The 461,373-nt window shown below is 59.9% G+C and carries 386 protein-coding genes, 7 tRNA genes, 3 rRNA genes and 6 pseudogenes (3 of these 402 running past the window's edge); 206 read left to right on the plus strand and 196 right to left on the minus strand.

Annotated features, from left to right (window positions below; genetic code table 11):
* Positions 1-35 carry the final stretch of an asparaginase gene (locus HKK55_RS12440; protein WP_237151345.1) on the plus strand. Its footprint begins 1,111 nt before the window's first position, so the window shows 35 of its 1,146 coding nt (coding positions 1,112-1,146); its start codon lies off the left edge, out of view; it ends in the stop codon at positions 33-35.
* Here the strand turns inward: HKK55_RS12440 and HKK55_RS29290 are convergent.
* Together HKK55_RS29290 and HKK55_RS12450 are read right to left on the minus strand one after the other, a co-directional pair.
* A pseudogene (locus HKK55_RS29290) lies at positions 1-239 on the minus strand (hypothetical protein) (its annotated part extends 6 nt beyond the left edge of the window); the annotation flags it as partial. The gene HKK55_RS12440 and the pseudogene HKK55_RS29290 sit on opposite strands and share 41 nt — an antisense overlap.
* A gap of 583 nt (positions 240-822) precedes the next feature.
* A complete protein-coding gene (locus HKK55_RS12450; protein ID WP_169354955.1) occupies positions 823-1,989 on the minus strand; it encodes an MFS transporter in 1,167 nt (388 codons plus the stop codon).
* A 94-nt stretch (positions 1,990-2,083) separates the two neighbouring features.
* On the opposite strand from HKK55_RS12450, the gene HKK55_RS12455 reads away from it, so the two are divergent.
* The 3 genes from HKK55_RS12455 to HKK55_RS12465 all read left to right on the plus strand — a co-directional run bounded on the left by HKK55_RS12455 (position 2,084) and on the right by HKK55_RS12465 (position 4,582).
* A complete protein-coding gene (locus HKK55_RS12455) occupies positions 2,084-3,013 on the plus strand; it encodes a LysR family transcriptional regulator (protein ID WP_169354956.1) in 930 nt (309 codons plus the stop codon).
* Positions 3,014-3,044: 31 nt separating this feature from the next.
* The gene (locus HKK55_RS12460; protein WP_169354957.1) at positions 3,045-3,434 is read left to right on the plus strand and encodes a GFA family protein; all 390 of its coding nucleotides are present in this window, start codon (positions 3,045-3,047) and stop codon (positions 3,432-3,434) included.
* Between the two features lie 107 nt (positions 3,435-3,541).
* Positions 3,542-4,582 (plus strand): alpha/beta fold hydrolase, encoded by a 1,041-nt coding sequence (locus HKK55_RS12465; RefSeq protein ID WP_169354958.1) that lies wholly within the window; start codon positions 3,542-3,544, stop codon positions 4,580-4,582.
* Positions 4,583-4,747: 165 nt separating this feature from the next.
* Here HKK55_RS12465 and gspF read toward each other — a convergent pair whose 3' ends face one another.
* The 7 genes from gspF to gspG are packed head-to-tail and all read right to left on the minus strand — an operon-like array spanning position 4,748 to position 12,863.
* Positions 4,748-5,959: a type II secretion system inner membrane protein GspF gene (gene gspF, locus HKK55_RS12470; RefSeq protein ID WP_169354959.1), complete on the minus strand. Its 1,212-nt coding sequence runs from the start codon at positions 5,957-5,959 to the stop codon at positions 4,748-4,750.
* Positions 5,959-7,377, minus strand: coding sequence for a type II secretion system ATPase GspE (gene gspE / locus HKK55_RS12475; RefSeq protein ID WP_169354960.1), 1,419 nt, complete (start codon positions 7,375-7,377; stop codon positions 5,959-5,961). Before gspE ends, gspF begins: the two co-directional genes overlap by 1 nt.
* A gap of 31 nt (positions 7,378-7,408) precedes the next feature.
* Positions 7,409-9,763, minus strand: a complete 2,355-nt coding sequence (gene gspD / locus HKK55_RS12480) for a type II secretion system secretin GspD (RefSeq protein ID WP_169354961.1) — start codon at positions 9,761-9,763, stop codon at positions 7,409-7,411.
* Complete coding sequence (gspM, locus tag HKK55_RS12485; RefSeq protein ID WP_169354962.1) at positions 9,760-10,326, minus strand: type II secretion system protein GspM; 567 nt, start codon at positions 10,324-10,326, stop codon at positions 9,760-9,762. Before gspM ends, gspD begins: the two co-directional genes overlap by 4 nt.
* Positions 10,310-11,458: a type II secretion system protein GspL gene (gene gspL / locus HKK55_RS12490; RefSeq protein ID WP_169354963.1), complete on the minus strand. Its 1,149-nt coding sequence runs from the start codon at positions 11,456-11,458 to the stop codon at positions 10,310-10,312. Before gspL ends, gspM begins: the two co-directional genes overlap by 17 nt.
* A complete protein-coding gene (gene gspK / locus HKK55_RS12495) occupies positions 11,455-12,414 on the minus strand; it encodes a type II secretion system minor pseudopilin GspK (protein WP_237151346.1) in 960 nt (319 codons plus the stop codon). The genes gspL and gspK overlap by 4 nt, the downstream gene beginning before the upstream one ends.
* Entirely contained in the window at positions 12,414-12,863 is a 450-nt protein-coding gene (gene gspG, locus HKK55_RS12500; RefSeq protein WP_169354964.1) for a type II secretion system major pseudopilin GspG, read from the minus strand. Before gspG ends, gspK begins: the two co-directional genes overlap by 1 nt.
* 148 nt (positions 12,864-13,011) lie before the next feature.
* On the opposite strand from gspG, the gene gspI reads away from it, so the two are divergent.
* Entirely contained in the window at positions 13,012-13,401 is a 390-nt protein-coding gene (gspI, locus tag HKK55_RS12505) for a type II secretion system minor pseudopilin GspI (RefSeq protein ID WP_169354965.1), read from the plus strand.
* A 6-nt stretch (positions 13,402-13,407) separates the two neighbouring features.
* Here the strand turns inward: gspI and HKK55_RS12510 are convergent, their stop codons facing one another.
* Positions 13,408-13,839 (minus strand): type II secretion system protein N, encoded by a 432-nt coding sequence (locus HKK55_RS12510; protein ID WP_169354966.1) that lies wholly within the window; start codon positions 13,837-13,839, stop codon positions 13,408-13,410.
* A 124-nt stretch (positions 13,840-13,963) separates the two neighbouring features.
* On the opposite strand from HKK55_RS12510, the gene gspH reads away from it, so the two are divergent.
* Positions 13,964-14,416, plus strand: a complete 453-nt coding sequence (gene gspH / locus HKK55_RS12515; protein WP_178128880.1) for a type II secretion system minor pseudopilin GspH — start codon at positions 13,964-13,966, stop codon at positions 14,414-14,416.
* Positions 14,413-15,024, plus strand: a complete 612-nt coding sequence (locus HKK55_RS12520; protein ID WP_169354968.1) for a type II secretion system protein GspJ — start codon at positions 14,413-14,415, stop codon at positions 15,022-15,024. The genes gspH and HKK55_RS12520 overlap by 4 nt, the downstream gene beginning before the upstream one ends.
* A gap of 25 nt (positions 15,025-15,049) precedes the next feature.
* On the opposite strand, the gene HKK55_RS12525 is transcribed toward HKK55_RS12520, so the two are convergent.
* Genes HKK55_RS12525 through HKK55_RS12535 form a run of 3 tightly spaced genes read right to left on the minus strand, consistent with a single transcriptional unit; the run spans position 15,050 to position 17,199 of the window.
* Entirely contained in the window at positions 15,050-15,973 is a 924-nt protein-coding gene (locus HKK55_RS12525) for a FecR domain-containing protein (RefSeq protein WP_169354969.1), read from the minus strand.
* Positions 15,974-16,012: 39 nt separating this feature from the next.
* Complete coding sequence (locus tag HKK55_RS12530; RefSeq protein ID WP_169354970.1) at positions 16,013-16,558, minus strand: RNA polymerase sigma factor; 546 nt, start codon at positions 16,556-16,558, stop codon at positions 16,013-16,015.
* Positions 16,555-17,199 carry an STN domain-containing protein gene (locus HKK55_RS12535; protein ID WP_237151368.1) on the minus strand — a complete coding sequence of 215 codons (645 nt, stop codon included), beginning with the start codon at positions 17,197-17,199 and terminating at the stop codon, positions 16,555-16,557. Before HKK55_RS12535 ends, HKK55_RS12530 begins: the two co-directional genes overlap by 4 nt.
* A 236-nt stretch (positions 17,200-17,435) precedes the next feature.
* Between HKK55_RS12535 and HKK55_RS12540 the strand changes: the two genes are divergently transcribed.
* The gene (locus tag HKK55_RS12540) at positions 17,436-17,747 is read left to right on the plus strand and encodes a hypothetical protein (RefSeq protein ID WP_169354971.1); all 312 of its coding nucleotides are present in this window, start codon (positions 17,436-17,438) and stop codon (positions 17,745-17,747) included.
* Here HKK55_RS12540 and HKK55_RS12545 read toward each other — a convergent pair whose 3' ends face one another.
* The 5 genes from HKK55_RS12545 to HKK55_RS12565 form a co-directional block, all read right to left on the minus strand.
* On the minus strand, positions 17,748-18,377 hold the full coding sequence (locus HKK55_RS12545; protein ID WP_169354972.1) for a LysE family translocator: 630 nt from the start codon (positions 18,375-18,377) through the stop codon (positions 17,748-17,750).
* Between the two features lie 75 nt (positions 18,378-18,452).
* Positions 18,453-19,289: a sugar phosphate isomerase/epimerase gene (locus HKK55_RS12550; protein ID WP_169354973.1), complete on the minus strand. Its 837-nt coding sequence runs from the start codon at positions 19,287-19,289 to the stop codon at positions 18,453-18,455.
* Between the two features lies 1 nt (position 19,290).
* Positions 19,291-20,532, minus strand: coding sequence for an NAD(P)/FAD-dependent oxidoreductase (locus HKK55_RS12555; protein ID WP_169354974.1), 1,242 nt, complete (start codon positions 20,530-20,532; stop codon positions 19,291-19,293).
* Positions 20,533-20,818: 286 nt separating this feature from the next.
* Positions 20,819-21,139: a MocE family 2Fe-2S type ferredoxin gene (locus HKK55_RS12560; protein WP_169354975.1), complete on the minus strand. Its 321-nt coding sequence runs from the start codon at positions 21,137-21,139 to the stop codon at positions 20,819-20,821.
* Between the two features lie 38 nt (positions 21,140-21,177).
* On the minus strand, positions 21,178-22,290 hold the full coding sequence (locus HKK55_RS12565; protein WP_169354976.1) for a fatty acid desaturase family protein: 1,113 nt from the start codon (positions 22,288-22,290) through the stop codon (positions 21,178-21,180).
* Positions 22,291-22,473: 183 nt separating this feature from the next.
* Here HKK55_RS12565 and HKK55_RS12570 point away from each other — a divergent pair, with 183 nt between their 5' ends.
* Positions 22,474-23,517 (plus strand): LacI family DNA-binding transcriptional regulator, encoded by a 1,044-nt coding sequence (locus tag HKK55_RS12570; protein WP_169354977.1) that lies wholly within the window; start codon positions 22,474-22,476, stop codon positions 23,515-23,517.
* On the opposite strand, the gene HKK55_RS12575 is transcribed toward HKK55_RS12570, so the two are convergent.
* A complete protein-coding gene (locus tag HKK55_RS12575; protein WP_169354978.1) occupies positions 23,464-25,518 on the minus strand; it encodes a sigma-54-dependent Fis family transcriptional regulator in 2,055 nt (684 codons plus the stop codon). The genes HKK55_RS12570 and HKK55_RS12575 overlap by 54 nt on opposite strands.
* A 196-nt stretch (positions 25,519-25,714) precedes the next feature.
* Here HKK55_RS12575 and HKK55_RS12580 point away from each other — a divergent pair, with 196 nt between their 5' ends.
* The 3 genes from HKK55_RS12580 to HKK55_RS12590 are packed head-to-tail and all read left to right on the plus strand — an operon-like array spanning position 25,715 to position 28,494.
* Positions 25,715-26,737 carry a Gfo/Idh/MocA family oxidoreductase gene (locus HKK55_RS12580; protein ID WP_169354979.1) on the plus strand — a complete coding sequence of 341 codons (1,023 nt, stop codon included), beginning with the start codon at positions 25,715-25,717 and terminating at the stop codon, positions 26,735-26,737.
* Complete coding sequence (locus tag HKK55_RS12585; protein ID WP_169354980.1) at positions 26,734-27,525, plus strand: TIM barrel protein; 792 nt, start codon at positions 26,734-26,736, stop codon at positions 27,523-27,525. Before HKK55_RS12580 ends, HKK55_RS12585 begins: the two co-directional genes overlap by 4 nt.
* A gap of 42 nt (positions 27,526-27,567) precedes the next feature.
* Positions 27,568-28,494, plus strand: coding sequence for a sugar ABC transporter substrate-binding protein (locus tag HKK55_RS12590; RefSeq protein WP_169354981.1), 927 nt, complete (start codon positions 27,568-27,570; stop codon positions 28,492-28,494).
* A 48-nt stretch (positions 28,495-28,542) separates the two neighbouring features.
* Here the strand turns inward: HKK55_RS12590 and HKK55_RS12595 are convergent, their stop codons facing one another.
* On the minus strand, positions 28,543-29,061 hold the full coding sequence (locus HKK55_RS12595) for a GNAT family N-acetyltransferase (protein WP_336604612.1): 519 nt from the start codon (positions 29,059-29,061) through the stop codon (positions 28,543-28,545).
* Between the two features lie 282 nt (positions 29,062-29,343).
* Here HKK55_RS12595 and HKK55_RS12600 point away from each other — a divergent pair, with 282 nt between their 5' ends.
* Positions 29,344-30,216: an undecaprenyl-diphosphate phosphatase gene (locus tag HKK55_RS12600; RefSeq protein ID WP_169354983.1), complete on the plus strand. Its 873-nt coding sequence runs from the start codon at positions 29,344-29,346 to the stop codon at positions 30,214-30,216.
* A gap of 67 nt (positions 30,217-30,283) precedes the next feature.
* Here HKK55_RS12600 and HKK55_RS12605 read toward each other — a convergent pair whose 3' ends face one another.
* Together HKK55_RS12605 and HKK55_RS12610 are read right to left on the minus strand one after the other, a co-directional pair.
* The gene (locus tag HKK55_RS12605; protein ID WP_169354984.1) at positions 30,284-30,520 is read right to left on the minus strand and encodes a hypothetical protein; all 237 of its coding nucleotides are present in this window, start codon (positions 30,518-30,520) and stop codon (positions 30,284-30,286) included.
* A 116-nt stretch (positions 30,521-30,636) separates the two neighbouring features.
* The gene (locus tag HKK55_RS12610) at positions 30,637-32,961 is read right to left on the minus strand and encodes an FdhF/YdeP family oxidoreductase (protein WP_169354985.1); all 2,325 of its coding nucleotides are present in this window, start codon (positions 32,959-32,961) and stop codon (positions 30,637-30,639) included.
* Between the two features lie 441 nt (positions 32,962-33,402).
* On the opposite strand from HKK55_RS12610, the gene moaA reads away from it, so the two are divergent.
* Positions 33,403-34,401, plus strand: a complete 999-nt coding sequence (gene moaA, locus HKK55_RS12615; protein WP_169354986.1) for a GTP 3',8-cyclase MoaA — start codon at positions 33,403-33,405, stop codon at positions 34,399-34,401.
* Positions 34,402-34,588: 187 nt separating this feature from the next.
* Here moaA and glp read toward each other — a convergent pair whose 3' ends face one another.
* Positions 34,589-35,794: a gephyrin-like molybdotransferase Glp gene (glp, locus tag HKK55_RS12620; protein ID WP_169354987.1), complete on the minus strand. Its 1,206-nt coding sequence runs from the start codon at positions 35,792-35,794 to the stop codon at positions 34,589-34,591.
* Positions 35,791-36,330 carry a molybdenum cofactor biosynthesis protein B gene (gene moaB / locus HKK55_RS12625; RefSeq protein ID WP_169354988.1) on the minus strand — a complete coding sequence of 180 codons (540 nt, stop codon included), beginning with the start codon at positions 36,328-36,330 and terminating at the stop codon, positions 35,791-35,793. The genes glp and moaB overlap by 4 nt, the downstream gene beginning before the upstream one ends.
* A 239-nt stretch (positions 36,331-36,569) precedes the next feature.
* Between moaB and HKK55_RS12630 the strand changes: the two genes are divergently transcribed.
* A complete protein-coding gene (locus HKK55_RS12630; RefSeq protein ID WP_169354989.1) occupies positions 36,570-37,469 on the plus strand; it encodes a LysR family transcriptional regulator in 900 nt (299 codons plus the stop codon).
* On the opposite strand, the gene HKK55_RS12635 is transcribed toward HKK55_RS12630, so the two are convergent.
* The 3 genes from HKK55_RS12635 to HKK55_RS12645 form a co-directional block, all read right to left on the minus strand.
* Positions 37,466-38,419: a Dyp-type peroxidase gene (locus tag HKK55_RS12635; RefSeq protein WP_169354990.1), complete on the minus strand. Its 954-nt coding sequence runs from the start codon at positions 38,417-38,419 to the stop codon at positions 37,466-37,468. The genes HKK55_RS12630 and HKK55_RS12635 overlap by 4 nt on opposite strands.
* 101 nt (positions 38,420-38,520) lie before the next feature.
* Positions 38,521-39,621 (minus strand): polyamine ABC transporter substrate-binding protein, encoded by a 1,101-nt coding sequence (locus tag HKK55_RS12640; RefSeq protein ID WP_169354991.1) that lies wholly within the window; start codon positions 39,619-39,621, stop codon positions 38,521-38,523.
* A gap of 60 nt (positions 39,622-39,681) precedes the next feature.
* Entirely contained in the window at positions 39,682-40,497 is an 816-nt protein-coding gene (locus HKK55_RS12645) for a carbon-nitrogen hydrolase family protein (protein WP_169354992.1), read from the minus strand.
* A gap of 113 nt (positions 40,498-40,610) precedes the next feature.
* Here HKK55_RS12645 and HKK55_RS12650 point away from each other — a divergent pair, with 113 nt between their 5' ends.
* A complete protein-coding gene (locus HKK55_RS12650; RefSeq protein ID WP_169354993.1) occupies positions 40,611-41,405 on the plus strand; it encodes a helix-turn-helix transcriptional regulator in 795 nt (264 codons plus the stop codon).
* A 200-nt stretch (positions 41,406-41,605) separates the two neighbouring features.
* Here HKK55_RS12650 and HKK55_RS12655 read toward each other — a convergent pair whose 3' ends face one another.
* A complete protein-coding gene (locus HKK55_RS12655; RefSeq protein ID WP_169354994.1) occupies positions 41,606-42,703 on the minus strand; it encodes a P1 family peptidase in 1,098 nt (365 codons plus the stop codon).
* Between the two features lie 319 nt (positions 42,704-43,022).
* Between HKK55_RS12655 and HKK55_RS12660 the strand changes: the two genes are divergently transcribed.
* The 7 genes from HKK55_RS12660 to HKK55_RS12690 all read left to right on the plus strand — a co-directional run bounded on the left by HKK55_RS12660 (position 43,023) and on the right by HKK55_RS12690 (position 50,098).
* Positions 43,023-44,039 (plus strand): iron ABC transporter substrate-binding protein, encoded by a 1,017-nt coding sequence (locus HKK55_RS12660; RefSeq protein ID WP_169354995.1) that lies wholly within the window; start codon positions 43,023-43,025, stop codon positions 44,037-44,039.
* A gap of 3 nt (positions 44,040-44,042) precedes the next feature.
* Positions 44,043-45,641 carry an iron ABC transporter permease gene (locus tag HKK55_RS12665; protein ID WP_169357846.1) on the plus strand — a complete coding sequence of 533 codons (1,599 nt, stop codon included), beginning with the start codon at positions 44,043-44,045 and terminating at the stop codon, positions 45,639-45,641.
* Positions 45,638-46,690 carry an ABC transporter ATP-binding protein gene (locus tag HKK55_RS12670; protein WP_169354996.1) on the plus strand — a complete coding sequence of 351 codons (1,053 nt, stop codon included), beginning with the start codon at positions 45,638-45,640 and terminating at the stop codon, positions 46,688-46,690. The genes HKK55_RS12665 and HKK55_RS12670 overlap by 4 nt, the downstream gene beginning before the upstream one ends.
* Before the next feature lie 94 nt (positions 46,691-46,784).
* Positions 46,785-47,549, plus strand: coding sequence for a hypothetical protein (locus HKK55_RS12675; protein ID WP_169354997.1), 765 nt, complete (start codon positions 46,785-46,787; stop codon positions 47,547-47,549).
* Positions 47,550-47,569: 20 nt separating this feature from the next.
* Positions 47,570-48,007: a hypothetical protein gene (locus tag HKK55_RS12680; protein WP_169354998.1), complete on the plus strand. Its 438-nt coding sequence runs from the start codon at positions 47,570-47,572 to the stop codon at positions 48,005-48,007.
* Between the two features lie 79 nt (positions 48,008-48,086).
* Entirely contained in the window at positions 48,087-48,752 is a 666-nt protein-coding gene (locus HKK55_RS12685; RefSeq protein WP_169354999.1) for a response regulator, read from the plus strand.
* A complete protein-coding gene (locus HKK55_RS12690; RefSeq protein ID WP_169355000.1) occupies positions 48,728-50,098 on the plus strand; it encodes an ATP-binding protein in 1,371 nt (456 codons plus the stop codon). The genes HKK55_RS12685 and HKK55_RS12690 overlap by 25 nt, the downstream gene beginning before the upstream one ends.
* Before the next feature lie 163 nt (positions 50,099-50,261).
* Here HKK55_RS12690 and HKK55_RS12695 read toward each other — a convergent pair whose 3' ends face one another.
* From HKK55_RS12695 to HKK55_RS12705, 3 genes are all read right to left on the minus strand, one after another.
* Positions 50,262-51,734, minus strand: coding sequence for an aldehyde dehydrogenase family protein (locus HKK55_RS12695; protein WP_169355001.1), 1,473 nt, complete (start codon positions 51,732-51,734; stop codon positions 50,262-50,264).
* A gap of 17 nt (positions 51,735-51,751) precedes the next feature.
* Positions 51,752-53,392, minus strand: a complete 1,641-nt coding sequence (locus HKK55_RS12700) for a GMC family oxidoreductase (protein ID WP_169355002.1) — start codon at positions 53,390-53,392, stop codon at positions 51,752-51,754.
* Between the two features lie 119 nt (positions 53,393-53,511).
* Positions 53,512-54,426 (minus strand): LysR family transcriptional regulator, encoded by a 915-nt coding sequence (locus HKK55_RS12705; RefSeq protein WP_169355003.1) that lies wholly within the window; start codon positions 54,424-54,426, stop codon positions 53,512-53,514.
* Positions 54,427-54,534: 108 nt separating this feature from the next.
* Between HKK55_RS12705 and HKK55_RS12710 the strand changes: the two are divergent.
* Positions 54,535-55,219, plus strand: a pseudogene (locus HKK55_RS12710) (autotransporter domain-containing protein); the annotation flags it as partial.
* Between the two features lie 358 nt (positions 55,220-55,577).
* On the opposite strand, the gene HKK55_RS12715 reads toward HKK55_RS12710, so the two are convergent.
* Complete coding sequence (locus tag HKK55_RS12715; RefSeq protein ID WP_169355004.1) at positions 55,578-56,075, minus strand: Lrp/AsnC family transcriptional regulator; 498 nt, start codon at positions 56,073-56,075, stop codon at positions 55,578-55,580.
* Between the two features lie 159 nt (positions 56,076-56,234).
* Between HKK55_RS12715 and HKK55_RS12720 the strand changes: the two genes are divergently transcribed.
* The 5 genes and pseudogenes from HKK55_RS12720 to ispG form a co-directional block, all read left to right on the plus strand.
* Positions 56,235-57,620: an amino acid permease gene (locus HKK55_RS12720; protein ID WP_169355005.1), complete on the plus strand. Its 1,386-nt coding sequence runs from the start codon at positions 56,235-56,237 to the stop codon at positions 57,618-57,620.
* Between the two features lie 57 nt (positions 57,621-57,677).
* Positions 57,678-58,883 carry an amino acid aminotransferase gene (locus HKK55_RS12725; protein ID WP_169355006.1) on the plus strand — a complete coding sequence of 402 codons (1,206 nt, stop codon included), beginning with the start codon at positions 57,678-57,680 and terminating at the stop codon, positions 58,881-58,883.
* Positions 58,884-58,931: 48 nt separating this feature from the next.
* Positions 58,932-59,687, plus strand: a complete 756-nt coding sequence (locus HKK55_RS12730) for an HpcH/HpaI aldolase/citrate lyase family protein (protein ID WP_169355007.1) — start codon at positions 58,932-58,934, stop codon at positions 59,685-59,687.
* 107 nt (positions 59,688-59,794) lie between these two features.
* Complete coding sequence (locus HKK55_RS12735) at positions 59,795-60,289, plus strand: Lrp/AsnC family transcriptional regulator (protein ID WP_336604617.1); 495 nt, start codon at positions 59,795-59,797, stop codon at positions 60,287-60,289.
* A 97-nt stretch (positions 60,290-60,386) separates the two neighbouring features.
* Positions 60,387-61,580, plus strand: a pseudogene (gene ispG / locus HKK55_RS12740) (flavodoxin-dependent (E)-4-hydroxy-3-methylbut-2-enyl-diphosphate synthase); the annotation flags it as partial.
* Here the strand turns inward: ispG and HKK55_RS12745 are convergent.
* From HKK55_RS12745 to HKK55_RS12770, 6 genes are all read right to left on the minus strand, one after another.
* Entirely contained in the window at positions 61,546-62,520 is a 975-nt protein-coding gene (locus tag HKK55_RS12745; RefSeq protein WP_169355009.1) for an AraC family transcriptional regulator, read from the minus strand. The pseudogene ispG and the gene HKK55_RS12745 overlap by 35 nt on opposite strands.
* 147 nt (positions 62,521-62,667) lie before the next feature.
* On the minus strand, positions 62,668-63,426 hold the full coding sequence (locus HKK55_RS12750) for a 1,6-dihydroxycyclohexa-2,4-diene-1-carboxylate dehydrogenase (RefSeq protein ID WP_169355010.1): 759 nt from the start codon (positions 63,424-63,426) through the stop codon (positions 62,668-62,670).
* Between the two features lie 26 nt (positions 63,427-63,452).
* On the minus strand, positions 63,453-64,466 hold the full coding sequence (gene benC / locus HKK55_RS12755; RefSeq protein WP_169355011.1) for a benzoate 1,2-dioxygenase electron transfer component BenC: 1,014 nt from the start codon (positions 64,464-64,466) through the stop codon (positions 63,453-63,455).
* A gap of 32 nt (positions 64,467-64,498) precedes the next feature.
* Positions 64,499-64,987, minus strand: coding sequence for a benzoate 1,2-dioxygenase small subunit (benB, locus tag HKK55_RS12760; protein WP_169355012.1), 489 nt, complete (start codon positions 64,985-64,987; stop codon positions 64,499-64,501).
* Positions 64,984-66,348: a benzoate 1,2-dioxygenase large subunit gene (gene benA / locus HKK55_RS12765; RefSeq protein WP_169355013.1), complete on the minus strand. Its 1,365-nt coding sequence runs from the start codon at positions 66,346-66,348 to the stop codon at positions 64,984-64,986. The genes benB and benA overlap by 4 nt, the downstream gene beginning before the upstream one ends.
* A gap of 418 nt (positions 66,349-66,766) precedes the next feature.
* A complete protein-coding gene (locus HKK55_RS12770; RefSeq protein WP_169355014.1) occupies positions 66,767-67,711 on the minus strand; it encodes an NADP-dependent oxidoreductase in 945 nt (314 codons plus the stop codon).
* Between the two features lie 110 nt (positions 67,712-67,821).
* Between HKK55_RS12770 and HKK55_RS12775 the strand changes: the two genes are divergently transcribed.
* On the plus strand, positions 67,822-68,754 hold the full coding sequence (locus tag HKK55_RS12775; protein WP_169355015.1) for a LysR family transcriptional regulator: 933 nt from the start codon (positions 67,822-67,824) through the stop codon (positions 68,752-68,754).
* 52 nt (positions 68,755-68,806) lie between these two features.
* Here HKK55_RS12775 and HKK55_RS12780 read toward each other — a convergent pair whose 3' ends face one another.
* The 3 genes from HKK55_RS12780 to HKK55_RS12790 are packed head-to-tail and all read right to left on the minus strand — an operon-like array spanning position 68,807 to position 70,617.
* Positions 68,807-69,916 carry a CaiB/BaiF CoA-transferase family protein gene (locus HKK55_RS12780; protein WP_169355016.1) on the minus strand — a complete coding sequence of 370 codons (1,110 nt, stop codon included), beginning with the start codon at positions 69,914-69,916 and terminating at the stop codon, positions 68,807-68,809.
* 9 nt (positions 69,917-69,925) lie between these two features.
* On the minus strand, positions 69,926-70,240 hold the full coding sequence (locus tag HKK55_RS12785; protein WP_237151348.1) for a DUF202 domain-containing protein: 315 nt from the start codon (positions 70,238-70,240) through the stop codon (positions 69,926-69,928).
* The gene (locus HKK55_RS12790) at positions 70,237-70,617 is read right to left on the minus strand and encodes a YidH family protein (protein WP_237151349.1); all 381 of its coding nucleotides are present in this window, start codon (positions 70,615-70,617) and stop codon (positions 70,237-70,239) included. Before HKK55_RS12790 ends, HKK55_RS12785 begins: the two co-directional genes overlap by 4 nt.
* Positions 70,618-70,865: 248 nt before the next feature.
* Here HKK55_RS12790 and HKK55_RS12795 point away from each other — a divergent pair, with 248 nt between their 5' ends.
* Positions 70,866-71,807: a LysR family transcriptional regulator gene (locus HKK55_RS12795; RefSeq protein WP_169355018.1), complete on the plus strand. Its 942-nt coding sequence runs from the start codon at positions 70,866-70,868 to the stop codon at positions 71,805-71,807.
* A 5-nt stretch (positions 71,808-71,812) separates the two neighbouring features.
* On the opposite strand, the gene HKK55_RS12800 is transcribed toward HKK55_RS12795, so the two are convergent.
* The 4 genes from HKK55_RS12800 to HKK55_RS12815 form a co-directional block, all read right to left on the minus strand.
* Entirely contained in the window at positions 71,813-73,108 is a 1,296-nt protein-coding gene (locus HKK55_RS12800; RefSeq protein ID WP_169355019.1) for an MFS transporter, read from the minus strand.
* A 66-nt stretch (positions 73,109-73,174) separates the two neighbouring features.
* Positions 73,175-74,338, minus strand: coding sequence for an acyl-CoA dehydrogenase family protein (locus HKK55_RS12805; RefSeq protein ID WP_169355020.1), 1,164 nt, complete (start codon positions 74,336-74,338; stop codon positions 73,175-73,177).
* A gap of 21 nt (positions 74,339-74,359) precedes the next feature.
* On the minus strand, positions 74,360-75,907 hold the full coding sequence (locus HKK55_RS12810; RefSeq protein WP_169355021.1) for an AMP-binding protein: 1,548 nt from the start codon (positions 75,905-75,907) through the stop codon (positions 74,360-74,362).
* Positions 75,908-76,039: 132 nt separating this feature from the next.
* Complete coding sequence (locus HKK55_RS12815; RefSeq protein ID WP_169355022.1) at positions 76,040-76,951, minus strand: LysR family transcriptional regulator; 912 nt, start codon at positions 76,949-76,951, stop codon at positions 76,040-76,042.
* 200 nt (positions 76,952-77,151) lie between these two features.
* Here HKK55_RS12815 and HKK55_RS12820 point away from each other — a divergent pair, with 200 nt between their 5' ends.
* The 5 genes from HKK55_RS12820 to HKK55_RS12840 all read left to right on the plus strand — a co-directional run bounded on the left by HKK55_RS12820 (position 77,152) and on the right by HKK55_RS12840 (position 85,375).
* Positions 77,152-78,447, plus strand: coding sequence for a serine hydrolase (locus HKK55_RS12820; RefSeq protein ID WP_169355023.1), 1,296 nt, complete (start codon positions 77,152-77,154; stop codon positions 78,445-78,447).
* 122 nt (positions 78,448-78,569) lie between these two features.
* Positions 78,570-80,438: a DUF1302 domain-containing protein gene (locus HKK55_RS12825; RefSeq protein ID WP_169355024.1), complete on the plus strand. Its 1,869-nt coding sequence runs from the start codon at positions 78,570-78,572 to the stop codon at positions 80,436-80,438.
* 15 nt (positions 80,439-80,453) lie between these two features.
* Positions 80,454-81,803 (plus strand): DUF1329 domain-containing protein, encoded by a 1,350-nt coding sequence (locus tag HKK55_RS12830; protein ID WP_169355025.1) that lies wholly within the window; start codon positions 80,454-80,456, stop codon positions 81,801-81,803.
* A 66-nt stretch (positions 81,804-81,869) separates the two neighbouring features.
* On the plus strand, positions 81,870-83,000 hold the full coding sequence (locus HKK55_RS12835) for a YCF48-related protein (RefSeq protein ID WP_169355026.1): 1,131 nt from the start codon (positions 81,870-81,872) through the stop codon (positions 82,998-83,000).
* Positions 83,000-85,375, plus strand: coding sequence for an RND family transporter (locus HKK55_RS12840; RefSeq protein WP_169355027.1), 2,376 nt, complete (start codon positions 83,000-83,002; stop codon positions 85,373-85,375). Before HKK55_RS12835 ends, HKK55_RS12840 begins: the two co-directional genes overlap by 1 nt.
* A 70-nt stretch (positions 85,376-85,445) precedes the next feature.
* Here HKK55_RS12840 and HKK55_RS12845 read toward each other — a convergent pair whose 3' ends face one another.
* The 5 genes from HKK55_RS12845 to HKK55_RS12865 form a co-directional block, all read right to left on the minus strand.
* Positions 85,446-86,213, minus strand: a complete 768-nt coding sequence (locus tag HKK55_RS12845; protein WP_169355028.1) for an ABC transporter ATP-binding protein — start codon at positions 86,211-86,213, stop codon at positions 85,446-85,448.
* Between the two features lie 19 nt (positions 86,214-86,232).
* Positions 86,233-86,946: an ABC transporter permease gene (locus tag HKK55_RS12850; protein ID WP_169355029.1), complete on the minus strand. Its 714-nt coding sequence runs from the start codon at positions 86,944-86,946 to the stop codon at positions 86,233-86,235.
* On the minus strand, positions 86,943-87,632 hold the full coding sequence (locus tag HKK55_RS12855; protein WP_169355030.1) for an ABC transporter permease: 690 nt from the start codon (positions 87,630-87,632) through the stop codon (positions 86,943-86,945). Before HKK55_RS12855 ends, HKK55_RS12850 begins: the two co-directional genes overlap by 4 nt.
* Before the next feature lie 92 nt (positions 87,633-87,724).
* Complete coding sequence (locus tag HKK55_RS12860; protein ID WP_169355031.1) at positions 87,725-88,513, minus strand: ABC transporter substrate-binding protein; 789 nt, start codon at positions 88,511-88,513, stop codon at positions 87,725-87,727.
* Between the two features lie 59 nt (positions 88,514-88,572).
* On the minus strand, positions 88,573-89,694 hold the full coding sequence (locus HKK55_RS12865; RefSeq protein WP_237151369.1) for a M20 aminoacylase family protein: 1,122 nt from the start codon (positions 89,692-89,694) through the stop codon (positions 88,573-88,575).
* Positions 89,695-89,892: 198 nt separating this feature from the next.
* Here HKK55_RS12865 and HKK55_RS12870 point away from each other — a divergent pair, with 198 nt between their 5' ends.
* Entirely contained in the window at positions 89,893-90,846 is a 954-nt protein-coding gene (locus HKK55_RS12870) for a LysR family transcriptional regulator (RefSeq protein ID WP_169355033.1), read from the plus strand.
* A gap of 30 nt (positions 90,847-90,876) precedes the next feature.
* Here HKK55_RS12870 and HKK55_RS12875 read toward each other — a convergent pair whose 3' ends face one another.
* Positions 90,877-91,848: a helix-turn-helix domain-containing protein gene (locus tag HKK55_RS12875; protein WP_169355034.1), complete on the minus strand. Its 972-nt coding sequence runs from the start codon at positions 91,846-91,848 to the stop codon at positions 90,877-90,879.
* 245 nt (positions 91,849-92,093) lie between these two features.
* On the opposite strand from HKK55_RS12875, the gene HKK55_RS12880 reads away from it, so the two are divergent.
* The 5 genes from HKK55_RS12880 to HKK55_RS12900 are packed head-to-tail and all read left to right on the plus strand — an operon-like array spanning position 92,094 to position 97,971.
* Positions 92,094-92,627: a 2,4'-dihydroxyacetophenone dioxygenase family protein gene (locus HKK55_RS12880; RefSeq protein ID WP_155582135.1), complete on the plus strand. Its 534-nt coding sequence runs from the start codon at positions 92,094-92,096 to the stop codon at positions 92,625-92,627.
* A 22-nt stretch (positions 92,628-92,649) separates the two neighbouring features.
* Positions 92,650-93,900 carry an MFS transporter gene (locus HKK55_RS12885; RefSeq protein WP_169355035.1) on the plus strand — a complete coding sequence of 417 codons (1,251 nt, stop codon included), beginning with the start codon at positions 92,650-92,652 and terminating at the stop codon, positions 93,898-93,900.
* Entirely contained in the window at positions 93,897-94,961 is a 1,065-nt protein-coding gene (locus tag HKK55_RS12890; protein ID WP_169355036.1) for a 2,3-butanediol dehydrogenase, read from the plus strand. Before HKK55_RS12885 ends, HKK55_RS12890 begins: the two co-directional genes overlap by 4 nt.
* Positions 94,962-95,015: 54 nt before the next feature.
* Positions 95,016-96,272: a carbohydrate porin gene (locus HKK55_RS12895; protein WP_237151370.1), complete on the plus strand. Its 1,257-nt coding sequence runs from the start codon at positions 95,016-95,018 to the stop codon at positions 96,270-96,272.
* Positions 96,273-96,306: 34 nt separating this feature from the next.
* A complete protein-coding gene (locus HKK55_RS12900; RefSeq protein WP_169355038.1) occupies positions 96,307-97,971 on the plus strand; it encodes a GMC family oxidoreductase in 1,665 nt (554 codons plus the stop codon).
* On the opposite strand, the gene HKK55_RS12905 is transcribed toward HKK55_RS12900, so the two are convergent.
* The 9 genes from HKK55_RS12905 to HKK55_RS12945 form a co-directional block, all read right to left on the minus strand.
* Positions 97,957-99,615: an FMN-binding glutamate synthase family protein gene (locus tag HKK55_RS12905; protein ID WP_169355039.1), complete on the minus strand. Its 1,659-nt coding sequence runs from the start codon at positions 99,613-99,615 to the stop codon at positions 97,957-97,959. The two genes, HKK55_RS12900 and HKK55_RS12905, sit on opposite strands and share 15 nt — an antisense overlap.
* A gap of 249 nt (positions 99,616-99,864) precedes the next feature.
* The gene (locus HKK55_RS12910) at positions 99,865-100,356 is read right to left on the minus strand and encodes an acyl-CoA thioesterase (protein ID WP_169355040.1); all 492 of its coding nucleotides are present in this window, start codon (positions 100,354-100,356) and stop codon (positions 99,865-99,867) included.
* A gap of 341 nt (positions 100,357-100,697) precedes the next feature.
* Positions 100,698-102,002: a cytochrome c gene (locus HKK55_RS12915; protein WP_169355041.1), complete on the minus strand. Its 1,305-nt coding sequence runs from the start codon at positions 102,000-102,002 to the stop codon at positions 100,698-100,700.
* Entirely contained in the window at positions 101,999-102,472 is a 474-nt protein-coding gene (locus HKK55_RS12920) for a (2Fe-2S)-binding protein (RefSeq protein WP_169355042.1), read from the minus strand. The genes HKK55_RS12915 and HKK55_RS12920 overlap by 4 nt, the downstream gene beginning before the upstream one ends.
* Positions 102,473-102,481: 9 nt before the next feature.
* The gene (locus HKK55_RS12925) at positions 102,482-104,668 is read right to left on the minus strand and encodes a xanthine dehydrogenase family protein molybdopterin-binding subunit (protein WP_169355043.1); all 2,187 of its coding nucleotides are present in this window, start codon (positions 104,666-104,668) and stop codon (positions 102,482-102,484) included.
* Between the two features lie 356 nt (positions 104,669-105,024).
* The gene (locus HKK55_RS12930) at positions 105,025-106,242 is read right to left on the minus strand and encodes a phosphopentomutase (protein ID WP_169355044.1); all 1,218 of its coding nucleotides are present in this window, start codon (positions 106,240-106,242) and stop codon (positions 105,025-105,027) included.
* Entirely contained in the window at positions 106,239-107,546 is a 1,308-nt protein-coding gene (gene deoA / locus HKK55_RS12935) for a thymidine phosphorylase (protein ID WP_169355045.1), read from the minus strand. The genes HKK55_RS12930 and deoA overlap by 4 nt, the downstream gene beginning before the upstream one ends.
* Before the next feature lie 11 nt (positions 107,547-107,557).
* Positions 107,558-108,823 (minus strand): NupC/NupG family nucleoside CNT transporter, encoded by a 1,266-nt coding sequence (locus HKK55_RS12940; RefSeq protein WP_169355046.1) that lies wholly within the window; start codon positions 108,821-108,823, stop codon positions 107,558-107,560.
* A gap of 54 nt (positions 108,824-108,877) precedes the next feature.
* Entirely contained in the window at positions 108,878-109,276 is a 399-nt protein-coding gene (locus HKK55_RS12945) for a cytidine deaminase (protein WP_169355047.1), read from the minus strand.
* A 462-nt stretch (positions 109,277-109,738) separates the two neighbouring features.
* Here HKK55_RS12945 and HKK55_RS12950 point away from each other — a divergent pair, with 462 nt between their 5' ends.
* The 19 genes from HKK55_RS12950 to HKK55_RS13040 all read left to right on the plus strand — a co-directional run bounded on the left by HKK55_RS12950 (position 109,739) and on the right by HKK55_RS13040 (position 127,062).
* Positions 109,739-110,575, plus strand: a complete 837-nt coding sequence (locus HKK55_RS12950; protein ID WP_237151371.1) for an ABC transporter ATP-binding protein — start codon at positions 109,739-109,741, stop codon at positions 110,573-110,575.
* Positions 110,576-110,614: 39 nt separating this feature from the next.
* Complete coding sequence (locus tag HKK55_RS12955; RefSeq protein ID WP_169355049.1) at positions 110,615-111,607, plus strand: ABC transporter substrate-binding protein; 993 nt, start codon at positions 110,615-110,617, stop codon at positions 111,605-111,607.
* 28 nt (positions 111,608-111,635) lie between these two features.
* Positions 111,636-112,412, plus strand: coding sequence for an ABC transporter permease (locus HKK55_RS12960; protein WP_169355050.1), 777 nt, complete (start codon positions 111,636-111,638; stop codon positions 112,410-112,412).
* Entirely contained in the window at positions 112,409-113,176 is a 768-nt protein-coding gene (locus tag HKK55_RS12965; protein WP_169355051.1) for an SDR family oxidoreductase, read from the plus strand. The genes HKK55_RS12960 and HKK55_RS12965 overlap by 4 nt, the downstream gene beginning before the upstream one ends.
* A gap of 13 nt (positions 113,177-113,189) precedes the next feature.
* Complete coding sequence (locus HKK55_RS12970) at positions 113,190-113,729, plus strand: cupin domain-containing protein (protein WP_169355052.1); 540 nt, start codon at positions 113,190-113,192, stop codon at positions 113,727-113,729.
* Positions 113,730-113,733: 4 nt separating this feature from the next.
* Positions 113,734-114,609, plus strand: a complete 876-nt coding sequence (locus HKK55_RS12975; RefSeq protein ID WP_169355053.1) for an alpha/beta fold hydrolase — start codon at positions 113,734-113,736, stop codon at positions 114,607-114,609.
* Positions 114,606-115,439 (plus strand): IclR family transcriptional regulator, encoded by an 834-nt coding sequence (locus HKK55_RS12980; protein WP_169355054.1) that lies wholly within the window; start codon positions 114,606-114,608, stop codon positions 115,437-115,439. Before HKK55_RS12975 ends, HKK55_RS12980 begins: the two co-directional genes overlap by 4 nt.
* Position 115,440: 1 nt before the next feature.
* Positions 115,441-116,238 (plus strand): SDR family oxidoreductase, encoded by a 798-nt coding sequence (locus HKK55_RS12985; RefSeq protein WP_169355055.1) that lies wholly within the window; start codon positions 115,441-115,443, stop codon positions 116,236-116,238.
* On the plus strand, positions 116,231-117,913 hold the full coding sequence (locus tag HKK55_RS12990; RefSeq protein ID WP_169355056.1) for a thiamine pyrophosphate-binding protein: 1,683 nt from the start codon (positions 116,231-116,233) through the stop codon (positions 117,911-117,913). Before HKK55_RS12985 ends, HKK55_RS12990 begins: the two co-directional genes overlap by 8 nt.
* A 10-nt stretch (positions 117,914-117,923) precedes the next feature.
* On the plus strand, positions 117,924-118,727 hold the full coding sequence (locus HKK55_RS12995; RefSeq protein ID WP_169355057.1) for an aspartate dehydrogenase: 804 nt from the start codon (positions 117,924-117,926) through the stop codon (positions 118,725-118,727).
* Positions 118,728-118,737: 10 nt separating this feature from the next.
* Positions 118,738-120,234, plus strand: a complete 1,497-nt coding sequence (locus HKK55_RS13000; protein WP_169355058.1) for an aldehyde dehydrogenase — start codon at positions 118,738-118,740, stop codon at positions 120,232-120,234.
* Entirely contained in the window at positions 120,231-121,196 is a 966-nt protein-coding gene (locus HKK55_RS13005; RefSeq protein ID WP_169355059.1) for a VOC family protein, read from the plus strand. Before HKK55_RS13000 ends, HKK55_RS13005 begins: the two co-directional genes overlap by 4 nt.
* A 13-nt stretch (positions 121,197-121,209) precedes the next feature.
* Positions 121,210-122,352 (plus strand): FAD-dependent monooxygenase, encoded by a 1,143-nt coding sequence (locus tag HKK55_RS13010; protein WP_169355060.1) that lies wholly within the window; start codon positions 121,210-121,212, stop codon positions 122,350-122,352.
* A 2-nt stretch (positions 122,353-122,354) separates the two neighbouring features.
* Positions 122,355-122,672, plus strand: coding sequence for a hypothetical protein (locus HKK55_RS13015; RefSeq protein ID WP_169355061.1), 318 nt, complete (start codon positions 122,355-122,357; stop codon positions 122,670-122,672).
* A gap of 1 nt (position 122,673) precedes the next feature.
* Positions 122,674-122,901 carry a recombinase-like helix-turn-helix domain-containing protein gene (locus HKK55_RS13020; RefSeq protein WP_169355062.1) on the plus strand — a complete coding sequence of 76 codons (228 nt, stop codon included), beginning with the start codon at positions 122,674-122,676 and terminating at the stop codon, positions 122,899-122,901.
* 22 nt (positions 122,902-122,923) lie between these two features.
* Entirely contained in the window at positions 122,924-123,958 is a 1,035-nt protein-coding gene (locus HKK55_RS13025; RefSeq protein WP_169355063.1) for an aromatic ring-hydroxylating dioxygenase subunit alpha, read from the plus strand.
* The gene (locus HKK55_RS13030) at positions 123,955-124,380 is read left to right on the plus strand and encodes a RidA family protein (RefSeq protein WP_169355064.1); all 426 of its coding nucleotides are present in this window, start codon (positions 123,955-123,957) and stop codon (positions 124,378-124,380) included. The genes HKK55_RS13025 and HKK55_RS13030 overlap by 4 nt, the downstream gene beginning before the upstream one ends.
* Before the next feature lie 3 nt (positions 124,381-124,383).
* Positions 124,384-125,343, plus strand: a complete 960-nt coding sequence (locus HKK55_RS13035) for a PDR/VanB family oxidoreductase (RefSeq protein ID WP_169355065.1) — start codon at positions 124,384-124,386, stop codon at positions 125,341-125,343.
* Between the two features lie 489 nt (positions 125,344-125,832).
* On the plus strand, positions 125,833-127,062 hold the full coding sequence (locus HKK55_RS13040) for a hypothetical protein (protein WP_169355066.1): 1,230 nt from the start codon (positions 125,833-125,835) through the stop codon (positions 127,060-127,062).
* A 165-nt stretch (positions 127,063-127,227) separates the two neighbouring features.
* Here the strand turns inward: HKK55_RS13040 and HKK55_RS13045 are convergent, their stop codons facing one another.
* Entirely contained in the window at positions 127,228-128,631 is a 1,404-nt protein-coding gene (locus HKK55_RS13045; protein WP_169355067.1) for an NAD(P)/FAD-dependent oxidoreductase, read from the minus strand.
* Positions 128,632-128,730: 99 nt separating this feature from the next.
* Here HKK55_RS13045 and HKK55_RS13050 point away from each other — a divergent pair, with 99 nt between their 5' ends.
* Positions 128,731-129,291: a TetR/AcrR family transcriptional regulator gene (locus tag HKK55_RS13050; protein WP_169355068.1), complete on the plus strand. Its 561-nt coding sequence runs from the start codon at positions 128,731-128,733 to the stop codon at positions 129,289-129,291.
* A 208-nt stretch (positions 129,292-129,499) separates the two neighbouring features.
* Here the strand turns inward: HKK55_RS13050 and HKK55_RS13055 are convergent, their stop codons facing one another.
* From HKK55_RS13055 to HKK55_RS13070, 4 genes are all read right to left on the minus strand, one after another.
* Positions 129,500-130,228: a TorF family putative porin gene (locus HKK55_RS13055; protein ID WP_169355069.1), complete on the minus strand. Its 729-nt coding sequence runs from the start codon at positions 130,226-130,228 to the stop codon at positions 129,500-129,502.
* 94 nt (positions 130,229-130,322) lie between these two features.
* On the minus strand, positions 130,323-132,065 hold the full coding sequence (locus tag HKK55_RS13060) for an amidohydrolase (RefSeq protein WP_169355070.1): 1,743 nt from the start codon (positions 132,063-132,065) through the stop codon (positions 130,323-130,325).
* Between the two features lie 126 nt (positions 132,066-132,191).
* Positions 132,192-133,196 carry a helix-turn-helix transcriptional regulator gene (locus tag HKK55_RS13065; RefSeq protein WP_169355071.1) on the minus strand — a complete coding sequence of 335 codons (1,005 nt, stop codon included), beginning with the start codon at positions 133,194-133,196 and terminating at the stop codon, positions 132,192-132,194.
* A gap of 167 nt (positions 133,197-133,363) precedes the next feature.
* Positions 133,364-134,779, minus strand: a complete 1,416-nt coding sequence (locus tag HKK55_RS13070) for a serralysin family metalloprotease (protein WP_169355072.1) — start codon at positions 134,777-134,779, stop codon at positions 133,364-133,366.
* Between the two features lie 652 nt (positions 134,780-135,431).
* Between HKK55_RS13070 and HKK55_RS13075 the strand changes: the two genes are divergently transcribed.
* Complete coding sequence (locus HKK55_RS13075; protein ID WP_169355073.1) at positions 135,432-135,863, plus strand: hypothetical protein; 432 nt, start codon at positions 135,432-135,434, stop codon at positions 135,861-135,863.
* A gap of 371 nt (positions 135,864-136,234) precedes the next feature.
* Positions 136,235-138,493, plus strand: a complete 2,259-nt coding sequence (locus HKK55_RS13080) for a TonB-dependent siderophore receptor (RefSeq protein ID WP_169355074.1) — start codon at positions 136,235-136,237, stop codon at positions 138,491-138,493.
* 236 nt (positions 138,494-138,729) lie between these two features.
* Here HKK55_RS13080 and HKK55_RS13085 read toward each other — a convergent pair whose 3' ends face one another.
* Complete coding sequence (locus HKK55_RS13085) at positions 138,730-139,626, minus strand: aminoglycoside phosphotransferase family protein (RefSeq protein WP_169355075.1); 897 nt, start codon at positions 139,624-139,626, stop codon at positions 138,730-138,732.
* A 112-nt stretch (positions 139,627-139,738) separates the two neighbouring features.
* Here HKK55_RS13085 and HKK55_RS13090 point away from each other — a divergent pair, with 112 nt between their 5' ends.
* From HKK55_RS13090 to HKK55_RS13100, 3 genes are all read left to right on the plus strand, one after another.
* Complete coding sequence (locus tag HKK55_RS13090) at positions 139,739-139,876, plus strand: hypothetical protein (RefSeq protein ID WP_169355076.1); 138 nt, start codon at positions 139,739-139,741, stop codon at positions 139,874-139,876.
* Positions 139,877-139,939: 63 nt separating this feature from the next.
* Positions 139,940-141,511: a sensor domain-containing diguanylate cyclase gene (locus HKK55_RS13095; protein WP_169355077.1), complete on the plus strand. Its 1,572-nt coding sequence runs from the start codon at positions 139,940-139,942 to the stop codon at positions 141,509-141,511.
* A 386-nt stretch (positions 141,512-141,897) separates the two neighbouring features.
* On the plus strand, positions 141,898-143,124 hold the full coding sequence (locus tag HKK55_RS13100) for an MFS transporter (RefSeq protein ID WP_169355078.1): 1,227 nt from the start codon (positions 141,898-141,900) through the stop codon (positions 143,122-143,124).
* Positions 143,125-143,225: 101 nt separating this feature from the next.
* Here HKK55_RS13100 and HKK55_RS13105 read toward each other — a convergent pair whose 3' ends face one another.
* Positions 143,226-145,640, minus strand: a complete 2,415-nt coding sequence (locus HKK55_RS13105; RefSeq protein WP_169355079.1) for a DUF3772 domain-containing protein — start codon at positions 145,638-145,640, stop codon at positions 143,226-143,228.
* A 97-nt stretch (positions 145,641-145,737) separates the two neighbouring features.
* Positions 145,738-145,917, minus strand: a pseudogene (locus tag HKK55_RS13110) (formyl transferase); the annotation flags it as partial.
* Between the two features lie 925 nt (positions 145,918-146,842).
* On the opposite strand from HKK55_RS13110, the gene HKK55_RS13115 reads away from it, so the two are divergent.
* From HKK55_RS13115 to HKK55_RS29465, 4 genes are all read left to right on the plus strand, one after another.
* Entirely contained in the window at positions 146,843-147,325 is a 483-nt protein-coding gene (locus HKK55_RS13115) for a hypothetical protein (RefSeq protein WP_169355080.1), read from the plus strand.
* Positions 147,326-147,343: 18 nt separating this feature from the next.
* Positions 147,344-148,462 carry a ThiF family adenylyltransferase gene (locus HKK55_RS13120; protein ID WP_169355081.1) on the plus strand — a complete coding sequence of 373 codons (1,119 nt, stop codon included), beginning with the start codon at positions 147,344-147,346 and terminating at the stop codon, positions 148,460-148,462.
* A 25-nt stretch (positions 148,463-148,487) separates the two neighbouring features.
* Positions 148,488-149,762: an MFS transporter gene (locus HKK55_RS13125; protein WP_169355082.1), complete on the plus strand. Its 1,275-nt coding sequence runs from the start codon at positions 148,488-148,490 to the stop codon at positions 149,760-149,762.
* A gap of 413 nt (positions 149,763-150,175) precedes the next feature.
* Positions 150,176-150,259, plus strand: a complete 84-nt coding sequence (locus HKK55_RS29465; RefSeq protein WP_336604618.1) for a hypothetical protein — start codon at positions 150,176-150,178, stop codon at positions 150,257-150,259.
* 32 nt (positions 150,260-150,291) lie between these two features.
* On the opposite strand, the gene HKK55_RS13130 is transcribed toward HKK55_RS29465, so the two are convergent.
* Positions 150,292-151,206: a LysR substrate-binding domain-containing protein gene (locus HKK55_RS13130; RefSeq protein ID WP_169355083.1), complete on the minus strand. Its 915-nt coding sequence runs from the start codon at positions 151,204-151,206 to the stop codon at positions 150,292-150,294.
* A 92-nt stretch (positions 151,207-151,298) separates the two neighbouring features.
* On the opposite strand from HKK55_RS13130, the gene HKK55_RS13135 reads away from it, so the two are divergent.
* The gene (locus HKK55_RS13135; protein WP_169355084.1) at positions 151,299-152,270 is read left to right on the plus strand and encodes a DMT family transporter; all 972 of its coding nucleotides are present in this window, start codon (positions 151,299-151,301) and stop codon (positions 152,268-152,270) included.
* 164 nt (positions 152,271-152,434) lie between these two features.
* Here the strand turns inward: HKK55_RS13135 and HKK55_RS13140 are convergent.
* The 7 genes from HKK55_RS13140 to HKK55_RS13170 form a co-directional block, all read right to left on the minus strand.
* A tRNA-Gly gene (locus HKK55_RS13140) sits at positions 152,435-152,510 on the minus strand.
* A gap of 63 nt (positions 152,511-152,573) precedes the next feature.
* The gene (pgsA, locus tag HKK55_RS13145) at positions 152,574-153,134 is read right to left on the minus strand and encodes a CDP-diacylglycerol--glycerol-3-phosphate 3-phosphatidyltransferase (RefSeq protein WP_169355085.1); all 561 of its coding nucleotides are present in this window, start codon (positions 153,132-153,134) and stop codon (positions 152,574-152,576) included.
* 32 nt (positions 153,135-153,166) lie between these two features.
* Positions 153,167-154,990 carry an excinuclease ABC subunit UvrC gene (uvrC, locus tag HKK55_RS13150; RefSeq protein WP_169357848.1) on the minus strand — a complete coding sequence of 608 codons (1,824 nt, stop codon included), beginning with the start codon at positions 154,988-154,990 and terminating at the stop codon, positions 153,167-153,169.
* A gap of 1 nt (position 154,991) precedes the next feature.
* Positions 154,992-155,633: a UvrY/SirA/GacA family response regulator transcription factor gene (gene uvrY / locus HKK55_RS13155; RefSeq protein ID WP_008436066.1), complete on the minus strand. Its 642-nt coding sequence runs from the start codon at positions 155,631-155,633 to the stop codon at positions 154,992-154,994.
* Positions 155,634-155,784: 151 nt separating this feature from the next.
* On the minus strand, positions 155,785-156,150 hold the full coding sequence (locus HKK55_RS13160; protein WP_169357849.1) for a helix-turn-helix domain-containing protein: 366 nt from the start codon (positions 156,148-156,150) through the stop codon (positions 155,785-155,787).
* Positions 156,151-156,226: 76 nt separating this feature from the next.
* Positions 156,227-156,676 (minus strand): GNAT family N-acetyltransferase, encoded by a 450-nt coding sequence (locus HKK55_RS13165; RefSeq protein ID WP_169355086.1) that lies wholly within the window; start codon positions 156,674-156,676, stop codon positions 156,227-156,229.
* A gap of 15 nt (positions 156,677-156,691) precedes the next feature.
* A complete protein-coding gene (locus HKK55_RS13170; protein WP_169355087.1) occupies positions 156,692-157,447 on the minus strand; it encodes a carbon-nitrogen hydrolase family protein in 756 nt (251 codons plus the stop codon).
* Between the two features lie 635 nt (positions 157,448-158,082).
* Between HKK55_RS13170 and HKK55_RS13175 the strand changes: the two genes are divergently transcribed.
* From HKK55_RS13175 to HKK55_RS13230, 12 genes are all read left to right on the plus strand, one after another.
* A complete protein-coding gene (locus tag HKK55_RS13175) occupies positions 158,083-159,165 on the plus strand; it encodes a 3-deoxy-7-phosphoheptulonate synthase (RefSeq protein ID WP_169355088.1) in 1,083 nt (360 codons plus the stop codon).
* 195 nt (positions 159,166-159,360) lie between these two features.
* On the plus strand, positions 159,361-159,642 hold the full coding sequence (locus HKK55_RS13180; RefSeq protein WP_044274278.1) for a peptidylprolyl isomerase: 282 nt from the start codon (positions 159,361-159,363) through the stop codon (positions 159,640-159,642).
* A 139-nt stretch (positions 159,643-159,781) separates the two neighbouring features.
* Positions 159,782-161,650: an extracellular solute-binding protein gene (locus tag HKK55_RS13185; protein ID WP_169355089.1), complete on the plus strand. Its 1,869-nt coding sequence runs from the start codon at positions 159,782-159,784 to the stop codon at positions 161,648-161,650.
* Entirely contained in the window at positions 161,650-162,711 is a 1,062-nt protein-coding gene (locus tag HKK55_RS13190) for a microcin C ABC transporter permease YejB (protein ID WP_169355090.1), read from the plus strand. The genes HKK55_RS13185 and HKK55_RS13190 overlap by 1 nt, the downstream gene beginning before the upstream one ends.
* Entirely contained in the window at positions 162,711-163,733 is a 1,023-nt protein-coding gene (locus tag HKK55_RS13195) for an ABC transporter permease (RefSeq protein ID WP_169355091.1), read from the plus strand. The genes HKK55_RS13190 and HKK55_RS13195 overlap by 1 nt, the downstream gene beginning before the upstream one ends.
* A 14-nt stretch (positions 163,734-163,747) precedes the next feature.
* The gene (locus HKK55_RS13200) at positions 163,748-165,325 is read left to right on the plus strand and encodes an ABC transporter ATP-binding protein (RefSeq protein WP_169355092.1); all 1,578 of its coding nucleotides are present in this window, start codon (positions 163,748-163,750) and stop codon (positions 165,323-165,325) included.
* A 70-nt stretch (positions 165,326-165,395) separates the two neighbouring features.
* Positions 165,396-166,796 carry a sigma-54-dependent Fis family transcriptional regulator gene (locus tag HKK55_RS13205; protein ID WP_169355093.1) on the plus strand — a complete coding sequence of 467 codons (1,401 nt, stop codon included), beginning with the start codon at positions 165,396-165,398 and terminating at the stop codon, positions 166,794-166,796.
* Between the two features lie 297 nt (positions 166,797-167,093).
* Positions 167,094-168,485: a GntP family permease gene (locus HKK55_RS13210; RefSeq protein ID WP_169355094.1), complete on the plus strand. Its 1,392-nt coding sequence runs from the start codon at positions 167,094-167,096 to the stop codon at positions 168,483-168,485.
* A 7-nt stretch (positions 168,486-168,492) separates the two neighbouring features.
* Positions 168,493-169,266 (plus strand): 3-hydroxybutyrate dehydrogenase, encoded by a 774-nt coding sequence (locus HKK55_RS13215; RefSeq protein ID WP_169355095.1) that lies wholly within the window; start codon positions 168,493-168,495, stop codon positions 169,264-169,266.
* Between the two features lie 200 nt (positions 169,267-169,466).
* Positions 169,467-171,425 (plus strand): acetoacetate--CoA ligase, encoded by a 1,959-nt coding sequence (locus HKK55_RS13220; RefSeq protein WP_169355096.1) that lies wholly within the window; start codon positions 169,467-169,469, stop codon positions 171,423-171,425.
* Positions 171,426-171,561: 136 nt separating this feature from the next.
* A complete protein-coding gene (locus HKK55_RS13225) occupies positions 171,562-174,099 on the plus strand; it encodes a PAS domain-containing sensor histidine kinase (RefSeq protein WP_169355097.1) in 2,538 nt (845 codons plus the stop codon).
* 53 nt (positions 174,100-174,152) lie between these two features.
* On the plus strand, positions 174,153-174,428 hold the full coding sequence (locus HKK55_RS13230) for a peptidylprolyl isomerase (protein ID WP_010564624.1): 276 nt from the start codon (positions 174,153-174,155) through the stop codon (positions 174,426-174,428).
* A 153-nt stretch (positions 174,429-174,581) separates the two neighbouring features.
* Here the strand turns inward: HKK55_RS13230 and HKK55_RS13235 are convergent, their stop codons facing one another.
* From HKK55_RS13235 to HKK55_RS13270, 8 genes are all read right to left on the minus strand, one after another.
* Positions 174,582-175,490, minus strand: coding sequence for a sugar kinase (locus tag HKK55_RS13235; RefSeq protein WP_169355098.1), 909 nt, complete (start codon positions 175,488-175,490; stop codon positions 174,582-174,584).
* Between the two features lie 111 nt (positions 175,491-175,601).
* Positions 175,602-176,810: an amino acid deaminase gene (locus tag HKK55_RS13240; protein ID WP_169355099.1), complete on the minus strand. Its 1,209-nt coding sequence runs from the start codon at positions 176,808-176,810 to the stop codon at positions 175,602-175,604.
* 17 nt (positions 176,811-176,827) lie between these two features.
* A complete protein-coding gene (locus HKK55_RS13245; protein ID WP_169355100.1) occupies positions 176,828-177,592 on the minus strand; it encodes an IclR family transcriptional regulator in 765 nt (254 codons plus the stop codon).
* A gap of 160 nt (positions 177,593-177,752) precedes the next feature.
* Positions 177,753-178,142, minus strand: coding sequence for a RidA family protein (locus HKK55_RS13250; RefSeq protein ID WP_155581995.1), 390 nt, complete (start codon positions 178,140-178,142; stop codon positions 177,753-177,755).
* A 15-nt stretch (positions 178,143-178,157) separates the two neighbouring features.
* Positions 178,158-178,943, minus strand: a complete 786-nt coding sequence (locus tag HKK55_RS13255; RefSeq protein ID WP_169355101.1) for an amino acid ABC transporter ATP-binding protein — start codon at positions 178,941-178,943, stop codon at positions 178,158-178,160.
* Entirely contained in the window at positions 178,940-179,602 is a 663-nt protein-coding gene (locus HKK55_RS13260; protein ID WP_169355102.1) for an amino acid ABC transporter permease, read from the minus strand. The genes HKK55_RS13255 and HKK55_RS13260 overlap by 4 nt, the downstream gene beginning before the upstream one ends.
* A 9-nt stretch (positions 179,603-179,611) precedes the next feature.
* Complete coding sequence (locus tag HKK55_RS13265) at positions 179,612-180,274, minus strand: amino acid ABC transporter permease (RefSeq protein ID WP_169355103.1); 663 nt, start codon at positions 180,272-180,274, stop codon at positions 179,612-179,614.
* 52 nt (positions 180,275-180,326) lie between these two features.
* On the minus strand, positions 180,327-181,175 hold the full coding sequence (locus tag HKK55_RS13270) for a transporter substrate-binding domain-containing protein (protein ID WP_169355104.1): 849 nt from the start codon (positions 181,173-181,175) through the stop codon (positions 180,327-180,329).
* Between the two features lie 344 nt (positions 181,176-181,519).
* On the opposite strand from HKK55_RS13270, the gene HKK55_RS13275 reads away from it, so the two are divergent.
* On the plus strand, positions 181,520-181,879 hold the full coding sequence (locus HKK55_RS13275) for a co-chaperone YbbN (RefSeq protein ID WP_169355105.1): 360 nt from the start codon (positions 181,520-181,522) through the stop codon (positions 181,877-181,879).
* A gap of 8 nt (positions 181,880-181,887) precedes the next feature.
* Here HKK55_RS13275 and HKK55_RS13280 read toward each other — a convergent pair whose 3' ends face one another.
* The 4 genes from HKK55_RS13280 to rpiB all read right to left on the minus strand — a co-directional run bounded on the left by HKK55_RS13280 (position 181,888) and on the right by rpiB (position 186,248).
* Positions 181,888-182,730: a PhzF family phenazine biosynthesis protein gene (locus HKK55_RS13280; RefSeq protein WP_178128846.1), complete on the minus strand. Its 843-nt coding sequence runs from the start codon at positions 182,728-182,730 to the stop codon at positions 181,888-181,890.
* Positions 182,731-182,769: 39 nt separating this feature from the next.
* Positions 182,770-184,338, minus strand: a complete 1,569-nt coding sequence (locus HKK55_RS13285; RefSeq protein WP_169355106.1) for a TerC family protein — start codon at positions 184,336-184,338, stop codon at positions 182,770-182,772.
* 404 nt (positions 184,339-184,742) lie between these two features.
* Positions 184,743-185,723 (minus strand): sugar-binding transcriptional regulator, encoded by a 981-nt coding sequence (locus tag HKK55_RS13290; RefSeq protein WP_169355107.1) that lies wholly within the window; start codon positions 185,721-185,723, stop codon positions 184,743-184,745.
* Positions 185,724-185,786: 63 nt separating this feature from the next.
* Positions 185,787-186,248, minus strand: a complete 462-nt coding sequence (gene rpiB, locus HKK55_RS13295) for a ribose 5-phosphate isomerase B (protein WP_155581986.1) — start codon at positions 186,246-186,248, stop codon at positions 185,787-185,789.
* A 283-nt stretch (positions 186,249-186,531) separates the two neighbouring features.
* Here rpiB and HKK55_RS13300 point away from each other — a divergent pair, with 283 nt between their 5' ends.
* The 7 genes from HKK55_RS13300 to dhaL all read left to right on the plus strand — a co-directional run bounded on the left by HKK55_RS13300 (position 186,532) and on the right by dhaL (position 193,942).
* On the plus strand, positions 186,532-188,019 hold the full coding sequence (locus tag HKK55_RS13300; protein ID WP_169355108.1) for a sugar ABC transporter ATP-binding protein: 1,488 nt from the start codon (positions 186,532-186,534) through the stop codon (positions 188,017-188,019).
* A complete protein-coding gene (locus HKK55_RS13305) occupies positions 188,016-189,008 on the plus strand; it encodes an ABC transporter permease (RefSeq protein WP_169355109.1) in 993 nt (330 codons plus the stop codon). The genes HKK55_RS13300 and HKK55_RS13305 overlap by 4 nt, the downstream gene beginning before the upstream one ends.
* A gap of 54 nt (positions 189,009-189,062) precedes the next feature.
* Complete coding sequence (locus tag HKK55_RS13310; RefSeq protein WP_169355110.1) at positions 189,063-190,070, plus strand: substrate-binding domain-containing protein; 1,008 nt, start codon at positions 189,063-189,065, stop codon at positions 190,068-190,070.
* Positions 190,071-190,223: 153 nt separating this feature from the next.
* Complete coding sequence (locus HKK55_RS13315) at positions 190,224-190,979, plus strand: SDR family oxidoreductase (RefSeq protein WP_169355111.1); 756 nt, start codon at positions 190,224-190,226, stop codon at positions 190,977-190,979.
* A 28-nt stretch (positions 190,980-191,007) separates the two neighbouring features.
* Positions 191,008-192,117: an alcohol dehydrogenase catalytic domain-containing protein gene (locus HKK55_RS13320; protein ID WP_169355112.1), complete on the plus strand. Its 1,110-nt coding sequence runs from the start codon at positions 191,008-191,010 to the stop codon at positions 192,115-192,117.
* Between the two features lie 172 nt (positions 192,118-192,289).
* Positions 192,290-193,291, plus strand: a complete 1,002-nt coding sequence (locus HKK55_RS13325; protein ID WP_169355113.1) for a dihydroxyacetone kinase subunit DhaK — start codon at positions 192,290-192,292, stop codon at positions 193,289-193,291.
* Between the two features lie 3 nt (positions 193,292-193,294).
* The gene (gene dhaL / locus HKK55_RS13330) at positions 193,295-193,942 is read left to right on the plus strand and encodes a dihydroxyacetone kinase subunit DhaL (RefSeq protein WP_169355114.1); all 648 of its coding nucleotides are present in this window, start codon (positions 193,295-193,297) and stop codon (positions 193,940-193,942) included.
* 83 nt (positions 193,943-194,025) lie between these two features.
* On the opposite strand, the gene HKK55_RS13335 is transcribed toward dhaL, so the two are convergent.
* The gene (locus HKK55_RS13335; protein ID WP_169355115.1) at positions 194,026-194,898 is read right to left on the minus strand and encodes a LysR family transcriptional regulator; all 873 of its coding nucleotides are present in this window, start codon (positions 194,896-194,898) and stop codon (positions 194,026-194,028) included.
* 150 nt (positions 194,899-195,048) lie between these two features.
* Between HKK55_RS13335 and HKK55_RS13340 the strand changes: the two genes are divergently transcribed.
* A complete protein-coding gene (locus tag HKK55_RS13340) occupies positions 195,049-196,578 on the plus strand; it encodes an MFS transporter (RefSeq protein WP_169355116.1) in 1,530 nt (509 codons plus the stop codon).
* Between the two features lie 43 nt (positions 196,579-196,621).
* Here the strand turns inward: HKK55_RS13340 and sohB are convergent, their stop codons facing one another.
* Positions 196,622-197,644: a protease SohB gene (gene sohB / locus HKK55_RS13345; RefSeq protein ID WP_169355117.1), complete on the minus strand. Its 1,023-nt coding sequence runs from the start codon at positions 197,642-197,644 to the stop codon at positions 196,622-196,624.
* 192 nt (positions 197,645-197,836) lie between these two features.
* Here sohB and HKK55_RS13350 point away from each other — a divergent pair, with 192 nt between their 5' ends.
* Together HKK55_RS13350 and HKK55_RS13355 are read left to right on the plus strand one after the other, a co-directional pair.
* Positions 197,837-198,547, plus strand: a complete 711-nt coding sequence (locus HKK55_RS13350; RefSeq protein WP_169355118.1) for a histidine phosphatase family protein — start codon at positions 197,837-197,839, stop codon at positions 198,545-198,547.
* A gap of 57 nt (positions 198,548-198,604) precedes the next feature.
* A complete protein-coding gene (locus tag HKK55_RS13355) occupies positions 198,605-198,919 on the plus strand; it encodes an SCP2 sterol-binding domain-containing protein (RefSeq protein ID WP_169355119.1) in 315 nt (104 codons plus the stop codon).
* A gap of 155 nt (positions 198,920-199,074) precedes the next feature.
* Here HKK55_RS13355 and HKK55_RS13360 read toward each other — a convergent pair whose 3' ends face one another.
* Positions 199,075-201,720 carry a glucosidase gene (locus tag HKK55_RS13360; protein ID WP_169355120.1) on the minus strand — a complete coding sequence of 882 codons (2,646 nt, stop codon included), beginning with the start codon at positions 201,718-201,720 and terminating at the stop codon, positions 199,075-199,077.
* 196 nt (positions 201,721-201,916) lie between these two features.
* Here HKK55_RS13360 and HKK55_RS13365 point away from each other — a divergent pair, with 196 nt between their 5' ends.
* Positions 201,917-203,305: a VOC family protein gene (locus HKK55_RS13365; protein ID WP_169355121.1), complete on the plus strand. Its 1,389-nt coding sequence runs from the start codon at positions 201,917-201,919 to the stop codon at positions 203,303-203,305.
* 167 nt (positions 203,306-203,472) lie between these two features.
* On the opposite strand, the gene HKK55_RS13370 is transcribed toward HKK55_RS13365, so the two are convergent.
* Entirely contained in the window at positions 203,473-203,694 is a 222-nt protein-coding gene (locus HKK55_RS13370; protein ID WP_155581973.1) for a DUF465 domain-containing protein, read from the minus strand.
* Positions 203,695-203,882: 188 nt separating this feature from the next.
* On the opposite strand from HKK55_RS13370, the gene tkt reads away from it, so the two are divergent.
* Positions 203,883-205,940, plus strand: coding sequence for a transketolase (tkt, locus tag HKK55_RS13375; protein WP_169355122.1), 2,058 nt, complete (start codon positions 203,883-203,885; stop codon positions 205,938-205,940).
* A gap of 99 nt (positions 205,941-206,039) precedes the next feature.
* Here tkt and HKK55_RS13380 read toward each other — a convergent pair whose 3' ends face one another.
* From HKK55_RS13380 to HKK55_RS13440, 13 genes and pseudogenes are all read right to left on the minus strand, one after another.
* Entirely contained in the window at positions 206,040-207,476 is a 1,437-nt protein-coding gene (locus HKK55_RS13380; RefSeq protein ID WP_169355123.1) for an FAD/NAD(P)-binding protein, read from the minus strand.
* Between the two features lie 12 nt (positions 207,477-207,488).
* A complete protein-coding gene (locus HKK55_RS13385; RefSeq protein ID WP_169355124.1) occupies positions 207,489-208,256 on the minus strand; it encodes an ABC transporter ATP-binding protein in 768 nt (255 codons plus the stop codon).
* Between the two features lie 3 nt (positions 208,257-208,259).
* Entirely contained in the window at positions 208,260-209,600 is a 1,341-nt protein-coding gene (locus HKK55_RS13390) for an ABC transporter substrate-binding protein (protein WP_169355125.1), read from the minus strand.
* Positions 209,601-209,623: 23 nt separating this feature from the next.
* On the minus strand, positions 209,624-210,673 hold the full coding sequence (locus tag HKK55_RS13395; protein ID WP_169355126.1) for a branched-chain amino acid ABC transporter permease: 1,050 nt from the start codon (positions 210,671-210,673) through the stop codon (positions 209,624-209,626).
* Between the two features lie 4 nt (positions 210,674-210,677).
* A complete protein-coding gene (locus tag HKK55_RS13400; protein WP_169355127.1) occupies positions 210,678-211,559 on the minus strand; it encodes a branched-chain amino acid ABC transporter permease in 882 nt (293 codons plus the stop codon).
* The gene (locus HKK55_RS13405) at positions 211,556-212,329 is read right to left on the minus strand and encodes an ABC transporter ATP-binding protein (RefSeq protein WP_169355128.1); all 774 of its coding nucleotides are present in this window, start codon (positions 212,327-212,329) and stop codon (positions 211,556-211,558) included. The genes HKK55_RS13400 and HKK55_RS13405 overlap by 4 nt, the downstream gene beginning before the upstream one ends.
* Complete coding sequence (locus HKK55_RS13410) at positions 212,326-213,294, minus strand: acyl-CoA synthetase (RefSeq protein ID WP_169355129.1); 969 nt, start codon at positions 213,292-213,294, stop codon at positions 212,326-212,328. The genes HKK55_RS13405 and HKK55_RS13410 overlap by 4 nt, the downstream gene beginning before the upstream one ends.
* 117 nt (positions 213,295-213,411) lie before the next feature.
* Complete coding sequence (locus HKK55_RS13415) at positions 213,412-214,842, minus strand: LLM class flavin-dependent oxidoreductase (RefSeq protein WP_169355130.1); 1,431 nt, start codon at positions 214,840-214,842, stop codon at positions 213,412-213,414.
* Positions 214,842-215,219 carry an acyl-CoA dehydrogenase gene (locus HKK55_RS13420; RefSeq protein ID WP_169355131.1) on the minus strand — a complete coding sequence of 126 codons (378 nt, stop codon included), beginning with the start codon at positions 215,217-215,219 and terminating at the stop codon, positions 214,842-214,844. The genes HKK55_RS13415 and HKK55_RS13420 overlap by 1 nt, the downstream gene beginning before the upstream one ends.
* A 9-nt stretch (positions 215,220-215,228) precedes the next feature.
* Complete coding sequence (locus HKK55_RS13425) at positions 215,229-216,425, minus strand: SfnB family sulfur acquisition oxidoreductase (RefSeq protein ID WP_169355132.1); 1,197 nt, start codon at positions 216,423-216,425, stop codon at positions 215,229-215,231.
* Between the two features lie 155 nt (positions 216,426-216,580).
* A pseudogene (locus HKK55_RS13430) lies at positions 216,581-216,664 on the minus strand (Cro/Cl family transcriptional regulator); the annotation flags it as partial.
* 73 nt (positions 216,665-216,737) lie between these two features.
* Positions 216,738-217,091: a hypothetical protein gene (locus HKK55_RS13435; RefSeq protein ID WP_169355133.1), complete on the minus strand. Its 354-nt coding sequence runs from the start codon at positions 217,089-217,091 to the stop codon at positions 216,738-216,740.
* A 206-nt stretch (positions 217,092-217,297) separates the two neighbouring features.
* Complete coding sequence (locus HKK55_RS13440; RefSeq protein WP_169355134.1) at positions 217,298-217,861, minus strand: helix-turn-helix domain-containing protein; 564 nt, start codon at positions 217,859-217,861, stop codon at positions 217,298-217,300.
* 92 nt (positions 217,862-217,953) lie between these two features.
* On the opposite strand from HKK55_RS13440, the gene HKK55_RS13445 reads away from it, so the two are divergent.
* The 7 genes from HKK55_RS13445 to HKK55_RS13475 all read left to right on the plus strand — a co-directional run bounded on the left by HKK55_RS13445 (position 217,954) and on the right by HKK55_RS13475 (position 225,054).
* Positions 217,954-218,883 (plus strand): DMT family transporter, encoded by a 930-nt coding sequence (locus HKK55_RS13445; RefSeq protein ID WP_169355135.1) that lies wholly within the window; start codon positions 217,954-217,956, stop codon positions 218,881-218,883.
* A gap of 113 nt (positions 218,884-218,996) precedes the next feature.
* Positions 218,997-221,921, plus strand: a complete 2,925-nt coding sequence (locus tag HKK55_RS13450; protein WP_169355136.1) for a monovalent cation/H+ antiporter subunit A — start codon at positions 218,997-218,999, stop codon at positions 221,919-221,921.
* Positions 221,921-222,265, plus strand: coding sequence for a Na+/H+ antiporter subunit C (locus tag HKK55_RS13455; RefSeq protein ID WP_003192163.1), 345 nt, complete (start codon positions 221,921-221,923; stop codon positions 222,263-222,265). The genes HKK55_RS13450 and HKK55_RS13455 overlap by 1 nt, the downstream gene beginning before the upstream one ends.
* The gene (locus HKK55_RS13460; RefSeq protein ID WP_169355137.1) at positions 222,262-223,944 is read left to right on the plus strand and encodes a monovalent cation/H+ antiporter subunit D; all 1,683 of its coding nucleotides are present in this window, start codon (positions 222,262-222,264) and stop codon (positions 223,942-223,944) included. Before HKK55_RS13455 ends, HKK55_RS13460 begins: the two co-directional genes overlap by 4 nt.
* Positions 223,941-224,429, plus strand: coding sequence for a Na+/H+ antiporter subunit E (locus HKK55_RS13465; RefSeq protein WP_169355138.1), 489 nt, complete (start codon positions 223,941-223,943; stop codon positions 224,427-224,429). The genes HKK55_RS13460 and HKK55_RS13465 overlap by 4 nt, the downstream gene beginning before the upstream one ends.
* Complete coding sequence (locus HKK55_RS13470) at positions 224,426-224,704, plus strand: K+/H+ antiporter subunit F (protein WP_169355139.1); 279 nt, start codon at positions 224,426-224,428, stop codon at positions 224,702-224,704. Before HKK55_RS13465 ends, HKK55_RS13470 begins: the two co-directional genes overlap by 4 nt.
* Positions 224,701-225,054 carry a Na+/H+ antiporter subunit G gene (locus HKK55_RS13475; RefSeq protein ID WP_169355140.1) on the plus strand — a complete coding sequence of 118 codons (354 nt, stop codon included), beginning with the start codon at positions 224,701-224,703 and terminating at the stop codon, positions 225,052-225,054. Before HKK55_RS13470 ends, HKK55_RS13475 begins: the two co-directional genes overlap by 4 nt.
* A gap of 383 nt (positions 225,055-225,437) precedes the next feature.
* Here HKK55_RS13475 and cysS read toward each other — a convergent pair whose 3' ends face one another.
* Together cysS and HKK55_RS13485 are read right to left on the minus strand one after the other, a co-directional pair.
* Complete coding sequence (gene cysS / locus HKK55_RS13480; protein ID WP_169355141.1) at positions 225,438-226,826, minus strand: cysteine--tRNA ligase; 1,389 nt, start codon at positions 226,824-226,826, stop codon at positions 225,438-225,440.
* Between the two features lie 21 nt (positions 226,827-226,847).
* A complete protein-coding gene (locus tag HKK55_RS13485; RefSeq protein WP_169355142.1) occupies positions 226,848-228,548 on the minus strand; it encodes a glutamine--tRNA ligase/YqeY domain fusion protein in 1,701 nt (566 codons plus the stop codon).
* Between the two features lie 247 nt (positions 228,549-228,795).
* Between HKK55_RS13485 and HKK55_RS13490 the strand changes: the two genes are divergently transcribed.
* Positions 228,796-229,299 carry a peptidylprolyl isomerase gene (locus tag HKK55_RS13490; protein WP_169355143.1) on the plus strand — a complete coding sequence of 168 codons (504 nt, stop codon included), beginning with the start codon at positions 228,796-228,798 and terminating at the stop codon, positions 229,297-229,299.
* Entirely contained in the window at positions 229,296-230,045 is a 750-nt protein-coding gene (lpxH, locus tag HKK55_RS13495; protein ID WP_169355144.1) for a UDP-2,3-diacylglucosamine diphosphatase, read from the plus strand. Before HKK55_RS13490 ends, lpxH begins: the two co-directional genes overlap by 4 nt.
* A gap of 157 nt (positions 230,046-230,202) precedes the next feature.
* Here lpxH and HKK55_RS13500 read toward each other — a convergent pair whose 3' ends face one another.
* The 7 genes from HKK55_RS13500 to HKK55_RS13530 form a co-directional block, all read right to left on the minus strand.
* Positions 230,203-231,732, minus strand: a complete 1,530-nt coding sequence (locus tag HKK55_RS13500) for a DHA2 family efflux MFS transporter permease subunit (protein WP_169355145.1) — start codon at positions 231,730-231,732, stop codon at positions 230,203-230,205.
* Positions 231,733-231,797: 65 nt separating this feature from the next.
* Complete coding sequence (locus tag HKK55_RS13505; protein WP_169355146.1) at positions 231,798-233,000, minus strand: efflux RND transporter periplasmic adaptor subunit; 1,203 nt, start codon at positions 232,998-233,000, stop codon at positions 231,798-231,800.
* A 15-nt stretch (positions 233,001-233,015) separates the two neighbouring features.
* Complete coding sequence (locus HKK55_RS13510) at positions 233,016-234,479, minus strand: efflux transporter outer membrane subunit (protein ID WP_169355147.1); 1,464 nt, start codon at positions 234,477-234,479, stop codon at positions 233,016-233,018.
* The gene (locus HKK55_RS13515) at positions 234,476-234,949 is read right to left on the minus strand and encodes a MarR family winged helix-turn-helix transcriptional regulator (protein WP_169355148.1); all 474 of its coding nucleotides are present in this window, start codon (positions 234,947-234,949) and stop codon (positions 234,476-234,478) included. Before HKK55_RS13515 ends, HKK55_RS13510 begins: the two co-directional genes overlap by 4 nt.
* A 677-nt stretch (positions 234,950-235,626) precedes the next feature.
* Complete coding sequence (locus tag HKK55_RS13520) at positions 235,627-239,301, minus strand: translocation/assembly module TamB domain-containing protein (protein WP_169355149.1); 3,675 nt, start codon at positions 239,299-239,301, stop codon at positions 235,627-235,629.
* On the minus strand, positions 239,298-241,025 hold the full coding sequence (locus tag HKK55_RS13525) for an autotransporter assembly complex family protein (RefSeq protein ID WP_169355150.1): 1,728 nt from the start codon (positions 241,023-241,025) through the stop codon (positions 239,298-239,300). The genes HKK55_RS13520 and HKK55_RS13525 overlap by 4 nt, the downstream gene beginning before the upstream one ends.
* A 64-nt stretch (positions 241,026-241,089) precedes the next feature.
* Complete coding sequence (locus tag HKK55_RS13530; protein WP_169355151.1) at positions 241,090-241,740, minus strand: N-acetyltransferase; 651 nt, start codon at positions 241,738-241,740, stop codon at positions 241,090-241,092.
* A 171-nt stretch (positions 241,741-241,911) separates the two neighbouring features.
* Here HKK55_RS13530 and xthA point away from each other — a divergent pair, with 171 nt between their 5' ends.
* Positions 241,912-242,724: an exodeoxyribonuclease III gene (gene xthA / locus HKK55_RS13535; RefSeq protein WP_169355152.1), complete on the plus strand. Its 813-nt coding sequence runs from the start codon at positions 241,912-241,914 to the stop codon at positions 242,722-242,724.
* 77 nt (positions 242,725-242,801) lie between these two features.
* The gene (locus HKK55_RS13540; protein ID WP_169355153.1) at positions 242,802-244,142 is read left to right on the plus strand and encodes a substrate-binding domain-containing protein; all 1,341 of its coding nucleotides are present in this window, start codon (positions 242,802-242,804) and stop codon (positions 244,140-244,142) included.
* A 159-nt stretch (positions 244,143-244,301) separates the two neighbouring features.
* On the opposite strand, the gene HKK55_RS13545 is transcribed toward HKK55_RS13540, so the two are convergent.
* Positions 244,302-245,531 (minus strand): acyl-CoA dehydrogenase, encoded by a 1,230-nt coding sequence (locus tag HKK55_RS13545; protein WP_169355154.1) that lies wholly within the window; start codon positions 245,529-245,531, stop codon positions 244,302-244,304.
* A gap of 150 nt (positions 245,532-245,681) precedes the next feature.
* Here HKK55_RS13545 and HKK55_RS13550 point away from each other — a divergent pair, with 150 nt between their 5' ends.
* From HKK55_RS13550 to HKK55_RS13560, 3 genes are all read left to right on the plus strand, one after another.
* Positions 245,682-246,617 (plus strand): LysR family transcriptional regulator, encoded by a 936-nt coding sequence (locus tag HKK55_RS13550; RefSeq protein WP_169355155.1) that lies wholly within the window; start codon positions 245,682-245,684, stop codon positions 246,615-246,617.
* Between the two features lie 125 nt (positions 246,618-246,742).
* Entirely contained in the window at positions 246,743-247,141 is a 399-nt protein-coding gene (locus HKK55_RS13555; RefSeq protein ID WP_169355156.1) for a MerR family DNA-binding transcriptional regulator, read from the plus strand.
* Positions 247,142-247,153: 12 nt separating this feature from the next.
* The gene (locus HKK55_RS13560; RefSeq protein ID WP_169355157.1) at positions 247,154-248,053 is read left to right on the plus strand and encodes a hydroxymethylglutaryl-CoA lyase; all 900 of its coding nucleotides are present in this window, start codon (positions 247,154-247,156) and stop codon (positions 248,051-248,053) included.
* A 548-nt stretch (positions 248,054-248,601) separates the two neighbouring features.
* On the opposite strand, the gene HKK55_RS13565 is transcribed toward HKK55_RS13560, so the two are convergent.
* Positions 248,602-250,284 carry an AMP-binding protein gene (locus HKK55_RS13565; protein WP_169355158.1) on the minus strand — a complete coding sequence of 561 codons (1,683 nt, stop codon included), beginning with the start codon at positions 250,282-250,284 and terminating at the stop codon, positions 248,602-248,604.
* 173 nt (positions 250,285-250,457) lie between these two features.
* Between HKK55_RS13565 and HKK55_RS13570 the strand changes: the two genes are divergently transcribed.
* The 4 genes from HKK55_RS13570 to HKK55_RS13585 are packed head-to-tail and all read left to right on the plus strand — an operon-like array spanning position 250,458 to position 256,003.
* Positions 250,458-251,621 carry an isovaleryl-CoA dehydrogenase gene (locus tag HKK55_RS13570; RefSeq protein WP_169355159.1) on the plus strand — a complete coding sequence of 388 codons (1,164 nt, stop codon included), beginning with the start codon at positions 250,458-250,460 and terminating at the stop codon, positions 251,619-251,621.
* A 13-nt stretch (positions 251,622-251,634) separates the two neighbouring features.
* Complete coding sequence (locus tag HKK55_RS13575) at positions 251,635-253,242, plus strand: carboxyl transferase domain-containing protein (protein ID WP_169355160.1); 1,608 nt, start codon at positions 251,635-251,637, stop codon at positions 253,240-253,242.
* A gap of 14 nt (positions 253,243-253,256) precedes the next feature.
* On the plus strand, positions 253,257-254,063 hold the full coding sequence (locus HKK55_RS13580) for a gamma-carboxygeranoyl-CoA hydratase (protein ID WP_169355161.1): 807 nt from the start codon (positions 253,257-253,259) through the stop codon (positions 254,061-254,063).
* Positions 254,060-256,003 (plus strand): acetyl/propionyl/methylcrotonyl-CoA carboxylase subunit alpha, encoded by a 1,944-nt coding sequence (locus HKK55_RS13585; RefSeq protein ID WP_169355162.1) that lies wholly within the window; start codon positions 254,060-254,062, stop codon positions 256,001-256,003. The genes HKK55_RS13580 and HKK55_RS13585 overlap by 4 nt, the downstream gene beginning before the upstream one ends.
* On the opposite strand, the gene HKK55_RS13590 is transcribed toward HKK55_RS13585, so the two are convergent.
* A complete protein-coding gene (locus tag HKK55_RS13590) occupies positions 256,000-256,647 on the minus strand; it encodes a LexA family transcriptional regulator (RefSeq protein WP_169355163.1) in 648 nt (215 codons plus the stop codon). The genes HKK55_RS13585 and HKK55_RS13590 overlap by 4 nt on opposite strands.
* 129 nt (positions 256,648-256,776) lie before the next feature.
* Between HKK55_RS13590 and HKK55_RS13595 the strand changes: the two genes are divergently transcribed.
* Both HKK55_RS13595 and HKK55_RS13600 read left to right on the plus strand, forming a co-directional pair.
* A complete protein-coding gene (locus HKK55_RS13595) occupies positions 256,777-257,124 on the plus strand; it encodes a DUF3077 domain-containing protein (protein WP_169355164.1) in 348 nt (115 codons plus the stop codon).
* Positions 257,125-257,604: 480 nt separating this feature from the next.
* Positions 257,605-258,756, plus strand: coding sequence for a carboxypeptidase family protein (locus HKK55_RS13600; RefSeq protein ID WP_169355165.1), 1,152 nt, complete (start codon positions 257,605-257,607; stop codon positions 258,754-258,756).
* Positions 258,757-258,778: 22 nt separating this feature from the next.
* Here HKK55_RS13600 and HKK55_RS13605 read toward each other — a convergent pair whose 3' ends face one another.
* Together HKK55_RS13605 and HKK55_RS13610 are read right to left on the minus strand one after the other, a co-directional pair.
* Positions 258,779-260,239, minus strand: coding sequence for a hypothetical protein (locus tag HKK55_RS13605; RefSeq protein ID WP_169355166.1), 1,461 nt, complete (start codon positions 260,237-260,239; stop codon positions 258,779-258,781).
* A gap of 72 nt (positions 260,240-260,311) precedes the next feature.
* A complete protein-coding gene (locus tag HKK55_RS13610) occupies positions 260,312-260,779 on the minus strand; it encodes a helix-turn-helix domain-containing protein (RefSeq protein ID WP_169355167.1) in 468 nt (155 codons plus the stop codon).
* A 97-nt stretch (positions 260,780-260,876) separates the two neighbouring features.
* On the opposite strand from HKK55_RS13610, the gene HKK55_RS13615 reads away from it, so the two are divergent.
* On the plus strand, positions 260,877-262,076 hold the full coding sequence (locus HKK55_RS13615) for an MFS transporter (protein WP_169355168.1): 1,200 nt from the start codon (positions 260,877-260,879) through the stop codon (positions 262,074-262,076).
* Positions 262,077-262,079: 3 nt separating this feature from the next.
* Here the strand turns inward: HKK55_RS13615 and HKK55_RS13620 are convergent, their stop codons facing one another.
* Together HKK55_RS13620 and HKK55_RS13625 are read right to left on the minus strand one after the other, a co-directional pair.
* Complete coding sequence (locus tag HKK55_RS13620; RefSeq protein WP_169355169.1) at positions 262,080-262,619, minus strand: cytochrome b; 540 nt, start codon at positions 262,617-262,619, stop codon at positions 262,080-262,082.
* Positions 262,616-263,698, minus strand: coding sequence for a catalase family peroxidase (locus tag HKK55_RS13625; RefSeq protein ID WP_169355170.1), 1,083 nt, complete (start codon positions 263,696-263,698; stop codon positions 262,616-262,618). The genes HKK55_RS13620 and HKK55_RS13625 overlap by 4 nt, the downstream gene beginning before the upstream one ends.
* Positions 263,699-263,866: 168 nt before the next feature.
* On the opposite strand from HKK55_RS13625, the gene HKK55_RS13630 reads away from it, so the two are divergent.
* Positions 263,867-264,373 (plus strand): sigma-70 family RNA polymerase sigma factor, encoded by a 507-nt coding sequence (locus tag HKK55_RS13630; protein WP_169355171.1) that lies wholly within the window; start codon positions 263,867-263,869, stop codon positions 264,371-264,373.
* Complete coding sequence (locus tag HKK55_RS13635; protein ID WP_169355172.1) at positions 264,370-265,119, plus strand: anti-sigma factor; 750 nt, start codon at positions 264,370-264,372, stop codon at positions 265,117-265,119. The genes HKK55_RS13630 and HKK55_RS13635 overlap by 4 nt, the downstream gene beginning before the upstream one ends.
* On the opposite strand, the gene HKK55_RS13640 is transcribed toward HKK55_RS13635, so the two are convergent.
* From HKK55_RS13640 to HKK55_RS13670, 7 genes are read right to left on the minus strand one after another with little or no spacing between them, the layout of a single operon-like run.
* Positions 265,116-266,072, minus strand: coding sequence for a spore coat U domain-containing protein (locus HKK55_RS13640; RefSeq protein ID WP_178128882.1), 957 nt, complete (start codon positions 266,070-266,072; stop codon positions 265,116-265,118). The two genes, HKK55_RS13635 and HKK55_RS13640, sit on opposite strands and share 4 nt — an antisense overlap.
* Positions 266,073-266,116: 44 nt before the next feature.
* Positions 266,117-268,510, minus strand: a complete 2,394-nt coding sequence (locus HKK55_RS13645) for a fimbria/pilus outer membrane usher protein (protein ID WP_169355174.1) — start codon at positions 268,508-268,510, stop codon at positions 266,117-266,119.
* A 48-nt stretch (positions 268,511-268,558) separates the two neighbouring features.
* A complete protein-coding gene (locus tag HKK55_RS13650; RefSeq protein WP_169355175.1) occupies positions 268,559-269,344 on the minus strand; it encodes a molecular chaperone in 786 nt (261 codons plus the stop codon).
* Between the two features lie 26 nt (positions 269,345-269,370).
* The gene (locus HKK55_RS13655; protein ID WP_169355176.1) at positions 269,371-269,871 is read right to left on the minus strand and encodes a spore coat U domain-containing protein; all 501 of its coding nucleotides are present in this window, start codon (positions 269,869-269,871) and stop codon (positions 269,371-269,373) included.
* A gap of 4 nt (positions 269,872-269,875) precedes the next feature.
* Positions 269,876-270,412, minus strand: a complete 537-nt coding sequence (locus HKK55_RS13660) for a spore coat protein U domain-containing protein (protein WP_169355177.1) — start codon at positions 270,410-270,412, stop codon at positions 269,876-269,878.
* 17 nt (positions 270,413-270,429) lie between these two features.
* Positions 270,430-270,969 (minus strand): spore coat protein U domain-containing protein, encoded by a 540-nt coding sequence (locus HKK55_RS13665; protein WP_169355178.1) that lies wholly within the window; start codon positions 270,967-270,969, stop codon positions 270,430-270,432.
* Complete coding sequence (locus HKK55_RS13670; protein ID WP_169357851.1) at positions 270,963-271,457, minus strand: spore coat U domain-containing protein; 495 nt, start codon at positions 271,455-271,457, stop codon at positions 270,963-270,965. The genes HKK55_RS13665 and HKK55_RS13670 overlap by 7 nt, the downstream gene beginning before the upstream one ends.
* A gap of 300 nt (positions 271,458-271,757) precedes the next feature.
* Here HKK55_RS13670 and zapE point away from each other — a divergent pair, with 300 nt between their 5' ends.
* Entirely contained in the window at positions 271,758-272,861 is a 1,104-nt protein-coding gene (gene zapE / locus HKK55_RS13675; RefSeq protein ID WP_169357852.1) for a cell division protein ZapE, read from the plus strand.
* Positions 272,862-272,901: 40 nt separating this feature from the next.
* Positions 272,902-274,218 carry a leucine-rich repeat-containing protein kinase family protein gene (locus HKK55_RS13680; RefSeq protein WP_169355179.1) on the plus strand — a complete coding sequence of 439 codons (1,317 nt, stop codon included), beginning with the start codon at positions 272,902-272,904 and terminating at the stop codon, positions 274,216-274,218.
* 125 nt (positions 274,219-274,343) lie between these two features.
* Here the strand turns inward: HKK55_RS13680 and HKK55_RS13685 are convergent, their stop codons facing one another.
* Together HKK55_RS13685 and HKK55_RS13690 are read right to left on the minus strand one after the other, a co-directional pair.
* Entirely contained in the window at positions 274,344-275,051 is a 708-nt protein-coding gene (locus tag HKK55_RS13685; RefSeq protein ID WP_169355180.1) for a YebC/PmpR family DNA-binding transcriptional regulator, read from the minus strand.
* Positions 275,052-275,167: 116 nt separating this feature from the next.
* Entirely contained in the window at positions 275,168-276,493 is a 1,326-nt protein-coding gene (locus HKK55_RS13690; protein ID WP_169355181.1) for an MFS transporter, read from the minus strand.
* A 267-nt stretch (positions 276,494-276,760) separates the two neighbouring features.
* Between HKK55_RS13690 and HKK55_RS13695 the strand changes: the two genes are divergently transcribed.
* Positions 276,761-277,633, plus strand: coding sequence for a LysR substrate-binding domain-containing protein (locus tag HKK55_RS13695; protein WP_169355182.1), 873 nt, complete (start codon positions 276,761-276,763; stop codon positions 277,631-277,633).
* A gap of 112 nt (positions 277,634-277,745) precedes the next feature.
* Here HKK55_RS13695 and HKK55_RS13700 read toward each other — a convergent pair whose 3' ends face one another.
* Positions 277,746-278,618: a LysR substrate-binding domain-containing protein gene (locus tag HKK55_RS13700; RefSeq protein ID WP_169355183.1), complete on the minus strand. Its 873-nt coding sequence runs from the start codon at positions 278,616-278,618 to the stop codon at positions 277,746-277,748.
* 127 nt (positions 278,619-278,745) lie between these two features.
* Between HKK55_RS13700 and HKK55_RS13705 the strand changes: the two genes are divergently transcribed.
* From HKK55_RS13705 to HKK55_RS13715, 3 genes are all read left to right on the plus strand, one after another.
* Positions 278,746-279,855 carry a 2-aminoethylphosphonate--pyruvate transaminase gene (locus tag HKK55_RS13705; RefSeq protein ID WP_169355184.1) on the plus strand — a complete coding sequence of 370 codons (1,110 nt, stop codon included), beginning with the start codon at positions 278,746-278,748 and terminating at the stop codon, positions 279,853-279,855.
* 252 nt (positions 279,856-280,107) lie between these two features.
* Positions 280,108-280,935 carry a phosphonoacetaldehyde hydrolase gene (phnX, locus tag HKK55_RS13710; protein WP_169355185.1) on the plus strand — a complete coding sequence of 276 codons (828 nt, stop codon included), beginning with the start codon at positions 280,108-280,110 and terminating at the stop codon, positions 280,933-280,935.
* 123 nt (positions 280,936-281,058) lie between these two features.
* Positions 281,059-281,604 carry a cytochrome b gene (locus HKK55_RS13715; protein ID WP_169355186.1) on the plus strand — a complete coding sequence of 182 codons (546 nt, stop codon included), beginning with the start codon at positions 281,059-281,061 and terminating at the stop codon, positions 281,602-281,604.
* Here HKK55_RS13715 and HKK55_RS13720 read toward each other — a convergent pair.
* Both HKK55_RS13720 and HKK55_RS13725 read right to left on the minus strand, forming a co-directional pair.
* On the minus strand, positions 281,601-282,500 hold the full coding sequence (locus HKK55_RS13720) for a 1-aminocyclopropane-1-carboxylate deaminase/D-cysteine desulfhydrase (RefSeq protein ID WP_169355187.1): 900 nt from the start codon (positions 282,498-282,500) through the stop codon (positions 281,601-281,603). The genes HKK55_RS13715 and HKK55_RS13720 overlap by 4 nt on opposite strands.
* Before the next feature lie 57 nt (positions 282,501-282,557).
* The gene (locus HKK55_RS13725; RefSeq protein WP_169355188.1) at positions 282,558-284,597 is read right to left on the minus strand and encodes an NADPH-dependent 2,4-dienoyl-CoA reductase; all 2,040 of its coding nucleotides are present in this window, start codon (positions 284,595-284,597) and stop codon (positions 282,558-282,560) included.
* Positions 284,598-284,807: 210 nt separating this feature from the next.
* On the opposite strand from HKK55_RS13725, the gene HKK55_RS13730 reads away from it, so the two are divergent.
* Positions 284,808-285,938: a carbon-nitrogen hydrolase family protein gene (locus HKK55_RS13730; RefSeq protein ID WP_169355189.1), complete on the plus strand. Its 1,131-nt coding sequence runs from the start codon at positions 284,808-284,810 to the stop codon at positions 285,936-285,938.
* A gap of 3 nt (positions 285,939-285,941) precedes the next feature.
* Positions 285,942-286,982 (plus strand): AraC family transcriptional regulator, encoded by a 1,041-nt coding sequence (locus tag HKK55_RS13735; protein ID WP_169355190.1) that lies wholly within the window; start codon positions 285,942-285,944, stop codon positions 286,980-286,982.
* Positions 286,983-287,232: 250 nt separating this feature from the next.
* Here the strand turns inward: HKK55_RS13735 and HKK55_RS13740 are convergent, their stop codons facing one another.
* Both HKK55_RS13740 and HKK55_RS13745 read right to left on the minus strand, forming a co-directional pair.
* The gene (locus HKK55_RS13740) at positions 287,233-288,042 is read right to left on the minus strand and encodes a DUF2242 domain-containing protein (RefSeq protein WP_169355191.1); all 810 of its coding nucleotides are present in this window, start codon (positions 288,040-288,042) and stop codon (positions 287,233-287,235) included.
* Positions 288,043-288,131: 89 nt separating this feature from the next.
* Entirely contained in the window at positions 288,132-289,031 is a 900-nt protein-coding gene (locus HKK55_RS13745; protein ID WP_169357853.1) for a LysR substrate-binding domain-containing protein, read from the minus strand.
* Between the two features lie 127 nt (positions 289,032-289,158).
* Between HKK55_RS13745 and HKK55_RS13750 the strand changes: the two genes are divergently transcribed.
* Positions 289,159-290,349: an MFS transporter gene (locus HKK55_RS13750; protein ID WP_169355192.1), complete on the plus strand. Its 1,191-nt coding sequence runs from the start codon at positions 289,159-289,161 to the stop codon at positions 290,347-290,349.
* A gap of 68 nt (positions 290,350-290,417) precedes the next feature.
* On the opposite strand, the gene HKK55_RS13755 is transcribed toward HKK55_RS13750, so the two are convergent.
* The 10 genes from HKK55_RS13755 to HKK55_RS13800 form a co-directional block, all read right to left on the minus strand.
* Positions 290,418-292,292, minus strand: coding sequence for a SurA N-terminal domain-containing protein (locus tag HKK55_RS13755; RefSeq protein ID WP_169355193.1), 1,875 nt, complete (start codon positions 292,290-292,292; stop codon positions 290,418-290,420).
* Positions 292,293-292,523: 231 nt separating this feature from the next.
* Entirely contained in the window at positions 292,524-292,796 is a 273-nt protein-coding gene (locus tag HKK55_RS13760) for an HU family DNA-binding protein (protein ID WP_003174819.1), read from the minus strand.
* Positions 292,797-292,942: 146 nt separating this feature from the next.
* The gene (gene lon, locus HKK55_RS13765; RefSeq protein WP_155585588.1) at positions 292,943-295,339 is read right to left on the minus strand and encodes an endopeptidase La; all 2,397 of its coding nucleotides are present in this window, start codon (positions 295,337-295,339) and stop codon (positions 292,943-292,945) included.
* Between the two features lie 144 nt (positions 295,340-295,483).
* Positions 295,484-296,767, minus strand: coding sequence for an ATP-dependent Clp protease ATP-binding subunit ClpX (gene clpX, locus HKK55_RS13770; protein ID WP_155585587.1), 1,284 nt, complete (start codon positions 296,765-296,767; stop codon positions 295,484-295,486).
* A gap of 112 nt (positions 296,768-296,879) precedes the next feature.
* Positions 296,880-297,515 (minus strand): ATP-dependent Clp endopeptidase proteolytic subunit ClpP, encoded by a 636-nt coding sequence (gene clpP / locus HKK55_RS13775; protein ID WP_003174822.1) that lies wholly within the window; start codon positions 297,513-297,515, stop codon positions 296,880-296,882.
* 92 nt (positions 297,516-297,607) lie between these two features.
* A complete protein-coding gene (tig, locus tag HKK55_RS13780; protein ID WP_169355194.1) occupies positions 297,608-298,918 on the minus strand; it encodes a trigger factor in 1,311 nt (436 codons plus the stop codon).
* A 589-nt stretch (positions 298,919-299,507) separates the two neighbouring features.
* A tRNA-His gene (locus tag HKK55_RS13785) sits at positions 299,508-299,583 on the minus strand.
* 131 nt (positions 299,584-299,714) lie between these two features.
* Positions 299,715-299,799 (minus strand) — tRNA-Leu (locus HKK55_RS13790).
* 56 nt (positions 299,800-299,855) lie between these two features.
* A tRNA-His gene (locus tag HKK55_RS13795) sits at positions 299,856-299,931 on the minus strand.
* A 32-nt stretch (positions 299,932-299,963) separates the two neighbouring features.
* Positions 299,964-300,040, minus strand: a tRNA-Arg gene (locus HKK55_RS13800).
* A 280-nt stretch (positions 300,041-300,320) separates the two neighbouring features.
* Here HKK55_RS13800 and folD point away from each other — a divergent pair.
* Positions 300,321-301,175 carry a bifunctional methylenetetrahydrofolate dehydrogenase/methenyltetrahydrofolate cyclohydrolase FolD gene (gene folD, locus HKK55_RS13805; protein ID WP_169355195.1) on the plus strand — a complete coding sequence of 285 codons (855 nt, stop codon included), beginning with the start codon at positions 300,321-300,323 and terminating at the stop codon, positions 301,173-301,175.
* A gap of 209 nt (positions 301,176-301,384) precedes the next feature.
* Positions 301,385-302,323 carry a D-alanyl-D-alanine endopeptidase gene (pbpG, locus tag HKK55_RS13810; RefSeq protein ID WP_169355196.1) on the plus strand — a complete coding sequence of 313 codons (939 nt, stop codon included), beginning with the start codon at positions 301,385-301,387 and terminating at the stop codon, positions 302,321-302,323.
* Between the two features lie 46 nt (positions 302,324-302,369).
* Here the strand turns inward: pbpG and HKK55_RS13815 are convergent, their stop codons facing one another.
* Complete coding sequence (locus tag HKK55_RS13815; protein WP_169357854.1) at positions 302,370-303,041, minus strand: peptidase C39 family protein; 672 nt, start codon at positions 303,039-303,041, stop codon at positions 302,370-302,372.
* 210 nt (positions 303,042-303,251) lie between these two features.
* On the opposite strand from HKK55_RS13815, the gene HKK55_RS13820 reads away from it, so the two are divergent.
* The gene (locus HKK55_RS13820) at positions 303,252-303,413 is read left to right on the plus strand and encodes a hypothetical protein (RefSeq protein WP_169355197.1); all 162 of its coding nucleotides are present in this window, start codon (positions 303,252-303,254) and stop codon (positions 303,411-303,413) included.
* A gap of 7 nt (positions 303,414-303,420) precedes the next feature.
* Here the strand turns inward: HKK55_RS13820 and HKK55_RS13825 are convergent, their stop codons facing one another.
* Positions 303,421-303,831, minus strand: coding sequence for a hypothetical protein (locus HKK55_RS13825; RefSeq protein ID WP_169355198.1), 411 nt, complete (start codon positions 303,829-303,831; stop codon positions 303,421-303,423).
* Between the two features lie 215 nt (positions 303,832-304,046).
* Here HKK55_RS13825 and HKK55_RS13830 point away from each other — a divergent pair, with 215 nt between their 5' ends.
* Genes HKK55_RS13830 through HKK55_RS13840 form a run of 3 tightly spaced genes read left to right on the plus strand, consistent with a single transcriptional unit; the run spans position 304,047 to position 309,826 of the window.
* On the plus strand, positions 304,047-307,268 hold the full coding sequence (locus HKK55_RS13830) for an efflux RND transporter permease subunit (protein WP_169355199.1): 3,222 nt from the start codon (positions 304,047-304,049) through the stop codon (positions 307,266-307,268).
* Complete coding sequence (locus tag HKK55_RS13835) at positions 307,258-308,424, plus strand: efflux RND transporter periplasmic adaptor subunit (RefSeq protein WP_169355200.1); 1,167 nt, start codon at positions 307,258-307,260, stop codon at positions 308,422-308,424. Before HKK55_RS13830 ends, HKK55_RS13835 begins: the two co-directional genes overlap by 11 nt.
* Complete coding sequence (locus tag HKK55_RS13840) at positions 308,408-309,826, plus strand: efflux transporter outer membrane subunit (protein WP_169355201.1); 1,419 nt, start codon at positions 308,408-308,410, stop codon at positions 309,824-309,826. Before HKK55_RS13835 ends, HKK55_RS13840 begins: the two co-directional genes overlap by 17 nt.
* A 175-nt stretch (positions 309,827-310,001) precedes the next feature.
* Here HKK55_RS13840 and HKK55_RS13845 read toward each other — a convergent pair whose 3' ends face one another.
* Positions 310,002-311,285, minus strand: a complete 1,284-nt coding sequence (locus HKK55_RS13845) for a Zn-dependent hydrolase (protein WP_169355202.1) — start codon at positions 311,283-311,285, stop codon at positions 310,002-310,004.
* Positions 311,286-311,447: 162 nt separating this feature from the next.
* A complete protein-coding gene (locus HKK55_RS13850; protein ID WP_169355203.1) occupies positions 311,448-312,935 on the minus strand; it encodes an NCS1 family nucleobase:cation symporter-1 in 1,488 nt (495 codons plus the stop codon).
* Between the two features lie 601 nt (positions 312,936-313,536).
* On the opposite strand from HKK55_RS13850, the gene hydA reads away from it, so the two are divergent.
* The 3 genes from hydA (at position 313,537) to preA (ending at position 317,774) form a co-directional block, all read left to right on the plus strand.
* Positions 313,537-314,976, plus strand: a complete 1,440-nt coding sequence (gene hydA / locus HKK55_RS13855; protein ID WP_169355204.1) for a dihydropyrimidinase — start codon at positions 313,537-313,539, stop codon at positions 314,974-314,976.
* A 156-nt stretch (positions 314,977-315,132) separates the two neighbouring features.
* Positions 315,133-316,500: an NAD(P)-dependent oxidoreductase gene (locus HKK55_RS13860; protein ID WP_169357855.1), complete on the plus strand. Its 1,368-nt coding sequence runs from the start codon at positions 315,133-315,135 to the stop codon at positions 316,498-316,500.
* The gene (gene preA / locus HKK55_RS13865) at positions 316,500-317,774 is read left to right on the plus strand and encodes an NAD-dependent dihydropyrimidine dehydrogenase subunit PreA (RefSeq protein WP_169355205.1); all 1,275 of its coding nucleotides are present in this window, start codon (positions 316,500-316,502) and stop codon (positions 317,772-317,774) included. The genes HKK55_RS13860 and preA overlap by 1 nt, the downstream gene beginning before the upstream one ends.
* 125 nt (positions 317,775-317,899) lie before the next feature.
* Here the strand turns inward: preA and HKK55_RS13870 are convergent, their stop codons facing one another.
* Positions 317,900-318,520 (minus strand): TetR/AcrR family transcriptional regulator, encoded by a 621-nt coding sequence (locus HKK55_RS13870; protein WP_154744911.1) that lies wholly within the window; start codon positions 318,518-318,520, stop codon positions 317,900-317,902.
* Between the two features lie 206 nt (positions 318,521-318,726).
* Between HKK55_RS13870 and copC the strand changes: the two genes are divergently transcribed.
* The 8 genes from copC to HKK55_RS13910 all read left to right on the plus strand — a co-directional run bounded on the left by copC (position 318,727) and on the right by HKK55_RS13910 (position 325,607).
* Positions 318,727-319,092: a copper homeostasis periplasmic binding protein CopC gene (copC, locus tag HKK55_RS13875; RefSeq protein WP_169355206.1), complete on the plus strand. Its 366-nt coding sequence runs from the start codon at positions 318,727-318,729 to the stop codon at positions 319,090-319,092.
* A 3-nt stretch (positions 319,093-319,095) separates the two neighbouring features.
* Entirely contained in the window at positions 319,096-319,953 is an 858-nt protein-coding gene (gene copD / locus HKK55_RS13880) for a copper homeostasis membrane protein CopD (protein WP_169355207.1), read from the plus strand.
* Positions 319,954-320,101: 148 nt separating this feature from the next.
* Entirely contained in the window at positions 320,102-320,926 is an 825-nt protein-coding gene (locus HKK55_RS13885; RefSeq protein WP_169355208.1) for an NAD(P)-dependent oxidoreductase, read from the plus strand.
* Between the two features lie 30 nt (positions 320,927-320,956).
* The gene (locus HKK55_RS13890) at positions 320,957-321,832 is read left to right on the plus strand and encodes an SMP-30/gluconolactonase/LRE family protein (RefSeq protein ID WP_169355209.1); all 876 of its coding nucleotides are present in this window, start codon (positions 320,957-320,959) and stop codon (positions 321,830-321,832) included.
* A 51-nt stretch (positions 321,833-321,883) separates the two neighbouring features.
* Entirely contained in the window at positions 321,884-322,855 is a 972-nt protein-coding gene (locus HKK55_RS13895) for a TRAP transporter substrate-binding protein (RefSeq protein ID WP_169355210.1), read from the plus strand.
* A 67-nt stretch (positions 322,856-322,922) separates the two neighbouring features.
* Complete coding sequence (locus tag HKK55_RS13900; RefSeq protein ID WP_169355211.1) at positions 322,923-323,450, plus strand: TRAP transporter small permease; 528 nt, start codon at positions 322,923-322,925, stop codon at positions 323,448-323,450.
* Positions 323,451-324,731, plus strand: coding sequence for a TRAP transporter large permease (locus tag HKK55_RS13905; protein WP_169355212.1), 1,281 nt, complete (start codon positions 323,451-323,453; stop codon positions 324,729-324,731).
* A 6-nt stretch (positions 324,732-324,737) separates the two neighbouring features.
* Positions 324,738-325,607, plus strand: coding sequence for an aldose 1-epimerase (locus HKK55_RS13910; protein WP_169355213.1), 870 nt, complete (start codon positions 324,738-324,740; stop codon positions 325,605-325,607).
* A gap of 118 nt (positions 325,608-325,725) precedes the next feature.
* Here HKK55_RS13910 and HKK55_RS13915 read toward each other — a convergent pair whose 3' ends face one another.
* Both HKK55_RS13915 and HKK55_RS13920 read right to left on the minus strand, forming a co-directional pair.
* Positions 325,726-326,871, minus strand: a complete 1,146-nt coding sequence (locus HKK55_RS13915; RefSeq protein WP_169355214.1) for an HlyD family secretion protein — start codon at positions 326,869-326,871, stop codon at positions 325,726-325,728.
* Complete coding sequence (locus HKK55_RS13920) at positions 326,868-328,529, minus strand: MFS transporter (RefSeq protein ID WP_169355215.1); 1,662 nt, start codon at positions 328,527-328,529, stop codon at positions 326,868-326,870. Before HKK55_RS13920 ends, HKK55_RS13915 begins: the two co-directional genes overlap by 4 nt.
* 288 nt (positions 328,530-328,817) lie before the next feature.
* Between HKK55_RS13920 and HKK55_RS13925 the strand changes: the two genes are divergently transcribed.
* Complete coding sequence (locus HKK55_RS13925; RefSeq protein ID WP_169355216.1) at positions 328,818-330,467, plus strand: cyclic peptide export ABC transporter; 1,650 nt, start codon at positions 328,818-328,820, stop codon at positions 330,465-330,467.
* A gap of 118 nt (positions 330,468-330,585) precedes the next feature.
* Positions 330,586-333,057 carry a TonB-dependent siderophore receptor gene (locus tag HKK55_RS13930; protein WP_237151350.1) on the plus strand — a complete coding sequence of 824 codons (2,472 nt, stop codon included), beginning with the start codon at positions 330,586-330,588 and terminating at the stop codon, positions 333,055-333,057.
* Positions 333,058-333,133: 76 nt separating this feature from the next.
* On the opposite strand, the gene HKK55_RS13935 is transcribed toward HKK55_RS13930, so the two are convergent.
* The 7 genes and pseudogenes from HKK55_RS13935 to HKK55_RS13965 all read right to left on the minus strand — a co-directional run bounded on the left by HKK55_RS13935 (position 333,134) and on the right by HKK55_RS13965 (position 359,785).
* The gene (locus HKK55_RS13935) at positions 333,134-333,556 is read right to left on the minus strand and encodes a hypothetical protein (RefSeq protein ID WP_336604613.1); all 423 of its coding nucleotides are present in this window, start codon (positions 333,554-333,556) and stop codon (positions 333,134-333,136) included.
* Positions 333,553-333,828, minus strand: a complete 276-nt coding sequence (locus HKK55_RS13940) for a hypothetical protein (RefSeq protein WP_169355217.1) — start codon at positions 333,826-333,828, stop codon at positions 333,553-333,555. Before HKK55_RS13940 ends, HKK55_RS13935 begins: the two co-directional genes overlap by 4 nt.
* Positions 333,829-333,878: 50 nt before the next feature.
* On the minus strand, positions 333,879-334,247 hold the full coding sequence (locus HKK55_RS13945; protein WP_169355218.1) for a hypothetical protein: 369 nt from the start codon (positions 334,245-334,247) through the stop codon (positions 333,879-333,881).
* A pseudogene (locus HKK55_RS13950) lies at positions 334,248-339,024 on the minus strand (DUF6531 domain-containing protein). It lies immediately after the preceding gene.
* A gap of 179 nt (positions 339,025-339,203) precedes the next feature.
* Entirely contained in the window at positions 339,204-340,169 is a 966-nt protein-coding gene (locus HKK55_RS13955; protein ID WP_169355219.1) for an alpha/beta hydrolase, read from the minus strand.
* A 58-nt stretch (positions 340,170-340,227) separates the two neighbouring features.
* Positions 340,228-348,771, minus strand: coding sequence for a non-ribosomal peptide synthetase (locus tag HKK55_RS13960; protein WP_237151351.1), 8,544 nt, complete (start codon positions 348,769-348,771; stop codon positions 340,228-340,230).
* A gap of 13 nt (positions 348,772-348,784) precedes the next feature.
* Positions 348,785-359,785, minus strand: coding sequence for a non-ribosomal peptide synthetase (locus HKK55_RS13965; protein ID WP_169355220.1), 11,001 nt, complete (start codon positions 359,783-359,785; stop codon positions 348,785-348,787).
* A 229-nt stretch (positions 359,786-360,014) separates the two neighbouring features.
* Here HKK55_RS13965 and HKK55_RS13970 point away from each other — a divergent pair, with 229 nt between their 5' ends.
* On the plus strand, positions 360,015-360,266 hold the full coding sequence (locus tag HKK55_RS13970; protein ID WP_169355221.1) for a type II toxin-antitoxin system HicA family toxin: 252 nt from the start codon (positions 360,015-360,017) through the stop codon (positions 360,264-360,266).
* A complete protein-coding gene (locus tag HKK55_RS13975; RefSeq protein WP_169355222.1) occupies positions 360,263-360,619 on the plus strand; it encodes a type II toxin-antitoxin system HicB family antitoxin in 357 nt (118 codons plus the stop codon). The genes HKK55_RS13970 and HKK55_RS13975 overlap by 4 nt, the downstream gene beginning before the upstream one ends.
* Here HKK55_RS13975 and HKK55_RS13980 read toward each other — a convergent pair whose 3' ends face one another.
* The 5 genes from HKK55_RS13980 to HKK55_RS14000 form a co-directional block, all read right to left on the minus strand.
* Positions 360,620-361,792: an MFS transporter gene (locus HKK55_RS13980; RefSeq protein ID WP_169355223.1), complete on the minus strand. Its 1,173-nt coding sequence runs from the start codon at positions 361,790-361,792 to the stop codon at positions 360,620-360,622. It abuts the gene before it with no gap.
* 113 nt (positions 361,793-361,905) lie between these two features.
* Entirely contained in the window at positions 361,906-363,426 is a 1,521-nt protein-coding gene (locus tag HKK55_RS13985) for an MDR family MFS transporter (RefSeq protein WP_169355224.1), read from the minus strand.
* Positions 363,416-364,573 (minus strand): HlyD family secretion protein, encoded by a 1,158-nt coding sequence (locus HKK55_RS13990; RefSeq protein WP_169355225.1) that lies wholly within the window; start codon positions 364,571-364,573, stop codon positions 363,416-363,418. Before HKK55_RS13990 ends, HKK55_RS13985 begins: the two co-directional genes overlap by 11 nt.
* Positions 364,570-366,009 (minus strand): efflux transporter outer membrane subunit, encoded by a 1,440-nt coding sequence (locus HKK55_RS13995; protein WP_169355226.1) that lies wholly within the window; start codon positions 366,007-366,009, stop codon positions 364,570-364,572. Before HKK55_RS13995 ends, HKK55_RS13990 begins: the two co-directional genes overlap by 4 nt.
* 103 nt (positions 366,010-366,112) lie before the next feature.
* Entirely contained in the window at positions 366,113-366,886 is a 774-nt protein-coding gene (locus HKK55_RS14000) for a helix-turn-helix domain-containing protein (RefSeq protein WP_202020925.1), read from the minus strand.
* Between the two features lie 159 nt (positions 366,887-367,045).
* On the opposite strand from HKK55_RS14000, the gene HKK55_RS14005 reads away from it, so the two are divergent.
* The 3 genes from HKK55_RS14005 to HKK55_RS14015 all read left to right on the plus strand — a co-directional run bounded on the left by HKK55_RS14005 (position 367,046) and on the right by HKK55_RS14015 (position 370,672).
* Positions 367,046-367,846, plus strand: a complete 801-nt coding sequence (locus HKK55_RS14005; protein WP_169355227.1) for an SDR family oxidoreductase — start codon at positions 367,046-367,048, stop codon at positions 367,844-367,846.
* On the plus strand, positions 367,839-369,665 hold the full coding sequence (locus HKK55_RS14010; RefSeq protein ID WP_169355228.1) for a glycoside hydrolase family 15 protein: 1,827 nt from the start codon (positions 367,839-367,841) through the stop codon (positions 369,663-369,665). The genes HKK55_RS14005 and HKK55_RS14010 overlap by 8 nt, the downstream gene beginning before the upstream one ends.
* A 101-nt stretch (positions 369,666-369,766) precedes the next feature.
* Complete coding sequence (locus HKK55_RS14015; RefSeq protein ID WP_169355229.1) at positions 369,767-370,672, plus strand: alpha/beta fold hydrolase; 906 nt, start codon at positions 369,767-369,769, stop codon at positions 370,670-370,672.
* Here HKK55_RS14015 and HKK55_RS14020 read toward each other — a convergent pair.
* Positions 370,655-371,626: a GlxA family transcriptional regulator gene (locus HKK55_RS14020; protein ID WP_169355230.1), complete on the minus strand. Its 972-nt coding sequence runs from the start codon at positions 371,624-371,626 to the stop codon at positions 370,655-370,657. The two genes, HKK55_RS14015 and HKK55_RS14020, sit on opposite strands and share 18 nt — an antisense overlap.
* A gap of 89 nt (positions 371,627-371,715) precedes the next feature.
* Between HKK55_RS14020 and inhA the strand changes: the two genes are divergently transcribed.
* Positions 371,716-372,396 carry an isonitrile hydratase gene (gene inhA, locus HKK55_RS14025; protein ID WP_169355231.1) on the plus strand — a complete coding sequence of 227 codons (681 nt, stop codon included), beginning with the start codon at positions 371,716-371,718 and terminating at the stop codon, positions 372,394-372,396.
* 34 nt (positions 372,397-372,430) lie between these two features.
* Here the strand turns inward: inhA and HKK55_RS14030 are convergent, their stop codons facing one another.
* Entirely contained in the window at positions 372,431-373,060 is a 630-nt protein-coding gene (locus tag HKK55_RS14030; protein ID WP_169355232.1) for a LysE family translocator, read from the minus strand.
* A gap of 496 nt (positions 373,061-373,556) precedes the next feature.
* On the opposite strand from HKK55_RS14030, the gene HKK55_RS14035 reads away from it, so the two are divergent.
* The 12 genes from HKK55_RS14035 to HKK55_RS14090 all read left to right on the plus strand — a co-directional run bounded on the left by HKK55_RS14035 (position 373,557) and on the right by HKK55_RS14090 (position 388,697).
* On the plus strand, positions 373,557-374,996 hold the full coding sequence (locus HKK55_RS14035; protein ID WP_169355233.1) for an undecaprenyl-phosphate glucose phosphotransferase: 1,440 nt from the start codon (positions 373,557-373,559) through the stop codon (positions 374,994-374,996).
* The gene (locus HKK55_RS14040) at positions 374,996-376,456 is read left to right on the plus strand and encodes a mannose-1-phosphate guanylyltransferase/mannose-6-phosphate isomerase (RefSeq protein WP_169355234.1); all 1,461 of its coding nucleotides are present in this window, start codon (positions 374,996-374,998) and stop codon (positions 376,454-376,456) included. Before HKK55_RS14035 ends, HKK55_RS14040 begins: the two co-directional genes overlap by 1 nt.
* Positions 376,456-377,367: a glycosyltransferase family 2 protein gene (locus tag HKK55_RS14045; protein ID WP_169355235.1), complete on the plus strand. Its 912-nt coding sequence runs from the start codon at positions 376,456-376,458 to the stop codon at positions 377,365-377,367. Before HKK55_RS14040 ends, HKK55_RS14045 begins: the two co-directional genes overlap by 1 nt.
* 6 nt (positions 377,368-377,373) lie before the next feature.
* Positions 377,374-378,168, plus strand: a complete 795-nt coding sequence (locus HKK55_RS14050) for a polysaccharide biosynthesis/export family protein (protein ID WP_169355236.1) — start codon at positions 377,374-377,376, stop codon at positions 378,166-378,168.
* A gap of 76 nt (positions 378,169-378,244) precedes the next feature.
* Positions 378,245-380,224 (plus strand): exopolysaccharide transport family protein, encoded by a 1,980-nt coding sequence (locus HKK55_RS14055; RefSeq protein WP_169355237.1) that lies wholly within the window; start codon positions 378,245-378,247, stop codon positions 380,222-380,224.
* Entirely contained in the window at positions 380,224-381,405 is a 1,182-nt protein-coding gene (locus HKK55_RS14060; RefSeq protein WP_169355238.1) for a glycosyltransferase, read from the plus strand. The genes HKK55_RS14055 and HKK55_RS14060 overlap by 1 nt, the downstream gene beginning before the upstream one ends.
* Positions 381,402-382,742, plus strand: a complete 1,341-nt coding sequence (locus HKK55_RS14065; RefSeq protein WP_169355239.1) for a beta-galactosidase — start codon at positions 381,402-381,404, stop codon at positions 382,740-382,742. The genes HKK55_RS14060 and HKK55_RS14065 overlap by 4 nt, the downstream gene beginning before the upstream one ends.
* Before the next feature lie 25 nt (positions 382,743-382,767).
* Positions 382,768-383,982, plus strand: a complete 1,215-nt coding sequence (locus HKK55_RS14070) for a glycosyltransferase family 4 protein (protein WP_169355240.1) — start codon at positions 382,768-382,770, stop codon at positions 383,980-383,982.
* The gene (locus HKK55_RS14075; RefSeq protein ID WP_169355241.1) at positions 383,973-385,076 is read left to right on the plus strand and encodes a glycosyltransferase family 1 protein; all 1,104 of its coding nucleotides are present in this window, start codon (positions 383,973-383,975) and stop codon (positions 385,074-385,076) included. Before HKK55_RS14070 ends, HKK55_RS14075 begins: the two co-directional genes overlap by 10 nt.
* Entirely contained in the window at positions 385,076-386,473 is a 1,398-nt protein-coding gene (locus HKK55_RS14080; RefSeq protein WP_169355242.1) for an O-antigen ligase, read from the plus strand. Before HKK55_RS14075 ends, HKK55_RS14080 begins: the two co-directional genes overlap by 1 nt.
* Positions 386,470-387,291, plus strand: coding sequence for a DapH/DapD/GlmU-related protein (locus HKK55_RS14085; protein WP_169355243.1), 822 nt, complete (start codon positions 386,470-386,472; stop codon positions 387,289-387,291). Before HKK55_RS14080 ends, HKK55_RS14085 begins: the two co-directional genes overlap by 4 nt.
* Entirely contained in the window at positions 387,291-388,697 is a 1,407-nt protein-coding gene (locus tag HKK55_RS14090; protein ID WP_169355244.1) for a lipid II flippase MurJ, read from the plus strand. Before HKK55_RS14085 ends, HKK55_RS14090 begins: the two co-directional genes overlap by 1 nt.
* 81 nt (positions 388,698-388,778) lie before the next feature.
* On the opposite strand, the gene HKK55_RS14095 is transcribed toward HKK55_RS14090, so the two are convergent.
* From HKK55_RS14095 to HKK55_RS14105, 3 genes are all read right to left on the minus strand, one after another.
* Positions 388,779-389,357 (minus strand): DUF4174 domain-containing protein, encoded by a 579-nt coding sequence (locus HKK55_RS14095; protein ID WP_169357860.1) that lies wholly within the window; start codon positions 389,355-389,357, stop codon positions 388,779-388,781.
* Between the two features lie 131 nt (positions 389,358-389,488).
* Positions 389,489-390,730 (minus strand): NAD(P)/FAD-dependent oxidoreductase, encoded by a 1,242-nt coding sequence (locus HKK55_RS14100; RefSeq protein WP_169355245.1) that lies wholly within the window; start codon positions 390,728-390,730, stop codon positions 389,489-389,491.
* The gene (locus HKK55_RS14105; protein WP_169355246.1) at positions 390,727-391,359 is read right to left on the minus strand and encodes a glutathione S-transferase family protein; all 633 of its coding nucleotides are present in this window, start codon (positions 391,357-391,359) and stop codon (positions 390,727-390,729) included. Before HKK55_RS14105 ends, HKK55_RS14100 begins: the two co-directional genes overlap by 4 nt.
* A 70-nt stretch (positions 391,360-391,429) precedes the next feature.
* Here HKK55_RS14105 and HKK55_RS14110 point away from each other — a divergent pair, with 70 nt between their 5' ends.
* Positions 391,430-391,681: an AbrB/MazE/SpoVT family DNA-binding domain-containing protein gene (locus tag HKK55_RS14110; protein WP_169355247.1), complete on the plus strand. Its 252-nt coding sequence runs from the start codon at positions 391,430-391,432 to the stop codon at positions 391,679-391,681.
* A gap of 32 nt (positions 391,682-391,713) precedes the next feature.
* Here the strand turns inward: HKK55_RS14110 and HKK55_RS14115 are convergent, their stop codons facing one another.
* Together HKK55_RS14115 and HKK55_RS14120 are read right to left on the minus strand one after the other, a co-directional pair.
* Positions 391,714-392,334 (minus strand): GNAT family N-acetyltransferase, encoded by a 621-nt coding sequence (locus HKK55_RS14115; protein ID WP_169355248.1) that lies wholly within the window; start codon positions 392,332-392,334, stop codon positions 391,714-391,716.
* Positions 392,335-392,405: 71 nt separating this feature from the next.
* Complete coding sequence (locus HKK55_RS14120; RefSeq protein WP_169355249.1) at positions 392,406-394,763, minus strand: DNA polymerase II; 2,358 nt, start codon at positions 394,761-394,763, stop codon at positions 392,406-392,408.
* A gap of 231 nt (positions 394,764-394,994) precedes the next feature.
* Here HKK55_RS14120 and HKK55_RS14125 point away from each other — a divergent pair, with 231 nt between their 5' ends.
* Positions 394,995-397,226 carry a TonB-dependent siderophore receptor gene (locus HKK55_RS14125; protein ID WP_169355250.1) on the plus strand — a complete coding sequence of 744 codons (2,232 nt, stop codon included), beginning with the start codon at positions 394,995-394,997 and terminating at the stop codon, positions 397,224-397,226.
* A 100-nt stretch (positions 397,227-397,326) separates the two neighbouring features.
* Positions 397,327-400,419 carry an autotransporter outer membrane beta-barrel domain-containing protein gene (locus HKK55_RS14130; RefSeq protein WP_169355251.1) on the plus strand — a complete coding sequence of 1,031 codons (3,093 nt, stop codon included), beginning with the start codon at positions 397,327-397,329 and terminating at the stop codon, positions 400,417-400,419.
* A gap of 13 nt (positions 400,420-400,432) precedes the next feature.
* Here HKK55_RS14130 and HKK55_RS14135 read toward each other — a convergent pair whose 3' ends face one another.
* Positions 400,433-400,750, minus strand: a complete 318-nt coding sequence (locus tag HKK55_RS14135; RefSeq protein ID WP_169355252.1) for a protealysin inhibitor emfourin — start codon at positions 400,748-400,750, stop codon at positions 400,433-400,435.
* Positions 400,751-400,760: 10 nt separating this feature from the next.
* A complete protein-coding gene (locus HKK55_RS14140) occupies positions 400,761-401,804 on the minus strand; it encodes a M4 family metallopeptidase (RefSeq protein ID WP_169355253.1) in 1,044 nt (347 codons plus the stop codon).
* 142 nt (positions 401,805-401,946) lie between these two features.
* On the opposite strand from HKK55_RS14140, the gene HKK55_RS14145 reads away from it, so the two are divergent.
* Complete coding sequence (locus HKK55_RS14145; protein WP_169355254.1) at positions 401,947-402,531, plus strand: hypothetical protein; 585 nt, start codon at positions 401,947-401,949, stop codon at positions 402,529-402,531.
* Here HKK55_RS14145 and HKK55_RS14150 read toward each other — a convergent pair.
* Positions 402,528-402,989 (minus strand): SRPBCC family protein, encoded by a 462-nt coding sequence (locus HKK55_RS14150; protein ID WP_169355255.1) that lies wholly within the window; start codon positions 402,987-402,989, stop codon positions 402,528-402,530. The genes HKK55_RS14145 and HKK55_RS14150 overlap by 4 nt on opposite strands.
* 130 nt (positions 402,990-403,119) lie before the next feature.
* Here HKK55_RS14150 and HKK55_RS14155 point away from each other — a divergent pair, with 130 nt between their 5' ends.
* On the plus strand, positions 403,120-403,530 hold the full coding sequence (locus HKK55_RS14155; protein ID WP_169355256.1) for a GFA family protein: 411 nt from the start codon (positions 403,120-403,122) through the stop codon (positions 403,528-403,530).
* Positions 403,531-403,551: 21 nt separating this feature from the next.
* Here HKK55_RS14155 and mrdA read toward each other — a convergent pair whose 3' ends face one another.
* On the minus strand, positions 403,552-405,444 hold the full coding sequence (gene mrdA / locus HKK55_RS14160; RefSeq protein ID WP_169355257.1) for a penicillin-binding protein 2: 1,893 nt from the start codon (positions 405,442-405,444) through the stop codon (positions 403,552-403,554).
* Between the two features lie 263 nt (positions 405,445-405,707).
* Between mrdA and HKK55_RS14165 the strand changes: the two genes are divergently transcribed.
* Complete coding sequence (locus tag HKK55_RS14165; RefSeq protein WP_169355258.1) at positions 405,708-406,640, plus strand: TIGR03571 family LLM class oxidoreductase; 933 nt, start codon at positions 405,708-405,710, stop codon at positions 406,638-406,640.
* Between the two features lie 11 nt (positions 406,641-406,651).
* Here the strand turns inward: HKK55_RS14165 and HKK55_RS14170 are convergent, their stop codons facing one another.
* Entirely contained in the window at positions 406,652-408,067 is a 1,416-nt protein-coding gene (locus HKK55_RS14170; RefSeq protein WP_169355259.1) for an aldehyde dehydrogenase family protein, read from the minus strand.
* 102 nt (positions 408,068-408,169) lie between these two features.
* On the opposite strand from HKK55_RS14170, the gene HKK55_RS14175 reads away from it, so the two are divergent.
* A complete protein-coding gene (locus HKK55_RS14175; protein WP_169355260.1) occupies positions 408,170-409,048 on the plus strand; it encodes a LysR family transcriptional regulator in 879 nt (292 codons plus the stop codon).
* An 81-nt stretch (positions 409,049-409,129) separates the two neighbouring features.
* On the opposite strand, the gene rrf is transcribed toward HKK55_RS14175, so the two are convergent.
* The 5 genes from rrf to HKK55_RS14200 form a co-directional block, all read right to left on the minus strand.
* Positions 409,130-409,245, minus strand: a 5S ribosomal RNA gene (rrf, locus tag HKK55_RS14180).
* A gap of 144 nt (positions 409,246-409,389) precedes the next feature.
* Positions 409,390-412,280 (minus strand): 23S ribosomal RNA (locus tag HKK55_RS14185).
* A 236-nt stretch (positions 412,281-412,516) separates the two neighbouring features.
* Positions 412,517-412,592: transfer RNA gene (locus tag HKK55_RS14190), tRNA-Ala, on the minus strand.
* A 30-nt stretch (positions 412,593-412,622) separates the two neighbouring features.
* Positions 412,623-412,699: transfer RNA gene (locus HKK55_RS14195), tRNA-Ile, on the minus strand.
* 83 nt (positions 412,700-412,782) lie between these two features.
* Positions 412,783-414,319: ribosomal RNA gene (locus HKK55_RS14200) — 16S ribosomal RNA — on the minus strand.
* Together the 16S, 23S and 5S rRNA genes with 2 tRNA genes alongside form the textbook arrangement of a ribosomal RNA operon.
* Positions 414,320-415,017: 698 nt before the next feature.
* On the opposite strand from HKK55_RS14200, the gene rhtA reads away from it, so the two are divergent.
* Together rhtA and HKK55_RS14210 are read left to right on the plus strand one after the other, a co-directional pair.
* Complete coding sequence (gene rhtA, locus HKK55_RS14205) at positions 415,018-415,905, plus strand: threonine/homoserine exporter RhtA (protein WP_169355261.1); 888 nt, start codon at positions 415,018-415,020, stop codon at positions 415,903-415,905.
* 167 nt (positions 415,906-416,072) lie between these two features.
* Positions 416,073-416,354, plus strand: coding sequence for a hypothetical protein (locus tag HKK55_RS14210; protein ID WP_169355262.1), 282 nt, complete (start codon positions 416,073-416,075; stop codon positions 416,352-416,354).
* Between the two features lies 1 nt (position 416,355).
* Here the strand turns inward: HKK55_RS14210 and HKK55_RS14215 are convergent, their stop codons facing one another.
* On the minus strand, positions 416,356-416,916 hold the full coding sequence (locus HKK55_RS14215; protein ID WP_169355263.1) for a TetR/AcrR family transcriptional regulator: 561 nt from the start codon (positions 416,914-416,916) through the stop codon (positions 416,356-416,358).
* Between the two features lie 91 nt (positions 416,917-417,007).
* On the opposite strand from HKK55_RS14215, the gene HKK55_RS14220 reads away from it, so the two are divergent.
* Together HKK55_RS14220 and HKK55_RS14225 are read left to right on the plus strand one after the other, a co-directional pair.
* Positions 417,008-417,739 (plus strand): SDR family oxidoreductase, encoded by a 732-nt coding sequence (locus tag HKK55_RS14220; protein ID WP_169355264.1) that lies wholly within the window; start codon positions 417,008-417,010, stop codon positions 417,737-417,739.
* Between the two features lie 36 nt (positions 417,740-417,775).
* Positions 417,776-418,366 (plus strand): 2-hydroxychromene-2-carboxylate isomerase, encoded by a 591-nt coding sequence (locus HKK55_RS14225; RefSeq protein ID WP_169355265.1) that lies wholly within the window; start codon positions 417,776-417,778, stop codon positions 418,364-418,366.
* Between the two features lie 48 nt (positions 418,367-418,414).
* On the opposite strand, the gene HKK55_RS14230 is transcribed toward HKK55_RS14225, so the two are convergent.
* The 5 genes from HKK55_RS14230 to HKK55_RS14250 all read right to left on the minus strand — a co-directional run bounded on the left by HKK55_RS14230 (position 418,415) and on the right by HKK55_RS14250 (position 427,747).
* Positions 418,415-420,223 (minus strand): aminopeptidase P family protein, encoded by a 1,809-nt coding sequence (locus tag HKK55_RS14230; protein ID WP_169355266.1) that lies wholly within the window; start codon positions 420,221-420,223, stop codon positions 418,415-418,417.
* A 48-nt stretch (positions 420,224-420,271) separates the two neighbouring features.
* Positions 420,272-421,432 (minus strand): cysteine desulfurase family protein, encoded by a 1,161-nt coding sequence (locus tag HKK55_RS14235; RefSeq protein ID WP_169355267.1) that lies wholly within the window; start codon positions 421,430-421,432, stop codon positions 420,272-420,274.
* A gap of 251 nt (positions 421,433-421,683) precedes the next feature.
* Positions 421,684-423,042 carry a DUF1552 domain-containing protein gene (locus HKK55_RS14240; RefSeq protein WP_169355268.1) on the minus strand — a complete coding sequence of 453 codons (1,359 nt, stop codon included), beginning with the start codon at positions 423,040-423,042 and terminating at the stop codon, positions 421,684-421,686.
* A gap of 2 nt (positions 423,043-423,044) precedes the next feature.
* A complete protein-coding gene (locus HKK55_RS14245; protein ID WP_169355269.1) occupies positions 423,045-427,172 on the minus strand; it encodes a DUF1592 domain-containing protein in 4,128 nt (1,375 codons plus the stop codon).
* A 305-nt stretch (positions 427,173-427,477) separates the two neighbouring features.
* The gene (locus HKK55_RS14250; RefSeq protein ID WP_169355270.1) at positions 427,478-427,747 is read right to left on the minus strand and encodes a hypothetical protein; all 270 of its coding nucleotides are present in this window, start codon (positions 427,745-427,747) and stop codon (positions 427,478-427,480) included.
* A gap of 397 nt (positions 427,748-428,144) precedes the next feature.
* Here HKK55_RS14250 and msuE point away from each other — a divergent pair, with 397 nt between their 5' ends.
* The 4 genes from msuE to HKK55_RS14270 all read left to right on the plus strand — a co-directional run bounded on the left by msuE (position 428,145) and on the right by HKK55_RS14270 (position 432,322).
* Complete coding sequence (msuE, locus tag HKK55_RS14255) at positions 428,145-428,708, plus strand: FMN reductase (protein ID WP_169355271.1); 564 nt, start codon at positions 428,145-428,147, stop codon at positions 428,706-428,708.
* A 9-nt stretch (positions 428,709-428,717) separates the two neighbouring features.
* Positions 428,718-429,866 (plus strand): FMNH2-dependent alkanesulfonate monooxygenase, encoded by a 1,149-nt coding sequence (ssuD, locus tag HKK55_RS14260; protein ID WP_169355272.1) that lies wholly within the window; start codon positions 428,718-428,720, stop codon positions 429,864-429,866.
* 140 nt (positions 429,867-430,006) lie between these two features.
* Positions 430,007-431,194, plus strand: a complete 1,188-nt coding sequence (locus HKK55_RS14265) for an acyl-CoA dehydrogenase family protein (protein ID WP_169355273.1) — start codon at positions 430,007-430,009, stop codon at positions 431,192-431,194.
* 24 nt (positions 431,195-431,218) lie between these two features.
* A complete protein-coding gene (locus tag HKK55_RS14270) occupies positions 431,219-432,322 on the plus strand; it encodes a sigma-54-dependent Fis family transcriptional regulator (protein WP_169355274.1) in 1,104 nt (367 codons plus the stop codon).
* Here the strand turns inward: HKK55_RS14270 and HKK55_RS14275 are convergent.
* The gene (locus HKK55_RS14275; RefSeq protein ID WP_155586101.1) at positions 432,311-432,676 is read right to left on the minus strand and encodes an antibiotic biosynthesis monooxygenase; all 366 of its coding nucleotides are present in this window, start codon (positions 432,674-432,676) and stop codon (positions 432,311-432,313) included. The genes HKK55_RS14270 and HKK55_RS14275 overlap by 12 nt on opposite strands.
* Positions 432,677-432,777: 101 nt before the next feature.
* On the opposite strand from HKK55_RS14275, the gene soxR reads away from it, so the two are divergent.
* Complete coding sequence (gene soxR / locus HKK55_RS14280) at positions 432,778-433,227, plus strand: redox-sensitive transcriptional activator SoxR (protein ID WP_169355275.1); 450 nt, start codon at positions 432,778-432,780, stop codon at positions 433,225-433,227.
* Positions 433,228-433,349: 122 nt separating this feature from the next.
* Here soxR and HKK55_RS14285 read toward each other — a convergent pair whose 3' ends face one another.
* Genes HKK55_RS14285 through HKK55_RS14295 form a run of 3 tightly spaced genes read right to left on the minus strand, consistent with a single transcriptional unit; the run spans position 433,350 to position 436,044 of the window.
* Entirely contained in the window at positions 433,350-434,120 is a 771-nt protein-coding gene (locus HKK55_RS14285) for a MetQ/NlpA family ABC transporter substrate-binding protein (protein WP_169355276.1), read from the minus strand.
* Between the two features lie 31 nt (positions 434,121-434,151).
* Positions 434,152-434,817 carry a methionine ABC transporter permease gene (locus HKK55_RS14290; protein WP_169355277.1) on the minus strand — a complete coding sequence of 222 codons (666 nt, stop codon included), beginning with the start codon at positions 434,815-434,817 and terminating at the stop codon, positions 434,152-434,154.
* 3 nt (positions 434,818-434,820) lie between these two features.
* Entirely contained in the window at positions 434,821-436,044 is a 1,224-nt protein-coding gene (locus HKK55_RS14295) for an SfnB family sulfur acquisition oxidoreductase (protein ID WP_169355278.1), read from the minus strand.
* 249 nt (positions 436,045-436,293) lie between these two features.
* Between HKK55_RS14295 and HKK55_RS14300 the strand changes: the two genes are divergently transcribed.
* The 4 genes from HKK55_RS14300 (at position 436,294) to HKK55_RS14315 (ending at position 439,509) form a co-directional block, all read left to right on the plus strand.
* Entirely contained in the window at positions 436,294-436,755 is a 462-nt protein-coding gene (locus HKK55_RS14300) for a VOC family protein (RefSeq protein WP_169355279.1), read from the plus strand.
* Between the two features lie 124 nt (positions 436,756-436,879).
* A complete protein-coding gene (locus HKK55_RS14305) occupies positions 436,880-437,755 on the plus strand; it encodes an alpha/beta fold hydrolase (RefSeq protein ID WP_169355280.1) in 876 nt (291 codons plus the stop codon).
* Between the two features lie 182 nt (positions 437,756-437,937).
* Positions 437,938-438,540, plus strand: coding sequence for an ATP-dependent Clp protease proteolytic subunit (locus HKK55_RS14310; protein ID WP_169357861.1), 603 nt, complete (start codon positions 437,938-437,940; stop codon positions 438,538-438,540).
* A 54-nt stretch (positions 438,541-438,594) separates the two neighbouring features.
* A complete protein-coding gene (locus HKK55_RS14315) occupies positions 438,595-439,509 on the plus strand; it encodes a LysR substrate-binding domain-containing protein (protein ID WP_202020926.1) in 915 nt (304 codons plus the stop codon).
* A gap of 38 nt (positions 439,510-439,547) precedes the next feature.
* Here the strand turns inward: HKK55_RS14315 and HKK55_RS14320 are convergent, their stop codons facing one another.
* The 3 genes from HKK55_RS14320 to leuC all read right to left on the minus strand — a co-directional run bounded on the left by HKK55_RS14320 (position 439,548) and on the right by leuC (position 442,933).
* Positions 439,548-440,771: an MFS transporter gene (locus HKK55_RS14320; protein WP_202020930.1), complete on the minus strand. Its 1,224-nt coding sequence runs from the start codon at positions 440,769-440,771 to the stop codon at positions 439,548-439,550.
* A gap of 129 nt (positions 440,772-440,900) precedes the next feature.
* On the minus strand, positions 440,901-441,515 hold the full coding sequence (leuD, locus tag HKK55_RS14325; protein ID WP_169355282.1) for a 3-isopropylmalate dehydratase small subunit: 615 nt from the start codon (positions 441,513-441,515) through the stop codon (positions 440,901-440,903).
* Entirely contained in the window at positions 441,512-442,933 is a 1,422-nt protein-coding gene (gene leuC / locus HKK55_RS14330) for a 3-isopropylmalate dehydratase large subunit (RefSeq protein WP_169355283.1), read from the minus strand. Before leuC ends, leuD begins: the two co-directional genes overlap by 4 nt.
* A gap of 250 nt (positions 442,934-443,183) precedes the next feature.
* On the opposite strand from leuC, the gene HKK55_RS14335 reads away from it, so the two are divergent.
* The 8 genes from HKK55_RS14335 to HKK55_RS14370 are packed head-to-tail and all read left to right on the plus strand — an operon-like array spanning position 443,184 to position 449,311.
* Entirely contained in the window at positions 443,184-444,380 is a 1,197-nt protein-coding gene (locus HKK55_RS14335; RefSeq protein WP_169355284.1) for a PepSY domain-containing protein, read from the plus strand.
* Positions 444,377-444,916: a thiamine pyrophosphate-binding protein gene (locus tag HKK55_RS14340; RefSeq protein ID WP_169355285.1), complete on the plus strand. Its 540-nt coding sequence runs from the start codon at positions 444,377-444,379 to the stop codon at positions 444,914-444,916. Before HKK55_RS14335 ends, HKK55_RS14340 begins: the two co-directional genes overlap by 4 nt.
* On the plus strand, positions 444,913-445,242 hold the full coding sequence (locus tag HKK55_RS14345) for a hypothetical protein (RefSeq protein ID WP_169355286.1): 330 nt from the start codon (positions 444,913-444,915) through the stop codon (positions 445,240-445,242). The genes HKK55_RS14340 and HKK55_RS14345 overlap by 4 nt, the downstream gene beginning before the upstream one ends.
* On the plus strand, positions 445,239-445,802 hold the full coding sequence (locus HKK55_RS14350; RefSeq protein WP_169355287.1) for a DUF6162 family protein: 564 nt from the start codon (positions 445,239-445,241) through the stop codon (positions 445,800-445,802). Before HKK55_RS14345 ends, HKK55_RS14350 begins: the two co-directional genes overlap by 4 nt.
* Positions 445,803-445,828: 26 nt before the next feature.
* Positions 445,829-446,749, plus strand: coding sequence for a metal ABC transporter substrate-binding protein (locus HKK55_RS14355; protein WP_169355288.1), 921 nt, complete (start codon positions 445,829-445,831; stop codon positions 446,747-446,749).
* Complete coding sequence (locus tag HKK55_RS14360) at positions 446,746-447,492, plus strand: metal ABC transporter ATP-binding protein (RefSeq protein WP_169355289.1); 747 nt, start codon at positions 446,746-446,748, stop codon at positions 447,490-447,492. Before HKK55_RS14355 ends, HKK55_RS14360 begins: the two co-directional genes overlap by 4 nt.
* Positions 447,489-448,388, plus strand: coding sequence for a metal ABC transporter permease (locus tag HKK55_RS14365; protein WP_169355290.1), 900 nt, complete (start codon positions 447,489-447,491; stop codon positions 448,386-448,388). Before HKK55_RS14360 ends, HKK55_RS14365 begins: the two co-directional genes overlap by 4 nt.
* On the plus strand, positions 448,388-449,311 hold the full coding sequence (locus tag HKK55_RS14370) for a metal ABC transporter solute-binding protein, Zn/Mn family (RefSeq protein ID WP_169355291.1): 924 nt from the start codon (positions 448,388-448,390) through the stop codon (positions 449,309-449,311). The genes HKK55_RS14365 and HKK55_RS14370 overlap by 1 nt, the downstream gene beginning before the upstream one ends.
* 20 nt (positions 449,312-449,331) lie before the next feature.
* Here the strand turns inward: HKK55_RS14370 and hpaA are convergent, their stop codons facing one another.
* Positions 449,332-450,216, minus strand: a complete 885-nt coding sequence (hpaA, locus tag HKK55_RS14375) for a 4-hydroxyphenylacetate catabolism regulatory protein HpaA (protein WP_169355292.1) — start codon at positions 450,214-450,216, stop codon at positions 449,332-449,334.
* Between the two features lie 127 nt (positions 450,217-450,343).
* Here hpaA and HKK55_RS14380 point away from each other — a divergent pair, with 127 nt between their 5' ends.
* The 8 genes from HKK55_RS14380 (at position 450,344) to hpaI (ending at position 457,653) form a co-directional block, all read left to right on the plus strand.
* A complete protein-coding gene (locus HKK55_RS14380; protein ID WP_169355293.1) occupies positions 450,344-451,009 on the plus strand; it encodes a fumarylacetoacetate hydrolase family protein in 666 nt (221 codons plus the stop codon).
* A complete protein-coding gene (locus HKK55_RS14385) occupies positions 451,006-451,776 on the plus strand; it encodes a fumarylacetoacetate hydrolase family protein (RefSeq protein WP_169355294.1) in 771 nt (256 codons plus the stop codon). Before HKK55_RS14380 ends, HKK55_RS14385 begins: the two co-directional genes overlap by 4 nt.
* 5 nt (positions 451,777-451,781) lie before the next feature.
* Positions 451,782-453,242: a 5-carboxymethyl-2-hydroxymuconate semialdehyde dehydrogenase gene (hpaE, locus tag HKK55_RS14390; RefSeq protein WP_169355295.1), complete on the plus strand. Its 1,461-nt coding sequence runs from the start codon at positions 451,782-451,784 to the stop codon at positions 453,240-453,242.
* A 48-nt stretch (positions 453,243-453,290) separates the two neighbouring features.
* Positions 453,291-454,148, plus strand: coding sequence for a 3,4-dihydroxyphenylacetate 2,3-dioxygenase (gene hpaD, locus HKK55_RS14395; RefSeq protein ID WP_169355296.1), 858 nt, complete (start codon positions 453,291-453,293; stop codon positions 454,146-454,148).
* A 125-nt stretch (positions 454,149-454,273) separates the two neighbouring features.
* A complete protein-coding gene (locus HKK55_RS14400) occupies positions 454,274-454,666 on the plus strand; it encodes a 5-carboxymethyl-2-hydroxymuconate Delta-isomerase (RefSeq protein WP_169355297.1) in 393 nt (130 codons plus the stop codon).
* A gap of 48 nt (positions 454,667-454,714) precedes the next feature.
* Positions 454,715-456,019, plus strand: a complete 1,305-nt coding sequence (locus HKK55_RS14405) for an MFS transporter (RefSeq protein WP_169355298.1) — start codon at positions 454,715-454,717, stop codon at positions 456,017-456,019.
* Between the two features lie 11 nt (positions 456,020-456,030).
* Entirely contained in the window at positions 456,031-456,834 is an 804-nt protein-coding gene (gene hpaH, locus HKK55_RS14410) for a 2-oxo-hept-4-ene-1,7-dioate hydratase (protein ID WP_169355299.1), read from the plus strand.
* Between the two features lie 18 nt (positions 456,835-456,852).
* Positions 456,853-457,653, plus strand: coding sequence for a 4-hydroxy-2-oxoheptanedioate aldolase (hpaI, locus tag HKK55_RS14415; RefSeq protein ID WP_169355300.1), 801 nt, complete (start codon positions 456,853-456,855; stop codon positions 457,651-457,653).
* Positions 457,654-457,824: 171 nt separating this feature from the next.
* Here the strand turns inward: hpaI and hpaR are convergent, their stop codons facing one another.
* Positions 457,825-458,247, minus strand: coding sequence for a homoprotocatechuate degradation operon regulator HpaR (gene hpaR, locus HKK55_RS14420; RefSeq protein ID WP_169357863.1), 423 nt, complete (start codon positions 458,245-458,247; stop codon positions 457,825-457,827).
* Between the two features lie 210 nt (positions 458,248-458,457).
* Here hpaR and HKK55_RS14425 point away from each other — a divergent pair, with 210 nt between their 5' ends.
* The 4 genes in view from HKK55_RS14425 to HKK55_RS14440 are tightly spaced (at most 25 nt apart) and all read left to right on the plus strand, a layout consistent with a single transcriptional unit that may run on beyond the window.
* Positions 458,458-459,756 (plus strand): FAD-binding oxidoreductase, encoded by a 1,299-nt coding sequence (locus tag HKK55_RS14425; protein ID WP_169355301.1) that lies wholly within the window; start codon positions 458,458-458,460, stop codon positions 459,754-459,756.
* 25 nt (positions 459,757-459,781) lie between these two features.
* Positions 459,782-460,147 carry a cupin domain-containing protein gene (locus HKK55_RS14430; RefSeq protein WP_169355302.1) on the plus strand — a complete coding sequence of 122 codons (366 nt, stop codon included), beginning with the start codon at positions 459,782-459,784 and terminating at the stop codon, positions 460,145-460,147.
* Between the two features lie 13 nt (positions 460,148-460,160).
* Entirely contained in the window at positions 460,161-460,982 is an 822-nt protein-coding gene (locus HKK55_RS14435) for a molybdenum cofactor biosynthesis F family protein (RefSeq protein ID WP_169355303.1), read from the plus strand.
* Positions 460,975-461,373: the beginning of an SDR family NAD(P)-dependent oxidoreductase gene (locus HKK55_RS14440; protein WP_169355304.1), read on the plus strand. 405 nt of this gene lie beyond the right edge of the window; 399 of the gene's 804 nt are visible here — the first part of the coding sequence; it begins with the start codon at positions 460,975-460,977; the stop codon falls past the right edge of the window. Before HKK55_RS14435 ends, HKK55_RS14440 begins: the two co-directional genes overlap by 8 nt.

Raw genomic sequence — 461,373 nt, forward strand, 5'->3', positions numbered from 1 at the left:
GTCAGGCAGAACTTCAAGCCGCATTTGATCACTAGTACTAGTGCGTAGATTCGAGGGTGCCGTCGAAGCTTCTCCGTGGGCCGCAACGGGAGCTATCCTGAGTTGCAGGCTGGTTTCTACGAGAGGCGGCGGTGCAGTAGCGGGGAGTCGGGCGAGAACATTTAAGATGTGATCGGCGTTCAGACTTCCCGACTCAAGCCCCCGTTTACCGCTACCAGCACCGGGTCGAAACCGGCAATACGACTATGCGGGAAGGGAGTTACTCAGTAGTTCCGCACATAAAAAGACAAAAAAAGTTAAATTAGGTAAGTATCTAATTTATAGACGATAAAACACATGTAACGGTTAGTAAGGCTCCGAAATCAATGAGCGCTTTCCGATGCAGCCCCGTAGGGCTGTTCGGCATTTCCGTTATGGATGGAGATCGCTGATGTGCATGCAGCTCACTCAGAGTTTCGCTCCAGCCGATTATAAAGGTCAGTGAGTCGACAGAAGCCCTCCGGGTTTGCGTCTTCCCAAATATGCACCTCAGTGATCATGTCGAGGCTAACATCTCCAGGAAAATCTACCTCTATATGGGGTACCACTCGCTGTGACCAAAGTTGCTCGACTTTCCATCCCGACCAAGAAATAAGATTGGGATAGTGCTCAGTAGAGAGGAACATCACTACCGCTGGGTCATGCGGTGAATGGCTAGAGTTGGCATGCATCTGCTGCTTTTGAGCATTCTCTATCGGGCGAAACCAGAACCGCGCTGACCGTCTGCTTTTGGCCGTTAGCCCTCACTCATAAATAGCGACTAACAACCTCCTCACATCAAAATCACACCAGCGCAGCTGCAATCGTTCTGGAACGCCAGGCAAAAGCCAACACCATCAGCAGCCCCAGACCCGCCATTGCCGCTCCGGCCAGGGAGATCGCCGGATAACCCAGCCCGGCATTGATCACCGCTCCGCCCAACGCCGCACCAATCGCGTTGCCGAAGTTGAAGGCACCGATGTTCATCGCCGAGGCCAGATTGGGTGCGTCCTTGGCGGCTTCCATGACGCGCATCTGTAGCGGCGGCACCAGGGCGAAGCTGGCGATACCCCATATCAGGATGGCAACGGCGGCCGGCAGCGGCCAACGCATCAGTGCGGTGAACGCCAGCAAGACGAGAATCAACACGCTCAGCGAGACGATCAGAGTGCGATCAATCGATCGGTCGGCGGCCTTGCCGCCCCACATGTTGCCCAGCGTCAACCCCACACCGAACAGCACCAGCATGGCGGTGATGTAGGCGGTGGACGCGTGGGTCTCGTTGCCGAGGATCGGCGCGATGTAGGTGAAGACGGTAAACATTGCACTCGAGCCAACTACGGTCAGGGCTAACGCCCCCAGCACCGGACCACGACCCAGTACCCGAATTTCGGCCAGTACACCGACGCTTTGCGGCGCCTTCAGGTTAGGCAGGGCGAACCATAACGCGACCATGGTCACCACGCCGAGGCCGGTAATACCCCAGAATGCGGTGCGCCAGCCGAACAGTTCGCCAAACCAGGCGGCCAGCGGCACACCTCCGATGGTCGCCAGGGTCAGGCCCATGAACATTGCCGCAACCGCCCCAGCACGTTTCTGCGGGGCGACCACGCTGGCGGCGACGATGGAGCCAACGCCAAAGAACGCACCGTGGTTCAGTGAGGTCACCACCCTGGCGACCATGAGGCTGTAGTAATCGGTAGCCAGTGCTGACATCAGATTACCCAAGGTGAAAATCGCCATGAGTCCGATCAGCAGATAGCGCCGGGGAATCCTACCGGTGGTCAGGGTCATCAGTGGCGCGCCGAGCAGTACGCCCAGGGCGTAAGCACTGACCAACAGACCTGCGGCTGGAATGGAAACGCCGAGATCCGCAGCGATGCTCGGCAACATGCCCATGGGAGCGAACTCGGTAACGCCGATGCCAAAGGCACCAATGGCGAGTGCGACAAGTGGTGGGTTGATACGCATGGAAGGCTCCTTATCTATGCCGCTAATGCTACGATCCAACCTTTTCAAGCGGTAGGTAGCATTTCTGGCAATCACCTTTGCGTAAGGGGCACAGATGGATTTCAGCGGAAGGTCAGGTGAAATGGGCGTGTTCGCCACCGTGGCGCAGGAAGGAAGCCTTTCGGCCGCCGCGCGTGCACTGGGGCTGACACCCTCGGCGGTCAGTCGGATCATCGCGCGCACCGAACAACGTCTTGGCACCCGACTGCTGTTGCGTACCACCCGAGCGATTACCTTCACCGCCGAGGGCGAGGCTTTCCTGCGCGGCGCCCGGCGTATCCTGGCTGACATGGCCGAGGTCGAAGAGGCCATTGCCGACCAGGGCGTACCAAGGGGGCGACTGCGGATCAGCGCCGCCCTTGGCCACGGCCGGCTGGCCATCGTTCCCTTGGTGGCAGCATTCAGCGCCCGCTACCCGAACATCGTCGTCGACCTCACGCTCGGCGACGAAGTGGTCGACATTCTCGGCGGCCAGGCCGACGTGGCGGTACGCTTTGGTCATCTGCCTGACAGCCCGCTGACCGCGCGCAGGATCGGCGACACCGGCCAGGTAGTGGTGGCATCGCCCGAGTATCTACAGCTCCACGGCATCCCCCAGGAACCGGAAGACTTGCTACGGCACAACTGCCTACGCTTCAACTTCCGGCGTGCCGAACCCAACTGGCCGTTCATCCGCGGCGCAAGAGAGTTTTCCCTGAAGGTCAGTGGCAACATCGAATGCAGCAGTGGTGAAGCACTGGCCCAACTCGCGCGAGTAGGTGCCGGCATTGCGCGTATCGGCGAATTCAGCGTGAGCGAGGACCTGCGGCGCGGCGACCTGATACCGCTGCTGGAAGCCTGGAACCCCGGTGACCAGGAACCCATTCATGCGGTGTTCGTAGGTGGCTCGGCAATGCCGGCGCGGGTGCGGTTATTCGTGGACTTCTTGATGGAACATCACCGGATGCAAGCGGTGGCGTCACCTGATCCTTCCGGGGGCGCGTGATGCTGTTCGCATTAATCAAACGGCGTCCGCTATGACCGACATCTTTCAGGGCAGTTGCCTTTGCGGCGCCGTCAAATACGAAATCCAGTCACGACCCAAAGCCCTCACTCACTGCCATTGCAATCAATGCCGCAAAAGCCATGGCGCCGCGTTTGCCAGCTATGGCAGTGTATTGCGTAGCGATCTGCATCTTGTCCAAGGTGCCGAGAGCATCAAGTCGTACCAGTCCTCTGAATCCGTACTTCGCCAGTTCTGCGCCGAATGCGGCTCATCGTTGTTCTGGTCAAGAAGCCAAGGGGAATTCGCCGAGTGGATCTCGATAGCGATGGGCACTCTGGACTCCACGTTCACTGCCGACAAGCAGAAGCACATAGAGGTGGAATCCAAGGCAACATGGTATGAATGGCCACCGTCCCAGTGACCGCTTTAGAGCGACCCCGTGACAGGCCCCTTTCGGCCTGATGGAAACGCGCCCTACAGCGGATTTCAGATTCTGATGAATTGATCTAATCAAGGAAGATAAAGACATTGAAAACAGCTCTCGCCGCCCTGCTTCTGATCTGCCTGACCACCCACGCATTCGCCGACGATAGCCCTATCGGGTTCCAGGCCTCGACACTGCCTGACGCGCACAATGAGCGCCCGCTGGAGATGGTCGTCTGGTACCCCAGTACAACCGCCGCCGCGCCACAGTTGATCGCCGACAATCCAGTGTTTGTCGGAGTCCTTGCCGTCCAAAACGCGCCAGCGGCTGCCGGTGAACATCCGTTGATCGTGCTCTCCCACGGTTTCCAAGGTAATTGGGGCAAACAGGCGTGGCTGGCCAGTGCGCTGGCTCATCAGGGTTACATCGTGGCGGCGGTCAACCACCCCGGCACCACCAGCCAGGACCGCAGCCCTCAAGCCGCGGCACAGTTATGGCTGCGACCTGCCGACATCAGCAGGGCCATCGATGCAGTCATGGCCCAACCGGAACAATTTGGCAAGATCGCGAAGCGTCGAATTGCGGTAGTGGGCCACTCACTCGGCGGCTGGACCGCCCTGGAAATCGCCGGCGCACGTTTCGACCCCGAGCGTTTTGCCGAGGACTGCAAGGTCCACCCAGAGTTGGCCAGTTGCACCGTTTACCAACAGATGAACCCCGCCAGCACCCCGGCATCGAAGGCCCGGTTGGCCGCCGACTTGAGCGATAAACGCGTGACCGCCATTGTTTCATTGGACCTGGGCCTATCACGCGGGCTGACCGATGAAAGCCTTGCAGTGCTGCCGGTGCCGGCGCTGGTGATCGCGGCGGGAATGCCGTCTAAAGAGCTTCCCGCTCAGTTGGAATCCGCTGATTTGGCCAAACGGCTGCCCCACGCTTCAACGCGTTATGTCGAGATCAACGACGCCAGCCACTTCAGCTTTATGTCGGTGTGCAAGCCCGGCGCGATGGCGATGCTCGAAGAAGAGGTGCCAGGCGATGGCATCATCTGCACAGATGGCGACGGCGCTCGGCCACGCGAGGTGATCCAGCAACAGATTACAGCGCTGATCACCGAGTTTCTGGCGCAATCACTGCCCAACTAAGCTCTGCCTGAACCATCGGTTGGTTCAGGCCCTCTCTCATCCCTTAAAAACGCATCGCAGCCTCGCTAAAGCTCGACAGCTCCCGCAAGGGTTTCACGTCGTCGGTCAGATCTTCATCCCCAGCCTGATGCGACTGATTTTTCAAAGACCTTGAAAGAGCAGGCCCTAAGTGACCAACTGGTTGATCTCGATGATCGGCAACAACACCGCCATGACGATCACCAGCACTACCGCGCCCATCACCACGATCATCAAAGGTTCGAGCAATGCCGTCATGCCCATGGCCCGCCGCTCGATGTCCCGCGAGAGGGTTTGCGCGGCGCGTTCAAGCATCGGCGGCAAGGAGCCGGTTTTTTCGCCGCTGGCGATCAGATGGATCAGCACCGGCGGGAACACCTTCTCCACCGCCAGGGCTTGTGCCAGGTTGACGCCTTCGCGCACCTTGGCAGTGGCATCGGTGACGCATTGGCTCAGGCGGTCGTTGGACAAGGTCTGGCGCGCCGCCTCCAACGCCCGCAACAATGGCACCCCGGCGCCACCCAGAATCGCCAGCGTGGAGGCAAACCGTGCGGTGTTGAGGCCCAGCACAAAGCGCCCAATCAGCGGCAGCCGCAAGACCCGGCTGTGCCAGCTCAAGCGCGCCACCGGGTTACGCAGGTACAGGCGCCAACTCCAGAAGCCGCCCACCAGTACGGCAAAACACAACCAGCCCCAGGCGCGGATAAAGTCGCTGGCATTGAGCATCGCCAACGTCAGCCCGGGCAGGTCCTGGCGCGCCTGGGAGAATGCGCTGACCACCTGCGGCACCACGTAGCTCAACAGGAAGATCACAATACCGATGGATACCAGCCCAACCACCCCCGGATAGATGAACGCCGTAAGGATCTTGCCCCGCAAATTGTTGCGCTCCTCGATGTAGTCCGCCAGGCGCTCCATGACCTGAGCCAGGTCGCCGGACTCCTCCCCCGCTGCGATCAGCGCCCGGTAGATCGACGGAAAATCCCGAGGCCGCGCCGCCAAGGCGTCGGCCAGGCGCATGCCGCTGCGCACATCGGCGCGCACGCCACTGAGGATCTGCGCGATGTGCTTACGCTCGGCCTGCTCCACCGTGGCACTGAGGGCCGCCTCCAGCGGCAGGCTGGCCCCCAGCAAACTAGCCAGTTGACGGGTGGCCCAGGCCAGGTCGTTGTCCGACAGCTTGGCACTGAACAGTCCACCCGCATTGGCCGTCGGGTGGTTGTCCTCAACCTGCACCAACAAGGCGGTCAAGCCCCGGCTGCGCAGGTTGGCAAAGGCGCCGCTCTGGCTGTCGGCTTCCAGGTGGCCGGATTCGAGTTTGCCGGTGGCATCGGCGGCTTCATAACGGTAGCGATTCATCAGGCGTCCCGTGTCACACGCAGGATTTCTTCGGGGGCGGTGGCGCCGCTACGCACCCAGCGTTCGCCGTCCTCGCGCATGCTCAACATCCCTGCCCGCCGCGCGGCGGCGCGTAAATCCTGTTCGCCGGCGCCCTGATGGATCAGCCCGCGCAGGTCATCGTCAATGCAGAACAATTCGTGGATGCCCGTTCGACCGCTGTAGCCAATCTGGTTGCAGTGAGCGCACCCCACCGGGCGCCAGGTACCAGGGTTCGCGGGGTCTTCTTCCTTGCAGTGCGGGCACAGGCGGCGTACCAGGCGCTGGGCCAATACGCCGAGCAAGGATGAGGCCAGCAGAAAGGGTTCGACGCCCATGTCGATCAAGCGGTTGACCGCCGACACCGCGTCGTTGGTATGCAGGGTCGCGAGCACCAGGTGCCCGGTCAGCGAGGCTTGCACGGCGATTTGTGCGGTTTCCAGGTCACGAATCTCACCGATCATGATGATGTCCGGGTCCTGCCGCAGAATCGCCCGCAAGGCCAGGGCGAATGTCATGTCGATCTTGGCGTTGACCTGGATCTGGCTGATACCCGGCAAGTCATATTCCACCGGGTCTTCGACGGTGAGGATATTGCTGGTGCTGGCGTCCAGCCGCGCCAGGGCGGCGTACAAACTGGTGGTCTTGCCGCTGCCCGTGGGCCCGGTCACCAGCACAATGCCGTGGGGTTGGCGGATCAGGGTGTCGAGCCTGGCCAACAGTTGAGCTTCCATGCCCAGGGTTTCCAGTTGCAGGCGCCCGGCCTGCTTGTCCAGCAGCCGCATCACCACCCGTTCGCCATGGCCGGTGGGCACCGTCGACACTCGAATATCAATGGGCCGGCCCGCCACCCGCAGGGCAATACGACCGTCCTGGGGCAGGCGTTTTTCGGCAATGTCGAGCTGGGCCATGATCTTGATCCGCGACACCAACGCGCCGTGCAGCGCCTTGCGGGGCGACACCACATCACGCAAGGTGCCGTCGACGCGGTAGCGCACCACCGAGTGACTTTCATAGGGCTCGATGTGAATGTCACTGGCTTCGTCGCGGGCGGCCTGGGTGAGCAAGGCGTTGATCATGCGAATCACCGGCGCACCGTCCTGGGTGTCCAGCAGGTCGGTGATTTCCGGCATGTCTTGCATCAGGCGGTCGAGATCGACTTCGTTCTCAGCCGCGCCCACCACGGCGGCGGCGCTGCCGGTGTCGGCATAAGAACTGGCCAGCAGGCCGTCGAGTTCGTCGTCGCGCACGTGCTCCAGAGAGGTTGGACCGAACTGGCGGTGGACTTCGTTGATGGACCAGCCGGGAGTCGAGGGGCAAATGGTCAGCAACGGGCCCTTCTCACCCGGGCGCAGGAGGATGCGCTGGGATTTGGCCCAGACGTAAGGGAGCAAGCTCATGACACCCTCCTTTGGGCGTCCGACATCGTCATCACTGGCGTGCACTCCCCTCAATCGGCACCGCCCTGATCACCGCCCGCGTCGCCCCCGGAATCGCCTTCTCCACCGAAGGCAACTGCGGCGCCTGCACATCCGGCATGGCCCAACTGCGCTCCGGCTGCAACTCCCCTTGGGCCCGGCGCATAAACTCATAGCGGTTCAACGTAACACTGCGCCCCGCTGCGGCGTCGCGGATGATGTAAGGCCGCAAAAACACCATCAGATTGGTCTTGGTCACACTGCGGCTTTCATTCCTGAACAACGCCCCCAATCCGGGGATATCCGACAACCACGGCACCGCGTCATTGCTCTGGCTATAGCCATCCTGCAACAACCCTCCCAGCACCATGATCTGCCCATCATCCAGCAGGATGCTGGTGTCGATCGCGCGCTTTTTGGTGACCGTCCCGGCCTCCACCGAGGCCCGTGGGTCGACACTGCTGACCTCCTGGTAGATATCCAGCTTCACCGTGCCGCCCTCGGAAATCTGCGGCCGCACATTGAGCTTAAGCCCCACCTCCTCGCGCTGCACCGTCTGGAACGGGTTATTGCTGGTTCCGCCGCCTCCGGTCACATAGCTGCCGGTGACAAAAGGAATGGTCTGCCCGACAAAAATACTCGCTGCCTCGTTATCCAGGGTCAGCAAGTTAGGCGTCGACAACACATTGGTGCCGCCCTTGCTCTTGAGTGCGCGGGCCAGGACCTTGAGGTCGAGCACCTTGCCGATCCCCGGAATGTCGACGGTGCCGTTGACCAGGCCGATATTCAGGCCCTTGGGCAGCACGTCGATGCTGGTCTTGCTGGTGGGTGCACCATTGAGTCCACTGCCACCGAGATTCACCCCGCCAAACCCGCCCTTACCTCCCAGATTGCCCGCCTGCCACTGCACCCCGAACTCGCTGGCATCGTCCTCACCCACTTCGACGATCAGGCTTTCGATCACCACCTGGGCCCGGCGCTGGTCGAGCATGTCGATGACTTCCCGCAGGTTGCGGTACAACGGGTCAGGCGCCGAGATCAGCAAGGTGTTGGTGGTAGCGTCCGCCTGGATCGTCACGCCACCGGCACTGAACGCGGTGTTCTGGTCGCTTGCCGAAGGGCTCGCACCCTGGCTGCTGGAAGCACTGGCGCCCTGGCCGTAGCCACCGCTGCCCGAGGAGCTGCCACTGCCGGTGGGCGTGCCGCTGCTGTTTTGCGTACTGCCCTGGCCGCCCTGCGTGCTGCCGCCCATGCTGCTCAGTTTCGAGCGTCCGTTGTCGCTGGTGCCGCTCTCGCTTTCACCGGTCAACAAGCCGCGCAGGGACTGGGCCAGCTTGCCGGCCTGGGCGTTGCGCAGGTACACCACGTGCATATTGCTCGGGTTGCTCTGGGCATTGTCCAGTTTGTAGATCAGGTTGCGCGCCAACTCCGTGCGCTCCGGGCTGCCCGCGCGGATGATGATCGAGTTGGAGCGCGGGTCGCCGATCACATTGATTTTCTGGGTCTGGTCGGCGCCCTGGTTTTCCAACAGTTCGGAGACCATCGCCGCGATGTCCACGGCAATGCCGTTCTGCACCGCCACCACATCGGTGTCGATAGCGCTTGGGGTATCGATGCCGGCGATGATCTGCGCCACCCGTGTCAGGTTCTCGGCGTAGTCGGTGATGACAATGCTGTTGTTGCCGGGGTATGCGTTGATTGGGTTGTTCGGCGAAACAATCGGGCGCAGTACCGGGATCAAGTTGACCGCGTTTTCGTATTGCAGGCGAAAGGTGCGGGTCTGCATACCATTGCCGCCCGTGCTGCCTGGGGCATAGATCGGTCCACCCAACAGTTTGGCATCGGCCTCCGGCACCACCTGAGACACCCCGCCAACGTCCACCACGCTGAAGCCCTGCATCCGCAGCGCCGCCAGCAACATGTCGTAGGCCTGGTGCGCCGGTACCTGACCTTCACTGACCAGGGTCAGGTTGCCCTTGACCCGTGGGTCCACCAGAAATTGCTGGCCAGTGGCACGAGACAAAGCCCGCACCACCGCCTGGATATCGGCGTCGACAAAGTTCAGTTGCACCGGCTGGTCACCCAAGGGGTTGGGCACCGTTCTGCTGGGGGCGACGGCATGACCACGAGCGCTGTTGGTCACCGGATGCTGCACCCGAGGCCGTTGCTCCGGGGTACTGAGCATCGTTTTATGGTCAAGCGTTGTGTCGCCGCTACGTCGGGTATCGGCCAAAGGCTGGCCCAGCTCACTGTCCACCAGCAAGGGCTTGGGGGTCGGTGATTGGCCGGTGCTGCACGCACCCAATGCCAACAGCAACAGGGGCGCGACCGTGCGGCGACGCGCAGCGTTGGAAACAGACCACTTCATGAAGCTTCCTTAGCGCCAGGCGCCTGATCCATGCGAACGGTGCCGGACAATGTGCCGGCCGAGTCTTCAGCGGTGGCCGTGCCCGTCCGTTGCAGGCGGGCCTCGGACACGTCCAGGGAAAATGCGCGGGTGTTGTCCAGCAGCCAGCCCACAACCGCCTCAGCCGGAGCCTCTTGAAAGGTCAGACGCCAACTGCCGGGGGCAGCGCTTTCGGCGGTCTCTAATTGATAGCGTCCCTTGAGCCCGGCGTCGTCGAGGGCCTGACGCAGGGCGGCCTCCAGGTCTTGCCCGGCGAGCGCTCGAGGGTTTGGGGTGGCGGTCTGCAACAACGCCTGCAAGGTCTCGGCCTGGGCCCGCAATTTCGGGGTCTCGGCTTGCCAGTAATCGAGCTTCTTCAGCGGTGGCTGGATCAGCAGCAGCCACGACAACAGGCCAATCAGCACCAAGGCTGCGCCGATGAGCAAGCGTTTTTCCCGCAAGGCCAGGCCGTTCCAAAACACCTGGCCCTGGCTGCTCAGGCGCTGCCAGCGGGCGCGATATGCAAAATTATTCATCTTCATCATCGTCGTCTCCGGCAGACTCATCGGTGTCGACCTGCTCGGTGGCCGGGACGAGGGTCCAGCCCTGGTCGTCGCGAGTGGCGCTAAAACCGGCCTCGGCCAACGCCGCTTGCCAGTCACCCTCCACGGCTGGGCTGCGACTGTCAGCCAGCAGACTCAGGTGCAGCCGACCTTCTTCGAAGACCAGGGTTTCGACGCTGCCCACCATGAACGGCATGTTGCTGCCCGCCAGCTGCAACAGGCTGGTAAAGCGCTGACCAGGGTCGCCGGCCGCGCCATTCTGGCGTGCGGCCAGTTGCTGGCGAGCCTGCTGCAACGGGTTGAGAATGATCGACAGTTCGGGGAAGGTTTGTTTGACCTGCTCACTCATGTGCGCCTTGAGTCGTTGCCCTTCATCCACTTGGCGCGCGGCATACAGGTTCAGCCCCAGGGTCCAGACCACCAGCGCCAACGCGCTGAAGGCCAGTGCCCTGCCCCAGCCGGCGGTGCCTGCATCCGCTGCCTTGAGCCGGCCATGCAGGCCCCAGGTCGGTGGCGTGCCACTCAACTGCGTTGCGCCTTCGGCCACCTGATGCAGGTCAGCACCGCTGCGCATCAAGTCATCCAGCGCCTGCGGCCCCAATGGATGCACCGCGCCCTGTTGCAAACTGTGGCGCAGCAACAACTGTTCATCGACCAGCGCGACGGTCAATTGCCCTGCGGCAGGTACCGGCAAGGCATAAGGCGCCGGGTACAGGCCGCGCACGTTCAACTGCGCCTGAGTCAAGACCCGGTTCAACTGCTCAAGGCCAGCCAGGGGCAGCCAGCCCACCTGAACCAGGCCGGTAGTCTCCCGAGGACCGTGGGCGACGTGCATCTGTTCGATCGGCCCCAGAATCAATGCCTGGGCCGCACACGCAACCGCCGCAGCCACTTTTGCCGACGGCAACTGCGGTAACTCCAAACTGGCCAATTGGCTGTCCCGAGGGTGCAGAAAGCACTCGGCCGTCACTGCCTTGTGCGCCTGACCCAACTGCGCCAGGCTGCTACGGCCTTCACCTGTGACGCGTCCGGCACGGTCCAGACGGACGAATTGCACCAGGCTTTCGACACTTAACTGATCCAGCGGCGGTAAGGCAATACGCAGGCGACTCATGCACCCACCCGTGACCAGATCACCTGGGGCTGTCGGTCTTCGGGGCGATACAACAGCGCGTCAAGCGTGACCCGGCGCTGCTCATGCCGGGCTTGGCCCTGGAGGCGAAACCATTCACTGGTAATCCCCACCTGAACTTCGTCCATTGCCACCTGCGGCAAACGCAAGCGGTTGACGAAGTCCCCGCGATTGATGAACCAGCGCCCGCCGTCACGCTCGCCCACCAGCGCTCGCGCCCGGGACAGGTCGAGCCCTGGCACCACGGCACTGAGCACTTCGGCGCTGGCGGTGTTGCCATTGACCCAGGTATTGCCGGGCAACACGCTGATATACGCCGCCATCCGTTGCAGCAGGCGCGGGCCCAGGCCGTCGATATCCGCCAGGTCTTCCAGGCTGCGCAACATCGGCCGCTTGGCCGGCAACACTTCGTCATTCGCCCCAGGGGACGTGTCTCGACCGCTATTGAGGCCAGTGCCATTGCTACTTGATTTGCTCAAGCGCTGATCATAGGAACTGATCACCCGCTGGCTGATGCGTTGACTGAGAGCGGCGTCGACCCCGATCAACTGGCACAGGCGCTCGAAACTTCGTAGTTGCGCCACATCCACCTGTTGACGGATGACCAGGTTGCTCAGGTTGAACTTGCCTTGCTCATCGACCAGATGCCCCTCGAAGGCCGCTCCCAGGTTCGCAGCCTTGGGCCCGACAATGGGCCTGGCCCAAGGTTGGTCAAGCCGGGTCAAGACATCCCGTTGACGCGCATCCCAAAGCATCTGGCGGCTGATCTCCAGCCCGCCCTGCAACACCCAGCGGCCCTGGATACGCAGTTGCTCGGCTTCCAGGCTACGCGTGAACACGGTCTGCCGGGTGAGCATGGCACCGGCGATGACCGCAACCACGGCGGCGATCAGCAAGGCACTGATGATCGCCATGCCACGCTGTGAACGGAGGTTCATCAAAGTTGCCAGGAACCGATATCGGCATTCACACCGTCACCATCCGGTTGGCCGTCAGCGCCCAGGGAGAACACATCGATCTCGCCATTGGCGCCTGGGTTGAGGTAGTGGTAAGGCCGACCCCAAGGGTCATTGGGCAAGCGTTCCAGGTAGGCGCGCCAGTTGCTGTCTTTGGCATTCGCCGGGCGCTCCACCAGCACCTTCAGGCCTTGGGTTGCGGTCGGGTAACTGCCGTGGTCGAGGCGGTAGAGTTTCAGCGCCTGCATCAGCCCGCCGATGTCTTGCTTGGCGGCCGTGGCCCGCGCCTGGTCCGGTCGATCGAGCACCTTGGGCACCACCATCGCGGCCAGGATTCCGAGAATGACCACCACCACCATGATCTCGATCAGGGTGAAGCCACGCTGGCCGCGAGGGCCTGGCAACGGGGACGTGAAGTGCGCGATATCCATCTCGACATTCCTAGGCTTGAGTGCTTTTCGCCGCGCAGTGTTGCAAGAACACATGTCAGTCGTATTGATAATCCTCGGGAGCTTTAGTCACCAATCGGTAAAGTTGCGGCGCTAGTCTGCGGGGCTGTTTCCCGGCCAGGAGCACGTCATGGGCGGCCCTCGCAACGAGCAAGGCTTTACCCTGATTGAAGTGTTGGTGGCGCTGGCGATTATCGCCGTGGCAATGGCCGCAGCTGTTCGCGTGGCGGGCTTGATGACCCAGAGCAATGGCTTGCTGCGGGACAAGTCGATGGCCCTGTTGGCGGCCCAGAGCCGCTTGGCGGAGTTGCGCCTTGAGGCCCGTTTGAGCCCCGGCAAGAAGGTCTTCGAGTGTGATCAGGGCCGACTCAGGCTGCGCTGCGAACAGGTGATCAATCCCAGCGCTGATGGCCGGCTGTTCAGGGTCAGTGTGCAGGTGCTGGACAGCACCCGCGAAGCCCCGCCCCTGGCGCGCCTGGAAACCTTATTGGGGCGGCCGCCCTTGAAAGCGGCGCAGTGAGCGAGGTTACTGCCGAGTGAGCGTTGGCAAGGCCGGACCGTCTGGCAGCGTGGCGAGATTCACCCGGACCTTTTCGCTGCCGCGCTCGATCACCACCCCATCGCCTTCAATAGCAGCCAAGCGTACCCCTGGGCTGAGGCGTTCTCCCGACAGAAAGCTGCGGGGCGGGCCATCGTTGAGGCTGAGGATCGCCACCGCGCCACGGGCCCCGGCCAGCACACCCGTGACCTTGACGTCCAGCGGCGCCGGAACATTGGAAAACCATTGTCGCGCCGGGTTGTCGCTATGGGCGGCCAGCGCCTGGGGCGTGATCGCCGGCGTGTGGGACTCGGCGGACGTCAACAATAGCGACGTCCAGGTCACCACTCCGGCCAGTACCGTCAGCAACGCCAACGCCTGGACGGCCTGGGCGGGTGAAAAACGATGGGCGAATGCCATGGGCGGGACCTCCTGTTTGTCCGTCCCGACAGCCTACAGGTCAATTCGCACGTTTTTATTTCACAGACTCATCATGTTCATCGTGCAGGATCGAATTAACGCCAGGGAGCGCACCATGACCCGAATCAAACAACAGGGCTTCACCTTGATCGAGCTGATGGTGGTGTTGGTGATCATCGGCATCGCCAGCGCCGCCATCAGCCTGAGCATCAAGCCGGACCCGCTGCGCCTGTTGCGCAAGGACGCCGAGCGTTTGAGTCAGCTGTTACAGGTGGCCCAGGCCGAAGCCCGTGCCGACGGCCGGGCAATCACCTGGCGGGCAGACGCCAAAGGCTTCCGTTTCAGCCGGCCGACAGACGACGGCTTGGGCTTGGAGTTCTTCAACCGCGACGAGCAACTGCGTCCGCGCCCCTGGGACAGCACGCCAATGCAAGTACGCATCGAGCCCCGGCAACTCCTGATACTCAATGCCGAATGGATCAACCCGCCGCTGCAAGTGGTGTTGTCCGACGGGCAACACAGTCTCAGCCTGCAACGGGACGCGGCTGGACTACTGCGGGTGGTGAACCAGCCATGAAGAACCGGCAGAACGGTTTCACGCTGATCGAGGTCATGGTGGCGATCATGCTGATGGCGGTGGTCAGCCTGATCGCCTGGCGCGGCCTGGACAGCGTCACCCGCGCCGACAGTCACTTGCAGGCCAGTACCGAACAGACCGAAGTGCTGTTACGGGCACTGAATCAGCTGCAGCAGGACGTCAGCCTGCGGGCCGGGATTGAGTTGGCGCTACCGGACAACGCCGAAACGCCGGGCCCGGCTCCGGGTGCCCTGCCAGCGTTGACGGTGCGCAGTTCCGACAGCAAGGGCTTTCGCCTGGAGCTGATCCGCAGTGCGGCGAATCCGAGTACCGGCTTGCAACGGGTACGCTGGTGGCTCAAGGGCGACACCTTGTACCGGGCGATTGCACCGCCACAGGACCGGTATCCACTGCCCGCGCCTCGGGATGCGGTGGCGGTGCTGAATCAGGTGAGTGATGTGCAGGTGCGGGTCTGGGATGCGGACAAAGGGTGGCGGCAATTGAGCGGGAATCGGCAGGAGAATCCGCTGGGAATGGAGATCAGTCTGGTGCGTGAGACGCCTCAGGGGGTTGAGCGGTATCGGCAGGTGTTGGGGCCTTTGAATTAATGGGGTTGGCTCTACAGCCAGAAACCTAACTCAACAACACCACCCCACCCGGCAACTCCGTGCACTTGGCACCATAGGCATCACGGATCAGCAACGCCACACCCGCCAACTGGTTGAGGTTGAAACGCGCCTGCACCCGCCGCTTGCCCAGCTCGGCATTGAGCAGCACCAGCATCCCCGGGCGATAACGGTTGATCTCGTCAATCACCGTGTTCAGGGTCGCGTTGTTGAACACCAGTACCTGCTCGCGCCAGGCGATCACCGCCTGGGTATCCACGGCCACCGGTTCACCCAGCCCGGCAGCGTCGTAACTCAACTGGCTACCGCTGCCCAGGCGGACACTGCGCCCGGCGACCTGCACCAACAGTGAACCGTCGATGCAGGTCACGCAGACGCTGTGATCGGTATTGCGAACATTGAAGCGCGCCCGGGCGGCAGTGACCCAGCCGGTGCCCGCCTGAACCCTCAGCGGCTGCGCGGCACCGGCCATCACCTCGACCTCTCCTTCCAGCACCTCGATGCCCTGCTCGCGGCGACTGATACGGGTCTGGGTATTGAGCTCCAGGCTGACGCCGTCACCCAGCTCGACCCGGCGTTGTTCACCCACCTCGGTGCGATAGTCCGCCGTAAGCCCTGCAAAGCCACCGGGCACCGTGAACCGCACCATAAACAACGCAGCCGACGCCGCAATCGCACCGCCCAGAAAAGCCCGCCGCCCGAAATGACGCGGTTGCTGCTGCTCGGCGGCAGGCGCCAGTTGGTGCCACAACACCTTGGCCTGCTCGAAGGCCTGGGCATGCTCCGGGCTCTGGGCGCACCACTGGCGTAAGGCCTTGGCATCGGCGACAGTGGCCTGGCCCGAGGTCAGGAGAACCAGCCAGTCCCGGGCTTCGCCGCGTAGCTGGCTGTCGGGTATATCCCGAGCGGTGGGGAGGCTAAAAATATTCAAGCGCGCAGGTACTCACGGATTTTTCCAGGGACTCAACACTTAAGACGGTTTTCCGGCACCGGGACCGAACCGCTGGATCACTTTTCTTTCCAGGCGCTGTGCGCAGTGCCCCAGGGCGGCCTTGATTTCCTTCTCGACCATGCGGGTAGAGATGCCGAAACGCTGGGAGATTTCCAGGTGCGGCGCCTCTTCCAACCGAGCGGCAATGAGGATCTTGCGCCTCCGCGCCGGCAGCTCGTAGAGGGCCTTGACCAGTGACTGGATTTCTTTCTGGCCACCCACCACCCGTGAGGGATCCTGGGCTTCGTCCACCGTAAGCAGCAGCTCTTCGACTTCACTGCCGGTCAACAGTCGGGCATCCGCCTGGCGCCGGTCGGCGGCGATGTTCAAGGCCATGCGGTACAGGTAGGCATTGGGTTGCAACAGGTTTGGCGGTTCGTCCATGCGGTCAACCCGCAGGTAGGTTTCATGCAGGACATCGTTGGCCAGGTCTTCCGACCCCAGGCGTTTGCGCAAGCGCACCCTGAAGTCCTCGTAGGACGCCAGGAACAACCTGACCATCGGACTGTGCCCGGTGTCTTTCATGCCCCCGGAACTCCTTCCCCTGTTGTGCATTCCATGCGTTTTCCTGTGGTGTCGGGCATCAGAAGTAAAGTGACCGGCAAGCGCAACGAGCTGGGTGCCGGACGTTCGACTTGGGTACTGGCGAGGGTGCGTACCAGTACCTCGTCGCGCTGAAGATCACCGGTTGAGGTGACCAGGAAACTGTGTTCGATGAGACCGTCGTGGTTGACCCACACCTGAACCAGTGCGCGAAAGCTGCCCGGGCGGGTCAGCGGCGAACGGCACAAGCTGCGCTCGATGGCCCGTTGCAGGGCCGTGGCGTAGCTGCTGTTGATTCGCGCCGTGCCGCGCGCCTTCGACCCCCGAGTCGACGCAGGTGCACTGACCTCGGGTACTTGCAGGGTGAACGCATCGCTGCGGGCATAACGCGCCATCAAGCCAGTTCCTGTCAGTAATACGCCCAAGGCCTGCGGTGCACTGTAACGCCCGTGCACCCCAATCGAACGCCGTCCCCGCGTCAGCTCACGGTCCACCAGCACCGCCATCCCGGTGGCCCGACTGAAGGTTTCCAGGGCTGGTGCCAAGTTCTGTGCCGACAGGTCCAGGTTGATCAAAGGCGACACTTCGAGCGGCGCCGCACGCACCGCCACCGGTAACGCCAGAAACAGCAGGAGCAGGCAACAGCCCGCGAAAGCCGCGTGCCTCCAAGCCCCCCGCTCGACCTTTGCTCTGCATCGCTGCACGGCTGACGTGTCCTAGAAAACCGTCATCCTGAGGCCAGTTTATGAATCTGATGTTACGGTGATTGCAAAAAAAACATCACCGTTTCGCCAAGTGCCGTGCACTACACTTGCAGCCCATAACGGCTTACTTCTTCGAGGCCGCATGGAGGCGAAAAATGAAGCTGCTCCCGACCCTTGCCGGCCTGTTGCTGTGTGCAGGCTTGCCGTTGATCGCCCACGCCGAAGAGGCTCCGAGCGGCTGTACCGAGGTCAAGGTCGATGGTTACAAAGCGCCGGACTATGGTTGCCTGAGTCGGCAGATGGGCAACGACCCGCAGGCAGCCAAGGCCACGCAGAAGAATAAGGAAGCGCAAAACGTGCCTATCGAAAAGCGCCCACCGAATCAGATCGGCCTCTCGACGCCGGCCGCCACCAGCGTGCGCATGGGTAATACGTTCGGCACGTCGGTCAAACCGCAGCGGCCATGATCAATGGCTGCCCTGGCGCCGATACAAGGTCAGCCCCAACGCCAGCACCACCAGGATGCCCGCGCAACTGCGGTTGACCCACTGCATCACCCTGGATGAAAACCTGCGCATGGCGTGGCGCCCCCCGATGGCGTAGACGCTCATCATCACGCAGTCGATCAGCACGCTGATCACCGCCAATATCAGGTACTGCTGGGCGACAGGTTCGGCAGGCTGAATGAATTGCGGCAGGAACGCCGAGAAGAAGATCAGCCCCTTGGGATTAGACAGCCCGACGAACAACGCCCGCAGGAACGCCGAACGTCCACTCGCGGTGCTCGTCACTTCAGACGCGGACAACGCCCGGGTGGGCGCGCGCCACAACACCCAGGCCAAGTACAGCAGGTACAGCGCGCCCACCCATTTGACCAGCGAGAACAAATGCTCGCAAGCCTGGAGCAATGCCCCCAGCCCCAGACCGACGGCGCCAATCAACAGCAGGTCGGACAAGGCCGCGCCTGCAATGCCAAAGCCGGCGACACGCATGCCCCTGGAGGCGCCATTGCTCAACGCCAGGAGCATTGAAGGCCCCGGCGTCATCATCACGGCGCTGACGGCGAGAATGTAGAGAAGCAGCGTTGAAAGGTCCATCGTGGCAAGGCTCCGGCGTGGGTGGCGGATGGTCAATGTAGCCGACCGCCAGACGGAATGCAGCCACCCTCCTCTCTATGGACGTGCCTGGCACTCGCCCCACACCTCACGCATCAGGTCCTTGAGCAGCAACGCTTCGGCCCAGCGATCGCTGATGTCGCGCCCCTCGCTCCCCGTTATCGCGTAGGGCGGCGGCCCCAGCTCACAGGTAAAAGACAGACTGTCGGGCCGCTCGGCGCGGGCCAGCCAATCCTCGATTCCGTAGCGCCACCAGCCGAGGAAACGCTCCAGCCAGGGTCGATGCTGGGGGAAGCTCAAGGGCACCTGGACCTGCTCACCGTTGGAAACCCGGCCATGGAAACCCCAACTGTGGCGCAAAAGAGTACGAATTTGCTCATCGTCCTCGGCTGCTCCCGGTTCGGGTAACTCACGACCGACCACGTAATGGGACAGGTCAGCCAACAACTTGAGATCCGGTATTTCTTCCAGCAGGTCGAGGGTAAACAGCAAGTCGCTGGTCAGACGATAACGATGGGTTTCCAGCAGGATCGGAAAGTCCACCTGTTCGGCCAGGCGTTGCCAACCTTCGATCAGCTTGATCGCCTGAGCCAGGGTGCGTGGCCGGATATCCGCTTGCAGGGTGAGGTGATGACAGCCATGACGGCAAGCCACATCCAGCGCTGCCGCCAGGTCATCCACGCTGCGAGGGAACACTTGGCCTTCGATCTGCAGGCCGCAGGCCTTGGCGGCAGTGTGCAAGCTGGCGGCATACCGGGCATTCCAGAAATGATCGGTGATGCCGTCGTAGCCGGCCGCGGCAATCTTCTCGAGCTGTGCTTGCAGGGGCAGCTCACACTGGCCACGGTGATCTTGCATGGCCCACAGGGATTGAAATATCAGGAACTCACTCATGTCAGCTTCTCAATAATTGTTTGAGCGCTACGCTGGCGTCGGCCAGTGCGCACGGTGAAAGCGGGCCAGGGTGAGCGATCAGCCGCTCGCATAACTTGATGTCCTTGGCCACGCTGTTGCCCGGGGCCCAACCGCATGCACCTAACAAGCGTTGCGCGGTGTCGAGGTAGAACAGCAGGAAACCACCCTCCGGGAAGGTTCGGCTCGCCGCAGGCGCTGTAGTGGAAATCACCCCGACTGTTTGCAAACTCCAGTCGTATTGATCAGACCAGAAGCCGGGAACGACCTCGAAGGGCAACCCGCCGCCCAACAGGTTCAGCGCCGCATGACGGCCTTGGGTTTCGGCGTTGCACCAGGTTTCCTGACGCTGGAAAACACCTTCGGGGTGCAGGCGAAACTCACAGACATCCCCCGCCGCAAACACATCAGGTGCGCTGGTGCGTAATTGCGCATCGACGCGAATGCCCTGCCCAACCTCAAGCCCTGCGGCCGCCGCCAGTTCGGTGTTGGGCAGCATGCCGATCCCCACGACCACCAGGTCGCAAGGCAACACCTGGCCGTCGACCAACTGCACGGCTTCGGCCTGCAGGCTGCCCTGCACCGTCTCGATGGCCACGTTCAACCGCACGTCCACACCGTGGCTGCGATGCAACGCCAGCAGGGCGTCGGACAGACGCTGCGGCAGCACTCTTCCTGCCAGACGCGGCCCCGCTTCAAGCAGCGTCACACTGCAGCCCAGGGTTCGGGCGGTGGCTGCAACTTCAAGGCCGATAAAGCCGCCGCCGACCACCACCAGACGGGCGCCGGGGCGCAACACCGCACGCAGGGCCAGGGCTTCGTCATGGGTACGTAGATAAAGCACATTGGCCCAGTGTTCCGGCACCTGAGACAGGCGCCGTGCCCTGCCCCCGGTGGCCAACAACAAACGCCCATAGTCCAGCCAGCGGCCGTCAGCCAATTGCAGGCGGTGCTGCGCCGGCTCCAGGGATTTCACCGGATTGCCCGCCAGGTATTCGATACCCAACTCGGTAAGCCGAGCGCTGTCGCACAGGCTGTATCCGGCCAACTCAACGGTACCTTGCAGCAGCCCCTTGGACAGCGGCGGACGTTCGTAGGGCGGGTGCAACTCATCCCCGATCAGCACCAGGCGGCCGCGATAACCTTCCTCGCGCAAGGTCAAGGCTGCCCTGCCACCGGCATGCCCCGCCCCTACGATAACCAGTGGCGCGTTGTCAGGACTCATGGCGCATATTCCTCACTCTTAAACCCAGCCTTTCAATGTCTTTGAAAAAACAGTCGCATCAGGCTAGAGACGAAGATCTAACCGGCGACGTAAAACCCTTGTGGGAGTTGTCGAGCTTTAGCGAGGCTGCGATAGCGGTGGGTCAGGCACCCTCAATGTTGGCTGTGCCGACGTCATCGCAGCCTCGCTAAAGCTCGACAACTCCCACAGTTGATCTTCACGGCCCTGAGCTGGATGTTTCAACCGTATTGGGCTGCGTGCTCAAAGACCTTGAAAGGGCTGACTCTTAAACCGTGATGGCGAGCAGCAGACGCCCCGCCTCGACCCGGACCGGATACGTCTTGAGGTTGACGCACGCCGGTGCCCCCAACGCCTTGCCGGAGCGGTAGTCGAAGCGACCGTTATGCTTGGGGCACTCGATGACATGGTCCATCACCAGCCCATCGGCCAGGTGGATGGCCTCGTGGCTGCACAGGCCATCGGTTGCGAAGTACTCACTGTCGGCCGAACGGTAAACGGCATAGGTACGCTGGGCATGGTCGAAACGGATGACGTCTTCTTCATCAATATCGTCCACGGCGCACACATCGATCCATTGATCAGTCATGGCTTTTTTCTCTTGTTGTTGTACAGGCATCGAAGGTGTCAGCCAGCCAAGGCTTCTGGTTGCGCCACAATAGCGGCCTCGGGTTGCGAGCCTTGAGGTACCGGGCGCCGTACGAAGTAGTTCGGGTCTTTGCGCTGCTGCCAGATCGTCGGGAGAATTTCCTTGAAGGCGTCGAACAGGCTGGTATAGGGCGGCGGGCAATCGTGGCGAATTTCTTCGTGTAACTGCGCCAGGGCATGAAACGGCACCATCGGGTACATGTGGTGCTCAAGGTGATAGTTCATGTCCAGATACAGGAAGCGCAGCAGCGGGTTCATGTAGATCGTGCGGCAGTTACTGCGGTGATCGAGTACATCCTCTGCCAGGCCCACATGCTGCGACAGCCCGAACAGGTAGGACAGCCAACCGCCATAGAGGGTCGGAAGGCCGATAAACATCAGTGGCAACCAGCTTTGCAGGTACAGCGCAGCTCCCACTGTGAGCCCGTAGATCACGATCCAGATGCGCGCATCCCGCACGACCCTGGGCCATTCGGACTCGGGGATGAAAGTTTGCTCCTCCTCGCTCATGCGTCCCGCCGCATGCCGGCAGACCGAAACCATGGTCTTCAACGCATAAGGCATCCGGAACAGGCTCAGCACCATCATGATCAGGCTCGGTGGACGTGGTTCGACGATTTCCGGATCTCGCCCGACGATGATGGTGTCGGTGTGGTGGCGTGCATGGCTCCAGCGCCACACATGCGGCTCGAACATGAACATGAAGCTCGACACCTGATAGATCACATCATTCATCCAACGGGTCTTGAACGCCGTGCCGTGCCCGGTTTCGTGCCAACGGGCATTCGATGCGGTGCCGTAGAGCAACCCGTAGGCGAAGAAAAACGGCACGCAAGCCCACGAGCCCCAGAACCCGTAGCCACCGAACCCGGTCGCCAGCAGCGCCAACAGCCAGATCGCAGTGTCCCGCAAGGCCGGACCATCGCGGCGCTGCATCAACTCCTTCATGCGTTTACGGGACACCGGCGACTGGTACCAGTTGGCCGACACCAGTCCTTTCTGTACCGCCCGGGCGGCTTCGGGCCCGGTCAGTCGATAGTCCCGAGGTTGGGCGTTGCCAGGTTGTTCAAAGGCGGCGTTGTGTTCAGGCATTTTTATTGTTCTCCGCAAGCGGGATGATTTCAGGCGCTCGCCTGAAGGTGGGAGGTCATCGCTTGGGAAAATATAGAGAGCACACAAACCGCGCTCAATCCCTTGAATACATTCCCTATCAAGCTATCATCCAGGCCCAATACAGCTTGATAGTTTTCTATCAAGACGCTTTCGGGGCCCACCATGAACGATAAAAAACGCCCAACCATCGCCACGGTCGCCGAGTACGCCGGTTTGAGTGTCGCCACCGTGGACCGGGTGCTCAACGCGCGAGCGCCCGTCAGCCCCACAACTGCCGAGCAGGTATTCCAGGCCGCCGAAGCCGTCGGTTATTTCGCCGCCAGGCTGATTGGCCAACGCATCCGCGAACGTCGCCCGAGCTACCGTTTCGGCATCCTGCTGCTGGGTACCGCCCAGGCGTTCTACGCCAACGTAGCCACCGCCATCAAAGAGGCGGCGCAGCGTCAGGAAGGCGCCAACGTCATCTGTCAGTTCGAGTACATCGTTGATCGCACACCCGGCGCCATCATTGCCCAGATTGAACAATTGGCGGTGCAGTGCGATGGCCTGGCGGTGGTCAGCTTCGCTCACCCACAGATCAATGCCGCCATCGCGCAGATCCGGGAGGCTGGCGTTCCGGTGGTGGCCCTGCTGTCTGATATCCATGAGGCCGCCGCCGAACCCTATGTCGGCCAGGACAATCATCAACTCGGGCGCACTATGGGCTGGCTGGTGGCTCACACCTGTGGCGCACGCAAAGGCAGCGTTGCCGTACTGCTAGGCGGTCATCGTTTTCTCGGCCATCAGGCTCGGGTCGAAGGCCTGCGCAGTTACCTGGCCGAGCATGCACCAGGGTTGCAGATGCTCGAAGCGGTGATCAACCTGGATAACTGCGACATCACCGAAGAGGCCACGCTGGAACTGCTGTCCCGTCATAAGGATTTACGCGCGCTGTGTGTGGTCGGTGGCGGTGGCGACGGGGTCATCAACGCGCTGTCGCAACTACCCAAACGCCCGTCGCTGTGCTGCATCCTGCAAGAGTCGACCGAGCTGTCGCGACAAGCCCTGGCAGATGGGCTGATCAGCCTGGTCATCGACGCCCAGCCACGCTTGCTCGCCCCGGCACTCGTGGATTTGCTGGTGCAATTGCAGACCACGCCGGATTTCGATCCGCTACAGCATCGGGTCTATATTCCGCTGCAAATCATCACTTCGCAGAATGCTTGATCCCACAACACGAAAATCCCCGGCACTCAGCCCGAACCGACTCATCTTGTTATACAGCCCGCCACGGGACACATTAAGTTGCCTGGCGGCCAGGCGGATATTGCCGCCGGTGTCCTTTAGGGCCGCGATGATCGCGTTCATTTCATGGGTGCCCAGGTCCTGGGCGGCCTGGGGCTGCGGCACACTACCTGGCGCCGAGTGACGGGGGCTTTGCTTGATTTCCAGGGGCAGGTCCGCCACCTGAATCAGCTCGGTCAGCGCCAGGTTGGTCGCACGTTCGATGGTGTTTTCTAACTCGCGGACATTGCCCGGCCAACCGTAAGCCGCCAGGATCTCCAACGCCTCGGGTGCAATCCCCTGCACTGACTTGCGCATCGAGCGCGCGCAACGGCCAAGAAAATGCCGCGCCAACAAGGGAATATCGTCCCGGCGCATGCGCAGCGGCGGCACCGTCAGGTTGAGCACGTTGAGCCGGTAGTAAAGGTCTTCACGGAAGGCGCCTTCGGCCACCGCCTGGCTCAGGTTACGGTGGGTGGCAGCGATAATGCGCACGTCCACCTGACGGGATTTCTTGGCCCCCACACGTGTCACTTCACCTTCCTGCAAGACCCGCAACAGACTGACCTGGGCGTCGAACGACATGTCGCCGATTTCGTCGAGAAAGATGGTGCCGCCATCGGCCAATTCGAACTTGCCCGCAGAACCGCCACGGGCCGATCCGGTGAAGGCGCCTTCGACATGCCCGAACAATTCACTCTGCACCAGGTCCCGCGGAATCGCCCCGCAGTTGACCGCCACGAACGGCCCACTGCAACGGTCACTGGCGTTATGGATCGCCTGGGCGAACAGTTCCTTGCCGGTGCCGCTTTCACCCAGGATCAAGGTGGTCGAGTCACTGCGACTGGCGATGCGGCCCAGGTGCAAGGCGTCCTGGATCGCACGCGAAGTCCCCTGGATGGTCTCGAAGGTGTAGCTGGCCTGGGTGCCGATGATTCGCCGGGTGATTTCCCGGATGCGCCGGTTTTCACGCAGAGACACCACGCGCCCACCCTGCTCCAGTGCGCAGACGGAAACCAGGCACGCCAGGTGACTGCGATCATGCAGCTCGAACGTGCAGTCCAGGTCCCGCAGCCCTTCCCCGCCACGCATCAGGATTTCAGCGCTCAGTTCGCTCTGACCCAGGCACTGGAAAGGGCTACCGAGCAGGTCCCGGCCCACGCGAAACAGTTGCCGGGCATAGCCATTGAGTGCCTTGATGCGGCCGCGCTCATCCAGCACCACCAAGCCTTCATTGAGTACTTCAAGCACGGTTTGCTGTTCTTCCAACAGGGTTTGCAGCGCCATCTGCCGCGAGACCGCTTCGGCGGCAGCCTGGACGGTGCCCAGGGTATGGAAGTGAAACCAACCCGGCTCGGCGGTCAGGGTCAGCATCGCCAGTGTCTTGCCCTGATCGTCCCGAATGGGCGCAGCGGCGCAGTGCATGCGTCGTCGACGCAAGCCTGTGCCGAAGTTTTCCTCGGCCAGCACATACATCAACCGGTCTTCGGCAATCGCCAGCCCGGTGCAGTTGGTGCCCTGTACCGACTCCAGCAGTCGACTGCCCACCGGGGTAAGGTCCAGGCCGCAGAAATACAGGGTCGTACCGTCGGCATCGGTCAGGTTGATATGGCCCCTGGGGTTGTAGGCCAGCAACCCACGCATGACTTCTGCGGCAGCGGCGATCAACACCCGATTGTCCGCCAGGGTGGCCGACAATATGTCAGGCGCGACAAACCGGTAACTGCCATCGTCCGGGTCAAGGCCGGCCTCGACGCTGCGCCGCCATGAGTCCCAGATCACTTGCCTGACGCCGGCCGGCCGTGCGGTGCGCCCTTCCTGGCACGCTTGCCACGCCTGGTCCAGCTCGGCAATGGGTTCGCCACTCAAGGACGCAGGCCCCAGGGCCGTAATGTAATCCAGGTCTTGCGCGCTGAAGGCCATGGGCTGTGGGTTCACCGGCATCGACGCTCGCCCCTATGTTCATATTTTTGACATGTCAGTATAGACATGTCTTTTAAATGAACACTTACTTAATAATTAAAATAATAAATCCATAATTTTCAATCAGTTAACAAATGGCATGACGCTTGCTCTGTTGTCCATAACCGCGCAGAACGCCTGTCGCGGAGCCATTGAACAACAAGAAAAGGAGTCATCCATGGGCACTTCCAAGATCATCCGCCTCGGCCTTATCGGTGCCGGCCGTATGGGCAGCTTTCACGGCCTGACCGCCGCTCGGCACATCCCCGGAGCCTGCCTGGCCGCCATCGCCGACCCGACACCCGGCCAGGCTGCTCGCCTGGCGGCAGAGTTGGGTGTGGAGCGGGTCTATACCGACCCACTGCAACTGCTGGAAGACCCGGAAATAGACGCCGTATTGATCGCCGCCCCCGCCCGCAGCCATGCCGAACTGGTGATCAGCGCTGCCCGCGCCGGCAAGGCGATATTTTGCGAAAAACCCATGGCCATCACCCTCGACGAAGCCGACCGCGCCATCGCCGCAGCCGCTGATGCCCAGGTCGCGCTGCAAGTCGGTTTCAACCGGCGCTTTGCCAAAAGCTTTCGCACCGCGCACCTGGACGTGGTCGCCGGCCGTATCGGCACGCCGCAACTGCTGCGCTCGCTGACCCGCGACCCGGCCCTGAACAACCCGGCCGCTTCGCCGCAATGGGTGATTTTCCTCGAGACCCTGATTCATGACTTCGACACCCTGCGCTACCTCAACCCCGGCGCCGAAGCCGTTCAGGTGCAGGTCATGGCGGATGCGTTGATCGCCCCGGCGTACAAGGACAAAGGGTTTCTGGACACGGCGGTGGTCACGATCCGCTTCGACAACGGCGCCATCGCCACCGCCGAGGCCAACTTCCAGGCGGTCTATGGCTACGACGTGCGCGGTGAAGTGTTCGGCAGCGCAGGCATGCTAACCATGGGCAGCCTCAACGACTCCGACCTGGTGCGTTACCTGGCCAGCGGCATCCAGGCCGATACCCAGCGCATAGACACCGACCTGCTGCGCGACGCCTACATCGCCGAGCTCAACCACTTTGTCGACTGCGTGCGTACCGGCGCCAAACCCCTGGCCAGCGGCGAGGATGCACGAGCAGCACTGGCCATTGCCCGCGCCTGTATCGAATCCTTCCAGCAAGGCAAACCGGTGGCCGTACCAGGAGCCCGCTCATGAGCTTCATACCGTTCAAGCTGGCCGTCAGTGCCGAAATGGTCTTCCTCGACCTGCCTTTCACCGAACGCGTCAAACGGATTCACAGCTTGGGTTTCAGTGCCGAAATATGGGACTGGACGAAAAAGGACATCGCAGCCTTGGTCGCTACCGGCGCTGACTTCACCTCCATGACCGGCTACATCGCCGGCAACCTGACCGATGCCGACGACATCCAGCAACTGCTGGACAGTGCGCGGGAATCCCTGGCCATCGCAGCCCAGTTGAATTGCCCCAGCCTCAACCTGCACGGCACCGGTCTGGGGGATCGAGGCCTGCCGGTCAAACCCGTGGCCCACACCAGCGCACGCATGTGGCTGAGCGCCTGCAAGACCCTGGAAAAAATCGCCCGTCTGGGAGAAGACGCCGGCCGGGTGTTCCTGCTGGAAAACCTCAACACCGAGGTCGACCATCCCGGCACACCCTTCGCCCGCGCCGACGATACCCTGGCGTTGATCGAAGCCGTGGGCAGCCCGCATTTGAAGATGAACCTGGACCTTTACCATGCCCAGATCGGCGAAGGTAACCTGATCGAACTGATCCAGCGCGCCGGCAGCGCCATCGGCGAAATCCAGGTGGCCGATGTGCCGGGCCGCAAGGAGCCCGGTACTGGTGAAATCCATTACCCGGCGATTGCCAAGGCCTTGTTCGACATGGGATACACCGGCGTCGTCGGGCTCGAAGGCTGGGCCAGCGGCGACAGCGAAACGGCCCTGGAGCGCTTTCGGCAAGCGTTCACCCTGCACCTCTGATCTTGATGAATTTCAACTCATAACAACAAAAGGAAAACCATCATGAGCCGCTGCACCTTGTTTTTCGCCACGCTGCTATTGCTCTTCAGCCAATGGACGTTTGCCAGTTACCGTATTGGCGTCAGCATCGCCAGGGTCGACGACAATTTCATGACCTACGTGCGCAACGGTCTTCAAGAGGCTGCGAAACAGGAAGACGTCCAGATCCAGTTCGAAGACGCCCAGGGCGATGTAGTGCGCCAACTCAATCAGGTCGAAGGGTTTCTCAACCAGAAGGTCGATGCCGTCATTGTCTTGCCCGTGGACACCGCTGCCACGGCCAACATGACCCGTGCCGCTGTCGCCGCGAACAAGCCTCTGGTCTATGTCAACCGCCATCCGGACGAGCGCAACTTGCCCAAAGGCGTGGTCACGGTGGCGTCCAATGACATCGAAGCCGGACAGTTGCAGATGCGCTTCCTGGCGGAAAAACTGGGTGGCAAAGGCACCCTCGCGATCATCATGGGCGACCTCGCGCAGAACGCTACGCATGACCGCACCGAAGGCGTCAAACAGGTGCTCAAGGACTATCCCGGGATTAAGGTCGTTGAGCAGCAAAGTGCCGAGTGGCAGCGCAACAAAGGCATGGACCTGACCAGCAACTGGCTGCTGGCCGGCACCCACTTCGACGCCATCGTCGCCAACAACGACGAAATGGCCATCGGCGCCGCCATGGCCTTGCAGCAGGCCGGAAAAGCCAAGGGCGAGATTGCAATTGTCGGCATCGACGGCCTGCCTGACGGTCTGGCAGCCATCAAACGCGGGATGCTCGCGGCGTCGGTATTCCAGGATCCCAGGGCGCAAGCCAGCAGCGCGTTGCAAGCGGCGATCAAGATGATCAAGGGCGAACCGGTGGACTCGGAGGTCTGGGTGCCTTTCCAGTTGATCAAGCCGGATCAGGTGGCGGTGTTTGAGCAGCGCTACAAATAAGTCCAAACCTCGGGCTGCCTCAACAGCAGGAGGCAGCTCTCCCCCCCGTCAATGCACCGCCCGCGTCACCAGAAAACTCACCAACTGCGGATCATCGTCCAGTTCAATCGCCTGAACCGGTCGTGGCAAGCCATCCAGCACCGAACGCCAGAACGCCTGGGACGCTTCGTCCTGATCATAGAAACGCACCAGCCAATTGGCGTCCCCGCTGGTCAATACCTGGGTGGCAATGGCACGGCCAATGCCCTTGCGGCGATAGCGTTTCAGAATAAACAGGTCGGCCAGTTCCAACGCATTAAGATCCGCCAGTTCGCTGGATTCGATCAACAGGAAGCCGGCGATGTAACCGTCGACCAACAGCAGGTTGGCGCTCCACTGCGGCTCTTGCCAGTAGCGGGCCAGGTGTTCCTCGTGAATGTAGAAGCGGCCGTCCACTTCCACGTCTTCCTGCTCCCAGTCCGAGGACTCATAGGCATAGAACTGGTAGAGGTTGCGGATCAACTCGGCGTGTTCCGGGCCAGTCTGGATCATCTCGACGGTGGTATCAGGGATTGAAGGCATTGGCATCTCGGTCAACAAATCGCGAAGTCGCCACGTGCTGGGGCGTCTTTTTGGGGGCGGCTATTGTTCACAAAACCTGCGGCCAATGCCATCACTCATAAACCTTGTGCTGAACCTTTCTGTTTCCTGAACCACTCGCATTTTTCTTATCTTGTTACAAAATTTTCAGAAGGCTTCGATTAAACTCGGCCTGCTGGATAAAGCCCTCGACCGCGCTGGCTCAAGGTTCCAGCCCTGTTTTCCTTGAATGGAACGCCCTCCTCCCTCTTACTCCCAAGGATAAGTATTTTGACAAATATCTGTTCCAGCGGCCTTGACGTTGGCTTTGCTTCTCTGGATTACCTACAGATCGGTATCCTGGGCATTATCCAAGGCATTACCGAACTGCTGCCGGTTTCTTCCACCGCCCATATGCGCATCGTTCCCGCCCTACTCGGCTGGCCCGACCCAGGTTCCGCGTTCTCTGCGGCCATGCAACTGGCGGCACTGGCGGCCGTGGTCAGCTACTTCTGGCGGGATGTGCGGCAAGTGGTGACCGGCAGCATGGACGCTGTGCGTCAGCGGGACTTCAATAACCAGTGGTTCAAGCTCGCAGTGGCCATCGTGCTGGCCACCATCCCCATCGGTATCGTCGGCCTGGCGTTATCCTCGACCCTCAACGCCTGCAACTCGCCGTTGCGCGGCCTGATGGTGATCGGGATTTCCTGCGTGGTGATGGCGGTGTTGCTGGCTGCGGCCGAACTCAGCGCGCGCCATCAACGGACCGTGGGTGAGATGCGCCTGCGGGATGCGCTGATTGTCGGTATTGCACAGATCGGCGCGCTGATCCCCGGCGTGTCCCGTTCCGGCTCAACCCTCACTGCCGCGCTGTTCCTGAACTTCAAACGCGAAGAAGCGGCGCGTTTTTCCTTCCTGCTGGGACTGCCCGCCATCGCCTTGGCCGGCCTGAAAGAGCTGTGGGTGCTGTTCCATGCGCAACTGCCGGCGCAAGCGTGGAGCCATCTGATCTTTGGCCTGGTGGTCGCCAGCGTCTCGGCGTTTTTCGCAATCTGGGGCCTGATGAAGTTCCTGGAACGGTTCTCCACCTGGCCTTTCGTGATCTATCGCGCGGTGCTGGGGGTTTTCCTGATTGTGGCGGTCAGCACCGGGTTGTTGAGCTGAGACCTACAGACACCACCTGTGGCGAGGGGCTTGCCCCTCGCCACAGGTGGTAAGGGCCAGCGCTTATTTATCGCCTCGAGCCTACCCACCGCTCCGCCGCCTCTTGTGCTTCTTGAAACGCCTGTTCGTAACTGTCCCATTGGTCGCCCTCGACATAGGCCATCAGCGGTGGTGACCCAGCCATGGTCAGCGTCGCGCCAACGGGCACGTCGAGCGGCGGGCTCCAACTGAAACCAATCTGCACGACCACGCCTTTTTTCGTCCTGTACTCAACGGGATGTGATTTATCAATGCGTACCGACATTTGTCTCTCCTCGATCCGGCGCTATCCAGCGAAATCAAACGACCACAATGCCGAGAGTGATCACGCTGGCGAACCAAATGGCAGCCGGGGTGGCGCTACCGCCACCCCGGCCAGGCTCAAGCGCCGATGGCTTGAATCAGGTTGCTCACCTGCGCCGGCTCAAGCCGAATCGAGATGAACTTCGAGGTGGGCGTAAAGGTACGGTCGCCGTAGCTGCCCAGCGGTACCAGCGGGTTGGTTTCCGGGTAATAGGCGGCGGCCTGCCCGGTGGGGATGTCATAGGCAATCAGGGTAAAACCCGTCACGCGACGTTCACGACCGTCCCCCCACAACGAGACCATGTCGACCTTTTGCCCAGGCTCGTAGCCCAACCGACGGATGTCCTGTTCGTTGACGAACAGTACTTCGCGCATGCCGTACACCCCGCGATAGCGGTCATCCAGGCCATACAGGGTGGTGTTGTACTGATCGTGGGAACGCAGGGTTTGCAAGATCAGGTCCGGCTTCACATCCAGGTTGCGTACGCCTTCAGGAATCAGATGCTCCGGCAGCTCGCTGGGCACAAACATCGCCTTGCCGGTGGCGGTGTGCCAAATGCGCTCGGCCGCCGCGTTGCCCAGGTGAAAGCCGCCAGGGTGCAACAGCTTGGTGTTGAAATCTTCGAACCCGGGAATGGTGTCGGCGATCAGGTCACGGATGCGGCCATAGTCGGCGACGGTCCAGAGCCAGTCGATGGGGTGCTTGCCCAGGGTGGCGTTGGCAATCCCGGCAATGATCGCGGGCTCCGAACGCATCAGCGCGGATTTGGGTTTCAGTTGGCCGTGGGAGATATGCACCATGCTGAAGGTGTCTTCCACCGTCACGCCTTGTGGGCCTTCCTGCTGCATGTCGATATCGGTGCGGCCCAGACACGGCAGGATCAGCGCGTCCCGACCGGTGACCAGATGGCTACGATTGAGCTTGGTGGCAATGTGCACGGTCAGCTCGCACTTGCGCAGTGCCTCATGGGTACGCGGGCTGTCGGGTGTGGCTTGGGCGAAGTTGCCCCCCAGGCCGATAAAGACCTTCGAGCGCCCTTCTTCCATCGCCTCGATCGCCAGAATGGTGTTGTGCCCGTGCTTGCGTGGCACCTTGAAGTCAAAGCGCGCTTCCAGTGCGTCAATGAACTCGGGCGGCGCCAGTTCGTTGATGCCCATGGTGCGGTCGCCCTGCACGTTGCTGTGGCCACGTACCGGCGACAGGCCGGCGCCCGGGCGGCCGATATTGCCGCGCAACAGCTGCACGTTGATGATTTCCTGCACGGTCAGCACCGAGTGTGTGTGCTGGGTCACGCCCATGGCCCAGCACATGATCACGCGCTTGGCCTTGCGGTACATGCGCGCGGCCAACTCGATGTCTTCCAGGCTCAGGCCGGACTGCTCAACGATGTGCTCCCACGACGTGGCGTCGAGTTCGGCCAGGTAGGTATCCAGGCCCGAGGTATGTTCGGCGATGAACTCGCGGTCGAAGACCGCCTCGCCGCCAGTGGCCAGGGCTTCGCGCTCCCACTGCAGGAGGAATTTGGCGATACCGCGCATCGCCGCCATGTCGCCGCCAAGGGCCGGGCAGAAGTACGCTGACGAAGTCGGCTCGGAGCCGTTAGTGAGCATTTCCAACGGATGCTGCGGGTGCTGGAAGCGTTCCAGGCCACGCTCCTTGAGGGGGTTGAAACACACCACCTGAGCGCCGCGTTTCACCGCTTCACGCAAGGGTTCAAGCATGCGCGGGTGGTTGGTGCCAGGGTTCTGGCCAATCACGAAAATGGCGTCGGCGTGTTCCAGGTCATCAAAGGTTACCGTGCCCTTGCCCACACCAACGCTGTCACCCATGCCCAGGCCGCTGGCTTCGTGGCACATGTTCGAGCAGTCGGGGAAATTATTGGTGCCGTAGGCGCGAACGAACAGCTGATAGAGGTAAGCCGCCTCGTTGCTGGCCCGGCCGGAGGTGTAGAACTCCGCCTGGTCAGGCGATTCCAGGTCCTTGAGGTGCTGGGCGATCAAGGCAAACGCTTCGTCCCAGCTGGTTTCAACGTAACGATCAACCAGCACGTCATAACGCATGGGGTGCGTCAGCCGGCCTTGGTATTCGAGCCAATAGTCACTTTGTGCGGCCAACGACGAGACGGTGTACTTACTGAAAAATGCAGGGTTGACCAGGCGGCCGGTGGCCTCCCAGTTGACCGCCTTGGCGCCGTTCTCGCAGAACTTGACCAAGCCGTCTTCCGGCGACTCTCCCCACGCGCAGCCCGGGCAGTCGAAGCCGCCGTTCTGGTTGGTCTTGAGCATCGCCCGAATGTTCTTGAACGCGTTTTCGCTGCCCAACCAGTACTTGGTCACGGCCATCAGCGCACCCCAACCGGCGGCGGCCCCTTTATACGGTTTATAACGCTCAACTTCACTCATGATAATTCTCCAGGACGTCACACGTAGGCGGCTGCCTCATTTGAAAGCCTTGTTGGTAGCTATTCTTAGCTACGTACAAAATGTGACTTGGGTCCATCCAGCTTAGATTATTTACACAGTGTCAAAGCACCGTTCAGCCGGCCAAAACCAGAACCACGAATCAAGCCTATTGTGTGTTCGCCCTGAGTGTCTAATCACAAATAACGACCAAATCATCGATCTCATCTATCAAGATTTATTTTCTTATAAATCAATACTTTAAATATCTAAAACAACAACTTTAAGGCGTGATAGAGCGCATTGATCAACCGGTTGTTAATAGCGATTAGACGACAACTTCAAATGACTTTAACCTCGATTTAACAAGGCCCTTTATAGACTGGCGGCCTTACAAAAACTGGCGCCAGGATTGATGCACCTGGACCGCTGGCGGAGGTGGTGATGTCAGATCGAATCTTGATGGATAGTTTTTCTCGACGGGTCGACTATCTCAGAATGTCGGTGACCGACCGCTGTGATTTCCGCTGTGTCTATTGCATGGCCGAGGACATGCAGTTCTTGCCGCGCCAACAGATCCTGTCCCTGGAAGAACTCTATCTGGTGGCGGAACGTTTTGTGGCCCTGGGTACCCGAAAAATCCGCCTGACCGGGGGTGAGCCGTTGATTCGCCCGGGCGTGGTTGAACTGTGCCAGCGCATCGCGGCGCTGCCGGGGCTGCGGGAACTGTGCATGACCACCAACGGCTCGCAATTGGGCAAGTTGGCGTCGCCGCTGTTCGACGCAGGCCTCAAGCGTCTGAACATCAGCCTGGACAGCCTGGACCCCGAGCGGTTTCGCCAACTGACCCGTACCGGGGACCTGGCGCAGGTCATCAAGGGTATCGATGCCGCGAACGCGGCCGGCTTTGAACACACCAAGCTCAACTGCGTGGTCATGAAAGGCCGCAACGATCACGAAATCAACGACCTGGTCGAGTTTGCGATTGATCGTGGGCTGGACATCTCGTTCATCGAAGAAATGCCCTTGGGCGTGATCAGCGAACACAGCCGCGCCGACGCCTTTTTCTCCAGCGCCCAGGTGCGCGAGCGGATTGCCGAACGCTACACCCTCATCGACTCCGCAGAGTCCACCCAAGGCCCATCGCGCTATTGGCGCCTGGTGGAGGCGCCGCATATTCGCCTGGGGTTCATCTCACCCCATAGCCACAACTTCTGTGCGACCTGCAACCGGGTGCGCCTGACCGTCGAAGGCCGGCTCCTGCTGTGCCTGGGCAATGAACACGGCGTGGACCTCAAGGAAGTGCTGCGTCGCTATCCGGGCGAGCCCCAACGCCTGGAACAGGCGATCGTCGAGGCCATGAAGATCAAGCCGTACCGGCACAATTTTGAACTCAATGACGATGTGCAAATTGTCCGTTTCATGAACATGACCGGCGGCTAGCGGGGCTTGGGATAACGCCAATCAGCTAAGGGCAAACACTGTACTTGTGGCGAGCGGGCTTGCCCACGTTGGACTGCGTAGCAGTCCCTTTTTCAGCGCCGCCTCGCGACCCAACGCGGCAAGCCCGCTCGCCACAGGTTATTTATTGCCCGTTCTATCGCGTTGGGTATCTTCAGCGAGATGCCCTTTAAAACAAACCGCAGAACGGAATAAATCGCGCCATGTCTCCGGCCTTCAACGTGCCACCCTCCGGAATCTCCACCAACCCATCCGCCCAGGATGCGCTCAACAAAATCCCCGAACTCTGGTTGCTATAGGGCACGGCACGGCGGTCCTCCAGCTTGGCCCTGAGGTATTCCCGACGGCCTCCGGCCTTGTGCCAGTCAAAACCGACACTGACCGGGAAGCTCAAGGGCGTGACGTCTTCGACCCCCTGGATACGCAACAAATAAGCCCGGGCCAACAGCCCGAAGGTCACCAGCGCCGACATCGGATTACCCGGCAGACCGATCACCGGCACGCTGCCAAAGTAGCCCACGGTCAGCGGTTTGCCGGGCTTTATCGCAAGTTTCCAGAACAACGGCTTGCCACACTCACGCAGCACCTGCCCGAGGCAATCGGCATCACCTGCCGACACGCCGCCCGTGGTAAGGATCAAGTCCGTCGAGTACTGCAACTGCTCAAGTTTGAGGCGTGTCTGCTGTGGCTGATCAGGGAGCACCCCGCCGTCAATGACGTCGCAGCCCAATGCGCTCAACCAATGGCTGAGCAACGTCCGATTGCTGTTGTAGATACAGCCGGGCTTCAACGGCGTGCCCGGCTCAGCCAATTCATCACCAGTGGAAAGCAACGCAACCCGTGGCCGGCGTACCACATGCACATGGGTGCAGCCCTGCCCGGCGGCGATGGCCAGTTCGAATGGGCCCAAGCGCTTGCCAGCCTGAAGCAAAACCTGCCCGACACGGTTTTCCTGGCCCTGGGGCCGGATATTATGACCTGCCACCAGCGGCTTTTTGAACGCAATGCGGCCGTCGTCCAGCACCTCGACGTTCTCCTGCATCTCGACACTGTTGGCGCCTTCAGGGACCGGCGCACCGGTAAAGATCCGGGCACAGGTCCCCGGCAGCAGCGCTTGCGGGGCAACACCGGCGTAAATCCGTTGCGACACGGCCAGTGGCTGCCCGTCCCAGCCCTCCACGTTCAAGGCGTAACCGTCCATGGCGCTGTTGGGCCACGGCGGCAGGTCCAGGGTGGCGACCAGGTCACTGGCCAACACCCGCTGCCGAGCGTCCGCCAACAGCACAGGCTCGCTGTCATCAAGACGTTGGACCGCGGCCATTTCCAGCAAACTGGCGATAGCCTCTTCCACCGGCATCAGCGGTGACACATTCATCCCCGTGACTCGCAGGCTTTTACGGACTTGAGATGCGGGACGAAATTGCAGGGCCGGTGGCGCGCGTCCAATTGCTCGGCCAGGATCCCTTCCCACGCAGTACGACAGGCGCCCGTCGAGCCCGGCAAGCAGCACACCAGTGTGCCGTTGGCCAACCCGGCCAGTGCCCGACTCTGTACGGTGGAGGTGCCGATATCGAGGATGGAGATGGCCCGGAACAATTCGCCAAAACCGTCAATCTGCTTGTCCAGCAAACAGCTCACGGCCTCCGGCGTGCTGTCACGCCCGGTAAACCCGGTGCCGCCAGTAATCAGCACCACCTGGATCTCATCCTCGGCAATCCAGTGGGCTACCTGGGCGCGGATTTTATACAGGTCATCCTTGAGCAGGTTGCGCGCACCCAGTGTGTGCCCGGCCTCCAGCAAGCGACTGACCAGCAACTGTCCGGAGGTGTCATCGGCATAGGCGCGGGTATCACTGACGGTCAGCACGGCAATATTCAACGGGACAAACGGCGTATCCGACTTCACGCTCATGACACTCTCCGGCAGGCAATAATAAAAGCAATGGCCAGAGGCTAAGGCGCTGAAAAGTGGCTGTCTAATCGTTCTGGCCAACCGGGTTATCGAGCGCGTCTATCGGTGCGTTTTCGTGCTGTCTGCGGTCATGATAGAGTCGGTCGATCAATCGTTAAGTCCTTGTGATTGGACGGGTGAGAGGAACAATGAGATCGTCTGCTCACCCTACTACCCGTGTTTTGTCAGCAGGTGCCTTTGTGGACATCAAGCAACTCAAATTCCTGATCGCCCTGGAACAGACCCGTCACTTCGGACAGGCCGCTGCGCGCTGCCATATCACCCAGCCGACCCTGTCCATGCGTTTGCGTAACCTGGAGGATGAGCTGGGCCTAGAACTGGTGACCCGTGGCCAGCGTTTCGAAGGTTTCACCCAGGCCGGCGAACGGGTCCTGGCATGGGCACGGACCCTACTGGCGGCCCATGACGGGCTGTTCGCCGAAGCCGCCGCCTGCCGTGGACAACTGGTGGGTAACTTGCGCCTGGGCCTGGTGCCGTTGAGCGGCTTTAACCCGATCAACTATGTGCAGGGGCTTTCCCAGACGTTCCCGGAACTCAAGTTCAGCCTGTCGTCCATGAGTTCGGACCGGATCATCGAGGGCCTGGGCAACAATCAACTGGATCTGGGTATTTGCTACCTCGATCATGTCAGCTCCCATCTGCTGGATTTTTTCGAATTGGGGGAGACCCGTGTCGGTTTGCTGTACGACACGCGCCATTTCCAGTTCGAAGGCACCGAGATGAGCTGGGAGGACGCCGCCCAACTGCCATTGGGGATGATCAGCAATGGCATGCACTATCGTAAATCCATTGACCTGAGCTTTCGCAGCCGTGGGCTCGACCCGCAGCCCATCCTGGAGACCGACTCCACGCACCAGCTGTTCCAGGCGATTCATGAAGGCTTTTGCTGCTCCATCATGCCCCTGGACAGTGGCTGGGAAAAACCGATTGAGACCCTGGCCTTCATCAACCTCCCGGACGCCAGCGTGCTGGCGCCCCTGGGGCTGGTAATGCGCAAGACCGAACCGCGCTCGGCCATCGCCGAGAAGTGTTTTGCCGAGGCGAAAAGACTGTTCGGCGCACCGCCAAAGACCTCCTAAGGCTTGCGGTCAGCCAACTCTTCCAGCAGATCGGCGGACGGCACGAAGAACAAGCCGCCGGTCACCGCCGTACTGAAGTCCAGCAGCCGGTCATAGTTACCGGCGGGCCGGCCGACAAACATGTTCTCAAGCATCAATTCCAGCGGCTCCGGCGAGCGCGCGTAGCCGATGAAGTACGTCCCGAATTCCCCGGCGCCTGGCCGGCCAAACGGCATGTTGTCCCGCAGGATTTTCACTTCCTCGCCGTCCTTGGTGATGGTGGTCAAGGCACTGTGGGAGTTGGCCGGTTTAACCTCATCGCCGAGTTCGATATCGGACAGTTTGGTACGCCCGATCACTCGTTCCTGGGCCTCGGTGGACAATTCGTTCCAGGCCTTCATGTTGTGCAGGTACTTCTGCACCAGCACATAGCTGGCGCCACTGAAGGTTGGGTCTTCATCACCGACGATGGTGAAGCCGACGGCCTTGCGACCGGTCGGGTTCTCCGTGCCATCGACAAAACCAATGATGCTGCGCATATCGAAGTTACGGAAACCCTGCACCTCATCGACGACGGTCACGGCATCGCCGAGGGCCGACATGATTTGCGTCGCCAGTTCAAAGCACAGGTCCATCTGATCGGCACGAATGTGCAGCAAGACATCACCCGGCGTGGAAACCGCCATGCGCCCCGCTACACCGACTTCATGAAACGGGTGCAGCGATGCAGGGCGTGGGCTGCCGAACAGGGCGTCCCAGGCGGTGGAGCCAAAGCCACAGACGCATGTCAGGTTGCCCGTCGGCACCCGCTTACCAACGGAGCGCGTGAGAGCTGCAACGTCACCGCACCATTCACGCACGGTCTTGGCCGCATCGCTGCCGGGGGCCAATGTGGCAACCATGAAAATCGCGCTGCTGGTGATAGGGCTGCAGACAGACTGGGGATCGGCATTCGGATTGAGCGTTGTCATGATGAGTTCCACAAGCGACAGGCGATAATGAACGGTCGCAGAGTAGCAGATGGTGCGCTTGCAGTAGCTACCCGGAGCAATTTCCGATCCGGGTTTCATGCTCAACTACCGCTCTTGATCTTGCTCCACATCCGCGTGCGAATACGTTCCACCTTCAGCGGCATGGTCTCCAGGGTGAACAAGGTATCCAGCACCGCTTTCGAAGGATAAACCCCTGGATTGCGGCGAATCTTCTCCTCCACCAGGCTGGTCGCGTCCTTGTTGGCGTTGGCATAGCTCAGGTAGTTGGACGAGCGGGCGATCACCTGCGGATCGAGCATGTAATTGATGAACGCCAACCCTTGCTCAGGGTGAGGCGCATCGTTGAGCAGCACCAGGCTTTCGACCCAGAGTGGCGCGCCCTCCCGGGGAATGCTGTACTCGATCTGACGGCCATTACCGGCCGCTTCCGAGGCTTTGCGGGCATCCATTACCCCGCCCGCCCAACCCAACACCACACAGACGTTGCCGTTGGCCAGGTCGCTGATAAAGCGTGAGGAATCAAAGTATCGAATGTAGGGGCGCACCTTCAGCAATAACGCTTCGGCCTTGCGGTAGTCCTCGGGGTTCTGGCTGTTATAGGGCAACCCCAAGTAATGCAAGGCGATGGGAATGATATCGCCGGGCGCATCCAGTGTGGCCACACCGCACTGGCTCAGCTTGGCGATGTTTTCTTCCTTGAAGATCAGGTCCCAGGAGTCGACCGGTGCATGCTCACCGAGGAGTGCCTTGACCTTGTCCACGTCATAACCCAGCCCGGTGGTGCCCCACAGGTACGGCACGGCATAACGATTGCCCGGGTCGTTGCGTTGCACCTTGGCGAGAATCTCGGGGTCGAGGTGGGACCAGTTGGGTAGCTGCGTGCGATCCAGTTCCTTGAGCACACCGGCCTTGATCAGATTTGGCATGACATCGCCGCTGGCCACCACCACGTCATAGTTACTGCGCCCGGCCATGAGTTTGCCCTGCATGACGTCGGCGTTGTCGAACACATCAAAGGTCGAGCCGATGCCGGTCTGGGCCTGGAAGCTCTTCATCGCATCCGGGGCGATGAAGTCATACCAGTTGTAGACATTCACCTGGGGCTCGGCGGCCTCGGCACCCGCCAGACCGATACTGAACAGCGAGGCCAGGGCCAGTTGCATGCAGCGGATATGGATCATCAAGAAACTCCTGGGCAGGCGTGCACGCTCACCTGCTGATTATTGTTGTAGGGAGAAAAATCAGGGGATCAGCAGTTCACGGCGGCCATCGGCGTGCTCAATCTGCTCGCCGACAAGCATCAGGCGGCGGTCGCTGAGGTAGTGGTAGTCACGGCGGGCGGCCTTGAGCTGCTCAAGGTCCAGGGTGACAACCTGCCGGCATTCCTCACGCCTGGCTTCAAACAGCATCCGTCCAAACGGGTCTACCACTGCGCTGGAGCCAGCAAATACCAGATCACCGGGCCCGTCTTCCACACGATTGACCATCACCGCAAACGCCTGGTTTTCCTGGGCGCGAGCCATGATCGCGGTACGGTGCACCGGGCCGTAGGGGTCCATATTGCCGTTGGTGACGATGATCAATTCGGCGCCGAGTTGGGCCAGGGCACGGGCGGTTTCCGGCAACTCAATGTCGTAGCAAATCAGAATGCCAACCCGCACGCCCTTCCACAGCGCGGTGACGAAACGGTCGCCTGGGGTGATGTCGCCGCGCTCGTCGGGCCACAAGTGGGTCTTGCGATAACTCAGTGCGATGCCTTCAGGGGTCATCAGGAGCGAGGTGTTGTAATAGGCCCCGCGATCATTTTCGACAAGGCCGACGACCACTGAGACATTACGCTCGCGAACCGCCCGCTGGACCGCTTGCAAGGTCGGACCGTCCAGGGCCTCTGCCACGTGCGCCAGTTGCTCACCGCCCACGAAGCCCATCAAGTGGGTTTCCGGGAAGACCAGCAGATCAGTGCCAGCCTCACTGCTGGCAATGGCCTTCAGGGTCCGTGCCAGGTTATAAGCAGTGTCACCGTCACGACCGGCGAGTTGCATCAATTCAATCTTCATCGCTTATCCTTGTGCCCATTTAGAAGGCCCTTGTTGCACATCAAACCCGCAGGGCGAACCGAGTATGGAGCGCCGCGTCGCGGCAAAAAATCACTTCGATGGGGTACCCCTCAATGGGTAGCGAGACCACTCTGACGTTGCAGGACTTAGCCTGGCATGACGCCGTTGGCCGGCTGATCGAGACCCTGGACCAACCCAATTTCTGGACGGCGCTGGTGCGTCTGCTGCGCCGTTATGTACCGGCGGACAACTGGGTAGTACTGATTTTCAGCTCGGGTAAACCTCAGGTATTGGCCGAATCACCTGGTCTCGATGACGGCCTGGACTTGCTGTTCCAGGAGTATCTCAAAGGCCTGTATTTGCTCGATCCCTTTTACCTGGCCAATCGTGAGGCACCCAAGAGCGGCCTGTTCCGCCTGGAAGATGTCGCCCCCGAGTGCTTCGAGCAGACCGATTACTATCAGCGTTACTTTCGCCTGAACGTCCTCGCCGATGAAGTACACATCAACGTCCAACTGGACGCCGAGCGCACCCTGAGCCTGTCCCTGGGCAGCCAGGCCCCCTTCAGCACCGAACAGGTCGCTCTGCTGGGTTTGATCCACCCCTGGGTAGCCGCGCTGATGCGCCAGCGCTCGGTGTTCGAACAGGAACTCAAACACGCCCCTGAGCTGCCACCCAACTGGGAGAACCACCTGGAATCCACGGCCCGGCAGATCAGCTCATCGCTGTCGGCCCGAGAGATGGAAGTGGGCCGGCTGATGCTCAGTGGCTGCTCCAATAAAGAGATCGCACGCAAGCTGGAGATTTCCGCCGAGACCGTGAAAGTCCACCGCAAGCACATGTACAGCAAGCTGGGGATCAAATCCCAGTCGGAACTGTTCCTGCTGTTTCTCCAGGCCCAGGAATGAACCCGCTACCAACCTGCTCAAGAGCTAACGCGGAACCCCTGTGGCGAGGGGGCTCGCCCCCGTTGGGCTGCGCAGCAGCCCCAATAAGACCCCTGAGTTTTTTCAGATAGACCAAGAGTGCAGGTTTTAGGGCCGCTTCGCAGCCCAACGGGGCGATACGGCGATCCGGCAAGTCCCCTCGCCACAGGTCACTCGCTGTCTTAAGGCTGCCAGCCGACTTTTTTCATCGCCGACAACAGCTGCGCAGGCTTGAGTGCCAAGGCCCGACGGCCACGTCCCTCAACGTCGCTGGCGGCCAGCATGGCGTTAACAATGGCCTCCTCCACCGCATCCGCCGCCGCCACGAACAACGCTGAAATATAGTCATTGTTGACCATCTGCAACGGCGTCGTCGGCGCTCCAGGATGACCCAGATTAGCTACCGGCAGCCCGGTGTTACCCACCGAAAAGGCGATGAAGATATCGCCACTGTCGTCTTCCGTGCCCCCGCCCACCCGCGCCAAGCCAACACTGGCCCGCTGCGCCAGCCGCGTGCACTGATGGGGTAACAATGGCGCGTCGGTGGCGATGGTGATCACGATGGAGCCCATGCCCGGCACGCCGACGTTCACCGGGCCGTCGTAGGGCGACGGCACCTCTTTCAACACCGTGCCCACCGGATAACCCGCGACCCGCAGTGACTCACGCGCGCCATAGTTGGCCTGTACCAGCGCGCCCACGGTCCAACCGCCCTGCTCTGCACTCAATACTCGCGAGGAAGTACCAATACCGCCCTTGAACTCATGGCAGATCATCCCGGTACCGCCGCCGACACAGCCTTCCTGCACCGGCCCGCTACGTGCGTCTTTCAGCGCCAGTTGCACATGCTCGGCGGTGACATGCTGGTCCCAGATATCGCTCAAAATCCCGTCGTAGGTTTCCAGCACCACCGGCATACACCAGTAGGTGTGCTGCCGGGCCATCTCCCGTTCGGCCGCGACCAACGCATCGCGTACCACACCGACGCTGTGGGTGTTGGTGTAAGCGATGGGCGTTGTCAGCAAACCCGCCTCGCGAATCCACTCCAGACCGGTGGCATCACCGTTGCCATTGAGCACATGGACCCCGGCAAAGCAGGGTTCCAGGTGTGCTGCGACGGCGCGCGGCTCAATCACGGTCACGCCGGTGTGAATCGAGGTTTCGCCCGATTGGGTATTGAGGGTGTGGTGGCCGACTCGCACGCCGGATACGTCGGTAATCGCATTATTGACACCCGGTTTGCCGGTCACGATCACGATACCCAGATCACGTAAGCGCATGGTTTTGTTCTCAATATCCAATTCATTAAGGTGCTTGAAGTCTAGGGACCGAGCCGATACCTGGCGATAACCCTCATTTGTTACCCCAACAGCGTTAAGGCCAAGTGCCGAGCCAGTACTTCCTCAATCACAAGGTTTGAGCCGCGATTCTTACCCTCCAAATCACATCTATTAACGGTTTTTTTAACGTTTTTTTCTCATTCACGGCTCTACATTCGCCGCCCACAAACATGCAAATGATTCCTATTGAACCAGAGTCATTGCTCACCTTCGTCGCTGCTTTGCCCTATACAAATCAAACACCAGGAGCTCTCACGGCATGACTACCCGCATCCCCTCTTTTCTCAAAAAAGCAGTGCTGGCCACCGCATTGGTCAGTGCCGGGCACGTCTATGCCGCAAACGAGACCGACGGCATCGTGGTCTATAACGCCCAACACGAAAGCCTGACCAAGTCCTGGGTCGAAGGCTTTACCAAGGAAACCGGGATCAAGGTGACGGTGCGCAATGGCGACGACACTGAAATGGGCAACCAGATCGTCCAGGAAGGTGCCGCCTCGCCGGCCGACGTGTTCCTGACCGAAAACTCCCCGGCCATGGTGCTGGTGGACAACGCCGGGCTGTTTGCCCCAGTCGCACCCACCACGCTGGAACAAGTCGACTCGGCCTACCGTCCCGCCCACGGCAAATGGCTGGGGATCGCTGCTCGCTCCACCGTATTCGTCTACAACCCGAGCAAGCTGGCCGCTGCCGACCTGCCAAAATCCCTGATGGACCTGGCCTCGCCGAGCTGGAAAGGCCGTTGGGCCGCCTCCCCGGCCGGCGCCGACTTCCAAGCCATCGTCGCCGCCGTGCTGGCGCTCAAGGGCGAAGCCGCGACCCTCGACTGGCTCAAGGCGATGAAAGCCAACGCCTCCATTTACCGTGGCAACAGCGCGGTGCTTAAAGCGGTGAACGCCGGCCAAGTCGACAGCGGTGTGATCTACCACTACTACAGCTTCGTCGATCAGTCCAAGACCGGTGAAAACAGCAAAAACACCTCGCTGCACTACTTCAAACATCAGGACCCGGGCGCCTTTGTCAGCATCTCCGGTGGCGGCGTACTCGCGTCCAGCAAACATAAAGAACAGGCCCAGGCCTTCCTGAAGTGGGTCACCGGCAAGGACGGCCAGGCGATTCTGAAAAACGGCAACTCGTTCGAATACGCCGTGGGCCAGAACGCCCCGTCGAACCCGAAACTGGTGCCGCTGCCACAACTCGACGCACCGAAGGTCGATGCTTCCAAGCTCGACAGCAAAAAAGCGGTGCAACTGATGACCCAGGCCGGACTGCTCTGATTGCTGCCTGAAAGCCTGCCGACGGGTGTCGCTCAAGCGACACCCGCACCTTCGTTACGACGTACGCGCGGCCTGTTCATGGGCCGTGGTGGCGCGTGGGTCACCGGTCTGTCGGTGCTGGTCTCGCTGTTGGCGCTGCTGCCGATTGCCTTTGTGATTGGCGTCTCGTGGCAAACCGGCTGGGCCACGGTGGAGGCACTGGTGTTCCGGCCACGGGTGGCCGAACTGCTGATCAATACCGTGCTGCTGGTGGTGATCACCTTGCCGCTGTGCGTGGTGTTGGGTATCGCCCTGGCCTGGCTGACCGAGCGCAGCAACCTGCCCGGTCGACGCCTGTGGTCGTTGTTGGCCGTCGCACCGCTGGCGGTGCCTGCCTTCGTCCACAGTTATGCGTGGGTCAGCCTGGTGCCTTCAATCCATGGCTTGCCGGCCGGGGTACTGGTGTCGGTGATCGCCTACTTTCCTTTTCTCTACCTGCCGGTGGCCGCCACGCTGCGCCGGCTGGACCCGGCCATCGAAGATGTCGCCGAATCCCTTGGGCTCAAACCCTGGGCGGTATTTTTTCGGGTGGTGTTACCGCAACTGCGCCTGGCCATTTGCGGCGGTGCGCTGCTGGTGGGCCTGCATCTGCTGGCCGAATATGGCCTGTACGCGATGATTCGCTTTGACACCTTCACCACCGCGATCTTCGATCAGTTCAAATCCACCTTCAATGGCCCGGCCGCGAACATGCTGGCAGCGGTGTTGGCGTTGTGCTGCCTGGCCATGCTCACCGCCGAATCAGCGGCGCGCGGCCATGCCCGATATGCCCGGGTCGGCTCAGGCAGCGCGCGGGATCAACGGATTGTGCAGTTGAGCCCTCGCACTACCACGCTCGCGCTGCTGTTGCAGGGGCTGACCTGCCTGCTGGCCTTGGGCGTGCCGTTGATCACCCTGGGCAAGTGGCTGATTGCCGGTGGCGTGGAGGTCTGGCAAATGAGTGAATTACTGCCGGCCCTGGAGCAGACCCTGCTCTTGGGCGTCGCCGGTGCCGTCCTCACCACCTGCGCGGCGGTACCGATTGCCTGGCTGTCGATTCGCGCGCCCGGTCGGTTGCAACGCGTCCTGGAAAGCTGCAACTACATCACCAGCTCGTTGCCCGGCATCGTCGTCGCACTGGCCTTGGTAACGGTGACCATTCATTACGCCCGGCCGATCTACCAGACCACCATCACGGTACTGCTTGCCTACCTGCTGATGTTCCTGCCCCGCGCCCTGGTCAGCCTGCGCGCCGGCATCGCCCAAGCCCCCGTGGAGCTGGAAAACATGGCGCGCAGCCTGGGTCGTTCCCCCGGCCGGGCGTTGTGGCTGATTACCATGCGCCTGGCCGCACCGGGTGCCGCCGCCGGTGCCGCGTTGGTGTTCCTGGCGATCACCAATGAGCTGACCGCCACCCTGCTGCTGGCGCCCAACGGCACGCGAACCCTGGCCACCGGTTTCTGGGCCATGACCAGCGAAATCGACTACGCGGCCGCCGCGCCCTATGCGCTGATCATGATCCTGCTGTCGCTGCCGTTGACCGGCCTTCTTTATCACCAATCCAAACGTACGGCTGGCCGATGAACGCCCTCGAACTGCATTCGCTCTACAAATCCTTCGGCCCCCAGCGCGCCCTGGAAAACATCAACCTGTCGGTGCCCACCGGTAGCCGCACGGTGATCGTCGGGCCTTCGGGTTCAGGCAAGACCACTTTGCTGCGGATGATCGCCGGCTTCGAGTTTCCCGACGCGGGCAGTCTCACGCTCAACGGCCAGACGCTGGTGGACGCTACCCACTGCGTGCCGGCCCACCAACGCCTGATCGGTTATGTGCCCCAGGACGGCGCGCTGTTCCCGCACATGACTGTAGCGGCCAATATCGGCTTTGGCCTGACGGACAAAGGCCCAGCCCGGCAAACACGGATAGCCGAGTTGATGGACAGCGTCGCGCTGGACGCCAACATGGCCCAGCGTTGGCCTCACGAGCTGTCCGGCGGCCAACAGCAACGGGTGGCACTGGCCCGAGCGCTGGCCCAGCAACCGCGGCTGATGCTGCTCGACGAGCCCTTCTCGGCCCTGGACACCGGCTTGCGCGCCGCCATGCGCAAGATGGTTGCGCGGCTGCTGGCCGATGCCGGAGTCACCACGATTCTGGTGACCCACGACCAAAGCGAGGCGTTGTCCTTCGCCGATCAGTTGGCCGTCATGCGTCAAGGGCGCCTGGTGCAATCCGGCCCGCCCATGGACCTGTACCAATACCCCCACGACACACAAACCGCCTTGTTCCTCGGCGAGGCCGTAGTCATGCCCGCACGGATCGAGGCCGGCTGGGCCCATTGCGATTTGGGCCGTATTGCAGTCAACAGCCAGGGCACCCACCACACCGCGCAGATCATGCTACGGCCCGAGCAATTGCAGATCAGCAGTACATCGACGGATTCGTCCGGCTGCCAGGGTGTGGTCACCGAGCGAGACTTTGGCGGCAACACCTGCACCCTGACCGTAGCCTTGCAAGCCGCCGAATTCGAGCCGGGCCGCTCACTGCTGGTACGCAGTACCGGCCTGCAAGCGCCCGCCACCGGCAGTGCGGTGCACGTCACCACCCTGGGCCACGCTCACGTTTTGACGGATTAAGCTCGGCGCGCGCGGCCCCTCAGTCTCAGCTAAGTTTCGCTGCGTACCTTCTGCCCTGCGCCAATGACGGCGCGGTACGGCAGAGGTCACTCAGATGAATTCCACGACAGCCCGCTGGCTGAACAAAGTCCCCGAGGTGACGCTGTCCTTCTGGGTGATCAAGATTTTATCCACCACCGTGGGCGAAACCGGCGCGGACTTCCTGGCCGTCGACGCCGGCTTCGGTGCTGGCCGCACCAGCATCGGCATGGCGGCTCTGCTGGGGATCGCGCTGTATTACCAACTGCGCACCAAGGCCTACACCCCCTGGATCTACTGGTTGACGGTGGTGCTGGTAAGCATCGTCGGCACGCAGATCACCGATATTCTCACCGATAAACTGGACGTCAGCCTCTACACCAGCACCGCGATATTTTCAGTGTTGCTGGCGGTCAATTTCCTGGTCTGGTACCGGAAGGAACACAACCTGTCGATCCGTGAGATCGTCACGCCCCGCCGGGAGTGGTTCTATTGGACGACGGTGCTCTGTACCTTTGCCCTCGGCACCGCCGCCGGCGACCTCGCCACTGAAGCCCTCGGCCTGGGCTTTACCCTCGGCGCAGTGATCTTTGGCGCACTGATCGCCGCCACCCTGATCGCCTGGCGCCTGGGCGCCAATGTGGTGCTGACGTTCTGGATCGCCTACATCCTGACGCGCCCGTTCGGCGCCTCCCTCGGCGACTTGCTGACCCAGGCCAAAACCTACGGTGGCCTCGGCATGGGCGCCACCTGGACCAGCGCGATCTTCCTGTGCGTCATCGTCTTGCTGGTTGCTGTCGCGCAAATCAACGGCGGCAATCGCAAAGCCCTCACTCAATAAAGCCATTCAAGGACATCCTCATGCGCCACGTTCAAACCCTTATTCGCCGCGTTGCTATTGCCACATCGATCCTTTTGCTGGGCATCGCCGCGGGCTGCTCGAAACCTGCCGACAAACCCACGGCCAGTACCACTTCCAATGTGATCAGTGCCCAGAACCCGTCGGCCTCGAAACTCGGAGACCTGTCAGGATTTCGCACCATCGCTGCCGAAGTCTCGGCCCTAGTCGACAAAAATGATCTGCCAGGCGCAAAGACCCGGATCAAGGACCTAGAAACCTCCTGGGACTCCGCCGAAGCCGGGATCAAACCTCGCGCCGCCAGCGACTGGCATGTGGTCGACAAAGCCATTGACCGCGCACTTGACGCCCTACGCGCCGGCAGCCCAAACCTGACCGACTGCAAGGTGGCCATGGACGACTTGCTCAAGGCCTTCGACGCGATGAAGGGCAAGCCATAACGGACAAAATCCACTACAGGTGCTTCAATACAGGCGCGACGGTCTCGACCCTCGCGCCTTGTTTTTGCCGGAGCGGGACATGCGAATACTGCTGGTCGAAGATGACCCGATGATTGGCGATGCCATCCAGGGTGCCCTCACGGATGCAAGCTATGCCGCCGACTGGGTGAAGAACGGCCCGAGCGGCCTCGCGGCACTCGACACCCAGCACTATGACCTGGTGCTGCTGGACCTCGGCCTGCCCGGCAAAGACGGCCTGGAAGTGCTGGACAATATTCGCGCGCGCAACAACCCCGTGCCATTGCTCATCATTACCGCCCGCGACAGCCTGGACGACCGGCTGCGCGGCCTCGATGGCGGTGCCGACGACTACCTGCTCAAACCCTTCGCCATGGCCGAACTGCTCGCCCGCATGCGCGCGGTGTTGCGACGCAAAGGCGGCAGCGCCCTGCCCTTGCTGGGTAACGGCATGGTGTCACTGGACTTGCTGTCCAAGGAGGCCAGCACCGAAGAACAGGGCAACGTCCCGCTCTCCAGCCGCGAGTTTGCGTTGCTGCAAGCCTTGCTGATCCGACCCGGAGCGATCCTTTCACGCAGCGATCTCGAAGACCGGATTTATGGCTGGGGCAACGAGGTGGAAAGCAACGCCGTCGAGTACCTGATTCATGGGTTGCGGCGCAAATTGGGCAGCCATGTGATCAAGAACGTCAGGGGGCTGGGATGGATGGTTTCAAAAAACGTTTGAGCGAGTCGGTCCAGCTCAGGCTGTCCGTATCCCTGTCGCTGGCAATCCTGATCGTTGCCATTGCAGCCGGCATTTTTTCGTTCATCTCAGCCTTTGAAGAAACCCACGAGATGCAGGACGACAGCTTGCGCCAAGTGGCGATGCTGTTTGACCGCCAGCACATGACCCTCAAATATCCCGAAGGCAAGGCCATCGACGGCGATGACGAGGAGTCCCGCGTCATCGTGCAGTACCTGGCCGATGGCGCAAAAGCCCTGGGCAACGATGACACGAGCATTCCCCTGCCATTCCCCACGAGCCTGGCCGATGGTTTGTCCACGGTGGACGTCGGCGGCGAAGCGTTTCGGGTACTGGTCAGAACCCTCGCCGCAGGTCAACGCATCGCCGTCGCCCAAGAAGTCGACGCCCGCGACAAAGACGCCCGCGAAGCGGCCTTACGCAGCCTGTTGCCGTTCCTGATTCTGTTTCCGGTCCTGCTGTTGGTGGTCAGCGATCTGGTGCGCAAAATGTTCCGCCCCATCGCCAGCCTCGCCACGGAAATCGACCAGCGCGCCGAACAAGCGCTGCACCCGATTGATGAGCAGCACCTGCCCAGCGAAGTCCGGCCGTTTGTCGTGGCCATCAATCGTTTGCTGGGGCGCGTCGCGCAATCCATGCAAACCCAACAGCGCTTTGTGGCCGATGCGGCCCACGAGCTTCGATCGCCCATGACCGCCCTGTCCCTGCAAGCCGAGCGACTGGCGGCCAGCGAACTGCCTGCACCCGCCCGCGAGCGGCTATTGCCGTTGTCCCAGGGTATTGAGCGCAGCCGAAAACTGATTGATCAGCTGCTGAGTCTGGCGGCCATGCAATCGGCCTCTGAACGGCCCGCAGAAAAGGTTTCAGTGCATGAGATCTATCGACGGGTGGTGGAAGATCTGCTGCCGCTGGCGGAGAACAAGCACCTCGATATTGGTGTGACCAGCATCAACGATGTGCAGGTCATGATCAACGAGCTGGACCTGTTCACCCTGGTCAAGAACCTGGTGGACAATGCCATTCGCTACACCCCGCAGGGTGGGCAGATCGACCTGTCGGTGGAATTGATCCAGCACACGGTACAGCTGCAAATCAAGGATTCGGGGCCGGGGATCAACGTTGATGAACAGGCACGGGTATTCGATCCGTTCTACCGCAGCCTGGGGACCGGTGAGGCCGGTTCGGGGCTGGGACTGTCGATCGTCAAGGCGATCGTGGACCGCATCGGGGCGCAGGTTCGCTTCGGGTTTACCGATGACATCCAGAAAAAAGGGTTGTGTGTCAGCGTGCGTTTGAAAGCAGACCAGGCCCTGACGCCGCTCAGCTAAGGAATGGAGATCCAGTGTGGGAGTTGTCGAGCCCCAGCGAGGCTGCGATGGCGTCGGCACCGTCAACATTGATGTTGCCTGACCCACCGCTTTCGCGAGCAAGCCGAATCGTCGCACCGCCGCTCCCACATTTGTTCTTCTCTGCCTTGAGTAGTGCGCTCGCTTAATTGACTGGCCTTAAGGCTAAGCGCCGGCCCGGGTTCAGGGCGATATGTTTGTACTCGACGAAATCATCCATGGCCGCGACGCCATTGAGGCGCCCCTGGCCGGACTGTTTGAACCCTCCCTCCTCGAACTCGTCGTAGACCACCGCCCAGTCGTTGACCCATACGGTGCCCGCTTCCAGCTCCCGGGCTACGCGCAAGGCACGGTCGAGGTCACGGGTCCAGACGCTGGCCGCCAGGCCGTACTCACTGTCGTTGGCCAACTCGATGGCCTGGGCTTCGGTGTCGAAGACTTGCAGGGTCAGCACCGGCCCGAAGGTTTCCTGCTGGACGATGGGCATTTTCGGGTCAGTGACCTGCAGCAGTGTCGGGCGGTAAAAGGCACCCGCCGTCAACGGCCCATGGTTCACCGGGCCGCCTCGCACGATGACCTGTGCCCCCGCGCTGATCGCCTCCTCTACCAGCCGGTTGACCCGCTGAACGTTGGCCCTGTCGATCAATGGCCCCATTTCACTGGCCGGGTCCGCTGCCGGACCGACTCGCACTGCCGCCAGTCTCACCGCCAGCTTTTTCGTCAACTCCACGGCAATCTCGCGTTGCACCAACAACCGCGAGCCGGTCATGCAGAACTGCCCGGCAAACACCGTCAGCGCTTTCTCCAACGTCGGTACCACAGCATCGATATCGGCGTTGGCAAATACCACCATCGCAGTTTTGCCCCCCAGTTCCAGACCAAAACGCTTGAGGTGTTGTGCACCCACCGCCGAGATGGCGCGACCGGTCGCGGTGCTGCCGGTGAAGCTGATCACCGGCACCCGGGGAGACTCCACCAAATGTTTGGAACCGGCGGCGCCCAGTTCGCTGAACAGGTTGACCACGCCTCGGGGCAGCGACACCGATTCGGACAGGATGCGTGCCACCAGACTGTTGGTCTGGGCGGTCTGCCCCGGCATTTTGATCACGGCAGTGCAACCCGCCGCCAGCGCGGGGGCCAGGGAACGGATCATCAACACCACAGGCGAGTTCCACGGCACGATAATCCCCGCGATACCGACGGCCTGACGCAACACCAGGGACATTTTGCCCATCGCAGGCTCAGCCGCACGGCCATATTCGGTACGGGTCAGGCCTGCGTAATAACGCAACTTGCCGGGCACCATGCTGACCTCAAACTCGGCTTCAGGTTTGATCTTGCCGTTCTCCAGGGCCAGGGTGTCGATCAGCTCCTCCGAGTGACGCTCAAAGGCGTCTGCCCACTCCAACAGGACCTGCGCCCGCAAACTGCGATCGTCCTTCCACGATGTCTCGCTAAAAGCCCGGTGCGCGGCAATGATGCCCTGCTCCGCTTCCTTCAGCCCACCTTCAGCGTAGCGGCCAATACGCTGGCCGGTGGCCGGGTCGATAGAATCCTTGTAGTCGCCGGAGTCCAGCCACAGGCCGTCAATCCAGTTCAATACCGGTGTCGGGTTCATTGGGTACATTCCTTGGGTCAGGCGTAGCGGCGGGCAATTTTTTCGGCGGTGGCGATCACGGTCAGGTTGGTGGCCACCGACGGCACATCAGGAAATATCGACGCATCCACTACGCGCAGGCCTTGCAGGCCCAGAACCTTGGCTTCCAGATCGACAACGGCATGCGGGTCGCCGGCCCGACCCATGGGCGCGGTGGATGTGGGGTGGTGATAGGTATCAAGACTCGCGCGGGCGCTGGCCAGCAGGGCTTCGTCGGAATCATTGCCCTGGCCCGGGTTGAGCTCGGACGCGATCAGTCTGTTCAGAGGGGCCGTCGCGCCAATTTTGCGGGCCATACGAATGCCTTCCAACAGACGCTGGCGATCGCCGGCCTCGGCCAGGAAGTTAAGGTCGATCTTCGGGGCCACGAACGGGTCACGACTGGCCAGCGACACTGTGCCACGGGACAGTGGCCGGGTGAGTGCTACGGCGAGCACAAAGCCGACTTTGGTTGGGCTCTGGTCGTGAGGGAACAAATGGGTGGCGGTGATATGCAAATCCAGTTCACCGGGTTTGGCGTTACTGCTGCGGGTCCAGACCTTGGCACCAATGGCCGGGGACTGGCCGCCAATCAACTCAGGTTTGGCGGCGTAAGCGTTGTAGTAGAACGGGTGGTCCACCAAATGCTTGCCCACCGGAAGGTCGGCCACCACGGGAATCTCCAGGGCCCGCAAGTCATCGCCCGGGCCGACGCCGGAACGCAGGAGAATCGCGGCGCTGCCATAGCTGCCGGCCGAGAGGATGACTTCACCGGCGAGGAGTTTTTCGCCATTGGCCAGTTGCACGCCGATGGCGCGCTTGCCGTCGAACAACACCTTGTCCACCAGGCTGTCGGGACGAATATGCAGGTTGTTGCGGGCACGCACCTCATCGGTGAGGTACGCCATGCCGGTGTTGACCCGTACGCCGTTGACGATGTTCATCGGGTACGGGCCGACTCCATTGGCATCCGCGCCGTCAAAGTCGCTGATCACCTTGAAGCCATTGCTTACGCTGGCGTCGATAAAAGCCCCCTGCATTGGGGTGACGTCGGCGCGACCCAACTGATGCACCGGCAGCGGCCCGTCATGGCCGTGCAAGGCGCTGGCACCGCCGCTGTGGGTTTCCAACTGCTTGAACGAGGGCAACATGTCCTCGTAGCTCCAGCCCGGCAGGTCCCAGCGCTTGAAGTCTTCGGGGCGTGCGCGAATCGCTACTGCACCGTTGATGGCTGAACTGCCCCCCAGTACCTTACCGCGCAACGCACCAATAGGATGATCAATGTAACCGGGCTGGGTCTTGTAGCCCCATTCGAATTCAGGGTTGCCATTGGCGCCGACGATGTCGCTCTTGGCGAGGATCTCGGGGTACTGATGCGGACCGTAGCTGTGACCGGCTTCCAGCAGCAGCACCTGCCGCTTGCTGTTTTCGCTCAAGCGCCGGGCCAGGACCGCGCCGGCCGAACCGCCGCCGACGATGAGCACATCCACCGCCGCGCCTGCACCTGGGTTTTTGCCGGTTTTGCCGGAAGGCTCCAGCGCCTGTGCCAGGCCGCTGCCTGCCGCCAGCGTCGCTGCCACCACCACGGTACCCGCCATCACCGCGCGCCGTGCTGGACTCTCGAGGGTGTTGTTGTTCATGCCCATTCTCCCGATCAGACGCCAGGTTGGATTCGTCTGTTGGGAAGGAGCCTAAAGCAGAGGTATGACTCGAATAAGCCGGTAAAAAACGAATCGACGTTTCGCTTTTTTCGAACGCCTCAACGCTGTGCGAGTAGTTGCTCCCACACCGGCGGGCTGCCGATCTGCTCGCTCAAGAAGTTGGCCAAGGCCTCCAGCTTGGGTGAGCCGCGATGAGACTGGCGGTACACCATCGAAATAGTGCCACCGCGGGGTGCAAACTCGGGCAGCACTTCCTTCAACTCGCCAGCCGCTAACGCTTCAGCGGCCAGGAACGCCGGCAGAATCGCCAGCCCCATGCCGGCCCTGACCGCCTCCATCAATTGATGGCCGTTATTGGTGCGCATCCGGCAACGTACGCGAAAGGACTCCAGAACGTCATTCACCGGTAGCGTCCACATGCCATGGGGTTCGCGGTGTACATACAACAAGCCAAAGTGGTTGGCCAGTTCTGCCGGCGCTTGCGGCGTGCCGTGGGCCGCCAGATAGGCTGGACTGGCACAGATCACATGGCGGTTGGCGGCAATGGTTTTGGCCACCAGCGAGGAGTCCGGCAATTGCCCGATCCGGATGGCCGCATCGAAGTTTTCTTCGTGCAGATTGACGTAACGGTCATCGAACTCCACGTCCAGCCGCAACTGCGGGTAGCGCACCGCGAACGCCGCCAGGATCGGCGTCAGGTAACGAATGCTGAACGCCATCGGCGCCGACAGCCGCAAGTTACCGCGCAGGCTCGACTGGAACGCGAGCACCGCATCTTCAGCGTCTTCGACATCCGCCAGGATGCGCACGCAATGGCTGTAGAACACCTGCCCTGGTTCGGTCAGGCGCACCTGGCGCCCACGCTCGAGCAAGGTGCTGCCCAGGCGCTTCTCCAACTGCTGGAGCCGTTGACTGACCACCGACTTGGCCGTCCCCATGCGCCGGGCGGCTTCGGAAATACTACCGGTGTCGACCACCGCAACGAAGCAGTGCATTTCAGACAGTTTGTTCAAGGTAGGCGTCGCTCGTATCGAAGGTTTTTACACTGGCAGAACTGACTGCCGGTCAGTTGTTTCTTATAGAAATGTACCCAATATCCGATTGACGCAGCGCAGCTGAATCAGCGCTTCGGCCTGTTCGTCGGCCAAACCCAACTGCGGGGCGACGTCAAAGGCTTCGCCGAAGGCTTCCAGGACCGTCGCTCAGGCCGAGTCAAACTCGACGGTGACAACTTCGGCGCCTACTGGACCCTGACCGACCCGAAAATTGGCTGGTACGTTGACCTGGTAGCCATGGGCACACGTCTGGATGGTGATAACAAATCCGACCGTGGCATGAAGATGGACAGCAAGGGTCACGCATTGGCGTTGTCTGCCGAGGCCGGCTATCCGATTGCCATATCCGAGCACTAGGTGGTGGAGCCGCAGGTGCAAGTGATCAACCAGCAGATCGACATGGACAGCCAGAATGACGGTATTTCCAAGGTCTCATTCGACTCCCAGGACTACTGGACCGGTCGGCTCGGTGCACGCCTGAAGGGGCGCTACCTGGTGCAGAACACGCCGATCGAACCCTACGTGCGGGCCAACGCCTGGCGGACTTTCGGTGGCAGTGACACGGTGACCTACGATGACGTTGACCGGATCAAGAGTGATCACAAGTCTTCCTCCGCTGATGTCGGGGTGGGTGTGGTTGCACGGTTATCGTCCACGGTCAGTGTGTACCTGGCTGCGGATTACAATACGAACCTGGACACCAACGCACTGGAGGGTGTGTGGGAATGCTGGGGTGAGGATAAGCTGGTAAGCGCCTTCGGAGTGAACGTGCAGTCAACCCGGAGCTCATATTGTAGGCGACGCTTCCTGGACACTCTTAACGCCCTATACCTTAGTTAGAGTGTGTAGACAAAAAACTAAACTTACCACTCCTTCTGCTTGCACAGCGTTTAAGTAATAAGAGGACTCAGCGGCTAACCATGATTGACTGCATACCACGAGTTAAGCGCGGGTATGGCTGGCCGGGGCGCGCATGCTCGCGTGCCGACTCATGACATAATTTTGTCTACTCCCTCCACATACAGTGAGGAGTACAAAGAGCAAGGTCCGACCGAGGGGACCGCATGCAGCCATGCATAGGCTCTTATATAAACCGTGCGCCGATAGATTTATTTTTTATCAAAAAGCGCATCTCCCATCAGAATAGGCACCTCGGCAATACGCCCTTTTAGTTCTTTCAGTGAAATATGTGTATGAAGCCTACTCACGCCCGGCAATTGATGCAGCTTACTGTGAAGAAGATTTGAAAAACTATCTAAGTCTTTAGACAAAACAACCAAAATATAATCTTCGAGCCCAGAGATAGAATGAAACATTACGACCTCGGGAATCTTTACCACTTCAGTCTGAAACTCTTTAACACGAACGGCGGACTGATAATCTAGTGTGATCATAACAAAAACCAAAAACCCTAGATCCACTTTCGCTCGATCTATCTCCGCGTGATAGCCCCGAATGACACCAGACGTTTCAAGCTTGTTTAATCGTCTCCAGCAAGGGGACTGGGATAGGTTCACACGGGGTGCTAGCTCCGACGTGGTCAACCGACCGTTTTCCTGAAGCTCACTCAAGACTGCCAAATCTATAGAATCCAAAGCTTCGCGCATAACTTATTCCCTTGATTCGCAAAAAATTATTGTTGTATGCATATTATCAAAGCAAGGCGAATAGATCTACCGAGCGTTGTTTTTGCAGGTATACACTCGGTTTGCGAATTTCGCCAATTCGCTAATCAGTAACTACATCGACTCAAGGTAAATATAAAAATGATAACTGACCAAATTGATCGGCGTGAGGCAGGCTTGCAGCGGGGACTATCCTCTAGCCAAATGAGCATGATTGCCATTGGAGGGGCCATCGGTACAGGACTATTTTTAGGGAGTGGTTACGCGACAACGACAGCAGGCCCTGCCGTCATTGTTAGCTTTGCCATTGGTGCACTTATATCAATCATGCTTATCGCATGCCTGGCAGAAATGACGGTTACTCACCCTAACGCAGGATCATTTGGTGCATGTGCTGAGCGTTACATGGGCCCTTGGGCAGGATTTGTCGTTCGATATACATATTGGGCTGGTATGGTTCTGGCAATTGGCCTAGAAATTAGCGCAGTCGACACATACGCAAGGTATTGGCTTCCAAATTCGCAGCCTGGGTTATGGGGAGCGCTCCTGGCTGTAGTTCTGGTCGGATCTAACCTTCTAAACGTGAAAGTTTTCGGTACTATCGAATACGTATTTTCTTCAATAAAAATTGCGGCCATCATTGCTTTCATCTTGCTTGCAAGTTATGTCGTATTCTTCATGAATTTGCCTGGCGTGGGATTCCATAACTATATATCCAGCGGTGGCTTCATGCCCCATGGTTTTGCCGGCGTGTGGAATGCCACTCTGATTGCCGTTTTCAGCTACACCAGCATCGAGATGATTGCTGTTGCTGCCGGCGAAGCCGTCGACCCTCGACGAGCTATTGTAACTGCATTCCGTGGAACTGTTATCAGGTTGGTATTGTTCTATATCCTATCAATCTCTTTGATGCTCGCTATCGTGCCATGGCAACAAGCCGGCTCAGGGGGTAGTCCTTTTGTAAAAGTCATGGAAGTTATTAATATTCCTTGGACTGCCGGGGTACTCAATTTCATTGTACTGATCGCTGCGCTGTCAGCAATGAACAGCCTCCTGTATGTAACAACCCGGATGATGTTTAGCCTTTCCTGCGCAGGCCAGGCACCTAAGAAGCTAAGCAAACTCAATAAACGGGGCGTACCAGCCGCAGCATTGGCACTTTCCAGCGTAGGCGCTGTTGTTGGTGTAGCAATCACTGTCGTTTGGCCGAAAGAAGCATTCATCTGGATGGTGGCAGTGGTAATGTTTGCGCTGATGTTTGTCTGGGCAATGATTTTTCTTACTCATATTTTCTTTCGCAGGGCCTTGAAAAAAGATGGCCTCGAACCCGCCCTGAAAATTAAAGGATATCCAATATATACTGTCCTCGGCCTAGTACTGATGGTGTCGTTGATGGCTAGCACCGCGATGTATAAAGACTTCCAACTTACGTTACTGACGGGCGTTCCGTTTATTATTTTTCTCAGCGCCCTATACTACCTAAAATACCGGAACAAAACGTTCGATTTAGTTGATGGCATTGCATAACCCTTCATCCCGCCCACTGAATAAAGTTTAAAAAACAGACGACAAGGCGTTCATCAAATGTTTAGAAATGTAGAGTATTATCACGGCGACCCTATCTACAGTTTGTTCGAAGAATTCGAAAAGGACCCTAGGACAGAGAAGGTCAGCCTCAGCGTAGGTGTGTACTGCAATGAAGGTGGCAGTATCCCCTACATGAAAGCGGTGCAAAGGGCAGAACATGAAATTTCCCAAGATTTCGGGCCCAGGCCTTACCTGCCGATGGAAGGGATGCATGCGTTCAGCGTAGCTGCTCAGGAGCTGATCTTCGGCAATTATCACAACAACACTGCAGGCGATCGGGTAGTGACGGTGCAGACCGTAGGTGCAACCGGTGCCGTGCGGGTAGGTGCGGATTTTCTCAAGCATAATCTGAACTGCAATAACGTTTGGATCAGTGATTTTACTTGGGAAACTCACGACGACATTTTCAAGGCAAGTGGTTATCAGGTTAACCGTTATCCTTATTATGACGTCCACACCGGCGGCGTAAACTTCAATGCGTTGATCGACTGCTTAGAAAAGCTGCCAACGCACAGTGTGGTTGTGCTGCATGCATGCGCTCACAACCCTACTGGCGCTGAACTCTCCAACACAGAGTGGGATACGCTGAGCGCTCTTGTGGCCAAGCGAGGATTGATACCTTTCTTGGACATGGCCTATCAAGGTTTTTCCAAGTCGTTGGAAAATGACGCGTATGCACTTCGAGCGCTGTTAAATGCAGGCGCTTCGTTCCTGGTAGCAAACTCATTCTCGAAGAACTTTTCTCTTTATGGCGAGCGTGTGGGCAACCTCAGCATCGTTTGTCCAAGCGCCGCGCAGACAACAAATGTACTCGGGCAACTGAAAGCAGTCGCTCGCAGGACGTATTCGAGCCCACCTACTCACGGCGCCAGAATCATCGAGAAAGTGCTGACAACACCGGCGCTCAGAATGATCTGGGAGCAAGAACTGGACTCTATGCGCGCCCGTATTCAGTCTATGCGAACGGGTTTGTATGAACGACTTGCGGATAAAGTCGGCCATGACCGCGTGGCCTATCTGCCCGTACAAAGCGGAATGTTCAGCTTCACCGGGCTGAATGCAGAGCAGATTAAATGGCTGCGTAACGAGAAAGCTATTTACTTGGTGGGTTCAGGACGAATCTGTTTGGCAGGCCTTACGCCGACAAATCTGGACTATGTGGCGGAGTCGATGACTCTGGCCATGGGCCTTGGTTTTGCCTGAACTTCGTAAGTCATGCCTCACACAGCGTGAGGATCGAGGAACTGCATTATGAAAAGCACAATAAAACAGTGGGTTAGAGCAAAGCATCCCATCGCGGGCTGCTTTATTTCGATTCCGCATCCGGCATCGGTGGAAGCCTGTGCCGTCAGTGGTATTGATTTTATATGCATTGATGCCGAGCACTCGGCAGTCGGACGCGAAACCCTGGAGAACATGATTCGGGCTGCTGAATGCGTCCAACTGCCGGCACTCGTTCGTGTGCCCGATGCCAAGTCTGGATGGATTGGCTGGGCACTGGATTCCGGTGCAGATGGAATCATCGTTCCACGGGTGGAGACGGAAGAAGATGCACAGCTGATCGTCAAGGCTGCCTACTATTCCCCAAAAGGCTCACGGGGGGTTGGGATTGCGCGTGGTTCAAGCTATGGCGCCGCGCTACAGTCTGATACTGAACATGCCCATGATTGCACCTGCGTTATCGTGCAAATTGAAACCTTGGAGGGCGTACGCAACGCTCAGAAAATTATTAACGTTCCAGGTATAGATGCGGTGTTCATTGGACCATTTGATCTGGGCCTAAGTCTGCGCGTCGTGGAGGAGCATGAGCGCCCTACCTTAGAGTCAATGATCTTGTCTATTCGGGAAATTTGTGAAGCCTCCGGCATTAACGTAGGTATTTTTATACCCACTGCAGGTGATGTAAAAAAATTCGCAGAGTTCCCCATGAAAATCATTGGAACGGATGTGATGCACCTGCAGCAAGGTCTAAAAAGCATTAGCGCAGTGTTGTCCATAACGAAATAGCCAAACCATGGACTGGCTTGAAACAGCAGCAAACGCAGCCAAACATCATGTTTGCTGCTGCCTCAGGTTAAAATGATACAGCGCGACCGTCGCTTAAGGGATATACCATTAATATGAAGTTAGATTCTATCGACTTGCATATACTCCGCGTGCTGCAGCAAGACGGTAGCCTACAAAATTTTGAGTTAGCCAAGCGTGTCGATCTATCTGCGTCCCCTTGTTCACGACGCGTACGCAAACTTGAGGTCAATGGCGTCATTGAACGCTATGTTGCGGTGGTAAACCCGGACAAGATCGGAAAATCTATTACGCTCTTTGTCCGAGTGTGGTTGAAGTCCCAAGCTGCCGAGGCGATAGAACAGTTTAGCGGGTTTGTGCAATCCCTATCAGAAGTCTTGGAGTGTCACTTGATGGCATCTGAATGTCATTTCCTGCTCAAGGTTGTAGTACCTGACTTAGAGGTATTCGGCTTATTCCAACTCGCCTGCTTAGGTAATGACCAGGGCGTTAGAAGCGTGAAGACTGAGATCCCTATGAAGATGATAAAAAGCACTACTGCGTTGCCACTGCAAATACCTAACGGGTATCACCGCTCACCCTGACACGTTTGCAAAACGTCTTGACATGGGTGGTCAGTACACCAAGAGCAGCTCGTGCCCCTGAACCTCGCAAGTCCTATAGGTACAACGCACCGACACCGCCGACGCCCAGGCCACGGCGCGTCAGGTCGAGAGCCTGGCGTTGGCCGGCGCCGAACTGGTACGGATCACGGTCAACAGTCATGACGCCGCCGCCCAGGTCGCAAACATTCGAGAGCTGCTGGACCGACGCAACGTCAGCGTACCGCTGGTAGGTGACTTTCACTTCAATGGTCATCGCCTGCTCGCGGCCTACCCCGAATGCGCCGAGGCGTTGGGCAAGTACCGCATCAACCCCGGCAACGTCGGCAAAGGCGCCAAGCGCGACGAGCAGTTTTGCAACATGATCGAGATCGCCTGCCGCTACGACAAACCGGTGCGGATTGGGGTGAACTGGGGCAGCCTTGATCCCGACTTGCTCGCGCGCATGATGGACACCAACGCAATGCTCGCCCAGCCGCTGAGCGCGGATGCGGTGATGCGCGAGGCCCTGGTGGTCTCTGCATTGGAAAACGCCTACCGCGCCATCGAAGTCGGCCTGCCGGCGGATCACATTGTGTTGTCCGCCAAGGTCAGTCATGTGCAGGACTTGATCGCGGTGTACAGCAACCTGGCCGGGCGCTGCGAGTTTCCGCTGCACCTGGGGCTAACCGAGGCGGGCATGGGTACCAAAGGTATCGTCGCCTCCTCCACCGCATTGGCGGTGCTGTTGCAGGAAGGTATCGGCGATACCTTGCGCATTTCCCTTACACCGGAGCCCAATGGTGACCGCAACCGAGAAGTGTTGGTTGCGCAACAGATTCTGCAGACCATGGGCCTGCGCGCCTTCACCCCGTCCGTAGTGGCTTGCCCAGGCTGCGGCCGTACCACCAGCAGTCTGTTTCAGGAACTGGCGCAGCAGATCGAGGCGTTTCTGCGGGTGCAGACACCGGTCTGGAAAGGTCTGTATCCCGGTGTCGAGCATATGCACGTGGCGGTCATGGGTTGCGTGGTGAACGGCCCCGGAGAAAGCCGGTTGGCGAATATCGGTATTTCCCTGCCGGGCGCAGGGGAAAACCCTTCAGCGCCGGTGTACATGGACGGTGAGCGTGTCGCCATCCTCAAAGGACCGGGTATTGCCCAGGACTTCACCGATTTGCTGCAAGCCTATGTGGCGGCGCATTACGGGAAGCAGGAATCAGCCAGGCTTCTGCTCGAAGGCATGCTTGAGAGAAACACGATCAGGGTGCGCAATGAGCCAGCCCACGGTGCTTGAGCGTATCGGAAGGCAACTCGGAAAATTGCTTGCGGTAGTGCTCGGCAAAACGCCCCAGGTGCGCAAACCCATAATCCAGCGCCAACTCGGTGACATTCCTCACATTGCAGCTGGGGTCGGCCAGGCAGGCGTGCACACGTGACAACTTCTGCTCGCGGATAAACCGTTGTGGCGTGGTGGACATGTGCTTTTCGAACAGGCTGTACAAGGAGCGCACGCTGAGTTGTGCCTGCTCGGCAAGACTCTGGACGCTGATCTCCTGTTGCAGGTTGCGAGTGATGTAATCCACCAGCCGTTCGAAGGTGCTGTTGGAACACGCCAGGTGTTCACGCCGTACATTGTTGCGCATCAGGGTCAGCATCTTGCTGGCCACGATCTGTGCATAGTGCTCCTGCACCCGAACCAACGCCTCCCCGTCTTCGGCTTCGGTGCAGAGGGTGGCGAGCAACGGAACGAAGGTTTTCAACTGGTCCAGTGAATAGCGCTGTTGCAGGAAACGTATGCCTTCACGCGGGTAGAGCCAGCGCTGCTCCTGGCAGATGGACTCGAGCAACTGCGTCGGCACCTTCAGAATGAATTTCTCGCAATCCTGGGAGTACGTCAGGTCCACAGGATCATCGGGGTTGATCAACAGCAACTCCCCCGGTACCAGGTGATGGACCCCGGCGGGGCCACGCCACAGGCAGTTGCCGCGTAACAAGACCTGCAAGTGGAAGATGTCCTCCAGCGCGTGGGAGACCACGCGCACACTGGTGCCGTAGCTGATACGGCACAGGTCCAGGCTGGCAAACTTTCGGTGATTCAACCGGGCATGGGCGTCGGCCTTGCGTGGCAATTGAATGCAGTGGCTGCCGACATGCTGATTCACATAGCAGGAAACCGCATGCGGGTCGGCGTTCTTGAACACCTCGCTGCGCTCACTGAGCAGGGGCATATTCACGGCGATCACCCTTCTATTGTTTTTATGAATCAGGCTTGAAACGCTGGAGCACGTCACAGGCAGGTTATCGATTCTCGGACACGATCAGCCTGGGCGCCAATACGGATTGGGTTGAGTACGATACCTCCAAGGTATTCAAATGTTCTGTTAACCCAGATCGCCCCCGCCCACCGGCAGCGTGACGCCGGTGATATAGGACGCCTCGTCGGACGCCAGGAACAGGATGCCCCCGACCTGCTCGTCGATCGTCCCGTAGCGCTTCATCAAGCTGCTGTCCTTCGTCTGCTCGACAATCTGCGCGTACCACTGCTGCTCTTGCTCGGTGGCAACGCTGCTATTACGCGGAATACGCCGCGCAGGGGCCTCGGTTCCTCCGGGCGCCGTGGCGTTGATACGCACCCCGCGCCCAGCCGTTTCGAAAGCCAGACACGCCGTCAACGCGTTCACGCCACCTTTGGCGGCACCATAGGGCACCCGGTTGACCCCGCGCGTGGCAATGGACGAAACGTTGACGATCACCCCGCTGCCTCGTTCCAGCATATGGGGCAGCACGCTGTGGCAACACCACAAGGTCGGAAACAACGAGCGGCGCACCTCAGCCTCGATTTCATCCGGCAAGTAATGCTCGAAAGGTTTGGCCCAAATCGTACCGCCGACGTTGTTGACCAGGATGTCCAACCGGCCAAAGTGCTGTATCGCCTCGGTCATGACGCGCTGGCAATCTTCATAACGTTCCAGGTCGGCAGTCAGGGCGAGCACCTCGGCCGGCAGTTCGTGGACCAGCTCGGAACGGTCGACAGCCACCACCTGAGCGCCTTCGAGCAGCAAGCGCTCGACCACACCACGCCCTATACCCTGCGCCGCGCCAGTGACCAGCGCGACCTTATCGTTGAATCTCATGTTCATGGCGACCTCGAAAACGCTTGGCTGACTCATGCCACGCTGGCGGCGAATTTTTCGTAGTAGAAGTTGGCGGGAGCGATGCCCTGCTCACGCAGGTAATGACTCACGGCTTCCACCATCGGTGGCGGCCCGCACAGGTAGATGTCCACGTCACCGTCGTTCAGATGCTCGGCGCCGATATGCTGGGTAACATAGCCTTTTTGCGGCCATTGACTGTCCGGGTTCGCCACACAGGCACTGAAGGTGAAGTTGGGAATACGCTCGGCTAATGCCTTCAGGCGATCCATTTCCACCAGGTCCCCATCGTGGGTCACGCCGTAGATCAGGTGCAGTGGATGATCACTGCCCAGCTCGGCGATGGTGTCGAGCATGGCCGTGAACGGCGCCAGGCCGGTGCCTCCAGCCAGCAATAACAGGGGGCGTTTGATCGGTCGCAGATAGAAGCTGCCCAATGGGCCGGCCAGGCTCATGGGGTCGCCCACCTTGGCCAGCTCGGTGAGAAAGCGGCTCATCAGGCCACCGGAGACATTGCGGATCAGAAAGCTGACCCGGCCGTCTCTCTGAACTGAACTGAACGAGTACGCACGGCTTTGATCGCTGCCCGGCACCTGAAGGTTCACGTACTGGCCCGGCAGAAACGCCAGATCCGCCAGCGCTTCGCCCTGGAGCAGCAATGACAGCGTGCTGTCAGACAAACGCCGCACCTCCTGTATCACGCCCTGATAGGTGGATTGCCCGGTCTTGCAGACCTGCGAAGAGGCCGGGACTCGCACCACACAATCGCCCTTGGCGCGCATCTGACAGGTCAGCACATAACCTTCGACAGCCTCCTGGGCGGTCAAGGCGTCGTCGATGTATTCCTCACCCAAGTCATATTCACCGGATTCGGCAAAGCACTTGCAGGTACCGCAGGCGCCATCGCGGCAATCCAGTGGAATATTGATGCCTTGACGGTAGGCCGCGTCGGCCACGGTTTCGCTCGGTGTGACGTCGATAAAGCGGGTCACGCCGTCTTCAAAATTCAGTGCAATCTTGTGGCTCATGGCATACCTCGCATGACCGTGTTCAACCCGGTTCACAAGTGATAGATATCGATGACCTGACGGACATAATCGTTTTTCAGCACGACTTTCTTGGCCTTGATCAGCGGCTGCTCCCCGCGTGTATCCAGGGTGTAGAAGCTGGTGCCGAAATAGCTGTCGACGGTCTTGTAGCGAAAGCTCAGGGTGTGCCAGTTAAACCGTACCAGGCACTGGTCTGCGCTCTGCTCGATGATCTCGATATTGCTCAGGTTATGAGAGGTGCGGGTGTCCGGAATACTCGCACTGGAACGCTCGGTCTTGATCCGGAAAACACGGTCTTCCAGCCCTTCGCGGCTGCCGTACCAGATCAGCGAAATCTCGCTTTGCGGGTTCTCGGTCAGCTCGTCATCGTCATCCCAGGCCGGCATCCAGAACGTGGCATCGACGGCGTACAACTCAAGCCATGGGTCCCATTGCTTGTCGTCGAGGTAACGGGCTTCGCGAAACAGGAAGTCGCGGACGCTGTCGTAAGCGATACTCATGGGAGCTCCCGCGCGGGAATCTTGCCCGTCTGCTCGGTGGCCACGGCTTGCCGCAGGGTGTCCTGCCAGTACTTATGCTGCTGGACGAACAGGCCTTCGTCCTCGGTACGAACACCGCTGAGCAACGGGTGCAGGTCAATCTCCACGGCGGCGTCATCCGGGCCTTCGACCCAGTGCTCTGCGCCCCGTGACATATCGTTCCAGGCCGTCGCGTTGCCTTGATAGCCAACCTGGCAAGAGCGGAACTCCTCCAGATCATCAGGCGTTGCCATGCCGCTGACGTTGAAAAAATCCTCGTACTGACGAATGCGCCGGGCCCGGGCTTCTGCGCTTTCGCCTACCGGTGCGATGCAGTAGATGGTGATCTCGGTCTGGTTGACCGAAATGGGCCTGGCAATACGAATCTGCGAACTGAACTGGTCCATCAGGTAGACGTTGGGGTACAGGCAAAGATTGCGTGAGTTACCGATCATCCAGTCAGCACGCGCCTGGCCAAAATCACTGACCAACTGGTCACGGCGTTCATACAGAGGACGATCCTCAGGGTTGGCCCAGCGCGTCCACAGCAACATGTGCCCTTTGTCGAACGAGTAGAACCCTCCTCCGCTTTTGGCCCAGCCCCCGGCACTCATGGTCGGATTGCTGTCACCGCGCTGGCGCTCCTTGCGCTGGTTCTGCGTCGCGGCATAGTTCCAATGCACGGAGCTGACGTGGTAGCCGTCGGCACCGTTTTCAGCAGTCAGTTTCCAGTTGCCTTCGTAGATATAACTGGACGAGCCACGCAGCACTTCCAGGCCATCGGAGGATTGATCAACAATCATGTCGATGATCTTCGCCGACTCGCCCAGGTGCTCGACCAAAGGCACCACATCCGGGTTCAGGCTGCCAAACAGGAACCCACGGTAGGACTCGAACCGGGCCACCTTGGTCAGATCATGGGAGCCCTCGCAGTTAAAACTCTCGGGGTAGCCGGCGTTGCTCGGGTCCTTGACCTTGAGCAACTTGCCGGAATTGTTGAAGGTCCAGCCGTGGAAAGGACATGTGTAAGAAGCCTTGTTGCCGTGCTTGTGCCGGCAAAGCATCGCACCACGGTGACTGCAGGCATTGAGAAAGGCATTGAGCACACCCTCTTTGTTGCGCGCGATGAAGATCGGCTGGCGTCCCATCTGCAGGGTGATGTAATCGTTGTTTTGCGGGATCTGGCTTTCGTGGGCCAGGTAGAGCCAGTTGCCTTCGAAGATGTGCTTCATCTCGAGGTCGAACAGGCGGGGGTCGGTAAACATCTCGCGCTTGCAGCGATAGATGCCTGCTTCACGGTTTTCTTCGAGCAAGGAATTGAGATACTCGACGCCGATGGACATGGTCAGAGCCTCCATTGTTTTTATTGGGCTGCTCCAGTTTCATCGGTTGGCGGGGTCTTCAATATCCGTTGCGTGCAGACTGTTATCCGGTTTTTGCACAAAGGCGACCCTTCAGGTTAATGCCAGTCAGTTAAGGAATGGAGATCCAACAACCGAAGCAGATCCAGTGTGGGAGCTGTCGAGCCCCAGCGAGGCTGCGATGGCGTCGGCACCGTCAACATTGATGCTGCCTGACCCACCGCTATCGCAGCCTCGCTGGGGCTCGACAACTCCCACCTTTGATCTTCTCTGTCTTGAGGCTCTGTGTTCGCTTAACTGATCGGCATTAACCCTTCAGGTCGCCTTTGTTTCAATAATGAACTGTTTCAAAAAGTCGCTGCCGTCAGTCATCACTTAGGGCAGCAGTAAGGTGTCAGACTCAAAGAACAACCACGGTTTTACCTCGCGCACCACCTGCCCGGTTTTCTGCCAGTGCGGCAGGCACTTGCGCCAGGGTGATTTGTCGCTCGACAGGAATCGATAGCTCGCCGGCCACGGCAGTCCTCACTAACAGATCCAGGTCGGCTGAGGTTGCCTTAACTTCAAAATTACCTCCCTTGATCCCACGCGCCAGAAGCTCGTCTGCTCGAGCTGACCACACCGTGCTCAGGGCCACACCCCCGTTCTTTACAAGCGAGGCATGGAGAGCAAACCCGGCAGCATCGCTGACGAGGTCCACCAGCGCGTCGATACCTTCCGGGTAGTGAGTGCCGATCCACTCGTCGATGGGGGTGGCATGATAATCGAGTGTTTTCACCGCGCCCAGCACGCGCATCCGTTCGGCAGCTAACCCCGAAGCCGTTGCGATGACGCGTAGTTCGTTCATGGTTACCAACTGCGTCAAAAACGAACCGACGCCCCCCGTCGCCCCCACAATCAACACGGTGCTGCCAGGTGCCAGATCAAGCCGCTGACTGAGCTGTAGGGCCGTGATGCCTGCGGTAGGCAGTGCTGCCGCCAACGTGGCGGGCAGTGTCTGCGGATAACGGCTCAGGACAGCGTTTTGATCGATCACCGCATAGTCGGCATAGCTGCCCTGACCTGCACGCCCGAAGAGGAACTGCCCCAGCACCCGGTCACCCGGTTTGAAACGCTGGACATCTGCTCCGATAGCTTCAACGACGCCTGCGCCATCAACACCGAGTATCAAGGGAAAGAGGTGGGGGATTTTTCCCTTGAGGATGCCGTCGCCCACTCTCCAATCGAATGGGTTAAGCCCGCTGGCCTGAAGTTTTACGAGTATCTGTCCGGCCTCTGGAACGGGACGCACCAGGTCCATGAGGACTGGAGCGGTTCCAAACGCATTGACGGCGACTGCTTTCATGATTGATCCCCTGGGGAGTGAAATCTGAGAGAGCCACAGCCTAATAAAAAGACAATACTTGGTAAACTCACTAGAATCGGACTAACCGTTACTCAATATCGGACAATAAGATGTCAGGACCCGCCGTACTGCAGGATCTGAACGACCTCTACCTTTTCTCGATGGTGGCGGAACATGGCGGTTTCTCGGCGGCGGAACGTGCGCTGGGAATACCCAAATCCCGACTCAGCGCCCGGGTGGCGATACTTGAGCAACGACTGGGTGTTCGCCTGTTCCAGCGCACTACACGACAGGTCTCGCTGACTGACATCGGTGCGCGTTTTCTGTCCCATTGCAAGGCCTCGATTACCGAAGCGCTGGCGGCGCAAGAAGTCATCGACATGGCGAGCGCGGCACCCCGCGGGCTGGTACGCATCAGTTGCCCGATCCTCGCCACGCAAGTCTTTATCGCACCGTGTTTACCGCAGTTCATGCTGGCCTACCCACAAGTGCGGGTACAGGTGATGGCGACTGATCGCCCTGTGGATCTGCTGACCGAATCCATCGACATCGCGATACGCTTGCGCCAGCCAGGTCATATGGACAGCGAGCTGGTGACCAAGCCTCTGGGGATTAGCCGGCGCATTCTGGTCGCAAGCCCGGACTATCTGAAACGCCTGCCAGCGCTGTCCCATCCGGACGACCTGGCACTGACATCAACCCTCTGCTTTGAACTAAAAGACGATATACAGGAGTGGGAGTTGGTCGGCCCTGACCAGGAGCGTGCTGTGGTCCGGCATCAGCCGGTATTGATGAGTGGCGACCACGAGACACTGCTGCAAGCAGCAGTGCAAGGCCTGGGCGTCGCGATGTTGCCAGACGTCGCGTGCTTTCGGGCACTGGCTCAGGGTCAACTGGAAGTGGTTCTGCCAGGGTGGGGAGCGCCTGAACTGGTGCTCCATCTGGTGTTCCTGACACGTCGAGGCATGTTGCCCTCGGTCAGGGCGCTGATCGATTACCTCTCTGAAAACATTCCGCAGTTGGGAATGGCGCCGAGCGAATAACCTGAGACGTCTACGCCCTGGCAGGCAGTGCTGACGCCGAGGGTGGAAACTCTCATTCTGTCGCGCCTGGAGTGAACTCCCCAAGCGCGGGAACCTTGCCTTGCGAATCAGGCAACCCCAGAGAGAACTTGACCGGAAAACGCACGGCGATGGTGCCTTCCTTCGCAAATTCACGAAGGGTGCCGCGTGATTGCACGTGAGCATCACCAAACAGCTCATTCGCGCCGAGCAGCGGTGAGAACGGCAAATCAACATCCGCGAAGTACTGGGTCCACTGAGCGAGCGGTTTGCTCAAGAAAATCTGTTTGAGCAGTTGATTGACCTCAAGCTTGCACGCCAAGCGGCCCATCCGGGTTGAAAATCGTGGGTCCTTGAGCAGAGGAAATACCTCGCCGAGGCAATCACACAGATTGACCCAGAACTTGTTTTCGAGAATGCCCAACGCCAGATGACGACCGTCCTGAGTCTCGAAAATGTCATTCTCCGGCATCACCAGAGGCGACATCACCGGGTTGTTCTCAAAGCTCCTGGCCAGCCAGGCGGTGGGCGCCGTCCATGAAAGAATGCTGTCGTGAATCGACACGTCCAAATGCTGACCGTAGCCGTTTTGCCGCGCACTCATGATCGCGACCACCAACGACAATGCCGCGTAGCTGGAAGCGGCATAGTCCGACACCCGCACGCCTGGGCGTGCCACCTTGCTCTCGACCTGCACCGGCGCCGCCCAGTACCCGGCCATCGCGAGGTAGTTTAGGTCGTGACCGGCGTTGTCCGCGTAGGGCCCTGTCTGGCCAAAGCCCGAGATGGAGCACATGACAATCGCGGGGTTGACCTTGACCAGGTCGTCATAACCCAACCCGAAACTGTTCATCACCCCAGGGCGGAACCCTTCAACCACCGCATCACAGCCACGCACCAGTTCAAGGAAGGCTTCGCGGTCTGCGCTGTCACGGAGGTCCAGCGCAACCGAACGCTTGTCGCGATTGAATTGGGCAAAGACCGCGCTGCCCAATTCGCGGGACGGGTCACCGCTACCACGGCGCTCCACCTTGATGACGTCGGCCCCCAGTTGCAGCAGTAACGAGGTCGCATGCGGACCCGGCAGCAACTGACTGGCGTCGATAATTTTCACGTCTTTGAGACAGGACCACTCTGGTTTCATTTCCATTCCTCACAATGACCACAACAGCACTGCCATGAGGGCAGCCAACGTTATCGATGAAACGTAGAGACTCAGCAGCACTATCCTCAGTGGGCTTGCTGCCGCTTCGGCAGACAGCAACGCGGCACGATGACTGTCGTAACGACGTCGTTGACCCAGCGTCATGACCATCGCCAGCAAAGCCGCCTGTGACGAAATAAACAGGGCAAATGCGGGATGGTGGGAGAAGCAGCGCACCGCCAGTACCGCCACCAGGAACACTGAAAACTGCGTACGGCGCCAAGCAAGCACCGTGCGCTCCGCTTGCAGTCCGGCATCGCTCAAACACGCCCCCAGCACAGCGTAAAGACAACCACCGTCACACCCGCACAGCACACGGACAGCACCGGAACCAGCGACGACATCGGCAACTCGGCGCCACACCGCAATGCTCGCTCCACACCCAGCCAACGCCAAAATGCCCCGACACTGACCAGCAGGCTCAGGCTTAACAGCAGGCTGACCAGCAACACTTTGCCGCTCTCACTCAGCACGGATGAGGCGAACGCCTCGACAGCAGCACCACCGGCAAGCAGCGCCAGTGCCGTACGAATCCAGGCAAGAAATGTTCTTTCATTGGCCAACGTGAAACGCGGATCAGGTGCTTGTCCTTCACCTAACACGTAACGGTTCAGGTTGAATCTGAAATTTGATGATTTCACTCCGAGCGCACCCTTGTATTCATAACGCCGACTTTTTGGATGCCGCACCGTGGCAAACCTGCAGCTCAATCCCGTGCGTACTGAAGAGCACATTCTCCAGACCATGCTGTGACCGGCTGACGCCGATCTGTCGCATGAATGAGTAGTCTCAATGCCCGGTTTGGTGATACTAAGAAGCCGGCTTTTTTTAAACAAATATCAACTTTCAATACATGCCATAACGCTTTGGCATGGCCAGAGAATCGTCCATGACGCTGAAACAGCTCCGTTATCTGATTGCCATTACCGAAGCCGGCAGCTTCTCGGCTGCCGCACGGCGGGCGTACATCGCCCAGCCGGCGTTGAGCCGACAGATTGGATTGCTGGAGGAAGAATTGGAGGTGCAGTTGCTGGAGCGTCAGCGCGACGGCATCAACTTGACTGACGCGGGTCGACGTCTCTACGAAATCGCCCGCTCGGTGATTCAGACCGTCGATTCGGTCAAGGACGAACTGGAATCCACCAAGGGCAACCCGAAGGGACACGTGGCCATCGCCATCCCGGTCACCGCATCGGCGCTGCTACTGCCGCTGATCATTACCCGGGCCAGTGAAAAGTTTCCGAGCATCGAGCTGACCGTACGTGACGGCCTGAGCCAGGAAGGTGGCGAAGCGATTGAGTTGGGCAAAGTGGATTTTGGTGTGGTGCCCAACGCCGAGGAACTCGAGCACGTGCATGCCGACCCGGTGTTCATCGAAGAGCTGTACTGGCTGGGCCAACGGACAGAGCCCAATGACAGCGGTATCATCACCCTGGCCAAGGCCGCGGCCAGTACGCTGGTTATGGCGCCGCGAAGCGCCTCGCATTTGCGGCGCCGGGCAGAACAAGCGGCCATGCAGACCGGGGTCGAACTCAATGTGGTCTACGAGCAACAGACGGCTCAAGGACTCAGCAGCCTGGTACGTTGTGGTCTGGCGGCGACCATTTGTAATTGGCCGGCCGTCGAGGAAGGGACGCAGCAGTCGGCGTTGAGGATTGTCGAGCCGAGCCTGCAACGCACTATTGCGATTGCCCACTCGACCCACAAACCACTGTCGTTTGCCGCCTCGTGCATGCGCGACCTGGTCCGGTCAATCCTGGTCGAGACCGTACAATCAGGTCGCTGGAAAGGCGAATTGATCGAACAACCTCGCCCTCAGGAAGACGCTTGAATGGCTCAGGCACGCGCGGCGCTCAGAGCCCTCTCGCGCTGTAACTGAATGCGCGAGCGCTGCGGGTTCATCATGTACAGGCACGTCAGCCCTGCGATCACCAGAATCGCCCCACACACCAGAAAACCATGGGCGTAACCCTCACCGTTGATGCCCGTAGCACCTTGCACCAGGAACCCGGTGACCACTGGAGCCGCCAGGCCCGCCAGCGAGCCGCAGGCGTTACCAATGGCCAACATGCTGCCGCGCTGCCCACTGGGCACGACTTCAGCCAGCATCGCAGGGCCGATCGAGTACATCACCAGCGCCAGGCCACCGCTGAACGTCAGGCAAGCCATTCGTTCAAACAACGACAACCCCGGCAACACCAGCAATGCCGCCAGCAACCCGCTGAGAATAAGGCACAGTGAAACGAACATACCCCGCGCCACGCGTGAAGGCAGGCCACGGCGCAACAGCCGCTGAGACCACCAGGCCATAATCAGGCTGAGGGGTGTGGTCACCAGCACGAAAATTCCGAACATCCTCCCGGCGTTCAGCGAGGCCATGCCCAGTCCTTTCTCCAAATAAGCCGGTACCCACGTCAACGTCAACGCCAGCGACCAGTTGGCCGCAAAGTGGCCGAAGTAGTTGCCGAGCACCGTAGGGTCCGTCAGCAGCCGACGATAAGGTATGCGGTCTGCATCGGGTACCGCAGCCTCCTCAGGGACACTGTCCAACTGCCCTTCCCGCCCAAACCGGTACCAGACCACACACCAGATCAGGCCGACCAGCGCCAGCACCGCAAAGTTTATCCGCCAGCCATAGTGCAGGCTGATCCAGGGGATCAGTAACCCTGCCACCAGCACCCCCAGGGCACTGCCTGAATGCAACAGGGCAACGGGCAGGCTGCGCTTGTTATCGGGGAACCACTTGTACAACGCGTGGGTCGCCACGGGTGACGCCGGCCCCTCACCGATCCCCAGCAACACCCGGCAGGCGACGATCGCCCACAGTGAGGTGGCAAACAGCATGGGCAGTTGAATCAGCGCCCAACAGATACCCATGCCAAGCAACAAGGAGCGTGTGGGTTTGCGGTTAGCGATAAAGCCGCCGACCACCGCCGAAATCGAAAACAGCCAGTGCAACGCACCGGCGACAAGACCGAATTGCGCTGGAGAAAGCGCCAGCTCTTGCATCATCGGCACAGCAACCAGGCCGATGACGACCTTATCCAGAAAGTTAACCAACATCATCACGGCCAGCAGCGCCGCAATCGTCCAAGCGGCCCTCGGGCGGTAGGCAGATTCAACAGTGAGCATGCGGTACCCCTGATTATTGTTATGTTTTAGTCGCCTGCCCGCAGGCAGGCGTTACAGGCCTGCCCTTCAGTTAGGCATCAAAATGCCCTTGGCAATCGTGTTGCGCTGAATCTCGCTGGTGCCGGTGAGAATCCGCATCATGCGGGTTGCCCGGAAGAGCCACTCCACCGGGTTACCACGGATCAGTCCGGCGCCACCATGGACCTGTACTGCGCGGTCGACGATACGAAACGCCGTTTCCGAGGCGAACACTTTACACATCGGCGCCTGCACCTTGATATCACCGCCAGCATCGTTCAATGCTGCGGTGGCGTACATCATGCTGCGTGCAGCAAGCAGCTCTGTGGCCATGTCGGCGATCATATGGTTGACCGCCTGGAACATGGCGATCGGCTTGCCGAACTGAGTACGGGTTCGGGCATAGTCGATCGACAGGTTCAAGGCCAATCCGGCCATTCCCAACATGGTCGGGCAATGCAGCAGCCGGTTAAGGGTAATGCGCCCCATCGCCAGCTTGAACCCAGCCCCCTCCTCTCCAATACGGTTAGCCACCGGCACCTTGACGTCGCACAGCTCGATATTCCCGTGGCTGCCGGCGCCGGACATGACCTGATAGTCAGAATCGATCTGCACCCCTGGCGCCTTGAGATCAATGAAGAACGCGGAAATGCCCGCCGCGCCCTGGCCAGGCCCGGTGACCGCCAGCAACACCGCAATATCCGCATAAGGGGCGCCGGAGATGTAGCGCTTGGCACCGTTAAGCACGTAGTGATCACCCTCGAGCCGGGCGCTGGTCTTGATCGCGGCGGCGTCCGAACCCGCTTCTGCTTCGGTGAGGGCAAAGCACACGGCTTTTTCCGCACGGCACACAGGCTGGAGGAACCGTTCAATTTGCACTTCACTGGCGACCCGGAACAGGTGACCAATACGCGGCGGCCCGCTCAACTCCCCCAGCACGTGCGGGGCGAGCATCGAACCGGTGAGAATCGCCGCCTCTTTAACCGCGCACAGATCCACCACGCTTAACCCGGCACCGCCCAGGGTTTCGGGCAGCATGATGTTGTAGAACCCCAGCTCGCAAGAGCGCTTCCAGACACCGGTAAGCAGGGCTTTGGGGTACGCTTCGCCCCATTGCAGTTGCTCTTTCTTTTCGAGCGGGATGATTTCGTCACGGATGAACGTCCCCATGTCGCTGATAATGCGTTTGGCTTTTTCGCTTGGCTCGATCATGTCTAATTCTCTTCTGCGGTTTCAGATCTTGCGATCGCTGTTTTTCCAATACCCATCACGCACCAGGCGGCGTACGACCTTGCCATTGGGGTTCTTGGGCAATTCGTCGATGAAGTCGACACTGCGCGGTTTCTTGAAGCCCGCAAGGTGCTGGCCGCAATACTCAATGATCTGCTCCTGGTCCAGACTGGCGCCCGCCTTGAGCACAACAACGGCCTTGATCGCCTCACCCCACTGCGGGTCCGGCACACCGACTACGGCGGCTTCAAAGACCTGGGGCAGGCTGTAGAGCACTTGTTCGACTTCAGTGGGATAAACGTTGAAACCGCCGGAAATGATCATTTCCTTTTTGCGGTCGACGATAAACACGTAACCCAGCTCATCGACCGTGGCCAGGTCGCCGGTCAGGTAGTAACCGTCGCGCATGACTTCGGCCGTCAGCTCCGGTGCCTGCCAGTAACCCTTCATGATGTCGGGGCCCTTGACCACGATCTCGCCGATCTCGCCGGGCCGTACATCCTCGAACTGCTCATTGACGACACGCAGGTCGGTTTCAAAATAGCAGCGTCCACAGGAAGCCAGGCGTCGCACATCGCCGTCCTCAGGCAGGTGATCCTGTTCGGTCAGTACGGTCACCAATGAACAGGTTTCGCCGGCCCCGTAACCCTGGGCCAGGATGGGCCCGAACACCTCGATGGCCCGCTGAACCAGCGCCGGAGCCATCGGCGCGGCGCCGTACATGACCAGGCGCAGGCTGCTCAGGTCGAAACGCTCGACACCGGTGAAGTTCACCAGACGGTTGACCATGGCGGGCACCAGGAACAGACGGGTCACGCGCTCTTGCTCAATCGTTTGCAGCAACAGCTCGTCGTCGTAGCGCTCGATCAACAGGTTGCAGGCACCGACGGCCAACAACGGCATGATCTGCATGCCACTGGCATGGGTAATCGGCCCGACATGGGCCATGACGTCGTCGGGGCCCGCCTTGCGCACCGGGCTGGCCAGGCTCTTGCGTATCAGCGCCTTGCGGTTGCCGACGGTGAGCATCGCGGCTTTGAGTACGCCCGAACTGCCGGAGGTGTAGTGCAACACGGCGAGCTGATCGTCGTCCGGGTCACAGGACAACGGCGCCTCCTCGCCCATCTGCAGCACTTCAGCGTAGGGAATATCACCGCCGGTGTCGGCCAGCACGATCACCCATTTCAAGTACGGCAGCGCTTGGCGATACGCCGCCAGCGCACTGGCGAACTTGCTTCCGGTGATGACCGCTTCGCTGCGCGAATCATTCAGGACGCTAATGATTTCTTCAGGCGACAACCGGGCATTGATCGGCACCTTGACCATGGCGGTCTTGTAGAAGGCCACTTCCGCTTCGACCAACTCGACGCGGTTCATTGCCAATATCGCAACATGCGCGCCCGGCTTCAGGCCAAGCTTCAATAAACCCGATGCCAGGCGATTGGTCCGTGCCTCCAGTTGCGCATACGTCAGCCGTTGACGGGAATCGATAACGGCTGGGTGATTGGGCCAATAACACGCACTTCGGCTCATTATCTTTGCGAGGTTCACTTTTATTCTCCGAAGTAAGACGAGGTCGGTCGATCTTACAAGCGCAGAAAAATGGCCCGCCAATACCACTGTTTGATGTGACCCATAACAAAATGGGATGGGGCACATGGCATGTCAGCGCTGTACGGACGGCTACAACCACTTCGCCATGTTGCCTTGCGTGGCCTCCTCCCGAAACAGATCAATCAGCCGACAGCAGACTGGAGACAGGTAACCCCCGGTGCGCGTCACGAGCCCTATACGGCGATTGAGTTCCAGACCATCAACCACCAGCTTCAGCGGTTCCAACCCGGCCGAACGGGTAATCTGGCCACAGCGCGATATCGTCAGGATGTTGGTGCCGGCGACCAACTGGAACAGCGCTTCACTGCTGAAATCAGCCTCTATGCGCAGCACCGGCGGCGCCAACCCGTGTCGTTCAAACGCATCCTCCAGCGATTGCCTGACGGTGATATGCCCTTCCGGCAGCAACCATTCCTCCCCCTGCAAGTCGCTCAGGCGAAGGCGCGGCCTGGACAGCAGTGGATGTTTTGCATCGGCAACCACGGCGAGGCGATCCTCATACAGGTCTTCGGTGGCGAACTCGGCAGAGATGCCGGGCAGTGGCATCACAGCCACATCGATCTCACCGTTGCGCAATGAATCCAGCAGTTCCTTGGCCAGTCGGCGGCGAAGGCGCAAGCGGGCCGCCGGGCGCTCGCGCAACAATCGACGGCAACTGGCAACCAGCAAGCCATCAGGCAGTGAGGGTGAGTAACCAAGCCGCACAGCGCCCTGCTCCCCGGTCCTGATGCTGCGCATCTCCGCCAGTGCATCGTCATAGTCGCGGCGCAGGCGTTTGGCCCGCGCCAGGAACTGCACGCCCGCCTGGGTTACCCGCATACCGGTGGAGGTTCGCTCGAACAGCATGACCCCCAGCAGCGTTTCCACCCGGCGCACCGCTTTGGTCAGCGATGGCTGCGTGAGGCCAAGCATATCGGCGGCCTTTCCGATGGTGCCGCACTGCTCGACCGCAATGACATACTCCAGATCTCGAACGTCCATGGCATTCCTCTTGGCTATGCATCTATAGCTAGTAATGCATTGCGCTTATGTATATCTCGCTCTCAGACTGGAATCAATGCCCACCCCACAGGTCTGGGCTGCGTGGGAGGCACGTTGACTGCCCACGCCATCAGGAGAAAATAAAAATGCACGTAGCGAAGAGCGAGAAACCCAGCACAGCAAACCTGACAACGAAAGTCATGCGAGTGCTTCCCGCCCTCCTCCTGACGGCTATCGGTAGCCATGCCTGCGCCGCAACAACCAGCACCGACCCGATCCAGTTGGGCGTCATGCAGGGGTTTCCTCCGGCCATGGACAAGCGCGTCACCAAACTCAACGCCTTTGAAATGCCCAACCTGCGTTGGGCCCTGCGTAATGCACGGTCAATGTCACCCTCCGCCGGTATCGACCGCGGGCCATCTCCCCTTGTGCTGCCCGTGGGTACTCAACTTGCCCTGGATGAACTGAACTTCAAGGTCGGCGAGGCCACACTGAGCCTGCCGGAATATCTGCAACAGACTTACACCGATGGGTTCATCGTTCTGCACCACGGCAAGGTGGTGTACGAACGTTATCTGGACTCTTTCACCGCGCGACAGCCGCATGTCTGGGCATCAATGACCAAATCAGTGACAGGCCTGCTCGCCGCCAGCCTCATTGCCGAAGGCAAACTCGATCCCAAGGCCCGGCTGGCGAACTACGTCCCGGAACTGGCCGGTACGCCATTCGGCGAAGCCAGCGTGCAACAGAACCTCGACATGCAGGTGCGCGCCACCTATCCAGTCAACCTGCCGCCGGACCTCGGGCTGTTTGCCGCCGCTGGCATCCTGCCGCGTCGCGAAGGCATGCCCGACAATATTTACGACTTCCTGAAAGTGGCGACACGTCCACAGGCATCTGCGGATGGCGACATCTGGTTCTACCAGAACGGCTCCCCCGAAGCGGTCGCCTGGGCGATGCGTCGTATCACTGGAAAAAGCTGGTCCACCCTGGTGTCGGAACGTATCTGGTCGCACTTTGCCGAGGACGATGCCTACGCCCAGGTGGATCAGTTGGGTACTGAAATGGCCAGCGGCGGGATGAGCAGCACCTTGCGTGACGCGGCTCGATTTGCCGAGGCTGTCCGCCTGGCCGCCGCCAAGGGGACTGCCGATGACCCGTTTGTCCAGGCCGTGCAACTGGCCTTGCGGCCTAACGATAACCAAGCCCTGATCAAAAATAATCCGGGCGCCAAGGAGCGCGCGGGCTACTCCTACAGAGATTACTGGTACCAAAAAAATGACGGCGAAGGCTCCGTCGAGGCGGCCGGGCGCTTCGGCCAACGGATCTATATCAATCCAAAACGCGGCCTGGTCATCGTCAAAATGTCCTCGGCACCGGACATGGCTCCCAGGGCCACCAGCGCTGACGCCACCGCGCATGCCTCGGCGCCAAAGATCGATAGCGTCACGGCTTTCAATAGCCTGATCAGCGCTCTGCTCCCGACCCTCAAATAGCGATCGACGCCAGCCCTGGGCGGGCTGGCAGGCCAATCAGAGTTGCAACTCAACGGTACCTGGCGCTCCCGCGTCAGGTGTACCGAAGGGCGTCCTATAACAATAATTAAGAGGTAGACCCCATGGGCTCCCAATCAGGTAGCGGCACACTGCTGCGCCCTCGTAATCAAATCGCCGGCATGCTTCTGACACCCTTGGCCTGCGCCCTGTGCAGCTACGCCAGTGCTGCCGACTTCACCTGGGGCGAAATCAGCGGCCGTTACAACGGCAGCCTTAGCCTGGGCGGTGTGTGGAGCGCCGAAAAACCCAATACCGCCAACATATTCCAAGGCAACGCCAACACCATCGGCTATGGCAAACCCGGTGAGTTCAACCCCAGCGGCGGCCGCACCGGCGACGACGGGCGCCTGAACTTTCGTAAGCGTAACCTGGTGTCCTCCCCCGCCACCTTGCTGGGCGAGATGGAGTTGAACTGGCAAAACTACGGCGCTTTCATTCGCGGTAAAGCCTGGTATGACTACACCCTGAACAACCGTGAAGTCGATTTCGGCCACTCCTCCAATGGTTACCAAGCCAACCACAAACTCGACGACAGCCACTTTGACGACCTGGCCAAGTTTCAGGGAGTCGCGCTGCTGGATGCCTACGTGTTCGGTGACTTCACCCTCGCCGACCATCCCCTGAATGCCCGAGTCGGCAACCAGGTGATCAACTGGGGTGAAGGCCTCTACTTCCAGAACGGCATCAATGCGATCAACCCTGTCGACCTCGCGGCCTTGCGGCGACCCGGCTCACAGGTCAAAGAAGCGCTGCTGCCAGTGCCCATGCTCTACGGCAACTTCGGCATCACCGATAACCTGAGCCTGGAGGCCTTCTACCAGCTGCAATGGCGTCGCACGGTGCTGGAAGGTTGCGGGACCTATTTTTCAAGCAACGATTTTCTTCCCGATGGCTGCTACGGGGTACCCCGCGGCGGCGCGAACGACCCGGCCAGCTTTGCCAACGATCAGATCATCCGCCGTACAGGTGACAACGAGCCCTCGAACAGCGGTCAGTTCGGCTTCGCATTGCGCTACTTTGCCGATCAACTCGACACCGAGTTCGGGGCTTATGCCTTGAACATCCATTCACGCACGCCCTATACCAGCATCACCACTGACCTGCGGCCCGGCGCCGGGGCTGGCTGGATTGCGGGCAAGCAAGATACCAACGGCACCTACTTCGCCGACTTCCCGGAAGACATCCGCATCTTCGGCCTGAGCTTCTCCAGCAACCTGCAAGGCACCTCGGTCTTTGGCGAGTACAGCTATCGACCTAACCAACCGGTGCAACTGGCCAACGGCGATCTGATCCCGGCCTTTGCCGGTAACCCACTGCAGTTGGGCCAACAGATCGGCCAGAACATCACCCTGGGCCAGGATGCCATCAACGCGGCGCCAGGCTCGGTCTACAACGGTTACGACCGGCGCAAGATCTCGCAGCTGTCGCTGGGCTTCCTCAAATCGCTGCCTCAGGTGATGGGCGCCGAGAGCCTCAACCTGATTGGCGAGGCCGGCATGAAGTACATGCATGACCTGCCCAGCCTGAATGATCGTCGATATGCCAAGGGAGACCTGTATGGCTCCGACCTGGCCAATGGCAGCGCGGCAGGCTGCGCCCTCGGCTCACCGGGCAAGTACCAGAAACTGGGCTGTTCCAGCGACGGGTACACCAGCAAGTTTGCCTGGGGTTACCGCCTGCGTGCGCAACTGAGCTATCCGGCATTGGTCGCCGGGGTCAACGTCTCGCCGTTCGTGGCCTTCGGCCAGGATGTTAAAGGCTGGTCCTACGACGGCACCTTTTCCGAAGGACGGCTGCTCGGTTCAGTCGGGACAAAGTTCGACTACCTGCAGAAGTACTCCGCCGAGCTTTCCTGGTCTGCCAGTGGCAACACGCCCTACGCCACCACCGACAAGGATTTTGTTTCCCTCAGCCTGCGTATGGGCTTCTGATTGATGAGGTACGCCATGAACACCACGCTGTTTCACGCCACCGTATTGGGTGCTCTCCTGAGCCTTGCCAGTGGTACCGCCCTGGCCAAGCTTGACGCCAGTGAAGCCGCCCGCCTGGGCCAGGAACTGACACCCACCGGCGCACAAAAGGCCGCAAACGCCAACGGCAGCATTCCTGCCTGGACCGGTGGGCTCACCCAACCACCGGCGGGCTACCAGGCCGGCCAGGGTTACGTCGACCCCTACGCCAGCGAAAAACCGCTGTACACCATCACCCAGGTTAATCAGGGCCAATATGCCCAACTGCTCACCCCCGGCTACCAGGCACTGCTGGGCAAATACCCTGACTTCAAGATGCTCGTCTATCCCGCTCACCGCACGGCCGCCTTGCCCCAAAGCGAATACGCAGAAATTGCCAAGGAAGCGCCCACTATCTCCCTGGCTGACGGTGGCAACGGCCTGATGGGTTACGAGAAGAGCAGCGTGCCCTTTCCCATTCCTCACTCGGGCATCGAGGTGCTGTTCAATCACTTCGTCCGTTACCGCAGCGGTGGTTATCAGTATTTCCCCACCGAAATGGTGGTGCAGAACAACGGCAGCTTCACCCCGATCCGCCGCGACGTAAAAGTGATGATGGCCTCGGCCATGGGCAATCCCGAGCCAAACCGCCTGTACTACTACCTGGGCAAGGTCATCTCGCCAGAGAGCGTGGCGGGCGGCCAAACGCTGATCCACGAGCCCATTGACCAGACCCGCGAAGCACGCCTGGCATGGAGCTACAACCCTGGCCAGCGCCGTGTATTGCGTGCCCCCGAAGCGGCCTACGACTCCCCGGTCGGCACCTCGGAAGGCTTGCGCACCTATGACGCCATCGACATGTACAACGGCGCCCCCAACAAGTACGACTGGAAGCTGATCGGCAAGAAAGAACTGTTGGTGCCCTACAACACCTACAAACTGGCTGACCGTTCGCTCAAGTACAACCAGATCATCCAGCCCAATCATCTGAACCAGGACCTGTTGCGCTACGAACTGCACCGCGTCTGGGTGGTAGAGGCGACCCTGAAGCCAGGCGAACGACACATCTACGCCAAGCGCGTGTTCTATGTCGACGAGGACAGCTGGAGCATCCTGGCGGCCGACCTCTACGACGGTCGCAGCGACCTGTGGCGGGTCCAGGAAGCCCACACCTTGCAACGCTACGACGTGCTCTCGAGCCTGCAACTCAGCGATGTCGCCTACGACCTGCAAGCGCGCCGCTACGTGGTGTACGGGTTGGAGAACGAAGAGCGAAGCACCCAGTTTGGCATCAGCGGCAAGCTTGCCGAATTCAGTCCGGCTGCATTACGCCGCTCAGGTCACTGAAGCGCCTGCTGCCGAACACTGGGGTGGTCATGTGCCACCCCTGTTATTTCTCCCGAGACATTTGCCATGAAAACGTTCACCTGCCCGCTGTTGAGTCTGCTCATCGGGCTGACCAGCGCCGTGCTGTCGGCCACACCTTTTGCCGCGCCTATGGCGGATCGCCTGGAACGTCCGTCGCGGATATCCGCAAGCGCCAGTCAGGCGCCCCTCACCGGCGTCCAGCGTTTGGGCCAGCGTCTGGTGCTGGTGGGGGCTGACGGCCACATCCTTGTGCGCGAGCCGGATGGTCGGCTACACCAGGCCAAGGTTCCAGTGGATGTACTGCTCACTGCCGTCCATTTCGTCGACGATCGCCAAGGCTGGGCCGTGGGCCATGACGGGGTGGTATTGCACAGCACTGACGGTGGAGAGAACTGGGACAAACAACTCGATGGCAGGACCATCAACACCTTGATGCTCACGTGGGCCGAGGCTGAGGTGGCACGCCTGGAACAGGTCGCCAGTGCACAGGATTCCGACAACGCAGCACAACTGCAAGCCCTGGATAATGCCCGCTTCGCCCTCGACGACATAACCGCCGGCGCCGTCGCGGGCCCCTCACGACCGCTGCTGGACGTATGGTTTGCCAATGCTGACGAAGGCTGGGTGGTGGGCGCCTATGGCATGGCCTTGCACACTCGCGATGGCGGTAAGCGCTGGGAGTACTTACCCGACCTGGATAACCCCGAGCGCCTGCACCTCAATGCCGTGCTGGCGTTGGCCAACGGTGATCTGCTGATTGCGGGTGAAGGCGGTCGCCTGTACCGACGGGTTGACGGTCAATGGCTGGCCGCCCAGCAACTGACGCCCGCCTCGTTGTACAAACTCGTTCAGTTGCGTGACGGAGAAGTCCTCGCCATGGGCTTCGGCGCCGCGCTCTTCGTCAGCAATAACCACGGCCAGGACTGGAAGCCTATCCCACTAGGCACCAAAGCCAGCCTCTATGGCGCAGAACAACTTGCCGATGGCAGCCTTTGGTTGACCGGCCAAGCCGGCGTGTTACTGCACAGTCAGGACCTGCAGCAGTTCCATCTCTTCCAGAGCGCAATCAGAGGCGCCTGGCTTGGCGTGGCGACCCTCGGCGATACGCAGTTGGCCCTGGTCGGTAACAAGGGTCTGCACGTTCTCGCCATCCATGAACTGAAGGAGCTGCGTTGATGAATTCGCGCCTGAACCTCAACCCGCCTTCTCAACAGTTGGAAAAACCCGGGCCACGACTGCTGGATTTCGTCGAGCGAACGCTGTTCCATAATCGCCTGGCAGTGCTGGTGTTTTTCCTGATTGTTTCGCTGCTGCTGGGGTACAAGGCCCTGGCGCTGCGCCCGGACGCAAGCTTTTCGCGGATGATCCCCACCAGTCACCCCTTCATCCAGAACTACCTGCAATACGAGGACGTGTTACGGCCACAGAGCAACGTATTGCGGGTACTGGTGGAAAACCCCAAGGGTGAGATTCTCGACCCTGCGTTCATGGAAACCCTGCGCGAGGTCAACGACAAGATTTTCTATCTGCCCGGCGTCGACCGAGGAAAACTCAAATCGTTATGGACCCCCAATGCGCTGTGGAGCGAAGTGACCACCGAGGGCGTACGCTCCGGCCGTGTCATCCCGGACACCTATGACGCAAGCCCCGGGTCGCTTTCGCAGGTACGCCAGAACATCCTGCGCGCCAATATGCTCGGCAACATTGTGGCTAACGACTGGCGCTCGACGATCATTCGCGTGCCGTTGCTGGATAACGACCCACAAACCGGCAAACCATTGGATTACGGGGCCTTCAGCCAGGCCTTGAACACCGAAGTGCGTGAACACTTCAGCGCCCAAGGCGTGACCATTCGCGTGATTGGGTTCGCGCAGATTATTGGGGACCTGCTGGCCGCCGCCAGCGACATCGCGTTGTTCTTCGCCATTACCGTCGGGTTGATCAGTGTACTGTTGTACCTCTATTGCCGTTGCTGGCGCAGCACGGCCGTCACCGTACTGACCTGCCTGCTCACCGTCATTTGCCAGTTGGGGCTGCTCAGCCTGTTGGGCTACGGCCTGGACCCGTACTCGATCCTAGTACCCTTCCTGATCTTTGCCATCGGCATCAGCCATGCCGTGCAAAATATCAACCTGATGATGAACGAAATGGGCAACGGTTGCGGTGCGCTACCCGCGTCCGAACGTACCTTTCGTGCCCTGTTCATTCCGGGCAGTACCGCATTGCTGGCCGACGCAGTCGGGTTCATCACGCTGCTGGTGATCGACATCGGCGTCATTCAGCAACTGGCCATAACCGCCAGCATTGGCGTGTTTGTGGCCATCTTCACCAAGATGTTCCTGCTGCCGGTGCTGATGTCTTATGTCGGCATCAGCCCACGAGGTTTGCGTCAACAGCGTGAGCGCAGCCAGTCCGACTGGCCGGTCTTCCGCCGGCTTGCGGGGGTCATGTGCAAGCCGGTCGCTGTCGTGGTGATTCTGACGAGCCTGGTGTTGCTCGGCCTTGGTTACCATGCCCGCCAGGACCTGCAAGTCGGTGACCTGGATGCCGGCGCACCGGAGCTGCGTGCACAAGCGCGATACAACCAGGACAACGCCTACCTCCTTGCCCATTACAGCGCCAGTACCGATGTGTATGTACTGATCTTCAAGACCCCGCCCGAGCAATGTTCACGCTTCGCCGCGGCCGACCTGGCCAACCAGCTGGAACAGCACTTGCTCGAAGTGCCAGGCGTGGAGTCTGTGCAGTCGCTGTACGGCACCATGCGTTTCAACATCGCTGCGCGCAACGAGGGCAATCCCAAGTGGGCCGAGTTCTCCCGCGACCAATACGTGATGAATAACGCCCGCGCCGGCGTCGCCACAGAACTGGTCGACCCGAACTGCAACATCGCGCCGATCAGCCTGTACCTGGCCGACCACAAGGCGCAAACCCTCAGTCGTGTCAGTGCAGCGGTGGAGCAGTTCAACCGCACGTACAACACCGGCGATTTCCAGATCCTCCAGGCGGCAGGCAACGCCGGGATCGAGGCGGCGACCAACCAGGTGATCAAGCACTCGGAAAAGCTGATGGTGCTGCTGGTGTTCGTCATCATCTCATTGGTGGTGTTTTTCGAGTTCAGGTCGCTCAAGGTGACCATCGCACTCATGGCGCCGCTGTACCTGTCGACCGTGCTGTGTGAAGCGGTGATGGCGCAGATGGGCTTGGGGGTGAAAATCGCCACCTTGCCGGTGATCGCGCTTGGCGTGGGTATCGGCGTGGACTACGGCATCTACTTGTACAGCCGGATGGAAGGCTTTATGCAGCAAGGGCTGGCCATGCGCGCGGCCTATTTCGAGACATTGAAGACCACCGGCACTTCCGTTGCGTTCACCGGAATAACCCTGGCACTGGGCGTGTCTACTTGGGTGTTCTCTGAATTGAAGTTCCAGGCCGATATGGGTCTGTTGTTGGTGTTGCTGTTCATCTGGAACATGATCGGGGCACTGGTTCTGATGCCCGCGTTGATCGCCGTGCTGGTGCCATCGAAATCAGGTACCGGCACAGTCTGAGCCCCGGATTGGGGAGGTAATAACGAATCGGCAGCGCGATGCTGCCGATATCGGATGTTCGTCTACCTGCTTATTTGAAGCTACCCGCCAGAAACTGCTTCAACCGCTCGCTTTGGGTATGGTCGAACACACTGCTGGGTGAACCTTGCTCCTCCACTCGCCCCTGATGCAGGAACATCACGTGATTGGAGACGTGCCGTGCAAAGGCCATTTCGTGCGTCACCACAACCATCGTCCTGCCCTCCTCGGCCAGTTGCTGCATGACCTTAAGCACTTCGCCCACCAATTCCGGGTCCAGCGCGGAGGTCGGCTCATCGAACAGCATCACCTCTGGCTCCATCGCCAGCGCTCGGGCAATGGCCACGCGCTGCTGCTGGCCGCCGGACAACTGAACCGGATACTGCGCTTCAACCCGCTCCGCCAACCCCACCTTGGACAAGTACTTGCGAGCACGTTCCAGGGCTTGCTGGCGACCGATCCCCAGCACCCTGATCGGGCACTCGATGATGTTGTCCAGCACCGTCATATGGCTCCATAGATTGAAATGCTGGAAAACCATCGACAACTGACTGCGCATGATCCGCAATTGTTGGGGGTCGGCGGCACATTGCTCGCCCTTTGCGTCCTTGCGGGTCAGCAGTTCTTGTTGATTGACGATAATGCGCCCGACGCTGGGTTGTTCAAGGTAGTTGATACAGCGCAAAAAGGTGCTCTTCCCGGAGCCGGAAGAACCAATGATGCTGATCACATCGCCCGCCTTGGCCTTGAGTGATACACCCTTGAGTACTTCATGGCTGCCGTAGTTCTTGTGGACATCTTCAACGATCAATTTATACATACGAGCGTTTCCAGTGAGGTCAGTGCATGCGGGGTTTCAGGTAAGCCAGCCAATGCAGTTCGCCACGGCGAAACAGCCAGATCAGCAAAAATGCACTGCAGGCATACAGCACCCCGGCAATCCCGAATGCGGCAAACGAGGCGTAAGTCGCCGAGTTGACGTCCCGGGCGATCTTCAGCAGATCGGGCACCGTGGCGGTGAACGCGACGGAGGTCGAATGCAGCATCAAGATCACTTCATTGCTGAACAGCGGCAGCGCCCGACGTAGCGCTGACGGCAACACAATCCGCCGGTACAGCGTGAAGGTGCTCATCCCGTAGGCCCTGGCGGCCTCGATTTCACCGTGCGGGGTGGCCCTGATGGCGCCGGCAAAGATCTCGGTCATGTAGGCACAGGTATTGAGCCCGAACGCCAGCACCGTACAGTTGAAGCCATCGCGGAAAAACGCATTGAGAAAATCCTGCGCCCGAATCACGTGCAGGCTGTACACCCCGGTGTAGAAGAACAGCAGCTGGATGTACAACGGCGTACCGCGAAACACGTAGGTGTAGAACCAGACCGGCGTGCGAATCAGCGGGTTGGCGCTGACGCGGGCAATTGATAACGGAACGGCTAACAGGAACCCGATCAACACCGAAAGAATCAGCAGCCACAAGGTCACCGCCAAACCGGACAGATGCGCCCCGTCGCTCCAGAGATAGGCCTGCCAGTAGTCCTGGAGAATAGTGGTCATAGCACGGCCTTCCTGACTCCCACGGAGTAGCGGTGTTCGAGCCACATCAGCAGAACGTTGGAAACGGTGGTGATTGCGAGGTAGATCAGGCCGCCGACCAGCGTGAAATAGAAGAACTGCATTGAGCCCTTGCCCGCATCCTGCGTGGCCTTGACCACATCGGTCATGCCGATGATCGACACCAGCGCGGTCGACTTGATCAGCACTTGCCAGTTGTTGCCAATCCCCGGCAACGCGTGGCGCAGCATCTGTGGGAACAAGACCTTGCGAAAGGTTTGTGCGCGCGTCATGCCGTAAGCCCTGGCGGCTTCAATCTGGCCGACTGGTACCGCCTGAAAAGCACCGCGAAAGGTTTCGGTAAAGTACGCCCCATAAATAAATGCCAGGGTCACGACACCGGCCAGGAAAGGGTCGATATCGAGCTGGGCAATACCCAGCCAATCGGTCAGTTGGTTGAGCAACATTTGCAGGCTGAAGAACAGCAACAGCATGATCACCAGGTCCGGCATGCTGCGGATCAACGTCGTGTAGCTTGTCGCAAACATCCGCAGTACACGGTTTGAAGACAGCTTGGAGCTGGCCCCCATCAGCCCGATCAGAACGGCGAACAGCAGTGATCCCAACGCCAGTTTGATCGTGGCCAGGGTGCCCAACAGAATCTGTGGACCAAAGCCTTCCAGAAGCATTTCACTCTCCTTGTTTTTATTAGGTTGAGGTGAAGGTAAAGCGGCAACAGAGCAGCCTGGGCGACTGCTCTGCACCGGGTTTCGAGCGGGGGTTATTTCGCGCCGTAGACGTCGAAATCGAAGTACTTTTTGTTGATCCGCACGTAGGTGCCATTGGCAATGATCGTCGCCAGCGCTTTGTTCAAGTCTTCACGCAGCTCAACGTCCGCCTTGCGCACGCCGATGCCGTCACCCACGCCGAAGAATTCCGGGTTATCCAGGTTGCCACCGGCAAAGGCGTAGTCCTTACCTACCGGCTTATCCAGGAAGCCATGGCTGGCTTGAATGGCCCCCTGCAACGAGGCATCGAGCCGCCCGACCGTGAGGTCGGCGTAGACTTGGTCCTGATTCTGATAAGAGAGAATATCCACGCCCTGGGCACCCCAGACGGCTTTCGCGAAAGCCTCCTGAGTCGAGCCCTGCTCCACGCCTACGCGCTTGCCTTTGAGCGACTCGACAGTCGGTTCCAACCCCGAGCCACGCTTGATAACCAGGCGTGCCGGGGCGTTGGATACTTTATCGGTGAACGCAATCTGTCCCAGGCGCTTGGGGGTGATGGTCATCGACGAGGCCACCGCGTCGAACTTGCGTGCCAGCAAGGCCGGAATCATGCCGTCCCAGCTGCTTTCAACCCAGATGCACCGGGCGTGCAGCTCTGCACAGAGCGCCTCGGCGATATCGACCCCAAAGCCCGTCAGTGTGCCGTCCTGATTTTTGTATTCCAGCGGTGGATACGTCGGGTCAACGCCCAGCTTCAGTACTTTCCCACTCCAATCCGCCGCGCCAGCCAGGCCGGATGCGGTCAAGAACGCCAGGGAAACAGCCGCGATTATCTTATTCATTGTTATCTTCCTCGAGGGCTCGCAGAGCCAGGTGACCGATAGCGTTTATGCAGCCCTGCTTAGCGCAGAAAACCTTCCACCAACTTGACCCAATAACTGGCGCCGATAGGCAGGCAGGCGTCGTTGAAGTCGTAACCGGGGTTATGCAGCAAGCACCCACTATCGCCCTGGCCATTGCCGATCACCAGATAACTGCCCGGGCATTTTTCCAGGATGAAGGCAAAGTCCTCGCTGGCGGTGAATGGCCGCAGGTCCTCGATCAACTGCCCCTCGCCCAACCACTCTCTGGCGACTTCACGGGCGAACGCCGTCTGCTCGGGATCGTTGATCAACACCGGATGACAATGCTGGTAGTCGATATGCGCCTGCGCACCGAAACTCGCGGCCTGGCCCTGGACCAGCTCGGTGATTCTGACTTCGAGCAGTTGGCGTATCTGCGGCGTCAGCGCTCGCACACTCAGGATCATTTCGGCAGTGGCCGGAATGACGTTCGACACGCTGCCGGCATGAAGGCTACCGACCGTGATAATCGCCGTTTCCTGAGGGTTAACGTTGCGCGAGACGATGCTTTGCAGGGCCATCACAATGGACGAACAAACCACCACCGGGTCGACCGCCTTGTGCGGGACCGCACCATGGCCACCGGTACCCTTGATGGTGATCGTGACCGTGTCGGCAGACGCCATGAACGGCCCGCTGTAGAACCCCAGTTGCCCGGCGGGATATCCCGGCACGTTGTGCATGGCAAAAATCGCGTCGCAGGGGAAACGTTCGAGCAGCCCGTCCTCCAGCATTTTCCGGGCACCGCCCAACCCTTCTTCAGCCGGCTGAAACACCAGATGCACCGTGCCGTTGAACGCTCGGGTTTGTGCAAGGTATTGCCCTGCTGCCAGCAGGGTTGCCGTATGACCGTCGTGGCCACAGGCGTGCATCACGCCGTCATTGCGGCTGGCATACGGCAAGCCGGTGGCCTCCTGAATCGGCAGCGCATCCATGTCCGCGCGTAACCCAATGGCACGCCCGGGGCCATTTTTCAGGGTCCCGACCACACCGGTCTTACCCACCTCTCGGCTCACCTCAAACCCCCACTGCGTCAAACACTGCGCCACCAGTTCAGCCGTGGTGAACTCTTCAAACCCCAGTTCGGGGTGGGCGTGAATACGGTGACGCAGGGCAATCATCTCATTTTGCGATGCGGCTATTCCCGGCAGGACATGGTCAGCATGCACGGTGGTACTCCTCGATAAGATCATTCAGTGCCCCTGGCTCAAGGGTGAGTCCGGTGGGCGCTGCCGAATCGATCTTAAGGAACAGGCCCTGGGCCAGGGAGACTCAATTTGGTTATGATGACAACCATTGGTTGTCCCAAAGGTGAGCCTATGAAGCTGCATCAACTGCAAGCGCTGATTGCCAGCGCCGAAACCGGCAGCATCCGCGCGGCCGCGCGCTCGCTGGATATCTCCCAGGCCGCCGTGACCAAAGCCCTGCGTGAACTGGAAACGGCTCAACAATTGCCGCTTTTCGTCAGGACCCCCAGTGGCCTGAATTTCACTGAATACGGAAAAGTACTGCTGACCCACGCCAAGCTGGTCCTCAAACAGCTGGAGCATGCGCAGGCCGACCTTGATCAGTTGCGCGGCAAAGCCCAGGGGCGACTCTGCGTCGGCGTCACGCCCTGGATTGCGCTGACGTTTCTACCAGAAGTGGTGTTGGAGTTTCGCCAACGCATGCCCGACATCCAGCTGGAACTGTTCGAAAGCCTGATGGCGGTGGCCCAGCCGCTGCTGCGTGACGGCAGCATGGACTTCGCCATCGGTCAGTTGCACCCGGCGCAGGCGACCCCGGAGTTTGCCTGTGAGACGTTGCTGGACTACCAGACCTCGGTGCTGGTTCGCCAGGGCCATCCTCGGCAAAACGCGAAATCGATCCACGATCTGCTGGATCAGAGCTGGACGCTGAACTATGCCCCAGACGGTCGCGACGCCCTGATGCAGGAATTGTTCGGCCAACACAACGCACACATCGATAGCAATCGCATCGTGCGCGCGCACTCACTGGCAATCCTGCAGATGATGGTGGAGCGCGCCGACATGTGCACCTGGGGCCCAACCATCATGAGCACAGCCCCACCGTTCCTGGGGCGCATCGTTGCCCTGAAGTTGAGCGAAGCGTTCGAGCCGCGACAACTGAGCATCGTCACCCGGCGCAATGGCTCGCTGAGCAATGCAGCGCTGTGTTTCACCGACTGCCTGCTGCAGGTGATTCGGCGCCACGCCCGTTCGGCGAAAAGGGAGGATCGAGAACTGTTTGAAACCCTGCGGTTGTTGGTTTGAGAGTGACCACCTGAGGTTTTCGCCGCGGTGCTAATTGCCCAGCGCCAGCGCACGCACTTCACTCGGCGTCTGCCCATAACGCGCCTTGAACGCCCGGGAGAAGTGCGCCTGGCTGGTAAAACCGTGGCGGTAGGCAACCTCCCCCACATCCAGGCCCCTGACCTGCTGACTGCTCAACAGGCCGTACGCTTGTTGCAGGCGTTTTTCCAGAATGAAACGCCGTGGCTGGGTGTCTTCCAGGGCAAACAGCCGCGCCAGGTGCCGGGTCGAGATCCCGGTCTGGATCGCCACCCGTTCACAACTCAAGGTCGGGTCGGCCAACTGATCCCGGATGCATTGCTTGGCCGCCAACAGGTAGGAAGCACTCAAGGCGTTGATCCGGCGGTGACCGACTTGGCCAGCAATGATATTGCCCAGTAACTCGAACGCATCGTCCTGATAGCTCCCCGCTTCCTGACTCAACGGCTGCTGGAAAAAGTCTCGGGTGCGCTCACCGAGTGTGCGTAACAGCAAGCGCTGCACGCCGGTGTGGGCGCTGATTTTCAGTGCATTGTCGAAGCGGCTCAAACAGCGGCTGGCAAAGATTTCCTGGGGCACATCGAAGATGAATTGGCGCATGGGCCCGGAAAAACCGAACAGGTAGGGTTTGTCGGTGCGATAGACCATCAACTCGCCGGGTTCCAGCAACTGGCACTGCCCATTCTGAAAGAAAAACGAACCGCTGCCCGTCACGAATGACACGAAGATCGACGCCTTGGGCACCGCTCGAATCATCGAGCCGTCGCGCTCCACCACGTGTTCGTTACCGACGATATGCGCCAGGTGCATGCTTTCCAGGCTCAGGTTGTCCTGGGTCGCGGTAAATCCGCCCTCGCTGTAGGACGAGCATTTGAGGCCCACCAGGGTGGACGCGTTGTACTGCTCCCAAAAGGCCAGGCGCTGGTCCAGGGGAATGTTGTCGGTACTGGCTCGCCGAGTGTCGAGCATGGCGCATGGAGTCATTTTTATTCTTCTCATGGCAGCGGGAGGTTGCCCTGGCCCAGGCGAGGCCAATTCCGGGGTTTCCAGAGAACTCATTAATATCTGAACAATCCATGATGTCAACTCATTGCCCGGTCGTAATCGACCACCGGGCAAGCGGGAAAAGCGGCGTCCGATACAGGCAACCATCACGTCAGTTGCGATCAAACCGCCCGCGCGTTCACACCCTAGAGTGGCCCTGTATCCCCCACAAGCAGAGGCCGAACATGCCCGAATTAGCCAGCACCGAATTTTGGAAAGACTTGCAGCCGATCGCCAACTGCTTCAAGCCCGACGCCAAGCCCGAGGTTTACCTGCCCAACGCCGCCAGTGACGACCTGCGGCTCTATGTGCCGTTCACCGAAACCGTGTCTTCACGCCCACTGTGGATTTCCCCGAGTGAAAACCGCTGGTGCGACATCCTGATGTCCAGCCGCGCGGGCTTGGTCAATCGGCATTACCACCCCCACGAAGTATTCGCCTACACCCTCTCCGGAAAATGGGGCTACCTGGAACACGACTGGACCGCCACCGCCGGCGACTTTGTCTACGAGACTCCGGGCGAAGGCCACACGCTGGTGGCCTATGACCACCCGGAGCCGATGCGCGTGTTTTTCATCGTCAAGGGGCCGCTGATCTGGCTCGACGAACAGGGTGAACCCAACGGTTATTTCGACGTGCACTCCTACATCGACCTCTGCCGCAAGCACTACGACAAGGTCGGCCTGGGCGCCGATGCCGTGGACCGCCTGTTTCGCTAAACGCGTTTTTCGGAGAACCACCATGGCTGACAACAATAATAAAGCCGGTTACGAAAACACCTTGCTGTGCGTGCTGTTCCTGACCTTTGGCTTCGTGTTTTTCGATCGCTTGGCCCTCGCGTTTCTGTTTCCGTTCATGGCCACGGAGCTGCAACTGAGCAATAGCCACCTGGGCATGCTGTCCTCGGTGCTGGCCCTGGCCTGGGCGCTGTCCGGTGCGCTGGTGGGGGCTTGGTCAGACCGTCGAGGCGTGCGCAAACCGCTGCTGATTCTCGCGGTGATCCTGTTTTCTCTGTGTTCGGCGCTGTCGGGGCTGGTCACCGGGTTTCTCAGCCTGCTGCTGTTTCGCGGGATCATGGGCCTGGCCGAAGGCCCGATTCTGCCGCTGTCCCAGTCGCTGATGGTAGAAGCCTCCTCGCCCCATCGACGGGGCCTGAACATGGGTTTGCTGCAGGGTTCGGCGGCAGGCCTTTTAGGCGCGGTGATCGGCCCGCCGATATTGATTGCCCTTGCCGAAACTTACGGCTGGCGCCATGCATTCATTGTGTCGCTGGTGCCCGGCCTGCTGATTGCCTGGTTGATCTGGCGCTATGTACGCAACGACGAACCGCGCCAGGCGCCGAAGGTCAGTGAGCACCAGACCGTGCATCGCCTGGTCTTGCTGAAAAGCCGCAACATCGTGCTCTGCACCTTGATCAGCTGTGTGTTCCTGACCTGGTTCATCATCCTGATCTCCTTCACGCCCACCTTCCTGGTCAGCGTTCGCGGTTATAGCCCACCGAGCATGGGCGCGATCATGAGTTGCCTGGGCGCCGCCTGGGTGCTCTGGGGCTTTGCGGTGCCGGCGATTTCCGACCGCATCGGCCGCCGCCCAACGCTGGTGCTGTTTTCGCTGGTGGCCGCCTGCTGCCCGATGGCCCTGCTGTTTGCGCCTTCACCACTGATTCTCGGCGTGCTGATGGTGCTGACTTACACCGGACTGGGCTGCTTCACGCTGTTTATGGCGACCATTCCCGCAGAGACCGTTCCCCGTGAGGTGATGGCCACCGCCCTGGGCATGATCATGGGCATTGGTGAGCTGGTGGGTGGTTTTGTTGCGCCCACCGTGGCCGGTTTTGCTGCCGATCGTTTTGGCCTGTCCATCGTGATGTGGATGTCGTGTGCCGGTGCGTTGCTGGCCGCCGTTCTGTCCTTGTTCCTCAAGGAAACCGCCCCCGCTGTGCTGCGCCGTCAGGTGGCAGCCACGTCCATCCTGCAAGGAAACCAGCCATGAAAGCATTGCGTTGGCATGCCGCCAAAGACCTGCGCCTGACTGATCTGCCCGAACCGTCCCCCGGCCTCGGCGAAGTGCTGGTGCAAGTGGCCTACTGCGGGATCTGTGGCAGCGACCTGCACGAATACCAGGACGGCCCGCATTCGATTCCGCAGCACACGCCTCATCCGCTGTCCGGTTGCCGTGCACCGTTGACCCTGGGCCACGAGTTCTGCGGCCAGGTGATCGCCCTCGGCGAGGGCGTCAGCCATGTGCGGGTCGGCAGCCGGGTCGCGGTCGAGCCCGAGTACCGTTGCGGCCACTGTGCGTATTGCCTGGAGGGCAGCTACAACCTGTGCCAGTCCATGGGTTTCATCGGGCTGATGGGCGACGGCGGTTTTGCCGAGCGTGTGGTGGTGCCGGTCTACATGCTCCATCCATTGCCAGACGCTGTGGGCTTCAAACAGGCCGCCGTACTGGAGCCCGCCGCCGTGGCCTTCCATGCACTGAACCAAAGCAGCTTGCAGGCCGGCGACAGTTGCGTGGTGTTCGGCCTCGGCCCGATCGGCCTGCTGTTGATCATGCTCGCGCGGCTACGCGGTGTGGAGCGGATCTATGCGGTGGACATCAGCCCACAACGCCTGCAACTGGCCCGCGAACTCGGCGCCCGGGAAGTGCTCAATGGCCGCGACGCCGACCTGTTGCCACGCCTGCGAGCCTTGAGCGAGGGCGGTGTCGACAGCGCGTTCGAGGCCGCCGGCAGCCAACAGACCTTGACCAACGCCCTGCACTGTCTGCGCAAAGGCGGCGAAGCGGTGCTGGTGGGCTTGATGGGTGAAGTGCAGATCGATGCCTTTCACCTGGTCAACAACGAACTGCGGCTGCTGGGCAGCGTTGGGTATCGCCATGCCTACCCGGCGCTGATCGAGTTGCTGGCCAGCGGGCGCCTGGACCTCACTCGGATCGTGACTCGCTGCGTCGCGTTGGAGCATGCCGTCGAACAAGGCTTCGAGGGCCTGTCAGCCGACAAGAGCCAGATCAAGGTGCTGGTCAATCCCACGCCGTCATTGGCGCATCAATGAACCACCCGCTCATCACAACAACAATAAAAAGAGTCCCTGACCATGAACACTCCAATGCGTGTGTGCACCTTTTTGCTCGCGGTGTCCCTGTATCCCCAGGCCTGGGCGCAAACCCGTGAAGGCCCGCTGGCGGACCTGGGCGAACAATTGGCCGGCTACGGCATCCAGCCCCATGTGCAGTTCTGGAGCCTGTCGATGAAGAATCTCGACACCGGCCCAAGGCCCAACAGCTTTGGCAACAGTGGCGACCTGTTTATCGGTGCTGACGTCAACCTGGGCACGCTGGCCGGCCTCGATGGCTCGGCGTTTCATGTCGAAGAAACCGTGTTCATCCTCGACCAGGGCACCGGGCAACCCACTTCACGCAACTGGCAAGGCGCCGCCGGCAGCTACTTCGCCGGGGCGCCGATTCACAACGACATCACCAGCAACCAGTTGAGCCTGCTGACCTTCGAACAAAAATGGCTCGACGGCCAGCTCGACCTGCACCTGGGGCGCACCAATGCCCGACGCTATTTCTATATCTACAACTGCGACACCGTGGTCACCTGCAACGACCCGATCATTGACTCCTCCACCGGCGTACTGCCACCGCCTTATGGCGCCTGGGGCGGCTACCTGAAATACCAGGTAAACCCAAGCCTGTACGTGCATGCGGGGGCGTTTGAATCCAATCCGGTGGACTACCTGAAAAAGCGCAAGGGCCTGGACTTCAGCACCGACGACGCCAGCGGCACCAGCTTCCTGCTGGGGATCGGCAGCAAGCCGGGCGACGACACCACCCAGTACGAACTCAACGCTTACTTCAACTCTTCGAAGCAAGTCGATCCCTTGACCGGCGCCAGTGATCACGGCACCGCCGGCGCCTTCTTCAAGTTCCGCCAGACGCTGTGGCGCGCCAACCTGCAAGGTTTGCAAGTGTTCGGCTCGCTGTCGGCCGCGGCCGATGACAAACAACCCTTCAGCCATTTTGCCGAAGCCGGGCTGACCTACCTCGCGCCCTTCGACCGGCCCCAGGACAAGCTCAATTTCAAGACCAGCTACCTGCGGATCAACCCGCACCAACTGGAGTTCCAGCAACGGATGCGCACCGACAACAACGGCGACCCGCGCCTGGGCGACCGGGATGTGTACGCGCTGGAAGCCAACGGTCACTTTGCCCTTAGCCGCAACTTGTCTATTGAGCCGAGCGTGCAGTACCTGATCAATCCAGACAATTTCTACAACCCTGGCGCCCGGGAATTGAGCGGGAATGGCTTTGTTGTCGGAGTGCAAGTGATGCTGGATGTCGGTTCGATGCTGGGGCTGTAGAACCCGTTTTTCTAATGCCAACGAGGTAACTGTCATGACTCAATCCCCTGCACACACGTTCGACTACATCGTGGTCGGCGCAGGTTCGGCCGGCTGTGTGCTGGCCAACCGACTGTCTGCCGAGCCCGGGGTTTCGGTGTGCCTGGTGGAGGCTGGGGCCAGTGATCGCACGCTGTTTCCCGGCGCCTACATCCGCACCCCGGCGGGCATCATCCGATTGATCGCCAACCCGAAATGGAACTGGATGCATCAGTTCGAGGCTCAATCCACCAGCGGTGACAAACCCATCCCCTGCCCGCGCGGTCGGGTCTGGGGCGGTTCGAGTGCAATCAACGGCATGATCTATGTACGCGGGCACCGCAGCGATTACGACCGCTGGGACGCGGCTGGTAATCAGGGCTGGGGCTATGACGATCTGTTGCCGTACTTTCGGCGCTCCGAGCATTTCGAGCCAGGGCCTTCGCCATGGCATGGGCAGAACGGTGAACTGAACGTCACCCACCAACGCAGCCCAAGTGCGGTCAACTCAGTGTTCTATGCAGCGGCGGCGCAAATGGGCTGGCGCTACAACAGCGACTTCAACGCTGAGGAGCAGGAAGGCTATGGCGCGTTTCATGTCACCCAGATCAATGGCGAGCGCTGCAGCGCTGCCCGGGCGTTTCTCTACCCGGCGTTGTCGCGGCCGAACTTAACCGTACTCAGCGAAGCACTGACGCATCGAGTCCTGCTCAATGGCGGGCGCGCCTACGGTGTCGAGGTCAGCCAAGGGGAGCAGGTGTTTGAACTCAAAGCCCGGCGTGAAGTGATCCTCAGCGCCGGCAGCATCAACTCGCCACAACTGTTGTTGCTGTCCGGGATCGGACCGGCCGAGGAACTGGCGCGGCACGGCATTACCCAGCACCACGAACTGCCCGGCGTCGGTCAAAACCTGCAGGATCACCAGGACATTGTCTTGATGTACCGCAGCGACAGCGACCTGGGTTACGGACTGTCTCTGCATGGGATATTGCCGTTGGCGGCCTCCCCCTTTCGGTACCTGACGGCGCGACGAGGCCCGTTGACCTCGAACACCGTGGAGTCCGGTGCCTTTTTACGCCTCAACCCCACCGATACCGTGCCGCAGCTGGGATTGATCGTTGCCCCGGCCCTGAAGAACCAGCCCCAACGCCTGATTCCCGTGGGCCACGGCATTAGCTTGCACGTGGCCGTCATGCACCCCAAAAGCCGTGGCCAAGTGCGCTTGCGCTCGGCGGATCCAAAGGACAAACCGCAAGTGGACGGCAACTTCCTCAGCCATCCGGACGATCTGCACACCCTGGTAGAAGGCTTTCGCTTGGTGCGCCGATTGGCGGCAACTCCCGCCTTTGCCGAGCGCTTGCAAGGCGAGCTGGTGCCTGGGCCGAAGGTCAGCAGCACTGAGCAGATCCAACAGTGGATCAAGGAAAATCTGGGCACCGTGTTTCACCCGGTGGGCACCTGCAAAATGGGTAACGACTCCATGGCGGTGGTTGATGACCAACTGCGGGTCCATGGCCTGTTGGGGTTGCGAGTGGCCGATGCGTCAATCATGCCGACCCTGATCACCGGCAATACCAATGCCGGCGCGATCATGATCGGCGAGAAAGCCGCGGACCTGGTGTTGGGCAAGATAACGCCCCTGGTCGAACGGGACTTACCCGCGCTATCAGGCTGTTGCTGAGGCCTCACGCCGGTCGACCTTGGCCGGCGCCGCAACGGCCAGGGGCGCGAAGCTATGGGCCTGAGCTGCGCGCCACATACCGGCGTAGAACTCAGAATTGATCGAGTCCTTGAGCAACTCCCCAGGTTCAAGGAACACGTGAATCTGTGAAAACAGCCGCACCTCGGTGGTGGTCATGCGCCGTACCAGATGCTTGGGCTGCAATTGCGCGGGATGAGTCAGGCCTGCGGCACTGAGCATTTCACCGAGCGCCACCAGGGTGTTGCGATGGAAGTTGTGCACCCGCTCGGCCTTGTCCGGTACTTGCAGCGCGCGCTGGCGCAGCGGGTCCTGGGTCGCGACGCCGGTGGGGCATTTGTTGGTGTGGCAGCTTTGCGACTGGATGCAGCCGATGGCAAACATAAAGCCCCGGGCCGAGTTGACCCAGTCGGCACCGATGGCCAGCACGCTGGCGATGTCGAAGGCGCTGACAATCTTGCCACTGGCTCCCAGTTTGATAGGCCCACGCAAGCCGGCGCCGACCAAGGTGTTGTGCACGAACAGCAAGCCTTCGCGCATGGGCATACCGATGTTGTCCGTGAACTCGCGAGGTGCTGCACCGGTGCCGCCTTCCTTGCCGTCAACCACGATGAAGTCCGGCAGGATGCCGGTCTCCAGCATGGCCTTGACGATGGCCATGAACTCCCACGGATGGCCCAGGCACAGCTTGAAACCCACCGGTTTTCCCCCGGAAAGATTGCGCAAGCGCACGATGAACGCCAGCAGCTCCATGGGCGTACTGAACTCGGAGTGCCGCGCGGGCGACACGCAATCGCTGCCCATTTGCACGCCACGGGTGCTGGCGATTTCTTCGTTGACCTTATGCTTGGGCAGGATGCCGCCGTGACCCGGCTTGGCACCTTGGCTCAGCTTGATCTCGATCATTTTGACTTGCGGCTGGCGTGCCTGCTCGGCAAAGCGTTCCGGATCAAAGCGACCGTTCAAGGTACGGCAGCCGAAGTAACCGCTGCCGATTTCCCAGATCAGGTCGCCGGCAAACTCGCGATGGTAGGGGCTGATGCTGCCTTCACCGGTGTCATGGGCGAAGCCGCCCAGACTCGCGCCTTTGTTCAAGGCACGGATGGCATTCGCGCTGAGGGCGCCGAAGCTCATGGCCGAGATGTTGAACACCGACGCACTGTAGGGCTGCAAGCATTCGGGGCCACCGACCACCACGCGAAACTGCTGTGGGTCGCAATGATCACTGGGCAACATGGAGTGGCTGATGAATTCGAAACCCGGCTTGTAGACGTCAGTCAGCGTGCCGAAGGCTTTTTCCGCCGGCTGGTTTTTCGCGCGCTGATAGACGATCGAACGCTGGGTTCGGGAAAACGGCAATTGTTCATCGTCGCCCTCCAGCAGGTACTGGCGGATCTCCGGGCGAATGGTTTCCACCAGGTAGCGGATATTGCCCAGAATCGGGTAGTTGCGACGCACGGAATGATGGGTTTGCAGCAGGTCATTGAAGCCGATAAGGCTGAGCACACCGGTGACCAGCGTCAACCCGGTCAGCCAGGGTGACAGGGGCAGGAAAAACAGGCTGCCCAACGTAAACAGCACACACACGGCGAAGACGGCATACCGGCTCAAGAGTGACACTTTCATTGTTATTCCTCGACAGAAAAGACTGGCCTAGCGGGTAATGCCGATCAGTTAAGCGAACACAAGACCTCAAGACAGAGAAGATCAAAGGTGGGAGCTGTCGAGCCCCAGCGAGGCTGCGATAGCGGTGGGTCAGGCAACATCAATGTTGACGGTGCCGACGCCATCGCAGCCTCGCTGGGGCTCGACAACTCCCACACTGGATCTGCTTCGCTTGTTGGATCTCCATTCCTTAACTGACTGGCATTAGGCCTAGCGGGCGGCACCCAGCTCACGAATCTCGGCGTAGCGCGCTTGCAGCTCCTGGCGCTGTTGCTTGCGCAATTGCGCTTGGGCAAAACGACGTAATTCGCCTGGGGTGTCCGGCAGCAACGGGCGCACGGGGCATGGGCGCCCATCGGGGTCGATCGCGACCATGGTGAAATAACAACTGTTGGTGTGGCGCACCGTTCGCTCGTGAATGTTTTCGGTCATCACTTTCACGCCGACTTCCAGGGAAGTGCGCCCGGTGTAGTTGACGGACGCGAGGAAGGTCACCAGTTCGCCGACGTGAATCGGCTCCTTGAAAATCACCTGATCCACCGACAAGGTCACCACATAACGGCCGGCATAACGCTTGGCGCAGGCAAAGGCCACTTCATCGAGCATCTTGAGCAACGCCCCGCCATGGACGTTGCCCGAAAAGTTGGCTTTGTCGGGGGTCATGAGCACGCTCATGCTCAACTGATAACTGCCAGGTTCCATACAGACCTCTCACGATAGGCATTGTGATTGTCGCCATGTTGTTCTGGCGTTCAGGCCGCAGAGGTGCGACCTAGAGAGGTGAAACGTATCAGGCATCGAAGATAGTTAGCTAGCTAACAATTGGAATAAAGACTTGCGGAATGCGTAACAATGCAGGGGCATCTTGCTGATTTCTTCGGCCAACAAAGAGTGTCTGTAGCCGCTGTCGAGGCACAAGGCTGCGATGCCGACCGCCCAGAGGGCGGTCGCTACGCAACCCATCGCAGCCTCGTGCCTCGACAGCGGCTACAACCCATCGCAGTTGCGTGCCTCAGCAGCGGCTACATCATCGCAGCTTCGCGCTATTGCTTACGCTGCTGCGCGACCTGGTTGGGCGTGACAGTGCCTTTCTTGCCACCGAACTGAGTGACCACATAGTTGGCGATAGCCGCCACTTCCTCGTCGGAATGGCTTTGACCGAAGGCCGGCATGGACTCGTGGTGGTCGCCGATGCTGATACGCGTGCCGTTGAGAATTACCTGAACCACGCTGCGTCCTTGCGGATCGTTACTGGCGGTACTGCCCACCAATGACGCATAAGACGACTGGCGCCCCTGCCCGTTCCACAGGTGGCAACCCACGCAGTTCTGCGCAAACAGCCGCTGGCCAAACGCATCCTGCTGTTGTGCCGGAGCGACCACGCTAGCGGCCAGGGCGCCTTCAGGCTTGAGGTTGACGGCGACAGACGTGTCACCGGCAAGGGCCGGTATGTCGCGCAAATACATCACCAGCGCCTGGATGTCGGCAGGTACGAGGTACTGCAGACTGTGCTCCACCGCTTCCGCCATCGGTCCGGAAGCGCTGCTGCGCCCTGGCGCGTGACCGGTTGCCAGGTAAGCCGCCAATTGCTCCTGGCTCCATCCGCCGATACCGCTCTGCGGGTGCGGGGTGATATTGGCGGCGTACCAACCCTGGATCACTTCGCCGGACAGGTACTGACCGGGCTTCATCGCAAACCCCAGGTTGCGCGGGGTGTGGCATTCGCCACAGTGGCCCAGGGCGGTAGCCAGGTAGGCACCACGGTTCCACTCCTCGCTCTTGGCCGGGTTGGCGGCAAAACGTCGGTTATCGAAGAACGCCACCTTCCAGAAGGACATGCCCCAGCGCTGGTTGAACGGGAATGGCAGCTCGTTGCGCAGGTTCGGCTGTTTGACCGGCGCCAGGCTGAACAGGTAAGCCTTTATCGCCAACACATCTTCACGGCTCAACGCCGCATAAGAGGTGTAAGGCATGGCCGGGTACAGGTTGCCCTCAGGCCCGACGCCATCGCGCACCGCCCGCACGAACTGGTCATCGCTCAAGTTGCCGATGCCCGTCTCACGGTCGGGAGTGATATTGGTGCCGTAGATCACGCCAAACGGCAATTTGAACGCCAGGCCCCCGGCAAAAGGCTGGCCGCCAGGCTGGGTATGGCAGGCCACGCAATCGGCCGCCCGGGCCAGGTATTCGCCACGGGCCAACGGATCGGTGATCTGTGCTGGCGCACCGGCAATCGGCGCGGCCGGTTCAGCCCCCACCGGCCGTAGCACGATATACAGGACATAGACGACCACCAACGCCGCCACCGCGACCAGCAACCACAGCAGGCGTTTCCACGCGCCCGTCATGACGGCTGACCTTTGTCGAGGGCACCGGAAGCCTCGTGGATAGCGGCACGAATCCGCACATAGGTGGCGCAACGGCAGACGTTACCGGACATGGCCGCATCAATATCCGCGTCGCTCGGCGTGCTCTTCTGCATCAACAGTGCACTGGCGCTCATGATTTGCCCGGACTGGCAGTAACCGCACTGCACCACATCCAGATTGACCCAGGCCTGCTGCACCGCCTGGCCGACCGGCGTGGCGCCGACGCCTTCGATGGTGGTCAGCTTCTTGCCCTGTGCAGCGGACACCGGCAGCACGCAAGACCGCACCGCCACACCGTCCATGTGCACGGTGCAGGCGCCACACATGGCCATGCCGCAGCCGTATTTGGTGCCGGTCATGCCGGCTTCGTCACGCAGGAACCACAGCAGTGGCATGTTGGGGTCGCCCTCGAAGGACAGCACCTGGTCATTCACGGTCAGATTGATCATGGTTATTCCTTATACGCTGGGCCGCTGCAAAGGCAGGCTAAGAGACGAACGGGGCAGTCCAAGTTGGGCCAGGGCATTGCCCACCGCCGGAGCAATGACCGGGACACCCAGTTCGCCGACCCCGGTGGGCACCTCACCCGACGCCACGATGATCACTTCGATCTGCGGCATCTCGTCGATACGCAAGGGACGGTAGTTGTGGAAGTTGCTCTGCTCGACAAGTCCGTCCTTGAGGCTGATGTTGCCGTGCAAGGCAATGCCCAGGCCGTAGCCGATGCCACCTTCGATCTGGGCACGCACCACATCGGGGTTGACCACGATGCCGCAATCCACCGCGCACCAGACTTTGTGTACCCGTGGCACGCCGCCCTCGCCCAGAGACACCTCGGCAATCTGCGCCACATAGGTGCCAAAAGCCTTGGCCACGCCGACACCGCGCGCCCTGCCCTCGATCACACCTGGCCCCTGCCAGTTGGCGGCCTTGGCCACTGCGCGCAACACACCCGCTTCACGAGGCGCATTGCCCATCAGGGCCAGGCGACCTTCTACCGGGTCTTGGCCGCTTTCGTGCAGCAGTTGGTCAATAAAACTCTCGACGGCATGCCCGGTATGGGTGCTGGCCACCGAACGCAACGAGGTGGTCGGTACCTTGCCCGGGACGATATGTGCGTCGCAACGAAAGTGCTCGAAGGTATAGGGAATCTCGCTGGCGCCTTCGACCATCATCAGGTCCACGCCATTGACCACCAGCGCATCCATGGCGCTGTTACGCGTCCAGGAATGGCCAACAATGGTGTCGGTCCAGGCAACCACTTTGCCGCCCCGGATCGCTCCGCGCAGGCGGTGCAGGATCATCGGCCGGTACCAGCCGTTGCGCAGGTCGTCCTCACGGGTCCAGACCACCTTGATTCCGTGGCCGGGCCCAATACCCTTGGCCGCTGCGGCCATGTCGGCCGCCAGGTCTGGCCCCAGTACCGGGTTACCCAGGTCGATACGGCGACCGAAGCTGCCGCCCGCCATGATGGTTTCGATCTCGACCTTTTCCGGCGGTAACTGGAACAGGTCGCACAGCTGTTTATGGTCCAGGGTCTGGATCTGGCACCCGTAGCGGGCCTTGACGGTGTTGCCGTCCCAGAACAGATAGCCGCCCAGCGGCTCCATCGGCGCGTGGGCCACATAGGGAAAGCTGTACTCGGCTTCGATTACCTTGTCGGCGTTTTTGAAGGCGTCATCCGGCGTCCCGACGGTTTTTGCAACCGCACCGGTTTTCTGCGCCACTTCACGGAACTCCGTGAAGATCTGCTCAGTGCTGCGCATTTCTGCCTGGCTGTCGTCCCACTCGACTTTCAGCTTGTTACGGCCCTGAATCGCCGCCCAGGTGCCCTTGGCGTAAACGGCCACGCCGGTATCAACCTGCTTGATCGCCACCACCCCTGGCACCGCCAGGGCTTCGGTGGCGTCGAAGCTGCGGACCTTGCCGCCAAAACGCGGGGATTTGGCCAGGGTGACGGTGAGCATGTCCGGTTCGTGGATGTCTTCAGAAAACTGCGCCGTGCCGTTGGTCTTGCCCAACGAGTCGACACGGTGCACACCCGTTTGTTTACCGATCAGGGTGAAGTTCGCCGGGTCCTTGAGGGTCAGCGAGGCAGGGTCCGGGGCACTCAAGCGGGCGGCCTGCGCTGCGAACTCGCCGAAGCCGGCTTCACGCCCACTGGCCGCGTGGCTGATTCGCCCCTGCTTGACGCTGATCTGCTGCGCCGGCACTTGCCATTCTTTCGCCGCTGCCTGGACCAACATGGCCCGCGCCATGGCGCCCATGCTGCGCATCTGTTGGTAGGCATTGGCCACCGAACTGGAACCACCGGTGCCCTGGAAACCAAAGGTCAGGTTCTTGTACACCGCCGTATCCACCGGCGCCGCGACGACTCGCATCTGCGACCAGTCGGCGTCCAGTTCTTCGGCCACTAAGGTAGCCATACCGGTGTACACGCCCTGGCCTATTTCGGAATGTTTGCTCAATACCGTAACAATGCCGTCTTCCCCAATTTGCACAAAGGCATTGGGTACAAAAGCGGCTTCGTTATTAACACCGGACTTGGCTTGCGCGCCCTTGCCCGGAAGATAGGCACCAATAACCAATACGCTGGAGCCCACAATAAACTGACGCCGAGACAGCGAGACTTCAGAAGTGCTCATTAAATAACTCCATCCTGGTGATCGACGCGACAGATGCCATACCGCACAGCACCTGCAGCCTGTTCCCGTTTCAATCTATTGATGACACACATTACTCGCAGGCACCGCAAACAACCAAGTAGCGGCGGGCAAACTTTACATAACCAGGCAAAGCTTAATGATAAAGATTACTATTTAAATCAAGCAGACAAGTTATGAGCAAGCAACAACCGATGCTTTGCGGATACAGGCGCAAGTTGTCTGACACAGTAGTTGATCAGGCAGGGGCAACTTGGAGATAGAACGAAGCTGGCAATTTCTTGCACGATCCTGTCAATCGAGGGCTTTTATCCTCGAGGCGATGACGGACAATCCCGTCACAGAAAAGAGATTCCCCATGCCAACGGCGCCACTCCCAAATGCGCAGCCAGTGTCTGGCCGATATCGGCAAAGCTGCCCCTCTCACCCAGCCATCCCGCCGCCACGCCTGCACCAAAGGCCAATACAGGCACATGCTCGCGGGTGTGATCGCTGCCGGGACGCGACGGGTCGCAACCGTGGTCGGCGCTGATGATCAGCAACGTCTGCGGGTCCATCAACGCCAGCAGTTCCGGCAGCCTGCGGTCGAAGGCCTCCAGCGCGGCAGCGTACCCGGCCAGGTCCCGACGATGCCCATAGAGCATGTCGAAGTCGACGAAGTTGGCGAACACCAAGCTGTTGTCTGGCGCCTCCTTGAAGGCCTTGAGCGTGGCGTCGAACAGCGCATCGTTGCCGTCCGCCTTGTACAAACGGCTGATGCCTCGATGGGCGAAAATATCGCCGATCTTGCCCACCGCATGCACGGTGCCGCCGGCTTCGCACAGGCGATCCAGCAGCGTGGCCGAGGGCGGCGGGACGGTGTAGTCACGGCGGTTGCCGGTGCGGCGAAACTCGCCCGCACGTTCCCCCGTAAACGGTCGGGCAATGACCCGACCGACTGTGTATGCATCGCATAATTTGCGCGCGATCTCGCACACCCGGTACAGCGCCTCAAGCCCGAAATGGCTTTCGTGGGCGGCGATCTGCAGCACGCTGTCAGCCGAGGTGTAGCAAATCGGCTGACCGCTGCGGATGTGCGCCTCGCCCAATTCATCCAGCACGGTGGTGCCCGAGGCATGGCAATTGCCCAGGATACCCGGCAACCCAGCCTGCTCGATCAGATCAGCCAATAGCTGCGGCGGAAAGGAATCGACCGGTTGCTCGAAATAGCCCCAGTCGAACAACACCGGTACGCCCATCATTTCCCAGTGCCCGGACGGCGTATCTTTGCCTGAGGATTGCTCCCGTGCATGACCGAAGGCCCCGATCGGCGCAGCGCCCCCCCAGTTGCCCGGCAACGGCCCGTCGCCACTGGCCGCCGCTGCGGCACCCAATCCCAACCGACCCAGGTTCGGTAATGACAGTGGCCCCCTGCGCAACGGCCCATCGGCCTCGCCACGGACACACGCCTGCGCGATATGGCGCAACGTATCGGCGCCTGTATCGCCAAAAAGGGCAGCGTCGGCACTGGCACCGATGCCCAGAGAGTCCAGCACCAACACGATGGCTTTGTTCATAGGGTGTCCTGGATCAAGGCGCGTGCGGCAAGGCGTTCGCCGCCCAACCGATAGGCTGCGCGCAAGGCGGATGCGCCCTGCTCGGCCTGCTCTGGAGTGCGCGCGTGCACCCAACCCAAGGGCCGTTGCGCGCTCACCTGTTCACCAACAAAGGCCAACTCGCTGAAGCCCACGGACAGGTCCAGCACGTCGTCCGGATGGCTGCGTCCGCCGCCCAGCGCCACCACGGCCAAGCCCACCGCCCGAGTGTCAATCTCGGTGACGCGTCCTTCTTCCTGGGACCACACCGGCACCGACACAGCAGCCTTGGGTAAATGCTCGTCGGGGTTGCGGGTAAAGTCCTGCGGGCCGCCCAAGGCACTGACCATCTGCTCGAATCGCTGCAGGGCCACCCCGCTCTGCCAGGCCTGATGCAACTGATCACGGGCCTGCGCGTCATCGCTCGCCAAGCCGGCCATCGTCAGTACCTGAGTGGCCAGCGCCAAGGTCACCGCCCACAGGCGTTCACTGCGCACCTCACCCTTGAGCAAGGCCACCGCTTCGGCAACCTCCAGCGCATTGCCGGCACTGCGCGCCAGCGGCTGGTTCATGTCGGTGATCAGGGCGCGGGTATTGACCCCCGCACCGTTGGCCACCGCGACAATACTGGCCGCCAGTTCCCGAGCCTGCTCAGGCTCGGCCATGAACGCACCGTTGCCGGTCTTCACGTCCATGATCAATACGTCGAGGCCGGCGGCGAGTTTCTTGCCGAGGATCGACGCGGTGATCAGATCAATCGACTCCACCGACCCGGTCACATCGCGGATCACATACAAGCGCTTGTCCGCCGGCGCAAGGTTGGCGGTCTGGCCGATGATGGCGCAACCGACTTCGGCGACCACTGCGTGCAACCGCTCGGGGCTGGGTTGGCAGTCGTAGCCGGGGATGCTCTCGAGCTTGTCCAGGGTGCCGCCGGTATGCCCCAGGCCACGCCCGGAAATCATCGGCACGTAACAGCCGCAGGCCGCCAGCAAAGGCGCCAGCATCAAGCTGATCAGGTCGCCAACGCCGCCCGTGGAATGCTTGTCCACTATCGGCCCCGGCAACGCCCAGCTCAACACTTGGCCGGAGTCACGCATTGCCTCGGTCAATGCGATGCGCTCGGTCACGTCCATGCCCTTGATAAATACCGCCATGGCGAACGCCGCCACCTGCCCATCGCTGAGACTGCCATCGGCAATGCCGGCGACAAACCGTTGAATGTCAGCCGCGGTCAGGGCGTGTCCGTCGCGTTTACGACGAATTACTTCTTGTGGCAACCACATACCGCACTCCTTTACAGCGAAATGAAAAAGCCGACGATGGCCGCACTCATCAGGTTAGAGAGCGTGCCGCCGATCATGGCCCGCAAGCCCAGCCGCGCCAGTTCGTGACGACGTTGCGGGGCGATGCCCGTCAGGCCGCCCAACTGAATGGCGATCGAGGACAGATTGGCAAAGCCGCACAGGGCGAAGGTGACGATCACTTGAGTGTGGACCGACAACAGCGGCACACCGGCTTCGGCGGCCTTGGCCGGGGTCAGGTAGTTAGAGAGGTCGGCATAGGCGACGAACTCGTTGAGCACCAGTTTTTCACCGATGAAACCGCCCGCCATCACCGCCTCATGCCACGGCACCCCGAGCAGAAAGGCGATGGGCGCCAGCACGTGCCCAAGGACCAGTTGCAACGTCAGCTGCGGAAAGCCAAACCAGTTGCCTGCCCAGCCCAGCAACCCGTTGCACAGCGCGATCAAGGCGATAAAAGCCAGCAGCATGGCGCCCACGGACAAGGCCAGGCGCAAGCCAACCTGAGCCCCTTCGGCAGCGGCATCGATGATATTCGCGGGGCGGTTCTCTGCCTGGCCCAGCTCTTCAACCAGATGTTCGGCCCGGGCGACTTCGGTTTCCGGCTCCATCAGCTTGGCCATCAGCAAGGCCCCCGGTGCCGACATGAAACACGCCGCGATCAGGTACTTGAGCTCCACACCCAGCCCCGCATAACCCAGTAATACGGAACCGGCCACGGCAGCGAAACCACCGACCATTACCGCGAATAACTCTGAGCGTGTCAGCTTGGCAATGAACGGCCGTACCACCAACGGCACCTCCGATTGGCCAACGAAAATCGCCGACGTCACCACCATCGACTCGACACGGCTGGTGCCCAGCAACAGACGCAAGGCACCGCCCACCAGACGGATAATCCAACCCATCACGCCGATGTAATACAGCACCGAAATAAAGCTGCCGAAGAACACAATCATCGGCAATACCCTGATGGCGAACACAAACCCGCCATTGCCGAACACTTCAAACATGTGCGGTGAACTCAGGCCACCGAAGAGAAACTCGATGCCCTTGTTGGCGTAGAGCTGCAGCGACGCCACCGCATTAGATAAGGAGGCCAGCACCGTCTGGCCCCAAGGCACGTACAACGCGAAGGCGCCGATCAATACCTGGATCACAAACGCTACTGAAACCGTGCGCCAGTTGATCGAACGTCGTTGGTGGGATAAAGCAATGGCAATGGCAATAAGTGTCGCTATTCCGACAAGACTGATCATGCAGGCGCCTCAACATTGGACCAAGCGAATGCAGGCCCGAAGGCCTGCCCAGGATTAGAAAGCGTCGAAGGCGCCCGGCAGCAATTGCTCCAGGGTCCAGATGCGCGTGGCCGCCGGGTCACTGCCCTGGCAAATCACCACCGCATCCTTGGCCATCAACTCCAGCATCACCTGGCGGCAGGCACCGCAAGGGCTTATCAGTGAAACGTTTGGTGCATAGACAGCCATGACCTTGAAGCTTCCCGGCGCATGGCCCTGACTAATGGCACTGAATAAGGCGCTGCGCTCGGCACAGTTGGTCAGCCCGTAAGAGATGTTCTCCACGTTGCAGCCCTGTACCACCTCACCGTCGGCGGTCAGCAACGCCGCACCGACAGGAAAATGGGAGTACGGCGAATAGGTGCACTGCGCAGCACGCTTCGCCTGCTCCATCAAACGCTCTTCAATAGTCATTCACAGTGCCATCCCATTTTTTTGCGGCCACGGCCAGGCAGGTCGTGGCGCTATTATTTTGGTATTTAAATAACATTTTCTGTGAATATTCAATCTTTTTTAAACGGAAGTGAACAAAGGTAACTGCCGGACACTCCCCTCGCCTCCAGCACGCACATTTATCGCACGCAGCATCACTGGAAGCCTCAATCGGTTTCACCCATAAAACGTCAACCCTCGCCGCGCGTTACCTCGTGAGGCACGTCGCGGTGAAATGCATTGCCGATGTGCATTTTCGTGCCAGATAAGAAACCTTGTTTCATATACGAAACATCAATGCTTGTTACGAATACTTACAACCTATTAATAAATAAGCACTTTCCAACAAAGTCACTTCAATAAAAACACCTGGCATTGTTCATGCACTAAACGCCGTATCACCTATAAAACAGACCAGAGACCCCTCCCATGGCTGTGAATGAGATGCACGCCGTCGCCGCACAATGGAATACGCCTGTTCACAAGGAAGAGCTGGAGCCGACTGAAATTGAGTTTCGTAACGTCGGTAAATGTTTCCCGGCCAAAGGAAAGTCCGAGGCCCCTTTCGCCATACGCGAGGTGAATTTCAAGATTCGTCGCGGTGAAGTGGTGTCGATCATTGGCCCATCGGGTTGCGGCAAGAGCACCATCCTTAATATGGGCTCGGGTCTGTATCGCCCCAGTGAAGGTGAAGTGTTCGTAGGCGGTGAAGCGGTCACCGGCCCCGTCCGCAAAGTCGCGTTCATGCTGCAGAAAGACCTGCTGATGCCGTGGCGCAGCATTCGCCGTAACGTCGAGTTGGGCCTGGAGATTCAAGGCGTCGCTCGGGCCAAGCGCGAAGCCGTGGCGAAAGAACTGCTGGACCGCTGCCATCTGCAGGGCTTCGCCGATCACTACCCCTTCCAATTGTCCGGCGGCATGCGCCAGCGTGCGGCACTGGCCCGTACCCTGGCGATTGATCCGCAGGTGCTGTTTCTCGATGAGCCGTTTTCCGCCCTCGATGCCCAGACCAAGATGATCCTGCAACAGGACATGGCGCGAATGCTGTTCGATGAAAAGAAGACCGCGCTGTTCATCACCCACGACTTGATCGAAGGCATCGCCATGTCCGATCGGTTGCTGGTTATGAGCGCCCGCCCCGGCACCATCATCGAAGAAATCACCATCGACCTGCCGTTTCGCGACAACCCATTAGAGCGCCGCAAGCTGCCGGAAATCGGCCCGCTGGTTGGCCGCCTGATGGAGTTGCTGCAAGTGGGCGCCGACACCGAACTGCACTGATCACCGTCCTTGATGCCCTTAACTGATTCCGGAGTGTCCATGCTCACGTCTCTGTTTCAACGATTCTGCGTGCTCGGTCTTGGCCTCGGCCTGGCCGCCGGCGTCCAGGCGCAGCCTACTGACGTCACCTACCTGCTGCCGGCGCCACCCAACTCGCCGGCCTTTGCGCCATGGATTATTGCCAAGGAAAAAGGCTACTACGCCGCCCAGGACCTGAACCTGACGTTCATTGCCGCCAAGGGCGGTGTCGACGTGGCCAAGCAGATCGGTGCCGGCAATGCCTTGCTCGGCGGTGCGATTGGCGACACGCCGATTGTGGTCCGGGCCAATGGCATTCCGGTGCGCGCAGTGGCCGTACTGGGGGCCGGCGGCGTGACGATGATTGCCACCAACGCTGGCGACAACATCAACACCGTCAGCGACCTCAAGGGCAAGACCATGACGGTGATGTCCTACTCCGACACCACCTACTACGCCCTCCTCGCCACCCTGCGCAAAGCCGGCTTGAGCAAGACCGACGTCAACATCCAGGCCGCCGGCCCTGCCGGGGTCTGGCAGTTGTTCTCGGCCAACAAGGCCCAGGCCATGGCGGGTGTACCGGACTGGGTGGTCAATGCCCAGGAGGCCGGACTGAACGTCAAGCTGATTCCCCAGGACCAGATTTTCGAAAGCATGGCCCAGGCGATCCTCGCTTCCGATGACGCGATTAAAAACCACCCACAAGTGGTGCGTGGCGTGGTCCAGGCCACCCTGCAAGGCATGCGCGACATCATTGCCGACCCGCGCGCCGCCGCCGTGACCTTCGCCAAAGCGGTCCCAGCCTACGCCGGCAAGGAAGACTCCCTGGAGAAGGTGTTCAAGCTTTACGTCGAGCACGTTTACGCCAACCAGAGCGTACTCGGCCACATCGACCCCGCTCGCCTGGACAAGGTCCGCCAGTTCTACGTCAGCGAAGGCATCGTCAGCCAGGAACCCAAGCTCGACGAGCTCTACACCAACCAGTTCGTCGACCCGCCGTTGGCTGCGCAATAACGGCCTGTGACCACAAGGTAACGACACGATGAAAAACCTTAATACCTCCATGCTCGGCAGCGCTGTGCTGTTGATGCTGTTCCTGGCGCTCTGGCAATGGGGCCCGGGACTGCTGGGCATGCCCGAATTCGTCATGCCCCAACTGAGCCGCGTGGCCCAGGAAAGCCTGGTGATGTGGCACACCGGCGGCCTGCTGGAACACACCCTGATCACGGCGCTGGAGATCATCGTCGGCTTCGGCCTGGGCGCCCTGCTGGGCGTAGTGATTGGCGTCTCGCTCGGCTTGTCGCCGGCGGCTGAGGCCATGTTGTCGCCGTACATCCTGGCCTTGCAGATCGCCCCGAAGGTGGCCTTTGCGCCGCTGTTCGTGATGTGGCTGGGCTACACCATCTACCCGAAAATCCTGATCGCCATCCTGATCGTGTTTTTCCCGGTGATGATCAACGTGCTGTCGGCAATCCGTACCGTTGACCCCGACATGATCAACCTGGTGCGCACCATGAACGCCAGCCGCTGGCAGATCTTTCGCCTGGTGGAGTTCCCTTCGGCCATGGCCGCGCTGTTCTCCGGCTTGCGCATCGCTTCAACCCTGGCAGTGATCGGCGTCACCGTCGGTGAACTGGTGGGCGGTAACCAGGGCCTGGGCTTCCTGCTGGTGGACGCCGAAGGCCAAGGCAACACCGCAGGCGTGTTCGTCGCCATCGTCATGCTCACCCTGATCGGCGTGATCGCCTACGGCGCCGTGGTCTGGGCCGAAAAACGCGTCCTGCACTACATGCCCAAAGCTATGTTGAGTACCCAATGATGACGAACCTCAATCGTTTACTCGAAGGTCGCCGGGTACTCGTTACCGGCGGTGCCCGTGGCCTGGGTTACGCCTTCGCCCAAGCCATCGGCCATGCCGGTGCCCGGGTGGTGATTGCCGACGTGCTGGCCGAGCGCGTACAACAGGCCGCCGCCGAGTTGCAGGGCCAGGGCCTGGATGTTCAAGCCGTGACGGTTGACCTCGCACAGCCTGCCTCCATCGACACCTGCATCAGTGAAACCCTGCGGGTGCTCGGTGGGCTGGATGGACTGGTCAACAACGCCTCGATCACCAATTCCGGCGGCAAAAGCTGCGAAGAGTTGAGCCTTGAGACCTGGGACCAGGTCATGCAAGTCAACGTGCGCGGCACCTGGCTGATGACCACCGCCTGCCTGCCGGCCCTGCGCGCCAGCGGCCACGGAGCCATCGTCAACCTGGCCTCCGACACGCCGCTGTGGGGCGCGCCGAACCTGCTGGCTTACGTCGCCAGCAAGGGCGCGATCATCGCCATGACCCGCAGCCTGGCCCGCGAACTGGGGGCCGACAACATCACCGTCAACGCCATCGCGCCCGGCCTGGTGTTGGTGGAAGCCACCGCCTACGTGCCTGAAGCACGCCACCGTTTGTACAACGACCAGCGCGCCCTGAAGCGCCCGCAACTGCCCGAAGACGTCAGCGGCGCGGTGCTGTTTGCGCTGTCCGACCTTGCCCGCTTTATCACTGGACAAACCCTGCCGGTCAACGGCGGGTTCGTCATGCCTTGATCTGGAGACTGCCATGACCGACCTATCCGCTTCGCAAGACACCCCGAAAACCTGGGAACGACCCGCTGGCGCGAGCCTGGAGAGCTGGATGAGCACCCGTATCGCGCGCTACGAGACGCGTAAATACGACTGGGATGCCTTGAAGTTCCAGGCCGACTACGACCCCAAGTTCCGCCGCGCGCAAATGCGTTATATCGGCACGGGCGGCACCGGGGTCAGCACCGACATGAACACCATCCCGTCGGAGCACTTCACCTTTTCCACCATGGTAATTCCGGCCGGTCACGAGGGGCCACCGCACCTGCACACCGACGTCGAAGAAGTGTTCTTCGTGCTGCGGGGCAAACTCAAGGTGGTGATCGAGAAGGACGGGGAACGCTTTGAAACCATCCTCACCGACCGCGACGTGATCTCCGTACCGCCAGGCGTCTACCGCGAAGAAATCAACATCGGCGATGAAGACGCGCTGATGTGCGTGATGCTCGGGGCGAAAAAGCCCGTCACCCCGACTTACCCGCCAGAGCACCCTCTGGCCTCGATCAAGCGCGGATAAGCCCATGTTACCCAGCGTCGATCACACCCCATTGACCGCGACCCTCGAGGCTCGCCTGGTCGCCGACTTTCCTCAGCGCACGCTGACGATCGACGGTGGCCGGCAGGCCCTGCGTGAGTGCGGCAGCGGCCCGGCCATTGTCCTGCTCCACGGCATCGGCTCGGGCGCAGCCTCGTGGTTGCAGGTCGCGCAACAATTGGCCCCCGGCGCTCGGGTGATCGCCTGGGACGCCCCTGGCTATGGCGACTCCACGCCGCTGGAAGACCTGGCACCGAAGGCCGAGGCCTATGCCCAACGCCTTTTGCAATTGCTCGACGGCCTGCACATCGAGCACTGCGTGCTGGTCGGCCATTCCCTGGGCGCCCTGACCGCCGTAGCGTTTGCCCGCTTGCATGCCAACCGGGTCAGCCGCCTGGTGCTGATCAGCCCGGCCCGTGGCTACGGCGATCCGTCCCGTAGCCAGCAACGCCAGGAGGTGCGCACCAAGCGCCTGCGGTCGCTGGAACAGGTGGGCATCCAGGGTAACGCCGAGCAACGCAGCGCCCATATGGTGTCCGCAAAGGCCTCGCCACAGGCTCTCGCGTGGGTGCGCTGGAACATGGCGCGGCTCAACCCCGACGGTTATCGCCAGGCCATCGAACTGCTGTGTGGCGACGATCTGTTGCGCCACGCCCCGCTGTCGATGCCGTGTGAAGTGCATTGCGGGCAGGACGACGGCATTACCCCACCGGAGGGCTGCCTGCCTCTGGCCAAGGCCCTGGGTGCGCACTTGAGCCTGATCGCCGACGCCGGGCACGCCAGCCCCATCGAACAACCGCTGGTGGTTGCAGGCCGCCTGGCCTTTGCCATCAAAGAATCCCTGACAGGTAGAACCCTATGAACGACTCAGATCTGCTGAAGGACGCTCAGGACAAATACATCGTGCCAGGCCTGGAGCGCGGTCTGCTGCTGCTCTGCGAATTCACCCGGCGCAATCGCACCCTGACCGCACCGGAACTGGCGCGGCGACTGGCCCTACCACGCTCGACGATCTTTCGCCTGCTCACCACCCTGGAAACCATGGGTTTCGTCACCCGCAGCGGCAATGAATACCGCCTCGGCATGTCGGTGTTGCGCCTGGGCTTTGAATACCTCGCGTCCCTGGAGCTGACCGAACTGGGTCAACCGTTGCTGGCGCGGCTGTGCGACCGGCTCAACTACCCCAGCAACCTGGTGGTGCGTGACGGGCGTTCGATTGTGTACGTGGCCAAGGTTTCGCCGCCGTCGGTGTTCTCCAGTGCGGTCAACGTCGGCACCCGCCTGCCGGCCCATGCCACCGTGCTGGGACGCATCCTGTTGGAAGACCTGTCCCTGACCGAGCTGCGCGAGTTGTACCCGGAGGAACACCTGGAACAGCACTCCGAATGCACGCCGAAAACCGTGATGGAACTGTTCAACATGGTTCAAGCCGACCGTCAGCGTGGCTTCGTCAGTGGCGAAGGGTTCTTCGAGTCGGCGATCTCCACCGTCGCCGCACCGGTACGCGACCAGAGTGGACGCATTGCCGCAGCGCTGGGCGTGACCATCCCCACCACCCAGATCGGCCATGTGAACTTTCAGGAACTGCTGTCGCAGGTGAGACGCAGCGCCGATGAGTTGTCCCACCTGCTCAACTACAACGGCGGTGCCCACGACGGGCAGCCCCGTGTCACCGCACTGATGAGAGATTGAGATGAGCCTTTATCAACTGCAAGGTCGCACGGCGATCGTCACGGGCGGCTCCTCCGGCATTGGCTTGGCGTGCGTCGAGTTGCTGCTGGAAGCCGGCGCGGCAGTCGCCTTTTGTGGGCGCAATGAAGAACGTCTGCGCAGCGCTGAAGCGCAACTGCGTCAACGCTTTCCCGATGCGCGCCTGCTGGCCGAGGTCTGTAACGTACTCGACGCCCAATCGGTCAAGGCCTTTGCGGCCGCCAGCGAGCGTGCACTGGGCGCCGCCAGCGTGTTGATCAACAACGCCGGGCAAGGCCGTGTTTCAACCTTCCAGGACACCAGCGATGACGCCTGGACCGAAGAGCTGAACCTGAAATTCTTCTCGGTGATTCACCCGGTCCGCGCCTTCAAGGCGCAGCTCAAGGCACAGACCGACGCGGCCATCGTGTGCGTCAACTCGCTGCTGGCCAGCCAGCCGGAGCCGCACATGGTCGCCACCTCCGCCGCCCGCGCCGGGGTGATGAACCTGGTGCGCTCGATGGCCACCGAGTTTGCGCCTGACGGTATTCGGGTCAACGGCATCCTCATCGGCCTGGTGGAATCCGGCCAATGGCGCCGCCGTTTCGAGGCACGTGAAGAGCGGGACCTGGACTGGAGCCAGTGGACCGCCCAACTGGCTCACAAAAAACACATTCCCTTGGGGCGCCTGGGCCTGCCGATTGAAGCGGCCCGCGCGATCCTGTTTCTGGCCTCGCCTCTGTCGGCTTACACCACAGGCAGCCATATCGATGTATCCGGAGGCCTGTCCCGCCATGCGTAATGAAAATACTGTCACCGTTGGCGCTGCTATCACGGCCTTTCTTGAGCAGTGCGATGTCAAAGCCGCCTTCGGCGTGATCTCGATCCACAACATGCCGATCCTCGACGCCTTTGCCGTGCGCGGCAATATCCGCTTTGTCATGTCCCGGGGTGAAGCCGGCGCGGCCAACATGGCCGACGCCTATGCCCGCACCACCGGTGGCCTGGGTGTGTGCCTAACGTCCACCGGCACCGCGGCCGGCAACGCCGCCGGTGCCCTGGTTGAAGCGCAAACCGCCGGCACGCCGCTGCTGCACATCACCGGGCAGATCGAAACGCCGTACCTGGACCAGGAACTGGCGTACATCCACGAAGCCCGTGACCAATTGAACATGCTCAAGGCCGTGTCGAAAGCCGCGTTTCGGGTGCGCAGTGTCGAGACCGCCATCAGCACCTTGAAGCTTGCGGTGCAGACCGCTCTGACGGTACCTACCGGGCCCGTCAGCGTCGAGATTCCGATCGACATCCAGTCGGCCTTCATTCCAATGCCCACCGACCTGACGCCCCTGCCGATCCCGGTCGCCGTCCCGCCCCGCGAAGCCCTCGACCTGGTGGCCGACCGATTGGCCAGTGCCAAGCGCCCGATGCTCTGGCTCGGCGGTGGCGCACGGCATGCCGGGCATGCGGTCAAGCGCCTGCTGGCGATGGGTGTGGGTGTGATCACCTCGACCCAGGGCCGTGGCGTGGTCAACGAGGACGACGAGCGCTGCCTCGGTGCGTTCTCGCAGAACAAACGGGTCGAGCAATTCCTGCAAACCTGTGACGCGCTGCTGATCGCCGGCTCCCGCCTGCGCAGTAACGAGACCTTCAAGTACGCGCTGAAATTGCCGCAAAACACCCTGCGCATTGACGCCAACCCGGCGATCGAAGGCCGTAGTTACGCCAGCGAACTGTTCATCTGCGGTGACGCGGCATTGGCCCTCGAAGGCCTGGCGGACCGTCTGGAAGGTCGCCTGCAGATCGACCCGAACTTCCTCGATGAACTCAAGGCCGTTCGCGAGCAATCCCGCCACCAACTGATCGCTGACCTGGGCCCCTACTCGGCCATGGTCGAGCAACTGCAAGCCAGCACCGGTCGCAACTTCTCCTGGGTGCGCGACGTGACGTTGTCCAACAGCATCTGGGGCAACCGTCTGCTGACGCTTTATCACCCACGTGCCGGCGTGCACGCCCTGGGTGGCGGCATTGGCCAAGGCCTGGCCATGGGCATCGGCGCGGCCGTGGCCGCCGCTGAAACGGCGCCAGAGCGCAAGGTGTTCGCCCTGGCCGGTGACGGCGGCTTCATCTTGAACCTGGGTGAACTGGCGACCCTGGTTCAGGAGAAAGCCAACCTGGTGATCCTGCTGATGAACGACCAGCGCTACGGCGTGATTCGCAACATCCAGGACGCGGTCTACGGCAGCCGCCATTGCTACGTCGACCTGCACACCCCGGACTACACCCAGCTCGCCGAGTCCATGGGGCTGCGCCACGGGTTGGTCACCGACCTCAAGGATTTTGGCCGCGTCGTCGACAGCGCCCTGAGCCAGCCCGGCCCGTTCCTGCTGGAAGTCGACATGCTCAGCGTCGGCAACTTCGCCACCCAGTTCGCCGGCCCGCCCAACAGCGAAACCAAAGCCCAAAAGGCCAACGCCTGAGGATCGCCCCATGCTGCATATCACCATGATCGGCTGCGGCGCCATTGGCATCGGCGTGCTAGAGCTGTTGGAGAAAGACCCACAGTTGTGCGTCGACTACGTCATCGCCTCCCAGGGTTCCGAAGCCCTGGTCCGCCAGCGGCTGGCCAGCTTCAAGCAGCCGCCGCAGGTGTTGACCGCGTTGCCGGCCGACGCGCGCCCTGACCTGTTGGTCGAGTGCGCCGGCCACCGGGCCATTGAAGAGCATGTGCTACCAGCCCTGGAACGCGGCATTGCCTGCCTGATTGTCTCGGTCGGCGCGCTCTCGCAGGTTGGCCTGGTCGAGCGCCTGGAAGCCGCCGCCGAGCGCGGCCACACCCGCATAGAACTGCTTCCCGGCGCCATTGGCGGGATTGACGCGTTGTCGGCGGCCAAAGTCGGCGGGCTGGATTCGGTCAACTACACCGGCCGCAAACCGGCACGTGCCTGGAAAAACACCCCCGGCGAGCAGGCCTGCGACCTGGACAGCATCACCGAGGCGACCGTGATTTTTCAGGGCAGCGCCCGCGAAGCGGCGCGGCTGTACCCGAAAAATGCCAACGTCGCCGCCACCTTGTCCCTGGCCGGGATTGGCCTGGATCGCACCCAGGTCACCCTGATTGCCGACCCCCACAGCGACGAGAACGTTCACCACTTTGAAGCCCGAGGCGCCTTTGGCGGTTTTGAGTTGAGCCTGCGGGGCAAACCCTTGCTGGCCAATCCCAAGACCTCGGCGCTGACGGTGTACAGCGTGGTCCGTGCTCTGGGCAACCATGCCCATGCGATTTCCATTTAGGAGCCCGTCGATGACCCTCGAACAGACTTTACCCATCTGCATCGCCGGCCACTGGCGCCTGGGCCGCGGCGAGCGCTACGCCAGCCGCTACCCCGCCACGGGCGAAGCCGTGGCCTGGCTCAATGCCGCCGATGTGCAGGATGTCGAAGACGCCATCCAGGGCGCACATCAGGCGTTTTTGCACAGCGGTTGGGCCCAGCGCAAACCCCACGAGCGGGCGGCTGTGCTGTACCGCATCGCCGGGCTGATTCGCGAACACGCCGAAGAGTTGGCGCAACTGCAACGCCAGGACAACGGCAAGCCGATCAGCGAAACCCGCGCACTGGTCGCCAGTGCGGCCGGCACCTTTCAGTTTTTTGCCGCAGCCTGCGAAACCCTGGAAGAAACCATCACCCCGTCACGCGGTGACTTCGTCACCATGAGCGTTTACGAGCCCATGGGTGTGGTGGTTGCGATCACCCCGTGGAACTCGCCGATTGCCAGCGAAGCACAAAAAGTCGCGCCCGCCCTCGCCGCCGGCAATGCGGTGGTGATCAAACCGGCAGAGATCACCCCGCTGCTGGCCCTGAAACTCGCGCAGCTGTGTGAAGAGGCCGGTCTGCCCAAAGGCCTGATCAGCGTGTTACCCGGCAAAGGCTCGCTGTTGGGCGATGCCCTGACCCGCCATCCCTTGGTCAAGCGCGTGTCGTTTACCGGCGGCACCACCACCGGCAAACATATTGCTCACATTGCGGCCGACAAGATGATGCCGGTGTCCCTGGAATTGGGCGGCAAGTCACCCACCATCGTGCTGGATGACGCCGATCTCGACCATGCGGTGGCCGGTGTGCTGTACGGCATTTTCAGTTCCTCTGGTGAAGCGTGCATTGCCGGTTCGCGGCTGTTCGTCGCCCGTGCCCTGTACGAACCGTTCATGCAGCGCCTGGTCGCTGCCGCCGCTCGTTTGCGAGTCGGCGACCCGGCGCGGGAAGACACCCAGATGGGCCCATTGATCAGCGCCGGGCACCGTGAGTCGGTGGAGCGCTACGTCGCACTGGGCCTTGCCGAAGGCGGCCGTCTGCGCCTGGGTGGCCAGCGCTTGAGCGGCGAACGTTATGACCAGGGTTACTACTACCCGCCGACCATCCTCGAAGGCCTGAGCAACCACCAGCAAGTGTGTCAGGAAGAGATTTTCGGCCCGGTGCTGGTGGCCATGCCGTTCGACGATGAAGCGCAGTTGCTGGAGCAAGCCAACGACAGCCTCTATGCCCTGGCCGCCGGGATCTGGAGCCGCGACTACAAGCGCGCCTGGGCCCTCGGTCGGCGCCTGCAAGCCGGTACGGTGTGGATCAACACCTACAAGCAGTTCTCGATTTCCACGCCCTTCGGCGGCTGGCGCGACAGCGGCCTGGGCCGCGAAAAAGGTCGCCTGGGGATCCTGCAGTACATGGAACAAAAGAGCCTCTATTGGGGCATGAACGAGCAGCCACTGGCTTGGGCCGGTGTGCCACACGAGGTAGGGCAATGAGCGTTTTAGGCATCGATGAAGTCACCTATGGCGTCGAAGACCTCGACACCTGCGTGCGTTTTTTCAGCGACTGGGGCCTTACGCCCGTCAGCACCCAGGCAGACGAAGTCATCTTCGAAACCCTCAACGGCTGTCGGGTGGTGCTCGCCGACCTGCACAAACCGGGGTTGCCGGCGGCGATCGAGGCAGGCTCCACCGTGCGCGAAGTGGTCTGGGGCGTAGAAAGTACCGCCGACCTGGCGCTGTACCGCGAACGTATTGTTCGCGACCCGGGCTTTGTCGAGACCGACGGGCGTATCGGTTGCACGGACCCCAATGGTTTGGCGATCCGCCTGCAAGTGACCCGCAAACGCGAGATCGACATCGAGTGCAGCGGCCACAACACCTGGCAGACCAAAGGCCGGATCAACAAGGCCGCGCCGATCTATGAGCGGGCCACACCGATTGAAGTCGGTCACGTGGTGTTCTTCGTCAAGGACGTGAACGCCTGCGAAACCTTCTATCACGAACGTTTTGGCTTCCAGGCTTCAGACCGCTACCCGGACCGTGGAGCCTTTTTGCGCACTGCCGAAGAAGGCGGCCACCATGACCTGTTCATGCTGCAACTGCCCGCGCCGCGGGCAGGGCTGAACCACGTGGCGTTCACCGTTCGCGACGTGCACGAGGTGTTCGGCGGCGGTATGCACATCTCCCGCAGTGGCTGGGCCACGGAAATCGGCCCGGGGCGTCACCCGGTGTCTTCCGCGTTCTTCTGGTACTTCAAGAACCCCGCCGGCGCGCTGGTGGAGTATTACGCCGACGAAGACCAACTGACCGGCGAGTGGCAGCCACGCACCTTCGAGCCAGGCCCGACGGTGTTCGCCGAATGGGCGATTGCCGGTGGCATCGATGGCAACACCCGACGCCAGCAACACGTCGAGGCACCGCAAGGCAAATTCCTCACCGACAAACCGAAACCTTGAGCAGGAGTCGTCCATGTCTTCTCTGAACATTGCGATTGCCGGTGCCGGTATCGGCGGCCTGACCGCCGCCATCGCCCTGCATCGCGCCGGTCACCAAGTCACCGTATTCGAGCAATCCAAGGCATTCCTACGGGTCGGCGCCGATATCAACCTCACGCCCAACGCCGTGCGTGCCCTCGATGGCCTGGGGATCGGTGCGGCGGTGCGCATTCCCGCCGCGCGGCCAACGCACCGCATCAGTCGGATGTGGGACAGCGGTGAGGAAACCTCACGCCTGGAAATGTCCGACGCTGCCGAACAGAAGTACGGGGCGCCGCAACTGACCATTCACCGCGCCGACCTGCTGGCCGCCCTGGCCGAAGTGTTCCCGCGGTCACAGGTGCAGTTTGCCAAGCGCGCCGAGCGTGTGGTGCAAGGCGCTGACGGTATCGGCCTGCACTTCAAGGATGGCAGCCGGCACCGCTGCGACCTGCTGATCGGCGCCGACGGCATCCACTCCGTGGTGCGCAGCGCGCTATTTGGCGACGAACACCCACGCTTCACCGGCGTGGTGGCCTACCGTGCGGTGGTGCCGGTGGAGCGTGTGGCCCACGTGCCGAATATCCAGGCGTTCACCAAATGGTGGGGCCCTACCCCACAGAGCCAGATCGTCACCTTTCCACTGAACCAGGGTAAGGACATCTTCATCTTCGCCACCACCGCTCAGGACAGCTGGCACGAAGAGTCCTGGACCAGCGCAGGTGATGCCGAAGAACTACGCAGTCACTACCAGGCGTTCCACCCCGACGCCCGGGCCCTGCTGGATGCCTGTACCGAGGTGCTCAAGACCGCGTTGTATGAACGCGACCCGCTGCCCTTCTGGTCCCAAGGCGCGATCACCCTGCTGGGCGATGCCTGCCACCCGATGATGCCGTTCATGGCCCAGGGCGCCGGCCAAGCCATCGAAGACGCCGTGGTGCTTGCCCGTCACGTGCAGGATCTGCAGGACCCGGCCTCGATTGCGGGTGCGCTGCTGGCCTATCAACAGGCACGGCTGGAACGCACCAGCCAGATCCAGATCGGCTCGCGAGGCAACCAGTGGCTCAAGGACGGCGGCAACGCCGACTGGGTCTACGGCTACGACGCCTGGACCGTACCCACCGAGCGCGCGGCCTGACCATGAACGAAACCTTGCTGGTCACGGTGCTGCTCAAGCACGACCAATCAAAAAATCTGGAAGACATTCAGGGCCACATGAAGCAGCAGGACTGGTGGGAGCGCTTTCCGCCCCAGGGCGTGGAGGTGGTGTCGTGGACCGTGGCCATGGGCCTGGGCCAGATCGTCACCCTGCGCCTGGCGCCCAGCCTGCTGCCCAGCCTCAACGTCGAGCTCGAACGCTCGGCCTGGGGCGTGTTCAGCACTGAAGTTTTCCCTACTTACGACTTTATCCCCGTGCGCGAAATGATCCGCGAACGGGTACGCAACGGAGGTCAATGAGATGAGCACAACCGAACCCTACCTGCAGCCCCATCAGGCGCGCAAACGGCCCAACACCCAGTTCGAAGAATTGCTGGGAGACTCCATCGAGCGGGCCTTCGGCAATGGCGTAACGGAGCTGCCTGCGCTGCTCGCGCACCTTAACCTGGCCGGCCCACCCTGCCCGCTGACCACCGGAGAGTGGACGCCAGAAGCCTATACAACCCTGATGGCCCGGTTGGGCGAATGACCCGACAGAGGTAATGATAAAAATGAACGCGCACTTGACCGTCGACCCTGCTGAACACCTTCTCGCCAATGGTTTGAAAAACCTTTGGTTCCCCGTGCTGCCCAGCGATCAACTGGGAGAAAAACCGGTTTCAATCCGTCGCCTGGGCTACAAGATCGCCCTGTGGCGTGACAACGATGGCAGCGTCCACGCGCTGGAAGACCATTGCCCTCACCGCGGTGCTCCGCTGTCCCAGGGCCCGGTGCTGGGCGACCGCTTGCAGTGCCCCTATCACGGCGTTGAAGTGCGCTGCGACGGCACGGTCACCAAAGTCCCGGGTAGCCCTGGCTGCAAACTCGAGGGCAGCCGGCCGACGCGGATGTTCCACACCCGTGAAGCCGCTGGGGCGATTTTTCTCTACAACGCCGCCGAGCCCCACGTGGAGCAACCGCCAGAGCTGATCCTGCCCGAGCAACTGACCTCCCCCGAGTGGAGCAGCTTCGTCTGTTACACCGAGTGGAAAGGCGATTACCGTTACGTGATCGACAACGTCATGGACCCGATGCACGGCACCTACCTGCACAAAATGTCCCACTCGATGAGCGAAGGCGAAGCCACCGCCAAGTTCGTCACCCGCGACACCGACCAGGGTTTTTTCTTCGAGAAGGAAGGCCAGCGTGGGGTGAACTTCGACTGGACCGAGTTCATGGACAACGGCTGCCATTGGCTGCGCCTGGAAATCCCGTACCCGAAGACCGGCGGCCCAGGCGGCAACTTCACCATCATCGGCAGCTACACCCCCAGCAGTCGCTCCCTGGCCGCTGTGTTCCACTGGCGCTGCCGCCCACTGACCGGCTGGCAGCGTGATACCTGGCGCTTCCTCTACAAAAACCGCCTGGAGGCGCGTCACTGGGCAGTGCTGGAGCAAGACCGGGTACTGCTGGAGTTCATGGAGCCTGACGCCAATCAGCGCGAAAACCTCTACCAGCATGACCTGGGCGTGGTGCGGCTGCGCCGTTATCTGAAGAACGCGGCCAAGGCACAGTTGGAGCTGATCGACGCGAAGCAGCTGTCATGAGCCACACCGTGCAGCAGGTACAGACCGACGCTGTGCGTGAACCGGCCAACGCCACGTGGTCCAACGCGTTGCTGATTGGCAACGAGCTGGTGATGTCCGGCATGACGGCCCACCCGGCCACACAACAGGATCCGGCGCTGGACTGTTACGCCCAGACCTTGATCGTGCTGGGCAAAATACGCGCGTTGGTCGAGGCTGCTGGCGGACACGTCGGCACGATCTACCGGCTCACGGTGTATCTCACTGACATTGGCGACAAAGACCAGGTCGGCCGGGCTCGGCGAGATTTTTTCGCCGGGCAGGCACTGTTTCCAACGTCCACGCTGGTGGAGGTCAGTGGCCTGGTGTTCCCTACATTGCGGGTCGAAATCGAGGCCGCAGCCCGGCTGGATATCGACCTGCGTACTGCCCCAAAGAGGTGAACGATGTCCAAACCCTCCCTGCTCACCGCGCGCGTCCAGGCGCTGCGCTATGAAGCCGAAGGCATCATCAGCGTTGAATTGCGGCCCTTGGACGACACGGTGTTCGCCCCGTTCGAGGCCGGCTCACACATTGACCTGCACTTGGCCAATGGCCTGGTGCGCAGTTACTCCCTGCTCAACTCGCCCCATGATCAGGGGCGCTATGTGATTGGCGTGCTGCGTGATCGCAACAGCCGTGGCGGCTCGGAGTACGTCCACAGCCAGTTGCGGGTCGGCATGCAGCTGTCGATCTCGGCACCGCGTAACAATTTCGCCCTGGACCTGAACGCCAGCCACAGCGTGCTGGTAGCCGGCGGCATCGGGATCACGCCGATCTACTGCATGTTTCGCCAGTTGCTGGCGCTGGGGAAATCCGCCGAGTTGATCTACTGCGCCCGCTCCCGCCAGGAAGCGGCGCTGGTGGAAGATATCGGCGGCCTCAACGCCAGGGTGACTTACCACTTCAATGACGAAAAAGGTACGTTCCCTGACTTGGCCATCTACCTCGCCGGCCAGCCAAAGGACACGCATTTTTATTGCTGCGGCCCGACGCCCATGCTCGATGCCTTCGAAAGCACCTGCGAGGGGTTGGGTTACCCTCATGCCCATATCGAGCGCTTTGCGGCCGCCGAATTGCCACCGTCGCAAGACGCCCAACATGGCTACAGCGTCGAGTTGAAAAAGTCGGGCAAGACGCTGTCAGTCGAACCGGGATTGAGTTTGCTGGACGCCTTGCTGCAAGTCGGTTGCGACATCGACTACAGCTGTCGCGAAGGGGTCTGTGGCTCCTGCGAGACCCGAGTGCTGGAAGGTGACATCGACCATCGCGACGGGGTGTTGACCAAGGCCGAGCGCGCGGCAAATCAGTCGATGATGGTCTGCGTCTCTGGCTGCAAGAGCCCGCGGTTGGTGCTTGATCTCTGACACCAATCAGCGGCGGTCTGCCCTTGTAGCCGCTGCCGAGGTACGAGGCTGCGATAAGGGCCGCAGGACCTTCGGCGGTTGCAAGACCTTACGACTGCTGCGCAGCCGATCGCAGGCTGCGCCAGCGGCTACAGGGAGTTGAGTGGTTTCAAATGCCTCACTAATACCCAACCCCGCACTGACACTGTGCAAACCGGTGACGCCATAGAGGCTGCGTTTCACGGGTAATACAGAAAAATCCGTTTCCTATATAAACAACTGTTTTTAAAAGAGTATTTATATAGAAACGACACTTACAGTGACTGGCACAGTTCCTGCTCTACCCCTTGAGAGTTCATAGGCCACACGGCGTATCACACTCGAAACAATAAAAATAACCAGCGCTTAAATACGGCAAGACCTCACCTGCAATTTTTTATTGCCCTATCAGGCAAGCAGGAAAGTGTTGCCAAAAAACAAGCCGTGACCAACTTCACAGGTGGGAACAAGATGAAAAACCAGGTCGTCTGCGTGGGATTAATGTGTATCAGCTGTGCCAGTTTTGCGGTGGAACCGGTCCCGTCCGAACCCGTGCGCAGCAATGCCGCCAATAAACCTTTTCCGCACATTGCCTGGAGCAGCGACGACGGCCAGAGCAGCCTGGATATCGGTGGCGCCTTGCGTACCAACTACCGTGACGAGCACTGGGACACCACCGAGAACAACGGGCGGTTCTTGTTCGACACCTTCCGTCTCGACGTGCAGGCCACCTACAAAAATCTCTACAGCGACATCGGCTACTGGTTCCAGGACGATGGCAAGCGCTCCATCGATCGCGGCTTCGTGGCTTATCGGCTGAACGAGAATTCCAACCTGCAACTGGGCGCGCCCTTCAAACCATTTGGCCTTGAGCCCTATCCACAATTTGGCTGGAGCTACCACATCCCGTTTTTCATGGGCTATGGCTCCAGCGCGGGCTCAGGCCTCAAATACAGCTACAAGGACCAGGACTGGGACGTGCAACTGGCCTACTTCCCACGCATGCTGCCCTCGGGCATTCGCTACTCACCGGAAGTCGGACGCTACGCAGACCTCGACAACAATGCCATCGCTTTTACCCAATCAGGCCAGGACAACGAAAAGCACAATCAACTCAACGCCCGGGTTGCCCGTCGCTTCACCAGCGGCGACTGGAAGACCGAAATCGGCGCCTCGCTGGCCACCGCCCAGCTGTACAACGCCACCACCAAGGATGACGGTGATTACTGGGCTGGCGGGCTCCACGCAATCATCAATAACGGCGCCTGGACTGTCACCACACAAGGCATTCGCTACGAGTACGACCCAAAAAACCCCGCCGGCGTCAGCAAAGACTCGGTGCTCATGGGCGGTAACGGCCTGACCCCGGCCTACCTCATCGCCTCCAAAGCGACCATTGCTTCGTTGAATATCAGCTACGACATCAACACTCCGAAACTTGGCCAGTTGAAGAAGATCAAGCTCTACAACGACTACAGTCGGTTGATGAAAGACAAAAGCGGTTGGGATGACTCACAGATGTACACCGTCGGTGCGCAATTTCTGGCGATGCCGATCATGGCGTGGGTCGACTTTACCTGGGCCAAAAATGCCAACCCCTATGGTGGCGCGGAAAACGGTAGCGGCTTTACCAATACCAGTTCGGTGGGCAGTAACGAGTGGTATTACCGCACCAACGTGAACATTGGGTATTACTTCTAGCGTTGGCGAATGGGTAGTTATGTGACGCGAGTGGCGTGGGATTGGGCTTGGATCGCCTTGCTGACACGGGTCACGACAGCGGCGTTGCACCGCTCTCGCAAAGGCCCGCGATGAACAAGACCCTGCCTGACACTCTCCAAGCGCACGCCGCACCGCCCGGTTTGTTCAGGCGAGGATATTGCGGGCCTCGCGCCACCCCGATACCAACGCACCGTGCACGGTGCCACTCATCTCAAGGCTGGTCGCTTCGCCCGCGAAGTGAAGCCGATCAGCAATCGAGTCCCCCAGCGCCGACCGGTCCCTGGAAGACGAGCCAACCGCCGGATACGAATAGCTGCCCCGCGCATAAGGATCCGACGCCCAGCGGGTGCGACGGTAGGCGCTGGGCTCTGGAATATCGGGGCCATAGAGCGTGCACAGCACCTTCATCGCAGCGTGTACGGCCTCGGCATCACTCATGCCCTCGATGCGGCGAGCAACATCCGCGCCGTAGAGCGAGCACAAAATCGGCGAGTGGGTGACGCGCGCAAGATTGAACCAGTTGGACCAGGCGCCGTCCTGGTCGCTTTGCCAGGAGATGATGTTGGTGTCGTCCCAAAAGACCTTGGGGAAGCGCAGGAACAGCTTGTCATAGACGCCCATGCCGAGGCGCTCGATGGCTTGCTGCTTTCTCGCAGGCAACGCCGGGGTGAATCTCACATTGCCGTGTTTCAGCACACCGAGCGACAACGTCACGATCACTCTGTCAGCGCTGAACGTGCCCTGATCCGTGGTGATCGTGACTGCGGTGTCATCGTATTGAATCTCTGACACCACCTGATTGAGGCGTACATCGATTCCCTGCGCCAGACGCTCGGGGATTTGCAGGTAACCTTCGGGAAATACGACCTCATGGCCGTCAAATTCAATACCTTCATCCAGGCCCCAGGCGGCGAGGTGTGCGAGCTCGGCACCGTCGTCGTCCTGCACCATCCGGCTTGCGTCCTCGAACACATCGCGACCTCGTTCGCCGTCAATGCGCAGCTTTTTCAACGCACGGTTGAAGGCCTCTTCGGCTGACAGGGATCGTGGTGCGTCCTCAATCATCTCCCACACCAGCGCTTGCACCGCGTCGATGTCTTCGTCCAGTTGCTTGAGCGCTGTTGCAGACAGCAGCATGCCAGCCTGGTCATAGAGCGTCACGTCGTGGCTGGTCATCAGTGTGCCGGCGTCGAATACGGTGGTTTTGATGCCCATTTCTTGCGCCAATCTGGCGACCGGGTTCTGGTTGACCCCGTGAATCCAGGACGCGCCGAGATCGATTGGCGCATCGCCCCACGCTCGCTCGGTCCAGATTCGCCCGCCGATTCTGTCCCTGGCCTCCAGCACAGTCACCGTATGGCCTGCATCGGACAACATTCGGGCGGCGGCGAGGCCCGAAATTCCGGCGCCGATGATCAGCACCGAATCCTTCCTGGCGCGATTGGTTTTTGTGCCCGAGTCTTGCGCCACGCTGGTGTTTGCACCGGCGATTGAGGCCGTCATAGCGCTAAGCGCCATCAGCGCCTGGCGTCGGGTAAGGGTTATCATGTTTGCCTCGTGATGGACTCTATTTACGTTAAAATTACCCATAATGACCAAATGGTACATATTTGTACCATAAAGAACAAATCAGGAAACTTTACATCCATGTCCCGTGATCAGAAGAGAGAAGCCGTCCTGGACGCCGCCGCGGCGGTGTATGCACGTGACCGCAGCGCATCGATGCAGCAAATCGCGGCCTCGGCGGGCATCAGTCGCACGACGCTCGTGCGCCATTTCCCCACCCGTGAGGACTTGGTTGCGGCGCTTATTGATCGTGTTTTGAATGACGCCACGGCGGTCCTGGACCAGGCGCAACTGGAAGACGGCGACCTTGAACGGGGCCTGGCCTGCCTGACCGAGAATTTCAGGACGCTTGGGCAGGTGTGGGGAGTCGGCTACGGCCTGGGCTATGGCTGGTCGCATATCGAAACCTTGCTGTCCGACCTGGCAGCGCGGGTCGAAACCATTGATGCACGGCTCGTTGCATTCTTTGAGCGCGGTCAGCAGGCCGGGCTGTTTCGCCGGGATCTTCCGGCTGCCTGGATGACGGGTGCGTTTCAGGGGCTGTGTGAAACCACGTCGGACCTGATCGACGATGAGTCGATGGGCAAACGCCAAGGGCCCGAGTTTCTAATCTCGATCTTCCTGAACGGCGCAAGTGTGTGACGCGTCGCTCCAAACTGGCGAAGTGAAACCCTTGTAGGAGCTGTCGAGCCCTGGCGAGGCTGCGATAGCGGTGGGCCAGGCAACATCAATGTTTGGTGCCGACGTCATCGCAGCCTCGATAAAGCTCGACAACTCCCACAGTTGATCTTCGTGGCCTTGAGTTGGGGGTTTGCTTAATAGAGCTGTAAGACCTTGAAAAGCACGCCCCTTAGAACGTCTTGCTGGCACTGGCCACGACAGTGGCCGTGCACAGGTCGCCATAGCCGTACCAGCCCGCGCACTCGCTTTTCGACAGGTCGGTATCGATGTAGCTAAGGCCCCAGGTCACGCCCACGAAATCATGGGTCAAGGCGACTTCCCACTCGTGGTAGGAATCACGTGTATTGCCACGGCTCGACCAAAACGCCGGATCCTTAACGTCGTTGTGCCCATAACGCAGTTTCAAGCCGACTTCACCTGGCAAAGTCGTGGTGTAGCCAAGGTAGGTGTAGAGGGTGGACTGGTGGTCACCAAAGGCGTTCGGCGTATCGCGGGAGTAATAGGCGCCGAGCTGCACGCCATAGGTGTCGAGGATCGCGTAGAGCTCGCTCAGGTTGAACTGGCTTTCCTTGGGATAGCTGTACTTGATGTAGCCCAGATCGAGGCTGACGGCTTCGGTCATCTGCCAGTTGTAGCCCGCGTAGTATTCAAATTCTTCACGCGTCTTGAAGTCATCGCCAAAATCGACATTCGAGGTCCAGACGCCGGCATACAGACCGCTGCTATGCAGCAACGTGACGCCCGCCTGCACCGCCGGATCACCCAGGGTCTGCGAGATGCCACGGGTGCGATAGTCGCTGACGGCGGCCAGGCTGACCTGCAAGTTGAAGTCATCATTGAGTGGTAGCGCTTGCGTGGTCAGTGGCACCAGCACAAGAAAGACTGAGAGTGCTTTCATAGGTATCTCTTATTTTTATAAGTGAGCGGGGACATTCGGGCACGGCGTTGCCCCTCGCAGTGCGAGAGGCTTGGCTGTTCAGGAGGGATCGATGTCAGGACGCGGGCGCGTAGACCTGTTTGCCCGCGAAGAAGGTTTTCAGCACCTTGGTGTCGAACAGTTCGTCGTCGCTGACCTTGAACACATCGCGATCAAGGATGATCAGGTCGGCTTGTTTGCCAGGTGCCAGCGAGCCAATCTGCTGGTCCAGGCGCAGGGCTTTGGCGGCGTTGAGGGTGTAGGCGTAGAACATGGTCTGGCGGTCAATACTTTCCTTGGCGTTCAACACCCCGAGCGGACCTTTTCGCGTGCTGGCTTGAGCAATGGCATTCCACGGGTTGGGGCTGGACACCGGCCAATCACTGGCCCCGGCAATCATGGCGCCGGCTTTATGCAAGGACTGCGCGGGATACTGGTAACGGTAGGCAAACGCGCTGACATAGGGTTTGACCAGCTTCACCGTGTAGTCCTCACCGGTGGCCCAGAGCAGTTGCATGGAGGCAATCACCCCAAGCTGCTTGAAGCGTGGAAACTCCTTGGGGTTGACCAACTGCAGGTGGCTGATGCTATGGGGCATTGGCGTGGGATTAAGCTTGCGGGCATATTCAAAGCCATTGAGTGACTCACGGACCGCGCGGTCGCCAACGGCATGCATGTGTACGATCCAGTCGCGCTTTTCCGCTGCCACCACCAACTCGCCAAAGTGCGCCGGGTCGATGAGCAACTGACCGCTTTTCAGGCTGTTTTTGAACGGGTCGATCACCGCAGCAGTTTGCCCTGGAAACTCCATGATGCCGTCTGCGAAAACCTTGATACCGGGGAAGGTCAGGTTGGGCACGCCCTCGAACTTCTTCATCACCTTGGCCAGTACTTCCAGGTCGGCCGGCTTGCTTTTCGGATTGGTGATCAGCAACGCCGCGACATGCGCGCTGAGCTCGCCCTTCTCCGCCAGTTCGCGGTAGAGCGGCAGCACACCGTAACTCTGCTCCGTTGCCGTGAAATCAAACAGCGAATCGCCTTGGCCGGCATTCGACGCTGCGTCCATCCAGGCGGTGACGCCATATTGATTATTGACCTGCACCGCCAGGCGGGCGGCCTTCAACATCACCTCAGGGCCGGGCGCGGGAATCTGGCTGCGCACCTGGTCCCAACGCGACTCGGCAAAATAACCATTGGGAGTGAAGTCCACCTCGTGGCCCACGTAACCGATCTCCGCTTCCGGCAGGCTTTTTACCAGCGCAGCATCGATTTTCAGGCGCTTGAGCATGGCGTTGTTGGCCCAGCCGGTATGACCGTCAATCCCACTCAGCACCAGCGGCTGTTCGGCCCAACGGCCCTGATTGAAACGCTTGCCAAGCGCCTTGCTCTGTTGCCAATACGCCGAGCTGACCCCAGCAATGCTGATCACGTCCCCTGCCCTCGCGTTGCCCGCCTGGTCCTGTTCGATGATCCACTGCTCAAGCGCGGGTAGTGGTTTGACCTCGTCCAGCAAGTTCGCGCCCAGGCTGTCAAAGGCTGCGACCACCGGATGGCTATGGCTATCAATCATGCCCGGCATCAGCACCTTGCCGGCCAAATCGATGCGTTGTGTATGGTCGTCGGCCAAGGCCGTGATCTCGGCATCGCTGCCCACTTTAAGAATCTTGCCGTCTTGCACTGCCACCGCCTGAACCAATTCTTGACCGGATTCGGCGGTGAACACCTTGCCGTTGAACAGTACAAGGTCAGCGGCGGCCATCGCTTGCACCGAGGAAAACGCCACAGCGACGGCCAACAGGCTTGGAATAAATCGTTGCATCGGAACACTCTCTTGTTTTTATTGGGCGGCTTGGGATGGGAATACCCTATAGAGAGTGACCAGAGAACGGACCTCCACAAATGAGGAGGGGTAAGGCAATCAGCTGAAATACCGAGATGGGCAACGCTAATCGCGACGAGCAACGGATCGCAGCACGGAACCTAGCTCCACTTTGCTTTTAACCCCCAGTTGCAGGTAGCAATTACGCAGGTAGGTACGCACCGTCGCCGGGCTCAACGAGAGCATTTTGGCGATTTCCTTGTAAGAGTGGCCGGCGGCAAACAGCATCGCCGCCGTGCGCTCCCGTGGCGCAAGCCCCGCTGCGCGCGACGGCACCTCAAGTGACAGAATCACATGCTCGGCATTCGGGCTGAGCGTCAATGACAAGCGGCCCAGGCGCACCACGCCCGGTGCATTGTGCAGCTGGGCAATCACCTGCTCAGGCAGCATTGAACCGCTCCAGTCGGGTAATTCACGCTCAATGGCTGCACACAGCCTGGCCCCTACGTACAACAGACTGCCGTCCATACGGGCGACACCGAAATCGGTCGCCCCGTTGTCGGTGTCAAAACGGATCATGTCTTGCACTTGAAACCGCCACAGCTGCAACAGGTGATCGCAGAAGGCCGAAAACAAACTGTCCTCGGTCTCATTGAATGCCGGCGCATCAATTCCACGGTAGAGACAGACGAAGAACAACAAGCCACTTTCAGGCAGCTCGAAGGTGATGTTCATCAGGTGGTAGAGGTCATGGCGCCGTGCAAACACATTCACCTGCTCATCCGGATCGGTGAACTCGCTGTCGCGCAAGACCTTGCCCGTTTGGTTCAGCGCGTCATGGGCGAAACTGTCGCGCCCGGCAATCGTGCTCCATTCAGCGGCAAATGATTCGGGCAGATTGATGCGCCCATGCATCCAGCTTTGCGGCGCAGCCTTTGCTCCCGTGCTGGACATCTCGCCCCACCAGGCCGAAGTGAACGGCACCAGTTGACGAAATGTCTGCAGGCCATCGGCAATGAAATGAGAGCCCCCGCGTGATCGAGCAAGGCGGGCAAGCTCGAGCACGCAAAAATTGAATACGTTGAGCATTTCCAGCAGTGGCTTGACACTGTAGTCATCACCCTCCTCCATGGTTCCCAATTCCGTCTGATGGTCGGCGGGCTGAGGTTACCATTGGGCCGCGCTGGAAACATCGACGATGTCGATCACCCACAAACCCTCGATGCAATGCGCATACAAAAAAAGCGAAGCCATTAATCTGGCTTCGCCTTTTTTCTACCTCTTACTCCCGGTTTAACTCAGGCGACGATATCGGTCATTGCGGCCTGCCCAACGGTGCCTACCGCAAAATCCACCAGGCCACTGCCGGTGAGGTCGACCATCAGGCTGGTCTGATCAGTCTCCTGGAAGTAGGTCAGGATGGCGTCGCCGGCATGGCCGGTGAAGCCGCTCACGAAGTTCAACGTCGCGTTAACCGAAGCGAACATGCCAGACAGGTCAATTTTGTCCTCTCCACTGGTGAAGTCCATGATCCAGGCCGGTGCTGTCATCGTCGAGTCGCTGGCCTGGCCGAACACGAACGTGTCTGCACCGGCACCGCCCCACAATGAATCCCCGCCGCCACCGCCATAGAGGATGTCGTTCCCGGCACCGCCCTCGAGGATATTGGCAGCCGAATTGCCAATCAGCAGATCGTCGCCTGCGCCACCGATGGCGTTCTCCAGCGTCACCCCATGAGCAATAGAGACATTACCCACCAGCCCACCCACATCGGAGAACGAACCCGCATTGAGGTTGATTTTCTGGCTCTGGCTGAAACCGGAAAAGTCCAGGGTGTCGTTGCCGCCGCCGTCCCACACCGAGAACACCAGCTTGTCGCTGGAGGTGTTTGCCGTGTAGAAGTCGCGGCCGGTGTTCGAGTTGAAACCGTAAACGGTATTGCCGTCGCGGGTATCCAGGTTGGCCCCGTAGAGCTTTTGGATCGCCACGATGTCGTCCATCAACGGTGCGGACGAATAGGCACCACTGAAGTTCTGCTGGGTATTACTTTCGCTCCAGTAACTCATGAGGCTATAGCCACGCGTGTCCTCGGCATAAGTGACATCGTTGTACGTCGGGTTACCGTTGCCGGCGTTGTAGTTGCCGGGATGGGACAAGCCCAGGGAGTGACCGATTTCGTGGGTCAGGGTCTGCCGACCGTAGTTGCCGTTGTCCGGGGTGGTGTTGGTCTGATATTGATCATTGACCATGTACCAGGATTGGCCGTCGCGCGAACCACCGGTTGGCAAATAGGCGAAGGCTGCGCCACCGGCAAAGCTGCTGTAGTTACCAAACGTCAGCTGACCATCGACATCCTCAGGAGCGTCGGTGAAGGTCACATTGGCCACATCAGACCAGGACTGGAGGGCAAGTACTGCCTGAGCTTTTTGCAGCGCGCTGAATTCGCTGAAAGTCCCCAGGGCCGGGTTAAAGTCCGCAGGTTTTGAGGTCAGGAACGTGTAGCTAAGGCTGATCTTGCCGTCGCCGCTCTGATCGTGCCAGCTCGCGCCTTTACGCAGCAATTCGTCCGCAGCCTGATCGGCGGTGAACGACGGTTTACCGTTCACCAGATCGACACCGCCGCGATCATACCCATGGCTGAAACTGTCGACCTGGTCGTAGGCCTTGCTGCTCTGGCCGACAGAAGAAAACACCTTCTCTTTTAGCTTTGACATAGACATCCTTGTTATCTAATTGCTGAGGAAAATCCAATAGGCGACACCAATCCTTCGAAAAGAACCGGTCGCTCACTTCATGGGAGGCGCGATAAAACTGGCATAGCGCGTAACTTGCCGTCTAATTTAATTATTAATTAGTTGCCAGCAAGTCTCTTAAACACTGTCAACGCGTTATTCGGGTTCCATCAATGGAGTGGCAATGGGTCTTGAGCCGTATTTCATCACTTCGATGAGGGTAAAGACTGTCAGGTCCTGCACTTACTGTTGTGGGATGACAAGAAAGTTCATGGGGACTGGATAGATGTGTTTTGCCCATACATGTGTGGTTTGTCCTCTATATCGGGGGCAAACAGCACGCTTGAAAATGAATTTATTTGTTACAAAATAGACGAACAGACCTTACACAAGCAGCCCGTTAGTCGACAAAAAACGCTGCCCGGGCAGAGGCTGGGGCAAGTACCGCTGATACCAGCCATGCATGGCTGAAAGGGAAAGCAAGCCTACCCAACGCTCGGCCCGGTCACGGAGAAACCATTTGTTACAAGTGACACCTTGGCAACCAAAGAACTTTGAGCTTTGCGCCTGCTCTTAAACCCTAGACGCCTTTTATACCGTGAGCGTCAAATCACCACCTGTCGAGGTTCAGAAAATGCGAATGACACTACCTACTCTTGCTATAAGCCTCCTGTTTGCACAGGGCGCTATGGCCGCTGGAGATGGCTCTGCCGCTGTCGGAGGGGGTGTGGGTGGCGTGCTGGGTAACATCGTTGGCCAACAGTTAGGTGGCTCCACGGGGGCTGCCGTGGGCGCTGGCGTAGGTGGGGCTGCGGGTGGTGCAATTGGAGCGCCAAGAGGTAACAAAACCGAGGCTGCCATTGGTGGCGGGATCGGATCAGCTGGCGGCTCCATCATCGGCAACAAGCTGGGAGGCACAACCGGCTCAACGATCGGTGCAGGTCTCGGCGGCGCAGCGGGTGGCGCGGTGGGCAATAACCTGGCCGACGACGGCGGTAAACACCGCTCAGGCGGCAAACACTACAAGGGGAAAAATAAGCACAAACACAAGAACAAACATCGCTGATGAATTGAATCCTTATCCACGCCCAAGCCCGGTCCTGCACCGGGCTGTTCGTATCGGGCTGTCATATCTTCATCACATCGATTCAGCATAATACGGTCAGCCAAAAGGACTTGGCCCCCGTTACAGAAAGCCTGGCCACGTGCCGGGCTTTTTCGTTCTAACCTGCCCCGCTCCTCGATGGCGACGGCACCTATTCAACACCGGCAAAAAGCCCCCGCACAGATGAGTCTGTAACGGCTCCGTGTCATGGCACATGCGTTCGTTCACGGGCCGCTCTTGAAATAACAATGATTGTCATTACGGGCTTTCCGTTCTGGTTCGGAAACACTAGTGAATACCTTCACTATCCTCCGAATCGAAAGGAATCCAGCATGTCGGAACGCTGTAAGGCCGTGCGCGCCTGCCCATCACAACAGGATGTTGCGTACCATTTTGACTTCAATCGAACGCTGACCGCCGCACACATGGCACTGTTGCTCGGTCTGGGCGGAGCGTCCATGCCCGTGGCTGCAGCGCCACCCGCCGAACCGGTAGAAACGCTAGAAGAGACTCAACAGGGTTCTGGCATCGCCAGCCTGGAGTTATCCGAAACCGTGGTCGAAGGCAACATGGATCCCCCTGGCGTGCTGCCACCGGTCTATGCCGGTGGCCAGGTGGCTTCGGGCGGTCGCATCGGCTTCCTGGGCAACAAGGACTTCATGGAGACGCCGTTCAGCACCATCAGTTACACCGAAAAATTCATTGAGGACACTCAAGCCCAGAACATCACCGACGTGATCGCCGCGACCGACCCCTCGGTCTTCAGCAACGGGCTGAAAGGCACCTACAGCGAGAACTACTCCATCCGTGGTTTCGCCTCGAGCATCAGCGACGTGGCTATCGATGGCCTGTACGGCATGGCCCCCTTCTATCGGATCTCACCCGAGATGTATGAACGCATCGAAGTGCTCAAGGGGCCTTCAGCGTTACTCAATGGTATGCCACCGAGCGGCTCGGTCGGCGGCAGCATCAACCTGGTCCCCAAGCGCGCAGGTGCCGAACCGCTGACGCGCGTGACCACAACTTACCTGTCTGATGCGCAGTTTGGCGGGCACCTTGACGTTGGCCGTCGCTTTGGCGAGGACCAGCAGTTCGGCATGCGTTTCAACAGCGTCTATCGGGATGGCGACACGGCGACCGACCACCAGAAAATGAAAGCCCAGCTCAACTCCCTCGGCCTGGATTGGCGTGGAGAGCGTGCGCGCCTGTCCGCCGATCTCTACCAAAGCGAGGATCGCGTCAAAGGCCAGAACCGCGGCATCGGCCTTGCTCCGGGTGTGCCCGTCCCCAGGCCACCCAAATCCGAGACCCTGCTCAACCCGAGCTGGGGTCACGTCGAGACCAAGGATAAGGGCGCGATCGTACGCGGCGAATACGACCTCAGCGACAACGTCATGGCCTACGCTGCGGCGGGCACCAGCCAGACCAACTATGCCTACAACGGCTCCATGTCCGCTCAGGTGCTCAACACCGCCGGCGACTTCGAGAGCACCATGGGCCAGTTGAAGATCGACTTGGCAAAGACCTCAGGCGAAACCGGCTTGAAGGGCAACCTGGACACGTTCGGCATTGGCCACCAATGGTCGATCAACGCCACGCACTATTCCGACAAGGAAAAGGACTATGGCCGCCGATCCGTCCCCGGTGCGAACTGGACCACCAATATCTATCATCCCGTTTGGGGCCCCGAGGCAGCAGAGAGCTGGCCACCCATTGTGCACACCGAAACACGCCTGACCAGTTACGGCGTGGCCGACACCTTGTCGTTCTTCGAGGACCGGCTGCAGTTCACCCTCGGCGTTCGTCGCCAGCAAGTACTGACCGACACCTTCAGTGTCACCACCGGGGGGCGCACTTCCCGCTATGACGAAAGCGCCACAACCCCCGCCGCAGCGGTGCTGGTCAAGGTCACCGACGAGGTATCACTGTATGCCAACTACATCGAAGGCTTGAGCAAGGGCGTCAGTGCGCCATTAACGGCGGCCAACGCGGGCGAGGTGTTCGCCCCCTACAAGTCCAAGCAGAAGGAAGTGGGGGTCAAGGTCGATCTGGGCGAATTTTCCCATACCCTGAGCCTGTATCAGATCGAACGCCCCAGCAGCTACACCGACCCGATCACCAATACGTTTTCCTTTGGCGGCGAACAGCGCAACCGCGGACTCGAGTGGAGCTTCTTCGGCGCGCCAATCAGCGACGTGCGCCTCATGGGAGGCGTTGCACGCCTCGATCCAAAAGTGACCAAGACGGCGGGAGGTGTCAACGAAGGCAAGAACGCTACCGGGCAACCGAAGCTGCAAGGCAAGCTAGGTGTGGAATGGGACACGCCGGTCTTGCAAGGCTTGACCTTGACCGCCAACGCAACTGCCGTGTCGAAGCAGTACATCAGTGCCGATAACTCGCTGTCGATACCGGGCTACACAATCTATGACATGGGCGCGCGCTACGTGACCCAGATCGCCTCCCAGCCAGTGACCCTACGCGGTACGGTAAACAACGTAACCAACAAGGCTTATTGGGGGATGCCGCTGTTGTCCAGCCTGGGGTTGGGGGCACCCCGTACGGTGCAGCTTTCCGCTACCGTGGATTTCTAGCTGGCTGCATGCCGTCTAAGCTGGGCAACGTCGTCAAACGTCATCACGAATAAAGCACTGAATGCACCCGCTGGTTCAACGATGGGTTCCAGCGGGTAATCCTTGCTCACGCAAAACCTGCATCTCACCGGTGTCCTGCCGTCGGATTCATAAAGTCCCTGTTGCAACCCCTGATCACTGGGGCGTTTTTTCACGCCAGGCTTGATATCAAACCAGCTTGGCTATCCTACGGACTGCTATCGCTGATCCGCCAATATCCTTTGGATAACTTGGTTTGATTTGTCCACCTTACGCTGACTTTCATCCAGTTTGACCAAGGTAATCAGAGCCTTCCATAAAGCCCATCCGCGACCTCGCGCCCAGGTCGCATCATCCAGGGGAAGCGCAGAACGAAAAGCATGCCGACTTGCTTCGCCGAACATCGTCCATGCAATCACCAAGTCACATGCGGGATCGCCGACGGCGGATGATCCAAAATCGATGACGGCGTGCAGCTTTCCATCCTTGACCAGCAAGTTGCCGCACGCGAGGTCGCCATGCACCCAGGCATTCGGGTTATTCCAAGTAGAACCCATAGCAACCTCCCAAACTGTCAGGGCTGAAGCGGTATCGATGCAGCCAGCGAGCAGCTCAAGTGCGTTTCGTGTTTCGCCGTCATAAACAGACAACGAACCACCTCGATAGAAGTTATGCAGGCCGGCTATTGGTGCGTCCGTGACATCGATCCGATGCAGGTCAACAAGAAAGCGCGCAAGGGTGCGTGCAAACGCCTCCTCACTGTCGATTAGACCTTCCTGGACCGGCTCACCGTCCAGCCAAGCGTAGACAGACCAAGGCCATGGGTAGCCGAGCGCCGGCACTCCTTTGGCGATTGGGACCGGGATAGGCAGCGGCAAGTGGGGAGCGAGCACCGGTAGCCACTTATGCTCCTTCTCCACCTGAGCAACATAGGCCGCTGCGCTCGGGAGCCTCACTGACATTCGGTCACCGAGCCGAAAGGTGCGGTTGTCCCAGCCGCTCGGTAAAACAGGCTCAACTGTCAGGTGCGCCCATTGAGGATACTGCGTTGCAATCAGCCGCTGAACGAGAGACGCATCTATCAAATCTATGGGCTGCTTTTCTGTGCTTGACATTACCTATTCCGAAATCCCGACGAGGGGACAGCATAACCTTGCTCTGTGCAGTCTGGGCATTACGCAGTTCAACTTGCCCAGCAGCAACGAGGCGGTCGAGGGCAGACAACGAGTGCGTATCCTGACCGGCTATACCCTGCAGAACATGTCGCTGTATGCTTTCCTACTCACACAACGCCTGATTCCGCAGGCTGTGCAGATCTTCCTGCGCTATACCACCGAAGAGGCGCAAAAGTACTTTCCCGATTAAGCCCTCTTTCGAACGATCAGAAGGCCGCACGCGCTACGCGCACCAGTCATAGAGGGACACCCGATGCTCGGACGCACACCGCCAACGCCCAGGGATGATAGCGCCACTGACTCCGATTCCGGAAAAGCGGTGCGGGCAGGAACGACCTTTCGACTCACCGTGAGCTTCATGCTGGTGGTCGTAATTGCGTTCATCGCCGTTGAGGGTTGGCGGACATGGCGCGACTATCGCTCAGCCTTCGCCTCTGCCCATGACTCCGTGACCAACCTGGCGCGTGCAACGGCCCAGCATGCCGAAGACGCCATTCGACAAGTCGATGTGCTGACTGCGGCCCTCAGTGAGCGGGTGGAAAGCGATGGATTGCAAGGCATCAATGTTGCTCGCATCCACGAGCTACTGGTCCAGCAAACCCAAATAATGCCGCAGCTTCATGGGCTGTTTATCTACGGCCCTGACGGTCGATGGGTCGTGACGGACAAGAGCGTGACCCCGGACACCGCGAACAATGCCGACCGCGATTATTTCCAGTATCACCGTACCCACGATGATCGGAATGTACATATCGGCGAAGTCGTCAGAAGCCGATCCACCGGCGAACTCATCATTCCCATCTCTCGCCGATTGAACAACGCTGACGGCTCCTTCGCAGGCGTTCTGCTGGGGACGATCAAGCTCAGTTACTTCGTGGACTACTACGGTGATTTCAAGATTGATGACAAGGGCTCACTGGTCTTGGCCATGCGTAACGGCACCATTCTGGTACGGCGCCCGTTCATCGCATCAGTGGTGGGTAAAAGCCTGGCGGACAGCGAGATATTCAAAACCTACCTGCCGGTTTCCAACGCAGGCGTCGCCGAGGTCAAAGCCATCATCGACGACACCGACCGGCTTTACGGTTATCGAGCGCTGACGACCTATCCCCTTGTCGTAGAGGCAGGACTTTCCCGTGAATCCATCATCGCACCTTGGCGGCACGACCTCTGGAAAACCGGATTTGTGCTGGTGTTTTTGATTGCCGTGCTCGCCATATTCGGACTGATCGTCTTGAGCCAGCTACGTCAACGAATGCTGGCGGAAAAAGCCTTACGTCACGCCCATCAAGCCATGCAAGATATGGCGATGACTGACAGCCTGACCGGGTTGAGCAATCGTCGGCGGCTGGACGCCGTACTGATTGAAGAAATTCGTCTGGCCAGGCGCCAGGAATCGTTCCTCTCGTTGATCATGCTCGATGTCGATTACTTCAAACGCTACAACGACACCTATGGACACGCCGCTGGCGATGAGTGCCTGAGCGCCGTGGGTCAGGCGATTGCACACGCGATCAAAAGACCAGGGGATTTGGCGGTCAGGTACGGTGGAGAAGAATTTACCGTGCTACTCCCCAATACCAACAATGCGGGAGCAACGCGGGTTGCCAACGATATTCTGGAAGCCATTCGAGCCCTGAAAGTCCAGCACACCGAACATCCTCTCGGGTACGTCACCGCCAGTGCCGGTATCACTACAAGCCATCCGGCCACTGAACCGGTCACCCCCGGCGACTTGCTGAAGTCGGCTGACGCGATGCTCTACCTGGCCAAGCAAAATGGTCGCAATGGCTGGCGCGCCACTGAAGTGACTGTTCATAAATGATCGAGATCGGCTCATTCCAAAGGCAAAGAAAAAGCCCGACATCTCTGCCGGGCTTCGCCTACTGCTCTAAGCGCGTCGCTTGATTAAGACATTCAACCAAAGGGTAAAGGCAACGGGTGGTGTCCAACCCGAGTTCGAGGTGTGACACATACTCAATCGCCCTGGGTCTTATAGGCATCCCTATGCCTTAAAATGAGACCGACGTAGATGCCGTACCTCCCGATCCCAAAAGCCCCTTTAAGTCCGCCGAAGAGCGTCGCATTGATTGCACTGATGATGACTATCAAACCGACCGACCTGTTTAATTGCCAACACTGATTCATATAATCGCCTCCAAATTCTCTCCCGGCCTGGCTTCAGGCTGCATTCCTCCGGAACCCAACACCATGCCAAGCGCCGACCAGGCCCCTCGCGGCCTTCCCGAACACAATCAACAGAGTGTCAAACAGCAGTGGCTAGCGATTCTCTCGGTCGCCGTGGGCGCTTTCGCCTTGGTGACCAGCGAGTTTCTCCCGGTAGGCGTACTCAACGACGTCGCCAGCGATCTGGGGATCAGTGCCGGCCACGCAGGCCTGATGGTGACCCTGCCCGGCATAATGGCCGCCCTCGCCGCGCCATTGCTGTCTGTCAGCATTGGCGCCATGGACCGTCGCTATCTGCTGATCGGCCTGACGCTGATCATGATCATCGCCAACTCAGTCGTGGCCTACGCCACCGACTTTAGCCTGCTGCTGTTTGGCCGCGTGCTACTGGGCATCAGTATCGGCGGCTTCTGGGCCACGGCCATCGCCCTCAGCGGCCGGCTGGCGCCCAAGGGCGTGGGCGTCGCCCAGGCCACCTCGATCATCATGGTCGGCGTGACCTTGGCCACCGTACTGGGCGTGCCCGTAGGCACCTGGCTCAGCGGCCTGATGGGCTGGCGCATGACCTTCCTGATCACCGCGCTGATGGGCGTACCGGTGCTACTGGCGCAGATCTTCTTGCTACCGCGGCTCAACCCGGAAAAGGCCATTCGCATCAGTGACCTGCCGGCCTTGTTTATCAATCCACAAGCTCGGGTCGGATTGATCGCTGTCTTACTGATCGGCCTGGCACACTTTGCCGCGTACACCTATGTCGCACCCTTCTTCAAATACAGTGCCGGCTTCGATGGGCCGACTATTGGCTCGCTGCTGTTGCTCTTTGGCGTGGCCGGGGTAATGGGTAATATTTTTGCCGGTTTTGCCGCCAACCGCAGCGTACGTCACACCCTGTTGCTGGTCGCACTGATGATTGGCACCAGCACTGCCCTGTTCCCCTACTTCGCCACCGGCATGACCGGCGCTGCGATGCTGATCGCGCTCTGGGGCTTCGCCTTCGGCGCCTTCCCTGCCTGCGCCAGTATTTGGATGTTTGTCGTCGCGCCCAAGGATGTCGAACGCGGCATGCCGCTATTCGTCGCCTTGTTCCAGGTGATTATTGCCCTGGGCTCGTTCTTCGGCGGGCGGATCGTCGACCAACTGGGCAGCTCGGTGCTGCTGAGTCTCGCCACGGTCCTGGTGGGCTTCGGTTTTGTGACCGTGCTGGTACTGGGGCGTAACATCAGTAATAGCCTGGCGCCCCAACCCTGCTAATCAGATCGATGTAAACCGCTAAGGGTTCGACCCCACTAACACGGACGGTTCTGGAGGCCTGGACGTATCAGGCCACCCATTCCGCTCCGTATGCGCCTTCATCAAGGCTGCGCCGATGGGTTCGGCGTCGAGGGGCTTCCCTCTCCCGGAATCAACACCAGGCTTTGGGGTGAAGACAATGTAATACCCATTTCCTGAAGACGGGCAAGCAGGATGAACAGCAAATCGCTGCGGGTCCCGGACACCGAGCGCGGGCTGTTGACGTAGCCACTGACACCAATGATCAGGCCATCCCTGGCCAGGTCTTTGAACGTGACTGAAGGTGCGGGAGTGTCGAGAATCGACTCGTGCTCGGTAAACGAGTGCAGGAGCAGCTCGCGAACTTTCAGTACATCGGTGTCCAGCGGCAATGTGAGGGTGATGCCCACCACACCGAGCGCGTTGCCCATGGTGACGTTGCGCACGTTTTGCGAGATGAACTGCGAGTTCGGCACGATCACCGTCGAGCGGTCAGACATCTGGATCTCGGTTGCCCGTACGTTGATCCGGCGAATATCGCCCTCAACCCCACCCAGACTGACCCAATCGCCGACCTTCACCGGCCGTTCAGTCAGCAGGATCAGCCCGGAGATGAAGTTCTGCACAATGGCCTGCAGGCCGAAGCCGATACCCACCGACAAGGCGCTGACCACCCAGGTCAGGCTGGTCAGGTTGATCTGCAGGGTAGACATCACCAACAGACTCAGCAGCACAAACCCTAGGTAGCCCACCAGGGTCACCAAGGATGCACGCATGCCGGCGTCCATGTTGGTTTCCGGCAGCAGCCTCTCACTCAACCAGCGCTTCAAGGTCCGCACAGCGAACAACCCGATGACAAACATCATCAGCGCAACGAGGATATCCTGGGGAATGATGTGCAGGTTGCCCAGCGTCTTGCTGGTTTCTCCCAGTTGGCTGAACCCCTGGAGCAGTTCGCTGGGGCTGGAGCCCGCCGGAAGGAAGGCCGCCATCACTGCGGTGAGCAACAGCAATGTACGGCCGACGCCAGCCAGCACGGTGCAGGCCTGGGCCTGATGCCGGGGTGACAGCCCCAATGCGTTGGCCAGTGCCAGGCCGCTGGGCTGCTTGGGCGAAAGCAGGGTTTCACAGACGTCGCCGAAAAAGGCAATCAGCAGATAGGCCGTCGCCGCCACGACGCCGACCCACAGCAGCTTGACGGTAAGAAAGTAGGCCAGGGACAGATACCCCGTTAACAACCCGAGGACAATCAAGGCCACCCACATCGCAGTAACAAAGGGCAATATGCCGGTGAATCCACCCGGACGACCCAGGTCGAGCTTTTTGCGCACGTAGCGCAAACGCAGCAACGCGGCAATGAAGATCAGCGCCGTGGTCAGTGCCGTCAGGCCATTGAGCGCAACGGTCAACGCCAGGCTGGTGCCGGTGACACTGTTGATCCGCTCCTCGGTAGCCACCAGCATCAGCGCCACCGCCAGAATCGCCGGGAAAGGCCCCAGGGCACTGGCGATCTCATCGGCAATGGCCGCCAACCGCCAGGAAGGTCGCGGCAGCATCAGCAAGGCACGCCCAAGGCCTGCAATAAACGCGCAGAACGTGGCCAGGGTAACCAGATGTTCGGAGAGCCGGGCCAGGTTTTCGCTCAAGTCGGCATTGCTTTCCAACCCCCAGCGCATCAGTGAGACGGCGCCCATGATCGTCAGGATCGACGATAACGCCACCGCCACCGCCAGGGTGCTGCGTCGCAGACGCCCCTCCGGCAGCCAGCGAATCATCGCCCAGGTGAGCAGACGCTCAAGCAGCCGCCGGCCGAAACTCCAGATCAGCACAGCCGCCAGCAGCGTGCTGAAGAACGCCCAGCGGCGCTCGGGGCTGACGGCGCTCTTCAGGGCAACGACACCCTCAGCCTTCAGGTTGTTCAGGCGCTGCAGGTCTTCAGCGGTGGGACGGATCAGGGTCGACCAGAACGTGGGGCTAAAAGGGGTATCGGTACGTGAAGTGACCTGGGAATTAAACAAATTGCGCCGCAAGTTGACGATCTGCGCGGCGAGGTCGCGGCTCCCCTGACTGAGCTGTTTTGCCTGACGCTCATCATCAAGCAGGCTGTTCTTTTTCTGGGTCAGGACATCCCGTTGAGCCGTGAGGCTCTGCGCTTCCCCGGGCTGGGCCGCGCCCAATACCTTCAGTTGATCATCAAGGCGCTCCATGTCGGTTGCGCGTACCGTGAGCAACATCTCGGCCCGTTGCTGCACCTGGAGTGCGCCCTGTCTAAACTCCGCCAGCCTCTCGTCACTGGTACTGATGGGGACACTCTGGCGAATCAGCTCAAGTTGCTGGCTGAGTTGCTTCAGGTCGGCGTCTTCCGACAACAGCGGCAAACTGTCGACGACCTCCAGCGGCACCGTTGTTGTGGGCGCATCTGCCCATGCCGGGAGGCTGATAGCCATCACTATGGCCAGCATGGCCTGGCTGATGACGCTTCTATACATTCGCCACATCAAGTCGTCCTTTTCAGTCTTTTACCATCGGGACTATGGACCGTGGCGGGAGAAAGGAAATTCCATACTGAAGGCAAAAGAGCAGCTGGCACGCCTCTCAATCGACCAACGCGGGCTTGAACTCCAATGCCCACGGCGCAATCAAGCGCTGCGGGGTCTTGCAGGTTTTGCGCTTGAATACGAAGTTGCGGCACTTCTCGGCGAACTGTTGGCGGTTGTGCACCCTGCCCAACTGCATCTGTGCCAACTCGTTTTCGCGGCGCCGTAACACGACCTGTATGAGTCCATCGAGAACCGCGACTTCCCGCGCTAGCGGGCACGTATCACATCAACCCTTTTGACCTGACCAAGGTGACCAAGTGTTGAATAGCCGGACAAAGCACCCCAAACCAAATTGCACACCGCACCTGCTCCGATTCACCAAGACGACAACCCGACTCACGAACAGTCCGTAACGTCGGTGTGAACCATTTGGGTGATCGAGCTAACTCACAAAGGTGCTCTTCCATCTTATTACTCAGTGAAGTCGGTACGCTGGTTTTGAACCGCTTCTCCAACAAAATTTACTCGACGCCGTCAAGAGACGGTATTGCCATACGCTTACAGCCATGGAAGGCCTGAAGCGTTTGTTCACCCTATGCCACTCGCATAACGATATAACAAAGTCGTATAAAACCTTCTCTATAAATTCTCCATAGAAAATCAACACACATAAATGTAGAGAAGAGAAAGCTCCCCTACATCATTGCATTTATCAATATATGGAAGGATCACATCATGAAACTGCCACAGAAAATGCTGTTATTGGTTATGTTTGCCCTAGGCGGTAGCCAGATATCTATGGCTAATGCCGACTCGGCGAGTACACAAGGATGCCCGGCACCGAATAGCCAAGGAATTTAGTCCGCGCACGACTGGATAACCTAATGCAATGCATGGCTAAAAATCACTTTTACGGATGAGAAAAACATGTCAGCAGAATCTCCAGTGATAACAGATCAATATCAAAATCTCGAAGATGCTCTTCTGGTCTCTGTCATTTTAGACGAGACCGTATCGCGGTGGGACGAAAAACCAGACTTAGCAGTAGTTTGTTGCGTCGAAGATAGATAGAGCAGGGAGGGGAGCGGTGTTAGCCGCTCCTCCTTTAGTACGCGCCTTGGCAGAGCACAAGACTATGAAAACGGGACAGGATCGACACCATGAGAAAGGCGCCATCTTTAGATAATGTACTGCATTACCGTAACGATGCGTTAATGTTAGCCTTCTCGAAAAACAACAAGGTCTCAATGCGAGAGTCCAGTGAGCTTTTCCTGGATTTAAAACGCTGGATATGGCTGATCGGAACAAGACCCAGTGAAAGCCCTCCTTTTCCAAGCTTCCCAGAGCAATGGATAATAGATAATTATTGGCACGAATTCATTCTAAGCACACGCGAATACACAAACTTCTGCACTGACTTTTTTGGTAATTATATACACCACACCCCCACTCCGAATGGATTGCAGGGAGCAAGTCCAAGACTGGCAGCGGAAGACCTCCCTGAGTTCATCGAAACAAACAAAAAAACCCTGGAAGATGCCATTACTGAAGTACGGATAAAACTAGGAATAAAAACCGCGATTCGCTGGTATAGAGAACTTCCGAAACAGTACCCAGTGCCGGACCGACCTGAATATAATTGATCGCATGGAAATCTAAAAATGCTCAGTCTTCGAAATCGGATATTAGACGACTTAACAAATGAAGAGTACACGCTTGAGCTGATACCCTCATGGACGCTGGAAGATATAGTAGACGTCATTTGGCTGCACAGTGAAAAAGGTGAATCACTGAATTTCTCAGACACCGAAAATGAATATCAAATCCTAAAGGATGCGATCCCCACCGGACTTATAAAAAAACGCGTATCAGAACGTACCGGCAAACCCTATAAGATCTCAGCGCTAGCTAGACTTTGGGAGCTGGGTGTTATACGTGTATATGACAGAATAGACAATGAGGAAATTGAGTTAACCAGAGATACTAGATTTATTTGGCAGGACGCATATTTTAGAGCCTTTTCCAGCAGCGAACATTCGGTTAGCCAGATGAATAAGCGACTGCAAAACTCGACGGTTTGTATCGTAGGTGCAGGTGCAGCCGGATCGCTGACAGCGCTTATGCTAACCGCTGCCGGAGTGGGCAAGCTTCGCTTAGTAGATGGAGACACCGTCGCATCCAGCAACCTTCCCAGGCAGATTCTCTACCCCGAAAATAGCATCGGACGCCTTAAGATTGAGGTATTAAGAAATTTACTTTTAAGCCATCACTCACACTTAGAGGTTGAAACCTTAAATACCTTTGTTGACAGCCAGGAAAGGGCTAATGAAATAACCACCGGCGTTGATTTCCTAATTCTCACAGCAGACCAACCTAGGCTAAAAATTCGCGAATGGATCGGCAAAGCATCTTTATCTTTACATGTCCCCTATTTAGCAATGGGCGGGAACTGGATAGGACCAATAAGCGTACCTTATTACTCTCCTTGCTATCTATGTCAAGCACGGACATATCGATCGCGCTACTCAGACCCCATCAGCTTTCTTGAGAAAGTCGTCAAAGAACCGTTGCCCGACCGTGCAGCGTTCGGCCCTCGCCCGGCCCTGGTAGCTAGCTTCGTGGCATCGACAACTCTTCATTACTTATCAGGCACTGGGACCGAGCGGTCTCTCTTCGAAAGCTTCAAGGTTTCTTTGGATGGCAATACGGAGAGATTAGCTTATAGGCGTTACAGAAACTGTGCGGCTTGTGCGACCCATCCCCACGCGAAACTTTCGTAAACTGAGCTAATTCGGAGATAGAGATTTGAAACTTTACCGCTACCTACCTCCCATGCTATTTGCCTGCGTGCTCGGTATCAACAACCTAGGATCGAGTTTGACTACGTTTGGGCTAGCGGCTTGGATCTTTGAGGTGACGGGATCATACGCGGCAATGACGCTCCTCGGCATCATCACACCGCTCACGGTTGTGTTAGTCTCTCCCGTTGCCGGCTTAGTTGTTGATCGCTATAACAAAAAATGGATTTTGATAGCCGCTGACTCATTTTCCCTAATTAGCATATTGATTTCCTTGTCGTTATATTTGAATGACGTCTTCAGCACACCTCTAGCCATGGCGTTAGCATGGTCTCTTTCTATCTGTAATGAATTTCGATTTACTGCCTCGTCTGCGTTGATACCCTCTATCACGGCTAAAGAAAATTTGCTCAGAGTCAACTCCGTACAACAGTCCTTTCGGGGCAGCGCACTGATGCTAGGGCCGATACTAGGTGCCGTGAGTTTTAGCTATCTAGGACTGTCCTTACTGCTCGCCATCGATGCGCTAACTTTCGTAATAAGTGCCGGTATTCTATTGTCGTTCTCCCTCAACCTCACGCTGAACACAAGCAGAATTCCCCCTCCGCGCTCGTCTTTACTCTCTGAAATTCAACAGGCTTTACAGTGGCTGTCGAAGAGGCGGTACCTAATTATCCTACTGGTCGCTTTCATGCCGATTAACGCTGTCCTTTCTGTTTTTACAGTCGCGCTTTCGCCCTACGTACTCGCCGCTGGCTCCAGCCTCGACTTGGGTATTGTGTCAGGTGCAGTAGGCGCGGGTATGCTCCTGTCCAGCTTTTTCCTTAGAAAAATCAAAAGCAGTGTCGACCCGGCTCACATCCTGATTACAAGCATCTTCATACTGGGGCTAAGCTTGATCGCCGTTGGCATGGTTACGTTCAGAACGCACCTGTGGGTGCTTACCCCTGTGGTAGGAGCTTCAGTGGCGGCACTGGTGAGCGCCAACCAAACGATCTGGCATGCGCAAACGCCGCTAGAGATTCAAGGTAAAATAATCGCTCTACGCTCAATGACCATGTATTTTGTAGCGCCAGTATCCATTCTGTTTTCGGAGCCGCTGGTAACCCATCTATTACGCCCCTTTCTTACCCACTACCCTAGTGCAATTGAACTGTGGGGAAGCAATCTCCCTGGATCACTGGGGCTAATGATCTCAATTATGGGAGTTTTTTTAGTAATACTGGGGGTTTATGTAGCGACTCGTTTTCATCACCCAGCGTTGGCGCGTAATGACATTTAGCACGCGCAGCAAAATATCATTCACGATGCTATTAAATTGGCCTAGGGCTGATGACAATTATCAGGTCATGACAGAGTCAGGGCACGATGTTCATCTCGTTACCCAAGCTGCTCCAGCAACAAACCAATTCAGTACGCGTGCGTTCAAGACTCAATTCAGGCCTTAAAGGTACTGAAGGATGCTGGAAATCAGTGGCTCCCGCTGGAATGAAAAAAGACCCGAACGAACTGACCTCAAGCACTGACTGAATTCGTATCCGTCCCGCAAAGTCATCTACCCAGCCCTGCTAAGCCAAGACATGGTGTGCACCTAAATTTAAGTGGGCACCCGTTGTAGCCTTTTAAGCGGGTATTTCACGCAACCACAACGCTGTTCCTACTCCAAATCCTTAAAAGTCTAAGTCATTGGCTTATTTGAAGGACGTGCTGACTCGCCTGCCGATGCAGCGGGCGGGTGAAATTGCACAATTATTGCCGCATTGCTGGCAACCGGTTTAGTCGTTCGAGTTTCGATCGGCGCACGCGTACGCCTAAACTAGCGCTTCTAACAGTTCACTCCTGAGCCACTCTATCAAATACTCGGTTTCTCTTCGCTCAACAATGACGGGGCGTTTAAAAATCGATATCGCTTGTGGCAGAACCACGCTTTCAGAGCAAGGCCTTGTCAAGGCTCCACTATCAACCAATCTCCCGGCAGTTCGCGCCCAGCCGACGGCAATACCATGTCCTTCCACTGCCGCTTGGAGCATCATCGGGTAACTGTCGAAATAGCGACTTTTGGTGCGACCATCCAGAACGATACCGAACTCGGCTAACCAACTGTCCCACTCCATCAAATGAGGAGGCGTAGCCCGATGGTGCAGGAGCGTGTGGTGTACCAAATCTGTGACTTTCAATACCTCCTCTTGTTCGTTGAGGTAATCGGGACTGCACACGGGGAACACTTCGTCAGAGGCCGTGAATAACAGATGACTTAATCCACTTGCCCGGCCGGTGCTCTGTAGTGCAACGTCGAAATGACCACTGAACTCCGTCAGGGGCTGCGTGGTGGTAACGACTTGAATCTCGATATCCGGGTGGCGTTGGTGAAAGCTAAAAAGGCGCGGCATCAACCAGTAAAACGCTTCACACAGCTGGCAGAGCAATACGACCTGAGGCTTGCGGGACGCACCTCGCAAGCTATCAGCAACTGAACCTATCTGGTTCAACGCGATACTCACGACAAGTCCTAGCTGCTGTCCTTGCGGCGTTAAAAAGACTGCACGATTACGTCTATCGAACAGCGTTACACCGAGATCTTCCTCAAGCCCGCGAATCTGTCGGCTCACCGCTGCTTGAGTGATATGGAGTTCGTCAGCTGCTCGTGAAAAGCTCCCCAGGCGAGCGGCCGCTTCAAAAGGCAGCAAGCTTGCGAGTGGCGGGAGCGACTTACCGAGTAAATTCATAACCGTGGATTATGCCTTGCGGGCTGAGAACTCGTTTGTAGCATACATCCGGCAACGTTCAAGCTTGCGATTACTCAGCCTTGGAGTTGCTTATGAACACATCTGCCCATCCTTTTGCCCTAGGCGTGTTTTTTGCGGTATTCGCCACATTATGCTGGGGCTCAAATTTCATTGTTCCCTATGTCACGGGGAGCTACAGCATATTTGACTTTCTGGCCGTTAAATTCATGATCGTTGGAGTAGTCGGAGTCGTTTGGACTATCGTCGAACGTGCCAATGTCCAAGGGCTGACATTTCCCATGCGAATGATCGCGTTGGCGCTGGGAGCCATCGGCTATCTCGGGTACAGCGTCTGTATTGCATGCGGTGTCATGATCAGCGGCCCCGTCCTGACACCGGCATTCATCGCGGTGGTGCCCGTGATGCTGGCGCTGCTTGGAAACGCGCAAAACAAGATGCTGGCGTGGGGAAAACTGGCATTGCCGCTATCCATGCTGGTGTTCGGCCTGCTACTCATCAATATCATGGCTAACGACACCCCCTCCATCCCGCGAGGCACCGCTGCGATCGGGGTGGTTTTTTCTGTGTGTGCCGTGGTGTTTTGGTTAGCGTTCAGTGTGCTGAACCAAAAAGGGCTGAGTAAAATCCCACCACATTCAACAAGCGCGTGGACAGGGCTCATGATGGTTGGGAGCACGCTAGGCATGCTGTTGGTATTGCCCTTGGGATATGCGTTTAGTCTTTTTGAAATGCCCACCCAAGGAGCCAGCTTTACCAATGCGGGAAGTCTTTATGCCTGGGCATTTCTAATTGCAATTTTGTCGTCCGTATTGGGGGCATGGGCGTGGAACAAGGCGTCTCGTTATTTACCCATGGTGCTTTCGGGACAGCTAATTGCTCTCGAGTCTCTTTTCGCCACCCTACTTGGATTGTTTTTTGAGCAACGCCTACCAACGTTGTATGAAGCTTTGGGTATTACGGCCGTATTGACAGGCGCAATGCTGGCCATACGGATGCTCTTCGCGTCGCACGAAAAGAGGAACGATAAGCTAACGGCGTCTTAAGCCAATCACGAGCAATACAGCCCAAGATGTGTTGGTCGTCCGGTTAGTGGGGGCTGGCGCGCCGACACCTAATCACGCGAGGTGTATTGGGCGGACGCTTACCTGAATTCAACACAAATTGCAGGCAAAAAAAAGCACTCATTAAAGTGGCTTTTTCTGAATCTTGGAGCGGGAAACGAGACTCGAACTCGCGACCCCGACCTTGGCAAGGTCGTGCTCTACCAACTGAGCTATTCCCGCGTCTTGGTGGTGTGCATTCTATAGAATCCAGAACACCCGTCAACCCTTTGATTCAAAAAAGTTTTATTTCTTTTCCACGGTGGTCCGCAGATGAGGCCAGGCAGCGCGCAGGTATTGCAGCATCGACCACAAGGTCAGGCCAGCAGCAACCAGCAACAGGGCGTAACCCAACAATACCCAGAAGGAGAATTGCGAGGGGTTGGCCAGCAGGATGACCAGGGCAAGCATCTGCGCCGCGGTTTTCCATTTACCCATGTTGGAGACAGCCACGTGGGCGCGGGCGCCGATTTCGGCCATCCATTCGCGCAGCGCGGACACGACGATCTCGCGACCGATGATCACCGCCGCGGGCAGGGTCAGCCACAAGTTGCCGTGTTCCTGTACCAGTAGCACCAAGGCCACGGCCACCATCAGTTTGTCAGCCACGGGATCAAGGAACGCGCCAAAAGGTGTGCTCTGCTCCAGGCGACGGGCCAGGTATCCGTCCAGCCAGTCGGTCGCCGCCGCAAAGGCGAAGACTGAACTGGAGGCCATGTAACTCCATTCGTACGGCAGGTAGAACAGCAAAATGAAAATCGGAATGAGCAGGACGCGTAGTACGGTGATCAGATTAGGGATATTCATCGGCACAACTGGCTACGAGGTGAGAAGGCATTCTACTCGCTGTGCAGGTTTGCATAAATCAACTCAGCGAGCTTTTTACTGATACCGGGAGCTTTGGCTATTTCTTCGATGCTGGCACGGGACAGCTCTTGCAAGCCACCAAAATGTTTCAATAAGTCGCGCCGACGCGTCGGCCCTACCCCTGCAATCCCTTCCAGGGTTGAAGTACGCCGGGTTTTACCACGGCGGGCGCGGTGGCCGGTAATGGCGAAACGGTGGGCTTCGTCACGGATCTGTTGGATCAGGTGCAGCGCCGGGGAATCGCCCTTCAAGGTGAACTCATGGGCTGCATCATTCAAGTACAAGGTTTCAAAACCGGCCTTGCGGGTGGCGCCCTTGGCCACGCCGAGCAAGATCAGGTCGGGCACCGCCAGTTCGTTGAGCACGTCACGGGCCATGGATAACTGGCCCTTGCCGCCGTCCACCAGCAGGATGTCCGGCAGCTTGCCCTCGCCGTCCTTCAGTTTGCTGAAGCGTCGGGTCAGGGCCTGGTGCATGGCAGCGTAGTCGTCGCCGGCTGTCACGCCTTCGATGTTGTAGCGCCGATAGTCGGACTTGATCGGCCCTTCCGGCCCGAACACCACGCAGGACGCTACGGTGGCCTCGCCGCTGGAGTGGCTGATGTCGTAACACTCCAGGCGCTGGGGCGGCTCATCCAGGTTGAGGACTTCGGCCAGCGCCTCAAAGCGTGCCGCCACGTGCTGCCGGTTGGCCAGGCGCGCACTCAGGGCCTGCTCAGCGTTGGTCACTGCCAATTGCTGCCAGCGTGCCCGGGTACCGCGCACCCGGTGGCTGATGTCCAGCTCGCGACCACGCAGCTCGTGAATCGCTTCGATCAACGTCGGGAAGTCTTCATGGACCACGTTAACGATCAGTTCCGCCGGCAAGTCGCGCTCGGGGCTGCTGACGTAATACTGGCCAAGAAACGCCGCCATGACCTCGGCGACCTCTTCATCAATACCGGTCTGAGGAAAGAAGTTCTTGCTGCCCAGCACCCGCCCGCCACGCACACTGATCAGGTGCACACAGGCGCCACCCGGGTTGACGAAAGCGGCGATGACATCGACGTCGCCGGTTCCGCCTTCCATGCTTTGCTGATCCTGAACCCGGCGCACCAAGGACACTTGGTCGCGCAATTCGGCTGCACGTTCGAAATCCAGGGTACTGGCCGCTTGCTCCATGGCACCCGACAGTTCATCCGCCAAGGCATTGCTGCGCCCCTCGAGGAACATCACCGAGTGACGCACGTCCTCGGCGTACTCCTGAGGCTCAACGAAGCCCACGCAGGGCGCCTTGCAGCGCTTGATCTGATATTGCAGGCATGGCCGGGTGCGATTCTTGTAGAAGCTGTCTTCGCACTGGCGAACAAAAAAAGCCTTTTGCAGCAGGCTGAGGCTTTCACGGATAGCACCCGCGCTGGGATAAGGGCCGAAGTACTTGCCCTTCTGCTTCTTCGCCCCGCGATGAATGCTTAGCCGAGGAAAGTCACCGTCGGATAAAAACACGTACGGGTAGGACTTATCGTCACGCAGCAGGATGTTGTAGGGCGGCCGCCATTCCTTGATCAGCGTCTGCTCAAGCAGCAACGCCTCGGTTTCATTGGCGGTGATGGTGGTTTCCACCTGGGCGATGCGCCCCACCAGCGCGGCGGTCTTGGTGGACAGGCCGGTCTTGCGAAAGTAACTCGCCAGGCGGCTCTTCAGGTTCTTGGCTTTGCCGACATACAGCAGACGCGCATCGCTGTCGAACATGCGATACACGCCAGGACGGCCACTGCAGGTGGAAAGAAAAGCACTCGGATCGAACAGGTCTGTCATTTCAGGCGCTGGCATCCACCATGCCGTGACGCACTGCCAGCAAGGTCAATTCAACATCGCTGCTGATGGAGAGCTTCTCGAAAATGCGGTAACGGTAGGTGTTGACGGTTTTCGGCGACAGGCACAGCTTGTCGGAGATGGACTGAACCTTCTGGCAGCCGACAATCATCAAGGCAATCTGGATTTCCCGCTCCGACAGCGCATCGAACGGCGAGTCACTGGTGGGCTGGAAAGACTTGATGGCCAACTGCTGGGCAATCTGCGGGCTGATGTAGCGCTGGCCGGCAAACACCAGGCGAATCGCCTGGACCATCTCCGCCAGGCCCGCGCCCTTTGTCAGATAGCCAGCCGCGCCCGCCTGTAGAAGCCGTGTAGGAAATGGATCTTCCTCGCATACGGTCACTACCACGACTTTGATGTCCGGATGGCTGCGCAACAATTTGGTAGTGGCGCCAAGACCGCCGATCCCGGGCATCTTGACGTCCATCAAAACCACATCGGGCTTCAATTCCCGGGCCTTGATCAGGGATTCCTCCCCTGACTCGGCCTGGCCGACTACTTGCAGGCCATCGATGTCAGCCAGCATTCGTGTAATGCCTGTACGAACGAGATCATGGTCATCGACTACTAGCACCCTAATCAAGCAGACACCTCGCGATATGGTCTTATAGGTTGCTGAACACCTTAGCAAAAAACCAAGGCGCAGACCTAGCTGCAAGCGTCATATATATAGAGTTTCAGCGCATGGCAGGCGTCTGCCGAGTGGCAAACAGCTGTATTTCCTGGGTAAAAGGTCAAGAATCCGGGGGCACCGACCTGATTTTCCCACTGAGCGTAGACGAATGCTCGGCCAGGCTAGAGGTCAGCCGCCGGATGGCGTCCTGATCTTCCTTGAACATCGCCCGGTAGTTACCCAAGACCCTTTCTTCAATCTGACTCAAGTTCTCCAACTGCGTCGGTGTCACGTTACCCGTCAACACGTACAGAATATCCACACCTCTTTCGGCCACCCGAGACAAATAGTCCGCTCTTGGCGCTCGACCGCCGCTTTCATACCGGCCTTGTGCGTTAGCTTCCACACCGCCTATTTCAGCAAAAGCGCGTTGCGACAGGCCAAGTCGCTCTCTTTCTTGCCGCAATCGCAAACCGATTCCACCCATTTGGATGAATGCTCCTGTCTGGCACACCTCAAGAGGTGGCATGCTCATCTCTTTTTACACAAGCACAATGAATACGTTATCCGCCTGAAGACGGCGCCTGACAACCCAGTTCCATCCGCCAGAAACAATCCTCTTCGCCGACAATACTCAAGCCCTTGCGCTGATAGAGCCTTCGCGCCGGATTGGTCTTGAACACCGTCAGCCGCAGCAGACCCAAGCCCTGGATGCGGGCCTTGAGGGCCATTTGCTCCAGCACCCAACTGCCGGCCCCTTGCCGGCGACACTCATCAAGGATGTGCAACTCGCGGATATAGAGTGCCCTGTCGTCATAACTCAGGCTGACAAAGCCCAGCACTGTATGCTCTTGGTAGATCAGCCAGTTTTCCCGGCCGGCCCAGGCCGTATTGAAGCCTTTGTCGGACCACACCAAGTCGTATTGACGGTAATAGTTGCCCATTGCCTGATGCGTCAGGGTTCGAGCAAACGCCAGGTCCCGGTCCGTCGCGGCCCGCAATTGAAACGCCATGTCGTCGCGCTCCTTTTAAAAGGCAATCACCCGCTGCTGCCCGCTCCAATATCCGCCTTCCCTGCGTGCAATCACCAGAACATCACCCACACCCGACGCTGAGGCAATCAAGCAGCCATCACTTGCCCAAATAGCGCTGCGCCCGGCAGAAACCCATCCTCCCGTGGAGCCGCCGTGGTTGGCCATCAGCACCACCATCTCGTGCTCGGCGGCGTACCCTTGCAGCAATGTGCTGTCCGGCCCGTAGCCGTTTTCGCTGATCAGTACTCCTGCAGCATAGATATTGGCCCCGTATTTCGCTGCCTGGAGCGGATGGCTGGGGTGGGAAAAATCCGCACACACCGCCAGGGCGATCCGGTCATTCCCCCACTCGAGCGCTGCACCGCCCTCCCCTGGCGCAAACGCCACGTCTTCGCCGGGATGCAGGTGTTGCTTGCTGTACACCGCCAGCGAGCCATCCGGTGCCAGTACCAGCGCACCGATCAGTACCTCAGCACCGGGCGCACTCCGGATCGGCATGCCAACCACGGCGGTGATGCGCAACTCACGGGCCATCGCCCGCAATGGCGCCAGCACGGCATCCTCCGGATCAATCGCCAGCGCAGCTGCCAGGGACGGCTCATAGCCGGTCAGGGACAGTTCCGGAAACACCAGCAACTGCACGCCTTGCTCCGCGGCAACCCGCATGAATGCAAGGTGCCGGGTAATGTTGGCCGGCACGTCGCCCGCGATGGAAATGGATTGAGCAGCAGCAAGGGTCAAGGCAGTCATGGTTGCGTCCCGGCAAACATCGTGAAGGTCCTCCCAGCATATCGACACTCAGGCCATAGCCGTAAGTACTCAACCCCCATAGAAATTACTGATTGAATCAACCCGCCGGCCTCTAGTAAGCTCCTCCCATCATTTGGAGACGTACCATGTTGCAACTCACCCTCACTCAGGCTTGCCCTACTGCCAACGCACAGCGTTCGGCCGTGGCTACCCGCGTGAACGGTTTGAGCGCACTGGTCAGCTTTTATTTTGGGTATTGGTTTAGCCACTGGCGCGCCTGATACCTGAAATCGGCGCCCACTACTCAAGGGGTCGCCTACCAGAGAAATCTAACCCCCGGTCGGCTCCCCGACCGGGGGTTTTGTTTTTTCAGGGCCCAGTAAAGAGCCTCCTTAATATTTCGTTTCATCCAGAACACTTGAAGGAATTACGCCATGAACTACGCCACCTATTACCGCTACGACACGTCCACCGCCTGGCGATTTAGCAAGCTCCGCTCGGGACAGCCTGCCGCCTCCGATCGGTCACCTACAGGTGGCAAGCCAACGCACGTAGCCAATTTGGCCAATTGTCGAACACCCCAGTAGGGCCAAGCGCGCGGGAAACGCCCGCCGCTTGTCCAGGAAGCCTTGAATATGAACTCCTCCATCGCCGCTCTGCCTGTTTCTGCCCTGTCCTGTGCCAATGAAGCGCTGACCCAGCGTTTGCCCAGTTCCCTTGAACTCAAGCATCAACTGCCCCTGAGCCCATTCCTGAGCGAGCAAATCCATGCTCATCGCCAGGCCGTGCGCGCCATCCTTAACGGTGAAGACTCCCGCCTGCTGGTGATCGTCGGCCCGTGCTCGATCCACGACCCGGAATCGGCCATGGAATACGCTCGCAACCTGAAGAAGCTGGCCCATGACGTCAGCGACCAGATGCTGCTGGTGATTCGCGCCTACGTCGAAAAGCCCCGCACCACTATCGGCTGGAAAGGCCTGGCCTACGATCCGCACCTCGATGGCAGCGACGACATGGCTGCCGGCCTGACCCTGTCCCGGGAACTGATGCGCGAAATGCTGCGCCTGGGCCTTCCCGTTGCCACTGAATTGCTGCAACCCATGGCTGCCGGCTACTTCGACGACCTGCTCAGTTGGGTCGCCATTGGCGCGCGCACCACCGAATCACAGATCCACCGCGAGATGGCCAGCGGCCTGGGCATGCCCGTGGGCTTCAAGAACGGCACCGACGGCGGCGTCGCCATCGCCTGCGACGCGATGCGCTCTGCCAGTCACCCGCACCGCCACTTCGGTGTCGACAGCCAGGGCCATCCGGCGATCATCCAGACCCCAGGCAACCCCGACACCCATCTGGTGCTGCGCGGCGGCCATCGCGGGCCAAACTACGACCGCCAGAGCGTGGCCCAGGTCAAGGCCGACCTGGCGAAAACCAAGGTCGCGCCACGGATCATGGTCGATTGCAGCCACGCCAACAGCGGTAAAGACCCATTGCGCCAGCCAGCGGTATTTAACGACGTGCTGGAGCAGCGCTTACAGGGCGACACCTCGCTGATCGGCATGATGCTGGAAAGTCACCTGTTCGAAGGTTGCCAGCCGCTGAGCCCGTCGATGCACTACGGGGTCTCGGTGACCGACGGTTGCCTGGGCTGGGAGAGCACCGAGCAATTATTGCGTGAAGCCGCACAGCGCCTGCGAGCACACCATGAGATTAACGCCTGAAATGAGCCCCCATGTGGGAGCTGGCTTGCCTGCGATAGCATCCCTGCGGTGTTCCTGAAACACCGCGCTGCCCATATCGCAGGTAAGCCAGCCCCCACACCGAACCGGTTTCCCCCATAAAAACAGTGGAACTTTGCCGGGAAATAACCGCCTGAATCCGGTAGGCTCACCTTTTTTATTCAAGGAGTTACCCCCATGGCCAAAGCTACCGCCCGCCACATCCTGGTTGCCACTGAAGACAAGTGCAACGAACTGAAGGCCCAAATCGAAGGCGGCGCCGATTTCGCAGAGATCGCCAAAGCCAACTCCAGCTGCCCATCCAGCCGTCAGGGCGGCGACCTGGGCTCGTTCGGTCCAGGCCAGATGGTCAAAGAATTCGACACCGTGGTGTTCAGCGCCCCGGTCAACACCGTACAAGGCCCGGTGAAAACCCAGTTCGGTTACCACCTGCTGGAAGTGACCAGCCGTCAGGACTGATCAGTTCGCCCTTATGCTTAACAGAACGGCCCGCCTTTTGGTGGGCCGTTCTGTTTGTGTGACAGCATGGTGACTGGCGAGGCGTGCGCCGTTAGCGTACAAATCCCCTTCCTTCTTCACCCGGCGCTCAAGGCTGATAATGCGACTGGTTTTTTCTGCTCTGATTGGCTCTACCCTGGCCCTGCTGCTGGCAAGCACGGCCGTGATCGCGGCACCGCAACCGTCGCTGACGGTGTACGGGGAACCTGCAAAATACCCCGCCGGCTTCAGCCATTTTGCCTATGCCAACCCCAACGCCCCCAAGGGCGGTAGCCTGCGACGCTCGGCCATCGAGATTGGCCGCTATGACCATGTCATGCCCTACATCGACAAAGGCATCGGCGTCAGCCAGATCGACGGCTGGGTCTATTCGCCCCTGGCCCAGCGCTCCCTGGATGAGCCCTACACGGTCTACGGCCTGGTGGCAGAAAAAATGGAACGCTCAGACGACGGCCTGTCCCTGCGTTTCTACCTCAACCCCAAGGCACGCTTTGCCGACGGCCAGCCCATCACCGCCGAGGACGTGCGCTACAGCTACAACCTGCTGATGACCCAGGGCAGCCTGCGCTACCGGACGCTGTTCGCCGACGTCAAGCACGTCGAAGTGGAAGGCCCACGACAAGTGCGCTTCGACTTCTCCAGCAATGAAAACCGCACCCTGCCCCTGGACGTCGCCACCTTGCCGGTCTTCCCCGAGCATTGGTGGAAGACCCGCGACTTCGCCAACGGCGGCGGCTACGAAGCACCGTTGGGCAGCGGCCCCTACCAAGTGAGCAAGGTCGATTCCGGCAACACCATCAGCTTCAAGCGTGACCCCAATTGGTGGGGCAAAGACCTGCCCGTCAGCCGTGGTCTGTATAACTTCGATCACCTGAGCCTTGAATACTTCGGCGACACCGAAGTCGCCCGCCAGGTCCTGCGCGGCGGCGCCTACGATTTCAACCGCGAATTTTCCGCCACCGGCTACTCCATCGGCTACAACGGCCCGGCCCTCGACGATGGCCGCCTGCAACGGGCGCACCTGGCCAAGGACGCGCCGCAACCGGCCCAGGGCTACGTGTTCAACGTGCAAAAGCCGATGTTCAAGGACCGCCGCGTGCGCCAGGCCCTGGCAATGCTGTGGGATTTCGAATGGGCCAACCGGCAGATGATGCGCAACCTGTACATCCGCCAGCAAAGCTACTTCTCCAACAGCCCCTTGGCCGCCACCCAACTGCCGAGCGCTGCCGAACTGGCGATCTTGGAACCCTTGCGCGGGCAGATTCCTGAAGAGGTCTTCACCCAGGTGTTCAAGGCCCCGACCACCGACGGCACCGGGATGATCCGCGACAAACAGCTGCAAGCCCTGGCCCTATTGGAACAAGCCGGCTGGAAGCCCGACGGCGACAAACTGGTCAACAGCGAAGGCGAGCCGCTGGAGTTCACCTTCCTCAACGCCCAGGCCGGCCTTGAGCGCTTGCTGTTGCCCTATAAACGCAACCTGGCGCAGATCGGCATCACCTTCAATATCCGCCGTATCGACTCCTCGCAGTACGTCAACCGCGTCATGGCCCGGGACTACGACATGATCGTCACCGGCTTCCCGGTCACCACCTCACCGGGAATGGAGCTGTACAACTATTTCGGCTCGGCCGCCGCCTTTGATCCCGGCGCCAACAACTACATCGTCCTCAAGGACCCGGCCGTCGACAGCCTGATCTCCGGGCTGGTCAAGGCCACCACCCAGGCGCAGATGCTCACTTATGCCCACGCCCTGGACCGGGTGCTGCAATGGAATTACCTGTGGATCCCCAATTACTACCCACCGGGCACCTCCGCCGCGTGGTGGAACCGCTTCGGCCGCCCGGCGGTGGAAGCCAGCAATGACGAAGCCCTGGAAACCTGGTGGCAAGTCAGCTCCACGCCGCTGACCAACGAACAGATGAAAGCCGAGCTGATCAAGCGCGGCCAACCGGGAGGAGCCCACTGATGTTTGCCTATATCGTGCGGCGCCTGCTGCTGATCATTCCCACCCTGGTGATCATCCTGCTGGTGAATTTTGTCATCGTGCAAGCCGCACCGGGCGGCCCCGTGGAACAGGCCATTGCTCATCTGCAAGGCATCGGTGGCGGTGGCATCGGTGGCGGTTCCGGGGAAAGTATCAGCAGCGGCTCACGGGCCAGCCGTGGCCTGGACCCGAAACTGATCAAGGACATTGAAAAACAGTACGGCTTCGACAAACCGGCGCCGGAACGCCTGTGGCTGATGCTCAAGAACTACGCCCAACTCGACTTCGGCAACAGCTTCTTTCGCGGCGCGACCGTGGTCGACCTGATCCTGGAAAAAATGCCAGTGACCATTTCCCTCGGGCTCTGGGCCACATTGATCACCTACCTGGTGTCGATCCCTCTTGGCATTCGCAAGGCGGTCAAGCATGGCAGCCAGTTCGATATCTGGAGCAGCACCGCCATCGTGATCGGCTATGCGATGCCGGCGTTTTTGTTCGCGATGTTTCTGATCGTGGTGTTTGCCGGGGGCACTTCACTGAACTGGTTCCCGGTGCGTGGGCTGGTCTCGGAAAACTTCGACCAGTTGAGCACCGTGGGCAAGATCGCCGACTACTTCTGGCACCTGGTGCTGCCGGTCAGTGCTCTGGTGATCGGTGGTTTCGCCACCTTGACCATCCTCACCAAAAACTCGTTCCTCAATGAAATCACCCGCCAATACGTGGTCACCGCCCGGGCCAAGGGCCTGAGCGAACGCCGAGTGTTGTACGGCCACGTATTTCGCAACGCCATGCTGCTGGTGATCTCGGGCATTCCCCAGGCCTTTATCAGCGTGTTCTTTGCCGGCTCGCTGTTGATCGAAGTGATCTTCTCCCTCGATGGTCTGGGCCGCATGAGCTACGAAGCGGCCGTGTCCCGGGATTATCCGGTGGTGTTCGGCTCGCTGTTTATCTTCACCCTGTTCGGCCTGCTGATAAAACTGATCGGCGACCTCTGCTACACCCTGGTGGACCCACGTATCGACTTCGCCGGGAGGAATGCCTGATGCTCAGACTGTCTCCCGTGGCCCGCCGACGCTTTGAACGATTCAAGAAAAACCGCCGTGGCTGGTGGTCGCTGTGGCTGTTTATCGGCCTGTTTATCCTGACCCTCGGCGGCGAGCTGATTGCCAATGACAAGCCTTTGGTACTCAGCTATCAAAACTCACTGTATTTCCCGGCCTTCAAGCGCTACACCGAGCAGCAGTTCGGCGGCCAACTGCCGTTCCAGGCCGACTACCGCAGCGAGTACGTGCAGCAATTGATCAAAAAGGACGGCGGCTGGATGCTGTTCCCGCCGATTCCCTTCAGCGACGACACCCCCAACTACGAACTGACCCACCCTGCACCCAGCCCGCCCTCTTCGGTGAACTGGCTGGGCACCGACGATCAGTCCCGTGACGTGTTGGCGCGGGTAATCTTCGGTGCTCGGGTGTCGATTCTGTTTGCCCTGGCCCTGACCGCCATCAGTGCCGCGATCGGCATCGCTGCCGGGGCGTTGCAAGGCTATTACGGTGGCTGGGTCGACTTGCTTGGCCAGCGGATATTGGAGGTGTGGTCCGGGTTGCCGGTGCTGTACCTGCTGATCATTCTCTCGGGGTTTGTCGAGCCCAACTTCTGGTGGCTGCTGGGCATCATGGCGCTGTTTTCGTGGCTGGCCCTGGTGGACGTGGTGCGCGCCGAATTCCTCCGTGGGCGCAACCTTGAGTACGTCAAGGCCGCGCGAGCCCTGGGCCTAGGCGATGGCAAGATCATCCGCCGGCATATCCTGCCGAACGCGATGACCGCCACCTTGAGCTACTTGCCGTTCATCTTGACCGGGGCGATCTCCACCTTGAGCGCCTTGGATTTTCTCGGTTTCGGCATGCCGGCGGGCAGTGCTTCACTGGGTGAACTGATCGCCCAGGGCAAACAGAACCTAGAAGCGCCATGGTTGGGGCTGACGGCGTTTTTCACCCTGGCGCTGATTCTGTCTCTGCTGGTGTTTATCGGCGAGGCGTTGCGCGACGCCTTCGACCCACGCTCATGAAAGGCAGCGAAACGATGACAGACACTCTGATCGAGATCCGCGACCTGTGTGTCGCCTTCAGCGGCCAGACCGTGGTGCGCAACCTGTGCCTGGATATCCGCCCCGGCGAATGCCTCGCGTTGGTGGGCGAATCGGGTTCGGGCAAGTCGGTGACGGCGCACTCGATCCTGCAACTGCTGCCTGAAGCCGGCACCCAGACCACAGGCTCAGTGCGCTATCGCGGCGAGGAACTGCTGGGCGCGTCGTCCTCGGCCCTGCAACAGCTGCGGGGTAACCGCATTGCGATGATCTTCCAAGAGCCGATGACCTCCCTCAACCCACTGCACAGTATCGAAAAGCAGATCGGCGAAACCTTGCTGCTGCACAAGGGCCTGGGCGGCAAAGCTGCGCAAGCGCGGATCCTCGAACTGTTGGAACTGGTGGGCATCCAGAAACCCAAGGAGCGGCTCAAGGCCTACCCCCATCAATTGTCCGGCGGCCAGCGCCAGCGGGTAATGATCGCCATGGCCCTGGCCTGCGAGCCGGAATTGCTGATCGCCGACGAACCAACCACCGCGCTCGATGTGACCGTACAGCGCAAGATCCTGGTGCTGCTCAAATCCCTGCAACAGCGGCTGGGTATGTCGCTGCTGCTGATCAGCCACGACCTCAATCTGGTCCGCAGCATCGCCCAGCGGGTCTGCGTGATGCGCGCCGGAGAAATCGTCGAACAGGCCGATTGCCAAACCCTGTTCAGCGCCCCGCAACACCCTTACAGCCGCCTGCTGCTGGACGCGGAACCGGCAGGCGTCGCGCTGTGCCGCGACCAGCGTGAGACGGTGTTGGAGGTCGATGACCTGCACGTGCAATTCCCCCTCGGCGGTGGGCTGTTTCGGCGCAAGCACTACCTGCGGGCGGTGGACGGTATCAGCTTGAGCGTGCAACGCGGCAAGACCCTGGGAATTGTCGGCGAGTCCGGCTCCGGCAAATCCACCTTGGGCCAGGCCATTTTGCGCCTGCTGGATTCCAGCGGTGGTATTCGCTTCCAGGGTGAGGCCCTCGACAGCCTGACCCACAAGCAGATGCGCCCATGGCGCAAGCAGATGCAGGTGGTGTTCCAGGACCCCTACGGCAGCCTCAGCCCGCGGATGTCGGTGGAACAAATCATCAGCGAAGGCCTGGAAGTCCATGCCCCGTGCAGTCTCAAGGACCGCGAAGCCCAGGTGATCCAGGTGCTGCTCGACGTCGGCCTCGACCCCGCCAGCCGCCATCGCTACCCCCACGAATTCTCCGGCGGCCAGCGCCAACGCATCGCCATCGCCCGCGCCCTGGTGCTCAAGCCGGCGCTGATGCTGCTGGACGAGCCCACCTCGGCCCTCGACCGCACCGTGCAAAAACAAGTGGTGGCGCTGCTGCGTGAGCTGCAGGAAAAGTACGGCCTGACCTACCTGTTTATCAGCCACGACCTGGCGGTGGTACGCGCCCTGGCCCACGACATGATCGTGATCAAGGACGGCAAGGTGGTGGAACGCGGGCCGAGCGATGAGGTGTTTGCCTCACCGCAGCATCCCTACACCCAAGAACTGCTAGCCGCTTCGCACGTTCCCCTGTAGCCGCTCGATGGTGTAGCCGCGCGACGGGTTGTAGCCGCTGTCGAGCGGCTACACACAAGGACAATCCGATATGAACACCACCGAAAGCCTCAAGGATTACCAACACGTTCGCGGCCTGGCGATCCAGTCGCTTTTCGAGATCATCGAGCAATCCAGCGAAGGCACGGTGATTGTCGACGGCGACGCCAACATCGTCTGGATGAACGAGCGCTACGCCCGACGCTTTGGCTTGAAAAGCGCTGACGAAGCCATCGGCCAACCCTGCGAACAGGTGATTTCCAACAGCCTGCTGCGCCAGGTGGTGCGCAACGACCGGCCGATCCTGCTGGATATCCAGGACACGCCCAAAGGCCCACTGGTGGTGATGCGCCTGCCGATCCATGACGACGCCGGCAAGGTGATCGGTGCCATCGGCTTCGCCTTGTTCGATGAATTGCGCAACCTGTCGCCGCTGATTGAGCGCTACCTGAGCATGCAACAGGAGTTGGCCTCTACCCGTTCGCTGCTGCGCTCACGCCAGAGCAAGTACAACTTCGCGCACTTTATCGGCACCAGCGCCGCCAGCCTGGAAGTCAAACGCCGCGCCCGGCGCAGCGCGAGTGCCGACTCGCCCGTGTTACTGCTGGGGGAAACCGGTACCGGCAAAGAGTTGCTGGCCCAGGCCATTCACGGTGCCTCGCCACGGGCGCATAAAGCGTTTGTCAGCATCAACAGCGCGGCGATTCCCCATGACCTTCTGGAAGCCGAGTTTTTCGGCACCGCCCCTGGCGCCTTCACCGGCGCCGACCGCAAGGGCCGTCCCGGCAAACTGCAAATCGCCCAGGGTGGCACGCTGTTCCTCGACGAAATCGGCGATATGCCGCTGCCGCTGCAAAGCAAGTTGCTGCGGGTATTGCAGGAGAAAGAGTTCGAGCCGGTGGGTTCCAACGAGATGATCCACAGCGACGTGCGGGTGATTGCCGCAACGTCCATGGACCTGCAAGCGGCGATCAAGCGCGGCGAGTTCCGAGCGGATCTGTATTACCGACTGAATGTGCTGCCGATCCAGGTACCGCCGCTGCGCGAGCGGCTAGATGACTTGCCGGCGTTGAGTGAAGCGATTCTGGAGGAGTTGCGCAGCCAGCATGAACTGGACCGCGAGGCGCTGGCGCTGTTGGCGCAACATGCGTGGCCGGGGAATATCCGCGAGCTGCGCAATGTGTTGGAGCGAGCGGCGTTGTTGAGCGATGACCTGGTGCTCAACGCCAGCGAGATTCGCGCGGCGATTGGTACGTTCAGTCCGGTGGAACGCGGTGCAGTGGTGGCGCAGGTTGAAGGGGAAACCTTCAGTGCGGCGCGGGAGCGGTTTGATCGGCAGGTGATTGGGGCGGCGCTTAGCAAATGCGAAGGTAATGTGGTGGAAGCGGCCAAGCATCTGGGCCTGGGCCGGTCGACCCTTTACAAGAAAATGGTAGCCTTGGGCATCACCTAATCTCACAAAAGAGACAAAATTCCATAAATGGAGATACTCCAAATGTGGGAGCGGGCTTGCTCGCGAAAGCGGTGTATCAGTGCCAGACAACCACCTGACACGCTGCTTTCGCGAGCAAGCCGGCTCCCACATTGGACTTGTGTCAGTCTCAAATTAGAGACAAAGACTGTTTCCCCGCCCAACAGATATAATATTTTGTATAAATATCAATAAGTTATAAACATGGCACACATCTCGCTATAGCCCCTCCCCAACGCCTCACCCCACAAAAATAACAATTCGATCTGGAGACACTCCATGAGTGTAATCATTGCCCTCGCCGCCCTCGGGCTGCTGATGCTGGCCGCCTACCGTGGCTACAGCGTCATCCTGTTTGCCCCCATCGCCGCCCTCGGCGCCGTGCTGCTCACCGACCCTTCCGCCGTCGCCCCCGCCTTTACCGGGGTGTTCATGGAAAAAATGGTCGGGTTTATCAAACTGTATTTCCCGGTGTTCCTGCTGGGCGCGGTGTTCGGCAAGTTGATTGAAATCTCCGGTTTCTCGCGCTCCATCGTTGCCGCCGCCATCCGCTTGCTGGGCACTCGTCAGGCAATGCTGGTGATCGTGTTGGTGTGCGCCCTGCTGACCTACGGCGGCGTGTCGCTGTTCGTTGTGGTGTTCGCCGTGTACCCGTTCGCCGCCGAGATGTTCCGCCAGAGCGATATCCCCAAGCGCCTGATCCCAGCCACCATCGCCCTCGGTGCGTTTTCGTTCACCATGGACGCGCTGCCCGGCACCCCACAAATCCAGAACATCATCCCCAGCACCTTCTTCAACACCACGGCCTGGGCCGCTCCATGGCTGGGCTTGATTGGCACGGTCTTCGTGTTCTGCACCGGCATGCTGTACCTGGCCCGCCAGCGCAACAAGGCGCAACGGGCCGGCGAAGGCTACGGCACTGAACTGCGCAACGAGCCGGAAACCGCCGAAGACATCAAGCTGCCTAACCCGTGGGTTGCCCTGTCGCCGCTGCTGCTGGTGGGGATCATGAACCTGCTGTTCACCCACTGGATCCCGCAGTGGTACGGCAAGACCCACAGCCTCAGCCTGCCGGGCATGAGCGCACCGGTGACCACCGAAATCGCCAAGTTAACCGCAATCTGGGCGGTACAGGCTGCGTTACTGGTGGGGATCATCATGGTGCTGGTGTTCGGCTTTTCGGCGATCCGCAGCAAGCTGGCCGAAGGCAGTAAAAGTGCGGTCAGCGGTGCGTTGCTGGCGGCGATGAATACCGCGTCGGAATATGGCTTTGGCGCAGTGATCGCCTCGCTGCCAGGCTTTCTGGTGCTGGCGGACTGGCTCAAGGGCATTCCCAACCCGTTGGTCAACGAAGCCATTACCGTGACCCTGCTGGCCGGCATTACCGGCTCCGCGTCTGGCGGCATGAGCATCGCCCTGGCGGCGATGTCCGAGAGCTTTATTTCAGCGGCCCATGCGGCCAATATCCCCCTTGAAGTGCTGCACCGGGTCGCGGCCATGGCCAGCGGCGGCATGGACACCCTGCCCCATAACGGCGCGGTGATCACGTTGTTGGCGGTGACCGGGCTGACCCACCGCGAAGCCTACAAGGATATTTTCGGCATCACGATCATCAAGACCCTCGCGGTGTTCGTGGTGATCGGTACTTTCTACGCCACCGGCATTGTGTGAGGTTTCCATGACGACTTTGAACGGCAAGACCGCCCTCGTGACCGGCTCCACCAGCGGCATTGGCCTGGGCATCGCCCTGAGCCTGGCCAAGGCCGGCGCCAATCTGATCCTCAACGGTTTTGGTGATGCCAGCGCAGTGATCGCCCAGGTCAAGGCCTTTGGCGGCAAGGTTGGCCATCACCCGGCGGACGTCAGCGACCCGGCGCAGATAGCCGAAATGATCGCCTACGCCGAGCGTGAATTCGGCGGTGTCGACATCCTGGTGAACAACGCCGGTATCCAGCACGTGGCCGCCGTGGAAGATTTCCCGGTAGAACGCTGGGACTCGATCATCGCCATCAACCTGTCGTCGGTGTTCCACAGCACGCGCCTGAGCCTGCCGGGCATGAAAGCCAAAGGCTGGGGGCGCATCATCAATATCGCCTCGGTCCACGGCCAGGTCGGCTCAGTGGGCAAGGCGGCCTACGTCGCGGCCAAGCACGGCGTGATTGGCCTGACCAAAGTGGTGGGCCTGGAAACCGCCACCAGCAACGTCACCTGCAACGCCATTTGCCCGGGCTGGGTACTGACGCCGCTGGTGCAGAAGCAGATTGATGATCGCGCGGCGGCAGGCGTTGATCCGCAACAGGCGCAACATGATTTGCTGGCGCAGAAGCAGCCGTCACTGGAGTTCGTGACACCGCCGCAGTTGGGGGAACTGGTGCTGTTCTTGTGCAGCGACGCCGGCAACCAAGTGCGTGGCGCCGCGTGGAATATCGATGGCGGTTGGTTGGCTCAGTAAACGCTCCCTTCAAAACAAAGGAGATCCAATGTGGGAGCACGCTTGTGTGGGAACGGGCTTGCTCGCGAATACGGAGTGTCAGGCAAATAGGTATCAACTGACCCACCGCCTTCGCGAGCAAGCCCGCTCCCACACAGGCCAGCTCCCACAGTTGACCTCTGTTGCTTGGCCGACTTCACACAAGAACAAGAGATTTCGCTATGTCCGACATCCTCTGGCAACCCAGCCCCGAGCGCATCCGCAACACTCGCATGGACAGCTTCCGGCGCTTTATCAATGATCGCCACGCCTTGCAGCTCACCGACTATTCAGCCCTGCACCAGTGGAGCATCGACCAGCGCCCGGACTTCTGGCAGGCGATTGTCGTCTTCTTCAACGTGCAGTTCCGCACCCCACCCAGCGCCGTGCTGGTCGAAGGTGTGCAGATGCCCAGCGCCCAGTGGTTTCCTGGCGCCACGTTGAATTTCGCCGAACACCTGCTGCGTCGTCGCGACGATCATCCCGCCGTGGTAGCCATCGGCGAAGACGGCCAACGCGAACAACTTACCTATGCCGAACTGGCCCACCACGTCGCCGGCCTGCAACGCAGCTTGCGCGTCGCCGGCGTGGGCATGGGGGACCGGGTCGCCGCTTGCATGCCCAATACCTGGCAAACCCTGGTGGGCATGCTCGCCACCACCAGCCTGGGGGCGATCTGGTCCGGTTCCTCGCCGGACTTCGGCACCCAGGGGGTGATCGACCGTTTCGGCCAGATCGAGCCCAAGGTACTGATCACCTGCGCCGGTTATCGCTACGCCGGCAAGGACATCGACCAGAGCACCAAGCTCAATGAAATCCTCGAACGCCTGCCGTCCCTGAAACAGCTGATCATCGTGCCTTATGCGCGCCCACAGGCACGGGTCGAGGATTACCGGACCCAGGCCAACGTCGCGCTGTGGAATGACTTCTACCAGGCAGGCGGCGAGCCTGAATTCGTCGCCGTGCCCTTCGATCATCCGCTGTACATCCTCTACTCCAGCGGCACCACCGGCGTGCCCAAGTGCATCATCCACGGCACTGGCGGCGTACTGCTGACCCACCTCAAGGAACACGGCCTGCATGCCGACCTGTCCCGCGACGATTGCCTGTTCTACTACACCACCTGCGGCTGGATGATGTGGAACTGGCTGGTGTCGGTACTGGCCATCGGTGCTACGGCAGTGCTGTATGACGGCTCACCGTTTCATCCAGGGCCGGAACGTTTGATGGAGCTGATCGACCAGGAAAAGATCAGCGTCTTCGGTACCAGCCCAAAGTTCCTCGCGACCCTGGAAAAGGCCGGCCTCAAGCCACGCCTGAGCCACAACCTGGGCAGCCTCAAGAGCCTCATTTCCACCGGCTCGCCCCTGTCGCCACACAGCTACGACTACGTGTACCGCGATATCAAACACGAGCTTTGCCTGTCCTCCATGTCGGGCGGTACCGATATCGTCTCCTGTTTTGTGATCGGCAACCCGGTGCTGCCGGTGCGGCGCGGCGAGATGCAATCCAAGAGTCTGGGCATGGCCATTGAAGTGTGGGATGACCAGGGCCGGCCCTTGATCGGTGAAAAGGGCGAACTGGTGTGCACCCGACACTTCCCGGCGATGCCTATCGGGCTGTGGAACGACCCGCGCCAGGAAAAGCTGCGGGCCTCCTATTTCAGCCAGTTTCCCGGCGTCTGGGCCCAGGGTGACTACGCCGAACAACGCCCCAATGGCAGCCTGCTGATCCATGGCCGCTCGGATGCGGTGCTCAACCCCGGCGGTGTGCGCATCGGCACGGCGGAGATTTACCGACAAGTGGAAAAAGTCCCTCAGGTGATCGAGAGCCTGGCCATCGGGCAGCGCTGGCAAGACGATGTGCGGGTGGTGCTGTTTGTGCGCTTGAACGACGGCGTCGAACTGGATGAAGCGCTGGAACACCAGATTCGCCAGGTGATCCGCGCCAATACCACGCCCCGGCACGTACCGGCGAAGATTCTCGCGGTAACGGATATTCCGCGCACCATCAGCGGCAAGATCGTCGAACTGGCGGTCAGGAACGTAGTGCATGGCGAGGTGGTCAAGAACACCGACGCGCTGGCCAACCCTGAAGCGCTGGAGCAGTTCCGTAACCGCGAGGAACTGGCGAGTGAATGAACGGTTTCAGCCCTGACGCACTGATTTGAAGACAAACCCCTCAGGCATGCTATTTTTCGAGGGTAGAAAGCCGATCCCGACTCACGGGATAATCGGCTTTGGTAACTCTTCAAAGCGTTAAGCCCGGGGCATTTACATGAACGGAACACCCACCGGCAGCGAGGCCGCAGCACTGATTGCGCTGCTGGACTGGGCGCAAAGCCCCCTCGGTGATGCTATTGACTGGCCACAAAGCCTGCGCACATCGGTCGACATCGTCATCCACTCGCCCATGCCGATGCTGTTGTTGTGGGGCACCCAACTCACGCAGATCTACAACGACGGCTTCGCCCGGCTGGTCGGCAACAAGCACCCTCAGGCCTTCGGCCAGCCGGTGGACCTGATCTGGCCGGAGATGAAAAGCTTCACCGACCCGATCTACAGCGCCGTGCTGAGCGGCCAGGTGCGCACGTTCAACGAGCAGCGCTTCGTCCTGCAACGTCATGGCCGCGACACCGAGATCTGGCTGGACCTGACCTACAGCCCGATTCGTGACGAGCACGGTGCGGTCGCCGGAATCCTGGCCACCGCCATCGAGACCAACGAGCGCCGCCGGGTCGCCCTGGAACTGCAACAACGCTCCGAACAGAGCCTCAAGGCCCAGCACAACACCGAGCAACGCTTGCAACTGGCCCTGGCCGCCACCGACGCCGTGGGCACCTGGGACTGGGACATCGGCGAAGACCGCTTTATTGCCGACGCCCATTTTGCCCATCTGCACGGTGTCGACGCCTGTGACGCCGGCCTGCTACCCATCAGCGCGTACCTGCAAGGTGTACACCCCGAAGACCGGGGCATGGTCACCCGCAGCATCAAGCATTGCATCACCCACGGCACCGAATACGCCGAGGAATATCGCCTGCTGCAAGCCGACGGCCAGGTGCGCTGGGTGTTTGCCCGGGGGCGCTGCTACAAGAATCACCATGGGCGCCCAGCGCGTTTTCTCGGCGCCGCCCTGGACCTCACCGAACGCAAACACACCGAGCAGGCCCTGCGCCAAAGCCAGACCGAGCTGCAACTGATCATCAACGCCATGCCGGTGCTGATCGGCTACGTCGACCACGAGCAGCGCTTTCGCCTGAACAACAGCGCCTACCTGGACTGGTACGGCATGACCCCGCAGGAGCTCTACGGCAAGACCATTCTCGAAGTGGTGGGCGAAGAGGTCTACGCCGGACGCGTCGACAAGATCGACTCCGCCCTGAAGGGCAAGGCTTGCAGTTTTGTCACCGTCACCCCCCATCGTGATGGCCGGCCACGGCAGGCCTTGATGAAGTACTTGCCGCGCTTCAGCAGTGACGGCTCGGTCAACGGTTTCTACATTTTTGTGATCGATGAGACCGAGCGCAAGCTGACCGAAGAAGCGCTGCGCCACCTCAACGAAAACCTCGAAGAACGGGTCGACCAGCGTACCCAGGCGCTGGCCGAAGCCAACCAGCGCCTGCAAAACGAGATGTTCGAACGCGAGCGTGCCGAAGATGCCTTGCGCCATGCACAGAAGATGGAAGCAGTCGGCCAACTCACCGGCGGCATCGCCCACGACTTCAACAACATGCTCACCGGGATCATCGGCAGCCTGGACCTGATGCAACGCTATATCGCGGCCGGGCGCAGTGCGGAAATCGGCCGGTTCACCGACGCTGCCGTGTCCTCCGCCCACCGTGCGGCGGCACTGACCCACCGCCTGCTGGCCTTCTCCCGGCGCCAGTCCCTGGACCGCAGGCCTCTGGACCCCAACCAACTGGTCACCTCCCTGGAAGAGCTGTTTCGCCGCACCAAGGGCGCCCATATCGAACTCAAGGTGCAACTGGGCAACGATATCTGGCCAGTGAACACCGACGCCAGCCAACTGGAAAACGCCCTGCTCAACCTGGTGATCAACGCCCGTGACGCCATGCCCGACGGCGGTGAGCTGCGCATCGAGACTGCCAACAGTTACCTCAACGACACTGACATCAACACCCTCGAACCGGTCAAGGCCGGTGACTACGTGATGCTCGGCGTCTGCGACAACGGTGCCGGCATGAGCCCGTCGGTCCTGGCCAAGGCCTTCGACCCGTTCTTTACCACCAAGCCGATTGGCCAGGGCACCGGACTTGGCCTGTCGATGATTTACGGTTTTGCCCAACAGTCCGGCGGCCATGTGACCATCCAAAGCACCCCGGGCGAGGGTACCTGCGTGCGCCTGTACCTGCCGCGCCTGCATGGCACCGCCCTGGAAACCAGCGAACCCGAGAGCCTTGGGACAGCGCCAGTGGCCCTGGCTGGAGAAGCCGTGGTGGTGGTCGAAGACGACGAGGCCGTGCGGATGCTGGTGGTCAACGTGCTGGATGAATTGGGCTACACCGCACACCAGGCCGTCGATGCCCGAGCCGCCCTGCCGTTGCTTGAGTCCGACCTGCGGGTGGACCTGCTGGTGACCGATGTCGGCCTGCCGGGCATGAATGGCCGGCAACTGGCGGAAATCGCCCGCCAATATCGCCCCGGGCTCAAGGTGCTGTTCATGACCGGCTATGCCGAGAAAGCCGCCGAGCGCCAGGGCTTCCTGGAGGAAGGTATGGACATGGTGGCCAAGCCGTTTTCGATTGACCTGCTGGCCAATAAAATCCGCAGCATGATCAGCGTCGATCAATGAGTTCAGGCATAATCGCGCGCCCTTACGTTCGACCGTTGCAAGGTAACCGCCTAATGAAAGCCCAAGCCCGCCATATCCTGGTGAAAACCAGCGAAGAAGCCGAACAGCTCAAGCAACGCATTGCCAAGGGCGAGGCGTTTGATGTGCTGGCCAAGAAGTACTCCACCTGCCCGTCCGGCAAGCGCGGCGGTGATTTGGGTGAAGTACGGCCAGGGCAGATGGTGGGCGTGATTGATGCAGTGATCTTCAAAAAGCCCGTGAAGGTGGTGCATGGGCCAATCAAGAGCAAATTCGGTTATCACCTGGTGCAGGTGTTCTACCGGGATTGATCATTTTTTGTGGCGAGCGGGCTTGCCCGCGTTGGGCTGCGCAGCAGCCCCAATAGGATCGCTGAGTTTCTTCAGATAGACCGAGGCGGCAGGTTTTAGGGCCGCTTCGCAGCCCAACGCGGGCAAGCCCGCTCGCCACAAGGGGAAGTCAATCTAGATTCGGGGAATCAAGGCGCCCGGCACCTGAATCACTTGACTGGCCAGCCGATGCCCGGCCAATGCCGCCTGCTCCGGTACGCCGCCCTTGAGCCGACTGGCCAGATACGCCGCACTGAACGAATCCCCCGCCGCCGTGGTATCGACCACCTTCTCGACCACCCGCGCCGGCACGGCAAAACGCTCGCCCTTACAGCGAATCAGGCAGTCATCCGCCCCACGCTTGAGCACCACCTCGGCGATCTCGGGATACGCCGCGAACACCTGCTCACTGTCTGCAAAACCAAACAACGCTCGCTCGTCATCTTCGGTCAGCAAGGCGATATCCACCTGCGCCAGGACCTTGTGATAAGCCGCACGCGCCGCATCGACACTGGCCCACAAGCGCGGACGATAGTTGTTGTCGAACACTACCTTGCCGCCCCGCTTGCGAGTTTCGATCAGGGTTTCCAACAAACGCTCGCGCCCCACCTCGCCCAGCACGGCCAGGGTAATACCGCTGAAATACAGCACGTCATAAGCCGGTAACGCCGCCAGGATCGGTTCCGCTGCCGGGGTCGTGAAGCAATCGCGCACGGCCGCTTCGTTGCGCCAGTAGAGGAATTTGCGCTCACCCTGGGCGTCGGTCTGGATGCAATACAAGCCCGGCAAACGCCCCGGCAGACGCTGCACCATACCCAAACCCAGGCCTTCCTCGGCCCATTGCTTGCACATGGCATCGCTGAAGCTGTCATCGCCTAACGCTGTGACGTAATCCACGCTCGGGCCTTCACCCAGCTCGCGACGCAGGTACACCGCGGCGTTCAGGGTGTCGCCACCGAAGCTCTGTTGCAGGCTGCCATCGGCACGGTGTTGCAGTTCGATCATGCATTCGCCGATCAGGGCGATGCGCAGAGGTGTATTCATGCAGGAAACTCTCGTGGTGTGCTTGAGGGCCTCATCGCAGGCAAGCCAGCTCCCACATGGGATTGCATTCCACTGTGGGAGCCGGCTTGCCTGCGATGGGCGCGGCTCGGTCTAGAAGCAGGTATGCAGGCTTTCGACCACCTGCAACTGCTCATCCACCAGGCAGCCTACCTGCCACTTGTCGAAGGTCAGGCACGGATGGGAGGTGCCGAAGGAGATAATGTCGCCAATCTTCAGCTCAACCCCCGGTGCCACGGTCATGAACGCATGCTGGTCCATCACCGCCGTGACCTTGCATGCACTCACGTCCTCGCCAACGGCGGGCAGCACACCGGCCTTGTAACGCCGCAGCGGCACCGGCAAACCGGCGTCATAAGCCACGTCGCGTTTGCCCAGGGCGATGACCGCAAAACCCGGCTCCGGCATGGATTGCACATGGGCCCAGACTTCCAGGGCCGGGCGCAGGCCTTCGTTGAGGTCGCTGCGACGGTCGAGCACGCAGCATTGCGCCTCTTTGTAGATGCCGTGGTCATGGGCCACGTAGCTGCCAGGACGCAGAACACTGAGGAAACGGCCAGCGGCGTTCTGGGTTTCAAAGGATTCGGCGATCAGGTCGTACCAGGCCGAGCCCGAGGCGGTGATGATCGGCTTGCCGAGGTCAAAGGCGCCACTGTTTTGCAGGTCCACCGCCAGGCGTACCAGGCTGGCGGCGAACTCACGGATGCCGCTGACGGCGTGGTCGCCATGGATCACACCTTCGTAACCTTCAATCCCGGTCAGGGCCAGCGCCGGCTGGGCCTTGATCGCCTTGGCCAGGGCCAATACTTCCTGCTCGCTGCGGCACCCGCAACGGCCGCCGACCACGCCGTACTCGATCATCACGTTCAAGCGCAGGCCACGGGCGGCGAAGAACGCGCCCAGGTCGGCGACGTTGTCCGGGTGGTCGACCATGCAGTGGAAGTCGAAATCCGGGTCGACCAGCAAGTCGGCGATCAGCGCCATGTTCGGCGCGCCCACCAGTTGGTTGGCCATCAGCACCCGGCGTACGCCACCGGCATACGCGGCGCGAGTCTGCACCGCAGTGGCCAGGGTGATGCCCCAGGCGCCCCGCTCCAACTGACGCTGGAACAACGCCGGCATCATGCTGGTCTTGCCGTGGGGCGCCAGTTGCGCGCCGCTGTTGCTGACGAATGCCTGCATCCAGCGGATGTTGTGTTCCAGGGCCTCGCGGTGCAGCACCAGGGCAGGCAGGCTGACGTCACGGACCAGATGAGCACCGACTTGGGCGGCGCCTTTTTCAACGGCATTGAGGGCAGACATGGGGATACTCCAATTCGCTATTCGTTGATGCGACGGGCCAGGTTGTTGGCGCTTTCAGTCAGCACCCGGCGGTAGTCGTTGTAGTTTTTCCGCGCATCGTCCCGTGGGGCAACGATGCACAGGGTCGCAATGCTGATGCCTTGCGCGTTCCGTACCGGGGCGGCAAAACAATGGGTGAAGGTGTCGGCCACGCTGTCGAAGGAGAAGAATCCATCGAGGGTGGCCTGGCGGATTTGCCCGAGGAAGGTCTCCAGAGGCAAGCGCTGACCGTCCGGCAGGATGAAGTCGTCGTGGTCGATCAGGTCGATGATCTGCTGGTCACTCAGGTGCCCCAGCAACAGGCGGCCGGAAGCGGTCCAGGGGATGGGTGCGTTCTCGCCGATATCGGAGGAAATACGAAAATGCCGCTCGCCCTCACGCATCAGCGCCACCGTGTATTTGCGGCCGTTGAGCAGGCACATCTGCGCGGTTTCGTGGGTCTGGCTGACGATCTCCTGCAAGGCGTGGTCAGCCTCGCGGGTCAGGTCAAAATGGCGCAAGTGCGCCTGGCCGAGGAAGTACAACTGGCGGCCGAGGTAGACGTGGCCGTCCTTGCCCACGGTCTCGAGAATCCGCCGCTCCAGCAAGGAAGCCACCAGCTCGTAGACCGTGGATTTCGGGCTGCCGATACCGCTGGCGATATCATTTGGACGCAGGGGCTGGCCGACTTCCTTGAGGAAATCGAGGATATCGAACGCCCGGTCCAGACCTTTGGCGCGGCGTTTGATGGTGTCTTCGGTCATGGCAGTCTTCGTAGGTAAATGAGGTCCATGTGGGAGCTGTCGAGCTTTAGCGAGGCTGCGATGGGATCACCTCGGTGTCCTGTCAGACCGCAGCGCCTGCATCGCAGCCTCGCCGAGGCTCGACAACTCCCACATTGGATTGGGCTCTAGCTTGGGGCATTTAGCCTTTTTTCTTATAAGCCACGCAATCAATCTCAACCTTGCAATCAACCATCATGTTCGCTTGCACACAGGCCCGTGCTGGCGCGTGTTCAGGGCTGAAGTACTCGCCGAACACCTTGTTGAAGCTCCAGAAATCCCGTGGGTCTTCCAGCCATACGCCAACCCGCACGACATCTTCGATCGCATAGCCGGCTTCTTCCAGAATGGCGACCACATTGCGCATGGTCTGGCGGGTCTGCTCGACGATCCCGCCCTGGATGATTTCGCCATCCACCGCCGGCACCTGGCCCGACACGTACAACCAGCCATCCGCTTCCACGGCACGGGCGAAAGGACGAGGCTGACCGCCGCCGGCGGTGCTGCCGGTGCCGTAACGAGTAATGCTCATAGTGGTTCTCCTTGATTAAAAACGAATATTTTTCAGAAATTCCGCCAACCGCGGCGACTGTGGGCGTTCAAAAATGTCTTTCGGTGGCCCCTGCTCTTCAATACGGCCCTGGTTCATGAACACGATCTTGTCCGAGACTTCATAGGCAAACCGCATCTCGTGAGTGACCAGCAACATGGTCATGCCCTCTTCCGCCAGGCCCTTGATCACGCTGAGCACTTCGCCCACCAGTTCCGGGTCCAGCGCCGAGGTCACTTCATCGAACAGCATCAAGCTGGGGTTCATGGCAATGGCTCGGGCGATCGCCACGCGCTGTTGCTGACCGCCAGACAACTGACCCGGAAAGTGATTGCGTCGTTCCAGCAGGCCGACCCGCTCCAGCCATTTTTCCGCCAGCGCCACCGCCTCGTCCTTGCTCATGTTCTTGACCTTGAGCAGGCCCAGAGTGACGTTCTGCAACGCCGTCAAATGAGGGAACAGGTTGAATTGCTGGAACGCCATGCCAGTCATGGCCCGGTGCCGGGCGATGACTTTTTCCGGGTGGCGCACGCGCTTGCCGGCAATGTCGCTGTAGCCAATGGACTCGCCATCCAGGGTGATCTGCCCGCCCTGGAACTCTTCCAGCAGGTTGACGCAACGCAACAGCGTGGTCTTGCCCGAGCCGCTGGAGCCGATTAGCGTGACCACGTTGCCGCGCTGCATCGACAGGTCGACACCCTTGAGCACTTCCACCGGGCCGTATTGTTTACGCAGGCCGCAGATATTCAGCAGTGGCTGGGTTACAGTGTGAGATTGAGTCATGGCAAGGCCACCCGCTTTTCAATGTAGCGCCCGAATAACTCGATGGCGTAGTTGATGACAAAAAATAGAAAACCGGCGAACAGGTAGAACTCCAGAGTCATGAAGGTCCGGGCGATCACCTGTTGCGTGCTGAGCAGCAATTCGGCCACGCCAATCACTGACAGCAGGGTTGAGGCCTTGACGATTTCCGTGGACGAGTTGACCCAGGTCGGCAGGATCTGCCGCAGCGCCTGAGGCAGCAGCACATAACCGAGGGACTGGTAAAACGTCAGGCCGATGGCCTTGCCCGCTTCCAGTTGCCCACGGGGAATAGCCTGCAGGGAACCGCGCACAATCTCCGCGACATGGGAGCCGCAAAACAGCGTCAGGCCTACAGCACCGGCCTGGAACGCAGTGATCTGCCACCCGAGCGCAGGAAGCATATAAAAGCAGGCCAACACCAGCACAAACACCGGCGTACCACGGATCAGGTCGACATATAACCGGAACGGCGCGCGCATCCAGAATTTGCCGTAGGTCAGGATCAACCCGGCCACAATGCCGATCAGGGTGCCGAAGATAATCGCCAGGGCCGAGACATACACGCTGGCCTGGAACCCCGCCCAGAGGGTTTCCCGGGCGATCCACAACTCATGCAGCCAGCTGGGGGATTCGTACATGGGAACTCCTTAGCGACGGATCGCCAGACGCTGTTCCAGGTAACGGAGCAGCATGGCGATGAGGTAACAGGCAGCCACATAGAGCGCGGTCGTCACCAGCCAGGTTTCAATCACCCGGTAGCTTTCGACGTTGATCTTGCGGGCGTAATAGGTCAGCTCCGGCACCGCAATCGCGGCCGCCAGAGAGGTGTCCTTGAACAGCGAGATGAAGTTGTTCGACAGCGCCGGCAGCACATTGCGCAGCATCACCGGGACGGTGATGTAGGCACGGATGCGCCACTCGCCCAACCCGATGGCCAATCCCGCTTCACGCAAGCCCTTGGGAATATTCAACAGCCCGGCACGAAACACTTCGGTCAGATAGGCACCGGCGTACAACGACAGAGTGATAATGAACGAGGGGATCTTGTCCAGGCGAATCCCAAGGCTTGGCAAGGCGAAGTAGATCAACAGGATCAGCACCAGGATCGGCGTATTGCGAACCACCGTCACATACACCGACGCCAGGATGCGCAACGCACGGTGTTTGGACAGCAGGGCAAACGCTGCCAGCAGGCCAATCACGCAGCCGATGGCGATCGACAGCAACGCCAGTTGAAGGCCCAGACCGAGCCCCGCCAGCAAGGTGTCGAAATCGCGCCATACGGCGGCAAAGTTCAACTGATAATTCATGGTCGGCAGTACCTTGTTCGGAGCGCCTGCAGCGGCGCCCCGTGCTCACACATCATTTGAATTCGACCGGAAAACCAATCGCCGGCTCTGGCAGGTCCACACCAAACCATTGCTTGAACGACGCTTTGTAGGCCGGAAACTCAACGCCAGTCATGGCTTCATGCAGCGCGGTATTGACGAAGTTCAGCCAGTCCTGGTCGCCACGCTTGACAGCACACGCATAGGTCTGCGGGCTCCAGGCATAGGTTGGGCTGCGGTAGCGGCCAGGGTTCTGCACCATCAGGTACTTGACCGAAGACTGGTCGGTGGCAGCGGCGTCGGCACGGCCGGAGTTCACCGCCTGGTACATCAGGTCGACGCTGTCGTACTGGTCGACCTTGGCTTTGGGCAGTGCCTGGTGCACCAGTTCTTCGGCGTAGACGTTTTGCAGCACCGCCACAGTGACGCCGTCACCCGCGGCTTGCAGGTCTTCGATTTCCTTGTACTTGCTGTTGGTCGGCAGCAGCAGGCTGACGCCTTCGCGGTAGTACGGCAGGGTGAACGCCACCTGCTGCGCACGGCTGGCGGTGACGGTGATGAACTGGCAGCTCATGTCGACCTTGTCGGTCAACAGGTTGGGAATTCGCGCGTCGGAGGACTGCACCACAAATTCAACTTTGCTGGGGTCATTGAACAGCCCCTTGGCCACAATGCGGCCGATATCAATATCAAAACCTTGCAACTTGCCATCCGCTCCCTGGAAGTGCCACGGCGCATTGGTACTGCCTGTACCCACGATCAGGTGCCCACGCTTGAGCACACTGTCGAGCTTGCTGTCCGCCGCCTGCACTGTGCAGGCGAGGGAAGCCGATGCGGCGAAGAGAAAAACACACGCTTTAAACACGCAAGGTCGGTGATGCATGACAAGCACTCCAGGAGTTGTATATTCCGCTATACCGGAACTTGGTATGTAACAACGGAATAGACAGCAGAAAGTGTGCCACAGCACCTGTAGGAAAAATACGTAGCTAGTTAACTCTTTTAAAATCAGATAGATAAATATTTATGACGAAAACGGAAGCCAGCTTGTAGCTGGAGTCACATTGCTACCGTTGGCCACACACATCGGGGACGGGCCACATTTAAGTGCGCGAATGTGACGTTACCGCGCACAGGGGACCTGTGAATTCTGACAGTAGACCGGTTCGGTCTCCTGGATTAGCGTGAGCAAAGGTGCCATCCGGCCTTTCGCTCAAGGAGATCATCATGGGGATTGCGACCACCGCCATCGCTGACGCGGTCGAATATCAGAAGGCGCTGCAGACGCAACGCACGGTGTTCATGCTTTTCGTATCACCCAACTGCCCGGCATGTGGCGAAGCCGAACCGCTGTTCTTGAAAGTCGCCAATCGCTACCGCTCCCGAACGAAGCTTTATGTACTGGATACCACCCAAACCCCGAGACATCCCAGCGTTACTGGCACGCCCACTCTACTGGTATTGAAGAACGGCAAACTGGTGGAGAAGCTCAAAGGATTTGGCCCCTGGGAAACCCAGGAGCAAACCCTGAAAAAAACCTTCACCCGCCACACGCGCGGCGTGCGCACCAAGCGCCTGAAAGAGTGAGGTGCGTGTCAGTCCTCCAGCATCAACCGCGCCGTCCCCGACACCTGAATCGACGCCCCCTTCTGATCAGTAATCTGCGCCTGTAACCGCGAGCGGCTGCCCATGTCCTCACCCTGGACAATATTGATGCAGCCCTCGTGCGGCCAACCCAGGTCCCGCAGGTAACCGGCAAAGGCCGCCGTCGCCGCACCGGTCGCCGGATCCTCATACACACCGCCCGATGCAAATGGGTTACGGGTATGGAACAACGTCGGCCCCTCAGCGAATACCAACAGCACAGTGACCAACCCGGCGTCAGTCATGAAGCGCCGACCAGCATCCAGCTCGTAATGCATTCGGCTGAGTTTGGCGCGACTGTCGAGGGCCAGTACCAGATGAGTCGCCCCACCGTTGATCAGCGCGGGCGGCAGGCTTGGGTCCAGATCATTGCGGCTGTAGCCGAACAATGCCAAGCCAGCCTCCACCAGCGCATCACTGGCCGGGCCACTGCGGGTCGGCGGTGATTGCAACGCCGCCTCGATCAACTTGCCTTCGCTGCGGCCGCTGACGGTGATGTCGCCATTGTTCAAGCTCAGGTGAAATTCACCGTCCCCCAACGCCAAGCTCAAGGCGGCACCGAGAGCAATGGTGGCATGCCCGCAAAACGGCACTTCAGTTTCCGGCGAGAAGTAACGCACCCGCCAGCCATCCTCTTGCGGACAGGCGAACACCGTTTCCGAATAGCCCACTTCATGGGCGGTGCGCTGCATCTCCTCGGCTTGCGGCAGCGTATCGCCAATCCATACGCCAGCGGGGTTGCCGCCTTGCTCGCCATCGGAAAACGCTGCGATTTTCAGGACATCCAGGATCATTGCACGTGGCCTTTTGAAGGAGTTTGCAGGTTTGAGATCCTATCGAAACTGCGCATCCAAAGGAACCAGGCGAACCTGGGTCACCCGCCGCTCCTCCACCGCCGCCACCGTCAGGCGCCAGCCTTCATGGTCAAGGCTGTCACCCACCACCGGCAGGCGATCCAGCAAACTCATCACCAACCCGGCCAACGTCTGGTAGTCCTCTGTTTCCGAGGCCTTGAAGCCGGTACGCTGACGAATCAGGCTTAGATTCAAGGCACCACTGACCCTGAACCCACCCTCCTCCTCAACCACATCCGGGCCTTCGATCTCACTGGCGTCCGGCAATTCGCCGGCGATGGATTCGAGGATGTCAGTCATGCTCAATACACCCATGAAATCACCAAACTCGTTGATCACGAACGCAATGTGGGTCGACGCCTGACGCATCTGCTCCAGGGCATTGAGGATTGAAAAATTCTCCAGGAGATTCACCGCCCGGCGCGCCAAATGCTCAAGGTCAGGCTCATGACCGGCCAGGTACTCCTTGAGCAATTCTTTCTTGTGCACAAAGCCCAGCGGCTCATCAATCGCGCCATTGCGGATCAGCGGCAAGCGCGAATAGGACGAATGCATCAGCTTCAGGCGAATCGTGTCGGCATCGTCCGCCAGGTCGATGGTGTCGACGTTGGCGCGCGGCGTCATCAGGCTGCGGATCGGCCGCTCGGCCAATTGCAGCACACCACTGATCATCACACGCTCGCGACGGTCGAATAGCGGACCTTGGTTGGCATCCGTTTCACCCAGCAGGTCAGCCACCTCTTCACCTACTTCTTCCATCGCCAGGCTCCGGCCACCCAGCAAGCGCATCACCGCATGCGCCGTACGCTCACGCATCGGCAGCGCGCCCTGGGCAGATTTCTTGCGGCGCGCCCGGGCAATCTGGTTAAACACCTCGATCAAGATCGAGAAACCAATGGCTGCGTACAGGTAACCCTTCGGAATGTGGAAGCCCAAGCCTTCGGCGGTCAGGGCGAAGCCGATCATCATCAGGAAGCCCAGGCACAGCATGATCACGGTCGGGTGCGCATTGACGAAGCGCGTCAGCGGCTTGCTGGCGATGATCATCAGGCCGATGGAAATGATCACGGCGATCATCATCACCGCCAGCTCATCCACCATGCCCACAGCGGTAATCACCGCGTCGAGGGAGAACACCGCGTCCAGCACCACGATCTGCGCCACGATTGGCCAGAACATGGCGTAGGCGGCATTGCCGGTGCGCACGCTGATGTGGCCTTCGAGGCGCTCATGCAATTCCATGGTGGCCTTGAACAGCAGGAACACACCACCAAACAGCATGATCAGGTCGCGACCGGAGAAACTCTTGTCGAACACCTCAAACAACGGCTGGGTCAGGGTCACCAGCCAGGAAATACTCGCCAACAGGCCCAGGCGCATCAGCAAGGCCAAGGACAGGCCGATCAGCCGCGCACGGTCGCGCTGCTCCGGCGGCAACTTGTCCGCCAGGATCGCGATAAACACCAGGTTGTCGATGCCCAGCACCAGTTCCAGCACAATCAAAGTCAACAGGCCGAGCCAGGCCGTTGGATCCGCTAACCATTCCATATCAATGTCGTCTCGTTAAAAATTTTCAGAATGCCGGGCACGGCAAGGTACGGTCAGAAGACCGGGAGAAAATTGATAATCGAAAGACGGGATGCTTGGCCCGGATGCGGGCGTTCAGCGAGAACGGGGACGGCGAGTGTCTTGGGGAAAGACGACTGGGAGGCTCCGAGAGGGTGTTCATGCAGATCCTGTAGCAGAAAAAGGACCTGAATCGTACAAGCGAAAGGCAAATTCCCTACAACGTAAAACTGTTACAAGATCTGTACCCCCACCAATCCATCAAACACCACTAATCCAATGTGGGAGCGGGCTTGCTCGCGAATACGGAGTGTCAGGCAAATAGGCATCAACTGACCCACCGCCTTCGCGAGCAAGCCCGCTCCCACATTTTGATCGATGGTGTGTCAGTTTTTGCGGGTCGCATCATCCAGCGCCAGGATGGTGTGGGCATTGGTCACGGTGGTCGCCAACGTATTGATCACACCCGACCGCAACGCTCCAAGGGTCGCCGCCGCCTTGGTGTTTTCACTGGCAATCGCCACCACATCCGGAATCCGAAACAACTCCTGCACGGTTAAACCAATCACCCGCCCCTGAATCGCGTTGATCGCCGGCTGGCCGTGAATATCAATGAAGTCATACCCCATCATGTCGCCCACGGTGCCGGACAACCGGGCCTGGGCAATCTCCTGGGGTGAAAACCAGCCCATGCGCACCATGTTGCTGTTTTCGCTCATGTCGCCAATGCCGATCAGCGCCATGTCAGCACGGCGGGCGCGGTCCAGGGTGGAGCGCACGGTGTCGTTGCTGATCAGTACCCCGCGTAGTTCCGGGTTGGCCACCAGGGCCGGGGCGTACAAACTTTCACTCTCGCCACCAAAACGCAGGGCCAGGCGCCGGCAGATATGGTCGGGGTTCATGTATTCGCCAGCCTTGAGCGAACCGCCGATGGCGCAGACAAATGTGCAGTTACGGGTCACCGGCAAGAACACGTTGTCGGCCACCGCACCGACGTTGCGGCCCATGCCCACGGCGACAATCATGCCGTCGCTCAACGTCTTGTTCAGGTAGTTGGCCACCAGGCTGGCAACGGCCGAACGCTGGGTGTCAGGGTCACTGTGGTCGACCGCAATCAGCGCACGATCCAGCTGGAAGCGCTCCACCAGCGCCTGCTCCAACTCGTTATTCATCGCCGGATGCTGCAACACCCGCACTTCGACAATCCCTTCATCCCGTGCGCGTTTGAGCAGACGGCTGACTTTTGCCCGAGACAGGTCGAAGCGCTTGGCGATGGCTTCCTGAGTGACGTTCTCAAGGTAATAGAGCATCGCCACTTCGGTCATCAGATCGATATCGCTGGCAATGCGCTGGGTACTGTCACTCATGGGGACGGGCTTCCGTTTCGGCGTCAAAGGCGCATTCTCCCGACTCTTGCCCCGTTACGTCTACTACTGATGCCCATCACGCTCAATCGCGTTGATGCGGTCGACCTTGGCCCCGGAACGCGCCGCCTCGAACTCCGATTCCAGGAACGACTTGACGACGCTTTTTGCCAGTTCCGCGCCGATCACCCGCGCACCAATGGAAAGGATCTGCGCATCGTTGCTCTTGCGTGCCCGCTCCGCCGAATACGTGTCATGGGCCTGGGCCGCGCGAATCCCCAGGACCTTGTTGGCCGAAATGGCCATGCCAATCCCCGTGCCACACACCAATACCCCCAGCCGCTGCTGCCCGGCATTGATCGCGGTGGCCACCGCCAGGGCGATGTCCGGGTACAGCACCGGCGCCGTGGAATGGGTACCAAAGTCGGTCACCGGATATCCCAGCGCTTCGATATGGCGCTTCAACAATTCTTTGAGCTCGTAACCCGCTTCATCGCATCCGATAGCCACCGGGAAAGGTGTGTTCATGGCGTCTGGCTCCGCTGCCGTGGTCGTGCTTAAGACTGATCAAATGATCACTCAGTGAAATTAGTATCAGTCATTTCTCGAATATTCACCACTTCCTGTCAAGCATGATTTAACTGACCCACCAGTCAAAGCCCTATAAAAGGGCATTATTTGCGCAAACCGGCACTTTTACATCTTTTCCATGAAAGAGATTGACTGATCAGAATTTCATTTGATACACATATGATCACAGCGAAACATAACTGTGCGACCTAATAAGAATTCACAGCACGAGGACACGCCGATGGCCACGCCATTACTGCTCCAGGCTGAACACGTCGCCAAGGCCTACGCCGGGATCCCTGCCCTGCGTGACGGGCGCCTCTCTCTGCGGGCCGGCAGCGTTCACGCCCTGTGCGGCGGCAATGGCGCAGGCAAATCAACTTTTCTCAGCATCCTGATGGGCATCACGGCGCGTGATGCCGGCACCATCGCGCTCAACGGTTCGCCCGTGCATTTCCATCGGCCCAGTGAGGCCCTGGCGTCAGGGATCGCGATGATCACCCAGGAGCTGGAACCGATTCCCTACATGACCGTCGCCGAAAACATCTGGCTGGGCCGCGAACCGCGCCGCGCCGGTTGCATCGTCGACAGCAAGGAATTGAACCGCCGTACTCGGGAGTTGCTGGAAAGCCTGGAGTTTGAAGTGGATGCCACCAGCCCCATGCACCGCCTGAGCGTGGCGCAGATCCAACTGGTGGAAATCGCCAAGGCGTTCAGCCATGACTGCCAAGTGATGATCATGGATGAGCCCACCTCCGCCATCGGCGAGCGCGAAGCGGAAACCCTGTTCAAGGCCATCCGCCGCCTGACGGCCCGTGGCGCCGGCATCGTGTATGTGTCCCATCGCCTCAGCGAGTTGGCGCAGATTGCCGATGACTACAGCATCTTCCGCGATGGTGCCTTCGTCGAAACCGGACGCATGGCCGATATCGACCGCGCCCACCTGGTGCGCGGCATCGTTGGCCAGGAACTGACGCGGATCGATCACAAGGTCGGCCGCGAATGTGCTGCCGAGTGCTGCCTGGACGTGGACAGCCTGAGCCGCGCCGGCGAGTTCCAGGACATCAGCCTGCAACTGCGCCAGGGCGAAATTCTGGGCATCTATGGCCTGATGGGCTCCGGACGCAGCGAGTTTCTCAACTGCATTTATGGCCTGACCACACCCGACTCCGGCAGCGTCACCCTGCAAGGCAAGCCGATGCCCATCGGCCTGCCCAAGGCGACCATTCGCGCCGGCATGTCCCTGGTCACCGAAGACCGCAAAGACAGCGGCCTGGTGCTCAGTGGCAGCATCCTCTCCAACATCGCGCTGTCGGCCTACAAGCAGCTGTCGAGCTGGTCGCTGATAAATGCCCGCAAGGAAAACCAGTTGGCCCAGGACATGGTCAAGCGTCTGCAGATCAAGACCACCTCCCTGGACCTGCCAGTGGAATCCATGAGCGGCGGTAACCAACAGAAAGTGGTGCTCGCCAAATGCCTGTCGACCCAGCCGATCTGCCTCCTGTGCGACGAGCCGACACGCGGTATTGATGAAGGCGCCAAGCAGGAGATTTATCACCTGTTGGACCAATTCGTGCGCGCCGGCGGCGCGGCCATTGTGGTGTCGTCGGAAGCGCCGGAACTGCTGCATCTGAGCGATCGAATCGCTGTCTTCAAGGGCGGCCGGCTGGTGACCATCAGCACTGACACCGCCCTTTCCCAGGAAGCCTTGTTGAGTCTTGCCTCATGAACGCCAAAACAACCCTGTCCACACCCATCACCGCTCCCGTCAAGGCGGCACCGCGCAGCCGTCTGCGCCTGTCCCTCGACCGCTTTGGCCTGCCGCTGGTGTTTATCCTGCTGTGCGTGGTGATGGCGTTTTCCAGCGAATACTTCATGACCTGGCGCAACTGGATGGACATCCTGCGCCAGACCTCCATCAACGGCATTCTCGCCGTGGGCATGACCTACGTGATCTTGACCAAGGGCATCGACCTGTCAGTGGGCTCGATCCTGGCCTTTGCCGGACTCTGCAGTGCAATGGTCGCCACCCAGGGCTACGGCCTGCTGGCGGCGGTGAGCGCCGGGATGTTTGCCGGCGCCATGCTCGGGGTGGTCAACGGTTTCATGGTCGCCAACCTGTCGATTCCACCCTTTGTCGCCACCCTCGGCATGTTGAGCGTCGCCCGGGGTATGACCTTCATTCTCAACGACGGCAGCCCGGTCACCGACCTGCCCGACGCCTACCTGGCGCTGGGCATCGGCAAAATCGGCCCGATTGGCGTGCCGATCATCATCTTCGCGGTGGTCGCGCTGATTTTCTGGATGGTGCTGCGCTACACCACCTACGGCCGTTACGTGTATGCGGTGGGCGGCAATGAGAAGAGCGCACGCACCTCGGGGATCGGCGTGCGCAAGGTGATGTTTTCGGTGTACGTGGTGTCCGGGCTGCTCGCCGGCTTGGCCGGCGTGGTGTTGTCGGCACGCACCACCTCCGCCCTGCCCCAGGCCGGCATGTCCTATGAACTGGACGCCATCGCCGCTGTGGTGATCGGCGGCACCAGCCTCTCCGGCGGCACCGGCAGCATCGTCGGCACGCTGTTTGGCGCGCTGTTGATCGGGGTGATCAACAACGGCTTGAACCTGCTCGGCGTGTCCTCCTATTACCAGCAGGTCGCCAAGGGCCTGATCATCGTGCTCGCCGTGCTGATTGACGTGTGGCGCAAGAAAAAACGCTAGTCCCTGTGCTCTGAACCGAACTGAACGACCATAACAATAATCGGAGTTCTCACTATGAAGCCCTTTCCAGTATTAGCCGCCGTCGCGGCACTCTCCCTGCTTGCCAGCAGCATCGCCGTGGCGGCCGATGGCAAGACCTACAAGATCGGCGCGGCCGTGTACGGGCTCAAGGGCCAGTTCATGCAGAACTGGGTCCGCGAGCTGAAGGAACACCCGGCGGTCAAGGACGGCACCGTGCAGTTGACCGTGTTCGACGGCAACTACGACGCGCTGACCCAGAACAACCAGATTGAAAACATGGTGACCCAGCACTACGACGCCATCCTCTTTGTGCCCATCGACACCAAGGCCGGTGTCGGCACCGTGAAGGCGGCCATGAGCAATGACGTAGTGGTGATCGCCTCCAACGCCAAGGTCGCCGACGCCAACGTGCCGTACGTGGGCAACGACGATGTGGAAGGTGGTCGCCTCCAGGCCCAGGCCATGGTCGACAAGCTCAACGGCCGCGGCAACGTGGTGATCATCCAGGGACCGATTGGCCAGTCGGCACAGATCGACCGGGAAAAGGGCGAGATGGAAGTGCTGAACAAGTACCCGGATATCAAGATCATCGAGAAAAAGACCGCCAACTGGGACCGCGCCCAGGCCCTGACCTTGACCGAAGACTGGCTGAACGCCCACCCCAAAGGCATCAACGGTGTGATCGCACAGAACGACGACATGGCCCTCGGCGCGGTGCAAGCGCTGAAGTCCCACGGTTTGTCGTTCAAGGATGTGCCGGTGACCTCCATCGACGGCATGCCGGATGCAATCCAGGCGGTGAAGAAAGATGAAGTCATCACCTTCCTGCAAGATGCCCAGGCGCAGTCGCAGGGAGCCCTCGATGTAGCTCTGCGCGCCTTGGCCGGCAAGGATTACAAGCCTAAGTCGGTGATCTGGGAACGCTACGCGAAAGACGTGAAGTGGGGCGATGGCACCGCCAAGAACTACATCCTGCCGTGGGTGCCGGTGACCAATGCCAATGCGGATGCGCTGTATCAGCAAGTCAGTGGTGGTAAGTAGCAACGCGGTCAATGTGGGAGCTGGCTTGCCTGCGATGGCATCACCTCGGTACATCAGATACACCGAGTCGCCTGCATCGCAGGCAAGCCAGCTCCCACATTTAACCGGGTTCCACCCTTAGATCTCCACTGTTAGCAAGAAGGAGTCATGTTCATGTCTGGATTCTGGAATCAGGCCTTCGACCTCACCGGCCGCTGCGCCGTGATCACCGGCGGGGCCGCCGGGATTGGTCTGGCCTGTGCCAGCCTGCTGGTGGAGCGTGGGGCGCGAGTCGCCCTGCTCGACCGTGACCCGGCCGTGGTCGATGTCGCCGCCAGCCTCGGCGCCGGGAACATTGGCATTGCCGTGGACCTGCGCCAACTCGACCAGGTGCAAAGCACCATCGATTACGTGTTCGATCACTTCAAGCGCCTGGATTACCTGGTCAACAGCGCCGGTGTCGTGATACTGGACAAGGCCCTGGACGTCAGCGAAAACGCCTGGGACACCACCCTCGACATCAACCTCAAGGCGAGCTTCTTCGTCGCCCAGGCTTGCGCAAAACACATGCTCACCCAAGGCAGCGGCCGCATCATCAACCTCGCCTCCCAGGCGGCGGTGATCGGCCTTGACCGCCACGTCGCCTACTGCGCGAGCAAGGCAGCCATCGTCGGCATGACCAAGGTGCTGGCCATGGAATGGGCACCGCACATCAACGTCAACGCCATCTCCCCCACCATCGTCGAGACCGCCCTGGGCAAGAAGGCCTGGGCAGGCGAGCTGGGCGAACGGGCCAAATTGCAGATCCCGGCAGGCCGCTTCGCCCAGCCGGAAGAAATCGCCGGGCTGGCGCTGTACCTACTCAGCGATGCCGCCAAGATGATCACCGGGGAAAACGTGATGATCGACGGCGGCTACAGCATTCAGTAATTCATCTTTTGTCGTGAGGTTTATCGTCATGTCCACCGAACGCACTGCCGAACAACTGTCGCCCATCATCCCCAAGACCATGCAAGCCGTGGTGTGCCATGGCCCCGAAGACTACCGCCTGGAAACCGTCGACGTGCCGACACCCGGCCCCGAAGAAATCCTTACTAAGGTCGAGCTGTGCGGCATCTGCATGGGGGACATCAAGACCTACCGCGGCGCGCCGTCGTTCTGGGGCGACGCCGAGCAGCCACGCTACGTCAAGCCGCCAATGATCCCCGGTCATGAGTTTGTCTGCCGTGTGGTCGCCCTCGGCCCGGGCGCCGAAAAGCGCGGTGTGAAGGTCGGTGACCGAGTGATTTCCGAACAGATCGTGCCGTGCTGGGGTTGCCGCTTCTGCAACCACGGCCAGTACTGGATGTGCCAGAAACACGACCTCTACGGCTTCCAGAACAACGTCCAGGGCGCCATGGCCCAGTACATGATTTTCACCAAGGAAGGCATCGTCCATAAAGTGCCGGACTCGATTGCCCCGGACGAAGCGATCCTGATCGAACCGCTGGCCTGCTCGCTGCACGCTGCCGAACGGGCCAATGTCGATTTCGATGACATCGTGGTGGTCGCCGGTGCCGGCACCCTGGGCCTGGGGATCATCGGCGCGGTGCGCATGCGCAACCCGAAAAAACTCATCGTCCTCGACATGAAACCCGAACGCGCCGCCCTCGCCTTGCGCATGGGTGCGGACGAGGTATGGAACCCAGCTGAAGTTGATGTGATGGCGAAGATTCGCGAGATCACCGACGGTTACGGCTGCGACATCTATATCGAAGCCACCGGGCATCACAAGGCGGTCAACCAGGGCCTGGCCATGCTGCGCAAGCTGGGGCGTTTCGTCGAATTCAGCGTCTTCAACGACGAGGCCACGGTAGATTGGTCGATCATCGGCGACCGCAAGGAACTGGACGTGTTGGGCTCACACCTGGGCCCGTACATGTACCCGCGGGCCATCGATTTTATCGGCAACCGCAAAATCGACATGCGCGACGTGGTGACCCACAAATTTGCGCTGGCAGATTTCAAGGAGGCGTTCGCGGTGATGGAGCGCGGGGACAAGTCCCTTAAAGTCGTGCTCGAACCCTGATTTTCGCAACGATACGCATCTCTGTGAGAGCCGGGTTTGTGTGGGAGCTGGCTTGCCTGCGATGGCATCGACTCGGTGCTCATGACAGACCGAGTCGCCTGTATCGCGGGCAAGCCCGACTCCCACAAAAAACCGGCCCACACATTAAAACAAGAACACAGGAAACCGCGTTATGAATCGAGTGATCAATGATCCGGACCAAGTGGTCGAGGATATGCTGCGCGGCATTCTGGTCGCCCATCCAGAGCTGTGCCAGAGCGGCACCAACCCCCGGGTCATCAGCAAGGCCAAGCCTTCCAGTCAGGGCCGGGTGGGCATCGTCACCGGCGGCGGTTCCGGCCATGAACCCGCCTTCCTCGGTTACGTTGGCCCAGGCCTGGTGGACGCCGTGGCCGTCGGCGAGATTTTCTCCTCGCCCACCGCCAAAAGCTTCTTCGACGCCTTCCGCGCTGCCGACCACGGAGCCGGTGTGGCGTGCCTGTACGGCAACTATGCCGGCGACAACATGAACGTGAAGCTGGCGATGAAAATGGCCGCCAGCAAAGACATGCAGATCCGTACCGTGGTCGCCAATGACGACGTGGCTTCGGCGCCTAAAGCCGACATCGCCAAGCGTCGTGGCGTGGCCGGGGAAATCTTCATGTGGAAAGTCGGCGGTGCCGCCGCCGCGCAGCATTACGACCTGGACGGGGTGATTCGTGTTGCCCAGAAGGCCGTCGACAACTGCCGCTCCATCGGCATCGGCCTCACGCCCTGCACCATTGCAGCGGTGGGCAAGCCGAACTTCCAGATCCCGGACGGCCAGATGGAGCTGGGCATCGGCCATCACGGCGAGCCCGGCATTGAAGTGATCCCCATCGAGTCCGCCGCCGCCATGGCCGAACGGATGCTGGCGCCGATTCTCGCCGACCGTGATTTCAGCCAGGACGACAGCGTGGTGGTGCTGGTCTCGGGTCTGGGCGCAACGCCGGTGATGGAGCTGTATATTTTCTACGCTGAGGTCGAGCAACAGCTCAAGGCCAAGGGCCTGAAGATCCATCGCTGCTACGTCGGCAACTACTTCACTTCCCTTGAGATGATGGGCGTGACCTTGACCTTGCTGGGCCTGGATGCCGAGCTGAAAACCCTGATCGACCAACCTTGCCGTTCCATCGGCATGACCCAGGCGGAGTGAACCATGAGCCAGCATTTCTCCACCCATGACGGCAGCGCCATCGTCGCCGACTTGGTGAGCGTGATTGTCGCCAACCGCGACTATTTGAGTGAAGTCGACGGCGCCATCGGTGATGGTGACCACGGCATCAATATGGCCAAGGGTTTTGCCCATTGCGGCCGCACCATTGAAGGCCGCCAACTGACCCTGGCCGAAGCCCTGGACGAGCTGACCTTGAGCCTGATGGAAGGCATTGGCGGCTCCATGGGGCCGCTGTATGGCAGCCTGTTTATTGGCATGGCGGATGAAGTACGCGGCAGCGACGAGATTGATGCCGCCACCTTTACTCGCTTGCTGCGGGGCGGTCTCACGTCCCTGCAGGACATCACCGAAGCGGGCGTGGGTGACAAGTGTTTGATGGACACCCTGATTCCGGCGGTGGAGGCTTTTGAACGAGCCCATGTGTCAGGCGCATCCTTCAGCGACGCCCTCGACGCGATGAAAAGGGCGGCGTCTCAAGGGCGTGACTCGACCAAGGACCTTGTGGCGAAAATCGGCCGGGCCAGCCGCTTGGGAGAACGTTCGTTGGGGGTGCTGGATGCGGGGGCGGTGTCGTGCTGCTTGATCCTGACCCGGTTGGCGGACTCAGTACAACCCCGATTGATGGAGTAACCGTAGATACCGTCTTGAACCTCATCGGGCAAGCACACCATCCCGTAGCAGCTGGCGCTCGACAGCTACGGGGGCTACGGGGGCTACGGGGAGTTTGCTCTCACCTGCTGGATATACCGGGCCACCGCCGGCGCTTGTTCAAAGCGCCGGTGAATCAGCGACAACCATGACGACGCCTCGCTGCCCTTGATCGCTCGGTACTGCACGTTCGGCAAACTCACATGCCCCACCACCGAAGCCGGCACCACCGCCACACCTTGCCCCAGTGACACCAGCGCAATCACCGCCACCAACCCACCCGGCTGCGGCCCCAGGCGCGGCGCGTAACCGCCCTGAGCGGCGACTTGCAGGGTGCCGCTGATCTGCTCGGGCAGGATGAACGTCTCGTTCTGCAAGTGCTCGCAGTTGATCGCCTTCAACCCCTGCAACCAGGAGTCCTGAGGCAGCGCCAGAACAAAGCCTTCGCTGTTCAAACGCACCGCTTCCACACCATCAGGCAGGGTCATCGGAGAACGGATATAACCAATGTCATAGCGCCCTTCCGCTACCAGTCCCGGTAATGTCGCCATGGGGCTTTCGCGCACATTGAGGCTGACATCGGGGAAGTCCGCGCAGAACGCCTGCACCTGACGTTGCAACACTCCCGAATACACCGCCGACGCCACATACCCCAACTCGATATGCCCGATCTCACCGCGCCCGGCCCGCTGCGCATTGCGCTGGGCGAACTCGAACTGGCGCACGGTAGCTTCAGCCTCGACCAACAATGCCACACCCGCTTCGGTCAGGCTGACTGCCCGCTGCTGACGAATAAACAAGCGGGTGCCGAGGGTGTTCTCCATATCCTGGATCTGCCGGCTCAAGGTCGGCGGCGCAATGCCCAGTTGCTCGGCAGCACGCGTGAAGTTGCGGTGCCGGGCAACGGCCAGGAAGTAGCGGAAATGACGTATTTCCATCGCAGGATTAGCTCAAAGGTAATGAAGTGCTCTGTCTCAGCTAACAGAAACGCTAAGGGTCAGGGATAAGCTGGCGGTACGTCCAGACTAGAGAGCCTTTGTGATGCTCGTCAAATTCCGTTTCAGAATTGCCCAGCAGGTAATCCTGCCATGAGCCAGGTCAGCCCACGCCTGACGCTATTGACCGCGTCCGGGGTCTGCTCGCTGATCGTCCTCGACACCAATATCGTCGCCGTCACCCTGCCGAGTATCGCCCGGGACCTGGGGGCCAACTTTGCCGATATCGAATGGGTGGTCAGCGCCTATATGCTGGTTTTCGCCGCGCTGTTGCTACCGGCCGGGAGCATCGCTGACCGTTTCGGACGCAAGAAAACCCTGATGTGGGGCCTGGGTATTTTTATCCTCGCCTCGCTGGGGTGCGGTGCGGCGCCCAACGCGCTGTTTCTCGATATCGCCCGCGCCATCAAGGGCGTCGGCGCAGCATTGCTGCTGACTTCTGCCCTGGCCTCCATCGGCCACACCTTTCACGATGAAGTAGAACGGGCCAAAGCCTGGGCGTTCTGGGGGGCCTGCATGGGCGTGGCGATGACGGCCGCGCCAACCCTTGGCGGCTTGATTACCCACTACCTGGGCTGGCGCTGGATTTTCTACCTCAACTTGCCGGTGGGCCTGGTGCTGATAGGGCTGGTTTGGCATGCGATTCAGGAATCCCGTGACACCCAGTCAGCGCGGCTCGATCCCTGGGGCAGCCTGACGTTCAGCGCCAGCCTGCTGTGTTTGATCTGGGGTCTGATCGAGGCCAATCGCATCGGCTGGGATAACCCGCTGACCTATGCACGGTTGCTCGGTGGCGCGGCGCTGCTGGCCCTGTTTGTACTCGTGGAGCGCCCGCAACGGCGGCCCATGGTGGACCTGCAACTGTTCAAGCACCCACGGTTTATCGGCGCCTTGCTGGGGATGTTCGCCTATGCCGGTTGCGCCCAGGTGATGATGACGTTGCTGCCGTTCTACCTGCAAAACGGCCTGGGCTTTTCCGCGATTGCCTCGGGCCTGGGCATGCTGCCATTTGCCTTGACCATGCTGATCTGCCCGCGTGTTGGCGCGCGTCTGGCCAGCCGTTTTGCTCCGGCAACGATGATGGCGGCGGGACTGGCCCTGGTGGGCGGCGGCAACCTGCTCAGCGCCTGGGCCGTGAATGTCGGCGGCTACCTGCCCTTCGCCCTGGCGATTGCAGTGACCGGCGCCGGTGCGGGCCTGCTCAATGGCGACACCCAGAAAAACATCATGGCCTGCGTACCACGGGACCGCGCCGGCATGGCGTCGGGCATGAGTACCACAATGCGCTTCAGCGCGATCATGCTCGCCATCGGGGTCTATGGAGCGCTGTTGAGCAGCCATAGCGAGCAGTTGTTGCAGGCCAGCGTGGGACCTTTGTTGCACGAACAGGTGCCGGGCATTGCTTCGCGGGTGGTGGCAGGTGATATGCCGGCAGCCATGGCGCTATTGCCGGAGTCGGCGCGGGCGCTCGTACAGCCGCTGGCGCGGCAGGCGTTTGTCGGTGGGTTCAGTGTGGTGTTGTGGGTCGCGGGACTGTTGGGGTTGCTGGGGGCGTTGGTGGTGGGCGTGTTGATGAGGAATCCTATTCCGGCGGTGCCACAGGCCTCATTGTTGAGTCGATAAAATGTGGGAGCGGGCTTGCTCGCTCCCACATTTAGTGGTTTTGTTACCAGAACCGCTGCTGGGTCAAACGGCTCCACCAGGTCAACAGCACTCGGTCCACCGAACCGCTGGCTGCCAGGCCAACCCGCTCTTGCAGACTTTTGCGCTCGGCATAGTGCAGGTGGTACAGCTCGGCCGTCTTGGCCTTGGTGGCCAGGTATTCGTCACTGGTTTGCAGTTCGTCCACCAATTGTTTGTCCAGGGCCGCGACACCCAGCCAGACTTCACCGGTGGCGACTTCATCAATGGCCAACTGTGGGCGGTAACGTGCAACGAAGTTCTTGAACAACTGGTGGGTGATGTCCAGGTCTTCCTGAAACTTCTCCCGGCCCTTCTCGGTGTTTTCACCAAACACCGTCAGGGTGCGTTTGTACTCACCAGCAGTCAGCACTTCAAAGTCGATGTCATGCTTTTTCAGCAGGCGGTTGACGTTAGGCAACTGCGCCACCACGCCGATGGAGCCGAGGATGGCGAACGGTGCACTGACAATCTTCTCGCCGATGCACGCCATCATGTAGCCGCCGCTGGCCGCAACCTTGTCGATGCACACCGTCAGCGGTACGCCCGCCTGGCGGATACGCGCCAGTTGCGAAGACGCCAGACCATAGCTGTGGACCATGCCGCCGCCGCTTTCCAGGCGCAGCACCACTTCATCCTTGGGGGTAGCCAGGCTCAGCAGCGCGGTGATTTCATGGCGCAGGCTTTCGGTAGCTGAAGCCTTGATGTCGCCGTCGAAATCCAGCACGAATACCCGTGGTTTGGTCTCGGGCTTTTTCTTGCTTTTCTTCTCGATCTTGCTTTCAGACTTGCGCAGGGCCTTGAGCTGATCCTTGTCCAGCAAGGTCTGCTCCAGGCGCTCACGCAACCCCTTGTAGAAATCATTGAGCTTACTGACCTGCAACTGACCTGCCGCCTTGCGACGGCCTTTGCTGCGCAATACCGCAAAGCTGACCAGGACCACCAGAATGGCGACCACCAGGGTGACCGTTTTAGCCAAAAAACTTGCGTACTCAGCCAGAAACTCCATAAGACTCCTTCACATGCGGTGCGCCAGGCGCGGATTGCCCAAGCATACCGACGGGATTGCCGGGGAGCCAGTGATCAAACCGCCAGCAGCAAAGCTCTAACGACCTTTTAAAACAAGCGTATGTTTTTTCATTGACAGCTCCCCGGCATCCTCATAACCTCGCCAGACTTTCAACGTACCGGGAAAACGGACGTGGGCAGCATCTATTTGATTCGACATGGCCAGGCCTCCTTCGGTGCAGACGACTATGACGTGTTGTCGCCCATCGGCGTGGAACAGGCGCAAGTCCTCGGCAGCCACCTGACACAACTGGGTCTGACCTTCGACCGTTGCGTGTCCGGCGACCTGCGTCGCCAGCAACACACCGCCACCGCCGCGTTCGAACAATACAGCGCTCTGGGCCTGCCGACGCCAGCCCTGGAAATCGACAGCGCCTTCAACGAATTCGACGCCGACGCGATCATCCGCGCACTGCTCCCAGACTTGCTCAGCAGCGAACCCGAAGCCCTGGAAATCCTGCGCAACGCCCCACAGAACCGCAGCGAATTCCAACGCATCTTCGCCCTGATCATCGAACGCTGGCTCGCCGGTACTTATGACCCACCGGGGCTGGAAAGCTGGCTGGGGTTTGTCGAACGAGTCCAGGGCGGCTTACAGCGCATCCTTGAGGCTGCCGACAACCGCGACAAGATCGCCGTGTTTACCTCCGGCGGTACCATCACGGCCCTGCTCCACCTGATTACCCGGATGCCTGCCGCCCAGGCCTTCGAATTGAACTGGCAAATTGTTAACACCTCGCTCAACCAACTGAAGTTCCGTGGTCGCGAGGTGGCACTGGCTTCCTTCAACAGTCATACCCACTTGCAACTGTTGAAGGCGCCGCAGCTCATCACTTTCCGATGAATTGCGGCCAACCGTGACCCCAAGGTCACTGGACTCACCCATAAAAGGATCGAAACCATGACTGACGTAGCTAAAGCCGTAGAAGCAATGAAAGCCAAATTCAACCCAGCCGCTGCCGACGGCCTGGACCTGGTGTTCGGTTTCCGTATCGACGACACCCAGAACTTCTCGCTGGTGGTCAAAGACAAGACCTGCGAACTGCTGGAAGGCGAAAACCCGAACGCCCAAGTGACCCTGGTCATGGACGGCGAAACCATGAAAGGCATCGTCGACGGTTCCACCGACGGCATGCAGGCCTTCATGGGTGGCAAACTGCGCACCGAAGGCGACATGATGCTGGCGATGAAGCTGAGCGAACTGTTCCCGGCCTGATCAAAGGCAATCTCGGTTAGATCAAATCCCGCCTTTTCAGGCGGGATTTTTTATTAGCCAGGCCAGTCGATTAACCTGTGGCGAGGGGGCTTGTCCCCTCGCCACAAAGGGCCCATAGGCTATGAAAGATATGTAGATTTCCATAGCCCTAGTCCCTACAACTGATTGGCTTTTGGCTGCAACAACAACGCCACCAGCGCACTCCACCCCGTCTGGTGCGAAGCCCCAAGCCCACGTCCGGTGTCACCATGAAAATACTCATGGAACAGCACCAGATCGCGACTGGCCGGGTCGGCCTCCAACTGCGGGTAACCGGCCATGGACGGTCGCAGGCCATTTTCATCCCGCAGGAACAGCCGGGTCAGGCGTTGGCTGAGGCTGTCGGCCACTTCTTCCAGTGACGACAGGTAACCGCTGCCGGTTGGGTACTCCACCGAAAAATTTTCATCGTAGTACCGGTGAAATTCCCGCAACGACTCGATCAGCATGTAGTTGACCGGCATCCACAACGGCCCGCGCCAATTGGAATTGCCGCCGTACAAGCGTGAGTCGGATTCCGCAGGCGTATAACGGGCGCACAAGGTATTCCCGTTCATCTTCAGCGCCAGGGGATGCTCGGAATAAGCCTTGGACAGCGAGCGCACGCCAAAGGCCGAGAGGAACTCCGCGTCATCGAGCATGCGCTTGAGCAAGTCTTTGGTGCGTTCACCACGCAACAACGCCAGTAACAGACGGTTGCCCTGCCCCGGTTCGTTCCAGCGTGAGACCAGCTTCGCCAGGTCTGGCCGGTGTTTCATAAAGCCCACCAGGCGGTCACGCAAGCCTTCCAATCCTTCGTGCTCACGCTGTTCCAGCACCAAAACCGCAAACAACGGCATCAGGCCGACGATGGAACGCAGGCGCACGGGTTCGCTCTGGCCATCAGGACGGTGCAGCACGTCGTAGAAGAACTGGTCCTGCTCATCCCACAGGCCTTCGGCACTGTCATCGACCCGGTTGATAGCCCCGGCGATGTACAGGAAATGCTCGAAAAACTTCACCGCGATGTCGACATACACCACGTTGCGCTTGGCCAGTTCCAGGGCCATACGCATCAGGTCCAGCGCATAGGCAGCGACCCAGGCGGTGCCGTCGGCCTGGTCCAGTTGATAACCCGGCGGCAAGTCGGCCGAACGGTCGAACAAGGCAATGTTATCCAGCCCCAGGAACCCGCCCTGGAACAGGTTGCGGCCCTCGGCGTCCTTGCGGTTGACCCACCAGGAAAAATTCAGCAGCAGCTTGTGGAAGATCCGCTCCAGAAAGTCCATGTCGCCGATGCCGGTCAGCGCCTTTTCCTGCTGGTACACCCGCCAACTGGCCCAGGCATGGACCGGCGGGTTGGCATCATCGAAGCGCCACTCATAGGCCGGCAACTGGCCGTTGGGGTGCATGAAGCGATCCTTGACCAGCAACAACAACTGCTGCTTGGCGAACCCCGGGTCGATCAGGGCAAAGGCCACCGCCTGGAAGCCCTGGTCCCAGGATGCGTACCACGGGTATTCCCAAGTGTCGGGCATGGACAGGATGTCGAAGTTGGACAGGTGCCGCCAATGAGTATTGCGGATATGCAGGCGTTCGGGCGGTGGCGCGGGCTGGGCCGGGTCACCGTCGAGCCACTGGTTCACATCGAAGTAATACAGCTGCTTGGACCACAGCAATCCGGCCAGGGCCTGGCGCTGCACATTGCGCGCGTCTTCGTCGGTGATGCCTTGTTGCAGGGCGGCGTAGAAATCGTCGGTCTCTTGGCGGCGCTGTTCGAACAGCTTGCGGGCATTGACCTGAGGCGCATCTACCGGGGCGAAGCGCAGGTACAGGACTTTGCTTTCCTGGCCCGCCAACTCAAGGATGAAGCGCGCCGCGACCTTGGTTCCCGTATCCCGGCGAATCGCCGTCTGCGCGCCCTCTACAACATAGTCATTGATGCCGTCCTTGAACGGCCCCGGCGCCGGGGTGGCATCGAGCTTGGGGAAATTGGTTTCGTTCTCGCAGAACAGCCACTCCACGCCATCCTGGCCCCAGGCGCTGAGGTGACGGTCCGGCAGTTCATGGTGACGCGCCAGGACGTGCTCGCCCTCCAAGTGCAATTCTGGTTTGGGCGAGCCAGCCGTCCAGCTCCAGTCGTTGCGCGCCCAGAGCTGCGGCAACACCTGCAAACGGGTCGGTTGATCCGAGCGGTTGTGCACGGTCACCCGCATGAACACGTCGTCGGGTTGGTGCTTGGCGTATTCGACGCTGACGTCGCAGTAACGGTTGTCTTCGAAGACCCCGGTGTCGAGGATTTCGTATTCGGCATCCTCCAGGCCACGCCGGGCGTTCTCGGTGATCAGGTCGTCGTAGGGGAACGCGCCGTGAGGATACTTGTAGAGCATGCGCATATAGGCGTGACTGGGAACGCCATCGAGGAAAAAGTACAGTTCCTTGACGTCTTCGCCGTGGTTGCCTTCAGCGTTATTCAGGCCGAACAGGCGTTCCTTGAGGATCCGGTCGTGCTCGTTCCACAGTGCCAGGCCCAGGCACCAGCGTTGAGCCTTATCGGAAAACCCCGCCAGGCCATCCTCGCCCCAGCGATAGGCGCGGCTGCGGGCGTGTTCGTGGGGGAAGTAGCGCCAGGCATCGCCGTCGGCACTGTAGTCCTCGCGCACCGTGCCCCATTGCCGCTCGCTGAGATACGGCCCCCATTGGCGCCAGCGCTCACCGTCTTCGGCGGCCAGACGCTGGCCTTCAAACGTTTGCAGAATGTTCGTCGCAGGCTTGGCCGTCATCGATTCTTCCGTCGCACATTGAGGTGAAGGCCAGTGTAGAGCCCATCGACGGTGAGATGCACATGAAGACGAATAGGTTCCACTCATTCATTTGCAGAATGAAGTCCTGAGGAATCTTCGTTTGCAAGCCGCCGGTGCACCCAACAAAATCGCGGAAACGGCCACGCCCTTCTAAACAGCTGCCAGGAATTTTTCTATGCCAACCGCCCGCCATGTCAGTCCCGACGAGATCCGTAAAGGCTTCTCCAAAGCCATGTCCGACATGTACCGAGATGAAGTGCCGCTGTATGGCGCCTTGATGGAGTTGGTGGCCGAGACCAATGCGCGCGTGCTGGAGACCGATATTGCCCTGGCGCAGCAGCTGCATCGCACGGGTGAAATCCAGCGCCTGGACATGGAGCGCCACGGCGCCATCCGCTTGGGCACCGCCGAGGAGCTGGCCACCATCCGCCGCCTGTTTGCGGTAATGGGCATGCAGCCGGTGGGTTACTACGACCTGACTCCGGCCGGGGTTCCAGTGCATTCCACAGCCTTTCGCGCCGTGCATGAAAGCGCATTGCAGGCCAGCCCGTTCAGGGTCTTCACCTCATTACTGCGCCTGGAACTGATCGAAAACCTTGAGCTGCGGGCGTTTGCCCAGGCCGCGTTGGGCAAACGTTCGATTTTCACCCCAGGCGCACTGGCACTGATCGAACAATCGGAAAAAGACGGCGGCCTCGACGCCGCCGATGCCGAAGCCTTCATCCAGCAAGCCCTGGAAACCTTCCGCTGGCACCACACCGCTACCGTCAGCGCCACCCAATACCAGCAGTTGAGCGACCAACACCGGCTGATCGCCGACGTGGTGGCCTTCAAGGGCCCACACATCAACCACCTGACGCCGCGCACCCTGGACATCGACCAAGTACAGGCCGCCATGCCCGGCAAAGGCATCACCCCCAAAGCCGTGATCGAAGGCCCGCCCCGCCGCCAATGCCCTATCCTGCTGCGCCAGACCAGCTTCAAGGCCCTGGACGAAGCCATTGCCTTTACCGACGCCAAGGGCAACCACAGTGCGCGCTTCGGCGAAATCGAACAGCGCGGCGTAGCACTCACCCCCAAGGGCCGGGCGTTGTACGACGAATTGCTGAATGCTGCGCGAGATGAACTGGGCGCGTTCCCTACCGAAGCCAATGCCGGGCGCTACACCGAACTGATGGAACAGCACTTCCGGGCCTTCCCGGATGATCATCGGGAGATACGCGAACAGGAACTGGCGTTCTTTCGCTATTTCGTGACCGATAAGGGGCTTGCGGCACAGGGTCGGGCAGACCTGCCACGCACATTGGGCGCTCTGATCGAGGCCGGGCATGTGAATGTGGAGCCGTTGGTGTACGAGGACTTTCTGCCGGTGAGCGCGGCGGGGATTTTCCAGTCGAACCTGGGGGACGCGGCGCAGAGTCACTACACGGCCAACTCCAATCAAGCGGAGTTTGAAAAGGCCTTGGGACGTCGGACGATTGATGAGTTGCAGTTGTACGGGGAAACCCAACAGCGGTCGATCATCGCGTGTGCGCAGGCATTGGGTTTGCCGGCACTGGCGTGAGGTAAAGAGTTCGCCCGACGCCACAGCGCAGTCCTTGCGCCGTAAACGAGCCCCAGGGTCGGGCGAACGATTGGCATGATAGGCAGTGAGGGGGATGCTGTCCTTCCAAGAATTCTGAACAAATGTGGGAGCGGCAGTACGGCGCCCCCACACTGGATGTATGCCGCTTACAGCAACTTGGCAATCTCGTCCTTAACGAGCAAGCGCTTCTCCTTCAACTTCTTCAATTCATCATCACTGCCGGCCGCCTTTTCAGCGCTCAACACCAGTTCATCGACAGTTTTGTATTTATCGAGCAGCGCATTCAAATGAGGATTTTCTGCCCGGCGCCCGTCGACGACTTCCTTGCTCAAACCCAGGTCCTGATACAGGTCGTGTTTCACTGGCATGGAGTACCTCCGCAAGTTGTTCAATGGCTGATGCCCTTTGAAGCTAGCCTATCGGAGGGGCGCTTGTCATGTTTGAGATCAAGGCTGTCACGTTTGCAGCCCCGTTCGTCGCAGGAGGGGTCATAGAATAAAACCTTTGTCGTGCCCTGCCCTCCACTGTAGATCGCCACCCGAGGAGGACAGGTTCCATGAGTCACGCTGCCAACGCTGTCGACACCCTGTGCATCAACACCCTTCGCACCCTGGCCATGGACGCCGTGCAGAAGGCCAACTCCGGTCACCCCGGCACGCCCATGGGCCTGGCACCGGTGGGTTATACCTTGTGGAACCGCTTCCTGCGCTATCACCCCGAACACCCCGACTGGCCCAACCGTGACCGTTTTGTATTGTCGGTGGGCCATGCCTCGATGTTGCTTTATTCGCTGCTGCACCTGGCCGGCGTGGTCGAGATTGATGAGCACGGCAAGCGCTCCGGTAACCCGGCCATCAGCCTTGAGGACATCAAACAGTTCCGGCAGATGGGCTCCAAAACGCCAGGCCACCCGGAATACCGCATGACCACCGGGGTGGAAACCACCACCGGCCCGCTGGGCCAGGGTTGCGCCAACAGTGTCGGCATGGCCATGGCCGAGCGCTGGCTGGCCCAGCGTTTCAACCGGGACGACAAGGTGTTGTTCGACTACAACGTCTACACCCTGTGCGGCGACGGCGACATGATGGAAGGCATCAGCAGCGAGGCCGCGTCACTGGCCGGGCATTTGAAGCTGGCGAATCTGTGCTGGATCTACGACAACAACACCATCAGCATCGAGGGCCACACCGAATTGGCCTTCAGCGAAGATGTGATCAAGCGCTTCCAGGCTTATGGCTGGCACACCTTGCACGTGACCGATGCCAATGACCTCAAGGCCCTGAGTGATGCCTTGGACACCTTCAAGGCCAACACCGGGGCACCGACGCTGATCGTGGTCGACAGCGTGATCGGCTACGGTTCGCCCCATAAACACAATACATCTGCTGCCCACGGCGAGCCCTTGGGCGTGGATGAAATCCGTCTGACCAAAGCAGCCTACGGCTGGCCCGAAGACGCAAGTTTCCTGGTTCCGGACGAGGCTCGCAGCGTGTTGCACGATGCCCTGGTGGCACGTGCCCAGCCCTTGTATGAGCAATGGTCGCGAACCTTGTCCCAGCTCGAACAGAACGAGCCGGAACTGGCCGATGAACTGCGCCGTATGCGCGCCGGTGAAATGCCCGAGCATTGGGAGGATCGCCTGCCAACCTTTGCCAGCGATGCCAAGGGTTTGGCCAGCCGTGCCTCAGGTGGCGAAGTGTTGAACGCTTTTGCCCAGCAGATTCCTTGGCTGCTCGGGGGCTCGGCGGACCTATCGCCTTCCACCAAGACCAACCTGACCTTCGACGGTGCTGGGCGTTTCAGTGCCGAGGACTACAGCGGGCGCAACCTGCACTTCGGTATCCGCGAGCACGCCATGGGTGCCATCGCCAACGGTATGGCCCTGTCTTACTTGCGGCCCTACACCTCGACCTTCCTGGTGTTCAGCGACTACATGAAACCGCCGATCCGCCTGGCGGCGATCATGGAGCTGCCGGTGGTGTTTGTGTTTACCCATGACTCGATTGGCGTGGGCGAAGATGGCCCGACGCACCAGCCTGTCGAGCACCTGAGTCAACTACGCGCCACGCCGGGCTTGCTGACCCTGCGTCCGGGGGATGCCAATGAAACCCTGGAGGCCTGGAAGATCGCGCTCGCCCAGACCCATCGCCCCAGTTGCATAGTGCTGTCGCGTCAGAACCTGCCGACGCTGGACCGTACGAAGTACGCAGCAGCGTCAGGGACTGCCCGGGGGGCCTATGTGTTGGCCGGTGCCGAGAAGCCCGAGGTGATCCTGATGGCGACCGGCAGCGAGGTCAGTCTGGCCGTTGACGCCTATGAGCAGTTGAAAGCAGAGGGTGTGGCGGCACGGGTGGTGTCGATGCCCAGTTGGGAGTTGTTTGAGGAACAGGACCAAGCCTACCGCGACAGCGTCTTGCCGCCGGCCGTGAAAGCTCGGGTAGTGGTGGAACAAGCCGGCCCCTTGGGTTGGGATCGTTATGTCGGACAGACAGGGGCCAAGGTGGTAATGAACAGCTTCGGGGCTTCTGCACCATTGCCCAAGTTGCAGGCCAAGTTCGGGTTTACGCTGGAGAATGTGGTGAAGGTGGCCAAGGAGCAGGTTCAACTGCAGTAACCCTGTAGCCGCTGCCGAAGAATGAGGCGGCGATGGGCTGCGCAGCGGCCCCAACGGCGGTCCTGCGGCCCGCATCGCAGCCTCGTGCCTCGGCAGCGGCTACAAAGGGTTACGCGAAGGTGCGGCGAGTCGCACCGCCAACGCCTTCGCCTGACTCGCCACATCCGTCACCGCCGTGCTCTCCCACCACATCCCCCGCAACGGCGGCCCCATAGCAAACAGCCGCTGGCTGACGTGCCCCTGCGCATCCAACACCGCGCCAGACACATCCGCCGCAATCCCCAACGCCAACGGTCCCGGCTGAATCAAACCCCGAGCCAGCAATTGCCGGGGCAACGGCCGCGCCACGCGGCGCCAGTCGTATTCAATGCCACTGGAGTTGATCAGCGCAGCCCCCGTCACCAGCATGCTCTGCTGCTCACCACGACGGCGCAGGCGAATGCTCACCTCGCCCGCCTCTGACGGCTCCAACCCTTTGAACGAGGCAGCCTGAATACGTAACCGCCCTTCCCCATGCAAACGCGCCACCAACTCCGCACTCAAGGGCGGCGAACGGTGGTGATGGCTTTCCCACCAAGGCCGCACATGCCGTACAAACTGACGTTTTTCGCTCTCGCGGGCCTGGCTCCACAAACGGCCGATATGCGCCCGCACAGTATCCAGCGGTGCTTGCCAATCGATACCCTGATCCAGGGCGGCCCGGCACTGGCGGCGTACTTCACGTAACAGCTGCCGAGGGCTGCGGATACTGTGGTCCTCAGCCAGAAAGTCCACCCAGCTCGGCGGTTGCCGGCGTACGTGGGGCAGCAAACCGTGGCGCGAAAAAATCTCGATAGGCCCACGATGCCCAGCCTGCTCCAGCGATACCACGGCATCGACCATGGTCAGCCCGGAACCGATGATCAGCACCGTCGACTGCGGATCCAGTTGGGTCATCGCGCTGACATCCCAAGGGTCGACCGCTGTTGCGTTAAGGCCGCTGGACTCGGTCTGTGGGGTACGCGCCGCCGGGAACATGCCCGTGGCCAATACCGCAAAAGCACCCTGCAATTGCTGGCCGTTATCCAGGGTCAGTAGCGTCGCGTGTTCCTCGACCTGCAGGTCGATCACCTCGGCGCGGATATGTTCTACGGTGGATTGGGAGGCTGCCTGGGCTTCGGCCAGCCGCTGCTGCGCGTACAAGCCAAAAATCCCCCGAGGTGGAAACAGCTCACTGACCGGTACATGCTGCTGGTCCGACTCCGGCCAGCCGCCGTTGGCAATGTACTCGGTCAACCACTGGGTCAAATCATCGGCGTTGTCCGGATCGACACTCATGCGCGCGGCGTTGCCGTTCAAGGTATGGCCCAACTCCACCGCACTGTAGGCCTCGCCCCGCCCCAGCTCACGGCGCGGCTCGATCACCAGGATCTGCCGCTGCCCCGGCTGGCGCAGCAGTTGCGCGGCCAGCATCGTACCGCTCAGGCCACCGCCGATGATCAACACATCAGCCTGGCGGATGGCGCTCGTCGCCTGTCCGCTTTGGGTTTCACTCATGAACATGCGCCCTTACTGTCTGCCCAGATAGATGTCATGCAAATCACCCCGCGCCAGCAATTCGGCTGCGCTGCCACTCAGGACGACTCGCCCAGTATCCAGCACATACCCCTGGGACGCATAGTTGAGGGCGACATTGATGTTTTGCTCAGCGATCAAAAAACTCACCTGCTGCTCGCGATTGAGTTGCCCGATGATCTCGAAAATCTCCTGAACGATCATCGGCGCCAACCCCATGGACGGCTCGTCCAACAGTACCAGGGACGGACGGGTCATCAGCGCCCGACCGATGGCGACCATCTGCTGCTCGCCACCGGAGGTCAGCCCGGCGCGGGTGTGGCGCTTGGTCTTGAGACGCGGGAACCAGGCGTAGATCCGCTCCAGGTCCTGCTCCATGTCCTTGCGGCTCAAGCGCCGCACGAAGCCGCCGCTGCGCAGGTTGTCTTCCACCGTCAGTTGGCCGAACACGTGTCGGCTTTCCAGCACGTGGACCATGCCCTGGCGCACGCGCTGGCTGGGGTCGATCCCAGCCAGGTCGCGCCCCTGATACTCGATCAAACCCCGGCTGACCTCGGCCCGTTCCGCCCGCACCAACCCGGAAATTGCCTTGAGGGTGGTGCTCTTGCCCGCGCCATTGGCACCGAGCAAGGCGACGATCGCGCCCTTGGGCACACTCAGGGACACCCCGGCCACGGCCAGGATCGCGCCGTCGTAGATCACTTCAATGTCATTGACCTGAAGCAGCGTCTGGCTCCACGGCTCGCGGACAGCTTCACTCATGGCTTATTCATCCCCAGTGCAGGTGCGCGGCGTCAGGCCTTTTTCCTTGGCGAAGGCGGCGGACTTCTCGTCGATCAGTGGACGCAGCAGTGCACGATCGGCAGCGATCCAGTCGCTGATCAACGTCCAGTTGACGCCATCCCATTGCTGGATCCGCGCGGAGCCGCCGCCTTCATGGTCGCGGCACGAGAGTTTGAGGTTCTGCATCAGGCCCAGATAGCCCATGTCTTTGAGGCGTGCGTCGTCGATGTTCAGGTGCTCCAGGCCCCAGCGCCCTTCTTCGCCATTGAGCGGGCGCTTGCCGAACTTGGCCTGGCCGGTGCGAATCGCTTCCACGGCCACGGCGGCATTCACCAGGCCCGAGTTGTAGTAGACGCTGCCGAAGTTTTTCAGGTCCTTGAGGTCGCTGTGGCCTTTGTCGAGAACGTATTGCTTGAGGCGCTTGTGGATCTCGAAATCGCTGCCCGCCGGGTACGGCGTCAGTGCCAGGTAACCCTTGGCGGCAGCGCCGGCGGGCAATACGTCTTCACTGGAACTGGCCCAGATGTCGCCGATGATATGGTCCACCGGGAAGCCGAAACGCGCGGCGGTCTTGACCGCCACCGGGGTCGATACGCCCCAGGTGCGCAGGAACACCCAGTCCGGATTGGCCTGGCGCACTTGGCGCCATTGCGCCGACTGCTCGTTGCCGGGGTCGGCCACGGGGATCTGGATGTTTTCGAAACCGTACTTCTCGGCCAACAACTTCAGTGGTCCAAGGGTTTCCCGTCCATAGGCAGAGTCGTGGTAGACGGTGGCGATTTTCTTGCCCTTGAGTTTGTCGAACCCGCCTTCGCGCTGGGCGATGTAGTTCACCAGGGTCGAAGCTTCGCTGTAGAAGGTCAGCATCACCGGGAAGTTGTAGGGAAACACCGTACCGTCGGTAGCTTCGGTACGCCCGTAACCGAGGGTGATCAGCGGAATCTTGTCCACCTCGGCCCGCTCGCTCAGGGCATAGGCTGCCGGTGCGCCGTTAGGCTGGTAAACCGCGACCGGCGCGCCGTCCAGGCCATTCTTGAAGCGCTCGTAGCACTCGATGCCCTTCTCCGCCGTCCATTCGGTCTCACACTCCTGCCACACCAACTTGACGCCGTTGATGCCGCCTTCAACCTCGTTGATATAGCGCAGGTAGTCGATCATCCCGGCCCACACCTGCACGCCGCTGGAGGCATAAGCACCGACACGGTAAGTGGCCAATGGAATGAATTGTTGGTCAGGCGAAGCCAGAGCCTGCGGGACTGCACCCGCCAATGCCGCCAGCGCGAAAGCGGCGCCGGCCAGGGAACGTTTCAAGGATGCACGCATGGAGATTCTCTTAAAGGACGGATTCAGAAACGCAGCGGCCATTGGCGCAGCCGTTCACGCAGGTTGTGCAACAGGCGAATCAAGCCCTCGGGTTCCTTGATCAGGAACACGATGATCAACACGCCAAAGATGATTTTTTGCAGGTTCTGCAACTGCCCGGCGTCCACCGAGCCACCGAACAACGCTTGCCCGGCATGGCTGAGAAAGATCGGCAGCAAACTGATGAAAGCCGCGCCGACGAAGTTGCCGGCAATGCTGCCCATGCCGCCGATAATGATGATGAACAGGATCTGGAACGAGCGATTGATATCGAAGCTGCTGGCGCTCGCGGTGCCCAGATAAGCGAACGCCCACAACGCGCCGGCAATCCCCAGGTAGAACGAGCTGACGGCAAATGCCAGGCGCTTGTAGCGCACCACCGGAATGCCGACCACGGCGGCGGCGGTGTCCATGTCACGGATCGCCATCCAGTTGCGCCCCACCTGGCTGCGCACCAGGTTCACAGCGGTCCAGGTCAACAGCAACACGGTGACCAAGGTCAGCAGATAGCGACCCACCGGCGTGTTGAGGTCATGACCGAACAACGAAAGCTTCGGTGCGGAAATGGTCCCGGAGGAACCGTAGTTGTAGAACCAGGGGAATTTGACGAACAGCCATTCCAGGAAAAACTGCGCCGCCAGGGTGGTGACCATCAGGTAGAAGCCCTTGATCCGAGAACTGGGCAAGCCGAATACCAGCCCCACCAGCGCACTGATAATCCCGCCGCCCAGTAGCGCTACCGGCAAGCCCAACTCCGGCAGGCGCAGCAGGAAACCGTACGTGGCAAACGCGCCAACCGCCATGAAGCCCGCCGCGCCGACCGACGTCTGGCCGGTGTAGCCGGTCAACAGGTTCAAACCCAGCCCGGCCAGTGACAGCACCAGAAACGGAATCAAAATCGCGTTGAGCCAATAGTCATTGCCCCACAACGGCACAACGATGAAGGCCAGCGCCAACAGCCCAATCAGGCCCCAGGGCAAGTGTCGCTGAATCAACAACAATGGAGCAGTTTCATGGGCAACAGGGATCGACATGCTTTCAGACTCGCTCAATGGCGCGCTCGCCGAACAGGCCGGCGGGACGGATATACAGGAAGGCCAGGGCCAGGACATACGCGAACCACGGTGTGATGCCGCCACCGATCAGCGGGCCGATGTACACCTCGGCGAGGTTCTCCGCCGCGCCAACGATCAGCCCGCCGACAATCGCCCCGCCAATCGAGGTAAAGCCGCCGATGATCAACACCGGCAACGCCTTGAGCACCACCAGCGACAGGGAAAACTGCACGCCTTGGCGCGCGCCCCAGAGCAAGCCGGCCACCAGCCCGACGATGCCCGCCACCGCCCAGACGATCTGCCAGATCCGGTTGAGATTGATGCCGATAGACAACGCCGCCGTGGTGTCATCCGCCACCGCCCGCAGGGACACGCCAATGCGGGTCTTGTTGAACAGCAACGCCAGCACCGTCACCAACACCACGGCGGCCGCTGCGGCAATCAGGTCGAACTGGCTGAGCATCAGTGGCCCGAGAAACAGCGGCACGTCGTCAATGCCCAGATCCAGGGCACGCACCTGTGAGCCCATCAAGCCTTGGGCCAGGCCTTCGATGATGAAGGACAGGCCAAGGGTGGCCATGAACAAGGTGATCTGCGAGCGGTTCACCAACGGACGTAATACAAGCCGTTCGATGAGCAAGGCGCCGACGATCATCACGATTACCGTCAGCAACAAGGCCAGGGCAAACGGCACGCCTTGATCGTGCAGGCTGACGAACGTCAGGGCGGCGAACAGCAGCATTGAGCCCTGGGCAAAGTTGAACACGCCGCTGGCCTTGTAGATCAGCACAAAACCGATGGCGACCAGCGAATACATGGTGCCCGCGAGCAGGCCACCGAGCAGGGTTTCGAAAAAGAACGTCATGGGTTGACCACTCCCAGATAGGCCGCGATGACGTCGGGGTTGGCCTGCACTTGTGTCGGCGTACCGTCACCCACCTTGCGTCCGTAATCGAGCACCACCACGTGATCCGACAGGCCCATTACCACGCCCATGTCGTGTTCGATCAGAACGACGGTGGTGCCGATGTCGCGATTCACGTCGGCCACGAAGCGCGCCATTTCCTGTTTTTCCTCGGCGTTCATGCCGGCCATGGGTTCGTCCAGCAGCAACAGGCTCGGGCCGGCAATCAACGCTCGCCCCAGTTCCACGCGCTTTTGCAGGCCGTATGAAAGATTGCCCACCAGCACCTCACGGTGAGCCTGCAGTTCGAGGAAATCGAGAATGCCCTGGGCCCGCTGGCGGAAGGCTTCAGCCTCGCGCCGTGCCCTGGGCAAACCCAGGGCCTGTTCGATGAAGGTGCTGCGGGTATGCCGGGACAGGCCAGTCAGGATGTTGTCGATCACGCTCATCTTCTTGAACAAGGCGTTGTTCTGAAATGTGCGCCCAATGCCTCGGCGCGCCGCACCCAACGGGTCGATGCGGTGGAAATGCTGCTGCTCGAACACGATCTCGCCAGCATCGAATCGGTACACACCATTGAGCACGTTGAGCAATGAGCTTTTGCCGGCACCGTTGGGGCCGATCAGCGCGCAGATCTCACCGCGCTGCACGTCAAAGGACAAGGCGTTGATAGCCTTGACCCCCTTGAAGGACAGGGAGATGTCGCGCACCTGGAGAATGGCTTCGCTCATGCGATATCCCGTTTGAATTCGACCAGCCATTGCGGCTCGGCGCTGCTCTGCCGGGTAGCCGGGGCCTGCCAGATGTACTGCAAACGCTGGAACCCCAGCAGCCGCCGTACACGATTTTTGATCAGCCGACGCAGGCCGCTGTGTGGATGGGCGATGGCCCACTCGGACAACCGACGGCGCCAGGTGCCGGCCGGCGCCAGGCGGCTTTCGATCTCATCGGCCAGGTGCTGCAAACGCGCAGGCGACAGCAGCAAGCCGGTGGGTGCGACTTCGCTGCGATCGCGCCGGGCCGAGCCGCGACTTTCCGGGAAGGCCAGGTTCTGACCGCTGCTCAGCCATTGCTCCAGCACCACGGCCAGGCCGCCTTGCCAGTGGGTGCCCTCTTCGCTCCATAACGCGGTTTCACCGCCGGGCTGCCACCAACGATTCAGGCGTCGAGCAGGGTCCACGGGGCCAAGCAATTGGGCGAACGCCAGTACCCCGTTCCCAGACGCTGCCCGCTCGGTGATCAACCTCTGAGGTGCGGCGCTGCTACCGGCCACCGCCAGCCAGTGCTGCACCTGCTGACGGCCCTGAACGTAGGCGTGAGTCGGGCGCAGGCGCCACAGCAGTTTGTGCAGCGTGGTGGGTTCCAAGTCATCGGCCAGGGTCAGGGTCTGCCCGCCGATGGACTGGGCGGCCAGGGCCAGCAGCAATAGATTGGGTTCGAAGGCACCGCTCAAAGCCAATCGCGATTGCTCGGTAAAACCCTGCTGACGCAAGCCATCGGCCAGACGTTCGACATCGCGCAGGGCGTCGATCCAGCGCCAGGCATACCACTGGCCATGACGCTTGTGGCGCAATGCGGTGTGCAGCGGGCTGACCTGTGCCCAGTGATGCAATTGCTCCAGGGCCTTGGGCAAGCCCGTGACCCATTCGGCAGGCCATTCCACATCCAGCGCACGGTTGAGTGTGTGCACGCTCATAGGGGTGATGCTCCTATTGGTGGGTAAGCGTGCGGTGGTCCGCTGGCTGGGATTATCGAATCGACACAGCTCAAAATGTGGGAGCGGGCTTGCTCGCGAATGCGGTGGATCAGTCACCTAATTTATTGACTGGCACACCGCTTTCGCGAGCAAGCCCGCTCCCACATTTGAACCGTGTAGGGCCTTGAGGTCGCGATAGCCGGCGCCCGGATGGTTCTGCGGCAACCGCGCCCCTTCCCCGAACAATTTCTCGCGCAGCGTGCCCTGGGCGTACTCAGTCTTGTACACCCCGCGCTTCTGCAACTCGGGCACCAGCAAGTCCACAGCGTCAATGAAGGTCTCGTGGGTCAACGCGTACGCCAGGTTGAAGCCATCGACATCCGTCTCCTCAACCCACTCCTGCAACAGGTCCGCCACCGTCTCTGGCCCGCCGACAAACAACGGTCCAAAGCCACCAATCCCCACCCAGTCCGCCAACTCATTGGGCGTCCAGACCTTGTTCGGGTCCGCGGTGGAAAATGCCTCCACCGCCGATTGAATGGCGTTGGTGTGCACATGCTTGAGCGGTTCGTCCGGCTTGAACTGGCTGAAATCGATACCGGTCCAGCCAGAAATCAGCGCCATCGCGCCTTCGTAGCTGACGTAGGATTTGTATTCCTCGAACTTGGCTTTCGCCTTGGCATCGGTTTCGCCGACGATCACCGTCTGCAGGTTGAAGATCAGGATTTTCTTCGGGTCACGCCCCGCTTCTGCTGCCCGCCGGCGGATGTCGGCAACGGTCTTTTTCAGCAGCACTTTCGACGGCGCGGCGACGAACACGCATTCGGCCTGTTCGGCGGCGAATTGCTTGCCACGGCTGGAAGCCCCGGCCTGGTACAGCACCGGCGTGCGTTGTGGCGACGGCTCGCAGAGGTGAATGCCGGGCACCTGGAAGTGTTTGCCGACGTGGCGGATCTCATGGATTTTGCTCGGGTCACTGAAAATCCGCCGCTCGCGGTCCCGCAGTACGGCGCCCTCTTCCCAGCTGCCTTCCCAGAGCTTGTAGCAAACCTCCAGGTATTCCTCGGCGTAGTCATAGCGTGCGTCGTGTTCGGTCTGGGCCTTTTGGCCGAGGTTCTTGGCGCCGCTTTCCAGATAGGAGGTAACGATGTTCCAGCCGACGCGGCCCTTGGTCAGGTGGTCCAGGGTCGAGAGGCGTCGGGCGAACGGGTACGGATGCTCAAAGGACAGCGACGCCGTAAGGCCAAAACCCAGATGCTCAGTGACCAACGCCATCGGCGCGATCAGCGACAAAGGATCGTTGACCGGCACCTGCGCGGCCTGGCGAATCGCGGCATCACCGTTGCCGTTGTACACGTCGTAGATGCCCAGCACGTCGGCGATAAACAAGCCGTCGAACTTGCCGCGCTCAAGGATCTTCGCCAGGTCGGTCCAGTATTCCAGGTCTTTGTACTGCCACGAGCGATCCCGTGGATGAGCCCACAAGCCCGGTGACTGATGGCCGACGCAGTTCATGTCGAAGGCATTCAAGCGGATTTCACGGGGCATCAAACATTACTCCTAGGAGCGATACCGTTGAGGCGGTAGTTGCCGACAATCTGGTATTTCCAGCGCAATGGGTCATCCAGCGTGGACGGCAGCGCAGTGCGCTGGCCGGTCAATTCAAATTCGGCGTTGCTGGCAGCGATCAAGGCTTCGGCGCTGGCGATCTGGGCTTCGGTAAAGGCGATCTGTGTTTCGATGGGGCTTTGGCCTTTGAGCGTTTCAGCGCGTTCGAACAGTGCGGCGGCGACGCCGATGCGAATCTGCAAGTCGCCAAAACGACTGATCACATAGGGATCGTCGCTGTGTTGAACAAAGCGCAAGGTGCTTTCCAGTAGATGGCGGGCCTGCTGCAAGGCATCCGGTTGGGTCAGTGCGTTCATCGAAGCTCCTCAGTTCCAGGCGTGGCGCGCCGGCTTGACGCCGTTGAGCAGGAAATTGCCGATCAGGTGGTACTTCCAGCGGGCGGGGTCATGCAGGGTGTGGGTACGGGCGTTGCGCCAGTGACGGTCGAGGTTGTGTTTGCCGAGCACAGAACGGGTACCGGCCAACTCGAACAACTTGCTACCGGCGAGCAAGGCAATCTCGGTGGAGAGGACCTTGGCCTGGGCGACAATCAGCGAGGCGTTGGCCACTGTGTCTTCATTGGGCTCTTCCAGAGCCAGGTCGACCGCGCGGCCCGCCTTGGCGAGGATGGCTTCGGCACCGTGGACCCGCCATTCCAGGTCGCCAATGGCGGCAATGGTGAACGGGTCTTGCCAGCCGTGATCCTGCTGGCTGTCGATCCATGGCCGGGACTGGCGGGCGTAAGTCTTGGCTGCTTCAAGGGCGCCAATGGCGATGCCCGTGTCCACAGCGGCCTGGATGATTTGCGAAATCGGGCCGTCGGCGGTGGGCTGGTCATACGCCTTGTGGGCCGGGATCACCGCGTCCAACGGGACCTTGACCGCGTTAAGGGTGACACCGCCGCTGGCCGTGGTGCGCTGGCCGAAACCGTCCCAACTGTCGATCACCGTCAGGCCGGGATTGTCGCGCTCGATAAAGGAAATGAATGCCTGGTTTTCCTCGTTGACCGCCACCGTCGGCACGATATGGGCGAACAACGCACCGGTGCAGTAGAACTTCTCGCCATCGATCTGCGCGCTGTCGCCGTCAAAACGAATGCGCGTTTCGAAGGCGGCGGCGGTTTTGCTCTTGGCTTCGGAGAAGGCGTTGCCGAAGCGATAGCCTTGCAACACCTTGGCGAAGTAATGCTGCTTCTGCGCTTCGCTGGCGGTTTGTACAAGGATGTCCACCACGCCCAGATGGTTCTGCGGGATTTGCCCCAGGGACGGGTCGGCGGCGGAGATCAACTTGATCACCTCGGCCACCGTCACATAGGACACCTCGGCGCCGCCATAAGCCTTGGGAACCGTAATGCCCCACAAGCCGCTGGCGGAGAACTCGTCCAGTTCGGCTATCGGCAGGCGGCGCTCACGGTCGCGCACGCTGGCGTCGACGGCGAAGCGTTTGGCCAATTCGGTGGCAACGCTGATGGCTTCGGCGTCCGAGCGGATGATGTGGGCAAGGTGTAGGGGTTGGGCTGACATGGGCCGACTCCGGGCTTCAGAGAGATACCGGAGCAATTGCAGGAGTCGTGCCTGAATTTAATGCTCAATAAAGTCAGTGAGTTACATAAGTATCAGCGAAATATTTGTAGCTTCAAAACCAGCAAAGTGTTCAACCACTGTTGCGCTATCAACAGTCAGATCACCACGTTTCGTACAAACCTCACCGCAATATCACCTTCATTGCGATAGCTGTGAGGCTGGTGGCTGGCGAAGATGAAATGGATATTCAACCTTCGAACATCTGGACACATGTACTACACCAATCGAAGGTCGATAGTTGTGTCAGATGGACTATGGCGCTGGAAATCCTTCAACAGTGTAAATCCTTTCCTCGGACTCAAATAAAACTTCGCCCCCTTGTTGCACAATAAAAGAAACCTTTACATTCGTACTTTTAAGTACGTGCTCATTTATCGCTGCCTCGTACTTAGTGTGTAGTTCCTTAATATCCTGAGAGACAAACAAAGTGCCGTAACCCTCTATTCGACATACTACACGCTGTCCTAGAGCAATACCTGGGTAGCTATGGACAACAATCCTCCCTTTACGACCTTCTACCTCGCCAAACTTGATAACTCCATTATGTGAAGGTGTAACTGTTGGCGCTGGAAGCGCTTCCTTAGGTGAAATATATATATCGTGCATGACGTTTCCCTCAGAGTAGTAGTTAAGCAGTTCAATCCTGGCACTAGTACCCAGTTGGCAGCACCGCCTCGAAATGAAATCTTCTTAACTCAATCCGAACAGTCATGCCATAAGAACTGCATATTCAGGATGCGCCTGAAATCTAAAAAACATAAGCTGTAAGAAGTCACAGTTGACAAGAAGAAAACCCTAAGAAATAGCCGAACTTAAATCACTCCGTTTCGTACAAACCTCACCGCAATGTCGCCCTCGTTGTGATAGCTGTGGGGCTGGTTGCTGGCGAACATATAGAATTCGCCGGCGTTGATCTGCCGCGTTTCATCCCCCACTACCAGGGTCAGGCAGCCTTCGAAAACGTACACCTGTACACTCCAGCCCTCCAGGTCCGTTTCCGCGCAATAGCGATCACTGGGCTCCAGCCGCCATTCCCACAACTCGACTTCTCGACGAGCGCTGGCCTTGGCCAGCAACACCGCTTTGCTGCCATCGATTTCACCGGCCCAGGCCAGTTCGTTGATGCGACTGTGGTCGCGCACGTCCGGAGCCTGGATCAGGTCGCTGAAGGCCACGTCCAACGCTTCGGCGACACGGTCAAGAGTAGACAGGCTGACGTTCTTTTCACCCGCCTCGATGGCCACTAGCATCCGCCGACTGACGCCGGACTTTTCGGACAACGCGGTCTGGCTCAGTTCGGCGGCATGGCGCAAGCGGCGAACGTTCTGGCTGACGTGTTGCAGGACCGAGGCCCGTTGCGGATTTTCTTTGTGCACTATATTGCTCACAGGGTGGGGTTGCGCAGTATACTGCCCAGCTGCGACGCATTGTGCGTTCCACGCCCTTCCTGTGCAAGACCAGAGCCGCCATGACCACCTCGACTTCCTCCCCGCGTTTCTCCCGTTTCAGCAAAGCCGAGTGCGTGCTGGTGGTGATCACCATGATCTGGGGCGGCACCTTTCTGCTGGTGCAGCACGCCATGACCGTCAGCGGACCGATGTTTTTTGTCGGCCTGCGGTTTGCCGCTGCAGCCTTGATGGTTGGCCTGTTCTCGTTTCGCACCTTACGTGACTTGACCCTGTTCGAACTGAAGGCCGGATGCTTTATCGGGGTGGCGATCATGTTCGGTTATGGCCTGCAAACCATCGGTTTACAGACCATCCTCAGCAGCCAGTCGGCGTTTATCACCGCGTTGTATGTGCCTTTTGTGCCGCTGTTGCAGTGGCTGGTGCTGGGCCGTCGGCCGGGGTTGATGCCAAGCATTGGCATCATGCTGGCTTTCGCCGGATTGATGCTGTTGACCGGCCCTGCCGGCGCGTCGTTGAATTTCAGCCCCGGTGAAATCGCCACTTTGATCGGCGCGATTGCGATTGCCGCCGAGATCATCTTGATCAGCGCCTATGCCGGGCAAGTGGATGTACGCCGGGTGACCGTGGTGCAACTGGCCACCGCCTCGGTGCTGTCGTTCCTGCTGGTGGTGCCCATGGGTGAGGCGCTGCCGGGGTTATCCTGGTTGCTGCTGTTCAGTGCCGTGGGCCTGGGGCTGACCAGTGCGGTGATCCAGGTGGCGATGAACTGGGCGCAGAAAAGCGTCTCGCCGACCCGCGCGACCTTGATCTATGCCGGGGAGCCTGTGTGGGCCGGCGTGGTCGGGCGGATTGCCGGCGAACGTTTCCCGCCGATTGCCATGGTGGGAGCGGCGCTGATTGTGCTGGCGGTGATTGTCAGTGAGATGAAGACGCGGGGGCGCAAAGCCGCCGAGTTGAACGAGGAGTTGGAACAAGAGCGCCAGAGCTGAGTGCTAAATCGACTTTTTCAGCTTAGCTTGTAGGATCCTGCCACAGGTTGCCGTTTGGTGATCCGGAATCCGGCACGTATGATGCATCCCAAACTCCCGCAGATTAGAAGCCTATGTCCCTGATAGTTCTACTGCTTCTGCCTTTTATCGGCAGCTGTCTAGCGGCCTTGTTGCCGCACAACGCACGTAACACTGAGTCCCTGCTGGCTGGCCTCGTTGCCCTGGCTGGCACCGTACAAGTCGCTTTGCTCTACCCCCAGATCGCCCACGGTGGCGTGATTCGCGAAGAATTCATGTGGTTGCCCAGCCTGGGCCTGAACTTCGTGCTGCGCATGGACGGTTTTGCCTGGCTGTTCTCGATGCTCGTCCTGGGCATTGGCACGCTGGTGTCGCTGTACGCCCGTTATTACATGTCGCCGGAAGACCCGGTGCCGCGGTTCTTCGCGTTTTTCCTGGCGTTCATGGGCGCGATGCTCGGCCTGGTGATCTCCGGCAACCTGATCCAGATCGTGTTCTTCTGGGAACTGACCAGCCTGTTCTCGTTCCTGTTGATCGGCTATTGGCACCACCGCGCCGATGCCCGGCGTGGCGCTTATATGGCGCTGATGGTCACCGGCGCAGGCGGCTTGTGCCTGCTGGCGGGGGTGATGCTGCTGGGGCATATCGTCGGTAGCTATGACCTCGACCTGGTGTTGGCTGCTGGCGACCAAATCCGCGCCCACTCCCTGTACCCGATCATGTTGGCGCTGGTGCTGATTGGCGCCCTGAGCAAAAGCGCGCAATTCCCCTTCCACTTCTGGCTGCCCCACGCCATGGCCGCACCGACACCGGTGTCGGCCTACCTGCACTCGGCGACGATGGTGAAGGCCGGCGTGTTCCTGCTGGCCCGCCTGTGGCCGTCGCTGTCCGGTAGCGAAGAATGGTTCTGGATCGTTGGCGGTGCCGGCGCCGTTACCTTATTGCTCGGCGCTTATTGCGCCATGTTCCAGAACGATCTCAAGGGCCTGCTGGCCTATTCCACCATCAGCCACCTCGGCCTGATCACCTTATTGCTGGGCCTCAACAGCCCGCTGGCCGCAGTTGCCGCCGTCTTCCACATCCTCAACCACGCGACCTTCAAGGCCTCGCTGTTCATGGCGGCGGGGATTATCGACCACGAAAGTGGCACCCGCGATATTCGTAAACTCAGCGGCCTGTTCAAGCTGATTCCGTTTACCGCCACCCTGGCCATGGTCGCCAGTGCGTCTATGGCCGGCGTACCGTTGCTTAACGGCTTCCTCTCCAAGGAAATGTTCTTCGCCGAGACGGTATTCATCTCCGCCACCGCCTGGGTAGAAATCGCCCTGCCGGTGATCGCCACCATCGCCGGGACCTTCAGCGTCGCCTATGCCCTGCGTTTTACCGTGGATGTGTTCTTCGGCCCCAAAGCCACCAACCTGCCGCACACCCCGCACGAACCGCCACGCTGGATGCGCGCGCCGGTGGAGTTGCTGGTGTTTACCTGTTTACTGGTGGGGATCTTCCCGGCCCAGGTGGTCGGTTCGATCCTCGCGGCCGCTGCGCTGCCTGTAGTCGGCGGCGTACTGCCCGAATACAGCCTGGCCATCTGGCACGGCTGGAACGCGCCGATGATCATGAGCCTGGTGGCCATGTCCGGCGGCGTCTTGCTCTACCTGCTGCTGCGCAAGCAACTCAAGCGGGGCCGCTTCAAATACCCGCCGATCATCAGTTACTTCAACGGCAAGCGCGGGTTCGAGCGCACGCTGGTGGTGATGATGCGTGGGGTACGCAAGCTCGAAAAACGCATCAGCACCAAGCGCCTGCAAACCCAGCTGTTCCTGCTGGTGCTGGCCGCAGTGATCGCCGGTTTGATCCCGATGCTGCACAGCGGTATCAGTTGGGGCGACCGACCGAAGATCCCGGGCTCCATCGTCTTCGTGACCCTGTGGCTGCTGGCGATTGCCTGCGCCCTGGGTGCCGCCTGGCAAGCCAAGTACCACCGACTCGCCGCCCTGACCATGGTCAGCGTCTGCGGGATGATGACGTGCGTCACCTTCGTCTGGTTCTCCGCACCGGACCTGGCCCTGACCCAATTGGTGGTGGAAGTGGTGACCACCGTGCTGATCCTGCTGGGCCTGCGCTGGCTGCCACGGCGGATCGAAGACGTCTCGCCACTGCCTAGCTCAGTGCCCAAGGCACGCATCCGTCGTCTGCGGGACTTACTGCTGTCCACCGTGGTCGGTGGCGGCATGGCGTTGCTGTCCTACGCGATGCTGACCCGCCAGACCCCCAACGATATCTCCTCCTTCTACTTGAGCCGCGCCCTGCCCGAAGGCGGCGGCAGCAATGTGGTGAACGTGATGCTGGTGGACTTCCGGGGCTTCGACACCCTGGGGGAAATCACCGTGTTGGGCGCCGTGGCCCTCACGGTCTACGCCCTGCTGCGACGTTTCCGCCCTTCCAAAGAAAGCATGCAATTGCCCGCGCAACAGCGCCAACTGGCACCGGACGTGGCCACCGACCTGGTCAACCCGCGCCAGGCCAGCGACACCGCCCTGGGCTTCATGATGGTGCCTGCGGTGCTGGTGCGCCTGCTGCTGCCGATTGCCCTGGTGGTGTCGTTCTACCTGTTCATGCGTGGCCACAACCAGCCGGGCGGTGGTTTTGTCGCCGGCCTGGTGATGTCCGTAGCGTTCATCTTGCAATACATGGTTGCCGGCACCCAGTGGGTCGAGGCGCAGATGAGCCTGCGACCAATGCGCTGGATGGGCTTCGGCTTGCTGTCAGCGACCCTGACCGGGCTCGGCGCGCTGTTCGTGGGGTATCCATTCCTCACCACCCACACGCTGCACTTCAGCCTGCCGGTGCTGGGCGACATCCATATCGCCAGCGCGTTGTTCTTCGACGTTGGCGTGTACGCCGTGGTGGTCGGCGCAACCCTGCTGATACTCACCGCCCTGGGTCACCAATCGGTGCGTGCCCATAAACCCAGCAACCAGGCGAAAGCCGCTGCCACGCCTAAAGGAGCTGCTGCCTGATGGAAGAAGTCATCGCAATTGCCATTGGGGTCCTGGCGGCCTCCGGCGTCTGGCTGATCCTGCGGCCACGGACGTTCCAGGTGGTGATGGGCCTGTGCCTGTTGTCCTACGGGGTCAACCTGTTCATTTTCAGCATGGGCAGCCTGTTTATCGGCAAGGAGCCGATCATCAAGGACGGCGTGCCGCAAGACCTGCTCAACTACACCGATCCCCTGCCCCAGGCTCTGGTGCTGACGGCGATCGTGATCAGCTTCGCCATGACCGCGTTGTTCCTTGTAGTACTGCTGGCATCTCGGGGCTTGACCGGCACTGACCACGTGGACGGTCGGGAGCCTAAAGAATGACCTGGATGAATCAACTGATCATCGCGCCGATCCTGCTGCCGCTGCTGACCGCCGGGCTGATGCTGATGCTGGGCGAGAAACACCGTCCGCTCAAGGCACGGATCAACCTGTTCTCCAGCATGATCGGCCTCGGCATCGCCGTGCTGTTGTTGTACTGGACTCAGAAAGGCGGCCCCGGCTCCATCGGCGTGTACCTGCCGGGCAACTGGCAGGTGCCGTTCGGCATCGTGCTGGTGGTGGACCAACTGTCCGCATTGATGCTGGTGCTCACCGGGATCATCGGTGTCAGCGCCCTGTTGTTCGCCATGGCCCGCTGGGACCGCGCCGGCACCAGCTTCCATGCGCTATTCCAGATCCAGATGATGGGGCTGTATGGCGCCTTCCTCACCGCCGACCTGTTCAACCTGTTCGTGTTCTTCGAGGTGCTGCTGGCCGCGTCCTACGGCCTGATGCTCCACGGTTCCGGACGGGCGCGAGTGTCGGCGGGCCTGCATTACATCTCGATCAACCTGCTGGCCTCGTCGTTGTTCCTGATTGGCGCAGCGCTGATCTACGGTGTCACCGGTACCCTGAACTTCGCCGACCTGGCGCTGAAAATCCCGCTGGTACCAGAGGCCGATCGCGGCCTGCTGCATGCCGGCGCGGCGATTCTCGCGGTCGCGTTCCTGGCCAAGGCCGGGATGTGGCCGCTGAACTTCTGGCTGGCGCCCGCCTACTCCGCGGCCAGCGCGCCGGTGGCGGCGATGTTCGCGATCATGACCAAGGTTGGCGTGTACACCGTGCTGCGCCTGTGGACGCTGCTGTTCTCCGGGCAAGCAGGCGCCTCGGCGTACTTTGGTGGCGACTGGCTGATCTACGGCGGCATGGCGACCATCATCTGCGCCGCCCTGGCAATGATCGCCGCACAACGCCTGGAACGCATGGCCAGCCTGAGCATCCTGGTATCCGCCGGGATCCTGCTGTCAGCGGTGGGGTTTGCCCAGCCCAGCCTGATCGCCGGGGCGCTGTTCTATCTTGTCAGCTCGACATTGGCCTTGAGCGCGCTGTTCCTGCTGGCAGAACTGATCGAGCGCTCACGCTCGGCCAACGATGCGCCGCTGGAAGAAGAAATCGAATCCTTGCCACCCGCCATGGAGTCGCTGCATCCACCTCCCGGCACCAACCTCGACGACGAACAGAAAGCCGTGGTCGGCCAGGTGATTCCCTGGACCGTGGCCTTCCTCGGTTTGAGCTTTATTGCCTGCGCCCTGCTGATTATCGGTATGCCGCCGTTGTCCGGATTTATCGGCAAACTCAGCCTGCTTAGCGCCCTGATCAACCCATTGGGCTTGGGCAATGCCGTTGACGAGCCGATCCGTCCCGCCGCCTGGGGCTTGGTTGCGCTGTTGATCTTCTCTGGTCTGGCCTCGCTGATCGCCTTCGCCCGCCTCGGCATCCAGCGCTTCTGGACCCCTTCAGTGCGCCCGTCGCCGCTGTTGCGCCGTTTCGAGTGCGTACCGATCTTCTTCCTGCTCGGCCTGAGTATCGCCCTGACCTTCAAGGCTGAAGCGCTGATGCGCTACACCCAGGCCGCCGCCGACAGCCTGAACAACCCGGAGCACTACGTGATGGCCGTCATGGCCACCCGTCCGGTGCCGAGCCCTGAAGCCCAGGCCGCAGCAGCGGAGGTACAGCCATGAAGCGCCTGTTCCCTGCCCCGTGGTTATCCCTGGCGCTGTGGTTGTTGTGGCTGGTGCTGAACCTGTCCATCAGCCCCGGTAACCTGTTGCTCGGCGCGATCCTCGGCTTCGCCGCACCGCTGATGATGGCCCCACTGCGCCCACTGCCGATCCGCATTCGCCGCCCTGGAGTGATCATTCGTCTGTTCTTCCTGGTGGGCCGCGACGTGATCATCTCCAACCTGCACGTGGCCTGGGGCGTACTGACCTGCGGCTCGCGTCCACCGCGCTCGCGCTTTATCAAAATCCCCCTGGACCTGCGCGATGCCAATGGCCTGGCCGTGCTGGCGATGATCACCAGCGTGACCCCCGGCACCGTCTGGTCGGAACTGGCCCTGGACCGCAGCATCCTGCTGCTGCACGTATTCGACCTGGATGACGAAGCGCAATTTATCCAGCACTTCAAGCACGCCTACGAACGGCCCCTGATGGAGATCTTCGAATGAGCGCCCTGCTCTCCAATGCGATCCTGCTCAGCCTGTTCCTGTTCTCCCTGGCCATGGTCCTGACCCTGTTCCGCCTGTTCAAAGGCCCCTCGGCCCAGGACCGGGTACTGGCGCTGGACTACCTGTACATCCTGGCGATGCTGATGATGCTGGTGCTGGGCATTCGGTATGCCAGTGACACCTACTTTGAAGCGGCGCTGCTGATTGCGCTGTTCGGCTTTGTCGGCTCGTTTGCCCTGGCCAAATTCCTGCTGCGTGGGGAGGTAATCGAATGATGCCGTTATGGGTTGAAGTAATCGTGGCCGTGTTGCTGGTACTCAGCAGCATATTCGCGCTGATTGGCGCGATTGGGTTACTGCGCATGAAGGACTTCTTCCAGCGCATGCACCCGCCGGCGCTGGCCTCGACGCTGGGAGCCTGGAGCGTGGCGCTCGCGTCGATCATCTATTTTTCGGTACTCAAGGGCAGCCCGGTGCTGCATGGTTGGTTGATTCCGATCCTGCTGTCGATCACCGTGCCGGTGACCACCTTGCTGCTGGCGCGCACGGCGTTGTTCCGTAAGCGCATGGCGGGGGATGATGTACCAGCGGAAGTGAGCAGTCGCCGCAGCGAGAAAGGCAGCTAACCCCCCTCTCCCACCGTAGCAGCGGTCGAGTAGAACGAGGCCGCGTTCGAGGACGAAGTCCTCGTAAACCCGGTGCACGCGGTTAACCTGAAACATCGAGCGGTAGGGTTTTACGGCTGCTTCGCAGCCGAACGCGGCCTCGTTCTACTCGACCGCTGCTACGGGATGTCAAATACCTTGAGCCTGTAGATTTGTTCGACGCATAACCCCCCATGAAGACCGCTGAAAATATCTGCAAAGCGCCACATTACCGAAAGCGATCTCACAGGTGCCAAAGGTGAGGTCAACGACGGATGGAACGCCATGTCAGCCGACATCGATGCCTGAATAAAAATGCAAAAAAAGCCCCGAACCAGTCGGGGCTTTTTTCATTCAGCGGGCAATCAAGCCTGATCAGCCAACCGCCACGTCGTCCCACCCTTCCCGTCTTCCAACACCACGCCCATGGCGGTGAGTTGGTCGCGGATACGGTCGGATTCCGCCCAGTCCTTGTTGGCACGCGCCGTCAGACGCGCCTGAATCAGTGCATCCACCTCAGCTGCATCTACGCGCCCTTCAGCGCCGGCTTGCAGGAAGTCATCGGCTTCCATTTGCAGGACGCCCAAGACACTGGCCAGCTCTTTCAAGCGAGCAGCAAGCCCAGCCGCTGCATCGAGATCGCTCTCACGCAGACGGTTGATTTCACGCACCATTTCGAACAGCACCGCGCAGGCTTCCGGCGTACCGAAGTCATCGTTCATGACTTGGGTAAAGCGTTCGACGAACGCTTCGCCACCCGCAGGCGCAACAACCGGCAGGCCTTTCAACGCGTGGTAGAACCGCTCCAGCGCGCCTTTGGCGTCCTTGAGGTTGTCTTCCGAGTAATTGATCGCGCTGCGGTAGTGGCTCGACACCAGCAGGTAACGCACCACTTCCGGGTGGTACTTTTCCAGCACGTCGCGGATGGTGAAGAAGTTGTTCAAGGACTTGGACATCTTCTCGCCATTGATGCGAATCATGCCGCAGTGCATCCACGCGTTGGCGTAGGTCTTGCCGGTGGCCGCTTCGCTTTGGGCGATTTCGTTTTCGTGGTGCGGGAATTCCAGGTCGCTGCCGCCGCCATGAATATCGAAGGTATCGCCCAGGCAGCAGGTGGACATCACCGAGCATTCGATGTGCCAGCCCGGACGGCCCGCGCCCCATGGTGACTCCCAGCTCGGCTCACCGGGCTTGGTGCCTTTCCACAGGACGAAGTCCAGCGGGTCTTGCTTGGCTTCGTCGACTTCGATGCGTGCGCCGATGCGCAGGTCTTCGATTTTCTTGCGCGACAGCTTGCCGTAGCCCATGAACTTGGCGACGCGGTAGTACACGTCGCCATTGCCCGGGGCGTAGGCGTAACCCTTGTCGATCAGGGTCTGGATCATCGCGTGCATGCCAGGGATATGGTCCGTGGCGCGCGGCTCCATGTCCGGCTTGAGGATGTTGAGGCGCGCCTCGTCCTCGTGCATAGCAGCGATCATGCGTTCGGTCAGCACATCAAACGGCTCGCCGTTTTCCTTGGCACGATTGATGATCTTGTCGTCGATGTCGGTGATGTTGCGCACATACGTCAAGTCATAGCCGCTGAAACGCAACCAGCGGGTCACCAGGTCAAAGGCAACCATGCTGCGGCCGTGGCCAATGTGGCAGTAGTCGTACACGGTCATCCCGCACACGTACATGCGCACCTTGTTGCCATCCAGCGGCTTGAAGACTTCTTTGGTCTTGCTGAGTGTGTTGTAGATCGTTAACACGACGAATCCCTTAAGACTTGATCACTGGCCCCACGAATCACGCAAGGTCACGGTACGGTTGAATACCGGAGCACCGGGTTTCGAGTCCTTGATATCCGCGCAGAAGTAACCTTCGCGCTCGAACTGGAAACGGTCTTCCGGCTGTGCATTGCCAAGCGATGGCTCAGCACGACAACCCGTGAGAACTTGCAGCGAGTCAGGGTTGATGTTGTCCAGGAAACTGGCGCTGTCTTCGGCCTTCTCAGGGTTGGCCGAACGGAACAGACGATCGTACAGGCGCACTTCGCACTCGACGCTGACCGCAGCCGGCACCCAATGCACCACGCCTTTGACCTTGCGGCCTTCAGGGTTCTTGCCCAGGGTGTCCGGGTCGTAGGAGCAACGCAGTTCGACGATGTTGCCATCAGCGTCCTTGATTGCTTCGTCGGCACGGATCACGTAGCTGCCGCGCAGGCGCACTTCGCCGTTCGGTTCCAGGCGTTTGTAGCCTTTTGGCGGCTCTTCCATGAAGTCATCGTGGTCGATGTAGATTTCACGGGCGAACGGCAGCTTACGCACGCCCAGTTCTTCTTTCTGCGGATGACGCGGCAGTTCGAGGTTTTCGACCTGGTCTTCCGGATAGTTGGTGATCACCACCTTCAACGGACGCAGCACGCACATGGCGCGCGGGGCGTTCTGGTCCAGATCCTGACGGATGCTGAACTCAAGCATGCCGAAATCGACCACACCGTCGGAACGGTTGGTGCCGACCATGTCGCAGAAACTGCGGATCGATGCCGGGGTGTAGCCGCGACGGCGGAAGCCCGACAGCGTCGACATGCGTGGGTCGTCCCAGCCGAACACGTGCTTTTCATCCACCAGTTGCTTGAGCTTGCGCTTGCTGGTGATGGTGTAGTTCAGGTTCAGACGGCTGAATTCGTACTGACGCGGGTGAGCCGGTACCGGCAGGCTGTCGAGGAACCAGTCATACAGCGGACGGTGGCTTTCGAACTCCAGGGTGCAGATGGAGTGGGTAATGCCTTCAATGGCATCCGACTGACCGTGGGTGAAGTCATAGTTCGGGTAGATGCACCACTTGTCGCCAGTCTGGTGGTGATGGGCATGGCGGATGCGGTACATGATCGGGTCGCGCAGGTTCATGTTCGGCGAGGCCATGTCGATCTTGGCCCGCAATACGCGCTCGCCGTCCTTGAATTCGCCGGCTTTCATGCGGGCGAACCAGTCCAGATTCTCTTCTACCGAACGGTCACGGAACGGGCTGTTCTTGCCAGGCTCGGTCAGCGTGCCACGGTATTCCTTGGCTTGCGCAGGAGTCAGGTCGTCGACATAGGCCTTGCCGGCCTTGATCAGCTCGACGGCCCAGTCGAACAACTGGTCGAAATACTTCGAGGCATAGCGCACTTCACCGGACCATTCAAAGCCCAGCCACTTGATGTCGCTTTCGATGGCGTCGATGTATTCCTGGTCTTCCTTGGCCGGGTTGGTATCGTCGAAACGCAGGTGCGTGACGCCACCGAACTCCTGGGCCAGGCCGAAGTTCACACAGATCGACTTGGCGTGACCGATGTGCAGGTAGCCGTTAGGCTCTGGCGGGAAGCGGGTAACGATCTGCGTGTGCTTGCCCGAATCCAGGTCCGCCTGGATGATCGGGCGCAGGAAATTGACCGGAACGGCAGGTCCGGCCTTGGAATTCGAGGTAGGGTCGACAGTGGGCTTGCTCATAAGATCCTTGAACAGACGAGTACGTGGCCTGGGCAGGCCAGATAAAACAAAGGCGTTATCATAGCCGATGCTGTCAAGCACCTGACAGCGCGTGGTCAAAAACTGCTGCATTTATTGCATGGGCGGTAAAAAACCACCTCGAAATTCCTGCAGGTCACGCTAAACTGCGCGCCTTGGCTGCGGTTTTGCCAAGCAGGTAAGGCGCCAAAGCGCCCAAACCCACGAATTCCTTGAAAGAGTAGCGAACATGACTCAAGTCAAACTGACCACCAACCACGGTGACATCGTCATCGAGTTGAACGCCGAGAAAGCGCCGATCACCGTCGCCAACTTCATCGAGTACGTTAAAGCCGGCCACTACGAAAACACTGTTTTCCACCGTGTGATCGGTAACTTCATGGTCCAGGGCGGCGGTTTCGAGCCAGGCATGAAAGAAAAGAAAGACAAGCGTCCAAGCATCCAGAACGAAGCGGACAACGGCCTTTCCAACGACAAGTACACCGTCGCCATGGCCCGTACCATGGAGCCGCATTCGGCCTCCGCGCAGTTCTTCATCAACGTGGCCGACAACAGCTTCCTGAACCACAGCGGCAAGAACGTGCAGGGTTGGGGTTACGCGGTATTCGGCAAAGTGACTGCCGGCACTGACATTGTCGACAAGATCAAAGGCGTACAGACCACCAGCAAGGCCGGTCACCAGGACGTCCCGGTAGACGACGTGATCGTCGAGAAAGCCGAGATCGTTGAGTGATATTGCTGATTTCAGATTTGCATCTGGAAGAGGAGCGCCCGGATATTACCCGGGCGTTTCTGGATTTACTGAACGGCCGCGCCCGTTCCGCCCAGGCGTTGTACATTCTGGGGGACTTCTTCGAAGCCTGGATTGGCGACGATGGGATGACGCCCTTCCAGCGCTCGATTTGCGAGGCTCTGCGCGAGCTGAGCGATAGCGGCACCCAGATTTTCATCATGCATGGCAATCGGGATTTCCTGATCGGCAAGGCGTTCTGCAAAGCCGCAGGCGCTACCTTGCTCAAGGACCCGTGTGTGGTGCAGCTCGCAGGCGAGCCCGTGCTATTGATGCACGGCGATAGCCTGTGTACCCGCGACGTCGGCTATATGAAGCTGCGGCGCATCCTGCGTAACCCCATCACCCTGTTTATCCTGCGCCACCTGCCCTTGCGTACCCGGCACAAGCTGGCGCGCAAACTGCGCAGCGAAAGCAGTGCACAGGTGCGGATGAAGGCCAACGACATTGTCGATGTGACACCTGAGGAAGTGCCGCGGGTGATGCAGGAATTTGGCGTGCGGACCCTGGTGCATGGGCACACCCATCGGCCGGCTATTCATAAGTTGCAGATTGGTGATCAAGCGGCCAAGCGCATTGTCCTGGGGGATTGGGACAAGCAGGGTTGGGCGTTGCAGGTGGATGAGCAAGGGTTTCAGTTGGCGGCGTTTGACTTCGTCAATCCGCAGTTGGCCTTGCCTGGAAACTGAATGTTCCGTTGTGGCGAGCGGGCTTGCCCGCGTTGGGCTGCGAAGCAGCCCCAGTAAGATCACCGCATTCTTTCAGTTGGACCGGCGACAGGATTTAGGGCTGCTGCGCAGCCCAACGCGGGCAAGCCCGCTCGCCACAGTATTAAAAACATCAAGACTAGTGCCCGCTTGCCTCCGGCCCCGCCTTCGCGGCAAACGGCGGCTTGGCCAGCCACACAATCACGATCAACCCCATGAACATCCACCCCAGCAACGTGAAGTAATCCACGGTGGACATCATGTACGCCTGGCTCGTCAGTATCTGATCCAACTGCGCATACGCCTTGTGCCCTGCCCCGCCCAGCGCATTCAACGCGTCGCGGGTGGCTGAGTCGTAGGTCGTCATGCTTTCGCTCATGTAAGCGTGGTGCTGATCCGCCCGGCGAATCCAGATCCAGGTGGTCAAGGATGCCGCAAAGCTACCGCCCAAGGTCCGCAGAAAGGTCGCCAGGCCCGCGCCATCGGCAATCTGGTGCGGTGGCAGGTCGGACATCAGGATGCTCAAGGTCGGCATGAAGAACAGCGCCACACCAATACCCATGAACAACTGCACCAGGGCGATGTGCTGGAAGTCCACTTCATTGGTAAAGCCTGCGCGCATGAAACAGCTCACGCCAATGGCGAGGAACGCCAGCCCGGCCAACAGGCGCAAGTCAAACTTGTGGGCATACTTGCCAACAAAGGGCGACATCAGCACCGGCAGAATCCCGATGGGTGCTACCGCAAGCCCGGCCCAGGTGGCGGTGTAGCCCATCTGGGTCTGCAACCATTGCGGCAGGATCAGGTTGATCCCAAAGAACCCGGCATAGCCCAGCACCAACACAATGGTGCCGATACGGAAGTTGCGGTGAGCAAACAACCGCAGGTTGACCACCGGGTGCTTGTCGGTCATTTCCCAGATGATGAACACCGCCAGGGCAATCACCGAAATCACCGCACCGATAACGATAAAGTTCGACTCGAACCAATCCAGGTCATTGCCCTTGTCGAGGATGATCTGCAGGGCACCGACGCCGACAATCAGGCTCAGCAACCCAACGTAATCCATCGGCTGGTGACTGGTAACCACTGGCCGCTTCTTCAGTTGGAAGCGCACCACCATCACCGCAAAGATACCGATGGGCACGTTGATGAAGAAGATCCACGGCCAACTATAGCTGTCGGTGATCCAGCCACCGAGAATCGGCCCCGCAATCGGCGCCACCACCGTGACCATCGCCAGCAACGCCAAGGCCATGCCTCGCCTCGCCGGCGGGTAGACGGCGATCAGTAACGTCTGGGTCATCGGATACAGCGGACCGGCCACCAAACCTTGCAGCACCCGGAAGCCAATCAGCTCAGGCATCGAGGTGGAAACACCACAGAGAAACGAGGCCAGTACGAACAGGATGGTGGCCCAAAGAAACAGCTTCACCTCACCGAAGCGACGGCTCAGCCAGCCGGTCAGCGGCAAGGCGATGGCGTTACTCACGGCAAACGAGGTGATGACCCAGGTGCCCTGCTCCGAACTCACGCCCAGGTTGCCGGAAATAGTCGGCAACGCCACGTTGGCGATGGTGGTATCGAGCACCTGCATGAAGGTTGCCAGGGACAAGCCGATGGTGGCCATCAGCAAACTGGGCGGCGTGAAGGAGGCGTTATTGCTCATCGCTAATCCTGTGAAACGGAGTGGACGCTACGGCCGCCAAGGACCGTAGCTGACGGATCGGCGAATCAGCGCTGGACAGCCTTGGGAGCGGCCAGGCTGTTGTCATGGATAAGCTGGGTGATCATTGCATCAGCCTCGGCCAACTGACGGTCGTACACGTTGGTGCTGAACGAAGCCTTTTGTGGTGCTTGCTGGGCTAACACCGGGCCGCTCTGGTCGTGCAGGTTGACGTTGACCACGGTGGACAAGCCAACCCGCAACGGATTCTTGGCCAGCTCTTCGGCATTGATATGAATCCGCACCGGCACCCGCTGCACGATCTTGATCCAGTTACCAGTGGCGTTCTGCGCCGGCAGCAAGGCAAAGGCACTGCCGGTCCCGGCGCCGAGGCTGTCCACGCTACCGCTGAACTTGACGTCGCTGCCGTAGATATCAGCTTCGATATCCACCGGTTGGCCAATGCGCATCTGGCGCAGTTGGGTTTCCTTGAAGTTGGCGTCGATCCACAGTTGATCCAGGGGGATCACCGCCATCAACGCGGTACCCGGTTGTACACGCTGGCCCAGTTGCACGGTGCGCTTAGCCACGTAACCGGTGACCGGTGCAATCAGGGTGCTGCGGGCGTTGGTCAGGTAAGCCTGGCGCAATTGCGCGGCGGCAGCCTGCACGTCCGGGTGCGAAGAAATCACCGTATCGTCCACCAATGCGTTGGTGGTTTTGAGTTGCTGCTCGAGGCTGGCCAGCGCGTTATTCGCCGAGGTCAAACTGTCACGAGCGTGGGAGAGCTCCTCCAGGGAAATCGCCCCGCCCTGCGCCAGGTTTTTCCGACGGTTGTAATTGTCCTGGGCGGTTTGCACTTCGGCTTTCTGTGCATTGACCTGGGCTTTCATGCCATCGACGTTGCTGTACAAACCACGCACCTGACGTACCGTGCGGGCCAGATTGGCCTGGGCACTTTGCAGGCCGACTTCGGCATCGTTGGGGTCGAAGTTGATCAGCACCTGGCCCTCATGGACCAGGTCACCATCGTCGGCACCGATACTCACCACGGTGCCGGTCACCAGCGGGGTGATTTCCACCACGTTGCCGTTCACGTAGGCGTCGTCAGTGCTTTCGCTCCAGCGTCCGTAGAACTCGTACCAGCCCCATACACCTAGGACGCCGAGGATGACGATCAGCGCCAGGACCAGCAGCATGAATTTACGTTTGCCCGGGTTGCTGGTGTCGGCGGGTTGTTGGCTTGTGTTGTTTGTTTCGGCAGTGGCCATGACTAGTACCTTGAATTATTCAGTGCGCGTGGCTGGGGTGGTCGACGCCACGTTATCGGCGTGAAACCCGCCGCCCAGGGCCTGCATCAATTGAATCGAAAGATCGATTTGCTCGGCATTCAGGCTGGCCAACTGACGTTGGGCCTGCAGCAATTGCTGCTCGATGCTGAGCACGTCCAGGTAATTACCGATACCTGAGCCGTAACGCTGAACCACGGTGTTGTAGGACTCCTGGGCAATGTCCGTCGCATGTTGCTGGGCCTGAATCTGCCGGCCGATATCGCGCAACTGCGAGAGGCTGTCGCTGACATCCCCCAGGGCTTTCACCAGGCTTTTGTTGTACTGGGCCACCGCCAGGTCGTAATCGGCATCGCGGGAATCGAGGTCGGCGCGCAGGCGGCCGCCATCGAAAATCGGCAGCGACACCGTCGGGGCAATGCTGAAGAACCGGCTGGCGGAACCGAACATCGCATCCCCCAGCAACGACTCGGCCCCGGCGCTCGCGCTCAGGTTGAGGTTGGGATAGAAGTTGGCTTTGCCGGCAACGATGTTCTTGCTCGCCGCCTCCACCCGCCAGCGGGCGGCAATCAGGTCTGGGCGACGCCCCAACAACTCGGCCGGCAGCACCGAAGGCACGGCGACGGCGCTGGGCTTGAGGACATTCGGACGGCTCAATTCATTGCCACGGTCCGGGCCTTTGCCCAGCAATACCGCCAGGGTGATCTTGGCGCTTTGCAGGGTTTTCTCGGCGTCGATCAGTTGCGACTCGGAGCTGGCTTCCAGACTTTCGGTTTGCTGATATTGGTACTGGCTGTCGATCCCGGAACTCAGCCGACGCTTGCTCAGGTCGAGCATTTGCCGGGTGCGCTTGAGGTCGTCATTGGCCAGGTCCCGAACGATATGGGCGCGGCCCAGGTCGCTGTAGGCCCGTGCGACATCGGCAGCCAAGGTCAGTTGAGCGGCCTGCTGGTCGACTTCGGCGGCGCGAGCCTGGCCCAGCGCAGCTTCCCAGGCGGCACGCTGACCGCCCCACAGGTCGAAGTTGTAATTGAAGCCCGCACTGATGTTGCGCACGGTGGCGTAAGTACCGCCAACCCCTTGCGGGTCCTGATCCTTGGCCAGGCGCGAACGGCTGACACCTGCGCTGGCATCCAGGGTCGGCATGCGTGCGGCATCGGCGGCATAGGCAGCAGCTTCGGCCTGATGGGCACGAGCGCTGGCCACTTGCATGTCGGGGCTGTCGCGCAGGGCTTCGTGGATCAGGCCGTCGAGCTGTGGGTCGCCGAGGCTTTTCCACCAGTCGGCTTTTGGCCAGGCGGCAGGCGACAGAGTCACGCCACTGAGGGATTTGCCAGCTTGCAGGTTATTGGCTTCGAGGCGTTTGCCTTCTGTGTCCAAGCCACTGTAATTGGCACAACCGGCGACAGTCATGGCCACCAGCACCAGGCTGAGGCCGGCACGCAAAGCGCGATTGTTCATTTCCCACCTATTCGCTGAATGGTCATTGCATCACCTGCAGCCACGAGAATTTTCGTCAAGATGTCTTCCAGGGTTTTCAGTTCGCCCGGCTCCAACGCCCCGGCCAGTTGGTTCAAGGCCTGGGCACCGATATGCGGCAGCATGTCCGCTACACGCTGGCCTTCAGCGGTCAGCACCAACTGCACCTGGCGCCGGTCCTGCTCGGAACGCTTGCGCGCCAACAGGTCTTTTTGCTCCAGGCGGTCGAGCATGCGGGTCATTGATCCGCTGTCCAGGGACAGGTTGCGGCACAGCTCCGCCGGGGTGTCGACGCCGAATTGGGCCATATTGATCAACACCTTGAACTGCGCGGCGGTGATGCCGTGCGGTTCCATATGGGTGTCAATGATCCGGTCCTTGAGCGAGGCAGCGCGGCCCAGCAGGAGTCCCAGGTTGCAGTTATGGAAGTTTTCGGGGGTGAAGTGTTTCATCGAGACCTACCTACTAACTGCCTAGGCAGTGAATGTATGTCGAGATGTTACTGCTTAGGCAGCGAATGTCAAACAAATAGTTAGGTTGCTTTGTATTGGGCGAAGAAAGGATGGGGAGACAACGGTGGGAGTGCGGCTAACTGTGGGGGTGTAGCCCGCGATCGGCTGCATAGCAGTCGTAAGAATCTTGAAACCACTGAAGGTCCTTGGGCCCTTATCGCAGCCTCGTGCCTCGGCACCTGCTACAGGGCCGTGTCGATCACCTGTAGCCGCTGGCGTAGCCTGCGATCGGCTGCGCAGCACTCGTAAGAATCTTGAAACCACTGAAGGTCCTTCGGCCCTTATCGCAGCCTCGTGCCTCGGCACCTGCTACAGGGCCGTGTCGATCACCTGTAGCCGCTGGCGCAGCCTGCGATCGGCTGCGCAGCAGTCGCCAGCCTCTGAAACCGTTGAAGGTCCTTCGGCCCTTATCGCAGCCTCGTGCCTCGGCAGCGGCTACAGGGTTGTGTCGGTCACCTGTAGCTGCTGGCGTAGCCTGCGATCGGCTGCGCAGCAGTCGCCAGCCTCTGAAACCGTTGAAGGTCCTTCGGCCCTTATCGCAGCCTCGTGCCTCGGCAGCGGCTACAGGGTTGTGTCGGTCACCTGTAGCTGCTGGCGTAGCCTGCGATCGGCTGCGGCTAGAAATCCCGCTTATAGAAAATATCCAGCGAGCTGGCCACGCCGCTGGCCACTTCCAGGTACACCTTCTTGCTCAGCAAGTACCGCAAGGCGATGGTATTGGCCGGCTCAAACACCCCGACGCCATAGCGCAAACTGAGTTTTTCCGAGATCTTGCCGCTGGCCACCACGGCGGTATTGTTGCCACTGCCCTGGGTGTCGAGGTCGAAGTCCTGGATCCCCAGTTTATTGGCAATATCCGACGTCACCCCTGCACTACCCATCAACCCCAGCCCCAAGGCCGCCTGGGCCAACATGTTGTTATCTTCGCCGGTGGTGCTCAGCGGACGCCCCAACACCAGATAGGACAAAGCCTGCTCCTGACTCATGGCCGGTTCCGAGAAGATTTGCGTAGTGGGCTGCTCGGCGCTGCCGCTCAGGCGGATACCGGCGATCACGTCGTCAGTCTGGCGGATGGCTTCGATGTCCAGGTACGGCTGGTCGATAGGCCCGGCGAACAGCAGCCGTGCCCGACGCACATTGAGGCGCTGGCCATAGGCGCGGTAGCGGCCGTCGTTGAGCCACAGCTCGCCACGGGTGTCCATGTTGTCGCCGATGTGTACGTGGCCTTGCACCTTGGCGGTCAGGCCGAATCCGGCGAAGTTCAACGTGTCCTTACCGACTTCCACATCGATGTCCATGGCCATCGCCATCGGCGGCTTGCCTTCCTCGGTCTGGCTGCCGAGGATCACCGTGTCATCAGAGACCTTGACCGTCGAGGGCGGCAATTCACGCACGGTGATGTCGCCCTTGGGGATCTGCACTTTGCCGGCGATGGCCAGCTTGTCGTGCTTCAGGGTGATTTTCAGGTCGGGGACCACTTCCAGTTCCGCGTAAGGCTCCACGGTCACCGGTAGTTGCGTGCCTTGCAGGCTGATGTCGACGGCCAGGGCCTGGCCCCAGTCGATCTGGCCCTTCACGCTGCCCTGCCCGGCTTTACCGCTTTTCCAGCCTCCATTGAGTTGCACGCTTTCGCCAGCGATCAAGGCCTGGATGTTCAGGTCTTCAAGGCTGATGGGCAATTCAGGCCCGGAAATCTCGCCGCCTACAAGGTTCACGCTGCCGTTGACCTGGGGTGCCAGCAGGCCACCGGACAGACGACCGTTACCGTTGAGCTTGCCGTTAAGTTTTTCCACCATCGGCACAAACGGTCGGGCTACCGCCAAATCCAGCCCGGTGAGGCTGAAGTTGCCGGTCAACGGTTTGTTTTTAGGCAGAGGATTGATCTGCGCCTGCAACAGCAGTTCCCCCAGCTTACCGCCACGGAAGTTCAGCTGGGTGTCGATGCGCTTGGGGTTGAGGGTGGTTTCCAGTTTGAGGGTGTCATAAGGGAAATCCAGCCACTGGTCCTTGTCCTTGACCCGTAAAGTACCGCCACTGGCATCCACCGACACCACGCCTTGGGGGCCACTGGCCGGCAGGTCGAGTTGCACGTCGGCGTTGAGTTTGCCCTTCCAGGCGAAATCCTTGGGCAGCCATTGCGCCAGGCTGTCGATGGGAAATTGCTTGAGGTGGTAACGCAGCTTCGGCTCGGGCATCAGACGCTGGTCTTCACCACACAAGCTCGCGGGGCCAGACACCCAGCAGTGGGCAGAAAAGGTCAGCTTGCCGTCTGCCAGGCGTTCGATTTTCGCTGGGGCTTGCAGCTTCCAGTCCTGCCCGCCAGCTTGCACGTCGCCGCTGGCCAAACGTCCGCGCCAGTTGCCCTTGTCCAAGTTGCCATCAAGGGCCAAAGCGAGCTTGAGCAACGGGCCGGCCAGGTCCAACTGGACTTTCTGACTCTTGATATCGCCCTGGGCGCTGGCGGTCAGCGTGCCGACCTGGGTTTCACCGGCTTGAATGCCGCTGCCCTTAAGGTCGATCTTGGCTCGCTGGGCGTTGTCCAGGCTGGCGTCCAGGGTCAGGTTTTGCAGGCGGTTGTCTTCAAACGCCAGTTGCTGACCCAACACGTTGAGCTTGCCCTGAGGTGCCTGAAGTGTGCCGGCCACGTCGAGACGGCCATTGACCTGCCCGCGCAGTTGCGGCCACAGCTGAGCCAGGCGCGCCAGCTTGATATCAATCTGCCCGGCCAGGCGTTGTTGCAGGCTGCCACTGCCGTTGATGCGGTTGTCGCCGAGTCGAATATCCAGAGCACTGAGTGTCCATTGCTCGCCCGCGCCTTCGGCCTTGGCCTGGAGCACGGCCGGCTGGCCGCGCAAGCGACCCTTGAGGTCCAGGTCGGCATTGAGCTTAAGCTGCTGGTTTTTCATCTCGCCCTTGCTGCGCAACGGACCGGCAAGCGTGCCCGGCAGTTCCGCGACCCAGTACGCCGGGTTGATCGCCGACAGGTCCAGCGCAGTGTCCCAAGCGATGCCATCGGCGAATTGCAGGTTGAGGTGGCCTTCGGCCTTGCCTTGACCTGCGGCCAGTTTCAGCTCCGGCAGGAACACTTGCTTGAGGTCGCCACTGAATGGGCTGCTCAGGCTGAACTTGCCGGCGGGGCCATCGAGGTCGGCCTTGAAGTTGCCCAAGTAGTTGCCATCTTTGTAAGAGACTTCTCCATTGAAGGTACGCAACGCGACTTGGGGTTCGTCGATCAACGGGTAGAGGCGATGCCAGGGGAAGTCCAGCCAGTCGATCTTGGCGTCAGCACTGAAGCCTTGCTGCCAGTCCAACTGGGCGCTGAGCTTGAGGCTTTGCTTATCGCCGGCATTCAGGTCCAGGCCAGCGATTTGCGCACCCTTGGCGTCGACCTTGCCTTGTAGCAGTAGATCCACCGGGCCTTTTTCTGCGGGTAACACCGCCTTGCCCAGCAGTTGGTAGCCGTTTTTCAGGTCGCCCTTGGCCGTCAGATCCAGCTGATTGAGTTGCAGGGTATCGGGTAAATCGGCACTGGCCTTGAACCCATCGGCGGTAATGCGCACTTGCGCCGGCAGGTTTTCTACCAACGGTTGCAGCTCGCCGCTGAGCTTACCCGGCAGATAGCCGCTGCTGTCAGCGTCGAGTTTGAGGGTCTTGAGCAAGTCACCATCGACCTTGAGCGCCACCGTCCACGGTGCACCGCCCGGGGCGTAGGGCAAACTCAGGTTACCCGTCGCCGTCAGTGGCCAATCTCCGGTGGGTTGCAGCAAGCCGGACAAGTCGAGGACCAGGTCATCCCGTTGCAGGTGCACCGAGTCAATCTTCATGCCCTCTGCGGTCCAGTGCGCCGCCAGTTGCAGGCCCTTGAGCTCCTCGCTGCCGTTAAACAGCAGGCTGCCGACACGGACTTCGCCCAGTTGGATCGCCACCGGCAACTTCAACTCAGGCAAGGTGATGGGGCCGCTGCTTTCTTCCGTACTGGGAGGGAATTGCAGGCTGACCTGCTCCACGTCCAGTTGGTTGATGCACAGGGTCATGCGCATCAGGCACCCCGGTGACCAATCAAACTTCGGCGCGTTGAGCTCGACCCGGCTGCCGTCTTGTTGCCACAGCAGATGATCGGCACTCCACTGCCCGCCCAGGCGCCCTTGGAAATTTTCCACGGTCAAACCCGGTACCTGACTCAATGCCCAGCGACTGCCCGCCTGAGTGCCGAGCACTGTCCACAGTGCCAGCACCAGTAATGCCAGGACGGCAAGAATGGCCAGCCCCGCTATTTTCAAACCACGCGTCACAGCTCAGGCCCCATGGAAAAGTGCAAACGAATACCGCCCGGATCTTCCAGCGCATGGGCCAGGTCGAGACGGATCGGTCCTACCGGGGAAACCCAGCGTACGCCAACGCCGACGCCGGTTTTCAAGCTCGGCATGTCGAGGTTGTTGAAGGAATTACCTTGGTCGATAAAGGTCGCGATCCGCCATTTCTCGGCGATGGAATATTGATACTCGGCGCTCAGGGCCACCATGTAGCGGCCACCGATGCGGTCACCGCGATCGTTTTCCGGTGACAGTGTCTGGTACTCGTAACCGCGCACGCTCTGGTCGCCACCGGCAAAGAAGCGCAACGACGGCGGCACGGACTTGTAGCCATTGGTGGCACTGCCACCGAACTGTGCCCGACCGAGGAAGCGGTGCTTGTCCCACACGGTGGTCAAGCCCTTGATCATCGCCGTGCCGTAGAGCAGGTTGGTATCGGACATCAACCCTTCCTTGGCCACCCGGGTCTCGAATTGCAAGCGATAGCCGTTGTGGGGATCGATACGGTTGTCACTGCGAAGGTAGGAATAACTGATGCCCGGCATCAGCAAGTTACTCAGGCCCGAGTCATTGCCCAGGCGATATTCTTCGCGCTGCCATTTCAGCGAGATGATCCGTGTCCAGCCACTGGGCAACTTGCTGTGCCATTCAGGGCCGACCGTCAGCAACTTACTGAGGGTGTCGGTGCCCGCCAGCTCTTCATTCTGATAGCCGCCGGCAAAGCGCAGTTTATCGGTGAGTGGTGGGTCAAGAGGAATGTCGTACCACAAACCGACGTTCTGCCGGGGCGCCGACAATTCAGCCTCCCAACCATAACTATGCCCCTGAGGATTGACCCAATGCCGGGTCCAGTTGGCCTTGCCGCGAGGGCCGACATCGGTGGAGTAACCCAGGCCCAGGCCCATGGTCCGTGGCTTGCGAGTTTCCAACTGCACAGCCACCGGAATCACATCATTGGCCGACGCAGCGGGCGCGGCGTCCACCCGCACGCCCTCGAAAAAGCCGCTGGATTGCAGGGCCTGATTCAGTTCGGCGATCAGTTCGGAGTCGTAGGGTGCGCCGCTTTTGAACGGCACCATGCGTTGCAGCAGGTCTTCATCGAACGGTGTGTCGCCGGCAAAGCTGACCTTGCCCAAGGCATAGCGTGGACCGCTGTCGTAAATGAGTTCGATATCGGCCACGCCCGCTTGCGGGTCCACCGACAGTTTCTGACTGGTAAAGCGCCCGCTGAAAAAGCCGTAGCGTGACGCCTGGTTCTGGATCAGGCGCTTGGCGTCTTCGTAGTTACCGTGGTTGAGCACGGCACCGGGTTTGAGCTCGTCACTGCTGGGCAGGCGAAAGGACTTGAGGCTCGCCGCCTGACCGTCGACACGAATGGTCACGTTGCGCAAATGCACCGGCTCGCCGGGGTCGATGGTGAGGGTCAAGCGCGGCGTCTTGCCGCCCTTGACGTCACTGGCAATCTGCGGCTGATAGAAACCCAAAGCCTGGGCGGCCTTGCGCGCCTGCTCTTCAGCACCACGGCTGAAACGCAGCAAGGCTTCTTCATCACGATCGCCAACCCCGCCGATATAGCCTTCGATGTTGGCTTTCAACGCGTCGTTTGAGGGTTTGATGCGCACATCCAATTCGCTTTGCGCCAGTGCGCTGCAGCTCGTGAACAGCAGAATCAAGCCGCTGGTAAATCTTCCTGGAAACTTCATAGGCGCGGATGCTACACGAGCTTGGGAACATCATAGAACCCGGATTTGTCTGAATAATTCTGTCTTAACCCGTTGCAACATGTAACGCCTGCGGATTCGGATGAAAAAACACGTGTTCGAGGATCGGTCCTACGGCGACCTCGCCAATTTCTTCATAGCCCTGACGCTTGTAGAAGTCCAGGTAACGGGAGTTGCCGGTATCGAGCACCACGCCCGATGAGTTGGGGTCTTCGGCGCACCAGTTATGCACCGCTTCCAGTAGCTGCTCACCAAAATGCTTGCCCTGAAACTGCGGGTGAATCCCCAGCAAGGGCAACACATGCACCGACTCTGAAGGCAGACACGCCAGTACCGCCTGGTGGTACTCCAGATAGCGCCGGGTACCTCGTACACCGGTGCTGAGCCACATGCGCAATTGCCAGGCCCAACTTTCGGTGATGCCCAGGCGTCGCTGGGGTGGAGCGATCAGTGCAATGCCAATCAATCGGTCGTTGACCAGCAATCCGATGGCCGGCAAGTTCTGGAAGAAGTGCTGCTTGACCAACTCGCGCACGGTGGCCCGCACCCGCTGCTCGTAACCGGGACGTTCGGCTTCAAAGATGTAGGCGAAGGTCGGCTCATGGCGATAGGCCTGGTACAACAGCGAGCGAGCCTCGCGGGAGTAACCGCTGTCGAGCATGTGGATCTGGGCAATGGCGGTCGAGGTATCAGGCATCAGTGTTGATCTCCCCTGGACGCGACTCAAAAGGTTGCGCTCTTATTGGTACGAACCTTTGCAGCACGACTCGTTCCCAGACATTAGCAGTGCATCCGTCCTACCGCCACGCTGGCTCCCGTCCGACTTGTCGGCTAGCATCGTTGTTTTGCCAGGACTGGACCGCCGACCATGAAAATCGTCTCCTTCAACATCAACGGGCTGCGTGCACGCCCTCATCAGCTGGCGGCACTGATCGAGAAGCATCAACCGGACGTGATCGGCCTGCAGGAAACCAAGGTCCACGACGACCAGTTCCCGTTGGCCGAAGTACAAGCCCTGGGTTATCACGTGTACTACCACGGGCAAAAAGGCCACTACGGTGTCGCCCTGCTCTCGCGCCAGGAGCCTCTGGCACTCCACAAAGGCTTTGCCGGTGACGAAGAAGACGCCCAGAGGCGGTTTATCTGGGGCACATTCGCCGATGCCAATGGCCAGCCTGTGACCATCATGAACGGCTATTTCCCACAGGGTGAAAGCCGCGACCATCCCACCAAGTTCCCGGCCAAGCAGCGCTTTTACGAAGACCTGCAACAACTGCTGGAGAAGCAGTTCACCAATGACCAAGCGCTGGTGGTGATGGGTGACGTGAATATTTCTCCGGAAGACTGCGACATCGGTATCGGCGCCGACAATGCCAAACGTTGGCTGAAGACCGGCAAGTGCAGCTTCCTCCCGGAAGAGCGCGAGTGGATGGCCCGCTTGAAGAACTGGGGCCTGGTGGACAGCTTCCGTCACTTGAACCCCGATGTGGCGGATCGCTTCAGTTGGTTCGACTACCGCAGCCGTGGTTTTGAGGATGAGCCCAAGCGTGGGCTGCGTATTGATTTGATCATGGCCTCCCAAGGGCTGCTGCCACGGGTCAAGGCAGCGGGTGTGGACTATGAATTGCGCGGCATGGAAAAGCCCTCCGATCATGCACCGATCTGGCTTGAATTGAGCTGATAGCTCCTACCGTCATATTTATGCAACTGATCTGACTTAATCTGCCGGCACTCCCTTTGGCTTAAGAAGGTGCCGGCATGAGGCTGCGCGTTCTGTACCTGCTGGCAATCTGCAGCGTGTTTCCCCTCTGCGCTTTCTCTGCACAACTCCCCCTTCCTGACCACGGCCCGGCCTTGCGCCTACAGGGTTCCAATACCATCGGTGCCGCCTTGGGACCCGCCTTGGTCAAGGGCCTGATGGAGCAACAGGGCTTGCAGGATGTCCACAGCGAGCCCTCTGAACGCGCCAACGAACAGCATGTGATCGGCAAAACCCGCCTGGGCAAGCGTGTCACCCTCGAAGTGGCTGCCCACGGCTCCAGCACCGGTTTTGCCGCGCTGAAAAAACTCAGCGCCGACCTCGCCGCCTCGTCCCGTCCCATCAAGGACAGTGAACTGGTGGAACTGGAATCCTTGGGTGATTTGAAAAGCCCTGGCGCTGAACAAGTGATCGCCATTGATGGCCTGGCGATCATCCTTCATCCCCATAACCCGCTGAACACCCTGAACACTGAGCAACTGGCCCAAGTGTTCAGCGGCGAGGTCACGACCTGGGAAGCATTGGGCGGAATTGGTGGGAAAATTCACCTGTACGCCCGGGATGATCAGTCCGGCACCTACGATACCTTCAAGGAACTGGTGCTCGCTCGCCGGGGCAAAACCCTTGAGGGCAGCGCCAAACGCTTCGAATCCAGCGAACAATTGTCGGATGCTGTCAGCCGCGATCCTCAGGGCATCGGCTTTATCGGCTTGCCGTATGTACGCCAGGCCAAGGCCGTGGCGATTGTCGACGGCGACTCCCAGGCCATGCTGCCGCTGAACAGTTTGATTGCCACTGAAGACTACCCGCTGTCCCGGCGCCTGTTCTTTTACCTGCCGCCCACCAACCGGAACCCATGGGCCAAGGCGCTGGTGGACTTTGCCCAAAGTACCAAAGGCCAGGCGATCGTCGCCGCTAACGGGTTTGTCGCACAACAGGTACAGGCGATGACAGTGGAACCGCGCGAGCCGATGCCCGACGACTACCAGGCCATCGCCCGTGAGGCCCAACGGTTGACGGTGAACTTTCGCTTCGAAGAAGGCAGCGCCAGCCTGGACAGCAAGGCACGCCAGGACGTGCTGCGGGTGGTGGCGTACTTGCGAGGCCATGACAAGCTCAACAAACAGGTGACCCTGGCAGGATTTGGAGATGCCAAGAATGATCCGCAGCGGGCGGCGTTGTTGTCGAAATTACGGGCGATGGCGGTGCGTCGAGAGTTGGTCAAGAACGGCGTGGTCTTGAGGGATATTCGTGGGTTTGGCGCGCAGATGCCTGTAGCGGCGAATACGGCGGATGAAGGGCGGATCAAGAATCGGCGGGTGGAGGTTTGGGTGTACTAGTCCTCAGGTCTCCACACCCCTTGTGGCGAGGGGGCTTGCCCCCGTTGGGCTGCGTAGCAGCCCTGAAACCTGCCACCTCGGTCTATCTGAAAGAACTCAGCAACCCTATTGGGGCTGCTGCGCAGCCCAACGGGGGCAAGCCCCCTCGCCACAGAGCCCTCATTGCCCGTTGCGCATCATCTCGCGCGGCACATACTTGCCAATCTCGAACTTGCCAATGGCCGCTCGGTGCACTTCGTCCGGGCCGTCGGCCAGGCGCAGGGTGCGTTGCATGGCATACATATAGGCCAGCGGGAAGTCGTTGGACACCCCGGCACCGCCATGGATCTGGATGGCCCGGTCGATCACCTTCAAGGCTACATTCGGCGCCACCACCTTGATCTGAGCGATTTCACTTTTTGCCACTTTGTTGCCCACGGTGTCCATCATATAGGCGGCCTTCAAGGTCAACAGGCGTGCCATGTCGATCTCCATCCGCGAGTCGGCAATCTTGTCGATATTGCCGCCCAGGCACGCCAACGGTTTGCCGAAAGCGGTACGGCTCACGGAACGTTTGCACATCAGTTCCAGCGCACGCTCAGCCATGCCGACGGAGCGCATGCAGTGGTGAATACGGCCTGGGCCAAGGCGACCCTGAGCAATTTCGAAGCCCCTGCCCTCGCCCAGCAGAACGTTTTCGTACGGCACGCGGACGTTTTCGAACAGCACTTCGGCGTGGCCATGAGGTGCATCGTCGTAACCGAATACCGGCAGCGGGCGGACGATTTTCACACCGGGAGCGTCCACCGGCACCAGGATCATCGAGTGCTGCTGGTGACGCGGTGCATCCGGGTTGCTCAGGCCCATGAAAATCAGGATCTTGCAGCGCGGGTCGCAGGCACCGGAGGTCCACCATTTTTTACCGTTGATGACCCATTCATCGCCATCGCGTACCGCTCGAGCAGCCATGTTGGTGGCGTCCGAGGATGCCACGTCCGGCTCGGTCATGGCGAACGCCGAGCGAATTTCGCCGCGCAACAGCGGTTCCAGCCAGCGTTGTTTCTGCTCTTCGTTGGCGTAGCGCACCAGCACTTCCATGTTGCCAGTGTCTGGCGCCGAGCAGTTGAACGGCTCCGGCCCCAACAACGAGCGGCCCATGATTTCTGCCAGTGGCGCGTATTCCAGGTTGGTCAGGCCAGCACCCAGTTCCGACTCTGGCAGGAACAGGTTCCACAAGCCCTCGGCTTTGGCGCGGGCTTTGAGTTCCTCCATGATCGCGGTGGGCTGCCAGCGATCACCTTCGCTGACCTGGCGTTCAAACACCGGTTCGGCTGGGTAAACGTAAGCGTCCATAAACGCAGTGACGCGTTCACGCAGTTCCTGAACCTTAGGCGAGTAGGCGAAATCCATGAGCAGCTCCCTTTCTGAGAGGTTGTTTAGGTCATGAAATCGATGCTAGATCAGCTACGAAAATTTACCTAGCCTATTCTCGGCGTGTATTAACATTCATCACCGATATATGATCGGCCTATGGGCATCCCACAATAAGAGCGCTGCGAAATGAACTTGAGCAAGGTCGACCTCAACCTTTTCATCGTCTTTGACGCGATCTACACCGAAGCGAACCTGACCCGTGCCGGGCAGATTGTCGGCATTACGCAGCCGGCGGTGTCGAACGCGCTGGCGCGCCTGCGGGAGACCTTCAACGACCCACTGTTCGTGCGCACCGCCCAAGGGATGGTGCCGACGCCCATGGCCCAAAACATCATCGGCCCGGTGCGCAATGCGTTGTCATTATTGCGGGTGTCGGTACAGGAAAGTCGCATCTTCAACCCGCAGCAGGCGGCGAAGACCTATCGCATCAGTATGACCGACCTGACCGAGGCGGTAATTTTGCCGTTGCTGTTCCAGCGCCTGCGCCGCCTGGCACCGACGGTGGTCATCGAAAGCTTCCTGTCCAAGCGCCGGGAAACCACCAAGGAATTGGCCGCCGGCCGCCTGGACTTCGCAGTGGATGCGCCCCTCAACACCGACCCGCAAGTGCGCCATGTCAAGCTGATGGAAGATCGCTATGTGTGCGCCATGCGTAAGGGGCATCCGATGGCGAGCAAGGAAAAATTCACCCTGGATGATTACCTGTCGCTGACCCACATCCATATATCCAGCCGGCGCAACGGCCTGGGCCATGTCGACCTGGCCTTGGGCAAGATGGGTATCCAGCGCAAGATCGCCCTGCGCTCCCAGCATTACCTGATGGCCTCGCAGGTGTTGCAGCAGACCGACATGGTGATGACCGTGCCCGAACGCTTTGCCCGCCGCCATGAACTGCATTGGTTCAACCTGCCGGTCAATGATGTACCGCTGGTGGAAACCCATCTGTACTGGCACGAAAGCACCGACCAGGACCCGGCCAACCGCTGGATGCGCGAGCAGATGATCGAGTTGTGCCAACAGGTCACGGCTCACGAGAAGAAGCTGGACAAGCAGCAAGCTTGAACCATGGTACTTGACCTGTGGCGAGCGGGCTTGCCCGCGTTGGGCTGCGCAGCAGCCCCATTCACCTTGACGTATACGTCAACCAACCATTAGCTTAACGCCCAAGACATTCCTTGAGCGCCCCCATGAGTACGACCTACAGCATCTCCGACCTTGCCCGCGAGCTCGACATCACCACCCGCGCCATTCGCTTCTATGAAGAGCAAGGCCTCCTGTCCCCCGAGCGCCGGGGCCAGGAGCGTATCTATTCGCCACGGGACAAGGTCAGCCTCAAATTGATCCTGCGGGGCAAGCGCATCGGTTTCTCCCTGGCCGAATGCCGTGAGCTGATCGAACTCTACGACCCTGCCAGCGGCAATCAGAAACAGCTGCACAGCATGCTGGTGAAAATCACCGAGCGCCGCGAACAACTGGAACAGCAGATGCTCGACATCGAACAGATGAAGCTGGAACTCGACACTGCCGAAGAGCGCTGCACCCAGGCGCTTGAACAGACCATTCAAAGCCAGGTTGGCCATTCATAAAAGGTAGCTGCCATGTCCCTTCCCTCTCATGTGCGCCTGGTGGAAGTCGGCCCTCGCGACGGTTTGCAGAACGAAGCACAGCCCATCAGCGTCGCTGACAAGGTCAAGTTGGTAGACGCCCTGACGGCTGCAGGTTTGAGCTATATCGAGGTCGGCAGTTTTGTCTCGCCCAAGTGGGTGCCACAGATGGCGGGTTCTGCCGAGGTTTTTGCGCAAATTCAGCGCAAGCCCGGGGTGACTTATGGTGCCTTGGCGCCGAACCTTCGCGGGTTTGAAGATGCATTGGCAGCGGGGGTCAAGGAGGTTGCGGTGTTCGCGGCAGCGTCCGAGGCGTTTTCACAGCGCAATATCAATTGCTCCATCAGTGAAAGCCTGGAACGCTTCGCACCGATCATGGCAGCGGCCAAACAACATGGCGTCAGCGTGCGCGGTTATGTGTCGTGTGTGCTGGGTTGTCCGTATGAAGGCGAGATAGCGCCGGAACAAGTCGCAGCGGTGGCACGCGAGCTGTTTGCCATGGGCTGCTATGAAGTATCACTGGGCGACACCATTGGCACCGGCACGGCGGGCGCGACACGGCGGATGTTCGAGGTCGTTGGCGCCCAGGTGCCACGGGACAAGCTGGCCGGGCATTTCCATGACACCTATGGCCAGGCGATCGCCAATATCTACGCCAGCCTGCTGGAAGGCATCCAAGTGTTCGACAGCTCTATTGCCGGCCTCGGCGGCTGCCCATACGCCAAGGGCGCCAGCGGTAACGTGGCCACCGAAGACGTGCTGTACCTGCTCAATGGGCTGGGTATCGAAACCGGAATCGATATGGAGCGATTGATCCTGGCAGGCCAGCAGATCTGTTCCGTACTGGGCCGCCCGACAGGTTCACGAGTGGCCAAGGCCCGCAGCGCGAGCTAAGTAGCGTTTCTGTGACGATGTGTTACCGCACCACTACACATCGAGTAACACGGGAACATATTGAATCGCTTTGACGCGGTGGCAATTTTGACAAAAAAACCAACTTATTGATTTTAAACACTTTTTAAAAGTTGGCACGGCTTCTGCTATCTCTATGGCATAACAAGAATAAAAAGCACCAAACCTAATAAAAATAAGACGTAACGACTCTGACATAACAAAAACAACACGGCAGAGACGCAGCTAACAGATTTTTTTGGAGAAGATGTGCTTCGCAGGGTACGGCAGATGCCGCCACTCGCAACCGGGCAGAGAACAATAAAACTACCTCAAGGTAGTTACCCACTGGTTGGATCGCGTGCGAAGAAGCAAATCAGCGCTCAAAAAAATACGTTTGCTCTTGACCCCGGATGGGGGTCGCCAAAAACAGCGGTAAAGGGCCACGGTTACTAAAAACAACAATAGACCGCCCCTCAATAATAAAAAAAGAGCACGTAACAACAAATTAAAGGGGAGCTTCGGCTCCCCTTTGTGCTTTCCGGGTTTCCTCAATCCCCTTCCCGCAGCTCCTCGATCGTGATCTCGCGCATGCGAAACTTCTGAATCTTGCCGGTCACCGTCATCGGAAACTCTTCGACAAACTTGAAGTGCTTGGGCGTCTTGAAGTGCGCGATCCGACCCTTGCACCAAGTTTGCAGCTCCAGCTCATTGGCAACATGGCCGGGATGGAACTTGATCCAGGCGACAATTTCCTCGCCATAACGCGCATCCGGAATGCCGATGATCTGCACATCCGCCACCGCCGGATGGGTGAAGAAAAACTCTTCCAGCTCCCGTGGGTACACGTTCTCGCCACCGCGAATGATCATGTCCTTGTTGCGTCCGACGATGCACACGTAGCCCTGCTCATCCATGGTCGCGAGGTCGCCGGTGTGCATCCAGCCTGCATCGTCGAGGGTGTCGCGAGTGCCTTCGGGGTTGTTCCAATAGCCCAACATCACGCTGTAGCCGCGGGTACACAGTTCGCCGATCTGACCTCGAGGCACGATGTTACTGGCGGCGTCGATGATCTTGCTTTCCAGTTGCGGCTGAGTGCGGCCAACCGTAGTGACCCGCAGCTCCAGGCCGTCATCCGGCCCGGTCTGCAGTGACACCGGGCTGGTTTCGGTCATGCCATAGGCAATCTGCACCTCGCTCATGTGCATCTCGCTGATGACCCGGCGCATCACCTCGATAGGGCAGGTAGAACCGGCCATGATCCCGGTACGCAGGTATGACAGGTCGAATTCGGCGCGGCGCGGATGATCAAGCATGGCGATAAACATGGTAGGCACGCCGTACAGGCCGGTAGCCCGCTCTTCGGCGACGGCAGTCAGGGTCAGCAGTGGGTCAAAACCGTCGCTGGGGTAAATCATGGTGGTGCCGTGGGTGATGCAGCCGAGGTTGCCCATGACCATGCCGAAGCAGTGATAGAGCGGCACCGGAATAACCAGGCGATCGTGCGCTGTAAGGCCCAGGCTTTCGCCGACCATGTAGCCGTTGTTGAGAATGTTGTGGTGACTGAGGGTGGCGCCCTTGGGGAAGCCGGTGGTGCCGGAGGTGTACTGGATGTTGACGGCTTGATCGAAGTGCAGGCTGGCCTGGCGAGTGTGCAACTGCTCTGGCGGGATGCCCGCGCCGATGGCCGACAACTGTGACCAGGGCAGGAATCCCGAGGGCGGTCGCGGGTCGAGACTGATCACGCCACGCAGTTCGGGCAACAGGTCGCAGCGCAATTCGCCGATGGACTGCTCCGCCAGCTCTGGCACCAACGCCTGGAGCATCCCGTGGTAATCGGAGGATTTGAACGAGCCGGCGCAGACCAGCCATTGGCAGCCGGATTGCTTGAGTACGTATTCCAACTCGCTGCTGCGGTACGCCGGGTTGATGTTGACCAGAATCACCCCAAGCTTGGCGCTGGCCACCTGGCTGATGCACCACTGGGCACAGTTGGGAGCCCAGATGCCGAGGCGATCCCCGGTCTGCAACCCCAATGCCAGCAGGGCACGGGCGTGCAGGTCGACAGCGTCAGCCAACTGCCGCCAGGTGTAACGCAGGTGTTGGTGACGCACCACCAGCGCTTCGCCCTCGGGGTATGCGGCGACGGTGCGATCGAACGCCCCGCCAATGGTTTCAGCCAGCAAGGCCTTGTCCCGGGAACCACGGCTGTAGCTCTGATTCGGTTGTTGCATAACGACCCCTATTGTCTTTTTTGTAGGTGGACGGTGCTCTGCGCCGAGCGTGCTTGACGTTAACGTAAACTACGATTGACAGCCACGCAACGCAAGCTTACGTTAACGTAAAGGTGAGCGCCCTCCTCCGCGCAATCAGCCCACACAACAACAAAGCTTAAAGGTGCCCGTCCATGAGTTATCCCTCCCTGAACTTCGCCCTCGGTGAAACCATCGACATGCTGCGCGATCAGGTGCAGTCCTTTGTTGCCAAGGAGCTGGCACCCCGCGCCGCGCAGATCGACATCGACAATCTGTTCCCCGCCGACATGTGGCGTAAGTTCGGCGACATGGGCCTGCTGGGCATCACCGTCCCGGAAGAGTACGGCGGCGCCGGCCTGGGTTACCTGGCCCATGTGGTAGCCATGGAGGAGATCAGCCGTGGCTCGGCCTCGGTGGCCCTGTCCTACGGCGCTCACTCCAACCTGTGCGTCAACCAGATCAACCGCAACGGCACTCACGAACAAAAACTCAACTACCTGCCCAAACTGATCAGTGGCGAGCATATCGGCGCCCTGGCCATGAGTGAGCCGAATGCCGGTTCCGACGTGGTGTCGATGAAGCTGCGCGCCGACAAACGTGGCGACCACTACGTCCTCAACGGCAGCAAGACCTGGATCACCAACGGCCCCGACGCCAACACCTATGTGATCTATGCCAAGACCGACCTGGAAAAGGGTGCTCACGGCATTACTGCCTTTATCGTCGAGCGCGACTCCAAAGGCTTCAGTCGCAGCAGCAAATTCGACAAGCTGGGCATGCGCGGCTCCAACACCTGCGAACTGTTTTTCGATGACGTGGAAGTGCCCGAAGAAAACATCCTCGGCGTGCTCAACGGTGGCGTGAAAGTGCTGATGAGCGGCCTCGATTACGAGCGCGTGGTGCTGTCCGGCGGCCCTACCGGGATCATGCAGGCCTGTATGGACCTGATCGTTCCGTATATCCACGACCGCAAGCAGTTCGGCCAGAGCATCGGCGAGTTCCAACTGATTCAGGGCAAGGTCGCCGACATGTACACCCAACTCAACGCCAGCCGCGCGTACCTCTACGCCGTCGCCCAGGCCTGCGAGCGTGGCGAAACCACCCGCAAGGATGCCGCCGGGGTGATCCTCTACAGCGCCGAACGCGCCACGCAAATGGCCCTCGACGCGATCCAGATTCTCGGCGGTAACGGCTACATCAATGAATTCCCCGCAGGACGTCTGCTGCGTGACGCCAAGTTGTATGAAATCGGCGCCGGCACCAGCGAGATTCGGCGCATGTTGATTGGTCGCGAACTGTTTAACGAAACCCGCTGACGGAGCGCGATCCATGGCCACTCTGCATACCCAGCTCAACCCGCGCTCGGCGGAATTCGCCGCCAACAGCGCGGCGATGCTCAAGCAGGTCGACGCCCTGCACACCTTACTCGCCCATGTACAGCAAGGCGGCGGTGCCAAGGCCCAGGAGCGTCATACCTCACGGGGTAAACTGTTGCCTCGAGAGCGCATCAATCGCCTGCTTGATCCAGGCTCGCCGTTCCTCGAACTCAGCCAACTGGCCGCTTATCAAGTGTATGGCGAAGACGTACCAGCCGCCGGAGTGATCGCCGGGATCGGCCGGGTCGAAGGCATCGAGTGCATGATCGTCGCCAACGATGCCACGGTAAAAGGCGGCTCCTATTACCCGTTGACGGTAAAAAAACACCTGCGCGCGCAAACCATCGCCGAGCAGAATCGCCTGCCATGTATCTACCTGGTGGACTCTGGCGGCGCCAACCTGCCCCGCCAGGATGAAGTGTTCCCGGATCGCGAGCACTTCGGGCGGATCTTCTTCAACCAAGCCAACATGAGCGCTAAAGGCATCCCGCAGATTGCCGTGGTGATGGGCTCCTGCACTGCCGGTGGCGCCTACGTGCCGGCCATGGCGGACGAAGCGATCATGGTCCGCCAGCAAGCAACCATCTTTCTCGCCGGCCCACCGCTGGTCAAGGCGGCGACCGGTGAAATAGTGAGCGCCGAAGAACTGGGCGGTGCCGATGTGCATTGCAAGATTTCCGGGGTGGCCGACCACTATGCCGACAGCGATGAACATGCCTTGGCATTGGCCCGACGCAGCGTGGCCAACCTCAACTGGCGTAAACAGGGGCAGTTACAACAACGCGCACCTGTGGCGCCGCTGTACAGCAGTGAGGAGCTGTATGGCGTGATTCCGGCTGACGCCAAGCAGCCGTTCGACGTGCGGGAAGTTATTGCCCGCCTGGTGGACGGCTCGGTCTTCGATGAGTTCAAGGCGCTGTTCGGCACCACGCTGGTGTGCGGCTTCGCTCACCTGCATGGCTACCCGATTGCGATCCTGGCCAACAACGGCATCCTCTTCGCCGAGGCGGCGCAAAAAGGTGCGCACTTTATCGAGCTGGCCTGTCAGCGCGGGATTCCGCTGCTGTTCCTGCAAAACATCACCGGGTTCATGGTTGGCCAGAAATACGAAGCCGGTGGTATTGCCAAGCACGGCGCCAAGCTGGTGACAGCCGTAGCCTGTGCCAAGGTACCGAAGTTCACCGTGATCATCGGCGGCAGCTTTGGTGCCGGTAACTACGGGATGTGCGGTCGCGCCTATGACCCACGCTTCTTGTGGATGTGGCCCAACGCACGCATCGGCGTGATGGGTGCCGAACAGGCCGCCGGCGTGCTGGTGCAGGTCAAGCGTGAGCAGGCCGAACGCGCGGGCCAAGCGTTCAGTGCACAGGAGGAAGCTGCCATCAAGCAGCCGATCCTCGACCAGTACGAAACCCAAGGCCACCCTTACTACTCCAGCGCTCGCTTGTGGGACGACGGCGTCATCGACCCGTTGCAGACCCGCGACATACTGAGCCTGGCCTTGTCCGCCTCGCTGAATGCCCCCATCGAGCCGAGCCGCTTCGGCGTGTTCCGCATGTAAATGGAGCTGCACCCATGAGCGATTTCAATACGCTGGAACTGGTGACCGACGCCCGTGGCTTTGCCACCTTGTGGCTCAGTCGCGAAGCAAAGAACAATGCCTTCAATGCCGAGATGATCCGCGAGTTGATCATTGCCCTGGATCAAATCCAGGGCAACCCGGCCCTGCGCTTCCTAGTGCTGCGTGGACGCGGCAAGCACTTCAGCGCCGGCGCGGACCTGGCCTGGATGCAGCAGTCGGCCGAGCTGGATTACCACACCAATCTGGATGACGCCCGGGAACTGGCAGAGTTGATGTACAACCTCGCCAAGCTGAAGATCCCGACCCTGGCCGTGGTTCAGGGTGCGGCCTACGGCGGAGCCCTGGGCTTGATCAGTTGCTGCGACATGGCCATTGGCGCCGACGATGCGCAGTTCTGCCTGTCAGAGGTGCGCATTGGCCTGGCGCCAGCGGTGATCAGTCCGTTTGTGGTCCAGGCCATCGGCGAGCGTGCAGCCCGGCGCTACGCCCTGACGGCGGAGCGTTTTGGCGGCCAGCGCGCGCGGGAGATCGGACTGCTCGCGGAAAGTTACCCGGCCGACGAGCTGGACCGCCACGTCGAACAGTGGATTGCCAACCTGTTGCTCAACAGCCCGGCGGCCATGCGTGCCAGCAAGGACCTGCTGCGGGAAGTCGGCCATGGTGCCCTCACCCCGGCCCTGCGCCGCTATTGCGAAAATGCCATTGCGCGCATCCGCGTCAGTAGCGAAGGCCAGGAAGGCCTGCGGGCCTTTTTGCAGAAACGAGCGCCCAGTTGGCAGTCTCAGGAGCCGCGTTCATGAGTTCACCCGTTCTTAACACCGTGTTGGTGGCCAATCGCGGCGAAATCGCGTGTCGGGTCATGCGCACCGCCAAGGCCATGGGCTTGACCACCGTCGCAGTCCACAGTGCCACGGACCGCGATGCACGCCACAGCCGTGAGGCCGATATCCGCGTCGACCTCGGCGGCAGTAAAGCCGCCGACAGCTACCTGCAAATCGATAAACTGATTGCGGCGGCCAAGGCCAGTGGCGCCCAGGCGATTCATCCCGGATATGGCTTTCTCTCGGAGAACGCCGGGTTTGCCCGCGCCATTGAAGCCGCCGGCCTGATCTTTCTCGGCCCGCCCGCCTCGGCCATTGACGCCATGGGCAGCAAATCCGCCGCCAAGGCGCTGATGGAAACCGCTGGCGTACCGCTGGTGCCCGGCTACCACGGCGAAGCCCAGGACCTGGAGACTTTCCGCCAGGCTGCGGAGCGCATTGGTTACCCGGTGCTGCTCAAGGCCACCGCCGGCGGTGGCGGCAAGGGCATGAAGGTGGTCGAGGACGTCAGCCAACTGGCCGAAGCCCTGGCCTCGGCGCAGCGTGAAGCGCTGTCGTCCTTTGGCAATGCGCAGATGTTGGTAGAGAAGTACCTGATCCAGCCGCGCCACGTGGAGATCCAGGTGTTTGCCGATCAACACGGCCACTGCCTGTACCTCAACGAACGCGACTGCTCGATCCAGCGCCGCCACCAGAAGGTGGTCGAGGAAGCCCCGGCCCCCGGCCTCAGCCCTGAGCAACGCAAAGCCATGGGGGAAGCCGCCGTGCGTGCGGCCCAGGCCATCGGTTACGTCGGCGCCGGGACCGTAGAGTTCCTGCTGGATGCCCGGGGCGAGTTTTTCTTCATGGAAATGAACACCCGGTTGCAGGTAGAGCACCCGGTGACTGAAGCCATCACCGGCCTCGACCTGGTGGCCTGGCAGATTCGTGTCGCCCTGGGCGAGCCGCTGCCGATGACGCAGGAGCAGGTGCCACTGCTGGGGCACGCCATTGAAGTGCGGTTGTACGCCGAGGACCCGGGCAATGATTTTCTGCCGGCCACCGGGCATCTCACGCTGTACCGCGAATCCAAGCCAGGCCTGGGCCGTCGCGTGGACAGCGGTGTCGAGCAAGGGGACAGCGTCTCGCCCTTCTACGACCCGATGCTGGGCAAGCTGATTGCCTGGGGGGAGGATCGCGAGCAGGCGCGACTGCGACTGCTGAGCATGCTGGATGAATTCGCCATTGGCGGGCTGAAGACCAACCTGGGGTTTCTGCGGCGCATCATTGGCCATCCAGCCTTTGCGGCAGCGGAATTGGATACCGGGTTTATTCCCCGCTATCAGGACGAGCTGCTGCCGGCGGCCAGCGAGTTGAGCGACGAGTTCTGGCAGGCCGCAGGCGTTGGTTTCATGCAGAGTCGAGCCGCCAAGGTGCGCGAAGATGATCCGGCTTCACCTTGGGCCACGAGCAATGGCTTTCGTCCTGGCCTGCCCGCTGAGACATCGTTGCATTTGAGCTGCAATGGCCAGGATCGTCTGGTGGCGTTACAAGCCTCAGGGCCCCAATTAAGGGGAGAACAGTTGGTGATCGAACAGAACGGCGTGCGCCGCTCACACTTGGCCGTGCGGGGCGAGGACGTGCTGTTTCTGCGCTGGGGCGACGAGATGCACAGCATCACCCTGTTTGATCCGATTGCCGCCGTCGAGGCCAGCCAGTCTCATCAGGGTGGCCTGACGGCCCCAATGAACGGCAGCATCGTGCGGGTGCTGGTGGAAATCGGGCAAGTGGTTGAGGCCGGGGCACAACTGGTGGTACTGGAAGCCATGAAAATGGAACACAGCATCCGCGCGCCCCATGCCGGTGTGGTCAAGGCGCTGTATTGCCAGGAAGGCGAAATGGTTGCCGAGGGGAATGCATTGGTGGAACTGGCGGATTAAAACTTCGCAACCGCCTGCACCACCACACCGATGATTCGGCACTCAGCGCTGAACAGCATTTTGGGATAGGTCGGGTTGAGCGGTACCAGGTAAAGCTGGCCGCTCTCCTCCATCAATTTGCGCAAGGTCGCCTGGGCACTGAAAGCCCATTGTGCGACCACCAGTTTGCCGGGCTCGGGCTTAATCGCCGGGTCCACCAGGATCATCATGCCCTCGCTGATGCTTGGGCCGCTGGGCGCCGTCATCGCATCGCCCGCCACCCGCAACCAGAACGCCGCGCCCCGAGCATGGTAGTCACTCAACTCGAAACGGGTAGCTCCGTAGGGCGTACGTTCTTCCCGCACCTCGCACACTCCTTTCCAGTCGCTCACCGGGTAACGGAAATACGGGTTGTATTGTTCCGTCAGCGGCAGTTCGTCTTCCGCCATCTCGGCGCTTTTTGGGCGGACGACCAATGCTACTTCAAGCCCCCCCAAACCAAGTTCCTCCATCACCCGATTCATGTCGGCAATGCTTGGCTCGCGGCGCTTGTTCAGCCAATGACCAATGCCGCCCTGAGACATGCCCAGGCGCTCGGCCAGTTGATCCTGGGTGATCTTGCGGTCCTTCATGTTGGCTTTGACCAACGCTATCCATTTATCCATGGGGCCTGACAATACGGTGTGTATTCACAGCCACAATAAACAGTTTGTAGTAATCAATCAAAAGACATAAATACAACTCGTACTATTATCAAGCTCAGGCATTCGACACCCACCCAGAGTACCGACCTCATGACGACACCCCCGGATCACCTGCCCCGCGCGCCCGACGAAGATGAGCTGCTATTCCTGTACAGCAGTGGTGCTGCCCAGCGTGCGCTCGACTATTACTTGAAAGAGGATGTAACTGGACCTGCCATCGATGACACCTTGTTTGAGGTCAAGAACGATGTCAGCGACGAAGAAGCCCTGGTTCACGCCTCTGACCTGCTGCGAAGTGCGGCCGCCACGGCTTATGAGGCGGCGAACAGCGCCCAAGGCAATACCCGGGATCTGGCGTTTTCGGTGGTGTATTTGATTGATATGGCCAAGGCCATGGTAGAGCGATTGCTGCATGTACCGGCCCGGGACAATCGATAGCCGTACACGCTGCACAAAGACGCAAAGGAAAATATTTCTATCCTGCGGATAAAAACATTTGACTTGCAAATGATAATGATTATTATTGCATCAGCTGATCGCGAGATCAGTCGATAGACCAAGGGACCTTAGGTCGGACTCTTGGAATATCTCCTCATCAGGCTAATCACGGTTTTTGACCCGGCTCTTTGGCCGGGTCTTTTTTTTGCCAGTTTTTCTGGCATGGCTTCAGGCTAATGAAGACTGTGTGTTGCTTGATGGCGCGCATGGTAGCAAAAGACCATCGCCGAAAGAAAGCCAAACGAGCGCTCTAGTCCGGATCTTTCGAAAATAGCACTTGAGAATCAATCTCATAGATTCTAAGCTGCTGCGGCGTCATGGATGACGCCCCCTTCCTGCACCGCAACAATTTGCCCCCCGGGTTCCCCCCGCTCCTGTGTAAAATGTCCGCCACAACAATCATACTCAGGCAACCAGACTATGACCGTGGCCTTGACCTCCATCAAAATCAGCACCGACTTCGACAGTGGCAATATCCAGGTCCTCGACGCCAGCGATGCCTATCAGTTGCTGCTGGCCATCAAACCCGATACCCGCAGCCAGCATTTCCAGTGGTTCCACTTCAAGGCTGAAGGTATGCACATTGGTCACACTCATACGTTCCGCCTGAGCAACGCCGGCCAGTCGTCCTACAAACACGCCTGGAGCGGCTACAACGCCGTTGCGTCCTACGATCACATCAACTGGTTTCGGGTACCCACCCGTTTTGATGGCGAAACCCTGCACATCAATCTGCAGCCCCAGGAAAAACAAGCCTGGATTGCCTATTTCGAGCCCTACAGCCGTGAGCGTCATGATGGGTTGATCGAGCAGGCGCTGAATCGCGCCGGTACGCAATTACTGGCTACAGGTAAAAGTGTCGAAGGCCGTGATATCCAGTTGTTACGTCGAGGTAACGGTGATGCCGCCAAGCGTAAGGTCTGGATCATTGCCCAGCAGCATCCCGGCGAACACATGGCCGAGTGGTTCATGGAAGGCATCATCGAGCGCCTGCAACAAGATGGCGATGATGAACTGAAAAAACTCCTGGCTTCTGCCGACCTGTATCTGGTGCCGAACATGAACCCGGACGGTGCCTTTCACGGACACCTGCGCACCAACGCCATGGGCCAGGACCTCAACCGCGCATGGCAGAGCGCAAGCCAGGAGATCAGCCCGGAAGTGCTGTTCGTCCAGCAGCAGATGGAAAAGTACGGCGTCGACCTGTTCCTGGATATCCATGGGGACGAAGAGATCCCCTACATCTTCACCGCCGGCTGTGAAGGCAATCCTGGCTACACGCCTCGCATCGAACAGTTGGAAAAACACTTTCGCAGCCACCTGAGTGCCCTGACCCGCGATTTCCAGACCGCCCACGGCTACACCCGTGACTTACCGGGCGAAGCCAATATGACCCTGGCCTGCAACAGCGTCGGCGAAAAGTTCGACTGCCTGTCCCTGACCCTCGAGATGCCCTTCAAGGACAACGACGATGCGCCCAACGCGCACACCGGTTGGTCCGGCAAGCGCTCGATGCAGTTGGGCAAGGACGTGCTGAGTACCGTGGCGGATATAGTCGACCACCTGCGCTGAGCCCTGGCCCCGTACCGGCGACTTAACGCTTGCTTGAACCGGCCACCGAAATCAACACGGTCACCGGTTCAAGCCAATTGCCCACGGACCGATCCAATACCTTGAGTTTGAGTTCTCCACTGAACAGCCGATCGGGCAGCGAAGGGTTGTCTTCGCGATGGTATTCAATCGCCAGGTACACATCACCACCCGCCGCACATTCGACCGTCGCGTTCATTGGCGTCAGCAACCCTGGGCACTCGCCAACCCAGCGCACGCCGCGAAAATAGACATCGCTCTCACGCCCTTGTGCATCCTTGAGCCTGACCGTAAGCAGGGTGTAACCCGTTCCTGCGGGTATCAGCTTGACCGGGCCATTGGCTACCGACAGCGCCACAAATCCCACCAATCCTGGTTGCGGCCGCACGATGCTGAACTGCGCAGTGACATCGGCGGTGCCCGCGAGGATTAGCCGCTGCCCCACGGGCGCTCGGGAATAAGCGGCCATTTGGGGGGCCATTTCACGCCAGGTCAACGCCATGTTTGCGGTACCTGCATCGCCCAGAGGCAGCCCATGTTCATCACGGAGAAGGGGATTGGAGTAGTACGGATCATCATTACCACACAAAATGGTGGCCGACTTGCCGTTGTCGTAGCCAAAACGTGGCACCCACTGGTGATCGTCCGGATCATCGCCGTAGCAGTGTTCACCTCCCGCGTTGTGCCCGATTTCATGACGAAACGCCGTCGCCGAGCGAGCGCGCTGCACCGTGCCACGACCATAGATATAGGCCCACCCGGAGGCGTCCCACAGGGTACCGACAAAGAATGCCGCCACCAGATCCGCGCCGGACGATGCCATGCCTTGGGCGAAGATAGTTTGCACCTGGTCCAGGGTGTCGACCGTCACCCTGCGGTCAGCATCGACAATCTGAACCCCGGCCAAACGCACCTCAACTCCCTGCACTTGAGAATTACGCAACCCCACATTCACCGTCTCGACCTGTGCCAGAGCAAACGCCAATGGATCAACCAACCAGTCCGCGGATTGGCGGGAGAACCCGACAAGCACGTCAACGATCTGCAACCCGCCGGTCTTCGCTGCCGGCCTGACGGGCTTGGCCACTTTAAGCGTATCGGCGCTTCTGAAGTTTTCATCACCCGACTCGGTAAAACTGCGTTTGCCCGTGGCACTGATCTGCAACACACCGCGCTTGCCGGGCTCATCCACCAACGCCGTCATCGCCCCATCCAGGCCATGGACAACGACCAGGGAACCACGCCTGTTATCTGGCATCCGCAGGGTGCCACTTTCGACCCGGTAGCCCTGGATGACCTGCGACGAAGCGCGCTCAAACACCGCCGGTGCAATCACACTGGCATAAGCTTCGACGCCGCCCGCCGGCGGCAGCGGCGAATGGACACAACCCGAAAGCCCAGCGGCCAGCAGGCCGAAGAACAGGATGGAAAACGCATGACGAGCGAGACGAACGAACGAGGACATGGCAGGCTCCCAGGTAACCAGCCCTCATGAAATGCCTGCCAGGCTGTAAAATCTACTGTCATTTCTGACAGTTCAGAGCGCTTCCGGATGACCGGTTGTCACAGGCACGCGCCGACAATCTTGCGGCCCTAGCAGCCGGCCATCCGCCGACCGTAACTGCAACATTGCCACAGGCTCACCCTGCTCGCGGTCCACGATCATCGAATGCGCGTCCCCTTCCCCATAGAAAAACCCTTCGCCCCACTGGCGCAAACCGATGATGACGGTGAATAAGCCGTTACCCTTTTCCGTCAATACGTACTCCTGATACGCACTGCCATCCGACGCCGGCACGACCTCGAAAATCCCGTGAGCCACCAGGCTGCGCAAGCGCGTGGACAGAATGTTCTTGGCCATGCCTAGGCTGCGCTGAAACTCGCCAAAACGCCGAATGCCATCAAAGGCATCGCGAATAATCAGCAGCGACCAGCCATCACCAATCGCATCCAACGAGCGCGCCACCGGGCATTCGGCGTTTTCAAAGCGGGTGAGCTTGACCATGGGCGCGCCTGTCTTCAATAAAATGTAGTTGCAATATAAAACCAGAATACCTACCGTACAACTAGTTTCAATTTAAAACCAGAATGGATAAGCCCTCATGTCTAGCTCCCCTTTAAGTGGCCCCGTGGTGCTGCTGTTCGCCATTGCCTGCGGCCTGTCGGTGGCGAATGTCTACTACGCCCAACCCTTGCTGGATGCCATGGCTGACACCTTTGCCCTGGACCACGCCACCGTCGGCATCGTGATCACGCTGACCCAGATTGGCTATGGCGTAGGCCTGGTGCTGCTGGTGCCTCTGGGAGACTTGCTCAACCGACGACGCTTGATCGTCGGCCAACTGCTGCTGTCGACCTTTGCGGTGTTGCTGGTGGCGTTCTCTTCCAACAGCTTCTTGTTGCTGGCAGGCATGGCCTTGACCGGCCTGCTGGCGGTGGTCACGCAAACCCTGGTGGCCTTTGCCGCCAACCTGGCACGGCCAGAGCAACGTGGGCATGTGGTGGGCCTGGTCACCAGCGGCATCGTGGTTGGCCTGCTGCTCGCGCGTACGGTCTCAGGTGCCATGGCGGACCTGGCAGGCTGGCGCTCGGTGTACCTGTTGTCAGCGGGGTTGACCTTGCTGATGGCGCTGTTGCTCTGGCAAGTCTTGCCTGCGACCGAGCAGCCGCGAGCCACCGACTCCTATGCCCAACTGATCCGTTCAGTGTTCAGCTTATTCAAGCAAGAAAAAGTACTGCGAGACCGCGCGGTCCTGGCCTTTCTGATCTTTGCCGCCGGCACGGTGCTGTGGACGCCACTGGTACTGCCCTTGAGCGCCCCGCCGCTGTCGCTGTCCCACACACAAATCGGATTGTTCGGACTCGCAGGTGCAGCCGGTGCGCTCGGTGCCGCCCGCGCCGGGCACCTGGCCGACCGCGGCTTCGCACAGTGGACCAGCGGTGGCGCACTGATCCTGATGCTGGTGTCCTGGCTGGCAATCGGCTTTACCCAGTCATCCCTGTGGGCATTGTTACTCGGTGTAATTACTTTCGACCTGGGCCTGCAAGCCGTCCATGTCACCAGCCAGAGCCTGATCTACAGCGTGCGCCCCGAAGCCCAGAGCAGGCTGGCGGCCGGCTACATGCTGTTCTATTCGGTGGGCAGTGCGTTGGGGTCGGTAGGCTCGACGGTGATGTACGCGTGGGGAGGATGGATCGGCGTGTGCGGCCTGGGCGCAGCCATTAATCTACTGGCGCTGATCTACTGGCTGGCCACCTTGGGCCCCGCACCGGCTGCACAGTCTCAGCCGGTGCAGAGCTAGGCTTCAGTCCTTGGTGCCGGTCATGCTTTGCAGCACGCCATCGCGGCGGATCAGGCCATGGAACAACGCCGCCGCCAAGTGCAATAGCACCGTCAGAAACAGTAGATAGGCAAGAAGTCCATGAGCCTTGCGCAGCACCGCAAACAGCTGCGCATTGGCCGGGACCAGCGCTGGCAGTTGCAGGGAACTGCTGAGCATCACCGGGTCGCCCGCCGCCGAGATCATCGCCCAACCCAGCAGCGGCAACACCAGCATCAAACCGTATAGCACCCAATGAGATGCCTTCGCCGCCAGCACTTGCCAGAGCGGCAAATCAGCGGGCAATGGCGGCTGACGAGTGGAAAAACGCACCACCAACCGTACGATCACCAGGGCCAGAATGGCGATCCCCAAAGGCTTATGCAGGTGGATCAGCCATTCGTGCCGTTCCGACACCGACGCCGCCATACCCGCGCCAATAAACAACATGGCAATGACCATCAATGCCATCAGCCAATGCAGCAGCCGCGCCAAGGGGGCGAAATACCGAGGTTGAGCATTCATGGCTTCGACTCCTGAGGGGCGCTGGGCAACTGGCTGACTTCACTGGTGCGACGCAAGTAGGAACTGGCGTAGGCCGCCGAACGTGCTGCCAGCAGCGGGTCATTCGAGGCTTCAATACCGCTTGGCAGGATCAATGGATCAAAGTTGATATCGCGGCAATCGCCATCGAGTTGAGGCTGGCTGCTTTCCAGTACCAGAGTCCCGGCGTTCAACACTTTGTGTTCGCCGGTCCAGGCCTTGCTGGCGTCGTCGACCGGGTCTCCAGGGTTGGCCAGGGTGACGTTCAACTGCCAACGCAGCGGCCCCGCAACCAGACGTTGCGTCAGGTCTTTCTCCAGGAAGTCACTGCCCTGCGGCGCTGCGGCACCGGGTGCGTCCTGGCTCTGCGGCACCACGCCCCAGCGTACGGCCTGGCGCTGGCCACTGGCGTTCACCAGATAAAACGCATTGATGCTGTTATAGGTTTCGGTGGCATAACTGGCCGACGGCTTGGCGGTCTTGACCCAGGCCAGGAACGACGCGGTCTCCGGATGGGAGGCGAAGAAAGCCGGCATACTGGCCGGGTTCGGCTTGCCGGTGGCCGGGTCCGGTGCACCGGCCTTGAGCATCTGGAAAAACGCCTCAGGCGTGCCCACTGGGAACACCGGCATGCTGTTCATCCCGGTACGCCATTGCTGGCCGTTGGCCAAGCTGAACTGCAAGGCAAAACTGCGCAAGGGCACGCTGCTGTCCGGCGCATAAGGGTTGCCACTGGGCAAGGCAAAACGGCCGATGATTGGCGTGCGCGCCTCGCTGAACACCTGGGCACTGGAATACTGGCGCGCCTCATTGCTGCTCTCGAAATAACCCGCCACGCACACACCCTTGGAATGGTTACGCCGGTAACCAGGGTGCACGCCATTATTGGTTTCCAGCGCATTGACCAGCGTCTTGGGACGCAACCGCTGTGGGTCCAGGGTACCGTTGACGTAGGCAAAAGCCCCCGCCGCAACCGCGACCACCACCCCGATGCTGGCTAACCGAACGATCAGGCTTGCGGTGCTCAGCGGCGGGCGTGGCGGTGATGAGTGATCTACCATGAAAAACTCCAGGGCCAAGGGCCTCAGGTGCGAAAATATAAGGTCGGAGCATTAGGACGAACGCCAACTCCCTCTATTCCCTGGCCTACTGTTTATTTTTAATGGCCTGGAATAACCTTCGACGTCGGACGTCTCCCTAGTCCCAGCGTAGTGACTAGCCAGAATCCCATGCACGAACTCGACGAACAGTTACGTGAACTCATCCCCAGGCTTCGGCGTTTTGCCGTGTCCCTGACACGCCAATCCAGCAGCGCCGATGATCTGGTGCAGGCCAGCCTTGAACGGGCGATCATCCGTTGGGCCGACAAACGCCCTGAAGGCGACCTGCGGGCCTGGTTGTTCTCGATCCTCTACCGGCAATTCCTCGACGCTCACCGCCGTTCGCGGCGCTATACACGAATGCTGGAGTTCTTCACTGGCCGGGATGACACCCAGCCCTCGACGGAACGTACCGTCATGGCTCAATCGACCCTGCAAGCCTTCGATCAACTAAGCACCGAGCAGCGCGCCCTGCTGCTCTGGGTCTCGGTCGAAGGCCTGAGCTACAAAGAAGTCGCCGACATCCTCGATGTGCCCATCGGCACCGTGATGTCTCGCCTGTCCCGCGCACGCCAGGCCTTGCGCCAACTCAGCGACGGCGAAATCACCAGCCCTTCCCTGCGGATACTCAAATGATCAGCCTGCCTCCCAGCGAACGCGATTTGCACGCCTACGTCGATCACCAACTGCTGGAGTCCGATCGGCGCCTGCTCGAAACCTGGCTGGCGGCCCAGCCCGATGTGGCAGCCCAGGTCCAGGCGTGGCAGCAGGATGCGCAACACCTGCGCGCGTCTTTAAGCGGCGCGCTGCAACAACCGGCCAACCCCGACCTGGACCCCGCGTTGATTCGCCAGCGGATCAAGCACCAATCCCGTCGTCACCTCGCAACTGCCGCCGTGCTGCTAATTGCCGTCAGCATCGGCGGCCTGAGTGGTTGGCAGGCACGGCAGATGACCCTGAGCACCGTACTCCCGATGACCGACGCCATGCAGGCGTACCGCATGTTCGCCCAGGACGGCATCCTGCCCGCCGACTACAACGTGCAAGGCAACGGCGACATGCAAGCCTGGCTCGATCGCTACTTCACCCAGGCCCACCGCCTGCCGGACTTGAGCCAGGCTGGGTTCAAGGCGGTCAGCGGACGCCTGCTCACCACCGACCAAGGCGCGGCGGCCATGGTGCTGTACGAGGATAAGCAGGGCCGACGCATCAGCTTCTACATCCGGCCACCGGGACCGCAGAACAAGCTGCTGCCCCGTGGCAGCAGCAGTGCCGATGGGCTACAGGCCGAATACTGGTCCGGCGACGGTTATAACTATGCGATGGTCAGCCCGTCAGATGAGCCGGTCACCCAGATGCTGAAACAGACGGTAGGGTTCTAGAAACCCACGTCCAACACCACATTATCGATATACGTTCCCCCCGGCGGGGTGTTCTGGTCGGTATAGATCTTGGCGTTGTAGTTGAAGATCTGGCTACCGGTACCCAGGCCATTGCCCGGATTGACCTCAGCGGTGGAGCTGGCACGGCGCGCCGTCGACACGCTGCCCCAACGGGTCGTAGTGGCGCTCTTGAAGATGTCATAAGCCAGCAGGTTGCTGCCGGAGATCATCTGTCGCCGCCCGCCCACGCTTACCGGGTTCTGGCCGTCACTCAGGCCCACGGTGTAGGCACTGCCCTTGGTACAGGCGATGTTGATGGTCTGGCCGGTCACCGCGGCGAAGCCACTGACCACCGGTGCGCTGCCAAAACTGATATTGGGCGCGGTGATCTGGCAGTCGTTGGTCACGGTCATGCTGACAGTGAGGCTGGCGGTGCCGGTGCCGATATCCCGCAATATGCAAAGCGAGCCAACCCCCAGTGCCGAGCAATAGTTCCAGCTCCAGAAGATACTCAACGTTTCGCTGTAGACCCCGGCCGCAACGTTACTGCCGGTAATGCTGCTCAGGTAGATCGGTACAGTCTTGTTGCCTGGTCCGGAGACCAGCCCCAGGCTTTGGGCAATGTTGTTGCTGGCAAAGTCGAACTGGGCCCCGCGGGTGATCGGGAAACTGGTGCTGTTATTGGCGTAAATCGTATAACCGATGACATCACCCGTGGGGCCGACCATGCCGCTGGTGGCCGAGGTGATCGTCGCATAGAAGTGATCGCTGGCCGCCAGTAAGGAGATCAGCGTAGGCCCGCATCTCAGCCCGGCATTGGTGGTCGAGCTGGCCTGGGCCGCCGTGCGCACCGTCATCGAACTCACCAGGCCGAAGCCCACCGGCACGGTCGACACCACCGAGCAAGCCGCCTGCACCTGTGTCGTAAAACCCAGGCTTGCCAGCAACGCCAGTGAGTACCACCCTTGCTTGAACCGCACGTCCACACTCCTTCACTTTATTGACAAACCAGCGGGCCAATCAGCGGCACCTGTTCTTGCTTGATGTCCAGATCGAACGTCGCCTGGCAGGTATGGCCTTCGCCCACAGTCACCCGCAACGTGTTGTGCTCTGCCAAGCCCTCCAGGTAGACCAGGCCATCCCAGCCCACCACCGCCTGCGCACCGCTTTGCTCATGCTGCACCAGGCTGCCCAGAGGCAGATCCTGATGCTTGGCATCCACCAGCGTGATACTGGCCGCAATGACCCGGCGCACCGGAAACTCCAGCACATAGCCACTGCCCCGACGAACCGCGACGCGTTGTTCAACCTGCGGGGTTTGCACGTTGGACGGCAGGTTCAACGGGTCGATTTCATACTTGGCGCGGTAATAGGCGCTGCTCCAGGGCACCAGCAAATGCCCGTTGCGGTCGGTTTCCCCCACCTTCTGGTTCTCGTAGAGCACCGGCACGCCGGCGAAACCATCGGTACTGACCACCACAAAGGCGTCATTGACCCGATTGGCCGCGAAGACTTGCTTGTCCATCCATACCAGCGAGCCGCTGGCGTCCGCCCAACGGGTTTGTGCATTGCTGCTGCCATACACGCCAGCCTGCAATTGCACCGACTGCAAGCGCCACGTCAGGTCGGCCTGGCGATAGGCCGGGCCGTCGCCATGGGCGTAGCCGAGGTTGTAGCCCACGCCGCCGTCGGTGGGGACCGCACGGCTGTAGTTGACCCGCTGCCGGTTTTCCCCGGCCTGGCTACGCTCGTTGCTCAGGCTCAGGCTGCCGTACATGTCGAAGGGGATCACCAGTTGCGCCTGCATGGCCCAATTGCTGTCGCCGATCTCGCGGTTGGCGGACAGGTAGAAACTGGTGTTGTGCCACAGCTGTTTACTCCAGGTCAGGTTCAACAATCGTGTGCGCGAATCATCGGCCGCCTGCACATCAAAATAGCCGGCACCAATGCTGCCGTAACTGTCCAGGTTCAAGCTCAGCGTCACTTGTTCGCTGCGCTTGCTGAGGCTGGCGTAAGGCGTGTCAACCAGGGTCAGGTCGGCGTACTGGTCACGACGCTGGACCCGCTGGTACGACAGGCTGTAGCGCTGACTGCTGTACTGATAGCCCAGGCTCAGCTGCTGGCCTTTCTCACCCTCGAATTGGCTTTGACTGAGGGCTGTGTTGAGCACACCAAAGTTGCCCAGCCGCAGGTTGCCGCCCACGCCGCCCAGGGTCAGGGAGTTGGAAGCTTCGGCATGGCTCTCCAGGGTGAAGGTGTCCGATAGCCCGTAACGAAAACTGCCACTGGCCACGCCCGGGCCGTAGCCAAAATCCTTCACGGTGTAATCCCGGCGCAGATTACCGGCGGCCACCGAAAAATCCGACAAGCCTTTTTGCAGCAGCGTACTGGTGACGTAGAACGGCACGGTGGTCGAAACCTGCCGACCCAGGGCATCCGTAGTGACCACCACCGCTTCGCCTGCACCGTTGATAAACGGAATATTGGTCAGGGTGTAGGGCCCGGGCTGCAGGTCGGCACTGCTGGACTTATAGCCGTTGATAAACAGGTCCACCGACGACGGTACAGCCGCCTCACCGGCGAACTGCGGCAAGGGGTAGGTCACCAGGTCCGGGCGCACGGCAAAATCCCGGGACAGTTGTACGCCACCCAGGCGCACCGAACTGCTCCAGGGCAATGCGCCGCTGATCACGTCGCCAGCCTCGTAAGTCAGCAGCCGCTCATCGTCGGAGAAACGCCAGGTGGTGTCATAGCGCCGGTAGCCATTGTTCAGGGTGCTGCCTTCCACCTGGGAGCCAATGGTGCTGCGGTATTGGCCGGTGTTGGACAGCGTGCCCCAGGTGTCAAACAGCCGGACTTCGTTCCAGACAGCCAGGTAGGTCCCACTGTCGTCAGTGTCGTTGAGGTAAGCGTCATAGTTGAGCAAGGCGCCAAAACTGGTCATCGACTGGGTGCGCGGGTAGTTGTTGCGGTTGCCGATGAACTGATCCGGCAACCAGGCCGGCGGCACATCCAATAGCAAGCGCTGGCCCTGGCTGTCGTAGTCACTATGCAGCCCGGGGAGGCTGTCGAGGGCGACTTCTTCGCCCACGCTCGCCGGCAGCTTCATACCAACATCACGTAAGGTGGCCGCCGGTAGAAACATCCGCCCGGCGCGCTGATTGACAGCGACCACCCGGCCGGTGTCGAGTTGGTTGACCACCAGTCCCAAAAACAACTGTGCATCGGCAACAGCCTCCATATTGCCGGGGGGCGGCGGCAATGCGGCAGCCACGCCCCAAGGCGCAAATACCAGGCTACACAGACCACTCACCACCAACACCGAACGCCACAGATAACGAGCCCGATCATGGCTCAGCAAGGCTTTGTGTCCGTCACTGGACATCTCCATCCTATTGAAACCAGGGACTGCTCCTGCATCACGCCCCAGGCCGTGGCGTTACCGCCCCGGCGCAATGTTCTCTACATTTGTTGCCCCGTTGATCCGGACCTGCAACGGCTGGTCAGCCGCTACTGCATCCGGAATCGGCCAGCGCATGGTCGCGCCCGGCAACACGTATCCCAGCAAACCGTCCACGAGGGGCCGAGGCTGACCGCCCTGCTTGAACGCGGCGTCGGTCAGACGGGCATGCACCGCGCCCTGGTTGCGCATCTCCACATAGTTACGTCCGGCGACAGTGACCTTTTTCCAGCTCAGATCTGGCTTGCCCGCGCCTTTCGGGTCTCGCTGGCGGGTGCTGTCGTCCTTGCTCCACAGCCCCGGGCCATAGGCGAACAAGGGCACCGAATAGCGCATCTGAAAGCGGATGGCAGCGGCCGTCTTGCCATCGGTCGGTGGCGCAACCGGCGTTGCAGAAGGGATTTCATCGATAATGATCCGATAGGCCATCTCCTGGCCCGGCGGCACTTCCCGGGTGCGGGTCAGGCGTACCAATTGCTTCTGCCCCGGTTCGATCTTGGCCACCGGCGGGCTACCAATCACGTCGCGCTGGTTCTGGTATTGATCATCAAACCCGCTCTGGCTCCAGGCAAATACACGGATTTGCAGGTTGGCCGTCTCGGTGCCACGGTTTTCCAGCCACAACGCGCTGGCCTGTTGATCCGCTTCCAGCACCGGATCAATCGGCCAGATCAGCACTGAACTCGCGGCCTGAACCTTTCCTACGCCCAGCGCCACCAGCCCGATAAAACCTGCAACCCATAACCGCCGGGAAGCTGAATACATAGACCCCACTCCTTATGCCAATCGCCTTACCACGACAGCTGCACCTGCAGCACGTCGCTGTACGTCCCCCCAGGCTGATTACCCGGTAACTGCACCCGTCCGTAAATCGGCAGGGTGATGGTGTTGGCGTTGCTGTAAGCCACGCTGACACTTTGACTGATCCCCAGGCTCTGGCTCAGGGCCGCGTCCTGAAATAGCTGATACGCCACCAGGGCACTGCCGCTATTGAGCTGCATGTGCCGGCCGCTGCTATTGTGCAAGCCACCGTCAACGCTCATGTTCAGGGTGACCCCCGGCGTACATTGCAAGGTCACCCCACCGCTCAGCGCCACAGACACGGTGCTGGTGGACAACGCCGAATAGGTGCCGAAGGTCAGGCTGCCGTAGTTCGACCCGCCGCCCACTACCAGGCAACCTGGGGTAATCGTCGCGCTGACCTGGAAAGTCTGACTGGTGACCGCCAACAGCGACAACGGCGTCCACCAGCCAATAACCACCGCCGCCGTCGTATACCAGATGCCCTTCATGACCCTAGAACGTCAGTTGCACAGCAACCGTATCGGTGTAAGTACCGGCCGGCAGCCCCACCTTGCCCACGGCTTGGCCGTAGAGATTCACGGTTTGCACCACACCGGTGCTCGGCCCCACGTTGATCGTCCCGTTAATCGGCAGGAGCGTCGAATGTCCGGCGTCGGTGTAGAAGTCATAGGGCACATAATTGGCAACGCCGTCGTACAGCGCCCGGGTACCGCCTGCTGACTGGCTGTCATGGGCCCCGGCACCTACGGTGATCACCGGCGAGGTGCCCGAAGAGCACTGAATGGACATGGCCCCGCCGCCGCCGCCCAGCACTTGTCCGGCAGCCGTGGTGAACTGGCTGTTGGTGGTGCCAAAGTTGAGCGCACCGAAGTTCAAGCCCGTGGTACCGCCCACGCCATTGACCAGGCAACTGTTGGTCAATATCAGGGTGGAAGTGATCTGCCCCGTCACGGTGGTCGCCGCCTGAGCGCTGGACGCCAACATCAGCGCCATCAACGGAAGGCCTATTTTCGAGACAAGTGCATGCATGGTGTTCTCCTCATGGTTTACCAATCCAGTGTCACCGTCAGGGTGTCTGTGTAGATCCCCGCCGGTAAGGCCCTGGTATTCGCCACCACGGAGCCGAATACCGGAATCGGTATTTGTGTGCCCTTGGTCACGACGAAATTGCGTTGTTGGCCAATGCTGTAGGTATTGCGACCGGATGCATCGGCAGACAGGCTATAGGGAATGGTTTGCCGGCCGTTGCTCAACCGCCGGGTATTGCCGTCGCCGTGGGCACCGCCGTCGATGGTCACGGTGAAGCTGCTGACAGACGGGTTGCAGGACACCGCCAACGGAGCCTTTTCATTGTCACTGACCTCGGCACTCAAGCGGCTGTCCCAGGTCGGACCATGGGTGCCGAAATCCAGCACTGCCACCCCTCCATCCGGGCTGACCGGGGCGCTGTCGGTGCCTTTGCTCACTTCGCAACTGGCGGTAATCACCAGCCGTGCATGAATCTGCCCGCTGACCGCCGCCTGGGCGTCATCCGCCAGCAGCAACAGGCCGCCCATGACCACCAGGGCCAAGCACCGGGCTACCATGTCACCGTCACCTTGAGCAGGTCGGAGTAGCGCCCAACCTGGGGAATATCCTTAAGTGGCTCGATACGCCCGTAGAGTGGCAAATCCACCGAGCCTGAATCCGGCACACGCCCGCTGAGCGGCACATCCACGGCTAAAGGGATTCGCCGGGCGGCATCGGTATAAATACGGTAGGGAATGGGTTTACTGCTTGAAGAGGTCGTAGCGGCCAGGTAACGCACCTCGCCAACACCACCGTGCAGGCCGCCGTCGACGCGCACCTGATAAGGCGTATCCGGGTTGCACTCCAGGCGTGGCTGGCGTTGACTGATCAGCGCGGCACTCAGCGGGCCAGCGGGGTCATCCAGGCGCGGGCCACTGCCAAAATCCAGCACACCGAGTTGTTCGATACCCGCATGACGCGTAGTACCCACCAATTGGCAACCACGCTGCACGTCAATACGCACCTCCACCTGGAGCTGGGCGCCATAAACCGTGTCGCAGAGCATCATGCTCATGATTGCCAGGACCGCGTGTATCTTCACTGCCCCAATCCTTGTACAGGGGAGATTGCTGAGTATGAGGTTAGTCTCTTGGGGGGAATCTGCCAGTCGGATCAGATACTTGCCGAGCATCCTCGCATCACGGGGATCTAAACTTCTTCTTCCCTACGCACAGTCGCTGTTTGTGGCGAGCGGGCTTGCCACACTCTCTATTGGTCAAAAAGTCCTTGCCGCTCTAAAGTGAGCGACCACCGAAACACAGAGTGACTTGCATTGGCCGCTTTACCGCCAACCTCTTCTTCCCGCATGCCCTTGATCAAGCGGCTGCTGGGCAAAAAAGCCGACACCGACAGTGACCCGTCCATCCACCGGTTCTTCCAGGACAAGGCCCGCCAGCAGGGTTATACCCTCAGCCTTGGCCAACAGCAGGTCATCGAGGCCATGGCCCGGCAATCCGCGCAGTTGCTGGCGGGTCGCCCCACCCGCAGCTTGTATCTGCATGGCGCCGTCGGGCGGGGAAAAAGCTGGTTGCTGGATGGTTTTTTCCAGGCGCTGCCGATCGCCGAGAAACGCCGAGTGCATTTCCACAACTTCTTTGCCCGTCTGCACCGGGGCATGTTCGCCCATCGTCAGCAACGCGATGCCCTGGGCAGCACCCTGGACGAGTTGCTCGATGACTGCCGGGTGTTGTGCTTCGATGAATTCCACGTCCACGACATCGGCGATGCGATGCTCATCAGCCGCTTGTTCAAGGCCTTGTTCCAACGCGGTGTCCTGCTGCTGGTGACCTCCAATTACCCGCCTGAGGGCCTGCTGCCCAACCCGCTGTACCACCAACGATTCAAGCCGGTGATCGAGTTGATCAGCGCACGGATGGACGTCATGGAAGTCAGCGCACCCCAGGACTATCGCAGCCTGGCCCAGGCCCATGGTGAACAACGCTTTACCCGGGGCCATTTCATCTGGCCTGGCACCCAGGCGCAGCGCGTCGCCTTGGGTTTGCCATCAGCGGATCTGCCACCCTTGTCGCTGACGGTCGGTGCTCGCCAGCTAGCCGTGCGCTGGCACCAGGAGCGCACGCTGGGTGTCACCTTCAGCGACCTCTGCGAACAGCCGACGGCCGTGATGGACTACCTGCACCTGTGTGAGGACTTCGACCACTGGATCATCGACGGCCTGCCCGGCCTGGGCGATTGCCCGATTGCGGTCCAGCAGCGCTTCATTAACCTGATCGACGTGCTTTACGATCAGGACAAACACCTGACCCTGCTGGGTGAACAGCCGCTGGACGAAGCCTTGAGCGGCCATGCCATCGACCTGGCACGCACCCGCAGCCGGCTGGGGCAGCTGCACGTGGCAGGTCCAAGCGCATTTGAACAGGACCCCATCCCCCTCAAGCCGCTATCATGAGCGCCTTTTACGCCCCTATTGCCGAGTGACCGCGCTGCTCATGGATACCCTTGCCCAACTCAAAGCCGGCCAATTGGCTGGCGTCACCCGTCTGGATCTGTCTTGCGGGCTGACCGAATTCCCACGGGAAATTTTCGACCTGGCGGACTCCCTGGAGATCCTCAACCTGAGCGGCAATGCCTTGAGCAGCCTGCCGGACGACCTGTATCGCCTGCGCCACTTGCGCATACTGTTCTGCTCGGACAACGCCTTTACTGAAGTCCCGGAATGCCTGGGCCAATGCCAGCAGTTGAGCATGGTGGCGTTCAAGGCCAACCGTATCCATACGGTCAGCGCCGCATCGCTGCCGCCGCTGTTGCGCTGGTTTATCCTGACCGACAACCAGATCAGCCAATTGCCGACGGCACTGGGTGAGCGCCCGCTGCTGCAAAAACTGATGCTGGCGGGCAACCACCTTGAGCACCTGCCCGAAAGCCTGGCCAATTGCAAAAACCTGGAACTGATCCGCATTGCCTCCAACCGCCTGACCCACCTGCCGGACTGGCTGCTGACCCTGCCCAGCCTGACCTGGCTGGCCTACGCCGGTAATCCGGTGGAGATGGCCGTCGAGCTTGCCAGCGATGACTCCACGCCGAACATTCCCTGGTCGCAACTCGCCCTGGAGCAGGTGCTGGGCGAAGGTGCGTCCGGAATCATTCGCCAGGCGACCTGGACGCCGCCAAGTGGCCCGGCCCAGCCGGTTGCGGTCAAGTTGTACAAAGGCAGCATCACCAGCGACGGCTCACCGTTGCACGAAATGCAGGCCTGCATCGCTGCCGGCCAACATGCCAACCTGATCAAGGTTGAAGGAAGGGTTATCGACCATCCCGAGAACCAGGCCGCCTTGGTGATGCAGTTGATCGACCCGAGCTACCGCAACCTGGCAGCCTTGCCGAGCCTGGCCTCGTGTACCCGTGATATCTACGAACCGAGCACCCGTTTTAGCGCCGATGTTGCACTGCGCATGGCCCGCGGGATTGCCTCGGTCGCCGCCCATTTGCACCAGCACGGCATCACCCACGGCGACTTGTACGGCCACAATATCTTGTGGAACGAGGTCGGTGATTGTCTGCTGGGAGATTTTGGCGCGGCATCGTTCCATGCCACGGCTGACAGCCTGGAATCCAGAGCCTTGCAGCGTATCGAAGTGCGCGCGTTCGGGGTGTTACTGGGGGAACTGCTGGAGCGGATTGACAGTGGTTTGAGCGAGGACAACCGCCAGCGGCTGGAAGCGCTGCGCGAACGTTGCTGCCAACCAGATGTGCTGGCGCGGCCGGGGTTTGAGGAAGTCGAGGCGCTGCTGAAAAACGGTCTTTAGAACACCACTGAACCCACCTGTAGCCGCTGCCGAGGTACGAGGCTGCGATGGGCGGCGCAGCAGCCCCCTGAGGGCGGTCCTGCGGACCGCATCGCAGCCTCGTGCCTCGGCAGCGGCTACAAGCGTTAGCCCGCCAAACCGACGAACATATCCTGCACATCGTCATGGTTGTCCAGGCCTTCGAGGAAGGCTTCGACTTCGGCCATTTGTTCATCGCTCAAGCCCGAGACCGGATTCTTGGCGATGTAGCCCAATTTGGCAGACAGCACGGTAAAGCCCTGCTCCGGCAGCGCCTTTTGCACCGCATCGAGGTCAGTCGTCTCGGTGATGAACAGGGTCGAGCCCTCTTCTTCGCCTTCCTCGAAATCCTGGGCACCGGCTTCAATCGCCGCCATTTCCGGGTCTGCATCCGGGCTGTCTGGCGAGGCTTCAATCAAGCCCACATGGTTGAAATCCCAGGCCACGGAACCGGAAGCACCCAGTTGCCCCTTGCGGAACGCCACGCGGATTTCCGCCACGGTACGATTGATGTTGTCGGTCACACACTCAACGATCAACGGCACCTGATGCGGGGCAAAGCCTTCATAGGTCACGCGATGGTATTGCACGGTCTCGCCCAGCAGACCCGCGCCTTTCTTGATGGCCCGCTCCAGGGTTTCCTTGGGCATCGAGGCCTTTTTGGCCTGCTCTACTACCAGACGCAAGTGTGCGTTGGTCGCGGTGTCGGCGCCGTTGCGGGCAGCAATGGTGATCTCTTTAACCAGCTTGCCGAAAATCTTGCCCTTGGCATTGGATGCTGCTTCTTTATGTTTGACTTTCCACTGTGCGCCCATGACTCACTCTCTTCTATCCATGGCGCCGAGACGTCTACTGGCCGGCGCTTTGGGGGCAGAGTTTATAGGGCAAAAAGTCTCTAATCCACCAAAAAACCGGCCAGCCTTGTCGCCGCCTAGATGCGCAAGGGTTTGATCGCCGCCTCACGCTGCGGCACAAAATCCCCCACCTGCGCCAACACCGCCGGCCTGGCATTCCAGTAAGGCATCAACACCAACGAGGAAAACAACGCTGCACCGGCGAACACGATAAATACCGTCACCGTGTCGAAGTACCCCGGCAGCAAGCCGCCCAGCACCGCCCCCACCGAGCCGCAGCCGTTGACAAAGCCCGCTGCCGTCGCACCCGCCTTGGCGGTGCCGAAGTCAATGGCGGCGGTGCTGCTGATCATCGAGTCCGGCCCGTACAGGGTCAGGCCCATGACAAACAGCAGCGCCATCACCATCACCACACTGCCGGTGTGCAAGGCACCCATGAACAGCGCCAGGGCCACGGTCAACGCCAGCAGGCTAAGGACACACGCCGGCATGCGTCGGGCGCCAAACAGCTTGTCGGAGGCCACGCCAATCATGATCGGCCCCAACAACCCCGCCAACTCGAACGCCGTTGGCACAATCGCCGCGCCGACCTTGCCCACCGATGGCATCTGCTCGAAGACAATCACCGGCCCCCACAACAGGATCGCGTAGCGCGCCGGCTTCAATAGAAAGTATGCCAACCCCAGGGTCAGCACCGTGCGGTTGCGCAAGATCTCCCGCAGCGGTTCCATCAGGCTGATTTTCTTCGCCGCAGCCGCTTCCTCAGCCGTCAATACCGGCTCGACCTCTACTGCCGGTAACCCCACATCCTGTGGCGTATTGCGCTGGAAAATGAAGAACAACACCGCGACGACGGCAACGACGGCCGCACTGGAGATAAACGCCGCATGCCAGGTCCCGATCAGGGTATAGGCCCACCACCCGGCAAACGGCGACGCCACCAGACCGCCGAACGCATAACAGGAACTCCACAACCCCAGCACCCGCCCACGTTGCTGCGCTGGGAAAAAACTGCCGAGGTTCTTGCACAGCCCTGACCAGCCGGTGGATTGCGCCAGCCCCTGAATCAACATGCACGTCACAAAGATCGGCAACGTGGCAAAGGTGCCCATGACCAGGGCCGCCGCCGCAGAAATCAACAGCCCGCCCAGTACCACCACCCGCGGCCCGAAACGGTCGGCCAGCATGCCCCAGGTGAATTGGCCAACGGCATACGCGGCCAAGTAAATGCCATCCAGGTTGGCCATCATCATCTTGTCCAGCGGGAAGCTCGGGTCGTCGACGATCCCCAACTTGGCCACGGAAAACGCTTTGCGGGTGAAATAGAAGGCGGCGTACGCCAGCCAGGTGATGGCGAAAATCTGCACGCGCCAACGCTTGATGCTACTCATAGGAGTATTCATGGTGGTTCTGACCTCGGGTGTGAGTGTGCCGGCAGAATGGGAAGCAAACGCCTGTATTTTTATTGTTGAGCACTGCAGTACCGGCCCCCTGACCGGGGCGGTACTGGTCAGATGAGTCCCGCTGGTAAGCACGCAAAAGACCCATGGCCGCCGAAGTTGTAGGACTCAACCTACGGCGACTGAGGGCTATCAAAGCAATGGCTGACTAATAGGTAAAATCGATTTATCGTATTTCAAATATAAGCTGAGCTTGTAAGAGGATTCGTGATGTCGGTGTCCCACGCCCAACTCAAAGCCTTCCATGCCGTCGCCGTCCACGGCAGTTTTACCCAGGCTGCCGAGCGCCTGTTCCTGACGCAGCCGGCGATTTCCGACCAGGTGCGCAAGCTGGAAGAACGCTTTGGCGTGCTGCTGTTTCACCGCAACAAACGTTCCGTCAGGCTGACCGACCTGGGAGAGCGGCTGCTGAGCATCACCCAACGCCTGTTTGTCATCGCGGCCGAAGCCGAAGAACTGTTGCAAGACTCCCGCGCCCTGCAAACCGGCACCCTGACCCTGGCGGTGGACGCCCCCGTGCACGTACTGCCGCAAATCGCGCTCTTCTGCCAGCGATACCCAGGCATCAGCGTCAAGATCGAAACCGGCAACACCGATGAATCACTGTTTCGCCTGTACAACTATCAAGCCGATCTGGCGTTGTTGGGCCGTGACGTCAACGATGAACGGCTACTGTCATTACCGCTGCCCGACGATCAATTGATGGCGTTTGTTGCCCGCAACCACCCTTGGGCTGGGCGCGAGTCGATCTGTCTGGCCGACCTGGACGACACGCCGCTGGTCTTGCGGGAAATCGGCTCGGTGACCCGTCAGACCCTGGAACAGGAAATGCGCCAGGCCGGGCTGCGCATTCGTCCGGCGATCCAGGTAGAAGGCCGGGAAGCGGCGCGGGAGGCGGTGGTGGTGGGGATTGGTGTGGGCGTGGTGTCGGCGGCAGAATTTGGTGCGGACTCGCGGGTGTATGCCATGCCGATTCGCGACTGTAGCCAGCGGATGAAGGAAACGCTGGTGTGTTTGAAGGAGCAGAGTTCAAGACGGGTGGTGGCGACGTTTCTGGATATCGTGCGGGAAAGCCTTCGCTGAAGTTGAGGGCCCCTTCGCGAGCAAGCCCGCTCCCACACTTGACCGTATTCATCCTGAAGGAACTCGATCAAATGTGGGAGCGGGCTTGCTCGCGAAGGGGTTAACTCGGTCGTCAGCCAACACCAGTCCCTGGCGCCAACTCAAAAAACGCCTGAATCAAGCGCAATTCCCGACGCCGCTCCATGCAGCCCACCACATGCCGGTTCACCAGCCCATCGCCACGGATCGCAATTGCATGCACCCGTGGGTCGCGGCTGACTTCCATCGACGACACCACACCCACACCCAACTCTGCGGCGACGGCTTCGGTCACAGCCTCACGGCTGTCCAATTCCAGCAACACCTTGGGCTGCACCCCGGCCTGGGCGCAGGCCTCGTCAAAAGTACGCCGAGTAATGGAGCTCGGCTCGCGCAGCACCATGATCACCTGATCCAACTGCTCCAGGCCAATCCCCGCAGGCTTCGCCAACCAGGGATGGCCGGCCGGTACCAGCGCGCAGATCCGTGACTCGATCAAGGGTTGCAGGTGCAGGCCCTTGCGCGGCTCGACCTCCGTCAGCACCGCCACATCGGCATGTTCAGACAACAGCGCAGCCAGGGTTTCCTGGGCGTTGCCCAGGCGCAAGTTGACGGTAATCCCCGGATAACGGGCACGCAGGCTGGCCAGCATCGGCATGACCAGGTGCGGCCCGTCCGCCGCCACTTCCAGGCGTCCGGTGAGCAATTGCCGATTGGCCTCCAGCATTGTCTGCGCTTCTTCCACCAAGCCGAAGATGGCCCGTGTGATCGCGACCAGCCGGGTGCCCTCCTCGGTCAACTCCACCCGTCGGGCGGTGCGTCGCAACAGAGGGATCTGGTAGTGCTCCTCCAGCGCCTTGATATGCCCGGTGACTGCCGGCTGGCTGATAAACAAACGCGCAGCGGCGCGGGTGAAACTGCCCTCGCGGGCCACGGCATCAAATGCACGGAGTTGAAACAGGTTCATAGTTATCGGCCTCACTGATGGCTGGCATAACAACAAACAATTTGATTGATGACAAGCCAAACTGCAATTTATGCCCCGTAGCTTCACCCCACATAGCTTCATTCCCACGCTTTGCGAGGACATAAGAATGAGTACTGCCGCGCCGATCCTGCTCACCCCCGGTCCTTTGACCACCTCAGCCCGCACCCGTCAGGCGATGATGGTCGACTGGGGTTCATGGGATGACAGCTTCAATCAACTGACCGCCAGCCTCTGCGAGCAACTGCTGGCGATCGTCAACGGCGCTGGCAGCCACCATTGCGTGCCATTGCAAGGCAGCGGCACCTTTGCCGTGGAAGCCGCCATCGGCACGCTGGTACCGCGAGACGGCAAGGTGCTGGTGCTGATCAACGGCGCTTATGGCAAACGCCTGGCGAAGATTTGCGAAGTGCTGGGCCGCCCGTTCAGCACCTTTGAAACCGCCGAAGACGAGCCCACCACCGCCGCCGATGTGGATCGCCTACTGCAAGCCGACACCGGCATCACTCACGTCGCGCTGATCCATTGCGAAACCAGCACCGGGATTCTCAACCCGCTGCCGGAGATCGCCCAGGTCATCGCCCGCCACGGCAAGCGCCTGATCATCGACGCCATGAGTTCCTTCGGCGCGCTGCCGATCGATGCCCGCGAGGTACCCTTCGACGCGCTCATCGCCGCCTCGGGCAAGTGCCTGGAAGGCGTACCCGGCATGGGTTTCGTCTTTGCCGAAAAACAGGCACTGGCTGCCACCCAAGGCAACTGCCACTCCTTGGCAATGGACCTGTTCGACCAGCACGCCTACATGGCCAAGACCGGTCAATGGCGCTTCACCCCGCCAACCCATGTGGTCGCCGCACTGCACGAAGCCTTGCTGCAATACAACGAAGAAGGCGGCCTGCCCGCCCGGCATCAGCGCTATGCCAATAACTGCCAGGCACTGCTGGACGGCATGGCCGAACTGGGCTTGCGCAGCTTCCTGCCAGCCGCGATCCAGGCGCCGATCATCGTCACCTTTCACGCTCCCAAAGACCCTCGCTACCAGTTCAAGGAGTTCTACGAACGGGTCAAGGCCAAGGGTTTCATCCTCTATCCGGGCAAATTGACCCAGGTCGAGACCTTTCGTGTCGGCTGCATCGGCTACGTCAACCAGGCTGAAATGCAAGCAGCGGTCGCGGCGGTCGCCGAGGTGCTGCAAGAGATGCAAGTGCTCGAAATCTGACGGCCCACACACCTAATGCCAGCCAGTGATGAGATCGAATAAGCAGCAAATGATCTGTGGCGAGGGGCTTGCCCCCGTTGGGCTGCGCAGCAGCCCCAATACGATCGCTGCATTTTTTCGGATAGACCGAGATAACAGGCTTTAGGGCTGCTTCGCAGTCCAACGGGGGCACGCCCTCTCGCCACAAGCTTGGTGTTCGACATTAGCCCACACGCCCTTATAAAACCCTCTTTGAACCACAGGATTTGAGCCATGAATTATCAGAACCCAACCCAGCTGCAAGCCGCCATCCTCGACTGGGCCGGCACCGTGGTCGACTTCGGCTCCTTCGCGCCGACCCAGATTTTTGTCGAAGCTTTTGCCGAGTTCGACGTGCAGGTCTCCATCGAAGAAGCCCGTGGCCCGATGGGCATGGGCAAGTGGGACCACATTCGCACCCTCTGCGACCAGCCGCAGGTTGCCGAACGCTACCGCAAGGCCTTTGGTCGTACGCCCACCGACGATGATGTCACCGCCATCTACCAACGCTTCATGCCGCTGCAAATCGAGAAAATCGCCGAGCACTCGGCGTTGATCCCCGGCGCTCTGGACACCATCGCCAACCTGCGCCAGCAAGGAATAAAGATCGGTTCCTGCTCCGGCTACCCCAAACAAGTCATGGACAAAGTGGTCGAACTGGCCGCCACCAACGGCTACATCGCCGACCACGTGGTCGCCACCGACGAAGTGCCCAACGGCCGTCCATGGCCGGCCCAAGCCCTGGCCAACGTGATCGCCCTGGGCATTGATGATGTGGCCGCCTGCGTGAAGATCGACGACACCGTGCCAGGCATCCTCGAAGGTCGTCGCGCCGGAATGTGGACGGTAGCACTGACCTGCTCGGGTAACGCCCTGGGCCTGACCTATGAACAGTTCCGTGCCCTGGACGGCGACACGCTGACCAGCGAACGCAAACGCATCCAGGCCCTGTTCGAAGGTTCACGCCCTCATTACTTGATCGACACCATCACCGACCTGCCTGCTGTCATCACCGACATCAATCAGCGTCTGGCGCGAGGCGAAATGCCTCAGGGCAACTGATCGAGATCAAAACATCGCCACCTCACGCACCTGTCGCGGGCAAACCTCTGAAAACAGGCTTACATTAAAAGGACTCCGTCGCCAAAGAACGGAGGTTTGCCCTGATGAGTGAGGAAGAAAGCGATGCCGTGGAAAAATTCCGATACGCGCTACAGCACCATGTCGATTGCCCTGCACTGGCTGATGGTGGTGCTGCTGGCGGTGGTTTACGCCTGCATAGAGTTACGCGGACAGTTTCCCAAGGGCAGTGGCGCAAGAACGCTGATCGTGGAAATGCACTACATGTTCGGCCTGACCGTGTTTGTGCTGGTCTGGCTGCGCCTGTTTGCGCGCAGCCTGGGGGTGGCGCCGAAGATCGTGCCGGCGCCGCCACAATGGCAGGCCACGCTCGCTACGCTGATGCATGTGGCGCTGTATGTGTTGATGATCGGCATGCCGATCTTCGGCTGGCTGATCGTCAGCGCCCAGGGCCACTCCGTGATGTTCTACGGGCTTGAGTTGCCGCCGTTGATTGGCGAAAACAAGGACTTGGCCAAACAAATCAAAGGTTGGCATGAACTGGGCGGCACTGTCGGTTATTGGCTGATCGGGCTGCACGCCTTGGCGGGGCTGTATCACCATTACGTCGTGCGGGACAACACCGCGCTGCGGATGATGCCCAAGCGCTAGTCCCGGGCAAAACCCCGGCGGCCCTGCAAGCCGCCGGTGTGGATGAAGATCAGGCGAGTGCCAGGCGCGAAATGTCCTGCCTCGACCTGCCCCTTCAAGGCCAGCAACGCCTTGCCGGTATAAAGCGGCTCCAGGGGCAAGCCGCAGGCCTGCTCTGTGGCGTCGATAAACGCCAGTAGCAGTGGATCGACCTTGGCAAATCCGCCTCGGCTGGCATCGATCAGTTCGTACCCTTCTTGCACAATCGCGCGTACCGACTGCGCGACACCATGATCAGCCGGCACGGCCAGCGCGCCATAGACCGGATGCGCCCCCGCCTCGGCCAAAACCAGTCCAGCCAGCGTGGTACCTGTTCCCACCGCCAACCACCAACCGTCATAGTCCTGCCAACCCAAGCCGCCTAACTGCGCCCGCACCTGATCAACCAGCGGCCGGCATCCCAACGCGCCCGCCAAGCCACCACCGCCTTCGGGCACCGGGTGAAGGTGCGGATACTGTGCTTGCCATGGTTCCCAGAAACCGGGCTCATTGCGCGTGCGATAGCCGCCATAACCCAGCCAATGCAGCTGCATGCCGAAGGCTTCAAGGTCAAGGATCGTGGGGTTTTGTTGCGGATGACCACGCAGCAGGCCGACGGTGGGGAAACCGAAGCGCTTCCCCGCTGCCGCCAAGGCATGCAAATGATTGGAGTAAGCCCCACCCAGACTGATGATGCCGGTGGCGCCGGCTTCCCGGGCTTGCGCCAGGTGTTCAGTCAGTTTGAACCACTTGTTGCCAGTGATCAGTGGGTCGATACGATCCAGACGCAGCACCGCGACTTCAACTTGAGCCTGGGCCAGCCAGTTCAGGTTCAGCGGTTCAAGGGGCGCGTAAGGAAGCCAGTCGAAGGGACCCATGACGGCGGATCTACATGAAAAAAGGGGCGGTAGTCTAACACCGCCCCCTCAAGCTATTTACAACTCGGCCGCCAGACGCGAGCCCTGATTGATGGCACGCTTGGCATCCAGTTCAGCCGCCACATCGGCGCCGCCGATCAAGTGCACATTCTGCCCCGCGGCTACCAGGCCATCCTGCAACTCCCGCAGCGGGTCCTGGCCGGCGCAGATGACGATATTGTCCACCGGTAACACCTGTGGCTCGCCTTCGGCGCCGATGCGGATGTGCAGGCCTTCGTCGTCGATCTTCAGGTACTCGACACTGTTGAGCATCTGCACGTGCTTGTTCTTCAAACCGGTGCGGTGAATCCAGCCGGTGGTCTTGCCCAGGCCATCACCGACCTTGGAAGTCTTGCGCTGCAACAGGAACACCTGGCGCGCCGGGGCATGAGGCTCAGCCTTGATCCCGGCCACGCCGCCGCGTGCCTCCAGGTGAGTATCGATGCCCCACTCTTTCCAGAACGCTTCGCGGTCCAGGCTGGTGGACACGCCTTGGTGCACCAGGAACTCCGAGACATCAAAGCCAATGCCCCCGGCACCGATTACCGCAACGCTTTTACCCACTGGTTTGCGCTCCAGGATCACGTCCAGATAGCTCAGCACCTTGGCGTTCTCGACGCCCGGGATTGCCGGAGTGCGCGGGGCAATCCCGGTGGCGAGGATGATCTCGTCATAACCGCCGGCCACCAATTGCTCCACATCGACCCGCGTGTTGAGGCACACCTCGACATGGGTGGTCTGCAGCTTGCGCTTGAAGTAGCGCAGGGTTTCGAAAAACTCTTCCTTGCCCGGCACACGTTTGGCGATGTTGAACTGGCCGCCGATCTCGCTGGCCGAATCGAACAGGGTCACCTGATGGCCGCGTTCGGCAGCCACTGTCGCGGCAGCAAGACCCGCAGGGCCGGCACCGACCACGGCGATCTTCTTGATCTGCTTAACGGGTAAGTAGTTGAGTTCAGTCTCGTGGCAGGCACGCGGGTTGACCAGGCAGGTGGTCAACTTACCGCCAAAGGTGTGGTCCAGGCACGCCTGGTTACAGCCGATGCAGGTGTTGATTTCGTCGGCACGGCCTTCAGCGGCCTTGTTGACGAAGTCCGGGTCCGCCAGGAACGGCCGGGCCATGGACACCATGTCGGCATCACCTTCGGCCAGGATCTGCTCGGCAATTTCCGGGGTGTTGATACGGTTGGTGGTAATCAACGGAATACTCACCGAGCCGCGCAACTTGGCCGTCACCTTGCTGAACGCAGCACGGGGCACCTTAGTGGCAATGGTCGGGATTCGCGCTTCATGCCAGCCGATGCCGGTGTTGATGATCGTCGCGCCAGCCTGCTCAATGGCCTTGGCCAACAGCACGATCTCTTCCCAAGTGCTGCCGCCCTGCACCAGGTCGAGCATCGACAAGCGGAAGATAATGATGAAATTCGGGCCTACGGCCTCGCGCACCCGACGGACAATTTCCACCGGCAAGCGCATGCGGTTTTCGTAGCTGCCACCCCATCGGTCGGTGCGATGGTTGGTGTGGGAGGCCAGGAACTGGTTAATGAAGTAACCTTCGGACCCCATGATTTCCACGCCGTCGTACTCGGCCACCTGGGCCAGCACCGAACAGGTGACGAAATCGCTGATCTGCTTTTCGATGCCCTCTTCATCCAGTTCCTTGGGCTTGAACGGGTTGATCGGCGCCTGGATCGCGCTCGGTGCCACCTGCTTAGGGCTGTAGGCATAACGGCCGGCGTGGAGGATCTGCATGCAGATCTTGCCGCCCGCCTCGTGCACGGCCTGAGTCACGATCTTGTGCTTGAGCGCTTCTTCTTCGGTGGTCAGCTTGGCCGCGCCGGCGTACACGCCACCTTCATCGTTCGGGCCAATGCCACCGGTGACCATCAGGCCCACACCGCCTCGAGCGCGTTCGGCAAAGTAGGCCGCCATGCGTTCGAAACCGCCGGGCTTTTCTTCAAGACCGGTGTGCATTGAGCCCATCAGGGTGCGGTTACGGAGGGTGGTAAAACCCAGGTCCAACGGGGCCAGCAGGTGCGGGTAAGCAGCAGCGGTCATGGTACAGCTCCACAACGGATCATCACGGGACGTGGAAAGCTCGAACGGCCTCCCATCGGTTTATGCCCACAGACTAAGAGCCCATGCGTTGTCGCTCAATGACTGAAACTGACAAGTTATTGATCCAAATGTGCAGTGCCCCTTGGCAAGCGAGTTCATGAGCCCTACCCTAGGTGGCGAACCCTGCACCCGGTCCGTTGTCTTTTTCTCATGCGTAAACTTCTTGCTTTCACCCTCACCATGGCCCTAGTCGCCGCCCTTAGCGCTTATCTGGTCTGGACCCAGGAACGCCCCGTGGGGCATTACCTGTCGGACCTGCGGATCAGCCTCGCGGTCGACGAAGGCACGCCCTCCGATCGCGGCAACCTGCTGGGCATCCAGCCGGAACTGTTTCCCGCCGACTACCAGAGCCTGGAACGCCTGCACCTGAAACTCGCGGCCTACCTGCAAAAGGCCCGGGACCAGGGCTTGCTCAACGACAAGACCATCGTGGTGCTGCCGGAGCATGTCGGGACCTGGCTGATGGTCAGCGGTGAAAAGAACGAGCTGTACCAAGCCACCAGCCTGAAAGAAGCAATGAACTGGCTGTCGGCCAGTAACCCGTTGCTGTTTCTGCGAGCGCTGATCAGCGCCCAGGGTGACAACCGCATTGATGACGCCTACCTACGCATGAAGGCGCCGGCCATGGCCCGGGACTATCAGATTCTGTTCGGTGGCCTGGCCAAGGAATTCGGTATCACCCTGGTGGCCGGTTCCATTGCCCTGCCCAACCCCAGCGTCAGCCAGGGTCAATTGCAGGTCGGCCATGGCCCGCTGTACAACACCAGCCTGGTGTTTGGCCACGATGGGTTACCGTTGGGCCAGCCGCAGCGTCAGCTCTATCCGATCTTCGATGAACGAGGCTTTATCGAGCCGGGCGACGAAAACGCCATCAACGTGATCGACACCCCAGCCGGGCGCCTGGGCATCCTGATCGGCAGCGACAGCTGGTACCCGGACAATTACCGCAAGCTCAATGAGCAAGGTGCGCAACTGGTGGCAGTACCAGCGTTCGTCATTGGCCGTGATACGTGGGACAAGCCGTGGCGCGGTTTCAAAAGCGTCTCGACTCCGCCGGAAATCAGCCTCAAGCCCGAAGAACTCAGCGAGGGCGAAGCCTGGCATCGCCTGACCCTGATCAGCCAGCAGCCCATCAGCCAGGCCACTACCGGCATGAGCGTGTTCCTGCGCGGCCAGTTCTTCGACCAAGGCAGCAGCGGCCAGAGCTTTCTGAACAGCACCGGCAAAGTGTTCGCCGACGGCAATGCCCATGGCGCGCGCATGCTGAATGTCTGGTTATAGACCATGAAGCCCGCGCCGATGCGTCTCGGTGATCTGTCGGTGGGCTTCGTCCACACCTTGGCCGACGCCATCCTCAGCCATGGCCTGGACCCGCAGCCACTGCTGCTGCAATACGGCCTGGACCCCGCTCGACTCGGCGAGGCCGGCGCTCGCTTGTCGATCCCGCGCTATATGCGCCTGGGCCACGCCGCCATCCAACTGACCGGCGACCCGAGCCTGGGCCTGCGCATGGGCCAGCTCAGCCGTTTGAGCCAAGCGGGTCTGGCCGGTGTGACGGCGGCTCAGGCGCCTACGGTGCGCGAAGCTGCGCGTACGCTGACGCGCTTCGAAGCGTTGTACGGCTCAAACTATCGCGGCCAATCCAGCTTTCATGAAGACGTCGACGGCGCCTGGCTGCGTTTCTACTCCATCAGCCCCTATAACGCCTACAACCGCTTCGTGGTGGATTCAATCATCGCCGGCTGGCTGCACCAGCTGTCGAGCCTGAGCCTGCAACCGGTCCAGGCTGAACGCATCGAGATTGAGTTCACCGCACCGGACTACAGCGAACGCTACAGCGTGCTGGGGGATTGCCCAATCCAATTTGGCGCCGAGGCCAATCAGTTGCGCCTCAGCCAGAAAACCCTGGCCATGCGCAATCCCGAGCATTGCCCCAGTACCTGGCAGTTGCTGTTGCAATTGTGTGAAAGGGAGTTGGAACAGTTGACCCGCACCCGCAGCCTGCGCGAGCGCATTACCCGTTTGCTCGGGCCGATGCTCAATGGTGGCCGGGAGCCCGACCTGGAAGAAGTGGCGGCACGCTTGAAACTGCCGACCTGGACCTTGCGTCGCAAACTGGCCGAAGAAGGCACTCAGTTTCGCGCAATTCTCAACGATACCCGCCGCGACCTGGCCATGACCTACATTCGCGACACCGAACTGGCATTTGGTGAAATTGCCTATTTGCTGGGTTTTGCTTCAGCGGAAGCCTTTCAACGGGCCTTCAAGCGGTGGAACAGCCAGACCCCAGGGGAATTTCGCCGCAGTCAACGGCATTCCGCCTGAGGGCTGTTTACAGCTCTGTCGCATCATCGGCCGGATCCAGCGGATCCCATTCAAAAGCCTGGTACTCCAGCAGTTCTTCCTGATAATCGTCCATTGTTGACTCCTTGTTTAATCGAAAAGGCATTGTGTAGTGACCTGCACAACCAGCCTAAAGTGCCGTCATGACGAAAAAATGTCCGAGACATGACGTTCCTGCACTTAAAGATTAAACGTAGCAGCCTTCTTTGGATTTAACAGGGCACATCCCGACTTACTGCGCGGGTGTCGGCAGTGGCGCAATCACCTCTGTCGGCGCGGGCAACGTAGGCGTGGTTTCAACCGGGGCGGCTGGCGCAGGTGTTTCCTGCGGGGCAATCGGTGCAACTTGCGCCGGTGGCACGACCGGTTGTGACACAGCCGGTGTTACAGGAGCCAAGGGGGCGGCCGGTACTTCCTTCGGCGCTTCAATCTTATCGGTGGCCGGCGCCACCTTGGGCTCAGGTACACCCAGATCAGCCTTGGGTTTCTCGGGGATGTGCTCAGCCTTTTTCACTTCCTGAGGCAGGAAAACGTCCACCAGGGAGAAGTAACGCTCATAAAACTTGGGCGAGGAGACCGTCTCGCTGGCCACCTTGACCATCGAGTCGTCGGTGGACCCGATCGGCATCGACACCGAACCCAAAACACCCACCCCCAGGCTCGCCGAGTTATTGACCTTCTTCAACGCGTAGCGATCCTGCAATGCGTTGGCAAACATGGTCGAATGGTGATCGCCACTGCCATCATCAGCACACACGACGTTGAAACTGATCTGCAAGTGAGTTTCACCGGTCTGCTGGAAACTCTTGTTGCCGACCACCAGCTTCGGATCGCTGCTGGTGATGATGTAACCCTGGCTCAGCAGCGCACGCCGGGCCGCTTCGCAGGCCGCCGTGTCACTGACTGGGTAATCACGGGAAAACGTACCGGAATCGTCGAAATTCTCATGTTCATAAATAGCGGTCTTGGGTGACGAACAGCCCGCGGCGCCCGCCAGCACCAGCGCCAGCCCGAGGCTACGCAAGTGAAATGATGTCAACATTGAAAATCCTGAGGAAAACGGTCAGGGCGGTATTGTGCAACAGAACGTGGCCTTGGCGTGCGGATTCCTGTCGGTAAAACCCAAGAGACTTATGGGACGGTGTCCGCAGGAAAAAGCCGGTCGCACAGATGGTCGATAAACACCCGTAACTTGGCTGAGGCATGGCGACTGGATGGCCAGAGCATCCAGAAGCTGCTGCTGTGTTCCAAGTAGGCATCCAGTACCCTTTGCAGCCTGCCCTGCTCCACCGATTCGCGGACCATGAAGTCCGGCAGGCAGGCAATGCCCAGACCTTCATGGGCAACGTGCATGAGCGACTCAATGGTTGTGGACACGAGAGGTGCACGCAGGGTCGGCTCTGGTAGACCGGGTTCCGGTCGCAATGGCCAGGCTTCGAGCTTGCCGGTGGCGCAGAACTTGTGGCGCAAGCAGGCGTGGTCGCTCAAGTCCTGAGGCCGAAGGGGTACGCCATGTTGGGCAAAATAGTCGGGCGAGCCCACCAGCACCAAGCGGTAATGCCCAAGGAGGCGCGCCATCAAGCGCGAATCCTCGGGCTTGCCAGTACGCACCACAGCGTCAAAACCCTCCTCGATCACATCCACCATGCGGTCGGAAAAGTCCACATCCAGTTCGATATCCGGGTAGGCGCGCATAAAGTCAGCCAATACCGGCATCAACAAGCCCCTGACCTGAGGCAGGCTGATGCGCAGCTTACCCCTTGGGGTGGCCGCCGCCTGGGTCAACTCCTGTTCTGCCGCTTCGACCTCGGCAAGAATGCGTCGGCAGCGTTCCAGAAACAGCGCACCCTCACCCGTCAAGGTGATGCTGCGGGTGCTGCGGTGGAACAACCTGACCCCCAGGCGCTCTTCGATGCGCGCGATACTCTTGCCGACCGCCGAAGAAGACACACCCAGCACCCGACCGGCGTCGGTAAAGCTGCGGGTTTCCGCCACCAGCACAAACACCGAAATACTGCCCAGACTGTCCATGGTGGCTTTCCAGATTATTGCGGACATAAGCGTCCGATAAGTTCGGAACTTTAGCCTGTTTTTCTGCCCAGCGCAGCACCCTACTCTGCGGCCTTGCCCTGCCGTATTGACACTGGAGCCGAGAAACATGAACGACAGCTGCGCACTTGCCGATTCCCCCCCACACGTTCCCGCCAGCCGTGACCGGCTGCCCCTCAGCGGTTTACTGGCACTGGCCACGGCCGGATTCATCACCATCCTCACCGAGGCCATGCCCGCCGGCCTGCTACCGCAGATGGGTGCCGATCTCGGGGTTTGCGAGGCACTGGTCGGTCAGCTCGTAACGCTATACGCCATCGGCTCATTGCTGGCGGCCATCCCCTTGACCATCGCCACCCGTGGCTGGCGCCGGCGACCGTTGCTGCTGATTGCCATCGGTGGCTTTGCTCTGGTCAACAGCATCACGGCGTTTTCCAGCGACTACCTGCTGACACTGGTGGCCCGTCTGTTTGCGGGCGTCTTCGCCGGCCTGCTCTGGGCGCTACTGGCCGGTTACGCCAGCCGTATGGTGGCACCGCATCTGCAAGGGCGAGCGATTGCCGTGGCCATGCTGGGTGCCCCGTTGGCGCTGTCCCTTGGGGTACCCGCCGGGACCTTCCTGGGGACAGCAGTGGGATGGCGCTTGAGTTTCGCAATCATGACCGGGCTAACGATTGTGCTGCTGGCCTGGGTACGCTGGCAGGTACCGGATTTTGCCGGGCAAAGCGTGGAGAAACGTCTCGGGCTACGCCAAGTACTAACGCTACCAGGGATTCGTCCGGTGTTGTTTGTGACCTTTACCTACGTGCTGGCCCATAACATCCTCTACACCTACATTGCACCTTTTCTGGTGCCCGCCGGAATCGCAGCCGATATCGACCGGGTGCTGCTGGTGTTTGGCCTGGCCGCACTCTTGAGCATCTGGATTGTTGGAGTGTTGATTGATCAACGGCTACGCCAGTTAGTGATCATCAGCTGTGCACTGTTTGCCCTGTCGTCCTTGGCGTTAGCGTTCTGGCTCAGTTCTGCACCCGTGATCTACATGACAGTCGCGTTGTGGGGCCTGGCCTTTGGTGGCCTTCCGGCGCTGCTGCAAACGGCACTGGCCAAGTCCGCCGGGGATTCGGCCGATGCGGCGCAGTCGATGCTGGTCACCGTGTGGAACCTGGGGATTGCCGGGGGCGGTTTGGCAGGCGGCATATTGTTGCAGGGGATGGGAGTGATTTCATTTCCGTGGGTGGTCGCCGCGTTGCTGCTGCTAGCGCTGCTCGCCACACTACGGACGAAACACATTCACTGAATCGAGCGGACAAAAAAAGCCCCCGGCCTGTTCAGGCCGGGGGCTTTTTATTCAGGCGACCCGCAACATCAGAACTTCTTGATGTCAGCCTGGGTTTCCAACTGCTTACGATAGGCAGCAAAGTCCTGCTGACCCACACGCGAAGCGAGGAAGCGGCGGTATTGAGCCTTTTCTTCGTCCGTCGGAGCAGCGGCTTCGTTGACATCGTTCAGGCGCACGATCATCAGGCTACCGTCGGCCAGCGTCACGCTGGTGAAGGTGGGCTTGTCCTTGGCCGCAGGCTTAGGCATGCGGAACAGGGCTTGCAGCACTGCTGGATCGATCCCTTCCTGGCCACGGGTGGCCGCTTCGGTGACTTTCCAGCTCTGACCATCGATCACTTGATTCAACGGAGTCTTGCCATCACGCAAGCTGGCAATCAGTTCATCCGCATGAGCCTTGGCCGCAGCGATAGCGCGCTCCTTGGTCATTTGCGCACGGATGGCAGTCGCAACGCTTTCCAGCGGCAGCTGAGCAGGCTTCAGGTGCTCTTTGGCACGCAGCACCACGATGGTTTCCGGATCCAGGTCGATGGCGGTGCTGTTGGCACCCTCGTCCAGAACTTCCGGGCTGAACGCTGCGGTGACTACCGCACGGTTTGCTGCAATGCCATCACCACCGTTACGGCCAAATGGCTGGGAGGTGTGCACGGTCAGCTTCAGGTCCGACGCTGGCTGGGCCAGGTCGGAAGCTTCGAATGCAGCATCTTCCAGTTGTTTGGTCGCTTCAACGAAACGCTGTTCAACCTGCTGAGTTTTCAGCTCGTGGGTCAGCTTGTCTTTCAGGCTGGCAAACGATGGCACTTGCGGTGCTTCAACTCCCAACAGCTTGATCAGGTGCCAGCCGAAGGTGGTACGTACCGGCGCCGAGACCTGATCCTTGTTCAAGGCATACAGGGCTGTTTCGAAGGCAGGGTCATAGACGCCAGGGCCCGCGTAACCGAGGTCACCGCCACTGTTCGCCGAACCTGGATCCTGGGAGAACTCCTTGGCCAAGGCTTCAAAGCTTTCGCCCTTGGCCAGGCGTGCCTGGATTTCCTCGATCTTGGCCTTGGCTTGCGCCTCGTTCACCTTGTCGTTGACTTCAATCAGAATGTGCGCGGCACGACGCTGTTCAGCGAGGTTGGCGGTTTCTTTCTGATACAACGCCTGCAGCTCATCGTCCTTGACCGTGACCTGGTCGAAGAAGGAAGCCTTCTTCAGCTCCAGGTAGTCGATGACCACCTGGTCGGGGGTCATGAACTCTTTGGCGTGCTGGTCGTAGTAAGCCTTGACCTCGTCGTCGGTGAGTTTCACCGCCGCAGGATCAGCCTTGATGTTGACGGTGGCGAAATCGCGGGTCTGTTTTTCCAGACGCGCAAATGCCAGGACCTGGGCGTCGGTGACAAAACCACTGCCGGCGATGCCTGCGCGAACCTGGCCGATCAGCATTTCCTGAGTCAGCATCTGACGGAATTGCAGGCGGCTGTAGCCCAGTTGACGGATCACCTGGTCAAAACGCTCGGCGTTGAACTGGCCATCAACCTGGAATTCCGGTGTCTGCAGGATCACTTGGTCCAGTGCAGCCTCGGAGAAAGCGAATTTCGAATCGGCGGCGCCTTGCAGCAGCAGCTTGCGATCGATCAAACCTTTGAGAGCGGCTTCGCGCAGCAGTTTTTCATCCAGCAAGGAAGCATCGAAGTCCTTGCCCAACTGTTGCATCAGTTGACGACGTTGCATGTCGACGGCCTGGCTCAGCTCGTTTTGGGTGATTTCTTCACCGTTGACCTTGGCCACGTCCTGCTTGTTGTTGGTCGAAGCCTGAAAAATAGCCTCGATACCGGTGAACGCCATCAATGCGACGATGATCCCGATAATGGTCTTGGCAATCCAGCCTTGTGAATTGTCCCTGATATTCTGCAGCATGCGTCCCCCAGAAACGGTTGAACTTCAAAATTAGGCAACCGTGGAGCGTGGGTAGAGTCCGGATAGAAGAAAGGCGCATCCGAGGATGCGCCTTCTCGTAACTGGCGGAGCGGACGGGGGTTTGAACCCAACACCCCCGGCGTGGCGACCCGATGGATACTTGGGTCAACTGCCGCTCCGCTGCCAGGTCAGACCTGCGTCCAACCCGGATGGGTAAGGCTTGAACGAAGCTTAGTTAACCGCTTCTTTCAGGGCTTTACCGGCTTTGAAGCCTGGCTTTTTGGCAGCGGCGATTTGCAGCGCCTTGCCGGTCTGTGGGTTACGGCCAGTGCGAGCTGGACGATCGGTCACAGAGAAAGTACCGAAACCAACCAGTACCACGGAGTCGCCGGCCTTGAGAGCGCCAGTGACGGATTCGATTACTGCGTCCAGCGCACGGCCAGCAGCGGCTTTCGGGATATCAGCAGATGCAGCGATAGCATCAATCAGTTCCGACTTGTTCACTCTAAGTCCCCTTATATCTATTGAGTATGATTCTAAGTTTTTTGGTGAAAGCAAAAACCAGTGCTGAATGGCCTACAGACACTTAAGAGCCGCTTTATAACAAGGGCTCTAAAAAGCTGTCAAGGAAGCCACCAGGCTTAAACGTATTAATGCGTGCTAATTCTTTCCTTAGAGTCAGTCTCGCGTTTTTCATCCTTTGCAACTATCTCCGGAGCCACATCCGGCAAGGGCTCCGGCGCGTATTGCAGCGCAATTTGCAGGACCTCGTCAATCCATTTAACGGGTTTAATCTGCAGATCTTGCTTGATGTTGTCAGGAATTTCCTTCAAGTCGCGAACATTCTCTTCAGGAATGATCACCGTCTTGATACCACCACGGTGCGCAGCGAGCAATTTCTCTTTGAGGCCACCAATGGCCAGCACCTGACCACGCAGGGTAATTTCCCCGGTCATGGCGACATCGGCACGCACCGGAATGCCGGTCAAGGCTGATACCAGTGCCGTGCACATGCCTACGCCTGCGCTAGGGCCATCTTTGGGAGTCGCCCCTTCCGGCATATGGATGTGGGTATCGCGCTTCTCGTGGAAGTCCACGGGGATTCCCAGGCTCTTGGCGCGGCTGCGCACTACGGTCAGCGCGGCGGTGATCGACTCGACCATCACATCGCCGAGGGAACCGGTCTTGATCAGTTGGCCTTTGCCCGGCACGACAGCCGCTTCGATGGTCAGCAATTCGCCGCCCACCTGAGTCCACGCCAGGCCGGTTACCTGACCGATCTGGTCCTGCTGCTCAGCCAGGCCATAACGGAATTTACGCACGCCCAGGTAGTGCTCCAGGGAGTCGGCAGTCGCCTTCACCGAGAAACGTTTTTCCAGCGCGTGTTCCTTGACCGCCTTGCGGCAGATCTTCGCCAACTGACGCTCAAGGCCCCGTACTCCGGCCTCGCGGGTGTAGTAACGAATGATGTCGCGGATCGCCTCGACCTCGAATTCGATCTCGCCCTTCTTCAGGCCATTGGCCGAAATCTGCTTGGGCGCGAGGTATTTGACCGCGATGTTGATCTTCTCGTCTTCGGTGTAGCCCGGCAGACGAATCACTTCCATCCGGTCCAGCAACGCTGGCGGAATGTTCATGGAATTGGAGGTGCAAAGGAACATTACGTCGGACAGGTCGTAGTCGACTTCCAGGTAATGGTCGTTGAAATTGTGGTTCTGCTCGGGGTCGAGCACTTCCAGCAAAGCCGACGCCGGATCGCCACGCATGTCACTGCCCATCTTGTCGATTTCATCGAGCAGGAACAGCGGGTTGCGTACGCCCACCTTTGTCATCTTTTGAATCAATCTTCCCGGCATCGAACCGATGTAAGTCCGGCGATGGCCACGAATTTCCGCCTCATCGCGGACGCCGCCAAGGGCCATGCGTACGAATTTACGGTTTGTTGCGTGGGCAATCGACTCAGCCAGCGAGGTTTTACCCACACCAGGAGGCCCGACCAGGCACAACACCGGACCGCGAATCTTCTTCACGCGCTTTTGCACAGCGAGGTATTCGAGGATGCGTTCTTTGACTTCTTCGAGGCCATAGTGATCGGCATCGAGAATGTCTTCAGCGCGAGCCAGGTCCAGGCGCACCTTGGTCTGAGCTTTCCACGGCACCTGAACCAACCAGTCGATGTAGGAACGCACCACGGTCGCTTCAGCCGACATTGGCGACATCTGCTTGAGCTTGTTCAGCTCGGCAGTCGCTTTGGTCAGGGCGTCTTTCGGCAGGCCAGCGGCATCGATGCGCTTCTTCAGCTCTTCGATTTCGTTGTGGCCTTCTTCGCTGTCACCCAGCTCTTTCTGAATGGCCTTCATTTGCTCATTCAAGTAGTACTCGCGCTGGCTGCGCTCCATTTGCTTTTTGACGCGGCCGCGAATGCGCTTCTCAACCTGCAGCAGGTCGATTTCGGCATCCAGCAATGCCAGGACGTGCTCGACCCGGGCCGACAAATCGATAATTTCGAGGATGTCCTGCTTCTGCTCGATTTTCAGCGCCATGTGCGCGGCCATGGTGTCGACCAGGCGGCTTGGCTCATCAATGCTGTTGAGGGAAGAAAGGACTTCAGCGGGGACTTTCTTGCCCAGTTGCACATATTGCTCGAACTGGGAAAGCAGGCTGCGAACAAATACTTCGGACTCGCGTTCAGGAGCGTCGACTTCGTCGATCAGCACCACTTCGGCGCGCAGGTGGCCGTCCACCTCCATGAAGCGTTCGACCGCCCCACGCTGCTCACCTTCAACCAACACCTTGACGGTGCCATCAGGCAGCTTGAGCAGTTGCAGAACGGTAGCAATAGTACCAACGCGGTACAGGGCATCTTCGCCCGGATCATCGTCGGCAGGATTCTTCTGGGCCAACAGCAGGATCTGCTTGTCGCCCGTCATCGCAGCCTCGAGGGCTTCGATAGACTTCTCGCGCCCCACGAACAGCGGGATAACCATGTGCGGATACACAACGACATCGCGCAACGGCAGGAGAGGCAATTCAATGGTTGTCTTCATGATTTCGCCTCTATGACAGATGAAAGTAAGCTTGAAACCAAGATGGGGGCTGTCTGCAAAAAAAACAAGCTTAATGGCAGCAGTTAAACGCAGTAAAAACAAAGGGGCCCTAAGGCCCCTTGTTCTATTCCGGCAGGACGACGCTTACGCGTCAGGCGCAGCCTTGGCAGCTGGCTCACTGTTTTCATAGATATACAGTGGCTTGGACTTGCCTTCTATAACGCTTTCGTCGATCACCACTTTACTCACCTCGGATTGCGAGGGGATTTCATACATGGTGTCGAGCAACACGCCTTCGAGGATCGAACGCAAACCACGGGCGCCCGTCTTGCGCTCCAGTGCCCGCTTGGCCACCGATTTGAGCGCGTCAGCACGGAACTCGAGGTCCACACCTTCCATCTCGAACAGCTTGGCGTACTGCTTGGTCAGGGCGTTTTTCGGCTCGGTGAGAATCTGCATCAACGCAGCCTCATCCAGCTCGTCCAACGTCGCCAGGACCGGCAGACGGCCGACAAATTCCGGGATCAGACCGAACTTGACCAAATCGTCAGGCTCGACTTCACGCAGGGATTCACCGACTTTCTTGCCTTCTTCCTTGCTGCGAACTTCTGCACTGAAGCCAATGCCGCCACGGGTGGAACGGTTTTGAATAACCTTTTCCAGACCGGAGAACGCACCGCCGCAGATGAACAGGATGTTGCGCGTATCAACCTGAAGGAATTCCTGCTGTGGATGCTTGCGGCCGCCTTGTGGCGGTACGGAAGCAACCGTGCCTTCGATCAGTTTCAACAGCGCTTGCTGCACACCTTCGCCGGAAACATCCCGGGTAATCGAAGGGTTGTCGGACTTGCGCGAAATCTTGTCGATTTCATCGATGTAGACAATGCCCATCTGGGCTTTCTCTACGTCGTAATCGCATTTCTGCAGCAGCTTCTGAATAATGTTCTCGACATCTTCGCCCACGTACCCCGCCTCAGTGAGGGTGGTTGCGTCAGCAATGGTGAAGGGAACGTTCAGCAGGCGAGCCAGGGTTTCTGCAAGCAAGGTTTTACCCGAACCTGTAGGACCGATCAGCAAGATGTTACTTTTGCCGAGCTCGACGTCATCATTCTTTTTGTCACGCTGGTTAAGGCGCTTGTAGTGGTTGTACACCGCTACGGCCAAAACCTTCTTCGCACGCTCTTGACCAATTACGTACTGGTCAAGGATGCCGCTGATTTCTTTAGGCGAAGGCAATTTATGCGCGCTGCTTTCGGCCTGGGCTTCCTGCACCTCCTCACGGATGATGTCATTGCACAGGTCGACGCACTCGTCGCAGATAAAGACCGAGGGGCCGGCAATCAATTTGCGTACTTCATGCTGGCTTTTGCCACAGAAGGAGCAATAGAGCAGCTTGCCGTTGTCCTCGCCGTTGCGGGTGTCAGTCATTCGTTCGATCCAAATCCGATAGGCTTGCAACACAAGATGAAGGCTATTGAGGGCTTTTTCAAGCCCACTGGTGATCGGACCCGCCGACCAGCCCTATTTTGAGCTGCTTATATTAAGCAGGGCGCTTTTCGATCACTGCGTCGATCAACCCGTATTCACGCGCGGCTTCGGCGCTCATGAAATTATCGCGGTTGGTGTCGCGCTCGATCTCTTCCAGGGTATGCCCGCTATGCTTGGCCATCAGCGTGTTGAGACGCTCACGAATAAAGAGGATTTCCTTGGCATGGATTTCGATATCCGACGCCTGCCCCTGGAAACCGCCCAGTGGCTGGTGAATCATCACACGCGAGTTCGGCAGGCAGTAACGCTTGCCCTCAGCACCAGCGGTCAGCAGGAAAGCACCCATGCTGCACGCCTGACCGATACAGGTAGTCGACACGTTTGGCTTGATGAACTGCATGGTGTCGTAGATCGACATGCCCGCTGTCACCGAACCGCCCGGGGAGTTGATGTAGAGATGGATGTCCTTGTCCGGGTTTTCCGCTTCAAGGAACAGCAGTTGCGCACAGATCAGGTTGGCCATGTAGTCCTCTACCGGACCAACCAGAAAGATCACTCGTTCCTTGAGAAGGCGCGAGTAGATGTCATAGGCGCGCTCGCCACGAGCAGACTGCTCGACAACCATCGGGACCAAGCCGCCTGCGGCCTGGATATCAGAGTTCTGCTGAATATACGAATTACGGAACATGCTCTGCAGTTACTCCCAAATAGTCATGTCTTGAATACGCATAAGCCAGCGCGAGGCTGGCTTATGGGTGTATTTTCGAACGAGTTGGACAATCAGTCGGCTTGTGCTGCTTCCGCCGGCTTGACTGCTTCTTCGTAAGAGACCGCTTTATCGGTCACCTTAGCCTTCTGCAGAACAGTATCTACAACTTGCTCTTCCAGCACAACCGAACGCACTTCGTTCAGTTGCTGGTCGTTCTTGTAGTACCAAGACACAACCTGCTCAGGCTCTTGGTAAGCCGAAGCCATTTCCTGAATCATCTCGCGAACGCGGGTTTCGTCAGGCTTGAGGTCGAACTGCTTGACCACTTCCGCCACGATCAGGCCCAGCACTACACGGCGCTTGGCTTGCTCTTCGAACAGCTCAGCCGGCAGTTGGTCAGGCTTGATGTTGCCGCCGAACTGCTGAACAGCCTGCACGCGCAGACGATCCACTTCGTTGGACAGCAGGGCCTTAGGCACTTCGATCGGGTTGGCAGCCAGCAGACCGTCCATGACCTGGTTCTTGACCTTGGACTTGATGGCCTGGCGCAGCTCACGCTCCATGTTCTTGCGAACTTCGGTGCGGAAACCTTCGATACCGGTTTCCTTGATACCGAACTGGGTGAAGAACTCTTCGTTCAACTCAGGCAGCTTAGGCTCGGAAACGGTGTTGACGGTCACGGTGAACTCGGCGGCTTTGCCAGCCAGGTCCAGGTTCTGATAGTCAGCCGGGAAGGTCAGGTTCAGAACACGTTCTTCGCCGGCTTTAGCGCCAACCAGACCGTCTTCGAAACCTGGGATCATACGGTTGGAACCCAGCACCAGTTGAGTGCCCTTGGCCGAGCCGCCAGCGAACACTTCGCCGTCAACCTTGCCAACGAAATCGATGTTCAGCTGGTCTTCGTTCTGGGCAGCGCGATCGGCCACTTCAAAACGAGTGTTCTGCTTGCGCAGGATTTCCAGCATGTTGTCCAGGTCCGAATCAGCCACGTCAGCGCTCAGGCGCTCGATAGCGATGGAATCGAAACCGGCCACTTCGAATTCAGGGAACACTTCGAAAACGGCTACGTATTCCAGATCCTTGCCTGCTTCCAGGGTTTTAGGCTCGATCGAAGGCGAACCAGCCGGGTTCAGCTTTTGCTCGACAACAGCTTCGTAGAAGGAAGCCTGGATCACGTCACCTACAGCTTCCTGACGTGCATCAGCACCAAAACGGCGCTTGATTTCGCTCATCGGCACTTTGCCTGGACGGAAACCAGCGATCTTGGCCTTTTGGGCAGTCTGCTGCAGACGCTTGTTGACCTGAGTCTCGATGCGCTCAGCCGGCACGGTGATGCTCATGCGGCGCTCAAGAGCAGAAGTATTTTCAACAGAAACTTGCATGGATATTCCTCGTTGCACAGACGTTAGCCGGCCGTTTCCGACCCCAGAATCAAGGGCATGCATTCTAGTGGGTCAAACTCAAGAAGTCACCCTACTGAAAACGGGTAAAAAAGCAGCAGGCAATTTATAGGAGCGAATGCACGAATACACCTCGCCCCGCTAGCAAATACAGTCAATCACGCCAAGGCTCTGCGCCAACCCTTCTATATATAGAAGAGGTGGTCGATCATCCCCCGGCAGCCGATCTCGCACGCGAGTTCGACGGGCTGGGCAGCAGCATCGAGAAACATAAATACGACGAAGCGCCCTACCCTTGCGGCCCCAAACCTGTGGCCGCGCTGAACACTCAAACCACTGAAACAAAAACGGCACAGCCCTTTTCAGATGCTGCGCCGTGATCTGCTATTAAATAGCTGCACTGATCCAATATCGCCGGACCCGCTCCAAGCGTTCAAAACCGGCAACGATTCTAACGCCAAGGCATTGAGAATGCTTGCTTTTTTCTTGGTGCTTTAACACCCGGCCAATCTGGTAAATAGCAGGCAAGAAAAAAGGCGCCAGACTGTTAATCTGGCACCTTTTCAAAATATGGGGTGGACGAAGGGGATCGAACCCTCGACAACGGGAGTCACAATCCCGTGCTCTACCAACTGAGCTACGCCCACCATATTGCTTTTTTGTGCTGGAGCAGCCTGATGATTGCCCCGCAACAGTTGAACCCGTGATCAAAAAAGCCGCTGATCACTGCTTTTTCAATCTATTCCGTCAAAGCCGACAGCCCTGACAAAATTGAATTTGGTGCGGATGAAGAGACTCGAACTCTTACACCTTGCGGCGCTGGAACCTAAATCCAGTGTGTCTACCAATTCCACCACATCCGCGCGTGAAGCTGTTAAAGCAAAGGCGCCAGACTATTAATCTGGCGCCTTTTTAAATATGGGGTGGACGAAGGGGATCGAACCCTCGACAACGGGAGTCACAATCCCGTGCTCTACCAACTGAGCTACGCCCACCATATAGCGCTACTTGTGCCAAAGCTGCCTAATGGCGCACCCGGCAGGACTCGAACCTGCGACCATCCGCTTAGAAGGCGGATGCTCTATCCAGCTGAGCTACGGGCGCCTTATTAATCTGTACTCTTGGAGGATTACAAACTAAGTGCTTCCAGTCTTACAGAACTAAACGACTATTCTGCTTGACCTTCATAACCAGTGCTAGGCTGTGCCCGACAAGTGCGACGAATAGTATAGGCGACCCTTGAGGTCGTCAAATCTTTTTTGAAAAAAATTCATTTTATTTAAGGAGTTAGGGGAATTTGCAGACCAAGCGCCTTTGCCCTCACGCCCTGGCATGCGAGAATGCGTGCTCTTTTCTTCTCCCTCTCGATGGTTAATCACGCGTAATGACTGCACAACTTATCGACGGCAAATCGATCGCCGCCAGCCTGCGCCAGCAGATCGCCAAACGTGTCGCCGAGCGTCGCCAGCAAGGCCTGCGCACGCCGGGGCTCGCGGTGATCTTGGTCGGCAGCGATCCCGCCTCTCAGGTTTATGTCTCGCACAAGCGTAAAGACTGTGAAGAGGTCGGCTTTATTTCCAAGGCCTATGACTTGCCTTCCGATACCACCCAACAGGCCCTCACCGACCTGATTGACAGCCTCAACGACGACCCGAGCATCGACGGCATCCTGCTGCAGTTGCCTTTGCCAGAGCATCTGGACGCGTCCAAGTTGCTGGAACGCATCCGCCCGGACAAAGACGTCGACGGCTTCCATCCTTATAATGTCGGTCGTCTAGCCCAACGTATTCCGCTGCTGCGTCCTTGCACCCCGAAGGGCATCATGACCCTGCTGGAAAGCACCGGCGTTGATCTTTACGGTCTGGACGCGGTCGTAGTCGGCGCCTCCAACATCGTGGGTCGCCCGATGGCCATGGAGTTGTTGCTGGCCGGTTGCACCGTGACCGTGACCCACCGCTTCACCAAAGACCTGGCCGGTCATGTTGGCCGCGCCGACCTGGTGGTAGTCGCCGCCGGTAAGCCGGGCCTGGTGAAAGGTGAATGGATCAAGGAAGGCGCCATCGTCATTGACGTGGGCATCAATCGCCAGGATGACGGCAAACTGGTGGGCGACGTGGTGTATGAAACCGCCCTGCCTCGCGCCGGCTGGATTACGCCGGTTCCGGGCGGCGTTGGCCCGATGACCCGTGCCTGCCTATTGGAAAACACGCTGTACGCGGCAGAAACCCTGCACGACTAATAACCAGCCGCTCTGAAAAAGCCCTGCCTTATGGCGGGGCTTTTTATTGGCCGGAGAAAAATCACTTTTTTCTTTGTTTTTAAGGGCTTTCGTCTGGTTTTAGAAGCACATTCGACAATTTCTGATCCATACTCCTAGAATGTAACGTCATTTGTCAGAAAGTCCGTTGCAGAACGGTATATCCCTACTTTTTTAGCGAGTTCATCCGCGTGAAAATTCGTCTTTCTATCGTCAGCCTATTTTTTGCACTTACAGGCACCTTCGTCAGCGCCAACGTCGACGCCCGCGAAACCACTATGGCCCCCCGAGACACTTCGCAACTGCACATTGCCTCCGGCAGTGCGATGTTGGTGGACCTGCAGACCAACAAGGTCATCTACTCCAGCAACCCGGACGTGGTCGTGCCGATTGCTTCGGTGAGCAAGCTGATGACCGGCTTGATCGTGCTGGAAGCCAAGCAGAACATGGATGAGTACATCGACATCAACATCAACGACACGCCGGAAATGAAAGGCGTGTTCTCCCGGGTCAAGATCGGCAGCGAAATGCCACGCAAAGAGATGCTGCTGATTGCCCTGATGTCTTCGGAAAACCGTGCCGCCGCCAGCCTCGCCCACCACTACCCGGGCGGCTACGCAGCCTTTATTGCAGCGATGAACGCCAAGGCCAAGGCGCTGGGCATGACCAATACCCACTATGTCGAGCCCACCGGCCTGTCGATCCATAACGTCTCGACGGCACGTGACTTGAGCAAGTTGCTGGCAGCCGCACGCAAGTACCCAATGCTCAGCGAACTGAGCACCACCAAGGAAAAAACCGTAGCTTTCCGCAAGCCCAACTACACCTTGGGCTTTTCCAACACCGACCACTTGATCAACCGTGCCAACTGGGACATCAAGCTGACCAAGACCGGCTTTACCAACCAGGCCGGCCACTGCCTGGTGCTGGTGACAAGCATGGGCAATCGTCCGGTGTCGCTGGTGATCCTCGACGCGTTCGGCAAATTCACGCACTTTGCCGATGCCAGCCGCATTCGCAATTGGGTTGAAACCGGCAAGAGCGGCTCAGTGCCAGACGTGGCCCTGCGCTACAAGGCCGACAAGAACTTGAAAAACCGTCAGGGTGTGGTGCAGACATCCGAGCGCTAAAAGGTTTTCGACCACAATAAAAAACGGCGCCCTTGAGCGCCGTTTTTTATGGCTTCGCGGCCAGCACCTTGAGTGCCTGGGCCGCAGCCTGCTCCTGCCCCGCCTGGGCCAAAGCATTGGCGGCTTGCTGCCAACGCTGGGTATCCACGTTGGCTGGCAATTGGCTTGGCCGCTGAACCAGGATCGCCCAATGACCAGCGCTCTCCCACGCGGACTCAAAAGCACTGAAGCCCATCAGCAGCCGTCGATTCATCCCCGAACGCAACAACACCGTACCTTTCTGCTGGTTGAAGCCCACCAGCACGGCGTAACGCGGCCCGGACCAGAAGCTCGAACCCTCGGTAATCCGCACCATGACCGGATACCCGGCCGCCACTTGCGTCAATAACGCCGGCAGCTTGGGATCCAGTGGATAGACCAGCAGGCCGTACTCCCGGGCCAGTACCTGCATATTGCGCTCAAGGTCCGCTTCGGCACCTGGCAAATGCAACGGTTTATCCAGCAACCCCGGTGTAATCACAATGCCTTGTTGGGACAGCATGCTGGCCAAGGCAGAAGGACCACTCAAATAGGCCTCAGTGCGGAAACCCGCCACGCCATTGAGCTCGACCCGCTCCGGCAGACCCTGGATTTTCGAGGGGTGCCCGGCGCAGGCCGCCAGCCCCAGAACACAGGCTGCCAACAGCCAGGAGGTTTTAACGTTCGACCGTAACCGCAACTTCATCACTCTCTTGATCAAATGCCGACGTGGGCGTTGATCATAGGACGCTCTTGAACCGGGGTATAGCCTTGAACCGCAGTAAATGGCCCGGCATAGAGCAAACAAGTTGGACACACACGACCATTGGTCAATAGCACGCAACGGTACGCTGGCTAGACTGTCCATAACAGACAGTGTGTGCCCTGCACAGGGCAAAAGGAGGCACTCATGAGCCTGACGACAACGATTTTCCTACTGGTATGCGGCTGGCTTTCAGTGGCCGGCGCCATGCTGTGGGGTGTACTGCGTGTCACCCGCCGACACCATCATCCACAGGTAAAACCTGCGGCACCCGACAAGTCACACAAACCCGCCGTGCACCACGCCTGACCCGGCCTCAACCCGGCATGCAGTTGAAATCCTGGGTGCGCGCCACTTCCTTGCCATGCCCATCCATAAGTTCGGCCCGTACGGTGGTACCCAGGCTTGATTCCACCAAGGTGTAATGCTCACCGGCCTTGAAACCCTTGTAGTCGACATGGCCCAGGCAGTCCTGCTGATTGTCGTCACCCGCCTCTTCTTCAAACAAGGTCACGTCGAGACGATGGGCGCCGGGTTTGACTTCAAAATAACGACCATCATCAATGCGCTTACCGTCCACCCGCTCGGCCATCAAGTCGTTGGGCGCTTCCTCTTGCAGGCCAATCCAGGCTTCACTCGGGTCCGGCTGCGGCATTGGGCCTGCGCAGGCCGACAACAGCAGGACCGCACTCAGGGCCGGGATCAACAACAAGGGTTTCAGAGACATGGCAGAACTCCAGAAGGACAATATTGAACGGGCAAAAGGTGCCTCGTCCGAACGGTATCCAGCTTGTTACTGCCACCATTGTTGAACAAATGAATACATATGAAAGGATCTTCAGGCATTACCTAAAACTTCCTTCACTTAGCTGAAAGGTGCGTGTTAGGTGGGTCGGGCAAGACTGCCGGGGTTTGCAATCCAACTCCTTTGGAGGTTACGGCATGCTCGGGCTGGTAAAGACCGCACTGCTCAAGCCCTACACGTTTATCGTGCTGGCGATTTTCATCTGCATCATCGGGCCCATGGCGGCCTTGCGTACCCCCACTGATGTATTTCCCGATATCGGCATCCCGGTGGTGGCGGTGGTTTGGCAGTACAACGGCCTGTCGCCGGACGCCATGGCCGGCCGGGTGATCTACACCTACGAACGCTCCCTGAGTACCACGGTCAACGACATCGAACACATCGAGTCTCAGTCGTTGCCAGGCATGGGCATCGTGAAGATCTTCTTCCAGCCCGGCGTCGACATCCGCACCGCCAACGCCCAAGTAACCGCGGTGTCACAAACCGTACTCAAGCAAATGCCGCCTGGCATTACCCCGCCACTGATCCTTAATTACAGCGCGTCGACGGTGCCAATCCTGCAGATGGCGTTCTCCAGCCCGACGCTCTCCGAGGCGAAGATCCGCGACCTGGTGCAGAACAATATCCGCCTGCCCCTGAGCGCCCTGCCCGGCCTGGCCATGCCTACCCCCATGGGCGGCAAGCAACGCCAGATCACCCTCGACCTCGACCCACAAGCCTTGGCCGCCAAGGGTCTGTCCGCCCAGGACGTGGGCAACGCGCTGGCCTTGCAGAACCAGATCATTCCCGTGGGCACCGCCAAGCTCGGCCCCAATGAATACACGATCCTGCTCAACAACAGTCCCAAAGCCATTGATGAGCTGAACGACCTGCCGATCAAGACCGTCGACGGCGCAATCATCACCATCGGCCAAGTGGCTCATGTGCGTGATGGCTCGCCTCCGCAGACCAACATTGTGCGGGTCGACGGCCATCGCGCCGTGCTGATGCCGGCGCTGAAAAACGGCAGCATCTCCACGCTGTCGATCATCGACGGCATTCGCCAGATGCTACCGCGTATCAATGAAACCCTGCCGCCGTCGCTGAAGACTTCGCTGCTGGGTGATGCGTCGGTATTCGTCAAACAGTCGGTGGGCAGCGTTGCCCAGGAAGGCATCATCGCGGCGCTGCTGACCAGTGCGATGATCCTGCTGTTCCTCGGCAGCTGGCGCTCAACCTTGATCATCACCGCCTCGATTCCGCTCGCCGTATTGTCGGCCATCGCCCTCTTGGCAGTCAGCGGCCAGACCCTCAACGTCATGACCCTCGGCGGACTGGCGCTGGCGGTGGGGATCCTGGTGGACGACGCCACGGTGACCATCGAGAACATCAACTGGCACCTGGAACAAGGCAAGACGGTGAAGACCGCGATCCTCGACGGTGCCAAACAGATCGTCGGCCCGGCGTTCGTATCCTTGCTGTGTATCTGCATCGTGTTTGTGCCGATGTTCATGCTGCAAGGCATCGCCGGCTACCTGTTCCGGCCGATGGCCCTGGCGGTGATCTTTGCCATGGCCAGTTCGTTCATTCTGTCGCGAACGCTGGTGCCGACGTTGGCGATGTACCTGCTCAAGCCCCATGCGCCGGAGCAAGGCCAGGGCCACCACCCGGAAGATGAATTCATCAACCATCACGAAGGTGAACAGCACAAGCCCCAGCGCCACGCAGCCCTGCAGGCGGTATTGAATTTTCAGCAGGGTTTCGAGCGCCGCTTCTCCAACGTGCGCGATGTTTACCATGGCCTGCTGACTCTGGCCCTGGGTTATCGCAAGCGCTTTATCGTCGGCTTCCTGGCTTGCGTCCTCGCCTCATTCCTGCTGCTGCCAAGCCTGGGCCAGGACTTTTTCCCGGCCACTGATGCCGGCGCGCTGGCGATGCATGTACGCCTGCCTTTAGGCACACGGATCGAGGAAAGCGCCGCCGCCTTTGACCGAATCGAAGCGCGAATCCGCGAGATTATTCCGGCGGAACAACTGGACACCATCGTCGATAACATCGGGATTCCCTTGAGCGGGATCGACATGGCCTACAGCAGCAGCGGCACTATCGGCCCGCAGGACGGCGACATCCAAGTCAGCCTCAAGGCCGACCACAGCCCCACTGCCGACTACGTGAAAAAACTCCGTGAAGCCCTGCCTGAAAGTTTCCCCGGCAGTCATTTCGCGTTCTTGCCGGCGGACATCAGTAGCCAGATCCTCAACTTCGGCGCACCGGCCCCGTTGGACGTGAAGATTTCCGGGCGCAGTGACGAAGAAAACCGTGCCTATGCCCTGGAACTGGAGCGCCGACTGCAGCATGTGCCGGGCATTGCTGACCTGCGCATCCAACAGTCCACCGGCTATCCGTCGCTGCAAGTCAACGTGGATCGCATGCGCGCCAATGGGCTGGGCATTACCGAGCGCGACGTGACCAACAGCATGGTCGCGTCACTGGCCGGCAGCTCGCAAACAGCACCGACCTTCTGGCTCAACCCGGCCAACGGCGTGTCCTATTCGATCGTCGCCGCGACACCGCAATACCGTCTCGACAGCTTGCCGTCACTGGAAGCCTTGCCGGTCACCGGTGCCGATGGGCAGTCGCAAATCCTCGGCGGCGTAGCAACCATTTCCCGCGTGCAAAGCCCGGCGGTGGTCACCCACTACAACATCGAACCGACCCTGGACCTGTACGCCAACGTACAAGGCCGCGACCTCGGCGGCGTCGCCCGTGACGTGCAAAAAATCCTCGATGACACCGCCTCCATGCGCCCCAAAGGCGCGACCATCAGCCTCCACGGGCAGATCGACGCCCTGCATGAAGCCTTCAACGGTTTGAGCTTCGGCCTGTTGGGCGCAGTGGTGCTGATCTACCTGTTGATCGTGGTGAACTTCCAGTCGTGGGTCGACCCGTTTGTGATCATCACCGCCCTTCCTGCAGCGCTCGCCGGGATCGTGTGGATGCTGTTTCTAAGCGGCACCTCGCTGTCGGTGCCGGCGCTGACGGGGGCCATTCTGTGTATGGGGGTGGCCACCGCCAACTCGATTCTGGTGGTGAGCTTCTGTCGAGAGCGTCTGGCCGAACACGGCGATGCCTTGAAGGCCGCGCTGGAGGCCGGCTACACCCGTTTCCGCCCGGTGTGCATGACGGCGCTGGCGATGATCATCGGCATGCTGCCCCTGGCCTTGTCCGAGGAGCAGAACGCCCCGCTGGGCCGGGCCGTCATCGGCGGCCTGATCCTCGCCACCACCGCCACCCTGCTGTTTGTTCCCGTGGTCTTCAGCCTGGTCCACGGTCGCCATCCTACTCGTGCTGTTGCTGGAGAAACCTCACATGTCGTCTGATCACAAACCCTCGCGCAAGCGTCTGATGCTCATGGGTGTTGGCGGCCTGACCCTGGCCGCCCTGTTGGTCGCCAACGGCCTGCACGCCCGCACGATGCACGAAAAAGCCGTCACCGCCTGGACCGAAACCGCCGCAATACCGCAAGTGATGGTGTTCCAGCCCAAACAAAACGTCGCGGGCGACACCCTGCGTTTGCCCGCGCACCTGGAAGCCTGGAGCAAGGCACCGATTCATGCGCGGGTCAGCGGTTACCTGAAGGACTGGAAAGTCGATATCGGCGCCCAGGTCAAAGCCGGACAGGTTCTCGCCGAAATCGACAGCCCCGACCTTGACCAGCAAGTGGCACAGACCCACGCCCGGTTGATCCAGGAACAGGCCAATGCACGCCTGGCCGAAACCACCGCAACCCGTTGGCAAAACCTGCTGGCCAGCCATTCGGTGTCCCGTCAGGAAGCCGATGAAAAAACCTCGAATGCCGCCGCGGCCAAAGCCAATGTCCAGGCCGCCGCAGCTGACTACGCACGGCTCTCGGCGCTGGAAGACTACAAGACCATCCGCGCGCCCTTCGCCGGCGTCATCACCGCACGCAATACCGATATCGGCCAGTTGATCAAGGCCGACAGCGACAGCGATCCGGAACTGTTCGACATCGCCGACACCCATCAACTGCGCCTCTATGTGCCGGTGCCGCAGAACTATGCGGCGGTGATTCACCCTGGGCTTGAGGCACAACTGACGGTCCCCGAGCATCCCGGCGAACACTTCAACGCACAGTTGATGGGCGACTCCACCGCCATCGACCGACGCTCCGGCACCTTGCTTGCCCAGTTTGTCGCCGACAATCCCGACGGCCAATTGCTGCCCGGTGACTACGCCGAAGCCACCCTGCCGATTCCGGCGGATACCCATGGCGTCAGCATCCCCGCCAGCTCGCTGATCTTCCGCGCCGAAGGCACTCAGGTTGCCGTGCTGGATGCGAAGAACCATGTACACCTGCAAGACATCCACATCGGCCTGGACCTGGGCGAACGCCTGGTGATCGACCAAGGCCTAAAACCTGCCGACCGCGTAGTCGACAACCCACCGGATGCCCTGCGTGAAGGTGACTTCGTGCAACTGGCCGACGCCGGAGGTGCCCATGCGCCCAAGGCTTAAACCCCTCGCCACGCTGGTGTTGCTGGCGCTGCAAGGCTGCTCGATGGCGCCCACCTACACAGTGCCGGCGATTGACCTGCCGGCGCGGTACCGCGAACAGACCAGCGATGGCCCGTGGCACAGCGCGCAACCCGCCGACCAACTGGCGCCACAATGGTGGTTGCTGTATCAAGACCCGCGCCTGGATGACCTGCAACAACAACTGCTGAAGGTCAACCCTGATTTGGCCGCGGCGCTGGCACATTTCGATGCGTCCCAGGCGTATGCCAGCCAATTGCATGCTGGATTGTTCCCGCAGATCACTGCCAGTGCGCAGCCGTTGCGCCAGCGCCAGTCGGACAGTCGGCCACTGCGCGGTGATACTCAGCCTTCGGTGTACAACAGCAACACCGCCGGTTTCTCCCTGAGCTACGACTTGGATCTGTGGGGCAAGATCCGCAACCAGGTAGCGGCCGGTGACGCCCAGGCCCAGGCGTCCGACGATGACCTGGCGGTGGCACGTCTGAGCCTGCAACATCAACTGGCGACGCTGTATGTGCAGCTTAATGGGCTGGATGCGCAGAGCCGAATTCTCAGCAAATCCCTGGATGATTTCGGCCAGGCGTTGCAACTGACCCGCAGCCGTTACGAGGGCCAGATCGCCTCGGAACTGGACCTGACTCGCGCGCAAAGCCAACTGGCCGAAGCCGAGGCGCAACTGGATGATGTGCGTGGTCAGCGCAACCTTACCGAGCATGCGATTGGTGAGTTGGTGGGCGTGTCAGCCAGTGACTTCCAACTGCCGCCGAGCCAGCAACTGATCGCACTGCCGGGTATTCCGCAACAGCTGCCAAGTCATCTGCTGCAACGTCGACCCGATATTGCGGCGGCGGAACGGCGGGTGTTTGCAGCCAACGCCAATATCGGCGTAGCCAAGGCGGCGTGGTACCCGGACTTCAGTTTGACCGGGTTGATTGGCGGGCAAACCCAAGGCGTCGGCAACTTGTTCTCAGCGGCGAATCGGTACTGGGCGCTGGGGCCGTTGGTCAATCTGCCGATCTTCGACGGTGGACGGTTGAGTGCCAACGAACGTCAGGCCAAGGCCGAGTTTGAGGAAGCTTCAGCGCATTACCGCAGCCAGGTTTTACGGGCGGTGCGCGAGGTGGAAGATAACCTGGCGCAGTTGCGAGATTTGCAGCAGGAAGCGCTGGATGAACAGGCCGCGGCGAATGCAGCGGAGCACACTCAGGCACTGGCGATGAACAGCTATGAAGCGGGTGCGGTGAGTTATCTGGACGTGGTGACGGCGCAGACGGCGGCGTTGCAGGCGCAGCGTACGTTGCAGGCGGTGCAGACGCGGCAGTTGCAGGCGAGTGTCGGGTTGGTCACGGCGCTGGGTGGCGGTTGGCAACCTGGCACCTGATACTGCTCTCAGGCCCCCTCAGTTCTAAATGTGAGAAAGAGTTTACTCCCAATAGCGGCGGCGTCCCTTCTGACCCCATCGGGAGCAAGCCCCCTCCCACATTTTGATTGATGTTCGACATGACAACGCGGTCAACTGTGGGGCGCTTGCTCCCCCTCACATGTTTTACTGCATTTCAGGCGGCGAGTTTCCCACTGGCAATCGCCGCCGACGCCGCGACCATAGCCCGCAACAACACCGCACACCCCGCCGCCAAATCATCCGGCGCGGCGTTCTCGATTTCGTTGTGGCTGATACCCCCTTCACACGGCACGAAAATCATCCCCGCTGGACCGAGTTCAGCCACGAAGATCGCGTCATGCCCTGCCCCGCTGACGATATCCATGTTCGATAGCCCCAAGCCGTTGGCCGCATTGCGCACGGCATCCACGCAGCCTTTGTCAAAGTACAGCGGCGGGAAGTCGGCAGTCGGAACCATCTCGAATGTGAGCCCGTGTTTGGCGCAGGTGTCGTCGATCACCTTGCGCACCTGGGCAATCATCGAGTCAAGCCGCGCCGGTTCCAGGTGGCGGAAGTCCAGGGTCATGCGCACTTCGCCGGGGATGACATTGCGTGAGCCGGGATACGCTTGCAGGCAACCGACGGTGCCACAGGCGTGAGGTTGATGCCCCAGCGCAGCAGCGTTGACCGCCGCGACCACAGCTGCGGCGCCTACCAGGGCATCCTTGCGCAGGTGCATAGGCGTCGGGCCGGCATGGGCTTCCACCCCGCGCAACTTGAGATCGAACCATTTCTGGCCCAGGGCGCCAAGCACCACGCCGATGGTCTTCTTCTCATCCTCAAGAATCGGCCCCTGTTCGATATGCGCTTCAAAATACGCGCCCACCTTGTGCCCGCTGACCGGACGTGTGCCGGCATAGCCAATCGCATTCAACGCATCACCGACGGTCACGCCGTCAGCGTCGGTCTTGGCCAGGGTGTCGGCCAAGGTGAATTTCTCGGCGAACACGCCGGAACCCATCATGCACGGTGGAAAGCGCGAGCCTTCTTCGTTGGTCCACACCACCACTTCCAGCGGGGCTTCGGTTTCGATATTGAGGTCGTTGAGGGTGCGCAACACCTCCACGCCGGCCAGCACGCCGAAGCAGCCGTCGAACTTGCCACCGGTGGGTTGGGTGTCTATGTGGCTGCCGGTCATGACTGGCGGCAACTTGGGATTACGCCCAGGACGGCGGGCGAAGATATTGCCCACGCCATCGATGGTCACGGTACAGCCTGCCTCTTCGCACCACTTCACAAACAGGTCACGGGCTTGGCGGTCGAGGTCGGTCAGGGCCAGGCGGCAGACACCCCCTTTGGGCGTGGCGCCGAGTTTGGCCAGTTCCATCAGGGACAGCCACAAACGATCGCGGTTGATGTGCTGATGGGTGGATTGCAGAACGTCTGTGGCAGCGTTCATGGGGATCTCCTCAGGCTGTATTTCTTATGAGTTGATTCAAGTCAAACTGTGCAAACCCGATCAAATGTGGGAGCTGGCTTGCCTGCGATGGCATCACCTCGGTGTCACTGAAATACCGAGCTGCCCGCATCGCAGGAAAGCCAGCTCCCACATTGACCGTGTTCACAAGGGTGTTTTCACGGCAACCGGGCTGGCCCCGCGCTTCATGCACAGGCCGTAATACAACAACCCGCCCAACGCCGAGCCGGTGAACCAGCCGTAGCTGTAGAACCAGCTGAATGCATCACTGCCCAGCGACAACAACGTCAGCACCACCGGTACGCCGAAGGCGATAAAGCCGTACCAGTTCCACGCCGGGTATACGTCGTCGCGGTATAAACCGGCCAGGTCCAGTTGCTGTTTCTTGATGATGAAATAATCCACCACCATGATCCCGGCGATCGGCCCTAAGAGGCTTGAATAACCCAGCAGCCAGTTGGAATAGACGGTTTCCAGGCTGACGTTGGAGACGATCAGCCCAAGCTTCTTCAGCAGTTCATGCCCCATCAGCGCCAACCCGACCAGGCCGGTGAGAATCACTGCGGTGGTGCGGTTGATCAGCTTGGGCGCGATATTCTGGAAGTCGTTGGTGGGCGAGACGATGTTCGCCGCCGTGTTGGTGGACAAGGTGGCGATGATGATCAGTGCCATGGCCACGGCCACCCACACCGGGCTTTGGATATGACCGATCAGGGTCACGGGATCGGAGACGCTGACGCCCACCAGTTTTACCGAAGCCGCGGTCATGATCACGCCGAGGGCGGCGAACAGGAACATGGTCAGCGGCAAGCCGAAAATCTGCCCGAGGATCTGGTCTTTCTGGCTTTTGGCGTAGCGGCTGAAGTCAGGAATGTTCAACGACAAGGTGGCCCAGAAACCGACCATCGCCGTCAACCCGGCCATGAAGTAACTGGTGACGCTGGCACCCTCCGGCCGCTTGGGCGGGATCGCCATCAGTTCCGTCAGGGATACGTTGGGCAAGGCCCATACCAGTAGGCCGATACCCACAGCCACCAGCAACGGAGCAGACAGGGTTTCCAGCCATTTGATCGACTCGGCGCCGCGTAACACCACCCACAGGTTCAGGGTCCAGAAGACCATGAAACCAATCACTTCACCGGTGCCGCCCAATGACTTCCAGCCCTCGAAAATCGAGCCGAGAAACAAGTGGATCGCCAGCCCGCCAAACATGGTCTGGATGCCGAACCAGCCGCACGCCACCAGGGCGCGGATCAGGCACGGCACGTTGGAGCCGATCACCCCGAAGGAGGAGCGCAACAACACCGGGAACGGAATGCCGTACTTGGTGCCGGCGAAGGCGTTGAGGGTCAGGGGAATAAGCACAACCAGATTGGCCAGCAGGATGGCCAGCAGCGCTTCCCCCACCGACAAACCGAAATAGGCGGTCAGCACGCCGCCCAGTGTGTAGGTCGGCACGCAGATCGACATGCCGATCCACAGCGCGGTGATGTGCCACTTGTTCCAGGTTCGTTCGTGCACCTTGGTCGGTGCGATGTCGTGGTTATAACGGGGGCTGTCGAGGACGTCGGGGCCGGCGTCGAGTTCGTACAGGCCGTCGCGTTCGGTGACTTGCGATCTGTTCTGTTGCATGGCCGCTCCACGGTTTTTTCGAATTATTTTTGCTCATCCCGCAGCGAGTGCAGGATGGCCGGAGTACCTCGTTGACAACATGACATCACGGACCCGGCCAACCGCCACTGCACTCAATAACCGTGCCGCCAGCCGTAACCATGTCCGCACCGCTTCTATAACTCACTGATGTTTATCAGTTTTATGGTATCGACCGATAAGCCCCTCGGTACTTGCAGCGTTACTCAGGCCAAATAACGCGGAAGTTGTCCGAACCATCAGGACTCAATCTGGTGCGACACAATTATTTTTATTTCCCGCCCCCGTCAAGAGGCATGTCTCAAGCGTCTGATTTGCAATAAGAAATGTTGCTCATATTGGTAACCTGTCAAGTGCGTCAAAATGGTGAGAGGTCGCTACATTTTGGTGATTTGTATTTTTTATTGTTTAAAATCAGTTAGTTATTACGAATATAAGCTTATAAAAATTATTCTTGCTCATTCTAAAAACTCCGGCTAGTTTCTATTCCTGTCACCGCTGACAGGAATTAATCGACCTGCGGCGCGATGCATTACAACACTTAGAACTGGCACAAGCCGGTCAAGCCCGTGAGGAACTCGACATGTCTCTGTTGATCCGTGGCGCCACCGTTATTACCCATGATGAAAGTTACCAAGCTGATGTCTTGTGCTTCGAGGGTCTAATCCGCGCTATTGGCACTAATCTGGATATTCCGGCAGGTGCCGAGATACTCGACGGCAGCGGTCAATACTTGATGCCCGGCGGCATCGACCCCCATACCCATATGCAACTGCCCTTCATGGGCACGGTGGCCAGTGAAGACTTTTTCAGTGGCACGGCGGCAGGTCTGGCGGGCGGCACTACGTCGATCATCGACTTTGTAATCCCCAACCCCCAGCAGTCCTTGATGGAAGCCTTTCATCAGTGGCGTGGCTGGGCCGAGAAGTCAGCATCTGATTATGGTTTTCACGTGGCCATTACCTGGTGGAGCGAGCAGGTCCGTGAGGAAATGGCCGAACTGGTCAGCCATCACGGCATCAACAGCTTCAAGCACTTCATGGCCTACAAGAACGCGATCATGGCGGCCGACGACACCTTGGTGGCCAGCTTCGAGCGTTGCCTGGAATTGGGTGCGGTGCCGACGGTGCACGCCGAAAACGGCGAGTTGGTCTATCACCTGCAACGCAAGCTGATGGCCCAAGGCATCACGGGGCCGGAAGCCCATCCGTTATCGCGCCCTTCGCAAGTCGAAGGCGAAGCGGCCAGCCGCGCGATTCGCATCGCTGAAACCATCGGTACGCCGCTGTACTTGGTGCATGTATCAACCAAAGAAGCGCTGGACGAAATCACCTATGCCCGCAGCAAAGGCCAACCGGTCTACGGCGAAGTCCTGGCCGGGCATTTGCTGTTGGACGACAGCGTCTACCAGCACCCGGACTGGCAGACCGCCGCCGGCTACGTGATGAGCCCACCCTTCCGCCCCCGCGGGCATCAGGAGGCGCTGTGGCATGGCCTGCAATCGGGCAACCTGCACACCACCGCCACCGACCATTGCTGCTTCTGCGCCGAGCAAAAAGCCGCCGGCCGTGACGACTTCAGCAAGATCCCCAACGGCACCGCTGGCATTGAAGACCGCATGGCGCTGTTGTGGGATGAAGGGGTCAATACCGGGCGCTTGTCGATGCAGGAGTTCGTCGCACTGACCTCCACCAACACCGCAAAAATCTTCAACCTCTATCCGCGCAAAGGCGCGATCCGTGTCGGTGCCGATGCCGACCTGGTGCTGTGGGATCCTCAGGGCACACGGACCATTTCCGCGAAAACCCACCATCAGCAAGTGGACTTCAACATCTTCGAAGGCAAGACCGTACGCGGTGTGCCCAGCCATACCATCAGCCAGGGCAAGTTGGTCTGGGTGGATGGTGATTTGCGGGCAGAGCGTGGGGCCGGGAGATATGTGGAGCGGCCGGCGTATCCGTCGGTGTTTGAGCAGTTGAGCAAGCGGGCGGAGTATTCCAGGCCGGTTGCAGTGAAACGCTGAGGCCGCCATTCGCGAGCAAGCCCGCTCCCACATTCGACCGCGTTCATCCCGTTGAAATGGGATCGAATGTGGGAGCGGGCTTGCTCGCGAATGGCGTCGGCACAAGCGACAAAAATGCCCGTTAGAGGCAATCCAAAAAACCGTGAGGCCACTACCGTGATCCAGACCCTGAACCATCTTCCACACCCCCATGAAGATGCGGCCACCCTCGCCGCCCATTTCACCGACCTGGCGCCGCCGCTCAATGCCCGCCAAGCGCAGCTTGAAGCCTCGCGCTGCCTGTATTGCTACGACGCGCCCTGCATCAATGCGTGCCCCAGCGAGATCGACATTCCATCGTTCATCCGCAATATCCACACCGAAAACGTCCAGGGCGCGGCGCAGAAGATTCTCTCGGCGAATATCCTCGGCGGCAGTTGCGCCAGGGTGTGCCCGACGGAAATCCTCTGCCAACAAGCCTGTGTGCGTAACAACGCCGAAGAATGCGCCCCCGTGCTGATCGGCCTGTTGCAACGCTATGCCGTGGACAACGCGCACTTCAGCGAACACCCGTTCAAGCGCGCCGCATCCACCGGCAAGCGCATCGCCGTGGTAGGTGCTGGCCCTGCCGGATTGTCCTGCGCCCATCGCAGTGCCTTGCACGGTCATGACGTGGTGATTTTTGAAGCGCGGGAAAAAGCCGGCGGCCTGAATGAATACGGGATCGCCAAATACAAACTGGTAGACGACTTCGCCCAGAAGGAGCTGGATTTCCTCCTGCAAATCGGCGGCATCGAAATCCGTCACGGCCAACGCCTGGGGGACCACCTGACCCTGAGCGAACTGCACCAGCAATTCGACGCGGTATTCCTGGGCCTTGGCCTGGCGGCCAGCAAGCAACTGGGCTTGCCTCACGAAGATGCGCCTGGCCTGCTCGCAGCCACGGACTACATCCGCGAATTGCGCCAGGCCGATGACCTCAGCCAGCTACCGCTGGCCGACCGGTGCATCGTGCTCGGTGCCGGCAATACCGCTATCGATATGGCCGTGCAGATGGCCCGCCTCGGTGCCCGTGATGTGAACCTGGTGTACCGCCGTGGCCTCAGTGAAATGGGCGCCACCGCTCACGAGCAGGACATCGCCAAGGCCAATCAGGTGCGCCTGCTGACCTGGGCGCAGCCCGAAGAAGTGCTGCTGGATGATCAGGGCCGTGTGCGCGGCATGCGCTTTGCCCGCACACGGATGGACAACGGCCGACTGCAAGCCACCGGCGAGACCTTTGAACTGGCCGCCGATGCGATTTTCAAGGCCATCGGCCAAGGCTTCGACGACGCAGCGCTGCACGACCCGTTGGCCCACGAACTGCAACGGGTGGGCGAGCGCATTTTCGTCGACGAACAACTGCGTACCAGCATTCCTGGGGTGTACGCCGGCGGCGATTGCGTCAGCCTCGGCCAAGACCTGACCGTCCAAGCGGTTCAGCACGGCAAGCTGGCAGCCGAAGCCATGCACGCCCAACTCATGCTCAATGTGGAGGCTGCGTAATGGCCGATCTCTCGATTGTCTTCGCCGGTATCAAAGCCCCCAATCCATTCTGGCTGGCCTCCGCGCCGCCCACCGACAAGGCCTACAACGTGGTGCGTGCCTTCGAGGCAGGCTGGGGTGGCGTGGTCTGGAAAACCCTCGGCGAGGACCCGGCAGCGGTTAACGTCTCGTCGCGCTACTCGGCGCACTTCGGCGCCAACCGTGAAGTGCTGGGCATCAACAACATCGAGCTGATCACCGACCGTTCCCTGGAGATCAACCTGCGGGAAATCACCCAGGTGAAAAAGGATTGGCCGGACCGCGCCCTGATCGTGTCGTTGATGGTGCCGTGCGTTGAAGAGTCGTGGAAACACATCCTGCCGCTGGTGGAAGCCACCGGCTGCGATGGTATCGAGCTGAATTTCGGTTGCCCCCACGGCATGCCGGAACGCGGTATGGGCGCGGCGGTGGGCCAGGTGCCGGAGTATGTGGAACAGGTGACCCGCTGGTGCAAGACGTACTGTTCGCTGCCGGTGATCGTCAAGCTCACCCCCAATATCACCGACATCCGCGTCGCGGCGCGTGCGGCCTATCGCGGTGGCGCCGATGCGGTGTCGCTGATCAACACCATCAATTCCATCACCAGCGTTGACCTGGAGCGTATGGTCGCCCTGCCGATGGTCGGCACCCAAAGCACCCACGGTGGTTACTGCGGTTCGGCGGTCAAGCCGATTGCCTTGAACATGGTGGCGGAAATCGCCCGTGACCCACAGACACAAGGCCTGCCGATCTGTGGGATTGGTGGGATTGGTAACTGGCGCGATGCGGCGGAATTCGTGGCCCTGGGCTGCGGCGCGGTGCAGGTGTGCACAGCGGCGATGCTGCATGGTTTTCGGATCGTCGAGGAAATGAAGGATGGGCTATCGCGATGGATGGACAGTCAGGGTTACAGCAGCTTGCAGGAATTTTCCGGGCGAGCGGTGGGCAATACCACGGACTGGAAGTACCTGGACATCAACTATCAGGTGATCGCCAAGATTGATCAGGAGGCGTGTATTGGCTGCGGGCGTTGCCATATTGCCTGTGAAGATACCTCGCACCAGGCGATTGCCAGTTTGAAGCAGGCGGATGGCACACATAAGTACGAGGTGATCGATGATGAGTGCGTGGGCTGTAACTTGTGCCAGATCACCTGTCCGGTGGCGGATTGCATCGAGATGGTCGCGGTGGACACCGGCAAACCGTTTTTGAATTGGACGCAGGATCCGAGGAATCCGTACCGGGAAGCCGTGTAGCACCGGGAAAATCGCTATCGCAGGCAAGCCCGGCTCCCACATTTGATCGGTGTTCGACAGAACACCCCGGTCCACTGTGGGAGCCGGGCTTGCCCGCGATGAGGCCGGGGCAGGCACCAAAAACCTCAAGGTTCCAACCCAATCCCCCGCAAAATCACACTCGTCACCGTCTGCACCGCCCGCTCGAACTGCATGTCCGACAACGGCTGGTGCTCATTCAAAATCATCACCTGATGATCAAAGTCGGCATAGTGCTGGGTCGACGCCCAAATCATGTACAACAGACTCGACGGTTCCACTGGCAGGATGCGTTTGTCTTCCACCCACTGGCGAATCTTCGCTTCCTTCATCTTGGCCCAGTCGTACAGGCTGACGTCCAGAGCCTCACCGAGGGTCGGGGCGCCATGGATGATTTCGTTGGCCCAGACCTTCGAGCCATAGGGCCGGCTGCGCGAATGCTGCATCTTGGCGCGGATGTAGCTGCTGAGCACCACCCGCGGGTCATCGAACATCTCGAAGCACAGCGCGTCCTGCTTCCACACTTCCAGCAGGTCGAACAACACCGCGCTGTACAACTCGCTCTTGGTACTGAAGTAGTAATGCAGGTTGGAGCGCGGCAGTTGCACTTCTTCGGCAATGTCGGCCATGGCGGTGCTGCCATAGCCCTTTTCAGCGAAAACCTTTTCGGCCGCCAATAGAATCTTTTCGACGTTGACCCGACGAATCCCGATCTTGTGATTGCCCATGAGGGCTCCCTGACAACGATATGCTCCAAGACTACCATCGGCTCTAGATCGCGGCGACACGCTGTGTCGAAACTTCGTACAACAACCTTTCCCGTGCAAATCGGATTGGTTAGGATCGCCCTGACCGTCGATGGCGAGGGCAAACCCTTTCCCTTGTTGCACATGGCTTTACCGAACGACTGACACTCACCTGAAGGTATTGAACAATGTTGATCAAGAAAACCCTGACGACTGTTGCCCTGCTGGCCTCCCTGCTCGGCGCCTCGGCGGCCTTTGCCCACGCTCACCTGAAAAGCTCGACGCCTGCGGCTGACAGCACCGTCGCGGCCCCCAGTGACCTGCGCCTGACGTTCACCGAAGGCGTCGAAGCCACCTTCACCAAAGTCTCCCTAAGCAAGGACGGCACCGAAGTGGCGGTCAAGGGCCTGGAAACCCCGGACGCCGACAAAAAAGTCCTGGTAGTGACCCCGGCCGCGCCGCTGGCCGCCGGTACTTACAAAGTCGAATGGCACGCGGTTTCGGTGGACACCCACAAAAGCGAAGGCAGCTATAGCTTCAAGGTCGGCCAATAATCCATGGCAGATCTGTTGGTCCTGTGCCGTTTCCTGCATTTCATCGTCGTGTTGCTGATGTTCGGGGCCTGTGTCTTCAGGCCCACGCTGCTGGGCGCTGAACCGCAACCGCTGCTGGACCGACAGTTGAACGCCATCACCCGAGGGCTGGCCTGGCTGGCGCTCGGCTCCGGGGTGGCCTGGCTGCTGCTGATCACCGCCAGCATGGCGGGCGATTGGTCGGCGGCGCTGCAGTGGCCGACTGTGCAACTGGTGCTGGGCAAGACCTTTTTCGGTCAGGTCTGGACCTGGCATCTGCTGCTGAACCTGTTGCTGGTGCTCGGCCTGATGACGTCCTGGAGCACCCTGCGCCTGCCATTGAGCGCGCTGCTGTTGGCGACCCTGGCACCGGTGGGGCATGGCGCCATGCTCGATGGCCTCAGCGGGCAACTGCTGATCCTCAATCAGGTGGTGCATCTGGTGTGTGTCGGTGCCTGGCTCGGCGGTTTGCTGTTGCTGGTATTGATCCTGCACCAACCTGCACGCTTCGCCCTGGAGCCCATCCTCAAGCGTTTCAGCGGTGTCGGCTACGGCCTGGTGACTGGCTTGCTGGTGACCGGCTTGATCAACGTTCGTGTGCTCACGGGGCAGCTCTGGCCAACCCCACTGTTCAGCGGCTTTGCCCTGATTCTGCTGATCAAGGTGATGTTGGTGGGCGCCATGCTGGTGTTGGCCTTGTTCAACCGACTGCGGATCAAGGACTGCGAGCAACGACTGGGCACCTTGAAAACCAGTGTGGTGCTGGAATGGTTACTGGGTATTGCAGCGGTAGCTGCGGTTTCCCTGCTCGGCACCTTGCCCCCCATGGTCATGGCCGGCTAGAACTGACGTGGCACTCGCCAACGTCATCGCATAACCCTTGATCGTTCCCCTCCCAATCTCGCGTTGACAAGCATAGGAAACCCTAACGATACTCCTGCACAGTCGTACGACAACCTACAACGAGCCAAACAACAATAATGGGCCCTTCATGACTACCACTTCAACCGCCCCTGCTCCTTTCAACCGCCTGCTGCTCACCGGTGCCGCCGGCGGTCTGGGCAAGGTCCTGCGTGAACGCCTGCGCCCTTACGCCAAGGTGCTGCGCCTGTCGGATATCGCCGATATGGCGCCGGCCACGGATACCCGTGAAGAGGTGTTGGCCTGTGATCTCTCTGACAAGCAGGCCGTGCATCAACTGGTGGAAGGCGTCGACGCCATCCTGCATTTCGGCGGTGTCTCGGTTGAGCGGCCGTTTGAAGAAGTCCTCGGCGCCAATATCTGCGGCGTCTTCCATATCTACGAAGCGGCTCGCCGCCACGGCGTAAAGCGGGTGATCTTCGCCAGTTCCAACCATGTCATCGGCTTCTACAAACAGGACGAAACCCTCGACGCCCGCTCCCCGCGCCGTCCGGACAGCTACTATGGCCTGTCCAAGTCCTACGGCGAAGACATGGCCAGCTTCTATTTCGATCGTTATGGCATCGAGACCGTCAGCATCCGCATCGGCTCTTCGTTCCCCGAGCCACAAAACCGCCGGATGATGAGCACCTGGTTGAGCTTCGACGACCTCACGCAACTGCTGGAACGCGCGCTGTATACGCGGAACGTTGGCCACACCGTGGTCTACGGCATGTCCGACAACCTCAAGGTCTGGTGGGACAACCGCTTCGCCGCCCATTTGGGTTTTGCGCCCCGGGACAACTCCGAGGTGTTTCGCAAACAGGTCGAGGCGCAACCGATGCCCGCCGCCGATGACCCCGCTCGGGTCTACCAGGGTGGCGCCTTCTGTGCCGCCGGCCCGTTCGGCGACTGAACGCACATCAACCCAACGGAATGAGTTGCCATGCCAGCTGAATTGATTGTCGATGCGCGCAACGCGGTGGGTGAATGCCCCGTCTGGGTCCCCGAGGAAAACGCCCTGTATTGGGTGGACATTCCTAATGGTGGTCTGCAGCGTTGGGACGCTGCCAGAGGCTATGTACACGCCTGGAAAGCCCCGCAAATGCTCGCCTGCATCGCCCGCACCAACAACGGCAATTGGGTGGCGGGCATGCAAACTGGCTTTTTCCAACTGACGCCCCACAACGACGGCAGCCTCGACACGACCCCGCTGGCGACCGTCGAACATACCCGCCCGGACATGCGCCTGAACGACGGCCGCTGTGATCGACAAGGTCGATTCTGGGCCGGCAGCATGGTGCTGGACATGGGCGCCAACGCAGCAGCAGGCGCGCTGTATCGCTACGAAACCGGTAAACTCCCCCACGCTCAGCTGAGCGGTCTCATCACCCCCAACGGCCTGGCCTTCAGCCCCGATGGAAGGACAATGTACCTCTCGGATTCACACCCGCTGAGCCAGCAAATCTGGGCCTTTGACTACGACATCGACAGCGGCACGCCTTCCAACCGGAGGTTGTTCGTCGACATGCGCTCACTGCCCGGCCGGCCCGACGGTGCCGCTGTTGACGTCGAAGGTGGCTACTGGATCTGCGGCAATGACGCCGGGCTGATCCACCGTTTTACCCCCAACGGCCGCCTCGACCGTTCCCTCGCCGTACCGGTGAAAAAACCCAGCATGTGTGCCTTCGGTGGCAGCCGTATGGACACGCTGTTTGTCACCTCGATCCGTGACGACCACAGCGAACACTCCCTGGCCGGCGGCGTATTTGCCCTCAACCCCGGCGTGCAGGGCCTGCCGGAACCCACGTTCATCCTCTAGCTGCATCGCTGTGCCTTGAATACAACAATAAAAAGACTGGAGACGTATCCCATGGACTTCAAACGCACCCTGCTCGCCGCGGCACTTCCCCTCACCTTCATCCTCAGCAGTGCTGCCCAGGCGCTGGAAATCAAATTCGCCGACATCCACCCCGCCGGTTACCCCACGGTGGTTGCCGAAGAACAACTGGGCAAAACCCTGGTGGCCGAGAGCAACGGCGGCCTGACCTTCAAAATGTTCGCCGGCGGTGTGCTCGGCTCGGAAAAGGAAGTGGTAGAACAGGCCCAGGTCGGCGCGATCCAGATGGCCCGGGTCAGCCTCGGCATCGTCGGGCCGGTGGTGCCGGACGTGAACGTGTTCAATATGCCGTTCGTGTTCCGCGACCAGGCGCATATGCGTAAGGTCATCGACGGTAAAATCGGTGATGAAATCCTCGACAAGATCACCCAATCGGAATTCAACCTGGTGGCCCTGGCCTGGATGGACGGCGGCACCCGCAATATCTACACCAAGAAGCCGGTACGCTCCATCGCCGACCTCAAGGGTATGAAGATTCGCGTGCAGGGCAATCCAATCTTCATCGAAACCATCAACGCCATGGGTGGCAACGGCATCGCCATGGACACCGGCGAGATCTTCAGCGCCTTGCAGACCGGAGTGATCGACGGCGCGGAAAATAACCCGCCGACCCTGCTGGAACACAACCACTATCAGAACGCCAAGTTCTACAGCCTCACCGGACACCTGATCCTGCCCGAACCGATCGTCATGTCGAAAATCACTTGGGACAAGCTCACACCCGAGCAGCAGGTGCTGGTGAAGAACACCGCCAAGGCCGCCCAGGTCCAGGAGCGCGCGTTGTGGGATGCCAAGTCCGCCAGCAGCGAAGAAAAGCTCAAGGCGGCCGGCGTCGAGTTCATCACCGTCGACAAAAAACCGTTCTATGAGGCCACGGCTTCGATCCGCGAGAAATACGGCGCGCCTTACGCCGAGCTGATTCAGCGCATCGAAGCTGTCGAGTAACCCTCCCCGCCCTCATGAAAAGGCCCGGCGCGGTGGGTATCGACGCGCCCGGTTACGGTGAACCCCAATGAAGAATCGACTGCTGCGCATCAACGATCGGATCTACATGGCCTGCATCTGGATCGCCGGCCTCGCGGTACTCGGCGTCGCCCTGATCATTCCCTGGGGCATCTTCGCCCGCTACGTCCTCGGTACCGGCTCCAGTTGGCCGGAACCCACCGCAATCCTGCTGATGCTGGTGTTCACCTTTGTGGGTGCCGCCGCCAGTTATCGCGCCGGGGCGCACATGTCGGTGGCCATGGTCACTGACCGCCTGCCACCAACCGTACGCCGCCTCGTCGGCCTATTCTCTCAACTCTTGATGGCGACCATCTGCCTGTTCATGACCCTCTGGGGCACCAAATTGTGCCTGTCCACCTGGAACCAATTCATGAGCGCCATGCCCACTCTGCGCGTGGGCATCACCTACATGCCGATCCCGATTGGCGGGTTGCTGACGCTGGTGTTTGTCGTGGAGAAGCTCGTGCTCGGTGATCAGAGCAATCGGCGGGTGGTGCGTTTCGACCTGGTTGAAGAAAGCGAAGGAGCTGCCTGAATGGACGCCTTGATTCTGCTGGGCAGCTTTATCGCCTTGATCCTGATCGGCATGCCGGTGGCCTACGCCCTGGGGCTGTCGGCGCTGATCGGCGCATGGTGGATCGACATTCCATTCCAGGCCCTGATGATTCAGGTAGCCGGCGGTGTGAACAAGTTTTCGCTGATGGCGATCCCGTTCTTTGTGCTGGCCGGGGCGATCATGGCCGAAGGCGGCATGTCTCGGCGGCTGGTGGCGTTTGCCGGGGTGCTGGTGGGCTTCGTCCAGGGCGGCCTGTCGCTGGTGAACATCATGGCCTCGACCTTCTTTGGTGCGATCTCCGGTTCGTCAGTGGCCGACACTGCCTCCGTGGGGTCGGTGCTGATTCCGGAAATGGAACGCCGGGGCTACCCCCGGGAATTCGCCACCGCCGTGACCGTCAGCGGCTCGGTGCAAGCGCTGCTGACGCCACCGAGCCACAACTCGGTGCTCTACTCCCTGGCGGCCGGCGGTACCGTTTCCATCGCCTCGCTGTTCATGGCCGGCGTGGTCCCGGGTTTGCTGATGAGCGCGTGCCTGATGGTGCTGTGCCTGATCTTCGCGAAAAAGCGCAACTACCCCAAGGGCGAAGTCATCCCCTTGAAACAGGCGCTGAAGATCTGCGCCGACGCGCTGTGGGGCCTGATGGCGATGGTGATCATCCTCGGTGGGATTCTGTCGGGCATCTTCACCGCCACTGAGTCGGCGGCCATCGCCGTGCTGTGGGCGTTCTTCGTCACCATGTTCATCTATCGCGATTACAAGTGGAGCGAGTTGCCGAAGTTGATGCATCGCACGGTACGGACCATCTCCATCGTGATGATCCTGATCGCCTTCGCCGCCAGCTTCGGCTACATCATGACCCTGATGCAGATCCCGTCGAAGATCACCACGCTGTTCCTGACCCTCTCGGACAACCGCTACGTGATCCTGATGTGCATCAACGTCATGCTGCTGTTGCTGGGCACGGTGATGGACATGGCGCCGCTGATCCTCATCCTGACGCCGATCCTGCTGCCGGTGGTCCTCGGCATCGGTGTCGACCCGGTACACTTCGGCATGATCATGCTTGTGAACCTGGGAATTGGCCTGATCACCCCGCCGGTGGGCGCGGTGCTGTTTGTCGGAGCGGCGGTGGGCAAGGTCAGCATCGAAAAAACCGTCAAGGCCCTGCTGCCGTTTTATGCCGTGCTGTTTCTGGTGCTGATGGCAGTGACCTACATTCCGGCGCTGTCGCTATGGCTGCCCGGGTTGGTGTTATAAAAGCCCATGAATCCGACCATGATTGAACTCAAAGATGACCTCACTCACCTGACCCTGGCGCCAGCGTTGGGCGGGTGCATCGTCAACTGGGCCCTGCGCAGCAACGGTCAACCGTTACTGCGTCACACCGATCAACAGGCCCTGGACAGCGGCCTGCCCGGCAAGCTTGCCTGCTTTCCCCTGGCGCCCTGGTCGAACCGGATTGCCGCAGGGGGGTTTGATAACCCGGGTGGCTGGCTGGCATTGGCAGCCAATAGCGCCACCGATCCCCTGCCGATTCATGGCAGCGCCTGGCAGCTGGCGTGGCGCGTAATCAGCCAGACGGAGGACGAGGTGGTATTGCGACTGGACAGCAGCACGCCGTTCGCTTATCGCGCCGAGCAACGCGTTCAGTTGAAAGACGGCCGGCTGAGTATTGCGCTGCGTGTCACCCACCTGGCAGAACAGGCAGCTTGGCATGGATTGGGACTGCACCCGTTTTTGCCTCGTACTCAAGCCACTCAGTTGCAAGCCCGCGCCCGACAGGTGTGGTTCAGCGACGCGGCTCACCTGCCGACCCAGCTCAGCGCGCCGCCCGCTGAATGGGATTTCGGGCAGCCTAATACGCTGCCTGAGGCCTTGGTGAACAATGGCTTTTGCGAATGGGACGGACATTGCCTGATTCGCCAGCCGGACCTTGGCTATGAACTGCAATGCCAGGCTACGGGGAGTGACGTTTATCTGCTGTACTGCCCGCCGGGAATGGACTTTTTCTGCATTGAACCGGTGAGTCATCCGGTGAATGCTCATCACCTGCCGGGGCGGCCGGGGCTGAAGCTGCTGGAGCAAGGTCAGTCGACAGAACTGACCTTCACCCTGAAATACCAACCCCTGTAACACCACAAGACCCTGTGGGAGCCGGGCTTGCCCGCGATAGCATCTCCTCAGTGTAACGGGTACACCGAGGCGTCTGCATCGCAGGCAAGCCAGCTCCCACATTTTGATCGGTGTTGTATCAGGGAGGGCTGTTCTTCAGGCGTCCCACCGTATCAATACTCACCACCACCGACAGCCCCGGCCGCAGCCGCTCAATCTCCTCCTGATCCGGGTCCACGGTAATCCGCACCGGCACCCGCTGGGCGATCTTGACGAAGTTGCCGGTGGCATTGTCCGCCTGCAACAAGCTGAACTCGGAACCAGTAGCCGGGGAAATGCGCTGCACCGTGCCGTGAAACTTGCGATGGTTCAAGGCATCGACGGTGAAAGTCACTGGCTGGCCGATCTGCACATTGGCCATCTGGGTTTCTTTCATATTGGCGATCACCCATAGCTGGTTCGGCACCAGGGCCATCAACTGCGCGCCGGAGTTGACGTAAGCCCCCAGGCGTACGCCAATCTGCCCCAGCTGCCCGTCCCGTGGGGCGATAACCCGGGTGTTCGACAGGTCGATCCTCGCCAGTTCCACCGCTGCATCAGCATTGGCCACGGCCGCTTCTAGGGAGCCGCGATTGACGATCACGGTCTGCAAGTCCTGGCGGGCGATTTCCAGGCTGGCCTGAGCTTGGGCCACCGCCGCAATGGTCTGCGCATTGGCGGCACGGGTCACGTCCAGGTCGCGCTTGGACACTGAGCCATCGCTGATCAGTTCCTCATTACGGCGCAAGTCGGCGGTGCTTTTACGCGCCTGGGCCTGGCTGTCAGCGAGTGCGGCTTGACGTAACTGAATCGTCGCTTCGGCGCTGTTGCGTTGCTGCACCACATTGGCCAGTGACGCCTTCTGCACGGCTAATTGTGCCAGCGCCTGGTCCAGGCGCTGCTTATAAATGCGGTCATCCAGGCGTACCAGCAGCTCCCCGGCCTTGACGTACTGGAAGTCCTGCACCGGCACTTCATACACATAGCCGCTGAGCTGCGGGCCGATGATCGTCACCTGGCCGCGCACCAGGGCGTTTTCAGTGGTTTCCACGTTGCTGCTGAAAGGCGGTAATTGCCAGGCGTACAACACGATCAACACGCCGACGATGGCAATCGCGGCAAAGCCCAGGGACGAGATGATCCGCACCCGCAGGGAGCGTGGCTCGGTGGCCGGGATGCTCGGCGGCGCGGTGCCTTCCGGGGTCGCGGCGATGGCGTTGGTGGTTGTAGTGGTTGGTTCGGTCATGAAGAAAGTGCACCGCTAGGTTGAACAGGAGGTGCTGCACTGGCGGCAGCTTTTTTGGTGGTGCTCATCAGCCACAGGCTACGGATGAAGATCCAGATCATGGTCAGCATGGCGATTATCGCGATCAGCATGAACACATCGTTATAGGCCATCACGTTAGCTTCCCGGGTGGCCGCCGTGGCCAGGCTGCGAATGCCCATCAGGTTGCGCAGCTCCGGGTCGGCGATCACCGAGCCGTAGGCCGAGCCGCCACTCTGCACCCGTGCCGCGACCCGTGGGTCCATCAAGGTCAGGTGTTCGACGATCATGCTGGAATGAAACTTCTCCCGCACGACCTGGAAGGTGCCCAGCAACGCTGCACCGATCAGGCCGCCGAGGCTCTGGCAAATCCCGAACAGCACCGAAAAGCTCACCAGGTTCCTGGGGTTGGTCAGCACGTTGCGGGTGCCCAGGACCATGGTCGGGCCAAGAAAGAAGGTGCCACCGAAGCCCAGCAGGAACTGACTGATGTACATGTTCTGCGGTCGGGTGAGGTTGCTGGAGAAACTGTCGATCACCGAACCCACCGCCATCAGCGCCAGGGAAATGATCAACGGCATAAACAAATGCGCCGGGTTGATGGTCAGGGCGCTGGTGGCCAGGCCGGCAATCGCTCCCAGCAGCATCACCACGTACAAGGTGCGCATTTGCTCGCTGCTCATGTTCAGCGCCTGGAGGAACCCCACCGCGCCAGTGGACTGCTCCGACAGCACCATGCGAATCAGGATCACCGCCAGCGCCAGGCGAATCATCGCCCCGCTGCCCAACCAGCGGGTCATCAGCATCGGGTTGCTGCGGTTATGCTCGATGGCCAACCCGGCCATGATCAACACCAGCGAACAGGCCGAAGCGACGCCGATCCACGGCGCCTCCAACCACCAGTCGATCTTGCCCAGGGACAGCACCGCGCAAAGCAGGGCCACACCACCGGCAAGCAAGGCGAAGGTCAGGAAGTCGAGCTTTTCAAAGGTCTTGAAGCGGTCACCCGGCGGCAGCTTGAGCATGAACACGCAGCCCAGGCAGGTCAGCGCCATGCCCAGTTCGAACAGGTACAAACCACGCCATTCGGCGATTTGCAGCAAATCCTCGGAAAACATCCGCGCCATCGGCAAGGCCAATTGCGACGTGCCCAGTCCCAACACCAACGCTTTCAACCGCCACTTCGCCGGAAACGCCTGGATCATGTAATACAAGCCCAAGGAACTGAGGGCCGCACCCACCATGCCGTGGGCGGCCCGCACGGCAATCGCCGAGCTGAGGTCGTTGACGAATAAATGGCCAAAGGTCACCAGCGCATAAAGCATCAGGAACACTTCGGTAAACGCCCGCAGCCCGAACTGCTGGCGAAACTTCACCAGCAGCAGGTTCATCGAGACGTTGGTCATGACATAAGCGGCGGGCAGCCAGGCCATTTCCGCCGTGGTAGCGCCCAAAGCACCTTGCAGGTAAGGCAAGTTGGCAACCACCAAGGCGTTACCGAGGCCACCGGTGAGTGCCACTAATATCCCGACCAGTGCATAGGCCCAACGTTTACGCGTGGAATGCAGCGGTGTCGACGGCGAACCGGGCAGGCTCGGCCGTTCATGGGGTTGCCAGGCGTGTGGGGTGTATTTGTCCATTCAGTGACCTTGATGACCGACTGGACCGCGTATCAGGGCGACGGCGTCCAGGCCGGTAAAACCGTTACTCAGGGAGTAGTAAACCTGAGCAGAGTTCATCTTGTCACGGCGGATCTCGGATCCGGCCCCCTCCCTGCTAAATAACTCCTCCCTCCACTCGTTCTTTGGTTAACCGCCTCGATACCCATCGAAGCCTGCACTGTGCGCCCGGCCCACCGTCTATCGCTGACACACGCCGCGCCCTGCATTGCCTTGTGCTCACCCCCCAGCCTGAAACGGGAGACTTGAATGTCCAGCAAACCTCGCGGCGCCGTCAGCGAACTCTTCGGCCTGCTCAAACCCTTTTGGCCGCTGGTGACGCTGTCGATCGCCCTCGGCATGGTCGGCGGCCTCAGCGTCACCGCGCTGCTGGCAACCATCAACAACGCGCTGCACTCCGACAGCGGCCTGACCCAAGCCGTGGTAGTGCTGTTCGCCGGCCTGTGCCTGTTGGCCCTGGCCAGTTCAATCTTTTCCGACATTGGTACCAACTACGTCGGCCAGCACATCATCGCCAAGCTGCGTCGGGAGCTGGGAGAAAAGGTGCTGGCCGCGCCCATCGACCAGATCGAACGCTACCGCAGCCACCGGCTGATCCCGGTGCTGACCCACGACGTCGACACCATCAGTGATTTCGCCTTTGCCTTCGCGCCCCTGGCCATTTCGTTGACCGTGACCCTCGGTTGCCTGGGCTACCTGGCCATGTTGTCGTGGCCGATGTTCCTGATGATGCTGGTGGCGATCGTGATCGGCACCGCCGTGCAGTTCATTGCACGCTCCCGGGGCGTGCAGGGCTTCGAGTCGGCCCGTGAGGCCGAAGATGAGTTGCAGAAAAACTATAGCGCCATCGCCGAAGGAGCCAAGGAACTGCGCATCCACCGTCCGCGCCGCCAGCGCATGTTCGTCAACGGCATCCAGAACACCGCCAACCGCATCTGCGCCACTCAAATTCGCTCGATCAACACCTTCGTCATCGCCAAGGCCTTTGGCTCGATGCTGTTTTTCGTGGTGATCGGCCTGGCCCTGGCCATGCAATCGTTCTGGCCCAGCGGTGATAAAACCGTGATGAGCGGTTTCGTGCTGGTGCTGCTGTACATGAAAGGCCCACTGGAACACTTGATCAGCACCCTGCCAATCGTCAGCAAGGCGCAGATCGCCTTCCGCCGCATTGCCGAGCTGTCGAAGCAGTTCTCCTCTCCCGAGCCGCACCTGCTACTGAGTGATTCGGGCGCTGCCGCCCCGGCGGTGCATAGCCTGGAACTGACCGACGTCAGCTACACCTTCCCTCGCGTAGAAGGCTTCGAGCCGTTCCACCTGGGCCCGGTCAATCTGCGGATCGAGCAAGGCGATATCACCTTCATCGTCGGCGAAAACGGCTGCGGCAAGACCACCCTGATCAAACTGCTGCTCGGCCTCTACGCCCCGCAAAAAGGCAGCATCGCGCTCAACGGCCAGGCCATCGTGGCGGCGAACCGCGACGACTATCGCCAACTGTTCACCACCATTTTTGCCGACTACTACCTGTTCGACGATGTGATCCAGGGCGACAAGCCGATTCCGGCTGATGCCGACCGCTACCTCAAGCGCCTGGAGATCGGCCACAAAGTCACCATCACTGATGGCGTGTTCAGCACCACCGACCTGTCCACCGGCCAACGCAAGCGCCTGGCCTTGGTCAACGCCTGGCTGGAGGAGCGTCCAGTGCTGGTGTTCGACGAATGGGCCGCCGACCAGGACCCGACCTTCCGACGCATTTTCTATACCGAGCTGCTGCCCGACCTCAAGCGCCTGGGCAAGACCATCATCGTGATTTCCCACGACGACCGTTACTTCGATGTGGCCGACCAGATCGTGCGCATGGAAGCCGGCCGCGTCGCCACCGAACTGCAAACCGCGTGACAGCGCTGACCTGAAAACCGGAGGTGAAAGTTTTCTTTCCGGTTTTCAGGGGGACCAACGTCTTATTGGTACTTAATACGAATCACTATCATTAAATAACGCCACTTAAGAGCCCATGATGTCAGCCATTCACACCTTCTCACCGCTCACCAAAGCCCTCAAGATGCGCCGCCTGTTCCAGCCGCGCCTGCTGAGCACCACCCTGGTCCTGGCCCTGCCCTTCGCCGCACAGGTGCAAGCGCAGACCTTCAACTTCAACATTCCGGCCCAGCCCTTGGCCAACGCCCTGCAGACCTTCGGCCAACAAGCCAACCTGCAAGTGCTGTATAGCCCGGATGATGTGCAGAGCCTGCGCAGCCGCGCGGTGAGCGGTGCGCTGACACCCCAGGCCGGTATCGAACAACTGCTGGCCGGCAGCAAACTGGCCTACAGCCTGGAAGGTAATACCCTGACCTTGAGCAGCCGCGGTGCGACCGGCGAGCTGGAATTGGGTGCCACGCGGATTTCCGGCGAAGGCCTGGGCTCGGTCAGTGAAAACACCGGTTCCTACACCACCGGTTCCACCAGCACCGCGACAAAAATGAACCTGAGCCTGCGGGAAACACCACAGTCCATCAGCGTCATGACTCGCCAGCGCATCGACGACCAGAGCCTGACCACCGTCAACGACGTGCTGGCACAAACGCCGGGGCTTAACGTGCAGAGTCTGGGCAGTGATCGGTTCTATGTGTACTCGCGTGGTTATGAGATCGATAACTACCAATACGATGGCATTCCCACCACCGTCTTCTCCCAAACCCAATCGCTGCCCCAGGACCTGATGGACCTGGCGGTCTACGACCATATTGAAGTGCTGCGTGGTGCCACCGGCCTGCTGACAGGTGCTGGCGATCCGTCCGGCACCATCAACTTCATTCGCAAGCGCCCGACTGACACCTTCCAAGGTCACGTCAGTGCAGGTGCGGGCTCATGGGATCGCTACCGCACAGAGGCCGATGTCTCCGGCCCGTTGGTGGACAGTGGCAAGATCCGTGGCCGGGCCGTGGCCGCCTATAGCGAAGGCCATAGCTACCTCGATGCGCTGAAACAGGAAAAAACCTCGCTGTACGGTGTCGTGGAAGCCGACCTGACGGATGACACCCTGCTGACCTTCGGCGTCGACTACCTGCACAACGATCCTAAGGGTTACTCCACCACCGGCATTCCGTTGTTCTATAGCAACGGCAAGCAAACCAACCTGTCGCGCTCTTTCAACGCCGCCAGCGGTGACAGCACCAACCGTCAGGATGCCACCACCACCTTTGCCAGCATCGAGCAGAAACTCGCTTATGACTGGAGCCTGAAGGTTTCGGCCAGCTACATGTACAGCACCCGTGACTATGACTCGCGGATGTTCAGCACTTCCCGTTTCGCCAATGAACAGACCGGTGCCGGTACGCGCACCGCCATGACGAAGGGTGACGCCACGCAGAAGCAGAAAGGTTTTGACGTGCAGCTCAAAGGGCCCTTCCAGTTGGGAGGACGTGAGCACGAGTTGATGATGGGCTTCAACTACCAGGACTATGAAAACCATCGTCAAGGCGCAAATCCGCTCAGTGGCGACCGCTCGCCGCTCAACCTTTACACCTGGAACAACCATACGGTGGAGCCGGTCTACGACGTCCGCGGCTCGTATGACGACGATCGCATAAAGTTCCGTCAGAACGGCACCTATGCCGCCGTTCGCTTAAAGCCCATGGACGATCTGGCCGTCATCCTCGGCGCACGTGTGAGTAACTACAATTACGACTCCACCCTCGACTTCAAGACCCCGGCACTTGCTCCTTACAGCAGCCACGACACCAACAAGACTTCCGGCAAAGTCACGCCTTACGCCGGGGTTGTCTACGACCTCAACGAAAACCACTCGGTGTATGCCAGCTACACCTCGATCTTCAAGCCACAGACTTACCGCAACCAAAATGGCCAGACCTTGGCGCCACGTGAGGGCGACAACTATGAGCTGGGCCTCAAGAGCGAATACTTCAACGGTCGCCTAAACAGCGCCATTGCGGTGTATGAAAGCAAGCAGAACAACCTGGCCACACCGGACGGCACCATCGTCGGTACCGAAACCCCCGCCTCCCGGGCTGTCGCCGGTGCAAAAACCCGCGGGATTGACATGGAGCTCAGCGGCGAGATCCTGCCGGACTGGAACATGAACGCCAGCTACAACCACAGCGTCACCAAAGACGCCGACAACGAGCGGATCAACACCTACATCCCGTCCGACATGTTCAAGCTGTGGACCACCTACAAACTGTCCGGCGACCTCGACCGCCTGACCGTCGGTGGTGGCGTCAACTGGCAAAGCGGTATCCACTTCAGCGCCACCCCTAGCCAGATCGGCAGAACCGTCAAGGCCAAGGAAGATGACGTCGCTGTGTTCAATCTGATGGCTCGTTATCAGTTGACCAAGCAGTGGTCGGGCACCGTGAACGTCAACAACGTGTTCGACAAGAAATACATCAGCTCGCTGGATACCAACTTCAACAGCATGTATTACGGCGATCCGCGTAACCTGATGTTTAGTACTCGTTACGATTTCTGATAGCGGCGGTACAAAAAACGGCGAATTTGATTTTTCGGGTTCGCCGTTTTTTATTGTGGTGTTTCATCAGGCGCTATCACCAATCAGACTGGTCTTCCAGGCTGGCTTTTTGGAGGTCGTCTTTCCATCCCTCCTTAGTCAGTCTGTAGATATCTTCAAAAAAAGCACGCGGATTTTCCATTGTGTCCCAGCCTGAAGGTAACGTGCAGTAGGATTCCGGCTTTTGGATAAGGATCGTCGAAAAATCGTATGAGTCCTCCTGAAGCGCAGCGCTTAAGATATCAACTAGAGATTTGCGATGCCTATAATTCAAATCAGTACTTTTATCTATTATATAAGCATTGATCAGAGCCTCTCTATCGCCAGGCTTATTTATATCATATCTTTCAAGATCCTCCCCTAATGATTCCTCGCGATCATAAGTATCGAAAGGCCCCAGAAAATACTGAAGCTTTGGTTCGTAGTCAGTGCTCAGGAACGGATGCTTTAGCATTGTCATTTACTCACAGGGAATGCGGTATAAAGTTTTTTTGTTTCGCGATCGAATTTCACTATCGCGAAGTTCATATTTTCGTCGAGTATTGGATTGTTAGGGTCTTTTTTGTTGGGTATATATCCTCTACCGCAGCCTTGCATTTCAATCTTGAGGATAGGGTTGCCGAATTCATCCTCCCCATTGAATGGGTCAAGTTTACGTGCTTCTCGGGTCATAGCCTCGTTTAGAACGTGAAATTGCATCGTATAGCTTTTAAATTGCGAACTGAACTTCATGACATCCCCGATACTTAAATAGCAGATTTGAATATGGCTACTCAGTAATTTTAATTTTTTGATTCGTTCTGCATATCCTCGGCATGGTAACGAATAAGGCATCCGAGCAGAATGCGCATGAACTGCCTTTGATCAACTATTTCATCATCGAAGTAAGTATCAAAAAGATAAAATACCGAGTCAAAACTGTCGTTCACTTTTAGGAAGTGCTGAAGTGTATCTATATGCCATTGCCTTTCGTCGATCTTGTATGACAGGAATACAGGCTTGGTTAGCTTATCGAACAGTTCCGAAAGCTCTTTGTCATCGTTAATGTTTTTCGAGACAATGAAGGCTTCTCTTTCAACATCATCTATATTCTCTATGCAATAGGTGAATAGTAGGCTTCTGGTAATTGAGAGACTTGGTGAAAATTTCATTTAAAACTCCGTGTAAGCGGTAATGGGCTTTCCATTTTCGTCTAAAATCACTCTGGTTTTTGTTTGTTTTCCGTATTCAAATCCTTCTCTTTTGTATCCCTCTCCAATGATTTTTCTCATATCTATAGGCTTGCTAGACATCGATAGGTTAGTCAGCTTGAATATAAGTTGCGCGCGGTAAATCGCGTTTAGTTGGTCTCTGTGGCTTAGGAAGTGTGTAGCCGCGCTCGGTGGTCGAGGCTGCCCGGCCCTTCTCCCTCTATCAAATGTCTCAATTTCCTTGGTGGTTGGGTTTCTGGCACTCACTACTCGCTCGAGTTGAGACTCTAGCGATGTCTGGGCGCCGTGCTTTTCCAAGAAATGTGCCCCTGGAGTCGACCGTTCTAGCTCATCCAAACGACGGTAAGCGTTTGCTTCTGCAAGCTCATCAATTCTTGCTTGTCGTTCTGCTCGTGCCGTTTGCGGGAGAGCAGGCTCTCCATGATCAACACTTTTTGTTGGATCCTGAGCGGTCGCGCCCGGCTTACAAGCGTCACCTCCCGGACACGTATTCAACCCCAACGGATCCACCCACCCCGTCGGGTTGGGCACGTACTGGTATCCGTTCAGCCCACCCGCCAGTTTCACCGGGTCGGGGGTCAGGTAGGTAGCGATGGCGGTTGTAGTGCAGGCCACTTTCTTGATCGAAGTATTGACCCTGGAAGCGCAGCGGGTTGTTGACGGTGTTGATGTCGAGCCGAGCGATTTGGCCGTACGCGCGGTAGTGCGCGGACCAGACAATTTCGCCGTCGGGGTTCGTCAGTTCCTGAGGTGTGCCGAGGTGATCAAGTTGGTAGTGGAAGGGTTTTACGTTATCCGGCCCGAAGCCTTCCAGCAGTGCTAGCGGCCTAAAGCTATCGGGTTCGTAAACATAGCTGCGGTGCTGCCCGGCGCTGTGTTCGGTGATCAGCGTATCGCCTTGCCAGAAGAACTCGGTGGTCTTTCCCTCGACGGTTTTGCTAATACGCCGACCAAACGGGTCGTAGCAGTAGCTGGCGGTTTGGCCATCAGGTTGAATGATGCCGATCAGCCGATGCTGGCAGTCGTAGCGATATTCGGTGACCTGTTGCTGCGCACGTCCTCGCCGTTCGCGGATCAGGTTGCCGAAGGCGTCGTAGTCGTAATGCCGATCACCTTGTTTCAGCAGGCGATTGCCCACCACCACGGCGGGGCCGACACGGTCTTGCATCAGCAGGTTGCCCGCAGGGTCATGGGCGAAGCGTTCTTGCTGGTCTTGCGAGTGGTTGGCGCGGGTCAGGCGGTCCAGCGGGTCGTAGTGGTAGTCGTGCTGGCCTTTGCGGGTGTCGAGCAGGCGGCTCAGGTTGCCGCGTTTGTCGTAGTCGTATTGGCGACGGTAGTGGTGGTGTTCTTGTTGGGTTAAGGCATGGGCATGCAAGCGGCCTTGATCGTCGTAGTGGTAATGACTGAGCAGTTGGCCTTGCTGGCGCTGGTGTTCACGGCCTGACTTGAACAGGTGTGAGGTGAGGGTTTTGCCATTGAGTTCGACGGTGGCGAGGTGGCCGCCTTTGTCGCGCTGAAAGTCCAGGCGGTTGTTGTCCGGCAGGCGCAGGTGTTTGAGCTGGCCGCAGTGGTCGTAGCCATAGCGCAGCGTGCCCCAGCCCTGATGCTCGGCGGTGAGACGGCTCTGAAGGTCGTATTCGTAGTTGAGGGACCAGTGGCCGTCGTCGGCGCTGAGGAGATTGCCGAGGCGGTCGTAGGTGTAATCGACAGCGCTGCCGTCGGGCAGGGTTTTTCGTACCAGGCGACCGGCGTAGTCTCGCGCGTAGCCGGTAACTAACTGACTGCCGTCATCGCCGTATTCCGTTTTCTCCAGCAGATGGCCGTTGAGGTCGTAGGCGTAGGCCGTGCGCCGTCCGTCAAACCCGGTCTCCTGCTGGATCAGGCCATTGGCGTGATAGGCAAGTTGATAGGTTTCGCCGGCCTCGTTTTCGATCTGGGTCAGCAGCAACCGGGTGTTGTCGTAGCGGTACTTGAGCTGGGTGCCATCCGGGTTGATACGACGACTGATCAGGTGCAGCCCGTCTGCGTACTCGTAGTGTGTAACGCGGCCCAGCTCATCCCGTTCGGCAGTGATTTTTCCGTAGGGGTTGTAGCTGTAAGCGCGGGTGGCACCGCCCGGTAGCACCACCTGAATTAACCGCCCAACGTCGTCCCGTTGATATTGGGTCAGCGCGCCGTGTTCATCCTCACGGGCAATCTGGCGGCCGAGGTCGTCGTAGCGATAACGCCGCGTACTGCCGTTGGGTAACTTTTCCTCGACCAATTGGCCGAAGTCATTCCAGCTCAGGCGCTGGCAGCTGTGGTCCGGGTACCAGACTTCCGTCAGTTGACCGCGTTTGTTGTAGAGGTAGTCGGTAACAAATCCATCAGGATCCGTCTTGCGGGTGATATCGCCCTGATCATTACGCTGGTATTTCCAGACCGCTTCACCACGCCGCACAACCCGTACGAACCCGTTGTCATGCTCGTAAGACGTCGGCTCATCGTCCCCCGGAAACAGTGCAATCAAGCGTCCGGCTTCGTCGTACTGATACGCCGTCACCGTCCCCTGCGGGTCCTGCTCGACGGTCAGCCGGCCTTTGTCGTCGTAGGACTTGAAGTGCTGCGCGCCGTCCGGATCAATCCGCTGTACCAGCCGCGCGCGCTGGTCGTGGACGTAAACTTCCTGACTGCCGTCAGCGTTGTGGACGGTGACGCTGCCGTTGTCATCCCAGGCATAGCGCGTGTCCATTTGCGAAAAGCTGGCCCAGTGCCGGACGCACCTCGCCGCCTTGCCAGAGCGTTCCCACGTCCAAAAGAAACTCGCCCCACCAGCCAGTTCCCGTTCCAGGATTACCTGCTGATCGTCGTAGCGATACCGCTCGCTTTCGCCTACTGCATTGGTCGCTTCAAGCAACCGCCAGGCGTCGTCATAGCGGTAGGAAACAACGTTTTGTTCGGTAACCCAGACGAACTCCTGATCGCCTTCGGCGCGAAACACCTGATAGTCGACGGCGACGATATGGCTGCGGTCATAGCGCAACAGCAGTGCCCGGCCAGCACCGTTGTCCAGGCGTTGGATACGTCCTAGAACATCGCGGGAAATACGCAGGTGGTTGTCATACGCGTCGCTGATCGAGACCAGCAGCCCGTCGCGGAAATGGTAAAAACGCGAGGCTTGGGCCAATACCAGTTCATCTGGCAAAGCGCCCAGATAAATCGCCGCTTCGGCCAGGCTGTTGCTGATCGCTGGCCGTGAAACGGTGGGCAACGGAAACGTGGTGCTGCGGTTCTCGTGGTCGGTCCACACCACCGACTCACCATGCACCGACAAGCGATGAGCCAGCGAATGGCTCCAACCCAGCCCCAACCCGCAATCGATTTCCACAGCACTGGTGCGATACAGCCGTGTCCAGGCAAACGGTAAAAAACCGTCTAGCTCGCCATCGGTGAGGGTCAGCAGTTCCTCACCGGTGACCATCGATACCGGGCAGCCGTTAGTCGCGGTTTTATCGGCGCTGGCGCTCGCATCACCCTTTGGATTTTTCGAAGCAACCGGCACATCATCAACGTGCTCTTGCCTGACCAACGTCGTCCTGGGCTTCTTGTTAACCCGTACCAGCGGCACCGGGTTCGGCACTTCATGCACCCCGGCCTTCAGCGGCACACTCGGGACTACCTTGATCGGCGTCGCCGGGCTACTGAGCAGCAACGGCTTGACCCGTTCGGCATGCTGTTCCAGTCGAACTCCACCAAACTGCTTGGCGATCTGCTCCAGCCACTGCCGCGCACGCTGTGACTTGACCCTGCTCAGCACCTGGGTGCCCAGTCGTATCACCACCCCCATGCCGCCGGTGGCGCAGACCAGCAACAGGTTGATCAGCACTTCGGCACTGATTTCTCCGAGTAACTCGTTCATGTACGGCGGCGGCAGCATCCGCATCCAACTGACCATCGCCGACAGATAAACGAACAGCAGCGGCTCATCACTGAGCACCAGCAAACCAGTGGCAATCGCCTCGCTGCTCAGCGCCAGCAATTCATCCAGCTCAGCTTGGGAGAGGTATTGCAGCAACTTTTCGCTGTTGGGTTTGAGGTCCGCCAGCCACTCATACAACTGCGAAATGCTGTCCCAAAGGGCGTGCAGCGCCTTTTCAAACCCTTGTGCATAGGCCTGATGCAGCGTGATGTAACGCTCGAGAAAGTTGGCCTCGGAGTAGTGCTTCCACAGCGGTTCAAACGTGCTAACCCACTCACTGCGTAACCAGCCTTCCAACGGTTCGATCACCGACTGATAGGAGGCATACAGCGCCTTGACCTGCTCCTTGGAAACGTTGGGGTAAAAGCTCACCCGATACGGCTGGCCGCGAGTGCATTCGGTGACTTCAAGAATGCCGCTGGGGCCGATGGTTTTATGAATCGGCTCGCCGAGCGGACCACCCGTCGGATCGACCTTTTGCAGCATCACCGGCGTATTGCCGATGGGCACAAATCGCGCACTCTGGAACATATGCACCAGGGTCAACGAACCGCTGGCCGGGCACATCGCGACGGTGCTGCTGGGGAGGATGGAGCGGTTGATGGGCGCTACAAGCGCGACTTCATCGCCGACCTTGAACACCTGCTCGACATACAGCGCCGAGAAGCTCCAGAAGCTCTCGGCCCAACGCTCGTAGGTGTTAAGGCATTGCCGGAAATCGCCAAGAACGGACTCGACGTCACGTGTCTTCGAGTCCATGGCCGCCAGGACCATAAAGCCAATGGCGGAATTCAAGAGGTAGCCCCGTAGGACAGGGCATGAGTAGGAAAAAACATCGGCGGTCCCTCGCGCTGTGTGATCAGGCGAGAGACTTTGCAGAGGTTCTTAAGCGCGGGGAGTAGAGGTTATCTGGCGGCCAGGTAGGAGGTTTCGGCAAGTTACCTGCGGGCGTTCGCCACCAGCCACTGCAACGCCCGCCGATAAATATCATCCACCGACTCAACGATGCCGGACATACGCAAGAAGTCGTGGGACAAGCCGTGCTCCACCGTCAACAGCACCGGCGTACCGCTCAACTTCAGTGCCTCGGCATATGCCATTCCCTCATCGAACAACGGATCATATTCCGCCAGGCTGATATAGGCCGGCGCCTGCACGGCAGTTTGCCCACTCAGCAACGGTGAGGCACGCCAGTCCTGGCGCTCGACGGCAGACCCGGCGTAATGCTGGTAGAACCACTCCAAGGTTTCGGTCTCTAGTAAATAGCCTTCGGCATAGGTGCGATGGGAGGCGCGTTGCACGCTCATGTCGGTCACCGGGTAGAACAGCAACTGCGCCTGGGGTTTCAGGGCGATGTCCGCCGGATGATTGGCCGCTGTGATCGCCAGGACTGCCGCCAAGGTGGCCCCCGCACTGTCACCGGCCACCACCAGCCGTTGTGGGTCCAGATGCAACAGTTCGGCCTGTTCTTTCAAGGCTGCCACGCTGTCCAGGGCGTCATGCACCGCCGTAGGAAACGGGAATTCCGGCGCCAAACGATAGGCTGGCGCCAGTACCGCAAACTCGCCGCTCAATGCCAAGCGTCGGCACACCGAATCATGAGAGTCCAGACTGCCGACCACGTAGCCGCCACCGTGGAAGTAGAGGATGGTCGGCAGCACTTGATCGGCCGTCGACGCCAGCCGATAGAGACGCGCTTCCAACACGTCGCCATCGCGAGTCGCTAATTGCAGCGCCTGCACCTCGACGGCACCCGGTGGATTGGGGTCGAGGATTTGCGAGGAGCGTTCAAAATCGGCACGGGCCTGTGCAACGGGCAAGGTGTGCATAGGTTGGCTTTTGCCGGTCAGGCGACCAAATTCCGCCAGTTCCAGAAACGCCGACAAGTCGGGATGTACAGGCATGGGAGTATCCAATTCAAAAAGGGCAACTGGGCAGTGCCAGGTGGCACTGCCCGTTAGTTCAGCCGGCAACCGGCGCCGGTGTGTGCAGCCGCTGGTGCAACTGCTTGAGCAACTGCGGGTGCTTGATGATTGCGTAGTGATCGGCGGCGATACGCGCGCTCTCCTCCACCGTCAGTCCAGCCTCGCGAGCCTTGATCGACTCCACTGACAGCTCGCCGCGCCACCAGCACACAGCTTCGCTGGCAATCCTCGGCAACTCGACCTGGCGGCGAGACAAGGCCTTGAGCTTGAGGCCGACCTGGAAGGCCCGGGCCGACTCCTCCACACCAAAGGTCGCGCCTGAAGACGGGTAACTCGCGGCAAGCGCCGCAAACTGCTCGGTCAGTGCCGCCAGGTTCGGCTCGATCACCGGCAACTGGCTCTCAACAAACCCTGCATCGACCATCAACCCCAGGGTCTGGCTGAGGAACACCGGCAAGCCTTCGCGCCAATCGTCGTCCTCCAGCAGCGCCGAGGTCGCCGGAATAAAACTGTCTACCAGGCTGAGGAAACTGACCTGCTGGCCCTGCTTCTCCAATTCGCTGGCCACCAGCACCGCCAGAGCGCCGCCCAATGACCAGCCCAGCAGTCGGTACGGGCCTTGTGCCTGTTTTTGGCGGATGTATTGCGCGTAGTCGATGGCCATGGACGCCAGGGAGTCATCTTCCCAATCGCGGTCCAGCAGCATCCGGCATTGCAGGCCGTACACGCTGCACTGCCCGTCCAGTTGCCGGGCCAGGGGCTCATAGTCGAACACCGTGCCAAAGCCGGCGTGCAGGCAGAACAGCGGCGCAGTGCCCAGCACCTGGCTATTGAGCAACAGCAGCGGATCGAGATCGGCTTCCTGCTGTTCATCGAACCCGGACAATTGGGCGATGGTCGGCTTGGCCAGCATGTCCCGTAGCTTCAGTTCAAACCCTGGCATAGCCTGGCTGCGGACCTTGCTCAGGACCTTGAGGGTACGCAGCGAATCGCCGCCCAACTCAAAGAAGTTATCCGTGACGCCAACCTGCTCGATCTCCAGCACTTCTTGCCAGATGGTCGCCAGCATCTGCTCCAGTGGATTGCGCGGTGCGATGTAGACCTGACCCTTGAAGTCCGGATCCGGTAAAGCCTTGCGATCAACCTTGCCACTGGGATTCAACGGCATGGCCTGCAACGCCACGATCTGCGACGGCACCATGTAATCCGGCAACTGGCTGCCCAGGGCCTGGCGCAGGTGCTCGCTCAAGCCAGAATGGGCGTCGGCGACCACGTAACCGATCAACTGCTTGCCCGAGGCACTGTCTCGCGCTACCACCACGGCGTCGCGCACCGATGGCAGCGTGCGCAGGCGGGCTTCGATTTCACCCAGCTCGATGCGGAAACCGCGAATTTTCACTTGATGATCCAGACGGCCAAGGTAGTCGAACACCCCATCTGGACGGCGACGCACCAGGTCACCTGAGCGATACAAGCGCCCGCCCGTCTCGAACGGGCTGGCGACAAAGCGCTCGGCCGTCAGCCCGGCGCGCTGGTGATACCCTCGCGCCAGGCCTTCGCCACCGATATACAACTCGCCGGCCACGCCATCTGGCAGCGGGTTGAGCTGATCATCCAGCACGTACAAGGTGCGATTGCCCACCTGCACCCCAATCGGCGCATACACGGCCTCGCAGCGCTGGTCCAGGTCAGCGGTCCAGAGCAGTGGCGTGACCACGGTTTCGGTCGGCCCGTAGCCGTTGGTGATCCAGGTTGGACGCAAGGCGCGTTTGACCTGTTCAAAGGTCTCGTCGGCCACCGCGTCACCGCCAAAGCAATACACCCGCACCGCAGGCGGCGCTTCGTCCTGGCTTTCGGCGTAGTCGGCCAGTTGCTTGAGGTAGGCCGGCGGGAAACAGGCGATGTTGATGGCCTGGCGATGCAGCACCTGCCAGGTTTCTTCCGGGGTCCACAGGGTGTCGTCCCGCAGCACCAGACAACCGCCAGCCAGCAAAGTGGTCAGCCAACGTTCCTGTGCACCGTCGAAGGCGAAGGACATGAACAGCAACTCGCGGGTATCGCAGTCCATTTCATAGCGCCGGGCAATCGCCTGGCAATGCATATTCAACGGGCCACGGGGCACCGCCACGCCCTTGGGCTTGCCGGTGGAACCCGAGGTGTAAATCAGGTAGGCAAGATGATCGGCATCGATGTTCAGGCCTGGGCGGCTGTCGGGATAGGCCTGCAAGTCCAGGTGATCGATGTCCAGCACGTTGTCGATGGCGGGTAAACGCTCGCGCAACTCGTCACGGGTCACCAGCACAGCCATCGCCGAATCCTCGACGATCCATTCCAGGCGCTCGCGCGGATAGTCGATGTCCAGCGGCACATACACACCGCCGGCTTTGAGTACCGCATAGAGGGTAACGATCATGTCGGTGGAGCGATTCAACGCCACGCCGACCCGTACTTCCGGCCCCACGCCACGCTCACGCAATAGATGGGCGAAACGGTTGGCCTGTTGCTCAAGGGCACGGTAGCTCAGTTGTTGGTCGCCACAGATTACCGCCAGCGCCTCGGGCTGATGCTCGACATGGGCTTCGATTCGCTCCAGCAACGAAGGCGACGCAGGTTGCACAGCCTGCAACGGATTGCTTGCAACCAAGTGCTGGCGCTGCTCGGCAGTGAGCATGCACAGGCGGCCGGTGGAACCACCGGTGTCGTCCAGCATCGCTTCCAGCAAGGCTTCAAAGCTGCCGCGAATACGCGCCACGGCGTCTTGCGAGAAGCGGTTACGCAGGTACAGAAACTCGATGCCCAAGGTTTCGGTAAGGTTCACCGCCAAGTCCATGGCGTAGTTGGTCACATCGCGCCCGGTGGCCTCGCCGAACTGCAAGGCGCCCTGACGCATTTCCTGCAAGCGGTCATCCACCGGGTAGTTTTCAAACACGATGATGCTGTCGAACATCGCCCGCCCGCTTTGGCCGGCCCAACGCTGGATGTCGGCCAGGGACGCGTGTTCGTAGTCCCGCGCATCCAGGTTGAAGGCCTGCAATTGCGCCAGCCACTCGCCCAGGGGTTGATCCGGCCGTGGCGTCTGCACGATCGGCAAAGTGTTGATGAACAGCCCGAGGATCTCGTCAGCCTGGGGCAAACTGGCCGGGCGCCCGGCGACGGTGGCACCGAAGCACACCGTTTCCTGGCCGGTGTAGCGCTGCAACAGCAGCAGCCAGGCCGCCTGAATCAACGTGTTGGGCGTGACCCGCCAGTGTTGCGCCCGCTCACGCAGGCGGCGGGTGCGGGTTTCGTCCCACTTGAGATAGAGCGCGTCGTGGCCGCCGGGTTGGGTTTGCGGGCGCGGAAAGACGTTGCCGGCCAATTCGGTGGCGCCGTTCAAACCGCTGAGTTGGCCGCGCCAGAATGCTTCCAGGGCGGTGCTGCCCTGACGCTGCAACCAGGCGATGTAATCCTGGTAACGGCTCTGCTTCGCGGTGGCTTGGCCGTTGTAGGCATTGAACACTTCGCCCAACAACCGCGAGCTGCTCCAGCCGTCCATAAGGATGTGGTGGCGGGTCCAGATCAGGTGGCAGCGCGCATCGTCCAGCCACACCAGGGTGACTCGCATCAGCGGCGCCTGGAGCATGTCGAAGCCTTCGCGGCAATCGGCGCTGATCAGCTCGGCCAGGTCATCGAGGCCGACTTCACGCTGGCGCCAATCGACAATACGCACCGCCGACGGCGCCTGTTTGCTGACAATCTGCAACGGCTCGGCCAGCTCGCTGGCGGTCCAGAAACCGGTGCGCAGGATGTCGTGACACTGTTGCACTTGATCCCAAGCCGTTGCGAAGCGCTGCACGTCAAGGCCTTGCACCGGCACGCAGGTCTGGTTGATGTACAGGTCGCCCTCGCCCGCTTCCAGGCTGTGATACAGCATGCCTTGCTGCATCGGCGACAACGGGTAGATATCCAGCACGTTGCCGGCGGGCAGTGGCAGATCGTCGAGTTGGGCCCGAGTCAGGCGCGCCAGCGGGAAATCCGCCGGGGTCAGTCCACCGTTGCCGGGGGTGACGCAATGTTCAACCACGGCCTGCAATTCGCGGGCGTAGTCCTGGGCCAGGTGCTCGATGGCAGTGGCGTCGAACATCTCGCGACTGAAGGTCCAGCCGACACTCAACACGCCGCCGTACACCTGGCCGTTCAAGGTCAGCCAGTTACTCAGCGGTGCATCATCACTGCGCTCGCTGCCGCTGGCTTCGGTGGACGGTGAAAACAGCGCGCCCTGATTCTGATCGAAACTGCCGTCGAACTGGCCCAGGTAGTTGAAGGTGATGCATGGCAGTGGCTGCGTTCCCAACCGCTGCCGATCCTGCGGGCTGCCCAGGTAACGCAACGCACCAAAACCGATGCCTTTGTTGGGCACGGCACGCAGTTGTTCCTTGATGGTTTTGATACTGGCCTGCAAGGTCGTGCCGGGCGTCAGGCTGACCGGGAATTTGTTGGTGTACCAACCGACGGTGCGGGTCAGGTCCAGGTCGTCGAACAGGTCTTCACGGCCATGGCCTTCCAGCATCAGGCCCATGCTCGGCTGACCGGTCCAGCCGCAAATGACTCGGCTCAGGGCCGTCAGCAGCAGTTCATTGCTTTGTGTGCGATACGCCGCTGGGGCTTGTTGTAGTAATTGGCGGGTGGTGTGTGCATCCAGTGTGGTGGAGACTGTGACCGCTTCGCGCATCAAGGCCACCGGTACCTCACGGCGCCCCGGTAAATGCTGATGGGCCGGGCTCAGTTGCGCCTGCCAGTAGGCGACTTCCGCTTGCAAACCACCGTCCGCTGCCAGGGCATGCAGGCGCTCGCTCCAGTCCTTGAAGGCACTGGTCTTGGCCGGCAGGCGCAAGGGTTGAGTGTTGCTCGCGGCGTCGTAGGCGGTTTGCAGGTCTTCAAAGAGAATGCGCCAGGACACCCCGTCCACCACCAGGTGATGCACCACCAGCAACAGGCGCTGCTGGCCGTCGGGATGGTCCAGCAACACAGCGCGAAGCAGCGGGCCTTGGCTCAGGTCGAGGCTGGCCTGGGCACGTTGATAGATCTCCAGGCAGTGCGCTTCGCTTTGCGCGACCTCCTGCCAGAGCAGGGGATTGGTGTGTTCAGTCCCACGATGCTGAGCGGTCCAGCCGTCGGCACCTTCGACAAAACCCAGGCGCAGCGCATCATGATGAATGACCAGCGCCTGCAATGCTTGTTCAAGGGTCGCGGGCTCAAGGGCCCGGCTGGGCACCAGCAGTACCGACTGGTTCCAGTGATGACGCTCGGGAATCGGCGTGTCGAAAAACATCTGCTGAATCGGCAACAGGCGCAGCTCGCCGCTGACCGGTCCCTGATCGGCCTGGCTGGCTGCCTCGCCCATCTGCGCGACACTGGCCAGGCCTTGCACAGTCTGGTGTTCGAACAGGTCGCGAGGGGTGAAACGAATGCCTGCCTGACGGGCGCGGCTGACCACCTGGATCGAGATGATCGAGTCGCCGCCCAGTTCAAAGAAGTTGTCCTGAGCGCCAATCGGTTCGCGCCGCAGGACGTCTTCCCAGATGGCCGCGATACGTTGCGCCAACTCGCCCTGCGGCGCCAGGTACGCAGGTACCACATCCGCGCCCGGCGCTGGCAGCGCTTTGCGGTCGAGTTTGCCGTTAGCGGTCAGCGGCAACTGGTCCAACACCTGCAAATGGCTTGGTATCAGGTAGGCCGGCAAGCGCTCACGCAGTTGTGCCAGCAAGGCTGGGGCCTGTTCGGTAGTCACGACGTAAGCCCACAACTGCGGGCCGCTCCCTACCACTACTGCTGCATCCAGCACGTTAGGCAGGCTGCGCAAACAGGCCGCGACTTCGCCCGGTTCAACGCGGAAACCGCGAATTTTCACTTGGTCGTCGATACGTCCCAGGTACTCAAAAGCTTCTTCTACCAGGCGCACGCCGTCGCCACTGCGATACAGCCGCTCGCCACGGGTGGAAAAAGGATCGGGTACAAAGCGCTCAGCCGTGAGGCCCGGCTGATGCAGGTAACCCGTAGCGAGGCCAGCGCCACCGATATACAGCTGCCCGGCCGTTTCAGCACCGAGGCGTTGGAGGCTGGCGTCCAGCACTTCAACCCGGCTGTTGGCCAACGGCACGCCCAGAGGCAAACGCCCGTCGGTTTCCAACACAGTGGCGAGCACGCCCACGGTGGTTTCGGTCGGGCCGTAGTGGTTCATGATCCGGCACTGCGGCGCCAGTTGTTGCACACGTTCGCGCAGGCTTGGCGGGCAGGCTTCACCGCCGAGGATCAGCAGCTTTTTCGGCAGCACGCTGGCCGCATCGTCGGCGCTGAGCAAGGCATTGAGGTGCGAGGGCACGATCTTCAGTACATCCACCACCTGGGCGGTCATGTACTGCGCCATGCCGTTGGCGTCCATCGCCAAATCCTGGGCGATCAGGTACAGCGTGCGCCCGGAACACAGGGCGCCAAACAGCATGGTGTGGCCCAGGTCAGCGGCCACGGTGGAGATCATCGCCATGCTGCTGCCGCAGTCTTCAGGCAAGCGTTGCAACAGGCCCTGAACATAATTGGCCAATGCGCCATGGCTGATCATCACGCCCTTGGCCGCACCGGTGGAGCCGGAGGTGTAGATGACGTAGGCGGTTTGCCCCGCCAACAGCGGCGCGGGTACCGAAACCTCAGGCGCCGCTGCCTGAGTATCATTGATGCACAGCACGGCGATTTCATCGCTCAGTTGCAAACCCGGCAGCTGGCGGGAGTCGGTCAACAGCAACGCGGCCCGACTGTCGTGCAACAGCTCGCGTAAGCGTTGGGCGGCGGTGTCCGGTGCCAGCGGCAAATACCCCGCGCCGACCTTGAACGCAGCCAGGATCGCCACCGCTAATTCCACCGAGCGCTCCAGCACCACGCCCACCAGCGCATTCGGCCCTACTCCGGCCTGACGCATGCGGTCGGCCAGACGCTCGGCTTCCAGGTCCAGTTGCCGATAGCTCAAGCTACGCTCGCCATCCACCACGGCCAGCACGTAGGGCACCCGCGCCACCTGCTGGGCAAACAGCTCAAGCACATTGTTCACGGCAAATTCGCGATGTTCGCCAGTGCCCGCCAGCACCACACGCTGTTGATCCAGGGCCGTCACCACCGGCAGGTCTTCAATGCGCAGCTGTGCATTCAGCGCAATCGCCTCCAGCACTCGCTGCCACTGGCTGGCCAGTTGTTCAAGGGTGGTGACGTCGAACACCTCGCTGCCATAGATGAAACTGGCATCAATGCCATTGGCATGCTCAAGGGTGTTGAGGGTCAGGTCGAACTTGGCGCTGCACACCTCGCTCACCACAGGCTCCACGCTCAGGCCGTCCGCCAGCGAGCGCACCTGGCTCGGTGCATCGTGCTGATGGTTGAACATTACCTGGAACAGCGGCGAATGACTCAGGCTGCGCTCCGGCTGCAAAGCGTCCACCAGTTGCTCGAACGGCAGGTCCTGGAAGGTCTGGGCCTTGAGCGCGGTGTCGCGCATCTGCAGCAGCAAATCACTGAAGCGCTGCTCGCCGCTGACCTGGCCCTTGAGCACTTGGGTGTTGACGAAAAAGCCGATCAGGCGCTCGGTTTCAATCCGGGTACGGTTGGCCACTGGCACGCCGACACGGATGTCATCCAGCCCGCTGAGGCGATGCAATAGCGCCTGGAAACTCGCTAGCAACAACACAAACAGGGTCACGCCTTCACGCGTTGCCAATGCCTTGAGCTGCTCGCTCAAGGCACCGCCCAGGGTCAGGTTCAGGCTCGCGCCTTGATGGCTGCGCTGTGGCCCGGGCACACGTTGCCCCGGCAGTTGCAGCTTGACCGGCGTCTCGGCCAGGTGCTCGACCCAATACGCCAATTGCCGCTCGCGCTCGCCATTGTCCATCCACTGGCGTTGCCAGGCGGCGTAGTCGGCGTACTGCACCGGCAAGTCCGGCAACACCGGCGACTGACCCTGACTGAAGGCGGCATAGCCCTGGAGCAATTCGTCGACCATGACCCCCATGGACCAGGCATCGGAGACGATGTGGTGCTGGGTCAGGGCCAATACCCAGTCGTCATCGGCCACCTGCAACAACGCCAGGCGCAGCAGTGGCCCACTGGCCAGGTCGAATGGCGTGGCGGCCTGGATCGCGACAAACGCGTCGATACTGCGTTGGGACTCACCCGCTGGGCATGACACCACGTCCAGCGGCACCTCAAGCTGCGGGACGATCACCTGGGACACTCGCCCCTGTTCATCCTCGGCAAACAACGTGCGCAGGGTTTCATGGCGCGCCACCAGCGCCGCCACACTGCGGCGCAGGGCGTCGATATCCAGCGCCCCGCGCAAACGAATCGCCAGGGGAATGTTATAGGCCGGGCTCTGCGGGTCCATCTTCCACAGAAACCACTGGCGTTGCTGAGCGTAGGACAGCAGTAGCGGCTCGTCCGGGTCGCGGGTAAACATCGGGGCAATCCCAAACAGGTTGATGCCCTTTTGCTTGAGCAGGACCGCCAGCGCTTTCCTTTGTTTGGAGGACAGCGCTCCCACAGACTCAATTAACTTTTGCACGCCAGGTCCCTCATTAGGAAATCAGTTTCTCAAGCTCTTCAGCTGATAGACGTGTGAGATCCCCCAACGATTTAGTCAACTCATCCACCAGGTCGTCACCGCCAGCCTGCAACAGCGCCACCTGTTCACAGAAGTCGGCCAGGTCGCGGGTTTCGAACAGCAGCTTCAACGGCACATCCACCTGCAATTTTTGGCGCAGGCGCATCACCACTTGCGTGGCCATCAGCGAGTGACCGCCCAGCGCGAAGAACGCATCTTCACGACCCACGCGATCAAGTTTGAGAATCTCGCCCCAAATTACCGCGACCTGTTGCTCCAGCTCACCCACCGGTGCGCTGTAATGGGTGGCGGCCATGGCTTCGGGCAACGGCAGGGCCTTGCGGTCGATCTTGCCGTTGGGGTTGAGCGGGAAGCGCTCCAGCACCACCCACTGCGACGGCACCATGTAGCCCGGCAACACTCTTTCCAGGGCGACCTTGAGGGTTTTACCCAACTCTTTGGGTGCCTGCACAAACGGCTCGGCCACCAGATACGCCACCAATACCTTGCCGTGAGCACTGTCTTGGGCCACCACCAGTGCGTCGCGTACCGAGGCCTGGTCCTTGAGCCGCGCTTCCACTTCACCCAGCTCGATACGGAAACCGCGGATCTTCACCTGATGGTCAATGCGGCCCAGGCAGTCGATCACGCCGCTTTCGCGCTGGCGCACCAGGTCGCCGGAGCGATACAGGCGAGCGCCGCTGTCACTGGCCGGGTCCGGCACAAAGCGTTCGGCGGTCATGGCCGGGCGGTTCAGGTAACCACGGGCCACGCCGTAGCCGCCCAGGTACAGCTCGCCAGACAGGCCGTCAGGCAGCAGATTGAGCTCCAGGTCGCGCACTTGCAGGCTGCGCTCGCCGATGCGCGTACCGATTGGCGCATAGGCCGCCTCGCAGTGATCGTCGCTGCCGGCCTTCCAGATCAGTGGCGTGACCACCGTTTCCGTCGGCCCATAACCGTTGAAGATGAACTGCGGCTTGAGGGCGCGCCGGGCCAGTTCGAAACTGGCCTGGGGCACCGCATCACCACCGAAGCAGTAAATGCGCACCGGCGGCGGGTTGCCGACCTTTTGCGCGTGTTCGGCCAGGTGTTGCAGGTACACCGGCGGGAACGCTGCAACGGTTACACCGTGACGGTGCAACGCGTCGAAGGTTTGCTCCGGGGTCCACAGTTCCTCGTCCCGCAGCAGCACACGGCCGCCGTGGGTCAAGGTGGTCAGCCAGCGCTCATGGGCACCGTCGAAAGCGAACGACATGAACAGCAATTCGCAGTCGGCCGGAGTCATGCCGTAGCGCTCGCCGATATGGGTGCAATGCATCGCCAGCGGGCCGTGGGTTACCGCCACGCCTTTGGGCTGGCCGGTGGAACCGGAGGTGTAGATCACGTAGGCCAGGTTGTCCGGATGCAGCACCACCAGCGGTTCGGACTGCGGCCAGGGCGCCAGGTCCAAGCGGTCGATTTCGACGACACGGGCTTGAGTGGCCAGGGTCATCTGCGCGGTCAAGGTCGAGTCAGTCAGCACCAGCGCCGCCGCGCAATCGCTCATCAGGTAGGCCAGGCGTTCTGCCGGGTGGGTGATGTCCAACGGCACGTAGGCACCACCGGCCTTGAGCACCGCAAGCAACGCGACCAGCAGGTGTTCGCTGCGGGGCAAGGCCACTGCAACGCGCACTTCCGGACCGACGCCTTGGGCAATCAGGGCGTGGGCCAGTTGGTTGGCCTGGCGGTCGAGGCTGGCAAAGTCCAGGCTGCGTTCGCCCTGAACCACTGCTGTGTGTGCGGGTGTCTGGTGGGCAATCTGCGCAATGCGCTGGTGCACCAACAGCGCCGGAACGCTGCTGGCCGCCGAACCGGCCGCCACCGCCGCGGCTTCTTGCGCGGCGCTCATCAACGCGATACCACCCAGGCGGGTATCCGGGCTTTGCACCAGTTGCGCCAGCACGTTGAGCAAGTGCGCTGCCAAGCGCTCGATGGCCTGGGCGCTGAATTGCGCGGTGGCGTAGTCGAAATTGAGGATCAACGTCTCCCCTGCCTCCACGGCCAGGGCCAATGGATAGTGGGTTTGTTCATGGCTGAGCACTTCACCGAAGGTCAGGCCGGTGGCGGCGCTTTGTTGCAGCGCTTCGGCTACCGGGTAGTTTTCGAACACCAGCAGCGTGTCGAACAACGCTTCACCGCCTGAACCGGCAAGACGCTGGATTTCAAACAGCGGCATGTGTTCGTGCTCGCGTACCGCCAGGTTGAGGGTTTGCACCTGCTGCAGCCACTGGCCAACGGTCAGTTGCGCCGCCGGCTCAGCGATGATCGGCAGCGTGTTGATGAACAGACCGATCTGTTGCTCGGCACCCGGCACCTGCGCCGGCCGCCCGGCCTGGGTCGCGCCGAACGCTACGACGTTTTGCCCGGTGTAGCGTTGCAACAGCAGCAACCACGCCGCTTGCAGCAGAGTGTTGACCGTGACTTTCTGGCCACGGGCAAAGGCGGCCAGGTGATCGCTGGCAACGGCATCCAGTTGGCGCATATGCGCCGCGCGGCTGACGGTAGTGTCGAGGCTGCCGAACGCCGACAAGGCCTGCGCCAGCCGGCTCGGCTCTTCCAGCACCACCAGTTGTTGCTGCCAGAACTGCTCGCTGACGGCGCCGTCCTGGGCCTGCAACCAGCCGATGTAATCGCGATAACGCCCAGCGGGCGCCGCCACGGCCTGGCCGTGATAACGCTGCAAGACTTCTCCCAAGAGCCGCGAATAGCTCCAGCCGTCCATCAGAATGTGGTGGTTGGAGTAGATAAAGTGCCAGGTATTCTCGCCGGTTTGCACCAGTACAAGGCGCAACAGCGGCGCCTCGGCCAGCTCGAAACCTTGCAGACGCTCGCTAAGCGCCAAGGCTTCCAAGGCCGTTGTCACATCCTCACGACCACGCCAGTCATGCTCTGTAAACGGCAGCGTCGGTTGCCGGTGAACCCATTGCAGCGGTCGCCCCAGTTCGCTCTGCCAGATGAAGCCGGAACGCAGAATGTCGTGGGCCTGCACCGTCGCCTGCCAGGCTGCCTTGAAACGCGCCACATCCAGGCCGTGTACATCAACGCGCATCTGGTTGATGTAGTCGCCACCGTCCTGCTGGTACAGGGAGTGGAACAACATGCCCTGCTGCATCGGCGATAGCGGATAGAGATCGTCCAGCTCGGCCAACGGCAATCCCAGGCCATCAAGCTGCGCCTGAGTCAGACCGGCCAGCGGAAGATCGGAAGGCGTCAATCCGACCACACCGGTTTCGCAGCAATGCTCGACCAGCGCCTCCAGAATCGCGCTGTACTCGTCGGCCAGACCGGTAATCACGGCCACATCGAAAACCTGGCCACTGAAGGTCCAGCCCAGGCTCAGTTCGCCGTCGTAGACCTGGCCGTTGAGGGTCAGCAAGCTGCCCAGAGGCGCTTCATCGTTCTGGTCCGCACCCGCACTTTCACCGGCCGGGACGAACAGCGCCTGATCATCATCAAAGCTGGCGTCGAACTGGCCCAGGTAGTTGAACGTAACGGGAGCCGTCGGTGCACTGTGCAGTGCTGCATGACAGGTATCGCCGCCGAGGTAACGCAGCACGCCGTAGCCAATGCCCTTGTTGGGCACGGCACGCAATTGTTCCTTGATGGATTTAAGTGAGCTGCCAAGCTGATCCGCCGGGGCCAGGCGCACCGGGAACAGGCTGGTGAACCAACCCACAGTGCGGGTCAGGTCGATGCCGTCGAACAGCTCCTGGCGGCCGTGGCCTTCCAGTTGAATCACCGTGCTGTCGCGGCCAGTCCAACGGCACATCACCTGTGCCAGGGCGGTCAGCAGCAGGTCGTTGACCTGGGTGCGGTACGCCGCCGGGGCGTCCTGCAACAGACGTCGGGTCAACGATTTATCCAGACGGCTGTGTACGGTGACGGCATGGCGATTGAGCTGACCGCCCGCCAGATTGGCGCCGGGTAATGCCTGCTCACCGGTGGCCTGCTGGGCCTGCCAGAACGGCAATTCAGCCTGCAACGTGGGGCTGGCGCCATAGAGCGCCAATTGCTGGCCCCAGGTCTGCAAGGCGCTGGTCTTGAGCGGCAGTTGCACGGGCTTGCCTTCAGCCAGTTGGCGATACGCCGTTTGCAGGTCTTCAAACAAAATACGCCAGGACACACCATCCACCACCAGGTGATGAATCGCCAGGAACAACTTCTGTTGCCCGTCGGCCAGCGTTGCCAACACGCCGCGCACCAGCGGCCCGTGCGTTAGATCAAGACTGCGTTGGGCCTTGTCACACAAGGCTTGCCAGCCCTGCTGCGTGCAGCCTTCGGCTTGCCAGAGGATAGTTGGCTGGGGGTCCCGCTCGGGGTAATGCGCGTGCCAGCCATCGCCTTCGACAAAGGCCAGGCGCAACGCGTCGTGGTGACTGATCAGCGCTTGCAAGGCTTGTTCGAGGCGCTGCGGCGCCAGAGGCTGGCGACACAGCAGCATCACCGACTGGTTCCAGTGATGACGCTGGCTGCGCACCTCTTCAAAAAATACCTGCTGAACCGGCAGCAATGGCTGGGCACCGTGAACCGCACCCTGATCGATGCGCTGCACACTGTCGCCCAGTACCGCGACACGCGCCACGCCCTGCACCGTCTGGTGCTGGAACAGGTCCTTGGGCTTGAAATGAATCCCCGCCTGCCGTGCCCGGCTCACCACCTGGATCGAGATGATCGAGTCGCCGCCCAGGTCGAAAAAGTTGTCTTGCACCCCCACCCGTTCGAGCTTGAGCACTTGCGCCCAGATCTCGGCAAGTTGTTGCTCCATGGGGTTCTGCGGCGCCAGGTACTGGTCTTCAGCCTGGCTGATGTGAGGTTGCGGCAGCGCCTTGCGATCCAGTTTGCCGCTGGACAGCAATGGCAACGCGTCCAGCAGCACCCAATGGGACGGCTGCATGTAGTCCGGCAGGCTGGTGCTGAGTTGGGCCTTGATTGCGTCCAGGGCAGACTCATCGTTCAGCACCAGATAAGCCACCAATTGCCGGGCCGCCGAGGTCTGGACCACCGCTTCGCGAACCTGCGGCAATGCCCGCAAGCGCGCCTCGATTTCGCCCAACTCGACACGAAAGCCGCGAATCTTTACTTGATGGTCGATGCGCCCGACATAGTCGAACACGCCATCGGCATCACGGCGAGCCAGGTCACCCGTACGGTACAGCCGGGCACCGGTAGCGCTGAATGGGTCCGGGACAAACTGCTGGGCGGTCTGGCCTGGGCGGCCCAGGTAGCCACGCGCCAGGCCTTCGCCACCGATATAGAGCTCGCCGACCACATTGTTCGCCAGCAGGTTGAGGTTGCCATCCAGTACACAAGCCGAACGCGCGCCAACCGGTGCCCCGATGGCCGCGTAGGTGCCCTGCGCCAGACGCTGCTCATCACAGGCCCAGATCAACGGACTGATCACCGCCTCGGTCGGGCCGTAGGCGTTGAACAGGTGCGCGGCACGGATAATCTTCAACGCCGCCAACTGGCCTGCGCCCCACGCTTCGCCACCGAGGATGCACACACGTACATCCACGCCCGCCTCTGCCGGATCGGCATGTTGGGCCATGGCATTCAAATAGCTCGGCGGCAGGTCGAGGATGCTGATGCGATGCTGACGAATCTGCGTCAACAGTTGCTCGAAGGACCATTGGCCGACCTCTCCCAGCACCAGACTGGCGCCGTGGATCAGTGGCATGAAAATCTGTTCGGCCGCCGCATCGAAGCTGATGGATGCGAACTGCAACTGGCAGTCGTCGCGGGTCACTGCGTAACGCTCGCCCGCTGCCCGGCAATGCATGCCCAAGGCTGCATGTTCGATGCCGACGCCCTTGGGTTGGCCGGTGGAGCCGGAGGTGTAGATGACGTAGGCGAGCCCTTCGCCACGCAGGCCGTTCAGGGCGGGCGCGAGCGTTTGTTCGTGCGTACCTTCCAGCAGCACGGTGCGCACGCCGTCAACGGCTGGTAATTGCTCAACCACTGAAGCCTGGGTCAACAGCACATCGATGCCGCTGTCTTCGATCATGTAGGCCAGGCGTTCTGCGGGGTATTGCAGGTCCAGTGGGACAAAGGCGGCACCGGCCTTGAAGATCGCCAGCAGGCCCACCACCAGTTCAGCACTGCGGGGTAATGCGAGGCCCACCGGCATCTCGGCGGTAATACCCGCATCGAGCAAGCGCTGGGCCAGATGATTGGCCCGGGCGTCCAGTTGGCGGTAGCTCAGGCGCTGATCGCCGGTAATCAGCGCGATTGCATCGGGCGTCTGGTTGGCCTGCTGTTCAAACAGACGGATGACGCTGGCGTATTCGTCTTCAGGCCGCTGACCGTGGCTGATGAGAGCACGCTGTTCCTCGTCGGTTTGCATGGCCAGTTGGCCAATGGCTTGCTGCGGATCGGCAACCATCGCCGCCAATAGCTGACGCCAGTGGCCCGCCAGGGTGTGCAAGGTGGAGGCGTCGAACAGGTCGGCAGCGTAAATGAACGCCGCCCGGATGCCGTGATCGGTTTCCAGGGTTTCCAGTGTCAGGTCGAACTGGGCCATGCCGCCTTCCAGTACCACTTCTTCGGCGCGAAGCCCCGGCAGGCTGTCGGCGCCAGCAGCACCGACGGTGTTGAGGTGGTTGTACATCACTTGGAACAGCGGGTTGTGTTGCAGGCTGCGTTGCGGGTTGAGGGCTTCCACTAACTTGTCGAACGGCAAGTCCTGATGGGCCTGGGCCGCCAGCGCAGTCGCCTTGGTCTGTTGCAGCATGGCCAGCACTGACAACTGCGGCTCGGGTTGCAGGCGCAGCACCAGGGTGTTGACGAAGAAGCCCACTACCCCTTCCAGCTCCTGGGCGTTGCGGTTGCTGACCGGCACGCCGATGCGCAGGTCATCGCTGCCCGAGTAGCGCTGCAACAGCAGCCCGAACGAGGCGACGAAGAACTGGAACAACGTTAACTGACTGCGCTGGGCCAAGGCGCGGACGCCCGAGGCCAGTGTCGGGTCGAGGGTGAAATCCACACGCCCTTCGCGATAGCCCTGGCCGTCACGACGCGGGTGATCAGTGGCCAGTTCCAACAGCGGATGCTCCGTGCCGAGTTGCCCGCGCCAGTAATCCAGTTGGCGTTGCATTTCACCGGCCGCCAGCCAGTCGCGCTGCCACTGGGCGTAATCAGCGTATTGCACTGCAAGCGCCGGCAGTTCCAGCGGTTGGTGTGCCTGGAAGGCGGCGTACAGTGCGGCGAATTCACGACCGAGTATACCCATGGAGGCGCCGTCGGAAATGATGTGGTGCAGAGTCACCACCAGCAAGTGCTGCTGCGCATCGAGCTGGAACACCTTGACCCGCATCAGCGGGCCTTCGGCCAGGTCGAACAGGGTATGGGTTTCGGCCCTCACTGCCTGCTCGACCGGCCCCTCAAGGACTTGCCATTGCACGGTGACGCGGGACACCGCATCGACGTGCTGGCACAGCACATCGCCGTCCAGCACGAAGCGGGTGCGGAAGGCTTCATGGCGGGCGACCAGGGCGGCGAAAGTCTGTTCCAGGGCGGTGTGATCCAGCTCGCCTTGCAGTTTGACGATGATCGGCGTGTGGTAGGCGACACTGTCGGGTTCCAGGGTCCAGAACAGCCACTGGCGCTGCTGGGCAAACGAGGCCAATCGAGGTTGCTGATCAGTCAATCGGGCGATCGCCGGGCGTGTGCTGGACGGATCGCCCTGCTCCACCGCTGCGCAGAACTCGCTGAAGGTAGCTGTTTCAAACACCGTACGCAGAGCAACGTCGGCGCCCAATATGCGTCGCGTGCGGGAGATGATTTGTGTGGCCAGCAGGGAATGGCCGCCGAGGCTGAAGAAGTTATCTTGCAGGCCGACCTGATCGATTTTCAACACCTGAGCCCACACCGTGGCGAGGCGCTTTTGCAGGTCGGTGACCGGCGCCTGATGCACCACTTGTGGCAAGTCCTGTTGCAAGGCCGCCAGGGCCTGCAAGTCGAGCTTGCCATTGAGAGTCAGCGGCAACGCGTCGAGGCTGACAAATACAGCGGGTACCATGTAGTCCGGCAGCTCGTGGCCCAGGGCCAAGCGCAGGTCGTCGCTGTTGCAGCCGTCCTTGAGCACCACGTAGGCGACGATATGCGGGTTGTTCGCTGCGTCAGCTATCAGAGTGACGGCTTCGCTAACACCAGGGTGCTGACGCAGGCAACCATTGATTTCACCCAACTCAATCCGATAGCCGCGCACCTTGACCTGATGGTCGGCCCGGCCCTTGAATTCGATACTGCCATCAGCCCTATAACGGGCCAGGTCGCCGGTGCGATACAAGCGCTCACCGGTCGTGCCAAATGGATGCGGCACAAAGCGCTCGGCGGTCATGGCCGCGCGCCCCAGGTAGCCGCGAGCGAGGCCCGCGCCACCCAGGTACAGCTCGGCAGAGGCACCGACCATCGCCGGTTGCAGGCCGTCTTCCAGAATATACGCAGTGGTGTTGGGCAGCGGACGCCCCAGCGGCAATGCCGACTGCGTGGGCGCCTCGTTCGCGCTGGTCAATACACCTACGGTGGTCTCGGTCGGGCCGTAGTGGTTGATCACCCGACAGCGTTCGCTGAGCGCATGAATGCGCGCGAACAAGGCCGGTGATGCCGCCTCGCCACCCATGATCAGGCATTGGCGCGGCAATCCGCTGGCATCCGGAGTGTCACTGAGCAGCGCTTCCATATGGGATGGCACGATTTTCAACACGTCAATCTGCTGCTCGGCCATATAGGCGCCGAAACGCTCGGCATCCAGGGTCAGGTCCAGGCCCAGCACATGCAAGGTACAACCGGAACACAAGGCGCCGAACAAGGTGGTGTGGCCGAGGTCGGCAGACAGGGTCGAGACCACCGCCATGCTGCGGGCATCGGCCAGCGGCAGGGTCTGCAGGATGCCTTGCACGTAGTTGACCAGCGAGCGGTGACTGAGGGTCACGCCTTTGGCCTTGCCGGTGGAGCCAGAGGTGTAGATCACGTAGGCCAGGTGATCGGGGTCGAGGGCCACCTGTGGATTGTCGACAGGCTGCTCGTCATGCTGGTCAATCAGTAGATGCTGGACGCCGGCCAGGGCAGGCAATCGATTGACCAAGCCTGACTGGGTCACTAGCAGGTGAATGCCGCTGTCCTCGACCATGTGCAGCAGGCGTTGGGCCGGGAAGTCCGGGTCCAGCGGCACGTAGGCTCCGCCCGCTTTCAGAATGGCCAGCATACCGACGATCATGTCCAGGGAGCGCTCGACGGCGATCCCCACCGGCACATCGGCGCCGACACCCAGGGCAATCAGTCGGTGTGCCAGGCGATTGGCCTGTTGGTTGAGTTGCTGGTAGGTCAGGGACTGGCCGGCGAACACCAGCGCCGTCATGTCAGGCTTGGCGGCTGCCTGGCGCTCGATCAAGTGATGAATGCACAACGTCGGATCACGTTCGGCTGTGGTGCTATTCCATTGCACCAGCGCTTGCTGTGTCTGGTCCTCGGCCAGCAACGGCAAGTCACCTACGCGAGCTTTGGGGGTCTGGGCCAGGGCGGCAAGCAGGGTTTGCCAATGCTCGGCCATGCGCTCGATGGTTTGCGGGGCGAACAGGTCGCTGGCATAGGTAAACGCCGCGCACAACTGCCCGCCGCGCTCGAAGGTATCGAGGGTCAGGTCAAAGCGCGTGGTGCGGCTGGACCACTCCACGGCACTCAACTGCAAGTCGGCGCTGACCGACAAGGTCTGCAGATCGGCGACTTGCGGCTGGTGGTTGTACATCACCTGGAACAGCGGGTGATGGCTGGCGTCGCGGGCCAGGTTCAGGCCTTCGACCAGTTGCTCGAATGGTAAGTCCTGATGAGCCTGGGCCCCCAGCGCTGCCGCCTTGACCTGTTGCATCAACTGATCGCCCGGGGTCTGGGCATCGAACTGAATGCGCAGTACCTGGGTATTGACGAAGAAGCCGATCAAGCCTTCGATTTCACTGCGATTACGGTTGGCAATCGGCACGCCGATGCGGACATCGGCCTGCCCGCTGTAGCGGTGCAGCAAGGTGCCAAACGCCCCCAGCAGCAACATGAACAGCGTGACTTCCTGCTGCCGGGCGCTCTGGCGCAAGCCGTCGGCCAAAGGCTTGGCAATCACCCACTCATGGCGGGCGCCTCGTTGACTGGGACGTGCGGGGCGCGGGTAATCGGTAGGCAGGTTAAGCACCGGATGTTCATCACCCAAGGCTTCACGCCAGTAGTCGAGTTGGCGCTGTTGCTCGCCGGCCTCCAGCCAGCGGCGCTGCCACAGGGCGTAGTCGTTGTATTGGATCGGCAACGCTGGAAGGTCGGCGACCTGGCCGGCGTCTGCCGCGCCATAGAGCCGCGTGAACTCCTCGATCAACACCCCCATGGACCAACCATCGGAGACGATATGGTGCAAAGTCAGTAACAGCACGTGCTCCCGCTCGGCCAGCTTGATCAACTGCACCCGCAGCAGCGGTCCCTGACTCAGGTCGAACGGTTCCAACGCCACGCGCTCGGCTTCAGCCTGTACCCAGGTTTCCCGGCCAACGGGCTCCAAGGTCGAAATATCTGCGCGGGTGATGTGCAGCGCTTGTGCCACAGGCACCTGCCGGGGCTGGTCGTCAGCATCCTGGACGAACACCGTGCGCAGGGTTTCATGACGCTCGACCAGCCCGGCAAAGGCCTGCTCCATGGCCGACTCATTCAGGCGTCCCGTGAGGCGCACTGCACTGGGCAGGTTATAGGCGCCACTTTGCGGGTCCAGTTGCCAAAGAAACCACATCCGCTGCTGGGCGTAGGACAACGCCTGACGGTCATCGGCCTCCACACCGGCCGGGATCGGAAAACGAGAGAAGTCGATCCCTTCCTTTTGCAGCGCCTGGAGGAACATCTGGCGTTTTTCCAGGGGCAGCCCGATAAACCGGCGGGCAAGTTTCAGGGAATCTTCAGCGTTCATTTCTTGGGATCCGGAGCAATAGGCGGGAAGCACAAAGGCACGTCGTCCCTATAAAACGAATCCAGGCGGGAAAAATTAGCGGGGTTTTTGAAGGCAGAAGAGCCGCCCGCGGGCGCTGCGAGAGATGTCATCAGGGGTTACATCAAAGTTCGCAAAGCCTGCCCAAGCAGACCTATCATTGACGAACCTCATAAATTGCAACTACATTTAGTTACAGGCAAGGATCGCCGTGTCGAAAAATGAAAAGCTGCTGGCCAAACTGCTCAATGAGCAAATGGCCTTTACCTGGCCTGAACTCGTCACGCTGCTGCGTCGGTTGGGCTACACACAAATCGAAGGGGCCGGAAGCCGCGTCAAGTTCGACAAGGGCGATCCAAGCGCAATGATCACCCTGCACAAACCGCACCCCGGCAACGAGCTGAAACACTACATTCGGCGCCAGATCATCGAACAATTGAAATCAGGAGACCTGATTCAGTGAACAACCAGTTGAAACACAATGGCTATATCGGCTCGATCGAAGCCAGCATCGAAGACAATTGTCTATTCGGAAAGCTTCTGTTCATCAAGGCTCTGGTCAGCTACGAAGGCAAAACCGTCGCAGAATTGGAAGCCGCCTTTCGCGACGCGGTGGACGACTACCTCGACACCTGCCACAGCCTCGGCCAAACACCCGAAAAACCGTGCAAGGGCTCATTCAACGTTCGAGTCGGCCATGACCTGCATTTGGCCGCGGCCTTGGCGGCGACCCGACAGAAAGTGACGCTGAACGACCTGACGCGACAGGCGCTGAACGAGTTCCTGCAGCATCACGGTGCAGTCGTGACAGGCTAATCACCCCAACCGCCGATACCCCAACACTGCTGCTCCCAGCACCACGGCCCCAGCCACCAATGCCACCCAGAATCCACTGGGTGCGCCGAATCGGTCGATCATCCACCCGGAGCTGGCCGCGCCAATCGCCACGCCGATGCTCAACCCCGTGATCAACCAGGTCATGCCTTCGGTCAAGCGACTGGGAGGAACCACCCGCTCCACCAGGGCCATGGCCACGATCAAGGTCGGGGCAAAAAACAGCCCCGACACGAAGACCGCCACTGACAGGCCCGGAATATTCACCACCAACAACAGCGGCAGCGTGGTCAGGGCCGTGGCCACACCGCAGTACAGAAACTGGCGAGGCAATGATGTCTTCAACTTGAGCGCGCCAAAGGCCAGCCCGGCCAGACACGAACCAATGGCGTACACCGACAACACAATACTGGCAGCAGCCGGCTGGCCCTGGTGCTGGGCGAACGCGACGCTGACCACATCCACGACACCCACAATCGTGCCCATGGCGGTCAGCAGGATCATCAGCGTCAGCACCGAAGGCGAGGCAATCAACCACTGGCCGTGATGGGCGTGGTATTCGTGAACGGGTGGTTCGGTCTGTCTTTGCAGGACAAACGCAGTGACACCCACCGCCAACAACAACGCCGCAATCAAAGGCCCCGCTTCGGGAAACAGCACCACGCACAAACCTACCGACAGCGGCGGGCCAAGGATGAAACATACCTCGTCCAGCACCGACTCCAGGGCAAAAGCCGTCTGCAACTTAGGCTGGCCACGGTACAGCTCAGTCCAGCGTGCCCGTACCATGGCCGACATATTGGGTATGCACCCGGCCAGCGCGGCGAAGATAAACAGGGTCCAGCTCGGCGCCTGCAAGCGGGTGCAGAGCAACAGCAGCAACAGCGCGCCACCACCCATCGAAGCCGCTATCGGCAACACACGGCCCTGACCATAACGGTCCACCAGTCGCGAAACCTGAGGCGCACAAAATGCGGTGGCCAGGGCAAAGGTCGCGGCCACGGCACCGGCCAAACCATAACCTCCATGGACTTGCGACAGCATGGTGATCAAGCCGATACCGGTCATGGAGATGGGCATGCGGGCGAGCATGCCAGCCAATACAAAAGCCCGGGAACCTGGCGCCTGGAACAGTTCGGCGTAAGGGTTTGCCATTATTTGAACGTCTCTACTCAATAGGCTTCGCCGGTGATCGGCCGTTACCTTGTTTGATCCGAGAAGCGTTTTACCACACATGGTTTCAAGGCCACCTACTAACCCGCGCGCCCTCACGTGCGCCGCAGCATCAGCGCCGCCACCGCACACGCGGCCAGCGCCACGCATGCCAGAAAAAACGCATCACTGTAGGCCATCAAAAATGCCTGATGGCGAATGCCCTGATCCAACAGGTTCAACACCACCTGATGATCCGGCAGTTGCTCATCCAACATGCCGCCACCGGGCAAGCGCTGTTGCAGCGCAGGCTCGAACACTGTCACTGATTCGCCGATGCGCGCCGAATGCACCCGTTCACGCACCACCACCAGTTGCGCCAGCAATGCCGTGCCGACGGCCCCGCCCAGATTGCGCAACATCGAAAACACCGCCGACGCCGAACCCGCCTCGGCCTTGGCCAATCCATGCACTGCCAGTACCGACAAGGCCACCATGATCAAGGGCTGGCCAATCCCCCGCACCACAATGGACGGGACGATGACGTTGCTGGCGCTGTCCGCCGACAGGTGCGCCCCCATCCAGCACCCCAGGGCCATGATTGCAAAACCCGACGCGACCAGCAGCTTGGCGCTGAGCCACTTCATCAACCGGGGCAGGAATGGCGCCAGGACCAATTGCACCAAGCCATAGGCAATCAAACTGACGCCAATCTCCCGAGCGTTGTAGCCCTGCAACTGCGCCAGGTAATTGGGCACCAGAAACACCAGCCCATAGGTGCTGGCGCCGAAGATAAACATCGCCACACTGGCAACCCCAAAGTTGTAATGCCCCAGCAGTCGCAGGTTGATAAACCCATGCGCGCCCCACAATTGACGGCCAATAAACCCCACCAGTCCCACCACCGCCAACAACGTCATCCAGACAATCAAGCTTGAACCGAACCAATCCTTACGCCCGCCCTCCTCCAACACGATCTGTAACGCACCCAGGCCCAGCACCATGCAGGCAATGCCCAGCCAATCGCCCTGGCGCAACAAACCCAGGTTCATCGGTTGGCGGTCGATAGCCCAGGCGACCGCCGCCAGCAGCGCGATGCCGGGGAACAGTTGCAGGTAGAAAATCCAGCGCCATGAATAGGCGTCGGTCAACCACCCTCCCATGGATGGCCCGGCGGCCTGGGCCACGCTGTTGGCCAGGCTGAATAGCGCCATGCCCAAGGGAATCTTGCTCGCCGGCAACTCGGTGATGATCAGTTGGAACGACAGCGGAATCAGCACCGCACCCGCTGCACCCTGGACCACCCGGATGATGATCATGGTCGTCAGGTTTGGTGCCAGCGAACAGGCTACCGACGCCACCAGAAATACCCCCGAGCCCACCAACATCACCCGACGCAGGGAGAACACCCGGACCAGCCATGCCGTGAGCGGAATCATGATGATTTCCGCCACCAGGTAAGCCGTGGAAATCCATGAACCTTCCTCGAAAGTCGCGCCCAAGGCCCCTTCGATTTCCGGCAAGGCGGCGCTGGTGACGTGTACGTTCATGCCGGCCATGAAGCAGCCGAACAGGCCTCCAATCACCGCGACCCAGGCGCGCAACGAGACCCTGGATGAGCCCCCATCAGCCTCCATGAGCATGCTCCTGCCTGGCGCCTGGACGCGTATCGACAGTAGCGATCACCGACATGCCCGGCAAGATCCGGGACGCCTCGCCCCCCTCCGGCACCAGGCGAATCTTCACCGGGAAACGCTGCACGATCTTAGTGAAGTTGCCCGTGGCGTTGTCCGGCGGCAACAGCGCAAACACCGCACCGGAACCAGGGGCGATACTTTCCACCTGACCGTGCCAGTGCTGGCCGATGAAACTGTCCACTTCGATCTCCACCGACTGCCCGGGCAGCATGTGCTGCAACTGGGTTTCCTTGTAGTTGGCGATCACATAGGCCTGCTCCACCGGCACTACCGCCAATAACGGCAAGCCAGGAATGACGTATTGCTGGCGACGTACCTTGCGCTGCCCGACGATGCCGTCAAAGGGTGCGCGGATTTCCGTGTCGCTCAAGGCATTGCGCGCCAAAGCTAGATTGGCCTGGGCTTCGCCGACCCTGGCATGATGCTCGGTGATTTGTGCGTAGGCCTGTTGGCGACCGGCTTGCAGCACCTGCAACTGGGCTTGTTGCCGGGCGACCTGAGCACGGGCCACGGCAACGGCCGCTTGCGCCTGGGCCTGACTTGCGCTGACTGTCTCCAGTCGTTGGGCGGTAGCAACGTGTTGCGCCACCAGTTCGCGATAACGCGCATAGTCCAGCTGGGCCCGTCGGGCCTCGGCCTCGACACTGCGCAAGGCCGCCTGAACCTGGGTGATGCGTTGTTGCTGCTCACTCATCCGTGCGTCCAGGGTTTGCAAACTGGCTTGCTGCGCATTCGCCGCCGCTTGCGCTTGCTGCAACTGCGCCTGGGCACGGCTCAGATGCTCGGTGAAGTCACGCTCATCAATGCGCACCAGCAAGTCCCCCGCCTTGACCGGCTGATTGTCTTCCACCAGCACCTGGGCGACATAGCCGGCAATTCGCGGGCTGATCGCGACCCAATCGGCGCGCACATAGGCATCGTCGGTTTCTTCCAGGAAGCGCCCCAAGTTCCACCAATACCCAGCAAATACTCCCAACCCCAGCAGTGCTGCCAGGGAGGCGCTGATCAATAGCGGGCGCCGGTGACGTTGGATGAAAGCCTGGTTCAACACCGGACTGAGGGTGGAAGGTTCAACAGCCTGATTCATGGTTTTACTCCGAGATCGGCAATGGATTGTTCGTCACGTTGCCAGCCACCGCCCAGCGCCTGGAAAACGTCGATCTGGCGGTTGATCAAACGCAAGTCGGACTGGGCCAGGCTGGCCTGAAGGCTGACGAAGTTACGTTCGCTGTCCAGCAGTTGCAGGGCGTCCAGCCCCCCGGCCCGGTAACTGCGGCTGGCTAACTGATGGGCTTGGCGACTGTTGTCCAGTGCTGCCTCCAGCGCCTGGCGACGCTGCTGTTCGCCCTGGTACAACGCCAGGGCCTGCTCGACTTGCTTCAGGGCGGTGAGCACCGTGCCGTCAAATTGCGCCAGGGCCTGGCGCGCCTGGGCCTGATGCTGTTTGACCCGCGCCTGGGCAACCTGAAGATTGGGGAAGCGCCAGGACACCAGCGGGCCAACGGAATACACCACCGCATCGCCGCCGCCCAGTTTGCCCAGGCTACTGGCGGAGGACCCGAGCATCGCCCCGAAGGTGACACGGGGGTACAGCTCGGCGCGTGCCACGCCAATGGACAACGTGGCGGACTGCAACCGCTGTTCGGCACGCCGGATATCAGCCCGGCGTTGCAACAAGGCCCAGCCATCGCCGACCGGCAACGGCGCCTGCAATTGCGGGCCATGGGCACAACTTTGCGTGGCAACCTGTCCCGGTGGCAGGCCGCTGAGCACCGCCAGTTCGTATAGGGCACTCTTCTGTTTCGCTGCGAACATCGACAACGGCGCGCGGGTTTCTTCCAACAAGCCTTTCAGGCGCACCTCATCCAGATCGGTTGCCGCGCCGGCCTTCTGCAATTTCCCGGTGATCTCGACACTGCGCTCCAGCAACTGCACCGAATGGGCCTGCACCTGACCTCGCAGCCCATAGACACAGGCCTGGGCATAGGCTCGTGCCGTCTGTGCAGCGACCGTTACGCGCAATTCGTCTTCAAGGGCGCGCGCCGCCTCGGCATCGGCCCGGGCAGCAGCCATGCGATAGCGCACCTCGCCCCAGAGATCCAGGGTGTAACTCACGGCGAAGTCAGGCGAATGGTTCCACTGGCCATCGGCTGACTGATGGGTGGCCTGGGCCAACGTCTGGTCATCGCGGCTGCGACCATAAGCCAGACCATAATCCAATGACGTGGATGGCTGACGCTCGCCATCCACCTGCTCCAGGCGCGCCACCAGCACATCGACATGAGCGGCAGCCGCCTCCAGGTCTTTGTTATTGCGCAGAGCTCGTTCCACCAGGGCATCGAGTTGTGGGTCGCGGTAAAGCTGCCACCAGCGCACGGGTAACGGTGCAGTCGACGCCTGGGATAGACGTGATGCCGGCTGCGCCGCGATCAGCGTCGACGGCACGCCGGACGTACCACTGCAACCGGTGAGCACGAGCGTCATCAGCACGCAGGTCGGCAGGAAAAAAACACGGATCGGCATCACAAGGCTCGCTCAAGAAGGAGCCTTGCAGATTAGGCCGCTGCCTTGGCGGATTCGCCCGCGCCAAGGCCATGTATCGTCGCCAAATGGACAATATGTTTGCTTAACGCAACGCCATGCCCTGCAGCGAAGCGCCTGGCCGAAAATGGCTCGGCGGATACCCCAGCGATCGGCGAAACATCGCACTGAAGGCACTCGGGCTCTGATACCCATGCTCCAGGGCCACTTCCAGAATCGATGCCCCTTGGGCCAGCAACTTCAAGCTCAAGGCCAGTCGCGCGCGTTTGCGCCACTCGCCGAAACTCATGCCCAGTTCACGCTGGAAGATCCGGCTCAGGGTCCGGGCGCTCATGTTCAGCGTATCGGCCCAGGAGTCCAGGCTGCTGTCATCGGACGGGTTGCGGATGAAGTGAGTGCACAGTTTGGCCAACCGCACTTCGCCGGGGACCGGCACATGCATTGCCACCACCGGCGCGACGAGCAGCTCCAGGCGGATCAATTCGATCATGGCCTGCAACCGCAGGCCGCTTTGGCCCGCAATCAAGGTGGCGGCGACAATCAGCTCCCGCAGCAGCGCCGACACTTCGATCACCTGGCAACTTCTACCCAACCCCGGTTCGGCTTCGGGCATCAGGAACAATGTGCGCATGTGCACCTCGCCTGCCATGCGGATCTCATGGGGTATCGCGGCGGGTACCCACAACGCATGGCCAGACGGCACCAGCCAACTGCCCTGGGCGGTGCTGACCACCATCACACCCGAGACTGCGTGAATCAACTGCGCCTGGACATGGCAATGGAGGTGCACCACGTCATCGTTCTGGTAGTTGTCGGCATAGGCCTCAAGCCAAGGCCCGGGTTGGGAGGGGATCGTCATGGGCAGTTCTCACGTCACTCAGGCGTTGATTCTAGCGAAAAGCACCGTGGCGAAAACGATAGATATAGACAGCCATCGTCGCATTTCAGACAACCGGTGAACTTCCATCGCGCGCAGCCAGTCAGCTAACTGGACACTCTGATAAAGGTTGGGTAGACGATGCGCATCTCGTTGGAACAACAAGTGGCCCTGGTCACCGGCGCCAGCTCAGGAATCGGTGCCGGAGCGGCCAAAGCGTTGGCTGAAGCCGGGGCGGCCGTGGTGCTGAACTACAACGCCCAAGCGGCGCCGGCTGAAGCACTGGCGGCGCAGATCAACGCCAGTGGCGGCCGGGCGATTGCCATCGGCGCCGATGTCTCCAAAGAAGCCGATGTCGAGCGCCTATTTGCCCAGACCCTCGATGCCTTCGGTCACCTCGACATTCTGGTAGCCAACTCCGGGATGCAAAAAGACGCTCCCGCTGTGGACATGACCCTCGACGACTGGAACACCGTGATCGGCGTCAATCTCACCGGCCAGTTCCTCTGCGCTCGAGCGGCCTTGCGGATCTTCAACCATCAGGGCATCCGCGAAGGCGTTTCCCGCGCCGCCGGCAAAATCATCCATATGAGTTCGGTGCACCAGGTGATCCCCTGGGCCGGGCACGTCAATTACGCCGCGTCCAAGGGCGGTGTCGAGATGCTGATGCGCACCCTGGCCCAGGAAGTCAGCCAGCAGCGGATTCGTATCAATGGTATCGCGCCGGGAGCGATTCGCACCGCGATAAACCGGGCGGCCACCGAGGGCGCAGCCGAGGTGGAGTTGCTCAAACTGATTCCCTATGGCCGCGTGGGTGACGTCGAAGACGTGGCCAACGCCGTGGTGTGGCTGGCCAGCGATGCCTCCGACTACGTGGTAGGCAGCACCCTGTTTATCGATGGCGGCATGAGCCTTTATCCGGAGTTTCGCGGCAATGGTTGATCTGAAGAACGAACCACAAAGCGCCATCGATGCCCACGGCATCATCGGCGACATGCGCAGTGCAGCGCTGATCAACGACCGGGGCAGCATCGATTTTTTCTGCTGGCCGGAGTTCGACAGCCCGTCGATCTTTTGCTCATTGCTGGACTCCCCCGCCGCAGGGATATTCCAACTCACCCCCGACCTGCCCGACGCCCGCCGCGAGCAAATCTACCTGCCGGACACCAACGTCCTGCAAACCCGCTGGCTGGGCGATGAGGCCGTGGTAGAGATCACTGACCTACTGACCATCAGCGACGAAGTCGACGACTTACCGCTGTTGATCCGCCGAGTGCGGGTGGTCAGTGGCAAAGCGACGATTCACCTGCGGTGCGCGGTGCGCCACGACTACGCCCGTGCCCAGACCCTCGTCACCCTCAACAACGGCGATGTCTGTTTTGAAGCCACTGATCAACCCGGCCTGCGCCTGGCCAGCAGCCATGACCTGCAGATCGACGGCGAAGCTGCAGTCGCCAGTTTTACCCTGGAGCAGGATCAGGGCGCCGAATTTGTCCTCGGCGCCCTCGAAGATCCCCGGGTCAACAGCAACGATACCGACCTGTGCCTGGAACGCACCCTGAAGTTCTGGCGTGGCTGGATCGCCCAGTCCAACTACCGTGGACGCTGGCGAGAAATGGTCAATCGCTCGGCCCTGGCCTTGAAGCTGTTGACCTCGCGCAAGCACGGCGCAATCCTCGCCGCCGCTACCTTTGGCCTGCCGGAAACCCCGGGCGGTGAGCGCAACTGGGACTACCGCTACACCTGGATCCGCGACGCCTCGTTTACCGTCTACGCCTTCATGCGCCTGGGATTTGTCCAGGAAGCCAACAGCTACATGCGCTGGTTGAAAGGGCGAGTCAGCGACTGCCACGGGCAACCGATGAAACTCAATATCCTGTACGGCATCGACGGTCGCCAGGAACTGCCGGAAACCGCACTGACTCACCTCAGCGGCCACGGTGGTGCGCAACCGGTGCGCATTGGCAATCAGGCTTATGATCAGGTGCAACTGGATATTTTCGGCGAGCTGATGGACGCGGTGTACCTGGTCAACAAGTACGGCGAAGCCATCTCCCATGAAGGCTGGAAACATACGATTGAAGTGGTGGATCAGGTGTGTGAAACCTGGAACCTGCAAGACGTTGGCATCTGGGAGATGCGCGGCGAGCAGCATCACTTCCTACACTCGCGCTTGATGTGTTGGGTAGCCCTGGACCGTGCCATTCGACTGGCCTCCAAACGCTCGCTGCCAGCGCCCTTCGCCCGCTGGGACGAAACACGCCAAGCCATTTACCAAGACATCTGGAGCAACTTCTGGAACGAAGAACGCGGGCATTTTGTGCAGCACATCGGTAGCACCGCCCTCGACGGCTCGATGCTGCTGATGCCGCTGGTACGCTTCGTTGCCGCCACCGACCCACGCTGGTTGTCGACCCTGCAAGCGATCCAGAAAAGCCTGGTGCGCGATGGCATGGTCTACCGCTACCGCAACGACGACAGCCAGATCGATGGACTGCAAGGCACCGAGGGCGCGTTTGCTGCCTGTTCATTCTGGTACGTCGAATGCCTGGCCCGCGCCGGGCAAGTGGAAAAGGCGCACCTGGAGTTTGAGCAACTGCTGCGCTATGCCAACCCACTGGGGTTGTATGCCGAAGAGTTCGACAGCCAGGCGCGGCATCTGGGCAATACGCCCCAAGCATTGAGTCATCTGGCGTTGATCAGTGCCGCGACCTTTCTGGACCGTAAATTGAGGGGTGAAAAAACCGTCTGGCAACCTTGATGGGCTTCGCCCCACACGCAATTACCCTCATTTGGAAAGCATCCTGCAACCGGTTTGGCGCTACAGTTTGACCGCGCCTCTTGCCCTTGATCGGAGCACACATGACCACAATCGCCCCATTACACCGCGTACGCACCACGATGCTCGACATGGCCTATGAAGCCCACGGCCCGACCGAGGGTGACGTGGTGATTCTGCTGCACGGTTTCCCCTACGATCCCCGAGGTTATGACGAGATTGCACCCGTGTTGGCCGCCCGTGGTTGTCGGGTGTTGGTGCCTTACCTGCGCGGCTACGGCCCGACGCGGTTTATCAACGCAGAGGTGATGCGCTCCGGCCAACAGGCGGCGCTGGCCAAGGACCTGTTGGACTTCATGGATGCCCTGACCATCCCTCAGGCTACGTTGGTGGGTTATGACTGGGGTGGACGCGCCGCCTGTATCGTCGCCGCCTTGTGGCCCGAGCGGGTGCGCGGCCTGGTAACCGGCGATGGCTACAACATCCAGGACATTGCCAAGTCCATCCAGCCACGAGCGCCCATCACTGAGCATCGGTTGTGGTACCAATACTACTTTCACACCCAACGAGGCGTGGACGGTTTGACTGCCAACCGTCGCGAGCTATGTGAACTGTTGTGGGCACTGTGGTCGCCGTCCTGGGCCGAAGGACCGAGCCTGTACGGCAAGACGGCGCCTTCGTTTGATAATCCGGATTTTGTCGACGTGGTGATCCATTCTTATCGCCATCGTTTCATGTACGCCCCTGGCGATCCGGCACTGCAGGCGATTGAGCAGGCACTGGTACAGCCGCCACCCATTTCGGTACTGAGCATTTCATTGTGCGGTGCTGACGATGGGGTGGGACCTGCACCGGAGGAGGATGAGGACCTGGGGTGTTTCACCGGGTTTTATCGACGCCAGGTCCTGGCAGGTGTTGGTCACAATATTCCCCAGGAAGCGCCGCAAGCGACGCTTGAGGCGGTATTTGAGTTACTCGACAGAAGCTGAAAATCGCTCGCGATAAGACTGGGGCGTCACCGATAACGCCCTTAGAAAACTACGACGCATGGTTTCTTCGCAGCCAAAACCGCAGTGCACTGCGACCCTTTTGATCGAGACGGCGCTGTCGGCCAGTTGCCGGCGCGCCGTTTCCACCCGGATCAACTCCACCGCCCGCGCCGGGGTCTGGCCGGTTTCTGCGCGGTAGTGGCGCACAAAACTGCGCTCACTCATGCCCACCTGCGCGGCCAGCGTCGGGATGTTCAGGTCCAGGTTCAAATGCTCGGCAATCCAGGCGTGCAACTCAGCGAAGCGGCTGCCGCCCTTTTGCAGGGACAGCGTCACGCTGAATTGCGATTGCCCGCCAGGACGCTTGAGGAACACCACCAGGTGCCGAGCCACTTCCAGCGCCGTGGCCCGGCCCAGGTCCTGTTCCACCAGGGCCAGGCACAGGTCGATGCCGGCGGTGACACCGGCCGACGTCCATAGCGAACCCTGCTGGATAAAGATCGGATTGGCCTCGACCGTAAGCTTCGGGTATTTGCGCGCCAACTCTTCACAACGAGTCCAGTGGGTCACCACGCGGCAACCGTCCAACAGACCACTGGCGGCCAGCAGAAAAGCGCCGGTGCAGACCGAGGTCATCCGTCGCGAATGTGCGGCCTTGCGCCGAACCCAATCCACCAGCGCTGGATCGTCAGCCGCGCCGTACACACCCCAGCCACCGGCAATTACCAGGGTGTCACACGGGGCATCAGCCGCAGGCAACGGTTCGGCCACCAGCGCCAGGCCAGCGGAGGTCATCACCGGCTCCACCTGTGCGGCGATCACATTGATGGCGTAAGGGACTGGCGACCCTTGCTGGCGCACCAGGTCATTGGCCGAAGCAAACACTTGCAGCGGCCCGGTGACGTCGAGCACCTGCACATTGGGAAAAGCGAGCACGTGGATGATTTTCGGCATGTTTGGCGTGATTCGTGGGCTTAATGGCGTATACGCCAAAGGTTAGGCCACTACAGTGAAGTCGTCCATCCCAATCCCCGGAGTTTCACATGACCTTGCAGATCGGCTTTCTGTTGTTCCCCGGTATCCAGCAATTGGACCTGACCGGGCCCTATGATGTGCTGGCGTCCTTGCCGGACGTGAAGGCCCATCTGATCTGGAAAGACCTGCTGCCGGTCACCTCCAGCACCGGCCTGGTATTCACCCCGACCATGACCTTTGATGAATGCCCGAAATTGGATGTGATTTGCGTACCCGGTGGCGCGGGTGTCGGCGCCTTGATGGAGGATCCACAGACCCTGGACTTCCTCAATACGCAGTCCCATACCGCGCGTTACGTGACCTCGGTGTGTACCGGCTCGCTGGTACTCGGCGCGGCGGGCCTGCTGAGGGGGCGCCGGGCGACGACCCATTGGGCCTACCACGACATGCTGTCCACCTTGGGTGCTATCCCGGTGCAGGAACGCGTGGTCCGTGATGGCAATCTGTTCACTGGGGGCGGGATCACAGCCGGGATTGATTTTGCCCTGACCCTGGCGGCAGAGCTGTACAGCGAGGCGGCGGCGCAACTGGTGCAACTGCAGCTGGAATATGCCCCTGCACCGCCGTTCAACGCCGGCCGGCCAGACACCGCACCGGCCGATGTACTGGAGGAAGCCAACAAACGTACGGTTGAGTCGCGCAAGACACGCGGGGCGATCGTAGCGCGGGCGGCAGCGCGGTTGGGTTGAAATCGCCGGGATCGTTCCTTAAGGGAACGGTCTCTCATGCTGGACGTGACATCAACATCAAGCGCAGCGCCAGGGCCATCAACACCGTGGCCAGCCCCCACTTCTGCAACCCCGAAGTCCGGGAACTGGCGGAAAAAAACCGGCTGACAGCGCTACCGAAAATACCCAACACCCCATGGAACACCCCACTGATCAGTGTCAGGATCAACCCCAACTGCACCAACTGCAATGCAATGGAACCAGCCTCGGGCTTGACGAACTGCGGCAGGAACACCATGAAAAACAGCAGCGCCTTGGGGTTGAGCAGGCTATTGAACATGGCGCGAACAAACACCTCGCTCAAGCGCACTCGAGTGACTTGGGACGTATCCAGGCCGGGTGTTTTTTGCAAGGTCTTGAATACCAACCACAGCAGATACATCACCCCCGCGTAACGAATCAGGTCAAAAGCCGGCGGCCAACTGGCGACCACCGCCGTCACCCCGGTGGCCGTCAACGCGGTCAGCAGTACGTCCGCCACGCTGATACCCAGTCCTGATGCCACTCCGCCACGCCAACCGTAGGTCACACCATGGCTGATGACAAAGGCCATGTTCGGCCCCGGTGACAGTAACAGCAGCAGGACAGAGCCTGCGAAGACAGCAAGGGTCGCGCAGTCGATCATGCTCAAATCATCCGCTGGCAAAGCCTGCAGATTAATCAGGCCTTGCGAGAAAAAACAAAAAATTGAACTGGATACGCCTGCAATCCATCGCCAGTGCCATGTCGCAGTCTAGAACGCCCCTCTTCCTATACCTGTCAAAAAAAAGGATTCCCTGGCAAGCAAGAAACTTTCCATATTTGTTCCTACACTCCAAAAAGCCATCACTTATTCTCGATAAATCTGAGCACAGCCCCAAATAAGTCAACAAACTGTCGCTCAGAGAGTAGCCTATGATTTGAGGAGGCAAATACCGCAAATTCAGTCAATTACTTGACAGATTATCCGGCAGTTGCCACTATTTGGCCACTATCTCGCAAATTCCCTGCAGTCCGTAGACAGGCAATTGCGTTTTACCCAGCGAAGCCACTGTTCGACTTGCTCCCTTTATAAAGTGACCCTGCTTTATATGGATGACAGCCGAATATGGACATCCTGGTGGTGCAACGAGGGATGATTTATGAGTGAGAAGTCGTCGGTCGATAGCCTGTTTCTAACTCGTACCGGCTTTATTGAGTTTTTTGTGGTGTTCGTCAAATTGCTCCACGGTGTAACAGCGGTGTTGCCTGCGGTGGTCTTGTTGTTCTACCCGCAGCCCATGGAAGCAGACCTGCGTAATCACTTCCTCGTCCTGCTGCTGTTTTTCGCGACTCTGACCATTATTCTGTTCCAGGCCCTGGGGGTGTATTCCGAGGAGCTGTTCAGCAATCGCCTGCGCTTTCGGGTCATGTTAGTGGCCTGGACATCGGCGTTCTGCATCCTGCTGTTTATGTATCAGATATTGCTGCTGTTCCCGCAGTTGAGCCCACGCAACCTGGTGTTCTGGTTCACCACCAGCCTGGGACTGTTTGGCGTTGAGCGCATCCTGATGCTGCGCCTGTATCGCAACCTGATGAAGAACGGCAAATACCTGCAGCGCACAGTGATTCTCGGCTTCACCGATACCGCCGTGCATGTTGCCGAACACCTTTCGCGCAACAGTGATATCCGCTCCGGCCTGATCGGCTTTATCGACGACCGTACCGAGCGTATCCCCAAGGAACTGAGCAACCTGCCTCTGCTGGGCAACACCCGTGACCTGGAAAAACTGATCCGTTCCGAGCAGGTCAACCAGGTGATGATCACCCTGCCGTGGGCCGCCGAGCAGCGTATCAATGGGCTGGTCAAGCGCCTGCGGCAGATGTCCGTCAATGTCATGCTGGTACCGGACATGGCCGCCCTGCGCTATGGCCATAACCGCATCACTGATGTCGGCGGCATCCTGATGTTCAACACCTCGCAGTTGCCCTTGCGCGGCTGGTCGCCTTTTATCAAGCGCTGTGAAGACCTGCTGCTGGCTAGCATCGCGCTGATGCTGCTGTCGCCCCTGATGCTGGTGACTGCCATCGCCATCAAACTCGACTCCAAGGGCCCGGTGCTGTTTCGCCAGAACCGCTTTGGCTACAACGACAATGTGATCCGGGTGTTCAAATTCCGCTCGATGTACACCGATCAGACCGACCATAACGCCGACCGTCAGACCACTCGTGAAGACCCACGTATCACCCGGGTAGGTCGGATCATTCGCAAGACCAGCATCGACGAGCTGCCGCAGTTGTTCAACGTGCTGCTGGGCAACATGTCGATGGTCGGCCCACGTCCTCATGCCACCGCCACCAAAGCCGCCGGTGTTCCTTTTGAGGAGGCTGTCAGCGAGTACAGCTCAAGGCATCGGGTCAAGCCGGGCATCACCGGATGGGCGCAGATCAATGGCTATCGTGGTGAAACCGATACGCTCTACAAAATTCAAAAACGCGTCGAGTACGACTTGGAGTACATCTCCAAATGGTCGGTATGGTTCGATTTGTACATCGTCTTCATGACGGTTCCGGCCGTTCTTTCCACCAAGGAAGTCTATTAATGAATACCCTCAACGGATTAATCCCCTGCATCATTTCCGGTGGTTCGGGTACTCGTTTGTGGCCAGTATCCCGGCAGAACATGCCCAAGCCGTTCATGCGCATGCGCGACGACCAGAGCCTGTTGCAGAAGACCTTCCTGCGGGCCAGCCAGTTGCCTGGTGTGGAAAACGTGTTGACGGTGACCAACCGTGACCTGCTGTTTCGCACCCTGGACGACTATCGCGGGGTCAACAAGGCGCAACTGGGTCTTGACCTGCTACTGGAACCCTTCGGCCGCAACACCGCCGCCGCCATTGCCGTGGCCGCGTTGCATGTGCAAGAGCATTTCGGCGCCGACGCTCAATTGCTGGTGATGCCCGCCGACCATCTGATCCTTGATGAAAGCGCGTTCGCCGACGCCGTGGCCCAGGCTCGCGACTTGGCCGAGTCCGGCTACCTGGTGACCTTCGGCATCCAGCCGGACCGTCCTGAAACCGGCTTTGGCTACATCGAACAAGGTGATGCCCTGAGCCAGGGGTTCCGGGTCAAGCGCTTCGTCGAGAAACCGGACCTGGCCACCGCCCAGACTTACCTGGATGGCGGCAAACACTTGTGGAACGCCGGGATGTTTTGCTTCAAGGCCGCCACGGTACTGGAAGAACTGGCCACCCATGCCCCCGCCGTACTGGACGCGGCCAAGGCTGCCCTTGACCACAGCCAGACCCTGACAAACAACCACTCCCGCCAGCGGGAACTGAACGCCGAAGGTTTCGGCACTGCGCCGGACATTTCCATCGACGTGGCGCTGATGGAGAAATCCGCCCAGGTTGCCGTGGTGCCTTGCGATATCGGTTGGAGCGACATTGGTTCCTGGGAAGCCCTGCGCCAACTCACCCCCAGCGACGAACACGGCAATCAGGTCAATGGCGAAGCCATCCTGCATGACGTGCACAACTGCTACATCGACTCGCCCAAACGCGTCCTCGGTGCGGTGGGCGTGCGCGACCTGATCATCGTCGACACCCCGGACGCGATCCTGATTGCCGATGCCAATCGCAGCCAGGATGTGCGCTACATCGTGGCCGAACTCAAACGCCAGAACCATCCGGCGTTCAGCCTGCACCGTACCGTCACCCGGCCGTGGGGCACCTACACGGTGCTGGAAGAAAGCACCCGGTTCAAGATCAAGCGCATCGTGGTCAAGCCCAAGGGTTCGTTGTCCCTGCAAATGCATCACCACCGCAGCGAGCACTGGGTAGTCGTCAGCGGCGCGGCCATGATCACCAATGGCGACCGTGAAATCCTGCTCAACATGAACGAGTCCACTTATATTCCGGCCGGGCACAAGCATCGCCTGACCAACCCCGGCATCATCGACCTGGTGATGATCGAGGTGCAGAGCGGTGAGTACCTGGGAGAGGACGACATTGTGCGGTTCGACGATATCTACGGTCGGGCGCCTCAGGAAGTAAAACCCTGATGCGCACCTCGTTGATTATCCCCACCCGCAACGCGTCCAGCCATCTGGATCGGCTGTTGCCCGCACTGCGGATGCAAACCTTGCAGCCGGACGAGATGCTGGTGGTCGACAGCGCCTCAAGTGATGACACCGTGGCGCGCTTTCGCGAGTTTGGCGCCCGGGTCGAGGTGATCGACGCCAAGGACTTCAATCACGGCGGTACTCGTCGTTGGGCCAGCGAACAGGTCGGCGGCGAAGTGTTGATCGTCATGACTCAGGACGCGATTCCCGCCAATGCGCAAACCTTCGCCAATCTGATCACCGAATTGCAGCTCGACCCGCTCAACGGCGTCGCCTACGGACGCCAACTGCCCCACCCCGGCGCCGGTGTACTGGGCGCGCAGTCGCGGCACTTCAACTACCCGGCCCAGAGCCGCAGCAAAAGCCTGGCCGATGCCCCCGAGCTTGGGATCAAGACCTGTTTCAGCTCCGATTCTTTTTCCGTGTACCGGCGCAGCGCCCTGGAGGCGGTGGGTGGTTTTCCTGCCGATGTGATCGGCAGCGAAGACGCCTATGTTGCCGCGCGCATGCTGCTCGACGGCTACAAGGTGCGCTACGCCGCCACCGCCGAGGTTTATCACTCCCACGACTACGCTCTTATGGACGAGTTTCATCGCTACTTCGATATCGGTGTGTTCTACGGCCGTGAGCCATGGATTCGCCAGGCGTTTGGTGACGCCGGCGGTGAAGGTAAGCGCTATGTACTGGCCGAACTTCGAGCGCTGCGCGAAGCCGGTGCATTGCATCGCACACCGGAAGTCGTGGTGCGCAGTGCCTTTAAATTGCTGGGCTATCGCCTCGGCCATCTTGAACGCTACCTGCCCAAATCGCTCAAGCAGCGCCTGGGTATGTTCTCCACCTACTGGACTTGAGCCGTCATGAAGACTATCAACCGACGTTCCCGTCTTACCCTGCTCAGCCTCCTGAGTGTCTCAATCTGGCTGGCAGGCTGTTCGACCCCCGCGCGAGTGCCACTTCCTGACAACGATACGCTCAAGGCCGGCCACCAAGCGGCGCTGACCCTGGCTGATCTGCCGCCGGCTCAGGTGCTGATCCAGAGCGGCGATTCCCTACGCATCGTACGTGATGTCCAGGAACCGGCGGCCACCGATGAGATGAGCATCTTCGTGGTGCGCCCCGACGGGGTGATCTCGATGCCCAATATCGGCCGGGTCAAGGCAGCGTCGCGTACGCCCGAGGACCTGGGCAAGGAGATTACCGAGAAATACAAGCGCATCTACCGCGAGCCAGCGGTGACGGTGAACATCGCCAGCGCACCAAGCAACCGCGTGTTTATCGGCGGCGCGGTACCTAACCCGGCGTTCTTCAACTTGTCGGGCCAGGTCAGCGTGGAACAGGCGCTATTCAGTTCCGGCGGTGTGTTGCCCTCGGCGGACAGTTCCAATATTGCCCTGCTGCGCACCGGATCCGACGGCAAGTACAGGCTGTACTACGTCGACGTGAGCAGCATGTTGAAAGACCCGACGCATCCGCTGGTGACATTGCAACGAGGGGATTTGATCTACGTGCCGCAGTCGAGCATTGGCGCCACGGTGGAAGCGGTGGACATGTACTTCACCAAGCTGTTTCCGGTTAACAAAGGGGTTGGGCTGGGTTTGAACTATCAGCTCAATAACACGTCCGGCAATACCACCTACAACCTCAGCCCATGATCATGGTGCAGGCTTGGTATCACTCGAACCTGCTGATTCCATCCGGTATACAACATTTATTCAACGGAGTGATCCTGTGATCGAAATCCGCTCTCTACGCGACTTGCTGCGGTTGTTCTTCATCTTCCGCCGCGAATTCAAGCTGGCAGTGATCACCACCATCGTGGTCGCCGTGCTGGGTGCCTTTCTGCTGCCGGCTCGTTATGAGTCCGACGCGCGCTTGCTGGTCAAGCCGGGACGAGACAACACCACGGTGCCCATCGAAGCCGGCAACCGTCAAACGCTGATTGCCCCAAGCACCCAGCACGACCCGATCGTTGACGAGGAGAAAATGCTCACCGGTCGGCCGATCGTGCACATTGTTGCCGAGCGCTACCTGGCCATGACCTCCGAGCCGCCGCAGGGGTTCTGGAAGACCACCAAGTTCTACGTCAAGAAGGCCGTCGGCAGCGTACTCGACGGCGTGCGCAGCGTACTGCAATTTATCGGCCTGGCCGAGAAGCAAAGCCCACTGGAACGCCTGGCGACCAATCTGGAGAAAAACTTCGAGGCCAGCCATGAGCCGGGCTCGTCGGTGATCGAGATTTCGTTCAAATGGGACGATCCCGCCGTTGCGCAAAAAATCGTCGAGACCTGGGTCGACGCCTACCTGGAAGAGCGTGCGCGGATCCTGGGGCGCAAGAGCCTGCATACCTTCTATGAAACCGAGGGGGCCAAGGTCGCCGCAACCATCCTGAATCTCAAGGAAGAACTGCAAGGCCGCTTGAAGCAAATCGATTCGATCAGTGTCCAGGCGCGCCTGGAAAACCTCACCAGCCAGATCAACCGCATCACCGACGCCAAAGTCGGCGCGCAGAACCAGCTCTCGGGGATTCGCAGCTTCCTGGTCAACGCCAGCCAACAGATCAAGAATCAGCCCGCCGAAGTGGTGACAATGCGGGAAACCAGCCTCAACCCGACTCAACTGGACCTCAAGCGCCAGCTCAACACGTTGCAAGTGGAGCGCGCGCGCCTGCTGCGCACCTACCTGCCGGGCACGCCACAGGTCAACCAGATTGAACAGAACATCCGCGACCTGGAGGCCTTGAGCGCCCAGGAGGCCACCCGCCTGGAACGCTCGCAGAACAGCGCGCCCAACAGCCTGGTGATCAACATCAAACAGCAAGTGATCGACGCCCAATTGCAGGAACGCAAGCTGGCCGGGCAAATCGAAGACTACGACAAGACCCTCGAGACCCTGCGCTCCGAGCGTGACCAGGTGATGACCGATGAGCCGGAGCTCAATCGCCTGACCCAACAACTGCACACCGCCGAGAAAAGCTATGCGCTGTACTCGGAAAACCTTGAACAAGCGCGCATCGACCACGAACTGGACAGCAGCCAGATCAGCAACATCGCCTTGATCGAACACGCCACCCTGAACCCGGCTCGAGTGTTCCCCAAAAGCTTGCTGATTCTGCTGTTCACCATCCCCGCCGGCCTCGCCGTGGGCCTGCTGACCATCTACGTGCTGTACCTGCTGGACCAGCGCATCCACGACGGCGCGCGGCTGCAAGAGGTCTTCCATGTACCGCTATGGAGCAGCATCCCCGACGTGCACGATGCAACACCTGCCGCGCTGACGGCGAGTATTTATCGTCTGTATAGCCTGCTGCCCACCGACCGCATAGCCCGCGAGGGCTTTGCCCTGGGACTGACCTCGGCGCGCCATGGCGAAGGCGTGACATTCATCATCGAGCAGTTGAAAAACCTGCTGGTAGAGCGAGGTCATCAGGTCACGATCAATGGCACACAAGTAGCGCAACCGGGTGAAGTGTTGCTGCTGGACGCCTCTGCCCTGTCGTCCAACCCGCAGGCGTTCCTGACCTTGCGCCGCGCCAACCAGATTGTGCTGGTGATCGAGGCCCGAACCAGCACCGTGCCAACCATTGAGAACGCCCTGTCGCTGCTGACCACCGCGTTCGGCAAGGTCGATGGGATCATTCTCAACCGTCGCCGCTTCGAAGTGCCGGCCAACGTCTTGGCACGGATCAACAGCTGGCGTGGAGCGGCCTGATGCGGATTGCGCTGCTGGCACCGCTGCCACCCGAACAAACCGGCATTGCCGACTACGCCGCGCACTTGTGCAACGCGTTGGTCGAGCTGGGCATTGAAGTCCTCACACCGCTCAAGGGCTGTCACGACCCGGCTGAGCTGCAGCGCCGGCTGCGCGGGTTTGACTGGAGCAGCGTGGACCTGGTCCATGCTGAGCTGGGCGGTGGACGCTTCGGTGAATTCCAGGCGCTGGATTACTTGCGCCAGGCTCACCCACAGTTGCCGCTGACTGCCACCGTGCATGACCCGGAGCGATTGATCTGGCGCCGGGCCAAGTTATTCTTCCCGCTGACCCTGCTCGAACGCCTGCCCCATCCGATGCCTCAGGCAGCAGCGTTACTGGCCGACCCGTTGACCCTGCATGAAGAACGGCGCGTGGCCAAACACATGCGCCGCCTGATCACCCTCACCCGCCTGGGCGGGGACTGCTTGCGCCAACGCATGGGGCTACGTGCGGACCAGTCGGCGGTCATTGCCCACGGCAACCTGGTCATTGCGTCGGTGGCACTGCCGCCACTGGAACCATTGCGTCTTCTGTATTTCGGCTTTATCTACCGCGGCAAAGGTATCGAGGACCTGCTTGAAGCCCTGGCGCGCGCCCTGTCCGCCAACCCTCAATGCCGTGGCCAGGTACGCCTGACCCTGGCCGGTGGCACAGCGCCGGAAATGACGTTCGACCCCGCCGGCAATTACCTGGAAGGCTTGCGCCAACAGATCGACACGTTGCACCTCGGCGACGTGGTGGATTGGCAACTGGACCTGCCTTCGGCCGACATCGCACGCACGATCCAGGATCACCATGTGATGGTGCTTCCCTACCGCGAGTCGAAAAAGCTCGGCTTTTTGGGGCAGATGCGTGGCACCAGCGGCGCTCTGTCCTGGGCCAATGCTTGCGCGCGTGGCGTGATCACCTCAAATGCACGGGCCTTTGCCGAAGAAGTGGCCGCCGGCAACGGCGTCACTTATCAGCAAGGTGATATCGACTCGTTGAGTGATGCCCTGAGCCGTTTGATGCTGGACCCGCAACAGGCTCGCCAGTGGGCCGACCAAGCCGCTGAAATCGGTCGGCAACGCCAATGGCCTAACACGGCCCAGCGCTTTGCCGAATTGTTCCAGGCTGCATGTAAGGAGCCATCCCGATGAACACTTCACCTATTCGCCCCTGGGTGCGTTTACTGCCACTGACGCTGGTCCTGGCCGTCGGCAGCTCCATGCTGCTGAGTGAAAAAGTCGACGCCGAACCGGTAAACCTTGCGCCTCAGCGCACCGTGGTGTGGAAGGATTTCCTGGGGGTAAACGCGCACTTCCTGTGGTTCAAGCCAGAGCAATACCGCAAGCAAATCAGCCAGTACCAGAAGCTGGGGCTGAACTGGGTACGAGTCGACCTGCATTGGGACCGCCTGGAGCCTCAGAAAAAGGACTATCAACTGAGCACCCTCGATGAACTCGACAAAACCCTCACCGAGGAGAATATCCGCTCGGTGTTCTACCTGGTGGGCTCGGCGCCGTTTATAACCACCGCGCCCAAGGGTGCGCCGTTCCAGGACCAATACCCGCCCCGGGACGCCAGCGTGTATGCCTTGCGCCTGGCGATGCTCGCCAAGCGCTATCCGCGTATCGACGCCTGGCAGGTCTGGAACGAACAAAACCTGCCCAATAACTGGCGCCCCGCAGTGAACGCCAAGGAGTACGGGCAGCTGTTACTGGCCAGCCACCAGGCGCTGAATCTCGCTGCGCCGGGCAAGACCCAAGTGATGGGCGGCATGGGGTATTACAGCCAGATGCCGCCCCGCGGCAAAACCCTGATGTTCGAAGCACTCGGCGCGCTGGGGGTACAAAGTCTAGGCATGGTGGCGGCCTATCACCCTTACACGATGACCCCGGAAACCGATGAGCCAGGCAAGAACGAAGTGCTACTGCGGGGCAACCAGCTCAATACATTGCTGCACAACGCCGGGATCAAGGACGTGTGGGCCACCGAATGGGGCTGGTCCAGCTATGCCGGCCCCAAGGAAATGCAACGCCTGATCGGCGTCGACGGCCAGGCCGACTACACCTTGCGCCGCCTGGCGCTGATGGCGTCCCAGGACTACCAGAAGATCTTCCTGTTTGCCCTTTCGGACCTGGATGAACGGGCCTCGGCGCGGGACCAGCATTACGGCCTGCTGGACCTCAACGGCGAGCCAAAACCCGTCTATACCGCCCTTGCGCGCTTCCTGGAAATCACCGGTGCACGTCTCAAGCCCGGCACCACGCCGACACTCAAAGACGTTCCGAAAAACCTGTACAGCGTCGCGTGGACCCGCGACGACGGTAAACACCTATTGATGTACTGGAGCCCCGACGGCACAAATATCACTCTGCCCGAGGTACACAACGCCGAACTGATCGACCCGCTGACCGGCGCCCGGCAAACCCTTGACGATGGCAACGGCATCCGCCCACCGGTCAAACCGACGTTGCAGATATTGGTGTGGTAACGCATTCAGGTATGGAGAGCAGTACGTGAGAATTCTGTGGATTGTTCCCTATTTGCCGTGGCCCATGACCAGCGGCGGCAAGACCCGGCAATACCATCTGCTGCGCACGCTGAGCGAGCGCGGGCATCGCATTACCCTGCTGGCGCAGTCGAAAACCGAGGCTGATGCGTTCGTACACGAAGCCCTTGAGCCGCTGCTGGAGCGCCTGATCGTCGTGCCCCGTCGCCCGCTGAAACACCCCTTGACCCTGCTCGGCGGCCTGTTCGCGCCTTGGCCTTTGTTGACCACGGTCAATGGCCTTTCGGCGCCGTTACGCCAACGTTTTGATGAATTACTGAGTGAATCCTGGGACGTCATTCAGGTTGAGCACAGCTACAGCCTGCAACCGTACCTCAAGGCGTTACAGCAGCAATCCCGAAGCTTCGTGCTCACCGAGCACAACCTGGAATCCAGCCTGGGCGGCGCTACCTATGACCGCTTCCCGGCCTGGGCCAGCTTGTTTGTGCGTTACGATCAATGGCGCTGCGAGCAATGGGAGCGCAAGGCGTTTGATGCCGCCAGCCATGTCATTGCCGTGACGCAAACCGATGCCCAAGCCATGCGCCAAGTCACTTCGACGCCGGTCAGCGTAGTGGTCAACGGTGTCGACAGCCGCGGCTTCGCCGATGTGACCGCCGACCCTCAGAGCCTGCGCCTGTTGTTTGTCGGCAACTATGAATACGCGCCCAACCTCGACGCCGTACAGTGGCTGCTCGACGACATTTTTCCCCGTGTGTGGCTGCAATGCCCCACCGCCCGGCTGGCCGTCGCCGGCTACGGTTTGCCTGAGGAGTGGCGCGACCGTTGGCCCGACGAGCGCATCGAATGGCTGGGGTTTGTCCCTGACTTGACGGCGCAGCAACGCCGGTGCGCAGGGTTTGTCGCGGCGCTGCGCCATGGCGGCGGGTCCAAACTCAAAGTGCTGGAAGCCATGGCCGCCGGGTTGCCTTTGGTCAGCACAGCCCAGGGCGCATCGGGACTGGCCATCCGTGCCAACCATCACTACTTGGCCGGCGAAAGCACTGAGGCCTTGGCCGATGCCATCGTTCACTTGCTGCATCAGCCGGTTCTGGCCCGACAGTTGGCTGATGCCGCACGCGACTACGCGCGCAACTTTCACGACTGGGCAGTGGCCAGTAACGAACTGGAGCAGATCTACCACACGTTGCCCCCCCATCAGGAGCGTCCAGCATGCGCGTAGCCGTGGATTACCGCCCCGTCACAGTCGCGCCTTCTTCGGGGATTGCCCGTCAGGTCAAGGCGCTGGAGCAAGCGCTGCATGAGCGCGACAACACCGAAGTGGTGCTGTTCAGCGAAGCACCGTTGGCTCACCCCCAACGTGAGACGGCGCTATGCCCGCCCTGGGCCAGTCCTTTGGACGGCTTGCAACGGCCTCAGGTGCGACTGCGCTTCGAACGCAAATTCCTGCCGCGAGCACTCCGCGAGCAGCGTATCGACCTGTACATCGCCACCGCTAACATGGGGTTGCCCCTGGGTCATAAACCCGCGGGTACCCGTTATGTGCTGGTACTGCATGACCTGTTTCAACTGACACAGCGCAACTTCCATCGCTCGAAACTCAAGGCCTTGGCCTATCGCCTGATCGATGGAGTATCAATCGCCTGGTCAGTGTGGCGAGCTGATCGGGTGTGGTGCCCGTCGCAGTTTTCCTGCAACGAAGCGACGCGGCTATTTCCCTGGGCCCGCGCCAAGTTCCGTGTGCTGTACAACCTTGTCCCAGCGTTCAGTGAGACGTCTGAGACGCTGCCCGACGGTTTGCCAACGCGCTATTGGCTGGTGGTGGGTACACGGGAGCCACGCAAGAACATGGAGCTCTTCCTCACACAGTGGCAAGCCAGCCGTGCCAGGGACCCGAGCGTACCGGACCTGATACTGGTGGGCCACGCCAGCGATGTGCCTGACACACTTGGTGGCTTGGCTGGCCTGCATTGGCGCAGCGGCTTGTCTGATGGCCAACTACAGGCGCTCTACCGTCACGCCGCCTGCCTGTGGCAGCCTTCGTATGCCGAGGGCTTCGGTCTGCCAGTGGTGGAAGCGCTAAGTGTCGGCACGCCGGTGGCGGTCGCCAGGGGTTCGGCCCTGGACGAAGTCGCACCGCCTGACGCTGCGCGTTTTGATCCACACAATGGTGCACAATTGCAGGCCCTCATGTTGTCTCTGGCCAAACCTGTGGGCACCCTCGACCCCGAACCGCGACGCACATGGGCCAGGCAGTTTGCCGAACCGGCTTATCGCCTGAATCTGGACACTTTGCTCAAGGAATTGACCCCCTGATGCTGCCAGGAAAACTCATCAGTCTGATTCTGGGCCTGGTCTTCGGCGCATTGCTGCTGGCACTGCCGCCGATAAAGGTCTTGATGGTCGTGGTTGGCCTCGGCGTGGCGTTGACGCTGATCCGCAAGCCGTTGTGGGGTTTGCTGATTTTTGCGGTATTTGCCACCAGCATTCCCTACACCACCCTGGAGCTGGGGGTCCGTACCACCATCAGCGAGGCGGTGCTGGGGCTGACCTGGGTCGGCGTGTTCTGGCAATCGTTCATCGGCAAGACCCGCGGATTTCTGCTGTGGCGCCCCACCGAACGCGCCCTGGCGTGGTTGATGCTGTTCAGCACGATTCCGTTTATCTGGGGCATGATCATCATCCACGCCGAGGGCAGCGGGCCAGTCAACTGGGTGCGCTGGCTGATGAACCTGTCACTGTTGTTTATCGTGCCACTGCTGCTGCGCACCGATGCCGACCGCGACAAGGTGGTGGTCGCCCTGCTGCTGGGCAACCTGGCGATGCTGCTGTTGTCGATCTTTATGTTCCTCAAGACGCGCAACGCGATGTCGATGATCCAGATTCTCACTGACCTCAAGTACGCCCACCCAGAGGCAGTGAAAGATATCTTCTCGGCCAACTACCAGCGGATGGCATCGCCATGGGTTCACCCGAACCTGACGGGGGGCGTGCTGGTGCTGTTTATCCCGTTGGCGCTGTTCTATGGCTGGACCCGCGCCGGTTGGCGTCGGGCGCTGGGTCTTGCGGTAGCCGTGCTGGGCTGCGCCGGTCTGCTGCTGAGTATTTCCCGTGGGGCGATTGTCGCGCTGGTGCTGATTCTGTTCTGGCTCACCTACAAACGCGTCCCTCACAGCGGGCGAATCATAAGTATCGGTGTGGCCTTTGTGGTGGCGCTGGTGCTGTTTTACCCGCCGCTGCAAGAGCGTTTGCTGACCATGTTCTCAGCGAGCAACGCCAGTACCGAAGTCCGCTTTGACGAATACGCCAAATTCCCCGAAGTGATGGCGCGCTACCCCTTGGGTATCGGTTTCAAGGTAGACCCACCGGTACCGGGAACGGGCCTGCTGGGTATTTCCAACCTGTGGTTGAACTTCATTTACAAGATCGGTATTCCAGGCCTGCTGCTGTTTATCACCGTCACTGTATTGTGGTGGCGCGAAGTGCGGCCACACGGCCCTGTGCGCAAGGTCACCGCAGAAAATGCACTGTGGCTGGGTTGCGTATGCGGCGTGTTGGCAGCGCTGCTGACCGGGATATTCGACCACTACTTCAGTTTCACCTTTGTACTGATCGCACTGTTTTGGCTGTTGATGGGCATCAGCCTGCAACAAGTTCGCCTGCGCCCCACCCTAACCGCCGACGTTTCAGCGCCCAAGGATAACCAACCATGAAACACCGGATTCTGCACTCCACTGATCTGCCCGACAGACTGTCCAGCTTGGCCAACGAAATGGGTGTAAGCCTGGACGACTTGCAACAGGCCCTGGCTTGGAGCCTGGCCAACGACGTGATTTTCGAAGATGGCGCAGGCGAGGGAAAACGCTTCTGGATAAGCTCCATCGACATCGAAAAGCGCATCGAACAACCCGTGGCACGCAGGTTGTACCATCGTTTGAAGCAGGATATTCCGTCAGACCTGGTTCCGATGTATGGCAAAAACTGGATCACCATCAAGGACCGTTGGCGCAATGCCTGGGATATGGCCTACAACATCGTGATCAACAAGATCCCCAGCCATCATGTGCGCCTGGCCTGGTTGCGTCTGGGCGGCGCAAAAATCGGCAAAGGCTCAAGCCTTTGGCGCAATACCGAAGTACTGGGTATGCATAACCTGATCATCGGCGAAGATTCAGTGGTCGGCTGGCACTGCGTGGTGGATGCCCGCGCCGGCCTGGTGATCGGCGACCATGTGGCGATTGCTTCCCATGTGTTGATCATCGCCGGCAGCCATGACTTGCAGGCACCGGAGTTCTGGTCGATTTCCGGGCCGATTTACATTGAGGATTATGTGTGGATCGGCACTCGTGCGCTGATTGGCTTCGGCACACGGCTAGGACACGGCTCGGTGGTCACGGCCAATACGGTGATCGGCAAAAACGTCGCCCCTTACAAAATTGTTGGCGGTAGTGGTGCCAAAATCATGGGCGAGCGTACTCACGACCTGACTTACAAGGTGGGTGGCAAAGGCCTGTTCACCCTGTTTCATTAATGTTTGGCAGCACGCTGTGGCTGACCGTGGCGACGCTCGCCGGGCTGGTGGCCGGCTTTGCCCGCGAATGGCTGCTGGTGGCGGCGTGGGGCGCGGGCAGCCGCAGCGATGGGTTTCTGGTCGCCGTGTTTCTGCCCGAAGCCCTGCGCATGACCCTGGCCGCGGGCCTGCTCGCGGCCGCTGCCCTGCCCCTCTATCAACAACGCGACCCACAACGCCAACAGGCGTGGTTGGCCAGCCTGTCGCCGCGCCTGCTTGGCGTGGGGCTGGCGCTCTATGCGCTGCTGGCCTTGGGCGCGCCGCTGTGGGTGCGGCTGATCGGGCCGGGGCTGGATGCCGCCGCCCAGGCCCAGGCCACTGAAAACCTGCGCTGGCTCGCCGCGTGTGCGCCGGGGTTGGTGATGCACGGCTTGTTCAGTATTCCGTTGCAGGCTCGCCAGCGCTTTGTGCTACCGGGATTAGGTTCGCTGTTGTTCAACCTGCCGCCGGTGCTGTACCTGTTTATTCGTGGGACCTCCAGCGACAGCGCCGAACTGGCGATGAGCTTCTTTGCCGGCAGCGTGCTGATGTGCTTGCCGCTGCTGGTGCCGGTCTGGTCTTTCGGCTGGCGCCCCTGGCAGGTCAAGGGCGACGCACTGGCCGGGCGCGAATTGCTCGCACGCATCGGTCCGTTATTGGCCAGTAACGTCGCCAGCCAGGGCCTGGCGTTGCTCGAACGGCTGATTGCCAGTTACCTGGGAGAAGGTGCCGTCACCTGGGTCAACCTGGCACGCAAACTGATCAATTTGCCGTTGATTGCGCTGATGAGCCTCAACCAGGTTTTGTTGGGCTTGATGAGTGGCGAACAAGGTCAACAACGCCTGGCCCTGCTGCGCCGAGGCCTGGACGCCGCTACCTTGCTGAGCCTGCCGGCGGCCCTCGGCCTGATCGGCGCCAGCCCGGTATTGATTCATCTGTTGATGCCAGCGCAAAGTGCCGACGGCCCCTTGCCCGCCCTCCTCGGTTGGTTCGCCACACCGTTGGTATTTGGGGCCTGGAACGCCATGCTCGCGCGTTACGCCTACGCCAGCGGTGATACACGCCTGCCCCTGCGGTGCGAGCTGCTGGGCAGCGTGATCAACGCCGCGCTGTTGGTGCTGTTGCCATTCTTCCTCGGCCTGCCGGGTATCGCCTTGGCAGCGTTGGGCGGGGTCATCGTCACCAACCTGCTGCTGATGCAGCGCCAGCAATTGCTTGGACAACTCGGCTGGCCGTTGCAATGGGGGCTGAGCGTGGTATTGCTGGGCTTCGCGGCGCTGGTGCTGCACCCGCTGCACAGCGATGGTTGGCAACTGGGCTTGAGCAGCTTGGCCGGGGCGCTGGTGTTGGGGGGCTTGGGGTGGTGGTTGAAACCGTGGAAACAGTGAGGCTTGCCACCACCGCCGAACACCTCGGCAGTGGTGACAGATAGCGCTTTAGAAGTGGTCCTTGACGCGTGTCATCAGTGCTCAATCATCCAGCTGTTGAGGCGCTGCCGATTTGCTTGCCTTGCCTGCCTTGGCACCCGCCTTGCCGGCTGGGGGCGCAGCGGGCTCTGCTACAGCCGGTGGAGCCAAGTCTTTCTCAGACTGGGGCATCTGGTCGACGGCGCTGAAGAAATCTGCCAGGTTGACGGTGTCCGGAGGCGTAGTCTTTTCGAGCTTTTTCTCGCCGTCCTTGCCAATCAAGATCACTTTGGTACCGCTGCCGGCTCCCAACTTGAGTGCGCGGATCAGTGCGTTGGTTTCAGGGGGGGCGAGTTTCTTGTTGTCCTTCGGGTCCTTGGCGATTTTCTCACCTTCGGCACCGATGCTCGTGAAGGATACGGTGTAGAGCACCATATTGCGGTCCTCGAAGGACTGCTTGTTGGCAGGCTCGTCCAAGGCTTTCCTGAGCGTGGCCAATGCAGGGTTACCGGAATCAAGCTCGACGACCACCAGCGGACGGGCTTTACCCACATCCTGCTTGAGCGGGTTGATATCATCGGCAGCCAACAGCGGCCCCGTAAAAGCCACCAAGGTAGCCAGGGTCAGCGACCGGATGAGCATGCGCACCTCCTTTGAATTCCATGCAGGGTTCTTGAGTTTCATGTCTGCGACAGTCAAATTCAAGGATGATTCCTACGAAGCTTTCAGAAAGCGTAGGTCAGGATGCCCGCGACGCAAGGGGCTGGGGCACGTCAGAGTTCATTGTTTCTTTTGATTGCACAGGCCCAGGCGGCCAGTTTTGCGCAGGCTTCCATGGCGATCTGCTCGTCCGTTTTAGCCGCGAAGTGCCGCTCCACCGCATCACCGGCAATCAATCCTGCAATCAACGGAGTGCCCAAGGCGTCAGTCAGGTCCAACCACTCACCCCAATTGGGCGGGGCGTCGTACCAACGCAGGTACCCGTCACCGGACGCCGGCCACCAGCGCCGCTCGAATTGCAGTACCACTTTTTCCAATCGACCCATCGTGAATGACTCAAGCGCCTGCCGATATGCCGCCGGCAGCGCGGGGGTGAAGCACAATTGTTTTAGCACGGGCACCGGCACGGTACAGATACAGGCATCGGCGGCGACCCCATTGATCTGAACGCCCTGCCCGTCCCAAGAGATCTGTTGTACCGGATGATTGAGGTGGATATTCAGACCATAGGCGGCATCATCCAGCAGTTGCCGATAGCCTTGGGGCAAAAACTGATCTCCATGGCCGACGCCTTCCTCGTCCAGCACTTGGGCTGACAACTGCGTCAAGGGTAGACCGGCTTCGAGGATCAGATTGGCGTCGACGGCAAAGGCGGCGGCGCGGCGATTGGCTGTGGTCAGGTTGCCCAGGTAGCGTTCAATGCTCAGCGCCAGCGGTTGACTCCGATCAATGGACTGCCTGAGTTGTTCATAGGCCAAGTTGATGTCCGGTAACGGGCCATCCCAGGCAGCCGCCAGAGGCTGGGAAAAATCCGTCGTTCGCCGTTGCAGGTTCAACTGCTCAGCTCGGCGCGCCAGAGGGTTACGCTCATACTGCTGCAACCAGGCGGCCCCCACGTCCACGGCATGGCCACCCAGGGCGGCGGTGTGCACCCGACCGCCGATGCGGTCCCGCGCCTCAAGCACCTGAACGTCCAGCCCCAGGGCCTGCAACGTGCTGGCGGCTGCCAGCCCGGCGAATCCCGCGCCAATGACGATGACTTTCCTCGCAGAGGTATCGGTCACTGCCGCTGCTGCGCGCAAGCCACTGTCCCAGGCGCTGTGGGTCATGGCCGAGTGGTCGTGGTTGAACGCCTCACCCGCGAGGAACAGGCGGCCATCAACAGGTGTCGAGAGCAAGCGGCGAAGGGCAATATCGCCACCGGGCAATAGCGCGCTATAGGCGCCCTGACTATAAGAGTCGTCGCACCAATGAGTAACATGCCAGGCAACAGGCGGTGAAATTTCCAGGGTCATTTCATCACCCTCTGTGACCAATGCCACGCAAACACTGGCGCCACACTCGGTTCAGCATCCACTCGCGCCAAAGTCCGGGCAAATTCGGATCGTGATTGTTGCAACGCATCCCGACCATCCGCCCAGCGAGAAACGGCCGCCGCCATGATTCCCAAGGCGTTCGGGTCGCCTGATGCGCTGAATAGTTGCTCGGCAAACTGATCGGCAAATATCTCCCAGGCCACGTGCAGGCGCCGACGAGCTCCGCTGACCAACTGCACTTGCAGCCCGTTGTCATCAACGTCCAGCCAACGTTGCGGATAGTCGATGATGCCAATTGCCGAGTAACAGTTGGCGGCGATATACACCAGCCCGCGAATGACTTGGGCGGGGTCTGCGGGCAATAGGCTTGAGGCGGGAAACGTCAGGCCGAGGTGAATCAATATCGCGGCGCTTTCCGTCAGCACACTGCCATCGGGCAATTGCAGGGTGGGAACCTGCTTGAGCGGATTGATCCTGGCCAGAGCCTCGCTGCCTTCCGTGTCTTCCCAGGAACTGGCATCAACCTGCCGCCACGCTACGCCGCAGCGTTGCAGGGCGATTTCGATCATGCACGAGCCGGTGCCTCGGATTCCGTAGAGGGTGTACACGCTATTGAGCCTCCTGGCAGGTAGTCGAGGTGTTAGGCTAGGACGTTCAATCGCTTAACGGAAGCCCAACATGCACAGCAAACAAGTGACCATCGAAGACTGGGACGGCGACGGTGCCATCCGCCTGCCGGATGAAGCCTTGCAGGAGCTTGGGCTGGACGTGGGCGATACGCTGTATATCGTCGAGACCTATATCGGTACGCAGAAGAGCTTTGTGCTGTCGACTACGCCGAAAATAGCGGACCGGATGGATGAGTTGGTAGAAGAGCTGACTGTGGCGAGGGAGCTTGCTCCCGTTGGGTCGCGGAGCGGCCCCCTTTAAGGTCGCCGCTCTGTTGCAAAAAGGTCTGAGGCTCAGGTTTCAGGGCTGCTACGCAGCCCAACGGGGACAAGCCCCCTCGCCACAAGTTTTGCCTGCAGCATTGCCTTCACCTGCGGCCATTCCGAATCGATGATGCTGAAGCGCACCGAGTTGCGCTTGCGGCCATCGGGCATGATCCGCTCATGGCGGACGATGCCTTCCTGGGTAGCGCCAATCCGTAGAATCGCCGCCCGGGATTTTTCATTCAGTTCGTCGGTGGTGAACTGCACCCGCACGCACTCCATCACCTCGAAGGCGTAGGTCAGCAACAGGAGCTTGGCTTCAGTGTTGATCGCGGATTTCTGCGTCGATTCGCTGAGCCAGGTGTGACCAATCTCCAGCTTGCGGTTGACCCGATCGACCTTCCAGAAGCGTGTGCTGCCCACCACTTGGCCCGTGTCGCGACGCACGATGGTGAACGGCATCACCGTGCCCGCATCGCGCCCGGCCAAGGCGACATCGATGTACTGTTCAACGGTATCGGGACCGGGGACGTTGGTCACCTTGAGGTTCCACAATTGCCCATCGGCGGCGGCGCATAGCAAGGCCGCCGAGTGTTCCCGTTGCAGGGGCTGGAGTTCGACCGTGGTGCCGGTCAGCGTGATGTCGGTCATAGGGAAGCTGCGTCGTATGGTGGTCGTCAGAGACCAAGATTGCAGGCTCTATGAACCTCAATGCAAGTCTTTCAGAACAGTCCCATCTGGCCACCAACCAAGGTGCCAAAATCATCATTCACGAACGGCAGGATCGCATCGGCCACCGGCTGCAATTGTCGGGTGACGTAGTGATCGTAATCAATCGGCGCCTGACGCACTTCCAAAGGCTCGGGACCGTTGACGGTGATCACGTAGCTGATCCAGCCGCCATTCTGGTACTGACGCGGGCGGCCCTGGCGGTCATTGTATTCATCTGCCAACCGCGCGGCGCGCACGTGAGGTGGAACGTTGCGCTCGTAGTCGCCCAACTGCCGGCGCAGGCGCTTGCGGTAGATCAGCAACTCATCGAACTCACCGCCCAGGGTGCGGCGCACGTAGTCGCGCACATAATCCTGGTGAGGTTGGCGGTGAAAGATCCGCTGGTAGAGCTCTTGCTGGAACTGCCGGGCCAGGGGCGACCAGTCGCTACGCACGGTTTCCAGGCCCTTGTAGATCATATCTTCGCTACCGTCGGCACGAGTGACCAGGCCGGCATAGCGCTTCTTGCTGCCCTCCTCCGCACCACGAATGGTCGGCATCAGGAAGCGGCTGAAGTGGGTTTCATATTGCAGCTCCAGGGCGCTGTGCAAGCCGAACTCATTGAGCAGGCGCTCGCGCCACCACTGGTTCACGTGCTGCACCAGGTCCAGGCCGATGCGCGTGGCGTCCTCTTGGGAATGGGCGCTGCCGAGCCAGACGAAGGTGGAGTCGGTGTCACCGTAAATCACTTCATACCCCTTGGCCTCAACCAGTTCGCGGGTCTGGCGCATGATCTGGTGGCCGCGCAAGGTGATGGACGACGCCAGGCGTGTGTCGAAGAACCGGCAACCACTGGAGCCGAGCACGCCATAGAAGGCGTTCATGATGATCTTCAGGGCCTGGGACAACGGCGCGTTGTGTTCACGCTTGGCCACTTCACGACCTTCTGAAACCCGGGCCACAATCGACGGCAGGCAATGTCGAGTGCGGGAAAAACGTGCACCGCGAAAACCTTCCACCGACTCGCTGTCGTCGGGGTGGCGCAGGCCTTCGATCAGGCCCACCGGGTCGATCAGGAAGCTGCGGATGATCGACGGGTAGAGACTTTTATAGTCCAGCACCAGCACCGATTCATAGAGTCCGGGACGCGAGTCCATGACAAACCCGCCGGGGCTGGCCTGGGGCGGTTTGTCGCCGAGGTTGGGCGCAACAAAGCCCTGGCGATGCATCAGCGGCATGTACAGGTGAGTGAAGGCCGCCACCGAGCCGCCGTTGCGGTCCGCCGGCAACCCGGTGACGCTGGCCCGCTCCAGAAGGAATTTGAGCAGGTCGGTCTTGGCGAAAATCCGCGTCACCAACTCACAGTCCTTGAGGTTGTAGCGCGCCAGCGCAGGCTTGTCCTCGGCGAACATGCGGTTGATTTCGTCCATGCGCTGGTACGGCGTAGAGATGGACTTGCCTTCGCCGAGCAAGGTCTGGGCGACGTTTTCCAGACTGAAGGATTCAAAGGTCCAAGTGGCCGAGCGCAGGGCTTCAATACCGTCGATAATCATCCGTCCTGCCGCAGCAGCGAAGTAGTGGTTACGACTACCGTGTTCGCGCCAGCCCATGGCATCACCGCCACGGCCCAACAGCAACGGCACGTTCAGGCGCTGGGCGTGCTCGTGGAGTACCCGCAGGTCGAACTGCACGAGATTCCAGCCGATGATTGCATCCGGATCATGGGTGGCAAGCCATTGGTTCAGGCGTTCGAGCAGTTGCCCGCAGGTGTCGCAGTAGTCGAGTTTGAAATCCACCGCATCGCTCTTGTTGGGCGGACCCAGCATGTACACCTGGCGCTCACCGCAGCCTTCCAGAGCAATGGAATACAGATCGCCCTGGGCAGTGGTCTCGATGTCCAGGGACACCAGTTTCAGCGGTGGGCGATAGTCGGGCGCGGGTTTCATCTGCGCGTCCAGCAGCATTCTGCCCTCGCCTGGCGTTCCGCCAAACCACACCGGCGCGGTGATAAAGCGTTCCATCATGTAGCGTTCGGGTGGGCGCACATCGCCTTCGTAGACGTCGACACCGGCTTTGCGCAGGCGCTTTTCCAGGTCCATCAATTGGCGATGCTGGCGGGTGTAGAGCCCCAACACCGGACGGTGATGGAAGTCGCACAAATCAAGGGGGCGCAGTTCAACGTCGCGCTCGCCCTTGAGCAGCAACTCGGCGGGCTTGCGGTGGACCGCCGGGATAAACATCACCGACGGCTGCACGGGTAGGCGGATATGTCGCGGGCCCTGATCGGTGGCCAGCCAAAAACTGACCTCGGTCCCCGCCGGGGTATCGCGCCAATGCCGGGTCAGGACAAAACCCTGCTGTAAATCCACCGTACCGCACCTCAAGAATCGCTTTCAGGGCGTGATTCTACTCGGCATCCCGCCAAACGCGGCACGTTAACGGAAATTTCCTGCACGCACGCAGACAGCAATCCGACAAACATGTTGCAAGGCATTAATAGTAATTATTATCATCTGCATCGGAGTCGTATTCGCGCAGTGAGGAAGCGCAACGTTGTTGCCCCTTTTCCTCACATTGACGGTACGCCGTCAGGATCGACCATGCCCACTTCTGCCCGACTCGCTGCGCCGTTTCGCCCCACCCTGCTCGCCCTTTGCTGCTCCCTGAGCTTCGCCGCTCACGCTGCCACTCCGCAACCCCCGCAGGATGCGAACACGAGCCAGGACAGCAACACGCTGGAGTTGGGCGCCACCAGCATCAGTGCGCCAGCCATCACCCCCAACGCCCTGCCCCCGGTGTATGCCGGAGGCCAGGTGGCTCGCGGCGGGCAACTGGGTGTGCTGGGTAATCAGGACATCATGGATGTGCCGTTCAGCATGTCTTCCTACACCGAAAAGCTGATACGCGACCAACAGGCCGAAACCATTGGCGACGTGTTGCTCAACGACTCATCCGTGCGCCAGGCGTCGGGCTATGCCAACCAGGCCCAGGTCTTTGTGATCCGTGGCTTGCCCCTCAATGGCGACGACATTTCCTATAACGGCCTGTATGGCATCCTGCCGCGTCAGATTATGTCCACCGACGCACTGGAACGGGTTGAAGTGTTCAAGGGCCCCAACGCCTTTATCAACGGCGTGACACCCACCGGCTCCGGTATCGGCGGCGGCGTGAACCTGCAACCCAAGCGCGCCGATGATGTGCCCTTGCGCCGGTTCAGCACCGATATCAGCAGTGATGGGCGCGTGGGTCAGCATCTGGATATCGGCCAGCGCTTTGGTGAGGACAATCGGTTTGGGGCGCGGGTGAACCTGTCCCAACGTGAAGGCGACACGGGCATCGATGATGAAAACCAGCGTTCGAAACTGTTTGCCGTAGGGCTGGATTATCGCGGTGATGCACTGCGCCTGTCGGGGGACTTTGTCTACCAGAAGCAGCGGGTCAATGGCGGGCGTAACTCGGTGTTCCTCGGTACCGCGACCGAGGTGCCTAAAGTACCCTCGGCGGATACCAACTACGCGCCACAATGGGGTGCCACTGACATCGAAGACACCTTCGGCATGCTGCGCGGCGAGTACGACCTCAACGACAACTGGACAGCCTATCTCGCCGCTGGCGCCAAGCACACCAAGGAAAATGGCCGCTACTCCTCAGTGACCCTGACCGACAACCTGGGCAACGCCAACGTCACCGGCTCGCGCATCGCCCACCAGGAGGACAACACCAGCGCCATGGCCGGCCTGAACGGCAAGTTCCAGACCGGGCCGGTGAGCCACAAGCTAAACGTCGGGCTGACCGGTATCTGGACTCAGGCCCGCAACGCCTACGACTTTGACCTGACCAAACACGCCAGTAATATTTACAACCCGTCCGATGTCCCTGAGCCCAAACCGGGTGGTTTCAAGGGCGGCGACCTGGGCGATCCGGGCATCACCGCCAAGACCTTCGTGCGCAGTGCGGCGGTGTCCGACACCCTCGGCTTCATGGATGATCGGTTGCTGATCACCGCAGGTGTACGACGCCAGGAAATGGTGGTCCAGGGCTACGCCTATGGCACCGGTACCCGCACCGCCAACTACGACGCGTCGATCACCACCCCGGTGTACGGCATCGTGTTCAAACCGTGGGACCACGTGTCCCTCTACGCCAACCGCATCGAAGGTTTGGCCAAGGGTCCGACATCGCCGGTGTCGGCCGGCGGATTCAAGGTCACGAACGGCAACCAGACCTACGCACCGGCACGTTCGAAACAGCTGGAAGCCGGCGTCAAAGTCGATATGGGCACCTACGGCGCCACCTTGGGTGTGTACCGTATCGAACAACCTAGCGATGGGTATTCGTTGATTAACGCCGCAGGCACTTCGGCGACCTATGTGCGCGAAGGCAAGCAAATCAACAAAGGCGTGGAACTCAACATCTTCGGCGAACCGCTGGATGGCTTGCGCCTGCTGGGCGGCGTGACGGTCATGGACACCGAACTCAAAGACACGCAAAACGGCACCAACGACGGCAACCGTGCTATCGGTGTACCGACCTTTCAGCTCAATGCTGGCGTGGATTGGGACGTGCCCGGCCTGCAAGGCGTAACCCTCAACGGCCGCATGTTGCGTACCGGCGGGCAATATGCCGATGCGGCCAACAACCTCAGCCTGCCAACCTGGAACCGCTTCGACATGGGCGCACGGTACAACTTCAAAGTGGCTCAACGTGATGTGACGGTGGGTGCCACGGTGGAGAACGTGGCCAACAAGAAGTATTGGGAGTCAGCGCTGGGTGGGTATTTGAGCCAGGGTGAACCGCGGGTGGCGAAATTGTCGGCGACCATCGATTTCTGATTGCTGCATCTGTTACCAGCGCACCTAATTGCCGAGGTGGGCTGGCAATATCAAAGCGCCATATAGGAAGATAGCGTTATACGAGAAAAGGACTTCCAGCATGTCGTTTACGCCCCGCCGTCTTGCCCTGCATATTTCATTGATCGTTTCCGGCGTTTGGTTTTCCCAGGCCAGCCAAGCACAAATCGAAATTCGTACACCGACTATTGCTGCTCAATCCATGGGCAGTGGCGGCAATATGGACCCCAGTCTATGGGTCAGAGACGCTGGCCGTATCAACGCCGTGGAGACTGCCGTCGAAATACGCAAGGTCCCGTTCTGGAGCCCCAGTATTCGTATCAATAACGACGGCCAGATTGTCTCCTCTGCCGCGGCGGCAATTGCCACTCCTGGCGTCCATAACGGCTACGGCTCTTACTCCATCAACAATACCGCTGGCGCGTTAATTCAAGGCGAAAATGATGCCATTCGGATCAGTGCAGACCTGAAAAACGACGGCGAGATCAATCTCAAGAACAGCGGTACGATCCGGGCGTTGAACGGACAAGCCCTGGACTTCAGCTCCGTAGTGGGAGAACGCGCCCGCACGACTATCGAGAACCAAAAGGGCGCGGTTATTCGGGCTGATGCCGGCGACGGTGTCCGTACCGGCTCTCATGCGCGCCTCACCAACGATGGGGAAATATCCACCGGCGACTCCCGAAGCGCTGCAGATAGGTTCGACGGTATCAACACCGGCTCTGCAATCGATACACGAATCTCCAATTCAGGCCTGATCTCGGGTGGGCGCAATGGTGTTTCAGGGGATCATATCGACCTGAGTAACGCAGGCACGATCATCGGGCGTAACGGTGCCGGTGCCGTATCCGTGAGCGACGGTAGTTTTTTCAACAATAATGGCACGATCACTGGCGGGCAGGATGGCCGACAAACCAACGTTGATGGCGACGGCGTACGGATTGGTGGCATTGCCAATGTCAGCAACAGACAAGGCACTATACAAGGCACCGGATCCAGCGGCGTGGACAAGAACGGTCGAGCCAATACCAGCGAAGGTGTGTCGATTGGCGGCGGTTACGTATTCAACGGCGCCGCCCCAACCCGTGGAGAAACACCGGGAATCATCATAGGAGCCAACAACGGCATTCTGGTCAGTGATGGCCAGGGTGGTTCAGCGGTGGCCGCTACAACCTTGAGGACCTATGGTGTTATCCGTGGGCTCGACGGTTTTGGTGTGAAGTTCATCGGCGACTTTGATGATCAGGTTGTCAATGGTGGCCTGATCAGTGGCGCCAATGGTGTTGCCCTTGATCTGGGAGGTGGCAACGATACCTTGACGCTGAACAAGGGTGCCATTTTTGAGGGGTTGGTGGACGGAGGAACGGGTCATAACACAATGATTCTGGAAGCCTACCAATACCCTTATTATTATCCCGGCCAAACACCTGATGGAACCGTGGGCGATACCCGTAATTTTGAGTCATTGCAGGTCCGTAACGGTTATTGGGTGCTCAATGGCCAAGGTGATTTCAGCCAGGGCGCCCAGGTGTTCAACCGTGCACTGCTGGATAACCAAGGGGGTATCGCCGGTACTGTGGTGGTTGACCAGGGTGGCGAGTACCAAGGCCGTGGATCGGTCGGCAACTTGATCATCAACGGCCAACTGACCACCAACATCCAAGTAGGAGCACCGCAGGTCAACGGCAACCTGACGATGGCACCCGGTGCTACGTTCTATTTTGCTACCAATGCGGACGGCAGCACCGCGACAACCCATGTGACCGGCAATGCCAGTCTCAATGGCGCTCGCTTTTCGCTGAACACCGGCAGCGACTTCAACTACCCGTGGCACAGTCGCTACACAGTACTTGAGGCTGGCAGCATCACCGGAACCTTCGATGATTCCGAGCTCCGTTACTATGCCTTTCTGACCCCAAAACTCAGCTACGAAGCCAACAGGGTAGACCTGAGTTACACCCGCAACGACGTGAATTTCACGGAGTACGCCCGCACTGCCAACGGTGCCCGAGCGGTTCAGAGCATCGAGTCAATCAGTTGGAGATATCGGGATGATATATACGGTCCATATCCGCCGTTTTTTTGGCAACCAAACCCGCTGAACGACGCCCTGCTCAACACCTCAGAAGCCACCGCCAGCGCCGCCATCGAAGCCCTGGCCGGTAGCAGTAACGCCAACCTCAGCAGCGCCACCCTGACGGCCAGCTCCCTGGTCGGCACCTCAATGCTGTCCGCCATGCGCCAGATGGGCAACGGAGCAGGCTTGCTGGTGGGGCTTGAGTCGACACAAACCCCGGAGCTGGCAGCCACGGGCGTACCGAGCGGCGCACGCAACCTCAATGACCCGAGTGCACGTGGCCGCGTCTGGCTGCAGGGCATAGGCAGCTATGGCAAGCTCGACAGTCAACACGGCAGCGACGGCATGCAGCAGCGGACTCAAGGCAGCTTGCTGGGGGTTGATTGGTCGTTATCGCCAACCTGGCGCCTGGGTGTAGTGGGCGGTTATTCGAAGACCGACCTGGACAGCCATAACGTCGATAACAAGCTGCGCAGCTGGCACGTCGGTGGGTATGCCGTGCGCCAGGACGGTCCGGTGGCCCTGCGCCTGGGTGCCGCCTACAGCCATCATGCCGGCGATAACAAGCGCACGGTCGAGTTCGAAGGTTTCAGCGACAAGCCAAAAGGCAATTACGACGCCGACAGCCAACAAGCATTTGCCGAACTGGGCTATGCCTTGGGCAGCGGGCGTTTCAACATCGAGCCGTTTACCAACCTGGGTTATCAGCGTTATCACCGCGACAGTTTCACCGAAAAAGGCGGCATTGCGTCACTCAAGGTCGATGCCCAGACCCAGGACAACTTCAGCAGCACCTTCGGCATGCGCCTGGCGCATCTGAGCCAACTGGACAACGGCATCAGCCTTACACCGCGAGCCAGCCTTGGCTGGCGGCATGTGTATGGCAACGTCGACAGTGAAACCCGCCAGGCGTTTGTGGTGGGTGGGGATGCATTCAACGTCGAAGGCAGCGCGCTGGATCGCGATAGCCTGATGGTTGGAGCAGGGCTGGATGTCGGCTTGTCTGCACGGCATACCCTGAGCGTCGGCTACAACGGTGAGTTGGGTAGCAATAGCCGCAATCACGCAGTGGTCGGGCAGTGGCAGATGAGTTTCTGAGGTCTCGGAAACCTCAGGACACTAACCCTTTGTCCCACAACCGCACTAATTCTCCAGGTGCCCGGTCTTCCGGCACCTGGAGCATCAGTTGGTCATCGCGGTCATCCTGGCGAAAGCGCACTTCAATCTGATAGAAGCGCTGGTCGCCCCGCCCCGACTCGGATGAGGTCAACGGCAGGCAGCCCTTCAGCAGGCTGCAAATCTGCTCGCGCTCATCCGGGTTGTATTGGGCAAATTCGATTTCACGGGGCCGACTCAACATCGCCGTCACGCCGCCCTGGCGGGAAAGCCGGACGGTGGCGTCGCTGCCCAAGGGTGGCAGTTCTTTCATTGCATTCTCCTCATGCCAGATTCACACCCACACCCGCCCAGGCTTTCTGTACAGCCTTGCCCTGGGCGACGCCAAAACGTTCACGGGCGTGCTCGACGGTCAGTGTGGCAAACGCCTGGAAATCAGCATCGTTATCCAGGCGCTTATCGCACACAGTGTCATACCAGATCTGCCCCGCCTGCACCCAGGCTGAGCCGCCCAGGGCGATGGCGCCCAAATAAAACGCGCGGTTGGGGATGCCGGAATTCAGGTGTACTCCGCCGTTATCATCCTGGGTCACGACAAAGTCACGCATATGCGCCGGTTGCGGGTCCTTGCCCAGGACCGGGTCGTCATAGGCAGTGCCGGGGTGGGACATGGAGCGCAGTCCCTTACCCTTGACCTTGTCGGTGAGTAAATCGGCCCCGATCAGCCAATCGGCCTGTTCGGCAGTCTGCTTGAGGACGTATTGCTTGGTAAGGATACCGAATACGTCAGAGACCGATTCATTGAGGGCCCCGGACTGGTTGCGATAGACCAGGCCCGCCTCGCTCTCGGTGATGCCGTGCGCCAACTCATGAGCCACGACATCCAGGGACCGGGTGAAGCGCTGGAACACCTCACCATCACCGTCACCAAAGACCATCTGCGCGCCATTCCAGAAGGCGTTGTCGTAGCCTTCGCCGTAGTGCACGGTGCCCACCAGGGCCAGGCCTCGGTTATCGATGGAGTCGCGCCCGTAGACCTGCCAGAAAAAGTCGTGAGTGGCACCCAGTGCGTCATAGGCCTCGTCCACCGCCGTATCGCCGCTGGCGCGCTGGCCCTCGGCCCGCGCCAAGGCACCGGGCAGGACAGTCAGGTGTTGAGCATCGTAGATATGTCGTTGCAACGTGCCGGGTACGGTTTTCTCTGCTGCCGCCCCCGCCACCGATACAAGCCCCGGATTGGGTAACAGCTGGCGAACATGGGTCAAGGTATTCAGCGCCCGAGAGCGCTGCCACTCGGACCCATGATCTATCAAACGATGAAGAATGTACGGCGGAATGAATCCCGGATATTGACCTTGACGGGGCATGCGCGTTCTCCTTGTCGGACGGCTGTCGATACTGTTGTGATCGAGTTTGGCGCCAGAGGTTCGTTTTCGTCCGGTGGGGTGAGGTTGCGTATCGGTGACTCACCACTAGACTGAGGGCTCCTCTCACATGGAAGTCCGTTCAATGAAAGCATTTCGCTCCTTGCGCCAGGCCGTTGCCGTGGCGATTCTCATGTCCACTGGCGGCCTTGCCCACGCTGCTGATATTCCTCTGTCCAAGAGCCTGGAAGCCGACGAAGTGACCACTAAGGTGTTGGCCGTGGATGCGGTCAATCACCAAGTCGTGCTGGAAGGCGCCGAAGGTCGTGAGGTGCATGTGCAACTCCGCGATCAGGCCAAGGATTTGGGCAATTTGAAGGTCGGTGATCAGGTCAAGGTGCTGGTGACTCATTCGGTGGCCGCCGTGCTGGACACCGACGTGGATAAAAGCGCGCCGGACGCCAGCGAGAAGACCGGAGTGCTTCGTGCCACCGCCGACAACCCGAACCCCGGCGGCGCAGCGTTCCGTCAGGTGCAGGTACAGCTGAAAATCACCCATATTGACCTGAAGAAGAACCAGGTCACCCTGGAAAATCCTGCGGGCGTCTCGAAAGTGCTGACGGTGGAAAAACCGGAAATTCGTGCCGGCCTCAAAGACCTCAAGGTCGGGCAAAGTGTGTTGGTGACCTACACCGATACGCTGGAGATCACCACGGCTCACGAGGGCTAAGGGGATTTGGTCAGGTGAACCTCGATGTTGTTCATCTGCTCGTCCCAGCCGCGAGAGTTCATCTTGAAGGCTTTCTCGCGACGCGCCTGAGGGATCGCGAGAAAACCTGACTCGACCACCCGAAGCAAGGTGCCTTCGGTGTGGTCTTCGAGGGCGAACTCCACCAGAGTCGGAGTCTCCGAGTCATAGTCGATCCCCTCTTCTATCGCGTAAGGGTGCCAACTGAAAGAGAACAGCTTTTGCGGTTCAAGCCGTTCGATTCTTGCATTCCATTTAACATGCTCGTAGCCCGGGAATGTGATCTGGGCTGCAATTGCCTCGCCTGCTACAAACTGTTTTCCCTTAAGGTCAATTCCGAACCAACTGCCAAATTGCTCGGCCTCGATCAGCGCTTGCCAGACCCGTTCGTGCGGGGCTTTGAGCAGGACTTTTCGTTCAATGCGATCATGTACGTCCATAAGTCACCTCCTTCATTGACAGTAGGCCACATCGACCAATGCGCAACCTTTCAGTACCACATCACGGTACGAAACTATCGGCGTGCAAGGTAGATTGATTGGCCACTTTTCATTCAGACAAGGCTGATACATGAACGATCCACGGAAACCGCTCCATGGCAGTTGCTTTTGCAAGGGCGTGCGTTACCAGGTGGACCGCCTGGACATGCCCATCAGCCACTGCCATTGCCACAGTTGCCGCAAAGTCCATGCCGCGGCGTTCGTCGCCACGGCAGGCGTCATGCGCGAGCACTTTCGCTGGACTCAAGGCGCAGAGCTTTTATCGTCCTTCGAATCGTCACCGGGAAAGCTCAGGCATTTCTGCTCGCAGTGCGGCTCGCACCTGATGGCTGAACGCAAGCATCAGCCCCATGTGATTGTGCGGGTTGCAACACTGGATGACGATCCTGGAGAGCAGCCGACGTGCCACATCTGGACGTCCCATGATGTGCCGTGGCTGTCTTACGAAGGGCTGGAGCAGTGGGAGGAGTGGAAGGCATGAACGAGTTCATGCCTTCGCGCATCAGACGTGGGGATCGCCCGGTGCTTTACTCGGGGTTGCGTATTGCGGCTTCAAATGGCCGTCCTGGTCCAGCAACCACGCGTCCATGATCTGCCGTACAACCGGACCCGCTACACGACCACCCGCCTCACCGTTTTCGATCATCACGGAGATCACGATTCTGGGATGTTCCGCCGGGGCGAAACCGACGAACAAGGCGTTGTCTCGGTTGCGCTCCGAGGTCTTCAAACGGTTGTAGCGTTCCCCCTGCTTGATCGCCACCACTTGCGCGGTGCCGCTCTTGCCGGCAATGCGGTATTGCGCGCCTGCGGCGGCGGCCCGGGCAATGCCCCGTGGGTCGTGCATCACCAATTGCATGCCGTGGTTGACCTGTTCCCAGCCACGCGGGTCCTTGAGGACAACGTTAGGCATCGGGTTCTCATCCACCGGTGGCACACCATTGATAGTCTTGGCCAGGTGCGGCCGGTTCCATACGCCTTTATTGGCAATCAGCGCGGTGGCCTGGGCCAGTTGCAGCGGCGTGACCTGCATGTAGCCCTGGCCAATGCCGAGGATCACGGTTTCCCCCGGGAACCAGGGCTGGCGCCGAGTGGCGCGCTTCCAGGCCTGGGACGGCATCAAGCCCGCTGACTCCTCGAACATGTCCAGGGAGACTTTCTGGCCGAGGCCAAACTCAGCCAGGTAGTCGTGCAGGCGATCGATACCCAGCTTGTGGGCCAAGTCATAGAAGTAGGTGTCGTTGGAACGCATGATCGCCGCGTCCATGTCCACCCAGCCGTCGCCGCTGTGGTTCCAGTTACGGTATTTGTGATCGAAGTCCGGGAGCTGGTAATAACCGGGGTCAAATACACGGGTCTGGGCGGTGACGACACCGCTGTCGAGCCCGGCGATTGCCACTTCCGGTTTGATGGTCGAGCCCGGCGCGTAAAGCCCGCGCAGGACCCGGTTGAACAGCGGCCGATCAATGGAGTCGTGCAGCGCGGCGTATTCCTTGAAGCTGATCCCGGTGACGAACAGGTTCGGGTCAAAGCTCGGCTTGCTGACCATCGCCAAGACTTCGCCAGTCTCCGGATCAAGGGCGACCACTGAGCCTCGGCGATCCCCCAAGGCTTCTTCGGCGGCTTCCTGGAGCTTGACGTCCAGGCTGAGGACTATGTTTTTGCCGGGGATCGGATCGGTATGCTTGAGCACCCGCAAAACCCTGCCTTGGGCGTTGGTCTCGACCTCTTCATAGCCCACGTGGCCATGCAGTTCCGACTCGTAGAAACGCTCAATACCGGTCTTGCCGATGGACTGCGTGCCACGGTACTCCACCGAATCGAGGGCTTTGGATTCTTTCTCGTTGATGCGGCCGACGTAACCAATGGAGTGGGCAAAGTGCGCCCCCAGCGGGTAATGACGGACGAACTGCGGTTCAACGTCCACCCCGGGAAGGCGGAACTGGTTGACGGCCAGCAAGGCGATCTGCTCTTCGGTCAGTTCATAGAACAGCGTTACAGGCACGAAAGGATGTCGGGCCTGTTTCATGGCCTTGTCGAACAAGGCCCGGTCTTCAGCAGGCAGGTGCAAGAGGCTGATGATCGAGTCGAGTTCGCCCTTGAGGTCTGACGCGCGCTCGCGGGTGATGATCAGGTTGTAGCTCGGCCGGTTATCCGCGAGCACCACGCCATTGCGGTCGTAGATCAGGCCACGAGTAGGCGTAATGGGCAGGACGTGGACCCGGTTGTTTTCGGAAATGGTGGAGTGATAGTCAAACTCCACCACCTGCAGGAAATACATGCGCCCTACCAGGGCACAGGTAATGCCGATCACAAGCAGCGCACAGGCCAGCAGCCGCTTATTGACCAGACGGTTTTCTTTTTCGTGATCTTTGATCGGTATCGGTTCAGGCATTTCTACAGCATCTCGTTGAATAAGGTCGACGCCGCTTCCTGCGGACGAACAATCAGTCCCTGTGAAAATGTGCTGCACCATACCAAAAATGCGGAAACACTTTGCATCGATTTCCCCAATGGCAATCTTTCCGGGTCTATTCGTGCTTTTTTATCAAAATTATTGTTCCTATTCGTGCATTTTTCTCCATCTCAGCTCTCTGGATACTTGACGCATTCATTCATAGAACCGCCTTGCCCTGTACAAGGCGCTGGAGGCCTTTTATGCACCCTCGTTTTCAACGATTGTTGGGTACCCGCCAATTTTCCATCGGCCTGGAACTGCCTCTGGACAATGATTGGTCCGCCGACGGTCAACGTTCACGCTTGAAGGAAGATCGCCCGTTCGGCGTACCGGACCTTAAGCAGCATGCGCAACTGGCCCGACTCGCCGACAGTAGTGGCTTTAAAGCATTATGGGTACGGGATGTGCCGGTGTATGACCCAAACTTTGGCGATGCCGCTCAGGTCTTCGAAACCTTTTCCTACCTGGGTTACCTGGCAGGGATTACACAAAACATTATGCTGGGTACCGCTGCGGTGGTGCTGCCCTTGCGTCAACCCTGGCTGACGCTGAAAGCTGCCAACAGCGTCGACGAGCTGAGCGATGGACGTCTGCTCCTCGGCGTGGCGAGTGGCGACCGGCCGATGGAGTACCCGCTGTTCGGTGTGGACTACGCGCAGCGCGGAGAAAGCTTTCGCAACACGGTTGAGTTATTACAAAGCCAGGGGCATGGTCGCCTGCCGGAAGGCGCCCGCCTGCTGCCCGAGCGCGAAGTACCTGTGCCGCTGCTGGTAGCCGGATTGGGCCAACAGTCTGCGGCCTGGATAGGGAAACATATGGACGGGTGGCTGGCCTACCCAGGTACGCCAGAAGAACATCATCACCGTGTGGACATTTGGCGGGATGTGAGTGGCGATAAACCTTACATAACATTTCTACATCTGGACCTGGAGGCTAACCCGCATGCACCGATGAAGCGTGTGCGTTTCGGCGGACGCAGTGGCCGTCTGGGGTTGATTGATGAGTTACAGGCCCTTAAAGCAGCGGGCGTCCAGCATGTCGGGTTACATCTGCGCCGTAGTGAACGGCCCGTGGCAGAAGTGATCAGCGAGTTGGCCGAACACGTCCTGCCCAGGTTTCATGACCCGCTTTGATTCGGCGACCCTCAGGAAAGAATCGACTTGGGCTCCAGAAAAGCTTCCAGACCAAAAGTACCGTATTCACGGCCAATACCCGATTGCTTGAAACCGCCAAACGGTGCCCGGGGCTCATGGGCAAGGGTATTGATCAAGACTCGGCCTGCGTCAATGCGACTGGCCAGTTTCCGTGCGCGGGCAGGATCGGATGACAAGATATATGCCTGGAGGCCGTAAGGTGTGTCATTGGCAATGCTAATGGCTTCTTCCTCATTGGCGTAAGTAATGATGGACAACACCGGACCGAAGATTTCCTCACGGGCAATGGTCATTTGATTCGTCACACGACTGAACACGGTTGGCCTTACGAACCAACCGGCCTTAATCCCCTCCGGTAAGCCGGGCCCGCCCACCACCAGATGAGCGCCCTCTTCGATCCCAAGCTGGATATAGCGCTGGACCCGCTCCCACTGCTTGAGACTGACCATGGGGCCCACGCTAGTATCCGGATCTCGGGGGTCACCTGCCCGCACCTTGGCCAACTCTTCGATCATCAGCGTTTCAACTTCAGCCAAGCGCTGCTCGGGTACCAGAATTCGAGTGCCGGCAATACAAGCCTGACCGCTGTTCATGAAACCGGCCTGGATGGCCATGGGCACGGCGGCACTGAGGTCTGCATCTTCGAGGATCAACACCGGGGATTTACCGCCCAACTCCAGGGTAACGCGCTTCAAGGTCTGCGCCCCGGAACCCAGAATGCTCTTGCCGATTGCGGTAGATCCCGTGAATGAGACTTTCGCAATGTCCGGATGTGAACTTAAGACGACTCCGACGGTTTCACCACGGCCGGTGACAATATTGAAGACGCCTGGCGGTAATCCGGCTTTGTGGAGGGCACGGGTCACAATGGCTGTCTGAAGCGCGCTCATTTCGCTTGGCTTGATCACCGCTGTACAACCGGCAGCCAACGCCGCGGCCAGCTTTCCGCAGATGAAACCGGCGTTGCTGTTCCAAGGCGTAATCAATCCGGCAACACCTAGCGGCTGCATGACCACTTCGGCGATGCCAATACGCCGGGAGAACGTATATTCCTCAAGCACGACAGCGGCATCCTCCAGGACGCCGGCCGCGTGCTTGGCCATCCATCGGGCGCGGGAGATGGGGGCACCGTACTCTTCAATGATTGCTTCAGTCAGCTCATCTTCTACGGATTGAATGGCTGCATGCATATGTCTGAGGTGAGTGACGCGCAGACTTTTTGTACTGCGGGAGAACTCGGGGAAGGCTTGTTTCGCTGCGGCAATTGCACCCTTGGCGTCCAATTCGTCTGCCAATCTGACCTGGCCAATGCTCTGACCCGTAGCCGGATTGAACAGCTCGAAAAGCTCTTCTCCGTGAGGTGTCACAAAGGCGCCGTTGATGTACACGTGGTCGATATGATGCATAGATCCTCCAGGAGCGTTCAGCTAGTGAGTCCTACGGTAAATCACTATGATTGAGCTGATAAGTCGGATAAGTCGACATGAGTTCATGAGTAATCCAGGACAATGAACAAAACCGGACTGAACGAACTGGAAGCGGTGATGGCGGTAGCCCGTCATCGTAGTTTTCGTGCTGCGGCTACGGAGTTGAATGTGTCAACCTCTGCGCTGAGTCACTCCGTTGCGGCGCTCGAAGCGCGTATGGGGGTTCGCTTGTTCAACCGAACTACGCGCAGTGTGTCGTTATCCGAGGTGGGCGCAGAGTTTATCGGTACCATTACTCCGGCACTTGCGACCATTCGTATGGCTCTGGAGCAGGCGGGTAATCATCACTCAGAACCCACAGGGACCTTGCGTCTGGGCGCAGCAAAACAGATCATGCCGCTGCTGCTGGAGTACTTGCAGCGTTATCCGCAGATGAAACTGGATATCGTCACTGAAGGGCGCCTGATAGATATCATTGCGCAAGGGTTTGATGCAGGGATTCGTCTCGGTGACAGCGTTCCCCAAGACATGATCGCGGTAGATATCAGTCCGGCACAGCGGTTTGCGGTATTGGGCAGCCCGGATTATTTTGCCAGGCACCCTGTCCCCTTTAGCCCATTAGACCTGCGCAAGCACCAATGTATTCGCAGCAGAATGCCAAGCGGGGCAATCTATCGGTGGGAGTTCGAGCGTCACGGCGAAACACTTGCCGTAGATGTGCAAGGCGCATTAACACTTGATAATCCAACCTTGATGCTTGAAGCAGCCAGGGCGGGGCTTGGGTTGACCTACCTTACGGAATGGAATGCTGCGGTAGATTTGGCCACAGGGAGCTTGGTGCGAGTCCTGAAAGATTGGACGCCGGCGTTAGACAAGTTATGTCTTTATTACCCAGGTAGACGTCATGTGCCAGCTGGATTGAGAGCACTGATTGAACTGATCAGGGAGCAGAGCTTTTAAAAACAGCTCGCTGCTTCTGAACTTTTCGACCGCGCAAAACAAAACCCCATCTGCTTTCGCAAATGGGGTTTCGGAATTTAATCTTGACGATGACCTACTCTCACATGGGGAAACCCCACACTACCATCGGCGATGCATCGTTTCACTACTGAGTTCGGGATGGGATCAGGTGGTTCCAATGCTCTATGGTCGTCAAGAAATTCGGGTACTGAGTCGCGGCCTGTTGGCCTCGCTTCAGCAAATTAGGTATGTAATAGATTTGTGTGTTACGCAAACTTTCGGTTTGTATCGTCTTCACACACCGCAATCTGGCCTTTCGACGCAAATTGCTTGGGTGTTATATGGTCAAGCCTCACGGGCAATTAGTATTGGTTAGCTCAACGCCTCACAGCGCTTACACACCCAACCTATCAACGTCGTAGTCTTCGACGGCCCTTCAGGGGACTCAAGGTCCCAGTGAGATCTCATCTTGAGGCTAGTTTCCCGCTTAGATGCTTTCAGCGGTTATCTATTCCGAACATAGCTACCCGGCAATGCCACTGGCGTGACAACCGGAACACCAGAGGTTCGTCCACTCCGGTCCTCTCGTACTAGGAGCAGCCCCTCTCAAATCTCAAACGTCCACGGCAGATAGGGACCGAACTGTCTCACGACGTTCTAAACCCAGCTCGCGTACCACTTTAAATGGCGAACAGCCATACCCTTGGGACCGGCTTCAGCCCCAGGATGTGATGAGCCGACATCGAGGTGCCAAACACCGCCGTCGATATGAACTCTTGGGCGGTATCAGCCTGTTATCCCCGGAGTACCTTTTATCCGTTGAGCGATGGCCCTTCCATACAGAACCACCGGATCACTAAGACCTACTTTCGTACCTGCTCGACGTGTCTGTCTCGCAGTCAAGCGCGCTTTTGCCTTTATACTCTACGACCGATTTCCGACCGGTCTGAGCGCACCTTCGTACTCCTCCGTTACTCTTTAGGAGGAGACCGCCCCAGTCAAACTACCCACCATACACTGTCCTCGATCCGGATAACGGACCTGAGTTAGAACCTCAAAGTTGCCAGGGTGGTATTTCAAGGTTGGCTCCACGCGAACTGGCGTCCACGCTTCAAAGCCTCCCACCTATCCTACACAAGCAAATTCAAAGTCCAGTGCAAAGCTATAGTAAAGGTTCACGGGGTCTTTCCGTCTAGCCGCGGATACACTGCATCTTCACAGCGATTTCAATTTCACTGAGTCTCGGGTGGAGACAGCGCCGCCATCGTTACGCCATTCGTGCAGGTCGGAACTTACCCGACAAGGAATTTCGCTACCTTAGGACCGTTATAGTTACGGCCGCCGTTTACCGGGGCTTCGATCAAGAGCTTCGCGTTAGCTAACCCCATCAATTAACCTTCCGGCACCGGGCAGGCGTCACACCCTATACGTCCACTTTCGTGTTTGCAGAGTGCTGTGTTTTTAATAAACAGTCGCAGCGGCCTGGTATCTTCGACCGGCATGGGCTTACGGAGCAAGTCCTTCACCCTCACCGGCGCACCTTCTCCCGAAGTTACGGTGCCATTTTGCCTAGTTCCTTCACCCGAGTTCTCTCAAGCGCCTTGGTATTCTCTACCCAACCACCTGTGTCGGTTTGGGGTACGGTTCCTGGTTACCTGAAGCTTAGAAGCTTTTCTTGGAAGCATGGCATCAACCACTTCGTTACCTAAAAGGTAACTCGTCATCAGCTCTCGGCCTTAGAATCCCGGATTTACCTAAGATTCCAGCCTACCACCTTAAACTTGGACAACCAACGCCAAGCTGGCCTAGCCTTCTCCGTCCCTCCATCGCAATAACCAGAAGTACAGGAATATTAACCTGTTTTCCATCGACTACGCTTTTCAGCCTCGCCTTAGGGACCGACTAACCCTGCGTCGATTAACGTTGCGCAGGAAACCTTGGTCTTTCGGCGTGGGTGTTTTTCACACCCATTGTCGTTACTCATGTCAGCATTCGCACTTCTGATACCTCCAGCAAGCTTCTCAACTCACCTTCACAGGCTTACAGAACGCTCCTCTACCGCATCACTTACGTGATACCCGTAGCTTCGGTGTATGGTTTGAGCCCCGTTACATCTTCCGCGCAGGCCGACTCGACTAGTGAGCTATTACGCTTTCTTTAAAGGGTGGCTGCTTCTAAGCCAACCTCCTAGCTGTCTAAGCCTTCCCACATCGTTTCCCACTTAACCATAACTTTGGGACCTTAGCTGACGGTCTGGGTTGTTTCCCTTTTCACGACGGACGTTAGCACCCGCCGTGTGTCTCCCATGCTCGGCACTTGTAGGTATTCGGAGTTTGCATCGGTTTGGTAAGTCGGGATGACCCCCTAGCCGAAACAGTGCTCTACCCCTACAGTGATACATGAGGCGCTACCTAAATAGCTTTCGAGGAGAACCAGCTATCTCCGAGCTTGATTAGCCTTTCACTCCGATCCACAGGTCATCCGCTAACTTTTCAACGGTAGTCGGTTCGGTCCTCCAGTTAGTGTTACCCAACCTTCAACCTGCCCATGGATAGATCGCCCGGTTTCGGGTCTATTCCCAGCGACTAGACGCCCTATTAAGACTCGCTTTCGCTACGCCTCCCCTATTCGGTTAAGCTCGCCACTGAAAATAAGTCGCTGACCCATTATACAAAAGGTACGCAGTCACCCAACAAAGTGGGCTCCCACTGCTTGTACGCATACGGTTTCAGGATCTATTTCACTCCCCTCTCCGGGGTTCTTTTCGCCTTTCCCTCACGGTACTAGTTCACTATCGGTCAGTCAGTAGTATTTAGCCTTGGAGGATGGTCCCCCCATATTCAGACAAAGTTTCTCGTGCTCCGTCCTACTCGATTTCATGACTAAGAGATTTTCGCGTACAGGGCTATCACCCACTATGGCCGCACTTTCCAGAGCGTTCCGCTAATCTCAAAGCCACTTAAGGGCTAGTCCCCGTTCGCTCGCCACTACTAAGGGAATCTCGGTTGATTTCTTTTCCTCAGGGTACTTAGATGTTTCAGTTCCCCTGGTTCGCCTCTTACGCCTATGTATTCAGCGTAAGATAACCATCTTATGATGGCTGGGTTCCCCCATTCAGACATCTCCGGATCAAAGTCTGTTTGCCGACTCCCCGAAGCTTTTCGCAGGCTACCACGTCTTTCATCGCCTCTGACTGCCAAGGCATCCACCGTATGCGCTTCTTCACTTGACCATATAACCCCAAGCAATCTGGTTATACTGTGAAGACAACATTCGCCGAAAATTCGCAATTTAACTCACAAATTTTACCTTAGCCTGATCCGTTACCAGTGAAAGTAACGTTCAGTCTATCTTTCTATCACATACCCAAATTTTTAAAGAACGATCTAATCAAAGACTAGAAATCAACATTCACCATCATCACGATGGAATGCTCATTTCTAAGCTTTACATGACAGAAGCAGTTAGTGGTGGAGCCAAACGGGATCGAACCGTTGACCTCCTGCGTGCAAGGCAGGCGCTCTCCCAGCTGAGCTATGGCCCCGTATTTCTACAGGCGTTTCCCACACAAAATTGGTGGGTCTGGGCAGATTCGAACTGCCGACCTCACCCTTATCAGGGGTGCGCTCTAACCAACTGAGCTACAGACCCAATTTCGGGCTGCTTCTTTATCGTCTTCTTCAATGAATCAAGCAATTCGTGTGGGAACTTATGGAGCAGCTGATGTCGTCGATTAAGGAGGTGATCCAGCCGCAGGTTCCCCTACGGCTACCTTGTTACGACTTCACCCCAGTCATGAATCACACCGTGGTAACCGTCCTCCCGAAGGTTAGACTAGCTACTTCTGGTGCAACCCACTCCCATGGTGTGACGGGCGGTGTGTACAAGGCCCGGGAACGTATTCACCGCGACATTCTGATTCGCGATTACTAGCGATTCCGACTTCACGCAGTCGAGTTGCAGACTGCGATCCGGACTACGATCGGTTTTGTGGGATTAGCTCCACCTCGCGGCTTGGCAACCCTCTGTACCGACCATTGTAGCACGTGTGTAGCCCAGGCCGTAAGGGCCATGATGACTTGACGTCATCCCCACCTTCCTCCGGTTTGTCACCGGCAGTCTCCTTAGAGTGCCCACCATTACGTGCTGGTAACTAAGGACAAGGGTTGCGCTCGTTACGGGACTTAACCCAACATCTCACGACACGAGCTGACGACAGCCATGCAGCACCTGTCTCAATGTTCCCGAAGGCACCAATCTATCTCTAGAAAGTTCATTGGATGTCAAGGCCTGGTAAGGTTCTTCGCGTTGCTTCGAATTAAACCACATGCTCCACCGCTTGTGCGGGCCCCCGTCAATTCATTTGAGTTTTAACCTTGCGGCCGTACTCCCCAGGCGGTCAACTTAATGCGTTAGCTGCGCCACTAAGAGCTCAAGGCTCCCAACGGCTAGTTGACATCGTTTACGGCGTGGACTACCAGGGTATCTAATCCTGTTTGCTCCCCACGCTTTCGCACCTCAGTGTCAGTATCAGTCCAGGTGGTCGCCTTCGCCACTGGTGTTCCTTCCTATATCTACGCATTTCACCGCTACACAGGAAATTCCACCACCCTCTACCATACTCTAGCTCGTCAGTTTTGAATGCAGTTCCCAGGTTGAGCCCGGGGATTTCACATCCAACTTAACGAACCACCTACGCGCGCTTTACGCCCAGTAATTCCGATTAACGCTTGCACCCTCTGTATTACCGCGGCTGCTGGCACAGAGTTAGCCGGTGCTTATTCTGTCGGTAACGTCAAAACAGCAAAGTATTAATTTACTGCCCTTCCTCCCAACTTAAAGTGCTTTACAATCCGAAGACCTTCTTCACACACGCGGCATGGCTGGATCAGGCTTTCGCCCATTGTCCAATATTCCCCACTGCTGCCTCCCGTAGGAGTCTGGACCGTGTCTCAGTTCCAGTGTGACTGATCATCCTCTCAGACCAGTTACGGATCGTAGCCTTGGTGAGCCATTACCTCACCAACTAGCTAATCCGACCTAGGCTCATCTGATAGCGCAAGGCCCGAAGGTCCCCTGCTTTCTCCCGTAGGACGTATGCGGTATTAGCGTCCGTTTCCGAACGTTATCCCCCACTACCAGGCAGATTCCTAGGCATTACTCACCCGTCCGCCGCTCTCAAGAGAAGCAAGCTTCTCTCTACCGCTCGACTTGCATGTGTTAGGCCTGCCGCCAGCGTTCAATCTGAGCCATGATCAAACTCTTCAGTTCAAACATCTTTGGGTTTTTAAGAAACCCTAAACTTGGCTCAGCAATCGTTGGTTACATCTTTGATTTCTCGCGGAGTAACTTGTGATGCTGATAATCTTGTTGACTATCAGTCTGACTCCACAAGCACCCACACGAATTGCTTGATTCAGTTGTTAAAGAGCGGTTGGTTAAGATCTTTCGTCTCAACCGAGGCGCGCATTCTACAGCAGCCTCTGTTGCTGTCAAGCGGTTTTTTTAAGAAGTTTTCAAAGTTTCCTTTGTAACTTCAACCACTTGCGCTTCCGATCTCTCGTTAGCGGGAGGCGAATTCTACAGCGTTACACGCTGCTGTCAACACCTCTTTTTCTCCGCTTTCGACCGAGAAGATCGAACCGTTGATAGGGCTAAACAACACGGCCTTATCAACTCCTTCTGGGCTTCGATGATCTGAAGCAACTCGCTGTCGAAACCTACATAACTCTTTGTTTACCAAGGAGTTTTCCGTTTCGACTGCGCCGGAAGTGGGGCGAATTATAGACTTCCAGAATCTGCCGTCAACCCCTAATTTTGCTTTTCTATCAATATGCAGGAATAACAACAAATCCCTTCTATATAGAGGGTAAGAAGAGAGCCGGCTGAGCAATATATTGCTCAAGCCTCAACACTTAAGCATCATAGGCGCTTCTGTTCCTTTATATGACTTCGGACGAACACCCTCGATGACCACCTCGCCTCGTAGCCTAGCCTCGGCATTATTCCCTGTCGGCCTGCTACTGATTGCCATGGCTTCCATACAGTCCGGTGCCTCGCTGGCTAAAAGCATGTTTCCTATCGTTGGCGCACAAGGCACTACCACCCTGCGCCTTGTGTTCGCCAGCGTCATCATGCTACTGCTATTACGCCCATGGCGCGCCAGGCTCACCGCCAAATCCCTACGCACCGTAATCGTCTATGGAATGGCGCTGGGTGGGATGAACTTCCTCTTCTATATGTCCCTGCAGACCGTTCCCCTGGGAATAGCCGTAGCGCTCGAGTTCACCGGGCCTCTGGCAGTTGCTATCTATTCTTCGCGTCGCGCGGTCGACTTCCTCTGGATCGGCCTGGCGATCATCGGTCTCCTGCTGCTGATCCCCATCGGAGAAACCAGCAGCGGGATTGATCTGACGGGTGCTGCCTATGCATTAGGCGCCGGCATCTGCTGGGCGCTTTACATCCTGTTTGGCCAGAAGGCGGGAGCAGACAACGGCGTTCAAACGGCCGCACTAGGTGTCATGATCGCCGCGCTGTTTGTCGCACCGATTGGGATAGTCCATGCCGGCACAACACTACTGACTCCCTCACTGATCCCAATCGCCATTGGCGTCGCGATTTTGTCCACTGCCCTGCCCTACACCCTGGAGATGGTTGCGCTGACTCGGCTCCCGGCCCGTACATTCGGCACCTTGATGAGTATTGAACCCGCTTTCGGTGCGCTCTCCGGGCTATTTTTCCTTCAGGAACACTTGTCCTTGACACAATGGATGGCCATCACCTGCATCATCCTGGCTTCTGTTGGCGCAACCCTGACCATGCGTAATGAATCCAAACCATTAGTCCCGTCAGATTGATTCAGGATTTAACGTAGCTCTAGTATTTGCCGCTCAATTAGGCCATGTTTAGACTGTAACCCAATGTCAGTCATGGAGAATTTCGATAGGGACATCAAGAACGCTACAATCGAGAGCGAGCAAAGCCTGCTTCGGGCATCTCTGCGAAGCGGCTATTAAGGATGGGAATGAAACGAATTTTGATACTGTTAGTCGTCATGACCATCGCTGGTTGTGCCGCGACCACCAAGACAGAAGTGAAACGGGGGAAAAAGGGGCTGCACATCAACTGTTCTGGCCTATCCTCCTCCTGGGACCAGTGCTATAGCAGCGCAGCCAATTCATGCGGCACCAAAGGCTATAGGGTCATCGCCAAGTCGGGCGATAACGCAGAAGATCCGGGCGACTATCCGTTTGGCCTCAACCCTGCTGGCTATACCAGCCGAAGCATGATCGTCATCTGCAAGTAACTCACAGGCCTCCTATCTGTTGGCTGAGTACCTCATGGTTCGATGACAGCACCTGCGCTTGAACCAGCGGGTCAACCATCATCCGCGCCACCACCAGCGCGCCGACGCACTGCGACAGAACTGCCCAAGCCAGGCTGTCGCTGCCCAGCGTCGCAGCCCAACCCGCGTGTAACCTGCAAATCCAGTCCTGCGCTTGCTGACGCACCGCAACATCAGACCGTGCAATCTCAGCCCCAAGACTCGGCAAAGCACATCCCGCGTCCATCTGCTCCACATGAGCCATGCTCAAATAGAACTTGAGACAACGATCCAGCCTCTCACGACTCTGAACGCCGTTGCCGTTCAAGCGCTCAAGGCTGTGACTCAGCTCCCGCTCGATAATCGAACTGAACAATTCGTCCTTCGAAGAGAAGTGACTATAAAAAGCCCCGCCGCTCAGGCCAATGGCTTTCATCAAGCCATCTACACCGACACTGGCAAACCCTTCTTTCTTGGCCATGGCCGCGCTGCTGTGCAACAGCTTCTCTCTGGTTTCCTGCTTGTGACTGGCTGAATACCGCATTTCATACCCCACTGGACTTGTCACCTTGACGCTCAGCAGATCGTAGCATAACGTTCGTTTAGCTAACGATCGTTTACCAAAGGATCTTCCCATGACAGACAAGAAAAAAATCGTACTGGTCGTCGGTGCTGGCGATGCCACCGGAGGAGCAATTGCCAGGCGTTTTGCCCGTGAAGGGTATGTCGCTTGCGTCACTCGGCGCAGCGCCGACAAGCTTCAACCGCTGGTAGACAGTATTTTGTCAGCCGGAGGTGAAGCCCATGGCTTTGCCTGCGATGCGCGCAAAGAAGAAGAGGTCGTTGCGCTGATAGAACAGATCGAAACAGAGCTCGGCCCCATCGAAGCCTTTATCTTCAACATCGGCGCAAACGTGCCGTGCAGCATCCTGGAAGAAACCGCCCGCAAGTATTTCAAGATCTGGGAAATGGCCTGCTTTTCCGGCTTCCTGAATGCCCGGGAAGTGGCCAAGCGAATGGTTACCCGTCAACGGGGCACCATTTTGTTCACTGGCGCTACCGCTGGCTTACGCGGTGCTGCCGGGTTTGCCGCATTCGCGGGGGCCAAGCACGGAATTCGTGCCTTGGCGCAAAGCATGGCGAGAGAACTGGGCCCGCGTAATATTCATGTTGCCCATATCGTGGTCGACGGTGCCATCGACACGGCCTTCATCCGTGACAGCTTCCCGCAAAAATACGCCCTCAAGGACCAGGACGGCATTCTCAACCCCGAACACATTGCCGACAGCTATTGGTACCTGCACAGTCAACCACGGGATGCCTGGACCTTCGAACTGGACCTGCGCCCCTGGAATGAACCTTGGTAAGCACGCCCCCATAACAATAAACAGCGAGCACAAACCATGAGTAAAACCCTGGAATTTTTCTTCGACCTCGGTAGCCCTGCCACCTACCTGGCCTATACACAGTTACCAAACCTGTGCACCGAAACCGACACCCAACTGGTCTATCAACCGATGCTGCTCGGCGGTGTCTTCAAGGCCACCGGCAACGCCTCTCCCGCCACCATCGCAGCCAAAGGTCGCTACATGTTCCTGGACCTGGCGCGCTATGCCAAACGCTACAACGTCCCGCTCAAATTCAACCCGAACTTCCCCATTAATACGCTGACGCTGATGCGCGCTGTAACGGGTATTCAGATGCACCAGCCAGAACGTTTTATCGACTTTATCGACTGCCTGTTCCGCGCACTATGGGTAGAAGGACGTCATCTCGGGGATCCGGCAATCGTTGCACAAGTCCTGACCGAGCATGGCTTTGATCCCGCGGAAGTATTGGCGCTGGCCAACGATGAAGCAGTGAAAGCAGCCCTCAAGGACAAGACCGAAAACGCTATCCAGCGCGGCGTCTTCGGTGCCCCGAGCATGTTTGTTGGCAGCCAGTTGTTCTTCGGCCAGGATCGCCTGGATTTTGTGCGAGAAGCCCTGAGCTAAACCTCTTTTGAGAGCCGCTTGCGCAGAACGTGCAGCGGCCCTCAGGACTTATATAGCCACCGTACGCACCCGCAACCACTCCAACGCAGCGCCACTGAGCAGCGGACTCAAGCGCTCACGCACCTGTGCGTGATAGTCGTTGAACCACTGACGCTCATCCAGCGTCAGCAGCGATGGCTCCAGACAACGGGTATCGATCGGGCACAGGGTCAGCGTCTCGAACTTGAGGAACTCGCCAAACTCGGTCTTGCCGGCCTCGCGGTTCAATACCAGGTTCTCGATACGCACCCCCCAACGGCCTGGGCGGTAGGTGCCCGGTTCGATAGAGGTGATCATTCCAGGCTGCATGGCGGTTTGTGGTGCCGCGACGGCCTGATAGGCAATCACCTGCGGACCTTCATGCACATTGAGGAAATACCCGACGCCATGACCGGTGCCGTGACCATAATCCACGCCTTCGGCCCAGATCGGCGCACGAGCGATAGCATCCAGCAACGGCGACAGAATGCCCTTGGGGAAATACGCACGGGACAAGGCGATCACACCTTTGAGCACCCGCGTACAGTCGCGCTTCTGCTCTTCGCTCGGCGTACCGATGGGCACCATCCGCGTGATGTCGGTAGTACCACCCAGGTACTGGCCGCCTGAGTCGATCAACAGCAAACCATCGCCTTCGATCAGCGCATGCTCTTCTTCAGTGGCATGGTAATGAGGCATCGCGCCATTGGCATTGAATGCTGCAATGGTGTTGAAACTCAGCGACACATAACCCGGGCGGCGGGTCCGGGCAGCCGTCAGGTGTTCATCAATGGTCAGCTCGGTAATGCGCTCGCGGCCCAGAGCACTGTCCAGCCAAGTGAAGAACTCGCACAAAGCGGCGCCATCCTGCTCCATGGCTTGGCGGATGTGCTCGGCATCGGCCAGGCTCTTGCGGGACTTGGCCAAGGTAGTCGGGTTGAGTCCTTCGACCAGCTTGACGCCGTCGCCCAGGTTTTCCAGCAACCCCGCCGTCACCCGCGCCGGATCAACCTGCACGCTCGCACCCGCAGGCACTGCCCCCAAGGCACTCGCCACTTCGCTGTAATCACGCAGGGTCACGCCATCTTGTTCCAGTACGGCGCGTAGCGCCCCGTCGACTTTGCTCAAGGCAACAAACAATGTGGCTTGCTTTTGACTGATCAAGGCAAAGGACACGAACACCGGGTTGAACGAAACATCACCACCACGCAGGTTGAACAGCCAGGCGATGTCATCCAGGGTGGCGATGAAATGCCAGTCGGCACCCTTCTCCCTCAAGCTTTCGCGCAAGGCGGCAAGTTTCTCACCACGGCTAACGGTGGCCTGGGGCGGCAAGTGCTGATAGATCGGCTGATCAGGCAGGGCTGGACGGTCCTGCCAGACTTGGTTCAACAGGTCGATATCGGTACGCAGGCGTGCGCCACGCTCCGCCAACTTGCTACCCAAGGTACGCGCCGACGCCACGGCCATGACCGCACCATCCACCGCCACAACACCACCTTCCGGGGTTTGTTCGGCCAGCCATTCCAGCGGCCCGGGCTGGCCCGGTTGCAGCTTCACCAACTCAATGCCGCTGCCCTTGAGCTCCTTGGTCGCCTGTTCCCAATAACGACTATCCGCCCACACCCCGGCAAAATCCGCAGTGACAATCAGCGTCCCCACCGAACCATGAAAACCCGACAACCACTGACGCCCCTGCCAGTATCCCGGCAGGTATTCGGACAGGTGCGGGTCGGCCGACGGCACCAACAGGGCATGAATGCCCTCTCGGCTCATCAGTTCACGGGTGTGCGCCAGGCGCTGGGGAACCGTTCCATGGGTCAAAGGCTGCGTGCTCATCGTTTCTCCTGCTAACCACTGATAATTGTTATGTGTTGCGGATGTGGATCACACCGCCCAGAAGGCCGGCGCGCTGGCCAGCGAATCCTTGATCAACTGTACCGCCTGATCAATGTCCTGCTCGGTAGTAAAACGGCCCAGGCTCAAGCGAATGGTACGGCTTGCGCTGCGCGCATCATGCCCCAACGCCAGGAGCACGTGGGACGGCGCATTGCTCGCCGAGTTGCATGCCGACGTGGCGGAAAAGGCGATGCCCGCACTCAACGCAGCAGAATTGAACTCACCCTCACTGAACGTCAGGCTCAAGGTATGGGGAATGCGTTGAGTGGCGCTACCGTTCAAGCGCACTCCGGCAATCGTATTCAACTGCTCAAGCAGACGCTGGCGTAACGCAACAATCACCGCCTTCTCTTGCGTAAATGAAGCAGCGGCCAAGGCGAACGCCATGCCCATTCCAGCAATCTGGTGGGTCGCCAGCGTGCCAGAGCGTAGCCCGCCTTCATGGCCACCGCCATGAATCTGCGCCAACACTTTTTGCTGGGCACGCGGCCCGACATACAGGGCACCGATCCCTTTGGGGCCATACAGTTTGTGGGCTGAAAACGACATCAGATCCACCGGCCACAAGGCCAAATCAATGGCGACCTTGCCCGCACCTTGCGCCGCGTCCACATGAAACAGTGCTCCTTGCTCACGAACCCGCGCACCAATGGCCGGAATATCGTTGAGGGTGCCCAGTTCATTGTTGACCAGCATCAGCGACACCAGGAAAGTGTCCTCGCGCAGCGCCTCGCTCACAGCCTCGACCGTGATCAGCCCATCGGCATTCGGCACCAGGTACGTCACCGCAACCCCGGCTTCCTGCAACTGGCGGGCCGTGTCCAGCGTCGCCTTGTGCTCGATCTGGCTGGTAATGATATGCCCGCCAGATACACCCCTGGCTTGCGTAACGCCCTTGAGCGCAAGGTTGTTGGACTCGGTGGCACCGGAGGTCCAGACGATTTGCTCCGCCTGCGCGCCTACCAGTTCAGCTACCTGCCGCCGCGCTTGCTCAACCGTCTGCCGGGCCTGCTGGCCGAACGCATGGGAGCTGGAGGCTGGGTTACCGAAATTGGCGTTGAACCCCAGGCACTCGACCATGACCTGGATGACCCGCTCATCCACCGGCGTGGTGGCGGCGTAGTCGAAATACAGAGGACGTTTATTCATGACGTTAAAGACTCGCAGAGCTTGTTCCCGAGAGCAGTGTCCCAGGGGCAGCGACCAGAAGAGAGATCGTCTGATTTACCTGATCGGGTGCCGTTAAAGAAAGACCACTTTATTTAAAAGTGCGTAGGAACGCTCCTGAAATCCAGCTTAACAGGCTGCACGTGGCGCCCGTTAGAACGATTAGCCACAAACGTAAAAAGCCGAAAGCCCAACATCAAGGCTTTTCGGCTTTTTGAACGGGTAATACAGATTCAAACGTTAGTGAATATTCCGCTCACCGGATCGATCTTGCCGGTATAGGGCACGCTGGTACCCGCCGCCTTGGCAATCGTCGCCCAAATACGCTGCATATCAACAAAACGCTTGCCGATCACAGCATTGCCGCTATGTTCACGATCTCCCTGTGCCGTCACATTGAAGTATCGCCCCTTCCCGTCACCGGTTTTCAACAAGCCACTGGCGCCCCCCATCAATACCAACGGCATATCGACCGTATGCTCGGGCGCACCATCGGCCATCTCGCTGGTAAACACGATGAGTGTATGTGCAAGCAGGTTGTCACCCGGCACGTCTGGATCGGCATGCCGTGCCAATTCATCCATAAACAGCTTGACCCGCTGGGTGTACCACTGGCGGGACTTCTTCCAGACATCCAGGCCAGCATAACGATGAGCGCAATCATGAGGATTGGTCTGCTCGCTGACATCAAGGATATTCAGTGATTCCGCCGATCGACCGACCTGGATCGTGGCGACCCGGCTTATCCCGCAGGCCAGTGCAGTGGCAACCACCTGATGATGGCTATTTTGCACTTGGGTGCGGAATTTCGCGTCTTTGAAAGCCAATGGTTCCAGTGTCAATGGCGAACACTCACCCACAGGCGGCAAGGTGTTCTCCATATCCTTGATTGCTTGTTCCACCGAATCAAGCTGGGTGTCCATCTTCTGTCTCTGCGCACCATCGAGCTGCGCCTGCAGCTCTTTGATATCGGCCAATACCGGGTCCAGCACATGACTGTTCCGGGCCTGCTGTTCACGTACCTGCCGCCTGGTTGAGCCAAATATCTTTTCGTACATCAGCACCGGGTCCTGATCAGGCCTACGCATCTGCGCGCCCTCCCACGAGACATGCCAGGCCGTACCGTCAATTCCGGAATGCGGGCCAGAAAAAAGACTGCGCTGAGAAGGATCCGTCCCCGGCATCTGTTGCCCCAACAACACGTCGATCGATGTCATTTTTTTCTCTCTATCACGTAGAGCCCATGTCCAACCGTTGTGCCCCTCATTTCCCGGTCCCAGTATCGTGCCGCGGATATACAAAGATTGATCACGGTATGCCGCCAATTCCTGACTGACTTCATTGAGTTGAAAATTGTCAGTGTCCATCTCTTGTGCCGCCGGGTGCCAGAGACCACGCCCATCGCTGGAGTAGGCCGTAGCCGAATCGACAGCCAAACCGTCTGGCACCACAAAAAATACGACCTTGAGCTTGGGTTGCTGGGTCTGCCCTGCCAAGGCAATACGTGCCAGACCGAACTGGGTCAGGGGACCAAAAACACCCACAGCCGTGAGCCCCATGAGAAAACGACGACGACTTTTCAGAATATCCATGATCAGTCCCTCTGCATCTTGAATTGGAACGAATTGGAAGTGCCCAACGTACGCAACATGGCAGGCAACGGCTGCGAATCACGCAGGCCGTCGGCAATTGCCTTGACTGTCCCGGAGGTTGACTCGTCGGATTTGTTTCCCGAGGCAAACCGGAAGTAGCTGTCTGCCATGCAGAGCAACGCCGCCGGGTCGTGCACGATCAATCGGGAGATATCCCGAACATCATTGATCGGCACCGTCCCACTGACGCCCAGGAAAGGCCCAGATGTCTTGATCGGCAACATGACCGGATACTGCCCATAGTTGTAGGCAGGCTCCTGCTGACGGTAACGGCCAGTGGCATCGTAGTGCTCCATGGAGGCGCCGGTGTCATTCATGTATTTGTGGCACTGCCAGCAACGCCCGCCTGAAGCCTGCTCGCCATTGACCAAGTCCCAGCGCTCGCGTGTGGTGATTGCCCGTGGAGGGAACGCAGGCTCAGTAGGTTCGGCTTCGACCGGCGCCCCGAACTCACGACAGAACATCTGCTCACGAATCATGATGCCGCGCTTGACCAGCGAGGTGACCTTGTAATCCGAGGTCGACGCCTGAGTCAGCCCTAGGTGAAGCAAGCCTCCGCGCGTTTCATCCACCGCCACTTTCTGCAGGGCGTCGCCGGTGACTCCCGTGATCCCATAATGCTCGGCAAGCGCCTTGTTCAGGAAGGTGTAGCCGGGGTTGAACAACTCATCGAACGTCCCCTTGTCGTCGAGCAGTACATGACGGGTCAGCAGGTATTGCTCCTGGGCCATGAGTTGGATCATCTGCGCGCTCAGCCCCGGTTTTTCCTGGACCCCACGATTGGTCTTGACGTAATAACTGACAAATCGGTTGAACTGCTCCACACCGCGCTCCGAACGGATCATCCGATCAATCTCGGCAGTCATCTGCTGCGCCGTGTGCAATTCATTGCGCTGGGCCTTAGCCATCAGTTCGACGCTGGGCGTGGTCCCTTCAAAGGCGTAGGACAGTGCCGTTGCCACCTCGAAAGGTGTCAGCTTGAACACCCCCGACTTGCCGGCCACAACCTCACCCAGTTCCGAGCGATAGAGGAAGTGCGGTGACATCAGCATCGCCGTCACCAGGGCCGCCTGCCCCTGCTCGCCCAGTAACGCTTGATAGCGAGTGCGCTCATCCTCACTCAAGGGGCGCCTGAATAACCGATACCCCAACGTGGTCACCGGATCATTGCGCCCCGCCGAGGTCAATCGGGCCAGGTGCCGGGCCGGCACGTTATCGGCGACCCAAACCGCCATGTCATACAGCTGCTTGATATCACCGGCGTGCAGGATGCCTTTATTGGCCTCGCCGGGATACTTGAAGTCCTTTTCGGATTTATCGGCCGGCAATTTCTGCGGGTTGACCTCCACAGCCAGGATGTCCTTGACGCTGGCGGCATATTCTTCTGGTGTCAGCAGACGCAACTGACGCTGGCCGTATGACTCGGCGGGATTCAGGTACGGTGCCCACACAACGTTAAACAAATGCTTGCTGATCTCGGTCGCGCAGGTGGTGTCGCAATGCCCGGCCACCGGCATGCTTTTGATCTGCTTGACCAACGCATCTTCCCCGGCAACGCTCCAGGCCAAGGCCATGCGCAAGCTGCTGAAAAACTCCACCGCATGGCATTTTGTGCAGGACTCCGCCAATACAGTCGCACCCAAATTGGTCGTGTGCCTGTAGGAAATAGGCGGCAGCTGCATGTCTTGGCTTTCTTCGTCGATCACCACCGACACCAGCTCCGGCTCCGGTTTCTCCTGTGGATAGAAGGGATAAATGATCTCGTACTGCCCGTAATCGAGAATCTGCGTAACGCTCTCGCTCCACGGCACTTGGACCACCTGCGGCGGCACACCTCCCGGATCCTTGCTCTTGAGGGTGAAGTGCCATTGCTCATCGCTCACCGACGCGAGTTTGGCCGGCGCCACAATTGTCACCTTGACCGCCAACTTCAATGGCCGTTCGCGGTAACGCAAATTGACCGTTTGATTGGGGTTGGCAGCGGACAAGGTGAATGATGTGTTGCGAACCTCTGGAATCCAGTTCTTCACATCGTTGAGCTTGACCTGATAGTTGCCGTACGCAAGGCCCTTGAGCAGCAGCCCGGACTCACCATCCTCCGGGTTCCAGGAGACATGAAAAACCCGGGTGTTGCTGTCGGGCGAGATCAACGTACCGCTGATCATTTCAGTCTCAAGCCCAGGCGCTGGCGCCAGCATGGGACGCAACGACAATTGAGTCTCGGGCAAGCCAGCCGGGTCATAACTGACGCGATAGATCACCCCCGCCACGTCATCGGAAATCAGCAGGCTTTTATCCGCCAACTCCAGGAAATCCGCCGGCCGCCCAATGCACGAGTTATCCAGGCAATACACATCGAAACTGTTCGGGTCCTGGATAAAGCCGTTGATCAACGGGATCTGGTTGACCACCCGCGTGCCGCCCTGGATCGTCAACAGGCGCACATCCATACCCGGCCTGGCGCTTGATCCGGCGCCGTGGACCGCCACCAGCATGTTCTGGGTATCCGACCTGGCCGGGTAAACATCCCAGAACTTGACGCCCAGCGGCGCCGTGTTAGTGCCCAACTCGAATGCCGGCGGCACGTAGGCCTTGGGATCAATCTGTTCAAGGGATTTATCGGAAACAATCGCTCCAGGCACCAGGGGCGGCTGAATCACCCGTGGGTTCTCGAACTCCTCCTGGGTAAAGCCCGGCGTGTCCTTGCCGAACCGATAAGGCACACCGAAGTGCAAGCCCGGACCGCTGATGCGGTTGACCTCATCAGGGTTGGGGAAACCTTGACGGTTGTTATCGCTGAACCAGATTTCCCGCGTCTTCGGGTTCCAGTCAAAACCTACGGAGTTTCGAACCCCTTTGGCCAGAATCTGGGCCTTGCCGGTCTCCAGGTCGTAGCGCAATAACGTCCCATAGCGTTCGTCGCCTGGGATCATGCACAAGTTGCAGGGGATGCCGACAGCGGTATAAAGCGCCTTGTCGGTGGGGTCCAGCGGATTGAAATGCAAGGGATGCTTCATATGCCAGAAGCGGGTACTGGAGCCGGACGCCACGGACGGCAGTGGAAACAGGCGGTCGTCTGCCGGGAAGTTGAAAATCAATTCCGGCTTGGGGTCTTTATAGTGATTATCCGCGTCGCGCAGGCGATACAGGCCGCCAGTGGTCGAGTAGTACAAATCACCGTCGCGATACACCACGCCATGTGGCTCTTCCAGCCCGCTGGCGATCACATGGATGCCCATCGGCTTGCCCGCCGCATCCAGCGGCAATGCATAAATCATGTCGGCGATTTTTCCGTCGTAGACGTAGGAAGGAATGGCGCTGGAACCGACATACAGCACGTTTTTGCCCATGGCCATCTGCCGAGGCTGGATCAGGCCCTCAGCGAACAGCTCAATCTTTATCCCCGGCAAGCCACTCAGCTTGCCGACGTTGACCGGCGGCCGGTACTTCAATGTGATCGCCTGCTCTTCACCCTCGGCACTGCCAAACGACACCATTCGCGGCGTATTCAACGGCACGAAACCCTCGGCGACATTCATCACCAATTGGTAGTCGCACATCTTGAGGTTATCGATATGGATCGTTTCGCCGGATTTGGCGCTGATGGGAATATCTTCGGCCTTGCAACGCAGCACACCCGTCACCACCTGGTCGGCGCGTGATACACCTGGCAACGGTTTTTTCAACGGGGCCCTGCCGCTGAGGGTGGCGAAACTGAGGGTCAGGCGATTGCCTTGGAAACCACCGCACTCACCGAGATCCTTCCAGGCGTCAGGCCAGTACTCTGCACCATTTTCGGCAGGGGCTCCTGGGTTGTAATGAACCTGCTCACACCACTTCCAACTATCCGGCCCATTTGGCGCCTCCGCGTCTTTCCAGCACTCAAACTGCCGGCCGACATTCTGAACCTGATCGCCCTGTTGGTAGGCTGTCCCGGCTTTATAGTCCGGTGCCGTGCAGGCCTGATGAGGCGCCGCGGACACCTCAAGACAACCCAGCCCAAGCAACAAGCCAAGCACCACCGAGCCCATGCCCGACCCACGGCAAGACAAACCGAGAAACTTCTCCATGACTTGCAGCCTCACTGGCAAGCCAAGTGTTTCTCCTATACAGGAAGGACTACTGATTCACGATCCCGCAACGAAACACCTGACGTAGAGCCACAAGCCTGAAAGAGGCCAACCGGCTCCCGCGTTTCAAATTGGAATGTCTTGCACTGCAATTCCACTGCGTGACACGACATGGCGCTAAGCCATAGAGACAGGAACAAACAGACACTCATCCTAAGTCAGTTGCTTGCCATTCCCAGGCATGTAACTTCCTACAGATGAAGTCTTAGTACGCGTAAGGGAAACCGTCAAATCCACCGACTGATTCAGCTGGCATGCCCGCGTACAGGCAGGGCCCGATCTGCGTTCATTTCCCCTTGCTGATCAAAACCAAACGCCTTCTGTGGCTGAGCGGTCAGTTCGGCTTTCTTCTGTTGATATTCATCAAAGGACAAACCACGGCGACTCAACGCCTCCAGCGCCAGTTCCTTGCTCTCTTCGGCCGAAAAAGGTCGCAGCTCGGGTGCCGGATGAGTCGCACAACCGGCGAGGACAGAGGCGACAAGCAACAGGGAAATAGCGAGAAAATGGTTCATGGCGAAGGACCTGCGAACTGGGCTGTAGTCAATGAACACAGGCTACTCCCGGTCCCCCTCCGAGAAAAATCATCGTCCGTGATAGTCGCTATCGACCTTGACACTCCATTCGATAGACGCTCTTTATATTCCATAACGACCTATAAATATGGAAATACGTTCGTTTACGGAATAAATACAACCCTCTATAAATGGCCACAACGCCTCAGCCACTGTTGGCCACGCAACTGTTGTGCAGGCAACAGCTATTCAACAAAACACCAGGCAGACAACACCAGCACTTTCCAGCAGCCGGTCCGGAGCCCATGCAAATCAAGGCTTACGCCGTTTGGTACAGCTCTTGCTCAAGCCCTGTTACTGCTCTCGCTCTGAGCCACTGTTGAAAAAGGAACTGTTCATGACCCGTCCCCTGAATGTCGTTGCCCTCTCCGGCGGAACCTGGCGCCCGTCCCGCACCCTGGTGCTGACCCAAGCGGTGCTGGCCGAACTGGCCACCCAACTGCCGATCCAGACCACCCTGATCGAACTGGGCGATATTGCCCGCCCGCTCGGCGCAGCGCTCTCTCGTGCGGAATTACCGTCGGAGGTCGAAGCCCAACTGCACGCCATCGAACAGGCCGACTTGCTGGTTGTGGCCGCGCCGGTCTATCGCGGCTCCTACCCTGGCCTACTCAAGCACTTGTTCGACCTGATAGACCTCAACGCCCTGATCAACACCCCGGTGCTGCTGGCCGCAACCGGCGGCAGCGAACGCCACGCCTTGATGCTTGATCATCAGTTACGACCGCTGTTCAGTTTCTTCCAGGCCCTGACCTTACCCATTGGCGTGTATGCCACCGAAGCCGATTTCACCGATTACCAAATAACCAGTGAGCCCTTGAAGGCCCGCATTCGCCTCGCGGCAGAACGCGCTGCGCCGTTGTTTACCGCGCATCCCACCTCTCTGCTGAAAATCGCTTAAGGATTTGTCATGGATGTTTTCTGGTTTCTACCTACCCACGGCGACGGTCATTACCTGGGCACCACCCAAGGCGCCCGCCCGGTCACCCTCAATTATTTGAAACAAGTGGCCCAGGCCGCCGACAACCTCGGTTACCACGGCGTACTGATCCCCACCGGCCGCTCCTGTGAAGACTCCTGGGTGATCGCTTCGGCGCTGGTGCCCTTGACCGAACGCTTGCGCTACCTGGTGGCGATCCGCCCGGGAATCATTTCCCCGACCGTCTCGGCGCGCATGGCCGCGACCCTCGACCGCCTGTCCAACGGCCGCCTGCTGATCAACGTGGTGACCGGCGGCGATCCCGACGAAAACCGTGGCGATGGCAGCTTCCTCGACCACAGCGAACGGTATGAAGTGACCGATGAATTCCTCAAGATCTGGCGCCGTGTGTTGCAGGGCGAATCGGTAGACTTCGAAGGCAAACACCTACGCGTACAAAACGCCAAGGCGCTCTACCCTCCGGTGCAGAAGCCCTATCCGCCGCTGTACTTCGGCGGGTCTTCCGACGCGGCCCACAACCTTGCCGCCGAACAGGTGGACGTGTACCTGACTTGGGGCGAACCACCCGCCGCCGTCGCCGAAAAACTCGCCGATGTGCGTGAACGCGCGGCCCGCCACGGGCGCACCGTCAAATTCGGTATTCGCCTGCACGTGATCGTGCGAGAGACCGAAGAAGACGCCTGGAAAGCCGCCGCCAAATTGATCGAGCACATCAGCGACGAGACCATTGCCGCCGCACAAAAATCCTTCTCGCGCTTCGACTCCGAAGGCCAAAGGCGCATGGCGGCGTTACATGATGGGCGCCGCGACAACCTGGAAATCGCCCCCAACCTGTGGGCTGGCGTGGGCCTGGTGCGCGGCGGCGCAGGGACCGCATTGGTGGGCAACCCGCAGCAAGTTGCCGAGCGGATCAAGGAATACGCGGACCTGGGAATCGAGAGTTTCATCTTCTCCGGCTATCCGCACCTGGAAGAAGCGTACCGCTTCGCCGAACTGGTGTTCCCGCTACTGCCGGAACCCTATGCCAGACTGGCCGGACGCGGCATCACCAACCTGACCGGGCCGTTTGGCGAAATGATTGCCAACGATGTGCTGCCGGCCACCGCCAAAGATCAGTGAGCTCCGCTTTATGTGGGAGCGGGCTTGCTCGCGAAGTCGGAGTGCCAGTCAAACCTGCATCAACTGATCCACCTTATTCGCGAGCAAGCCCGCTCCCACATTTGGACTTTATTGCCAAACAGACATCGAGGAACATCCGCGTGACAGCCAAACCCCACAGCGTCCTGCCCTCCCCCTTGCAGACCGCCAAACTGCTGGCCGCCGAATTCGCCCTCACGGCCGTCGAACGCGACGAGCGCGGTGGCACGCCCAAGACCGAACGCGATGCCTTGCGCCAAAGCGGCCTGCTGGCCCTGAGCATTCCCACGCAATACGGTGGCCTCGGCGCTCGCTGGAGCGAGACCCTTCAGATCGTGCGAGAATTCGCCAAGGTCGACAGCTCCATCGCCCACGTCTTTGGCTTTCATCACCTGATGCTCGCCACCGTGCGACTCTTTGCCCGCCCGGAGCAATGGCAGCCCTGGTTCGAACAGACCGCCCGCAAAAACTGGTTCTGGGGCAACGCGCTCAACCCTTTGGATACCCGTACGGTGGTCAAGGACTTCGGCGGCTGGCGTGAGTTTTCCGGCAAGAAGAGCTTCTGCTCCGGCGCCAGCGATTCAGAAATGCTGATCGCCTCGGCGGTGGATGAAAGCGCCGGCGGAAAGCTGCTGATCGCCGCCATCCCCAGCGGCCGCAGTGGCATCACCCTGCACAATGACTGGAACAACATCGGCCAGCGCCAGACCGACAGCGGCAGCGCCAGCTTCGAACGGGTGCGGGTGGAAGAGTCGGAACTGCTGCTGGATCCCGGCCCGCTGAGCACGCCCTTCGCCTGTCTTCGGCCATTGATCGCCCAGTTGACCTTTACTCATATGTTCCTCGGCATTGCCGAAGGCGCCTTTGAAGAAGCGCGCAATTACACCCTGACCGAAACCCGGCCCTGGTATAAATCCACAGTCCAGGACGTGCGCCAGGACCCTTATGTGCTCAACCATTACGGCGAGTTCTGGGTTGCCCTGGAAGGCGTGCGCTTGCTGGTGGAGCGCGCCGCCGAACTGCTGGACCAGGCCTGGGCCAAAGGCCCGAACCTCAGCGAAAACGAGCGTGGCCAACTGGCCATCGCCATCGCCACCGCCAAAGTCGCCGCCACCCGCAATGGCCTGGAACTGTGCAGCCGCCTGTTCGAAGTCACCGGCGCGCGTTCCACTCATGCGTCTCTGCGCCTGGACCGGCATTGGCGCAACCTGCGCACACAAACCTTGCACGATCCAGTGGACTATAAACTCCACGAACTGGGTGACTGGGCCTTGAACCAGTCCCTGCCGATTCCGACCTTCTATTCCTGAATACTTTGTAAAGAAGAGGTGCCCATGCAGCTTTTAACCTTACCGCCCTCGCCCGCCCTCGCGACGTCGATTCGCGCCACGGCCCAGGTCTTCGAGGACCCGAAATCCCAGGCGCTGCTGGCACACATCCAGCAAGTGGCGCCCAGCGAAGCCAGTGTGCTGATCATCGGCGAAACCGGTACCGGTAAAGAGCTGGTGGCCCGGCACATCCACAACCTCAGCGCCCGGCGCAACCGGCCGTTCGTAGCCGTGAATTGCGGGGCATTCTCCGAATCCCTGGTGGAAGCCGAGCTGTTCGGCCATGAAAAAGGCGCCTTCACCGGCGCCCTCAGCGCCAAGGCTGGCTGGTTCGAAGAAGCCGACGGCGGCACCTTGTTCCTCGATGAAATTGGCGATTTGCCGATGGCCATCCAGGTCAAGCTGTTGCGCGTCCTGCAGGAGCGGGAAGTGGTCCGCCTGGGCTCACGCAAAAGCATTCCCATTGATGTGCGGGTGCTCGCTGCCACCAACGTACAGCTGGAAAAAGCCATTAACGCCGGGCATTTCCGCGAAGACCTGTACTACCGCCTCGATGTGGTGAGCCTGGAACTGAGCCCACTGCGCGAACGCCCCGGCGACATCCTGCCGCTGACTCGGCACTTCATCGAAGCCTACAGTCAGCGACTGGGCTACGGCCCCATCACTATTAGCCGCGAGGCCGAGCAGAAACTCAAAAGCTACAGTTGGCCGGGCAACATCCGCGAACTGGAAAACGTTATCCACCACACGCTGTTGATCTGCCGCAACGGTGTCATCGAGCGCGATGATCTGCGTCTGTCGAACATGCGCATCGAGCGCCAGGACGACAGCCAGTACGGCACCGATAACAGCGCCGAAGCCCTGCTGGAGCGGGCCTTTCAGAAGCTGTTCGAAGAACAGGCCGGTGCCCTGCATGAAAAGGTCGAAGACGCGCTGTTGCGCGCCGCCTACCGTTTCAGCCATTACAACCAGGTGCACACCGCCAACCTGCTGGGCCTGAGCCGCAACGTCGCCCGCACGCGCCTGATCAAGATCGGCGAACTGGCGGTAAACAAGCGCCGACCAGGGGAGAACGTGCAAGGAGAACGCATGTTGCACCTATCCATTTAGGCGGCACTGCAACGCGTCGTCGTGGCTGCGCTCGATACTGCGCAGCACCTGGAACGAACCAAAGGTCACGGCCGTGGCCTGATGAGCGCGAATCAGCGTCCAGAAATCCTCACCCTGCTGTTCAAAACGCTTGAACGCAGCCTCGCCGTCCTCCCGGGACAGCCACTGCAGGTAGTTGAGCACCCGGCGCCCGTCATCGCTGACCTGCACACTGGCACTGAGAAATCCACCGCCCCCTTGGGCCAGGCGCTCAGTCTGCTCGGACAGCGCCAAGACCAGTGCGGATTGCTGACGGGGCTCGATCTGAAACTCGATGAGTTGGGTAAAGCCACGACTTTTCGCTGATGACTGCATGAATATTCCCCTCTAGCTGTAGGCGCGCTCTTGCGATCCAACGTCACGCAGGGTAAAACCTCTAGTTAACTAGAGGTCAAGGGTCTTTTTGGAGTTTTCTCATGATCAGCAAAGAACTCACCGTCGGCCAGCTGGCGGCCCGTAGCGGCGTGGCCGTCACCGCCCTGCACTTCTACGAAACCAAGGGTTTGATCAAGAGCAACCGCAATGCCGGCAACCAGCGACGTTATCCCCGAGACGTGCTGCGGCGAGTGGTGCTGATCAAGATTGCCCAGCGCCTGGGCATTCCGTTGGCAACGATCCACGAGGCTCTGAAAACCTTGCCTGATGGCCGCACGCCAACGGCCGACGACTGGAATCGGTTGTCCGCGCTGTGGCGTGAAGACCTGGATGAGCGCATCAATAAACTGATAATGCTGCGGGACAAGCTCAATGGCTGCATCGGCTGTGGCTGTCTTTCGATGGAAGCGTGCCCGTTGCGTAATCAGGGCGATGTGCTCGGTGAACGGGGCCCCGGGGCGCAGTTGCTGGAACCCACAACCAATCCCTGATGTGGAAACCCGATCAATGTGGGAGCTGGCTTGTCTGCGATGCAGACACCTCGGTTTGACTGATGCACCGAGGCGATTACATCGCAGGCAAGCCAGCTCCCACATTTGATCTGCGCTCGACTTTAAAACCCCGGCGCAATCTGCCCCTTGTAGCGGGTAAGGATGAACTGACGTACTTCATCGGAGTTCAACGCCTTGGCCAGTTTCTGGATACGCGGATCGTTGATGTTATCCGGCCGCGCCACCAGGTACTCGACGTACAAATCCTTGCCCTTCTCAACGATCAACGCACTGTTGGTGTCGATCCCCGCTTCCAGCGCATAGTTGGCAAACACAAACGCCAGGTCCACCTGACTCACCGAGCGCGCCAGCAAGGCGCCTTCCAGTTCACGGATTTTCAGGTGTTTGGGGTTGTCGACGATGTCCCTTGGCGTGCTCAAGGTATTGCTCGGGTCCTTGAGTTTGATCAGCCCGGCCTCATCCAGCAGCACCAACGCACGTCCCGTGTTGACCGGGTCGTTGGGGATCGACACCGAGGCGCCGTCTTTCAATTCCGAGATAGCTTTGATCCGCGTCGAATAGGCGCCAAACGGCTCGATATGCACCCCCACCACCGGTACCAAGTCGGTGTGCCGAGTCTTGTTGAAGTCATCAAGAAACGGCCGATACTGGTAGTAATTGGCGTCGATATTCTTCAGCGCCAGTTGCTGATTGGGCTGGATGAAGTCGGTGAAGACCTTGATCTGCAAATCCACGCCTTCCTTGGCCAACACCGGTTTGACGAACTCGAGGATCTCCGCGTGGGGCACAGGGGTTGCGCCAACCACCAGTTTCTCGTTGGCGAAGGCATTGAGGGACAGCACAGCGGCCAGAATGGCCAGGGTCTTTTTCATGACAACTCCAAAGGTAGTTTTATAAGCACAATCAACGGCGGCTATAACGCGCCACCAGGCGATCACCGGTCATTTGCAGGGCCTGCACCAGCACCAGCAAAAGCACCACGGTGACCACCATCACGTCGGTCTGGAAGCGTTGATAGCCGTAGCGAATCGCCAAGTCGCCAAGGCCCCCGCCACCGATCACGCCGGCCATGGCCGTGTAGTCCACCAACACAATGGCGGTGACGGTGACCGCCGCAAGCAAGCCGCCCCGTGCTTCCGGCAACAGGGTGTGGCGGATCACTTGCCAGGTGCTGGCGCCCATGGACTGGGTGGCCTCCACCACGCCTCGGTCGACTTCGCGTAATGCGGTTTCCACCAGTCGCGCGAAGAACGGCGTACACCCCACCACCAGCGGTGGGATGGTGCCGGGCACCCCGAGGGACGTGCCCACCAGCAAGGTGGTCAGTGGGATCAGCACAATCAGCAAGATGATGAACGGCAGTGACCGCAAGACGTTGACCACCACCGACAACAACCGGTAAACCACCACAGCTTCGTGCAACTGGCGCTTACCGGTGAGGAACAGCAGCACCCCCAACGGCAGGCCCAGCAACACGGTAAAACCCAGGGCGGCCGCCAACATGCTCAAGGTTTCCAGGCAGGCCTGGCCGATGTCGGCCCAATAGATGTTTTTCAGCAGCTCGCCCATGGCTCACGACCAATCGTGGCGCGGTGGCTTGGTGCCGTTGAGCAGCCAGTTGCCGACCACGTGGTATTTCCAGCGCACCGGATCGTGCAAGGTATGGACCCGCGCGTTCCGCCAGTGGCGGTCAAAGTTATGCGTCTTCAGGGTCGAGCGGGTGCCGCCCAGTTCAAAGAGTTTGTTGCTGGCCTCAATGGCGATTTCAGTGGTCAGCACCTTGGCCCGAGCCACGGCCAGGGAGGCGTGGGCGACATTGTCCTCATCCGGTGCCGGACGCGCGGCATCCAGGGCTTTGCCGGCCCGTTCCAGCAAGGCCTCGGCGGCTTCCAGGCGAATGTCCAGGGCGCCGACCTGAATGATGGTCAGCGGATCTTCACTGGCTTTTTCCACGCCTGCATCGATCCACGGTCGGGCGAATTGCTGGACGAACTGCACCGTATCCCGCAACGCGGCCCGGGCGATCCCGGCGTCGATGGCGGCGGTGGTCAGTTGCGCGAAAGGACCGGCCAAGGTCGGCGAATCGTAGGAGCGATGGGTAGGAAACAGGTTGAAGGCCGGCACCCGCAACGCTTCAGCCAATACCGTTCCGCTGGAGGTGGTGCGCTGGCCCATGCTGTCCCAGTCGTCGACCACCACCAAACCCTCGGTGCCTCTCTGGACAAACGCCAACTGCGCATTGTGCGCCTCGTCCAGCGCCAGCACCGCCAACCAGTGCGCGTACAGCGAACCGGTGCAATAACCCTTGCGGCCGTTGATCACATAGCCATCGCCTTGCCGACGAATAATCGCCTGAATGTCCTGGACGTTCTTGCCGCCGGTTTCCGACAGCGCATTGGCAAACCGATGCCCTTGCAGCGCCAGGCCGAAGAAGTACGCCTGCTGCTCAGGTGTGCCCTGCAGGCGGATGTCTTCCAGCAGGCAGTAGTGGTTCTGCGGAATTTGCCCCAGCGACGGATCGGCCGCCGAGATGATTGCAATCACCTGGGCCAACACCGCATAGGACACCTGTGCCCCACCGAACTCACGAGGCACGCTGATACCCCACAAGCCGCTGTTGGAATACAGGTCGACGATGTCTGGCGGCACCTGCCGCGTACGGTCGCGTTCGGCATCCTGTTCCAGCAACACGGCCGCGACGCGATGGGCGACCGCCAGGGCCTGGGCTTCGTCGTGAATCAACTCGGCATGAGGGGTATGAATCGGAAAATCGGCAGACGCAGGCAGAACAGGCATACAACGCTCTCGGGCGGAGGGAATGCCTTGGGTATTGCAGCTTCTATGCCTGAGGGCCCGCGCCCGTGGATTCAGGGGGTTGAGCCTGTATTGCAGGCGCGCAGCCGTCCAAGGCGCAGCAAACTGCCGGTTTGCTGTTGCCTGGCGAACACCTCGTCGGCTGCCCGCAAGCGACGGCGCACGTGGCCTATAGTGAAAAGACCGGAAAAAACCGGGTTCTTTTCCACAACAACAATCAAGGAGAACGAAATGAGCGTTAAACCCATCCCCGAGGGCTACCACAGCATCACGCCCTATCTGGGAATCGACAAAGCCGCCGAAGCCATCGAGTTCTACAAGAAGGCCTTCGACGCCACGGAAGTGATGCGCCTGGACATGCCCGACGGCAAGATCGGCCATGCCGAACTGCGTATTGGTGATTCGGCGATCATGATGGCTTCGCCTTGCGGTGAAATGTCCTTCGGCAGCCCGGGAAAAGAACATCCCAGCGTGTGCCTGCATCTGTATGTACAGGATGTCGACAAGCAGTTCGCCCAAGCCATCCAGGCCGGGGGCATCGCCGTGTCAGAACCGAAGGATCAGTTTTACGGCGACCGTTCAGGAACGTTGAAAGACCCGTTCGGGCACGTGTGGTTCCTGGCAACGCGCAAGGAGGATCTGACAGAAGAACAAATTCGGCAGCGAGCCGCAGACCTGTTCAAACAAGGTTGAACCTCTGAGTTGAAGGGGCCTGGCCCCTTCAACACACTTCATGAACCGCCCCTCCACGCTTTCCCCCTTGCCCCGGGCGCCCTGTGATTCCAGGATGCAGGCACTCATCACAAGGAGTCATTCCATGTTTGCCGGTTTCCAAAAAGACCAGCGCCACGTCAACGGCGTGGACATCAGCTACCGCCAAGGTGGCACAGGTCCCGGCCTGCTCCTGCTGCACGGGCATCCGCAGACCCATGTCATCTGGCACAAGATCGCCGAACAGTTGGCCGAACACTTCACGGTGGTCGCCGCCGACCTGCGCGGCTACGGCGACAGCAGCAAGCCGCCGGCCAGCGACCACAATACGAATTACTCGAAACGGGAAATGGCACGTGACGGTGTTGCGTTGATGAAGGTCCTGGGCTTCGATGAGTTTTCGATCCTGGCCCACGACCGTGGCGCCCGGGTCGCCCATCGCCTGGCCCTGGACCATCCCAAGGCCGTGCAACGCATGGTGCTGCTGGACATCGCGCCGACACTGGCGATGTACGCCCAGACCGATGAAGCCTTCGCCCGCGCCTACTGGCACTGGTTCTTCCTGATTCGCCCGGCGCCGTTGCCGGAGAGCCTGATCGAGGCCAACCCCGAGCTCTACCTGCACAGTGTCATGGGTAGCCGTAGTGCTGGCCTCAAGCCCTTTACCGACGAAGCCTTCGCCGAGTACCTGCGCTGCCTGAAGCTGCCGGGGGCGGCTCAAGGTCTTTGCGAAGACTACCGCGCCTCGGCGGGTATCGACCTTGAACACGATCGCGCCGACATCGTCGCCGGCAATCACCTGAACCTGCCGCTGCTGGTGCTGTGGGGCGCCGACGGCACCGTCGGGCGCTGCTTCGATCCGCTCAAGGAATGGCAGCAGGTGGCAACCAATGTACGTGGCAAGGCCCTGCCGTCCGGCCATTACGTTGCTGAAGAGGCCCCCGAGTTGCTATTGGACGAAGCCTTGAAATTCCTGTGCTGAACAGACATCGATGCCGCAGTGGTTGACCAGGGCAACTCCCCCCAAGATCTTTGACTTCTACACGACTACGCCTACAGTCCCACAGGCTAATGCTCAGGAGTCGGCCGCGTGCCGTGGGCGAAAAGGCAGGTGTATGAAGTGATACGCCAAAAATGGATTTTTTGACCACTCCCGGAGATGTTATGAACGACGACGAAAAAGAACAGGAAGACAAGGCACCACAAGACGCCGTCAGCGCCAAGTTGATGGAATATGCGATCAAGGCCCGCAAGGTCTTCATCACCGGTGTGGTCGATGAGCGCATGGCCAAGGATGTCGTGCAACAGCTGCATATCCTCTCATCCATCAATGAAGACCCGATCTACGTCTTCATCAACTCACCGGGCGGCCACGTTGAATCGGGCGACATGATCTTCGACGCCATTCGCTTCATTTCAGCACCTGTCGTCATGATCGGCTCGGGCAGCGTCGCCAGCGCTGGGGCACTGATCTACGCCGCAGCGAAAAAAGAAAATCGCTACTCGTTGCCCAACACCCGGTTCCTGCTTCATCAACCGTCAGGCGGCATCCAGGGGCCGGCGAGCAACATCGAGATCTACATGCATGAAATTGTCAAAATGAAGAAGCGCCTGGACAATATCTTCGCTCAAGCCACCGGCCAAACAGCAGAGAAAATCAGCGCCGACACCGAACGCGACTTCTGGCTCAGTGCAGAGGAAGCGCGGGACTACGGTCTCGTCAACAAGATCATCGTGTCGGAAAAAGAGATCACGCGACCGACCTGATCGCTCGCCGATCCGGTGTTATTCTGGAGGCTCATGCCGCCATGCGTGTTTGCGATGACCCACAACAAAAATACCGCACCTTTGCCTGAGGACCTGCGGGTATTCCTGACGGTGATTCGCAAGGCCGGCTTCGCGGCGGCCGCCGATGAACTGGGGCTGTCCCCTGCGTACGTCAGCAAGCGAATCCAGATCCTCGAAAGCACCCTCGCCACTCGCCTGCTGCACCGTACCAGCCGGCGCGTCGCCCTGACCGAAGACGGTGAGCGGGTGCAACGCTGGGCCTTGCGCATCCTCGAAGATTTCCAGCAACTGTCCGATGAACTTTGCGACGCCCATGACAGCCCCCGTGGCCGCCTGCACGTGTGCAGCAGCTTCGGTTTCGGCCGCAACCACGTGGCTCCTGCGCTGTCGTTGCTCGCCGAACAATACCCGGAGCTAGAGATTCGCCTGGACCTGTTCGACCGAGTGGTGGACATCGTCAGCGAAGGTTTCGACCTGGAGATTCGCGTAGGCGATGACCTGCCTGGCCAGCACATCGGCCGCCAATTGGTGAGCAATCGCCGGGTACTGTGCGCGGCGCCTGCCTACCTGGAACGTCGTGGCACACCCCTGCAACTGAGCGACCTGGAGCAGCATGACTGCCTGGTGATCAAAGAGCGCGATAACGCCTTTGGGGTCTGGAACCTGGAACGCGGTGGCGTGCAAGACAATGTCCGCGTGCGCGGGCCTCTGTCGTCCAACAACGGGGAGATTGTTTTGCAATGGGCCCTGGATGGCCGTGGGGTGCTGTTGCGTTCGATGTGGGATGTGAAACCGCTGCTGGAGCAAGGCAAGCTGGTGCAGGTGCTGCATGACTACACCCAGAGCGCCAACGTGTGGGCGGTGTACCCAACACGGTTGGCGTATTCAGGGAAGTTGCGGGCGTGTGTGGAGTTTTTTCAGGAGCATTTCAAAGGGTTGTCGATCTGACACCCCAATCGTGAGCTGCAAGCTGTGGGCTGTGGCTTTCACTCCTCCACCGGGGTCTTCGAAGGAACCCGTCGACGCATGCAATACATCCATCCGCCCATGACCGCCAATGCGGTTAACGGCAATCCATGGAACAAGACAATCACCTGCGCCGGCGTCCAAGCCAAATAGAACGGCCCGACCAACAGCATTCCCACACCAAAGCCCGTCATCTGAATAAGCGTCAACAGACTGAACAGCGGAAGGCGCAAGGCATCGGGCTCGCTTTGAGCGCGGGATATCAAGGCCACCTCAGCCACACCATCCCCCAGGCCCGCCCACACGATCAACACTAACGCCAGCCACAGCTCTGTTTGCTGAAAGGTCAGAATAAAACCCGTCGACATCAGTGCAACACCTGCCAGGAACAGGCGCTCCATGCGTTGAGTGCCACGACCTTTTAAAACGGCACTGGCCAAGCGTGCCCCCGCAAACTTACCCAGTGCCCAGACCGCCAACAGATACCCCATGACGGTTTTCGCCGTATCAGGGTCAATGTACTGGGATAGGACGGGGAAGCCGACATTATGTGCCGCGCTGCCAAGGGTATCGAGCAGGCTGATGACCAACATGGCCGCCAGCACCGGCGCCCCGCGCAGCCCTCGGGTCAACTCGTGCCATTCTTCGCAGAACGCCTTACGCGCTGACGTTGATACGGCTGAGTACAGCGCTCGCAACGGAAGGATCAGGCTGGCGGCCAGTAAATACGTCACGATATTGGCAGCAAAGACCGCTTCAAACCCCCACGTTGCGATCAGTAATCCTGACAGCAGGCTACCGAAGACTGCCCCTGTGGCAGCGGCAGACGTGATCCAGGCATTGGTTGCCACGCGCTGGTCAAGTGCCACCCACGTGGGCAACTGGCTGTTAAGACCAATAGCAAAAAGGGAGTTGCATAATCCGATGCCAAACGCGATGAAAGGCAAGACACTGAGCTGATGCTCAGGTAACAGAAACAGCAGTGGTGACAGTAACAGTGCTCTGGACAGGTCCAGCCCAGCCAGCGCCCCACGTCCGGCAAAGCGCCTGAAAAACGGGATCCCGAACACACTGGCAACGATGCCACCCACGACTCGACACGCCAGGAAAATACTGACGAACACCACGCTATGGCTGAGCCAATAAACGTAGGTGGACAGCGCAACCATGTTGAGGAACGCGCCAAAATCCGAAACGCCTCTGGCAAAGATAATCAGGCGCGCGTTTCGGGTCGACAAAGCCATCATGAGCCGATAAAGAGCATAAACACCCCATCCATTTGGTGAGTCCCCGACGTGGTCGGGCTGCTGATTTGAGCTCATACCTTGACACGAAACAGCTGAATATCAATCCCCTCAGTGATTGGCAACGCGTCAGTCAAGCCAAGGGTTAGCCTTCAGGTGTTCACGCTCGAAGGCCCTAATCTGCTCACGGCGCTGCAACGTCGTGCCAATCGCATCCAACCCCAGCAGCAACGCGGTCTTGCGCAGGGTATCAATCTGGAATGGGATCACCTGGCCATCCTCCAACCGAATCACCTGCCCTTCCAGATCCACACTGATCCGCGCCTTGTCCGGCTGGCTGACGGCCTGCCCGAGAGGCTGCAACACCGCCTCCTCCAATGTGATCAACAACACCCCATTTCGCTGGCAGTTATCATAGAAAATCCCGGCAAAGCTGCTCCCGATCAGCGCGCGGATGCCCATCTGCTTCAGCCCCCAGACCGCATGCTCGCGGCTGGAACCACAGCCAAAGTTCGGCCCCACCACCATAAAGCTCGCACCTTGCCAGCCGGGCTGGTTCAAGACGAAAGCGGGGTTGGGCTCGCCCGAAGTCAGAAAGCGCAAATCAAAGAACAACCCACGATCCAGACCATTGCGGTCGATCCCCTTGAGAAACTGCTTGGGCATGATCACGTCGGTGTCGATATTGGCCGCCAACATCGGCGCGGCCTGGCCGGTGACGAGGGTGAAGGGTTGCAGGCTCATGTGCGGTCTCCAAAATGGCGAATATCCGTCAGGCGTCCAGTAATGGCGGCCGCCGCGACCATCGCAGGACTCATCAGATGGGTACGGGCGCCCGCACCCTGGCGGCCTTCGAAGTTGCGGTTGGTGCTGGAGGCGCAGCGGTCGCCCGGTTCCAGCACGTCGTCGTTCATGGCCAGGCACATCGAGCAGCCCGACTGGCGCCATTCAAAACCGGCGTCGATGAAGATCGCCGCCAGGCCTTCGGCTTCGGCCTGGTCACGTACCTCAGTGGAGCCCGGGACGATCATCGCCCGTACGTGTTCGGCCACATGCTTGCCACGTACTACGCTCGCGGCGTCGCGCAGGTCTTCGATCCGTGCGTTGGTGCAGGAACCGATAAAGGCGTGGCTGATGACGATCTCGCTCAACGGCATGCCGGCTTCCAGGCCCATGTAGTTCAGGGCGCGGCGCATGTCCTGGCGCAGGATCAGGTCGCTGACGTCTTGCGGGTCGGGCACCCGGGCGCCAATCGGCGCGGCCTGGTCGGGGCTGGTGCCCCAGGTGACCATGGGCTCCAGGGCGCTGGCGTCCAGTTCGACTTCACGGTCGAACACCGCGTCATCGTCACTGTGCAACTTGCGCCACTCCAGCAGCGCCCGCTCCCACAACGCGCCCTTCGGAGCCCGGGGTTTGTCCTTGAGGTAGGCGAAGACTTTCTCGTCCGGCGCCATGAATGCCCCCCGCGCGCCCGCTTCCACCGCCATGTTGCAGATGGTCATGCGCGCTTCGACGCTCAGGGCATCAATGGTCGAGCCACGAAACTCGATGGCGTAGCCAGTGGCGCCGGAAGCACCGATCTTGCTGATCAGCGCCATGATCACGTCCTTGGACGTCAGGCCGATGGCCAATTCACCGTGCACCGTCACCCGCAGGCTTTTCAGGCGTTTGTAGACCAGGGTTTGTGAGGCCAGCAAATGCTCGATTTCCGAAGTGCCGATACCAAAACCGAACGCGCCCAGGGCGCCATAGGTTGTGGTGTGACTGTCGCCGGCGGCGATCACCATGCCCGGCAGGATAAAGCCCTGCTCCGGTGCGATCACGTGCTCGATACCCTGGCGTTTGTCGAGGATATCCAGCAACTCAATGCCGAAGTCCCGGCAGTTTTCCGCCAGGTAGGACACTTGCCGCGCACCGCCCGGATCGGGCATCGCGGCAACGCGCTTGGGCGCTGTGGGGTTCACATGGTCGACCACCGCCAGCGCCGTGCCCGGGCGCCATACGCCCCGGCCCGCTTCACGCAAACCACTGAAGGCCTGGGGGCTGGTGTATTCGTTGATCACCTGGCGGTCGATATACAGCAGCACATGGCCTTGGTCATCGAGGCGGCACACCGTGTGGGAATCGATGTGTTTGTCATAGAGGGTTCTGGCACAAGTCATCAGGGCGCTCGCTTAACGGTATGGCTCCATCATAGGCAGCGCCCAGGCCTCATCAATCCCGGCACGGTGATAGCTCAGAACATGTTTCGTGTTCGATGAATACCAATCTGAAACATTTGCTTTCATATACGGCTTAGGGTTTTGCAAGGCTCATCCGTCTTAACTTGAATACAGCCGATCGCGTCAGCAAAAGCTACGACCGGCCTTTTCCGGGCCCGCACTGCCCCCTCCGATCAAGACCCTCATTCACATGTCGAAGAAGTCACGCTCGAAAATCTGGTTTCTCGTCCACAGCTGGCTGGCGTTGCCCATCTGGTTCTTTGTACTGATCGTCTGCGTCACCGGGACCCTGGCGGTGGTCAGCCAGGAAATCGTCTGGTTGGCCAACCCCGACGTGCGCGCCAGCAAGCCCTCGGACGACGCAGAACTGCTCAGCTATGACCAAGTGATCGCCGCCATCAAGCGCGCCGAGCCCCAGGTGATTGTCGAATCCCTCAGCCGCCCGGACGAATCGCACTTCGCCCTGAGTGTCGACCTCAGCTATCCCGACGGGCGCTCCCTGGAGGTCTACGTCAACCCCTACACCGGAGTGATCCAGGGCGTCAGCCCGTCCTTCAACTTCAAGGCGTTCACCCGGGCCTTGCATGGCTGGTGGCTGGTGCCCTTCACCAACGGTTATAGCTGGGGCTGGTACCTGGTGTCGCTGCTGGGCTTGCCGCTATTGGCTTCGCTGGTCACCGGCCTTGTGGTCTACAAGCGTTTCTGGAAAGGCTTCTTCAAGCCGACCTTGCGCATCAAACATGGCGCGCGGATCTTCTGGGGCGACTTCCACCGCTTGAGCGGCATCTGGTCGATCTGGTTTATTGCGGTGATTTCCATCACCGGCACCTGGTTCCTGATCCAGGCGATCCTGTTCGATAACCAGATCACCATTTCCAGCGAACCCATCGTGCCGGTGATCACCCGGGACAAAGTGCCCATGTCCAGCCCTGGCGTGCCCTCGCCGATGATCCCCCTGGACGACGCCATCAGCATCGCCACCCAACGCATTCCCGGGCTGGAAGCCAGTTTCATCAGCCTGCCAAGCACCGCCTACAGCCACCTGCGCATTGGCGGACGTGGCTGGTACCCACTGATGTTCCAGACCGCCGAAATCAACCCCTACAACGGCGAAATCGCAGCCTCGCACCTGCTCTCGGATCGCTCGGGCCTAGAGTTCGTCACCGAATCCATGCGCCCGCTGCATACCGGTGATTTTGGTGGAATCTGGATCAAGTTGATCTGGTTCTTCTTCGGCCTGGTGCTGAGCATGATGGTCTTGAGCGGCCTGCTGATCTGGAGCAAACGCACCGCCCTGGCCACCCTGCATGCACTCAAACGCAGCGCCAAGACTGCACCGCACTCGATTCCGGTCCTGCAGGCCGACACCCTGGAGGGCAACCGATGAGCAAGGTGACTGCCGCTGCACCGCCCTCGCCGCTACGGGCCTTTTGGCTCAAATGGCGCTTCCACATCAACATCCTGCTGTTGCTGGTGCCCCTGGGGTTCATGCCCAAGTACTTTGCCGACGCCGCCCTGTTTCGCGGTGACAGTGGCCTGGGAGAACGGGAGGTTGGCGAGGTGCAGGTCGGCCCCTGGAGCCTGAAACTGGCCGAGCTGCGCAACGAAGCCCCACGGCCGGACCCGGCGGGCTATATGAAAGCCTTCAACGCCGCCCTGTGCGCCACCTGTGGTGATCAGGTCAAGGCCACCTACCTGCGCATCGGCAAACCCCGCAGCCTGCGCGCCGCCGGGGTGATCTTCTTCGGCACGCCGTACCGCATGGGTGCCGTGCTGCCTATTCCGGAACGTACCCCGGCCGACGCCGAACTGTGGATCACCATGGAAGGCTGGGACGGTGCCATGCACCAGGCTGCCATTCCCTTGAGCCAGGCCTCTCCCGCCACCATCGCCTGGCTGAACAAACGAGGAGTCAAACCATGACCTTTTTGCGCCTGACCCGCGTCTGTACCGCGCTACTGCTCTGCGCCGGTTTCAGTACCGCCGCCCTGGCCCATAACCCTATGTGCGAATGCAAGGAGATCGCCGGCGAGCAAATCAAGTGCACCGGCGGCTTTTCCGATGGCAGTGGCGCGCCCGGCGTGACTCTGGACGTGATTGGCTACGACGAAACCATCCTGGTCCCCGGCAAGCTGGGAGAGGACTCCACCTTGACCTTCAAGAAACCGGCCGCCGAGTTCTACGTGCTGTTTGATGCCGGCCCCGGCCACGTTGTCGAGATCGACCAAGCGGATATCCAGGCGCCATGAGTAGCACGACCCAAGTAGTCCGCCCGGCCGGTGCCGGGCACGAAACCCTCTTCGTGTTGCTGTTGTGCCTGATCATCCTTGCGGTGGCTGGAACGGTGGTGGCGTTGCGCGGCGAAAGCCAGGAAGTGGCCGCCGTGCCCAGCCACCAACTGGACGCCCGCCGCGACCTGAGTGCCGCCGAACAAGGCATCTATGCCGACCTGCGGGTGACCCTGGATGAAATCCACCTGCTGCAACAGGAACACAGTGCCCTCCCCACGCCGGCGCACTTAGCCGAAGAAGGCTTTGCGCCCTTCGCCCAGGACGCCAGTTCGGTAAGCCGTGGCGACCATCGCTGGCAGTTGCTGGAACCGTCGGCCTACCTGGGCTTGAGCCAGACGCCGCAGGTCAGTGGCTCGCTGTTGATGCGCGTCAGCGGCACCGAGCCGGATATCTGGCTCAACCGTCGCGCCAACCTTGCGGCCCCCTCTGACCTCACTGACCAGGCCCTGATCGACGCCGGCTGGCAACAGGTGGTCGCGCAATTCGATGCCGGCGTCACGCGCCAACATCGTCACTGAATTCACGCGGTATCCGAGAGCAGACCATGTCTATTTCATCGCCATTACTACGCCTGCTGCTGGTGGGCTTGTTCACCGTCCTGCTGGCCCCGCTTGCCAGTGCAGAGCAAGGCAAACGCCTGCGCATCGGCATCACCCTGCATCCCTATTACAGCTACGTGAGCAATATCGTCGGCGACAAGGCCGAGGTGGTGCCGCTGATTCCGGCCGGCTTCAACCCCCACGCCTATGAACCCCGCGCCGAAGACATCAAGCGCATCGGTACGCTGGACGTGATCGTGCTCAATGGTGTCGGCCACGATGATTTCGCCGACCGCATGATCGCCACCAGCGAGCGCCCGGACATCAAGGTGATCGAAGCCAACGCAAACGTGCCGCTACTGGCCGCCACCGGCAACGCCGCACGCGGTGCCGGCAAGGTGGTCAACCCCCACACCTTCCTGTCCATCAGCGCGTCGATTGCCCAGGTCAACAACATCGCCCGGGAGCTGGGCAAACTCGACCCGGACAACGCCAAGACCTACACCCAGAACGCCCGCGCCTACGGCAAACGCCTGCGCCAGATGCGCTCAGACGCCCTGGCCAAGCTGACCAGTGCACCGAATGCCGACCTGCGGGTAGCGACAGTGCACGCAGCTTATGACTACCTGCTGCGCGAGTTCGGCCTGGAGGTCACCGCCGTGGTCGAACCGGCCCATGGTATCGAGCCGAGCCCCAGCCAGTTGAAGAAAACCATCGACCAACTGCGGGAACTGGACGTGAAAGTGATCTTCTCGGAGATGGACTTCCCGTCCAGCTACGTCGACACCATCCAGCGCGAATCCGGGGTCAAGCTGTACCCGCTGTCGCATATTTCCTATGGCGACTACAGCGCCGAAAAGTACGAAGTAGAAATGACCGGCAACCTCAACACCGTGGTCCGGGCGATTCAGGAGTCAGGCGCATGACCGCAGCGCAGCACCTGCAGGTGGCCAGTGTTGGTCCGACCCTGGAATTCAACACCGTCTCGCTTACCCTCGGTCGTACCGTGATCCTTGATGCCGTGAGTTTTCAGGTAGCACCGGGCAGCATTCACGCGCTGGTCGGCCCCAACGGCGGTGGCAAAAGCTCGCTGATCAAGACCCTGCTGGGACAAACACCGCACCAGGGGCAATTGAGCCTGCACTGGCCGGACGTACCCGGCATCATTGGTTATGTGCCCCAGGCCCTGGAATTTGACCGGGGCCTACCGATGACCGTCGACGACTTCATGGCCGCCATGTGCCAGCGCCGCCCGGCCTTCCTCGGCCTGTCCCGGCATTACGCCAAGGCCATCGGCGAGGCGCTGGAACGAGTCGGCATGCAGGACAAACGCAAACGGCGCATGGGCGCACTGTCCGGCGGTGAGCGCCAGCGGGTGCTACTGGCTCAAGGGCTGATTCCCGCGCCGCAGTTGCTGGTGCTGGATGAACCGATGTCAGCCCTCGACGAAGCCGGCATTCAGGTGTTCGAGCGACTGCTGAGCGACTGGCGCCAGGCCGGGATCACCGTGCTGTGGATCGAGCATGACCTGGAAGCCGTCGGCCGCCTGGCAGACCGCGTCACCGGCCTGAACCGTCGCGTGCTGTTCGACACCACGCCGAAAGAAGCGCTGACGCCAGACCGCCTGCTGACGTTGTTCTCCACCCACCCACGGAGCCCAGTCTTATGAGCTACGAAGCCTTTCGTTTGATGGTCCAGGGTTGGGCGTCTTCCGGGTATCTGCCGCAAGCCCTGGCTTATGGTTTTGTGGTCAACGCATTGTTGGCCGGGCTGTTGATCGGCCCGGTACTCGGCGGCCTGGGCACCCTGGTGGTGGTCAAGCGCTTTGCGTTCTTCTCCGAAGCCGTCGGCCACGCCGCGCTGACCGGCGTGGCCGTGGGCATCCTGTTGGGGGAACCCTATACCGGGCCCTATGGCAGCCTGTTCGGCTACTGCCTGCTGTTCGGCATCCTGCTCAATTACCTGCGCAATCGCACGGGCCTGGCGCCCGACACCTTGATCGGCGTGTTCCTGTCGGTGTCCCTGGCCCTGGGGGCGAGCCTGCTGTTGATCCTCGCAGGCAAGATCAACGTACACATTCTGGAGAACGTACTGTTTGGCTCGGTCTTGACGGTCAACGGCAATGACCTGCTGGTGCTGGCGATTGTCGGTTCCCTGGTGATGACCCTGGCCTTGCCGTTGTACAACCGCATCATGCTGGCCAGCTTCAACCCGCAACTGGCCGCGGTGCGCGGGGTGGCGGTGAAGACCCTGGATTATCTGTTTGTGATCCTGGTGACGCTGATCACCGTGGCGGCGGTCAAGGTCATCGGCGCGATACTGGTGGGCGCCCTGCTGGTGATCCCGGCGGCGGCTGCGCGCTTGCTGAGCCAGTCACTCAAGGGGTTCTTCTGGATCTCGGTGGCGATTGCCACAGTCAGCACTCTGTGCGGGATCTTGCTGCCGATCATCTTCGACCTGCCCATCCCGTCCGGTGCCGCAATCATTCTGGTTGCCGGTATCGCCTTCGCCCTCGCCGCCATCGCGCGCGGCACGGTCCCCAGCCTGAAAGGGAATCTCGGATAATGCGCCCAGTTCTACGTCCACTCGCCCTGGCCATCGCCTGTCTGATCACAACGCCGCTTTTTGCGGCCGAAGGGGTCAACCCCCAGCAGAGCGCCATCAAGGCGATCAAACCGGTGAAAGTCCTGGCCGCCCTGCCGATTACCTACGGCTTGGCGTACGTGTTGCTCAACGGTACCGATATCACCCTTGAGCGCGCGGCACCGGCCAACTTGCCTGGGTCGCGGCAAACAGCCTACTTCACCGGGCACGGGGCTACGGCCCTGCACGCGCTGGCGTTGGATGCAGACGCTGCCATCGGCCTGCGTTCGTTATGGCCGGATGACCCGCTGTATCCGGTCGCCCGGCGCAGCAATATCCGCATCGTTGAAGTGGACGCTGCGCGGCCGGTGGATGGCGGTTTGCCGGGGATCGCGGTGCAGCCAGGCTCAGCCGATGGGCTGAATAGCCAGCCGTGGCAGGCGAGCAACAATATGGGACGCATGGCGGATGTGATGGCGGCCGACCTGAGCCGCCTGGCGCCCGGGGCCAAGCCGCAGATTGACGCCAACCTGGCGATTCTCAAGCAGCGTCTGCTCAAACTCACCGCGACCAGCGAGGCTCGGCTGGCCAAGGCGGATAATCTGAGTGTCGTCAGCTTGAGTGATCACTTGGGTTATCTGGTCAGTGGGCTGAATCTGGAGTTGGTCAGTGTTGATGCACGGGCAGATGCGGAGTGGACGGCTGAGGCACTGCAACAGCTGAGTACCAACTTGAAGGAGAACGATGTGGCGGTGGTGGTGCATCATCGCCAGCCCAGCGACGCGGTGAAAGCGGCGGTCAGTGCGGGGGGCTCGCAGTTGCTGGTATTGGGTACTGATGGGCTGGACCCGGTGGGGGAGCTGGAGGGGAATGTGGATCAGGTGATCAAGGTTCTGGCGCCTTGATCATCAGGGGGCTGGGTTCGTCAAAAACCCCCAGCCTGCCGCAAGCGATACTCACCCGGTGTCACCCCCGCATACCGCTGAAAAAACCGACTGAAATACCCAGGATCCTTAAACCCCAACTGGTAACAGATTTCATTGGCCGAACCGCCCGTAAACAGCAACAAGCGCTTCGCCTCCTGCATCACCCGCTCCAGCACCAACCGCTTCGACGGCAAATCGGCAATCCGCCGACAAACCTCATTCAGCCGCGCCTCCGTCACCCCCACGCCCTGGGCATACCGTGACAACGGCCAATGCTGCAGATAGTGATCCTCGATCAGCTCATTAAACCGATGAAAAATCCGCAAATCCTCATGCCGCGCCGGTCGCGCCTCCAGCGAATTGGCACACAATCTCAGCAACCCCACCATGATCAACCGCGTCAAACTCTCCAGCGCCGCCGCCCTTCCCGGCCCGCTGCTATTGATCTCCCTGTACAGCGCGTCAAACAACCACTCAAGCCGCTCGGCGTCAGCCTGGAACCGAGGCGCCAACGCCACACATGCCGCTGACAATTGCGGGCCCGGCGCAAGGCTGGGATCGGCATCGATCAACCCCCACACCAACTGCTGGCGCACCGTCAGCACATGCCCGTCTGCATCCGCCTCCGTGACAAAGGCATGGGCCACCGTCGGTGGCGTGAGAAAAAACATCGGCCCCGACTCAAGGTACTGCTGGTCATCCAGATACACCCGCACCGCGCCGCTCTTGACGTAATGCACCTGGAAAAACCGGTCATGCCGATGCACCGGCATGTTGCGGCCGAAAAAACCCGCCAGGTTGCCCAGCTTGTCGTAATGCACGTCGGCATCGCTGTAGCGCTGATCGTAGACCTGCCCGATATTGATATTGGGGATCGGCTTCACGGTGTGCTCGTTGTTGTTTTTGGATGTCCGGGATTTTGCCACGCTTGACGGTAGTTAACATATTAATTATAACGTTAATACATTAACGAACTGCCTATGGAGCAGTCGCCACCGCCAGGAGAAACCCATGAGCCGTATCCTGCATGATGTTGCCAATGGCACCCTGTTCGGCGTTGCGCTGAACTACCAGGGGTTGCTGGAACAACATCTCGCCGCCTTCCAACAGGCGCCGTACCAGAAGCCTCCGGTCAAGCCGGTGCTGTTCATCAAGACGCCCAATACCCGCAATGGCCATGACGGCGTGGTGGTTCATCCTCAGGGCGAGCGCCTGCAACCCGGCCCAGCCCTGGGAGTAGTGATCGGCAAGAGTGCCAGCCGGGTCAGCGCGCAAAATGCCATGGCGCATGTGGCCGGCTACACCATCGTCAATGAGTTCAGCCTGCCGGAAGACAGCTACTACCGCCCGGCCGTAAAAGCCAAATGCCGGGACGGCTTCTGCGCGCTAGGCCCGGAGTTGGTGGCTCGCGACCAAGTGGCCAACCCCAATCAGTTGAGCCTGAAACTGTTCGTCAACGGCGAACTGCGCCAGCAAAACTCCACCGCCAACTGGGTGCGAGACATTCCTCAACTGATCGCCGAGATCAGCGAGTTCATGACCCTGCACGAAGGCGACGTACTGATCACCGGGACACCCGAAGGCCGCGTGGATGTGCAGCCCGGCGACACCGTTGAAGTCGAGATCAGCGGCCTGGGTCGTCTGGTCAACCACATCAAGGCCGAGGAGTTGTCATGAAACACGCCCGTATTCGCTTTGAAGGCGCCGTCCACCAAGTTCTTGTCGACGCCCATCACGCCGTCCGCCTGAAAGACGGTCGCCAGCTGGCCGAAGACCAGGTCGAGTGGCTGCCACCGGCCACCGGCAGCATGTTCGCCCTGGGCCTGAACTACGCCGACCACGCCGCCGAGCTGGCCTTCAAACCGCCAACCGAACCGCTGGCGTTCATCAAGTCGCCAGGCACCTACACCGGCCACAACCAGACCACCTGGCGCCCGGACAACGTCGCCTACATGCACTACGAGTGCGAACTGGTGGCGGTCATCGGCAAACCGGCGCGCAACGTCAAACGTGAAGACGCCCTGGATTACCTGGCCGGCTACACGGTGTGCAACGACTACGCAATCCGCGACTACCTGGAAAACTACTACCGCCCCAACCTGCGGGTGAAGAACCGCGACGCCACGACTCCGGTCGGCCCATGGATCGTTGATGTGTCGGACGTGCCCGACCCAAGCAACCTGAAACTGCGCACCTGGATCAACGGCGAACTGCGCCAGGAAGGCAGCACCCGGGACATGATTTTCGACATCCCCTACCTGATCGAATACCTGTCCAGCTTCATGACCCTGCAACCCGGCGACATGATCGCCACCGGCACGCCGGAAGGCCTGGCCGATGTGGTGCCCGGGGATGAAGTCATCGTGGAAGTCGAAGGCGTGGGCCGCCTGGTCAATCGAATTGTCAGCGAAGCGGAGTTCTTCTCCGTGCGAAAAGAGGCTTGAGCAATATGATCAAACACTGGATTAACGGCCGCGAGGTCGAAAGCAAAGACGTGTTCGTCAACTACAACCCGGCCACCGGCGAAGCTATCGGTGAAGTCGCCAGCGGCGGCGCCGAGGAAGTCGCCCAGGCGGTCGCGGCAGCCAAGGAGGCCTTTCCGAAGTGGGCCAACACCCCGGCCAAGGAGCGGGCACGACTGATGCGCAAGCTCGGCGAATTGATTGAGCAGAACGTCCCGCACCTGGCCGAACTGGAAACCCTGGACACCGGCCTGCCGATCCATCAGACCAAGAACGTACTGATTCCACGGGCCTCGCACAATTTCGATTTCTTCGCAGAAGTCTGCACCCGCATGGATGGCCACAGCTATCCGGTGGACGACCAGATGCTCAACTACACCCTGTATCAGCCCGTCGGCGTTTGCGCCCTGGTGTCGCCCTGGAACGTACCGTTCATGACCGCCACCTGGAAAACCGCACCGTGCCTGGCTCTGGGCAATACCGCAGTGCTGAAGATGTCGGAGCTGTCGCCGCTGACGGCCAATGAACTGGGGCGCCTGGCGGTGGAAGCAGGGATTCCCAACGGTGTGCTCAACGTGATCCAGGGCTATGGCGCCACCGCCGGCGATGCCCTGGTGCGCCATCCTGATGTGCGAGCGATTTCCTTCACCGGCGGCACCGCCACCGGCAAGAAGATCATGCAAACCGCCGGCCTGAAAAAGTACTCGATGGAACTGGGCGGCAAGTCGCCGGTGCTGATTTTCGAAGACGCCGACCTGGAACGAGCCCTCGACGCGGCGCTGTTCACGATCTTTTCGCTGAACGGAGAACGTTGCACCGCCGGCAGCCGGGTTTTCATTCAGGAAAGCGTCTACCCGCAGTTCATCGCCGAATTTGCCGCCCGCGCCAAACGCCTGATCGTCGGTGACCCGCAAGACCCGAAGACCCAAGTCGGCTCGATGATCACCCAGGCCCACTATGACAAAGTCACCGGCTACATCAAGATCGGTATCGAGGAAGGCGCCACCCTGCTGGCGGGCGGCCTGGAGCGTCCGGTAAACCTGCCGGCGCATCTGGCCCGTGGCCAATTCATCCAGCCGACGGTGTTTGCCGATGTGAACAACAAGATGCGCATTGCCCAAGAGGAAATCTTCGGGCCGGTGGTGTGCCTGATCCCGTTCAAGGACGAAGCCGAAGCATTGCAACTGGCCAATGACACCGAATACGGCCTGGCGTCTTATATCTGGACCCAGGACATCGGCAAGGCCCATCGCCTGGCCCGTGGCATCGAGGCCGGCATGGTGTTTATCAACAGCCAGAACGTGCGCGATTTGCGTCAGCCGTTCGGTGGCGTGAAAGGTTCCGGGACTGGCCGTGAAGGCGGTCAGTACAGTTTTGAAGTGTTTGCCGAGATCAAGAACGTGTGTATCTCCATGGGCAGCCATCACATTCCGCGCTGGGGCGTGTAGCTGCCGAGGTCCCCACTCCAACAAGAATAAGTATTCAGGAGAATCATCATGGGCGAAGTCGTCCTGGCCGCGAAGATCTGTCACGTGCCTTCGATGTACCTGTCGGAACTGCCCGGCAAGCACCACGGTTGCCGCGCAGCGGCGATTGCCGGGCACAAGGAAATCGGCCGCCGCGCCCGCGAACTCGGGGCCGACACGGCGGTGGTGTTCGATGTGCACTGGCTGGTCAACAGCGGGTATCACGTCAACTGTGGCGAGCACTTCAAGGGTATCTACACCAGCAACGAACTGCCGCATTTCATCAAGAATATGGAATACGAGTACCCGGGTTGCCCTGAACTGGGCGAACTGATTGCCGCCGAAGCCAACCTGGCCGGCGTGCGCAGCATGGCCCACAACATCCCGAGCCTGGAGCTGGAGTACGGCACCCTGGTGCCCATGCGCTACATGCATATGGATGTACCCGAGGAGCAAAAATTCAACGTCATCTCCATCGCCGCCTGGTGCGCCTGGCATCGCCTGGAAGACAGCTTTGCCTTCGGTGCCGCCGTGCGCCGGGCCATCGAGAAGAGCGACCGCAAGGTGCTGGTGCTGGCGTCGGGCTCGCTGTCTCACCGTTTCTCGGATGATCGCGAAGCCGAAGCCAACATCCACAACTGGACCCGTGAATTCGACAAACAGATGGACCTGCACGTGGTGGAGATGTGGAAGCAAGGCCGCTTCAAGGAGTTCTGCGCGATGCTGCCGGACTATGCCGAGCACTGTTTTGGCGAGGGCAAGATGCACGACACGGCGATGCTGCTTGGGTTGCTCGGCGGGCCTGAATACAACCAGCCGGCGGAGATTATTACCGAGCCTTTTGGCAGCTCGGGCACGGGGCAGATCAACGCGATTTTCCCGCTCTGAGCCCTGTTTGAAGACCAATGATTACCTTGTGGCGAAGGGCTTGTTGTGGCGAGCGGGCTTGCCCGCTCGCCACAACAAGCCCGCTCGCCACAAAAAATCAACTCCCCACCGCAGGAGACACTCACATGCCGCACTTCATCGCCGAATACACCGACAACATTGAACAACAGGCCAACCTGCCCGCCCTGTTCGAAAAGGTCCACAGCGTCCTGGGCGACAGCGGCGTGTTTCCCCTGGGCGGCATCCGCAGTCGCGGTGTGCGTCTGGACACTTGGCGCATGGCCGATGGCAAGCACGACTACGCCTTCGTCCACATGACCCTCAAGGTCGGCCACGGCCGCGACCTTGCAACGCGCAAGACCGTTGCCGAAACCCTGTTCCTGGTGATCACCGAACACTTCGCCGAGTTGCAGGCGCAACGGCTACTGGCGTTGTCATTCGAGATGATCGAGCTGCACCCCGAGCTCAATTTCAAACAGAACAACATACACGCCTTCTTGAAGAACCAGGCGGGCTGACCCACGCCCGCCTCCCCCCATGGCCTCTCAAACAAAAAGTACAACACCATGAGCACAGCCAAGACTACCGCCAGCCTCGCCCTGGCCGAGCACGATCGCACCCACAGTACGGTGACCTGGCGCCTGATGCCCTTGTTGCTGATCTGCTACCTGTTCGCCCATCTGGACCGGATCAACATCGGTTTCGCCAAGATGCAAATGAGCAGCGACCTGCACTTCAGCGACACGGTCTACGGCTTTGGCGCCGGGTTGTTCTTTATCGCCTATGCGTTGTTCGGCGTACCCAGCAACATCGCCCTCGACCGGGTCGGGCCACGGCGTTGGATTGCCTGCCTGATGGTGGTCTGGGGCGTTTTGTCCACCAGCATGATGTGGGTCGAAAGCTCCACAGGGTTCTATGTCCTGCGCTTCCTGTTGGGGGTGGCCGAGGCCGGTTTCTTCCCCGGGATCCTGGTGTTTCTCAACCGCTGGTACCCGGCCCGCCGTCGCGCCCAGGTCACGGCGCTGTTCGCCATTGCCGTGCCCATGGCCGGGGTGATCGGTGGGCCGTTGTCCGGTGCGATCCTGGAAAACTTCCATGCCGTCGGCGCCCTGCGCGGCTGGCAGTGGATGTTCCTGATCGAAGGCGCGCCCGTGGTATTGCTGGGCCTGGTGGTACTCAAGTGCCTGCCGGACAACTTTGAAAGCGTGAACTGGCTGACCACGGCGCAGAAACAACAACTGCACGCGCAACTGAGCAGCGAAGAACAGCGCAAGTCCATTACCTCCTTTGCTGGCATCGTGCGCGACCCGCAGGTCTGGCTGCTGGTGGCGATCTATTTTGCGGTGATGCTCGCCGTCAATACCCTCGCCTTTTGGATGCCGACCTTGATCCATGGTGCCGGTGTTGGCCGGGACAGCCAGGTCGGCCTGTTGAGCGCCGTGCCCTACCTGGCCGGGTGTTTTTTCATGATCGGTTGCGGGCGCTCTTCGGACCGCCATCGCGAGCGTCGCTGGCACCTGTGCGTGCCGCTGCTGATGGCCGCCGCCGGTATCGCCGTGGCCGGTCTGGCACCGGGCAATCCGCTGCTGGTGATGGGCGGCCTGGTGGTAGCCGGCATGGGCGCCAGTGCCGCGCTGCCGATGTTCTGGCAACTGCCGCCGGCCTTTCTCTCCAACAGCACCCAAGCTGCCGGTATCGCGATGATCAGTTCCTTTGGCAGCGTGGCCGCGTTCCTCGCCCCTTACTTGATCGGCTGGATGCGCGATGCCACCCAGAGCGCCAGCCTGGCGTTGTATGTGCTGGCGCTGCTGATCGCCCTCGGTGGTGTGCTGGTGCTGCGCACCCATGCCGCCATCGTCAATCCAAACTAGAGACCTTCGTCATGCTCGATCCCCAGCAAATCCTGCAAGCTGCCGCCAACCTGGACCGGGCCGAACGCGCTCGGGAGCAAGTGCGGCAATTTTCCCTCGACTACCCCGCCATCACGATCGAGGACGCCTACGCCATCCAGCGCGCCTGGGTCGCCCAGAAGATCAAGGACGGGCGCAAGTTGGTCGGTCACAAGATCGGGCTGACGTCCCGGGCGATGCAAGTGTCTTCCAACATCAGCGAACCGGATTACGGCGCCCTGCTCGATGACATGTTCTTCGACGAAGGCACCGATATTCCTTTCCAGCGGTTTATCGTGCCTCGGGTGGAAGTGGAGCTGGCGTTCATCCTCGGCAAACCGCTCAAGGGCCCGAACTGCACGATCTTCGACGTGCTCGACGCCACCGAATGGGTGATCCCGGCGCTGGAAATCATCGACGCGCGGATCCAGCAGATCGACCCGCAGACCAACGCCACCCGCAAGGTGTTCGACACCATTTCCGACAACGCCGCCAACGCCGGCGTGGTCATGGGCGGCCGTGCGGTGCGGCCCACCGAGATCGACCTGCGCAAGGTGCCGGCGGTGCTGTACCGCAACGGTGTGATCGAAGAGTCCGGAGTCTCGGCCGCCGTGCTCAACCACCCGGCCAAGGGCGTGGCATGGCTGGCGAACAAACTGGCGCCTTATGACGTGACACTGCTGCCAGGGCAGATCATTCTCGGTGGCTCGTTTACCCGTCCGGTGGCGGCCAGTCCTGGAGACACTTTCCATGTCGACTACGACATGCTGGGCTCCATCTCCTGCCGCTTCGTCTGACTTCTGGAGGACTGTTTCATGGACATGCCTGTGAATCGTTTCAAGCAACGCCTCAACAGCGGCGAAGTGCAGATCGGCCTGTGGCTCGGCCTGGCTGACACCTACTGTGCAGAACTGGCCGCCAACGCCGGTTTCGACTGGCTATTGATCGACGGCGAACATGCGCCCAATGATCTTCGCAGCATGCTCGGCCAATTGCAGGCCATCGCACCCTATGCAAGCGAAGCGATCATCCGGCCGGTGATCGGCGATACCGCGTTGATCAAGCAAGTGCTGGATATCGGCGTGCAGACGGTGCTGGTGCCGATGGTTGAAAACGCCGCGCAGGCACGGGAGCTGGTGCGCGCGATTCACTATCCACCCCAAGGCATACGCGGCGTGGGCAGCGCATTGGCTCGGGCTTCGCGCTGGAACACTATTTCTGATTACCTGGATCAGGCTGATGCGCAGATGTGCCTGTTGGTGCAGATCGAGAGCCGTGAAGGCTTGGCCAACCTGGATGCGATTGCGGCCGTCGAGGGTGTGGATGGGGTGTTTATCGGGCCGGCGGATTTGAGTGCATCCATGGGCCATCGTGGGAATCCGGGGCATCCAGAGGTGCAAGCGGCCATTGAAGACGCCATCGTACGGATTCGCAAAGCCGGTAAAGGCGCCGGGATTCTGAGTGCTGACGAGACGCTTGCCCGGCGCTATATCGAGCTGGGCGCAACGTTTGTCGCGGTGGGTGTGGACACCACGGTGTTGATGCGTGGGTTGCAGGCGCTGGCTGGGAAATTCAAGGGTACAGCAGCACCTATGTCGAGCGGCGGAGTGTACTAGTTTTCAAGGACGCCTAAGATCCATGTGGGAGTGGCGGTGCGACGATTCGACTTGCTCGCGAAGGCGGTGGTTCAGTCCCAGAAGGATTGACTGATACACCGCCTTCGCGAGCAAGCCCGCTCCCACACAAGCCAGCTCCCACCTTTGATCTGTTGTGCTTGAAAAGTCGCCTCAGCGCTTGATGTTCTTCAACTCATCCAGCAAGCCAAGTAGCGTCTGCAACTTCTCTTCCCCCAACTGATCCTGCAAGCGCTGGTAGTTGCCCTCCATGCACTGGCTCATGGACTCAAACATCACATTGCCCTTCTCCGCCAAGGTCACCAAGACCCGCCGCTGATCCTGCTCGGCCTTGCGCCGGTGAATCATCCCCGCCGCCTCCATGCGTACCAGTACGCCGGTCATGCTCGGCTTGAGAATGCAGGCCAGTTCTGCCAGTTGGTAGATCTCCAGTTCGTCGTATTGACTGAGGATGCGGATAACCCGCCATTGCTGTTCGGTCAGGCCATGCTCATTGAGCGAAGGACGGAAGAAACTCATGGCCGCTTCACGGGCCTGTAACAGGGTCAAGGTCAGGGATTGTCGAGGTTTGAGCATAGGGATCAGGGTCACGATAGATTTAGTTAATAATTTAACGAAACTCTAACACCTCGCCCCTCTGGCCGCGCTATAACTTGTGGGTCGAAAGCCTCGGCTGGCGCGCTGAATCAAAAGCCCCGGCACGGAGAATCAAGACTTCCACCCCTCCAGGGCCCCTAATGGCAGGCATCCGCTTTAGAGCCTTCCTTCACTTTTTCAGGCTGCGCCATGATCAATATAGAAACGCCCACCTATTACACGGCCACCAAGAAGTACAACCTCAGTTTCCCGACCCTGGAACAGGGTGTGGAGGCCGACGTCGTGATCATTGGCGGCGGTTTTTCCGGTATCAACACCGCCCTTGAACTCGCCGAAAAAGGCATCACTAACATTGTCGTGCTGGAAGCGCGGTACCTGGGTTTCGGCGGCACCGGACGCAATGGTGGGCAGATCATGGCCGGGATTGGTCATGACCTGGAGAAGATCAAGAAAGACGTCGGCGAAGACGGCCTGCGCCAGGTGTTCGAAATCAGCGACCTGGGTGCCGACATCATCAAAGACCGCATCGCCAAGTACAACATCGATGCCGACTTCTGCCACGGCTATGGCTATATGGGCTTTAACGCTCGCCAGGAAAAGACCCTGCGGGCCTGGGAAAAAGACTTCAAATCCATCAACAGCAAACACGAGATTCGCTTTCTCGGCGGCTCCGACGTCAAGCAGATCATTGGTTCCAGCGCCTACAGCAGTGCGCTGTTGCACATGGGCGGCGGTCACGTGCATTCGCTGAACCTGCTGCTGGGTGAGGCCACGGCCCTGGCCAGCCACGGCGTGCGAATTTTCGAGAACAGCCCGGCCCTGGAAGTCAGCTATGGCGAGCGCATCACCGTGCGCACCGGTCGTGGCTCGGTCAAGGCCAGCAAGCTGCTGTGGGCCTGTGACAGCTTCCTCAACAAGCTGGAACCGGAACTGCACCGCTCGACCATCAACACCTATGCCTTCCAGATGATGACCGAGCCGTTGAGCGAAGAGCTGATCAACCGCATCAGCCCAATTCGTGGGGCCTACAGCGATATTCGCCCGGTGATCGACTACTACCGGGTCACCAATGAAAACCGCCTATTGTTCGGGGCCGCGACGCCGCTGGTGGAACACATTCCCGGTGACCTCAAGGCGTGGAACCGTCACTTGATGCTGAAGATTTTCCCCTACCTCAAGGACGTGAAGATCGACCTCGCCTGGGGCGGTCCGATGGCTTGCAGCCCGAACCTGTTCCCGCAGATCGGCACTTTGCCGGGGCGCAGCAACGCGTTTTTCGTCCAGGGCTATTCAGGTTTTGGCGTCACCCCCAGCCACATCATCTGCAAGGTGCTGGCCGAAGGCATGAGCGAAGGGTCGGCGCGGTACGACCTGGTCAGCTCGATCCATCGCCCGACCATCATCGGCAAAGATGCCATCCGCCCGCTGCTGCTGACTGCCGGCAAGTCCTGGCACCAGTTGTCCGGCTACTGGAACGGGCGCCGTTAATTTTTTCTCATCAGGAGCAACTGCCATGACCCTCACTACCCTCAAAAAAGACATCCAACTGTCGGAGCTCGACGCTTGGGGCACCGTGGCCGACCTCGGTTCAGAGATCCTCGAAGGCGAAGTCAGAGCCTTCGGCAAGATGACCTTTGGAGCACCGACCGACCCGGTCAGCAGCGCCTACTTCGGCACCACCCAAGGCAAGTTCAGGATGGTCTACCCGTTCGCCGAACAAGCCACGGTGGTGACCGGCGAAGTGGTGCTGACGGATGAGTCCACCGGCAAAAGTGCACGCTACAAGGCGGGTGACAGCTGGTTCGTGACCAAGGGCACGCCAGTGCTGTGGGAAGTGGTCAGTGAGAGTTTCGTCAAACATTACTTTGCCGTCGTTTGAGTGGAGGCCTGCCATGACTAGCCAATCCGACTGGATCACCGTAGGCGCCCTCGCCGACGGCTTTGCCCCCCAAGCCTTCATCCTGCCTAACCTCGCGGACCTGAACGGCAAAACCTTCACCCTGCACTTCGCCAACGGCTGGCAGATCGAGCATCGTTTCGACCACCAAACCTTGTCCTGGCGCGCCGCTGACGGTCACTCCACCGGCACCGCGCCCTACCGCGCCACATCGATCCGCCCCGGCCTGTACCTGGTAGATTTCATCAAGCATGAAAAAGGCCAGAGCTGGTCCATCAGCCTGGTGCTCGACACTACCAGCGCCTCGTTCACCGCCGTCATCGGCCACTTGCCCACTCAGGCAGAAACCGCTGAAGGTCTCTACAGCCGTGCCCTGGCCGGCAAGCCGCTGACTTCGGTGGAAGTGGATTTCCTCCACGGCAGCCTCGACCGTCCATGGCAGGAAGGCCAGTGCCCACACGCGCCGACGGGCGAGCTGGTAGGCCTGCGCAACCAGTACCGCTACAGCCCGAGTGAGGTCTACGAGCACATCTACCTCAATGACCAGTTCTACGCCTGGCAGTGCCTCAAGGGCGTCGAGCAAGGCCTGTGCGACACCGACCGCTGCCATTACTACAAGATTGCCGATGAGCTGTACCTGTTTGTCTGGCGCGAAAAGATCATCCCCACCCTCGGTCTGGTTCTGATCGACCTGCAACAGCACCGCAGCGACGGCAAGATCTTCGGCTATGCCGGGGCGTCCTTCGATGCACTGTCGAATTTCCCCATCAGCTCCTACTGCCAGGTGCTCAACCGTACGGAGCATTCCGATGCCTGAACTGCGCACGGTGGTGATCACCGGTGCCGGCACCGGCATCGGCGCCGCCTGCGCCCGGCTGTACGCGGGCGAAGGCGCGCAACTGGTGCTGATCGGCCGCCGCCGCGAACCGCTGGAACAGGTAGCCGGGGAAACCGGCGGCCTGATCCTGGTGGGCGATGCGGCCTGCCCCGACACCTGGGACGGGTTTATCACGCAGATCCGCCAGCGCTACGGTCGGCTCGATGTACTGCTGGCCTGTGCCGGTGGTCACGGACTGGGCAGCGCCACCCAAACCAGCCCGCAGACTTGGGAAGCGGCCCTGCGCAGCAACCTCGACAGTGCCTTCTACAGCGCGCGGGCCTGCCTGCCGCTGTTGCTGGAAAGTGCCGGGAATATCGTGCTGATCGGT

Origin of the sequence: Pseudomonas sp. ADAK18, assembly GCF_012935695.1 — a bacterium.
Classification (GTDB): domain Bacteria; phylum Pseudomonadota; class Gammaproteobacteria; order Pseudomonadales; family Pseudomonadaceae; genus Aquipseudomonas.

Excerpts from the sequence above, each read along its gene's own strand:
- leuD (WP_169355282.1), bottom strand. The coding sequence starts at position 441,515 with ATGAGCCTGCAACCCTTCACCCTCGTCACCGGCCAGGCCGCGCCGATG.
- HKK55_RS14250 (WP_169355270.1), bottom strand. The coding sequence starts at position 427,747 with ATGAACCATTTTCTCGCTATTTCCCTGTTGCTTGTCGCCTCTGTCCTC.
- HKK55_RS14125 (WP_169355250.1), top strand. The coding sequence starts at position 394,995 with ATGCCCACTTCTGCCCGACTCGCTGCGCCGTTTCGCCCCACCCTGCTC.
- HKK55_RS12840 (WP_169355027.1), top strand. The coding sequence starts at position 83,000 with ATGAATTCGCGCCTGAACCTCAACCCGCCTTCTCAACAGTTGGAAAAA.
- HKK55_RS12795 (WP_169355018.1), top strand. The coding sequence starts at position 70,866 with ATGACGCTGAAACAGCTCCGTTATCTGATTGCCATTACCGAAGCCGGC.
- HKK55_RS13680 (WP_169355179.1), top strand. The coding sequence starts at position 272,902 with ATGGATACCCTTGCCCAACTCAAAGCCGGCCAATTGGCTGGCGTCACC.
- HKK55_RS13245 (WP_169355100.1), bottom strand. The coding sequence starts at position 177,592 with ATGACCGAAGACACCATCAAACGCCGCGCCAAAGGTCTGGACCGGGCG.
- HKK55_RS13205 (WP_169355093.1), top strand. The coding sequence starts at position 165,396 with ATGAACACCACCGAAAGCCTCAAGGATTACCAACACGTTCGCGGCCTG.
- HKK55_RS13750 (WP_169355192.1), top strand. The coding sequence starts at position 289,159 with ATGAACGACAGCTGCGCACTTGCCGATTCCCCCCCACACGTTCCCGCC.
- HKK55_RS14090 (WP_169355244.1), top strand. The coding sequence starts at position 387,291 with ATGTTTGGCAGCACGCTGTGGCTGACCGTGGCGACGCTCGCCGGGCTG.
- HKK55_RS13010 (WP_169355060.1), top strand. The coding sequence starts at position 121,210 with ATGTCTTCTCTGAACATTGCGATTGCCGGTGCCGGTATCGGCGGCCTG.
- rpiB (WP_155581986.1), bottom strand. The coding sequence starts at position 186,248 with ATGAACACACCTTTCCCGGTGGCTATCGGATGCGATGAAGCGGGTTAC.
- hpaE (WP_169355295.1), top strand. The coding sequence starts at position 451,782 with ATGATCAAACACTGGATTAACGGCCGCGAGGTCGAAAGCAAAGACGTG.
- soxR (WP_169355275.1), top strand. The coding sequence starts at position 432,778 with ATGATCAGCAAAGAACTCACCGTCGGCCAGCTGGCGGCCCGTAGCGGC.
- HKK55_RS13705 (WP_169355184.1), top strand. The coding sequence starts at position 278,746 with ATGAGTACTGCCGCGCCGATCCTGCTCACCCCCGGTCCTTTGACCACC.
- HKK55_RS12815 (WP_169355022.1), bottom strand. The coding sequence starts at position 76,951 with ATGGACGTTCGAGATCTGGAGTATGTCATTGCGGTCGAGCAGTGCGGC.
- HKK55_RS13475 (WP_169355140.1), top strand. The coding sequence starts at position 224,701 with ATGATGCCGTTATGGGTTGAAGTAATCGTGGCCGTGTTGCTGGTACTC.
- uvrC (WP_169357848.1), bottom strand. The coding sequence starts at position 154,990 with ATGACAGACCTGTTCGATCCGAGTGCTTTTCTTTCCACCTGCAGTGGC.
- HKK55_RS14350 (WP_169355287.1), top strand. The coding sequence starts at position 445,239 with ATGAGTAGCACGACCCAAGTAGTCCGCCCGGCCGGTGCCGGGCACGAA.
- HKK55_RS13575 (WP_169355160.1), top strand. The coding sequence starts at position 251,635 with ATGGCCACTCTGCATACCCAGCTCAACCCGCGCTCGGCGGAATTCGCC.
- HKK55_RS13650 (WP_169355175.1), bottom strand. The coding sequence starts at position 269,344 with ATGTATTCAGCTTCCCGGCGGTTATGGGTTGCAGGTTTTATCGGGCTG.
- HKK55_RS13270 (WP_169355104.1), bottom strand. The coding sequence starts at position 181,175 with ATGCATCACCGACCTTGCGTGTTTAAAGCGTGTGTTTTTCTCTTCGCC.
- HKK55_RS13120 (WP_169355081.1), top strand. The coding sequence starts at position 147,344 with ATGCTCAGTCTTCGAAATCGGATATTAGACGACTTAACAAATGAAGAG.
- HKK55_RS14040 (WP_169355234.1), top strand. The coding sequence starts at position 374,996 with ATGAATACCCTCAACGGATTAATCCCCTGCATCATTTCCGGTGGTTCG.
- HKK55_RS12670 (WP_169354996.1), top strand. The coding sequence starts at position 45,638 with ATGAACGCCCTCGAACTGCATTCGCTCTACAAATCCTTCGGCCCCCAG.
- mrdA (WP_169355257.1), bottom strand. The coding sequence starts at position 405,444 with ATGCCTGAACCGATACCGATCAAAGATCACGAAAAAGAAAACCGTCTG.
- HKK55_RS13905 (WP_169355212.1), top strand. The coding sequence starts at position 323,451 with ATGGACGCCTTGATTCTGCTGGGCAGCTTTATCGCCTTGATCCTGATC.
- HKK55_RS13015 (WP_169355061.1), top strand. The coding sequence starts at position 122,355 with ATGAACGAAACCTTGCTGGTCACGGTGCTGCTCAAGCACGACCAATCA.
- HKK55_RS13365 (WP_169355121.1), top strand. The coding sequence starts at position 201,917 with ATGCCAACCGCCCGCCATGTCAGTCCCGACGAGATCCGTAAAGGCTTC.
- rhtA (WP_169355261.1), top strand. The coding sequence starts at position 415,018 with ATGACCACCTCGCCTCGTAGCCTAGCCTCGGCATTATTCCCTGTCGGC.
- HKK55_RS12585 (WP_169354980.1), top strand. The coding sequence starts at position 26,734 with ATGAGCTTCATACCGTTCAAGCTGGCCGTCAGTGCCGAAATGGTCTTC.
- HKK55_RS13020 (WP_169355062.1), top strand. The coding sequence starts at position 122,674 with ATGAGCACAACCGAACCCTACCTGCAGCCCCATCAGGCGCGCAAACGG.
- HKK55_RS13845 (WP_169355202.1), bottom strand. The coding sequence starts at position 311,285 with ATGAACGCTGCCACAGACGTTCTGCAATCCACCCATCAGCACATCAAC.
- HKK55_RS12845 (WP_169355028.1), bottom strand. The coding sequence starts at position 86,213 with ATGTATAAATTGATCGTTGAAGATGTCCACAAGAACTACGGCAGCCAT.
- HKK55_RS12545 (WP_169354972.1), bottom strand. The coding sequence starts at position 18,377 with ATGGACCTTTCAACGCTGCTTCTCTACATTCTCGCCGTCAGCGCCGTG.
- HKK55_RS12680 (WP_169354998.1), top strand. The coding sequence starts at position 47,570 with ATGCGCCACGTTCAAACCCTTATTCGCCGCGTTGCTATTGCCACATCG.
- HKK55_RS13685 (WP_169355180.1), bottom strand. The coding sequence starts at position 275,051 with ATGGGCGCACAGTGGAAAGTCAAACATAAAGAAGCAGCATCCAATGCC.
- HKK55_RS12890 (WP_169355036.1), top strand. The coding sequence starts at position 93,897 with ATGAAAGCATTGCGTTGGCATGCCGCCAAAGACCTGCGCCTGACTGAT.
- HKK55_RS13160 (WP_169357849.1), bottom strand. The coding sequence starts at position 156,150 with ATGGGTGGAATCGGTTTGCGATTGCGGCAAGAAAGAGAGCGACTTGGC.
- HKK55_RS13445 (WP_169355135.1), top strand. The coding sequence starts at position 217,954 with ATGACCACCTCGACTTCCTCCCCGCGTTTCTCCCGTTTCAGCAAAGCC.
- HKK55_RS14355 (WP_169355288.1), top strand. The coding sequence starts at position 445,829 with ATGTCTATTTCATCGCCATTACTACGCCTGCTGCTGGTGGGCTTGTTC.
- HKK55_RS14285 (WP_169355276.1), bottom strand. The coding sequence starts at position 434,120 with ATGAAAAAGACCCTGGCCATTCTGGCCGCTGTGCTGTCCCTCAATGCC.
- HKK55_RS13580 (WP_169355161.1), top strand. The coding sequence starts at position 253,257 with ATGAGCGATTTCAATACGCTGGAACTGGTGACCGACGCCCGTGGCTTT.
- HKK55_RS13195 (WP_169355091.1), top strand. The coding sequence starts at position 162,711 with ATGCTCAGACTGTCTCCCGTGGCCCGCCGACGCTTTGAACGATTCAAG.
- HKK55_RS12875 (WP_169355034.1), bottom strand. The coding sequence starts at position 91,848 with ATGACTCCATGCGCCATGCTCGACACTCGGCGAGCCAGTACCGACAAC.
- HKK55_RS13455 (WP_003192163.1), top strand. The coding sequence starts at position 221,921 with ATGGAAGAAGTCATCGCAATTGCCATTGGGGTCCTGGCGGCCTCCGGC.
- HKK55_RS13720 (WP_169355187.1), bottom strand. The coding sequence starts at position 282,500 with ATGGGTCCCTTCGACTGGCTTCCTTACGCGCCCCTTGAACCGCTGAAC.
- pgsA (WP_169355085.1), bottom strand. The coding sequence starts at position 153,134 with ATGAATATCCCTAATCTGATCACCGTACTACGCGTCCTGCTCATTCCG.
- HKK55_RS13570 (WP_169355159.1), top strand. The coding sequence starts at position 250,458 with ATGAGTTATCCCTCCCTGAACTTCGCCCTCGGTGAAACCATCGACATG.
- HKK55_RS13985 (WP_169355224.1), bottom strand. The coding sequence starts at position 363,426 with ATGGAGGCTGATGGGGGCTCATCCAGGGTCTCGTTGCGCGCCTGGGTC.
- HKK55_RS12970 (WP_169355052.1), top strand. The coding sequence starts at position 113,190 with ATGACCGACCTATCCGCTTCGCAAGACACCCCGAAAACCTGGGAACGA.
- HKK55_RS13220 (WP_169355096.1), top strand. The coding sequence starts at position 169,467 with ATGTCCGACATCCTCTGGCAACCCAGCCCCGAGCGCATCCGCAACACT.
- HKK55_RS13630 (WP_169355171.1), top strand. The coding sequence starts at position 263,867 with ATGCACGAACTCGACGAACAGTTACGTGAACTCATCCCCAGGCTTCGG.
- HKK55_RS14215 (WP_169355263.1), bottom strand. The coding sequence starts at position 416,916 with ATGCGGTATTCAGCCAGTCACAAGCAGGAAACCAGAGAGAAGCTGTTG.
- HKK55_RS13715 (WP_169355186.1), top strand. The coding sequence starts at position 281,059 with ATGCCGTGGAAAAATTCCGATACGCGCTACAGCACCATGTCGATTGCC.
- HKK55_RS12870 (WP_169355033.1), top strand. The coding sequence starts at position 89,893 with ATGAAGCTGCATCAACTGCAAGCGCTGATTGCCAGCGCCGAAACCGGC.
- hpaR (WP_169357863.1), bottom strand. The coding sequence starts at position 458,247 with ATGCTCAAACCTCGACAATCCCTGACCTTGACCCTGTTACAGGCCCGT.
- HKK55_RS13135 (WP_169355084.1), top strand. The coding sequence starts at position 151,299 with ATGAACACATCTGCCCATCCTTTTGCCCTAGGCGTGTTTTTTGCGGTA.
- HKK55_RS13485 (WP_169355142.1), bottom strand. The coding sequence starts at position 228,548 with ATGAGCAAGCCCACTGTCGACCCTACCTCGAATTCCAAGGCCGGACCT.
- HKK55_RS13030 (WP_169355064.1), top strand. The coding sequence starts at position 123,955 with ATGAGCCACACCGTGCAGCAGGTACAGACCGACGCTGTGCGTGAACCG.
- HKK55_RS12990 (WP_169355056.1), top strand. The coding sequence starts at position 116,231 with ATGCGTAATGAAAATACTGTCACCGTTGGCGCTGCTATCACGGCCTTT.
- dhaL (WP_169355114.1), top strand. The coding sequence starts at position 193,295 with ATGAGCCAGCATTTCTCCACCCATGACGGCAGCGCCATCGTCGCCGAC.
- HKK55_RS14035 (WP_169355233.1), top strand. The coding sequence starts at position 373,557 with ATGAGTGAGAAGTCGTCGGTCGATAGCCTGTTTCTAACTCGTACCGGC.
- HKK55_RS13565 (WP_169355158.1), bottom strand. The coding sequence starts at position 250,284 with ATGCAACAACCGAATCAGAGCTACAGCCGTGGTTCCCGGGACAAGGCC.
- HKK55_RS14400 (WP_169355297.1), top strand. The coding sequence starts at position 454,274 with ATGCCGCACTTCATCGCCGAATACACCGACAACATTGAACAACAGGCC.
- hpaH (WP_169355299.1), top strand. The coding sequence starts at position 456,031 with ATGCTCGATCCCCAGCAAATCCTGCAAGCTGCCGCCAACCTGGACCGG.
- HKK55_RS13645 (WP_169355174.1), bottom strand. The coding sequence starts at position 268,510 with ATGGAGATGTCCAGTGACGGACACAAAGCCTTGCTGAGCCATGATCGG.
- HKK55_RS14430 (WP_169355302.1), top strand. The coding sequence starts at position 459,782 with ATGACCCTCACTACCCTCAAAAAAGACATCCAACTGTCGGAGCTCGAC.
- HKK55_RS13165 (WP_169355086.1), bottom strand. The coding sequence starts at position 156,676 with ATGGCGTTTCAATTGCGGGCCGCGACGGACCGGGACCTGGCGTTTGCT.
- HKK55_RS13095 (WP_169355077.1), top strand. The coding sequence starts at position 139,940 with ATGCTCGGACGCACACCGCCAACGCCCAGGGATGATAGCGCCACTGAC.
- HKK55_RS13530 (WP_169355151.1), bottom strand. The coding sequence starts at position 241,740 with ATGCCTGATACCTCGACCGCCATTGCCCAGATCCACATGCTCGACAGC.
- HKK55_RS14315 (WP_202020926.1), top strand. The coding sequence starts at position 438,595 with ATGACCCACAACAAAAATACCGCACCTTTGCCTGAGGACCTGCGGGTA.
- HKK55_RS12540 (WP_169354971.1), top strand. The coding sequence starts at position 17,436 with ATGAAGCTGCTCCCGACCCTTGCCGGCCTGTTGCTGTGTGCAGGCTTG.
- gspG (WP_169354964.1), bottom strand. The coding sequence starts at position 12,863 with ATGGATATCGCGCACTTCACGTCCCCGTTGCCAGGCCCTCGCGGCCAG.
- HKK55_RS13840 (WP_169355201.1), top strand. The coding sequence starts at position 308,408 with ATGCGCCCAAGGCTTAAACCCCTCGCCACGCTGGTGTTGCTGGCGCTG.
- HKK55_RS14270 (WP_169355274.1), top strand. The coding sequence starts at position 431,219 with ATGCAGCTTTTAACCTTACCGCCCTCGCCCGCCCTCGCGACGTCGATT.
- HKK55_RS12860 (WP_169355031.1), bottom strand. The coding sequence starts at position 88,513 with ATGAATAAGATAATCGCGGCTGTTTCCCTGGCGTTCTTGACCGCATCC.
- HKK55_RS12675 (WP_169354997.1), top strand. The coding sequence starts at position 46,785 with ATGAATTCCACGACAGCCCGCTGGCTGAACAAAGTCCCCGAGGTGACG.
- gspM (WP_169354962.1), bottom strand. The coding sequence starts at position 10,326 with ATGATGAAGATGAATAATTTTGCATATCGCGCCCGCTGGCAGCGCCTG.
- HKK55_RS12930 (WP_169355044.1), bottom strand. The coding sequence starts at position 106,242 with ATGAACAAAGCCATCGTGTTGGTGCTGGACTCTCTGGGCATCGGTGCC.
- HKK55_RS13635 (WP_169355172.1), top strand. The coding sequence starts at position 264,370 with ATGATCAGCCTGCCTCCCAGCGAACGCGATTTGCACGCCTACGTCGAT.
- HKK55_RS14155 (WP_169355256.1), top strand. The coding sequence starts at position 403,120 with ATGAACGATCCACGGAAACCGCTCCATGGCAGTTGCTTTTGCAAGGGC.
- HKK55_RS13460 (WP_169355137.1), top strand. The coding sequence starts at position 222,262 with ATGACCTGGATGAATCAACTGATCATCGCGCCGATCCTGCTGCCGCTG.
- HKK55_RS13980 (WP_169355223.1), bottom strand. The coding sequence starts at position 361,792 with ATGGCAAACCCTTACGCCGAACTGTTCCAGGCGCCAGGTTCCCGGGCT.
- HKK55_RS13990 (WP_169355225.1), bottom strand. The coding sequence starts at position 364,573 with ATGAATCAGGCTGTTGAACCTTCCACCCTCAGTCCGGTGTTGAACCAG.
- HKK55_RS13465 (WP_169355138.1), top strand. The coding sequence starts at position 223,941 with ATGAAGCGCCTGTTCCCTGCCCCGTGGTTATCCCTGGCGCTGTGGTTG.
- HKK55_RS14405 (WP_169355298.1), top strand. The coding sequence starts at position 454,715 with ATGAGCACAGCCAAGACTACCGCCAGCCTCGCCCTGGCCGAGCACGAT.
- HKK55_RS13660 (WP_169355177.1), bottom strand. The coding sequence starts at position 270,412 with ATGCATGCACTTGTCTCGAAAATAGGCCTTCCGTTGATGGCGCTGATG.
- HKK55_RS14335 (WP_169355284.1), top strand. The coding sequence starts at position 443,184 with ATGTCGAAGAAGTCACGCTCGAAAATCTGGTTTCTCGTCCACAGCTGG.
- ssuD (WP_169355272.1), top strand. The coding sequence starts at position 428,718 with ATGGATGTTTTCTGGTTTCTACCTACCCACGGCGACGGTCATTACCTG.
- HKK55_RS13540 (WP_169355153.1), top strand. The coding sequence starts at position 242,802 with ATGAGGCTGCGCGTTCTGTACCTGCTGGCAATCTGCAGCGTGTTTCCC.
- HKK55_RS14065 (WP_169355239.1), top strand. The coding sequence starts at position 381,402 with ATGAACACTTCACCTATTCGCCCCTGGGTGCGTTTACTGCCACTGACG.
- HKK55_RS14170 (WP_169355259.1), bottom strand. The coding sequence starts at position 408,067 with ATGCATCATATCGACCACGTGTACATCAACGGCGCCTTTGTGACACCT.
- HKK55_RS13300 (WP_169355108.1), top strand. The coding sequence starts at position 186,532 with ATGGCCACGCCATTACTGCTCCAGGCTGAACACGTCGCCAAGGCCTAC.
- HKK55_RS12955 (WP_169355049.1), top strand. The coding sequence starts at position 110,615 with ATGCTCACGTCTCTGTTTCAACGATTCTGCGTGCTCGGTCTTGGCCTC.
- copC (WP_169355206.1), top strand. The coding sequence starts at position 318,727 with ATGTTGATCAAGAAAACCCTGACGACTGTTGCCCTGCTGGCCTCCCTG.
- sohB (WP_169355117.1), bottom strand. The coding sequence starts at position 197,644 with ATGGAGTTTCTGGCTGAGTACGCAAGTTTTTTGGCTAAAACGGTCACC.
- HKK55_RS13920 (WP_169355215.1), bottom strand. The coding sequence starts at position 328,529 with ATGGACAAATACACCCCACACGCCTGGCAACCCCATGAACGGCCGAGC.
- moaA (WP_169354986.1), top strand. The coding sequence starts at position 33,403 with ATGTCAGATCGAATCTTGATGGATAGTTTTTCTCGACGGGTCGACTAT.
- HKK55_RS12850 (WP_169355029.1), bottom strand. The coding sequence starts at position 86,946 with ATGACCACTATTCTCCAGGACTACTGGCAGGCCTATCTCTGGAGCGAC.
- HKK55_RS14290 (WP_169355277.1), bottom strand. The coding sequence starts at position 434,817 with ATGGGCGAGCTGCTGAAAAACATCTATTGGGCCGACATCGGCCAGGCC.
- HKK55_RS14310 (WP_169357861.1), top strand. The coding sequence starts at position 437,938 with ATGAACGACGACGAAAAAGAACAGGAAGACAAGGCACCACAAGACGCC.
- HKK55_RS14005 (WP_169355227.1), top strand. The coding sequence starts at position 367,046 with ATGCGCATCTCGTTGGAACAACAAGTGGCCCTGGTCACCGGCGCCAGC.
- HKK55_RS13935 (WP_336604613.1), bottom strand. The coding sequence starts at position 333,556 with ATGACAATGCTAAAGCATCCGTTCCTGAGCACTGACTACGAACCAAAG.
- HKK55_RS13585 (WP_169355162.1), top strand. The coding sequence starts at position 254,060 with ATGAGTTCACCCGTTCTTAACACCGTGTTGGTGGCCAATCGCGGCGAA.
- HKK55_RS13915 (WP_169355214.1), bottom strand. The coding sequence starts at position 326,871 with ATGACCGAACCAACCACTACAACCACCAACGCCATCGCCGCGACCCCG.
- HKK55_RS13830 (WP_169355199.1), top strand. The coding sequence starts at position 304,047 with ATGCTCGGGCTGGTAAAGACCGCACTGCTCAAGCCCTACACGTTTATC.
- benA (WP_169355013.1), bottom strand. The coding sequence starts at position 66,348 with ATGTCCATCGGCGTCGAGTATCTCAATTCCTTGCTCGAAGAAAACCGT.
- HKK55_RS13590 (WP_169355163.1), bottom strand. The coding sequence starts at position 256,647 with ATGGATAAATGGATAGCGTTGGTCAAAGCCAACATGAAGGACCGCAAG.
- HKK55_RS13210 (WP_169355094.1), top strand. The coding sequence starts at position 167,094 with ATGAGTGTAATCATTGCCCTCGCCGCCCTCGGGCTGCTGATGCTGGCC.
- HKK55_RS13340 (WP_169355116.1), top strand. The coding sequence starts at position 195,049 with ATGAGCCAGGTCAGCCCACGCCTGACGCTATTGACCGCGTCCGGGGTC.
- HKK55_RS12645 (WP_169354992.1), bottom strand. The coding sequence starts at position 40,497 with ATGAAGATTGAATTGATGCAACTCGCCGGTCGTGACGGTGACACTGCT.
- deoA (WP_169355045.1), bottom strand. The coding sequence starts at position 107,546 with ATGTGGTTGCCACAAGAAGTAATTCGTCGTAAACGCGACGGACACGCC.
- HKK55_RS13850 (WP_169355203.1), bottom strand. The coding sequence starts at position 312,935 with ATGCAACAGAACAGATCGCAAGTCACCGAACGCGACGGCCTGTACGAA.
- HKK55_RS12695 (WP_169355001.1), bottom strand. The coding sequence starts at position 51,734 with ATGAACCCGACACCGGTATTGAACTGGATTGACGGCCTGTGGCTGGAC.
- HKK55_RS12635 (WP_169354990.1), bottom strand. The coding sequence starts at position 38,419 with ATGACAACGCTCAATCCGAATGCCGATCCCCAGTCTGTCTGCAGCCCT.
- HKK55_RS13965 (WP_169355220.1), bottom strand. The coding sequence starts at position 359,785 with ATGAACGCTGAAGATTCCCTGAAACTTGCCCGCCGGTTTATCGGGCTG.
- HKK55_RS13560 (WP_169355157.1), top strand. The coding sequence starts at position 247,154 with ATGTCCCTTCCCTCTCATGTGCGCCTGGTGGAAGTCGGCCCTCGCGAC.
- HKK55_RS12975 (WP_169355053.1), top strand. The coding sequence starts at position 113,734 with ATGTTACCCAGCGTCGATCACACCCCATTGACCGCGACCCTCGAGGCT.
- HKK55_RS13275 (WP_169355105.1), top strand. The coding sequence starts at position 181,520 with ATGGGGATTGCGACCACCGCCATCGCTGACGCGGTCGAATATCAGAAG.
- HKK55_RS13625 (WP_169355170.1), bottom strand. The coding sequence starts at position 263,698 with ATGGTAGATCACTCATCACCGCCACGCCCGCCGCTGAGCACCGCAAGC.
- HKK55_RS12895 (WP_237151370.1), top strand. The coding sequence starts at position 95,016 with ATGCGTGTGTGCACCTTTTTGCTCGCGGTGTCCCTGTATCCCCAGGCC.
- HKK55_RS12650 (WP_169354993.1), top strand. The coding sequence starts at position 40,611 with ATGGGTAGCGAGACCACTCTGACGTTGCAGGACTTAGCCTGGCATGAC.
- HKK55_RS12580 (WP_169354979.1), top strand. The coding sequence starts at position 25,715 with ATGGGCACTTCCAAGATCATCCGCCTCGGCCTTATCGGTGCCGGCCGT.
- HKK55_RS14175 (WP_169355260.1), top strand. The coding sequence starts at position 408,170 with ATGAACAAAACCGGACTGAACGAACTGGAAGCGGTGATGGCGGTAGCC.
- HKK55_RS12825 (WP_169355024.1), top strand. The coding sequence starts at position 78,570 with ATGGGCTCCCAATCAGGTAGCGGCACACTGCTGCGCCCTCGTAATCAA.
- HKK55_RS12775 (WP_169355015.1), top strand. The coding sequence starts at position 67,822 with ATGTCAGGACCCGCCGTACTGCAGGATCTGAACGACCTCTACCTTTTC.
- HKK55_RS12995 (WP_169355057.1), top strand. The coding sequence starts at position 117,924 with ATGCTGCATATCACCATGATCGGCTGCGGCGCCATTGGCATCGGCGTG.
- HKK55_RS13400 (WP_169355127.1), bottom strand. The coding sequence starts at position 211,559 with ATGACGTTCTTTTTCGAAACCCTGCTCGGTGGCCTGCTCGCGGGCACC.
- HKK55_RS14365 (WP_169355290.1), top strand. The coding sequence starts at position 447,489 with ATGAGCTACGAAGCCTTTCGTTTGATGGTCCAGGGTTGGGCGTCTTCC.
- HKK55_RS13490 (WP_169355143.1), top strand. The coding sequence starts at position 228,796 with ATGACTCAAGTCAAACTGACCACCAACCACGGTGACATCGTCATCGAG.
- HKK55_RS13870 (WP_154744911.1), bottom strand. The coding sequence starts at position 318,520 with ATGGGCAATCACAAGATCGGGATTCGTCGGGTCAACGTCGAAAAGATT.
- HKK55_RS13100 (WP_169355078.1), top strand. The coding sequence starts at position 141,898 with ATGCCAAGCGCCGACCAGGCCCCTCGCGGCCTTCCCGAACACAATCAA.
- HKK55_RS14305 (WP_169355280.1), top strand. The coding sequence starts at position 436,880 with ATGTTTGCCGGTTTCCAAAAAGACCAGCGCCACGTCAACGGCGTGGAC.
- HKK55_RS12885 (WP_169355035.1), top strand. The coding sequence starts at position 92,650 with ATGGCTGACAACAATAATAAAGCCGGTTACGAAAACACCTTGCTGTGC.
- HKK55_RS13085 (WP_169355075.1), bottom strand. The coding sequence starts at position 139,626 with ATGTCAAGCACAGAAAAGCAGCCCATAGATTTGATAGATGCGTCTCTC.
- HKK55_RS13600 (WP_169355165.1), top strand. The coding sequence starts at position 257,605 with ATGACCGTGGCCTTGACCTCCATCAAAATCAGCACCGACTTCGACAGT.
- HKK55_RS12805 (WP_169355020.1), bottom strand. The coding sequence starts at position 74,338 with ATGATCGAGCCAAGCGAAAAAGCCAAACGCATTATCAGCGACATGGGG.
- HKK55_RS13835 (WP_169355200.1), top strand. The coding sequence starts at position 307,258 with ATGTCGTCTGATCACAAACCCTCGCGCAAGCGTCTGATGCTCATGGGT.
- HKK55_RS13315 (WP_169355111.1), top strand. The coding sequence starts at position 190,224 with ATGTCTGGATTCTGGAATCAGGCCTTCGACCTCACCGGCCGCTGCGCC.
- HKK55_RS13620 (WP_169355169.1), bottom strand. The coding sequence starts at position 262,619 with ATGAATGCTCAACCTCGGTATTTCGCCCCCTTGGCGCGGCTGCTGCAT.
- HKK55_RS14245 (WP_169355269.1), bottom strand. The coding sequence starts at position 427,172 with ATGGAGAAGTTTCTCGGTTTGTCTTGCCGTGGGTCGGGCATGGGCTCG.
- HKK55_RS12780 (WP_169355016.1), bottom strand. The coding sequence starts at position 69,916 with ATGAAACCAGAGTGGTCCTGTCTCAAAGACGTGAAAATTATCGACGCC.
- HKK55_RS13940 (WP_169355217.1), bottom strand. The coding sequence starts at position 333,828 with ATGAAGTTCAGTTCGCAATTTAAAAGCTATACGATGCAATTTCACGTT.
- HKK55_RS12685 (WP_169354999.1), top strand. The coding sequence starts at position 48,087 with ATGCGAATACTGCTGGTCGAAGATGACCCGATGATTGGCGATGCCATC.
- HKK55_RS13285 (WP_169355106.1), bottom strand. The coding sequence starts at position 184,338 with ATGGAATGGTTAGCGGATCCAACGGCCTGGCTCGGCCTGTTGACTTTG.
- HKK55_RS13200 (WP_169355092.1), top strand. The coding sequence starts at position 163,748 with ATGACAGACACTCTGATCGAGATCCGCGACCTGTGTGTCGCCTTCAGC.
- HKK55_RS14010 (WP_169355228.1), top strand. The coding sequence starts at position 367,839 with ATGGTTGATCTGAAGAACGAACCACAAAGCGCCATCGATGCCCACGGC.
- HKK55_RS12610 (WP_169354985.1), bottom strand. The coding sequence starts at position 32,961 with ATGAGTGAAGTTGAGCGTTATAAACCGTATAAAGGGGCCGCCGCCGGT.
- HKK55_RS13930 (WP_237151350.1), top strand. The coding sequence starts at position 330,586 with ATGTCAGCCATTCACACCTTCTCACCGCTCACCAAAGCCCTCAAGATG.
- HKK55_RS12950 (WP_237151371.1), top strand. The coding sequence starts at position 109,739 with ATGCACGCCGTCGCCGCACAATGGAATACGCCTGTTCACAAGGAAGAG.
- HKK55_RS13515 (WP_169355148.1), bottom strand. The coding sequence starts at position 234,949 with ATGAAACACTTCACCCCCGAAAACTTCCATAACTGCAACCTGGGACTC.
- HKK55_RS14135 (WP_169355252.1), bottom strand. The coding sequence starts at position 400,750 with ATGAAAGAACTGCCACCCTTGGGCAGCGACGCCACCGTCCGGCTTTCC.
- HKK55_RS13060 (WP_169355070.1), bottom strand. The coding sequence starts at position 132,065 with ATGCAACGATTTATTCCAAGCCTGTTGGCCGTCGCTGTGGCGTTTTCC.
- HKK55_RS13320 (WP_169355112.1), top strand. The coding sequence starts at position 191,008 with ATGTCCACCGAACGCACTGCCGAACAACTGTCGCCCATCATCCCCAAG.
- HKK55_RS14220 (WP_169355264.1), top strand. The coding sequence starts at position 417,008 with ATGACAGACAAGAAAAAAATCGTACTGGTCGTCGGTGCTGGCGATGCC.
- HKK55_RS12820 (WP_169355023.1), top strand. The coding sequence starts at position 77,152 with ATGCGAGTGCTTCCCGCCCTCCTCCTGACGGCTATCGGTAGCCATGCC.
- HKK55_RS13885 (WP_169355208.1), top strand. The coding sequence starts at position 320,102 with ATGACTACCACTTCAACCGCCCCTGCTCCTTTCAACCGCCTGCTGCTC.
- HKK55_RS12530 (WP_169354970.1), bottom strand. The coding sequence starts at position 16,558 with ATGAAAGACACCGGGCACAGTCCGATGGTCAGGTTGTTCCTGGCGTCC.
- HKK55_RS14165 (WP_169355258.1), top strand. The coding sequence starts at position 405,708 with ATGCACCCTCGTTTTCAACGATTGTTGGGTACCCGCCAATTTTCCATC.
- HKK55_RS13595 (WP_169355164.1), top strand. The coding sequence starts at position 256,777 with ATGACGACACCCCCGGATCACCTGCCCCGCGCGCCCGACGAAGATGAG.
- HKK55_RS13545 (WP_169355154.1), bottom strand. The coding sequence starts at position 245,531 with ATGGATTTCGCCTACTCGCCTAAGGTTCAGGAACTGCGTGAACGCGTC.
- HKK55_RS13310 (WP_169355110.1), top strand. The coding sequence starts at position 189,063 with ATGAAGCCCTTTCCAGTATTAGCCGCCGTCGCGGCACTCTCCCTGCTT.
- HKK55_RS12940 (WP_169355046.1), bottom strand. The coding sequence starts at position 108,823 with ATGATCAGTCTTGTCGGAATAGCGACACTTATTGCCATTGCCATTGCT.
- HKK55_RS13425 (WP_169355132.1), bottom strand. The coding sequence starts at position 216,425 with ATGTCAGCCCAACCCCTACACCTTGCCCACATCATCCGCTCGGACGCC.
- HKK55_RS12985 (WP_169355055.1), top strand. The coding sequence starts at position 115,441 with ATGAGCCTTTATCAACTGCAAGGTCGCACGGCGATCGTCACGGGCGGC.
- HKK55_RS12750 (WP_169355010.1), bottom strand. The coding sequence starts at position 63,426 with ATGAACATGAGATTCAACGATAAGGTCGCGCTGGTCACTGGCGCGGCG.
- gspL (WP_169354963.1), bottom strand. The coding sequence starts at position 11,458 with ATGAGTCGCCTGCGTATTGCCTTACCGCCGCTGGATCAGTTAAGTGTC.
- HKK55_RS14140 (WP_169355253.1), bottom strand. The coding sequence starts at position 401,804 with ATGCCCCGTCAAGGTCAATATCCGGGATTCATTCCGCCGTACATTCTT.
- HKK55_RS13170 (WP_169355087.1), bottom strand. The coding sequence starts at position 157,447 with ATGACTGCCTTGACCCTTGCTGCTGCTCAATCCATTTCCATCGCGGGC.
- HKK55_RS12900 (WP_169355038.1), top strand. The coding sequence starts at position 96,307 with ATGACTCAATCCCCTGCACACACGTTCGACTACATCGTGGTCGGCGCA.
- HKK55_RS13615 (WP_169355168.1), top strand. The coding sequence starts at position 260,877 with ATGTCTAGCTCCCCTTTAAGTGGCCCCGTGGTGCTGCTGTTCGCCATT.
- HKK55_RS14210 (WP_169355262.1), top strand. The coding sequence starts at position 416,073 with ATGAAACGAATTTTGATACTGTTAGTCGTCATGACCATCGCTGGTTGT.
- HKK55_RS12520 (WP_169354968.1), top strand. The coding sequence starts at position 14,413 with ATGAAGAACCGGCAGAACGGTTTCACGCTGATCGAGGTCATGGTGGCG.
- HKK55_RS13225 (WP_169355097.1), top strand. The coding sequence starts at position 171,562 with ATGAACGGAACACCCACCGGCAGCGAGGCCGCAGCACTGATTGCGCTG.
- glp (WP_169354987.1), bottom strand. The coding sequence starts at position 35,794 with ATGAATGTGTCACCGCTGATGCCGGTGGAAGAGGCTATCGCCAGTTTG.
- HKK55_RS13355 (WP_169355119.1), top strand. The coding sequence starts at position 198,605 with ATGACTGACGTAGCTAAAGCCGTAGAAGCAATGAAAGCCAAATTCAAC.
- HKK55_RS13325 (WP_169355113.1), top strand. The coding sequence starts at position 192,290 with ATGAATCGAGTGATCAATGATCCGGACCAAGTGGTCGAGGATATGCTG.
- HKK55_RS14385 (WP_169355294.1), top strand. The coding sequence starts at position 451,006 with ATGAAACACGCCCGTATTCGCTTTGAAGGCGCCGTCCACCAAGTTCTT.
- gspD (WP_169354961.1), bottom strand. The coding sequence starts at position 9,763 with ATGAAGTGGTCTGTTTCCAACGCTGCGCGTCGCCGCACGGTCGCGCCC.
- HKK55_RS13410 (WP_169355129.1), bottom strand. The coding sequence starts at position 213,294 with ATGAGCGTGCACACACTCAACCGTGCGCTGGATGTGGAATGGCCTGCC.
- HKK55_RS12945 (WP_169355047.1), bottom strand. The coding sequence starts at position 109,276 with ATGACTATTGAAGAGCGTTTGATGGAGCAGGCGAAGCGTGCTGCGCAG.
- msuE (WP_169355271.1), top strand. The coding sequence starts at position 428,145 with ATGACCCGTCCCCTGAATGTCGTTGCCCTCTCCGGCGGAACCTGGCGC.
- gspF (WP_169354959.1), bottom strand. The coding sequence starts at position 5,959 with ATGAATCGCTACCGTTATGAAGCCGCCGATGCCACCGGCAAACTCGAA.
- clpX (WP_155585587.1), bottom strand. The coding sequence starts at position 296,767 with ATGACTGACACCCGCAACGGCGAGGACAACGGCAAGCTGCTCTATTGC.
- HKK55_RS13240 (WP_169355099.1), bottom strand. The coding sequence starts at position 176,810 with ATGTCTGCCCTCAATGCCGTTGAAAAAGGCGCCGCCCAAGTCGGTGCT.
- phnX (WP_169355185.1), top strand. The coding sequence starts at position 280,108 with ATGAATTATCAGAACCCAACCCAGCTGCAAGCCGCCATCCTCGACTGG.
- HKK55_RS12770 (WP_169355014.1), bottom strand. The coding sequence starts at position 67,711 with ATGAAAGCAGTCGCCGTCAATGCGTTTGGAACCGCTCCAGTCCTCATG.
- benC (WP_169355011.1), bottom strand. The coding sequence starts at position 64,466 with ATGAGCCACAAGATTGCACTGAATTTTGAAGACGGCGTGACCCGCTTT.
- HKK55_RS12640 (WP_169354991.1), bottom strand. The coding sequence starts at position 39,621 with ATGATCCATATCCGCTGCATGCAACTGGCCCTGGCCTCGCTGTTCAGT.
- HKK55_RS13035 (WP_169355065.1), top strand. The coding sequence starts at position 124,384 with ATGTCCAAACCCTCCCTGCTCACCGCGCGCGTCCAGGCGCTGCGCTAT.
- HKK55_RS12855 (WP_169355030.1), bottom strand. The coding sequence starts at position 87,632 with ATGCTTCTGGAAGGCTTTGGTCCACAGATTCTGTTGGGCACCCTGGCC.
- HKK55_RS13390 (WP_169355125.1), bottom strand. The coding sequence starts at position 209,600 with ATGCGTGCATCCTTGAAACGTTCCCTGGCCGGCGCCGCTTTCGCGCTG.
- HKK55_RS13230 (WP_010564624.1), top strand. The coding sequence starts at position 174,153 with ATGAAAGCCCAAGCCCGCCATATCCTGGTGAAAACCAGCGAAGAAGCC.
- lon (WP_155585588.1), bottom strand. The coding sequence starts at position 295,339 with ATGAAGACAACCATTGAATTGCCTCTCCTGCCGTTGCGCGATGTCGTT.
- HKK55_RS13735 (WP_169355190.1), top strand. The coding sequence starts at position 285,942 with ATGAAGCCCGCGCCGATGCGTCTCGGTGATCTGTCGGTGGGCTTCGTC.
- HKK55_RS14360 (WP_169355289.1), top strand. The coding sequence starts at position 446,746 with ATGACCGCAGCGCAGCACCTGCAGGTGGCCAGTGTTGGTCCGACCCTG.
- preA (WP_169355205.1), top strand. The coding sequence starts at position 316,500 with ATGGCCGATCTCTCGATTGTCTTCGCCGGTATCAAAGCCCCCAATCCA.
- HKK55_RS13435 (WP_169355133.1), bottom strand. The coding sequence starts at position 217,091 with ATGCACGATATATATATTTCACCTAAGGAAGCGCTTCCAGCGCCAACA.
- HKK55_RS12920 (WP_169355042.1), bottom strand. The coding sequence starts at position 102,472 with ATGATCAATCTGACCGTGAATGACCAGGTGCTGTCCTTCGAGGGCGAC.
- HKK55_RS13175 (WP_169355088.1), top strand. The coding sequence starts at position 158,083 with ATGAACTCCTCCATCGCCGCTCTGCCTGTTTCTGCCCTGTCCTGTGCC.
- HKK55_RS14115 (WP_169355248.1), bottom strand. The coding sequence starts at position 392,334 with ATGACCGACATCACGCTGACCGGCACCACGGTCGAACTCCAGCCCCTG.
- HKK55_RS14075 (WP_169355241.1), top strand. The coding sequence starts at position 383,973 with ATGCGCGTAGCCGTGGATTACCGCCCCGTCACAGTCGCGCCTTCTTCG.
- clpP (WP_003174822.1), bottom strand. The coding sequence starts at position 297,515 with ATGTTCCGTAATTCGTATATTCAGCAGAACTCTGATATCCAGGCCGCA.
- moaB (WP_169354988.1), bottom strand. The coding sequence starts at position 36,330 with ATGAGCGTGAAGTCGGATACGCCGTTTGTCCCGTTGAATATTGCCGTG.
- HKK55_RS13470 (WP_169355139.1), top strand. The coding sequence starts at position 224,426 with ATGAGCGCCCTGCTCTCCAATGCGATCCTGCTCAGCCTGTTCCTGTTC.
- HKK55_RS12905 (WP_169355039.1), bottom strand. The coding sequence starts at position 99,615 with ATGAAAGTGTCACTCTTGAGCCGGTATGCCGTCTTCGCCGTGTGTGTG.
- HKK55_RS13955 (WP_169355219.1), bottom strand. The coding sequence starts at position 340,169 with ATGCCTGTACATCCCGACTTGTCGGCGTTTCTGGAACTGGCGGAATTT.
- HKK55_RS14060 (WP_169355238.1), top strand. The coding sequence starts at position 380,224 with ATGCGGATTGCGCTGCTGGCACCGCTGCCACCCGAACAAACCGGCATT.
- HKK55_RS12700 (WP_169355002.1), bottom strand. The coding sequence starts at position 53,392 with ATGAACAACAACACCCTCGAGAGTCCAGCACGGCGCGCGGTGATGGCG.
- benB (WP_169355012.1), bottom strand. The coding sequence starts at position 64,987 with ATGAGTATCGCTTACGACAGCGTCCGCGACTTCCTGTTTCGCGAAGCC.
- HKK55_RS14435 (WP_169355303.1), top strand. The coding sequence starts at position 460,161 with ATGACTAGCCAATCCGACTGGATCACCGTAGGCGCCCTCGCCGACGGC.
- HKK55_RS13080 (WP_169355074.1), top strand. The coding sequence starts at position 136,235 with ATGTCGGAACGCTGTAAGGCCGTGCGCGCCTGCCCATCACAACAGGAT.
- HKK55_RS13695 (WP_169355182.1), top strand. The coding sequence starts at position 276,761 with ATGTCGGTGTCCCACGCCCAACTCAAAGCCTTCCATGCCGTCGCCGTC.
- HKK55_RS13025 (WP_169355063.1), top strand. The coding sequence starts at position 122,924 with ATGAACGCGCACTTGACCGTCGACCCTGCTGAACACCTTCTCGCCAAT.
- HKK55_RS13265 (WP_169355103.1), bottom strand. The coding sequence starts at position 180,274 with ATGAATTATCAGTTGAACTTTGCCGCCGTATGGCGCGATTTCGACACC.
- gspI (WP_169354965.1), top strand. The coding sequence starts at position 13,012 with ATGGGCGGCCCTCGCAACGAGCAAGGCTTTACCCTGATTGAAGTGTTG.
- HKK55_RS14145 (WP_169355254.1), top strand. The coding sequence starts at position 401,947 with ATGAAAGCATTTCGCTCCTTGCGCCAGGCCGTTGCCGTGGCGATTCTC.
- HKK55_RS13670 (WP_169357851.1), bottom strand. The coding sequence starts at position 271,457 with ATGCTCTGCGACACGGTTTATGGCGCCCAGCTCCAGGTGGAGGTGCGT.
- HKK55_RS13070 (WP_169355072.1), bottom strand. The coding sequence starts at position 134,779 with ATGTCAAAGCTAAAAGAGAAGGTGTTTTCTTCTGTCGGCCAGAGCAGC.
- HKK55_RS12560 (WP_169354975.1), bottom strand. The coding sequence starts at position 21,139 with ATGACTGATCAATGGATCGATGTGTGCGCCGTGGACGATATTGATGAA.
- HKK55_RS12575 (WP_169354978.1), bottom strand. The coding sequence starts at position 25,518 with ATGCCGGTGAACCCACAGCCCATGGCCTTCAGCGCGCAAGACCTGGAT.
- HKK55_RS13185 (WP_169355089.1), top strand. The coding sequence starts at position 159,782 with ATGCGACTGGTTTTTTCTGCTCTGATTGGCTCTACCCTGGCCCTGCTG.
- HKK55_RS13500 (WP_169355145.1), bottom strand. The coding sequence starts at position 231,732 with ATGAGCAATAACGCCTCCTTCACGCCGCCCAGTTTGCTGATGGCCACC.
- HKK55_RS13945 (WP_169355218.1), bottom strand. The coding sequence starts at position 334,247 with ATGAAATTTTCACCAAGTCTCTCAATTACCAGAAGCCTACTATTCACC.
- HKK55_RS12590 (WP_169354981.1), top strand. The coding sequence starts at position 27,568 with ATGAGCCGCTGCACCTTGTTTTTCGCCACGCTGCTATTGCTCTTCAGC.
- HKK55_RS14235 (WP_169355267.1), bottom strand. The coding sequence starts at position 421,432 with ATGAATAAACGTCCTCTGTATTTCGACTACGCCGCCACCACGCCGGTG.
- HKK55_RS13360 (WP_169355120.1), bottom strand. The coding sequence starts at position 201,720 with ATGACGGCCAAGCCTGCGACGAACATTCTGCAAACGTTTGAAGGCCAG.
- HKK55_RS13910 (WP_169355213.1), top strand. The coding sequence starts at position 324,738 with ATGAATCCGACCATGATTGAACTCAAAGATGACCTCACTCACCTGACC.
- HKK55_RS14030 (WP_169355232.1), bottom strand. The coding sequence starts at position 373,060 with ATGATCGACTGCGCGACCCTTGCTGTCTTCGCAGGCTCTGTCCTGCTG.
- HKK55_RS13895 (WP_169355210.1), top strand. The coding sequence starts at position 321,884 with ATGGACTTCAAACGCACCCTGCTCGCCGCGGCACTTCCCCTCACCTTC.
- HKK55_RS13605 (WP_169355166.1), bottom strand. The coding sequence starts at position 260,239 with ATGTCCTCGTTCGTTCGTCTCGCTCGTCATGCGTTTTCCATCCTGTTC.
- HKK55_RS12565 (WP_169354976.1), bottom strand. The coding sequence starts at position 22,290 with ATGCCTGAACACAACGCCGCCTTTGAACAACCTGGCAACGCCCAACCT.
- HKK55_RS13525 (WP_169355150.1), bottom strand. The coding sequence starts at position 241,025 with ATGAAGTTTCCAGGAAGATTTACCAGCGGCTTGATTCTGCTGTTCACG.
- HKK55_RS14275 (WP_155586101.1), bottom strand. The coding sequence starts at position 432,676 with ATGCAGTCATCAGCGAAAAGTCGTGGCTTTACCCAACTCATCGAGTTT.
- HKK55_RS12720 (WP_169355005.1), top strand. The coding sequence starts at position 56,235 with ATGATAACTGACCAAATTGATCGGCGTGAGGCAGGCTTGCAGCGGGGA.
- HKK55_RS12800 (WP_169355019.1), bottom strand. The coding sequence starts at position 73,108 with ATGCTCACTGTTGAATCTGCCTACCGCCCGAGGGCCGCTTGGACGATT.
- HKK55_RS13050 (WP_169355068.1), top strand. The coding sequence starts at position 128,731 with ATGTCCCGTGATCAGAAGAGAGAAGCCGTCCTGGACGCCGCCGCGGCG.
- HKK55_RS12660 (WP_169354995.1), top strand. The coding sequence starts at position 43,023 with ATGACTACCCGCATCCCCTCTTTTCTCAAAAAAGCAGTGCTGGCCACC.
- zapE (WP_169357852.1), top strand. The coding sequence starts at position 271,758 with ATGCCCTTGATCAAGCGGCTGCTGGGCAAAAAAGCCGACACCGACAGT.
- HKK55_RS13250 (WP_155581995.1), bottom strand. The coding sequence starts at position 178,142 with ATGAGCATTACTCGTTACGGCACCGGCAGCACCGCCGGCGGCGGTCAG.
- HKK55_RS14295 (WP_169355278.1), bottom strand. The coding sequence starts at position 436,044 with ATGCCTGTTCTGCCTGCGTCTGCCGATTTTCCGATTCATACCCCTCAT.
- HKK55_RS13820 (WP_169355197.1), top strand. The coding sequence starts at position 303,252 with ATGAGCCTGACGACAACGATTTTCCTACTGGTATGCGGCTGGCTTTCA.
- HKK55_RS14240 (WP_169355268.1), bottom strand. The coding sequence starts at position 423,042 with ATGGATATTCTGAAAAGTCGTCGTCGTTTTCTCATGGGGCTCACGGCT.
- HKK55_RS12555 (WP_169354974.1), bottom strand. The coding sequence starts at position 20,532 with ATGAGTCCTGACAACGCGCCACTGGTTATCGTAGGGGCGGGGCATGCC.
- HKK55_RS12715 (WP_169355004.1), bottom strand. The coding sequence starts at position 56,075 with ATGCGCGAAGCTTTGGATTCTATAGATTTGGCAGTCTTGAGTGAGCTT.
- HKK55_RS14230 (WP_169355266.1), bottom strand. The coding sequence starts at position 420,223 with ATGAGCACGCAGCCTTTGACCCATGGAACGGTTCCCCAGCGCCTGGCG.
- HKK55_RS12835 (WP_169355026.1), top strand. The coding sequence starts at position 81,870 with ATGAAAACGTTCACCTGCCCGCTGTTGAGTCTGCTCATCGGGCTGACC.
- HKK55_RS13925 (WP_169355216.1), top strand. The coding sequence starts at position 328,818 with ATGTCCAGCAAACCTCGCGGCGCCGTCAGCGAACTCTTCGGCCTGCTC.
- HKK55_RS14150 (WP_169355255.1), bottom strand. The coding sequence starts at position 402,989 with ATGGACGTACATGATCGCATTGAACGAAAAGTCCTGCTCAAAGCCCCG.
- HKK55_RS13190 (WP_169355090.1), top strand. The coding sequence starts at position 161,650 with ATGTTTGCCTATATCGTGCGGCGCCTGCTGCTGATCATTCCCACCCTG.
- HKK55_RS13045 (WP_169355067.1), bottom strand. The coding sequence starts at position 128,631 with ATGATAACCCTTACCCGACGCCAGGCGCTGATGGCGCTTAGCGCTATG.
- HKK55_RS13380 (WP_169355123.1), bottom strand. The coding sequence starts at position 207,476 with ATGAGTGAAACCCAAAGCGGACAGGCGACGAGCGCCATCCGCCAGGCT.
- HKK55_RS12690 (WP_169355000.1), top strand. The coding sequence starts at position 48,728 with ATGGATGGTTTCAAAAAACGTTTGAGCGAGTCGGTCCAGCTCAGGCTG.
- HKK55_RS13890 (WP_169355209.1), top strand. The coding sequence starts at position 320,957 with ATGCCAGCTGAATTGATTGTCGATGCGCGCAACGCGGTGGGTGAATGC.
- HKK55_RS13550 (WP_169355155.1), top strand. The coding sequence starts at position 245,682 with ATGAACTTGAGCAAGGTCGACCTCAACCTTTTCATCGTCTTTGACGCG.
- gspE (WP_169354960.1), bottom strand. The coding sequence starts at position 7,377 with ATGAGCTTGCTCCCTTACGTCTGGGCCAAATCCCAGCGCATCCTCCTG.
- HKK55_RS13130 (WP_169355083.1), bottom strand. The coding sequence starts at position 151,206 with ATGAATTTACTCGGTAAGTCGCTCCCGCCACTCGCAAGCTTGCTGCCT.
- HKK55_RS12605 (WP_169354984.1), bottom strand. The coding sequence starts at position 30,520 with ATGTCGGTACGCATTGATAAATCACATCCCGTTGAGTACAGGACGAAA.
- HKK55_RS12925 (WP_169355043.1), bottom strand. The coding sequence starts at position 104,668 with ATGAGCACTTCTGAAGTCTCGCTGTCTCGGCGTCAGTTTATTGTGGGC.
- HKK55_RS14100 (WP_169355245.1), bottom strand. The coding sequence starts at position 390,730 with ATGACCCTGGAAATTTCACCGCCTGTTGCCTGGCATGTTACTCATTGG.
- HKK55_RS13510 (WP_169355147.1), bottom strand. The coding sequence starts at position 234,479 with ATGAACAATCGCGCTTTGCGTGCCGGCCTCAGCCTGGTGCTGGTGGCC.
- HKK55_RS14050 (WP_169355236.1), top strand. The coding sequence starts at position 377,374 with ATGAAGACTATCAACCGACGTTCCCGTCTTACCCTGCTCAGCCTCCTG.
- HKK55_RS14370 (WP_169355291.1), top strand. The coding sequence starts at position 448,388 with ATGCGCCCAGTTCTACGTCCACTCGCCCTGGCCATCGCCTGTCTGATC.
- HKK55_RS13655 (WP_169355176.1), bottom strand. The coding sequence starts at position 269,871 with ATGAAGGGCATCTGGTATACGACGGCGGCGGTGGTTATTGGCTGGTGG.
- HKK55_RS13395 (WP_169355126.1), bottom strand. The coding sequence starts at position 210,673 with ATGTCGATCCCTGTTGCCCATGAAACTGCTCCATTGTTGTTGATTCAG.
- HKK55_RS13555 (WP_169355156.1), top strand. The coding sequence starts at position 246,743 with ATGAGTACGACCTACAGCATCTCCGACCTTGCCCGCGAGCTCGACATC.
- HKK55_RS13215 (WP_169355095.1), top strand. The coding sequence starts at position 168,493 with ATGACGACTTTGAACGGCAAGACCGCCCTCGTGACCGGCTCCACCAGC.
- HKK55_RS13040 (WP_169355066.1), top strand. The coding sequence starts at position 125,833 with ATGAAAAACCAGGTCGTCTGCGTGGGATTAATGTGTATCAGCTGTGCC.
- tkt (WP_169355122.1), top strand. The coding sequence starts at position 203,883 with ATGAGTCACGCTGCCAACGCTGTCGACACCCTGTGCATCAACACCCTT.
- HKK55_RS12460 (WP_169354957.1), top strand. The coding sequence starts at position 3,045 with ATGACCGACATCTTTCAGGGCAGTTGCCTTTGCGGCGCCGTCAAATAC.
- HKK55_RS13115 (WP_169355080.1), top strand. The coding sequence starts at position 146,843 with ATGAGAAAGGCGCCATCTTTAGATAATGTACTGCATTACCGTAACGAT.
- HKK55_RS14130 (WP_169355251.1), top strand. The coding sequence starts at position 397,327 with ATGTCGTTTACGCCCCGCCGTCTTGCCCTGCATATTTCATTGATCGTT.
- HKK55_RS14300 (WP_169355279.1), top strand. The coding sequence starts at position 436,294 with ATGAGCGTTAAACCCATCCCCGAGGGCTACCACAGCATCACGCCCTAT.
- HKK55_RS12725 (WP_169355006.1), top strand. The coding sequence starts at position 57,678 with ATGTTTAGAAATGTAGAGTATTATCACGGCGACCCTATCTACAGTTTG.
- HKK55_RS13755 (WP_169355193.1), bottom strand. The coding sequence starts at position 292,292 with ATGCTGCAGAATATCAGGGACAATTCACAAGGCTGGATTGCCAAGACC.
- HKK55_RS13000 (WP_169355058.1), top strand. The coding sequence starts at position 118,738 with ATGACCCTCGAACAGACTTTACCCATCTGCATCGCCGGCCACTGGCGC.
- copD (WP_169355207.1), top strand. The coding sequence starts at position 319,096 with ATGGCAGATCTGTTGGTCCTGTGCCGTTTCCTGCATTTCATCGTCGTG.
- HKK55_RS12550 (WP_169354973.1), bottom strand. The coding sequence starts at position 19,289 with ATGAGTGAGTTCCTGATATTTCAATCCCTGTGGGCCATGCAAGATCAC.
- HKK55_RS14085 (WP_169355243.1), top strand. The coding sequence starts at position 386,470 with ATGAAACACCGGATTCTGCACTCCACTGATCTGCCCGACAGACTGTCC.
- HKK55_RS13260 (WP_169355102.1), bottom strand. The coding sequence starts at position 179,602 with ATGTACGAATCCCCCAGCTGGCTGCATGAGTTGTGGATCGCCCGGGAA.
- tig (WP_169355194.1), bottom strand. The coding sequence starts at position 298,918 with ATGCAAGTTTCTGTTGAAAATACTTCTGCTCTTGAGCGCCGCATGAGC.
- HKK55_RS13065 (WP_169355071.1), bottom strand. The coding sequence starts at position 133,196 with ATGGAGGAGGGTGATGACTACAGTGTCAAGCCACTGCTGGAAATGCTC.
- HKK55_RS12965 (WP_169355051.1), top strand. The coding sequence starts at position 112,409 with ATGATGACGAACCTCAATCGTTTACTCGAAGGTCGCCGGGTACTCGTT.
- HKK55_RS13055 (WP_169355069.1), bottom strand. The coding sequence starts at position 130,228 with ATGAAAGCACTCTCAGTCTTTCTTGTGCTGGTGCCACTGACCACGCAA.
- hpaD (WP_169355296.1), top strand. The coding sequence starts at position 453,291 with ATGGGCGAAGTCGTCCTGGCCGCGAAGATCTGTCACGTGCCTTCGATG.
- HKK55_RS12450 (WP_169354955.1), bottom strand. The coding sequence starts at position 1,989 with ATGCGTATCAACCCACCACTTGTCGCACTCGCCATTGGTGCCTTTGGC.
- HKK55_RS14380 (WP_169355293.1), top strand. The coding sequence starts at position 450,344 with ATGAGCCGTATCCTGCATGATGTTGCCAATGGCACCCTGTTCGGCGTT.
- HKK55_RS12730 (WP_169355007.1), top strand. The coding sequence starts at position 58,932 with ATGAAAAGCACAATAAAACAGTGGGTTAGAGCAAAGCATCCCATCGCG.
- HKK55_RS13415 (WP_169355130.1), bottom strand. The coding sequence starts at position 214,842 with ATGCCCCGTGAAATCCGCTTGAATGCCTTCGACATGAACTGCGTCGGC.
- HKK55_RS12865 (WP_237151369.1), bottom strand. The coding sequence starts at position 89,694 with ATGATTGCCCTGCGTCACCGTATTCACGCCCACCCCGAACTGGGGTTT.
- HKK55_RS13335 (WP_169355115.1), bottom strand. The coding sequence starts at position 194,898 with ATGGAAATACGTCATTTCCGCTACTTCCTGGCCGTTGCCCGGCACCGC.
- HKK55_RS12830 (WP_169355025.1), top strand. The coding sequence starts at position 80,454 with ATGAACACCACGCTGTTTCACGCCACCGTATTGGGTGCTCTCCTGAGC.
- HKK55_RS13995 (WP_169355226.1), bottom strand. The coding sequence starts at position 366,009 with ATGCCGATCCGTGTTTTTTTCCTGCCGACCTGCGTGCTGATGACGCTC.
- HKK55_RS12880 (WP_155582135.1), top strand. The coding sequence starts at position 92,094 with ATGCCCGAATTAGCCAGCACCGAATTTTGGAAAGACTTGCAGCCGATC.
- HKK55_RS13305 (WP_169355109.1), top strand. The coding sequence starts at position 188,016 with ATGAACGCCAAAACAACCCTGTCCACACCCATCACCGCTCCCGTCAAG.
- HKK55_RS12510 (WP_169354966.1), bottom strand. The coding sequence starts at position 13,839 with ATGGCATTCGCCCATCGTTTTTCACCCGCCCAGGCCGTCCAGGCGTTG.
- HKK55_RS14080 (WP_169355242.1), top strand. The coding sequence starts at position 385,076 with ATGCTGCCAGGAAAACTCATCAGTCTGATTCTGGGCCTGGTCTTCGGC.
- HKK55_RS13825 (WP_169355198.1), bottom strand. The coding sequence starts at position 303,831 with ATGTCTCTGAAACCCTTGTTGTTGATCCCGGCCCTGAGTGCGGTCCTG.
- HKK55_RS14020 (WP_169355230.1), bottom strand. The coding sequence starts at position 371,626 with ATGCCGAAAATCATCCACGTGCTCGCTTTTCCCAATGTGCAGGTGCTC.
- HKK55_RS13420 (WP_169355131.1), bottom strand. The coding sequence starts at position 215,219 with ATGAACGCACTGACCCAACCGGATGCCTTGCAGCAGGCCCGCCATCTA.
- HKK55_RS13665 (WP_169355178.1), bottom strand. The coding sequence starts at position 270,969 with ATGGTAGCCCGGTGCTTGGCCCTGGTGGTCATGGGCGGCCTGTTGCTG.
- HKK55_RS13690 (WP_169355181.1), bottom strand. The coding sequence starts at position 276,493 with ATGAATACTCCTATGAGTAGCATCAAGCGTTGGCGCGTGCAGATTTTC.
- HKK55_RS13075 (WP_169355073.1), top strand. The coding sequence starts at position 135,432 with ATGCGAATGACACTACCTACTCTTGCTATAAGCCTCCTGTTTGCACAG.
- HKK55_RS14340 (WP_169355285.1), top strand. The coding sequence starts at position 444,377 with ATGAGCAAGGTGACTGCCGCTGCACCGCCCTCGCCGCTACGGGCCTTT.
- gspK (WP_237151346.1), bottom strand. The coding sequence starts at position 12,414 with ATGAACCTCCGTTCACAGCGTGGCATGGCGATCATCAGTGCCTTGCTG.
- HKK55_RS14095 (WP_169357860.1), bottom strand. The coding sequence starts at position 389,357 with ATGCTCATCCGGTCGCTGACCCTGGCTACCTTGGTGGCTTTTACGGGG.
- HKK55_RS12570 (WP_169354977.1), top strand. The coding sequence starts at position 22,474 with ATGAACGATAAAAAACGCCCAACCATCGCCACGGTCGCCGAGTACGCC.
- HKK55_RS12910 (WP_169355040.1), bottom strand. The coding sequence starts at position 100,356 with ATGGAACCTGGCAGTTATCAGTTGAGCATGAGCGTGCTCATGACCCCC.
- HKK55_RS14045 (WP_169355235.1), top strand. The coding sequence starts at position 376,456 with ATGCGCACCTCGTTGATTATCCCCACCCGCAACGCGTCCAGCCATCTG.
- HKK55_RS12960 (WP_169355050.1), top strand. The coding sequence starts at position 111,636 with ATGAAAAACCTTAATACCTCCATGCTCGGCAGCGCTGTGCTGTTGATG.
- HKK55_RS13745 (WP_169357853.1), bottom strand. The coding sequence starts at position 289,031 with ATGGACAGTCTGGGCAGTATTTCGGTGTTTGTGCTGGTGGCGGAAACC.
- HKK55_RS12595 (WP_336604612.1), bottom strand. The coding sequence starts at position 29,061 with ATGCCAATGCCTTCAATCCCTGATACCACCGTCGAGATGATCCAGACT.
- HKK55_RS13725 (WP_169355188.1), bottom strand. The coding sequence starts at position 284,597 with ATGACCGCTGCTGCTTACCCGCACCTGCTGGCCCCGTTGGACCTGGGT.
- HKK55_RS12455 (WP_169354956.1), top strand. The coding sequence starts at position 2,084 with ATGGATTTCAGCGGAAGGTCAGGTGAAATGGGCGTGTTCGCCACCGTG.
- leuC (WP_169355283.1), bottom strand. The coding sequence starts at position 442,933 with ATGACTTGTGCCAGAACCCTCTATGACAAACACATCGATTCCCACACG.
- xthA (WP_169355152.1), top strand. The coding sequence starts at position 241,912 with ATGAAAATCGTCTCCTTCAACATCAACGGGCTGCGTGCACGCCCTCAT.
- HKK55_RS14425 (WP_169355301.1), top strand. The coding sequence starts at position 458,458 with ATGATCAATATAGAAACGCCCACCTATTACACGGCCACCAAGAAGTAC.
- HKK55_RS13730 (WP_169355189.1), top strand. The coding sequence starts at position 284,808 with ATGCGTAAACTTCTTGCTTTCACCCTCACCATGGCCCTAGTCGCCGCC.
- HKK55_RS13700 (WP_169355183.1), bottom strand. The coding sequence starts at position 278,618 with ATGAACCTGTTTCAACTCCGTGCATTTGATGCCGTGGCCCGCGAGGGC.
- HKK55_RS13280 (WP_178128846.1), bottom strand. The coding sequence starts at position 182,730 with ATGATCCTGGATGTCCTGAAAATCGCAGCGTTTTCCGATGGCGAGCAA.
- HKK55_RS13005 (WP_169355059.1), top strand. The coding sequence starts at position 120,231 with ATGAGCGTTTTAGGCATCGATGAAGTCACCTATGGCGTCGAAGACCTC.
- HKK55_RS13405 (WP_169355128.1), bottom strand. The coding sequence starts at position 212,329 with ATGAGCGAAGCCATTCTCCAGGTGCGCGACATCTCCCTGTCCTTCAAG.
- HKK55_RS12655 (WP_169354994.1), bottom strand. The coding sequence starts at position 42,703 with ATGCGCTTACGTGATCTGGGTATCGTGATCGTGACCGGCAAACCGGGT.
- HKK55_RS13610 (WP_169355167.1), bottom strand. The coding sequence starts at position 260,779 with ATGGTCAAGCTCACCCGCTTTGAAAACGCCGAATGCCCGGTGGCGCGC.
- HKK55_RS14110 (WP_169355247.1), top strand. The coding sequence starts at position 391,430 with ATGCACAGCAAACAAGTGACCATCGAAGACTGGGACGGCGACGGTGCC.
- HKK55_RS12980 (WP_169355054.1), top strand. The coding sequence starts at position 114,606 with ATGAACGACTCAGATCTGCTGAAGGACGCTCAGGACAAATACATCGTG.
- folD (WP_169355195.1), top strand. The coding sequence starts at position 300,321 with ATGACTGCACAACTTATCGACGGCAAATCGATCGCCGCCAGCCTGCGC.
- HKK55_RS14015 (WP_169355229.1), top strand. The coding sequence starts at position 369,767 with ATGACCACAATCGCCCCATTACACCGCGTACGCACCACGATGCTCGAC.
- HKK55_RS14320 (WP_202020930.1), bottom strand. The coding sequence starts at position 440,771 with ATGGCTTTGTCGACCCGAAACGCGCGCCTGATTATCTTTGCCAGAGGC.
- HKK55_RS14345 (WP_169355286.1), top strand. The coding sequence starts at position 444,913 with ATGACCTTTTTGCGCCTGACCCGCGTCTGTACCGCGCTACTGCTCTGC.
- HKK55_RS14000 (WP_202020925.1), bottom strand. The coding sequence starts at position 366,886 with ATGACGATCCCCTCCCAACCCGGGCCTTGGCTTGAGGCCTATGCCGAC.
- HKK55_RS13370 (WP_155581973.1), bottom strand. The coding sequence starts at position 203,694 with ATGCCAGTGAAACACGACCTGTATCAGGACCTGGGTTTGAGCAAGGAA.
- HKK55_RS13450 (WP_169355136.1), top strand. The coding sequence starts at position 218,997 with ATGTCCCTGATAGTTCTACTGCTTCTGCCTTTTATCGGCAGCTGTCTA.
- HKK55_RS13505 (WP_169355146.1), bottom strand. The coding sequence starts at position 233,000 with ATGGCCACTGCCGAAACAAACAACACAAGCCAACAACCCGCCGACACC.
- HKK55_RS13385 (WP_169355124.1), bottom strand. The coding sequence starts at position 208,256 with ATGAGTGAAGCTGTCCGCGAGCCGTGGAGCCAGACGCTGCTTCAGGTC.
- hydA (WP_169355204.1), top strand. The coding sequence starts at position 313,537 with ATGTCTCTGTTGATCCGTGGCGCCACCGTTATTACCCATGATGAAAGT.
- HKK55_RS13105 (WP_169355079.1), bottom strand. The coding sequence starts at position 145,640 with ATGTGGCGAATGTATAGAAGCGTCATCAGCCAGGCCATGCTGGCCATA.
- hpaI (WP_169355300.1), top strand. The coding sequence starts at position 456,853 with ATGGACATGCCTGTGAATCGTTTCAAGCAACGCCTCAACAGCGGCGAA.
- HKK55_RS13900 (WP_169355211.1), top strand. The coding sequence starts at position 322,923 with ATGAAGAATCGACTGCTGCGCATCAACGATCGGATCTACATGGCCTGC.
- HKK55_RS13740 (WP_169355191.1), bottom strand. The coding sequence starts at position 288,042 with ATGTTGACATCATTTCACTTGCGTAGCCTCGGGCTGGCGCTGGTGCTG.
- HKK55_RS12915 (WP_169355041.1), bottom strand. The coding sequence starts at position 102,002 with ATGACGGGCGCGTGGAAACGCCTGCTGTGGTTGCTGGTCGCGGTGGCG.
- HKK55_RS13255 (WP_169355101.1), bottom strand. The coding sequence starts at position 178,943 with ATGACTCAATCTCACACTGTAACCCAGCCACTGCTGAATATCTGCGGC.
- HKK55_RS14225 (WP_169355265.1), top strand. The coding sequence starts at position 417,776 with ATGAGTAAAACCCTGGAATTTTTCTTCGACCTCGGTAGCCCTGCCACC.
- inhA (WP_169355231.1), top strand. The coding sequence starts at position 371,716 with ATGACCTTGCAGATCGGCTTTCTGTTGTTCCCCGGTATCCAGCAATTG.
- HKK55_RS13290 (WP_169355107.1), bottom strand. The coding sequence starts at position 185,723 with ATGAGTGACAGTACCCAGCGCATTGCCAGCGATATCGATCTGATGACC.
- HKK55_RS13180 (WP_044274278.1), top strand. The coding sequence starts at position 159,361 with ATGGCCAAAGCTACCGCCCGCCACATCCTGGTTGCCACTGAAGACAAG.
- HKK55_RS13235 (WP_169355098.1), bottom strand. The coding sequence starts at position 175,490 with ATGAATACACCTCTGCGCATCGCCCTGATCGGCGAATGCATGATCGAA.